Here is a 461,373-nt window from a genome sequence, read left to right on the forward strand (position 1 = left end):
GGCCGGTGTTGGTGTTTCCCGGGCAGGGGTCGCAGTGGGTGGGGATGGGGGCTCGGCTGCTGGACGAGTCACCCGTGTTCGCGGCGCGTATGGCCGAGTGCGAGCAGGCGTTGTCCGCGTATGTCGACTGGTCGTTGTGTGAGGTGTTGCGCGGGGACGGGCGTGAGCTGGCGCGGGTCGAGGTCGTGCAGCCGGTGCTGTGGGCGGTGATGGTGTCGCTGGCTGCGGTGTGGGCTGACCAGGGGGTCATTCCGGCTGCGGTGATCGGGCATTCGCAGGGTGAGATGGCTGCCGCGTGTGTGGCGGGTGCGCTGTCGTTGGAGGATGCGGCGCGGATCGTGGCGGTACGCAGTGACGCACTGCGGCAGCTGCAGGGGCGCGGCGACATGGCGTCCGTCGGCGCTGGTGCCAAGCGGGTCGCGGAGCTCATCGGCGAGCGGCCGGGTGTGAGCGTCGCGGCCGTCAACGGCCCCTCGTCCACGGTCATTTCGGGCTCGCCCGAGCATGTGGCTGCTGTGGTCGCCGAGGCGGCGGCATGTGGTCTTCGGGCTCGGGTCATCGACGTCGGCTACGCCTCCCACCACCCGCAGATCGACGCACTCCACGACGAGCTGACCGAACGCCTGGCCGACATCCGGCCGGTCTCGACGGACGTGGCGTTCTACTCGACCGTCACGGCTGAACGTCTTCAGGACACGACCGCGCTGGACACCGACTACTGGGTCACCAACCTCCGCCAGCCCGTCCGTTTCGCCGAGACGGTCGAGGCGCTCCTCGCGGACGGATACCGGCTGTTCATCGAGGCCAGCGCGCACCCTGTGCTTGCTCTCGGCATGGAGGAGACCATCGAGCGGGCCGATGTGTCCGCCACGGTGGTTCCGACCCTGCGCCGCGACCATGGTGACGTCGCTCAGCTCACCCGGGCTGCCGCGCAGGCCTTCGCGGCGGGTGCCGACGTCGACTGGCGGCGCTGGTTCCCGGCCGACCCCGCCCCTCGTACCGTCGACCTGCCCACGTATGCCTTCCAGCGCCGACGCTACTGGCTGCCGGTGGACGGCGTCGGCGACGTGCGTTCCGCGGGGCTGCGGCGGTTGGAACACACGCTGTTGCCCGCCGCGCTCGGGCTCGCCGACGGTGCGCTCGTGCTGACGGGGCGGCTCTCGGCGTCCGGTGGCGGCGACTGGCTCGCCGACCACGCGGTCGCGGGCACGACACTCGTCCCCGGTGCCGCACTGGTCGAGTGGGCGTTGCAGGCGGCCTACGAGGTGGGCTGCCCCACACTGGAGGAGCTGACGCTCCAGGCACCCCTGGTGCTGCCGGGCACCGGAGGCCTGCAAGTCCAGGTGGTCGTGGGCGCGGCCGACGAGCAGGGCGGCCGGCGGGAGGTGCGGGTCTTCTCGCGCACCGAGGCAGGGACCGGGACCGAAACCGGGACCGGGTCCGGGGCCGAGTCCGATGGCGGGCTGGGCCGGGACGAGGACTGGCTGTGCCATGCGACCGGCGTGCTGAGCCCCGACCTCGGTGACGTACCGGACGGACTGAGTGGACAGTGGCCGCCGACGGACGCCCAGCCGGTACAGATCGGTGATCTCTACGAACGGGCCGCGTCGGCGGGATATGAGTACGGGCCGTCGTTCCAAGGCCTGCGTGCCGTATGGCGGCAAGGGCGGGACCTGCTCGCCGAGGTGCGGCTGCCGGAACAGGCGGGGTCCGAGGACGGCTTCGGCATCCACCCCGTACTGCTCGACGCCGCACTGCACCCGGCGCTGCTTCTCGCCGGTGACACCTCCGACGAAGTCGAAGACGGGAACCCCGACCTCCCGTTCGTGTGGAACGGGGTGTCCCTCTGGGCCACGGGCGCCGCCACGGTACGGGTCCGACTGACCCCGTACGAGGAAGGGGGCGAGGGCGAGAGCGGTGGGGCGCTGCGCGTGACCGTCGCCGATGCCACGGGCGCGCCCGTGCTCAGCGTGGACTCCCTGGCCCTACGCCCCGCCGACCCGGAACTGCTGCGCTCGGCGGGCCGGGCAGGCGGCGTCACCCCCAATTTGTTCACTGTGGAGTGGAGTGTGTTGCCGACGGTGGCAGCCGTGGGGGAGAGCGGCGACGGCTGGGCGGTACTCGGCCAGGAGGCGCCTGATTGGGCGGATCCGAGCGTCCCGCACTACCCCGACCTGCCTGCGCTGCTGACCTCCCTGGACGCTGGGATGCAGGCCCCCGCGACCGTCCTGGTCGAGCCCGTCGCGCCTGCCTCCGGAACGGTCGACACCCGAGGGCGGGCTGTCGCCGAACAGGTGTTGGACCTGCTCCGGGACTGGCTCGCCGAGCCGCGTCTGACCGAGACCCGCCTCGTACTGGTCACTCACGGCGCGGTGCCGGTGCCGGTTCCGGTAACGGTGGCCGCCGGAGACGACCACACTCCCACCGCCATCGATGTCCCCGCCGCCGCGCTATGGGGCCTCATACGCGCCGCACAGGCCGAACACCCGGATCGCTTCGTCCTGTTGGACACCGCGGACACGGTGGACGCGGACGCATCAGCGGTCGCCGTCGCCGCGGCCCTCGCGACCGACGAACCTCAGCTGGCCGTCCGCGACGGAGTGATACTGGCCCCCCGCCTGGCCCGCGCCACCGCCACCAGCACCTACGCCGAGTCCGACGCACCGGCACCGGAGGGCGGCCACCTCACCCCCGACGGCACCGTCCTCATAGCCGGCGGTACCGGCATGATGGGCGCCCTCGTCGCGGAGCACCTGGTCAGCACCTGGGCGGTACGGCACCTCCTGCTCGTCAGCCGCCAAGGCCCCGACGCCCCGGGCGCCCGCGAACTCGCCGACCGTCTCACCCGTCTGGGCGCCGCCGTCCGCATCGTCGCGGCCGACCTGACGGACGCACGAGCCACCACCGACCTGATCGCGTCGATCGACCCGGCGCACCCGCTGACCGGGGTGATCCACGCGGCCGGTGTCCTGGACGACGCCGTGGTCACCGCGCAGACCAGCGAGCAGCTTGCGAGGGTATGGGCGGCCAAGGCCTCCGTCGCCGCCAACCTCGACGCGGCCACGGCGGATCTCCCGCTCGGCCTCTTCCTCATGTTCTCCTCCGCGGCAGGTGTCCTCGGCAACGCGGGCCAGGTCGGCTACGCCGCCGCCAACGCCTTCGTCGACGCCCTGGTCGCCCGCCGCCGCGCCGCAGGACTGACAGGCCTGTCGATCGCCTGGGGCCTGTGGGCACGCGGCAGCGCCATGACCCGGCACCTGGACGACGCCGACCTCGCGCGATTGCGGGCCGGTGGCGTCAAGCCACTCCTCGACGAGCAGGGCCTCGCCCTCCTCGACGCGGCACGCGCGGCCGCGCCCCACGCCTCGCTCCTGGTCGCGGCGGGTATCGACGTACGCGAACTGTCCGCGGACGACGTACCGGCGATCCTGCGCAACCTGACCAGCCGGACCCGCCGCAGGGCAGCGGCCGACTCCGCCGTGGACCAAGGCGCGCTGGAACGACGGCTCGCGGGCCTGGACGAGACAGAGCGCAGGGCCGCCGTCAGCGACGTCGTACGCGAGTGCGTGGCGGCGGTACTGGGCCACCGGTCCGCCTCCGACGTACGCACCGAAGCCAACTTCAAGGACCTCGGCTTCGACTCGCTCACGGCCGTCCAGCTGCGCAACCGCCTCTCGACGGCAAGCGGCCTCCGCCTGCCCGCCACACTGGCCTTCGACCACCCCACCCCCCAGGCCCTCGCGGCCTACCTCTGCACGCGCCTCGGCGGACCGGCCGCGGACCCGGCCACGCCTGCGCCCGCCGCGCGGCCCGCCGCCACGACGGACGACCCGGTGGCGATCGTCGCCATGGCCTGCAAGTACCCGGGCGGAGTGGCATCGCCCGAAGGGCTCTGGGACCTGGTCGCGGCGGGCGTGGACACGGTCGGCGAGTTCCCGACCGGCCGCGGCTGGGACCTGGAACGCCTCTTCCACCCCGACCCTGACCACCCCGGCACCAGCTACGCCGACCAAGGCGCCTTCCTCCCCGACGCCAGTGACTTCGATGCGGCGTTCTTCGGGATCAATCCGCGGGAGGCGTTGGCGATGGATCCGCAGCAGCGTCTGCTGCTGGAGGCGTCGTGGGAGGTGTTCGAGCGTGCGGGCATCGACCCGACGACGCTCAGGGGCAGCCTGACCGGCACGTACGTCGGTGTCATGTATCACGACTACGCCGCAGGCCTGGCCCAGGACGCCCAACTGGAGGGTTACTCCATGCTCGCCGGTTCCGGCAGCGTGGTCTCCGGCCGGGTCTCGTACACCCTGGGTCTGGAGGGTCCGGCGGTGACGGTGGACACGGCGTGCTCGTCGTCGCTGGTCTCCCTCCACTTGGCGGCGCAGGCGCTGCGCCAGGGCGAGTGCGATCTGGCCCTCGCGGGCGGCGTCACCGTCATGGCGACCCCCGAGGTCTTCACCGGCTTCTCGCGCCAGCGCGGCCTGGCCCCCGACGGCCGCTGCAAGCCGTTCGCGGCGGCGGCCGACGGCACGGGCTGGGGCGAGGGTGTCGGCGTGCTGCTGCTGGAACGGCTGTCGGACGCCCGGCGCAATGGTCACCAAGTATTGGCGGTGGTGCGGGGTTCGGCGGTGAATCAGGACGGTGCGAGCAATGGTTTGACGGCGCCGAATGGTCCGTCGCAGGAGCGGGTGATTCGGCAGGCGTTGGCGAGTGGTGGTCTCTCGGCAGGGGACGTCGATGTGGTGGAGGGGCACGGGACGGGGACGACGTTGGGTGATCCGATCGAGGCGCAGGCTTTGCTGGCGACGTATGGGCAGGGTCGTTCGGTGGGTCGGCCGGTGTGGTTGGGGTCGGTGAAGTCGAATATTGGTCATACGCAGGCGGCTGCGGGTGTTGCGGGTGTCATCAAGATGGTGATGGCGATGCGGCGTGGTGTGGTGCCGGCGAGTTTGCATGTGGATGAGCCGTCGCCGCATGTGGATTGGGATTCGGGTGCGGTGCGGTTGGCGGTGGAGGCGGTGCCGTGGCCGGAGGTGGCGGGGCGGGGTGTGCGTCGTGCGGGTGTGTCGTCCTTCGGTGCGTCGGGGACGAATGCGCATGTGATCGTGGAGTACGTTCCCGAGTCGGTCGCCGAGGTTGCTGTCGAGCCGGAGGGCGGGGCGGCTGATGATGGTGTGCTGGTGCCGTGGGTGGTGTCGGCGCGGAGTCCGCAGGCGCTGCGCGACCAAGCACGCCGACTCGGCGAGGCGGTGACGGGCGAATCGGCCGGGGCGATACGTGACGTGGGCTGGTCCCTGCTGCGTTCGCGCTCGCTCTTCGACCACCGCGCGGTGGTGATCGGCTCCGACCGCGCCGAACTGGACGCGGGCATCCACGCGTTGGCCTCCGGCCAGACACATTCGGCGTTGACGAAGTCCGGTGAGGACGCAGCCTCCCCGCGCGGAGACATGGTCTGGCTGTTCAGTGGTCAGGGCAGTCAGGTGGTGGGGATGGGTGCCGGGTTGTATGAGCGGTTCCCCGTGTTTGCCGCAGCCTTTGATGAGGTGTGTGAGCTGCTCGACGTCGAGCTGGGCGGATCGGTTCGGGAGGTTGCGTTCGGGGGGTCGCGGGAGCGGCTTGATCACACGATGTGGGCGCAGGCAGGGTTGTTCGCGCTGCAGGTGGGGCTCGCCCGGCTCTGGGAGTCGCTGGGGGTGCGGCCGGATGTGGTGGTCGGGCACTCGATCGGGGAGATCGCGGCGGCACATGTCGCGGGGGTGTTCGGGCTTGCGGATGCGTGCAAGGTGGTCGGGGCTCGTGCTCGGTTGATGGGTGCGTTGCCCGAGGGCGGTGCGATGTGCGCAGTGCAGGCCACGCCCGAGGAGCTGGCGGCGGACCTTGAGGGATCCGCAGTGAGTATCGCGGCGGTCAACACCCCGGATTCCACCGTTGTTTCAGGCCCGGCGGACGAAGTCGAGGAGGTCACCGGACTCTGGCGGGAGAGGGGACGTAAGACCAAGGCGCTCGCCGTCAGCCACGCGTTCCACTCCGCCTTGATGGAGCCCATGCTCGCGGACTTCGCCGAAGCGATACGTGACGTGGAGTTCGCGGCGCCGAGGATGACGCTGATGAGCAACGTCACGGGTCGGGAAGCCGGAGCCGAGGTCATGGTGCCGGAGTACTGGACCAAGCACGTACGCCAGACCGTCCTGTTCCAGCGCGCCGTCGCCGAAGTCGCCGACCGCGCAGGCGTGTTCGTGGAGCTGGGCTCCGCCCCGGTTCTGATCACCGCCGCCCAGCACACCCTGGACGATGTCGCCGATCCGCAAGCACCCGCACCCGAGCCCGTACTCGTCTCCTCGCTCGCCGGTGAGCGTTCCGATGAACAGGCGTTCCTGGCTGCCATGGCCCGTCTCCACACTGCTGGTGTCGACGTGGACTGGTCGGTGTTGTTCCCGGCCGATCCGGCGCCGCGCACGGTCGAGCTGCCTACGTATGCGTTTCAGCGGGAGCGGTTCTGGTTGGCGGGTCGTGCGGGAGGTGGGGATGCGGCGGGGCTGGGTCTGGTGGCTGCGGGGCATCCGCTGTTGGGTGCGGCGGTGGAGTTCGCCGACCGGGGTGGGTGCCTTCTGACCGGGCGTTTGTCGCGTTCGGGGGTCTCGTGGCTTGCTGATCATGAGGTTGGCGGGGCGGTGTTGGTGCCGGGTGCGGCGTTGGTCGAGTGGGCGTTGCGGGCCGGTGACGAGGTCGGTTGTGCGGTCGTGGATGAGTTGATGTTGCAGGCGCCTGTCGTGGTGCCTGAGGCGGCCGGGCTGCGCGTACAGGTGGTGGTGGACGAGGCCGGGGAGGATGGGCGTCGCGGCATCCACGTCTACAGTCGCCCTGACGCCGACACCTCCGCAGGCGTAGGGGGCGAGGACTCGTGGGTCTGCCACGCCACCGGCGTACTCGCCCCCGAAGCCGAGGCCCAAACGGTCCAAGGACAGGCCGGGGCATGGCCCGGAGCGGGTGCTGTGCCCGTGGATCTGGCGGGCTTCTACGGGCGCGTGGCCGACGCGGGGTACGCGTACGGCCCGGCGTTCCAAGGGCTGCGGGCCGCCTGGCGGGACGGCGGGGATCTGCTGGCCGAGGTCGTCCTGCCCGAGGCCGCAGGAACGTACGACGGTTACGGCATCCACCCCGCCCTCCTCGACGCCACACTCCACCCCGCCCTGTTGCTCGACTGGTCCGACCAGCCGGTCGCGGACGACGGCAAGGTCTGGCTGCCGTTCACCTGGAACCAGGTTTCCTTGTGGGCTGCGGGCGCCGGCACCGTACGCGTGCGGCTGTCGCCCGGCGCGCACGACGAGACCGAGCGGGAAGTACGAGTTCTGGTCACCGACACTGCCGGGGCGAACGTCCTGAGCGTGGCATCCGTGACGATGCGCCCCGCCGACCTCCAACAATTGCAGTCCGTGCCGACGCAGGACGACGGCCTCTTCACGGTGGAGTGGACGCCTCTCCCCGCTCCGCAGGTGGTAGAGGCGTCCGACGCCAGGGGCTGGGTCGCGCTCTCGGGTGACGGTCGTGGCGGGCTGGCCGATGTGGTGGCGTCGGTGGGTGATGAGGTGCCGTGGGCGGTGTTGGCGCCTGTTGCTGTCTCCGTGGGTGACCCGCTGCGGGTTGCGGAGGGTGTGCTGTCGCTGGTGCAGGAGTTCCTGGCGGCGCCCGAGCTGGTCGAGTCCCGTCTTGTCGTGGTGACGCGCTCTGCGGTCGCCACGGACGACGGGGGCGACGAAACCGATGTGGATGCGTCCGCGGCGGCGGTGTGGGGTCTGGTGCGCAGTGCGCAGTCGGAGAACCCGGGCCGGTTCGTCCTGCTCGACATCGAGGGAGACCTGCGCACGGATGACAGTGAGGGTGCGCTGCCGCAGGCCCGCCTGCGCCAGGCCGTGGAAGACCTCGATGAACCCCAACTCGCCCTCCGTGAGGGCACACTGCTCATTCCGCGACTCGTCCGCGCAAGCGGCGGCACGGCCAGCATCGCCATGCCCCATGACCGCGCCTGGCGCCTGGACAAGGGAAGCGCCGAGACGCTGGAAAGCGTGGCCCCGGTCGCGTACCCCGAGGTGCTGGAGCCTCTGGGGCCTGGCCAGGTACGCCTCGCCATCCACGCTGCGGGCATCAACTTCCGCGACGTCCTGGTCGGTCTCGGCATGGTGCCCGGACAGGTAGGCCTCGGCGGCGAAGGTGCAGGTGTCGTGACGGAGGCCGGCCCCGGCGTGACGCACCTGTCGGTCGGCGATCGCGTCATGGGCGTACTCCACGGTTCCTTCGGCCCGACTGCTGTCGCGGACACGCGGATGGTCGCGCCGGTCCCGAGGGGCTGGGACATGCGGCAGGCGGCCGCGATGCCGGTCGCGTACCTGACGGCTTGGTACGGGCTCGTCGAGCTGGCCGGGCTGAAGGCGGGCGAGCGGGTGCTGATCCATGCCGCTACGGGTGGTGTGGGGATGGCGGCGGTGCAGATCGCCCGCCACATCGGGGCCGAGGTGTTCGCCACGGCGAGTCCGGCCAAGCATGGCGTGCTGGAGGGGATGGGCATCGACGCCGCGCACCGTGCGTCCTCCCGCGATCTCGCCTTTGAGGACGGGTTCCGGCGGGCCACCGACGGGCGCGGTGTCGATGTCGTACTGAACAGCCTGACCGGCGAGTTCATCGATGCCTCCCTGCGGTTGCTGGGGGAGGGCGGCGGTGGCCGGTTCCTGGAGATGGGCAAGACGGACCTGCGGGAGCCGGAGGAGGTGGGCGCGGAGTATCCGGGCGTCACGTACACCGTCTACGACCTCGTCACCGATGCCGGGCCGGACCTCATCGAGGCCATGATGCGGGACCTCGGCGAGAGGTTCGCGTCAGGGACCCTGGCCCCCCTGCCCGTACGTTCCTGGCCGCTGGACCGGGCCCGCGAGGCGTTCCGGTTCATGAGCCAGGCCAAGCACACCGGCAAACTCGTGCTCGACGTACCCGCCCCGCTCGACCCCGAAGGCACGGTGCTGATCACGGGTGGCACCGGTGCGCTGGGGCGTGTCGTGGCGGAGCACCTGGTGCGGGAGTGGGGCGTACGGCATCTGCTGCTGGCGAGCCGACGCGGCCCCGACGCGCCCGGTGCTCCCGAACTGCGCGCGCACATCGAAGAATTGGGTGCCGAAGCGACCCTCGTCGCGGCTGATGTCGGCGATCCGGTGTCGGCGGCGGAGTTGGTCGGAAAGACGGATCCTTCGCATCCGTTGACCGGTGTCGTGCATGCGGCGGGTGTGCTGGAGGACGCGGTGGTGACCGCGCAGACGCGGGACGGGTTGGCGAAGGTGTGGGCGGCCAAGGCCGCGGCCGCCGCGAATCTGGACGAGGCGACCCGGGGCATGCGTCTGGGGCTGTTCGTGGTGTTCTCCTCGGCCGCCGCGACGCTCGGCAGTCCGGGGCAGGCCAACTACGCGGCGGCCAACGCGTACTGCGACGCGCTGATGCAACACCGCAGGGCCCGGGGCCAGGCAGGCCTCTCGATCGGATGGGGCCTCTGGGATGCGTCGAACGACGTGAGGGACAAAGACACGGCGGCCGGGACCGAGTTCACGCGCCACGGCGACCAATCCGCGCCCGGCACCGGTACCCCCGGAATGACCGGCGCCCTGAGCGACGTCGACGTGGCCCGCATGGCCCGCATCGGCGTCAAGGCCATGACCACCGCGCACGGCCTCGCCCTCCTGGACGCCGCACTCCGCCAGGGCCGCCCGCACCTGATGGCCGCCGGCCTCAACCCCCGCGTCCTCGCCGGCAAACCCGCCGCCGCCCTTCCCCCGCTCCTCCGCGCCTTCGCCGACGGCCGGGGACGGGCGCGGCCGACCGCCGCCGCCACGGCGGTCCGGCAGAACACCGACTGGGCGGGCAAGCTGTCCGCGCTCACCGCCGAGGAACAGCACCGCACCCTGCTCGACCTGGTGCGGACGCACGCGGCGGCCGTCCTCGGACACGCGGGGACCGACGCGGTCCGCGCCGACGCCCCCTTCCAGGATCTCGGCTTCGACTCCCTCACCGCGGTCGAACTGCGCAACAGGCTGTCCGCCGCCACCGGCCTGCGCCTGCCCGCCACGTTCATTTTCCGGCACCCCACGCCGACGGCCATCGCCGAGGAACTGCGCACGCAGCTGTGCCCCGCGGGTGCCGACCCGTCGGCGCCGCTCTTCGGCGAGCTGGACAAGCTGGAGACGGTGATCGCGGGGCACGCGCACGACGAGGGCACACGCGGCCGCCTCGTGGCGCGCCTGCAGAGCCTGTTGTGGCGCCTGGACGACACCGCGAGCGCGGTGGGGGACATCGACGGGGACGCCACAGAGAGCGACGACCACGACCTCGATTCCGCGTCGGACGACGAGCTCTTCGAGCTGATCGACCGAGAACTGCCCTCTTGACCAGGAGTGGACCGGGTGTGGACCTGACCAGGAGCGGAGAAGACATGCCGGGTGAGAAAGACAAGCCGGGTACGGAGGCCAGGCCGAGGACGGAAGGCAAGCCGGGTACGGAGGACAAGCCGAGTACGGAGGGCAAGCCAGGCACGGAGGACAAGCTCCGCCACTACCTGAAGCGCGTGACGGCGGATCTCGGGCAGACCCGTCAGCGCCTGCGCGACGTGGAGGAGCGGCAGCGGGAACCGATCGCCGTCGTCTCGATGGCCTGCCGGTACCCGGGCGGCGTCGCCTCACCGGAACAGCTCTGGGACCTCGTGGCCGCGCAGGGCGACGCGATCGAGGAGTTCCCGACCGACCGCGGCTGGGACGTGGCCGGCCTCTACCACCCGGACCCGGACCACCCCGGCACCACCTACGTGCGCGAAGCCGGATTCCTCCGGGACGCCGCCCGCTTCGACGCCGACTTCTTCGGCGTCAACCCGCGCGAGGCGCTCGCCGCCGACCCGCAGCAGCGCGTACTCCTCGAAGTGGCCTGGGAGCTGTTCGAGCGGGCGGGCATCGACCCGGGCACACTCAGGGACACGCTCACCGGCGTGTACGCAGGAGTGTCGAGCCAGGACCACATGTCGGGGGAGCAGGTGCCGCCGGAGGTCGAGGGGTACGCGACCACGGGCACCCTGGCCAGCGTCATCTCCGGCCGCATCGCGTACACCTTCGGCCTGGAGGGCCCGGCGGTGACGCTCGACACGGCGTGCTCGGCATCGCTGGTGGCCATCCACCTGGCCTGCCAGGCGCTGCGCCAAGGTGACTGCGGCCTGGCTCTGGCGGGCGGTGTGACCGTCCTGTCCACGCCGACGGCGTTCGTGGAGTTCTCGCGCCAGCGGGGCCTGGCGCCGGACGGCCGCTGCAAACCGTTCGCGGAGGCCGCCGACGGCACGGGATTCTCCGAGGGCGTCGGCCTGATCCTCCTGGAACGCCTTTCCGACGCTCGCCGCAACGGCCACCAAGTACTCGGCGTCGTCCGCGGATCCGCCGTCAACCAGGACGGCGCCAGCAACGGCCTCACCGCCCCCAACGACGTCGCCCAGGAACGCGTGATCCGCCAGGCCCTCGCCAGCGCCCGCGTCACGCCGGACGCCGTCGACGCCGTGGAGGCCCACGGCACCGGCACCACGCTCGGCGACCCCATCGAGGGCAACGCGCTCCTCGCCACGTACGGGAAGGACCGACCGGCGGACCGGCCGCTGTGGCTCGGCTCGGTGAAGTCGAACATCGGCCATACGCAGGCCGCCGCGGGCGTCGCCGGCGTCATCAAAATGGTGATGTCGATGCGCCACGGAGAGCTGCCCGCCTCCCTGCACATCGACCGTCCCACGCCCCACGTGGACTGGGAGGGCGGAGGAGTGCGGCTCCTCACCGCCCCCGTGCCGTGGCCCGAGACGGACCGCCCCCGCCGGGCGGGCGTCTCCTCCTTCGGCATCAGCGGCACCAACGCTCACCTGATCCTGGAACAGGCCCCCGCACCGCCCCCCGCCGAAGATCCCGGGCCCCGGCAGGATCTCGTGGTGCCGTGGCTCGTCTCGGCCCGCAGCCGGGAAGCGCTGCGGGAGCTGGGTCGCGCCCTCGCCGAACGGGCCGCTGCGACACCGGAGTTGAGTGCACCCGTCGACATCGGCTGGTCGCTGCTCCGTACGCGTGCGCTGCATGACCGTCGCGCCGTGGTCGTGGGCGCGGACCGCGCCGACTTGGTGGCCGGGCTTGAGGCACTCGCCGCGGAGGAGCCGCATCCGGCGCTGATAGGCCCGACTTCCGTGCCGGTCGGTGCCGGAAAGGACATGGTCTGGCTGTTCAGTGGTCAGGGCAGTCAGGTGGTGGGGATGGGTGCCGGGTTGTATGAGCGGTTCCCTGTGTTTGCCCAGGCCTTTGATGAGGTGTGCGGGCTGCTTGATGTGGAGTTGGGTGGTTCGGTCCGCGAAGTCGTCTTCGGGGGGCCGCGGGGGCGGTTGGATCACACGATGTGGGCGCAGGCGGGGTTGTTTGCGCTGCAGGTGGGTTTGGCGCGGTTGTGGGAGTCGGTGGGGGTTCGGCCGGATGTGGTGGTCGGGCATTCCATCGGGGAGATCGCGGCGGCGCATGTGGCGGGGGCCTTTGGGCTGGCGGATGCGTGCAAGGTGGTGGGTGCGCGGGCGCGGTTGATGGGTGCGTTGCCCGAGGGCGGTGCGATGTGCGCGGTGCAGGCCACGCCTGAGGAGCTGGCGGCGGACCTCGCGGGGTCGGGTGTGAGCTTCGCGGCGGTCAACACCCCGGACTCCACCGTCATTTCGGGTCCGGCGGATGCGGTCGAGAGGGTTGTTGCGCTGTGGCGGGATAAGGGGCGTAAGACCAAGGCGCTCTCGGTCAGCCACGCGTTTCACTCGGCCCTGATGGAGCCCATGCTCACGGACTTCACCGAGGCGATACGCGACGTCAAGTTCGCCGCACCCAAGGTCTCGCTGATCAGCAACGTCACGGGCCGGGAAGCCGGGTCCGAGATCACCGCTCCGGAGTACTGGGCCAAGCACGTGCGGCAACCCGTCCTCTTCCAGCCCGCCATCGCCGAAGTCGCCGACCGCGCGGGCGTGTTCGTGGAGCTGGGTCCCACACCCGTCCTGGCCACTGCCGCCCAACACACCCTCGACGTGGTCGCCGACCCTCAAGGCGGGTCCGAGCCCGTCGTCACCGCCTCCCTGCGCCACGCGGACCTGCCGGACGACGTCGCCTTCGCGCAGGCCATGGCGCGCCTCCACACGGCGGGGGTCACGGTCGACTGGTCCGGCTGGTTCCCGGCCGACCCTCCGCCCCGCACGGTCGACCTGCCCACTTACCCCTTCCAGGGGCGGCGCTTCTGGCTGGCGGACGTCGCGGTGCCCGGCGTCGCGTCCGTGGCGGACGGGGAAGAGGCCGGGTTCTGGGCAGCCGTCGAAGGCGCGGACGTCCAGGCCCTCTGCGACACCCTCCACCTCAAGGACGACGCGGACCGGGCCGCCCTGGAGACGGTGTTCCCGGCGCTGTCCGCGTGGCGGCGCGAGCGGCGGGACCGGTCGACCGTCGACGCCTGGCGGTACCGCGTCGACTGGCGGCGCGTGGACCTGCCGACACCCGCGCCGGGCGGCGGGGCCTGGCTGGTCCTCGCCCCCGAAGACGGTGCGGAGGCGTGGTCGCGTACGTGTGTCCGGGCGCTGGAGGAGACGGGCGCGCCGGTACGTCTCGTCGAGGTCGGGACGGGTGCCGGGCGCGCCGAGCCGGCCGACCTGAGCCGCTCGTGGCGGTCGACGGGCGCGGACGACGACGTACCGCTCGCCGGAGTGCTTTCCTTGCTGGCGCTCGCCGACGGCACGGACGCTGAAACCGACACCGACACCAACACCAACACCGACACCAACACCAACACCGACACCAACACGGACGCCCGACGCCGGTTCAGCGGCACCTCGGCCACCCTCACCCTGCTGCACGGTCTCCTCGACGTCGAAGCCGATGTGCCCCTCTGGTGTGCCACCCGGGGCGCCGTGTCGTGCGGTGACACCGACCCCGTCGTCTCTCCGGAACAGGCCGCCGTCTGGGGACTCGGCCGCGTGGCCGCCCTCGAACACCCGGAACTGTGGGGCGGACTGCTGGACCTGCCCGCCGACCCCGACACACTCGATCCCGCCGCGCTGTACGCGGTGCTGTGCGGGGGCAGCGGCGAGGACCAGGTCGCGCTGCGTCGCGGCGGCGCCTACGGCCGACGTCTGGTGCCCGACGCGCCGGTCGGCGACGAGGCGGCCGGAAGCTGGCGGCCGGAAGGCGCGGTCCTGGTGACGGGCGGCGTCGGCCGGCTGACGGAACAGGTCGTGCGGTGGCTCGCCGCGTCCGGCGCCGAGCACGTCGTACTCCTGGACACGGTCCCAGACGGCGATCACCTGAATAGCCAGGCCCACCAGGCCCACCAGGCCCACCAGGACGGCGGGCTCGCCGCCGAAGTAGCAGCCCAGGGCGTGCAGTTCACCGTTCTGACCGTCCCTTACGGAAGCCAGGCCCAGGTCCAGGCCCAGGTCCAGACCCAGGACCGCAGCCGCGCACTCGCCGAGCTCGCGGACGTACGCATCCAAACCGTCATCCACACCTCCCTGCCCGGCGAGCTCGCCCCCCTCGCCGAGGTCACGCCCGACGCCCTCGACGCAGCCACGGCCGCGGCCGCAGCCCTGGAGCTGGGCGATCTCGCGGCCGGTACCGGCTCCGGGCACGTCGACACCGTGCTGTACTTCTCCTCCGTCGCCGCCACGCTCGGCAGTAGGGAGCACGGCGCGTACGCCGCCGCCAACGCCTACCTCGACGCGCTCGCCCAGCGGCACGGCGATGGGGGCGAGGGACCTCGAACCGTCTCCGTCGGATGGGGCATCTGGGATCTGCCAAAGGACCCAAAGGACCCAAAGGACCGCGACCTGGCCCGCGACCTGGCCCGCGGTGCCGCCGGGCTCTCCCGGCGCCAGGGGCTGCCGCCCCTGGAACCCCGGCTGGCGCTCGGTGCGCTGCGCTCCGTGCTCGACGCGGGACGGGGGCACAGCCTGGTCGCCGACATCGAATGGGAGCGGTTCGCGCCGCTGTTCACCCTTGCCCGCCCGACCCGTCTGCTCGATGAGGTCCCCGCGGCCCGCCGCATCCTCGACGCCTCCTCGGACGGCGCCGAAAGCGCCGAAAGCGCCGAGAAGGCCTCCGCGCTGCGACGCGAGCTGGCCGCGCTGCCGGTGCGGGAGCGGAGCGGACGGCTCCTCGACGTGGTGCGCGAGCAGGTCGCCGGCGTGCTGCGGTACGAGCCGGGGCAGGAGGTGGAGCCGGAGAAGGCCTTCAAGGACCTGGGCTTCGACTCCCTCGTCGTGGTGGAGCTGCGCAACCGGCTGCGCGTCGCGACGGGGCTGCGGCTGCCCGCCACCCTGGTCTACGACTATCCGACGCCCCGCGCCCTCGCCGAACACCTGCTGGACAGGGTCCTGCCCGACGGTGGCGCGGGCGAACTCCCGGTGGCCGGGCACCTGGACGACCTGGAGGAGACCCTCGCCGGACTCGCCGTGGACGACCCCCGCCGCACGGGCCTGATCCGACGTCTCCAGACCCTGCTGTGGAAGCAGCCGAAGCAGCCGAAGCAGCTGGACTCCGCGGAGGCCCCCCTCCCCGCCGACGGCGAGGACGGACAGGGCGGCGAAGCGGACGACCTGTCGGCCGCGAGCGCCGACGACATGTTCGCGCTGATCGACCGCCAGTGGGGCACCCTGTGACGCGCGCCGCGGACCGGCACGGAACGGTCGACCTCGTGGAACGGGACGAGGAACTGGCCGCGCTGCGGAGCGCGTACGAGGATGCCGGGGACACCCGCGGCAGCGTGGTGGTGCTCAGCGGAGCGGTCGGCACCGGCAAGACCGCGCTGCTGCGGGCGTGGACCGAGCGGGTCGCGCCCGCCGTGCTCGTGCTGACCGCCAGGGCCTGCCGGGCCGAGCGCGAGCTGCCCCTGGGCATCCTGGAGCAATTGGTACGCGGCTGCCCGGAACTGCCGGCCGCGACGGCCGAACGTACGCTGGCGTGGTGTGACGAGGCCGCCGCCGCACCCCCGCCCCCACCCGTACTTCATGCACCCGCGCTGCGTGGGCTCTGTGAGGCGCTGCGCGGTCTGGTCGCCGAGCGGCCCGTCCTGATCGCCGTCGACGACGCGCACCACGCCGACGCGGCCTCGCTGCAATGCCTGCTGTACATGATGCGCAGGCTGCGCTCGGCGCGGCTCCATGTGCTGTTCACCGAGTACGTCCATCAGACGGCGGACAACGCGCTGCTCGGCAGCGAGTTCCCGCACGAGCCCGCGCTGCGGCGGATCCGCCTCGAGCCGTTGTCGAAGGCCGGGGTGGAAGCCGTGCTCGCGCGGCGACTCGACGAGGAAACGGCGGGGAACCTCACTCCGCTCGTCCACGGCATGAGCGCGGGCCATCCGCCCCTCGTCCACGCGCTGGCCGACGACCACCGGTCGGCGGGCGGCGCCGGCGAGGCGTTCGGGCGAGCGGTACTCGGCTTCCTCCACCGACACGAGGCGCCGGTGACCGAAGTCGCGCGTGCCGTCGCGGCGTTGGGGCAGCAGGCCGCACCCGCTCTGCTCGGCCGACTCCTCGACGTGGACGCGGCCTCCGTGGCCCGTGCCGTGCACCAGCTCACCGTCGCGGAGGTGCTGCACGAAGGGCGCCTGTGCCACCCGGCGTTCGGGTCGGCCGTCCTGGACGGAATGCCGACGGAGGAACGTCGCGCGCTGCATGGGCGGGTGGCGGCCCTCCTGCACGAGGAGGGCGCCCCGGCGGACGAGGTGGCCGCGCACCTCGTCGCCGCCGCCGACCGGTCGGACACGCCGTGGGCGGTTGCCGTGTTCGAGGAGGCGGCGCAACTCGCCCTGGAGAACGACGAAGTGGTGACGGGGGTGGAGTATCTGCGGGCCGCGTACCGGAGGTGCCGGGGCGCCGCGCAGCGGACCGCGGTCGTGAGTGCGCTCGCCGACGCGGAATGGCGCCTGGACCCCGCAAAAGTCCTCCACCATCTCCCTGCCCGAAGCTCAGTGTCAGTCCCCGCCCGAACCTCGGCGTCGGTCCCCACCCGAACCTCAGCCCCTGCCCCAGCCCCAGCCCGAACCTCAGCCCCAGCCCCCACCCCCGCGGCCCTCCCCACCCACCTCCTCTGGCACGGTCGTGTCGACGAAGGGCTGGATGCGATCTGTGCGCTCGCCGGGCCCAATCCGGGCGGCGCGCCCGCCATGAACGCCGCTGACCTCGACACGCCCTGGCTCTGGGGTGCCTACCTCTACCCCGGGCACGTGAAGGAGCGGCTCGGCTCCGGTGTGCTGGCCGCGCAGCGGTCGGCGCCGCCTGCCGTCACCCCCGAACTGCAGGGCGCGGGCACTCTGATGCAGGACCTGTTGCACGGCGGCGAGAGCGACCCCGCCGGTGTGGTCGACGCGGCCGAACGCTCCCTGAACCGCTACCGCCTCGGCCCTCGCACCGTCGCCGTCCACACCGCCGCCCTCGCCACGCTCACCTACCGCGACCGGCCGCACCGTGCCGCCGCCTGGTGCGACGGGCTCATCGCCCAGGCCGGCGAACGCAACAGCCCCACCTGGCAGGCCTGGTTCACCGCGTGGCGTGCCCTCATCCACCTGCGTCAGGGCGACCCGGCCGCGGCGCGACAGCGCGCCGCCACCGCGCTGGACATGCTCGGCCCCAAGGGCTGGGGCGCCGCGATCGGCCTTCCGCTGGCGGCCGCCGTGCAGGCCGCGTCGGCCGTCGGCGACGTCGACGGCGCGTCGGCCCTCCTCGAACGGCCCGTCGCCCCGGAGGTGTTCCAGACCCGCACAGGGCTGCATTACCTGGCGGCGCGCGGCCGCTACCACCTGGCCACCGGCTGCCACTACGCCGCCCTGTGCGACTTCTACGCCTGCGGTACGCGCATGAGCAGCTGGGGCGTCGACCTGCCCGCGCTGGAATCGTGGCGGCTCGGTGCCGCCGAGGCGTACCTCGCCCTCGGCGAGTCCCTCCTGGCCCGCCAACTCGTCGACGACCAGGTGACGTTGCCCGCTCCTGCCGACGGCCGCACCTGGGGCATGACGCTGCGGCTGCGGGCCGCCACGGCCCCTACCCCGGACCGCGTCGAGCTGCTCGACGAGGCCGTCGCCGTGCTCAGGGGCGCCGGTGACGTCTTCGAGCTGGCGCGGGCCGTGGCCGAGCAGAGTGCGGCCGTACGGGAGGCGGGAGAGACGGAGCGCGCGCGGCTGCTCGCCCGCAAGGCCCAGCTCCTGGCCCGGCGCTGGGGCAGCACGCCCCCCTCTCTGACCGGGCCCCCGCCCTCGGCCGGCCCCCTGCCCTCCGCCGTCCCCCCGCCACCGCCCCTTCCCGGCCACGCCGAACCGGACGCCGAGCTGACCGACGCCGAACGCCGCGTGGCCGAGTTGGCCGCCGACGGGTTCACCAACCGGGAGATCTCCCGCAAGCTGTATGTCACGGTCAGTACCGTCGAACAGCACCTGACCAGGATCTACCGGAAACTCGACGTCAAACGACTCGATCTGCAGGCCGTGCTGCTCTAGCGGGCCGCTCACCGGACAACAGCGGTACGCCGTACAGCTCTCCCGCCGTGCAACCTCACCGTCGCTCCGGCCGTCTTCCAGTCATGATCCTTGCGTCCGAAGACCCCGGTACATGGGTTCTGCCCGCACTGCTCCTGCTGGGGGCGGCCTTCGTCGCGCCTCTGGCCGGTGCGGTGCTCGCCGGACGCGTCGTCCTGCGCATCGCGCGATCCGCGGCCGCCGGTGACGTGTGGAGTGCGCTCACCCCCGGCACCTGGCTGCTCGCCGCGGGGGCGGGCGCGCTCGGCGCGGGGGTCCGGCTCTCCGCCGCCGTGTTCGACAGGCCCACCGCATGGGTCGGGACCGTGAGTCTCGTCTGCTGCTGCTTCGCCCTGGCCGCCGCGACGATGGCGGGGCTCACGGCAGTTCTCGACCGGCACCTCAGGGCGGTGCGCGTCACCCCCCGGTCTTCTTCCGCGCGCGGTACGCGGCGGCCTTGATCTTGTTGCCGCAGGACTCCATGCCGCACCACTGGCGCCGCATGCCGCGGGAGCGGTCGACGTAGACCCGGGTGCACTCGGGGTTGCCGCACTCCTTGAGCAACGGCACGTCCGGGCCGCCGAGCAGTTCGACGGCCTGGCGGGCCACGGTCGCAAGGGCCTGGTCGGGGGTCGCCTCGTTGTGCCGCCCGGCCAGGGCGAGCTGCGGTGTCACGGGGGTCCGGCGGGCCGCGGCGTTGAGCACGGCGAGCGCCTCGCGGTCGAAGCCCTCGCCGAGGCGGCGGTCCGTGAGGAGCCGGTAGACCGCCTCGCGCACGGTCGTCGCCGCCCGCACATCGCTCTCCTCCGCAGGCGTGATCGCGTCCACGAGCCCGGACTCCAGGTACCAGGCGTTGAGCCGCTCCGGCGTCACGAACATCTCGAACCGCGTGGAACGTCGCGCGCGGAGCGTGGCCGCGAAGTCGAGGGCCGGATGTCCGCAGACGAAGACGTGGTCGAGATTCACGTCACCATCCTGACAGGTGACCTCTGCGCCCCGCAACGAAGGTCACCCACGCGCCATCTACGCGTCTCACGTCGACAGCCGGAGCGTGTGCCCCGTCCACCGCCGCCGCAACCAGCGGTCATGGCTCGCGAGGACGATCGCTCCCAAACCGGGACCGTCACCGGAATCGGGGCCCGGCGCCATCGCCTCCTCCAGCTCGTCGCACAGGCGCGGCGAGAGATGGTTGGTCGGCTCGTCGAGCAGCAGCAGCCGAGGCGGACGGGCCACCAAAAGGGCGAGCGCGAGCCGTCGACGCTGCCCGACGGACAGGGTGCCGACGGGTTTGTCCAGGTCAGCCGCGTGGACCAGGCCCAGCGACGCCAGCGGTACCGCCTCGGCCCGCTCCGGCCCCAGCGCCAGCGCGTACGTGTCCCGAGCCGTACGGTCCGGCCGCTCGAACACCGTGTCCTGGGCCAGCAGGCCCACCGTCAGGTGCTCCCGTCGACGTACCACACCCTCGGCGGCCAGGTGTCCGGCGAGCACGGCGAGCAACGTCGACTTGCCCGCCCCGTTCGCCCCCGTCACCAGCAGCCGCTCGCCCGCCGCCACGTCCAGAGCGTCGAGCGCGAGCCGTCCGGGCACCCGGACGTGCCGCAGTGAGATCAGCGGCCGGGGGTCGTCCTCCACATGCTCAGTCGTTCGCTGCGCACTCAGCACTTCCGCCGCGAACCGCAGCGGCCGCGGCGGCGCGGCCACCTGGTCCCGCTCCAACTCCTCGAGGCGTCGCGTGGCGTTGCGCACCCGGCGGGAGATCTGGCTCTGCACCCGGCCCGCCCGATGGCCGTAACCCATCTTCTCGTTGTCGCGCGGCCCGCGGTCAGGCGCCACCCGGCGCGCGGTGACACCCGCCGAGTGCCGCAACGCCCGCAGTTCCTCCTGCTCATCGGCGTAACGCTGCTCCCATCGCGCCCGCTCGGCGCGCTTCTCGCTCACGTACGCCGAGTAGTTGCCGCCGTAGCGGACCGGTCCTTCGACCGACGGGTCGAGGTCGATCAGGTCGGTGCAGACGGCGTCGAGGAACGCGCGGTCGTGACTGGCGGCCACCACCGTGCCCGGCAGGTCGCGCAGCTGTTCCTCCAGGAAGGCGGCGGCGCCGTCGTCGAGGTGGTTGGTCGGCTCGTCGAGCAGCAGCGCGGTCGGCCGCCGTACGAGCAGCGCGGCCAGCGCGAGCCGGCCGCGCTGCCCGCCGGACAGCGAGCCGAGCGTACGGTCGTGCGCGAGCGCGCCCAGGCCGAGTCCGTCCAGGACCAGGGCCGCCCGGCGGTCGGCGTCCCAGGACTCGCGGTCCTGGGCCTGTTCGAGCCGCCTGCCGTAGACGTCGAGGAGTTCTCGATGGGCGGGCGTGTCCTCGGGGACGCGGGCGATCTCCTCGCTCAGCCGTCCGAGCTCCGCCAGGTCCTCGCGGGCTTCGCGCAGCGCGTCGTCGAGGACCGCGGCGATGGTCGAGCCCGTGTCGAAGGGCATCTCCTGGTGCAGGAAGCCGAGGTCGGCGGGGCGGACGACGCTGCCGGTGTCGGGCTCGTCCGCACCGGCGAGGACCCGCAACAGCGTGGACTTGCCGACACCGTTCTCGCCGATCAGGCCGATGCGGTGGCCGGGGGAGGCGGTCAGGGAGACGCCGTCGAGTACGCGACGGCCCCCGAAGTTGCGCACGATGTCATGGGCGAGCAGGGCGGGTTGGGGCCGAGTCGAGGGCTGGGGCTGGGGTTGGGGCTGGGGTTGGGACATGGGGCTCGTTCTCCCGTGTGTCAGGGGGGGCCGGGTGGTCGGCCCGCCGGGCGCGTCGCCTCGTACGGGCCGGGTCGCTCACCGGCGGCTCACACCGCGGGCGCTCCGGTCTCCCTGAGCACCCCGTCCGCCAGCCGCAGCCGGCGGTTCACCCCGATCTCGGCGAGGAAGCGCTCGTCGTGGCTGATCACGACGAAGGCGCCCTGGTACGAGTCGAGCGCGCTCTCCAGCTGGCCCGCGCTGACCAGGTCGAGGTTGTTGGTCGGCTCGTCGAGCAGCAGCAGCTGCGGCGCCGGTTCGGCGCAGAGCACGCAGGCGAGCGTGGCCCGCAGCCGCTCGCCGCCGGAGAGGACGCCGACGGGCAGATGGGCCCGCCGGCCCCGGAAGAGGAAGCGGGCGAGCAGGTTCATCCGCTCCGCCTCGGGCCGCTCGGGGGCGGCCGCGGCGAAGTTCTCCGCCACGGTGCGCTCCGGATCCAGCAGGTCGAGGCGCTGCGAGAGGTACGCGATGCGGCCGTCGTTGCGCTTGATCTCGCCCTCGTCCGGGGCGAGATCGCCGGTGATGAGCCGCAACAGGGTGGTTTTACCGGCGCCGTTGGGCCCGGTCAGCGCGATGCGCTCGGGGCCGCGAATGGTCAGGCCGACACCGCCTTCGGCGAACACCGCCCGGCCGGCGTGCCGGACCTGCAGGCCCTCGCCGAGGAAGAGGTTGCGTCCGGCCGGGACCCGGGTGTCGGGCAGTTCGAGGGTGATGCGCTGCTCGTCGCGGAGCGCGCGCCCGGCCTCGTCGAGGCGGGCCTTGGCCTCGCTGACCCGGGTCGCGTGCATCTGGCCCGCCCGGCCCGCGGACTCCTGCGCGCCCCGCTTCATGTTGCCGGCGAAGATGCGGGGCAGACCGGCGCTCTTGAGGTTGCGGGCGGCGTTGCTCTGCCGCCGGTCGGCCCGCTCGCGGGCCTGCTGCAGCTCGCGCTTCTCGCGCTTCAGCTCCTGCTCCGCGTTGCGGACGTTCTTCTCGGCGACCTCCTGCTCGGCGCGCACGGCTTCCTCGTACGCGCTGAAGTTCCCGCCGTAGAAGCGCAGTTCGTCGCCGCTGAGTTCGGCGATGCGCTCCATGCGGTCGAGCAGCGGACGGTCGTGGCTGACCAGGAGCAGGCAGCCGGTGAAGCTCTCCAGCACGTCGTAGAGCTTGTGCCGGGCCTCCAGATCGAGGTTGTTGGTCGGCTCGTCGAGGAGCAGTACGTCGGGGCGCTTGAGGAGTTGGGCGGCGAGGCCGAGGGAGACGATCTGGCCGCCGCTGAGCGTGCTCAGGCGACGGTCGAGGTCGAGCCCGGCGAGCCCGAGGCGGTCGAGCTGGGCGCGGGTGCGCTCCTCGATGTCCCAGTCGTCGCCGATGGTGGTGAAGTGCTCCTCGCTCACGTCCCCCGACTCGACGGCGTTCAGGGCCTGGATGACGGGGGCGACGCCCAGCACCTCGGCGACCGTGAGGGTGCCGGTCAGGGGGAGGCTCTGCGGGAGGTGGCCGAGCGTGCCGTTGACCGAGACCGAGCCGGTGGCGGGCCTGAGCTCGCCCGCGATCAGCTTGAGCAGGGTGCTCTTGCCGGAGCCGTTGGGGGCGACCAGGCCGGTGCGGCCGGAGGTCAGCGTGAAGGAGAGGTCGCTCAGGACCGGGGTGTCGTCGGGCCAGGCGAAGGAGAGGTTCGAGCAGGTGATGGCGGCGTCGGACATGGAGGAAACCTCGAGGTGTCGACAGGGCAGACAGAGCTCTGCCCCGGGCAGGGTGGGAAAGGAAGGAACGACGAACAGGGCCACGGCAGCAGCGCACCTACGGCGCCGGCCGGTGGCCTGTCACTTCCGGATCTCATCCGGAGATGTCGTCTTCACCCACCACGTCTGCGACTCCTCGATCAATCAGGTCCCGGGAATCAGGTCCAGGTCTTTCGGAGCGTAGCAGGTGCCGAATCCCGTCACGCTCCGACCGGACACACGCCTGGCCCTCGTGGCGCGTCACCGGTTAGAGTGGTGACGTACGCACACGGTGAAGTCGAAGTGGAGATCCCCATGGGCAAGGAACTCACCAGCACGACCACTGCCGTCGGTGCCGCCGTCGGCCCTGCCGACGCGGTACGCCGCGAGCGCTTCGGCCACCTCCCCGAGCGCATCCGCTTCGAGGACATGACCGAAGGCGCATCCGTCGGCCGCAGTGGCACCGAGCCCGGCGCCTACCACCCCGAGGGCTCGTGGAAGTACTACTCGTGCCTGGCGCTCGACCTCGGGCTGTGACCGCCCTGTCCGAGCACCCTCAGTCGGGCCACTCCCACTCCATCCCGTAGACCCCTGGCCTGCAGTGCGTGGGCAGCAGGTGGGTCGTGTGGAAGGCGTCGAGTGCGGTGCGTCGGCGGTGGCGGGGCTCGGCGCCGATCTGCTCGCGCTGATAGCTCCAGCAGCCGGCGGGCAGCGCCAGGGGATGGAAGCGCACGTGCAGCAGGTAGGCCCGCAGGGGCGTGGTGACACGGCGCTCGTGCTGGTAGGAGACGTCCGACGCGGCCCGGAGCGTGTACGCGACCACCGCGGTCTCGGTCCTGGCCAGTTGCCGCCCGAGCGGAATGTCGGCCGCCACGCACCCGAGCTCCGGCAGGAAGCGGCTGCGCGGCGGCGGCCCGTAGGGGACGGCGAGGTCGACCGTCCCCGCCTTCGGCGAGTCGAGGAAGTGGACGACGGTCAGGTGCTCGACCGCGTCACGGACGGCCTGCACCACGGTCGTGATCGACGTCTCATGGATGGAACGGTGCTCGTCCAGGCACACCGTCTCCTGGACGGTCAGCGGCCGTAGCCCCTCGTTGAACTGCGGGAACGCGTCACCGAGAGCCTGTTCCACGTCCGAGTTCTCGCCGTAGACCGTGCGGGCGACGGTCGGGTCGACCGGTGGGGGGCCGCCTCGGGGCCGGTGCGGGCCAAGCAGTGAGCGCAGCGCTCCCGCGGGCAGGTTGAGGAGCGGCTCCAACGCGTCGACGGCGCGCAGGGACTGGGCGCGCTCCGGCTGGCTGCGCCCGCGCTGCCAGTGGCTCAGCGTGGCGAGGCTGATGCTGATCTGCTGGGCCCTGAGGTGGTCGCGTATGCGTTCCAGGGGCAGCCCGCGCTGCTGCAGGGCCCGGCGGAACACGGTCGCGAAGGTCGTATCGGGCCCTTCGGCGTTCGTGCGGGACCCTGCGGTGTTCCTATCGGGCCCTTCGGTGTGGGGGGTGTTCGGCATGGCGTCTTTCGGCGGGCGGGAGTCCTCGCCCCGATGAGGGTGGCTCAACGGCGGTTTCAGGCCACACAGGCGACCAGGGGCCGCCCACCTTAGCCGGTGGACGGCCCCTGGTCTTCCCTCGAAGTCAGGTCAGTTGGTGTTGAGCGTAAGACCGTAGTACGAGAGGGCGTCGTCGAGCGGCTGGAAGTAGGACGAACCGCGCGAGTTCACACCCCCGGTGCACTGCTGGTTCACCGGGCCGCCGGAGGTCATGCCCTGGGCCTGGTTGCCGGAGATGTACGCACCGCCGCTGTCGCCGCCCTCGGTGCAGACGCTGGAGGTGGCGAGACCCGTGACGACCGTGTCGGGGCCGCCGTTCTGGTCGACGTAGGTGACGGAGACGTTGTACGAACCGACCTTGCCGCACGTCCACCCGGTGGTCGCGCCGGACTTGCAGAGCGCGGCACCGGACGAGGCGCGGCGGCTGCCGTTCACGGCGACGTTGCCGGCCTGGCCCCAGGTGCCGACCTGGGTCGTGATCGAGTGGCCGGAGTTGATGGCGGCGACACCCATGTCGCGGCTGTTGGTGCCGACCGCGAAGCGGGTGTGGGTGCCCTTGGCGAACGCGGTGCCGCCGTAGCGCAGGGTGGGCAGGCCCTCGACGCAGTGGCCCGCGGTGACGAGGTACTGCTTGCCGGACCGGTCGCGGGCGCCGTAACCGACGGAACACCAGCCGTTGGTGTCGTTGATCGTCATCTTGCTGCCGGGGGCGATCGCGGCCTGCGGGGCGCGCTTCTCCTGGTCCCGGACGATCTTGACGGCGGAGCCGTACGTCCTGGCCTTGGCGAGGAACGCCTTCGCGGCCGCCCCGCGCTCGCTGTTGACCTTGACGGTGACCTTGTCCGACGCCAGGTCCACGGACCAGTCGACGACACCGGCGGGGGCGCGCCGGGTGGCCGCCGCGTCGAGCCCCGCCTTGATCTCGTCGAGCCTGTCCTGGCCGCGGGCCGGCACGCGGGCGTCGAGGCCGGCCTTCTCGATGGCGGTGACATCGGCCTTGTCGTCGGCGTTGACGGTCAGCCTGCCGGAGGCGTCGAAGAACGCCCCGTCCCCGGATATCCCGCTTTTCCTCAGTTCGGCCAGCCGGGCCTCCTGGGCGTCCTGCCGGTCGAGCCGCTCGACCGCGGCTTTCTCGCTCACACCGAGCGACGCGGCGAGCGCCCGCACCATCTCCGGCTGATAGCGCGCGGCCGGAGCGGAGTCCTTCACCGGCGCCTGTGCCTGCGCCGTGGCCTGGGTTCCCACAACCACTGACGCCGAGAGCAGAGCGGCCACGGCGGCGAATCTGTATCTACGAGATTGCGACACACTGATTCCTTCCGAATGGCAGGCAGGAACTCTCCTTAAAAGGGAAATGGGGGGTGGGTTCCTGCCTGGCGGCGAGCGTGGGGCTCGCCGCGGCATGAACTCTGGCCCAGTGATCAGTCCTTCAACAAGGTCTGTGACAAGGGCAGCTTTTAACAGAACATCAAGGGAACTGTTAAAACCGCACACTTCCGCACGGGCTATTACGGGCGGGAATGACCGACGGCCTCCGGCGTGATCTTGGCCGGATCCAGACCCACCACGGCCAGCTCCTCCGGGTGCAGCGGGGGAGCTGTCAGCTCAGGCAGCCGTTCGTCGGCGCGCATCGCCATGAGGAAGCGGTTGGAGCCCAGTTCGGTCTGCGGCGCGTTGAGGCTCATCACGTCCGTGACGATCTCGGACGCCTTGGGGGAGCGGATCGACGCGGCCGTGATGGCCTCGGCGAAGCGCAGACGCTGCTCCGTGTCGACCCCGATGAGGCGCGGGTCCGTCCCCGACACCCGGCAGTTGACGTAGTCGATGTCCTTGGTCGCGGCCAGGATCCACGGGTCGTCGACGGCCGCGCCGATCGCTTTCTGGAGGCGGAGCGCGGACCCCGTGCCGCCTTGCGGGTCCTTCCGGAACTCGCGGTCGATCGTGTCGGCGCAGCGCGCGGCCGAGCTCATCCCGTGTCCGTAGATCGGGTTGAACGCGGTCAGCGAGTCGCCGATGACGAGCAGCCCGTCGGGCCACTCGGCGAGGCGCTCCGGATACAGGCGACGGTTCGCGCCGGAACGGGAGCCGAAGACGGGGGTGAGCGGCTCCGCGTCGCGCAGGAGCTCGGCGAGGATCGGATGGCTCAGGTTCTCCGCGAAGGGCAAGAACTCGGCCTCGCTGGACGGCAGTTGTGCGCCTCTCGTGCAGGACAGCGTCGCCAGCCAGCGGCCGCCCTCGATGGGGTAGACCACACCGAACCGGCCGGGCTCGCGGACGCGGTCGTCGGCGGCGATGTTGACGGCGGGGAAGTGGGTCGTCGCGCCGGGCGGAGCGGTGAAGAGGCGGGTCGCGTAGGCGACGCCCGCGTCCACCACGTCCTCCTCCAGTGCGGGCACGCCGAGCGCCGACAGCCACTGCTTGAGGCGGGAGCCGCGGCCGGTGGCGTCGATCACCAGGTCGGCTTCGAGTGTCTCCTGCGTACCGCCGTCCACATCGCGCACCACGACACCGGTGACCCGGCTCCCGCCGCCCGAGAGCTCGACGGCCTCGGTGCGCTGCCGCACGATGATGTTCGCGGGGGCCAGGGCCTGTTGACGTACCGTCAGGTCGAGCAGCGGGCGGCTGGCCACCAGCGCGAACTGGGTGGCCGGGAAGCGGTGCTGCCACCCCTGCCCCGTCAGGGTCACCAGGTCCTCGGGGAAGCCGAGGCGGCGCGCACCGGCCGCGAGGAGGCGGTCGGTGGTGCCGGGCAGCATCTCCTCGATGAGTCGGGCGCCGTTGGACCACAGCAGGTGGGCGTGGCGGCCCTGCGGCACCCCCTTGCGGTGCCGGGGCTCCTCGGGCAGGGCGTCGCGTTCCACGACGGTGACGGCGTCGACGTGACGGGCCAGGACGTGGGCGGCGAGGGTGCCCGCCATGCTGGCGCCCAGCACGACGGCGTGTGCGGGTCGGGTGGTGGTCACGCGCGGATCCCTTCGGGGTGGTTGGTGTCGGCGGGCCCGTCCATGGTCACGTCGGTGACTCCCCAGAACGCCTGGACCCGGCGGCCGAGCCCGTTCTCGTCGAGTTCGACGATCCCGACGATGCGGAACGTCATCGGCCGCGGCCGCTGCACGGTGACCGTCGTCGGCGTGACCACGAAACGGTCGTCCATCGAGGTCATCGGCGGCTCGGGCACCTCGTGCGTACCGCAGGAGACGGCCAGTTCGAGATGCCTGCGGAGGTCGTCCTTGCCCACCATCGGCGGCCGCCCCACGGGGTCCTCGAAGACGATGTCGTCCGTGAACAGGTCGAGGACACCCTCGATGTCACCGGCGTTGATCCGCCGGGCGTAGTCGATGGCCATCTGCTTGCGCGCGGCCTCGTCGGGCATGGCACCTCCAGGAAGGGTGAGCGGGCCTGGTGCGAGTCGTCGCGGTCCCGCGGCTCAGTCGAGGACTGCGAGATCGGACGTGCCCCAGTACGACTTCAGGTGTCGGACGAGGCCGGCCGCGTCCATGCGGATCACGAGCATCGCCGTGCGCCGGATGCGCGCCGTCTCCGGGGCGTCGGGCGCCTTGAGCCAGCCGCGCTCCGCGTACCGCGGGCCCAGGGGCAGGTAGTCCATGACGGAGGTGATCTGGATCAGCGCGTGTGTGGCGTCCTGACCGGCGACGGGCTCGGCCGCCTCCTCGCGCAGGTGCGCGGAGAGGAGCAGCCCGTAGTGCGCGCGCAGCGCGTCGTGCCCGGTGAGGGGCGGAAGCCCGACCGGGTCCTCGACCACGGCGTCGGGCGCGTACAGCTCGACGAGCGCGTCCAGGTCGCCGGCGTTGATCCGCCGGCTGTGCTCCAGGGCACGCTTCTTGCGGGCGAACTCGTTCATCGCTGTCCCTCCACTGGCTGTCCGCTGCCCTGTCCGTCGCTCTGCCCATTGCCTTCGCTGTTGCCGTTGCCCCTGCCGAGGTCCCGGTCGATGAACGCGAAGATCTCGTCGGCCGACGCGTCCTGGATCCGGGCCGCCGCGGCCGCACCCTCGGCCGCCGCCGTGGACACCTCGTCGGCCGTCTCCCGCGGTACGTCGAGTCGCGCGAGTGTGGCGCGCAGCCGCCCGGCGAGCTCGGCCCTGGCGGTGCCGTCCTTCGCGGAGACCGAAAGGAGCGAGTTCTCCAGACGCTCGAACTCCACGAGGACGTCGGCGAGCGGATCCGCCGCACGCGGCGCCAGCTCCTGCCGCAGATGCGCGGCGAGCTCCGCCGGGTTCGGGTGGTCGAAGACGAACGTGGCGGGCAGCTTCAGTCCCGTCGCCGTCGAGAGCCTGTTGCGCAGCTCCACCGCCGTCAGCGAGTCGAAGCCGAGCTCCCGCAGCCCCTGCGTCGCGTTGACGGGCGTCGCCGCGTCGTATCCCAGGACGGCCGCGATGTGCGTGCACACCAGGTCGAGCAGCGCTTCCTCCCGTTCCGCGTCGGACATCGCGCCGAGCGACTTGCGCAGCGCGGCCGCGCCCGCCGACACGGTGGACCCGCCGCCGCTCCTGCTTCCGGCGCCGCGCACCAGGTCCTGGAGGAGCGCGGGCGCGGGGCGGGTCTCCGCCTCCCGGCGCATCCGGGCGAGGTCGAGGCGGACCGGCGCGTACAGCGGCAGACCGCCGGCCCAGGCCGTGTCGAGCAGCGCGAGCCCTTCGTCGGCGCCGAGCCCGACCACACCGGCGCGGGCGTGACGTGCCCGGTCGGCGTCGGTGAGCCGCCCCGACATCCCGCTGTCCAGATCCCAGTAGCCCCAGGCCAGGGACGTCGCCGCCGCGCCGCCGTCCTGCCGGTGCCGGGCCAGCGCGTCCAGGAACGCGTTGGCGGCGGTGTAGCTGCCCTGGCCAGGGCCGCCGAGGAGCCCGGCGACCGACGAGTACAGGACGAACGCGGACAGGTCGGCGTCCCGCGTCAGCTCGTGCAGGTTCCACGCCGCGTCGGCCTTCACCCGCATCACCTCCTCGACCTGTCCGGCCGTGAGGTTCTGCACCACCGCGTCGCTCACGGTGCCCGCGCAGTGGAAGACGGCCGTCAGCGGGTGTTCCGCGGGCACCGACTCCAGGAGCGCGACGGCCGCGTCCCGTTCACCGGGGTCGCAGGCCGCGAACGTGATGTGCGCGCCGAGCGCGGAGAGGTCCGCGGCCAGTTCGAGGGCGCCCGGCGCGTCGGCGCCACGCCTGCTCGACAGGAGCAGATGCCTGGCTCCGTGGCGTGCCACCAGGTGGCGGGCGGTCAGGGCGCCGAGGGCGCCGGTTCCGCCGGTGACGAGCACGGTACCGTCCGGGTCGAAGGCGACGGGCAGGGTGTACACGGTCGTGCCCGGGGTGGGCGGGGCGGCCACGGCTGCGGGGGCTTGCCGGACGTCCCAGGCGGTGACGTCGAGCGGGACGAGAGGGCCGTCGCCGTCACGCGCGTCGACGTCCTCCGCCGGGTCGACGGGTCGCGCCAACTCCGCGAGCCCGGCGAGTATTTCGCGTACGCGGCCGGACTCGGGCGGCGCGACGAGCTGGCCCTCGTCCGGGGAACCCGCCCGATGGACGACCAACGCCCCGTCGCGACCAAGGGCCAAGTCGGCCGCACCGTCCAAGACGTCCACGCGCAGGTGCGGCGCGAGCCGCCGCACCGCCCGCCCCACGGCGCCGGTTCCGTCGGCGACGGCCAGACTGTGCCCGCCGCTCGACACGACGACATCCGCCAGTACGTGGTACGCCGCCACATAGGCGCCGAACGATCCGGCCGCCTGAGTCCAACTCCAGCCGCGTGGAGCCGTCATGAGCAGCGCCGCATCGGTGACGCCCACCGGCCCCACCGCGTCGAACAGCCCCACCACCCGGTCGCCCACGGCCACCCGACCGGCCGCGTCACCGACCTCCTCCACGACACCGGCACCGACGACCCGACCTGCCCCCAGCGGTCCCGCGTCGGGCGCGGCGGCCCTCACCGCGACCCGCACCTCGTGCGGTTCCAGCGCCCGCCGGGCCTCCGGAGCATCGACCAGAGCGCCCGCGGAGAGCCGCCACGTGGGCGCCCCGACCGGCGGTGCGAGCCGGGCGGAGGCGTCGTCACGCACGAGCCGAGGCACGAACGCCCGCCCGTCCCGCAACGCCAACTCGGGCTCCGTCAGGCCGACTACACCGGGCAGAGCAGCCAGCGAGCCCTGCGACGCGTCCACGTCCAACAGCGTGATGCGCCCCGGGTTCTCGGCCTGCGCGCTGCGCACCAGACCCCACAGCGACGCACCCGGCAGATCACCGACCGCCTCGCCCGGCCGTGCCGCGACGGCACCCCGTGTGACGACGACGAGGCGGCTCGCGGCGAACGCGGGATCGTCGACCCACTCCTTGAGCAGCGACAGCAGGGTCACGGCGGCGAGCCGCGCGTACCCGGCCGCATCCTCCTCCACGCCACGCGCGCCACCCGCACCAGGCGTGGCGCACACGGCGAGCACGACATCGGGCGCCTCGGCCCCGCCCGTCACACCCTCACGCAGCGCGGCGAACGACTCCCGCATGGGAGCACCGGACAGCGCGTCGCCGAGCGCGGCACCCAGCGGCTCCCCGGCAGGCGCGACGACGGCAGGCGCGACGACGGCGGGAGGGACGACAGCGGGACGCACGGCCCCGCCGCCCTCCTCCGCCCGCGCGGCCGCCTCCCTCCACACCAGCCGGAACAGCGCGTCCCGGTCGGCCGTACGCGCACCGGCGATCTGATGGGCGGCCACCGGCCGCACCGTGAGCGACTCCAGCGTCAGGACCGGCGCCCCGGCGTCGTCCACGGCTGTCAGGGCCAGTTGGTCCGGCGCGGTGCGTGCGATGCGTACCCGCAGACCGTCCGCACCCGGCGCGTGCACCCGCAACCCGCTCCAGGAGAACGGCAGCAACACCTGGTCGGTGTCGGCGGACGAGGTGACCGCGTCCAGGATCAGCGCGTGCAGAGTGGCGTCGAGCAGCACCGGGTGGACCTGGTAGCGGTCGGCACCGCCGCTCTCCGCCTCGGGCAGCGCCACCTCGGCGAAGAGATCGTCGCCGAGCCGCCACGCGGTCACGAGGCCCTGCGATCCCGGCCCGAAGTCGTAGCCGTACGAAGCGAGTTCCCCGTACGGATCCTGCCCGCCCACGGGGGTGGCCCCGGGCGGCGGCCAGGCACCGCCCGGTGAACCGTCCACGACGACGGGCCCGGCGGGAGCCACGGTGCCGGCGGCGTGCCGGGTCCAGACGGCGTTCTCGCCCTCACCCGTGGGCCGCGAGTGGACGGACACGGGACGCCGCCCGTCCTCCGCCACGGCACCGACGGCCACCTGCAGATCCACCGCGCCCGCCCCCTCGTCCCCGAAGGCGAGCGGCGTGTGCAGCGTCAGCTCCGCCAGCTCCTCGCAGCCGGCGCGCACCGCGGCCTGCAGCGCGAGCTCCACGAAGGCGGAGCCCGGCAGCAGCACCGTGTTCATGACCCGGTGCTCGGCGAGCCACGCCTGGTCACGCGGCGAGATCCGCCCGGTCAGCAGATGACTGCTGCCGTCCGCGAGCTCCACGGCGGCCCCGAGCAGCGGGTGCCCCGCCGAGGCGAGCCCGAGCCCCGCCGGATCCCCGGCGAGCCCCCGGCGCCCCTCCAGCCAGAACCGCTCCCGCTGGAAGGCGTACGTCGGCAGATCCACCACCCGCGGCAGCGGAACCGCGGGGAACCACCCCGTCCAGTCGACGTCGGCACCCGCCGCGAAGGCCTGCGCGGCGGCGCGGGTGAGCTGGACGGTGTCGCCGTGGTCGCGCCGGAGGGTGGGGACGACGGTGGCGGGCACGTCGGCCTGCTCGATGGTCTCCTCCATGCCGAGAGCGAGGACGGGGTGGGCGCTGGCCTCGATGAACAGCCGATAGCCATCCGCCAGAAGCGCCTCGACCGTCTCGGCGAAGCGGACGGGCTGGCGGAGGTTGGTGACCCAGTAGTCGGTGTCCAGCGCGGCCGTGTCCTGGAGACGTTCAGCCGTGACGGTCGAGTAGAACGCCACGTCCGTCGAGACCGGCCGGATGTCGGCCAGGCGTTCGGTCAGCTCGTCGTGGAGTGCGTCGATCTGGGGGTGGTGGGAGGCGTAGCCGACGTCGATGACCCGAGCCCGCAGCCCGTGGCCTTCCGCCTCGGCGACCACGGCCGCCACATGCTCGGGCGAGCCCGAAATGACCGTGGAGGAGGAGCCGTTGACGGCGGCGATGCTCACGCCCGGCCGCTCGCCGATCAGCTCGGCAACCTGCTCGGCACCCGCGCCGACGGACGCCATGTCGCCGCGCCCCTGCAGCTGCCGCAGCGCGTCGCTGCGTACGGCTACGATCCGCGCCGCATCCTCCAACGACAGCGCACCTGCCACACACGCGGCAGCCATCTCACCCTGCGAATGCCCGATCACCGCAGCCGGAATGACCCCCTGGTCGGCCCAGACCGCAGCCAGCGACACCATCACCGCCCACAGCACCGGCTGCACGACCTCGACGCGGGACAGTTCACTCCCGTCCCCGCGCAACACCTCACACAACGACCAATCGACGTACGCGGACAGCGCCTGCTCGCACTCGGCAATACGCGCCGCGAAAACGGGTGACTCGTCCAGCAGTCGAGCCCCCATCCCCACCCACTGCGACCCCTGCCCCGGAAACACCAACACCGGGCCCGCCCCGGAAGCACCCTGTACGGCGCCCTCCACGACGTCCGGCGAGGGTTCGCCCGCTGCCAGGGAGCGCAGTCCGGCGAGGAGCGCGTCGCGGTCGCGGCCCACGACCACGGCACGGTTCTCGAACACCGAGCGGCTCTTGACCAGCGACCAGCCCACGTCCAGGGGTGAGGCGAGCCGCGGGTCGGCCGTCGCGCGCTCGGCCAGCAGCTCCGCCTGTGCCCGCAGCGCCTCCTCGCCGCGCGCCGACACCACCCACGGCACCACTCCTGCCGGTGCGTCGGACATGTCGGAGGAGGCGGGCGCGTCGTCCGGCGCGTCCGGGGCCTGTTCGAGGATGAGGTGGGCGTTCGTGCCCGAGATGCCGAACGCGGAGACTCCGGCGCGGCGCGGGCGTTCGCCGCGCGGCCAGGCGACCGGCTCGGACAGGAGCCGGACTCCGCTGCCGTCCCAGTCCACGTGCGGTGTGGGCGCGTCGATGTGCAGCGAGGTGGGCAGCTGCTCGTTCCGCAGCGCCATCACCATCTTGATCACACCGGCGACACCGGCCGACGCCTGCGCGTGCCCGATGTTCGACTTGATCGAACCGAGCCACAGCGGCCGGTCCTCCGGCCGCTCCTTGCCGTAGGTGGCCACCAAGGCGCTCGCCTCGATGGGGTCGCCCAGCATCGTGCCCGTGCCGTGCGCCTCCACCGCGTCGACGTCCTCGGCGGAGAGCCGGGCGTTGGCGAGGGCCTGGCGGATGACCCGCTGCTGCGCCTGCCCGTTGGGTGCCGTGAGCCCGTTGCTCGTACCGTCCTGGTTGATGGCCGAGCCGCGGATCACCGCGAGGACCTTGTGGCCGTTGCGGCGGGCCTCCGAGAGGCGTTCGAGGACGACCAGGCCGACGCCCTCGGCCCAGCCGGTGCCGTCGGCCGCGGACGCGAACGGCTTGCACCGCCCGTCCTTGGCGAGCCCGCGCTGCAGCGAGAACTCGACGAAGGCGCCGGGCGTCGCCATCACCGTCGCGCCGCCCGCAAGGGCGAGCGAGCACTCGCCCTGGCGCAGCGCGTGCGCCGCCTGGTGGATCGCCACCAGCGACGACGAGCACCCGGTGTCGATGGTCATCGCGGGGCCTTCGAGGCCGAGTACGTACGACACGCGGCCGGAGGCGACGCAGCCGAGGTTGCCGGTGCCGATGTAGCCCTCCACCTCGGTGGGGCGTTCACCGACGAGCGCCAGGTAGTCGAAGATGGTCAGGCCCGTGTACACCCCGGCGTTGCTGCCCTTCAGGGCCTCACGGTCGAGCCCGGCGCGTTCGATCGCCTCCCAGGCGGTCTCCAGGAGCAGCCGTTGTTGCGGGTCCATCGCGACGGCCTCGCGCGGGCTGATGCCGAAGAAACCGGCGTCGAAGTCGCCCGCGTCGTAGAGGAAGCCGCCCTCGCGGACGTAGCTGGTGCCGCGGCTCTCCGGGTCCGGGTCGTACAGCGTCTCCAGGTCCCAGCCCCGGTCGTCGGGGAAGTCGCTCATGGCGTCCCTGCCGGCCGTGACGAGGTCCCACAGTTCCTCGGGGGAGCGGACGTCGCCCGGGTAGCGGCAGGCCATGCCGACGATGGCGATCGGCTCGTCGTCGGCGGCCGCGGCGGTCGCGTGCGCCGCCTCCGCGGACGCCGTGTCGCCCGACAGCTCGGACTGGAGGACGTCGGTGAGCGCGTCGGGCGTGGGGTGGTCGAAGACGACCGTGGTCGGCAGGGTCAGGCCGGTGCTCTTGTTCAGGCGGTTGCGCAGCTCCACCGCGGTCAGCGAGTCGAACCCCAGCTCCTGGAACGGCTTGGTCGCGGGCACGGCGTCGACGTCCGAGTGCCCGAGCGTGGCCGCCGCCTGCGCGCGCACGTGCTGCAGCAGCAACTGCCGCTGCTGCGCGGGCTTCGCCTCGGTCAGCTCCTGGTGCAGCGACGACGCCTCCGACGCGTCTTCCTGTGCCACGGGTGTGCTCGCGCGGCGGTTCTCGGGCAGGTCGGCGAGGAGCGGACTGGGCCGCTGCGCGGTGAACGTCGACGTGAACTGCGCCCAGTCGAAGTTCGCCACCGTCAGCGTCGTCTCGCCCGCGTCGAGCGCCTGGTGCAGCGCCTTCACGCACAGGTCGGGGCTGAGCGGGTGCAGACCGAAGCGGCTGAAGAACGTCAGCGCCGCCTGATCGGCGGCCATCCCGGCCTCGGCCCAGGGCCCCCAGGCGATGGAGGTGGCGGGCAGGCCCTGGGAGCGGCGGTGGTCGGCCAGCGCGTCGAGGAAGTGGTTGGCGGCGCCGTACGCGCCCTGCTGACCACTGCCCCACACCCCGGCACCGGAGGAGAACATCACGAACGCGGAGAGCTCCAACTCCCTCGTCAGCTCGTGCAGATGGAGCGCGGCGAGAGCCTTGGGCCGCAGCACCTCGTCCAGCGCCGCGCCCGTCACCTCGTCGAGGCCGATGTAGTTCGGGACACCGGCGGCGTGCACGACGGCGGTGAGCGGGTGCTCGCCGGGAACGCCGTCGACGAGGCGGCGCACCTGCTCGCGGTCACCGACATCGCAGGCGGTGAGGGTGACGGCGGTGCCGAGTTCGCGGAGCTCGGCGGCGAGTTCCTGCGCGCCGGGGGCGTCGGGGCCGCGGCGGCTGGTGAGGAGCAGGTGCGGGGCGCCTTCGCGGGCGAGCCAGCGGGCGAGGACGGCGCCGATTCCGCCGGTGCCGCCGGTGATGAGGGTGGTGCCACGCGGCTGCCAGCTCACACCGCCGTTCGGGGTGGTGGCGGGCGCGTGGGCGAGCCGACGGGCATGGACGCCGGAGGGGCGTATCGCGACCTGGTCCTCGTCCTGCGCGGCGGGGCCCGGGGCGAGGGCTGAGGCGAGGCGGTTCAGAGACTGGTGGTCGATACGGGCGGGCAGGTCGACGAGTCCGCCCCACAGCCGCGGATACTCCAGCGCGGCGACGCGCCCGAGACCCCACACCTGCGCCTGCACGGGGCGGGTGAGGGCGTCGGTGGCGCCGGTGGAGACGGCGCCCTGCGTGAGGGTGCGGACGACGACGTCGGTGCCGTTGTCGCCGAGGGCCTGGACGAGTGCCGTCGTCGCGGCGAGACCCGCGGGCACGGCGGGGAACTCGGGGTGCGGCTCCTCGTCGAGGGCCAGCAGATTGACGAGGCCCGCGTGCGGCTCGTCGCCCATCAGCGACCGCAACTCCTGCGCCAGCCCGGCACGTTCGACGGCGCGCGCGTCGAGCACATGGCGCCGCACCTCACCGCCGTGCGCGGTCAGCGTCTGCGCGGTCGCCAGGACAGCGGAGTGGGCGGCATGCGCGGCGGGCACGAGCAGCAGCCAGGTGCCGCCGAGCTCCGGTGCCGCAGCGTCGGGCAGATGTTTCCACGTGACGTGGTAGCGCCAGGAGTCGACCGTGGACTGCTCCCGGTGCCGACGCCGCCAGGCCGACAGGACGGGCAGCGCGGGCTCCAGCGCCCCGACGGTCTCCGCCTGCCCCTCGATCTCCAGGCTGCTCGCGAGCGCGTCGATGTCCAGATCCTCGATCGCCTGCCACACCCGGGCCTCGACCGGATCGTGCCCGCCGCCTCCCGACGTCACCGCGGCGGGCGGCTCCACCCAGTACTGCTTGCGCTGGAAGGCGTACGTGGGCAGGTCGACGGTACGAGGGGCGGGGTCGGCCGGGAACCAGCGCCGCCAGTCGACCTCGGCACCCACGGCGAACGCCTGCGCGGCGGCGTGCGTGAGCTGGGTGCGGCCGCCGTGGTCGCGGCGCAGGGTGGGAACGGTGGTGGCCGTGACCCCGGCCTGCTCGATGGTCTCCTGGATGCCGAGGTTGAGGACGGGGTGGGGGCTGGCCTCGATGAACAGGCGGTAGCCGTCGGCGAGCAGGGCGGTGATGGTGTCGGCGAAGCGGACGGGTTGGCGGAGGTTGGTGACCCAGTAGTCGGTGTCGAGGGCGGTGGTGTCGTCGAGGCGTTCGGCGGTGACGGTGGAGTAGAACGCGACGTCGGTCGGAACGGGCCGGATGTCGGCCAGGCGTTCGGTGAGCTCGTCGTGGAGTGCGTCGATCTGGGGGTGGTGGGAGGCGTAGCCGACGTCGATGACCCGGGCGCGCAGACCGTGGCTTTCCGCATCCGCGACGACGGCCGCCACCGGTTCCGGAGATCCCGAAATGACGGTCGATGAGGGCCCGTTGACGGCGGCGACGCAGACGTCGGGCCGCTCGCCGATGAGCTCCACGGTCCGCTCGGCACTGGTGCCGATGGACGCCATGTCCCCGTGCCCTTGCAGCTGGCGCAGTGCGTCACTGCGTACGGCTACGATCCGTGCCGTGTCCTCCAGCGACAGCGCGCCCGCCACGCACGCGGCGGCCATCTCACCCTGCGAATGCCCGATCACAGCCGCCGGTGTGATCCCGCAGTCCGCCCACACCGCGGCGAGCGAGACCATCATCGCCCACAGCACCGGCTGCACGACCTCGACGCGGGCCAGCTCGCTCCCGTCCCCGCACAACACCTCACGCAACGACCAGTCCACATACGCGGACAAGGCCTGCTCGCACTCGGCGATGCGGGCCGCGAACACGGGCGACTCCTCCAGCAGCCGCGCCCCCATCCCCACCCACTGCGACCCCTGTCCCGGAAACACGAGGACCGGACCTGGCCCCATGTCACCCGCGACCCCGGACACGACATCCGCGGTCGTCTCGCCCGCGGCCAGCGCTCCCAGGGCAGCGATTGCCTGGGCGGAGTCCTGCCCGGTCACCACGGCCCGGTGCTCGAGGACCGCGCGGCTCGTGGCCAGCGACCAGCCGATCTCCGTCGACCGCGCACCCGTGTCGCCCGCCGCGAACTCGGCGAGCCGACGGGCCTGCTCGCGCAGCGCGTCGGAGGTCCGCCCGGAGACGACCCACGGCACCACCGAGCCCGGCGGTACCCCGGTGGCCTCCTCCCCGGCCGACTGCGCCTCCTCCCGCGGCGCCTCCTCCAGGATCAGATGCGCGTTCGTCCCCGAGATGCCGAACGCCGAGATGCCCGCGCGCCGCGTCCGCTCCGACTGCCATGCGACGGGCTCGGAGAGCAGCCGTACGCCGCCCTGCTCCCACTGGACGTGCGGCGAGGGCGCGTCGATGTGCAGCGATGTGGGCAGGAGATCGTTGCGCAGGGCCATGACCATCTTGATCACACCGGCGACACCGGCGGCGGCCTGCGTGTGACCGATGTTGGACTTGATCGACCCGAGCCACAGCGGCCTGCCGTCCGGCCGGCTCCGCCCGTACGTGGCGAGGAGCGCGTTGGCCTCGATGGGGTCGCCGAGCGTGGTGCCCGTGCCGTGGGCCTCCACGGCGTCGATGTCCTCGGCGGAGAGCCGCGCGTTGGCGAGGGCCGCGCGGATCACGCGCTCCTGCGAGGGGCCGTTGGGCGCGGCGAGGCCATTGCTCGTACCGTCCTGGTTGATGGCCGAACCCCGCACCACCGCAAGGACCTTGTGGCCGCGGCGGCGGGCCTCGGAGAGCAGTTCCAGCGCCACGACCCCGGCGCCCTCGCCCCAGCCGGTCCCGTCGGCGGCCGCCGCGAACGGCTTGCAGCGGCCGTCGGGCGCGAGCCCGCGCTGCCGCGAGAACTCCGTGAACGAACCGGGCGTGGCCATCACCGTCGACCCGCCGGCCAGCGCGAGCGAGCACTCGCCCTGCCGCAGCGCCTGACTCGCCAAATGGATCGCGACCAGGGACGACGAACACGCCGTGTCGACCGTCACGGCGGGACCTTCGAGCCCCAGCGTGTAGCTGATGCGCCCCGACACCACGCTGCCGAGGTTGCCGGTGCCGATGTACCCCTCGACCTCACTGGCCGTCTGGCTGATCAGCGTCAGATAGTCGTGGGCGCTCACTCCGGTGAAGACACCCGTGTCGCTGCCCCGCAACGCCTGCGGGTCGATGCCCGCGTGCTCGACCGCCTCCCACGCGGTCTCCAGGAGCAGCCGCTGCTGCGGGTCCATCGCGACGGCCTCGCGCGGGCTGATGCCGAAGAACTCGGCGTCGAAGCGGCCCGCGTCGTAGAGGAAGGCGCCGTCCCGCACGTAGCTGGTCGCCGGGTGCTCCGGGTCCGGATGGTAGAGGGACTCCAGGTCCCAGCCCCGGTCGTCGGGGAACCCCGAGACGGCGTCGCCTCCATCGCGCACGAGCTGCCACAGGTCCTCCGCGGACCGGGCGCCGCCGGGAAAACGGCAGGCCATGCCGACGATGGCGACCGGCTCGGCCGATTCCTTGTCGCGGAGCTTCTGGCGGGCCTCGCGCAGCTCCGCGGTGACCCACTTGAGGTGATCGAGAAGCTTCTCCTCGTTCGACATCTGACCCAGGCTCCTTGGCGCTACGTGGTGATCGGGAGGATTGCGGGCGGGTGTGCGGGCTCAGGACTTCCCGAACTCGCTGGAGATGAGGTCGAAGATGTCGTCGGCGCTCGCCGCCGCCAGGTCGGCGTGGCCGGACTCACCGCCCTCCGGACCGTCCTGTGCCGGGCTCCACTTCGAGACCAGCACGTGGAGCCGTCCGACGATGCGCCTGCGGGCCGCCTCGTCCATGCCCGCCGTGCCGTACGCCGCGTCCCACTTGTCGAGCGCCGCGAGCACGTCACTCTCGCCGGTGGTCTCGCCGTCGCCGCCCAGCTGCGCGCGCAGGTGCGAGGCGAGGGACTCGGATGTGGGGTGGTCGAAGATCACCGTGGCGGGCAGGGCGAGCCCCGTCGTGGTGTTGAGCTGGTTGCGCAGCTGGACGGCGGTCAGCGAGTCGAAGCCGAGCTCCTGGAACGGTTTCGCCGCAGGGATGTCCTCCACCGTGCGGCCCAGCGTGGCGGCCGCGTGCGTCCTGACGTGCTGGACGAGGAACCCGTGCCGCTGCGACGCGGGCGTCCTCGCGAGCTCCTCGCGGAACGCGCTGGTCTCGGCCGCGGAACCGCCCTGCTCGGCCTCGCGCCGGTTCTCCGGCAGGTCGTCGAGGAACGGGCTCGGCCGCTGCGCGGTGAACGTCGGCGTGAACTTCGCCCAGTCGAAGTTCGCCACGGTCAGGGTGGCGTCGCCCGCACCGACCGCCTGGTGCAGCGCCTTGACGCACAGGTCGGGTTCGATGGGGAGCAGACCGAAGCGTTTGAAGTACGAGAGTGACTCGGGGTCCGCGGACATGCCCGCCTCGGCCCAGGGCCCCCAGGCGATGGAGGTGGCGGGCAGGCTCTGGGAGCGGCGGTGGTCGGCCAGCGCGTCGAGGAAGTGGTTGGCGGCGCCGTACGCGCCCTGCTGCCCGCTGCCCCACACCCCGGCCCCGGACGAGAACAGCACGAACGCCGTGAGGTCCATGTCCCGCGTCAGCTCGTGCAGGTGCCAGGCCGCGTCGGACTTCGACCCGAGCACTTCGTCCAGGCGGGCGGTCGTCAGATCGGCGATCGACGTCAGGTCGGTCATGCCCGCCGCGTGGATGACGGCGGTCAGGGGGTGCTCGGGCGGCGTCCGGTCGAGGAGGCCGCCCAGTTGCCGCGGGTCACTGACATCGCAGGCGGTGAGGGTGACGCGCGTGCCCAACTCTTGGAGCTCGGCGGCGAGTTCTTGTGCGCCGGGGGCGTCGGGGCCGCGGCGGCTGGTGAGGAGCAGGTGCGGGGCGCCTTCGCGGGCGAGCCAGCGGGCGAGGACGGCGCCGATTCCGCCGGTGCCGCCGGTGATGAGAGTGGTGCCGCCCGGCTGCCAGCCCACACCGCGGTTCGGCTCTGTGGCGGTGGCGGGGGCATGGACGAGCCGCCGGGTGTGGGTTCCGGTGGCGCGGACGGCGGTCTGGTCCTCGTCCTGGGGGAGGAGTGCGGCGGCGAGACGCGCGAGGGTGGGGTGGTCGATACGTTCCGGCAGGTCGACGAGCCCGCCCCACAAGCGCGGGTGTTCCAGGGCGGCGACGCGCCCGAGCCCCCAGACATGGGCCTGGAGAGGGTGGGTGAGCGGATCGGTGGCGCTCGTGGAGACAGCTCCCTGCGTGACGGTGTGCAGGGGCACGGTCGTGCCGGTGTCGCCGAGCGCCTGCATCAGCACGGTGGTCGCCGCGAGCCCGGCGGGCACGGCCGCGTGCTCGGGGTGCGGGGTCTCGTCCAGGGGCAGCAGGTTGACGATCCCGGCGAGCCCGGACGTGTCCACGGCCGCCAACTCCTCGCGCCGAACCTGCCCGGTCTCGACGGGGTGCAGCCGGACGGAGGCGGCGCCGTGCTCAGTCAGGGCGTCGATGGTGGCTCGTACGCCGGGATGTTCCGCGTGGCGGTCGGGCACGAACAGGAGCCAGTCGCCGCCCAGTTGAGGGCTGTCCGTGTCGGGCTGGTGCTTCCACGTGACGCGGTAGCGCCAGGAGTCGATGGTCGCCTGCTCCCGGTGCCGACGCCGCCACCCTTGAAGCACGGGCAGCGCGGGCTCCAGCGCCCGCACCGCCTCGTCACTGCCCTCCTCCGACCGCAACGTCTCCGCCAACAGCCCGAGGTCGAGCTCGTCGACCGCCTGCCACAACTGTGTCTCGGCCGCGCTGTGCTCGGCGGCGAGGGTCTTTCCGGTGCGGGCGGAGTGTTCGAGCCAGTAGTGCTGGTGTTGGAAGGCGTAGGTGGGCAGGTCGATGGTGCGGGGGGTGGGGTCGGTGGGGAACCAGCGGCGCCAGTCGAGGTCGGCGCCCGCGGTGAAGGCGAGGGCGGCGGCGCGGGCCAGCTGGGCACTGTCGCCGTGGTCGCGGCGCAGGGTGGGCACGACGGTGGCGGTCGCGTCGGCCTGCTCGATGGTCTCTTCCATGCCGAGAGCAAGGACGGGGTGGGGGCTGGCCTCGATGAACAGGCGGTAGCCGTCCGCGAGGAGCGCCTGGACCGTCTCGGCGAAGCGGACGGGCTGGCGGAGGTTGGTGACCCAGTAGTCGGTGTCCAGCGCGGTGGTATCGGTGAGGCGTTCGGCGGTGACGGTGGAGTAGAACGCGACGTCGGTGGCGGTGGGCCGGATGTCGGCCAGGCGTTCGGTGAGCTCGTCGTGGAGTGCGTCGATCTGGGGGTGGTGGGAGGCGTAGCCGACGTCGATGACGCGGGCGCGCAGCCCGGCCGCTTCCGCATCCGCGACGACGGCCGCCACGGGTTCCGGGGATCCCGAAATGACGGTCGATGAGGGCCCGTTGACGGCGGCGACGCAGACGTCGGGCCGCTCGCCGATGAGCTCCACGGTCCGCTCGGCACTGGTGCCGATGGACGCCATGTCGCCGTGCCCTTGCAGCTGGCGCAGTGCGTCACTGCGTACCGCTACGATCCGTGCCGCGTCCTCCAGCGACAGCGCCCCGGCCACGCACGCGGCGGCCATCTCACCCTGCGAATGCCCGATCACGGCGGCCGGGACAATGCCCTGGTCGGCCCACACGGCGGCGAGCGAGACCATCATCGCCCACAGCACGGGCTGCACGACCTCGACGCGGGCCAGCTCGCTCCCGTCCCCGCACAACACCTCGGTCAGCGACCAGTCCACGTACGCGGACAGCGCCTGCTCGCACTCGGCGATGCGGGCCGCGAACACGGGCGACTCCTCCAGCAGCCGCGCCCCCATCCCCACCCACTGCGACCCCTGCCCGGGAAACACCAACACCGGACCCGCCCCGGCCGAGGCGGCCGAACCGACCACCACATCCGCCGACACCTCACCAGCAGCCAGCGCCGCAACCCCGGCCACCAACTCCTCCCGCCCCCGGCCCACCACCACCGCCCGATGCTCGAACACCGACCGCGTCGTGGCCAGCGACCAGCCGACCTCACCCGGCAACGCCTCAGCACTCCGCGACACGAACGCACCCAACCGGCGAGCCTGCTCCCGCAACGCCTCGACCGTCCGCCCCGAAACCACCCAAGGCACGACGGACCCATCCGGCACCGGCGCGACAGCCTCAGCCTCCTCCTCCGGCGCCTCCTCCAGAATCAGATGCGCATTCGTCCCGGAGAAGCCGAACGAAGACACCCCAGCCCGGCGCGGGCGTTCGCCGCGCGGCCACTTCACCGGCTCGGTGAGCAGGCGCAGCCCGCTGCCGTCCCACTCCACGTGGGGCGAGGGGGCGTCGACGTGGAGGATGGCGGGCAGCAGGTCGTTCTGGAGGGCCAGGACCATCTTGATGACGCCCGCCACGCCCGCGGCGATCTGCGTGTGCCCGATGTTGGACTTCACGGCGCCGACCCACAGCGGCCGGTCCTCGGGGCGTTCCTGCCCGTACGCGGCGATGAGGGCACCGGCCTCGATGGGGTCGCCCAGGGTCGTGCCCGTGCCGTGGGCCTCCACGGCGTCGATGTCCTCGGCGGTGAGGCGGGCGTTGGCGAGGGCGGCGCGGATGACACGCTCCTGCGAGGGACCGTTGGGCGCGGTGAGGCCGTTGCTCGCGCCGTCCTGGTTCACCGCTGAACCACGTATGACCGCGAGAACCTTGTGGCCGTTGCGGCGGGCGTCGGAGAGGCGTTCCAGGAGCACCACCCCGGTGCCCTCGGCCATGCCCATGCCGTCGCTGCCCGCCGAGAAGGGTTTGCACCGGCCGTCCGGTGCCAGGCCGCGCAGTTCACTGAAGCCGATCAGCGGGGCGGGCGACGACATCACGTACGTGCCGCCGGCGAGGGCCAGCGAGCACTCCTGCGTGCGCAGGGCCTGGGCGGCGAGGTGGAGGGAGACCAGTGACGAGGAGCAGGCGGTGTCGACCGTCACCGCGGACCCTTCGAGGCCCAGGGTGTAGGCGACGCGGCCCGAGGTGACGCTGCCGGAGTTGCCGATGGTGAAGTACCCCGCGGTGCCCTCGGGCACCTCGGAGGCGCCCAGGGCGTAGTCGAGTCCGTCGCAGCCGATGAACGTGCTGGTGGCGCTGGCGCGCAGGCTCAGCGGGTCGATGCCGGCGCGCTCGACGGCCTCCCAGGCCGTCTCCAGGGCGAGGCGCTGTTGGGGTGCCATGGCGAGGGCTTCGCTGGGCCCGATGCCGAAGAAGGTGGGGTCGAAGTCGCCCGCGTCGTAGACGAAGCCGCCCTCGCGGACATAACTGGTGCCGGTGCTCTCCGGGTCCGGGTCGTAGAGGGCGTCGAGGTCCCAGTTGCGGTTGCCGGGCAGCGGGGCGACGGCGTCGCCGCCCGTGGAGATGAGCTCCCAGAACTCTTCGGGGGACCGGACCCCGCCGGGCAGTCTGCACGCCATGCCGATGACGGCGATCGGCTCGTGACCCGCGGACTCGACGTCCTGTAGTCGGCGCTCGGTCTGACGCAGGTCCGCGGTGACACGCTTGAGGTACTCAAGAAGCTTCTCTTCGGTGTGCGCCATCCCGGTGACAACCGCCCTCTCCGCGAGATCGGCGGGGCCCCCGCCGGACCGCAGACTCGTCGACGACGCTAAAGCCCTCCTAATACTCGGCTTTCCCGCAGGGCGAGCCCTACCGCGGGGCACGGCCCCCGGCCAACACTCCGTCGGGGTTCTTAGGAACGCTTAAGGGCGCCCTGCCAGGGTGTGCCGGTGTCGGTCCGGACAACGCGAAGCGAGGCATCGTGCCCATCACGGATAACAAGCCGGCCGCCACATTCCCCGACCTGGTCGACCCGTCGTTCTGGGCGCGGCCGTACGAGGAACGCGTGGCGCTGTTCGAGGAGATGCGCGGGCTGCCGCATCCGGCGTTCATCCAGCAGAGCATGCCGGGGGTGCCGTTCGCCTTCGGGTATCACGCGGTGGTGAAGTACGCGGACATCGCGGAGGTGAGCCGCAGGCCGCAGGACTTCTCGTCCGACGGCGCGACCACGATCATCGGTCTGCCGCCCGAACTGGACGAGTACTACGGCTCGATGATCAACATGGACAATCCGGAGCACTCCCGGCTGCGCCGCATCGTGTCGCGCTCGTTCGGCCGCAACATGATCCCCGAGTTCGAGGCGGTGGCGACGCGCACCGCGCGGCGCATCATCGCCGACCTCGTCGCGCGCGGACCGGGCGACTTCATCAGGCCTGTCGCCGCGGAGATGCCCATCGCCGTGCTGAGCGAGATGATGGGGATACCGGAATCGGACCACGACTTCCTCTTCGACCGGTCCAACACGATCGTGGGCCCGCTCGACCCGGACTACGTGCCCGACCGCGCCGACTCCGAGCGCGCCGTGATCGAGGCATCCCGCGAACTCGGCGACTACATCGCGGGGCTCCGCGAGGAACGGCTCGCCGCGCCCGGCAGCGACCTGATCACCAAGCTCGTTCAAGTACAGGCGGACGGCGAGCAGTTGACCCGCCAGGAACTCGTGTCGTTCTTCATCCTGCTCGTCATCGCCGGGATGGAGACCACCCGCAACGCCATCTCGCACGCCCTGGTGCTGCTGACCGAGCACCCCGAGCAGAAGCAGCTCCTGCTCTCGGACTTCGACACGTACGCGAAGGACGCCGTCGAGGAGATCCTGCGGGTCTCCACGCCCATCAACTGGATGCGGCGCGTCGCCACCCGTGACTGCGACATGAACGGCCACCGGTTCCGCAGGGGCGACCGCATCTTCCTGTTCTACTGGTCGGGCAACCGGGACGAGGACACCTTCCCCGACCCGTACCGCTTCGACATCACGCGCGGCGCGAACAATCACGTCACCTTCGGGGCGGTGGGCCCGCACGTGTGCCTCGGCGCCCACCTCGCCCGGATGGAGATCACCGTCCTGTACCGGGAGTTGCTGGCGGCGCTGCCCCACATCCGTGCCGTGGGGCAGCCCCGCAGGCTGGACTCCAGCTTCATCGAGGGCATCAAGCACCTGCGGTGCGCCTTCTGAGTACGTACGTCTCCTCCGCATACGTACGACCCTTCGGGCCCACCGCCGCCCCGCGCCCTCAGTGACCGGACATCGCGAGCGGTGGACTTATCAGGTGCATGTCACCCGAGAGGATGGCCCGCTGCAGGTCCTGCAGCGGGCGCCCGGGTTCGAGCCCCAACTCGTCGTTGAGCGTCTTGCGCACCGACTGGTACACCTTCAGCGCGTCCGCCTGCCGCTCGGAGCGGTAGAGCGCCAGCATGAGCTGGCGGTGGAACGCCTCGCACATCGGGTTCTCGGCCGTCAGGGCGTACAGCATGCCCACGGCCTCCCGGTGCCGGCCGAGCTGGAGCTGGCACTCGACCAGCATCTCCTGGCACTCCAGGCGGATCTCGGTCAGCCAGGTCGAGAAGCCGTCGACGATGGGGCCGCTGGCGGCCGGACCGTTCCCGCCCTGCCCGAGGATCGGGCCGCGCCACAGGGCGAGCGCCTGCCCGAAACAGGACGCCGCGTCGTCGTAGCGCTTCTCCCGGAGCAACGACCTTCCCACGTCGACCAGTTCGGGGAAGTCCTGCGCGTCGATCCGGTCCTCGGGGTTCTTGTGCAGCACGTAACCCGGCGCGCGCGTCTCGACCGGGTTGCCCGCCATGCCGGGCACCTTCAGGAACTTGCGGAGCTGCGATATGTATACGTGTAGCCCGGCGGTCGCGCGCCGGGGCAGGTCCTCGCCCCAGATCTCCCGCATCAGCTGCTCCAGGGAGACCAGCCGGTCGGCGCGGATGAGGAGGACCGTGAGGACGATCTCGACCTTCTGCGCGTTGATGGTGGCGTAGTCGTCGCCGTCCTTGATCCGGAGCGGGCCCAGCATCTCGTACCTCACCGAGCGTTCCCCCTTGCTGTCGCGGGTCGTTGCGCACTGTCGGCGAGGGCCTCGGAGATGACGTCCGCGACGCCCCGCTGGTGCGTATTGAGGTAGAAGTGCCCTCCGGAGAAGACCTTGAGGTCGAACGGTCCTTCGGTGTGCAGGCGCCAGGCCTCCACGTCGTCGAGCGGGGCCTGCGGGTCCCGGTCGCCGACCAGGGCGGTGAGGGGGCAGCTCAGCGGCGACGTCGGCGTCCACTGGTACAGCTCGGCCGCGCGGTAGTCGTTGCGGACGACCGGGATGATCTCCGCGAGCAGCTCCTCGTCGTCCAGGAACCGCGGGTCCGTGCCGCCGGCCCTGCGCAGTTCACCGACCAGGTCGGCGTCGTCGAGCAGGTGCACGGTGCCGCGCTGGTAGCGGGACGGGGCGCGGCGGCCCGACACGAACAGCGCGCGGGGCTCGCCGATGGCGCCCTCCCGCAGCCGCTGCGCGACCTCGAAGGCGAGCACCGCTCCCATGCTGTGCCCGAAGAAGGCCAGGGGACGGTCGTCGAACGGCGCGAGGGCCTCGGTGATCCGGTCGGCCATCTCGGGGACGCTGTCCAGGAGCCGCTCCCTGCGCCGGTCCTGCCGTCCCGGGTACTGCACCGCGAGGACCTCGGTGTCGGGCAGCAGGGTGGGGGACTGCGCGAGGGGGTGGAAGTAGGAGGCCGAGCCGCCCGCGTGGGGGAAGCAGACCAGGCGGACGTCGGCTTCAGGCCGGGGCCGGAAACGACGTATCCATGGGTCCGACGGATGGGGTGGGGGGGAGAAAGACAAGATCAATCCCTTCGCCAGGAGCGCTGACAACGGTGTCGCCGCATAGCACAGCCGCTCCTGATCATGCGCAGCTCAAAGTTTAAAGGGCAACGTCGATATAACGGCACCAGGGCGGAATCAGACATTCCCCATGCTTTATGCAGCGATTCTTGCGTGATCAAATGACCGGCAGCAAGTTTGAGGTAAATTTCAATATGAATGCTTAGTGCAGTGCGTGAAGGCTGCGCCCATGGGGCGTGTCAGCGGCGTCCGCGCTCCGGATCCGGTCGAAGTCCCCTGGAACTGGGCTCGATCGCCGCCCCGGCATTTTTTGCGGGATCATTACGCACCATTGGTTTGCTTACTCCGTCGTCCACCGGCCTGCGCCATTCCTTCCCCTTCTCGACACGAACCGGAAACAGTCGGTTTGCTCTGCCGGACAGCCGTGTCCAATGACCGGTGCCCCGATTCTGGCTTGTTGTTTTCTTGCTGCACCGAACCTTCACGATCGGTCTTGATCAGGTGAGGACAGGGCCGGGTGACGGCCGTCGCATGGCCGGAACCAGCCCCGTGTGAACCGGCGGCAGTTGGCCACACGATCAGTACGGGCACGCGGGTCACCTTTTGGGGTGACTATGCCTTGTTCAAGGTGTGCTGTTCCGCGACCCATCCGCGAAGGTCGTGGCATGGGTGCCCGCTGCCCCCCGGCAAGCCGGCCGCGGGCCGGAGCTGCCACCGAAGGAGCACAGGACGATGAGCGAGAGCATGGCATGGCTGACGCGGGACATCCGCAAGGCCCGCAAGCAGGGCCCGGCCGAGGTCGCGCGGCGCCGGGGCGACCGGCTGGCGGACCTGGTGGCCTGCGCCCGCTCCGCGTCGCCGTACTACCGCGAGCTCTACCGCGGGCTGCCCGAGCGGGTCGACGACCCGACGCTGCTGCCCGTCACCGACAAGAAGCACCTGATGGACCGCTTCGACGACTGGGCGACGGACCGGGACATCACCTTCGAGAAGGTCCGCGCGTTCACGGACGACCCCGAGCTGATCGGCCGCCGTTTCCTCGGCCGGTACCTGGTCGCCACCACCTCGGGGACCAGCGGCAGGCGCGGCCTGTTCGTGCTCGACGACCGGTACATGAACGTGTCCTCCGCCGTCTCCTCCCGGGTGCTCGCCTCCTGGCTCGGCCCGCTCGGCATCGCACGGGCCGTGGTCCACGGCGGCCGCTTCGCCCAACTCGTCGCCACCGAAGGGCATTACGTCGGCTTCGCCGGCTACTCCCGCATGTCCCAGGAGGGCGGCGGGCGCAGCAAGCTGCTCCGGGCGTTCTCCGTGCACGAACCGCTGTCGCGCCTCGTCGACCGGCTCAACGCATACCGCCCGGCCTTCGTCATCGGCTACGCGAGCACGATCATGCTGCTCACCGCGGAACAGGAGGCGGGCCGCCTGCACATCGACCCGGTGCTCGTCGAACCCGCGGGCGAGACGATGACCGACAGCGACACCGACCGCATCGCGCGGGCCTTCGGCGCCAAGGTGCGCACGATGTACAGCGCGACGGAGTGCACCTACCTCAGCCACGGCTGCGCCGAGGGCTGGTACCACGTCAACGACGACTGGGCCGTGCTCGAACCCGTCGACGAGGACCACCGGCCCACGCCGCCCGGTGAGTTCTCGCACACGGTCCTGATCTCCAACCTCGCCAACCGCGTCCAGCCGTTCCTCCGCTACGACCTCGGCGACAGTGTCATGCTCCGCCCCGACCCCTGCCCGTGCGGCACGTCGTCCCCGGCGATCCGGGTCCAGGGCCGGGCCGGTGACACCCTCACCTTCCCGTCCGGCCGTGGCGACGACGTCCGGCTGACCCCTCTCGCCTTCAGCAGCCTGTTCGACCGCATGCCGGGCGTGGAGCTCTTCCAGATCGAGCAGACCGCTCCGGCGACGCTGCGGGTCCGCATGGTCAAGGCGCCCGGTGCCGACGCGGACCACGTGTGGCGCAAGGCCCATGACGGACTGACGCACCTGCTCGCCGACAACAAACTGGACAACGTCACCGTGGAGCGGGCGGAGGAGCCGCCGAAGCAGGCGTCGGGCGGCAAGTACCGGACGATCATTCCGCTGCCGGCGTGAGGAGGCTCAGGAGACTTGCGCGTACGCGCGCAGAGCGGGCTCCTCCGTCACCCACGGCCGACTGTGGATCAGCAGCTCGATCGGGTAGTTCAGCAGCCCGGGAAGAGCGTCGACGGCTCCCTGGCTGTTGAGCGGCATGATCGGCTCGGCGCAGTGCGCACGGTCGACGCGGGCGGCGTCGGCGGGGCCGGGGTGGTCGACCGCGTCGGCGACGAGGTCGTAGCTGACCTGGTCCACGACCATGGCGATGTGCGTCGGCCACGGCCGCCCGGGGCAGATGTCCTGGACGCCGACGCGGTGCGCGCCCGGCAGCGACGGGGGTTGCCCGTCGGCGACCACGGACTCGTCGGCGTACGAATAGACGGTGGTGTACGAGGGGCCCGCCGGCATGGGCGTGCCGTCGGCGGCGAGTGCCTTCGTCCAGTTCGAGTCACGGGCGAACTGCAGCACCGACGCCGGGCAGCCGGCGACCTCGGCGATCGGGCGGCACGGGCCGGCGAGCCGGGTGCCCTGGAACGGGGAGCCCAACGTCACCATGTCGTCCACCCGCCCCGGCAGATCCGGCCAGAACCGCAGCGCCCAGGCCGTCAGGAGCCCGCCCTGGCTGTGCCCGACGAGGTCGACCTTGCGTCCGGTGGCCTCGTGGATGACGCGCGTCGCGTGCACCACGTACTCGACGGACTCCTGCATGTCCCTGAGCCCGCGCCCGGGGGAGTCCACCCAGCAGGACCGGTAGCCCTTCTTCTCGAGCTCGGCCATGTAGTTCCAGGCGTAGTTCTCCTCGCCCTTCAGGCCGGTGCCGGGTACGAAGAGGACGGTCGGCTTGTCACTGGCGTCGCGCAGGTCGCCCAGGTCCGTCCCGCAGTGCAGCGCCTCGGCGAGTCGGGCGGCGGGGATCTCCAGGGGCGGCGAGGGCTCGGCGGTGTCCGCGCGGGCGGCGGAGACGGGAAGAACGGTGAGGGCGAGCGCGGTGGCCGCGAGGCCGCCGAGCCATGAGGACAAGCGCACTGTGGTCTCCGCGGGGGGTGTGGGGGTCCCTCACGCGCCGAGAGGGAGCCCTCCATCCTGAAGCGCGGCCACACCCACGTCAACAGCCACACACCGCCCAACGCCCCCTGCGGCGACAGGAGTTGAGGATCCGCGGGCGCTCGGGATCACCGTTCCCACACCGCGTCGGACCGCGCGACGACCCGCCGGAGCTCACGGGAGCTGCGCGGTGACAGGGCCTGCATCAGCACGTCGAGGAGAGCGCGGGCCTCGAAGGGGTCACCGCAGCAGTACCAGTGCACGTTGTCGAACTCGTGGTCGTGCCACAGCTCGCGCTCGGGCCGACGGACGTACGCCTTCCACAGCCGCACGGCCCCGCCGACATCACCCGGCTCCAGATAGTTCCGGGTTCGCTCGAGACGGGAGATCTCGTCCATCGCGCGCGAGGACAGCCCGTCGATCATGGTCATGCGCACCATTTTGTCACCGCTCCGGGAGTGAGCGGTGACCGGGCCGGGCCTCACGTGTGCAGGGCCCCGCCCTCCTCGTCATGACCCTCCGGCTCCAGCTGCAGCGTCGAGTGGGCCACGTCGAAGTGGCCCCCGACGCACCGCTGCAAGCGGCTCAGGAGCTCCCCGTACCCGTCCGCCAGCGCCTCGTCCGTGACCACCACGTGTGCGGTGAGCACCGGCATCCCGGAGGTGACGGTCCAGCCGTGCAGGTCGTGCACGGCGACCACGCCGCGCTCCGCGAGGAGATGCCGCCGCACCTCGTCGAGGTCGACGTCCTGCGGGGTCGCCTCCAGCAGGACGTGCACGGAGTCCCGCAGCAGCCCGTACGCGCGCGGCACGATCAGCAGGCCGATGACGATCGACGCGACCGGGTCGGCGGCCTGCCACCCGGTGAGCAGGATGATCAGGCCGCCCACGATCACCGCGACCGAGCCGAGCGCGTCCCCGAGGACCTCCAGATACGCGCCGCGCAGGTTGAGGCTCTTGTCCTTCGCGTCCCGCAGCAGCCACAGGCCCACCAGGTTCGCGAGGAGCCCGCCCACCGCGACCACGAACATCAGGCCGCCCTTGACCTCCACCGGCTCGCTGAACCGGCCGATCGCCGACCACAGGACCCAGACGAAGATGGCGACGAGGAGGAGCGCGTTCAGGACCGCGGAGAAGATCTCGACCCGGTAGAAGCCGAACGTGCGCCGCGGTGTCGGCGCCCGCTGGGCGAGGGTGACCGCGCCGAGCGCGAGCGACACGCCGACCGCGTCGGTCAGGCTGTGCGCCGCGTCCGCGAGCAGCGCGAGGCTGCCGGACAGCAGGGCGCCGACCACCTGGATGACGGTGATCGACGCGCTGATGCCGATGGTCCACAGCAGCCGGCTGCGGTACGTTCCGCTGAGCGTGCCGCCCGCCGTCGCGGCGGACGGACCGTGGTCGTGCCCCATGCCCGCGAGTGGACCACGGGACCCGGACACCCGCCACCGAACGGTCGGCCACTCGGCCGAGGGTGAACCCGTACGACCGCTAGTGCAGCGTCGGGATCGATGCGTCCCGCTGATGCGGGATGCCCAGCGGCGGCGGCAGCTCGCCCTGCTGAACCGTCACCGTGCGCGCGGGCGCGGGCACCCGGATGCCCTCCGCGCGGTAGCGCTGGTGCAGGCGCTTGATGAACTCGTGCTTGATGCGGTACTGGTCGCTGAACTCCCCGACACCGAGGATCACCGTGAAGCTGATCCGCGAGTCGCCGAAGGTGTGGAAGCGGATGGCCGCCTCGTGGTCGGGCACCGCCCCCGTGATGTCGGTCATCACCTCGTCCACGACCTCGGTCGTGACCTTCTCGACCTGCTCCAGGTCACTGTCGTAACTCACCCCGACCTGCACCGTGATCGACAGCTCCTGCTCGGGGCGGCTGTAGTTCGTCATGTTGGTGCTCGCCAGCTTGGCGTTGGGGATGATGACGAGGTTGTTGGAGAGCTGGCGCACGGTCGTGTTGCGCCAGTTGATGTCGACGACGTAGCCCTCCTCGCCGCTGCTGAGCTGGATGTAGTCACCCGGCTGCACGGTCTTCGCCGCGAGGATGTGCACGCCCGCGAAGAGGTTGGCGAGCGTGTCCTGGAGGGCGAGGGCCACCGCGAGACCGCCGACGCCGAGCGCCGTGAGCAGCGGGGCTATGGAGATGCCGAGGGTCTGCAGGACGACGAGGAAGCCCATCGCCAGCACGACGACGCGCGTGATGTTCACGAAGATGGTGGCCGACCCGGCCACGCCGGAGCGGGACTGCGCCACGCTCCTGACCAGACCGGTGACGATCCGGGCCGCCGTCAGCGTGCCCGCCACGATGAGCAGCGCGGTGAGCGCCGTCGTCACGTTGCGGCCGGTGCGCGGCGTGAGGGGCAGCGCGCCCGCCGCGGCGGCGAGCCCGGCGGCGATGGCCGCGCAGGGGACGAGGGTGCGCAGGGCGTCGACGATGACGTCGTCGCCGCTCCACCGGGTCCTGCTGGCCCGCTCGCCCAGCCAGCGCAGCAGGGCGCGGAGCAGCAGAGCGGCCACGACGCCCGCGGCCACCGCGATGCCCGCCGTGATCCAGTCGTGCAGGGTGAGCGCACGGTTCATCGGTTCGCTCCCGTCGTCCGGGGGGAGTGCGCCTGCATACGCGCCTGGACGCGGCGTATGTGATGTGTCGTCACGTGGTTACCTGCTTGTTTCGGGGGGTGCGGTCACGCCGGGGCGGGAGCACGACATCGGGAGTCACGTCGACTGCCTCCAGGAGCTCCACCCGGCGCGGACGTCATCCTGCCCCATCCGGGCACAGGAGGTGCGCGTACCCCTGTCCGGATCTTCACAGACCGGCCACGTCTGTCGAGTGGGACGCGCGACACGTGGTAGAGCAGGGGACATGGGTCCAGTGCACAAAACGCTCGTATCGCCCGTCAGTTCGCACAACGAGTGGGATCCGCTGGAGGAAGTCGTCGTCGGCCGCCTCGACGGCGCGACGATCCCGTCCAGCCACCCGGTCGTGGCCTGCAACATCCCGCCCTGGGCGGCCCGACTGCAAGGCCTCGCCGCGGGGCACACGTATCCCAAGCGCCTGCTCGAACCCGCGCAGGCCGAACTCGACGGCTTCGTCGCACTCCTGGAGTCCCTCGGCGTCACCGTCACCCGCCCTGCCGCCGTCGAGCACAAGCGCGACTTCGCCACTCCTGACTGGACGTCACGCGGCTTCTGCAACGCCTGTCCCCGGGACGGCATGCTCGTCGTCGGCGACGAGATCATCGAGACGCCGATGGCCTGGCCCTGCCGGTACTTCGAGACGTACTCCTACCGCGAACTCCTCAAGGACTACTTCCGGCGCGGCGCGCGCTGGACGTCCGCGCCCAAACCGCAGCTCACCGACGCGCTGTTCGAGGAGGACTTCCGTCCGCCGGAGGACGGCGAGCCCATGCGCTACGTCCTCACCGAGTTCGAGCCGGTCTTCGACGCCGCGGACTTCATGCGCGCGGGCCGCGATCTCTTCGTGACGCGGAGCAACGTCACCAACCTGATGGGCATCGAATGGCTGCGCCGCCATCTCGGGCCCGAGTACCGCGTCCACGAGATCGAGAGCCGCTGCCGTGTCCCCATGCACATCGACACCACGTTCGTCCTGCTCGCGCCCGGCAAGGTGCTCGTCAATCCCGAGTACGTCGACGTCGACCGCCTCCCCGACGTGCTGAACTCCTGGGACGTCCTGGTCGCCCCGGAGCCCGATCCGATCGACGAACGCGTGCTGAGGATGACCTCGATGTGCGGCAAGTGGCTCAGCATGAACGTGCTGATGCTCGACGAGAAACGCGTGATCGCGGAGCGGCACCACACGGGCATGCTGCGCGCGCTCGAGGCGTGGGGGTTCGAGCCGATCCCGTGCGACCTGCTCCACTACGCGCCGTTCGGCGGCTCGTTCCACTGCGCCACCCTCGACGTACGCCGACGGGGCACGCTCGAAACGTACGTCGACTGAGTCACGGCCGGGTTCCACCGACCGTTGCCGGAGGGGTTCCCCGCCCGCGACGGTTATGCAAGTCTCCTCCCTAATTCCGTGCGGCGCCGGACGTCGTGGCCCGTCAACCGGGCTGCCGCCACGCGGAACCGGGATGAGGACTGATGCGAAACGGGGCACGGGGGCACGATCTGATCGCCCTGCGGCGGCTGAACACCACCGTCGTGCTGCGCGCCCTGCACCACCGCAGCCCGCGCACCCTCGCCGAACTCGCCGCGAGCACCGGCCTCTCCCGGCCCACCGTGGAAGCCGCCGTCGAGGAACTGGCCGAACGCGGACTCGTCGGCGAGTCCGCGGAGGAGGCGGGGGAGCGGGCGCCAGGCCGCCCCGCACGCCGCTTCCGCTTCCGCACCGAAGCCGGATACGTCCTCGGCGCCGACATAGGGCTGCACAAAATGGTGCTGCTCCTCGCCGACCTCGGCGGCACCGTCCTGGCCGCCCACCGCGGCGACATCGACCCGGGACTCGGCGGCAGCGCCCGCCTCGACCTGCTGCGCCACGGCGTCGAGACCTTCCTGGACGCCCACGTCCCGCGCCGAGCCGCCGTCCTCGCCCGCTGCGTGGGCGTGCCGGGCGTCGTCGACAAGGGCGGCGTCGTGACGTCCGTGGTGGTGCCCGAGTGGTCAGGAGTCGACCTCGGACGGCTGCTGCAGGACGGCGAACCGGGCCACACCCTCGTCGAGAACGACGTGAACCTCGCGGTACTCGCCGAGCGTTGGCAGGGCGCCGCCACCCTCGCGGGCGACGTCGTCTGCGTCCTGACCGGGCACCGCGTCTCGTGCAGCCTCACCATCGGCGGGCGCCTCCACCGGGGCAGGCGCGGCGGCGCCGGTGAACTCGGCATGCTGCCCCTGCTCGGCATGAGCACCGCGCAGGAAGCCCTGAAGTGGCACGAGGGCTCGGACGGGCGGCGCCCCGGCGAGTCCGAGGTCGCCGCGCTGGCCCGCGCGGCCGACGGTGGCGACCCGAGGGCGCTGGCCGCCGTCGCGGACTTCGCCGGCCGGCTCGCCCCCGGCATCGCGGCGCTCGCGCTCGCCGTCGACCCGGAACTGATCGTGCTGACCGGCGGCGCGACCCCCGTCGGCCACCATCTGGTGCCGCTGCTCGAGGAGCGGCTGCACCCCATGACCCTGCACGTCCCGCGCATCGCCCTGAGCACGCTCGGCGAGCGGGGCGTGGCCATCGGCGCCGTGCGCAAGGCGCTCGACCGGGTGGAGGAGGACCTGCTCGCGGACAAGGCGCCGTAGCGGCAGACCGCCCTGTGCGGGCGGACCGTGGGGCGTCCGGCGACTCATCGGGAGGCGAAGACGCACATGCGCAGAAGGACTCTGCTCGGCGGGGCGGTGGCGGCCCCCTTGCTCGCCGCCTGCTCCGGAGGGGGCGGCGGCACGGACAGCGGTGGCAGGACGACGCTCTCGTACGGGATGTGGGACCCGGCGCAGGTGCCGGGCATGGAGCGGATCATCGCCGCGTTCGAGAAGCGGAACCCGGAGATATCCGTGCGCATCCAGCTGACGCCCTGGGCGAGCTACTGGACGACCCTCAAGACGTCCATGCGCGGCGGCACCGCACCCGACGTGTTCTGGATGAACGCCGTCAACTTCCAGCTGTACGCGGCCAACGGCGTCCTCGAACCGCTCTCCGGACACATCAAGGCCGACGCCACCCCCGTGGACCGTCACCCGAAAGCCCTGGTGAAGCTCTACTCCTACCGCGGCACGCAGTACGGGCTGCCGAAGGACTTCGACACCATCGGCCTCTGGTACAACAAGCAGCTCTTCGACAAGGCGGGCATCACCTACCCGGACGCGAGCTGGACCTGGGACGACGTGCGCGACGCGGCCGCCGAACTCACCGACCCGCACCGGCGCGTGCACGGCTTCGCCGCCGAGATGGACCGGCAGATCAAGATCTATCCGGCCATCTGCGGGGCCGACGGCTACGTCCTGGAGAACGGCCGCTCGGGCTTCGGCGACGAACGGTCCATCGAGGGGATGCGCTTCCTGACCGACATGGTCGACCGGGGCTGGTCGCCCCCGCAGAGCGCGATGGTCGAGTCCGTCGGGCGCGTGCGCTACTGGTCGGAGAAGGTCGCCATGAACTACGACCTCTCCGCGATGGCCGGACAGATGTACGCCGTGCCCGCGCTCAAGGACCACGGCGGCATCGCCGTCCTGCCGCAGGGGAAGCGCAGGGCCACCATCATCCACGGACTGGCGAACGTCGTCTCCGCCAAGAGCGACAAGAAAGCGGCCGCCTGGAAGTTCGTGCACTTCATGGCAGGACGCGAAGCCGCCGAGATCCAGGCGAAGGCGGGCGCCACCATCTCCTCGTACGAGGGAACGCAGGACGCCTGGATCAAGTCGATGCCCGAATTCGACCTCAAGCACTTCATCGAGATGCAGGAGTACGCGGTTCCCTACCCGAGCTCCAAGAACACCGCCGTCTGGGAGAACCTCCAATACCCGTTGCTCGGCGCCGCGTTCAGCGGCAAGGGCGGCATCGAGAGCGCCGCCCGCACGCTGGGCGAGCAGATGGACCGGGCCCTGAAGGAGGAACGCGACTCATGAGTGTCTTTCCCGCGACGGCCGCCGCGAAGGCGGCCGGGCGCAGCCGGACATCGGCGTCCGGCACCCGCCCAGGATCCCGCAACCAGCGGTCCGCCTACTGGTTCATCGCACCGCTCGGCCTCGGCTTCGCCGTCTTCTACTTCTGGCCGCTCCTGCAGACCCTGTACTTCAGCTTCACCGAATTCGGCGCGTTCGGCGGCCACACCTTCATAGGCACCGACAACTACCTGCGCGTCGTCAAGGACGTCACCGTCTGGCAGGCACTCGGAAACACGCTCATCTACTGTGTCATCGGGCTGATGGCACTGCCGATCGCCATCGTCGTCGCGTCGCTCCTGAACCGGCGCGGACTGCGCGGCGTATCCGTCTACCGCGCCCTGTACTTCATCCCGTTCGTGACGCTGCCCGTCGCCGTCGGCCTCGTCTGGAACTGGCTCTACAACGGTGACTTCGGGCTCGTCAACGAAATCCTCAGTTGGTTCGGCGTCGACCGGCACTACTGGGTCTCCGATCCGTCCACGGCCGTCTACGCGATCGGCACGGTGATGGTCTGGTCCACCACCGGGTACTACCTCGTCATCTTCATGGCGGGTGTCAAAGGAATACCGCAGGACTACTACGAAGCCGCGGAACTCGACGGAGCGGGACCGCTGCGCAGGTTCTTCACCATCACGCTGCCGCTGCTCAGCCCGACCATCTTCTTCGCCTCCGTCATCTGCATGATCAATTCCCTGCAGACGTTCGACCTGATCTACATCATGATGGCCGAGAAGAACCCCGCGATCGGCGATACGCAGTCCGTCGTCGGCCTCTTCTACAAATGGGCGTTCGTCGAGAACGCGCAGGGCGCCGCCGCCGCGCTCGCCTTCCTGCTGATGCTGGTCATCGCGGCCCTCACGTATCTCCAGTTCCGGATCCAGAAGAGGTGGGTGCACTATGCCTGACCGGAGGCGCATCGACCCGGGATCCGTCGCCACGCACGCCGTGCTTTCGTTCGGCGCGCTCGTGATGGTCTTCCCGTTCCTGTGGCAGCTGCTCACCGCGCTGAAGACCCTCGCGGAAACCTCACAGGTGCCGCCCACGTTCCTGCCCAAGGACTGGAACTGGGACAGTTTCGAAGAGGTCTTCACCGCGCTGCCGTTCCGCGAAATGCTCACCAACAGCCTGATCAACACCATCGGGCGCACCGTCGGACAACTCGTGTTCTGTTCGCTCGCCGCCTACGCGTTCGCGCGCATGCGGTTCCGCGGCCGCAACGTGCTGTTCGCGCTTTTCCTGTCCGTCCTGATGGTGCCGAGCTCCCTGCTCGTCCTGCCGCAGTACGACATCATCCAGTCCCTCGGACTGCTCAACTCCGCGCCCGCGCTCTTCCTGCCCGGCATGTTCAGCGCCTTCGGCACGTTCATGCTCCGCCAGTTCTTCCTCACGCTCCCCAAAGAGCTGGAGGAGGCCGCGCGCATCGACGGCGCGGGCTCCTTCCGCATCTTCTGGTCGATCATGCTGCCGCTGATCAGGCCCGCGCTGGCCGCGCTCGCCGTCATCACCGCCATGTGGTCCTGGAACGACCTGTTGTGGCCGCTGATCGTCAACACCGACCCGGAGAGGATGCCGATCAGCGCGGGGCTGACTTCCCTGGAGGGGCAGTACGAGACGAACTACCCGGTGATGATGGCCGGTTCGCTGATCGCCAGCCTGCCGATGCTGATCGTCTACCTCTTCCTGCAACGGCACTTCGTCCAGAGCGTCGCCCTCTCCGGCTCCAAGAGCTGACTCCGACGGAAAGGCAGCACCCCTCCATGCGAGGCTCCATGCGATCGCTTCACATCGGCCTGCTCGGTGCCGGCGGCATCGCCCGCGCCCATCTGCCCGGCTGGCTGGCACTAGGTGCCCGGGTGAGCGTGTACACCGTCGACGGCTCCGCGGAGAAACTCGCGTCGGAGTACGCCGAGCGCGGGCACGACGTCCGGGCCGTCGACGACCTCGGCACCCTTCTCGCCGACGCGGGCGCCGTCGACATCTGCACCCCCACCCCCACCCACAAGGAACTCGCGCTCGCCGCCGTCGCCGCGGGCCACCACGTCGTCTGCGAGAAACCACTCGCCCTCACCGCCCGCGACGCCGAGGAGATCGGCGCCGCCGCCGACGCGGCAGGCGTACGCCTGCACCCCGCCCATGTGGTGCGCTACTTCCCCGCGTACGCCGCCCTGCACGAGGCGGTGACCCGCGGCGACCTCGGCGAACCCGCGGTGCTGCGCTTCACGCGCGGCGGCGCGAGGCCCCAGTGGGCGCCCTGGTTCGGCGATCCCGCCCAGTCCGGCGGCGTCATCATGGACCTGATGGTGCACGACATCGACATCGCCCGCTGGCTCGCGGGCGACGTGGTCCGCGTGCACGCGCGGACCCGCGGCGTCGAGCACGCCACCGGCGCCCCGCCCGAGGTCGTCACCGCGTCGGCCGTCCTCACCCACGCCTCGGGCGCCGTCAGCCACGTCAACGGCCTGTGGGGCCTGCCCGACCAGCAGTTCCGCACGACGTTCCGCGTCGCGGGAGCCGACGGCCTCCTGCACCACGACTCCACCGCCGTGCCCGGCTTCCGGATCACCGCCCAAGGGGTCCGCGCCGCCAACGAAGGCATCCCCACCAGCCCCATGACCGAGAGCCCCTTCCTCACCGAACTCCGCGAGTTCGCCGCGTCCTGGCAGGACGGCGGGCCCGAACCGAGGGTGAGCACCCGCGACGGCATAGAGGCCGTACGGATCGCCGAGGCCGCCGTGGAGTCCAGCCGCACGGGCCGCGTCATCGAGATGTCCAGGACCACTGAGACCACCGAGGAGGCCACGCGATGAAGGTCGCCGTCCTGTCGTTCGCCCACGTCCACGCGGCGACCTACCTGCGCCTGCTCTCCCGCATGCCCGGCGTCGACGTCCTCGGCAGCGACCCCGACACGGACCTCGCGGCGCCCGGCGAGGTGCGGGGCCGCGCGGTCGCCGACGCGGCGCACGTCGCGTACGCGGACACGTACGACGAAGCCTTCGCCTGGGGCCCCGACGCGGTGATCGTCTGCTCCGAGAACGTCCGGCACCGGCCCCTGGTCGAACGCGCCGCCGCGCAGGGCGTGCCCGTCCTGTGCGAGAAGCCCCTCGCCGCCACGGTCGAGGACGGCGAGGCCATGGTCGCCGCCTGCCGGGACGCGGGCGTGCGGCTCGCCGTCGCCTACCCGGTGCGGTTCAGCCCGGCCTACGCGGCCGTGAAGGCGGCCGTCGTGGCGGGCGAGGCGGGCCGGGTCCTCGCCGTGTCCGGCGCGAACAACGGCGCCATGCCGACCCGCGCCCGCCGCTGGTTCGCCGAGCCCGCGCTCTCCGGCGGCGGCGCCCTCATGGACCACACCGTGCACATCGCCGACCTGCTCGACGACCTCTTCCCGGAAGCCAGGCCCATCGAGGTGTACGCGCAGACCAACAACCTCCTGTACGCCGACGAGGTCGCCGCCGAGACCAGCGGCCTGGTCAGCGTGACGTACTCCAACGGCGCCGTCGCCACCATCGACTGCAGCTGGTCGCACCCCCGCTCCCACCACTCGTGGGGCGGCCTGGAACTCACCGTCGTCGGCGAACGGGCCACCCTGGAGATGGATGCCTTCGACCAGAAGGTGCACGGCTTCAGCGAGCGCAGGGGCAGCGGCACGGAGGTGCCCTTCGGCGCGGACCTGGACGAGCTGATGCTGCGGGCGTTCCTGTACGGGGCGGGGGAGGGCGCGATGGACGTCGCGGACGGCGAGGGCGGCCTGCGCACCCTGCGCGTGGTGGAGGCCGGCTACGCGTCGGCCCGCAGGGGAGTCCCGGTCTCCCTGCCGTGGCCCGCGGGCCGGAACGGATCGGGCGCGTATTAGCGTGGACGGGACAGATCGACCAACAGGATCCGAGGTGCCCGGCCCATGCCAAGCCGCAGCGAGAGCCGTACCCAGCTCATCGAGTCACTCATGGAGCGGTTCCCGCACGTGCCGCGGGAAGCCGTGATCAAGGAGGATCTGCTGCGCGGCGGCATCGCCTTCGACGAGTCGGCGCTCAGCGACAACGAGAACGGCGAGGTCAAGCCGAAGTCGTACTTCATCTTCTCCTTCGACCACGGCACCCTGCCCGAACTGGGCGCCGCGGCCCTGCGCCGCCCGCCGGAGGAGATCGTCCTCACCGGCGGCCCGTACGAGCTGCGCCGCACCGTCGTCTCGGTGCGCGTCAACCCCTCCTCGCCCTACCGCGTCGCCGCCGACGACAACGGCGTGCTCGGCCTGTACCTGGACGGGGCGCGGATCTCCGACGTCGGCCTGCCCCCGATGCCGGACTACTACCGGCACACGCTGGAGAACGGCAAGTCGGTGATGGAGGTGGCGCCCACCATCCAATGGGGCTACCTCATCTATCTGACGGTCTTCCGGGTCTGCCAGTACTTCGGCGCCAAGGAGGAGTGCCAGTACTGCGACATCAACCACAACTGGCGCCAGCAGAAGGCGGCGGGCCGCCCCTACACGGGTGTGAAGCCGATGGACGAGGTCCTCGAGGCCCTCGCCATCATCGACAAGTACGACACGAACAAGTCGTCCACCGCGTACACGCTCACCGGCGGCGCCATCACCACGCGGCTCCAGGGCAAGGACGAGGCCGACTTCTACGGGCAGTACGCGAAGGCCATCGAGGAGCGCTTCCCCGGTCGCTGGATCGGCAAGGTCGTCGCCCAGGCGCTGCCCAAGGAGGACGTGCAGCGCTTCCACGACTACGGAGTGCGGATCTACCACCCGAACTACGAGGTCTGGGACCCGTACCTGTTCGAGCGGTACTGCCCCGGCAAGGAGCGGTACGTCGGCCGTGACGAGTGGCACCGCCGCATCCTGGACTCCGCCGAGGTGTTCGGGCCGCGCAACGTGATCCCGAACTTCGTCGCGGGCGTCGAGATGGCCGAGCCGTTCGGCTTCAAGACGGTCGACGAGGCCATCGACTCCACCGTCGAGGGCCTGCAGTACTTCATGTCGCGCGGCATCACGCCCCGCTTCACCACCTGGTGCCCGGAGCCCACGACTCCGCTCGGCAAGGCGAACCCGCAGGGCGCGCCGCTGGAGTACCACGTGCGGCTCCTGGAGGCCTACCGCGCGACGATGGAGGCCAACGGCCTCAGCTCGCCGCCCGGCTACGGCCCCGCGGGCCCCGGCAACGCGGTCTTCTCGGTCAGCTCCTTCATGGACAGCCTGCCCGCGGACAAGGCCGCTCCGGAGGACGCGATTACTCCCGCGACGACCCGCTAGGGCCCGTGTTACGGTCGGGGCGGGTCACGAGTTCCAGTGTCAAGCCCCGGCTCGCTGGACGGCACCCCGCTCCGTCGCGGGTGCCCCGGGTGACGACCCGCCCCGTGCGACGTGCACGGGGAACGGCGGATCACCGAGTCGGCGAAACCCGGGGTCCACGACCTCGGAGGCGCCCCATGACGCATTCTCCCGCGCACGACACCCGTGACACCTCGGTCGATGTGCTCCTGTCCTCGTACGACGTCGCGGACGACGGCCGCATAGCTCTTCATGTGCTCGGCCCGACCAGGGGTGTGCCCGCGGCCCTGTGGACGCGCGACCCGCAGCACCTGCGCCGCCTGCTGCGCGACCACAAGGGCCTCGCCCAGTGGCAGCCCCACCGGAACGTGCTGAAGCTGCGGTGCGACACGGCCGGCGCCACCCTGGTCGGGGTGGCCGCGGGAACCGGCCACGAGGTCCGCCACGACGCCGCCGACCACGAGGCCCCTCGCGGCTGACCAAGATCACCGGTTCGTAGGATGACGGCGTGATCCGGGCGCGGGCGACCCCCGCGCCCGGGCGGCGCGACAGTCAGCCACCAGAGCCGGAGGTCCCCCGTGCAGCACCACCCCGCCAGCCCCGCAAGCCCCGTCACCGTCGTCACCGGCGGAAGCCGCGGTATCGGCGCCGCTGTCAGCGCCCGTCTCGCCGAGGACGGCCACGACGTCGTCATCGGCTACCGCTCCAACGCGGCCGCCGCCGAACAGGCCGCGGAGGCCGTCCGCGCGGCAGGACGCCGCTGCCTCACCGTCGAGGTCGACACCGCCGACGAGGCGTCCGTCGACCGCCTCTTCGACGCCGCCGCCGAGCTCGGCCCGGTCACCGGTCTGGTCAACAACGCCGGGGTCAGCGGCCCCGTCGGCCCCCTCGCCGACGCCGACGCCGACGGCATGCGCCGGGCGCTCGAAGTGAACGTGCTCGGCTATCTGCTCTGCGCCCGGCGCGCGGTACGGGACATGAAGGCCAACGGCGGCGCCATCGTCAACGTCTCGTCCGCCGCCGCCACGCTGGGCGCCCCCGGCGAGTACGTCCACTACGCCGCCGCCAAGGGCGCCGTCGACACCATGACGGTCGGCCTGTCCAAGGAGGTCGCCGGGGACGGCATCCGCGTCAACGCCGTCGCCCCCGGCGTCATCTGGACCGAGTTCCACGCCGACCCGGAGCGGCCCGCGAAGCTCGCCGCCGGTATCCCCCTCGGGCGCTCCGGACAGCCCTCCGAGATCGCGGCGGCCGTCGCCTGGCTGCTCTCGGACGAGGCTTCGTACGCCACCGGCACCGTGCTGCGCGTCGCGGGCGGACGCTGACGCACCCCGGTCGACCGCTCGTACGATGAGCACATGATCAGTGGAGCGGTCGACCTCACGCAAGGCGTCGTCATCCGGCCCGTCGCCCTCGACGACGCGGAGGCGCTCGCCCGCGCCTACCGGCGCAACCGCGACCACCTCGGCCCCTGGGACCCGGACCGGCCCGCCGCCTTCTACACCCCGGAGGGGCAGGCCGAGCGGGTCCGGGTGCAGCTGGCGGACGGCCGGGCGGGCCGGTCCGCGCACTGGGTGCTCGTGAGCGGCGCCGAGATCGTCGGCCACGCGGCCGTCTCGAACATCGTGCTCGGCCCGGCCCGCAGCGGGAACCTCGGCTACTGGATCGACGCCGAACACGTGGGCCGCGGCCTCGCCTCCGCCGCCGCGCGGCACGTCTGCGCGGCGGCGGACACCCAACTCGGCCTGCACCGCGTCGAAGCGGGCACCCTGCTGCACAACACCGCGTCGCAGCGCGTGCTCAGGAAGTGCGGGTTCGAGGAGTACGGGGTCGCGCCGTCCTTCCTCTACATCAACGGCGCCTGGCGCGACCACCGGCTCTTCCAGAAGATCCTCAACGACCGTCCCTTGTAGTGCGAGACTGACGTGGTGACACGGAACGAGCGGCAGTCGTCGCGCAAGACCGAGCGGCGCCTTGAAGAGACCATCCTCGAGCTGCTGGACCGCCGTGCCCCGGGTGCCACGATCTGCCCCTCGGACGCCGCGCGGGCGGTCCACGAAGGCGACGACGACGGCTGGCGCGCGCTGATGGAGCCCGCCCGCCGCGCCGCTCGGAACCTCGTCGAGGCCGGCGAGGTGGAGATCACGCAGGGCGGCGAGCCGGTCGACCCGGCGCAGGCCCGCGGCCCGATCCGCATTCGCCGGACCCGGTAGGACTCCGTTCACCCGCTGTATCGCGCACAACCATCGGTTGTTTCCGCGTGTCTCCGAGATGAGTCACGTCCGCGCGCACGTGTTTCCACCGCGTGTGCACCCAAGGAGGAACCGTGGGCATCCGCCGACCCACCCTGTCGACCGCCGTAGCCGCAGCTTTGATCGGTTCGCTCGGCGTGCCGCTCCTGGCAGGCGCCGCGTCCGCGAAGGACGCCGCAGCGACCGTACGAAAGGCCACCGGACAACAGGCCACCGAAAAACAGGCCACTGTCCGGGAGGACTTCGACGGCGACGGATACCAGGACGTCGCCGTGGCCGCGCCCGGCGCGACCGTCGGCGGCCACACCTGGGCGGGCTACATCACCGTCAGGTACGGCTCCGCGCACGGCCTCGACCTCGCGCGCACCACGGTCATCGACCAGAGCACCCCCGGCGTGCCCGGCGCCCCCGGCGACAACCAGGGCTTCGGCTACGCGATGATCTCCCGCGACCTGGACGGCGACGGCCTCACCGATCTGGCGGTGGTGAGCCGCGAGTACCGGCCGGAGGACAACGTCGGCGGAGCGGTGACCGTCCTGTGGGGTCGGCGGACCGGCCTCTCCGGCCAGGACGCCGTGCGCCTTCCCGCACCGGCGAAAGCCCAGGTCGGCGAGGACATCACCGCGGGCGACTTCGACGGCGACGGGAACGCGGACCTGTTCATGGAGAACGGCGAGGACCGCGATGACCACGACGTGCTCTACGGCCCCTTCCGGCGTGACGGCGCCCCCGCCCGCGAGCAGCAGGTGAAGGTGTACAGCACGGACAACTTCATCAACTCGACCGCGGCGGGCGACTTCAACGGCGACGGCATCGAGGACCTGGCGACGTTCTACGTCTACGAGAACCACGCCGAGGGCGGCAAGCTGTGGCTCGGCACGAAGACGGGTCTTTCCACCGTCCCGCAGCGCCTCGCCTCGTCGGCCGCTACGGCGGTCGCCGACTTCGACCAGGACGGCAACGCCGACCTCGCGACGCGGATCTTCCCGAACGGCGACACCGAGGGCACCGAGGAGGACCCCGGCACCGTCAAGATCTACTACGGCTCGTCGTCCGGACCCGGCCAGACCCGTACGCAGACGATCACCCAGGACACCGCGGGGGTGCCCGGGGCGAGCGAGAAGGGCGACCAGTTCGGCGGCCGCCTCGCCACGGGCGACGCGAACGGCGACGGATACCCCGACCTGGCCGTCGGCGTCCCCGGCGAGGCGATCGGGACCAAGGCGAAGGCCGGTGCCGTGGTGCTGCTCAAGGGCGGCAGGGACGGGCTCACCGGCAAGGGGGCCCAGGCGTTCCACCAGGACACGGCGGACGTGCCGGGTGTCGCGGAGTCCGGCGACGTGTTCGGCGGGTCGGTGCGGCTGCTCGACGTGACCCGCGACGGCAGGGCCGACCTGGTCGCGGGCGCGCCGGGCGAGGACCTGGGCGCCGTCAAGAACGGCGGCGCGGTGTGGCTGTTGCGCGGCGCCGCCGCCGGTCTGACGGCCTCCCGGTCGTCCGCGCAGAACCCGACCGACATCGGGGCGCCGGCGGCGAAGGCGCTGTTCGGCCTGAACCTGAGCGGCGACAACGGCTCCGGAACGGTGATCCCTTAGGAATCCCCCTGATTCCGGACCGCACCGGTTCCCCGCGCACCCCCACGGGCCGCGCGGTCCGGGTCCGGGTCCACCCGCTGGATCCGGGCCCGCCGCACGACCTCGGGCCCGGTCTCGGCCGCCTTGCGGACCAGCGCACGCCCGTCCCAGTCGGTGGGCCAGCCGTGCCAGAGGCGCATCCTGCCGTCCACGAAGACCGCGCTGATCTGGTCGCGGTCGGCGAACCGGACCAGCTCCCACGACAGGTCGTACGACGGCGTGAGCTCGGGCACCTGGAGGTCGACGAGGAGGAAGTCGGCCGCCTTGTCGACGGCGATCTCGCCCGTCACCTTGCCGAGTCCGACGGCGTCGGCGCTCAGCGAGGTGGCGTGGGTGAGCCACACACGGCCCGCGCCGCACGCCGAGTCGCCGGACATCAGGCCGTACGACAGCCGCTGCGCGCTCTCCGCGGCGTCGACCAGACGGAAGCCGTTGCCGCGCGTGCCGTCGGTGCCGGTGCCGAAGCGGATGCCCATGGTGTGCCACATCAGGGCGTGCGCGACGGCGTTGCCCTTCCACGCGCTGGCGACCGGGTTGTAGCTGACCGCGGCCCCCGTGTCGGCGAGCATGCGCATCTCGTCGGGGGTGAGCAGCGTGGCGTGGGAGCCGAGGGTGTGCGCGTTGAGGGCGCCGATGTGGTGCAGGTACGACAACGGGCGTCGGCCCACGCTCTTGAGGGAGCGTTCCACGGAGGCCAGGTGCTCGTTGACGTGGACCTGGAAGACCGCGTCGGCGTCCGCGCACAGGTCGGCGGTCCTCTTCAGGACCTCGGCGGTGGCGTCCTCCGGCACGGGTATCGCCAGTGAGGGGTGTATCAGCCGGGAGTCCTGGAAGCGCTCCAAGTGCTCCTTGCCGCCCTTGCCGTTCGAGACGACCTTCGACAGGACGCAGCGCAGCCCGGCCTCCTCGGCGGCCTCGGCGATGACGCCCACGTCGACGGGCGCGCGGGTACCGGCGTCGGCGGCGGTGGTGAATCCGCCGCGCAGCGCCTCCAGGGCGGCGAGCTTCGCCGAGAGGTGCGCGGTCTCCTCGTCCAGGGCGTGTTCCAGGGGCTCCCAGACGGTCTTGAAGATCTCCGACGGCTGCCCGAACGCCTGGGCCTTGCCGAAGCTCTGCGTCAGGTGGTGGTGCGCGTCCACGAAGCCGGGCATGAGCAGGTGGCCCTTGAGGCGCACCTTCTTGGCGTTCCGGTGCGCGTCGGTGAGCTCGCGGACCGGCCCGACGGCCCGGAACGTGCCGTCCTGGACGAGCACCGCGCGGTCCTTTACGGGCCCCTCGGGGAGCAGGACGACATCGGGTACGAGCAGCAGTCGACGGGCGCGGAAGTCGTCGGGGCCGAAGGCGCCGCGGCTGTCGGGCCCGTCGTGTCGGGAGCCTTCGGCGGCGGCCGCGGGTGCCGCTCCGCCGACGCCGAGGAGGCCGCCGGTGCCCGCAAGTCCGGCCCCGACGACGAAACTGCGACGTCCCACGCCGCGCGACCCGTCGCCGTCACGGCCGACGCCGACGCCGATGCCACGGCCCTCGTCCGCGTACTCGTTCTCCACCGCACGCTCCTTTGGCGTTTCGCACAGGGAAAGCCCGGCCGCACGGGGCGGCCGGGCCGGAGCGGCTGACCTTAGGCGAGTCCGTCAGGCGGAACAAGGGTTTCGGCAAATGGAAAGAGAAGGAGGCGTTCGCGGCGTCGGTGAAGGTGGCGGAACTGGTCCGCGCGCCCTGCCCCACCGCAGGCCACGACCGTTGTCGCAGGTCAGGGCAGGTGGCGTAACGTCACGGAAATGTTGGCGTCCTAATTTCGACGGATGTCAGGCCCCATGAACCCCCTGCCCACCGAGCAGACACCGCGGATGCCGCGGAACCGGCCGCGGACCCGTGCGGACCGGGCCAGACAGGTCGCCGAGGTGCTGCGCCGTCAGATCGCCTCCGGCGCGTTCGCGTCGGGCATGCTGCCGGACGAGCGGACGCTGATCGCCGACTTCGCGGTCTCGCGCAACACCGTGCGCGAGGCGCTGGGCGTCCTGCGCGGCGAAGGCGTGGTCGAGCGGCGCCAGGGCGTCGGCACGGTGATCGTGCGGCGGCCCTACGAGCACACCCTGGAGCGGCTTACCGGCCTCGCGGAGACGCTGGGCACGCACGGCGAGGTGGTCAATCAGGTGCGCGTCGCGGACCTGGTGCGGCCGCCCGGCGACGTGGCCCGCAGGCTGAACGTCCCCGACGGCGGGCGGGTGGTCCACATCGAACGGCTGCGGCTGCTGGACGGCGTGCCGCTCTCCCTCGACCTGACCTACCTCGCCGCGGACATCGGGGAGCCGCTGCTCACCGTCGACCTGGCGGGACGGGACCTGTTCGGGCTCATCGAGCAGTCCATCGGCGGCCGGCTCGGCTCGGCAAGCGTCACCATGCACGCGGTGGGCGGCGACCCGCACACGTGCGAGCTGCTCGACATCCCGGCCGGTTCGGCGCTGTTCACCGTCGAACGCCTGACGCGGATGCCGGACGGGCGGCCGGTGGACCTGGAGTTCCTGCGCATCCGCGGCGACCGGCTGGCCTTCAGGGCCGAACTCGTGCGGGCGGGGGACGCACGGTGAGCACCGGTACGAACTCCGGCACCGCCACCGGCAGCAACGCGGACACCGGGACCGCTCCCGGCCCCGGCCCGCTGACCGTCGCGGTGATGTGCCTGTGCGTCACCCTGGTCGTCGGCATGGTCTCCGCCGTCAATCTCGCCGTGCCCGCACTGTCGCGCAGCGCCCTGCACCCGTCGGCGGAGTCGGTGATGTGGGTCGTCGACGGATACGTGGTGTTCTTCGCCTGTCTGCTCATCCCGGGCGGCGCGCTCGCCGACCGGCTCGGCCGTAAACGGGTGTTGGCGGCCGGCATGGGCCTGTTCACCGCGGGCTGCGTGCTGTGTGCGGTGGCGCCGAGCGTCGGCGTGGTGATCGCGGGCCGGGTGGTGAGCGGCATGGGTGCCGCGGCGGTGCTGCCGACGACGCTCGCCCTGATGGTGGGCGGCGCGCCGGCCCACCGGCGGCCGCGGCTGGTCGCGGTGTGGGCGTCGATGACGGGTCTGGCGGCCGTCCTTGGCAATGTCGGCGGCGGCGCGGCGCTCCAACTCGGGTCGTGGCGCGCGCTGTTCTGGTGCGTGGTGCCGCTGTCCGTCGTGGCCCTCGTCCTGGTGTGGGCGTTCTCCCCGGCACCGCCGCGGCACGACCGTCCGCTGTCGGTGGTGTCGGCGGGCCTGCTGACGGCCGGGTTCCTGGCCCTCCTGTCGGGCATCGTGTCCGGCCCGGAGGCCGGATGGGGCAGCGGACGGGTACTGGCCGGGTTCGTGGCGGCGGTGGTGCTTCTGGCGGTCTGGGCGGTCCGTGAGCTGCGGCGCGAACATCCCATGCTGGACCCAAGGCTGTTCACCGTGCCCGTGGTGCGGGCGGGCGCGGTCGGCATGGCGCTGGTGTTCCTGGGGATGTTCGGCCTGTTCTACGTCAATGGGCAGTACCTGCAGTACGCCAAGGGCTACTCGCCGCTGGGGGCCGGGGTGCGGCTGCTGCCGATGGCGGGGGCGCTGCTCCTCGCGCCGCGCTGCGCGGTGGCCCTGGAGCGGCGCGTCGGCCCGCGGCTGACGCTCGGGTCGGGGCTCGCCGTGCTGGCGGCCGGTCTGGGCACGGTGTCGCTGGTCGGCCCGAGCACCCCGTACCCCCTGTACGCGCTCGGGGCGACCCTCACCGCCGCCGGATGCGGCCTGGCGACGCCGCTGCTGTCGCACGGCATGATGTCCGCGCTGCCCGCGCACCGGGCCGGGGTCGGTTCCGGTCTGCAGAGCCTGGCGCGGGAGCTGGGCAGCGCGCTGGGTGTGGCGGTCAGTGGCAGCGTGGTGACGCAGATGTTCACCGCGGGCCTCCCGGCCCCGCTGCGGGGAACCGACGCGCCGACGACCGTCCCGGCAGCGGAACAGGCCCTGGCGGCAGGAGAGTTGACGGCGCCGGAGCTACGGCACGCGGTCGTCGCCGACTTCACCACCGCCCTCGACACCGCGATGCGGGTGCTGGCCGTGCTGGTGGTGACGGTCGGCGCGCTGGTCGTCGCGTGGTACCCGGTCAGACGCGGTCGTGGAGAGTGATGTGGTAGCCGTCGGGGTCCGCGAAGGTGAACGTACGGCCGAAGGGCCCGTCGACCGGCGCGGACACGATGGTGTGACCGTCGGCCACCAGTGCGTCGTGGATGGCCTGGACGCCGGTGGCGTGGAGCCAGATCGCCGCGCCGACGCCGGGCTGCGGGACGGACGAGAGATCGGTGCCGGGAACGACCTCGCGGAGTGCGAACGCGATCGGCTTCGTCTCGAAGACGACGGCGTGCGGAGGTCCGGCCTGCGAGCGGACGACACCGAGGTACTGCTCGTAGAACGCCTGGGACTCGGCGAGGTCGCGCGCCTGGAGCGAGATGAAGTCGGGGCCGGTGACGGGCATGGTGGTGCTCCTTCTCTTCGTACTGCGTCTCTTCGTGTCGAAACTTTGTGTCAGATTACTGACACGCCGACGGTATGTCAGAATACTGACATGAGTCAAAAGGGTGCCGGTATTGACCTGGACCAGTCGCTGGGCTACCTGCTGAAGGAGGCGTCGAGCGCGCTGCGCGCCGCCATGGAGGAGGTGCTGAGACCGCTCGGGATGAGCGTCACGCACTACTCCTGCCTCGAACTGCTGGCCCAGCGCCCTGGCCTGTCGAACTCCGAGCTCGCGCGCGGCGCGTTCGTGACCCGGCAGACGATGAACGTGCTGCTCCAGGCCCTGGAGCGGGACGGATACGTGATCAGGCCCGCGGAGGCCCCCGTCGGGAAGGCGCTCCCCGCGCGCCTCACGCCGAGCGGTCGGCGGAGCCTGGAGAAGGCGACCGCGGCGGTCCGGTCCGTCGAGGTCCGCATGCTGGCGGGCATGACCGACACCGAGCAGGAGGCCGCGTTCCGGAGCCTGAAGAGCATGGTGCGTTCACTGCGCGACGGGCACGGCGACGGCGACAGCGGCGCACGGCCCGTTCGGGTCTGACGCTCCCTTGTCGTTTCGGTCCCTTGACGCCCTCCTCGCCGCTGTAGCACGCTGCCGCGGTGATCACACATGAGCGGGATCCGGCGCGAAGGCCCGTGCTCGCCGTGGACCAGGGCACATCCGGGACCAAGGCCCTCGTGGTCTGCCCGGAACGCGGTGTGATCGGAACGGGTGCCGCGCCGGTGCGGCCCCGGTTCCTTCCCGGTGGGCTCGTCGAGGTGGACCCCGCCGAGCTGTTGTCGTCCGTCGTCGAAGCGGGGCGGGCGGCCCTCGCGGACGCGGGGGAGCCGGTCGCCGCCGTCGGCCTCGCCAACCAGGGCGAGACCGTTCTCGCCTGGGACCCGGAGACCGGCAGGCCCCTTACCGACGCCCTAGTGTGGCAGGACCGCAGAGCCGAGTCGGTGTGCGAAGAACTCATCGACCACAAGGACGAGTTGCGTCACCTCACCGGGCTGCCCCTCGACCCCTACTTCGCCGCGCCCAAAATGGCGTGGCTACGTCGCCACCGCACCCGGCAGGGTGTCGTCACGACCAGCGATGCCTGGCTCGTCCACCGCCTCACCGGTGCCTACGTCACCGACGCCGCGACGGCCGGCCGCACCCAGCTCCTCGACCTCGACACCGTCGAATGGTCCCCGCGGGCCCTCGAACTCTACGGACTCGGCGACGAGCACCTGCCCCGCGTCGTCGACGCCGCGGGCGAGTTCGGCACCACCACCGCCTTCGGTCCCGAGATCCCCCTCACCGGCCTCATCGTCGACCAGCAGGCCGCCCTCCTCGCCCAGGACGTGACCGCACCGGGCAGCGCCAAGTGCACGTACGGGACAGGGGCGTTCCTGCTGGCCCAGACCGGTGCGCGCCCGCGCCGCGGCGACTCCGGCCTGGTCAGCTGCGTCGCCTGGCGCCTCGCGGGCCGCAGCAGCTACTGCCTCGACGGGCAGGTGTACACCGCCGCGTCCGCCGTCCGCTGGCTCACCGACCTCGGTGTGATCGCGGGCGCCGAGGACATCGACCCCGTCGGCTCGGCCGTCCCCGACGCGGGCGGCGTCACCTTCGTGCCCGCGCTCGCCGGCCTCGCGGCGCCGTGGTGGCGCGGCGACCTGCGCGGTTCGATCAGCGGCCTCGGCCTCGACACCACCGCGGGCCACCTGGTCCGCGCCCTGTGCGAAGGCATCGCCGCGCAGGTCGTCGCGCTCGCCGACGCCGTGGCCGCGGACATGGGGGAGCCGTTGACGAGCCTCCGCGTCGACGGCGGCCTGACCCGGTCGGCCCTCCTCATGCAGACCCAGGCGGATCTGCTTCAACTGCCCATCCAGGTGTCGGAGTTGACCGATGTCACCGCGCTCGGCGCCGCCGCCGTCGCCCGCATCGGCATCGACCCCACCCTCACGGTCGCCGACGCCGTACCGGAGTGGCGGCCCGCCGCCGTCTACGAACCGCGCATCGGAGCGGACCTCGCCGCCGAACGTCTCGCCGGGTTCCGCTCGGCGGTGTCGGCGCTCATGGAACGTACGCCCTGATGGCCGTGGTCAGGCGCGGCGCGCCGCCGGACGTGACGTACGACGTGACCGTCATCGGCGCCGGAGTCGTCGGCACGGCCGTCGCCCGCGAGCTGGCCCGCCACCCAGGCCTGCGCATCGCCCTCGTCGAGGCCGCCGACGACGTCGGTGAAGGCACGTCGAAGGCGAACACGGCGATCCTGCACACCGGCTTCGACGCGGTGCCCGGGTCCCTGGAGTCCCGTCTGGTCCGCGAGGGGCAGGCGAGGCTCGCCGTGTACGCCGCCGAGTCCGGGATCCCCGTCGAGCCGGTCGGCGCGCTCCTTGTCGCCTGGGACGACGAACAACTCGCCGCTCTGCCACAGCTGTTGGCGAAGGCGGAACGCAACGGCTACCACGCGGCGCGCCTCCTCGGCCCCGCCGAGGTCCGGGCACGCGAGCCGCACCTCGGCCCCGGCGCCCTCGGCGCGCTCGACGTCCCGGGCGAGAGCATCATCTGTCCCTGGACCACCACTCTCGCGTACGCGACCCAGGCCGTACGCGCGGGTGTGGACCTGCTGCTCAACTGCCGTGTGGGGCGTGTGAGTTCGTCGGGGGAGGCCCACCTTCTGACGACCGGCCGCGGCACCCTGCGCACCCGGTACCTCGTCAACGCCGCCGGTCTGCACGCCGACACCGTCGACCGGCTGCTCGGCCACGACGCCTTCACCGTCACCCCGCGCCGGGGCCAGCTCATCGTCTACGACAAGCTCGCCCGCGACCTCGTACGCCACATCCTGCTGCCCGTCCCCACGGCGCTCGGCAAGGGCGTCCTCGTGGCGCCGACCGTGCACGGAAACGTTCTTCTCGGGCCCACCGCCGAGGAGGTGGACGACAAGTCCGCCACCGGCACGACGGCCGAGGGGATCGCCGCACTGCGCGAGAAGGGCCACCGCATCCTCCCGGAGCTGCTCGACGAGGAGGTCACCGCGGTCTACGCGGGCCTGCGCGCCGCCACCGACCAGGACGACTACCGCATCAGCGCGCACAAGGAACAGCGTTACGTCACCGTCGGCGGCATCCGCTCGACCGGCCTCACCGCTTCCATGGCCATCGCCGCCCACGTCACGGAACTCCTCGCGGGCACGGGCCTGGACCTCTCCGCACCCCGGGACGTGGAGCCGGTCCGCATGCCCAACCTAGGCGAGGCCTTCCCACGTCCCTATCGGCGCGCCGACCTCATCGCGGCCGACCCGGCGTACGGCGAGATCGTCTGCCACTGCGAGCGCGTGACGCGCGGCGAGATCCGCGACGCGCTCGCGGCCACGATCCCGCCGGGGTCGCCGGAGGGCCTGCGGCGCCGCACGCGGGCGCGGAACGGACGCTGCCAGGGCTTCTACTGCGGTGCCCAGGTGCGGGAACTCTACGAACGGGGTGCGGAAATGGGTACCGGATGAGGCGCGAGCGCATCGTCGACGTCCTGGTCGTCGGCGCGGGGCCCGCCGGTCTCGCCACGGCGGCCGGGCTCGCCGCGGCGGGCGTCGGCGAGGTCGAGGTGGTGGACCGGGAGCGGCAGGCCGGCGGCATACCGCGGCACTGTCTGCACGGCGGCTTCGGACGTCTCGGGATGACGGGACCGCAGTACGCGGAGCGCTGCGTGGCGGCGGCCGTGGGCACCGGCGCCGTGCTGCGGACCGGCGTCAGCGTGACGGCGTGGGCGGCGCCGCTCACCGTCGACACCACGAGCCCCCGGGGCCTGGAGCGCATCACCGCCCGCGCGGTCGTGCTCGCCACCGGCGCCCGCGAGCGCCCGCGTGCCGCCCGTCTCGTCCCCGGCACCCGGCCCGCCGGGGTGTACACCACGGGCGAGCTCCAGCAGGCCGCCGACCTCCACCGGCAGCGCATCGGGACGCGTGCCGTCGTCGTCGGCGCGGAACCGGTGAGCTTCACCGCCCTGGACACGCTGCGCCGGGCGGGCGTCGCCGTCGCCGCGCTCGTCACCGAGCACCCGCGCCACCAGGCACGCCCGGCCCGCGCCCTCGACGCGCGGCTGCGGCACGGCGTGCCCGTGCTCACGGACGCCACGGTGGTGGAGCTCGTCGGCCGCGGCCGGCTCTCCGGCGTCGGGCTCCGGCACCGGGACGGCAGGACGGCGCACGTCGCCTGCGACACCGTCGTCTTCACCGGCGACTTCGTCCCCGACCACGAACTGGCCCGGCGCGCGGGCCTGTTGCTGGACCCCGGCACGCGCGGCCCGGCGGTCGACGGCGCGTTCCGCACGGACGGGCGCGGTGTCTTCGCGGTGGGCAATGTGCTGCACGCCGCCGAACCGGCACGTGCGGTGGCGCGCGAGGGGACGCTGGCGGCGGAGGCCGTGCGGCGCTACCTCTCCGACGGCGACTGGCCCTCGGCTTCGGTACGGCTGCGGGTCGCGGCGCCGCTCGCCTGGATCGCCCCGAACCGCCTCACGCCGGACGACCCGCCCGGCGCGTTCACCCTCCGCACGACCGAGTTCGCCGCGCGTCCGGCGCTGGTGATCACGCAGGACGGCAGAACCCTGCACCGCACGCGCTCCCGCCGCCCGGCCGTCCCGAACCGCCCCTTCCGGGTAGCGGGGGACTGGACGGGCCGCGTGGACGCCAGGGGCGGCGCGGTCCGCATCGCCCTCGGCTGACACCCGTACGCCCTCCGGCGCGGCGCGGGGGGCTCTTCCCCTGAACCCCACCCCCCGCATAGACTCCAAAACTAGCAGCGCTAATTTACGTACCACCGAAGCAGCGTGACCCGCAGAACGATCCGGAGCCGTATCGTGCGCACCGTCCACTTCGCCGCCGCCCGCCGCACCCCCATCGGGAAGCTCCGCGGCGCCCTCTCCTCCGTACGCCCCGACGACCTCGCGGCGGCCGTCGTGAAGGGACTCCTCGCCGACATCCCCCAGCTCGATCCCGCGCGGATCGACGACATCTACTGGGGCGCCGCCAACCAGGCGGGGGAGGACAACCGCAACGTCGCGAGGATGGCCGCCCTCCTCGCCGGGCTCCCCGAATCCGTGCCCGGCGCGACCGTCAACCGGCTCTGCGCCTCGGGTCTCGAAGCCGTCACGACCGCCGCGCGCACCGTCGCCGCGGGCGAGGCGGACATCGTCCTCGCGGGCGGCTCCGAGTCGATGAGCCGCGCCCCCTTCGTGCTGCCCCGCCCCGACGAGGCGCTGCCGCACCGCATGGAGACCGCCGACACCCGCCTCGGCTGGCGGCTCACCAACCCGATGATGAAGGACCTGCACGGCGTCCTCGCGATGGGCGAGACCGCCGAGGAGGTCGCGGAGCGGTACGGCGTCTCGCGCGAACGCCAGGACGCCTTCGCGCTCCGCAGCCACCAGTACGCGGCCGCCGCCCGAAAGAACGGCCACTTCGACGACGAGCTGCTCCCCGTCACGCGACCGGACGGCACCGTCGTCGACACGGACGAATGCGTCCGCGAGGACACCTCGTACGAGAAGCTCAGCGGCCTGCGCCCCGTCTTCCGCAAGGACGGCACCGTCACCGCGGGCAACGCGTCGCCGATGAACGACGGTGCGGCCGGGCTCCTGATCGTCAGCGAGGAAGCCCTGAACGACCTCGGCCTCGAATCCCTCGGGCGGTACGCGGCCGGCGCGTCGGCGGGCGTCCACCCGGACGTCATGGGCATCGGCCCCGTCCCGGCCACGCGGAAGGTGCTCGCCCGCGTCGGCTGGAACGTCGACGACCTGCAGGAAGCCGAGTTCAACGAGGCCTTCGCCGCCCAGGCGCTCGCCTGCGTCGACGCCCTCGGCATCGACCCCGAGCTCGTCAACCCGTCCGGCGGAGCGATCGCCCTGGGCCATCCCCTCGGCTGCTCGGGCGCCCGCATCCTCACCACCCTGCTGCACCGGCTGCGCCGCACGGGCGCCGCGCGCGGCCTCGCCACCATGTGCGTCGGCGTCGGCCAGGGCAGCGCGCTCCTGGTCGAGCGCGACTGAGAGCCTGTTCGACGGCGGCCCGACCGGCCGCCGTCGAGAACAGCCCCCGGCCGCACGCCGCGAAGCTCAGGCCGGAAGTCGTAGAGCCGCACGCCCGCAAGCCCCTCGGAAACGGAGCCTCCACCCTCATGGCCACGCTCTCCCTCGCCGCGATCCTCGCTGAGCCCGCCCGCCGCCACCCGGACCGCACCGCTCTCGTCGAGGGCGAACTGCGCCTCACCTTCAAGGAGTTGTGGCGCGAGGCGCGCGCCCAGGGCGCCGCCCTCGTGAAGCTCGGCGTGCGGCCGGGGGACCGGGTGGCCCTCATGGCACCCAACACCGCCGAGTTCCCCAAGGCGTACTACGCCATCCTCGCCGCAGGGGGCGTCGTCGTCCCCGTCCACCTGCTGCTCTCCGCCGAAGAGGTCGAGCACGTCCTGCGGGACAGCGGCGCGACCCTGCTCCTCTGCCACCCCGCCCAGGCGGCGACGGGCGCGGCGGCCGCCGAGGCGACCGACGTACGCATGGTGCGACTCGGCGGCGACGGTGAGCTGGAGGCCCTGGCAGGCGCCACCGAACCCCTCACCACCTACGCCACGCGCGACGCCGACGACCCCGCCGTGGTCTTCTACACCAGCGGCACCACGGGCGTCCCCAAGGGCGCCGTGCTCAGCCACTTCAACCTGGTGATGAACGCGACGGTCAACGCCTTCGACGCCAACGACATCCGCCCCGACGACACCGCACTCGGCGCGCTCCCGCTCTTCCACGCCTTCGGGCAGACCGTCTCCATGAACTCGACGTGGCGGGCGGGCGCCACCCTCGTCCTGCTGCCGCGCTTCGACGCCGCGCGGGCCATCGAGCTGATGGTCGAGGAGAACGTCAACACGTTCCACGGCGTCCCCACGATGTACGTGGGCCTGGTGGCCGCCGCGGAGGCCGCGCGGGAACTGCCCGAGCTGCGGATCTGCATATCCGGCGGCGCCTCGCTCCCCGTCGCCGTGCTCGAACGCTTCGAGAAGGCCTTCGGCACGCCCGTGTACGAGGGGTACGGGCTCTCGGAGACATCGCCGACCGCCTCCGTCAACCAGCCCGACTTCGGCACCAGGCCCGGCACCATCGGCCGCCCCCTCTGGGGCGTCGACGTCGAGATCGCCCGCGCGGACGTCGACGACCGCGTCGAACTGCTGCCCGCCGGTGAACTCGGCGAGGTCGTCATCCGCGGCCACAACGTCTTCTCCGGCTACCTCGGCCGCCCCGAGGCGACCGCGGAGGCCCTGGTCGACGGCTGGTTCCGCAGCGGCGACCTCGGCACCAAGGACGCCGACGGATTCCTCTCCATCGTCGACCGCAAGAAGGACGTCATCATCCGCGGCGGCTTCAACGTGTACCCGCGCGAGGTCGAAGAGGTCCTCATGCGCCACCCCTCCGTCGGTCAGGTCGCCGTGATCGGCCTGCCCGACCCGGTGCACGGCGAGGAGATCTGCGCGGTCGTCGTAGCGGCCGAGGACGCCACGCCCGACCTGGCGGAGACGATCATCGAGTGGTCCAAGGAGCACCTGGGCCGCCACAAGTACCCGCGCCTGGTGGAGTTCACCGACGCACTCCCGCTCGGCCCGAGCATGAAGGTCCTCAAGCGGGAACTGCGGGCCCACTACGGCGCGTGACCCAGCACAGCTTTCATGAGGCGCCGTCGAGGACCTCCCGCAGCCGGTGCGCGAACTCGTCCGGCTTCCCCGGATATCCGAACTCGCCGTCGCAGAAACCGCCGTGATGGCTCGGGAACACGCTCACCCGCAGCCCGAGCAGTTCGGCGGCCGCCACGGACGTGCGTCCGGTCTGCACGTTCTCCGACTCCTCGCCCACGGCGATCACGACGCGGGTGGGCGCGGCGGCGATCGCGTCGGCGTCCGGCCGGTAGTCGCTGACCGCCCACGACCGGTCGGACAGCAGCGGGTCGTCCCGTGAGCCGTCGTCCTCCGCGGGCATCCCGAACGCGGCGGGGTCGGGCTCCGGCTGTGCGAAGTACGCGTCGGTGAACTCGCCCTCCCACGAGGTCATGGCCACGAACGCGGCCATCCCGGCTCCCCAGCCCCGCTTCTCGTACGCGTCCCGGACCCCGGCCCGCGCCCGCACGGCCGCCGGACCGTCCGGCGTGAGGGTGATGAGCGGCGGCTCGTGCGCGACGAGCGTGGTCACGTCCGCGGGATACGTCGCCACGACCGCGAGCGCGGTGACCGCCCCGCCACTGCTGGCGAACATCTCCACCGGCCCGGCCCCGAGCGCTTCGACGACGGCGTGCACGTCGTCGGCCTGGGTCTGCGGCGTGTGATCGACCCGCGCGTCCTTACGAGTGCTGCGACCCAGCCCGCGCGGGTCATAGGTGACCACGGTCCGCTCGGGGAAGCGCGAGGCGAGCGCGCGGAACCCGGTGGCGTCCATGGGCTGTCCGATCATGAACAACGGCGGGCGTCCGTCGCCGGTCGGCAGCGGTCCCCGGACGTCGTAGACGAGGTCGGCACCGGCGGTTTCAAGCGTGTGAGTCTTCATGTCCGTACAGACCGCCCCCGCCCGGAAAACTCATCGGCGGCCGACCACCGTGGCACCCGCCGTCTCCGGCGAGAGCCCCTGCTCCAGATCCTCCGCGAGCAGCCGCTTGGCGATCACGTCGACCGCCGCGGCGAGCTCCTTGTCCGCGGGCCGGCCGATGTCCTTCCGGATCTCCTCGCCCAGCCAGGACGCCCACGCCTTGGAGATCACCTCCGCCTCGCGCTCACCGGCCTGCGTGTGCGAGAAGTACGTGCCCGTACGCGTCAGATACCCCTCCTCGACCATGCGGTCGAAGACGGGCACCAGAACCTCCGGCGGAATCCGGCGCCGCGCGGCGATCAGTCCCAGGCTCGCGTGCCCGACCATCCGCGTGAACAGCGAGACCTGCATGACGGCCCAGGCGCCCGCGATGTCGAGCCGCGTGTCGGCGTCCCGGATGATCCCGCGCGCGGTGGTCATGCCGACGTCGCGGATGATGGCGGCGACGCTCCGCTCCAGTACGTGCCCGGGGTCGCCGCTGGACGGCTGCGCGAAGCCCTCGCCCATGTCGGGGGCGCCCATGCGCGCGCTGTCGCGCAGCTCCACCTGCTTGAGGAACAGCGCCACCAGGAACCCGAGGAGCGCGACCGGGACCGTCCACAGGAAGACGGTGTGCAGACTGTCCGCGTAGGCCTTCACGACGGGCGCGGCTGCGGCGGCCGGCAACTCGTGCAGCCCGTCCGGACTCTGCGCGGCCTTGCCGATGGCGACCGGGTCACCACCGCTCGCCCGCGAGGCCGCGGCGACCCCGTCCTTCAGATTGGGCGTCAGCGTGTTGGCGTAGATCGTGCCGAACACCGCGGTGCCGAACGAGCTGCCCAGCGTACGGAAGAAGGTGACGCCGGACGTCGCCGTGCCCAGATCCGCGTACGCGACGGTGTTCTGCACGGCGATCGTCAGGACCTGCATGCACAGCCCGATGCCGGTGCCGAGCACGAACATGTACAGCGACTCGAGCCACGTACTGGTGGCGCTCCCCATCAGCGAAAGCAAGTACAGCCCGAGCGCCATCACGAGCGCCCCGACGATGGGAAAGATCCGATACGTCCCGGTCTTGCTGACGACATTGCCGCTGAAGATGGAGGCGATGAGCAGCCCGATCACCATGGGCAGCGTCCGCACGCCGGAGATGGTGGCGGAGTCCCCGTCGACGTACTGCAGATACGTCGGCAGGAACGTCATCGCGCCGAGCATCGCGAAGCCCACGATGAAGCTGAGGATCGAGCAGACCGTGAACACCGGATTGCCGAACAGCCGCATCGGCAGCATCGGTTCGGCGGCCCGCGTCTCGACGACGCAGAACAGCGCGAGCGCGACGAGACCGCCGACGAAGAGCCCGATGATCGTCGGCGACCCCCACGCGTACTGGTTGCCGCCCCAACTCGTCGCGAGGATCAGCGCGCTCGCGCCGACGGCGACGAGCGCGATGCCGAGATAGTCGATGACGGGCCGCACCGCCGACTTCACGACGGGAATGGTCCGGGCGGCCGCGAGCACGACGACGATCGCGATGGGCACGTTGACGTAGAAGGCCCAACGCCAGCTCAGATGATCAGTGAACAGCCCACCCAGCAGCGGCCCGATGACGGTGGACACACCGAAGACGGCCCCGATGGCCCCCTGATACTTGCCGCGCTCGCGCAACGGAATGACATCGGCGATCAACGCCATGGACGTCACCATCAGCCCGCCCGCACCGATGCCCTGCATCGCACGCCAGGCGATGAGCAGGGTCATGTTGGTGGCCAGACCGCACAGAAAGGACCCGGTGATGAAGACGACCGCCGAAACCTGAAAGACGACCTTTCGCCCGAACAGATCACCGAACTTGCCGACGAGCACGGTGGCGACGGTCTCCGCGAGCAGATACGACGTGACCACCCACGACATGTGCTCCGCCCCGCCCAGATCCGACACGATCGTCGGCAGCGCGGTGCCGACGATGGTCTGGTCGAGGGCGGCGAGCAGCATCCCCAGCATGATCGTCACAAAGACGACGTTGCGCCGCCGCCGGTCGAGAACGGGCGGAGCCTGGACTTCGACGGGGCCCTCGACGGGGGCGGCGCCGGGCACGGCCGACGGCTCGGTGGTGGTCACACGGCCAGCCTCACATCGGGGCGGGGGGTGTGCATGCGGGACGAGTCCGGTCCGGTGACACGGGGCGTCCGGCACGGTGTCACGCCTTGGGCCCAGCCTCCATGCTGCCGGGCTCCCCGCTGCCGGTCCGCACATTCTCGGGCCCCGCGCTGTCGGGCCCCGCGCTGTCGGGCCCCGCGCCGTCGTGCCTCGCACTGCCGGGCCGCGCACTCCCGGGTCCTACGCTGCCCGGCCCCACCCGTCCCAGCCGAGGCGCGTGGGCGACCACATCCAGCGGCACCCCCTCACGCTCCAATTCCTCCGCCAACGCCTCCGCCCACGACACCAACGCGGCGACGCCGATCCCGTACGGCCGCGGCTGCTCGGCCCGCGCGCTCCACTCACCGATCGCCCCGGCCCCGCGCAACAGCAGCCGCGCCCCGCCCTTGGTGTTGCCGCGGCCCGAGTGCGTGAGCCCGACGGCGAGCTGCGCGAGCCCCTGCCAGAGCCCGCGCTCGCTCTCCGGCCCCGACTTCCACGCGTCCTCGAACACCTCGTGCGCGTGAAAGGGCCGCCCGGCGTCCAGCAGCGCCTGCGCCTCGGCCACGGACTCCTCGGGCGCACGCACGATCCCCTCCGGCTGCCTCGGCACCCCCTCGGCCCCATAGGGCAACGGCCGCCCGAGCCCGTCGCGGGGCCGCTGGTTACGGGCCCGTCCCTCCTCGTCGCGATCGCGCTCACGGCCACTGTCGTACGGTCCAGGTGCAGAGCTCATACGCCGATTGTCGCGCGTCCCTGACGGCAGTCACCGCAGGACGGAGCACCCTTCGACGTGGGGTAGAGTTCTACCTGTGATCACGCGGAACACACACCGCGAGAAACACACCGGGACGTGGCGCAGCTTGGTAGCGCACTTGACTGGGGGTCAAGGGGTCGCAGGTTCAAATCCTGTCGTCCCGACTCGCGAGAGTCGCTGATCGAGGGACCGTTTCAGAGCAATCTGGAACGGTCCTTCGGCATTTCCGCATCAGCATGAACCACCGTTGTCGCGCACGTCCCAGTTCAGGCCCTGATCGTCAATGGCTTTCTGGGCGGTGCGCAGCAGGGTCTGGTCGTGGCTGAAGGCGTGGGCACGGAGACGGGCCAGGGCGTCGTCCGGGCTGAGGCCGTACTTGGCGGCGACGAAGCCCGCAGCCATATGCACCACCGGAGGGTAGCCCCGTTGTCCGAGCGACCCGGGCCGGGGGCGGACGGTGAGCAGGTGCGGGTGTTCGTCCAGGGCGAGGAGGGCGAGAATGCGGGCATAGGCCTGGATGCGGACCTTCTGCATCGGGGTGAACGGGCGCGGCTCGCAACGGTAGAGACTCAGGGCGCCGACGTGGGCGTCATCGATGGTCAGGGGCACAGCCATGACGCAGCGAGCGCCCTGTCCGAGCGCGATGGAAGCGAAGACGGGCCACCGGGCGACCGCGTTCTCCAGGTCAGGCACTTCGATGCGCTCACCTTTCGTGTACGCCTCGGTGCAAGGGCCTTCCCCGGACACGAGTTGAGCGTCCTCCGCAAGGTGAGCCCGCTCGTCGGTGGCACAGGCCAGCAGCCGTAGCTCGCCCGCGATCACCAGGGCGACCCCGGCGAAGTCGGCGCCGAGGTCGTCGGCGCAGGCTCTGCAGGCGGAGGCCGGCGTCGGCCCGCCCGTGGCAGCGGTGACATCGACGTTGCGCCATGCGGCGGCGTACTGGTCATCATCCACTGGATGTCCCTGGCACGAACATTGCGGTCGGACACGGGGGCCGGAGTGAACGGCGGCTCATAGCCGGTGTACGTGCTCAGGGTCGCTCGATGACGGAGGTGTCGAGGGAGCCGTCGATGACCTGTTGGCAGAGAGCGGTCAGTGACGCGTTGTGGGCGCGCACGTAGCGGCGCAGGGCGTCGAAGGCGTGGTCGGGTGTGGTCTGCCAGCGTTCGGTCAGGATTCCCTTGGCCTGCTCGATGACGACACGGCTGGACAGGGCGGCCCGCAGTTGGGCCCGTTCGACGCTGCTGTGCACGAGGGAACGCTGCTGCAGGATGGCGATGGTCGCCACATCGGCGAGGGCCTGTGCCACCTGTGCGTCGGATGCGCTGAGGGCCTTGGCGCGCGTGTCGAAGAGATTCAACGCGCCCACGTTCTGGCGGCGCAGGCGCATGGGCAGGGCATGCGTGGTGCGGAAGCCCGCAGCCTGGGCCTGTTCGGCGAAGCGCGGGAACCGGGCGGTTTCCCCGGGTGCGTTGAGGGCGATGTTCAGGCGGGCGGTGCCGCTGCGTTGGGTCTCCACGCACGGGCCTTCATCGGTCTGGACGGCGAAGAGTTCGAGCAGTCGGGTGTGTTCGTCCGAGGCGGCGATGAGCTGGAGGCCGCCGTTGGGGTCGGCGAGCATGATGCCGACGGCGGACACGTCGAGGAGCTCGTTGCAGCGGTCGCACAGTTGGTGCAGGAAATCGATCAGGTCGAAGTCGTCGACCAGTGTGTCCACGGCTTCCAGCATGGCCTTCAAAACCTGTTCCTCGCGCGTCATGGCCCGTCAGTCCCTTCGCCCGCAGCCGTGGTCGGCCCGGCCTCGTCATCTTCGATGCGCAGTCGTCTGGCCACCACGTCCTCGGCGACCTCCACCACGGTCCTCCCGTGGCCGAAGGCATGGGCTCTCAACAGCACCAGTGCCTGCGCGAGGGGCACCCCGGCCTGCACGCTGATCATGCCGGTCGCCTGGTGAACGGCGGCCCGGTAGAAGTCCGAACCGTCGTCGGCCGCCGCGAAGGCCTCCTGTGCCGGTCCACCGGCCAGGAGGGCGGCGGTCAAAGCGCCCGCCACCAGCCAGGCGTCGGTGGCCCGGTCGTCCGGCAGCGGCCCCGGAGTCCCTCTCTGCAGGGTCATGGTGCCCAGGCAGGCGGCCCCGACGTGCAGGGGGAGGCAGAAGACCGCGCCGACGCCGAGCGCCCCCAACTCGGGCAGCAGGCCCGGCCAGCGGTCGTCCGGCAGGCGGCGCACATCCGGTTCGAAGACGCGGGTGCAGGAGACCATGGCCTCCGGGCCCGGCCCCTGGCCGAGGGTGAACTGGAGGTCCTCCAGCCGGACGCTGGTCTCACCGGAACTCCAGACCAGTTCGCTCAGACCATTGGCTGTGCTGACGGATACGGCGACGCCGTCCACTCCCAGGACCTGGGCACACAGACGCGGGTCGGCGCCCAGCAGCTCCGTGGTTCCCCGGCCCGGACGCAGACTGGCCAGCACTGCGGCGAGACCGTCGCTGACCGACATCTCCCCACCTCCAGCCCAGTCGCTTCGGGGAGATCGCACAGCGGCGCACGCACTCGTTCCCGGTGGCCGCCAGTCTAGTCGGATCGCGCGGAGGTGCGTCATGAAAGCGGCGATGGCCGGACGGCCGGCACCGTCGTGGCTGCGTGAATGAGGCGTACGGTGGAAGGGCACGCTGCCCGAGACGACGCATGACCGCCGTTTCCCCCTGACATTGGCTTCCGACCTGGGCGGCATCGGCGGTGAATGCCGGAGATCGGAAAGCCCGCCATGACCGCGCAAGCGCAGGCTGCCCGCCTGCCCGGTTCAGAGTCGGCATTCCGGTGACGGCCCCCCGGCCCGAGGTCGCGCTCATCGTCTCGCGCCACAGTGGCCGGCCCCATCCGGCCCGTCGCGTCAGCGCGGCGTGCCGGGTGGCGCTGCGGGACGAGTACTCGGTGGGACTGACGTTGGCGGCCGACGCCGCGCTGGCGCAACGGGTGTCGCTGTCCGCCGAGGGCCCCCTGGCCGGTCCGGGGGAGTCCCTCCAGATCACTCTGGGGGAGGGGCCGTGCGTTCAGGCCATGCGGCAGCACCTGCCGCTACTGGTCGACGACATCGACGTCCTCGACGAGACGAGCCAGTGGCCGGTCTTCGCCCGGCGGGCCAGGGAACACGGCATCCGCGCGGTCTACGCCCTGCCCGTGCAGGGTGGGTCCGCCTCCGTCCAGCAGGCCGGTCTCGTCCTCACCCTCTACCGTGATCGCTCCGGGCCGCTGTCCAGAACGGACCTGGAAGCCGCCCGGCATCACGCGGCCGCCGTCGACCTCCTGCTGCTGTCCGCTCCCGCGCCGAGCGCGCAGATCCCCGGCTACGCCTGGCTTCTCCCGGCCCACGCCGTCATCCACCAGGCAGTCGGTGTGATCGCCTATCGGCACTCCGTCCCCATGGGGGAGGCGCTGGCACGGCTCCGCTCCCACGCCCTCGCCCTCGACTCGCCCCTGCCCTCCCTCGCCCACGCCGTCGTTCACGAAGACCTGGATCTCCCCGAGCCGCCCGGCCCACACCGTCCTTGACGCGGAACCGGCACCACCTTCCGGTCATCTTTCGCGGGTCCGCCCCGACGTGTCCGCGCAGACCACCGAGCTGGACCGGAGCGCGCCCTTCGGAAACGCGCTCGTCAGATGTGACAGAACCCCGGTGGCAGGATGCGCCCTCCGTCACGCGCCCGACCGGCCGGCCCCGGTTACGCTGATGCGACCGGACCCGGGTCGACTCGACGTACGCGAACGTGCCGCGAGACGAGAGGAATCCGCGGATGCCAGCGATACCGGCTCTCGCGAGCAGGCTACTGACCGTCGCCTCCTGGCTGGCCAGCCCCCACACCCCGGACGACTACCTCGGACTGATCGATCCCCTCCTCGGCGCCCGCTGCCCGGTGGGGCGGGTGACAGCGGTGACTCCGGAGACCCCGGACGCCGCCACGCTCACGATCCGGCCCGGCAGGGGCTGGTCGGGGCACATCGCCGGGCAGTACCTGCCGATCGGCGTGGAGATGGACGGTGTATGGCACTGGCGGACGTACTCCCTCACCTCGGTGCCGGGGCGGCGGGACGGGCTCTTGACGATCACCGTCAAGGCGGCGCCCGGGGGGACGGCCTCCCCGCAACTGGCTCACCGGACCCCTCCGGGAACGGTCCTTCGTCTCGGCCCGGCCCAGGGGGATTTCGTCCTGCCGGGGCGCCTTCCACCCCGCATGCTGTGGGTCACCGCGGGCAGTGGCATCACCCCGGTCATGGGCATGCTGCGCACGCTCGTGCTCCGGCCGCCCCCGCACCCCCACGTGGTCCTTGTGCACAGCGCACCCACCGCGCGGGACAGCATCTTCCGCTCCGAACTGGACGCGGCGCGGCAGAGGTTGGCCTGGCTGGACTACCGCGAACGGCACACCCGGCACGACGGGAGACTCGCACCGCAGGACCTGGAGCGGCTCTGCCCCGACTGGCGGGAGCGGGAGACCTGGGCCTGCGGACCGGCCGCCCTGCTCGACGTGGTGGAGCGCCACTGGCGCAGGGAGAAGCCGGCCAGACGACTCCATGTCGAGCGCTTCCGGCTCACCCCGGTCCTGCCACGGATCCGCGAAGCCGCCTCCCGCAGCCCCGTGGTGTTCACCCGGACCGGTACGGAGGTCGCCGCCGACCCCGCCAGTCCCCTTCTCGTCGTAGGCGAGTCGGCGGGTGTGCCGATGCGGTACGGGTGCCGACGCGGCATCTGCTTCGGCTGTCTCACACCGCTGAGGTACGGCCGGGTACGTGATCTGCGTACCGGCGAACTGCACCAGGGCAGCGGCCAGTTGATCCAGACCTGTGTCTCGGCGGCAGCCGGTCCGCTGGCCCTCGACGCCTAGCCACTCAAGGAGTCCCCGTGACTGTGACCCCGCCCGCACGCGTCGAGACGGACCTCGACGAGGAGTTCGGTGAGGAGCTCGATCGGATCCGTTCCGAGGTCATCGCCGCGCGCGGTACCGAGGACGCCCATTACATACGTACGGTCATCGCCACCCAGCGCCGTCTGGAAGCCGGCGGCCGGATCGCCCTCGCCGTCTCACTCTTCCCGCCCGCCTGGGCGGCGGGTACCGCCATGCTCTCCGTCGCCAAGATCCTGGAGAACATGGAGCTCGGCCACAACATCCTGCACGGCCAGTGGGACTGGATGGGCGACCCCGCGATCCACTCGGCCACCTGGGAATGGGACTTCCTCACCCCAGCCCAGGCCTGGAAACACACCCACAACCACCTGCACCACACCTGGACCAACGTCGTCGGCCGTGACCGGGACCTCGGATACGTGGTCTTCCGGATGAGCGGCGACCAGCGCTGGCTTCCGCGTCATGCCGTCCAGCCGCTCTACAACATCGTGCTGGCGCCGCTCTTCGAGTGGGGCATCGCGCTCTACGACCTGGAGCCCGACGCCGTCGCCGCCGGCCGCAAGACGTGGCGCTCCCTCGCGGCCGACCTGACCGGCTTCCTCGGCAAGGCCGCCCGCCAACTCGCCAAGGACTATGCCCTCTTCCCGCTGCTCGCGGGCCCCTCCTTCCTGCCCTGCCTGCTGGGCAACCTCACCGCCAACACCGTGCGCAACCTCTGGGCGCACACCATCATCTTCTGCGGCCACTTCCCCGGCGAGGTGCGGACCTTCACCGAGGATTCCGTCGAGGGCGAGACGCGCGGTGAGTGGTACCTGCGGCAGATCCAGGGCTCGGCCAACATCGAGGGCGGCCCGCTCTTCCACGTGCTCAGCGGAAACCTCAGCCACCAGATCGAGCACCACGCCTTCCCCGACCTGCCCAGCAACCGCTACGCCGAGATCGCCCCGCGCGTGCGGGAACTCTGCGAGAAGTACGGCATCCCGTACATCACCGGGCCGCTGTGGCGGCAGTACGGCTCCACGTGGGGGCGCATCCTGCGGTTCTCGTTGCCGAGCGTTCGCACCATCTCCTGACCTCGTACCGGCTCTTTCCCGCGACGACAGGAGTACGTTGAAAGGAGCGAGGACCTTTCGTGTGCCGGTGCGTCCGACCGCTCGTGTCCTCGCGGTTCCCGCCAGAGGGGCAGCCCGAGACCCCGGCCGCACCATTCGTGACCGAGGTTCGAAGTCGAGGTTCCCCCATCATGACGCTTGCTTCCGGCAGGCCCGCGACAGCGACGCCGCCGCCCGACACTCCGCACAGGCCGGGGGACTACGACGGAACATCGCCCTTCCCACCGGATGCCCCCGAGCGTGAGCGCGGCTGGGGAGACCGGCTGTACATCGCCGTGACCGCGCTGATCGTCATCCTGCCGTTCGTGGGACTCGGCCTGGCCGCCTGGCTGCTGTGGGGTCGCTTCGTCGGCCCGCTCGACATGGTGCTGGCCGCTGTCTTCTACGTGATCACCGGCTTCGGTGTCACCGTAGGGTTCCACCGTGGTCTCACCCACGGCTCCTACCGAGCCGTGCGCCCGTTGCGTATGGTTCTCGCGGTCGCCGGATCGATGAGTTTCCAGGGCGACGTCATCGGCTGGGTCGCCACGCACCGGCGTCACCACGCCTTCACCGACCGTCCTGGCGACCCGCACTCGCCGTACCGCTACGGCACCCGTCTGCTCGGGCAGCTGCGCGGACTGATGGACGCGCACGTCGGCTGGCTGTTCCGCAACGAGGCCACATCGGCCGAGCGCTTCGCTCCCGACCTGCTCGCCGACGCCGCCATCCGTCGCGTCACACGCGCCTTCCCCGCCCTGTGCTTTCTGACCCTCGCGCTGCCGTTCGGTCTCGGCTGGGCCATCGGCGGTTCCTGGCCGGCCGGAGTGACCGCGCTGCTGTGGGCGGGCCTGGTCCGCATCGCGCTGCTGCACCACGTCACCTGGAGCGTGAACTCGCTCTGTCACCTGATCGGTTCGCGTCCCTTCCGCACCCGGCGGCACGACCGCGCCACCAACCTGTGGCCGCTGGCTCTGCTCTCCTTCGGGGAGAGCTGGCACAACGTGCATCATGCCGACCCCACCAGTGCCCGCCACGGCGTCGACCGGGGCCAGATCGACCCGTCGGCCGTCGTCATCCGCCTCTTCGAGCGTGCCGGTTGGGCGTACGACGTGCGCTGGCCGACACCGGACCGGATCGCCGCTCGCCGGACCTGACACCACCCGCCACCGTCGAGTCACCCCACCGACAGGAACCTCATGGCCACCGTTCAGGAACTTCCGCTTCCCTCTCGTCCCCCTCTCCGTCTCCGCCTCGCGCCCGACGGTGGCCTGCCCCGCGCCATCGACGGCGCGTGGTGGCCGCGTTCGTCCGACATCGTCACCGAACTGCCCCAGCTGCTCGTCGGTCTGCCCTCCGCGTGGCGCGACATCCGCAGCGTCACGGTGAAAGGGGACATGTGGTCCGCGACGCCGGGCCGGATGCTCGTCGCCAACCAGGTCGTCCGACTGCACCGGAGCACCACGGCGTCGGCCCACCACGGCGTCGTCCTGCTCAGCCCCGGCCGGGGCCGCTGGGACCTGCTGGTCGTGCCCCCGGACACGCCGGCGAGACGAGCGGCGCTGATCATGTCGAGCGCCGCCTCCAGCGGCCTCCTCGCCTCTGCCTCGACCACCCGTGCACCGGCGCCGCTCTCCGCGGTGGTCGAGGCTCCACCGGCGGACGGAACAGCTTGCGTACCGGCGGCATCGACAGCAGGGTCGCCGGACTGCACGTTGCCGGAACACGCTCACAGATCCGTGCGCCCGGTGTGACGACGGCCCCGTCCCTTCGGACTCGGGGGTGAGCCCGCCGACGCGCTGCCCAGGAGAGGACTCCATGCCGGATGTCGTTGTCGTCGGGGCCGGAATCGTCGGTGCCTCCGTCGCCTACCACTTGGCCAAGCGGGGGGGGGTGCCGGTCACGTTGGTCGAGCAAGGGGCGGGGCCGGCCGTCGGGGTCACGGCGGAGTCGTTCGGCTGGGTCAGTGGGGTAGGGGATGGGGCGCCCGCCGGGGCGCGGGACCTGCGTGCGTACGTGCTCGCGGACCATCTGCGGCTCGCCGCCGAGCTGGCGGGTGCCGCCGTCCGTCGGAGCGGGTCGCTGACCTGGGGAGGCGGGCCGGTGGAACGGGAGGCGCCGCTGGGGCCAGGGCGGTTCCGTGTAGGGCGGGACGAGATCGCCGTGCTGGAACCCGGCCTCAGGAACCCACCCGACGAGGCCGTTCACATGCCCGACGACCTCGGTGTCGACGCGCCCGCGACGACCCGCGCGCTCGTCGAAGCGGCCCGTGCCCGCGGGGCCACCGTGCTGTACAGGACCGGCGCCACTTCGTTGCGGGTGCGTGGAGGACGGGTCGGCGGCGTGCTGACCTCCACCGGGTTCCATGCCGCCGAAACCGTCGTCCTCACAGCCGGGACCAGCATCCCGCGGCTCTGCGCGCCGCTTCCGGTCGACCTGCCTGTCGCCGCCTCGCCCGCCACCCTCGTGCGGGTCTCGGCGCCGCCCGGTCTGGTCCGGACCATCGTGGCCCGGCCCGACTTCGAGGTGCGGGAGGTGCGGGGCGGGGAGCTGCTCTTGCCCCTCGCCCACGCGGAAGGGCAGGTGTCGGCCTCCGAACAGGCCGCGTACGGCGCCCTGCGGCGGCTGCGCGCGACCTTTCGTGGCAGCGACGGGTGTCGCCTGCTCGGATACCGGGCCGTCAACCGTCCCATGCCCGCGCGCGGGCCGCTGATCGGATTCGCGACACGCGATCGGTCCGTCTACGTCGCCGTCATGCACTCCGCCGTCACCCTGGCCCCCACGGTCGGGCGGCTCGTCGCGGACGAGATCGTGACCGGTCGGGCCGTGCCCGAGCTCCGGCGGTACAGGGTGCGCACCTGACCGGGAATGGGTCTGGCCGGGGCGTTGCCGCGGATTTACGTTGCGCCCATGAACGAGCTGCGGAAACGGAAGTACGAGCGGTGGTTCCGCGCTGCGGACGTCGACGGCGACGGTGCGATCACGCGGCAGGACGTCGTCCTGATGAGCGAGCGCTATGTTCGGGCAAGGGGTATTGGTCCCGATTCTCCTCAGGCGCAGCAGATGTACGAGACCATGCGCCGGTTCTGGGAGACCGTCATCGCTCCCGTCGACACCGACAAGGACGACAGGGTGACGTCGGCGGAGATGACACAGGCCTTCGCCGCCATGTTCGCCGACCGCGCCCACTACCCCGAAGAACTCGCCCCCGTCGCCGACCACTTCTTCGATCTGGCCGACAGCGACGGCGACGGCGCGATCAGTCTGATCGAGTTCACGCACATCTTCGGCAGCACGGGGCGGGCCGGTGACGACGAGTGCGCCGAGGTGTTCAACGCGCTCGACCTGGACGGTTCAGGGACGCTGTCGCGGGACGAGTACCACCGGGCGGCTGCCGAGTTCTTCTACGGGGAGAACCCTGACGCACCGGCCAATCACCTTTTCGGTCGGCTCCACTGAGCCGCGGGGAGCTCCACCGTGACGTGCAGACCGCCGGTCGGGCGGGATGTGAGGGTGAGGGTTCCGTCGTGTGCCCGGGTGATCGTGTCGGCGATGGCCAGGCCGAGGCCGACGCCCGCGTGTTGAGCGTGTGTGCGTTGCGTGCCTCGTTGGAACGGTTCCGTCAGGGTTGCGATCTGCTCGGGGGGCAGGTGCGCGCCGGTGTTCTCCACCGTCAGGACCACCGTGTGGGGGCGGACGCTCGTGTGGACCCGGACGGTCCCTCCCTCCGGCACGTTGTGGACGATCGCGTTCTGGACGAGGTTCGTCGTCAGCTGGAGCAGGAGCGCCGGGGAGCCGATGGTGGGGGCGACGTCGCCGCCGGTCTCGACGGTGACGCCGCGCGTCTCCGCGAGGGGGAGCAGCGTTTCGGTGGCTTCTTCCGCCATGAGGGACAGGTCGACGTGTTCGCGGGTGAAGGACCGCCGTTGGGCGCGGCTGAGGAGGAGCAGCGCCTCGGTGAGGTCGATGGCCCGGGTGTTGACGGTGTGCAGGCGGTCGACGAGTTCGGCCGTGTCGTGGTCCGGGTCCGTGCGGGCCACGTCGAGGAGCGACTTCGAGATCGCCAGGGGCGTGCGCAGCTCGTGCGAGGCGTTGGCCGCGAACCGCTGCTGTTCGGCGACGTGCGCTTCGAGCCGTTCGAGCATCGTGTCGAAGGCGTCGGCGAGTTCGCGGAACTCGTCCTCGCGGCCCGGCAGGTGGATGCGGTGGGAGAGCGAACCGTTCGCGGCCGTGCGCGTGGCGTGGGTGATGCGGTTCAGGGGGGCGAGCATGCGGCCCGCCAGGAGCCAGCCGCCGCCGAGTCCGAACACCAGCATGAAGAGCATCGTGATGGCGGCGACCGGGGCGAACTCGCGCGCGACGGGGATCTCGTAGCCCGGTTGGAAGGTGAGCCCCACGTGCTTCACGCGCGTCAGGAAGAACCATCCGGCGATCAGCATCAGCCCGCTCGCCAGCATCAGGAATCCGGTGTAGCTGAGGGTGAGTTTGAGGCGGACGCTCAGGCCGGGTTCTCTACGCACGGCCGTTTCTCCATGCAGGGCCGTCTCCCTCGCCCCCGGGGGCGTCCGGTGCCGTAGCGATGCGGTAGCCGACCCCCGGCACGGTCGCGATGACCCAGGGTTCGCCGAGCCGCTTGCGCAGGGCCGAGACCGTGATGCGTACCGCGTTGGTGAACGGGTCCGCGTTCTCGTCCCACGCGCGTTCGAGCAGCTCTTCGGCGCTGACGACACCTCCCTCCGCCGCGACGAGCACTTCCAGTACGGCGAACTGCTTCCTGGTCAGGGCGACGAACCGGTCGTCCCGGTACACCTCCCTGCGGAACGGGTCGAGGCGCAGGCCGGCGATCTCGCGTACGGGAGGCCTGCTGTGGGCGCGTCTGCGGTCGAGGGCCCTGAGGCGGAGCGCGAGTTCACGGAGCTCGAAGGGTTTCGTGAGGTAGTCGTCGGCTCCGAGTTCGAACCCGGAGGCCTTGTCGTCGAGCCGGTCGGCCGCGGTGAGCATCAGGATCGGCATGCCGCTGCCGGACGCGACGATACGGCGGGCGATCTCGTCGCCGGACGGCCCGGGGATGTCCCGGTCGAGGACCGCGATGTCGTAGGCGTTGCAGTCGAGGAGTTCCAGAGCGGTGTCGCCGTCGGCCGCGAGGTCCGCCGCGATCGCCTCCAGGCGCAGACCGTCGCGGATGGCCTCCGCCAGATAGGGCTCGTCTTCGACGATCAGGACACGCATGTGCTCAGCGTACGAGCCGACGCATATCGTCGACGTATCGAAAACCGCATACGTGTCGGCAACAGCGCATTGCTTTCACTGGCGGCATGATTCGAATTCCAGCGTCCGCACGGACGGTACGGACAACGCGCCGCGGGGTTCGAGGGCTGATCTTCGTCGGTCTGATCGCCGGCGTCGTCGCGGTGATCGCCGCGGCAGTCCTCGTCCGCCAGGCGCCGACATCGTCTTCAAGGTCGTCCTTCACCACGCCTTCTCTGTCTTCTCCCTCTTCCTCGGCTTCCCCGGCTTCCCCGGTCTCTCCGTCACGTATCCCTCCGGGCGGCGCGACCGTTTTCGACGACTCGATTCCCGCCGTGGCCAAACTCGATCCGGAACTGCGCAAGGCGCTCCGGCATGCGGCTACAGCGGCTGCCGCGGACAACGGCGTCGAATTCCGTGTCAACAGCGGATGGCGTTCCGCGGAACACCAGAATCGGCTTCTCCGTGAAGCGGTCGAGAAATACGGGTCCGAAAGCGAGGCCGCCCGCTGGGTGGCCACCGCGGAGACGTCCCCGCACGTGGCGGGGGATGCGGTCGACCTCGGGGGATCCAGGGCGACGGCGTGGCTCTCCGGGCACGGCGCCGCGTACGGGCTGTGCCAGATCTACCGCAACGAACCCTGGCACTACGAACTGCGCGCGGACGCGGCGGACCGCGGCTGCCCACGGATGTACGCCGACCCCACGCAGGACCCCAGGATGCGGCGGCAGCGGTGAGCAACGACGAACGAGGACAGACGATGACGCGGGTCGACACGGCGGAGCGCGCGCGGGGCGGCCGAGCACCGGAGCGGGGCACGGACACGCGTGGGACCCCGCGCCCACGCCTCCATCGGTCAATACGTTCCCTGCGCGGGTCCGGTCCCTGGAAGCGCGGCCTCGTGTCCGCGGCACTCGCGCTCGCGCTGGGCCTGCTCATGCTGCTGCACGGACGGATCACCGACCGAGGCGGCATCGGCAGCCTGGTGGAGACGTTCCTGCCGTGGTTCGGCCTGGGCGTGCCCGTGCTGCTCTGCGTCGCGCTCTGGCGCCGCTCCGCGTCCGCGACGATCGCGCTGGTGCTCCCGGTCGCCGCGTGGCTGAGCCTCTTCGGCGGGCTGCTCGGCGACAGGGCGCAGTCGGGCGGCGACCTCACCCTGGTCAGCCACAACGTCGCGGCCGAGAACACCGACCCGGTCGGCACCGCCCGCGCCCTGATCGGCTCCGGTGCTGACGTGCTCGCGCTGGAGGAGATCAGCGAGGGGGCCAGGGGGACGTACGAGAAGGAACTGGCGCGGGCGTACCCGCACCACACCGTGCAGGGCACGGTCGGACTGTGGAGCAAGCTGCCGCTCTCCCGCACCCGGCCCGTCGACACCGAGCAGGACGTCGGGCCTCTCGGCGACAGCAAGCCGGCGTCGGCCAAGCTGGTCGACAACAGGGCGCTGCGCACCACGGTGGCGACGGACCAGGGCCCGCTCGCCGTGTACGTGGCCCACCTCGGATCCGTACGGGTGACGTCGGACGGAGGCTTCGGCACGGCCACCCGGGACAGGAACGCCCGGGCACTCACCCGGGCGCTCGCCGCCGAGCGGAACGAACGCGTGGTCCTGCTCGGCGACCTGAACGGCACCGTGGACGACCGCGCCCTCGACGGCCTCACCGCACAGCTGCACTCGGCCCACGACGAGGCGGGCAGCGGGTTCGGGTTCAGCTGGCCCGCGAAGTTCCCCGTGGCGCGGATCGACCAGATCCTGGTCCGCGGGGTGGAGGCGAAGCGTGCGTGGGTGATGCCCGAGACGGGCAGCGATCACCTGCCGGTGGGAACCGCGATCAGCTGGTGACCCGGCCCCGCGCCAGCTGGTGACCCGGCCCCGCGCCCGTACGCACCGCTGTGGCCGGAATCCAACCTTGACCGTGTTCAGCCGAAGTCTATGGTCTGGACTAATCGGCAGCCGTGGACCCCTCGCCCCAGGAGTACGCATGGACAAGAAGCGGAAGATCGCCGCAGCGATAGGCGCCGGGATGGCGCCCGTGCTCGCCCTGACGTTGCCGACCGGCTCGGCCAGCGCGCACGGTTACGTGAACGCGCCGGCGAGCCGGCAGGCGCAGTGTGCCGCGCGGACCATCGCGTGCGGCGAGATCAAGTACGAACCGCAGAGCGTCGAGGGACCCAAGGGCCTGCGCAGCTGTAGCGGCGGCAACGCGCGGTTCGCCGAGCTGGACAACGACAGCAAGGGCTGGAAGGTCAGCGACGTCAGCAGGACGCAGACCTTCACCTGGACGTTCACCGCGCGGCACCGCACCCTGAACTACGAGTACTTCGTCGACGGCACGAAGGTCGCGACCGTCGACGGCCACAACCAGCAGCCGCCGGCGACGGTCTCGCACCAGGTCAACCTCGGCAACTTCACCGGCAGGCACAAGGTCCTCGCGGTGTGGAACATCGGGGACACGTCCAACGCCTTCTACGCGTGCATCGACGTCAACATCCGCTGAGGAACCCGTAGGTCGGACCGTGCTGAGCAGATCGTGCTGATCAGACCGTGCTGAGCGGATGTGCGGCCGTCGCCGAGCGCGGCGGCCAGGCGCGGGGGGCCAGGATGCCGAGGACGTAGGCGCGGGCGACCAGAGCGGGGCGGGTCGCCGCGCCCAAGAGGTGCCGCAGGCGGCTCAGGTGGTAGTCGACCGTCTGCCGCGACAGGTGCAGCGACGTGGCGATGTCGCCGTTGCTGCTGCCCTCCGCGAGCAGCGACAGGATGCGGATCTGCGCGGCGGTCAGCGCCGGATGCGCCTCGTGGGCCAGGCTCTGATGCGTGACCACGGCCCACACGTGCCGCGCCCGCGACGCCGAGTGGCCGATCGACGTGAGGTGCAGCTGCGCGCGGCGCTGCAGACCGTGCGCGTCCACGAGTACCGCGGACGTCTCCACCCGTCTCGTGCGGCGGGATATCAGGCCGTTCCAGCGGCGGTGCAGCCGGTCGAGGTCGGGCTCCGGTGCCAGAAGCGTGTGCGCGCGGCGGCCCACCAGGTCGTGCGGGCTGACCTGGAACAGTTCGGCCGCCGCCGCGCTCGCCTCGACCACCCGCCCGTTCGCGGAGAGCAGCGCGCAGGGCAGACCGCTGTGGTCGCGCAGGGCCTGCAGATTCTCCTCGGCCTCCTGCCACTGGACCGTGGCGCGCAGGTGGTCGGTAACGTCCACGTAGATCCCCGCGACACAGGTCCGCGCGTTCTCCCGTACGGGGAAGCGGTGGCCCACCGCCCGGCCCGCGCTGCCGTCGGGGCGCCGGTAGCCGAGGGTGTGGCGCACCGGTGTGCCCCGGCTGAGGATCTCCTGGTCGAGGGCGCGGAACTGCTCGGCCTCTGCGGGTTCGTCGAGGTCCTCGATGTACTTGCCGATCACGTGGTCCGGGACCGTGCCGTAGAGGTGCGCGTACGCGTGGTTGGCCCACAGGTAGCGGCCGTCGCTGTCCCGTATGAACGCGGCGGCGGGGGCGAGGTCGACGAGGTCCGCGAAGGCCGCGTATCTGCCGGGCGTACCGGTCCTGCTCAGTGCCTTGAAGGTGGAATCGTCCACAGCGGTCTCCGTCCGTATACGACTGGCTGACGCTCAGTCACACGGCACTGGCTATCCCGCCCCCAGCTCCCACATGCCCCCCTTCTCGGCCGAACTGCCGCAGGCGGGACTCAGGCATTTGCCTGAGTCCCCGGTGCCCACTGGGGCGTTACGGACATCCCGGGTTTGGTCCCCTTGAGTGAGCGGGTGAACACGCCCCGCCACTCGGAGACTCATGCCAACCCGTATCAACACGACGAATGGAGACGAATTTCCGTGAGCAAGGTGCTGTTAGTGCATGCCAAGGGTGGTCCGCCGCTCGGTCACGTCCTCTCCCGGACGGCCGCGAGGGCGGAAGTGCACCTGCTGGCGCTCAGCGCTCTGCCTCCCGCCGTGGCGGGGCCCGCCCGGAGACTGTGCGCGTCGGTCGTCACGCCCGACGGCACGCACCGCTCCGACCTGGTGTCCCTCATCGCCGAGCGGGCCGAGGCCGTCGGCGCGGACGCGGTGCTCACCTTCTCCGAATACGCGGTCGTGGCCGTCGCGGAGGCCTGCGAGGCGCTCGGCCTCGCGGGGGCCGGCGCCGCCGCCGCGCTCGCCCGCGACAAGCGGCTGATGCGGCGCACCTGGCAGCAACACGGGTTGCCGCAGCCCGAGTTCCGCCCCGTCGGCACCGAAGCGGACCTGCGTGCGGCGGCCCGCGAACTGCCGGGGCCGCTGCTCCTCAAGGCGGCCTGGAGCGCCGGATCCACCGCGCACCAGATCATCCGCGACCCGCGCGAGGTCCCGGCCGCCTGGGCCCGCTCCCGCGAAGTGATGGCCGAGTCCGCCCAGTTGGGCTTCGCCGAACTGCATGTCGCGGAGGCCGACGCGGACTTCGTCGTCGAGCAGATCGTCACCGGCACCGCGTCGGACTGGTTCGACGAGCCCGGCTGGGGCGACTACGTGAGCGTCGAGGGCGTCGTCGCGGACGGCACCTTCCACCCGGTCTGCATCAGCGGCCGCATGCCGACCGTCGAACCGTTCACCGAACGCGCCAGCATCACCCCCGCCCTCCTGGCCCAGGACGCCCAGGACCGGATCGTGGACCTGGCCCGGCGCGCCGTCGACGCACTCGGTCTGCGCGACTGCGGCACGCACACGGAGATCAAGCTGGGCGCCGACGGCCGCATGTGGCTGATCGAGACGGCCGCACGGTTCGGCGGCGCGATGACCGTGCCGCAGATCGAGGAGGTCTTCGGCCTCGACCTCGTCGGCATGCTCGTCGACCACCTCGTGGGACGCCGCGTGGAGTGGCCCGCGCAGGCCCTCACCCCGGAGCGGGCGCGCGGCGCGGCGGGCTCCCTCGTCGTCCTCGCCGTCGACGGAGAAGGGGAGGCCTGGCGCGGACGCAAGGTCTGGGACTTCCCCTCCGTGACCGCGGACGTGCCCCTGAGCCGCGGCAGCGAGCTGTCGGTGGTTCCGGAGAGCTCCCTCGCCGACGGCAGCGTCGTGCCGGTGTACGACCCGGCCGCGGGCGCCAACACCATGGCCGCCCTGTGCCTGCTCTCCGCCACCACCCCGCGGACCGTGCTCCGCGACTTCGAGACCCTGGTCGACGCCCTGCCCCAGGTGCTGCCCGCCGCCCGTCCCGAGGAGGTCCCGGCATGACCGCCCAACTGCTCACAGGACCCGCCGAACCGGCCACGGACCGCACGGTCGTCGGCGAGAACCTCTCCCTGCCGCTCTTCCGCACCCTCTCCGGGGTCCTGGCCGGACACCCGTACCTGAAAGTCGTCGTCGACCGCGCCGAGAACACCTGGCACCTCCTCGACACCGCCGCGCACCCCTTCCACGTCGACTACATCGCCACCCGCATCCTCGGCATGGACCTCACCGCGCTCGACGCGGACCTCGACGCGTTCAACGCCTCCGTCTACATGGACCCGGACCGCCGCTTCCTGCTCGGCGTGCTCTCCCTGCACACCGACGAGGACCCCGAGGGGCGCGAGCGCACCTTCCTCGTCCTGGAGACGACCGAAGCCGACACCATGCACGGCGAACTGCTCGCCTCCTTCTACGAGTTCGTGCGCACCCGGGTCGACGGCAGGCTGCCGCTGCTCCTGAAGCCCGCCAACCACGGGCAGGAGGAGGCGCTCGCCGCGATCAGCGAGCAGAGCGTGCCGCGCATCCTCAGCCACGAGCTCTTCGGCACCCGCGCCCGCACCCCGCTCAACCCCGGCGAGGCCACCGGACGGCTGCGGTTCTTCCGTACGCACGACGCGTACACCGCGGCGGCGGGCGAACTCGGCTGGGCGGACATCGTGGCCATGCCCTGCCTGCCCGACGACGTGCCCCGCGTGGCGGGATTCCTCAACACCGCGCCGATCACCCCGCTGTCCCACACCAACGTCCTCGCCTCCGGATGGGGCATACCCAACGCGATCGTCCGCGACCTGGAACAGCTCGTCGAGAAGGACGGCCTGGACGGCGCGTGGGTCCGCTACCGGGTCCGCGAGGACGAGATATCCCTCGAACGGCTCGACCGGGCACCGGACCTGCAGGCCCCCGCCTGGCACCAGCAGCGCATCCGCCTCGAACCGCCGCTCCTCGAAGACGCTCCCGTCCTCGCCCTGCACCGGCTGCGCAGCACCGACCGCGACCGCTACGGAACGAAGGCCGCCAACCTCGGCGAGCTGCACCACGTGCTCGACAGCCGCACCGCCGACCTCACCGCGTTCTACGGCCGACCGCGCCCCCCGCGCGAGAACCTCTACGGGCACCTCGCCGCACGCCTCGGCCTCAGCGCCTTCCACACGGGCGCCCCCACCGACGGCGAACTGCGGGCGGCGGCGGCCCAGTTCGTGGCCTCATCGGTCAGCGCCCCGAACGGCGTCGCGCTGCCCTTCGCGCTCCAACAGCACTTCCTTGCCTCGTCCACCGTCCTGCAACAGGGCATCGGCAAGCTGAAGATGGCACTCGAACTCGACGCCACCGACGTCCTGGACTCGCTCTGCCTGCAACTCCAGCACCTGATCCGGCAGACCCCCGTCCCCGAATCGGTCACCCGGCAGATCAGCCAGGCGTTCCCCGCCGACTCCGGAGGCCGCCTCGTGGTGCGCTCCTCGTCCAACGCCGAGGACCTGCCGGGCTTCTCCGCCGCCGGCGTCTACGACTCCGTCACCACCGTCCACGGCACCGGTGAACTCCTGGACGCCGTACGCCAGGTGTGGGCATCGCTGCTCTCGCCCCGCAGCGTGCGCCTGCGCCACGACGTCGGCATCTCGCTGGACGACACGTACATGGGCGTCATCATCCAGGAGTACGTCCCCGCCTCGCTCGGCGGCGTCCTGGTGACCTGCAACCCGACCCGCCGCGAGGACTTCCGCAACGTCTACCTCAACTGTTCCCCCGGCTCCCCGGAGCAGGTCGTCGAGGGCTCGGTCCTGCCGCAGCAGTACCTGTACAACACCGTGGAGGGCGGCGGCCGCACCGTCGCCCTCGGCTCCTGGGGCGACGGGCTCTCCGCCGCCACCCGCGCCCGGCTCGCCGACCTGTCCCTGACCGGGCGGCTCCTGCAGTCCCACTTCAGCGCGGACGACGTGGACAGGCCGCTGGACATCGAGTGGCTGATGACCGACCGGGGCGACTTCCGGCTGGTCCAGATCCGCCCCTACGCGCTGTGAGGGCGGCGTCGGGACAGCAGGCGACCACCGGCCTCACGGACACCGCCCGCCGCATCATCCGCCTCAACTACGGCTTCCAGCTGCTGTTCAACCTGCTGTGGTGGATGCCGGTCTTCTACGCCTACCAGAAGGCCGCCGGGCTCTCCGACGGACAGATCTTCGGCATCCAGAGCATCTACTACGTCGCCTTCTGCCTGTTCGAAATCCCCACCGGGCTCATCGCCGACCGGATCGGCACCCGCAACTGCCTGCGCGCCGGAGCCGTGGTCATGACGGCGGCGAACCTGGCTCCGGTGGTCAGCGCCTCGTACACCGGATTCCTCGTCCACTTCCTCGCGATCGCCGCGGGCCGTTCCCTCACTTCGGGAGCGGCGAGCGCCTACCTGTACGACGGGCTGCGTGCCGAGAAGTGCGACGACCACTACCTGAAGGCGGAGGGCACCGCCCGTGCGCTCGGCCTCGTGGCGAAGGTCGTGTGCTGGCCGCTGGTCGGGCCGCTGATGGCCGTGGCGCACCCCACGCCGTACGTGCTCAGCGCCGCCAGCGCCGCGGGCTCCGTCGTCTGCGCCGTCGCACTGCCCCGCATCGCGGGCGCGGACGGCCGTACGGAAAAGGGGGACGCAGGGCGCCGGGGCGGCGCGTTCCTGCGGGACGCGGGCACCGCGCTGCGCTGCGTCGCCTCCTCGCGGTGGCTGGCCCTGGTGATGGTGCAGGGCGTGGCGATCTTCACGCTCTCGCGGATCTGCCAGGTCAACCTCTTCCAGCCGATCCTGCTCGACCACGGCATCGCGGAAGCCTCGCACGGCGGTGTGATGGCGGCGATGACCGTGGCGGAGGCGGTGGCCTCGGCGCGGCCGCAGTGGCTGAGCCGTCGCCTGCCACCGGTCGCCTGGGTGTCGATCCTCAGCCTCGCGCTCGCGGGCAGCCTGGCGGCCATGACGTTCGGCGGGCCGTGGGCGGTCGTCGTGCTGCTCTGCGTGTTCGCCGCCGCGACCGGCTTCGCGTACCCCATCCAGCGCAAGCTGGTGAACGACGCGGTGCCCGCGGACGCCCCGCGCGCCACGCTGCTCTCCGTCGAGAGCATCGTGGACCGCGCGGTGTGCGCACTGGCCGCGATCGCCGCTGGCGCCTATCTCGCCGCCGGACGCCTGGACGCCCTGCTGTGGCACAGCGCGATCGCCACGGCGGTGCTCCTCGGCATCTTCCAACTGCTGCTGCGCAGCGGGATGGTCAGGCGGGAGCCCGGCGGCCGAGCAGCTCCACCAGACCCACCGGCAGGAACGCCGGTCGGTGCGGGCGGCCGACCTGGTACGGAACGAATCCGAGCGAGGAGGCCACGGTGACCTCCTCGGCGGTCTCCGCCTGATAGACGACCCGGCAGTGGCCGGAGCCGGCCTTCGCCCGTTGCCAGAGGGTGGGGGCCGGTTTGCGCTCCGCCTCGGTGCGCGGGGTGAGGACGCGGTCGCCGAAGTCGTGCCACGCGAAGGGCGCCGACCCCTTCCAGGTGGCGTCGACCTCCTGCCGCAGCCGCGCGGCCCGCTCGGCGTCGGTCGAGCCCCACGAGGACGGCACGTTGGTGATCAGGCCGACGGGGATGCCGCGAGCGCGCAGGGCGCGCAGATAGGCGGCGGCGCCGGGCCGATAGGTGATGCTGCCGTCGTCGGCGGTGTGGACGAGCGTCTCGCCCAGGTCGAAGTAGACGACGGGGCAGGCGCGTTGGCGTGCGGTGGTCGCCGTGGCCGTGCCGTCGCCCGCGTCCCTCGGCGTTGTCGCGCTCGCCGAGGGGCCGAGCGCGGTCGAGACCAACGCGGCGCTCAGCGCGAGGATCGCCCACGCGGAGCCCTTGGAGACGGAACTGTTCATGCGTCGTCGCCCTTTCCTAGGCCGGACCGGTCCTCCCGTACCCGCACCGGTCCACCACGCCCTACCCCCGCACACCACGTGTCACTCCCGTCCCGCGCGGTCGCGGTCGGGGATGCTGAGCGCCGTGGAAGGACACAGCGTCAGGAGTCAGGACACATCGGAGGCGGACCTCGCCGACCCGGCGGACCCTGCCGGCGCCGCCCTCGCCGTCTGGCTCACCGGCCGCTCGCGGGGCGGAGCCGGACGGGCAGCGAGTCGTGGCCGTTGCTGAGCAGTGAGCCGAGTGGCTTCAACTCGGCGGCGGGCACCGCGAGTTCGAGATGGGGGAAGCGCTCGAAGAGCAGGCTCAGGGCCGTGCTGATCTCCAGCCGGGCGAGGGGTGCGCCCAGGCAGAAGTGGACGCCGTGGCCGAACGCGAGGTGCTCCTTGACCGTGCGCGTGACGTCGAAGTCGTCGGCGCTCTCACCGTGCCAGTCGGGGTGGCGGTTCGCGGCCGCGTAGGACGCGAGTATCGCCTCCCCCTTGGCTATGGTCTGCCCGTCGGCCAGGGGTATGTCGGTCACCGCGAACCGCAGGGGCAGGTGCCTGACCGCCGGTTCGAAGCGCAGGGTCTCCTCGACGGCGTCGCTCCAGTCGACCTCGCCCGACCGCAGCAGCGCGAGCTGGTCGGGGTGGGTGAGCAGCTGCGTGATCGCCTGGTCGATGACGTTGACCGTGGTCTCGTACCCGGCGCTGATCATCAGCAGCAGGGTGTCGCGCAGCTCGTCCTCCGACAGGCCGCCGTCCTCCTCCTCGTCGCGCGAGGTGATCAGCAGGGAGGTCATGTCGTCGCCGGGCTCGGCGCGCTTGGCGGCGATGAGCCGATGCAGCGCCTCGTACAGCGCCCTGGTGTTGGCCTCGGACTGCTCGGCGGTCAGGGTGGTGTCGAAGACACCGTCGACGACCCGGCGGAAGGCGTCCTGCTGCTCGGCCGGTACGCCCATGAGCCGGCTGATGACCGCTATGGGCAGCGGGTACGCGAGCTGCTCGCGCAGGTCGACGGTCTCACCGGGCGGCAGCGCGTCGAGACGGTCGAGGATGCCGGTGACGACCTCGTCTATGTTCTCCTTCAGCGCGGTGATGCGGCGGGCGCTGAAGGCGGGCGCGACCATGCGCCGCAGGCGACGGTGGTCGGCTCCGTAGGCCGTGAACATGTTCTCCACCGCCACCCACAGGGCGAGCGGCCACCGTTGGATCGTCTCGCCGTACTCGGGCCAGTGGGCGCGGGCGTCCTTGGAGACGTTCGGACTGGTGAGCAGCTCCTTGAGGAGCGCGGGGTCGGCGACGGACCAGGCGGTCACGCCCAGGATGTCGACACGGACCGCCTGGCCGTGCGCCCGCAACGCGCGGTGCTCGTCGTGGGCGCGGGCTCCGGTGGGGTCGAGGACGATCGGCTGCGTGGGCACGGCCATGGTGGTGGTCCCTTCAGACGGATGAGGCGGTGGGGAACGTGACGGGCAGTGCGGCCAGCGCCCGGTGGAAGGGTCCGGGACGGCGGACCAGGTTCTCCGGGGCGGTGGCGAGGTCCATCTCGGGCAGCGCGTCGAGCAGGTGCGTGATGGCCGTCTCGGCGATGAGGTAGGCGTGCGGACGCGCCGGGCAGGCGTGCGGCCCGGTGCTCCAGGACAGGTGCGCGCGGTTGCTCGCGGTGTGCTGGTCGCCGAGTGCGGGATCGTTGTTGCAGGCGGCCATCGAGATGACGACCGGCTGGTGCGCGGGCAGCAGGAACCCGTCGACGTCGACGGGGTGCGGCGGATAGCTGATGCAGTAGTTCGCAAGCGGCGGGTCGGTGTACAGCACCGTGTCGAGCGCCTCGCGGACGGAGGAGCCGCCCGCGTGCAGGTCGCCGGAGAACTGGTCGTCCGTGAGGACCTTCAGGACGGTGTTGGCGATCAGGTTGGTCAGGGGCTCGATCCCGGCGCCGTACAACGTGACGAGCTGGTGGGCCATCTCGACGTCGTCGAGCGCCGCCTCGTGCGCGAGGAGCCGCGAGGTGATGTCGTCGCCGGGCTGCTGGTGGCGCAGCGCCACCAGGTCGGCGACCGCCTGGGAGAGGATCTGGTTGCCGCTCGCGGCGTCCACGCCCTCGAAGATCTTCGCCATGCCGTCGGCGATGCGGCGGCCCATCTCGTCCGGGCAGCCGAGCAGGGCGCTCAGGACGCGGAAGGCGATGGGCCAGGCGTACTGGGTCAGCAGGTCGGCGCCTTCGGCGTCCCGGAACTCGGCGATCGTCGCGTCGGCGACCTTCTCGACGACGGTACGCAGCTCGTGCTGGTCGACGGCGTTGATCGCGGCACTGTTCGCCGACCGGTAGCGGGTGTGCGCGGGACCCGCCGAGCGCAGCGCGTTGGGGCGGTGCTCCATCATCGGGCGGACCGGGCAGGTCTCCGGGACGGACTGCTCCCACACCCGCGGATCGGCGGGGAACCGCAGGGGATCGTTGAGGATCCGCCGGGCCTGCGCGTAGCCGATGACGAGGGTCGCGGGGACGCCGGGAACGAGGTCCACCGGCACGAACGGCCCGAACTCGGCCCGCATGCGCGCGTACGCGGCGTGCGGATCGGCCGCGAACTCGGCCTCGTGCAGGGCGATCCGGCGCTCGGGCGCCACATCGATCGTGGTCGGGGTGGTCACGGGCGGGGCTCCAAAACGGGTGCGTGCAACTCGGTCAGGTACTCGCAGAGGGTGATCAGGGCCAGGACGCTGGACGTGCCGTCCCGCGCGTCACACGTCGTCAGCGGCGTGTGCGGGTCCAGGTCGAGGGCCTGCCGGATCTCGTCCAGGTCGTAGCGTGGCGCGTCGTCGAACAGGTTGATCGCCACCGCGTACGGCGTGCCCTGCTCCTCGTGCAGGGCGAGGATCTCGAAGGACGCCTCCAGGTTGCGGGTGTCGACCAGGACCAGCGCGCCGAGGGCGCCCTCGGTCAGCCCCGCCCACATGGGGCGGAAGCGGCCCTGGCCGGGTGTGCCGAACAGGTAGAGGACCAGGGCGTCGCTGAGGTGCAGCCGCCCGAAGTCCATGCCGACCGTCGTGGTCGTCTTGCGCGGGGTGCGCGCCAGATCGTCGACTCCCTCGCTGGCCTGCGTGATCCGCTCCTCCATGCGCAGCGGCGGGATCTGGGAGACGCTGCCCACGAATGTCGTCTTGCCGACGGCGAAACTCCCCGAGATCACGATCTTCGCGGACCGGGTCACGCCGGGTGGCACATAGATGAGGCCGTCAGACGAGGGCGCGGAGACCACGCAGTACCTCCTGGAGCAGATCGGTTTGTGGTTGGTCCTCACCCGCGTCGACGGGGCGGGCCAACAGGCCCTCGTCGATGAGGGAGGAGACGAGGATGCGGACCGTGGAGGGAGGGAACTCCAGGGCCGCCGCGATGTCCGCGACCGCGAGGCCCCCGCCCATGGACCGGTCGAAGAGGCCCATGACCCGCCGGGCGTCCGCGCCCAGGCCCTCGGCCGAGCCGCTCGCGGCGATCACCACGGTCTCCAGGCGCACATCCGGATCGGCGCGGACCCGTCCGTCGGTACGGACGTAGGGCCTGACCAGGTCCGGGTCCCGCCGCGGGCCGCTCACGTCGTCGGCAGGCCGAGCTCGGAAGGCTGCCGCGGCGCGACCTTCATCTCGTGGCCCACCCGCTGGGCCAGCTCCAGCATGTGATGGGTGATCAGGCCGATGTCGGCGTCGGGCCCCGTGGTCTGCACCGACAGCATCGTGTTGCCGCCCGCCTGGGTGATCAGCCCCACGTGGTTGGTGAGCTCGATCAGGGCCTGCCGGGTGCCCCCGCCGCCGGTCTCCTCGTCGTAGGCGAGGGCGGCGGCGCGGACGGCCGCGGTGATCGCGGCGAACTTCTCCGCCTCGTCCTGCCCGATCCCGGCCGTGCGGGAGTGCAGCAGACCGTCGGAGCTCATCAGCACCGCGTGCCGGACGCCTTCGATGGACCCCAAAGCGCGGTCCAGCAGCCAGCCAAGTTCGTTGCCGGTGGTCACGGTCATGCTCCTTCGTGCGAGGTGGTCGGGTCTTCGGTGCGCGCGCTGCGTGTCCCCTTCGCCCAGGCCGCGGCGATGGACGGGCGTCCCGGCGCCGCCGCCCCGCCGTCGGACGCCGCGGGACGCGGGCTCGCGGCGGGGCTCCTGCGCGACCGGACGGCCAGACCGCTGGCGGTGGTGCGCTTCGCGGGCGCCGGTGCGGGCGCCTGTGCGGCAGCGGGTGCTGCCGGGGCCGGACGCGCGGGGGCCGGCTCGGCGGCCGCGGGCCTGGGGGCGGCGGCGGGCGGGGCGGACGCGGTCAACAGGCTCTTGGGGATGAACATGTACACACGCGTGCCGCCGAAGGGGTTCGGTGCCTCCAGGTCGATACGGAACCCGTAGTCACCGGCGAGCGCGGCGGCCGCCCGCAGACCGGTCTGCGGGTGCGCGCCGAGCTGGTTGATGTCGTCGCGCCGGACACCCGTCAGGATCTCCCTGGCCCACGTCAACTGCTCCTCGTTCATGCGCAGACCGGCGTCGTCGACGATGACCGACACCCCGTGGTGCCCCTCCTGGAAGGCGACGTGCACCTTGGCCGACGAAGGGGAGTAGCGCACCGCGTTGTCCAGGAGCACCGCCAGCGCGTGCACGATCGGCCCGACCGCCCGGCTGGTCACCGTGACGCCGAGCTCCTGGTGCTCGACCCGCTCGTACTCCTCGATGCTGCCCATCGCGGCCCGCACCACATCGGTCATCGGCGTCGCGGGCCAGCGGCGCGACAGCTTGCCGCCGGACAGCACCACGTAGTTCTGGGCGACCAGCAGCATCTGCTGCGTGGGGTGGTCGATGCCGACGAGCGTCTCGTACGCCTCGTCGCCCTCGTGCCGCCGCACGCCCTGGCTCACGCGCTGGCTGAGCTTCGACGCCATGCCCACCATCGCGGACGAGACGGCGCGCACGGCCGCGCGGCTGGACTCCTCTGCGCTCTGGCGGGCGCGGGCGGCCTCGCTCCGCGCGCTCTCCCGCGCCTCGGTGATCTGTGAACTCGTGCTGGTCTGCGCGTCGTACTGCACCTTGCGCACCGTGTGCGCCGCCGAGTTGGCGAGTTCGGTGAGCCGCTGCGCGAGCGCGGTGTTCACCAGCGGCTCCGGCAGTTCGATGTCGACACCGTGACCGGTGCCGAGACGCTCCGCCTCGGCGCCCAGCCTGGGAATGACCCCACCGGCGAGCTGCGCCAGGACGTGCTCGGTGGCGTGCTGTCGTCTGGTGATCTCCTCGGCCTGTACGCGGAGGCGGCCGTTCTCGGCGCGTTCGCCTCGGTACCGGTCCCAGAACCGCCAGGCCGCGCCGCCGGCGGCCAAGGCCAGCACCGAGGGCACCACGGAGGTGGCCTGTATGAGGTCTGTCATCACGTCCTCAAGGTGTGAATGGGGGTGGGGCGGCCGTGGGCCGCCGGGCCGGGGACACCACTCGGCGCGCGCGGCCGGCCGGGGTGGGCCGAGCCGTCCGACGGCCGCGCTGGTACGCCGGCCGTCCCGCGCCGGAGGGCAGCCCTGTGGGGGGTGGGGGCAGGGCTCGCGCCAACTACGGAAGCCGGTGGGCGCAACGAGACCGAGGCCGGATCGGGAGTCCGACCTGAATCACCGTACTCATCAATTGCTTCCTGGCTTCCCTCGGTTGCTGCGGTCTTCCCATGGCACACGTTTTCGGCCAATTGACTGATAAAAACAGCCAGTTGGCTTCCGCTTGGCAACGATATCTTGTCGTGTCCATCGTCCGGGGTCCAGATGACCAAGGACCCGCTGGGAGCATTCGTGGTCGCGCGTCGGCCATCCGTGATCCACAGCGTCTAGGCTTCCCGGCATGGAGCAGCGCGAGATCATGCAACGAGTCGTCGGCATCCTGACGGAAGCGCTCGAGATGCGCCGACAGGCACGCGAGAACCCGGACGGCGAGATCGACAACAGCGGTGCGGTGGGCGCCATGCTCGAGGAGATGCTGCCGCCCATCGAGATCCCCGCCGACGCCACGCCCATCGAGGTGGCGGCGGTGGTGGGCCAGGAGCTGGGCCCCGTGATCGAACAGATCACGTCCGCCTTCGCCCTCTCCTTCGCACAGCTCGCCGAAGTCCACGACGAGGGGCGCACGGACGTGACGTCCGCGGACGTACTGCGGTCGATCGCACTGCACTTCGAGAACGAGGAGCACGAAGAGGGCGAGTAGGCTGCGCGTAATGTGCTGCGGCGGGCAGCACCCATTACGTGTGGAGGTCGCGTGGATACGGCGATGGTGCGGGCCTGGGTCGACGGCTGGGTCGTCTCGCGCGGGTCGGCACCCGCGGTGGAGCAGCCGTGGGGGTACACGATCGATGTCGGCCTGCCCCACCACGTGACCCGGCACGTCCTGCCCGAGGCCGACGAGACCGTCACCCGCCGTCTCGTGGAGAAGACGACGGCCCCCGGCACCTGGCTGAAAGTGTTCGAGGCCCCGGAGACCGTCGCCCCCTGGCTCACACCCGAGTGGGCCTTCGACGACCCCTGCTTCCTCATGTCGACGACCCTGCGCACCAGGGCGACGGACCTCCCGACCGGCTACCGGCTCCGCACATGGAGCCGGGGCGGCGTGACCCGCGCCCTCGTCCTGGCCGCGGACGGCTCCTTCGCCGCTCACGGCCAGGCCGCGGGACTCCCCGGCGCCGAGACCGTCGTCTTCGACCAGATAGAGACCGCGTCGGCACACCGCCGCAAGGGCCTCGGACGCACCGTCATGAACGCCCTGGCGCACGCGTCGTGCGAGACGGGCGCCCGCGGCGGGGTGCTCGGCGCGACGGTCGCGGGACGCGGCTTGTACGAGTCGCTCGGCTGGGCGGTCGAGGCACCGCTCACCGGCGTCTGCCTCAAGTCGCCCGAGACGGACTGAGGGGCACCGCTCATGGAGTTCTTCTGCTACCACCGCGACAGACCCGGCTCGCTGCCGTTGCGCGAGGAGCTGGGGGAGGAGCACTGGTCGTACATGGACCGGTATGCCGCCCAGCTGATCGCCCGCGGCCCGACCTTCGCCGACGACGGCGAGACCCCCTCCGGCAGCGTGCACATCGTCGACCTGCCGGACCCCGCCGCCGCCCGCGCGTTCGCCCACGACGAGCCCAACCAGCAGGCAGGCGTGTACCGGGACGTCCTCCTCCGCCGGTGGCGCGACATGCTCGGCCGCACCATGTGGGACTTCCCCGGCGGCCGCACCGGAGGCGACCGCCACCTCGTCCTCGGCCTGGGCCCGGACCGCCCCGACGGCCTCCCCACACCACCCGGCGACCAGGACGAGCTGATCGCGTACGGGCCCCTGCTGTCCGACGACGGCACCGCATGGCTCGGCACGGCCGTGCTGCTCCGGGCCCCGGACCCGGAGACGGCACGCGCCGTGCTGGCCCCGGACCGGTACGCCGACATCGAGGTCCACGACTGGGAGTTCGGCGGACGCCGGTGAGCGGCGCCCGCCGGTGACGGCGGCGGGTCAGCGGCCGTCGAGCAGAGGGCGCAGTGCCGTCGCGAGGCGTTCGTATTCGGTCGGTGTGTTGTAGATCTGTCCGCAGACACGGATGCCGCCGCCGTTCGGCCAGGGCCAGATCAGGACGCGGAACCCCAGCCGGGCGGCTATCTCCTCACGCAGGGACGCCGCCTCGTCCGGGGTGCGGGCCAGGCCGGGGGGCAGGCGCAGGGCGCGCATGGCCAGCCGGTCGTCGGCGGGGAGCGGGGTCAGTCCCGGCAGCGCGGAGAGGAGTTCGGCGCCGTACGCCGCGAGGGCGCTGTTGTGGGCGCGCACGCGGTCGGGGCCGAGCGAGGCGATGAGGTCGAGGCCCTCGGGCGCGGCGAGCAGGCCCGTGTAGTCGGCGGTCGCCCGGTACTCGACGGAGCGGGGGAAGCCGCGGCCGTCCTCCCAGGAGGGCACGGGCGCGGGCACCCGGTCCCGGTGTGCGGGGGCCACCACGAGCACCGCGCTGCCCGGTGGCGCGTACGCCCACTTGTGCAGGTTGCCGAACCAGAAGTCGGGCGCCCCGGCGAGCGGGTCGGCGAGCATGCCGGGGGCATGGGCGCCGTCCACGACCGTGGCCACCCCGCGTTCGGCGAGGTCGGCCAGGAGCGCGGGCGTGGCGATGAAGCGGGCGGTGGGCGAGCTGATGTGGTCGAGGAGGGCGACGCGGGTGCGCGGGGTGAGGCCGGCGAGCACCGCCTTGCGCACGGCTTCCTCGTCGGGGAGCGCCGGGTCGAGCGGGACGGTGACGACGCGGGCCCTGCGGGCGGCGGCCGCGACGACCGTGCCGTAGCCGTGGTCGGTGACCAGCACCTCGTCGTCCGGCGCCGGCCGCAGGGCGTCGAGGGCGAGCCCCGCGGCCTCGGTGGCGTTGGTGACGAGGGCGGCACCCTCGGGGTCGGCACCGAGCCGGGCCGCGATACGGCCGCGGGCGTCCGCGAGCCGGTCGGGGACGCCGAGGAAGAAGCGGTCCGGATCGGCGGCCGCCTCCTGCGCGATGCTCCGGTGGACCCGGGCGACGGGGACCGGCACGGCGCCGAACGACCCGTGGTTGAGATGGGCCACGTCGGCGCCGAGCCGGAACAGTTCGGGACCGCCGGGAAAGGCGGCGGGCGCGGTCACCGTGCCTCGGGGATGTGGGCGCGGCCGACCGCGGAGACGTCTGTGCGGAAACGTGTAGGGGCCATGCCACCGATGGTCTCAGCTCGTCCCCGCCGTCAGGCGTGCGGTGCGGTCACATCGGGCTCGTGCGGCGCACGCACTCCTTCACCACCTCCCGGAGGCTGCCCGTGCGCTCCAGCAGTTCCCGCTGCACGCGGGCGCCGTTCCCGTGCTTCAGGAGGTCCTCCGCGGTGGTGCGGGCCAGGTCGAGGTCGGCCGAGTCCTCCAGGGCGTCGCGGACGTGGTCGAGCAGGCCGCGGACCACCTCGTCGCTCGGGGCGGGGCGCATGGTGACCGGGTCGAGCAGCGTGTCCTCCAGGCCGGAGCGGGCCGCGCGCCAGGAGGCGAGGCGCAGGGACGCCACGCCGTGGGGGAGCGGCGGGCGCCCCGCACGCCAGTCGCGTGCGGCCGTCTCGACCAGACCCCGCGCCAGCGTCGCGATCAGGACCGTCGACGTGGCCTCCAGGCAGACGTCCGACACCCGGATCTCGACGGTGGGGTAGCGGTGGGAGAGCCGGGCGTCGAAGTAGACCATGCCCCGGTCGCGCAGGACGCCCGTCGCGGTCATCTCCGCGACCTGCTCCTCGTACCGCTCGGCGGAGCCGAAGATCTCCGTGGGGCCCGCCATCGGCCAGCGGCCCCACACCCTGTTGCGATAGCTGCTGTACTGGCTGTCGTTGCCCTGCCAGAAGGGCGAGTTGGCGCTCAGCGCGACCAGGACCGGGAGCCAGGACCTGATGCGGTCGATGACCGCCACGCCCTCCTCGTCCGAGTCGACCGACACATGGACGTGGCAGCCGCCCGTCAGCTGCTCCTGTGTCGTCAGGCCGAACTGCTCCTCCATCCACTGGAAGCGGCTGCCCGTGTTCACCGCCGGGCTCACGGGCAGCGGCGAGGTGGCGAGCGCGGCCACCGCCGCTCCCACGTCGCCGGCGTGCCGTGCCGCGTCCGCGCGCCAGCGGGCCACCTCGTCCGCGAGGTCGCCCATGTCGGAGCGTGGCTGCGTGGCGAATTCGAGCTGCTGCCCGTGGAGCTCCCTCTCGAAGGTCTCCTCCTCGGGCTCGCGGTAGTCGTCGGCCTGCTTCTCGGCGCCGGAGTTCTCCCCGGTGTCCCTGGCCGCCCGGGCCAGGACGGCCGAGGACAGGGCCCGGGGCTCGCCGCTCTCACGGTCGACCAGGAGGAGCTCCTCCTCCACTCCTACAGTGCGCAAAGGAGACGCCTCTCTTCCATGTCACGTCGCGGCGTCTGCCGCGTTTCTTCCGTGGCCGCGCGGACACTCCGTCCGGGACCGTGAGACCCCTGTACCCCCGGACGGGATCCGCAGCCGTACGGTGGAGCGGCGGGTCGCCGGAGGTTTCGAGACGAGTCGTTCGGCAAACCGATCATTTATGGTGCAAATCGGCTACACAATGATGACCGAGCAGGCCGGTCCGCGCGCGCTCGTCGACGACCTGGTCGCCGCGGAGCGGGCAGGCTTCGACTTCTCCGTCACCTCCGACCACTACTTCCCGTGGCTGGAGTCGCAGGGGCACTCGCCGTACGCGTGGAGCGTGCTCGGCGCGGCCGCGCAGGCGACGTCGCGCATCCCCCTCATGACATACGTGACCTGCCCGACGGTCCGCTACCACCCCGCCGTCGTGGCGCAGAAGGCCGCGACGATGCAGCTGCTCTCCGAGGGCCGCTTCCGGCTGGGACTCGGCTCGGGCGAGAACCTCAACGAGCACATCGTCGGCGCGGGCTGGCCCTCCGCCCGCGTCCGCATCGAGATGCTCGAAGAGGCCGTCGAGATCATCCGCGCCCTCTTCACCGGCGACAACGTGAACCACGAAGGCACCCACTTCGACGTCGCGAACGCCAGGCTGTGGGACGTGCCCGACGAGCTGCCGCCCATCGGCATCGCCGTCTCCGGCGAGCGGTCCTGCACGCTCGCCGGACAGCACGCCGACCTCGTCATCGCCACCGAGCCCAAGGCCGAGCTCATCGAGTCCTTCGACAAGCACGGCGGCCGCGGCAAGCCCCGCGTGGGGCAGCTGCCCGTCTGCTACGACACCGACAAGGACGCGGCGATCGCCCGCGCCCACGACCAGTTCCGCTGGTCCGTCGGCGGCTGGCCCGTCAACTCCGAGCTGCCGGGACCGTCCGGGTTCTCCGGCGCCACCCAGTTCGTCACCAAGGAGGACATGGCGGACCAGATCCCCTGCGGCGACGACGTCGACGACTTCGTCGAGGCCGTACGCCCCTTCGCCGAGGCCGGCTTCACGGAGATCGCCCTCGTCCAGGTGGGCGGCGACCAGCAGCGCCCCTTCATCGACTGGGCCGAGAAGAAGCTCCTGCCGGCCCTGAGGGAGCTGTGACGGGCGGGGCGGCCGGCGAGCACCCCGAGTCCCCGCACCCGCCGTCCGCGGACCTCGTGCAGGTGGTCCTCGGCGAGTGCTCCCCGGCCGACGCCGACACCGTGTTCACCGTGCTGCGCGAACACTTCCCCTCCGACCGCGGGTCCGACGCGCCCGGCCAGACCAGGGAGGCCACCCCCGAGGTCTGGACCGGCGGGTTCCTCGCCGACCACAGCCCAGGCTCCGTCCCCGGCGTGCTGCTCGCGGGATCGGTCACCGCGGACCTGCAGGGCGCGCCCGTCGCCGTGTCCCGGCTGCGCGCGGCCCTGGCGTCCGCCTTCGTCGTGACGGACGCGGCCACGGCCTCCGGGGACCAGGAGGTCGAGGTGCAGCTGCGCCTGACCGGACCCGACCAGGGGGCACCGCCCGGCGACGCCTGAGCGGTTGGCCCGTTCGGGTGTACGTCCGCGTGTCGGACCCCGGTCTTCCGTACGGCGTGCCGGGGTGCGGCATGGTCGGAGGGCCCGTATCCGGACGGGACCGCGAAGGAGTACGGCACTGGTGCGCGCAACACGACTGGGCGTCGCCGTGGCACTGCTGGGCTGCGCCATCGCCGGCTGCGGCGGTGGCGTCGACGCACGCGAGGACGCCGCGGCCCGTGCCGCCGCCCGCTTCGAGGCCAGTCTGCGCGCCCCGGACGCCGCGCGCGGATGTGCGGCGCTCGCCCCCGGCACCCTCGACGAACTGGAGCAGTCCGCCGAACAGCCCTGCGCGAAGGCCCTGCCGGAGGCCCAGGTCCCGCTGTCGACGGGGGTGCGGCACGTCGACGTGTACGGGCGGCAGGCGCGCGTCGTCACCGACCGCGACACCCTCTTCCTCTCGTCCTTTCCGGACGGCTGGAAGATCACGGCCGCGGGCTGCACCCCACGCCCCGAGAAGCCGTACCAGTGCCAGATCAAGGGGAGTTGACCGGTGCGGACGATGTTCACGGTGTATCTGGTGATGGTCGCCGCAGGGCTGGCCTACTGCACGGTGCTCGGGCTGATCCAGCGGTGAAGGGGTTGATCCAGCGGTGAAGGGGCTCTTGCGTTTCGTCCGCGAGAACAGCCTGACCCTCGCCTTCGGCGTGGGCTTCCTCCTGTCCCTGGCCGGGCAGGCCGTCGCGGGGCACGCCGACTTCAACAACCAGCTCGTCGCGGAGGACCTGGCCCCGATGAGCTTCGGCGGCTATCTGCTGTCCTCCGACTTCGCCGTGGACGTCATGGAGAACTGGCAGTCCGAGTACCTGCAGTTCTTCCTCTACATCTTCGGCACGGTCTGGCTGCTCCAGCGCGGGTCGCCCGAGTCCAAGGAGCTCCACAAGGCGGGCACGGAGTCCGACGAGGACCAGAAGGTCGGCGTCCACGCGAAGCCCGACTCGCCGCGCTGGGCGGCGGCCGGAGGCGTGCGCCAGGCCTGGTACTCCCGGTCGCTCGGCATCCTCATGTGCACGCTGTTCCTGCTCTCCTGGCTCGCCCAGTCCGTCACCGGCACCGCCGCGTACAACGAGCAGCACCTGCGCGAACTCCAGGCCCCCATCAGCTGGTTCGGCTACCTCGGCGCCGCCGACTTCTGGAGCCGCACCCTGCAGAACTGGCAGTCCGAGCTCCTCGCCGTGGGCTGCATGGCCGTCTTCTCCGTCTACCTGCGCCAGCGCGGGTCCCCGGAGTCGAAGCCGGTCGGGTCACCGCACACCGCGACCGGCGTCGAGGGCGGCTGAGACTCACTCCGTCATGGCCCCGGGCCCGTCGGGGAGCGGGACGAGCAGGGCGCTCCTGCCCTGCTGCCACGCCCGCAGCAGCCGTTCGCCGAGCCGGTCCTCCAGGAACCCCGTGGCGCGGACGCCGAAGGCGACATCCGCCTCCAGGCCCGGCTCGGCGGCGAGGAGACCGCCGACGACGTCCCGCCGGACCACCTGCTCGTGCACGGCGTCCGCCTCCACGTGCTCGTCGTAGAAGCGCTGCGCCGCGGGCCCCGCGCCGGTCCTGCGCAGCGCCGCGGCCAGCCGCCGCGACCCCGGCGACGACGTCACCTCGACCCAGGCGAAGTGCCCGACCAGCGCGCCGCGGTGGGCACGGTGCAGGCCGAAGAGGGACATGAGGTTCACGGTCGCGAGGACCTCGGCCGGAGCGGCGTCCACGTAATGGCCGTAGGACGTGTCGAGTCCGAGGTCGGCCATGAGCTCGGCGAAGAGCCGGGCGTGGACGTCCTCGGCGCGGCCCGCGCCGAACTCGTCATACTCGATGGCGACCATCGCCGCCTTCGCCCGGCCGTGCAGCCGCGGGATGACCCAGGCGTGCGGGTCGGCCTCCTTGAGGTGGTACAGCGAGCGCAGCGCCGCGTACTCCCTGAGCTGCCACGTCTCGCCGTCGCGCTGCAGATGGTGGCTGACGCTCGCCTCGTCGTGTCCGACGGGCTCCACGAGCAGCTCGGCCAGCGCGGCCTCGGCGTCGTCGCTCGGCGGCACGTCCGCGTGCAGGGCGTCCAGGAAGCGGCGCTCCAGGACGTGGCGCAGGGTCAGCAGGGACGGGTCCCATTCCCTGTCGTCGGCGACCCCGGCGAAGCCCTGGTAGTGGAGTTCGTAGAGGACGTAGAGGGCGAGCTGGAGGTCGTCCCCGTAGGGCTCGGTGTTCCGCGCGTCCCCCGGTTCGGGCACGGGCGTGCCGTCCCGGAGCGCGGCGATGACCGCGCGGGACAGCTCGCCGCGCGGGGAGGGCAGCTCGGGGCTGCGGCGGCGCGATTCGGGGACGGCGGGCCGTGCCTGCGTGGTGCGTGTCTGCGCGGGGGCCGTCATGAAGGTGCCTCCGGGTCCTGGTCCTGGTTCTGGTTCTCCGCCTCCGGCCGTGTCGGCTTGTCCTCGTGCTGTTTCACCCGCCGCCGGTGGCTCGTGTCGCACCACGGGTACGTACGGCTGCGGCGGCAGGTGCAGATCGCCACGGTGAAGCGTGAGGAGACGGAGACGGTCCCGTCGTCGCCGACCACCTCCACCGGGCCCTCCACCAGGAGCGGCCCGTCGCGGTCGACCGTGACACGGCGGGGGCGTTCAGGGGAGTTCTGCACGGATCACCACCAACTCCTCGCAGGTCTCGCCGTCTTCGAGCAGGTTGCGGTGGCGCAGCCACGACTCGCGCGAGCGCATCACGGGACCGAAGGGGACGAACTCCCGGTCGGCGACCGCCGGTTTCATGCCGCGGTCCGCGAGCCTTTCGAGCGTGGCGTCCACGCCGCTGAGCGCGGAGTGCACCATCAGGAGGACGCCGCCGGGCCGCAGGGCACCGGGAGCCGCGTCGCAGACACGGTCGACGATCGCGCGGCCCGCGGGACCGGCGTCCCACGCGCGTGCCGCGCCGCGCCGGGGGAGCATCGCCGAGGGAGAGGGCACGTAGGGCGGGTTGCTGATCACGTAGTCGTACGGGCCCGCCGGCACCCCGCGCGTCATGTCGCCGCGGCGGACGGTGACGGACTGCCCCGAGAGCCGCGCGTTGACGCGGGCGGTCAGGACGGCGCGCCGGGAGATGTCGAGGGCGGTCACCCGGGCCCCCAGCCGCGCCGCCGCGACGGCGAGCGCCCCGGAGCCGGTGCCCAGGTCCAGTACGGAAGAGCTCTCGCCGATACGCTCGCGGCGCAGGTTCCGCGCAAGGAGCTCGGTGTCGTACTGCGGTGCGTAGACGCCGGGCAGAGTGATCAGACGGGGCCTGCGCGCCGGCCGGGCCGCGCGTCCCGTGCGTGCCGGGGTGGGCATGGGTGTCCGCGTGTGCGTGGTCATGTGGCATCTCCCGTCGGCGGGAACTCCACTAGGGGCTCCTCCTCCCACACTCCGCCCGTTCACCATCGGCCACCACCGGAAGGATCACTCAAAGTGGGCCAAAGCATGACTCATGGTGACTTGACGTGAACGGTACGGATTTTGCTGCCTGCTTCGGTTCTGACACTGGGTGCCCCGGGCACCGTGATCCACACCTGACGGGTCCGGAGCCGGTTCAGTCCACGGACGTGTGCTTGTGCCGCGCCCAGGCGGGCAGCACGAACCAACAGAGCAGGTACCAGGCGACGACGCCGGCCACCAGCCACGGCACCACGGTGTTGTCGGTCGCGACCCGCAGCACGAGGAGGAGCGCCGAGGTCAGGGTGCCGAGCAACAGGATGAGCCCGGCCAGCGTCAGCCGGGACGCCCACACCACCGCGTGCGGTTTGATCCTGCGTCCCGCGACGAGGCGGTGGAAGGAGACCGGGCCGATGAGGGCGCCCGTCGCCGTGGAGCCGAGGATCACCGTCACCACGTAGATCGTCCGGTCGACGTCGCCGAGCTGGGCGAACCGCGGCGTGAACACGACCGTCAGAAGGAAGCCGAAGAGGATCTGGACCCCGGTCTGCGCGACCCGCACCTCCTGGATCAGCTCGGCCCACCTGCGGTCGGCGCGCTCGTTCTCGGTCTCGCGGCGGTCGTTGTCCGGGGCCTCACTGTTCGACGTGTCCACAACATCGAGTCTGACGACGAATCACCGGGACTACAAACGGAAGTGCTTCTTGTGGTTCAAGCTGATTCGAGTTCTCGCGGGCGGGCAGACGGGACGCAGAACGAACGTCGCACACGACCCGATGGAGGCTCTCCATGCTGCTGGCGCACCCCGTCGTCCTGGAAGACCTGCTGGAGCGCTACAAGACCCTGGCTCTGCTCCGTGCCGACCAGGGCAGCGCGGAGAGCCGCCAGGCGTACGAGGACGTCGCCTACAGCCTGTGCCTGGCCACCGGCACCAGCGACATCGACGCCGCGGTCGTCGCGGCGGGGCACCGGCTGCCGGGCGCCAGGACCCTGGACGACTCGCTTCTGTCGGCATGATGCCCGCGTAAGGCATGATGCCCGCGTAAGGCCCGGGTCCCCGCGGGGACCCGGGCCTTTTCGTGCCGGCAGGCGCAGGCGGTCCTACGCGCCGTGCCACACCGTCGTCGCGTTGCAGAACTCGCGGATGCCGTGGCCGGACAGCTCACGGCCGTAACCGGAACGCTTGACGCCACCGAAGGGGAGCCCCGGGTGGGAGGCGGTCATGCCGTTGAAGAACACGCCGCCCGCCTCCAGGTCCCGTACGCACCGCTCGACATCGGCGTCGTCCCGGGTCCACACGTTGGAACTCAGCCCGAACGGCGTGTCGTTGGCGAGCGCCACGGCCTCGTCCAGATCCGCGACCCGGTACAGAGTGGCCACCGGACCGAACGCCTCCTCGCGGTGGATCCGCATCTGCGGGGTGACGTCGGCGAGGACGGTGGGTGCGTAGTACCAGCCCGTCTCCTGTTCCTTGGGCCGCTGCCCGCCGCACAGCGCCGTGGCGCCGTTGTTCAGCGCGTCCTCGACGAGCTCCTCCAGGTCGTCGCGGCCCTGCTCGGTCGCGAGCGGACCCACGTCCGTGTTCTCGTCCATCGGGTCGCCGACGGTCAGCTCCCGCATCCCGGCGACGAACCGCTCCCGGAACGCGTCGTAGACGTCGGTGTGCACGATGAAGCGCTTCGCGGCGATGCAGGACTGTCCGTTGTTCTGCACCCGGGCGGTGACCGCCGTCGCCGCCGCGCGCTCGACATCCGCGCTCGGCAGCACGAGGTACGGGTCGCTGCCGCCCAGCTCCAGAACGGTCTTCTTGATCTCGTCGCCCGCGACGGACGCCACCGAGCGCCCCGCGGGCTCGCTGCCGGTGAGGGTCGCCGCGGCCACCCGCCGGTCGCGCAGGATGTCCTCGACGGCGCCCGAGCCGATGAGCAGCGTCTGGAAACAGCCCTCCGGGTAACCGGCGCGCGTGAACAGGTCCTGGAGGTAGAGCGCGGTCCTCGGCACGTTCGACGCGTGCTTGAGCAGCGCGACGTTGCCCGCCATGAGGGCCGGGGCGGCGAAGCGCACGACCTGCCAGAGCGGGAAGTTCCAGGGCATCACGGCCAGGACGACGCCGAGCGGGCGGTAGCGCACGATCGCGCGCTCGGCGCCCGAGTCGCTCACGTCCCGCTGCGCGGGGTGCTCGTCCGCGAGCAGGCCCTCGGCGTGCTCCGCGTACCAGCGCATGGCCTTGACGCACTTCGCGGCCTCGGCCCGCGCGGCCTTCACCGGCTTGCCCATCTCGGTCGTCATGGTGCGTGCGATGTCCGCCGTGTCCTCCTCGAGCAGGTCGGCGGCGCGGTTGAGCAGGCGTGCGCGCTCGGCGAAGTCGCTGAGGCGGTGGCGGGCGTAAGCCGATTCGGCTTTCGCCAACCGGTGTTCGATCTCGTCGCCGGAGAGCGCCTCGAAGGTTTCGAGGGTCTCGCCGGTGGCCGGGTCGACCGTGGCGATGGGCATGCGGCTCCTCCTCGGGAACGCGGGGGCGGGACGTGCGGGTGGGGGCCTACGGCGGGCCGGGTCCACGCGGTGCGTCCCCGGGATCTCCACCGTAGGCCGACATGGGTGCGGGGGCATGCCGGAGTCGGCCGGACGGTCGGTCCGGTCAGTCCGTCGACAGGGCCTCCAGGAGCTGCCCCGCCTTGGGGTCGCTCAGCGCGCGGGCGGCGTCGGCCAGCGCGACCATGCCCACCAGGGAGTGGCCGTCGATCACGGGCAGCCGCCGCACCTTGTGCGCGGTCAGGGTCGCGAAGACCTCGTCGACGCTGTCGTCCGCGCCGATCGTCACGGCCTCGCCCTGCGCGAGCTCGCCCACGAGGACCTTCGAGGGGTCCTTGCCCTGCCCGAGGACCTTGACGACGATGTCGCGGTCGGTGAGAACGCCCTTGAGGCGGTTGTCGGTCCCGCAGATGGGCAGCGCCCCGACGCCCAGCTCGGTCAGCTTGGCGGCCGCCTGGAGGACCGTCTCCTCGGCGCCGGCGCACTCCGCGCCGGGGGTCATGATGTCGCGTGCGGTGGTCATGTGGGCCTCCTTGCCGTCGGGCGGAGGCTCGGCGTCGCGGCCGTTCGCCGGGCCGAGCCGCTGTCGCCGACCGGGTGCCCACTGCGGGCGGGGGAAACACGCGTGACCGGAAGCAGCCGCCGGCTCAGAGGCCGAGGTCGGTGAGGCCGGGGTGGTCGTCGGGGCGGCGGCCGAGCGGCCAGTGGTAGAGGCGGTCGCTCTCCTGGATGGGCACGTCGTTGATGCAGGCGTGACGGGTGTGCATCAGGCCGTGTCCGTCGAACTCCCAGTTCTCGTTGCCGTACGACCGATACCAGTGGCCGGAGTCGTCGTGCCACTCGTAGGCGAAGCGCACCGCGATGCGGTGGCCGTCGTGCGCCCACAGCTCCTTGATGAGCCGGTAGTCGAGTTCGCTGTCCCACTTGCGGGACAGGAAGCCCACGATGGCCTCGCGTCCGGTGACGAACTCCGCGCGGTTGCGCCAGCGCGAGTCCTCGCTGTAGGCGAGGGCCACCTTCCGCGGATCGCGGCTGTTCCAGCCGTCCTCGGCGAGGCGGACCTTCTCGACGGCGGTCTCCCGCGTGAAGGGCGGTACGGGCGGTCGGACGGCGTCGGCGGTCATGGCGCGCTCCTTGCGGTGAAGCGGAGAACGGGCGTTCTCCGTGCAGGCCGCCACGATAGGAGAACGTGCGTTCTCATGCAACGGTGCGGGGGAGCCGGCGTCCGTAGTACGGTGGGAGAACGTACGTTCTCGACCCTGGCGGGGAGCCCCGATGGAGCACGCAGAAGCGGAGACCCGCCTGCTCGACGCCGCCGAGCGGCTGTTCTACGAGCGCGGCGTCCAGGCGGTCGGCATGGACCAGGTCCGCACCGCGTCCGGCGTCTCGCTCAAGCGGCTCTACCACCTGTTCCCGTCCAAATCAGAGCTGGTCCGGGCCTGCCTGGAGCGCCGCGACCGGCGCTGGCGCGGACGTCTCGCGGCGTACGTCGACGAGCTGCACGGTGCGGACGGCGGCGACGAGCGCGTCCTCGCGGTCTACGACTGGCTGTACGCGTGGTTCGCCGAGCCCGATTTCCGGGGCTGCGCGTTCGTCAACTCCTTCGGTGAACTCGGCGCCGTGGACCCCGGCGTCGCCGAGACCGTCCGCGCGCACAAGGCCGCCTTCCGGGAGTACGTTGCCGGGCTCGCGGCCGACGCGGGCGTACCGGAACCGATCGTGGGGCCCCTCGTCCTGCTCGCGGAGGGCGCCATGACGGCCGCCGCGATCTCCGGCTCGCCCGAACCGGCCCGCCAAGCACGCGACGGCGCCGCCCGGTTGCTGGCCGCGTCCAAGGGGCGGATCCCCGCGACGTAGGCTCCGATCTCGACACGAGGAGGGGCGATGGCCAAGACGTACCGCATGACGGCCGGCACGCGCATGATCAACCGGGTGTTCCACGCGATGACCCGGCGGGGGGTCGGCAAGGCCTACCGCTACAACCTGTCCGTGCGCGGCAGGAAGTCCGGGCGGGTGTACTCCACGCCGGTCGACGTGATGTCGTCCGGCGGCGAGCGGTGGCTCGTCGCCGCCTACGGAGTCAGCCAGTGGGTGCGCAACGCGCGCGCGGCCGGGCAGGTCGGCCTCAGCCGGGGCGGCAGGTCGGAGACGGTGCGGGTGGTCGAACTCGGCCCGGCGGAGAGTGTGCCGGTGCTGCGCCAGTACTGGCGGGAAGTGCCGGTGACCCGGCCCTACTTCGACGTGACGGACGCGTCGACGGACGACGAGTTCGCGGCCGAGGCGGCGCGGCATCCGGTGTTCCGGCTGGAGCCGCTGGTGTGACGGAAGGGCCGGTGGGCCCGGGGTGAGGTGCCGGGCGGGCGCGGGGGGTTGCGCCCGCCCGGCGGCGGGGGTGTGCGCGGCGCCGGAAGGGGGCGCCGCGCCGGGAGGGGTGTCAGCAGCTCAGGTTGTTGCCCGGTGTGGTGCCCAGGATCTGGGTGAAGGACTTGTAGCGGTCGATGCGGCTCTGGACCTGGGCGGGGTTGCCGCCGTTGCACTCCAGGGTGCCGTTGATGGCGCGGATGGTCTCACCGAATCCGGCGCCGTTGACCATGGCGTTGTGCGGGGTCATGGTGCCGGGACCGTTCTGCGTGTTCCAGTACCAGAGGCCCGTCTGCCAGGCGATCGCCGGGTTCTGCTCGACCAGGTAGGGGTTGTTGAGCAGGTCGATGCCGAGCGCGTCGCCCGCGGCCTTGTAGTTGAAGTTCCAGCTGAGCTGGATCGGGCCGCGGCCGTAGTAGGCGGCCTGTCCCGCCGGACAGCCGTAGGGCTGGGTCTTGTCGCAGTAGTGCGGGTAGTTGTTCTGGTTCTGCTCGACGACGTACTTCAGGCCGCCCGTCTCGTGGCTGACGTTGGCGAGGAACGCCGCCGCCTCCTGGCGCTTCACGGTGTCGCTGCCGGTGTTCGCGAAGGCCGGGTAGGACTTGAGGGCGTCGGTCAGGCCCTTGTACGTGTAGAACGAGTTCCGGCTCGGGAACATCTGGTTGAACTGGGCCTCGCTGACGACGAAGCCGGACGGGTCGGGGTTGCCCGGACCCGTGCCGCCGCCGCAGGTGCCCTGGTCGGCCCAGACGTCGGCGCGGCCGGGGGTCTCGTTCTGGGTCCACCACTTGGCGGTCCAGTTGTGGCCGTTGTACGAGGCGGACTTGCCGCCCGTGTAGACGGAGCCGGAGTTCCAGGGGGCCGCGCACTCGGCGGCGGACGCGGAGGTCGCGGCCGGGCCCAGGACGATCATCGCGCCGAGCGCGGCGAGCGCGGCGGCGAAGCTGGTGAGGCGTCTGATCATGCCAACTCTCCTTGTGGCGGCGGGGTTTGCGGGGGCCACGCCGTCGATGGGGGTGACGCGACTCAAGCGAAAATGGTCTGGACCTGTCAAGGTCTAGACCAAACTCCGCGGGTAAAACCTTCAGGTCGCACCGTTTGACAGGCTCAAACATGGGATGTTCCGATGTCTGTGAAACATGGGATGTTCCCATGTCCATCCGCGTCTCATGTCCATCCGCGTCCAGCAGAGAAGGTGCCGACCGATGCCGCTGCGCAGCGCCGCCCGGACCAACCTCGTCGACCTCGTCATCGCCCAGATGGAGAGCCTCATCGGCGACGGCGAGTGGAAGGTCGGCGAGAAGATCCCGGCCGAGCCGCTCCTCGTCGAGCAGCTCGCCGTCGGCCGCAACACCGTGCGGGAAGCCGTGCGCGCCCTCGTGCACACCGGCATGCTGGAGCCCCGCCAGGGCGACGGCACCTATGTGCGGGCGGACAGCGACTTCGGCGCGGCCGTGCAGCGCAGGCTGCGCCGCGCCGGCGTCCTGGAGGCGTACGAAGTGCGTGCCTCGCTGGAGCGCGACGCCGCCCGGTATGCGGCGGAGCGCCGCACCGAGGAGGACCTCGCCACGCTGCGCGCCGCGCTCGCGGAGCGCGGTCTGGCGTGGGAGAGCGGCAACATCACCGCGTTCGTCGACGCGGACATGGCCTTCCATCGCACGGTCGCCGACGCGGCGCACAACAGCGTCCTCGCCGAGCTGTACGGGCACCTCAGCGACGCCTTGCGCACCACGGTCCAGTCCGTGATCGGCGCCCCCGTCCCGGACTCGGTACGCCACCAGCGCGAGGGCCACCAGGCGATCGTCGACGCCATCGAGGCGCGGGACGCCGAAGCCGCGGAGGCCGCGGTGCTCGCCCACCTCAACGAGGGCATGGCCGCGCTGCGCGAACACCCCCACACGAACGAATCAGGAGCAGCAGATCATGAGTGAGGCAGCACCGGCGCCCGCCGAGGACGCAGCGGCGCCCGCCGAAGCCGCACCCGTCGGCACCACCGAGGCGCCGCCGGGCCCCGCCTCCACCCCGCCCCCCACGGCCGGCCGCCACGCGCTCTACCTCGCCCTCGGCGTCGTCCTGCTCGCCCTCAACCTGCGTCCCGCCCTCGTCGCCGTCTCCCCGCTCGCCGACACCATCCGCGACGACAGCGGCATGTCGGCCGCCGCGACCAGCCTGCTCACCGCGCTGCCGCTGCTCTGCTTCGGCCTGCTCGCGCCCGTCGCGCCCCGCCTCGGCCGCCGCTTCGGCATGGAGCGGTCGCTGTTCGGCACCATGGTCCTGATCTGCGCGGGCACGGCCCTGCGTCTGCTCGACTCGGTCGTCGCGCTCTTCGCGGGCACCGTCGTCATCGGCGCCGGCATAGCCGTCGCCAACGTGCTGCTGCCCGGCCTCATCAAGCGCGACTTCCCGGCGAAGGCCGGCCTGATGACGGGCCTGTACTCCATGTCCCTGTTCGGCGGCGCCGCACTCGCGGCCGGTGTCACGCTGCCCGTGCAACAGGCCAGCGGCATGAACTGGCGCACCACCCTCGCCTGTTGGGGCGCGCTCGCGGTCGTCGCGCTGCTCGTGTGGCTGCCGCAGCTCCGCTCGCGCACCCGGGTCGGCGCGGCGGCGGCACGGCAGGCCGCCCACCCCGTACGCGGCCTGTGGCGCTCCCCGCTCGCCTGGCAGGTCACCGCGTACATGGGCCTGCAGTCCCTCAACTACTACGCGGCCGCCGCCTGGCTGCCCACCGTGTTCCAGGACGCCGGCATGGCCCCGGGCGACGCGGGCTGGATGCTCTCCTTCTCCTCGCTGCTCGGCATCGCGGGCTCCTTCCTCGCGCCGGTGATCGTCGGCGGCAGGCTGCGCTCGGGCACGCTCGCCGCGCTCGGCGCCGTCCTGTGCGCGCTCGGTTACGCCGGTCTGCTCGCCGCTCCGGTCGGCGGCGCCTACCTCTGGATGACGCTGCTCGGCCTCGGCCAGGGCGCGGCCATCAGCCTGGCACTGCTGTTCATCGTGCAGCGGGCGCCCGACGCACGGCACGCGGCGCAACTCTCCAGCATGTCCCAGTGCTTCGGCTACATCCTCGCCGCCACCGGGCCCACCCTCCTCGGCGCCGTCCATGACGTCTCGCACAGCTGGACCGTGCCGCTCGTGCTGCTGCTCGTCCTGCTGGTCCCGCAGGTCGTGGCGGGACTCGGCGCCGCGCGCGACCGTCATGTGGCGGGCATCGGCTGACGTCCGCTCGGGCAGGATGCACCCGGTGCGGTCCTCCACGGCCCACCGTGTCGGATCGAGAAGGGTGCAACGATGACGGATTCGGCCCCCGGGCGCCTCGTGATCTCACGGGCGACGCCCGACGACTGGCGCGTGGTGACGGGGTGGGCGGCGGACGAGGGCTGGAACCCCGGCCTCGCCGACGCCCCCTCCTTCCACGCGCAGGACCCGGAAGGGTTCTTCCTGGGGCGCCTCGACGGCGAACCCGTCTCCGCGATCTCCGTGGTCAACTACGGCGACGACTACGCCTTCCTCGGCCACTACCTGGTCCGCCCCGACCGGCGGGGCCGCGGCCTCGGCCTCGCCACCTGGCGGGCCGGGCTCGCCCACGCCGGGAGCAGAACCGTGGGTCTGGACGGCGTACCGGACCAGCAGGACAACTACCGCCGCTCCGGCTTCGAACGGCGGCACGGAACGCTGCGCTACATCGGCCCGCTGCCGGTGGTCGACGTGCCCGACCGGCACGTACGCCCCGTCGAGGCCGCGGGCCTGCGGGCCCTCACCGCGTACGACAGCGCATGCCTGCCCGCCGACCGCCCGCGCTTCCTGGAGTCCTGGCTCGCCGCGCCGGGCCACCGCGCCCTCGCCCGCATCGTCGACGGCCGCCTGACCGGGTACGGAGTGCTGCGCCAGGGCCGCGACGCCCGCCGCGTGGGACCGCTGTTCGCGGACACCCGCGCGGATGCCGAAGCGCTCCTGGACGCGCTGGCCGCCGAAGCGGACGGCGCGCCCATCGCCATGGATGTGCCCGAGTCCAACCCGGCGGCCGTGGCGCTCGCAGAGGCACGCGGCATGAAGCCCACCTTCGACACGGCCCGCATGTACACGGGCCCGGTCAGGGCGTACGCGGAGGAGCGGGTCTTCGGCGTCACGTCGCTGGAACTCGGCTGAGAGGCTGTGCCCTGACCACGACGCGAACGGGCGGAGGTTCCGAGGCCCTGGTTCTCCGGAAGGTTGACCTCAAGTTTAGTTGAGGTTCTAACCTTCCCGTATGAGCATGGAAACGACCGCGTGGACGCAGATGTACAGCGTCATGAACGCCCAGCAGGACCGCCGCCCGTTCGCCCGGGCCACCTTGCGCCGCATCGGCACCTTCGCGCGGCCCCACCGCCGACGCATCTGGCAGTTCGTGCTGCTGAGCGTCCTCACCGCACTGCTCGCCGTGGCGACTCCCGTACTGGCGGGCAACGTCGTGACCGCCATCGTCTCGGGCTCCGATTCCTCGACCGTCGTGAACTACGCCCTGCTCATCGCCGGGATCGCGCTCGCCGAGGCCGTTCTCGGACTGCTGAGCCGGTGGCTGTCCGCGAACCTCGGCGAAGGACTCATCCTCGATCTGCGCACCGCCGTCTTCGACCACGTCCAGCGCATGCCCGTCGCCTTCTTCACCCGTACCCGCACCGGCGCGCTGGTCAGCCGCCTCAACAACGACGTGGTCGGCGCGCAGCGGGCGTTCAGCAACACGCTGTCCGGCGTCGTCGGGAACGTGGTGACGCTGATCCTGACCCTCGTCGTCATGCTGACGCTCTCCTGGCAGATCACCCTGCTCGCGCTGGTGCTGCTGCCGGTCTTCGTGATCCCCGCCCGCCGCATGGGCACGCGCATGGCCAGGCTCCAGCGTGAGGCGGCGGCCCATAACGCCGCCATGGGCACCCGCATGACGGAGCGTTTCTCGGCGCCCGGCGCCACCCTCATCAAGCTCTTCGGGCGTCCCGGTGACGAGTCGGCGGAGTTCGCCGCGCGGGCCCACCGGGTGCGGGACATCGGCGTACGCACCGCGATGGCGCAGTCCGCGTTCATCACCGCCCTCACCCTGGTGTCGGCGCTCGCGCTGGCGCTCGTGTACGGCCTCGGCGGGTACTTCGCCCTTGAAGGGTCGCTGAAGCCGGGCGCCGTCGTCTCGCTCGCCCTGCTGCTCACCCGGCTCTACGCGCCCCTGACCTCCCTGGCCGGCGCGCGGGTCGAGGTGATGAGCGCGCTCGTCAGCTTCGAGCGGGTCTTCGAGGTGCTCGACCTGAAGCCGCTGATCGAGGAGAAGAAGGACGCGGTGCCGGTGCCCGACGGGCCCGTCGCCATCGAGTTCGACGACGTCCGGTTCGGCTACCCCGCCGCCGACAAGGTCTCCCTCGCCTCCCTCGAAGAGGTCGCCTCACTCGACACCCGAGGTGGCGACGAAGTCCTGCACGGCATCTCCTTCCGCGCCGAACCCGGCCAGACCGTCGCCCTCGTCGGCTCCTCCGGAGCGGGCAAGTCGACCATCGCGCAACTCCTGCCCCGCCTGTACGACACCGACGAGGGCGCCGTCCGCATCGGCGGCGTCGACGTCCGTGACCTGTCCGCCGAGTCCATGCGGGCCACGCTGGGCATGGTCACGCAGGACGGCCACCTCTTCCACGAGTCCGTACGCGACAACCTGCTCCTCGCCAGGCCCGACGCGACCGAGGACGAGCTGTGGGACGTACTGCGCCGCTCGCGCCTCGAAGAGCTCGTACGCTCCCTGCCCGACGGTCTGGACACGGTCGTCGGCGAGCGCGGCTACCGCCTCTCCGGCGGCGAGCGCCAGCGGATGACCATCGCGCGGCTGCTCCTCGCCGGGCAGCGGGTCGTCATCCTCGACGAGGCGACGGCGCACCTCGACAACACCTCCGAGGCCGCCGTCCAGGAAGCCCTCGCGGAGGCGCTCGAAGGCCGCACCGCCGTGGTGATCGCCCACCGCCTCTCCACGGTCCGCTCCGCCGACCAGATCCTCGTCGTCGAGGCCGGACAGATCGTCGAACGCGGCACGCACGACGAACTCCTCGCGCTCGACGGGCGGTACGCGGAGCTGTACCGGACGCAGTTCGCCAAGGGCACGGACACGGTGGACCCGTCGGACGTGGTGGAGGCGGCCTGAGGGACGGATGGGGGCGCCGCCCTCCAAATGATCACCCGTGTCCATTCGTCCACCAGGAGTTCATCGGTCCCCCACCATTGGCACGCCTGCCCGTGAGAGAAACCCTCCATGTGCGACGACGAGCTGATACCGCCGAGCGCGGACCTGACCGAGGACCAGTGGCTGCGGGCCGAACCCGCCCTGGCCGAGGGGCCGGTGGGGGAGCGGGTCCGGGAGATGCGGGCGCCGCGGCGCCGGACCGTGCTGGGCGGCGTGGTGGCGGGGGCGGCGGCGCTGACCGTCCTCCAGGGCGGCGCCCAGCCCGCCGCGGCTGCCGCCCGCCCTGGCAAGTTCCCCCTGCCGGCCGCCCCGAACCGTGCCGGCGAGTACGCGGTGCTCCTCACCGGCGACGCCGGTACGGGCGAGGAGGCCCAGCACGCGGTGGCGGCCGCGGCCCGCGAGGTGTGCCGCGCCGAGGGCGTCGGCCTCGCGGTCGGCCTCGGCGACAACATCTACGAGAACGGCCCCGAGTCCGCCGACGACTCGGAGTTCCGCACCAAGTTCGAGGACCCCAACTCCGGTCTGGACATGCCGTGGCTGATGGTCCTCGGCAACCACGACTGCTCCGGACTGATCCCCGGCAGCGGCGGCGACCCCTCCCGCGGCGACCGCGAGGTCGCCTACGCCCAGGGCTCCCGCCGCTGGTACATGCCGAACCGCTACTACAACGTCGCCCTGCCCGCGCGGCCCGGCGACGGGAGCGACCCGCTGGTCGAGTTCTTCGCCATCGACACCAACCCCGTCTCGTCGTACGTCGCGCAAATGGACCCGCACTACTGGTGGAACGGCCCCTACATGCGCGAGCAGCGCGCCTGGCTGGACGGCGCCCTCAAGGCGTCGCGGGCCCGCTGGAAGATCGTGCTCGGCCACCACCCGTACCTCAACAACGGCAAGCACGGCAGCGCCGGATCGTACGACGGCTTCGTGATCGGGAACTACACCAGCGGCATCCACCTCAAGGAGCTGTACGAGGAGGTGGTGTGCGGACGCGCCGACCTGATCCTCTCCGGGCACGACCACACGCTGCAGATCCTGGAGCCGACCGCCCGCACCGGCGGCACCCGCCAGATCGTGTGCGGCGCCGCGGGCAAGGCGGGCGACGGCAAGGCGCACTTCGGCCACCCCGCCACCTGGCAGAACTTCTCCGACCACGGCTTCATGGTCCTCAAGGTGTCCGGGCGGGCGATGACCGTCGAGGCGTACACGGTGGACGTCACCACCCGCACCGCGCGCCTCGCCCACCGCATGCGCACGGCCGCACCAGCAGGGTAAAAGCCGCGAAAGGGGCGATTCGAGCTACTTTTCGAGCTGGGCGGGTACACCTCCTGTATGGAACCTATGGAACTGGCTGTCAGCCATACCGCGGCCCTGCTGATGTGGGTCGCCGGCCTCGTCGTGGTCGGCGTGCTCCTGGCCGCCTTCTTCTGGGGCCGACGCGCCCAGGCGCGCGAGACGCGGACGGTGAGCCCGGAGGAGCAGCCGAAACGGCCGTACGACGGACCGGCGAGGGAGGAACGGGAGTACCGCGAGGCGGACGAGATGCCGCACGACGGCCGCCGCCTCCTGCCGCACGAGCTCCACAACGGATACGGCAGGTCCAGCACGCACGCCAGCGAGTCGCAGGACCCCGACGACCACAGGAAGGGCAACAGCGGCAGCTTCGGCAGCGGCGGTCTCGGCTGACCCCGAGTCCGCGCGGCGTCACCCCGCCGCCGCGCCCGACGTGACCCGCATGTCCAGCGCGTCGTCGGCGACCTCCACGGTGACCCGGCTGCCCGCGGTGAGCCTGCCGTCCAGGAGCAGCCGGGAGAGCCGGTTGTCGACCTCGCGCTGGATCGTGCGGCGCAGCGGCCGTGCGCCGTACTCCGGCTGGTGACCCCGCCTGGCCAGCCAGTCCACCGCCTCCGTCGAGAACTCGATGGTGACGTCCTGCGCGTGCAGCCTGCGTCGGGTCTCCTCCAGGAGCAGATCCGTGACCTGCCTCAGCTGCTCGTCCGTCAGCCGCCGGAAGATGACGATCTCGTCGATGCGGTTGAGGAACTCGGGCCTGAAGTGCTCGCGCAGCGGCCGCAGCACCTGCTCGCGCCGCGCCTCCTCGTCGGCCTCCGACCCGTCGGCCCGGAAACCCAGAGTCGCGCCGCGCCCCGTGAGCGCCTCCGAACCGAGGTTGCTCGTCATCACGATGACGGTGTTGGTGAAGTTCACCGTCCGGCCCTGGGCGTCGGTCAGCCGCCCGTCGTCGAGGACCTGGAGCAGGGTGTTGAAGACGTCGGGGTGAGCCTTCTCCACCTCGTCGAGCAGCAGCAGCGAGTACGGGTGACGGCGCACGGCCTCGGTGAGCTGCCCCGCCTCCTCGTGACCCACGTAACCGGGTGGCGCCCCGACGAGCCTGCTGACCGTGTGCCGCTCCTGGAACTCGCTCATGTCGAGCCGGACCATCCGCTCCTCGCTGCCGAACAGCGCCTCGGCCAGCGCCCGCGCCAGCTCCGTCTTGCCGACGCCGGTCGGGCCGAGGAAGAGGAAACTCCCGATGGGCCGGTCGGGGCTCGACAGACCCGAGCGTGAGCGCAGAACGGCCTCCGCCACGGCACTGACCGCCTCCTCCTGCCCGACGACACGCTGGTGCAGGTGCTCCTCCAGGCCGAGCAGCCGGTCCCGCTCCTCCTGCGTCAGGGTGCTCACCGGAATGCCCGTCTGCCGGGACACCACCTCGGCGATGTCCTCGGAGTTCACCTCGACGATCCGCCCGTCACCCGGCGCACGGCTCCGCCCCTCCTCGATCCTGCGGGCCAGATCGGTGATGCGGTCCCGCAGCTCGGTGGCCCGCTCGTACTGCTCCGCCGCCACCGCCTGGTCCTTGTCCCGGGTGAGCTGCTCCATCTCGCGCTCCAGCGCCCGCACGTCCGTGCCCTTCGTGCTGGCCCGCAGCCGCACCCGCGCCCCCGCCTGGTCCATCAGGTCGATCGCCTTGTCCGGCAGGAAGCGCTCGGTCAGATAGCGGTCGGACAGCTCCACCGCGGCGAGCAGCGCCTCGTCGGAGTAGCGCACCTGGTGGTGCGCTTCATAGCGATCGCGCAGGCCGCGCAGGATCTCCACCGCGTCCGCCGCCGTCGGCTCCGCGACCAGGATCGGCTGGAAGCGGCGGGCCAGCGCCGCGTCCTTCTCGATGTACCGCCGGTACTCCTCCAGCGTGGTCGCCCCGATGACGTGCAGCTCACCCCTGGCCAGCGCGGGCTTGAGCATGTTGCCCGCGTCCATCGAACCGCCCTCGGAACCGCCGCCGCCGGCCCCGACCACGGTGTGCAGCTCGTCGATGAAGACGATCACCTCGTCCGAGTGGGCGCGCACCTCCTCGATGATGCCGTTCAGCCGCTCCTCGAAGTCGCCGCGGTAGCGGGTGCCCGCCACCACGCCCGACAGGTCCAGAGCGATGACGCGGCGGTCGGCAAGGGTCTCCGGCACGTCGCCGTCGGCGATCCGCTGGGCGAGCCCCTCCACGACGGCGGTCTTGCCGACGCCCGCGTCACCGATGAGCACCGGATTGTTCTTGCCGCGCCGGGAGAGCACCTCGATGGTCTGCTCGATCTCCTCCTCACGGCCGATCACCGGGTCCACGCCGCCCTCCGCGGCCCGCGCGGTCAGATCGCGCCCGAACTGGTCGAGGGTGGGCGTGGCCGTGCCGCTGGAGACGCCCTGCCGCTGCTCGGCGGGGGCCGGGCGACCCTGCGGCTGCTGAGGGGGCGGGCCGGGGTCGAAGCGGGCCGCGTTGAGGATGTGCCCCGCCGCCGAGTCGGGGTTGGCGGCGAGTGCCATGACGATGTGCTCGGGGCCGATGTACCCGGCGCCGACCGCACGGGCCACCTCGTGCGCGTCGAGCAGCGCCCGCTTGACGGCCGGGGTGAGCGCGACCGCCTGGGTGGGCACGGCGCCCTCCGTCTCGGCGGAGTGCCGGTCGATCTCCTCGGCGATCTGCTCCGGATCGGCCCCCGAGCGCGCGACCAGACCGCGCGTCGGCTCGATGGTCAGCGCGGCCCGGAGCAGGTGCTCGGTGTCGAGGTTGCTCTTGCCGTGCTCGGCCGCGTACGAGGCCGCGGCGGCCACCAGCTCCCGCGCGGGGCCGCTCATGAGCCTGCCGATGTCGATCTGCCGTCGCCCGTTGCCGAGGAACCGCGCGAAGAGCGCTCCGAAGGGATCCTGCCCGAACCCCTCGGGTCCGATGAAACCGCTGCTCATGAGCCGTCCGTTCCGGCGTCCCGGCCCACCGGGCCGCCTCGTGCGTGATCGTGTCGTGTCCGCCGCTCCGGGTGCCCAGTCGTCACCCCTGTCACTCCTGGCGTCCGGCCGGATCGCTGCTCCGCCCTCCGATCGCTGCTCCGCCCTCCGATCGTCACCCGTCGCTGACCGGCGCGCCCGCGGGGCACTGCGCCGAACGGGCTGATCCGGGGTCTGCCGCCACGCTTTGGGGGCACTCCTGGGACATGGGTGAGAAGCGGCGACTGCGCACGAGCCACATCGACGGTCCGGGGATCACCCGCGTCCGTTCGGGACGCGGATTCCGCTACAAGGACGCCTCGGGCCACCCCATCACCGATCCCGCGGAGAAGAAGCGCCTGCGCGAGCTCGTCATCCCGCCGGCCTGGCAGGACGTCTGGATCTGCCCCTGGCCCAACGGGCACCTCCAGGCCGTAGGCACCGACGCCGCGGGCAGACGCCAGTACCTGTACCACCCGCAGTTCCGTGAGCGGCAGGAGACGGCGAAGCACGAGCACGTCCTGGAGGTCGCCGCCGCGCTCCCCGAAGTACGCGCACACGTGGCGGAGGACCTCGCGGGGCGCGGCCTCAGCCGCGAACGCGTGCAAGCCTGCGCCGCCCGCCTGCTCGACCTCGGCTTCTTCCGCATCGGCAACGAGTCCTACCGCCGCGACAACGGCACGTACGGACTCACGACCCTGCTGAAGGAGCACGTCACCTGCCGGCGCGGCGAGGTCACCGTCACGTATCCGGCGAAGTTCTCCAAGACGATGACACGCGCGCTCGTCGACCCGCCCGCCTGCAAGGTCCTGCGCGCCCTGCTGCGCCGCGACAGCGCGGATCCGCGGCTGTTCACGTACTGGCAGGGCGGCTCCTGGCACGAGCTGCAGGCCGCCGACCTCAACGACTACCTGCGGGACCGCGCCGGCACCGACATCACCGCGAAGGACTTCCGCGTGTGGCACGGCACCGTCCTCGCGGCGGTCGCCCTCGCGGTGTCGGCGCAGGTCGCCGACGAGTCCAAGGCGGCGCGCAAACGCGCGGTCGCCCGCGCGGTCCGGGAGGTCAGCGAGTACCTCAGCAACACACCCGCCGTCTGCCGTGCCTCGTACATCAACCCGCGCGTCATCGAACTCTTCGAGGAGGGCCGCACGATCGCCGACGCACTCGACCGGCTCGGCGACGGCGCCACGTTCGGCCGCCCGGCGACCCAGGGGGCCGTGGAGGAAGCGGTGCTGCGGTTGCTGGCGTGAGCACGCCGCGGCGCCCCGTGGCCGGTATGCCACGGGGCGCCGTCGCGGAGGGGACAGGCCGGTCAGTCGTGACCGGCACGGCTCATGTTCCTCCTGCCCCTTCCACTGTTCCTTGCGTGCGAAGCGTCCGACTTGTCTCCTGCCTTGGCCGCCGCACTGGCGGCCAGGGCGAGGAGGGCGGCCACGGCTCCGGTGACGACGTTGTTCCACACGGTCGTCGGTGTGGTGGCGTCGCCGCGGATGACCCAGGGCGCGACGATCGTCCAGACGCCCAGTGCGCACGCGGCCCACGCCATCCCGTGGGAGCGCTCGTAGGCTCGGCCGAAGCCGCCGCTCATCAGGAGCGCGTACGCGACGCCGACGATCAGGTTGACGATCGAGAGCCGCTGGAACTGGTTGAAGCCCGCGATCCAGGGAGAAGCGGCCAAGTAGAGACCGGTGAGGAAGGCCAACGCGTCGATGGCCTGCACTTTGGGTGTGCTCGCCGCGCGTTCGGCACTCTCGTGCCGGGCGCGCATGTCGACGATGTCGGGGTGCGTGTCCATGGAGGGCGACGCCCCGGGGGCGTGGGCTCCGGACATCGACGACGGGGCTCCGGACGGCATTCCTGACGGCATTCCGGACGGGGACCTGGGGGACGTTGTCACTGCGTCCACCTCCAACTGGGTGGGAGGGCTCGCGTGATGGGCTCTCGGAGGAGAGACAGGCCCGGTCGAGACAGACGGGCCACAATGTGGGGCTTTGTCACCGCGGTCGGCGGCGGAACCGTACGTTCTCGCCCCACCAGAATACGCTCCGAACCCCTGCCGCGCTTCAGGACCCGAACCCCATGGGAATCTCCGGAAAACTTCGTCTGCGATGTCGAGAACCCGCGGCCTGCTCCGTCCCAGCCGTGCAAGCCACCACGAGCGACCACAATGGGCCGCACGAGCACCGAGGAGAACACCATGGCCAAGTACCTGCTTCTCAAGCACTACCGCGGAGCCCCGGAGGCGCGGAACTGCGTGCCGATGGACCAGTGGACGCCGGAGGAGATCTCGGCCCACATCAAGTACATGCAGGACTTCGCGGCCCGCCTCGAGGGGACCGGCGAGTTCGTCGACGGCCAGGCGCTCGCCCCCGAAGGGACGTGGGTCCGGTACGACGGCGAGGGCCGCCCGCCGGTCACCGACGGTCCGTTCGCCGAGACCAAGGACCTCATCGCCGGCTGGATGGTCATCGACGTCGACAGCTACGACCGCGCCGTCGAGCTGGCGGGGGAGCTGTCCGCCGCTCCCGGACCGGGCGGCGAGCCGATCTACGAGTGGCTGGAGCTGCGCCCCTTCCTCGCCGAGCCGCCCACCATCACGGAGTGACGTCCGACCACTGACCACTACGGAGTGACGACAGAAGTGAACGAGGCACTGCTCCGGAGCCTCACCCCGAGCGTCCTGGGAATCCTCGTCCGCCGCGGAGCCGACTTCGCGGCGGCCGAGGACGCCGTACAGGACGCGCTGGTCGAGGCGGTCCGCGTCTGGCCCGCAGACATGCCGCGCGACCCGAGGGGCTGGCTGGTCACCGTGGCCTGGCGCCGGTTCCTCGACGCGACCCGGGCGGACGCGTCCCGGCGCCGACGCGAGGACCTGGTCGACGAGACCCCCGCGCCCGGCCCCGTTCCCGCCACGGACGACACGCTCCAGCTCTACTTCCTCTGCGCCCACCCCTCGCTGACGCCGTCGTCCGCCGTCGCGCTCACCTTGCGCGCCGTCGGCGGGCTCACCACCCGCCAGATCGCCCAGGCCTACCTCGTACCCGAGGCGACGATGGCGCAGCGCATCAGCCGGGCCAAGCGCACCGTGTCCGGTGTCCGCTTCGACCGGCCCGGCGACGTCGCCACCGTCCTGCGCACGCTCTACCTCGTCTTCAACGAGGGCTACTCCGGCGACGTCGACCTCGCCGCCGAGGCCATCCGGCTCACCCGGCAACTCGCGGCCGCGATCGACCACCCCGAGGTGGCGGGCCTGCTCGCCCTCATGCTGCTCCACCACGCCCGGCGCGCCGCCCGTACCGCACCTGACGGGAGCCTGGTGCCGCTCGCCGAGCAGGACCGCGGCCGGTGGGACACCGGGGCGATCGCCGAGGGCATCGGCATCCTGCAGACCGCCCTCTCCCGCGACCGGCTCGGCGAGTTCCAGGCCCAGGCCGCCATCGCGGCCCTGCACGCGGACGCGCCGACGGCGGAGGAGACGGACTGGGTGCAGATCGTCGAGTGGTACGACGAGCTGGCGGGCCTCACCGACAGTCCGGTCGTCCGCCTCAACCGGGCTGTGGCGGTCGGCGAGGCGGACGGCCCGCGCGCGGGCCTCGCGGCACTGGCGGACCTTGACGACTCCCTGCCCCGGCACACCGCTGCGGCCGCCTACCTCCACGAACGGGACGGCGACCTGGTGCTCGCGGCACGGCTCTACGCGGACGCGGCCCTCAAGGCCACGAACCTCGCGGAGCGCGCGCACCTGACGCGCCAGGCCGCACGGCTCAACGGACGGCCGCAACGCGGAGGCGCCGTCGCGGACCCCCGGTCCACCTAGCCCACAAACTCTCGGGCGAGCTGCGCTCCTCAGCGGGAGTCCGTGTATCCGCCGGTGGTGGCGATGATGTAGCTGGAGTCGGCGTCGCTCGCCAAGTAGACGTACGCGGGCGCAATCTCCTCGGGCTGCGCCACCCGGCGCGACGACGTTGGTGACGGCCGCCTTGGACGCCGCGCAGTCCATGATCAAGTCGCGGCCTTTCAGGGCCTCTTCGGAGGCGGTGGCGATGATCGAGTCCTCCGCGGAGAGGTGGGGGAGCACCGCCGCGACCGCTCTGCCGTGGTCAGCCGTCAGTCGGTCGAGAGCGCCTCGATCAGGCGCCCGGCGTCGGGCGCGTCGAGGGACTTCGCGGCGTCCGCGAGGGCGACCATGCCGACGAGATCGGTGCCGTCGATGACGGGAAGGCGCCGCACCTTGTGCCGGGTCATGGTCTCGAAGACCTCGTCCACGCCGTCGTCCGCACCGATCGTGACGGCTTCCCCCTGCGCAAGGGTGCCCGCCTCGACCTCGGCCGCGTCGAGCCCCTTGCCGAGCACCTTCACGGCGATGTCCCGGTCGGTCACGACGCCGACGAGCCGGTTGTTCTCACCGCAGACCGGCAGGGCGCCCACCTCCCATTCGGTGAGCTTGCGCGCGGCGTCGAGCGCGGTCTCGTGCGCCTGCACGCACTGGGCGCCGCCGGTCATGATGTCACGTGCCGTGGTGGTGGCCATGGTGATGCACCGTCCTGTCTCTGTGTCCGGATGCTCCGGTACGTCCCTTGTGCCGGAGGCTGTCCACTCCGGGTGACCGACTCGGGCACCGTCGAAACGGGACGGACGGAAGTTAGTGGCGGGGCGGTCGGCGTGACCGGTCCGGGAAGACGTCGGCGGAATCAGTACCGCTTCCGGCCCTGGACCCGCCAACTGGCCGCGGCGGCAACCAGGATGATCACAGGTACGCACATCAGTGCCTCCCGACTTCCCCACGCCCCGGCGAGCTGCGCGAACACGGCCGCCCCCGCCGCGCCGCCGGCCATGTCGAGGGAGCTGAGCCAGGACATGGTCTCGGTGACCTGCCCGGCCGGTGCCAGGTCGCCGCCCGTGGTGCGCAGGACGGCGAAGAGCGACCCGATGACCAGCCCCGCGACCGGGCACACCAGCAGAACGACCGTGGGGGACAGACGTACGGCCGCGGCCAGGACGGCGCAACCGACGGCGAACAGGAGGAGCAGGACGGGGGACACGCGCCCGCGCTCCCGGCGCAGTCGCCTCGTGAACGTACCCAGAGCGAAGCTCCCCACGATGCTGCCGACCGCCAGACTCCCCAGATACAGTCCGGTCAGCTCGACGGCGTGGGCCTGGCGCGCGTAGATCGGCAGGACGACGTCCACGGCCGTCACCGCCATGACGAACAGGCCGTCGGCGATCAGCAGACGCCGCAACGGCGACGAGGACCAGATCCGGGCCCGGCTCGCGGCCGCCGTGCCCGTGGGCGGCGGCGCGAGTGTCCCGGCGGACGCCATGACGAGCGCGACGGACACGACCGTCAGCGCCGTGATGACCGCATACGGCAGGAACGGCGAGACCGACAGGCCGAGCCACCCGGCGAGCACCGGACCCACGATCAGCGCGGCGCCCATCAGGGAGGCGTCCAGCGCCATGGCCGTGTCGAGGGCCACGCCGGACGCGACGCCGTGCCAGGCGGACCGCGTCATGACGGCGACGGGTGGCGCGGTCGCGCCGACGGCGGCGGCGAGAGCGCAGATCAAAGGGGCGGAACCGGCGCTGCCGTCGCGAGCTGTCATCAGCACGGTGAGGGTGGCGATCAGGTGGGCGGTGAGGCAGCCCGCGAGGACCGGACGGACCCGGTACCGGTCGACGAGCCGCCCGCGCAACGGCGCGGTCAGTCCCTGGCCGAGGGTGGAGCAGCTCACCGCGAGACCGGCGGTCCCGCACGAGGAGGCGCTGCTGACGAGGAGCAGCAGGCTGAGGCCGCTCATGCTCGCCGCCGCCTTCGACGTCACGGCGATGACGGAGAGCCGCCAGAAGTGGGGGAGGCGGGCCAAGGCCCGGTAGCCGCCGAGGAGTTGAGGACATCGCTCGGCGGGCTCGGCGAGCTCCGGGAGCTCGGAGGACTCGGCGGGTTCGGCGGACTCGGCGGGCTCCAGGCGTGCGGCAGGTGTGCTTGCCCGGCTCACCGCTGCGGCACCCGGACCCGGACCCGGACCCGGACCCGGACCCGGACCCGGACCCGGACCCGGCCCCGGGCCCTGAGCGCTTCGACGGCCCAGGTGAGCGCGGGCTCCAGGCTGTCGGGCGCGGGCCAGCCGTTGATGACGGCCAACAGGGACAGATACTGGTCGCGGCGCGGGTCGTTCATCTGCTCGAGCCGGGCGGCGAGGCGCCGGTGGAGGGCGGCGGTGTCGTGCGGGGCCTGGCTGCCGAGGATGCGTGCGTAGTGGGTCGAGAGCGCGGTGACGACCGGGTCCGCGGCGGGCGAGTCCGGTGCGACGCCGTTCTCCACGGCCGGTGTCACCTGGGCCCGGACGGCCTCGGCGAGGATGCGGGGCAGGGCCGTGCCGTCGTCCGGGGCCCGGTCGACCGCGAGGTTGGGCCATGCCGTGCAACGTCGCGCGGAAGTCGTGGTCCTGGAGCAGTTCGGCCAGTTCCACCCAGGCCTCGATCTGCTCGGGCTCGGGGTCGTCGGGCAGCAGCGGGGTCAGGGAGCGGGTGACCGCCGCGAAGGCGGGGTGGTCGTGCAGGCCGTCGAAGACGGCGCCGAGGAAGTCGTCGACCAGGTGCCGGCGTTGGGCTTCCGAGAGACAGGCGAGCTGGTGCATGAGGTCCTTCTGATCCACTTCATCAGGGGTCGAGCCGCGCCCGACGATCGCCGTCAGCACGGCGCGGCGCTGCCGCAGGACGCGGATCTGCACATCCAGTGCCTGGGCGTGCGTCTGCGCGACGTCCGGCAGCGAGACCTCCCTGTCCAGCACCCTGCGTATCGTGGCCAGGTCGATTCCCAGCTCGCGCAGGGTGCGTACGAGGTCGATGCGCGCGACGGCATCGGCGCCGTACCTGCGGTATCCGGCAGGGGTGCGGTCGGTCGGTGGTACGAGTCCGGTGTCCGCGTAGAACCGGATGGTCTTGACGGTCAGACCCGTCCGTCGTGCCAGCTCACCGATTGAATAGAGCGTCTCGCCGTTCATGCCCCCACCCTCGTGTCTCCCCTTACGGGAGACTCAAGTCTGTCGTGGCGGTGAGTCGGCTGACGCCGTCAGTAGATGATCGAGACGATGTGACAGGCGGCCGCGGTGAGTTCGCGGTCGCCGCTGGTGTGGGCACGGGCCAGTGCGGAGTCCGGGTCGATGCGTCGGGTGCACAGCTGCCAGGCGGTCTCCGGGTCCAGGCGCAGGAGTGCGGAGGGTGCGGTGGGTGTGGGAGGCGTCGTCTCCGGCGCGGCGAGGGACCAGTGGTGGTCCTCCGTGGCGGTCGCGGTCCAGGTGCCACCGGCCGGGCCGTCGATCTGTACGCGGAGCTGCGTGCCGGCCGGCGCGGCGATGTCGCGCAGTGTGTGGGGGAGCGCCCGCATGAACGTGTCCAGGACCACCGCCAGGGGCCGCGGATCGGGGTCGGTCCGCCGTCCGACGGCGTGCCGGATCTGCTGACGGTGGGTCCAGAACTCCGTGAAGTCGCGGGCGCTGTCCAGCCACATCGGCGCGGGGTCGACACCGGCCCAGGACACGCCCAGGGAGGGCGCGTCGGGGTCGGTGGCCTCGAAGAACCGGGCGACCTGGCGGCCGATCAGGTCGAGCGTGTCGGTGAGCGCGGCCGGGCTCACGCGGGTGAGGGCGTCCACCCATTCCTGGTTGATGCGGTGGATGAACGTTTCGAGGGTCTCGCCGGGTGCGAAGGCGGGCCCGTCCCGGTGCCCGTCGCGGTCCCGCCCGAGGCGCCCGTAGAAGTCCCCCAGGAGGTGGGCGACGACGTCCCGCACGCTCCAGCCCGGCACGGCCTCCGCGCCCCATTCGGCGGGCGACAGGCCGCGCAAGGTGTCCATCAGCGCGGTGTGTTCGGGGGCGAAGAGGGGGCGGGCGTCGATGGGGGAGCCGAGCCAGGAATGGTCCGGCACGCCGCCGAGCTGCGAATCCATCCCCCAAGTCTGCCAACCGGACACCGCACCGACCATCGCTTTTCCCCGCGTCGGATCCGGCGGTGGAGCGGCGGCGAGATGGGGGGCGGTGGCGTATGGCAGGCTCACGTCACGGGTCCGTGCGGCCATCCTTGTCGAGGTCGGCGAGGTGGACGGCGTCGCCGAACATGTCGGACGACCCGTTGGCGCCCGGGACGCCGTCCGTGCCCTGGTTGAAGGCTTGGGGCCGGTCCCGATCAGGCCGGACGCGCCGCCTCGCAGCACCCAGACGTTGCCGCGCGGCTCGCGTCGCCGATGGTCTCGAAGTTCGCGCCGACGGCGAGGTCCGGGTAGCCGTCCCTGCCCCGTCGCCGTGCCCGCGCCCGAAGCGGCCGCTGCCACGGACCCCCCGGCCGCCACCGCCGTGACAGGCCTTGCCGCTCCCGCTTACCCTCCCGCAGCCTCAGCCCACCCGCCCCCGGCGCCCCGCTGACGGGCAAGCCGCCCGCCTGCACGGTGGGCGGCCCATAAGTTGCTCAAGGCTTGCGGGCCACCGCGCCGAACTGCGGAAGCGTCTCCGCCGTTTCCGACTCGGCCCGCCACCGCGAGCACGACACGAGGCCGGGAGCGAGTACGTCAAGGCCCTCGAAGAACGCGCCGACCTCCGCACGGCTGCGGGCGGTGATCGGAGGGGTCGCGTTCTCGTTCCAGAACCGCATGGCTTCCACGTTGCCCTCGCCACCGAGGTCGGTGTCGGTGGTCGGATGTGTCATGGCGAGGTAGCTGCCGGAGGGGAGCGGGGCCATGATCCGGCGCACGATGTCCGTCGCCTGTTCCGTGTCGAGGATGAAGTTGAGGATGCCCAGCATCATGACGGCGACGGGCTGTTCGAAGTCCAGCGTTTCCGACGCACCCTCTATGACGGTGTGCGGGTGGTGGACGTCGGCGTCGATGTAATCGGTGGCTCCTTGCGGAGTGCCGACGAGCAGGCTGCGGGCGTGGACGAGCACGATCGGGTCGTTGTCGACGTAGACGATCCGGGAATCGGGCGCGATCCGCTGGGCGATCTCGTGGGTGTTGTCCAGGGTCGGCAGCCCCGTGCCGATGTCCAGGAACTGTCGCACCCCGCACTCGGCGGTCAGGAACCGCACGGCGCGGCCGAGGAATTCACGGTCCGCGCGGGCCACGTCCCGGATGACCGGGAACATCGTGGCGACCTGTTCGCCGACCCGCTGGTCGACTTCGTAGTGGTCCTTGCCGCCGATCCAGTAGTTCCACACGCGCGCGTTGTGCGCGACCCCCGTGTTCAGCCTGCTGGCCACATCCGCCGCATCCGATACATCCGCCACATCCGACGGATGCAGTCTCCCGCTCACGTCTTCCCCTCTCCGCACCCACGCGCTGCCCCGGCAGCGCCACCACCGTGGCGCCGATGAACCGTGTGACCATTGTGACGGCCCCGGATCACACTGCACGCGCATTCCACCGAGTTCGTCGAGGGAGTGCGCGCGCCGCGGAGCCCGTGGTTTCGTGTTCAGAGCTTGCGCAGTTTCGTCGTGTAGACGTGGTCGGCGATCTTGTCGCCCAGGACGAGGCCGTCCTCGGCGTCCCACGGGAAGTGGACGCCGAGCCAGACGCGGCTCTGGGCGTCCTCCTTGGCGGCCTGGCTGAAGCTGGTGAAGGAGCGGGACTTGATCGGGGACTGGGGCTCGTCCGTGGTCATGGTGAAGGCGATGTTGTCGCTGCCGAAGTACCGCTTCATCACTCCGGCCCAGGAGGCCCCGAACGTGGCGTGCCCGGAGGCCCACGCCGGGAAGCACGGGGTGACGTTCACTCCGGCGCGTGTCTTGAGCAGTGGCTTCCACTCCGGGTCCAGGCCGCTGTCGCGGATGGCGGAGACCGGGCGCCACAGGTCGATCGGCGTCAAGAACTTCACGTCTCGCACCGCGATGCCGGCGTCCGCCATCGCGATCGAGACGAGTGCGAAGAGACGCGCGTTCTCGTACGTGGTGAGCTTGCGCTGGGTCGCGACCTCGCGCGTGGCCTGGAGAAGCTGACCGGGCGGCTTGTACGTGCCGTCCTCGTCGTTCGCCCAGAACCAGGCCACTGCTTCCTGCTCCGGGGTCCGCTCGACGTTCCGGGTCGCGTCCGTGGGCCCGTCGGCGCCGGCCTTGCGCACCGCGTCGACCTGCCGCTTGTAGGCGTCGTCGGCCAGCAGCTTCTCGTAGGTGCCGTAGAGGCCCGGCGTCGGCGGCCGGAACTGCGAGCCCGATGTCAGCGCGAAGGGCTTGACCTTGCCCCAGAACGGCGTGACGGCCTGGCTGTCCCGGTTACAGCTGGGGTCGACCATGTCGGGGTAGCTCGTGGGTCGCCAGGCGCCGGGCTTGTTGTCCGCCACGTACACCTGGTCGTTGTCGGAACCGTCGCCGTTGCGGGCGTCCCGCATCTGCTTGACCATCGGCCCGACGATCGTCGTGTCGAGCAGGTCGAAGCCGGTCGGCTCGGTCCCGAAGCGCTCCCGGAACCGGGCGTCGAGGTAGTTGGTCTGCGACGGGTAGAGCCCGAGCAGGATGTTGTACGCCGTACGGCCGACGACCCGCTCCTCCTCGTCGGGCCCCTCGAGCCAGCCCGCGTACTTCTCGGCGCGGATGTAGGGCTCGGACGTGATCTTTCCCTTCCACTTGAGCTGGTACGAGGACTCCGCGTCGTAGATGGCGGCGTTCAGCATCGCGGCGGACCGGGACATCGGCCCCGGGCCGCCGCCCTCTCTTCGTACGACCTCCATGAGCACGTCGTTCCAGAAGTGCACCGGGTCCGCGATGGTCTGCGGCGGCAGTGCCGCAGGGGCGGCGGGCCGGGGCGGTGCGGCGATGGCCGGCTGCGGCAGCGCGGTCAATGTCGTGCCCGCGGCGGCGAGCACTGCCGCCACCGCCAGGGCCCGGCGCCGGCGTGCCGTCCGCTTGTTGGTGCCGGTTCCTGTGCGGTGGTCATTCACGGTGCGTTCCTTCGTGGGCATGGGCGTGGGCGTGGGCGTGGGCATGGGCATGGGTGTGGGCATGGGTGTGGGCATGGGCGTGGCCAACCCCTTCGCTCGCAACTGCCTTGACGCCACCAGTTGGTGGCGGCGAGATCCTCGCCCCGGTGCACCGTTGTCGGACACCACTCCCGGCGGAATGACCGGCCCCGAGCGGCTGCTTGGCCGAAACACGCCATCGGCAGCGGGATACGCCGATACGCCCCGCCGCCGACCGGCCGCCCGCGTCCCTACAGGTGGTCCGCCTGATGCGTCACCCGGCCGTCGACCACCGTCAACCGGACCGGGACGTCCGTGAGTTCGGTCGCGGGTACTTCGGTCGGGTCCTCGGCGAACACGGACAGGTCCGCCCGGAAACCGACGGCAAGGGCCCCCGACTCCCGCTCCTCACCGGCCGCGTACGCCGCGTTGACCGTCATCGCCCGCAACGCCTCGAGCCCGGTCAGCGCCTGCTCGGGGCCGTGCGGCGGCAGGGACAGGTCACGGCTCGGACGGCGGTGCCTGGCCCCGGCCATGACGGTGAGCGGCGGGTACGGGGCGATCGGCCAGTCCGAGCCGAGGACGACCCGCGCCCCCGCGTCCCACAGGTCGCGGCAGCGCCACGCCCGCCCGGCCCGCTCCTCGCCGAGCCGCCGCGACCAGTTGTCCGTGTGGTCGGCCCGCGTGAAGTCACAGCAGTGCGTGGGCTGCATCGAGGCGACGACACCGAGCTCGGCGAACCTGCGGACCGTGTCGTCGGGCACGGTCTCGATGTGCTCGACGCGGTGCCGCACACCCGCAGGCACCGTCGGCATGTCGCCGCGCGCCTTCTCGACGGAGTCGAGGACGTGCCGCACCGCCGCGTCGCCGATGGCGTGCGTCGCGGTCGGCACGCCGGCGCGGTGCAGCTCGCCGATGACGTGGGTGTACGCGGCGGGGTCGGGCCAGAACGCGTGCGTGGACTCACCGTGGCAGTCGGGCCGCTCCAGCCACGCGGTGCCGTTGTCGACGGTGCCGTCCATGAACAGCTTCACCCCCGCCGTCCGCCACAACCGTCCGCCAGTGCCCTGGAGTTGAATCAAGTGCTGCAGCGTCTCGGCGTCGGCGCCGGGCTGGCACCAGGGTGCCACCCGCAGCCGCACCGGGAGTTCACCGGCCGCGTCCAGCTCTGCGTAGAGCGCGAGGCTGTCGCCGTTCGCGTCCATCGCGTGGCCGCCGGTGAGCCCGGCGGCGGCCATTCCGTACAGGGCCCGCGCGAGCCGCGCACGCTGCTCCTCGCGCGTCGCCCGCGGGGCGGCCCGTTCGACGAGTTCGCAGGCGGCGTCCTCCAGGAGGAGGCCGGTCGGCCTGCCCTGCGCGTCGCAGACGACCTCGGCGGCCTGGTCGAAGGTGCGCGGGCCGTCGACCCCGGCGAGCTCCAGGGCGCGGGGGCTCGCCAGCGTCGAGTGGGCGTCGAAGAGCTGCAGCAGCGCGGGTACGTCGTCGAGGACGGGGGAGAGCGCGGCGGCCTCGATGGGCCGGTCGCCGAACACGTTCGGGTCGAGCCCCCAGGCACGCAGCCACGCCCCGGGCGCGAGGTCCCGCTTCGCCCGGGCGAGCGCCTCAGCTACGTCGTCCAGGTCGGTACAGCCGGACAGGTCGAGCCCGTCGGTGAGTTCGGCGCCGTGCACGGGGTGCAGGTGCCCGTCGACGAGACCCGGCGTCACGACGGAGCCCTTGAGGTCGATGGTGCGGGTGTGGGGACCGGCGAGGGCGCGCACGTCCCGGTCGTCGCCGACCGCGACGATCCGCCCGCCGGTCACGGCGAGCGCGGTGTGCGGCAGGAGACCTCCGACGCCCGGGTCGAGAAGACGGGCACCGAGGAGAACCAGGTCGGAGTCGGGGCGCATGCGGATTCCTGTTCTTGTGGGCTTCGGGGGACGGGGGTTAGGGGGCCAGGGGCCAGGGGGCCAAGGATTGGTATCGGCGGTTGGTGGTTGGTGGTTGGTGGCTGGGGGTCGGCGGTCGGCCGCCGACGGTCGGCTTCGGGCGGGGCAGCGGGCGTACGGGGCTTCCGGCCGGCCTGAGAGGCGCCCCTCGTACGTGGAAACCTGCGCGCCTACGTAGACCTGCGCACCCGCGCCTCTACGGGTACGGGTACGGATCCGGCCCCAACGCGCCACGCTCCAGGCCAAGTTCACGCTCCGCCCAAGTGACCGCCATCCGCGCCACCGCCGGCGGCAGCGTGTCCGCGTCGGCGCCGCCGTCCGCGCCGAGGCCGTCCAGCACGACGAGGATCTGCACCGCCACCACCGACGCGTCCTCCTGCGTACGGAACTCGCCCCGCGCCACGCCGTCCTCGACGAGCGCGGCCAGACGCCCCCGCCACGCGTCCTCCTGCCGGGCGACCCGGTCGCGCAGCGACGGGCGGTAGCGGGTCAGATGGCGCGCGTTGATCCACAGCCGGCTGATGTCGTTCCACGCGGGGCCGGACGTGCGCGCGAAGAAGGCGGCCAGGCGCTCCGTGGCGGTAGCTGTGCCGGACCCCGGCTCCGCCGGAGGAAGCAGTGCATCGAGCTCCCCCGTCGCCGCGCTGCCGAACGCCTCCGCCACCAGCTCCTCCGTCGACGGGAAGTAGTGGCTCACGAGGCCGGGGCGTACGTCCAGCTCCTCGCCGATCCGGCGGAGCGTGATGCACTCCAGACCTTCGGAAAGCGCAATATCCGCGGCCTTCTCAACGATTTCCGCACGTCTGGCCGCCGGAGATTTTCGAATTCGCTTGCGCTGAACGCTTGACGACATGCCGGTCACGTTATTGAGTGTGCGACCAATAAGCAAGCAGGTGGGTCGGTCACGCACCGGCCGGCATCCCGGAGGGCCCGATGGCATCCACGCTTCCCGACCCCGCCCCACGCCCTCAACAACCGCCGAACGGAGCAGGGTCCGCTGCTGATGTGAGCCCGGACGCGAGTCCTGACGCGAGCCCGGACGCGAGTCCTGACGCGAGCCCGGACGCCCGCGTCGCCGAACCACCACACGACCGGCCCGGCGGCGGCAGTCGCATCGAGGCCCACGGCATCGACCACATCCCGGACTCCGAACGGCACGGCCGGGCCCGCGAGTTGTTCCCCGTCTGGGCCGCCGCCAACGTCAACTACCTGAGCCTGGTGATCGGCGGCGCCCTGATCCTGATGGGGCTGACCCTGTGGCAGGCCCTCGCCGTGCTCGTCGTCGGCAACCTCTTCTGGACGCTGACCGGGCTGCTCGCCGTGTCGGGACCGGCCGCGGGCGCGCCCAGCGAGGTGATCACGCGAGCCCTGTACGGAGTCATCGGCAACCGCGTGAACAACGCGATCGTCGGCTGGCTGATCTCCGTCTGCTACTTCGCGCTGAACCTGTCGGCCGCCGCGGTGGCCGCCTTCTCCCTGGTCGAGAAGGTCGGGATCACGGCGGACACGGGAGTCAAGGTCGTCGTGATCGTCGTCATCGCCGCACTCACCCTCACCATCAGCGTCTACGGCCACGCCGTGATCGTGCGGCTGTACCCGGTGATCACGCTCGCACTCGGCGCCGCGTTCCTGGTCGTCGCCGGCCACGTGGTCCACCACGCCGACTTCTCGTACGCCCCCGCGCACCGCCTGAGCGGCGTCGACCTGTGGGCGACCGTCCTCGCCGGAGTCACCCTCGTGGCCTCGGGGCCCCTGTCGTACACCACGAGTGCGGACTTCTCTCGCTACCTGCCCCGCACCACGTCCAAGCGCGCGGTCGCCGGCTGGACGGCGCTCGGCGGCTTCCTGCCCAGCATGGTGGTCTGTTCCCTGGGCGCGCTCGCGGCGACCGCCGTCGACATGACCGATCCGCAGTCGGCCCTGGAGTCGATCCTGCCCGGCTGGTTCACGCCCGTCTTCCTGCTGGCGCTCGTCCTCGGCACCATCGCCATCAACGCCCTCACCGCGTACAGCGCCGGGCTCGCGCTCCAAGCCGTGGGCCTGCGCATACGCCGCTCCGTCAGCGTGCTGTTCGACGGCACGGCGGCAGTCGCACTCACCCTGTACGGACTGCTCGTCTCCAACTTCCTCGACACGGTCAACAACGTCCTGCAGCTCACCGTCGTCCTGCTCGGCCCCAGCACGGCGATCTACGCCACCGACATCGTCCTGCGCCGTGCCCGCTACGACGGACAGGCCCTCGCCGACGAGACCCGCACCAGCCCCTTCTGGTATCGCGGCGGCATCAACCCGGCGGGTGCGTGTGCCCTGCTGGCGGGCTCGACCGCCGCCGCGCTCTGCGTGGACACCCTGTACACGGGTCCGCTCGCCGAGGCACTCGGCGGCCTGGACCTCGCGCTGCCGGTGGGCATGGCACTGGCGAGCGGCTGCTACGCGCTGATCAGCCGCACGCCTCTGACGCACGGGCCGGTGCGGCGTGCTGGGGAGAGCTGACGCGGCCAGGACCGGTGGCCGGTGTCCGGCTGGACGTACCGTGCCCGCAGGTGCGGTCGGCCTCGGTGTGCGGCAGGCGCACACGGTGTGCCAGATCCCGCGTCATGCGCTTGGTGAGCCGACTGCGCCAGGCGACGCCGGGGTAGCACGCGCGCAGGTGCGAGATGGCCCGGGTGCCAAGGCCGCTGTCCTGGAGCGGCGAGGCGACGTACACCTCCGTGATCACGCCGCTCGCGCACTGTTCGCACACCTCGTACGTGAGCTGCCCGACAACACGGCGCGTATGGACCAGCAGCAGGGTGTCGGTCCGGGCGGCCGGCCCCGGCGAGTGGACGATCCGCACATCGCGATGGGCGAGCAGCCGCCGGTGCAGCCTGCCGCGTCGTCGGCGTGCCCTGGTATGCCGGGCGGGGCCCTGGCCGGGAAGCACGCGTGCGAGAGACGTCGGCACCACTGCGAGTTTCTCAAGCATGGAACTGCGGTTACCCCGGGGCCATCGGCCGAACCACCCGCTCGGCCGACCGTCCCCTCTTGGGACGTTGTGCCTCGGGTACCTGGTGTGCATGAACGACATGAACGAGATGCTGGAGGCCGGTGCGTTCGGCCTGCTGGCCGGTTCCGCTCTGCTGGTGGGTGCCGTGCTCGGCTTCGCGGTGCGCTTCCCGCGGCTGGTGATCGCCTCGGTCATGGCTTTCGGCGCGGGGGTGTTGCTGTCGGCGGTGTCCTTCGAACTGATCGCCGAAGCGCACCGGGAGGCGGGGATGGTGCCGGTGGTGGTGGGTGCTCTGGCGGGAGCCGGCCTGTACACGGGGGGCAACGTGTTGCTGGCCCGCCGGGGCGCGCGCCAGCGCAAGCGCTCCGGGCACGTGCGCCGGCAGCCCTCCGAGAGCCAGCAGGCCGGCTCCGGTCTGGCCCTCGCGCTCGGCGCGCTGCTGGACGGGGTGCCCGAGTCCGCGGTCATCGGTGTCGGATTGGCCGATGGCGGCGCGGTCAGTACGGCAACCGTCGCCGCGGTGTTCATCAGCAACATCCCCGAAGGCCTGTCAAGTTCGGCGGGCATGAAGAGCGCGGGCCGCAGCAAGGGATACGTCTTCGGCGTATGGGGGACGATCGCCGCCGCGAGCACCGTGTCCGCGATGGCCGGGTACGCCCTCGTGGGCGTGCTGTCGACGGCCGTCATGGCCGGCGTGATGGCGCTCGCCGCGGGCGCGATCATCGCGATGATCGCGGACACGATGATCCCGGAGGCGTTCGAAGACAGTCACCTGGCCATCGGCGCCATCACCGTCAGCGGTTTCCTCCTCTCCTTCGCCCTCTCCCACAGCTGACCCTTTCCCACAGCGGACGGCAGGTCCCACAGCCGACGACAGACCGGCCCGGCGTGCGGGCTCAGCAGGCGCCGAGGTCCTGCCAGACGCCCCACTCTCCGGTGGTGCCGGGCTCCTCGCCCGTCGTCCACCACTTGGCCTTCCAGGTGTGGCCCTTGTGCGAGACCTGCTGGCCGCCGGTGTAGACCGTGCCGGATGCCCAGGGCGCCGCCGTGCACTGGTTGCCGTTGCCACCGGTGATGGTCAGGGAGTACGTCGCCGAGTGCGCGGCGGACGGACTCGCGCCACTGACCACGAGTTTGTACGTCCCGTTGACGGCCGCTGTGGTCGTGCTGAGCGTGAGGGTCGACGTTCCGCCGGCCGTCACCGAGGCGGGGTCGAGGGTGGCGGTCACGCCGGCCGGGGCGCCGCTGACGGTGAGCTTCACGGTCTGGGCGCTGCCCGCGGTCACCGAGGTCTTCACCGTGGCACTGGTGGAACCGCCCGCCTTGACCGTCGCCGACGCCGGGGTCGCCGTCAGTGAGAAGTCGTCGCTCGGGGCCGTGCCGCCGCTGGTGAAGGGCGCGAAGATGCGCGAGAAGTCCCAGGTGTTCTGCTCGATGCCGGAGCAGTTGTCCGCCGCGGGACCGCCGGGGCAACCGCCGTTGTCGCGCTGGAGCGCCCAGAAGGAGATCATGTTGATCCCCTTGGCGACCGCCCAGTCGTAGACCTCCCTGGCGTTGGCGAGGGTGAACGTCTCGGCCGGGCCGAAGTCGTCGACGCCGGGCATCTCGGTGACGCCGATCATGCCCCAGAGCTGCGCCTGGCTCTTGTTCGGGTAGAGCTTGGCGAGCTGGTCGTAAAGGCCCTGGGCGGCGGTCTTGGTGTCCTGCGCCATGTCGTGGGCGGCGTTGTCGTAGTAGTCGAACGTCATGAGGTTGGCGACGTCGACCCGCGCGCCGTTGGCCACGGCGCTCTTCAGCACGGCGAGACCACTGGGCGCGAGGCCGCGCGTCGTCGTCGGCAGGGTGTACGAGATCTCCAGCTTGCGTCCGTTCGCGGCGGCCCAGTCCTGGACCTTCTTGATCGCCTTGTTCCGCCGGTCGATGCCGGCGGCGTTGTCCAGCGAGTCGACCTCGATGTCCATGTCGAGCCGGGGGATGTCGTACGTCGTGACGACCTTCTGGTAGACGGCGGCGATCTGGTCGACGTCCGTACAGCTGTCGGCGATCTCGGTTCCGGTGGTGTCCGCCGTGTAGCCGCCGAAGGATGGGATGACGTCCCCGCCGCGTCCCTGGATGGTCTTGATGTCGGCGCCGAAGGACGACGAGGCGATGGGCAGCGAGGTGTCGCCGTTCCAGTAGGCCGTGCAGGAGCCCTTCGACGCGGTCTGGAGGAACGCCATCGTCAGGTGCTTGGCCCCGGACTGTGCGCTGAGTTCGGCCGGGCTCTCGCCCGTCCACGATTCGAAGTAGGGGGCGAAGACCCGCGCGGGGAGCGGGGTCGCGGCCTGGGCGGGGGCGCCCGAAACCGCGGTCAGACCCAGAGCGGCCACGGCGGTGGCCACCGCGGTGAGAGTGGCACGGAGGGATCGCGTACGTCTCATGGCCATCCAAGAGGTAGGAGGCGTCAACTCAGGTGTGACGCACAGGAGATGCCTACGGAATAGCCCTGCGGGCAGGGGCATGTCAATGGTCTGAACCAAATAAGGACTAGACCAATACCCGTGCCTATCCGGTACCTGAGCGGCGAGCGTCATCCAGGACGTCACGAAGTGCCCAGTAGGCCGGTTTCGCCTCGTACGTCGCGTCCCAGGGAAGAGCGTTTCCCGGACTCGGGGGATAGTGCCGCAGGTCAGCCGTGGAGCCGTACTTGTCCGTGAAACCCCAGGTCGAGAACGAGGTGCAGTTGGGTTCCTCGCCGCAGACCCTGAGCTTTCCCGCCAACTGGCGGGCCTGGATGTCCTCTTCGTCCTCGTCGACGAGGACGTCCGCCTCCGAGACCCGGGCCTTCAGGCCGAGCCCGGCCAGAGCCCGGATCTTGCGTCGGAAGACCTCGGGGTCGGTACGGTCGCCGATGGCGTATTCGTGGTCCTGGAAACCGACGCCATCGATCGGGACGCCCCGCTCCTTCAACCGGACCAGCAGCGCGTAGAGCGCATCCCAGCGTGGACCGTCCTCCTCCACCCCGTACTCGTTGAGGTACAGCACCGCGTGCGGGTCGGCCTCGCGGGCAGCATGGAAGGCGATGTCGATGTACTCCTCACCCATCGCTTCGAACCACAACTGTGGCCGCACGCCCCGGTTGCCGTTGGAGTAGTCCTCATCCTCGTCGGACATGGGCTCGTTCACCACGTCCCATTCCGCCACCTTGCCCCGGAAGTGACCCGCTACCGCGCGTATGTGCTCCACCATGACGCGCCTGCGTTGCCCGCGCGTCATCTCGGCACGCATCCATGCGGGCAGGGCTTCGAACCAGACGAGGGTGTGGCCGTGCACCTTCATCCTGTTGGCCTCGGCGAATTCCGCCAAGGCATCGCCTTCCGCGAACGCGAACACGCCGCGTCGAGGCTGGACGAACTGCGGCTTGAAGTCGTTCTCCGACGTCAGCATGGAGAACTCCTCACCCGCCGTCCGGCGGTAGGCGCTGTCGGTCAGCAAGGGGCCCGCGGCCAAGGCGGTTCCCATACGGATCGGGCGTGGGAGAACCGCCGCCAGATCACGCATCGCATCGCTGGACCGGGGCACTCGCAGGCCAGGCGCGTCCATGACGGACATCCGGCCCCCTCCCAGCGACCGCGCGTGGAGATCGCTGAGGGTCCAGCCCTTTCCGCGGGCTCCCGCGTCCGCGCCGAACCAGATGCGGCCACTGCCGAAGACGTCCCGCGCGGGAACGGTTCCCACGACCCTGCCGTCGGCCTCCAGCACAAGCCTGTCCGCGCGGAGTTCGGCGGCGAGGCGGACTTCGAGCCCCAGGCCGCTGCCGAAGGTCCGGGTCATCGCAGGCCTGTCGGAGTCCCCGTCCCAGCGGTCGATCCGGAGCCTCCCGCCGACCACGCCGATGCGCACACCGCGCCGTTCGTAGCGCCATTCGTCGTAGATGACCGGCGTCTCACCGTACAGATGCAGGTAGGCATCCGTGTCATCCGTGCGCCGCAGGCCCGCTTCGATCCGGACGTCCCCTTGGAACACCATGTGGGGACCGCGCAGGTTCACCGGTGGGTTCGGTTGTCCGCCGGTACCGTCCTGGCGTGTGATGCGCCGGTCGAGGGGTGTGATTCGTACCCCTGTGCGCGTGGGCTTCCCGCCCGCGAAGTGAGCCCAGTCCCTGCCGTTCAGGAGGTCCTCCACAGGTCCTCCCGCGGGCGCGGAGGTGTCGGCACGGTCACCCGGGACACCGGCGACCAGGGCACACACGGCCGCGATGACAACGCTCTGTCGAAACCGCATGAACAGCAGCACTCCGTATCCTCAGTCCCCGGCTGCGGCGGCAGGAACGGTCCGGGTCAGCGGGCGTTGCTCCAGCCGCCTGCGCCGGCGGAGTACGAGTCGAGCAGGTCCACCACGAAGACCAGGGTCGAGCCGGCCGGAATCAACGGCGAGGGCGACTGGTTGCCGTAGCCGAGACGCGGGGGAACGACGATCTCGCGCCGACCGCCGACCTTCATCCCCCTCAACCCCCGGTCCCAGCCCTTGATGACCCTGCCGCCGCCCAAGGGGAACTTGAAGGGCTGGTCACGGTCCCAGGAGGAGTCGAACTCCTTCCCGGTCTCGAAGGTCACCCCGACGTAATGGACCCTGACCACCGTGCCCGGCTTCACTTCGTCGCCGTCCCCGACGATCAGGTCCCGGATGGTCAGTTCGGCGGGCGCAGCGCCCTCGGGCACGTCGACCTCGGGCTTCGTCAGTTCGCTCATCGCACTTCGTCACTCTCCGTCGCGGCGGAGGATGACGATAACGCGCATGCCGGTTCCGGAGCGCACGGATCAGTGGCTGCGCGGCGATGTTCCTCACAGGCTTCGGATCGGGCGTGTGCCAGTTGTAGATTGATGGCGCCCTTGACCTGCAGAAGCGCGGGCAGGGAGCCTACCTTTCGGAGCGCTGCCATGTTGCGAACCATGTTCAAGTCCAAGATTCACCGCGCCACGGTGACCCAGGCCGACCTGCACTACGTGGGGTCCATCACCATCGACGCGGATCTCCTCGACGCCGCCGACCTGCTGCCCGGTGAGCTCGTCCACATCGTCGACGTCACCAACGGTGCCCGGCTGGAGACGTACACCATCGAGGGGGAGCGGGGGAGCGGTGTCATCGGGATCAACGGTGCGGCCGCGCACCTCGTGCACCCCGGCGACAAGGTGATCATCATCAGCTACGCGCAGGTCGAGGACGCGGAGGCGCGGGCGCTGCGGCCGCGGGTCGTGCACGTCGACGAGGGCAACCGCGTGGTCGCCCTCGGGGACGACCCGGCGGAGGCGGTGCCGGGGGACCCGGACATGGTGCGGAATCCGCAGAGCCGCCGGGTCACCGATTGATGGACGCGCTGGGGCTTCTGCACACCTCTCCCGTGCACGTCCCCGTCTTCGACGGGCTGCGGGACGCGGGGCATCCTGGACTCGAACTGCGTCATCACGTCGAGGAGGAGCTCCTGGCTCGGGCGCGGCGCGAAGGACCCGAAGCCGTTGCCCGCGCGGTGCGGGCCGCTCTTGTACGGGTTGCCGACGGCGGTGAGGGCGGCCGGGTCGGTGCCGTGCTGTGCACGTGTTCCACCATCGGCGGCGTGGCCGAGACCCTAGGGGGCGACTTGGGGGTTCCGGTGGTCCGGGTCGACCGGCCCATGGCGGCCGCTGCCGTCGCCGCCGGGTCCCGGGTCGTCGTCCTCGCCGCGGTCGCGTCCACCGTCGCGCCGACCTCCGCGCTCGTCGAGGAGGAGGCGCGGCGGGCCGGACGCGACGTCTCCGTGCGGACCGTGGTGGTCGAGGGGGCCTGGGAGCGGTTCGAGGCGGGGGACACCGCCGGGTATGCGGAGAGCGTGGCCCGGGCGGTGCGCGGGGTGCTGGACGCCGACGCGATCGTGCTGGCGCAGGCCTCCATGGCGGGGGCGGAGGCGCTGGTTCCGGAGGTGCGGGTGCCGGTGTTCGCCAGTCCCCGGCTCGGGCTCGCGGCCGCGGCGGCGCTGGTCGCGGGGAGGGGACAGAGGTAGACGCGCAGGGACGGGGTGGTGCGGGGGCGGGTCCCGCAGGCGGGTGTCCGTCGCGGGCGGCACGCCAGTAGGGGGGCCGGGGCGGTGCGAGGTGCCGGTCCCGCTGCCGGGTGTCCGTCGCGGGCAGCATGCAGGGAACCGTGGAAGGCTTGGGCGCGGGGGCCTCGGGTACGCGGGGAGGAACCGCTGGCGTACCACTGCTGGAGGAGTGCAATGACGCAACCGTTCCCCGATCCCGCACCGACTCCGGGGCCGGTCAGGCCCTTCCCGGACCCTGACCCCGTGCCGCCGCCCGAGCCGGAGAGGCCCTACCCGGACCCGGACCCCGTACCGCGCCCGGGACCGCGCCCCAGCCCGGACCCGCCGCCTCCGTCCCCGATCCCTCAGCCGGGCCCCGACCCGGCGCCCGAGCCACAGCCCGACCCGATGCGCTGAGGCCGGCGTCGGCGTCGCCGATGTAAGCGAGGGCGTGGGCTGGGCCACCCGGCCCATGCCCACGCCCACGCCTGCGTCGGCCATGTCCCCCGGCGTCTCGCCCGGGGTGACTTGAGACGGGGCAGGTGTGGGCAAGCGGCAGTGTGAAGGATGTCGGTTGCCGCAGCACCGACATAACGTGCTTCCCGCCCCCAGAAGGAGTCGCCCGTGCCCCAGTTCGATCTCCCCCTCGACGAACTCCGTCGCTACCGGCCCGACCTGGCCGAGCCCGACGACTTCGATGCCTTCTGGGAGAAGACGTTGTCGGAGGCGCGGCAGCACGAACTCGACGCTCGCTTCGAGCGCGTGGACTTGCCGTTGCGCGGGGTGCGGGTCTTCGACGTCACCTTCGCCGGGTTCGGGGGACACCCCGTCAAGGGGTGGCTGGTGCTGCCCGCCGGGGCCGAGGGCGAGGGAAGCGAACCGCTCCCCGTGGTCGTCGAGTACATCGGGTACGGCGGCGGGCGCGGGCTGCCTCATATGCATCTGCTGTGGGCCGCCGCCGGGTTCGCGCACTTCGTGATGGACACGCGGGGGCAGGGCAGCGGCGGGTGGGCGCAGGGCGACACGCCGGACCCGGTGGGGAGCGGGCCCGCGCACCCCGGGTTCATGACCCGCGGCATCGAGGACCCGCACGACTACTACTACCGGCGCCTGTACGTCGACGCCGTACGCGCCGTCGAGGCCGCCCGCTCCCACCCGCTCGTGGACGGGACACGGGTCGCCGTGCTCGGCGCCAGCCAGGGCGGCGGGGTCGCCCTCGCCGTCGGCGGGCTCGTGCCCGATCTCGCGGCCGTCACCCCCGACGTACCCTTCCTCTGCGACTTCCCGCGCGCGACGACCCTCACGGACCGCCTCCCGTACAGCGAGATCGGCGCCTATCTGAAGGCCCGCCGAGGCGGCCAGGAGCGCGTTTTCCAGACACTGTCGTACTTCGACGGCGTGCACTTCGCCGCCCGCGGCCGCGCTCCCGCCCTCTTCTCCGCGGCCCTCCAGGACATGACCTGCCCGCCCTCGACGGTCTTCGCGGCCTACAACGCGTACGCGGGAACGGAACGTTCCATGGAGGTGTACGCCTTCAACGATCACGAAGGCGGCGGCCCCTACCAGCAAGGCGTCCAACTGAGGTGGCTGCAGCAGTACTTGAGGGGATGAACCGCACAACCCCCGCTCCTTCCCGCGCTCTTGTCACGGAAACACCGACCCGCTAGCTTGCGGGCTTGTCGTGTGACCGCTGTGCGGCACACCGTGCGCCACATCCGTGATGACGTGTGTCCGAGGGGGCTCCCATGGCCGTACGCGGCCGGCACCGCCGGTATCAGCCGAACCGCATCAACCGCGCGTCGCTGACCGTCACGGCGGGCGGTGCGGGCATGGCGCTCCCGCTGACCGTCGCCGGTACCGCGGGAGCCGCCGACGTCGACACGTGGAACAAGGTCGCGGCCTGCGAGTCCGGCAACAACTGGAGCATCAACACCGGCAACGGCTTCTTCGGCGGCCTCCAGTTCAGGCAGTCCACCTGGGAGGCGTACGGCGGCACGGCCTACGCCTCGCGCGCCGACCGCGCCTCCAAGGACCAGCAGATCGCCGTCGCCGAGAAGGTCCTCGACGCGCAGGGACCCGGCGCCTGGCCGGTCTGCTCCGCGAAGGCCGGACTCGCCCGCGGCGGCGGCTCGCCCGACGTCACCCCGGCCCGTGGCCCCGGAAAGTCCGCGAGCAAGCCCGAGCGGCCCAAGCGCGACGTCAGGGACGTCAAGCCCGAGGTGACACCGCAGTCCGCCGCGGGCACCGCCGAGATGTACACCGTCGTCCACGGCGACACGCTCTCCGGCATCGCCGACGAACGCCGGGTCCGGGGTGGCTGGCAGCGGCTGTACGACGCCAACCGGCGCGTCATCGGCGACGACCCCGACCTGATCACGCCGGGGCAGCGGCTCTCGGTCCACGGGCGGACCGCCGACGGTCGGCAGAAGGCGCCCACAAAACCGGACCCCGACAAGAGGACCGCCGAGCGGAAGGCCGCCGAACGGAAGGCCGCTGAGCGGCAGGCAGCCGAGAAGCGAGCCGCTGAGAAGCGGGCAGCGGAGAAGGCGGCCGCCGAGAAGCGGGCCGCCGAGAAGAAGCGCGAGAGGCAGGCCGAGAAGCCGCGGTCCCCGCAGGCGAAGAACGCCGCGCCCCGCCCCTCCTCCTCCGGTGCCTCCGCCCCCGTCGCCGCCTCGCCCAGCACCCCCTACCGTGCGGCGGGCGGCTCCTGGTCCAAGGGCTACCACACGGGCGTCGACTTCCCCGTGCCCACCGGCACGTCCGTCAAGGCCGTCGCCGCGGGCCGCGTCGTCTCGGCGGGCTGGGGCGGCAGCTACGGCTACCAGGTGGTCATCCGGCACACCGACGGCAAGTACAGCCAGTACGGGCACCTGTCGGCGCTCTCGGTGAAAGCGGGACAGCAGGTCGGCGCCGGGCAGCGGATAGCCCGGTCCGGGTCCACCGGGAACAGCACCGGCCCGCATCTGCACTTCGAGGTGCGGACGGGGCCCGGCTTCGGTTCCGACGTCGACCCGCTCGCCTACCTGCGGGCCCGCGGCGTACGTATCTGAGACTGAGAGAGCAGCTGATCCGAGGGGCGCCCGAGCCCGAGCCCGGCCCCGGCGTGTCCGTCAGGACACCATGCGCTCACGCCGCCCCTGATGCCGCGGCCGCGTTCTGCGGTGGGCCGCCGACGGCTGCTGCGAGGGCACCGCGGGCAGCCCGGCCGCGGCGGGACGCGGCTCGGGATCCTCGTGCGACTGCGACTGCGACTGCGACTGCGACTGCGGATACGAACCCGTCGCCCCGGCGGGCGAAGGGCCACCCTGCGCCACCGTCACCGTCGACGTCTCCCGGGCGATCCGCTCCGTCGTGAGGAGGATCAGGCCGCACGCGGCCACGACCCCGCTGCCGAGCGCCAGAACCGTGCCCGTGGCACCGTGCCGGAAGGATTCTCCGAACAGGGTCAGACCGACCGCCGCCGCGACGACCGGGTTCACCACGGTCACCGTCGACAGCGGCGCCGCGAGGCCCGCACCCCGGTACGAGGCCTGCGAGAGCAGCACGCCGGCCGCCGCGAGGACGGCGATCACGGCGAGGCTCGGCAGCTGCTCGACCACCGCGACGTTCTCGTCCAGATCGACCGCCACCGTCTTCGTGAAGACGGACGCGATGCCGAAGGCGCCGCCCGCCGCGCAGGCGAGCAGCACGCTGCGCATCACCGGATGCCGGTGCGCTGCGTGCGCCGCCACCATCAGGCCGAGCACACCGCCGCCCGTGACCAGGGCCAGCACGACGCGCTCCGCGTCGGCCAGGGTCTGCGAGTCGGACGACGAGGTGAGCGAGAGGAGCCCGGCGAGCCCCACCGTCGCCATGAGCGCGCCCCGCCAGGCGGTGGCCCCGGCCCGGCGGCGTACGAACACGGCGGCCATGGGCAGGGCGAAGACGATGGTGAGTGCGCCGAGCGGCTGGACCAGGCTCAGCGGGCCGTAGGCCAGAGCCACGACGTGCAGGAGGGCGCCGAGACCGTTGAGGGCGATCGCGACCCACCAGGCGCCGCGGCGCAGCGGTGCGTACCGCTGCCCGGGAGTCGTCGCCGCCACGCGCTCCTGGAGGATCGCGCCGCCCGCGTATGCGACGGCTGAGACGAGGGAGAGCAGCACGGACAGTGCCAAAGCACTCATGAGGTGCTCCGCGGGGTGCGGTGCGTCCGGTGAACCCGGTCTGGCGAACGGTCTGCTTCCATGATGACAACGATGACGCCGGAACGCCTCTACGTCGTCGTACTTGAGCAGGCAATCCGTCCTACTACCGATGGAGTACGACCTTGCCGATGTCCTCCCCCGGAGGGGTTATCCCCTAGGTGCGGAGAGTGACCTCAAGGGGGACCCCGGAGGCGGGTCGCGCGGCCGTGCTTGTTGTACTTCTGTCGTGACCACCCTCATCGACCTGGCAGAACTCGGCTCCGTCGGCGGATTCTTCGCCCTGCGCGCGGGCCCGCCGCCCGGCGGCGCGAAGCCGTTCACCGAGGTGTACGCGGAGCGGCCCGCGGGACCGGAATCCGGTGATCCGATCGGTTTCCGCGTCCGTAAGGTGGCGGGCCGGCTCGGCGCCCCCGAGGACCGTATCGCGGTGTCCGTGGCGCAGCTCGGGCTCGCCGCCCGGCTCTGGTCCGTGGCGCTCGGCTCCGCCGCGCTGTACGGGCGGGTGCCCGACCTCGACCCCGCACTGCTGCACTGGGACGCGGACGGCACCTCGCCCGACGACCTGTGGCTCACCGACGTACGTCTGCTGCCGGGTGCCGCCGCGACCGTACGGGATGTGGTGCAGCACGGTCATCTGGCGCCGCTGTCCGCCGCGTTGCGCGCCCGGTACCGGATCTCCGCCGGGCTGCTGTGGGGCAACGCGGGATCGGCGCTCGCGGGGGCGGCACGTGAACTGCACGGCTGGGCGCGGCGGTCGGGGCGCGAGGACGTCGGGGAGCGGGCCCTCGCGCTGGCCGGGGAACTCTTCGGCCATCCCGACCTGCGCGGCACAGGCACCCTCCGTGGCACCGCCTTCCGGCGCCGCAGCTGCTGCCTGTACTACCGGTGCCCCGGCGGCGGGCTGTGCGGGGACTGCTGCTTCGAACGGGCGCCGCAGCGGTCTTCCCCCGGGGCCGCCTCTGGGTGACCATGAGGTGGCGCGGCCGGCATCGGACGGACGACGGAGGGTTCTACGTGAAGGTGGGGCTGCTCACGCGGGAGTATCCACCGGACGTCTACGGCGGAGCGGGCGTCCATGTCGAGTTCCTCGCACGGGAGTTGCGCTCCCTCACGGACCTCGACGTGCACTGCTGGGGGGAGGGCGCCTCCAACGGGCTCATGCGGCACCAGGCGTGGCCCGCGCTCGACGGCGCGAACGACGCGCTGCGCACGTTCTCCGTCGACCTGTCCATGGCGGCGTCGCTCGCCGGACGCGAACTGCTCCACTCCCACACCTGGTACGCGAGCCTCGCCGGACACGTCGGCAAGCTGCTGCACGACGTCCCGCACGTCATGACCTCGCACTCCCTGGAGCCGCTGCGCCCCTGGAAGGCCGAGCAGCTGGGCGGCGGATACGCCCTGTCCAGCTGGGCCGAGCGCACCGCCGCCGAGGCCGCCGACGCCGTCATCGCGGTGTCCGGCGCGATGCGCGAGGACATCCTCTCCTGTTACCCGGCGATCGACCCGGCCAAGGTCCACCTCGTCCACAACGGCATCGACGCCGAGCTCTACCGCCCCGACCCCGGCACCGACGTCCTGGAACGCCTCGGCATCGACCTCGACCGGCCCTACGTCCTGTTCGTCGGGCGCATCACCCGGCAGAAGGGTGTCCCGCATCTGCTGCGCGCCGCACGGGCGTTGGACCGTGACGTGCAGCTCGTCCTGTGTGCAGGGGCCCCGGACACCCCCGAGATCGACCGCGAGTTCCGCACGCTCTTCGAGGAGTTGAGCCGGACGCGGGCCGGCGTCCAGTGGATCCCCGAGATGCTGCCGCGCCCGCAGATCATCCAACTCCTCACGCATGCGGCGGTGTTCGTCTGCCCTTCGGTGTACGAGCCGCTCGGCATCGTCAATCTGGAGGCGATGGCGTGCGGCACCGCCGTCGTCGCCTCGCGGGTCGGCGGCATCCCGGAAGTCGTGAGCGACGGCACGACGGGGCTGCTCGTCCCGTACCGCGAGAGCGCCCCCACCGACTTCGAGCACGACCTCGGACTGCTCATGAACAGGCTGGCCACCGACCCGGAGCGATCCGGCGCGATGGGCAGAGCCGGACGCCACCGCGCGGTCAGGGAGTTCGGCTGGGACGTGGTCGCCCGGCGCACGGTCGAGGTGTACGAGGAGATCCTGCACGGCGACAGATAGCCCACAAGTCCGACAAGTAGGGGGCACGCATGCGCGGTGGACCTTCGGTGCTCGGAATCGTGCTCGCAGGCGGGGAGGGGAAGCGGCTGATGCCGCTCACCGCCGACCGGGCCAAACCCGCGGTCACGTTCGGCGGCACCTACCGCCTCGTCGACTTCGTGCTCTCCAACCTCGTCAACGGCGACATCCTGCGCATCTGCGTCCTCACGCAGTACAAGTCGCACTCGCTCGACCGGCACGTGTCGACGACCTGGCGGATGTCGAGCCTGCTCGGCAACTACGTCACCCCGGTGCCCGCCCAACAGCGCCTGGGCCCGCGCTGGTTCTCCGGCAGCGCCGACGCCATCCTGCAGTCCCTCAACCTCGTCCACGACGAACAGCCCGACTACATCGCGGTGTTCGGCGCCGACCACGTCTACCGCATGGACCCGCGCCACATGCTCGAACAGCACATCGAGAACGGTGCCGCGGTGACCGTCGCGGGGATCAGGGTGCCGCGCGCCGACGCGTCGTCGTTCGGCATCATCACGCCCGGGCGCGACGGGACGAAGGTGGAACGCTTCCTGGAGAAGCCCGCCGACCCGCCCGGCCTGCCCGGCTCCCCGGACGAGGTCTACGCCTCCATGGGCAACTACCTGTTCACCACCAAGGCCCTCGTCGACGCCCTGCAGCGGGACGCCGAGGACGAGCATTCGGCACACGACATGGGCGGCTCGATCCTGCCCCTGCTCACCGAGCGCGGAATGGCGCAGGTGTACGACTTCGACGGCAATCACGTCCCCGGCGAGACCCCGCGCGACCACGGCTACTGGCGCGACGTCGGCACCCTCGACTCGTACTACGAAGCCCACATGGACCTGATCTCCGACCAGCCGGTCTTCAACCTGGACAACCGCCGCTGGCCCATCTACACCCACTCCGACGGCCTGCCGCCCGCCAAGTTCTGCGCGGGCGGCATCGCGGGCGAGTCGATCGTCAGCCCCGGCTGCGTCATCCGCGGCCAGGTCACCCGCTCCGTCCTCTCGCCCGGCGTGACCGTCGAGGAGGGCGCGGTCGTCCAGGGCTCCGTGCTGCACGACAACGTACGGATCGGGCGCGGCGCGGTCGTACGGGGCGCCGTCCTCGACAAGAACGTCGACGTACCGCCGGGCGCGACGATCGGCGTCAACCCGGACCGCGACGAGGAGCTGTACACGGTGTCCAGGAGCGGCGTGATCGCCTTGGGCAAGGGCCAGACCGTACCGATGTGACCTCGGGCTCCGCGTTCACAGCACCCTGCGCCTGCGCCCCAGCCACGTCTGCGCGATCACCACGACCGCGAGGAACGCGCCGCTGACCACCTGCTGGTACGCGGAGTCGAGCGAGCCGATCTGGTTGATGACGTTCTGGATGACCTTGAGGAGCAGCACGCCCACCAGTGACCCGCTGATGAACCCGAAGCCGCCGGTGAGCAGCGTGCCGCCGATGACGACCGCGGAGATCGCCTCCAGCTCCATGCCGGAGCCGAGGATCGTCACCCCGGAGACCAGCCAGGCCGCGTTGAGGGCCCCGGCGAGCCCCGCGCAGAGCCCCGACACCGTGTAGACGGTGATCTTCGTACGGGCCACGGGGGCGCCCATCAGCGCCGCCGCGTCCTCGTTGCCGCCGACCGCGTACACGTACTGGCCGAACCGGGTGCGGCGCAGCACGACAGCGCCCACCACGAACAGCGCGCCCGTGATCCACACCGGGGCGCCGATGCCGAGCACCTTGCCCTGCCCCAGCGTCGCGAAGAACGAGTCCTTGTCGACGAGGTACGTCTTCGACCCCTCGTCCGTCACCGACAGGAGGATGCCGCGGGCCGCCAGCATCGCCGCGAGCGTCACGATGAACGGCGCGAGCCGGGCCCGCGCGATCAGCAGGCCGTTGACCAGGCCGATGAGCCCGCAGACCGCGAGGGGCAGGAGCAGCGCCACGGCCGTCCCGTACCGCGAGCCCCAGGCGGCGAGCACCCCGCCGAGGGCGAACAGCGAGCCGACCGACAGGTCGATGCCGCCGGTGACGATGACGAACGTCATGCCGAGCGCGACCACCGCGAGGAACGCGGAGGACACCGCCATGTTCGCCATGTTGTCGGCCGTCATGAACGTGTCGAAGCCGACCGACGCGGCGGCCACCGCGACGATCAGGGTGACGAGCGCGCCGTGCTGCTGCGCGAGGGCGCTCAGCCGCTCCGAACGGGAGGGGCCCGCGGCCCGTTCCTCCTGGGCCGTGTGGTCCATGGGATCCGCCGGGCTCTTCGTGTCGATGGTCATCGCTTGCCCCTCTCGCGTGCCGCGCAGACCGCGAGGACGATCACCACGGCCTGGGCGATCTGCGTCCACGACGGCGGCAGGTCGTGCTTGATGAGCGTGGCCGTGAGCAGCTGGATGAGGACCGCGCCCGCCACGGTGCCGCCGATGCGGACGCGTCCGCCGCTCAGCGGGGTGCCTCCGACCACCACCGCGGTGATCGCGGAGAGTTCCATCAGGTTGCCGAGCGACGTCGGGTCGCTGGCGCTCAGCCGCGCGGTCGCGAGGACCCCGGCGAGCGCGGCGAGGGCGCCGCAGGCGACGTACACGATGATCAGGACGCGCCGCACCGGCAGGCCCGCGAGGAGCGCGGCGGGGCGGCTGTCGCCGATGGCGAGGAGCTGCCTGCCGAAGGTGGTGCGCCGCACGACGAAGGCGACGAGCAGCGCCAGGGCCGTCGCGATGAGCACGAGGTAGGGGATGCCGAGCAGGTCGCCGGAGCCGAGCGACGCCATCGTGGGGTCGCGGACGTCCTTGAGCTGGGGGAGGAGGACCAGGGCGAGCCCGCGGCCAGCGACCATCAGGGCGAGCGTCGCCACGATGGGCTGGACGCCGATGAACGCGATGAGCGACCCGTTGGCGAGGCCGACGACCATGCCGCCGAGGAGCGCGACGATCAGGGCGACCCACATCCCGTACCCGAGGTAGAGCGAGACGAGGGAGGTGGAGAGCGCCATCACCGAGCCGACGGAGAGGTCGACGCCCTCGCTGCCGATGGCCAGGGCCATGCCGAGCGCCACGATCAGGACGGGGGCGACCTGGACGGCCTGGGTGCGGAAGTTCTCGCCGGACAGGAAGTGCGGGGTGAAGGCGGTGTTGACGAGGAGGAGGACGGCGACGCCGACGTAGACGCCGTAGTTCTGGAGGAGGCGCAGGAGGCGGTCGCGGTCGGCGGCCGTGCGGCCGAGGGCGATGTCGGTCATGGGGAGCTCCGTGGGTGCGGGGCCGGTGCGCTGTGGTGAGAGCCCGTCTGCCGGTCGTGGTGGGTCATGCGTCCGACTTCGCGGGGTCCGTCGCCATGGCGCGCAGGAGGTTCTCCTCCGTCACCGCGGTGCCGGTGAGTTCCGCGACGGCCGTGCCGTCCTTGAGGACGATCACCCGGTCCGAGCCCTCGATCAGCTCCTCCATGTCCGAGGAGATCAGCAGCACGCCGAGACCGTCCGACGCCAACTCGTCCACGAGAGACTGCACTTCGGCCTTGGCTCCGATGTCGATGCCGCGCGTGGGCTCGTCGAGCAGCAGCACCTTGGGGTGCATCGCGAGCCAGCGGGCCAGCAGCACTTTCTGCTGGTTGCCGCCGGAGAGTTCGCCGACCTTCTGGAGGGGGCTCGACGCCTTGATGCGCAGGCGGTCGATGAAGGTGTCGACGATGCCGTCGATGGCGCGTTCGTCGACCAGGCCGAGGCGGGAGAGGCGGGGGAGGGCGGCCAGGGCGATGTTGTCGCGGACCGACAGGCCGGGGACGATGCCCTCCGCCTTGCGGTCCTCGGGGAGCAGGCTGATGCCGGCGCGGATGGCGGCGGGCGTGGAGCCGGTACGGATCCGGGTGCCGCCGATCGCGACGGTCCCGGAGTCGGTCGGCAGGGCTCCGGCGATGGCCTTCGCCGTCTCGCTGCGGCCCGAGCCGAGCAGCCCGCCGAGGCCCACCACCTCACCGGGCCGGATGGTGACCGACACACCGTGCAGGCGATGCCGGGCGGTCAACCCCTCGGCACGGAGCACGGGTTCGGTGGTCGCCTCGTGCGCTCCCGTGAACTGGGTGAGGCCCTCTTCCCGTACGTCCTTGACCTCACGGCCCAGCATCAGTGCGACCAGCCGCAGCCGGTCGAGCTCGGCGAGCGGGCCGGTGTGCACCACCTGGCCGTCGCGCAGCACGGTGACGGCGTCGCACACCTCGTACAGCTCGTCGAGGCGGTGGCTGACGTAGATCACCGCGATGCCGCGCTCCCGCAGCATGCGGATCACGCCGAACAGGGTCCGCACCTCGCGCGGTTCGAGGGACGACGTCGGCTCGTCCATGATCACGACGCGCGCGTCGACGGCGACCGCGCGGGCCAGCGCCACCATCTGCTGCGCGCCCAGGCCGAGTTCGCGCAGCGGGCGGCGCACGTCGACACGGACGCCGAGGCCCCGCAGCGCCTCGTCCGCCTCGCGGTGCATCCGCCCGAAGTCGATGAGTCCGAGGCGGCCGCGGGGCTCGCGGCCGAGGAACAGGTTGCGGGCCACGCTCATCAGGGGGACGAGGTTGACCTCCTGGTAGATGGTGGAGATGCCCGCGTGCTGCGCTTCGAGCGGGGTGGCGAAGCGCACCGGTTTCCCGTCGTACGTCACCTCGCCCGCGTCCGGCGCGTACACCCCCGTCAGGACCTTGATGAGCGTGGACTTGCCCGCGCCGTTCTCGCCGATGAGCGCGTGCACCTCGCCCGCGCGTGCGGTGAAGTCGACGCCGTCCAGGGCGCGTACACCCGGGAAGGCCTTCGACAGGCCGGTCACCGACAGCACGTCAGTAGGCCTTGCCGAGGTCGGACTTCGCGTTGTCCTTCGTGTACGCGCTGTCCTTGATGACGATGTCCTGGGACACCTTCTCGCCCTTGGTGAACGTGTCCAGCGTCTTGAAGGCGAGCGGGCCGAAGCGCGGGTTGGACTCGATGACGCCGTCGATCCAGCCGTCGACGATGCCGCGCACCGCGCCCTTCGTCCCGTCGATCGTCACGATCTTCACGTCGCCGGGCTTCTTGCCCGCGCCCTTGAGGGCGTTGACGGCGCCGAGGCCCATCTCGTCGTTCTCGGCGTAGATCCCGGTGATGTCGGGCTTGGACTGGATCAGCTGCTCGGTGACCTGCTGGCCCTTCTCCCGCGCGAACTCGCCGGTCTGCTTGAAGACGACCTCGAGGTCCGGGGCCTTCTCCTTGATCCGGTCCTGGAAGCCCTTGGTGCGCTCGGTGGTGACGTTGTTGCCCGCGGCGCCGAGCAGGATCGCGATCTTTCCCTTGCCGCCGGTCGTCTCGATCATGCGGTCCGCGGCGCGTCTGCCCTGCTCGACGAAGTCGGAGCCGATGAAGCTCACGTAGTCCTTGCAGGCCGTCGCGTTGATCTTGCGGTCGATGGTGACGATCGGGATGTGCTTGGCGCCCGCGGCGCGCAGCACCGGCTCCCAGCCGTCGGAGTTGAGCGGTGCGATGACGAGCAGGTCGGCGCCCTTGGCGATCAGGTCCTGGACGTCGCTGATCTGCTTGGAGAACTGCGACTGCGCGTTGGCGGTGAGCAGCTTGACGCCGCGCTTCTCCGCCTCGGCCTTGATGGAGGCCGTCTCCGCGATGCGGAACGGGTTGGCCTCCTTCTCGGACTGCGAGAAGCCGACGGTGGCGTTCTTCAGGTCGAGCTTCTTGCCGCCGTACGCGCCGATCGCGCAGGTCTTGCCCCTCGCGTCGCCGTCCGACGCGACCTCCTGTCCTGCGTCGGCCTGGTCCTGCGATGCGGCGCTGTCGCCGCCGGAGTCGTCGTCCTCGGACTTCGCGCACCCGGCGGCGAACAGGAGGCTCGCGGCGAGACCGGTGGCGACGAGGGTCCTCGCGGAGGTACGGCGGAGAAGAGTGGTCGGCTTCATTGGATCCCCAAACGGCACGGCCCCGGCACTGAGAGCGCTCACGGGAGAGACGGCACTTGCGGTCAACTCGGCGGTACGGGGAGCTTTTTACATCGTTGAAAGGAGGCTGTAAACCCTCCGCGCACGCTTCTCGGGAACGCCGGTCACCCGGTCCGGGCGGCCCGCGCTCAGCGCCGGCCCAGCGTGCTCTCCCGCTGCACCAGCCGGAAGTCGGCGACGAGTTCACGTCCGCCGGTCCGTTCCGGATGCGCCAGCTTGGTCAGCAGCGACTCGACCGCGAGACGCGCGATGGCCTGCTTGTCCGGCGCCACCGTGGTCAGCGTGACGGCTCCGAACTGCCCTTCCGCGATGTCGTCGAAACCCACCACCGCCACGTCCCACGGCACCCGCAGACCCCGCTCGTGCAGGACCCGCATCGCACCGATCGCCACCAGGTCGTTGTACGCGAACACCGCGTCGGGCCGCACCCCCGCGTCCAGCATCCGCGCCATGGCCTTCGCCCCGTCCCACCGGTCCCAGCCGCCGACCGGCCCCACCAGGCTCTCCGGTGCGGCGATCCCGGCCGCCGTCAGCTCCTCGCGCCAACCCTGGAGCCGCAGGTGGGCGGGGCGGTTCGCGGAGTCCGTGCGGGCCCCCAGGTAGGCGATGGAGGTGCGGCCGCGCCCGATGAGGTGGCGCACCGCGGTGCGGCTCGCGGCGATGTTGTCGATGGCGATGTGGTCGTAGTCCAGGTCGTAGCTCCGCTCGCCGAGCAGTACCAGCGGCACGTCGTCCTCGCGGGCCCGCAGGTCCTCCGCCTCCAGCTCCAGCGGGCTGAGGATCAGGCCGTCGATGACCCGGGCCCGGAAGCCCTGGCTGACCAGGACCTCCTGCTCGCGCTCGCCGCGGGTGTGGTCGAGCAGCACCGTGAAGTCGTGCTCGGCCGCCGCGTCGATGACGGCGCCCGCGAGCTCGGCGAAGTACGGGTTGCCCAGCTCGGGGACGGCGAGGGCGATGATCCCCGTGCGGCCCTTGCGCAGGTGACGTGCCGTCAGGTTCGGGCGGTAGCCGAGCTCGTCGATGGCTTCCTGGACGCGGGCCCGCATCGCCGGGGTGACGTGCTGATACTTGTTCACCACGTTCGAGACGGTCTTGATCGAGACGCCCGCGCGCTCCGCGACGTCCTTGAGGCTAACCCGCACTGGATCTCCCTGCGTCGGTGGCCGCCCCGGCCCTCCGGGGCGTTTGTCATGACCCTGGACAGCGCGCGGGAACGCGTGCTGTCATGCCAACTGTCGTTCCTTCCAACGTTGTACAGACTCGTTGTACCGACTGCAGCGACAAGCCGCCACCCTTCCTCACCAAGGAGGATCCGTGCGCCTCAGACGACATCCCGGACGCCCCGCACACCTGGGCCGAACCCTCGCCCTGCTGCTCGCGGGCGCCCTCGGCATCGCGGGACTCACCGCGGTCCCCGCCGCGACCGCCGCCGACGACCCCGTCGAGATCCAGGGGCTCAAGGGCGAGTACTTCACCCAGTCCGCCCCGGGCGCCTTCGACTTCGACAAGCTCAAGGCCACCGGACTCGACCCGAACATCGACTTCGGCAACCTGGAGTCCCGCCTCAAGTCCACCACCGGACAGGCCGACGACGTCAGCGTCCGCTGGACCGGCCGGATCGTGCCCGAGAAGACCGGCGCCACCACCTTCTCGATGATCGGTGACAACGGCTTCCGCCTCTGGGTGGACGGCAAGATCGCCATTGACCACTGGCAGGACGACTGGGACAAGGAACAGACCTCCAAGCCCATCGAGTTGACTGCGGGCAAGGCCTACGACATCAAAGTCGAGTACTTCGAGCACTACGGCGGCTCCAACCTGCGCCTGAAGTGGACCCCGCCCGGCGGCGAGAAGAAGGCCGTCCCGCGCAGCGCCCTGCGCATCCCCGCGGACTTCGACTACGACGGCGCCATCGACGCCACCGTCCTCAAGGACGGCCGCAGCCTCAAGCTCGACTTCGCCCAGAAGCTCGCCGCCCCGCCCGCGGGCCTCACCGACCACCTCGATGCCGTCATCGGCGGCGCCAAATGGCCGCTCGGCACGGTCAGGACCGACCCCGCCGACCCACGCAGCCTCCTCGTAGGCCTGAAGGAACCCGTCGTCGGCAACAAGGCCGGCAACGCCCCCGGCCTCGCCGACGTCCGGTACGACGGCAAGGGCGGCCTGAACGGCGCGGACGGTGTCGCCGTCGGCCAGTTCTGGACCAGCGGCCCCAACCACTCCGAACACCAGCTGCGCACCAAGTGGGCCGACGACGTCACCCCGGGCAACGCCCACCGCGAGTACCCGCGACCGCAGCTGCAGCGCAAGGACTGGCAGAACCTCAACGGTTCCTGGCAGTTCGCCGCAGCCGAGGCGGGCGAGAAGCCGCCGGTCGGCAAGAAGCTCAAGGAGAAGATCCTCGTCCCCTACCCGGTGGAGTCCCAGCTCTCCGGCATCGAGCGGCACGAGGACCGCATGTGGTACCGCCGAACGTTCACCGTCCCCAAGAACTGGAGAATCGGCGACGGCAAGCGGCTCAACCTCAACTTCGGCGCCGTCGACTGGCACTCCGAGGTGTACGTCAACGGCCACAAGGTCACCGAACACAAGGGCGGCTACGACAAGTTCACCGCCGACGTCACCGACGCCCTGAAGCCCGGCCGCACGCAGGAACTCATCGTCGGCGTGTACGACCCGACCGACGCCGACAACGGCGCGAACCCGCCCGTCGGCAAGCAGCGCCTGGACCCCAGCGGCATCTGGTACACCCCGTCGTCCGGCATCTGGCAGACCGTGTGGATGGAGCCGGTGGCCGCCGACCACGCGGACTCCCTCAAGATCACACCAGACGTCGCCAACAAGCAGGTCACCGTCGAGGCGCGCGGCGTGCGCGACGGCGTGCCGGTCACGGCGGCCGCGTACGAGGGCAAGAAGAAGGTCGCCGAGCTCAGCGGACGCACCGGGAAGCCGCTCAAGCTGAAGATCACCGACCCCCGGCTGTGGTCGCCGGACGACCCGTTCCTCTACGACCTCCAGGTCCGCGTGGGCAGCGACCGCGTCACCGGCTACTTCGGCATGCGGTCCATCGCCGTCGAGAAGGTGAACGGCACCCCGCGCACCGTCCTCAACGGCAAGCCGGTCTTCCTCATGGCCACGCTCGACCAGGGCTTCTGGCCGGACGGCCTGCACACCGCGCCCAGCGACGAGGCCCTCGCCCACGACCTGAAGATGCACAAGGACATGGGCTTCAACTCGGTCCGCAAGCACATCAAGGTCGAGCCGGACCGCTGGTTCTACTGGGCCGACAAGCTGGGGCTCCTCGTCTGGCAGGACATGCCCGCGATGGAGGCGGGCCGCACCCCGGACGCGGCCGCCCGCGCACAGTACGAGCGCGAGATGAAGCAGATGATCGACGAGCACGCCAGCAGCCCGTCGGTCGTCATGTGGGTCACCTTCAACGAGGGCTGGGGCCAGTACGACATCGGCCGCGTCGCCGAGCAGGCCAAGGCCTGGGACCCGACACGGCTGGTCAACAACATGTCGGGGCTCAACCTCGGGGCCGACGGAGGCACCGGCGACATCATGGACGAGCACGGATATCCGAGCCCGGCCATCCCGCCGCGCCCCGACGGCAAACGGGCCCTGGTGGCCGGCGAGTACGGCGGCCTCGGACTCGCGGTGCCCGGCCACGCCTGGTCCGTCCAGCAGAGCTACGTCGACGTGGACCCGGCGACGTACACGGATGACTACCTCGCCAAGCTCGACGAGGTGCGCGCCCTCGCCTGCAAGGGCAACAACGGCGCGGTCTACACCCAGATCACCGACGTCGAGGGTGAGCTGAACGGCCTGCTCACTTACGACCGCAAGGTCGTCAAGCCGGACGTGAAGCGGGTTAAGGCGGCGCACGAAGCGCTGATCCGTGACGCCTCACAGGCCACGGTGCCGGGCTGCACGAACTCCTGACCCCGGGGTCTCCGGCCCGCCCGTCGGCAGGGCGGGCCGGAGTCCAGGGGCCCCGCACGGCAAGATGGGGCGGGGCGAGAGGAAGTGAGGCAGTCATGGCGCCGTACGACGTCAAGCGCGAGCGGAAAGAGTTCTACGCGCCCAAGAACAGGGCATGGGCGGTCGTGGACGTGCCCGAGCAGCAGTTCATCGCCGTCGACGGCGCGGGAAACCCCAATACGGCGCCCGCCTACACCGAAGCGGTCGAAGCCCTCTACACGGTCGCCTACACCCTGAAGTTCGCCGCCAAGCGCACGGCGGGCGGTGACTTCGTCGTCGCTCCGCTGGAAGGACTGTGGTGGGCGGACACGCCCGAGGCCTTCACCAGCGGCGCCAAGGACGCGTGGAGCTGGACGATGCTCATCAGCATGCCGCCCTGGATCAGCAAGGAGATGATCGAGGACGCAGGACAGGCCGCGCCGGCCAAGAAGAAGCGCCCCGCGATCTCCCGGGTCCGGCACCTCACCCTGCACGAAGGGCGCAGCGCACAGGTGCTGCACATCGGCTCCTACGACGACGAGGCGCCCGTGCTGCACGAACTCCACCACACCTACCTCGCCGCGCACGGCCTGCGGCCCACGGGACTGCACCACGAGATCTACCTCAGCGACCCTCGCAGGACCGCTCCCGAGAAGTTGAGGACCGTGCTGCGTCAGCCGGTCGAGAGCGTCGACCCGTAGTCTCACCGCATCTGCCGCCGCACCAACTCGTGCAGCCGCCCGCCCGTATCGGCCAACAGCTGTGCGGGCGGGCCCTGTTGGACGATGCGGCCCTCCGACATGACGACGACACGGTCGGCGTCCATGACCGTGGAGAGGCGGTGCGCGATCACGACGCGGGTGGCGTTGAGGGCGCGGGTGCTGTCGATGACCGTGCGCTGCGTCTCGTTGTCCAGGGCGCTCGTCGCCTCGTCGAAGAAGAGGACGCGGGGGCGGCGGATCAGGGCCTGGGCGATCATCAGGCGCTGGCGCTGGCCGCCGGAGACCGCGCCGCCGCCGGAGAGCATCGTGTGCAGGCCCATCGGCATGCGCTTGATGTCCTCGGCGAGCCCCGCCATCGCCGCGGCCTCCCACGCCTCGTCCTGCGAGAACGACTCCGCGCCGCAGATGCAGTCGAGGATGGACCCGGTGAGCGGCTGGGCGTTCTGCAGGACCACGCCGCACTGGCGGCGCACCGCCGACTGATCGAGGGCCGCCAGGTCCTGACCGTCGTACAGCACGCTGCCCGAGACCGGCTCGTCGAAGCCGATCAGGAGGCGGAGCAGCGTCGACTTGCCGCAGCCGCTCGGTCCGACGACGGCCACGAACTCGCCGGGGCGGATCGAGAGCGACACGTCGTCGAGGACCAGCGGGCCGTCGTCGGTGTAGCGGAAGGACACGCCCCGGGCCTCGATCGCGCCCTGCAGCTCGCCCGGCTGCGTACTGCCCGAGCGGACCTCCGGAGCCTCGTCGAGCACCGGCTTGATCTGCTCGAACATCGGCAGCACGGAAGCCGCCGAGATCAACGCGCCGGTGAGCTGCGTGACGGACGTCAGGAGCATCGTCACGGCGGTGCTGAAGGTGAGGAACTCGCCCGCGGTCAGGCTCCCGCGCGCAGGGCCCGCGAGGAGCACGAACATGACGAGGGTGCAGAGCGGCAGGTAGACCGCGTTGAGGACCGTCGTGACGTTCTTGATGCGCCCGGCCCGCTGCTGCAGCTCGCGGCTGCGCGCGAACTCGCCTGCCCACGCCGCGTACGCGAAGCTCTCGGCGCCCGCCACGCGGAGCTTGGGCAGCCCGCGCAGCGTCTGGAACGCCTGGTTGTTGAGCTTGTTGCCGAGCTCCACGAGCCGCCGCTGCCAGCGCAGTTCCCACAGGCCGAGGGTGAGGAACACGGCGGCGATGACGGTCAGCATCCCCAGCGCGGCCAGGGCGAGGGGCACACTGTAGAACAGCAGCAGGACCAGGTTCATCGCGCCGACCGAACCGGCCTGGAGCGCGACGGGCCCGATGCCGGACATGACCCGGCGGATGGCGCTGACGCCCATCGCCGCGCTCGCCAGCTCACCGGTGGAACGCTCCGCGAAGAAGCGCGTAGGCAGCCGCAGCAGCCGGTCCCAGACCGCGGGCTGCAGCGTGCTCTCCATCCGCCCCTCCATCCGCAGCACGGTGAGGTTCTGGAGCAGCATGAACGCGGCCGAGACGATGCTGGTGACCATGACGGCCAGGGACACCTGCACGATGAGGCTCTTCTCGGCGTTCGGCACGAACACCCCGAGCACCTGTCCCGTCGCGATCGGCACCAGCGTGCCGATCGCCACGGTCACCAGACCGGCGAGCACGAGGTTGCGCAGGTCACCGCCGGTACCGCGCAGGCTGAAGCGGAAGAGCCGCCCGAGCGTCAACGGCCGCTCGGGCAGCGGACGGTAGAACATCACGCCCTGCGGCTCGAACTCGTCGGCGTTGTCCGCGTCGACACGGGTGCGCCGCCCGGACGTCGGATGCACCGACTCGTAGCCGCCGCGCCGCCACAGCAGCGCGACCGGCGCGCCGCTCGCGGCACGGTGCCCCACGAGCGGCCCCGCGTTCTCCCGCCACCAGCGCCCGTCGAGCCGCACGGCGCGCGTGCGGATCCGGGACGCCACCGCGACCTGCTCCACGGGGTCGATCCGGTCGCTCACCGCACCGCTGTCCGCGGCGTCCGACAGCGTGATGCCCGCCGCCCGTGCGACGAGGCGGCAGGCGGCGTACGTCGCGTCGTGTCCGCCACCGGACTCGGTGCGCCGCGCACCGCGCCGCCCCGAACGCCCGATGGAGGCGATCAGCGTCCGGTCGGCCTGCTCGCGGACGCTCTCGCCCGCCTTGATGCCGGCCGCCGTACGGTCCTCATGGGCCCGCTCCAGGCGTTCGATCCAGCGGTCGAGCGTGGCCAGAAGCCGGTACTGCTGGTTGACCATCCGCTGCCACATCGCGGCGTCGACCAGCAGATCGCCCGCGGCCTCCGCGCTGTAGGCGGCGCCGTACTGCACGCTGCCGGGCGCGACCGGCATCCACAGGATGTCGTCGTCGGCCACCACCTCGTCGCCCGCGGTTCTGCCGTCGAGCGGCGCCTCGAACAGGACCCGGTGGCCGCGCCCGATGCCGAGCGCGAAGGCGTGCTCCAGGAGGCTCAGGGCGGCGTCCTGGGTGTCGTACTGGCTCGGGTACTGCTGCTCGTACGACCAGGTGTCGCCGTAGTCCGGGCGGTACAGCTCGCGCAGCGGGACGCGGCGCAGCTCGCAGCCCTGCAGGGGGCGGCCGACCAGGGTGTGCTGGGGGCCCTCGACGGGGCCGAGGAGCAGGGTGCCCGGTTCGAGGCGGCCCAGGTAGTGCCAGTGGCCCTGCTGCACGGCGTCGACGGCGAACAGGTCGAGGGCGCCCGCCACGACGAGCCACAGCACCTGCGGCCCCTCCAGGTGCACACTGCGCAGGCCCGCGCAGTCGACCGGGGTGCCCAGCGCGTTGAAGGCGGCGGCGACCGTGTCGTTCGGGTACGCGTGCTGTTCGGGTACGGAGGTCACCTCAGTGCTCCTTGACCAGGTCGGCGTAGGGACCGCCCACGGCGACGAGGTGTTCGTGGCGGCCGCGCTCCACGACCTGCCCGTGGTCGAGCACGACGATCTCGTCGCTGTCGCGCACGGTGCTCAGGCGGTGGGCGATGACGACGCAGGCGCAGCCGCGGCGGCGCAGGTTGTCGATGATGACCTGCTCGGTCTCGGCGTCCAGGGCACTGGTGACCTCGTCGAGGACGAGGATGCTGGGGCGGCGGACCAGGGCCCGCGCGATCTCCAGGCGCTGGCGCTGCCCGCCCGAGAAGTTGCGTCCGTCCTGCTCGACGCGGCCGTGGATGCCGCCGGGCCTGCGGGCCACCACCTCGTACAGACAGGCGTCCCGCAACGCGGCCACCACCGCGTCGTCGGGAATGGACGGGTCCCACAGGGCGACGTTGTCGCGGACCGTGCCCTCGAAGAGGAAGACGTCCTGGTCCACGAAGGACACGGAGGCCGAGAGCGCGCCGCGCGGGATGTCCTCCAGGCGCTGTCCGTCGATGCGGATCGTGCCCTCCCACGGGCTGTAGAGGCCCGATATCAGCCGCGACACCGTCGACTTGCCGCTGCCGGAGCCGCCGACGAGCGCCACCTGCTGTCCGGGCCCGACCGTCAGCGAGAAGCCGGTCAGGAGCGGCTTGTCGAGGGGGCTGTACCCGAAGGTGATGTTCTCCAGGGTGACGTGCCCCTTGAGGCGGCGTGTGCTGGCGGCGGGTTCGGGGCGCGAGTAGAGGGTGTCGACGGGGAAGTTCTCGACGTCCTTGAGGCGGGCGACGTCGGCGGCGAAGTCCTGGATGCGGCCCGCGACGCCGTTGAGGCGGGTGATCGGCGCGGTGAACCGGGTGACGAGGGCCTGGAAGGCGACGAGCAGCCCGATCGACAGGTGCCCCTCGACGGCGCGCAGCCCGCCGATCCACAGGATCAGCGCGCTGTTGAGGGTCGCCAGGGTCGGCGCGACGACACCGAGCCACGCGCTCGGCACGCCGAGGCGCTGCTGCTCCTCCAGCGTGGTCGCGTGCTGGCCCGCCCACCTCCGGAAGTAGCCGTTCTCGCCGCCGGTGGCCTTCATCGTCTCGATCAACTGCAGGCCGGTGTACGAGGTGTTGGTGAGCTTGGCGCTGTCGGCGCGGAGCTTCTGCGTGCCGGTGGCGCGCAGCCGGATGACGACGCGCATCGCCACGACGTTCAGCAGGGCGATGCCGACTCCGACGAGCGTGAGCTGTGGATCGTACGTCCACAGGAGCGCCGCGTAGAGGAGGACGACGATGCCGTCGACGCCGGCGGCCGTGAGGTCGCGGGCCAGGGTCTCGGCGACCGCGTCGTTGGACGCGAGGCGCTGCACGAGGTCGGCGGGGGAGCGCTGGGCGTAGAACGTGACGGGCAGCCGCAGCAGATGGCGGAAGAAGCGGGCGCTGCCGAGGGTCGAGGAGATGATGCGGCCGCGCAGCAGGTTCGCCTGCTGCAGCCAGGTCAGCACCACGGTGAGCGCGACCATCGCCCCCATCGACGCGAACAGCGCGCCCAGCAGCGACGTCTGATGGCCGATCAGGAAGAGATCGATGTACGTCCGGCTGAGCGCGGGCAGCGCCGCGCCGGCCGCGACCAGCAGCAGGCTGGCGAGGAGCGCGGCGAGCATGGTGCCCGTGGTCCCGCGCAGCCGGGCGGGCAGTGCCTTCATGACGCCGGGCCTGCGGCCTCCCGGCCTGAAGTCGGCGCCGGGTTCGAGGATGAGGACGACGCCGGTGAAGCTGGTGTCGAAGTCCTCCGACGGCACGAAGCGGCGGCCCTTGTCCGGGTCGTTGATGTACACGCCGCGGCGGCCGAGGCGGCGCCCCGTGCCGTCGTACACGACGTAGTGGTTGAACTCCCAGAAGAGGATCGCGGGCGCCTTCACCTCGGCGAGCGCGGCCGGCTCCATCTGCATGCCCTTGGCCGTCATGCCGTAACCGCGCGCAGCCTTCAGGACGTTGCTGGCGCGTGAGCCGTCGCGGGAGACGCCGCACGCGATGCGCAGCTCCTCCAGGGGGACGTGCCGCCCGTGGTGGGCGAGGACCATGGCGAGTGCGGCGGCGCCGCACTCCACGGCCTCCATCTGCAGAACGGTGGGGGTGCGGACGGTCTTGGGGCGCCTGCCCTTCGACGCGGGGCGCGGTGCCGCGCGGCGGCGGCGCGGCGGTTCATCGGGGCGGTGCCTGCGGCGGCCGCCGGGCGGCGGCAGCTGCTGCTGGTGCGCGGGGGAGGGGTGGGGAGCGGTCACGGAAGCAGCCAATCGATCGGGCGCTGCTCGGCGAGGTGGACGGCGCCGGTGGCCAAGGTCATGGAGTCGAGCGCGAAGGGCGGCCCGTCGGCGGTCGACCAGGCGTAGCCGGACCTGGTCGCGGAGGAGGGGGCGAGCCGTACGAGGACGGCGACGGGAGGCCCGTCCTCCGTGAACTGCCCGGCCAGTTCGCGGTCGCCGAGGAAGCCGGTGATCTTCTGCCGGCTCTGCGCGGCGCGGCCGACCGCCTTCACCCTGCCGCGCAGTGTCCCGTACCGCTCCGTGGGCACGGACTGGACGGTGAGATCGACCGAAGCGCCGACGGGGACGGTGGCCGCGCTGTCGGCGGGTACGTAGAGCATCGCCGTCAGCGGGTCGTGGGCGCCCGCCGTGCGCTCCAGGGTCGCCACGTCGGCGCCGGTGGTGACCACGGTGCCGATCCTGGCGACGAGCGCGGTCACGCGGCCCGCGGCGATCGCGCGCACGACCTTGTCGCCCTGCTCGGTGTGGACCTTGAGCACGGGGGCACCGGCGGCGAGCCGTTCGCCCTCTTCGGCGAGGACGCGGGTCACCTGACCGGTGACGGGGCTCTGCAGGACGTAACTGCCCCGGCCGTGGGTGAGGATGCCGGGCGCGCGGAGCGTCGAGGAGAGGGAGCCGGTGACGGCCCAGACGCTCGACGCGGCCATGACGACGAGGGTGACGGCGAGGACGAGCAGGCCCTGGGGGCGGGCGTAGCGCACCGGCAGGTCGAGTTCCTCGGGCGACTGCAGTTTGGACAGGGCCTGTTGGCGGAACTGCACGGAACGCTTTCCTCACTGTGCCTCGGGCTGCTGTGCCGATGCGTCCGAGAGCCCCGGAACCTGAGGTCCCGGGGCTCCCGAAGCACGGCGAATCTATGAGCGGAAAGCTCAGAGACCGGCGGTCAGGCCGTCGGCCAGGCCGGTGACGGCGCCGGTGTTCAGGCCGGTGGCACCCTCGACCGTGCCGACGACGCCGGCGACGACGCCCGAGACGGGGGAGATGGAGTCAACGGTGCCGGTGACGTTGGACGCGACACCGGCGACGAGGCCACCGGACACGTTGTCGAGGTCGGCGTCGGAAATCTCGAGGGTCTCGACCTGGGGGACGTTGTTCATGGTGTGAGCTGCCCTTCTCAATGAATGTGCATAGGTATTTCCACCGCGGAACCTGGGGATTCGAATTCCGCGGCGAGCCAGGATCAAAGCACGTTCGCAGCTCGTACATCCAGTCGACCGAGCGGCCGCCGAGCGCGGTTGTGGCGGCGTATCACCGCTGCGTGCAGGCGGGTTCACCGCGTCGCGGCAGCTCCTTCACAACATTCACAGACGGGAATGGAGGACGCGGAGCGACTCCTTCCAACAAAACGGACACTTTCCCGCCGGTGTGCGGCTCGTGTGGTCGATGCATGGAAATTCGTGGAGAGGGGGGCCCGAATTCCGTGACCGGAGTGCACATTCGATGTGCAGGTTGTTTGAAGGCATGCCGGGCACGCCCAATCGCGACCGAAGGGGGCGCCGAGGGGCGGGCCGCCCTTAATGTGCTGTTAACTCAGCGTAGCTTGATCGTACTTGACCGTAGTCGCCCGGAAGGGTTGACTTCTCGTTCGTCATCCCCCGCATCGTCCTCGACGCGAGAGCGAGTCCGTGACTTCTACGCCTGCTCAGAGTTCCGACCTGCTCGTCCCTCTCGATCTGGCCTTCTGGAACATTGAGACCGCCGAACACCCCATGCATCTGGGGGCACTCGGGATCTTCGAGGCCGACGGACCCGACGCGGCGGACCGCGCCGCGGGGCTCCTCGCGGCCCGCGCGGCGACCGTGCAGGGACTGCGCATGCGGATACGTTCCGTCTGGCTGCCCGTCGGCGGCGCGATGCGCGTACCGATGTCCGCCTTCGACGCCCTGGAGCACATACGGATCGCGGCCCCCGTGCAGGACTTCCACGCCGCTGCGGGGGAGTTGATGGAACGTCCGGTGGCGCGCGACCGGCCGCCGTGGGAGGCGCACGTCCTGCCGGGCGCCGACGGCACGTGCTTCGCCGTCCTCTTCAAGTTCCACCACGCGCTCGCCGACGGCCTGCGCGCCCTCACGCTCGGCGCCGCCCTCCTCGACCCCGTCGACCTGCCCGTCTCCCGCCCGCGCCCGCCGGCACCCGCCGCCTCCCCGTGGTCGCTCCTCGACCCCCGCACCCTGCCGGACCGCGTCCGCGGCACTGTCGCGGACGTGGGCCAGGCCCTCGGCATCGGCACCTCCGTGGCCCGCGCCGCGCTCGGCGTACGCTCCTGCGCCGCGCTCTCCTCGGCCGCCACCGGCACCCGCCGCACCGCCGGCGTCGTCCTCGACCTCGACGACGTGCACCAAGTGCGCAAGGCCGTCGGCGGCACCGTCAACGACGTCCTGATCGCCGTCGTCGCCGGGGCCCTGCGCCGCTGGCTCGACGAGCGCGGCGACTGCAGCGAGGGAGTCGAGCCGCGCGCCCTCATCCCGGTCTCCCGCCGCCGCCCCCGCACCGCCCAACCGCCGGGCAACCGCCTCTCCGGCTACCTCGTCCGCCTCCCCGTCGGTCGCGAGGACCCGCTCGACAGGCTGCGCGACGTGCGCGCCGCCATGGACCGCAACAAGGACGCGGGCCCCGAGCGGGGCGCCGGAGCCGTGGCGCTCCTCGCCGAACACGTGCCCTCGCTCGGGCACCGGATCGGCGGCCCCGTCGTCGCCCAGGCCGCCCGGCTGCTCTTCGACATCCTCGTCACCAGCGTTCCGCTGCCCGGCGTCGGACTGCGGCTCGGCGGCTGCCGCCTCACCGCGGTCTATCCCTTCGCGCCCCTCGCCCGGGGCCAGTCCCTCGCCGTCGCCGTCTCCACCTACCGCGGGCGCGTGCACTACGGACTGGTCGCGGACGCCGCCGCCGTGCCCGACCTGGAGCTCCTCGCGCGGAGCCTGCGGGACGAGCTCGCGGGACTCGTGACGGTCTGCGCACGGAAAGCGGGTTTGGTTCCCGGGCCCACCGCTACGTAAACTTCCGCTTTTGGAGTTCCGCGGACGACCGGATGCGCCGTGGCACGGACAACGAGGACAACGGCGATGACGGTGACAGACGAAAGCCAGGAGGGGCACGCCGAGCACGTGGCGTACGGCCCCGGCATCGACCCGGACCGTCTCGCCGTCTGCCTCAGCGTGCTCGACGAGCTGGACAAGCTCGACGTCGACCACCCGGACGCGATCGCCGTGCGCCGCGCCACGGCCGGGATCTACCGGACGGTGAAGCAGCGCCGCCGCCAGGAGCGCCGCGCCGCCAAGACCGCCCACGACAAGGCCGTCACCGAGGCCACCGCCACCGGCTCAGCGCAGCGCATCGACGACGAGACCGAGGGCCTGCTGCCCTCCTCGCAGACGGAGGAGGGCCGGATCGCGGGGATACTCCAGCGCCCGCGCTCCTGCTACACCTGCAAGACGCGGTACGTGGAAGTCGACTACTTCTACCACCAGCTCTGTCCGGACTGCGCCCGCCTGAACCGGACCAAGCGCGACGCCCGCGCCGACCTCACCGGCAAGCGCGCCCTGCTCACCGGCGGCCGCGCCAAGATCGGCATGTACATCGCGCTGCGGCTCCTGCGTGACGGTGCCCACACCACCATCACGACGCGTTTCCCCAAGGACGCCATCCGCCGCTTCAAGGCGATGGACGACTCGGCGGACTGGCTGCACCGCCTGGAGGTCGTCGGCATCGACCTGCGCGACCCGGCGCAGGCCGTGGCCCTCGCGGAGCGGGTCGGGGCGGCGGGCCCCCTCGACATCCTGATCAACAACGCGACGCAGACGGTACGCCGCCTGCCCTCCGCCTACGCCGCGCTGGTCGACGGCGAGAGCGCGCCGCTGCCCGCCGGGGAGCTGCCCGCCCACTCCGTCATCGGCGCCTTCAACTCCGGCGCGGTCGACGGCCTCGCCGCGCTGCCCGTCGGCACGAGCGGTCTGGACGCGCAGAAGGTCGCCGACCTCGCGCTCGTCGCGGGCAACGCCAGCGTCGCCCGGCACCTGGACGGCACCGCCATCGACGCGGGCGGCCTCGTCCCGGACGTCGTCGACAGCAACACGTGGGTGCAGACCATCGAGCAGATCTCCCCGGTGGAGCTCCTCGAGACCCAGCTGTGCAACTACACGTCGCCGTTCATCCTCATCAGCGCGCTGCGCCCGGCCATGGCCGACGCGGCGAAGAAGGCGTCGAGCGGCCGGGCCCACATCGTGAACGTCTCGGCGATGGAGGGCGTCTTCGGCCGCGGGTACAAGGGCGCGGGGCACCCCAACACCAACGCCGCGAAGGCCGCGATGAACATGGTGACGCGCACCAGCGCCCAGGAGATGTTCCAGACCGACGGCATCCTCATGACCTCCGTCGACACCGGCTGGATCACCGACGAGCGCCCGCACTACGACAAGCTGCGCCTCGCCGAGGAGGGCTTCCACGCCCCGCTCGACCTGATCGACGGCGCCGCCCGCGTCTACGACCCGGTGGTGCGCGGCGAGGCGGGCGAGGACGTCTACGGCGTCTTCCTCAAGGACTACGAGCCGGGCAAGTGGTAGCCGAGCAGGCCCGTGGGGCCGACTGAGACCGTCGTCTCAGTATTCGGATGGTTCTCGGAGATTTTTGGGCAGCCGGTCCGGGTGCCGCGCGTGGCGCGGTCCGGACCGGCTGCCGCCTTTTTCGCCAGTCGTGACCGGGTGGGCGCCCACGGTGACCGGTAGGCCCGTGCGGGCCCAACACCCGGCGCCGTCACGGTTGGTGGCGGAGTTGCTCCGGTGCGTGCCGACGCTCGGGTGGCGGCTTCGGCCGTGCGTCCCGCCGGGGTCTGCGGGAGCCTTGATGATCCGGCCCTCGCGCGGTCGCTTCGGGGGCGTTGTCCGGATTCCACCCCGACTCAGGTCCCCATCGAGCGAGGCGGCGCTCATTTGGTTAATGTAGGGCGAACGGGCGGCCACGAGAGATCCACAAGCATCCCTCGGCCGCTCGGGGGACAGGCCGGCGACCACGGCCGCGGTCCCGCCAGAGAACGGCGCCACCGCGACCGAACTGCCCTTGTCCTTCCGTTACGCGACACAAAGGAGTGCGCGGTGACACCAGATCTGACGAAGCACGAGAAGCGACCGGCGGAACGCGGCGGCGAGCGGGCCGGACGGCCCCAGAAGCTCCGCAACCTGGAGGCGTGGGCCAAGGCGGCCCCCATCCGTCTGGCCGGCTACGAGGACGACCTCGCCGAGCCGCACATCCTCCCCGGTATCGACTGAGCCGACACCGGCCCGGTACCGCACCGGCCCGCTTCGCCACGTGCCCCCTGTCCTGGACGACCGGGGGCACCGGTGTGTCCGGGCATGTGACGCCTCCGCAGGCGTGACCTCCGAAGCGTGACCTCGGAAGGTGTGCGGCAACTCGCGTTGACACGCGGGGGAGCGGTTGACTGTAATGGTGCCCGTGCCGCGTGGCGCCGACCAAAGAGCAGTGGGCAGGTCGGCGGGCCGGGCGAGCACCTTCACTCAAGGACGACGCCGATGAGTACGTCATAAGCACGTCGTGAGTTCTCACCCTCAGGCCATCGCCTGACCCGCGCGCTTCGACGCGCCCCCGGTCACGCCGTACGCGTGGCCGCGACGTTCCTCCACCACCACGCACGGAGATGCGACACCGTCATGCCCACACCCTTCAACCAGTCCGTCATCGACGAGTTCCGAGCGAACGGCGGCAAGGTCGGCGGCCCCTTCGAGGGCGGCGACCTCCTCCTGCTCACCACCACCGGCGCCCGTTCCGGCAAGCAGCACACGACCCCGCTCGGCTACGTCCGCGACGGCGGCCTGCTCCTGGTCACCGGGTCGAACCTCGGCGGCCCGCGCCACCCCGACTGGTACCACAACGTCCTCGCGCACCCCACGGTGAGCGTGGAGCTCGGCACCGAGACGTTCGAGGCCGTCGCCGTCCCCGCCGAAGGGGAGCGGCGCGACCGGCTCTTCGAGCGGATCGTGGCCGCCGACCCGGGCTACGGCGAGTACCAGACGCGGACGGACCGGGTCCTGCCCGTGGTCGTTCTGGAACGGCCCGCGCACGAGGCGGACATCCCGCAGGACGCCGGCAACTTCGCCGACAAGATGCTGCAGGTGCACCTCTGGCTGCGCGGCCAGCTGCGCCACGTACGCGACGAGACCGACGCCTACTTCGACGCGCTCGCCGCGCACCGGGGACCGGACGCCCCGCCGCCACCGGGCCTCGGGCTGCAGATCCGGCAGCACTGCCTGGCGTTCTGCGATGCCCTGGAGTTCCACCACAGCGGTGAGGACGCGCACCTCTTCCCGACCATGGCCGGGTACCACCCCGAACTGCGCGACACCTTCGACCGGCTCGCCGACGAGCACCGGGAGATCGCCCGCATCCAGGGCGAGCTGGCCGCGCTCCTCGCGGACGTCGGCGGCGCCGACCCCGTACGGTTCCGTGCCGAACTCGCCCGTATGTCGGAGGAGCTGACCGCCCACCTCGACCACGAGGAGGAGTCGCTGCTGCCGATCCTCGCCGGGCTTCCGTGGCCTCCAGGACCGCCCGCCTGACACCGGCTCACGCCCGCGCCCGCCCCGTGCTCTCGCGTTCGATGAGGCGCGGGAGCGGGACCTGGACCGTCGCCGCGGGACCGTCGTCCAGGAGGGCGAGGAGTTCGCGGGCGGCGGTCCTGCCGAAGGACACCGTGTCCCGGGAGAGGGCCGTCAGCCACGGGTGCACCATGCGGCACAGCGCCGAGTCCTCCCAGGCGACGACCGACACGTCGTCAGGGACCGCGAAGCCGAGGGAGGTCGCGGCGGCGACCCCGGCGACGGCCATCACGTCGTTGTCGTAGACCAGCGCCGTCGGGGGCTCCGCCGCCTCCAGGACCCGCCGGGTGGCGGCGGCTCCCTCGGCGTCGGAGTAGTCCGTCGTCACCGAACGGACCCCCGACAGGCCGCGGCCGTCCGCCTCGACGCGCAGGGTGCGGATGCGGCGCTCGGTGTGCGCGAGCCCTTCCAGGCCCGCGATGTGCACGATGCGGCGGTGCCCGAGCGCGTGCAGGTGGCCCACGACCGAGGCCATCGCGCCCGCGTCGTCCGCCCACACCGTGGACAGGCCGGGATGCCCCGCGTCCGGATCGGGCACGCCGCCCGTCACCACCGCGGGCAGCCCCAGCTCGTCGAGGAGCGCTGGCCGCGGGTCGTCCGTGCGCGGGTCCACCACGAGGACGCCGTCCACCCGGTGCTCCGCCCACCAGCGCCGGTACACCGCGCACTCGGCGTCCACGTCCTCCACGACCTGGAACAACAGCCCCAAGTGCCGCTCCGCGAGCACCTCCTGGACCCCGGAGATCAGCTGCAGGAAGAACGAGTCGACGCCCAGCGTCGCCGCCGGGCGCGCCACCACCAGGCCCACGGTCGCCGAGCCCTCGCCGGACAGGGCGCGCGCCGCCGTGCTGGGCCGCCAGCCCAGCTGCTCGGCGACCCTGCGCACCCGGTCGCGGGTGATGTCGGAGACGCCGGGCCGGCCGTTGAGCGCGAAGGAGACGGCGCTCTCGGAGACCCCGGCGCGGCGCGCGATGTCCTTCATGGTCGGCCGGCGCGCCGGTGACCGCTTGCCTTGCACCCGTTGCCCCTTTCCTGGCTCCCGGATACTAATGCGCTTGAGCGCTCAGACTCTAAAGCGCATTAGTCATCTGCCGCAAGACTTCCAACACACCCGTCTGACCTGGCGAGTTGTGCGAACGATCGGCCGATCTTCGATTTCTGTTCCCCTGATTTCCCCGAATCCATTGACTTTGCGCCACCGTTCCGTGCAGGGTCTGCCTCGGCGTGGATTGCCCGGCTCGGACGGTCGCAGTCACCGCCGTCTCACGCTGGGCCGAGCAAAGGAGCCGTTTCACCGTGCGTATCTCCCGCAACCCCCGCAGAGCCGTCGCCGCAGGCGCCGTCCTCGCCGTCCTGCTGCCGTTGAGCGCCTGTGGTGACGGGGACGACGGAGGAGGTTCGACCGACGCGTCGGGGAAGGTCGAGGGTGAGATCACCTTCCAGACCTGGAACCTGAAGGCGAACTTCAAGTCGTACTTCGAGGGCGTCGTGGACGGCTTCGAGAAGAAGTACCCGGGCACGAAGGTCCGGTGGATCGACCAGCCCGGCGAGGGCTACGCCGACAAGATCAGCGCCGACGCGGCCGCGGGCACCCTGCCCGACGTCGTCAACGTCTCGCCCGACCTCGTCGCCCCGCTCGCCAAGGCCGGCCTCGCCCTCGACCTCGACAAGTCGGCGTCGAAGTACGAGAAGGAGTACCTCCCCGGCGCCTGGAAGAGCCACCAGATACCGGGCATGGACGGCACGTACGCCTTCCCCTGGTACCTCAACACCGGGCCGCTCTTCTACAACAAGCGCCTGTTCAAGGACGCGGGCCTCGACGAGAACAAGCCCCCGACGACGTACGACGAGCTCTTCGACGACGCCCTGGAGCTGGCCGACAAGAGCGACGGCAAGGTCGCCACGCTCGCCAACGTCCCCACGATCGAGGACTTCGGGCGCTACGGCGTCCCGCTCATGAACAAGGAAGGCACCGGCTTCACCTTCAACGACGCCAAGGGCGTCGAACTCCTCGCCAAGTACAAGAAGCTGTACGACGCGAAGGCCCTCGACGGGCAGGCGCTGACCGCGACCCCCGAGTCCACCGGCAAGAAGTTCCTCACCGAGGCCGTCGCCATGAACCCCGGCAGCGCCCTCGACCTGGAGAAGTTCAAGAAGGACGCGCCGCGGCTCTACAAGAACATCGGCATCACGCCGCAGATCAGCAGCACCGGCAAGGACAACATGTACGTCATGGGCGTCATGGTGAACACCAAGACGAAGCAGACGCCCGCCGCCGTCGCCTTCGCGCACTACGTCACGGACGCCCAGCGCCAGATGGAGTTCGCCAAGAAGGTCGCGATCTTCCCGAGCACCGAGGGCTCCCTCGACGACCCGTACTTCACCGAGCAGGACGGCAAGGACGAGACGCGGGTACGCGTCGCGGCCGCCAAGTCCATCAAGACCGCGGTGAACTACACCCCCGTGCTCTTCAGCGAGCAGATGAAGGTCGAGCTGCGCAACTCCGTCGCCAAGGCGCTGCAGGGCAAGCAGAGCCCCAAGGAAGCACTTGACAACGCTGTCAAGAACTGCGACCGGCTGCTCCAGCAGAGCTGAGACCAGGAACCGGTACCGCCATGAAGAGCACCACCGCCTCCCAGGCCGCCCCCACCGACCTCGCGACCACCGGCACCGCACGCGTGCGCAAGGAGCCGCGCCCCGACGGGCGCGGCCCCCGCCGCGGCATCCGGCGCCAACTGCCCACCAGCCCCTGGCTGTTCGCGGCACCCGGCCTCGCGATCGTCGGCATCTTCATCCTCTATCCGTTCCTCAGCACCCTGAACAACGCGTTCACCGACAAGCGGACCCTCATCGAGGGCGACTACGTCGGCTTCGCCAACTTCCAGGAGCTGTGGCACGACGAGATGTTCTGGATCGGCCTGCGCAACAGCACGCTGTACGTCCTCGGGGTCGTGCCCGCGCTCGTCATCCTGCCGCTGCTGCTCGCGATGCTCGTCCAGAAGCACATCCCCGGCATCACGTTCTTCCGCTCCGCCTTCTACACCCCGGTGGTCGCCTCCATCGTCGTGGTCGGCCTGATCTGGGTGTGGATGCTCGACGAACGGGGTCTGGTCAACGCCCTGTTGGAGGCGGTGGGCGTCGGCAAGGCCGGCTTCCTCAGCGACCAGTGGCTCCTCCTCCTGAGCGCCATGACGGTCACGGTCTGGAAGGGCCTCGGCTACTACATGATCATCTACCTCGCGGCGCTCGCCAACGTGCCCCGCGAGCTCCACGAGGCCGCGGCCGTCGACGGAGCGGGCGCCGTACGCCGCTTCTTCAGCGTCACCGTGCCCGCCGTGCGCTCCACCATGGTGCTCGTCGCCGCCCTCTCCTCGGTCGCCGCCTTCAAGGTGTTCTCCGAGGTCTACCTGATGGCGGGGCCCACCGGCGGTCCGGCGGGCGAGGACACCACGCTCGTCATGCTCGTCCAGCGCGTCGGCACCGGCCTGACCGGGCGCGTCGGCTACGCCTCGGCCATCTCCGTCGTCGTCTTCGTCGTCACCGTCGCGCTCATGCTGCTCGTCCTGCGGGCGGACCGGAAGGAGGACGCGTGACCACCATCGACGGCGGTGCGCGCCAGGAGACCCGCACCGACAAGGCCCGGGGGCCGCGTCGGCGCCGGATCACCGACGAGAACGGCCGCAGGATGCCCGTCTGGGAGATCGTCCTGCGCTATCTCCTCCTCATCGCGGTCCTCGCGCTGATGATCGGCCCGTTCCTCTGGCAGCTGTCCACCGCGCTCAAGGGCCCGCACGAGAACATCTTCAGCTCGCCGCCGAAGTTCCTCCCGTCCGACCCGACCCTGCACAACTTCGAACGCGTCGCCGACACCATCCCCGTCTGGGACTACGCGCTCAACTCGCTGAAGGTCGCCGCCGCCAACGTCGTCACCAACTGCGTCGGCGCCGCCCTCGCCGGCTACGCCCTGGCACGCCTGCGCTACCGCGGCCGCAAGGCGGCCACGATCGTCTTCATCCTGGCCATGCTCGTGCCCGTCGAAGGCATCATCATCGCCCAGTTCACCACCATGCGTGAGCTCGGCCTGAACAACACCCTCATCGGTGTGCTGCTGCCCGGCTGCGTCTCCGCGCTCAACGTCCTGCTGATGCGCAACGCCTTCCTCAACGTGCCGTACGAGATCGAGGAAGCCGCCTTTGTGGACGGCGCCAACGTCTGGCAGCGGTTCCTGCGCATCGCGCTGCCCGCCGTCAAGGGCACCCTCGCCGTCGTCGCGATCTTCGCGTTCATGGGGGCCTGGGACGACTTCCTGTGGCCGCTGATCGTGCTGAGCGACCCGGACCGGTTCACCCTCACCATCGGCCTGAACTACCTGCACGGCACGTTCGCCAACGACGAGCGGCTCGTCGCCGCGGGCACCGTCATCGCCGTACTCCCGCTGATCATCCTCTTCGCCTGCCTGCAGCGGTACTTCTTCCGCGGCGTCGGCGAGGGCGCGGTCAAGGGCTGAGCACCCGCCCCGCGATCCGCCGCGCCCCCTCTCATCTCCCCCCAGAACCAGGATCCCCCTTGCCCTTCTCCGTATCGCCTTCGGGCGCGCCGCGCTTCGGCGCCAACTACACGCCCGGCCAGGGGTGGTTCCACCACTGGCTCGACTTCGACCTCGACGCCGTACGCGCCGACCTCGACGCCATCGCCTCGCTGGGCCTCGACCACATCCGGGTCTTCCCGATCTGGCCGTACTTCCAGCCGAACCGCACGCTCATCCGCCCGCGCGCCGTCGATCAACTGGTGCAGCTCGCCGACGCCGCCGCCGAGCGCGGCCTGGACGTCAACGTCGACGGTCTGCAGGGGCACTTGTCGAGCTTCGACTTCCTGCCCGCGTGGACGCAGACCTGGCACCGGCGGAACATCTTCACCGACCCCGACGTGCTCTCCGGACAGGCCGATTACTTGCGTACGCTGGCCGCCGCGCTGGCGGACCGGCCCAACTTCATCGGCATGACCATCGGCAACGAGATCAACCAGTTCTCGGCGGGCCCGCACCCCGACCCCGACCGCATCACCGAGGAGCAGGCGGAGAGCTGGCTGCGCACCGTCCTCGCCGCCTGCGAGGAGGGTGCCCCCGGCAAGCTGCACCTGCACGCCGAGTACGACGCCGCCTGGTACCAGGACGACCAGCCCTTCACCCCGGCGCAGGCCGCGGGACTCGGCGCGGTGACCGCCGTGCACTCCTGGGTGTTCAACGGCACGGCCCAGCGCCACGGACGCACGGGGGCGGCGACGCGGCACCACGCGGCGTACATGATCGAACTGTCCAAGGCGTGGGCGACCGACCCGCGCCGTCCCGTATGGCTCCAGGAGGTCGGCGCGCCCGCGCCGCTCATACCCGCCGAGCACGCGGCGGACTTCACCGAGGACACGGTCGAGGCGGCGCTGGACTGCCAGGACGTGTGGGGCGTGACGTGGTGGTGCTCCCACGACGTCTCGCGCGACCTCGCGGACTTCCCGGAGCTGGAGTACAGCCTCGGTCTGCTGACCAACGAGGGGAAGGTCAAGCCCGCGGGGGAGGCGATCGCGCGGATCACGCGGGAGTGGCGGAGCCGTACGTACGCGCCGGCGCCGCGGACGACCGCGGTGGTCGTCGACGATGACCTGTCCCGGCGCTCGGAGTGCGGCCCCGGTGGGGCGGTCTTCGAGGCGTTCGCCCGTCTTGTGGCGGACGGGGTGCGACCGGCGGTGGTCCTTGCCGGACGGGTGGGGGACGCGGGGCACCTCGCTGCGCGGGGCATCACGGAGGTCGTGAGACCGGGGGAGGTCCGTTAGGCCAGAACGATTTCTCCTTCCCCGACCCCGCCCCTTCCCGAAACCAAGGGGCTGCGTCTTTCAGCCCCTCCGGCGTTTGAGGAGCGGGGCCTGGGCGGAGCCACAGTTTCGGGAAGGGGCGGGATCGGGGAAAGCCCACCACCCACCCGCCCCCCACTCGCACCGCACCCAGCAACCCCCGGGAGACCTCTCATGCATGACGACCGCACCCTGGTCGAAGCCCGCCTCAAGCGCGTCCTGGACGAGCGCATCAGGCCCGCCGTCCACCCCGCCTCCGTACCCCTCGACGTCGCCGTGTGGAACGCCCCCGGCGAACCCGTGCCGGTCGCCGAAGGGCTCGCCGCAGAGCCCGTGCCTACAGCGGTCGGCGAGAAGTGGGGCGCGCCCTGGGGGACCAGCTGGTTCCGGGTGACCGGGACCGTGCCACAGGAGTGGGCGGGCAAGCACGTGGAGGCCATCCTCGACCTCGGCTTCGACGAGAACATGCCCGGCTTCCAGTGCGAAGGTCTCGTCTACCGCCCCGACGGCACCCCGGTGAAGGGCCTCAACCCGCGCAACCAGTGGGTCCGGATCGCCGCTCCCGCCGAGGGCGGCGAAGAGGTGCGGCTGCACATCGAGGCCGCGTCCAACCCCGTCATCCTCGACTACCACCCCTTCCTGCCCACCCGGCTCGGCGACAAGGAGACGGCGGGCAGCGAGCCCCAGTACAAGCTGGAGCGCATGGACCTCGCCGTCTTCGACGAGACCGTGTGGCAGCTCGTCATCGACCTCGAAGTCCTCGGTGAGCTGATGCAGGAACTGCCTGCCGACTCCGGGCGGCGCTACGACATCGTGCGCGCCGTCGGCCGCGCCCTCGACGCCGTCGATCTCCAGGACGTGAACGGCTCGGCCGCCGCGGCCCGCGCCGAACTGGAGAAGGTGCTCGCCACCCCCGCCGAGCCCTCCGCGCACCGCATCAGCGCCGTCGGCCACGCCCACATCGACTCGGCGTGGCTGTGGCCGCTGCGCGAGACGGTGCGGAAGGTGGCGCGTACGACGTCGAACATGACCGCGCTCATCGAGGACGAGCCGGACTTCGTCTTCGCCATGTCGCAGGCGCAGCAGTGGGCGTGGATCAAGGAGCACCGCCCCGAGGTGTGGGCGAAGGTCAAGAAGGCCGTCGCCGACGGCCGGTTCGTGCCCGCGGGCGGCATGTGGGTCGAGTCGGACACCAACATGCCGGGCTCGGAGGCCATGGCCCGTCAGTTCGTGCACGGCAAGCGGTTCTTCCTCGACGAGTTCGGCGTCGAGAACGACGAGGCGTGGCTGCCCGACACCTTCGGCTTCGCCGCCGGGCTCCCGCAGATCATCAAGGCGGCCGGCTCCAAGTGGCTGCTCACGCAGAAGATCTCGTGGTCGCAGACGAACCGCTTCCCGCACCACACCTTCAACTGGGAGGGCATCGACGGCACCCGGATCTTCACGCACTTCCCGCCCGTCGACACGTACAACTGCTCGATGAAGGGCAGCGAGATCGCCCACGCGGCGAAGAACTTCAAGGACAAGGGTGTCGCCCGGCACTCCCTCGCGCCGACCGGCTGGGGCGACGGCGGTGGCGGCACGACGCGCGAGATGATCGCCAAGGCGGCCCGCCTCCGTGACCTGGAGGGTTCGGCGACCGTCGAGTGGGAGACGCCCGCCGCCTTCTTCGAGAAAGCCGAGGCCGAGTACCCCAACGCCCCCGTCTGGGTCGGCGAGCTCTACCTCGAACTGCACCGCGCCACCCTCACCAGCCAGGCGGGCACCAAGCAGGGCAACCGCCGCAGCGAGCACCTCCTCCGCGAGGCGGAGCTGTGGGCCGCGACGGCGGCGGTGCGCGGCGACTTCGCGTACCCCTACGAGCAGTTGGACCGCATCTGGAAGACGGTCCTGCTCCACCAGTTCCACGACATCCTGCCCGGCTCGTCCATCGCCTGGGTGCACCGCGAGGCCCGCGCGACCTATGCGGCGCTCGCCCAGGAGCTGAACGGCATCATCGACAAGGCGCAGCGCGCGCTCGCGGGGGAGGGCACGGGCTCGCTCGTCTTCAACTCCACCCCGCACAGCCGCGACGGTGTGCCCGCGGGCGGTGCGCGGCCCGCGACGGCCGACGGCACCGCGGCGATCGCCACGCGTGCCGACGGCGGCTACGTCCTCGACAACGGGCTGCTGCGCGTGGAGATCGACGGGCGCGGCCTGGTCGTCTCCGCGTACGACCTGGCGGCCGACCGCGAGACCGTCGCGCCGGGCCGGGCGGCGAACCTGCCCCAGATCCACGCCGACTTCCCGAACATGTGGGATGCGTGGGACGTCGACGAGTTCTACCGCAACACGGTGACCGACCTCGTGGACGCGGACGAGGTGACCGCGGGCGAGGGCGCGTCCGTGCGGATCGTGCGCACCTTCGGCGACTCACGCCTCACGCAGGTGCTCACGCTCGCGCCCGGTGACCGGCGTCTCGACATCGACACCGAGGTCGACTGGCACGAGACGGAGAAGTTCCTCAAGCTCGCCTTCCCGCTGGACATCCACGCGGAGCGGTACGCGTCGGAGACCCAGTTCGGGCACTTCTACCGCGCCACGCACACCAACACGAGCTGGGAGGCCGCCAAGTTCGAGGCGTGCAACCACCGCTTCGTGCACATCGAGGAGCCGGGCTGGGGCGTCGCGCTGGTCAACGACTCGACGTACGGGCACGACGTGACCCGCACGGTCCGCGCCGAGGACTCCGGCACGACCACGACGGTCCGCGTCTCGCTCCTGCGCGCCCCGCGCTTCCCCGACCCGGAGACGGATCAGGGCGTCCACCGCTTCCGGCACGCCCTGGTGCCGGGCGCGGCGATCGGCGACGCGGTGCGCGAGGGCTACCGCGTCAACCTGCCCGAGCGCACGGTCACCGGGGGCGCCGAGGTGGCGCCGCTGGTGACGGTCGACAACGACGCGGTGGTCGTGACCGCGGTCAAGCTCGCCGACGACGGCAGCGGTGACGTGGTCGTCCGCTTCCACGAGGCCCACGGCGGGCGGGCGAAGGCCAGGCTCACCACGGGGTTCGCGGCGGGTTCGGTCGACGTGACCGACCTGCTGGAGCGGCCGCTCGACGGGGTGCCGGCGCCCGAGCTCGCGGGCGACGCGGTGTCGGTGACGCTGCGCCCGTTCGAACTGGTGACGCTGCGGTTCACGCGGGGCTGAGGCCCCGGGGCTCCTCAACCGTCGGTCCGCAGCCATACGCGCAGCGGGCCGACGGGCTCGAACCCGTGGCGCAGGGCGGCCGCGAGGTCGTCGCCGTGTTCGTACCCCACGACGGGCACGCCTGGCCAGAGCCGGTCCGCGGCCTCCAGGCAGGAACGCCACGCGGCGTCCAGGTCGTCGTCGGCGGCGAAGAGGTTGGAGACGCCGATGGCTCCAGCACCGGGGTACGCGATGGCGCCCGCGGGGAAGGGGTGCGTGTCCGCGGTGACGGGGTCTGTGCCCGCGGGCGCCAGGAAGACCGCTCCGTCGTCGAGCAGCGCGGGCCGGAACAGTCCCTCGCTCTCACCGTCGCCGCTCCACGCTGCCTCCCACGCGGGCAGGCGTTCGGCGCCCACGACCGGCTCCCAGCCACCGGCACGCGGCGGTGCGGGTTCCGTCGCCGGGCGGTGGATCCACTGCGCCTCGAACAGCACCTCGAAGCCGGCCGCTGAAAGGTCCAGCGTGCCGAAACTGTCCTTGACGGAGGCGCCGGGGGAGGAGAGGTCGATGCGGGGGAGTACGTCGTCGGGCGTCGCCGTCGGCGAGAGCGTCACGGCGTCGGGATACATCGGGGGAGTGCGCAGAGCACTCGCCCACACGCCTCCTTCCACGGTGCCGCCCACTCCGTGGGAGCGACAGACGGCGTCGCACCAGGCGGCGTTGTTGGCTACGGCCGCGGTCAGGGACGGGGTGGCGCGCGAGTCGGTGATCACGCCGGCATGCTGTCAGGACCGGCCCGTGCGCGTCGCCTGCTTTTCTCTCGGCCGCCTCACCGCGCGTCACCCCTCCACCTGCGCCCGCAGCCACTCCTCCACCTCGCCCACGTGCGCCGCCGCCGCGGCGCGGGCCGCCTCCGGGTCCCGAGCGACGAGCGCACGGTGGATGCGGGTGTGCTCGCGGCGGGTGCGTTCGAAGGCACCCTCCTCCTGGTAGCCGCGCCAGACCCGGGCGCGGAACGTCCGTGAGGACAGGCCCTCCAGGATCGCGGCCATCGTGTCGTTGCCCGCGGCGAGGGCGATCGTGCGGTGGAACGCCAGGTCGTGGGAGAGGATCTCCTCCGGGTCGTCCGTGGCGTTCATCGCCTCCAAGTGCTTTTCGACATCGGCCAGTTGGCCGGAAGTGATGCGGGCGGCCGCCAGTGCCGTGGCGGTGGACTCCAGCACCCGGCGGACCTCCAGGAGCTCGACGAGGCGTGCTCCCCGGGACAGGTCCGCGACCACCCCGAAGGTCTCCAGGAGGTCGCCGGCCTCCAACTGGGTGACATAGATGCCGGAGCCGTGCCGCGCCTCGAGCACTCCGAGCACCGTCAGCGCCCGGATGGCCTCGCGCATCGAACTGCGCGAGATGCCCAGCCGCACCGCCAAGTCCCGTTCCGTGGGCAGACGTTGGCCCGGTTCGAGCCTGCCCTCGCCGATCATCGCCTTGATCTGCTCGATGGCCCGCTGCGTCACGGTGCCCTTCTGCGGGGCGGACTGCTCTGGCTGGTCCACGTAACGCTCCTCCACTGGCCGGGGTCGCCGCAGTCTAGCCAGAGATGTGGTCCGACCACTATGGCCGGAAACCGGGGAAAGTCGGCGACGAGGGGTGTTGGGGGCGGCAAGTGGTCTGATAAATATTCGCGTCAGCAGGTCCCCCCTCGTTCCCCCATCGATGAGGAGTCCGCAGATGGCCAGCCGGAAACTGCGCAGCAAACCGAGCAACAGGCCGAACAGAAAGGGGACTTCGCGAGCAGTGCGCGTCGCGGCCGCCACCGCCTGCGCGGCCCTCGTGCTCGCCGCGTGCGGCAGTACGACGGACACCGCGTCGCCCGGCGCGGGGGGCGGCGGCGAGGGCAAGGTCGGTGTGGTCCTGCCGCTGCTGACCTCGCCGTTCTGGCAGTCGTACAACGACTATGTGCCGAAGATGGCGAAGTCCGAGGACGTCGACGCGATGAAGACCGTCAACTCCAACAGCGACCCCTCGCAGCAGATCACCGACATCAACAACCAGCTCAATCAGGGCGTGAAGGGCCTCGTCGTCGCGCCGCTCGACAGTGCCGCGATCGCCGCCGGGCTCGATCAGGCCGAGCGCAAGGGCGTGCCCGTGGTCGCCGTCGACGTCGCCCCCGAGAAGGGCGAGGTCGCGATGGTCGTGCGGGCGAACAACGTCGCGTACGGGGAGAAGGCCTGCGACTATCTCGGGGAGAAGGTCAGGACCGGCAAGGTCGTGCAGATCATGGGCGACCTGGCCTCCGTCAACGGGCGCGAGCGCTCCAAGGCCTTCCGGGACTGCGTCAAGAAGAAGCACCCGAGGCTGAAGGTCCTGGAGATCCCCGCCAAGTGGGAGTCCGACACGGCCGCCGCCAAGCTGGACACCCTGCTGGGCTCCCACCCCGACATCAAGGGGATTTACATGCAGGCCGGCGGCGTGTACCTCGCGCCCACCCTGCAGACCCTCAAGTCCAAGGGGATGCTGAAGGAGGCGGGGGAGAAGGGGCACATCACCGTCGTCTCCAACGACGGCATCCCGCAGGAGTTCGACGCGATCCGCAAGGGCCGGATCGACGCGACGGTCTCGCAGCCCGCCGACGCCTACGCCAAGTACGGCATGTACTACATCAGGGCGGCGATGAACGGGAAGAAGTTCGAGCCCGGTCCGACCGACCACGGATCCGAGATCGTGGAGCTGCCGAGCGGCATCCTGGAGGACCAGCTGCCCGCCCCCCTGGTCACCAAGGAGAACGTCGACGACTCCGAGCTGTGGGGCAACACGGTCACATGACGACGACCGAGCCCCCCATGGGCCTGACCGGCGCGACCCCGCTCGTCGAGGCGTCCGGCATCGTGAAGCGGTACGGACCCACCGTCGCCCTCCAGGACGGCCGACTGACCGTCCTGCCCGGCGAGTCCCACGCCCTCGTCGGGCGCAACGGCGCGGGCAAGTCCACCCTCGTCACCGTCCTCACCGGACTCCAGGCCCCCGACGCGGGCACCGTCCGCTTCGACGGCGAACCCGCGCCACCGCTCGGCGACCGCGACGCATGGCGCCGCAGAGTCGCCTGCGTCTACCAGAAACCCACCGTCGTCCCCGAACTGACCGTCGCCGAGAACCTCTTCATCAACCGGCAGCCCGCGGGCCGCGGCGGTCTCATCAGCTGGCGCAGACTGCGGAGCGAGGCAGCGGACGTCCTGGCACAGTGGGACGTACACGTCGAACCCGACGCACGCACCGCCGACCTCAAGGTCGAGGACCGCCAAATGGTCGAGATCGCGCGGGCGTTGAGCTTCGGGGCCCGCTTCATCGTCCTCGACGAGCCGACCGCTCAGCTCGACAACCAGGAGATCGAGCGGCTCTTCACGCGCATGCGCGCCCTCCAGGAGTCCGGCGTCACGTTCCTGTTCATCTCGCACCACCTCCAGGAGGTGTACGAGGTGTGCCAGACCGTCACCGTCCTGCGCGACGCCCGCTGGATCACCAGCGCCCCCGTCGCCGACCTGCCGCGCGGCGCCCTCGTGGCGGCCATGGCGGGCGAGGTCATCGCCGAGAAGGCCGACGCCGGGCAAGCCGTGGCCCGCGCGGGAGTGCCGGCCGACGCCCCCGTGCTGCTCGACGTGCGGGGGCTCACCAGCGAGTCGTACACCGGCATCGACCTCACCGTGCGCGAGGGCGAGGTCGTCGGGCTCGCCGGATCCAGCGGCAGCGGCAAGATCAACCTCGCGGAGAGCTTCGCCGGACTGCACGCACCGACCGCCGGAACCGCCACGCTCGACGGGCGGCCCCTGCCCTTCGGCGACGTGGCCGCGGCCCTGCGCGCCGGGGTCGGCTGCGTCCCGCGCGACCGGCACGGCCAGGGCCTCGTCCTCGGCATGAGCATCGGTGACAACGCCACGATGAGCGTCCTCGACCGCCTCGGCCGCTACGGGTTCATCGGCACCGACACCAGGCGCCGCTTCGCCGACGACCTCATCGACCGCCTCGACATCCACGCCGAAGGCCCCGACCAGCCCGTCTCCGACCTCTCCGGCGGCAACGCCCAGAAGGTCGTCATGGCCCGCGCCCTGGCCTCCGACCCACGTCTGCTCGTCCTCATCAACCCGACCGCGGGCGTCGACGTGAAGTCCAAGGAGTCCCTGCTCGCCCGTGTCGACAGCGCCCGCGACGACGGCACGGCCGTCCTCGTGGTCTCCGACGAACTGGACGACCTGCGCCGCTGCGACCGCGTCCTGGTCCTGTTCCACGGCCGCGTCGTGGCGGAACACGAGGCGGGCTTCGCGGACCACGACTTGATCGCGTCGATCGAGGGCGTGAGCGGCACGGGCCCCGAAAGGGGCACGGGGAACCGCGTGACCGGCCACAACGGGCCTGCAGCCGAAGACCAAGGAGACCACCATGGCTGATCTCAAGGCCGCGCCCGCAGAAGCCGTCCCCGCACCGAGCCGTACCGCCGAAGCCCGCGCCGTAAAAGGCATCGTCCTGCGTCGCGCTCGCGAACTCGCCCTGCTTCCGGCGCTGTTGCTGCTCACGCTGCTGGGAGCCCTGCTCAACGACTCGTTCCTGACCGAGCGGAACCTCATCTCCATCCTCGGCGCGTCCGCCGCGCTCGCCATGGTCGTCCTCGCCGAGTCCCTCGTCCTCATCACCGGCAAGTTCGACCTCTCCCTGGAGTCGGTCGTCGGCATCGCGCCCGCCGTCGGCGCGCTGCTCGTCCTGCCCGCCGCCCAGGCCGGCTTCGGCACGGACCTGCCCGCCGCCGTCGGGATCCTCGCCATCGTGCTGGTCGGCGCGGCCATTGGCGCCTTCAACGGCGTCCTTGTGGTGAAGCTCGGACTCAACGCGTTCATCGTGACGCTCGCCATGCTGATCGTGCTGCGCGGCCTCCTCGTCGGCGCCACCGAGGGCAAGACCCTCTTCGGCATGCCCGACGCCTTCTACACCCTCGCCACCACCACCTTCCTGAGCATCCCCCTGTCGGTGTGGCTCGCGGGCGCCGCCTTCGGCATCGCGGGCTTCGTCCTCAAGTACCACCGCGTGGGCCGCGCCCTGTACGCGATCGGCGGTAACCCGGACGCCGCGCGCGCCGCGGGCATCCGCGTCGACCGGGTCATGCTCGGCGTGTTCGTCGTCGCCGGGGCCCTCGCCGCGGTCGGCGGCCTCATGCAGACCGGGTACGTCGGCGCCATCAACGCCAACCAGGGCCAGAACATGATCTTCACGGTGTTCGCCGCCGCCGTCATCGGAGGCATCGGTCTCGACGGCGGCAAGGGCACCATGTTCGGAGCCCTCACCGGCGTGCTGCTCCTCGGCGTCGTACAGAACCTGCTGACCCTCGCGCAGGTGCCGTCCTTCTGGATCCAGGCCATCTACGGCGGAATCATCCTCGTCGCCCTGATGATCGCCCGCGTCACCACTGGCCGCGTACAGGACTAAGAGCCTGTGTCATACCCCCTTCCGGAGAGGCCCCCTGTGTCCCCGACGCCCGCCCGCATCACCGCGGTAGACACCTACGACATACGGTTCCCCACCTCGCGGGAGCTGGCCGGCTCCGACGCGATGAACCCGGACCCCGACTACTCCGCCGCCTACGTGGTACTGCGCACCGACGCCGACGACGGCCTGGAGGGGCACGGCTTCACCTTCACCATCGGGCGCGGCAACGACGTCCAGGTCGCCGCGATCCACTCCCTGCGCCACCACGTGATCGGCCGCCCGGTCGACGACGTCTGTGCCGACCCCGGCACCCTCAACCGTGACCTCGTCGGCGACAGCCAGCTGCGCTGGCTCGGCCCGGAGAAGGGCGTGATGCACATGGCCGTCGGCGCGGTCGTCAACGCGGTCTGGGACCTCGCCGCCAAGCGTGCCCGCAAGCCCCTGTGGCGGCTGCTCGCCGACGCCACGCCCGAGTGGCTCGTCTCCCAGGTCGACTTCCGGTACATCGCCGACGCCCTCACCCCGCAGGACGCCCTCGACCTGCTCCAAGCCGGCCGTACGGGCGCGGCGGACCGGACCGCCGCCCTCCTGGAGGGGGGCTTCCCCGGCTACACCACCTCGCCCGGCTGGCTCGGCTACAGCGACGAGAAACTCACCCGCCTCGCCCGGCAGGCCGTCGCCGACGGCTTCACACAGATCAAACTGAAGGTCGGCGCCGACCTCGCCGACGACATCCGCCGCTGCCGCACCGCGCGCGCCGCCATCGGACCCGACATCCGCATCGCCGTCGACGCCAACCAGCGCTGGAACGTCGACGAAGCCGTCCAATGGACGCGCGCGCTCGCCGAGTTCGACCCCTACTGGGTCGAAGAACCCACCAGCCCGGACGACGTACTCGGCCACGCCGCGATCCGCGCGGCCGTCGCACCGGTCAAGGTCGCCACCGGCGAACACGTACAGAACCGCATCGTCTTCAAACAGCTCCTCCAGGCCGATGCCATCGACATCCTCCAGATCGACGCGGCACGCGTCGGCGGAGTCAACGAGAACCTCGCGATCCTGCTGCTCGCCGCCAAGTTCGGCGTCCCCGTCTGCCCGCACGCGGGGGGCGTCGGACTCTGCGAACTCGTCCAGCACCTGTCGATGTTCGACTACGTGGCACTCGCCGGGACCATGGAGAACCGCGTCATCGAGTACGTCGACCACCTCCACGAGCACTTCACCGACCCCGTCGTGCTGCACGCCGGCCACTACACCGCCCCGGCCGCGCCCGGCTTCTCGGCGACGATGCGCGCCGAGTCGATCGCCGAATTCACCTACCCGGGCGGCACGTTCTGGGCCGCGGACCTCGGCCGGCCGGAGCATGCGCAGGGCGCCCCCGCACACGACCACCTGACACGGGACAAGGGAGCAGCCGCATGACCGACTTCCAAGGCCTCAAGGCCCTCGTCACCGGCGGGGCCTCCGGCATCGGCCGGTCCACCGCCGAGCTCCTCGCCGCCCGCGGCGCCGACGTCGCCGTCCTCGACCTCGACCCGGGAGGCGTCGACAAACCCCTGCGCGCCTACGCGGCCGACGTCACCGACGACACGGCCGTCCGGGACGCCGTCGCCGCTGCCGCCGCCGACCTCGGCGGACTCGACGTCCTGGTCAACAACGCGGGCATCGGCGCCCAGGGCACCGTCGAGGACAACGACGACGCCCAGTGGCACGCCGTCCTGGACGTCAACGTCCTGGGGATCGTCCGCACCACCCGCGCCGCCCTGCCCCACCTGCGCCTCTCCGCCGACGCGGCGATCGTCAACACCTGCTCCATAGCCGCGACCGCGGGCCTCCCGCAACGCGCCCTGTACTCGGCGTCGAAGGGCGCGGTGCTCTCCCTCACCCTCGCCATGGCCGCCGACCACGTGCGTGACGGGGTGCGCGTCAACTGCGTCAACCCCGGCACCGTCGACACCCCGTGGATCGGCCGGCTCCTGGCCGCCGCCCCCGACCCCGCCGCCGAGCGGGCCGCCCTGGAAGCCCGACAGCCCACCGGGCGGCTCGTCACCGCCGACGAAGTCGCGGGCGCCATCGCCTACTTGGCGAGCCCCCTGTCCGGCGCCACCACCGGCACCGCACTCGCCGTCGACGGCGGCATGCAGGGCCTGCGACCGCGGCCGGTGCAGCGGTGAGCGGCCTGGCGCGGCGCCCCCTCGGCTCCGGTGGCGTCGAGGTGACCGAGCTGTCCTTCGGTGCCGCCGGCATCGGCAACCTCTACGCGCCGATCACCGACGCGCAGGCGACCACCGCACTCGACCACGCCTGGAACGCGGGCATCCGCTATTTCGACACCGCCCCGCACTACGGTCTCGGCCTGTCCGAGCGCAGGCTGGGCGAGGCGCTGCGGGGGCGGGACCGCTCCTCGTACGTCATCTCCACGAAGGTCGGCCGGATCCTGGAGCCCGCGAACCTCCCCGGCGACGACCTCGCCGACGGCGGCTTCGCCGTGCCGCGGACGCACCGCAGGATCTGGGACTTCAGCGCGGACGGCGTGCGCCGCTCCATCGAGTCGAGCCTCACCCGGCTCGGCACCGACCGCGTCGACGTCGTCTTCCTGCACGACCCCGACCACCACGAGGAGGAGGCCTTCCGCGAGGGCTACCCCGCCCTGGAGAAACTGCGCTCCGAAGGCATGGTCGGCGCGATAGGCGCGGGCATGAACCAGGCGGAGATGCTCACCCGCTTCGTCCGCGACACGGACGTCGACGCCGTGCTCTGCGCCGGCCGCTACACCCTCCTCGACCACCAGGCACTCGCCGAGCTGCTGCCCGCCGCCAACGAGCGCGGCGCCTCGATCGTCATCGGCGGCGTCTTCAACTCCGGACTCCTCGCCGACCCCAAGCCGGGCGCCCGCTTCGACTACGTGGAGGCGCCACCGCACCTGCTGGCCCGCGCCCGCGCGCTGCGCACGCTCGCCGAGCGGCACGGCACGACGCTCCGCGCCGCCGCCCTGGCCTTCCCCTTCGGCCACTCCGCCGTCGCCAGCGTGCTCGTCGGCATCCGCGCGCCGGAACAGGTCACCGACGCGGCCGAGCAGTTCGCGGCCGAGGTGCCGGACGACTTCTGGCGGGAGGCGAGGGAGACCGGGTTGCTGCCCGCGCACGTACCGGTACCCGCAGCGGCCCGGACAGACATATCGCCGGGCGTACGGGGAAGGGACCGGCTGTGAGAGTCGCGCCGCACACCGAGGTCCGCGCCGACCGCGGCACCGACCTCTTCCACGTCGTCCACGACCACTCGGCCGCGGGTCCGGACGTGGGCCTGCCCGTCGTAGGGGAGCTGCCGTGACAGAGACCGAGCCGCTTCTCGTCGACGCCCACCACCACGTGTGGGACCTCTCCGTGCGGGACCAGAACTGGATCGCTGGGGACGCCCTGGCCCCGATCCGCAGGAACTTCTCCCTCGCCGACCTCGTACCCGAGGCCCGCGCGGCCGGGGTCGGCGCCACGCTCGTCGTCCAGACGGTCACCGTCCCCGAGGAGACACCGGAACTCCTGGCGCTCGCCGATGCCGACGACCTCGTCGCGGGCGTCGTCGGCTGGACGGACCTCACGCGCCCCGACATCGCGGACGCCCTGGCCGGCCTGCGTGAACTCCCGGGCGGACAGCACCTGGTGGGCATCCGGCACCAGGTGCAGGCCGAGCCGGACCCCGAGTGGCTGCTGCGCCCGGACGTCCGGTGGGGTCTCACCGCCATGGCCGCGGCGGGACTCGCCTACGACCTTGTGGTCCTGCCCCACCAGCTGCCCGCCTGCGCCAAGGTGGCGGCGGACATGCCGGAACTCACGTTCGTGCTGGACCACTTGGGAAAGCCTCCCATCGCGTGCGGAGCCCTCGAACCCTGGGCGTCGACCATTCGCGTGCTCGCCGGCCGCCCCAACGTCGTGTGCAAGCTCTCCGGCATGGTCACCGAGGCCGACCATGAGACCTGGACGGTCGACGACTTGCGGCCGTACGCGGACACGGTCCTCAAGGCCTTCGGACCCCGGCGTGTGATGTACGGCTCCGACTGGCCCGTCAGCACGCTCGCGGCGACCTACGCGGAAGTCCTCGTCACCGCAGGGTTGTTGACGTCCGACCTCAGCACCTCTGAGCGTCAAGAGGTCTTCGGCGGCACCGCACGGCGCGTCTACTCGCTCTGAGCGGCTACTCGCTCCGAGCCGGCGGAGCCAGCCGCGTCGGTCCCAGGAACTCCCGGACGTACGTGCGCTCCCAGCACGCGCCCGTCTCGCGCAGCTCGCGCCAGGTCGTGTACCGGTAGCGGTACAGCCTGGCGCGGATGTACACGGGCGGGGAGCCGGGCGGGAACGGTGAGCTCCGCAGCAGCCGCAGGGTGTCGCGGTCGTCGTCCAGCAGGCGTTCCACCAGCGGGCCGAACCAGGAGCGCGCGTACGCGGGGGACAGCCCGGCGAACCACATCATCCAGTCGAGGCGCAGGTGGTAGGGCGCGAACTGGCGCGGCCAGCGGTGTATGTCGCCGGGCTTGCCCTTGAACTCGTAGGCCCGCCAGTCGGAGTCCTCGCGGGGCACGGTGTCCGCCGTGCCCTCGATGACGATCTCCTGGCGCACCCGGTTGACGCTGCCGAACGCGCCGTACGCGTTGACGAGGTGCAGTGGGTCGAACGAGCGGTTCATGACCTGCCGCCGGGACAGCAGATTGCGCACGGGCCGGTAGCTCATGGCCAGGAGCAGTACGGCCACGGCGGTGACCACCACCTCGTACCAGACGGGCGGGCCCGCGACGTCAGGTGCCGTGTGCCAGCGGGACAGGTCGAGGGCGGCGACCGCGAGCACGACGGTGATCCAGTTCAGCCAGGAGAAGTTGCCGGACAGGACCAGCCAGAGCTGGGTCACGATCATCAGGCAGGCCGCTCCCGTCGCCACCGGCTGGGGCGTGAACAGCAGAAACGGCACGACGAGTTGGGTGACGTGGTTGGCCGCGACCTCCACTCGGTGCACCGGTTTGGGCAGGTGGTGGAAGAACCAGCTCAGCGGCCCCGGCATCGGCTGTGTCTCGTGGTGGAAGTCCAGGCAGGTGAGCTCGCGCCAGCACGCGTCGCCGCGCATCTTGATCAGCCCGGCGCCGAACTCCACGCGGAAGAGCACCCACCGCAGCAGGAAGAGCACGAGGACCGGCGGCGCGACCCGGTCGTTGCCGAGGAAGACCGCGAGGAAGCCCACTTCGAGGAGCAGCGACTCCCAGCCGAAGCCGTACCAGGTCTGCCCCACGTTGACGATGGAGAGATACAGCGCCCAGGGCACCAGCCACAGCAGCATCGCGCCCCACAGGGGCAGGAGGTTGTCCACGCCGGCGAGCAACGCCACCGCGACCGCGCACCCCGCCCACGCGCACAGCGCGAAGAGCCGGTCCGAGAAGCGCAGCTGGAACAGGCTGGGGGCGGCGCGGAACGGCACCCGCTCGACGTACTTCGGCACCGGCAGCATCCCGCGCTCCCCGATGAGCGCCCGGAACTGCAGGGCGGCCCCGAGGAAGGCCATCACGTAGAGCACGGCCAGAGCCCGCTGGAAGATCAGCCGACTCAGCCAGTACGCGTCCGCCGTGAACCACTGCACGGGTCCATTGTGCTGCCGACCAGGGTATTCCGTACGCCGACCGGGCCGTACGCCAGACGCCGACCGGGCCGCACACCCGGCTCGACCCGGCTTGCGGGCCCTCGGGAACCCCCGCAGACAATGGCGGAACACCCCCCCGTGAGCGGGGGCACACTGCACGGCAACGGCGGGAGAACCGGTGCGCACATCCACCAGGACCCACGCGGTCGCCCTCGCGATATCCGCGGCCCTAGCGGTAGCGGGCGCGGCGGGCTGTTCGGGCGACGGCGACAAGAAGACAGCCGACGGCGGCAGCGAACTGTTCATGCAGCCGGTCGCCGCCCAGGGCCCCGACCCGTTCACCGAGTCCACCGCGCAGACCGACGCCTCCCCGCCGCCCGTCACCCGTTCGCCGCAACCCTCGCCCACCGGATCGGCCACCCCGCAGGGCACCCGCTCCATCCCGGGCGGGACACCGGGGCTGTACGGCGGCACCCACAACGTGGGCAGCTGCGACGTCGACCGGCAGGTGCGCTTCCTCACCGCCGACCACGCGAAGGCCCGCGCGTTCGCGCAGGCGTCCGGCATCGACGTGGCCGCCGTACCGGACTATCTGCGGGGGCTGACCCCTGTCGTGCTGCGGGCCGACACGCGCGTCACCAACCACGGCTACCGCGGCGGCTCGCCCACGAGCTACCAGTCCGTCCTGCAGACGGGCACGGCCGTCCTCGTCGACGACCGCGGCCTGCCGCGGGTGCGCTGCGCGTGCGGGAACCCGCTGAAGCCGCCGGTCGCGTTCAAGAGCTCGCCCCGGCACAACGGGCAGGCGTGGAGCGGCTATCAGCCGACGCGGGTCGTCGTGGTCACCCCGGCGCCGCGGCCGATCGTCGAGATCACCATCGTGAACATCGTCAACAATACCTGGATCGAGCGGAAGATCGGCGACGGGAAGGCACACCACGACCGTCCGACCAAGCCGCCCACCCCCACCCCCACACCGACCCCCACGACGCCGAGCCCCACGTCCCCCACGCCGTCGAGCCCGACACCCACGGACCCGGACGAGACCACCCCGGACGAGACCGGGACCGGGACCGAGCCCGACGAGACGAGCCCCGACGAGACCGGGTCCGGGCAGACCGATCCGGACGAGACCAGTCCCGACGAGACCAGTCCCGACGAGACGAGCCCGGACGAGACGGGCCCCGACGGAACAAGTCCCGGCGAAACCAGCCCCGACGAGGACGCCGGCGATTCCCCGACCGGCTGCCCCACCGGGACGGGCACGCCCTCGCGCCCCGCGTCGCCGATCCCGCCCGGCTGCCCCTCACCGGTGCTGCCGTCGTAGACGGCAGGGAGCCATACCGGTCAGACGGCGGGTGAGAGGGCCATGCGGAACGCGCCAATCGTTCCCGGGCCCTCTCGTCGCTGTCGCCCCTGCCGCCACGGACGTCCATTCCCCGGCCGGCAAGCGCGTTCTCACATATCGCCGAGTTCAGTCATCAGGCAAATACGCAAGAGTTTCCGAATGATATGGAGCGGGCGGGTCCGATTGGCTGGGGAGTGGCGCATTCACGTCGGTTATGGCATGGCATTGAGTCAAATGGCGCTGGTAGTTGATTTTCAAATATGGCAGAGTCGTCCGTCAGGTGGCCGGTCAAGTCCAAGCAATAGATCCAGCCGGTCTTCCGGTCGCCCCGAGGACCAGCCATCAGCCGCGGGGGAGAAGTCGGCTCATGAACTTGGTGGATCGTGGTGAAGAACTCTCGGTCATGGAGCACATGCTCGACTCAACCGAGAGCGGGCATGGCGGCGTCCTTCTGGTGAGCGGCGCCGTCGCCAGTGGCAAGACCGCGCTGCTGCGCGCCTTCGGCGCGCGCGTCACCGCAAGAGGCGCACTGTATCTGCAGGCCACGGCGTCCGGCGCGGAGGCGGACCTGCCCCTCGGAATCATGGGGCAACTGCTTCTGGGCGCCGGTCTGCCCGGCGCGGACGCGCGCCGCGCGACAGAGCTCGTGCGGTGCGCGGCGGGCTCGGCCCGCTCGCGACGGGCGGCCGGCGAACGGCCCGCCGTGGCCATGGAGGGGATTCCCGAGCTGTGCGGACTGCTGCTCGAAAAATCCAGGGAAAGGCCCTTGGTGCTCAGTATCGACGATGTGCAGCACGCCGACGGAGACTCGCTCGAATGCCTCCTCTACCTGTCGCGCCGACTGGCCGTGAGCCGGATTCTGGTCGTGCTGGGAGAGAACAGCGACTTCCTGGCGGGCAATACGAGATTGCGCGTCGATTTACTGCGTCTGCCCGGCTGCCGGAATATCAGGCTCGGCCCGCTCCAGCGGTCCGGAGTCGCAGAGATGATCTCTGAATTCGGTGAGCCGTGGTGGGGGACGCGCAAGCTCGTCCCCGAACTGCTCCACAGGGGCGGCGGCAGCCCCCTCCTGACCCGGGCGCTCATCGAGGACCACCGCGCCGCGGGCGCCACGGCCACCGCCGTCGGCGATCCCGTACCGGGCGAGTCCTTCGTCCGTGCCGTCGCCACCTGCCTCTACCGCAGCGACCTCGCCACCCGCCGCACCGCGTGGGCGCTGGCGGTCGCGGGCCCCGACATGTCGCTCGCCGAACTCGTGGAGGTCCTCGGGACCAGCAGGGAATCGCTTCTGCGCAGCCTGCGAGCGCTGAACGAGGCGGGCCTCCTCGACGCGGGCTGGTTCCGGCACGAGGCCGGGCGCGCCGCCGTCCTCCGAAGCCTGGAGCCCACCGACCGCGCCCGCGTCGAGGCCCGCTGCGCCCGGGTCCTGCACGAACACGGCGCGGCCGCCTCCGCGGTCGTACGGCACCTGATCGCGGCCGAGACCGTCGACGCGCCCTGGGCGCGGCGCACCCTCATCGAGGCCGCCGAGCGCGCCCTCGCCGACGACGAGACCGACCTCGCCCTCACCTGCCTGCGCATCGCCCGCGACACCAGCACCGACGCCCACCAGTCCCTGGAGATACGGGCCGCCCTCACCCGGGCCCTCTGGCGCGTCAACCCGGCCGGCGTCGTCCAGCACCTGCCCGAACTCACGGCTGCCGCGCTGGACGGACGGCTCGGCACCCGGCACGCCGACGCGCTCGTGGGCCACCTGCTCTGGTTCGGCCGCCCGGAACGAGCCCTCGACGTGCTCCGCGCCGTCGAGCGGCAAAGCGCCGAGCGGCCCGGCCGATCCGGCGCCGGCACACCGCACCGGCACGACTGCCCGCGCCTCTGGCTGACGTACGCCTATCCGGGCCTCTCCGTCCCCGACTGCACGGCCCCCGGCGGGACACCGGAGCACACGACCGCGCAGGACACCACCCCACAGCACGCGGCGGCGCTGGCCCGCAGCCCGCACCAGCGGGCGGCGAGCCTGGTGAAGTCGCTCCTCGACGGGTCCGGCAAGGACGTGGTGGTCAGAGCCGAGCAGATCCTGCAGAGCACCCGCCTCGACGACGACACCGTGACCGCGCTCCTCGTCGCCGTCGACTCCCTGGTGCTCGCCGACCGCCTCGAAGCGGCGGCCTTCTGGTGCGAGACGCTGCTCGCCGAGGCCGCCGAGCGGCGTGCGCCCCTGTGGCAGGCGCTCCTCGCCGCGGCCAGGGCCCGCATCGAACTCAGGGCGGGCGCGCTCACGACCGCGCGGAAGCTGGCGCGTTCGGCGCTCACCCTCGTACCGGTGGACGGATGGGGCGTGGCCGTCGCCGCGCCCGTCGCCACCGCACTGTTCACCGGCACACTGATGGGCCGGCTCGACGAAGCGGCGGCCCAACTCGCCGTACCCGTACCCGACTCGGCCTTCCAGACGACCGACGGGCTGCTCTACCTCAGGGCCCGCGGCCACTACTTCCTCGCCGCGGGACGGCCCTATGCCGCGCTGGACGACTTCCTCACCTGCGGCGACCTCATGCGCCGCCGGCGCTTCGACCTGCCCGCGCTGGTCCCGTGGCGCACCGACGCCGCCGAGGCGCAGCTCTCGCTGGGCGACCGCGAGCGGGCCCGCGCCCTCGCCGAGGAGCAACTCGCCCTCGCGGCAGGTCAGAAGGGCTGGGTCCGCGCCGTGTCGCTGCGCGTGCTCGCCCGTACGCTGAAGGCCGCGCACCGGCCGCCGCTGCTCGGTGAGGCCGTCGAGATCCTGCGGGACCGCGGGCACCGCATCGAACTCGTCCGAGCACTGGACGAGTTGGCCCGTACGCAGCGCGAGCTCGGCAAGGTGGGTCAGGCCAGGGCGCTGGCCCGCAAGGCGCAGCAGCTGGCGGGGGAGTGCGGCATGCCCGTGCCGCCGTCCGCGGCCGACACGGGCAGCCCGCACCCGGCCGAGCAGCCCTGGTCGTCCGGCAACCGCCGACATCCCGACGAACTCAGCAACGCCGAACTGCGGGTGGCCACGCTCGCCGTGCGCGGCCACACCAATCGCCAGATCGCCGACAAGCTCTGCATCACCATCAGCACCGTCGAACAGCACCTGACGCGCGCCTACCGCAAGCTCGCCGTGCAGCGGCGCGCGGACCTCGCGGCCAAGATCGGCCCGGTCGCGGGACCGGGCGACGGAGAGGAACCCGCGACGCACGACGCCTGCGACCGGCTGCACGTGTGCTGACGACGGGACATCCGTCATGCGTCCGTCTCCCCCTCGGTGAGGCCGTGGCTGCCGTCGCGGTGACGCGGTTCCGTTTCTACGCGGCGGGCGGTCACACGGCGGTCCGAAGATCTGTGACCGATTCACAGGAAACGGGCCGCACCGGGCTGTGACCGGTGCGTGACGGGCGTTCGGTCACCGTGGACTTCATGATCAAGGCGGGCGTCCGTCTCACGCTGCTGTACGGCGCGCTGCTCGTCGCCTCCGGGGCGGTCCTGCTCGCGCTCACGTATCTCCTCGTCCTGCGCTTTCCCGCGGACCGCGTCCTCGTCGACGGGGCGGAGGCGGGCATGGGCGCGGGGACGGACGGGAGCGGCGACCGCTCCGCCGGAGGGTTCCCCGGTGTGCGGTCGGCGGCCCGCTCCGGCGACGTCTTCGCCTGGCTCCAGGAACAGGCGGTACGTCAGCACGCGGACCAGTTGCGGGAGTTGCTGGTGCAGTCCGGCGTCGCGCTCGCCGCCATGCTGGTGGTCTCCGCCGTCCTCGGCCGGCTGGTCGCCCGGCGTGTGCTGCGCCCGCTGCGGGCGATGACCGCAACCGTCCGGCGCGTTTCGGCGCACACCCTCCACGAGCGGCTGGCCCTCCGGGGTCCGGCCGACGAGCTCAAGGAGCTCGCCGACACCGTGGACGGGCTCCTCGGCCGCCTGGAAGCGGCCCTCGGCTCCCACCGGCGGTTCGTCGCCGACGCCGCCCACGCCCTGCGCGCCCCGCTCACCCTGGAGCACACGCTGCTGCGGGAGACGCTCACCGACCGCGACGCCACCGCGGAAACGTTTCGCGCGAGCTCCGAGCGGCTCCTGGAGATCAGTCAACGGCAGGCACGCCTCCTGGAGTCCCTGCTGACGCTCGCGGGCAGCCACCGCGGGCTCGTCGACCGCGAGGAGCTGGACCTCGCGCTCCTCGCCGAGTGGGCGCTGCGCCTCGCGCGCCCGGAGACCGAGCGGCGTGGGCTGCGGGTGGCGGCGGCCGTCGCGCCCGCGCCCCTCCTGGGCGACCCGGCGCTCGTCCAGCGCCTGGTGTCCTGCCTCGTGGACAACGCGGTCGGACACAACCGCCCCGGCGGGCGGGTGGAGGTCGCCACCGCCGTACGGGACGGGCACGCCGTCGTCTCCGTCGCCAACACCGGCGCCCGCGTGGCGCCCGAGCAGGTGAACCGCCTCTTCGAACCCTTCCAGGGCCCCGGCCGAACGGCCGACGACGGCAGGCCCGGTCTCGGCCTGGCGATCGTGCACGCCATCGCCCTCGCCCACGGCGCGGTGATCACCGCAGGCGCGCGCCCGGACGGCGGACTCGCCGTGGAAGTCGCCTTTCCGATAGGGGCCGGAGATCCATGTAAAGGGGCGGACGACATTGGGCAGTTGGACAAGGAAACGGGACTTCGTTGAGCAAAGGCCCGGTCACCTCCTACCGTGGTCGCCCGACGTAATTCCCCGAAGAGGCCCGTATGACGGGCCCGAGAGAATTCCGGGGAATTTCCTCATGCACGGGAGGAACCCTTGGTTGTCGTGATGGCCCCCGAGGCCACGCAGCAGGATGTGGACGCGGTCGTCGAACTGGTGCGCACGGCGGGCGGGGACGCGTTCGTCAGCCGGGGCGTGACCCGCACCATCGTCGGGCTCGTCGGGGACGTGGCCGCGTTCGGCGCCCTCAACCTCGCCCACCTGCGCGGCGTCCTGGACGTGGTGCGGATCTCGGTCCCGTACAAGCTGGTCAGCAGGGAACACCACCTCGAACGCTCCGTGGTGACCGTGGCGGGCGTCCCCATCGGCCCCGGCACACTGACCGTGATCGCGGGCCCCTGCGCGGTGGAGACCGCCTCGCAGACCCTCGCCGCCGCCCGCATGGCCAAGGCGGCGGGCGCCACGCTCCTCAGGGGCGGCGCCTACAAACCGCGCACATCGCCGTACGCCTATCAGGGTCTCGGCGAGAGCGGACTGCGCATTCTCGCCGACGTACGGGAGGAGACGGGCCTCCCCGTGGTGACCGAGGTCATCGACCCGGCCAGCGTCGAACTCGTCGCGCCCTACGCCGACATGCTGCAGATCGGCACCCGCAACATGCACAACTTCGCCCTGCTCCAGGAGGTGGGTGCGGCGGGCCGGCCCGTCCTGCTGAAGCGCGGCTTCGGCGCCACCGTCGAGGAGTGGCTGATGGCCGCCGAGTACATCGCCCAGCGCGGCAATCTCGACATCGTGCTCTGCGAGCGCGGCATCCGCACCTTCGAGACCGCCACCCGCAACACCCTGGACATCAGCGCCGTACCGGTCGTCCAGCGCCTCTCCCACCTGCCCGTCATCGTCGACCCCTCGCACTCGGGCGGCCGCAGGGACCTCGTCCTGCCGCTCACCCGCGCCGCCCTCGCCGCCGGCGCGGACGGCGTCATGATCGACGTGCACCCCGAGCCGGGGACCGCGCTCTGCGACGGCGACCAGGCCCTCACTCAGGCAGAGGTCGACGAGGTGGCGCACGCCGTAGGGGCCCTGACGCCGCTGATGGGACGCACCCTCGCGGGTGCCGCCGCCGGCGCGCAGACCGGTAGGGGTGAATAGGGGTGGCGCAGGCCGTGGCGCGCCACTAGTGAGGGGTACCAGGCCGGAAAACGCGTTGTTAAGGTGAACATGACCGGCCGGGGAAACGCATCCCGCGGCATGACGGTACGGATTCCGTGAATTCCCGGAATCCGATTGCGGTGGTTGAAGACGGCGAAGGGCGCACCCGTGCGCGCCGCACCCTTCGCCGTGATCCGGGAGAAACACACGCCTGCAGAGCGCGCAACGCATTCACTTCAGGGGCCCTCGACCAAGGGCGAACGCGTACGCGGCGCGGCGGTGTGGCGTGACCGGTCGGCGTGCCGGGACACGCACACGGGGGACATCAGAGCTTGAGGGGGAGTTGAGTTGGCAACACCCGAGCACGCAGAGATCGACCGATTCATGGTCGTCGAAGTCGAGATCGGCTCGCTTTCGACGGCTGACTCACCGCGAACGGCCGGAGTCGATCCGGAGCACGTACAGGCACTGGCGGTCGTACAGACCCCGCTGCCGCCCATCACGGTGCACCGCCCGACGATGCGCGTCATCGACGGACTGCACCGCCTGCGCGCCGCCGAACTCCAGGGGCAGCGCAAGATCGCCGTGAAGTACTTCGACGGCGCGGAGGACGACGCCTTCGTCCTCGCCGTCGAGTCCAACGTCACCCACGGCCTGCCGCTGACCACGGCCGACCGCAAGCGGGCGGCCGCCCGCATCATCGCCACGCACCCGCAGTGGTCGGACCGGATGATCGCCTCGGTCAGCGGCATCGCGCCCGGCACCGTCGCGGACATCCGCAGGCGTGCGCCGGGCGGCAGGGACGGCGAGGAGAGCCGGATCGGCCACGACGGCCGGGTGCGGCCCATCAACGGCGCCGAGGGGCGCAGGGTCGCCAGCGAGCTCATCGCGCGGAACCCGGCCCTGTCGCTGCGCCAGGTGGCCCGCGTCGCCTCCATCTCGCCGGAGACGGTACGGGACGTACGCAACCGCATGATGCGCGGCGAGGACCCCGTACCGCAGCGCGGGAAGCGGACGGACCACGGCGGCCACGTCCCGCCGCCGCGGGTCGCCCGCCCCTCGGCCGTGCCCGACCGGGACGCGGCCCAGGACCGCGCCGCCGCCGTCAAGCGCCTCAAGGCCGACCCGGCGCTGCGCTTCAGCGAGATCGGCCGCACCCTGCTGCGGCTCCTCAACATCCACACCATCAGCATGGAGGAGTGGGACCAGATCATCGAGAAGGTCCCGCCGCACTGCCGGGGCATCGTCGCCTATCTGGCCGGGGAGAGCGCGGAGATGTGGACGGAGGTGGCGATGCGGGTGCAGAGCAAGGTCGCGGAGACGGCTTAGCCGCTGCTCCGTCGCACGGTGTCCAAGTGGGCGGGGCCCGCGGTTGGACGGCGGAGCCCTGCCCGCCGCCCGCCGCGCGGCACCCCGGGCGCCGTGTCCCCGCGTGCGGGCGCGGGAGCCTCCGCCTAGCGTGATGCCATGGAGCACGACCCGGCGGGGCAATGCCGCTGTGGACAGCAGCCGGCCGGGGAACCGGCCGGCTGTTTCCTGGCGCTGTACGGCGCCGCGCTGCGCACGGGCCGCTTCGACTGGGACCTCGACACGGGCCTCATGACGATGGACGCCACCGCCCACGAGGTCTTCGACGTACGCCCCGAGCAGTACGACAACCGGCCGGAGACCCTCGCCTTCCGCGTGCCGACCGTCGAGGGGCACCGCCTGGACCAGATCGTCTCGCACGCCCTGAAGGACGGCAGCGAGACGTACGGCGCGTACTTCCGCATCCGCTGCCACACCGGGACGCTGCGCTGGACCCACACGCAGGGCTGCATCCTGCGCGACGCCACGGGCCGCCCGCGCCGCATCGTGGGCCTCGTCAGGGACGCCACCCGGGAGCTCGGCGACAGCCCCGCCGCGCTGCGCGAGCGCGCCGACGAGGAGGCGGAGCGGCGCCGCACCACGAGCCTCGTCCAGGGCACCACCGCGGCGCTCGCGCACGCCCGCACCGTCCGTGACGTCATCGATGTCCTGCGCGACACCCACGGCCTCGCCCACCTGGGCGCGTCGAACCTCGTCATGGGCCTCGTCGAGGCGGGCCGCATCCGGCTCGTCGCCGAGGGCCCCGCGGGCAGCTTCGTGCCCGGCACCGACTTCACGGGCGTCGACGAGGACTACCCCATGAGCGAGGTCGTCCGCACCCTCGCCCCGCGCTACATCGAGACGGCCGACGAATTCGCCGAGTCCTACCCGCTGCTCTGGCCGCACATCGACGAGCTCGGCATCACCGCGGCCGCCTATCTGCCGCTGATCGCGCAGGCCCGCCCCATCGGCGTGCTCGGCCTGCTCTACCAGGACAAGACGGGCTTCACCGAGGAGGAGCGCAACGTCCTGGTCGCCCTGGGCAGCAGCATCGCGCAGAGCCTGCAGCGCGCCATGTTCTACGAGCAGGAGAAGGACCTCGCCCAGGGCCTCCAGCAGGCCATGCTGCCCCGCACCATCCCCGGCGTGCCGGGCGCGGAGATCGCCGTCCGGTACCGCTCGGCGGCGCTCGGACGGGACATCGGCGGCGACTGGTACGACGTGATCCCGCTGCCCGGTGGCCACGTCGGCGCCGTCATCGGCGACGTCCAGGGCCACGACACGCACGCCGCCGCCGTCATGGGCCAGCTCCGCATCGTGCTGCGCGCCTACGCCGCCGAGGGTCACACGCCCGCCACCGTCATGGCCCGCGCCTCCACCTTCCTGCACGAACTGGACACCGACCGCTTCGCGACCTGCCTCTATGCCGACGCCGACCTCACCACCGGAGTGGTGCAGCTCGTCCGCGCGGGACACCTCGACCCGCTCCTCCAGCGCACCGACGGCTCCTGCCACCGGGTCTCCGTGGACGGCGGCCTGCCGCTGGGCCTCTCCGCGGAGTTCGGCCGACTCGACTACCCCGTCACCACCCTCGAACTCGACCAGGGCCAGACCCTGTTGCTCTGCACCGACGGCCTCGTCGAGGAGCCCGGCGCCGACCTGGACGACGGCATGCGCGCCCTCGCGGAGCTCGCCGCCGTCGCACCCCGCGACCTGCAGCGGCTCGCCGACCGGCTCTGCGGCATCGTCGACGGCCGCGGCGGGGACGACGACGCGGCGCTCCTGCTCCTGCGCCGCCGCACCGACGACGCGCCCCGCTCGGGCGGCCGACTCCAGCAGCACGTCGCCCCGAGCGACCCGGAGGCGCTCGCCGAGGCCCGGCACATGATCAGGGCCGCGGTGCGGGCGTGGGGCGCGGGCGAGCGCGCCGACGAGATCGAGCTGGTGGCCGACGAGGTGATCACCAACGCGCTCATGCACACCGACGGGTCCGCCATCGTGACCCTGCGCGTCCTGACCGGCACCGACCGGCGGCTGCGCGTCGACGTCGAGGACTCGTCGAGCGCCCTGCCGCGCCGCCGCGACGCGGGCGAGTCCGGGGTGTCGGGCCGCGGCCTGCTCCTGGTGGACCGGCTCGCGGACGCGTGGGGCGTCGAGGCCCGAGGGGGCGGCAAATGCGTGTGGTGCGAGTTCGTCGTACCCGCCCGGGAAGAGCGGGAGTGAGGGAAGAGCCATGCCCGAACTGCCAGAAGTGGAAGCGCTGCGCGAGTTCCTGACGGGCCATCTGGTCGGCCGGGAGATCGAGCGCGTGCTGCCCGTCGCCATCAGCGTCCTCAAGACGTACGACCCGCCGCCCGGCGCCCTCGAGGGCCGTACCGTCACCGCCGTGGAGCGGCACGGAAAGTTCCTCGACATCGACGCCGACGGGACGCACCTGGTCACCCACCTCGCCCGCGCGGGCTGGCTGCGCTGGCACGACAGCGTCCCCGACGGCATGCCGCGCCCCGGCAAGGGTCCGCTGGCGCTGCGTGTCGCCCTGACGACGGGGGAGGGCTTCGACCTCACGGAGGCCGGCACGCAGAAGCGCCTCGCGGTGTACGTCACCGAGGCGCCGCTGGAGCTCCCCGGCATCGCGCGGCTCGGCCCCGACCCGCTGGCCGCCGACTTCGACGAGGAACGGCTCGCGGGTCTCCTGGCGGGCGAACGACGGCAGATCAAGGGGGCGTTGCGCGACCAGAGCCTGATCGCGGGCGTCGGGAACGCGTACAGCGACGAGATCCTGCACGCGGCCCGCATGTCACCCTTCTGGCTCACGTCGAGCCTGACCGAGGAGGAAGTCCATGGGCTGCATGTGGCGCTGCTGGCCACGCTGACCGAGGCGGTGGAGCGCTCGCGCGGTGTCGCGGCGGGCCGCCTCAAGGCGGAGAAGAAGAGCGGCCTGCGCGTGCACGGCCGCACCGGTGAGCCGTGCCCGGTGTGCGGCGACACGATCAGGGAGGTCTCCTTCGCCGACTCCTCGCTGCAGTACTGCCCGACCTGTCAGACGGGCGGGAAGCTGCTCGCGGACCGGCGGATGTCCCGGCTGCTGAAGTAGCGCGGCGGAGAAGCACGGCTCAGGGGCGCCGCAGGGTCAGCAGCGGCTTCCCCCGCCCCGTGCGCACTTCGTAGCGCTCCGTCTGCGCGGTGCGCAGGGCCGCCGTGCCCTCCGTCCGCACCGTCGGCGCGGGCACCCGCCACGACATGACGGTCTGCTCGGATCCGTCGGCGGCGACGGCGACCAACTCGCAGACCCGCCCCTCGGCCGCCGCGTATGCCGCCGTGTCCCGCACGGTGAGGCCGATCTCCGTACCCCAGACACGGTCCCGTGCGGTGAGCGTGGCGGAGACCCCGCTGCGGGCGTCCCGTGCGGCGATCCGCAGCGGTTCAGGACCGTCCGCCGTCCCGACGGTCACGGCGCACACGGCGGACGTCCCGAGGACCAGGACGGCGCCGACGGCGAGCACGCACAGCCGACGCCCGCGCCGGACCCCGGAGAGCCGCCCCGCCCGGCCCAGGAGGCGGTCCAGGAGGCCGGGGGACGGCGCGGCGAAGGGTTCGACGGGGGCCCGGGTCGCCCGGCCGTAGAGCTCCAGCTGGAGCGCCGGTGCGTGGAGTTCGTCGAGCTCCAGCAGGCAGGCCGGACAGTCCATGAGGTGATCCTCGAAGCGGAAGGCGTCCGCCTCGTCCAGGACGCCGAGCGCGTAGGCGCCCGCGTCTCGATGCCGCTCCAGGGGCCTCATGGCGTTCCCTGCCGTTCCGTGTCGGTGCGGAGTGCTGTTCCTCCTCCGGTACGCAGCGGAACACGGAATCACTCAAGGGCCGAACGGTCTCAGAAGAGGTGGATCGCCAGATGCCCCAGCGGCAGCCCGAGCCGCCACGCCGGCGTCCACACCTTGGGCCCGTCCTCCTCGCCCTGGACGGCGCGGCCGGGCACGGAGTCCAGGTCGGGCGCCAGCAGCTCGGTCTCCTGCAGCCAGCGCCACGCCTGGTCGGCGAGGTCCAGATCGGGCCCGGGGCCCTCGGCGGCGCCCGCCGTGAGCAGCGCCATCCGCTCGCGCACCCAGTCCTGCCACGGCTGGCCGTACGCGGTCAGGCTCAGCCAGGTCTCCAGCTGGGAGACCACACGGATTCCGGACAGCTCACCCTCGGTGTCCGACAGGAAGATCGTCAGGGCGAGCGCGTCGCGCCCCGCCCGGTACTCGAAGGAGGTGGGCGGCATCAGATCGCCGGTGCGCAGCAGCTCGTCGGCGATGTACTCGGCGTACAACCACGCCATGGGAACGATCAGTTCGCCGTCCCGTGGGCCTTCCGGGCCGTCGGGGTTTCCTCTGCTCTCGTGCCGCATCCTGTTCCGCCTTCCTCCGGTCCGTGCGCGTCACCGGCTCTGGCCCCCCAATCCGGCACACGGTGAGGACAGCCGAATACCCGGGAGGGGGGCCGGGCAAGGCGCTTTACGGAGGCTTGACCCGGACGTCGGTTTCACCGCAGGTGGGCCGCCCTGTGTTGTTCGTGTCACAGGTGGAATTGTATGACTCCGTTTCAGGTACTTGAACGGCAATGGTCCTTGATTAACCGTTAGCTCCATATGTGGATTCATCTGGCCGAATATCGTCCCAGCCAGGGAGTCCGACCGATGAAGCAGCGCGCACGGATCACACGGCACACACGTCCCGCCCCCACCTCCCACAACCCGCGGCGGACCCCGCGTCCACGTCCCGCGACGGCCGCCGCCGCGGCCCTCCTGATCGCAGGCCTCGCGGGCACCACCGCCTGCACGGTTCAGCAGCCCTCGGCGTGGACGGAGCCGGTCCGGCACGGCGACGCCCACCGCGCCGACGAGGGCGGGGGCCCGGCGCACCGCCCGGCCGGCGGATCCGCGGCCGGCAAGCGCGGCTTCACCCTCGCCGCCTCCGGTGACGTCCTGCCGCACGCCTCGATCATCCGCAAGGCCAACGCGGACGCGGGCGGCGACGGCTACGACTTCAAGCCGATGCTCGCGGGCGCCAAGCCCGTCATCAGCAAGGCGGACCTGGCGATCTGCCACATGGAGACGGTCTACGGCGCCGACGGCGACTACAGCGGCTACCCCAGCTTCAAGTCCCCGCCCCAAGTGGCCCGCGCCCTCAGGGCCACCGGGTACGACGCCTGCTCCACCGCCTCCAACCACACCCTCGACGACGGCGCGGACGGCGTGCGCCGCACCCTGGACGCGCTCGATAAGGCGGGCGTCAAGCACGCGGGCTCGGCCCGCACGGCCGCCGAGGACAGGACCCCGGCATGGCTGCGGGCGGGTGACGCCAAGGTCGCGCAGCTCGCGTACACATACGGCACCAACGGCTACCCGCTGCCGAAGGGCAAGCCGTGGACCGTCGACCTCATCGACCGCGACAAGATCGTGGCGGACGCCAGGGCGGCCCGCAAGGCGGGCGCGGACGTCGTGGTCGTCAGCCTGCACTGGGGCAGCGAGTGGCAGGACGCCCCCGACAAGCAGCAGCTGCGCCTCGGCAAGCAGCTCACGGCGTCCCGCACACACGGGCGCCCCGACATCGACCTCATCCTCGGCACCCACGCCCATGTCCCGCAGGCCTACGAGAAGATCAACGGCACCTGGGTCGTCTACGGCATGGGTGACCAGGTCGCCGGCGAGATGATCAACCACGAGGGCGCGCACGACCCGCGCGGCAACCAGGGCACCATCGGCCGCTTCACCTTCGCGCCGCCCACCGAGGCGGGCGCCCGCTGGGAGGTGAAGAAAGCCGAGTTCCTGCCCATGCTGTTCGACACGGACTCCGTCCGCGTCGTCAACCTCAACACCGCCCTCGACGGCGGCGCCGAAGTGGGCGACGTCCGCGACCGCATCCGCCGCGTCGTCCTCAGCCGCGGCGCGGGCAAGGACGGCCTCGTCATGGGGAAGTAGCCGCGGCGGAGCCGGCCGCGGCCCGGGACGGGAGCCGCCTCACTTCCCGACACCGCTCCCGTCCGTCTTCGCCAGCTCCGACCTGCGGTACGAGTAGCCGAAGTAGACGACGAGGCCGAGCAGGAACCAGACGGCGAACCGCACCCAGGTCTGCCACTGCAGGAACGTGATCAGCCAGATCGAGAACACCACCCCGATCGCGGGCACCACCGGCATGCCGGGGCAGCGGAACGTCCGCGGCAGCTCCGGCCGCTTGTAGCGCAGCACGATCACCGCGACGCACACCACCACGAACGCCAGCAGGATGCCGATGTTGGTCAGCTCGGCCGCCTCGCCGATGGGCAGGAACCCGGCGATGGCGGCCGACGCGACCCCGACGATCCACGTCACGCGGGTCGGCACGTGCCGCGTCGGATGCGTCTTGGCGAACCACTTGGGAAGCAGCCCGTCCCGGCTCATCGAGAACCACACGCGCGTGCAGCCGAGCATGTCAGCAAGTGAACTTTAGGTTCAGGCTGTCTCTGGACCCCTGACCAGCACCAACACCCCAAGGCGCCCCGCCGCACTCCGGCCGGGGCGCCTTCCTCATGCCCGCGGCCCGCACCTGACTCGCCTCGGTGCGCGCCGCGGTTCCACCATTCCGATCACGACAGAGGAGTCCGTCATGCCCGACACCGCCGCGCCCAAGTCGAGTGGCCTGAAGCTGGTCCGCGAGTTCTTCGGCCTGACCATGCAGGAGATGAAGGCCGAGTGGATGCAGGGTGGCCTCACCGAGGCCGATAAGGCGCAGATCGTCCAGGGGCTCAGCGACGGGACGCTGACCTACTGACCGGACTCGCCGGCCGCCCGGCGCTGCTCCGTAGCACGGCGGCGCCGGGCGGCTTTCACGCGCTTGTCCAGGTCGGCGTTGATCCATGCCGTGACGGTGGTGCCCTCGGCCTTGGCCTCTTCCATGGCCGCGTCCCACAGCTCCTTCGGGACGCGGACGTTGTGCTGCTCGGTCACGCCGGTCCGGGGTCGTCCTCGCAGGGCCACGGGTTCTCCGCCTCCTGGATTCTGGGGGTACAGAAAATCTAGCAGACGCCCCTTGACGGCCCATGGTCCCGGCGAGATTCTGTATATACAGAAAATCGAACCGCAGAGGTGGGGATCATGGAATCTGCCATCGTCCTGGTCGCGGGCACACTGCTAGGCGGCCTGCTCCAGTACCTGATCACCGACTGGCGGGCGCGTTCCGAGCGGCGCCGCGAGGCCCTGGCGGACGCGGCCGGCGCCTTGCTGGGCAGCCTCGCAGCGCTGCGCCAGGAGCAGTACGAGAAGATCGTCGCCCGGCGTCAGGGAGTGGCCGACTCCCTCGATGACATGCGCACCCGCTACGCGGCGCGTACCGCGGTCACCACCGCGAGGGGCGCGCTGCGACTGGCGACGCGCGATGCCGCGGTGGTCGCCACGGCGCGCCAGGCCATCGGTGCCACGTTCGCCCTCGGGGATGCGCCCGACGACGCCGATCTGCAGACCGTCGGCGACGCGGCCCGCGACGCACACGACGCGTTCGAGGACGCTGCCGTGGCCGCGGTGCACGCGCGCCGCTGAACACCGGCCCCGGCGGGGGAACCTGCCCGTCACTGGTCGCACGGCGCCGGGGCACTCCGATCATCCCGCAGCCCTGAGAAGGGGGCAGATCATGCAGGACCAGTACGCGTTCATGAAGCAGCACCCGCAGCCGACGAACCCCGTCGAGGCCCTGGCCCACACGCTGGCGGTCCTCGGGGAGCTGCCGGACGACAAGACCGTGGTGCAGGCCACGTCGGGGGTGTACGGCAAGGGCGTGCGCACCGGTCTGACGATGGGCGACTTGCGCGAGATCGCGGGCATGCTGAAGCGCTGGGCGGGCAGCGATGCCTGAGTCCGTACCCGAGCCCTCCGCCTGGACGTTCACCGATGGCAGCGGCATCCGCCGCCAGGTCAAGGTGCACACCACCCGCGACGGCTGTGACGTCTTCTTCGAGCCGCGTTTCGTGGGCGACCCGAAGCCGTGGTTCGACGCGGACCGCGCGCACGGCGACCCGTCCGCGTACTACGCCGACGCCGACTTGGTCACGCTGGGCATGCCGGTCACGTCGTGGTCCGGCTTCGGCGACTGACCGGCGAGAATGGCGTCATGACCGGCGACGAACTTCCCGAACCCGTGTACTGGTTCTGCAACTCGTGCGGCGAGGAAGCCGATGAAGCGGGCGAGTGCTGCGACGACGGCGAGATCGAACCCGCCTACGACGACTGATCCCGAGCCCCGGCCGGCCATCACGGCGCCGGGGCTCTTCCGCGCCCGGAACCGATCGCTCCGATTCCCCTTTTCGTATATACGAAAATCATGGCGGGCGACCTTGACGGACCATGATCCCAGCGAGATTCTGTATATACGGAAAGTCGAGCTGGGAGGCAGGGGCCATGAAGACCACCGTCGCCGAATACCTGGTCACCCGGGGTCTCCCGGCCACGTGGTGCTACGCCTCCCCGTTCGGCCGCATCGCTGCCGAGACCTACCGCAGCACCTACCGCCGCGAGCCGCGCCACGCGTTCCGGCTCATCAACGGCCGCTTCCGCCGCGTGATGGCCTACCGCGCGAGTGAGCGTCACGTGCTCGACACCGCGTGGGAGATCTATCCGCGCTGCACCGACCCGTCTGCCGCCGTCCCGTCGCCGCGCCGCACCGTGGCGCGCATCGACCGCGTGCTGAACGACTACAGCGTCAGCGGCGACGCGATGCGGTGGCAGCCCGGCAACCAGCCGCTGACGCGGCACCCGTGAGGGGGAGTCATGTTCAACGTCTTCATCGACCACCCGGTGACGGGGGCGAACGTCGAGATCATCAGCCTGGAGAAGGCGTACGAGGCATCCGCCGTCGCCAACTTCTGCACCGACGCCGGATACCGCGTCGACGCCGACCTGTGGACCGAGACCGACCAGTACGCCATGGTCTCGCCCGCCCTGTACGAGCGCCTGAACCTGGCGCGGTTCGCGACGGTGCCCTCATGATCCTCTCCATCATCGTCTGGGTCTGGGATCACTGGGTCCTGTACACGCTGCTCACCGCCGCGCTGGTCGCGGTGGCCGTGGCGGTCACTGCGTGGGAGGGGCGGGCGCGGTGATCCGCGAAACCTACAAGGGCCGGAAGATCAAGGTCGTCAAGGGCCGGGGCAGCGACTACGGATACACCCGCGTGACGCTGAACGGCACGGACCTGGGCAAGCACCTGGGTGACGAAGCCGCAGCGCTTCGCTGGATACGCAGCACCATCGACCACGCTGACCAGATGGGGATGGGCAACGGCCGGTACGGCGCCGAATGGTACGAGCCCGGCACCTTCGAATTGAACGAGGTCGGGCACGTCGTTGCTTCCGGCGGCGTCTGCTCCTGCACCTACTGCGAGCGCAAGCCCTGGAACTCGTGCCAGAACATCACCGCTGGTGGCGTCTGCGTCTGCGATCACTGCATGAAGCAGCACCTCTGACCCACCCCGCCCCGGTCCGGTCACCACGGACGTCGCTGCAAAGGCAGACCGGGGCCCTCGGCACCACCCCATCAACCCGCGAGGGGGAGTCATCATGCCCGACAAGCCGCAGTTGCTGACCTGGAGCGAGGAAGTGGTCTATGGCGGGCCGGACGGGACATCCGCCGTGCTCTGCATCACGGAGACGGGCGAGAAGGCGGCGCTCCTGCTCCCGCCGGACGAACGGGTGGATCTTGCACTCATGCTCTCCCTCCCGGAGCAGTGCCCGCACGTCTGATCCGGCAAGCCCCGCCCGGGATATGCGGCCCGCGCTCCGCGCACCGACTCGCTTCCCGGGCGGGCCCTGCGCCCGTACCCCAACGGCAGAGGGACGGCCACTTAAAAGGCCATTTCAGTGCGGGTTCGAATCCCGCCGGGCGCACTGCCACAGCCAACCCCCAGGAAGGGGGCGCCCGTCATGGGCTACAACATGATCGCCGAGAATCCGCCCACGGGCACCGCCGCGTACTTGTGGATCAGCGACGGAATGATGGACGACGCCCGTCAGGTCATGAGCCTGCTCGGCATGCTCACCGACGACGGGCCCCCCGACTGGCCCGCACCGGGCACCGCCACCGGCATCGCGTACTGCGCCCTGCACGGCAAGAGCGGACACCTGGCCGGGCCCGACGGCATCACCGCCGCGCTGAAGCGGTGGTACGCCGCACCGGATCACGTCCGCGCGGACATCACCGATCAACTGGCCTGGTGGCCCGACTGGATCGCCTACCTCGAACGCGCGGCGGCCTGCGGCGGCTTCCGCGTCCGCTGACCCCTGAGCCCCCGCCCGGTTGCGTCGCCCCCGTCCGCCGGGCGGGTCCCCGGCAGCCGCCTCGCCACACCCCACCCCGTGGCGGGGCGGCTGTCACCCCACACCGATCACTGCCCCGGAAGGGGGCGTCATGGACCTGTTCGGAAAGATCCACATAGCGAACGAGCATCTGGCCACTGCTGGACGCGAAGGGATCGTCTTCACGTCGCGGTACAAAAAGCCGATCACGGATGATGTCGTCGTCACTGCCTTCCACCCGACCACGGGGGACGGCCGCAGCTTCCTCATGACGCGGGCCGAAGTCGAAGAGCTGCATGGTGCGCTGGGCAAGTGGCTCGATACCGGATGGGCCGGGTTCGTGGACGGGGCGCCGGGGCCCGGCGAGGGCTACCCCGACTCCGGGCTCGGGACCGTCCAGGATGCACGCCCCGTACTGGACGAGCACGAGCGGCAGCGTGCGGAGCGGGCCGCGAACGACAGGCGCCTTGAGAAGAGCCGCAAGGCGCAGTATGCGCAGCACACGCGGGACGAACTGCTGGACGAGATACGCCTGCTGAAGTGGAACATGGACGCCGCGAAGAGGGACGAGCAGGCATGGCGCGACGCGGCAGCGCGCGACCGCGAGAGCTTCGAGCGGCAGATCAAAGCTCTGCGCCAGGCGATCAACGGCCGGAAGACCGTGCCGGTTGCCGATCTTGAAGCAGCGATCAAGGAAGCGCGCGGATCATAACCACCCTCGTGATCCACATCCTGACGTGCGACGCCGTCGTCGGCGACGACGTCGACTACTGCCCGCACCACTCCTGAAAGCTCCCCTGCCCCCGATCGGGTCCGGTTGCAGCCGGGCCGGGCAGGGACCCCGCGCGCTTGGCGGCAGCGCGGGGAGCAGGGACGCCCCGGAGGCTGCTAAGCCCCTCCGGGGCGTCCGCCACCACTAGCCCCCTGCCAGGGGACGCCCCGGCCTGCTGGACGCCGGGCGCTGGCAGGGACCCCGCGCTTCTGGTGGCGCGGGACAGGACGCCCCGGAGCGGAGTGGCTACCGCATCCCGGGGCGTCCGCATATCGCCCGTAGCTCAGTCAGGAAGAGCCTGCGTTCTCCCCTCCTTGCTCACGCGCAGAGACCCCGGTTCGAGTCCGGGCGGGCGACCGATACGCATCACGACACGTCCCCACCGGGACCCGTGGCGCCGCAAGCGGCGCCTTCTTTCTTTCCGCAGTACCGCCCTGAAGGGGGCGCGCCATGGCGACCATCGCCGACCTCGACATCACGACCGAAGAACTTCAGCGCCGCATGGCCGAACTCACCGCTGAGGCCGAAGAGAAGGCCCGCCGCATCCGCGAGGGCGAGGCAGCCGAGATGCGGCACCTGCTGCACGACCCGGACCCCGACAGTGCGACCCCGGCCTTCCCGGACCTGCGCAAGGGGACTTCGAAGAGCAGGGGCGGTGCGCGGTGAGCAGCTACGTGCGCATGTGCGCCGCGTGTCAGCGCGACTTCCTCGCCAACGTCTGGTTCGGCGACTTCTACTGCTCGAAATGCACGAAGAGGCAGCTCAATGCCTTTGACCCGCAACCTGGCGACACCGTCAAGGAACTGCACCGGGCAACGGCGTACCAGTCGACGGACATCAACGGGCCCTACCGCGAGACGTGGGTGATCCTCGCCCGCGCCTGCCCCGAGGGCGAGCACGACTGCGATGCGCGGGATGAAGTCACGCTGCGGCAGCTCGGCTTCCCCGAGGGACCCGAGCATGTACGCACCGTCGGGCATCTCGATCCGGCGACGCTGCGCAAGAGCGCGAGGCCGCTGTGACCCGCCGCGTCCAGCTCACGAAGAGCAAGGTCCGCGCTCGCAGGAAGCCCGCGCGGAGCGCCGACGACACGGACGTCCAGGACCGCGCTGCCAGCGCCTCACGCAGGGCGCGGCGCGTCTCTGCGGGGGCGGCCGCGTGGCTGCGCAGGACGGGGGAGCGGTGAGCGACGTCCCGGAGACCTACCTCGGGGCAGCCGTCCCGGACGACATCAAAAAGCAGTGGCGCCGCTGGGAAGGTGCCGAGTGGCGCAAGGCGCAGTACCGCGCCACCAACCGCCTGTACCCGCCGGACGAACGCTTCAACGTCCGCGCTCCCGAGGGCATGTGTGAGAGGCACTGGGACATGCGGATCGGCTACCGCAACATGCACTTCGACCCGGTCACGGGTGACCGGTGGCCCGGACATCCCGGCTCACTGTTCATCGTGATCGGGAGCGACCTGAACGCCGTCCGTGAAGAGCGGCGCTGCGAATGGGACGAGAAGGCCAGCGAACAGATGCAGCTGATCGAGCGCATCTGCCTGTCCGGCCGCTCGCCGCAGTGCACCCCCAGGGAGACGTCATGACGCGCGGACTGCTGTGCATCGCGCTGGGGCTGGCCGCCATGGCGGCGGTCGTCCTGCCCGGCAGTGACCTCACCTTCGCACGCCAGCTGCTGGGCATCGCCGCCTTCGCGGGCGTCCAGGCGGCAGCCGGCGCGCTGCTGATCCGATGACGAGAGGAAGAGACATGAGCGAGAAGGAGCCGGAAGCCGTCGACGTGGACGACTGTCTCGCGCTGCGCTTCGCGGAGCTGCGGAGCGCGAAGGAATCCGCTGCGAAGTGGAAGAAGTACGCGGACAGCCTGACAGATTCCCTGCTCGAAGAGCTGGGCTATGACCCGGACGACAACCGCCCGCCATCGCGGCTGGCACGCGACGCGGACGGCACGCCGCTCTTCGAGGTGGCCGTGACCTACCGCACGGACCTCGACCGCAAGGGCCTGGCCGCGAAGTACCCGGCGATCTTCGCTGAGTTCGAGACGAAGACGCCGGTCAAGACCATCAAGCCGCCGCAGGGGTGAGTCAGCAGCCATGACCGACACACAGCTGAACTGCTTCGACATGAACTGCTCCTTCACCGGCCCGCCGTTGCAGTACGCAGAGCACCTGTACAGCGAGCACACCGAGGACTCGCCAGGCGTGGACCGCTGGGACGTCGTCGAGCGCCTGCTCTGGTCAGGCGCCCGCGGCGCGGCCAGCGGGCAGAGCATCCCGGCTCCGGCGGTGCGCAACGACTGCGCGTTCTGCCACCGCGAGCGGTCGGCGAAGGACGACAACCACGCACCGGAGTGCCCCTACTGGGACTTCTTCGGTCCCGCCGATTAGATCCCCGTCAGCCCCGCTGCCACACCGGCCGCGGGGCTTCTTCATGCCCAGGAGGGCGCTGTGACCCTTGCGCAACGGATGGCGCTCTTCGAGGCTTTCGCGAGACTCGGTGAGCTGACCTGGCTGGACGGCTTCTGTGGTGGCGGCGGATCATCCGTTGGCATCGGCTACGTTCCCGGCCAGCGCATCGTGATCGCCATCAACCACTGGCAGTTCGCGATCGACATCCATCAGGCCAACCACGACGGTACCGATCACGACTGCGCCGACATGTCGCAGGTCGACCCGTGGAGGTATCCCAGGACCGATTGCGCCTGGTTCTCGCCCTCGTGCACCAAGCACAGCGTCGCGCAGGGCAAGAAGCGCCCGGTCCAGCCGGACGACGCGGCAGAGCGTTCGAGGGCGACCATGTGGGACGTCCAGCGTTTTGCCGAGGTGCACCGCTACCGCTTCATCATCGTCGAGAACGTGGTGGAGGTGCGGCAGTGGTGGGCCTTCCGCGCCTGGAAGATAGCGATGGAGGACACCGGCTACTGCCTGCACGAGGTGTTCCTGAACGCGGCGCACGCGAACATGCTGGGCCCGTCCGCGAACCAGTGGCGCGACCGCTGGTTCTGCATGCTGCACCTGAAGGGCACGCGCTGCCCGGACATCGACGGCTGGCTCGCTCCCATGGCGCAGTGCGAGAACTGCGGCGACGTGCGCGGGCGCCAGGCATGGAAGAACGGCCGCGACGCGGGCAAGTACCGCGCGCAGTACATGTACGCCTGCCGCACGTGCGGCGCCGTGGTGCGCCCCTACGTCCGGCCGGCGAGTGAACTGATCGACTGGGACCGCGAGGCGCAGCTGATCGGGGACCGGCCCACGCCACTCGCCGACAAGACCATGTGGCGTATCGGGTACGGGTTGCGCAAGTACTGGGGCTCGCCCTCGCTGGTGCCGGTGGAGGGCCGCGACGGCAAGCGTCCCACCGCGGCGGGCGCCCCCATGCGTACCGTCACGACGCGCAACGAAACGGGCTTGTTGGTCCCCGCGGGCGGTACGTGGAACAACGACGCGGTGCCCGTCGACCGCCCGGCGCGCACCGTGATGACACGCGAGACGACCGGGCTGGTCGTTCCGCCGTTCATCGCGGAACTGCGGGGCGGGTCCTCGAAGGCACGGCTGGTCTCCGAGCCGCTGTCGACCGTGACGGCGTCGGGGAATCATCACGGCCTGGTGATCCCGTACTACTCGAAGACGCGCCCGCGCACGGCTGAGGAGCCGTTCATGACCGTGACGACGGTCGACCGGGCAGGGCTGATGCCCGATCCGCCGGTCCCGTACGGCGTGCCGCTGATGGATTACCTCGGCACCTTGCACCGCCGGAAGTCGCGTGCCTGGCAGATGCTCGTCGACTCCTGCGGATTCCGCATGCTCGAACCGTTCGAGTACGCGCGCTTCCAGGCTTTTCCGGATTCCTATGACTGGAGTCCGGCCAGCCTTGCACGCCCGCTCAGCAAGCGGCGGCGCGTGCGCATGATTGGAAATGCTGTTCCGCCGAATCTGGCACGGGACTTGGTCGGCTGCGCCGTCGAATCGATGGCGCTGTAACACGACCATGTGTCGGGGGAATACGCCGGACGGGCATCTGTGGAACAGCTCTATTGGTGCTCCCTCGCTGGTAGTCGAATGCGACTGGTGCACCATCTGCGGCATGCCACGTCCGGGGTTCCTTGACCCCCGAGACAAATGGGCCGACGCCGATGACGAACGAGATCGAATTTCCCGACCTGAGCGATGACGAGCCGTGGGACATCCCGCTCGAACTCCCCGCCATGGTCGACCTTTTGGACTTGGAGGTGCGGCCTATGGAGAGCCGTGACGCACGGGCCCTGGCCGAAGAGAAGCATTACCTGCACCGCAAACCGACGGTGAGCCACGCCTACGGCCTGCACGCCGGACTCGCGGCCGTCGGCCTGGTCACGCTCGGCTCGCCGGCCAGCGGGCACCTGCAGCGCGGCGCCTGCCCCGGCGACCCGTCCTGCGTGATCGAGCTGAACCGCCTGTGGGTCGACGACGCCATGCCGCCGAACACCGCGAGCTGGTTCGTCTCCCGCGCCCTGCGGCAGATGCCGCCGCGCATCGTGGTGTCGTACGCCGACACCGCGTACGGGCACATGGGCTACGTCTACCGCGCTATGTCGTTCCGGTACGCGGGCTGGACGGACATGGAGCGGCGCACGCCGCGCCTGGACTACGTGCCGCTGCGTGGCGGGCACAGCCGCGAGGCGACCCGGTCCGGCTACCGCGAGACGGTGCGGCGCCGCCCCAAGGTCAAGTACTGGACGACGACGGGGGACCGGCGCGAGCGCCGCCGCCTCGCACGGCTGTGTACCTGGCCGTCCCTGGACTGGCGCACCCTGCCGCCGCCGACCGAGCACCGGCACCACCGTGTCCGGTAGGCGGCGCTGCAAGGACTGCCCGGCGGACGCCAGGAGTCCCCGCCCCGCCCCGCATCCCGGACCGCGGTGCGCGAGCCATCACCGCCTGGAGAAGCAGCGGCGTAGGACCGCAGCGCATGAGCGCCGGGTGCGTGACACGTACGGTCTCGCGCCCGGCGACTACGACAAGCTGCTGCGCTTCCAGGGCGGTCGCTGCGCCATCTGCACCCGCGGCAAGGGGATCTCCAAGCGCCTTGCTGTCGACCACGACCATGCCTGCTGCCCCGGCCCCACCTCGTGCGGCAAGTGCGTACGCGGCCTGGTGTGCGGCAGGTGCAACTCCGTGCTGGCCCATGCCCGCGACGCGATCGAGTTCTTCGACCGGGCCACTGCCTACCTGATCAACCCGCCCGCACGCCGACTGAAAGGCACCACGTGATTCCGCAGATCGTCATCGGCCTGAACGCAGGAGGCTTCCTCTTCCTGTGCTCCCTCGCGTGGGCCTGGAGGCAGAGGGAGCGCCGTCGTGGCCGCTGACAAATACCACTGCATCGGCTGCCGCAAGAACGTCGCGGCGACGGCAGAGAAGCGCTACCGCAAGCACGACCGTGAGAAGGGCACCGAGTGCTCGCGATCGCGGCGCGACATCCCGACCTGGCTGCTCGCGCGCGGTCCCGAGACGGCGCCGGACGACGTGCGTCCCGTCATCGGCCGCGACTACGCCAAGTGCCCCGAGTGCGGGCGCTCGCCGCAGCTCGATCTGACGACAGGGCACTTCATCGACCACGTCCGGGACGTGCGCGTCCCGCTGGAGAAGCGCGAGCAGTGCCCCATGTCCGACAAGCCGTACGTCCCGGAAGGAGAGCCATGCCCATCTGGCCCGTCTGGCACTGCCGCTGGCCCCTCGCCTGCGACAACAACGCCACCTGCCCAGGATGTCACTGGGCAGGCACCGACCCAGGATGCCGCTCCTGCGCCTACCGGGCCAGAGTCGACCGAAGCAGAGGAGATGATCAGCCAGTGGGCAGCAACCGCGCGGGAAATCGAGGACAGGGAACTGCCCCCGCCCTACCCGGAGTCGACGCCTACGCCGAAGGGCTCGCCGCCGCGGCAGAGCGCTCACCATGCATCCGGAACTGCGACGGCCCCACCGCAACCGGAGGGCACTGCGAAGGATGTTGCGCATGCCGAGGATGTGAATACGTCTACGGACCCGGTGGCCTGTCACATCGCGGTCGCGCACCCGCCGCACCGCTTCATGCACAAGAAGCGGGTGACCCAGTGCGCGGGGAAACCTGCGCAGACGACTGTGCGTACGGAGTCTGTGGCGGCCCCGTCCTCTGCGGAGGATGCTGCCGCTGCCTCGGAGGCTGCGCCGTCCAGTACGAAGAGGAGCGTGCAGCCGAGAACAGACGGCGGCGGCTGCACGAAGGTCGATGGCCCGTTGACGAACCCTGCTGCCTCAACCCCCAGGGCGGCGTCTACGGAGAGTGCGACTGCCCCGAAGCCGACCGGCGACGGGCCGCCGCCGGACATCGAGGCGCTGGCGAAGACGTTCCCGACGGACGCGAGCAGTCGCGGGCTGATCGAGTTCCCGCCGGAAGAGCACACGACGACGGACGCACAACTGGCCAAGGTGGTGGCGGTAGTCGCGAAGAGGGCTGCGGCGCCCACCCCGACTGCCTCAGGCCCGACGGAAGCTGCGGCTGCGGCACCGGCTGAGGGGCCGCTGTTCGCGCAGCCCGGCAGCCCGTTCAGCCAACCGGGCGCGGTCGAGCCGGCCGCCGCGGCGGTGCCGATGACGGTGCAGGGTGAACAGATAGCGGCGCGGCTGAAAGAGATGTTCTATGCGTATACCAACCGCACCGATCGCAGCACTCAGACAACGCTGGGACCTTCGGAGATCGGCAGTCCGTGTGACCGTCGAATCGCGATGTCCCTACTGCGAATTGCCCCTGTCAATCCGGGTGGCGATAACTGGGCTTCCTTCGTCGGGACTTGTGTACACACTGGCCTCGCCGACATGTTCTTGTGGGCTGACGCGGGGCAGGGCAGATACGCAGTAGAAACGCCACTTCAATTCCCGTCGGTGCACGTGCCGCGCGGCACGGCTGATCTCCTTGATCGCACGCTGGTCATGGTCGCCGACCACAAAGCGATGGGCCGTTGGTCGCTCGACAAACTGAAGACGCAAGGCCCATCGCCGACATACCGCGTCCAGGTGCACGTCTACGCCTACGGCATGCGCCTCAAGGGCGAAGCGGTGGACCACGTCGCCCTGGTCGCATGGCCGCGCGAGGCGTCCAGCCTCGACGATCTCTACGTGTGGACCGAGCCGTATGACCCGGCCATCGCCCGCGATGCGCTGGCCAGGGTGGACCGGATAGCGGAGACGACTGAGCGACTCTCGACAGGGGAGAATGCCATACCGGCACTGGAAGTGGCGAGCTACTTCGCCGTCAACTCTGAGTCATGTCGCTTCTGCCCCTGGTTTGCGCCCGGAGACCCGACGATGAAGCGGGGGTGTCCTGGCCGGTGACTAGCGGAAAGCGAGTGACTGACCTCGAAGAGCACTTTCGGGCGAGACTCATTATCCAGCCGTCGGGACACTGGCGGTACGGGACCCGTGTAAACAACAAGGGATATGCCCGTATCTGCTACGGCGCTGATCGCGAGTATGCGCATCGTGTATCGCACCGGCTGTTCGTCGGACCCATACCGGACGGATACGACGTAGATCATCTATGTTGCCTGCCATGGTGCGTTAACCCTCTGCATCTCGAAGCGGTACCTCACTCCGTGAACATTCGGAGGGCGTATCGAGTATGCGGCGCGAAGCTGCATGACTTGACCAACCCAGCCAACTACTACGTTCGCAAGAACGGTGGTCGAATGTGCAAGCCCTGCAATGATCTGAGAAACCGCGCTCGATTTAAGCGAAACGAGAGTCGCAATGACCGCCAGTGACCCCGCCGTCGAATGGTGGGAGACCGACCCAGACAGCCCGGGAAATCTAGAGCGCTGTGAGATTGAGTTCCGGGACCCAGTCATTCGCTACCCGGAGCTTGTCGTCGTGACGGCATTCGGATGCGACAGCGGTGTGTATACCCGCCCCATGTTCGAAGTGATGTCGCAATGACCCTGATCCGCGCCGCCCTGCACAGCCTCTTCCCCGCCCTGCACCGCTGGGCAGAAGCAGTCGGCGGGCCGCTGCGCTGGACGTGCGCCGGCTGCGGCGCGCAGAGACACGAACTCCCGTGAAAGGAACCCGATGACCCGCAACCGCAAGATCCCCATCGCCCTCGCCGCCCTTGGCGCCGGGGGCGTTCTGCTGCTCAGCGCCTGCTCCTCTGCGGGCGAGCCGTGGAACGACGCACCGATCGACCACAAGGTCGACCGCCCTGCCGTGGTCAACGCGGCGCCGGACGGCTTCGCCAACTACGCCGAATCCTGCGACGACTTCGGCAACCTCGTGATCACGACACGCGACGGCGAGGGCGGTGGCAAGGCGGTCGCCGTGGTGAAGGACGAAGAAGCATGCGCCTCCTTCGACAAAGGCGCCTCAGGATGGAGGAAGGCCAAGTGATCCACTCCGACCCGCACCCCAAGGCAGGGCAGACCGTCACCGTCGACCTGGGGCAGGGCCCGCAGGAATACCGCCTCGAAGACTGGTGGGACCGCGTCAGCGGCAGCTCGTGGATGTACGCCGAAGGCCACCTGGCCTGCCTCGCGTACGCGATACGCACCGCCGGGATCACGCCCATCGATGACGAAGTCGTGTACGGCAAGTGCGGCGGCATCGGCCACCTGGCGCACGTCAGTGAGATCAAGGAAGAGGACTAAGTGACCACACCCAACCCGTTCCAGCAGCCGGGCAAGAGCGGTGAGTTCTTCTCGCCGAAGCACCACCCCGAGTGGCTGGACAGACTCTTCATCTTCTATCCGGACAGCTCCACCATGCGGACCTTCAAGGAAGAGGAAGGTCCCAAGGAGTTCGTGACCGCCGACGTGGCAATCGTCGATCTGGCCGACCCTCAGACCGGCCAGCCCGTGGAGCTGAAGGGGGTGAGCATCGGCGGTGTCAGCCTGGTGCCCGCCCTCAACCGCGACCGCATCGGCACCAAGGTGCTGGCACGGCTGCGCAGAGGTGCGCCGAAGGGCGGCAACGACGGGGCGTTCTACCTCGATGCCGAATCCCTGACTCCGCAGGACATCGCAACCGCCACCGCGTACGACGCTTCACGCACGGCGCAGCAGTTCAATCGGCCGACCGTGCAGCAGACCCCGGCTGCCGCACCGCCTCAGCAGTACGGCCAGCAGCCTGCACAGGCGCCGTACGGGGGCGCCCCGGCCCCGCAGCAGGCGCAGCCGCAGTACGCCTCGCAGCAGCTCCCTTACGACCCGTGGCAGGGCACCCAGGCGGCGGCACCCGCGGGCCCTCCGCAGGGGCAGTGGGGCCAGCCCCCGGCTGGCCAGGGCCAAGCCCCTGCCGCTGCACCTCAGGGTGCTTCTGCGCCCGGTGCCGCCCCTCAGTGGGGGAACCCTGCCGCTTCGCCGCAGGCAGCCCCTGCCCCGACGCCCCCTGCCTCAGCATCTGCCGTTGATCCGGCGCTGACCGGCTTCCTGCAGAGCAAGCAGGTGCCGACAGCAGGCATGGGGCAGGGCCAGATGCTGATGATCGCGAGGCTGTACGAGGACTGCCCGCCGCAGTTCCTGCAGTAGATCCACCGCACCACCACGAGGGATGCGACCCGCATGGGCGTGTCCCTTTTTTCATGCCCGCAGCCAGGACCCGCTACATCCGGGCGGGTCCTGGCTGCGCCCTCAACCCGCAAAGGAATCCCGCATGTTCAACCGCAAGAAGGATGTCCCCGCCCCGAGCGGCACCGGCCCGGCGATCAGCCTCGACAAGGTGCCGCCCGGCCTGGTCAGCCTCACCAAGACCGCCGCCGTCAGCCTGGAGAAGCAGGGCCTGACCGGGCAGCGTGCGGCGGTGTACCTGGTGCTCGATCACTCCGGTTCGATGGTGCCCTACTACCAGGACGGCAGCATGCAGCGCCTCGCCGAGCAGGCGCTCGGACTGTCCGCGAACATGGACGACGACGGCTGCGTGCCGCTGATCTACTTCGGCTCGTACGTCGAGCACCTCAGCGACATCGACCTGGACAGCTACCAGGGCGTCGTCGACCGTACGCACAACCGGGTGCACTGGGGATCGACGAATTACGCCGCCGCGATCAACTACGTCATTGAGGCGCACGACAATCCGAGCGCTCCTGCACTGGTCATTTTCCAGACCGACGGCGACCCCGACTCACGGCAGCAGGCCGAAAGCGCGATCCGCACGGCCAGCGAATGGCCGATCTTCTTCTCCTTCGTCGGCTTCGGCCCCGCACGCAACATGCGCTTCCTCAAGAAGCTGGACGACCTCAAAGACCGCACGGTCGACAACGCGTCCTTCTTCCACGCGGCCGACCCGCACGCGGTGAGCGACGCCGCGCTGTACGACGGCATCACCCACGAGTACGCGGGGTGGCTCGCCGCTGCGTCCGCGGCCGGGGTCCTACGGTGATCCGCCGCCTGACCGTCGCAGCGCTGGCCGTATTCGCCCTGGTCCTGGCCGGATGCGGCGCCGACTACGCCGAGGGGCCCGCCGGAACGGTCGTGGACAAGGAAAGCAAGTACAAGGCGGCGGTGAAGCACTGGGAGTACGAGCTGACGACGCAGGGCAAGGACGGCCGCGAGCACGAGTTCAGGGTGTCCAGGTCCGACTACGACGACTGCGTGCGCGGCGCCCGTTACCCGAAGTGTGCCGAGGGCTGACTCATCCGGGGCCCGTCACGGCGGGCCCCTTCGTCATGCAGGCAGGGGCGGGGCTTCCCCACGGAGGCGCGCTCACCCCGTCCCTGCCTGCTTGATGAGGCACATGTCCACAGGAGGACGGCATGCGGAAGCACGTCTGCGCCATCCGCGGCTGCACCAGGCCACAACTGGCGCGCACATGGTGCGAACGGCACTACCGCCGTTGGCGGCGGCACGGCCACCCACTCGGAGGGCGGCGCTATCGCACGGGCTGCAAGGTCCCGGAATGCACGGCCCGGCACAGCGCCAAGGGGTACTGCGCCAAGCACTACGAACGCGTGAAACGGCACGGCGACCCGCTCTATCTCCACCGTACGGAGGTCGACGACATCGCCGTGGTGCGCGCTGTCGACGGTGACCGCGCGGGCCCGCTCACGCTCGCCGAACGCGAGGAGATCGTGCGGAAGCTGCACCGACAAGGGCTGCTGGACGGACAGATCGCCGTGCACCTGGATATCGGAACCTCCGGAGTCTGGACGATCCGGCAACGGATCGGACTGCCCGCGAACGCTGCGCCGGTCGGAGACTTCTCCGGACGGGTTCCGTGAACCTGATCGCCCACGCCGTCGCCGCCTGGCAGCGCGGCTTCACGATCTTCCCCTGCAACCCGGCGGGGACGGTGTGCCCGCAGTCCGGCGACATCATCGACAAGCAACCGCATCTCGTGCAGCCCGGCAAGCCCTACAAGATCCGGTGGGGGGAGTGGGCGACGCGTGATCTCGACCGCATCATCGCGGCCTGGACGGCGTCGCCTGTCGCCAACCCGGCGATTGCGTGCGGGCCTTCAGGGCTGCTGGTCGTCGACTGCGACGTAGCGAAGGGGGAGTACGCCCTGAAGGGCACCCCCTTCGAGTCGCTGCACGACCGCCTTGGCCCGCTGGTCGACGGGCACGACGCGCTGCGTGAGATCTGCAAGCGGTGCGGCGGCGACTTCGGCGAGCTGAACGACACCTTCGCCGTGACGACCGGGTCCATGGGGCTGCACCTGTACTTCCGGTGGCCCACAGGGCTCCGAGCCTCGCAGGCCTCGCCCGTGAAGGGACTGGTCGACGTACGCGGCAACGGCGGACAGCGCGGCGGCTACGTGCTGGCGGCCGGCTCGGTCACCACGAAGGGGCCCTACGTCGCAGAGAACGGCTTGCCCGTGCGCGACGCCCCGCCCTGGCTCGTGGAGCTGTGCCGTGAGAAGCCCGCGCCGCCGCGCCCTCTCTTCGCGCAGCCGCGCCGCGGCGGATCGATCGGCGGACTGGTCGACACCGTGCGCGACGCGGCCCCCGGGAACCGCTCGAACGCCCTGTACTGGGCCGCCCGCTCCGCGTGCTCCGACGGCATACCGATCGAGGACGCCGTCGACCAGCTCGGGGCGGCGTACAGCGGCGACGGCGGGCAGCGCCAGGCCGAGGCGACGGTGCGCTCGGCTTACAGGAACCAGCAGAGGAAGGAGGGGCTGTGACCACCGCTCCCGCACCGACCACCAAGGAGACGCGGCAGCCGGGTCCGCCCATCGCGCACCGCGTCTGCATCTACTGCTTCCCGCAGACCCCGGCGCCGGGTGATATCGCGCTGTGCGGCCACGTGTGCCTGGGCATCAGGGCGCACGGTGAGTACCAGTGCTGCGTCGTCTGCGAAGAGCTGTTCGCACCCCACTGCAACGCACACCGAGGCAGGTGCGGCCCATGACCAGCAGCACCCTCATCACCTGCGCCGCCTGCGGCAAGCAGGACGTGCACAAGGCCCGCGGCTGGTGCACCTCGTGCTACCGCCGCTGGCTGCACTACGGCAAGCCGCCCGACGGGCCGCCGCCCCGGCGCGAGGCCGTCTGCGGCACGACCGGCGGCTGGGACAAGCACAAGCGGCTGCGCACCCCGCCGTGCGGCGCCTGCCGGGTTGCACACAACTCAGCGGAGCGCAGGCGCAGGCGGAGGAAGCGCGGCACGACCGGCAAGGAGCGCTACTACTCCACGGCGACGCCGCGCGCCGACTGGTCCACGGAACAGCGGCGGGCGGCACAGGTGACCGCCCTGGTCTCCACCGGCCGCGACGACCGCCTGCTCCTGCTCGAAGCGCTGGGGCTGGCCGAGCCGGACGAAGCGGCCTCAGCGGCAACCGCATGAAGTTTCTGATGGCGTACGGAGAGAGCACATGATCGAGGTTGAAGGGACCTACCCGATCGGCGACCTGGTCCACGAGATCTGCGACCGCCTCGGACTGGACCCCCGACGCGTGGCCCGACTGGACTTCGAGCCGAACCGCTTCTACGCGGTCATGCGCGCCGACGCGTACCGGACGAAGGTCTCACTGGTCAAAGGCCGTCCGGAGCCGTACAGGTACGTCGACCCGGAGACAGGGGACGCCGCGTTGCGCACCTTCGTCTTCCGGGTGACAACCCACCCCTGAACGCCACCGTTCGCCACGCCCCGCCCGCCTTGCCCCGCCCCGCGCGGCGGGCGTAGGGCGGAATCACGACCCGCGCACCCCGGCCGGTGACGGCAATCGCCGACCGGGGCACTTGACCCGGAGAGCAACCTCCATGGCCCGCACAGCAGTTAAGGCCGCGAAGCCTGCGGCGAGCAAGATTCCCGACACGTTTCCCGTTTCCTCTTCCCTCACGCGCCCTCTCGCGCGCTGGAACCTGACCGCCTCCGTCGTCGGGTTCGCCGTCATCCTCGTCGCCCTCGCGGCCGTCGCCGTCGTGGGCATGCGCGTCTCGTGGGTGCCGCTGCGCGACACCGCTGACTCGATCGGCCTGGGCGAGGTGCGGCAGTTCTACCCGCTCGTCATCGACCTGCTGGACGGGCTCGCCGTCGTCGCCTCCATCGCGCTGTACGGCACCACTGGGTACCGGTGGGCGATCGGCACCGTCATCGGACTGACCGCGATCTCGCTCACGCTGAACGTCGCGCACGGCAGCGCGGCGGCCCAGATCACCGCGGCGAGCGACGCCACGACATGGGGGCACGTGATCCTCGCGAGCGCCGCGCCGACCGTCTGCATCGGACTGGGCACCCACCTCGCCTCGCTCACGTGGGCCCGTGTCGCCACGGCGTGGCAGGCGCTGCGTTGCACTGCAACGGGGGGCGTTGCAGTGCAACGCGAGTCCGTTGCACCCGTTGCACAGCGGCCCGCCGCATGGGTCGGCCAGGCTCCCGCGGGGGCCCGGCTGCTCGACGTCTGGCCGCTGTGCTGCACCGCCCCTGCAACGGACGCCACGGGGGGCGTTGCACCCGTTGCGCTGATGTCCGTGGCCCGTGGCGAGACCATGACCACGCGCGAGGTCGCCGAGTTCTGCCACGTGCCGACGGACACCGTCCGCTCGTGGAAGGCGCGGGGCAAGCTGACGCCCGTCGACACCGGGCCGGGCGGCGCGAACCTCTTCGCCGTGGCCGACGTCGTGAAGCTGCCGGGGGAGTCGTCGTGACGACCATGCCCGCACCCGTCAGCCTCACCAAGCAGCCGTCCGAAGTACCGCACGAGGAAGCGGCGCCGCGCCCCGTCGACAACCCGAAGCTGCCCGCGCCGGGCATCACGATCGAGAAGCGCCGCCCGATCCTCGCCTCGTGGCTGACGACCAGGAAGGACTTCCTGGCCACGGCCCGGCACGTGGGCGCCAACGTGGGCTACGCGGCGCTGTACCACGGTCTGCGCACCTGCTCCGGCGTGTATGCCTGCCGCCTCGCCCTGCGGGCGCCGCGCGGGGCTGTGCGCCTGGCCGGCGCGGCGAGCCGCTGGCTGTGGGATCGCGAGGCGGCCCCCTTGCGGGACTACGCGGTGCGCAGTGAGGACGTCGGCAGCTATCTCGCCCTGTCCCGCAAACGCGATCACCGCGTGCGGCTGCGCGGCCTGGTCACCGTCCTCGCCTCTCTGATCGGGCTCGGCTTCGCGCTCACGGTGTACGTGATGGCGCCGCAGTGGATGTGGGCGTTCGCCGCGGCGGGCGTGCTCGCGCTCGGCTACGCGGGGCAGGAGCTGGACGCCCCCGTCATCGGGCCCGCAGTCCTCAAGACCGAGGTGCAGAAGCTGACCAGCTCGATCGTCATGCGGGCGCTCGGGGCGATCGGCGACACCCGGATCAACGCAGCCCTGAAGAAGGGCGGCGACATGGACGGGATGCGCTTCGTCTCCGAGATCTGCCGGGACGGCCCCGGCTACCGCGCCGACCTCGACCTGCCCTACGGCGTGACGCCCGACGACGTGATGGAGAAGCGCGAGGCACTGGCCTCCGGACTGCGCCGCAAGCTGGGCTGCGTCTGGCCCGCCGCCGATCCGGACGAACACGAAGGGCGCCTTGAGCTGTACGTGGGCGACCGGCCGATGAACGAAACGTCGAAGCCCCCGTGGCCGCTGCTCAAGGACGGCACCGTGGACCTGTTCAAGCCGGTGGTCTTCGGCAACGACCAGCGGATGCGGGACCTGAAGGTCACGCTGATGTTCGCCGCGATCGTCATCGGCTCGATCCCCCGCATGGGCAAGACGTTCCTGCTCAGGCTCTTCCTGCTGATCGCCGCACTCGATCCGAGGGCAGCGCTGTACGCCTTCGACTTCAAGGGCACCGGCGACCTCGGAGCCCTGGAATCGGTGTGCCACCGCTACCGCGCGGGCGAAGAGGACGAAGACATCGAGTACGTCGTCCACGCGCTGCGCGAGCTGAAAACGGAACTGCGGCGCAGGGCAAAGATCATCAAGTCTCTGCCGCGCGACATCTGCCCGGAGTCGAAGGTCACCCCGGCGCTGGCCAGCGACAAGCGGTACGGGCTGCACCCCATCGTCGTGGGGCTGGACGAATGCCAGGTCCCCTTCGAGCACGAGAAGTACGGGGCAGAGCTGGAAGCGATCTGCACCGACATCACCAAGCGCGGGCCCGCCCTCGGCATCGTCGGCCTGTTCGCCACGCAGCGGCCCGACGCCAAGTCGCTGCCGCCGGGGATCAGCGCGAACGCCGTCCTCAGGTTCTGCCTCAAGGTCATGAACCACCAGGCCAACGACATGGTGCTGGGCACGGGCGCCTACAAGTCGGGCATCCGCGCGACCATGTTCAGCCGCCGCGATCTTGGCATCTGCTGGATGTCCGGGGAGGGTGACGACCCGGTCATCGTGTCGTCCGCTTTCGTCGACGCCGTGGGCGCGGAAAAGGTCGTCACCCGCGCCCGCACGCTGCGCGAGGCGTACGGCAACATCACCGGCCATGCGGTCGGCCAGCTGCCGGACAACGCTGAACCGACGTTCGACCTGCTCGCCGACCTGGAACGGGCGTGGCCCGCCAGCACGGACAGGGCGTGGTCGGAAACGCTGTGCGAACGCCTCGCCCTGATCCGGCCCGACACCTATACGGGCTGGGACGCCAAGACCCTGGCCGCTGCCCTGAAACCGTTGGGTGTGTCCACCGAGCAGGTATGGGGCCAGACAGAGGACGGACAGGGCGCCAACCGCAAGGGCGTACAACGGCGTCATCTCTCGCTCGTTCTGTCCGAGCGTAACGGCAAGCCGAAGCCCTAGCGGGCCGTGCGGTTCTAGAGGCAGTGATCGATAGATCTATCGACCCTTCTAGACACCGCCAGCGCTCTGACCTGCTCCCTATCCCCTATCGAACCACCTCCCCCGCCCCCTGAATCCCGGCTGAGAGGCGGCTTCACCATGACCGTCCTTCTCTCGATAGCCCTCCTCGCCGCGCTCGCCTACGGCCTGCGCTGCTGGCTCTCGCCCTTCGGCGCGTGCCGCAGATGTCACGGCCTCGGCTACCGGCTCAGGACATCCCGCAGTGGCCGGCCCCGGCGCGGCAAGCCGTGCCGCCGCTGCCGCGCCTCGGGGCTGCGGCTGCGCGTCGGCCGCCGCCTGACCAACTACGCCCGCGGCATTCACCGCGACGGCACCCGATGAAGGAGACCCGCATGCCCCGCTACACCGCAAGCCAGGCCGCGCGCCTCGCCTGGCTGACCGGCCGCATCGCCAAGCAGGCGGCGGCCGATGACGAGCTGAGCGAGCAGACCTGCGTCGACCCGAAGTTCCAGCGTGAGATCGACCGCATCAAGGCGCGGGCCCATGAGGAGGAGAGCTACCAGACGTACGCCGCACGGCGCCAGCTGGACGAAGCGCTGCGCGCTGCGGCACGGGCAAAGACCCGGCTCGATGCAGCCGCACCCGGCAGGGACAAGGCGCAGGCGCGCCGCGCCAGGAACGACGCCGAGGCGGCGCTGAAGCGCGCGCAGCGTGCCGCCCGCAGGGCTGGGATCTGAGCGATGTCCGAACGATGCCTGCAATGCGAAGCCCACGCGAAGATGCACGGCTTCTTCGACAACCGCCCCTGCCCCCAGTGCGAGGCGCACGCGGTCATGCACAGCCAGGAAGAAGGCTGCGGCGGCCTGTTCATGGTCGTCATGGTGACCGCGGTCATCACCGTCAGAACACTGCGCAGCCAGAACAGGATCTGAGATGCACCACCCCCCGTTGCAGCCGTGGCTGGAGAGCCGTGGCACCGAGCCCCAGGCACACCAGTACCTGGGCACCGACACCTACGGCCGGCCCGTGTACGGCAAACCTGCAACGCCCCCTGCAACGGGGGGCGTGGCACCCGCCGTTGCACCGTTGCAGCCCCTCGTTGCACGGCCCTGGGGCGCGTACATCGCGGGTGGCTGCCTGGGCGTGATCGCGCTCGCCGTGCTCGGCACCGTGGCGGTTTTCGTGATGTTGGGCCTGGCCGCCGTTGCACTGGCCGTTGCACTGTCGGCGGTCGCGCTGACGGTCTGCGTCCTCGTGCTGCGCTCGGTGTGGAGCCGGTATCTGAAGGAGAAATGACCATGACCGCTGCAACATCCTCTGCATTCGACTCGATCATCCACCGGCACGGCGACTTGATCGCCACGCTCTTGGCGAACGGCGACCGGGCCAGCCTCGGAGAGGTGCCCCCGGAAGAGTTCATCGACAAGGTCGACTCTGCCGTCCACTTCCTCGGAATGAGCCCCTTCTGGTCGGACGACCGGGAAGCCATGAGCACCGCACACGCCTACCTGTGCGACGCCTACCAGCTCGCCGACGACGACCCGGCCAAGGCCGTGCTGATCGAGAAGGCGAGCGACCACCTGGATGACCTCGACGCAGAGGACTACCTCTGCTGAGACCTGTCCACCCCTCCGTCCCCCGCCAGCCGTGTCGGCATGAGCGCGACTGCGGGGGTGCGGTGGGGCCGGACAGCCCGGTCCCGCACCTGATCCCTGAGGAGTTCGCCATGAGCACCGATCCCGCACAGGACGCCCTGCGGCAGCAGGAAGACGCCTTCTACGCGGCCAAGGACGCCGACAGGCAGGGCCTGTCTGCGACCGCTGGCGCCTACCAGACCCTGGCCGACGACGCGTTCGACGATTTCCTGGACATCACCCAGGAGGAGCACAACCGCCGCAAGGGCAAGTGAGAACGCCCCTTCATCCGCACCGCGCCCCGTTGCCGCCCGGCAGCGGGGCGCTTCGCATTCCAAGGACCCGCACATGACTCTTTTCATCGCACTGTGCGCCATGGCTGCCGCGGCGAGCTGGCTTCTCGCGGCCCGCATCATCTACGGGCGCGTCCGGCAGCGCGGCATCGATGACCTCGCCGCGCAGCGCAGCCTCTACGACGACACGCTCCGCTACGAGGACCCGGTCGGCGAATGGGAGGCTCACCACCAGTACGACGCCGTCATGGAAGCGCTGCTGTTCGCCATGCTGTGGCCGCTCACCCTGGCCGCCTTCTGTATCCGGTGGTGCATTACCTCCAGCCCGCCGCTGTCCGCGCATGAGCTGAAGGCCGAACGCGACGCGTTGCAGGCTGAGGTGAACGAGACGAACCGCCGACTGCGCGCTCTGGGGATAGACCTGTGATCACCTACCCCCACCGCATCCGCCTCCAGCGCGGACACCTCGTGCACCTGGCGCGCTCGACACGCGGCGGGCTGACCATCACGCAGCTCACCACGGCGTGCGGCCACACCTATGAGGTGCGCGGCATCGCGGACCTGCGCGCCGAAGGGACGCTCTGCCGGGGCTGCCGCATCGCGGCGCAGGAGGGCGCCGACGCCTTCCCGGTCATCGGCTCCACCTCGCCGGCCCGGAAGGGCGGCGCGGCATGAGCTTCACGGCACAGACCATCGCCGAACTGAGGCTGCGCGCCGCGCAGCTGCGGGTGAAGGCGGCGGCACTCGACTACAAGATCCCGGGCGAGGGCATGGCCGCGCAGTCCCGCCGCTTCCGCCAGGCGGCACGACACGTCCAGCAGGCCGCCGACTACGAGCGGCTGGCCCTGCTTGCGGAGGGGGAGGAGTGATGGGCATCAAGACGCACACGTGCCTGACCGTCGACTGCGACGCCTGCGGCAAACCGATGGAGGACGAAGAAGGCAACGCCTTTCACTTCGCCGACCTGGCCCAGGCCCGCGCAATGGTGCGCGAGTTTCAGTGGTCGGCCCTGTCCTGCCGTGAGTTCGTCTGCGACCGCGACGACGCAGCTCATCAGCACTACTTCGACCAGCTCATGCCGCCCGAGCCCGTGACACAGGTGCACGGACAGCTCGACTTCGACGGCAACGAGGAGCCGTGATGAAGGAACCGAAGCAGCACATCGTCATCGAAAGCGACTTCGGCCCCGATGATCCGATCTGCGGGGAGTGCGGCGACAACTGGCCGTGCAGGACGTGGCGACGCTGGACGACGTCCAAGGACTACCGGATCGCCGAACTCGAAGCTGCGGTGAAGCGACTCACGGACCGCGCGGGCGACCAGGAACGCCAGTTGCACCGGCTGGAGCAGGTCGTCCGCGAGGACTCCAACATCCTGCGCAACGGGATCTTCCGCGCCGTGTCCGACCTCGGCAGGCACGGGCGTATGGGAGACCTGACGCTCGACCGGACGCGTGACGACATCGACATCACACCCCCGGGGGCGATGTGGAGAGAGCGCACGGCAGGGCCGGTGGAACTCACCGTGACCTACGAGGGGCTGGACGGCCGCACCTGGGTCAACGGCCACCCCGATGGCTAAGAAGAAGCCGCCCGCTTCCCGCCCCATCGGCCACGCCCCCTGGATCAAGTCCAACCCCGACCAGCCGCAGTGCACGACCTGCGACGAGCGGTGGCCGTGCAAGATCTGGCACGCCTGGACGCAAAGCGGGGAGTACCGGCGCGCCGAAGCGGAGACGGCCCGCATCCGCGCCGACATCGCGCGGTGGAAGCCGGGGCTCTTCGCCGCCGAAGTCAATCCGAAGCCCGCTTGTCAGTGCGGGCTGAGCGAGCACTACCTCACCGGCAACCGCGGCTACACCCGCCACGGCGTCCCGACCAGCCAGTGCCACCGGCACCCGAGAAAGGATCTGCAGTGATTCGCCATCGACTGTACGGAAAGAGAATTCCCGGCTACCCCGGTTACGTTGCTTTCAGTGACGGCAACGTTCGCGGTAAGTCGGGTCGACTCCTGAAGCCTGGGCCATGCAGAGGTTACCACTTCGTGAACCTGGTCAGCGCATCAGGAGCGCACGTAAACCGCCGCCTGAACCGGCTCATCTGTGAAGCCTTTCATGGAGCGCCACCTTCGCCCTTGCATCAGGCAGCACATCTCAATGGCGTTCGCACTGACAACCGCGCCGACAACCTCGCCTGGAAGACCCAGCGCGAGAACGAAGAGGACAAGGACCAGCACGGCACACGCCAAGAGCCGCGCAGAGGCGAACAGAACAGCAGAGCCAAGCTGACTGACGCCAACGTGCAAGAGATCAGGCGTCGATACGCAGAAGGCGGCGTCACACAGCAAGCGCTCAGCGAGCTGTTCGGAGTGAGCAGCTCGATCATCAGCGGCGTCATACGAGGCCAGCGCTGGACTCACGTAAGGGACGACGGGCAATGACGATCAAGAAGAAACGGAGCCTCCCCGCCACCCCGCCCGAACCGCCGCGCAATGAGCGGCTACGGGTCTACTGCAAGGTCTGCGGAGAGGTGCAGCACAACTACGACCCGCGCCGCGCACTGGCCGACGGCAGCAGCGTCCCGCTCGGCAGCGACGCGCGGCGGACGCTGTTCGACGGCGTGGTCAGCAAGCATCGCCGCACGGTCCTGATGTCCGACCAGCTCATGACGGTCATCACCATCACGTGCCCCGGCGGGCCGGTGGATCTTGCGAAGGACCGTGCGCCGTGATGGACGATCCCCGACCGCAGTACCAGGCGAACATCCGCTTCGGCCCCGCCGACGACGTGCCGCTGGACTTCAAGCCCCCGTACGAGATCACCGTCCACGGCCCGGCGGTCTTCGTGGCGCGTGTCGTCACGGCCGCCGCCGACGCCTTCGAGGAGGACGCACAGCGATGACGAGCACCTACGGGTTCATGGTGCGGCAGTGCCATGACTGGACCGGCGCCAGGCGGAACAGCGAACCCAATGGCAAGTGGGAGGTCTGCCTTCCGCACGAATGCGACGAATGGCGGATCACGGCGGGCCACAGGGGCGAGGAGCATGCAGCCGCCGTCGCCGCCCTCGAAGAGTTCATCGCCGAAGCCGCACAGGCGTTGGCCGCCCTCAAGGAGCGGCGGGAGTACGGCAATGAGGAGGACGCACAGCGATGAACTTCCCTGTCCTGACAGCCCTGGGCATGGCCCTTTCAGTCATCGGCCTGGTCGGGCTTTTCAGCGGGCGCCTCGCGCGGCACCAGTGCTACGGAGTCTTCGCCCTCGCCAACGCCCTGAGCGCACTCCAGAACATCCGCGAAGGCAGCTACGGATGGGCCGTCTTCAGCGCCGCCATATCCGCTGCCTGCGCGTACGCCTGGTGGCACGGCGGCGGGGGCGACGGCACCAAGCGGCGGCTGCGCCGCCTCGCGCGCCGGTTCCAGGGCGTGCGGCGCACGGCACCTGTGGGCGCATCGTGAGCGAGCCCGACCAGGAGCACTACCGCTGCCCTCGCTGCGGTGACGAGATGCACCTGAAATTCGCCCGAACGCATGAGCCGATCTGCACATGGGCGAGCCGCAATGAAGCGCGGGACATCGAGACCTTCCTGCTGGAGATCTTCCCGTAACCATGAAGGGACACCATGCCTAAGCACGCACGTCGGCGCCGCAGGGCGCCGCTCATCCTCACCTCCGGGGCCGCCCTTGTGGCGGCCCTTCTTCTTGCCCCCGGCGCCGACGGCGCACCCTCGCCCAACGCGATGCCCAGGGGCGATCTGCCGGGCTGGAAGCAGGTCTGGGCAGAGAACTTCAACAGCGCGGTCAACGCCCCCGTCCCGGTCGGCAGGCTCAGCGGCTGCGACCACTACGCCGACACCCCGCGCGCCTACTGCTCGGGACTGTCCGGCCGCTGGCGCGACGCACTGTGGGCCTACCCCTCCGGGTGGGAGGACACCGCGAAGTCCGGTGCCGACGGCAACGGCGGGGCGCCGTTCGGCGGCACGTACGAGCCGCAGAAGACCGTCAGCATCGGCAAGGGCTACGACGGCACCGGCACGCTGAAGGTCGCCATGTACCGGCCGGCGAGCGGCGGCAGCAACGTCGTGGGCACCGTCGTGCCGAAGCGCTGCATGGACCTGCGCGACGGGCGGTACAGCGCCCGCATCAAGGTCACGAAGACCGACCCCGGGTTCAAGAGCGCGTGGCTGCGCTACGAGGGCAGCCGTGCGGAGGTCGACTACCCGGAGGTCGACGACTACACGGACAGCACCGTCGCGATGTTCAGCCACGGCCGCGGTGCCGAGTGGGACGTCCAGACGAACGCCCGCATGACGACCGCGCACACCTACACGTGGGAGCGGCGCGGCTCCACGGTCACGGTGTACCTGGACGGGAAGCGGCTGCGGTCCGGCCCGACCACGCTCACCACGTCGCCATGGGTGTGGCAGAACGAGAGCCGGATCATCGGCGACCACAGCAAGCCGAACCGGGGCTACGCGAAGCCGGGGGCGCGGGCCGTCCTCGAAGTGACCTGGGCGACCTGCTACAAGGCGGTGAAGTGATCGTGCGCTACCACGTCACGACACGTATCGATGATCGAACCATCGAGTTCGAGAAGCGGCTCCCCGACCCCTTCGTCCGGCACACGGTGCAGATCGGCTGGCGCGATCTCCTGCGCGGCCTGCTCCGGCGCGGCATGAGCGTCACAGTGCTGGTCGGCGGAGACCGGGCCGCAGTGGACGACGTGCTGGACTGCGAGAGGGCAGCGTCATGACCGACACCGAGCCAGCGTCCTGGGACGGCGGCCACGCGCTGGTCGTCGAACTGGGGGACTGCGACCTGTGGGGCCGCTGCCAGTGCGGCAAGTCCTTCGGCAACATCACGCCGGACAAGCCCCTGGACCGCTTCGCCGCTCCGTGGGAGCGGCACGTCATGACGGAGGTGTCATGAGCGAGATCTACCGCTACGAGGTGCCGGTCGACGACCAGTGGCACCGCATTGAGCTGCGGGGCGAGGTGCTGCACGTCGCCACCCGGTCCGTGAACAAGGTCGAACTGTGGGCGGTGCACCACGCTGACCGTCTGGCACTGGTTTGGGACTTCCGCGTGTACGGCACCGGCCACCCGCTGCCCGCCGACGTCTACCACGTCGGCACCGCGCTCACCGGGCCGTACGTCCGGCACCTGATGCGGAGGGCGGCGTCATGACCGACTCCTGGACGCACATCGCCGACGTGGTGCGGTGGCTGGACGCCAACCCGCCGCAGCAGGGCGACCCGGTCGCACTGCATCTGCTGAAGGTCATGGAAGAAGCGGGCGAGGCGGCGCAGGCCTACATCGGCGTCACCGGCCAGAACCCCCGCAAGGGCGTCACGCACACATCCATCGACGTCGCGGAAGAGCTGTGCGACGTGATCCTCGCGGCGATGGTCGCGCTGCACGACCACACGGAGGAGCCGCAGGACTTCTTCGAGCTGCACGCGCAGCGGCGTGCCCGGCGGTTGGCCGCACTCACGGAAAGGGCGCAGCCATGAGGGACCGCACCCACCCCGCGCACTGCGACTACGGCGTGACCTACGGCGGCGGACGCCGTGGCCGGTGCACCTGCGGCCTGATTGCGGAAGAGCTGACGGCAGACCAGGTGATCCGGGTCATCGCCCTGCGCGCTGCGCTGGAGTCGAGCCAGATGTCCGCCGATGCGCGGTACCTGGTGGCCAGGGCGCAGACCTTCGAGACCTACCTCCGGGGTGAGTCGGCATGATCCCCGCCCTGATCCTCACCGCGTACCTGGTCTTCCTCCTGGTGGTGCTTCTCGCCACCGAGGCGCGGGCCGCCCTGCGCCGCCCCTACGGAAGGAGCGACACATGAGCAGTCCCTTCACCCGACCCGACGCCCCCGCGCAGCCGCCCGGGGGCGTCCGCCGTTTCGAGGCCGCGTACACCTCCGAGTGCGAGACATGCGGGTTCGAGATCACACCGGGCGACCGGGCGGGCTACATCGACGACGACGCGTACGCCTCGTGCGAGGACTGCTGCGACGAAGCGGAGGACAACGGTGCCTGACCGACTCGCGGACCCACGGGTGTTCGGGCCCGACTACATCCCGCGCTACGAGAACCCCTTCGCCACCATCTACCAGGACTGCGGCCACAGAATGCGGTCCGGTGAGCTGATAGGGCGGATCAATGGCCGTTCGCTCTGCGGCGCATGCTGCGATGCAGCGGAGAAGGCGCGGACCGGCGGGCCCATGACGGGTGAGGCTCGGTGACGCCCGGAGGCCCGACGCCCACGCAATGCCCCAAGTGCGGCGGCCCGATGCCGTGCCTGAAGCACGGCTCATGACCATCGACTACTTGGCGCTCGCCGCCTACACCGCCGCGGGCGGCGCGGCGGGCTACGCCGTGTCCGCACTGCGCCCCACCGGCCGGCGCCGCGGTGCGCACCGCCGCCTGTGGCAGCGGGGTGCGGCGCGGCGCGACCCGCACGCCGATACCGACGTCCCCGCCGCGGGCGACGCCCTGAGCGGCGATACGGCCACATCCGACGACAGCACCACCCCCGAGGCCCCGCAGAAGAAGGCGGGGCCCCTTCCCGTGCAAGCCGAAGAGACCTCCCAGGGGGAGTGATGACCATTACCCAGCCGCTGAGGATGAGCCTGATCTTCAGCGACACCGAAGTGCCCATCCCGGCCGTGCTGATCTACCACTCACGCGACCCGTACGCAGTCCTGCTGGACACCAACATGGGCACGGAAAGCCACGCCGTGTGGACCTTCGCCCGCGACCTGCTCGCCGACGGCATCAGCGCACCCGGCAGCGTGGGCGACGGCGACGTGAGGATCATGCGCCACGCGTACGGCGCGGTCTTCATGAGCTTCACCAGCCCCGAGGGCATGGCGCTGGCCGAGGTCGACGCGGACGACATCGACGCGTTCCTGACCAAGAGCTACGCGACCGTGCCCGAGGGCACCGAGCGCGAGCACCTGGGCATGGACGCCGAACTCGCGCACCTGCTCGGGGAGGCGGCGTGATGTCTGATCAGACACCGGGCGCTTTCGCCGCCGCCGTCATCAACGACGTGCGGGACAACATCAACGCCGCGCCGGGCGTGGATGATGCCGCAGTCTTCGCCGCCGTCTGCGGCGCACAGGCGCAGCTCGCCATCGCCGCCGCGCTGCTGGACGTCGCAGACGCCATCCGGAGCAAGGGCAAAGGCAAGAACAAGGGCGACGCGATCGCGCGGGCCGTGGACCGCATGACGGACGCGGTGGAGGAAGAGACGTGGAGGCGGGAGGGATGAGCGCCCGGGACACCCTGCTGGACCTCTTCCTGTACGGCGGCAACGGTACGCAGCCGGAGTTCGAGGAAGCGCTGGACGCCCGCGACGCGGAGGTGCGGGCAGAGGACGCAGCCACCGTGCGCGGCATGAAGCTGCGCACCGAACTCAACTATGACGACCGGCGGGTGAACCGCGCGCTGGAACGCGCCGCCGTGAAGATCGAGGAGGGGGAGGAGTGAGCAAGCCGTACCGCGTGCTCGTGACCGGCTCACGGGACTGGGACGACGCCCTCACGGTCGGCGCCGCGCTGGAGCAAGCACTCATCGACGCCGGACCGCGCCCCGTTGTGGTGGTGCATGGAGCGTGCCCCTCGGGTGCCGACCGGCACGCCGATCATCACGCCCGCTGGCTGCGCGGCAAAGGCTGCACGATCGATGTCGAACCCCACCCCGCCGTCTGGCGTCCCGGCGGCGTCTTCGACCGGGGCGCAGGCTTCAGCCGCAACCGGCAGATGGTCGCGCTCGGGGCGGACGTGTGCCTCGCCTTCATCAAGGACGGCAGCCGGGGCGCCTCGCACACTGCCGCGCTCGCCGAAGCGGCAGGCATCGAGACCAGGAGGTTCACGGCATGAGCGATGACCGCACCTACTCCTACGACGAAGACAACCCGTACATCGACAGCAACGGCGACCCGCACGCCCCGCAGAGCCACGACATCGACGGCGTGCCCTACAGCACGCCCGTCTGCGGATGGGACGGCGAAGGGTGGCCGTGCGAGACGGTGAGGGACCAGGCATGAGTACATCCGAGATCACCGACCTGCGCCGTGAGCTGGAGAAGGCACGGCTCACATTGATCGACGCACAGTCCCATCTGTCCGCGCACGCCCACATGAACGCGGCCCTGCACTGCGCGACGGAAGTGTTCTTCTCGCCGCTGCACGCCAAGGTCACCGCCGCTATCGCCGGGATCGAGCACGCCCTGAACCGCACCGTCAGGCAGGATCTGCCCACCCTCGACAACGAGGAGCAACCATGAGCAGCATCCGCGACACCTGGCAGTGGCTGGCCTTCTGCGTCACCGGGCGGATCAAGAGGAGTCACCGCTACCTCTCCACGGGTTGCCTGCACGGTGAACACGGCTACTGCCAAGGCGCGAGCGGCCAGGTCGGCGCCAAGAGGCCCGCGCAGTGCAAGTTCTGCGCGGCGCCGTGCCGGTGCGGGTGCCACAAGGGGCAGCAGTCGATGAGCGCTGACGCGTACGACCAGAGGATCAGCGCGCCTCCGAGTAAGGAGGCGGCCGCAGCGCTGCGCGAGCGGCTGGAGTCCGGGAACGTGGCGCGGCGCGTTGTCGGCCCGGAGGAAGCCGAAGTACTGGGGCTGACGCCGCTCGATGCCCAGCACCCCACCCGCGAATCAAAGAGCGAGCGCCCCTTCACCACGGCACGTGAGGCGATCCAGCAGGCACGCGGAGACGAAGCGGTCCCCCGGGTACCGGTGACATTCGGGCCGTGCGGTGAACCCGCGCCCCCGGACACGGCAGAGAGGCACGACGCGATCACCTGCCCCCACCCGTCCACCTGGTTCGATCGCTCCGTCTGCCCGGAGCCGTGCGGCTCGATGCATGAGCGGTGTGCGCGGTGCGGGCGCGCGGTCGACGACTGCGCCCTGACGGCGCACGACGAGGGCGAGCACGCGTTCTGCGGCGGCGAGTGCAACGTGGACCAGGCGGGGCAGTCAGAGATCATCCACGCTGCACCACCGCTTGACGAAGGCATCACGCCGTGCTGTCGACGTACACCCTTCGAACTGCCCCGCATCGACCGGATGACCACGGACTACGCCCTGGTGACGTGCCGTCGGGTGAACGCCATTGCGGCAGACCCGTACGACATCGCCCACGACAGCGAGGCGAAGCGGATCGTGCGCGTGCTGATGATGGGCTCCGGCCTGACCGAGTACGGCGCCACCGCCATCCGGGATGCGTACCTCGCCGAGGCGATGCAGGGCACCGTCCCCGTCCCCAGGGACGCGCTGCGGCGCCTTGTGGAGGTGGCGCGGTGGGCGTCCAGCGGTCCCTTCTTCAACGCGGCGACAGACGAGCCCTACCCCGACGCGAAGGCACGGCGCGCGCTCGGGGCGCTGGACGACGCGGGACTGCTGGATCAACTCAAGGAAGAGGACTGATGAAGAACTACATCCACAACGGCGCGGCACTGCCCGCCGAACTGCTGGAGAAGATCGCCGCCGACGTCCGGGCCTTCGACCAGGCACAGACGCCTGAAGCGCGAGGCGCCGCCAGCCTCAAGGAGATCACGACGCTCCTCACCCGCGTCCGCGAAGAGCTGGCCAAGGGCAACGACCAGGCGAGGCAGCGCGACCTGATCCAGAACCGCATCGCCTTCGCCCTGGAGATCCAGGCAGCCGCCGCCGCAGGTGTCGACGCACACGACATCGCTGCCAGCCCGCGCGTCCAGCACATGCTGATGAGGGCGGGGCTCATTGCCCCGTCAGGAGAGGAGGATTCGTGATCACATTCATCGCAGGACTGGCCCTCGGAGGACTCTCCGGGGGCCTCACCTTTATGGCGACCGCCGACGGCCAGCTGGCCGCGGTCGTCGGCGTCGTCGTCATGCTGCTGTGCTGGCTGGGAGTCGCGGCCGTGGTGGTGCTCGATGACTGACCTCACCATCGTCCGTGCCGAGATGACCTGTGAGTCGCATCCGTCGCAGTGGGACGCGTGGACAGACGACGGGCAGTACCTGTACCTGCGCTTCAGGAGCGGCCTCGGCACGGCCGACGCGTACGCGACCAACCGCCCCGAGACGTGGGAGCGGGTGCCGGACGGCGCCGTCGCCCGCTTCCGGCGTGGCGACCGGTGGGACAGCGAAATCGAGCTCGAAGAGTTCTGCCAGCGTGCGGGGCTGCGGCTGGAGCTGATCCGGTGAGCGCGCGCCCGATCCGTACCGTCCGCGTCCTGAGCAGCCGTCAGCGGCGCTCCAAGAAGCGGACGCTGCTCGCGGTACAGGGCTGCCGCTGCGGATCGTGCGGCCAGGTCCGCAGCGGCAGCGATCTGATCCTCAAGCACAAGGTCCATCGCACGGCGGGCGGATCAAGCCGCCTGGACAACCTGTATCTGATCTGCCGCGTGTGCAACGCGAAGGGGCACGCGCCAAAGGAGGAAGGCAATGACCCGCAGCAATGATCCGACCGCAGGCGCCTGCCCGCGCTGCCGCAAAGAGATCCCCCTGGTGAAGGACAGCCGGGGGGATCTTGTTTTGCAGGAACACTACGTCGTCGACACGGGGGAGGAGCACTACCCCACCTACGACGTCGTGAAGTGCCTGAGCAGCGGCTACCCGTCCGCCGACGCGCTGGACGACGGCGAGGACTGGGGGTGGCAGCCGAAGGGGACGGCGCCAGCGGTGCCGCCGACGGTCAGGGGGCCAAGCCCCGACGCCTTCATCGCCGACGAAGGGGAGTCGTTCGACGGCATGGCGATACGGAGGTTCGGCAGGACCGCAGCCTCCGTGAGCGTGTCCCTGCGAAACGTCAGCGACGCGATGCGCGACGCCGTCGCAACGGCCATGGCCGACGTGGAGGCCAGTCGCCTGGTCGCGGTCGTCCTGGCCGCCGTCCGGACCGCCTACATCGATGCCACCGGGGCGCCGCCGACCGATGTATCGGCGTCCTTCCCCGAGGCGGAGTCCAGTGTCGGCCCCCTGACGCTGGCGCTGGATCTCGATCCGGGACCAGTGACGCTGCGGATCGCCGTGGACGCGCTCCTGGCCGCCGACGGCGTCTACGCCGCCCAGCTCGCGGACCAGGCAGCGCGCGCGGTGCGCCGTCAGCTGCGCGGGCCCTGCGGCATGCGCGCCACCGTCGCGGGCGGCGGATGGCACGAGTGCCGGGAGCGCGGCGAGCACACGGCACACATATGCGACCTCTGCCGCATGACGTGGACGGAGGACCGGACATGACCGGCGACGGCGAAGGCCTCTGCCCGCGCTGCGGGCGCAACGTCACGCTGCTGCGCACCCGGCGGCGCGGCGTCGTCCTCGACAGCCACGAGGCGGCGCCGTTCTCCGACGCGCGGGCCCTGCGCATCCGGTGCCCCGGGACGGGGCGGGCCGCGGCGAAGGAGGGGTGAGCGGTGGGGCCGCCGCGCCGGAGCGTGTGCAAGGCGGGTGAGCACGACCTGACCGACCCTGCCAACGTCGGGCTGCGCAGGCGGCCCGGCGGCGCAGTCAGCCGCTACTGCAAGCCGTGCAACCGGCGACGCAGCAGGGATCACCACCACCGCAGGCGTGAGGCCGCGGCGCCTTCGCGGCGCAGGCGGCCGGCGCGTGGCAGCGCGCTGGAGACGCTCCAGATGCTTGCCGACGGCGAGACCGTCGCAGAGATCGCCCTGCAGCGGTCCATCTCCCAGGACGCCGTGTACAGGGCCCTGGGACGGCTGCGCCACCGCTACGGGGTGCGGAGCAACGCGGCCCTGGTCGCCGTGGCCCTGGCCGACGGCGACATCCAGCCCGTGCACGGCCAGCCGCTGCCGCCGGGTGGCGACACGACCGCAGCGCACACGGCCAGTCTGCTGCGGCTCATCCGCGGCGAGCGCCGTGCACTGAAACCGCGGGACGTCCAGCGGGGGCGGATGCTGGACCACCTCTACGCCTTCAGCGAGCCGCACGCGGTCAGCGTGCTGTGGACGGCGCGGCTCATCACGGCGAAGGATCTTCCACAACTCACCAGCAGGAGAACGGTATGAACAGACCGGCGCAGCGCGCCCGGATTGCACGATGACGACCAGTACGGCGAGAAAGGCACGTGCCCGTGACGGAGACCGGCGACCAGAACGGGCACGTGCCAGCGCTTCAGGGAATCGACTTCTACACCCTCGCGGCGGTATTCCGGGAACTTGATCCCGAGGCGCAGCGCATCGTTCTGCTGGGGCTCAACCGCGGCCAGGCGGACGAATTCGCGCGCATCGCCAGCGGGACGGATCTCCTGCGCCATCTCCCCGACCCCGAACGTGAGCGGCGCATCGCGGGGGAAATAGCCAACCGCGAGGACATGGAGGAGGCGGCCAGACGCTTCCTGGAAAAGCAGAAACGACTCCTCACTTCCCCTGACGGAATGGCGGCGCTGGCGCAGGAATTCGGCGCCGACGTGCTGACCTCCGGCCAGCTGGACGACATCCCCGAACCGGAGCCGATCATCGACGGCTACCTGGACAAGGGGTCACTGGTACGGATCTTCGGACCGCCCAAGAGCCTGAAGAGCTTCATCGCCCTCTCCATGGCCTGCGCCGTCGCCTCGGGGCTGCGCTGGTTCGGCTTCAGGACCGAGCCGGCGCGCGTGCTCTACGTCGTCGCCGAAGGCGTGCGCGGCACGCGCAAGCGGGTGCGCGCCTGGGAGCAGGAGCACGGCCGGCAGACCGAGGTGCGGTTCTACCCCCGGGCCGTCCAGATCGGCGACCCCGACCAGCAGCGGCGTTTGATCGCCTACGCCCGCACGTACGGCTTCGAGTTCGTCATCTTCGACACGCAGGCACGGTGCACCGTCGGCGTGAAGGAGAACGACAACACCGAGATGGGCGTCATCATCGCCGCGCTGGACGCCCTCAAGGACGTCACGGGCGCCTGCGTGATGCTCGTGCACCACTCCGGGACCGAGGGCGGCCGCGGGCGTGGCGCGACGGCCTGGGACGGCGCCGTCGACGCCGAGTTCGAGGTGCGGCGCGACGAGGGCAGCATGCGCGTCGCGCTGGTGACGCGCTTCCAGAAGGACGTCGCCGAAGCCGTGGATCTGCTGCTGGAGGGCCACCAGGTCGGCGACTCGCTCGTCTTCCGGCTGCGCGGCGACGCCGCCCCGGTGGCGGTGGAGGTCATCGTCACCGGCAAGCAGGCGATGGTGCTGCGGGCGATCAGCGAGTACGGAGAGGTGGGGGTGTCCGTCACCGGCATCGCGACCGCGCTCGGACTCGGGGCGGCCGAGCGGGGCAAGTGCGGCACGCACGTGAGCGCGCTGCTGAAGAAGGAGCTGATCAAGAAGATCACGGGGAGCGCCCGCTACGAGATCACTTACGCGGGCCGACAGCAGTTGGACGCCCTGTCGCGTGCCGCCGTCGCGGACCGTCCCGGGCACGTCCAGGACATGATCGAAGAGCCGGAATGACGCACCGCTCTGACCTGCGGTTTTAAAAACCCGTCGCTATCGGTCGTGCCCTCTGACCTGCGGCGTCGCTATTCGTCGCTATTTTTCAAGATCATGTCGTGCTTTGGTCGCTATGCCTCGTCGCTACCGTCGCGGATGCGTCGTGTTTTCGTCGCTACCTCTGACCTGCGGCGTCGTGTTTTCGTCGCTACCTCTTCTCTTATTTCCTTGATCGCGTCGCTACGTGTGGGGGGGCCTAGCGAAGCGGCCCCCCCACGACGACGTGGCGACAAGCGACGGACAAGACACGACAAGACAAGATCCAAAGGAGGCTGTCACGGCTACCCGGAACCTCATCGACACAGAGATCAAACTCGCTACGTGCAACCGCTGCGGCAGCTACGTCTTCGCGTGTCTGGTCGGAGGCGTCGCCACTGCGGCAGATCCGCAGCCGCTGGACGGAGAGGGCTACCGGGCCGCGCTGATCGCTGGACGGTTCACCTACGACGTCCTCACCCAGGCTGGTCGGCCCTGGAAGCTGCGGCTGCGCACCGCAAGCGTGAGCGCGACGCCGTGCGACATCGTGGCGTCCCATGCCTGCGGCGCCCTCGGGCTGGACGCCACGAGGGTCACGGAGGTGCCTGCGGGCCCTCCACGAGCCCGTGTGAGCGCCACTGGGCACCAGGACCGCCCCTGTGCCTCCGCAGCGCCTCAGACGGGCCGTCAGAGCCCCGCTCCTGCGAGCGATGTGATCCCGCCCCGTTCTAGGGGCTGGACGTCCCGCGCCCTGCGGTGCGCCACCTGCCGGGAGCTGATCGAGGATCAGCAGCCGCACTGGGCCATCGAGTACGAGACCTACCGCTGGGCCGTGCACGACGTGTGCCCGTAGCGGCAGCGGCCCCGTGCAGCCCGCTCGCGCGCCCGTGAGCGCCCTGCAGGGCGCCGGACGGTATCTGGCGACCCCGAACCCCTCAGCGGCTCTCAGGGGGCCGCACAGCCATGATCGGAGAGAGGTACCGATGAAGGATGTCTGGAGACTGGTCGAAGCGCTGCACTCTGCGCGGCATCAGACGCCTGCGAAGGTGACGGCCACTCAGTGCCCGTTCCACGACCGCGAGTGGTTCGAGCGTGAGGCCCGCCGCATCGTGCGGTTCGCGCGGCTCGGCATAGGCAAACGGTCATGAACGACCCGGAGTTCATCGCCGACCTGGTGCGCCAGCTGGCCGACGGCTGGGAGGAGCGCGCGGAGTACCACGTGCCGATCACACGGCACACGCTGCTGTGCCAGGCCCTGCGGTCCGCCATGAGTCCGGGCCGTCGCAGACACGCCGAATGCGCGTGCCAGACCGAGATCGAGGCGCGGGCGCAGACGTCGCTGCTGCCGTCGCTGCTGGACCAGTTGCAGGATGAAATAGCCGAGCCCGCCGCAACGACGGGGGGGCCAAAATCCGTCGATGATCCGCACAGCAATCCGCCGGGAAATCAAGCGGCCTTCGAATGCCTGCTGGGCATCAAGGTCCACGCCCGCGCGCATTTCGAGGCGCTGCGCCGCGTGCTGTATCCGGATCACGGGCGGCGCGAAGCCGTGACGGTCGTCAGCGCGCTGCGGGCCATCCCGGACTGGTGCGCGATGGCGAATGACAGCGGCTATGACGAACTGGTCTTCGAGATCAAAGAAGACCTGCGCAAAAGGGTGCGTACGGCGCGCATCATTCTCGGGTACGAGGCGCCGCAGCGACTGCTGGAAACGACGGTCTGCGGCGGCTGCGGTGGTGCGCTGATCGTCGCTGAGGACGCGTCGACGGATGTCCGGTGCATCGGGACGCCGGAGGCGCCAGGATGCGGTCAGATGTACCGCAGGTGGGACTGGATCAACTTGCTGGAAGGGGAGGGTGCGTGAGGGTCCGCATTGTTGAGACTGAGGAGTATCCGGTGCTCTATGTCAAGACGGAGTACGTCGAGGTCTATCCGGATCAGGTGTACGAGATCGGCCAGGCACTGATGGATGAGTACCGGGCGGCCGATGACGCGTGGCGGACTATCCAGGGGAAGCTGGAGTCGGTCATGAAATCCCGTACGCCCGGTGGGGTCGGGGAAGGAGAGGGCGCGTGACGCAGCAGTGGATCAGGATGGACCAGTCATGGCTGGACGACCTGGAGGCCCGGCTTGAGGAGCGGCGGCAGGCGATCTACCGGGCCGGTCTTCAGTCGCCCGCCTATCCGCCCTTCCCGGAGTGCCCCGAGTGTCGGATGACGCCGGAGGCGATCGTGCAGGACCGGGAGAGCCCTGAGGCGTTCCCGGCTGACGGTGTGCTGGTCATGTTCAGGCCGTGCCGTCATGTCTTCGGCGTCTTCCCGCCCACGTACGACGAGGCGGGAGAAGGTGCGTGATCGGCGAACGAGTGTTTGGTGTGTTCTTCCAGTCGCAGTGCTCTGACGGGGGAGACCTGCGACTGGAACAGTGCTTGGGCAGCGCTCACATGCGTGAGTGGTCCGCCGACTGGCACGCCTACAAGTGGGCCCTGGCGGAGCGTGATCTGTACGGCGAGCCGGAGTGGTTGCCGTGCTCCGAGGAGAGCGATGCGGGCTGGGGCCACAAGGGCTTCGGAGGTGTGGCCACCGTGCTGGTGAAGCCGATCGAGGTGGGGCTGTGAATCAGATCCCTGACATGATCGCCTTCTACCGAGCGCGACTCGACGAAGAGGCGGCGGTTGCCCGGAAGGCTCTCCGGATGAAGTTCGATCTCCCCTCGGACGCGCCGTGGGAGCGGGCTCGCCTGATGACCGAGCGCGGTATGTATGTGTCGCCGCACGACAGGCACATGGGGGCTCAGAGTCCCGCCCGCACGCTGAAGCGCATCGAGGCGGAGCGGCGGCTGCTCGATGAGATCTTTGCCTACGAGGCGAAGATCGACGGTGAGTGGGGATGTGGCTGTGATGCCGAGCGGATCGCAGCCGGGCTCTGTCCCGACGTCGGCGAGGACGGCATTCGGGCGCTGCGCTTGAAGGTCGAAGTCTTCGACGATCACCCGGACTTCCAGGAGTCGTGGCGGCCGTGAAGCTCGCCGACACCGAAGCCGCCTGCCTGTACTGGGGCTGCTCGCGTCGCTACCTCTTCAAGCTGGCCGACCGGGGCGAGCTGGTCCGCTACGGCACCGTGAAGCGCCGTCTGTGGGACCTGGAGGCCATGCCGCCGCGGGCCCCTGGCGCACCGCTGCCGAAGCCTCCCTCACGCGTCCAGGAAGCGAGGTGATTGCATTGCAGCGTTTGCACGTGCACTATTGACCCGTACCAGGCATGCCCGCGAGGGCTCCTGACGGATCGTCCGCCCGCCGCACAGCGAAGTGCGAGCGGGCTTTTTGCTGCGCGCCGCCCGCCACGGGCGGCAGCGCCCCTTTCCTCATCCGTGGCCACCCACGGATACAGCGGCCCCCGAGCGGGCCGCTTTCTCATGCCCGCAGCAAGGCGGGTGGTCTGAGCGGGGGCGGACCCGATCCCATCGGAGATATCCACATGGGGCACGACCGCAACAAGCACAGGAAGCCGAAGGGACTCGCGACGAAGCGCGCGATCAGCGCGAGTGCCGTCACGGGCATCGTTGGCACGTCCCTCACGACTCTCGGGGCAGGCACGGCAGACGCCGCCCCGGTGAGTGTGTGGGACGCCGTTGCCAGGTGCGAATCCGGCAACAATTGGAGCATCAACACCGGCAACGGGTATTACGGCGGGCTGCAGTTCAGCGCGTCCACCTGGCGCGCGTACGGCGGCGGCAGATACGCCGCCCGCGCCGATCTTGCCACCAAGGCGCAGCAGATCCAGATCGCAGAGAAGGTGCTCGCCTCCCAGGGGCCTGGGGCATGGCCCGTGTGCGGCAGACGGGCCGGCCTCACGCGGGGCGGCCCGGCGCCCGCACTGCCCAAGGCCGCACCCCAGAAGGCAGCGCCAGCCAAGCCCAGGGCCGCCGTCAGCGGCACCGCGGCCAAGGCTGTGGCGTATGCCCTGGCGCAGCGCGGCAAGCCGTACGTGTACGGCGCCACCGGCCCGAACGCCTATGACTGTTCGGGTCTGGTGCAGGCGGCGTGGCGCGTGGCGGGTGTGCGCATCCCCCGCACCTCGCAGGCGCAGCTGGCTGGACTGCGGCGGGTGAGTCCGTCGCAGGTGCGGCCCGGTGACCTGGTGATCTACAGGGGCGGCGGACACGTGGCCATGTACATCGGGGGCGGCAAGATCATAGAGGCGTCCCGTCCCGGCACCCCGGTGCGCATCGCCCCGTGGCGCAGCGGTTGGTACGCGAGGGCGTTCACCGCTGTCGTACGCCCTGCGGGTTCGACAGCGGGGGGCCCTGTACACAAGGCCGCCCCCTCGCCGCCGGAGAAGCGGGGCGCCGCTGTGAACGGGGGCGTGCCCGCCAAGCCGAGGGGCGCCTCTCCAAGGGTGGCGCCTCAGGACAGCAGGGGCGGTTCGTACAGGGCGGCGCCCCGTTCGGGGCGGGCGCCCACATGGGGCGGCAAGGCCTACAAGGTCAAGCCCGGTGACTACCTGCACCGCATCGCCGTACGGCACAACGTCAAGGGCGGCTGGCAGGCGCTGTACGCAGGCAACCGCAAGGCCGTCGGCGGTGACCCCGACCTGATCCACCCCGGCCAGGTGCTGCACCTGGCCAAGTGATCTGCTTCGCTTGTGCTACCTGATCCACCCTCACCGGCACGGTGTGCCCCCACCCATGGAGGTGCGCCGTGCCGGTGGCCAGGTGTGCCGGTCGCAGTGGTGCGCGATGGCGTGCTGCCGTGGCACAGCTCAAGCGTGAGTCAGTGCCGATCTGTCACCTGTGTGGTCGCGACATCGACATGGCACTGCACTACCTCGACCCGTGGTCATGGCAGGCCGATCACGACCCGTCGATCGCCGTACTGCTCGCGCGCGGTGATGATCCCGATGATGTGCAGTGGCTCAGGCCCTCGCACCGTCGGTGCAACATCAGCAAGGGCAACCGCGACGCCCGGCGGCCGGTGATCTCATCGCGTCAGTGGTAAGCGATCTTCGCCGTGCCTGTATGGATCATGGCCTCAGCCTGCATAGATCTATACAGCGACGCCATGCGGCGTGATCTTCGGCGCCCTGAATGACCCTATGCAGGGCGGGCGTTGTGATCGCCGAGGGGAGTGAGCGGCAATGGATCACCCCGCGTTTGCAGTACCGTTTGCTGGTTTGCATAGGGGGGCGGGGATCTTCCGTACGAGATCGCCAAGGTGACCTGCTCCGCCCCTGTGTCCGCTAAAACCCTCTACGCGATCTAGGGGCAAACCCGCATGTCAGAGGCCTGATCATTTGCAATTGACCTGATGCCTCGTCAAGTGACGAGTGATCGCTGACGAAGTTGCAGGTCAGCGCTTGATCGATTCGGCGCTCTGCTTGCGGTCAGGGGTAGATCAATACGTGTCGAGGCGCCCTGCAAATTTGCTTGCTGCGGATCAAGGGCCAGACCTGAGTGGTCGTCAGGTCAAACCGAGCGCTTGATCGTCGGCGTCGGCCCTGCCTGAATACCCCGCTGAATATCGATCTTCTGCATCTATTCATTCAGCGGGGGTGACCATGGCCGTCGCCCCTATCTGGGAGAAGGACCCCGACGCCGCGTTGGATTGGGTGTGGGACTGGTCGGAGTGGCTTGCCTCCGGCGAAACGATCGTGACGAGCGCCTTCACCGTCAGCGCCGGGCTCGACCTGGACAGCCATAGCTTCAACAGCAACTCGGCAACGGCCTGGCTGAGTGGAGGCACCCCGGGCACTCCGTATCTGGTCTCCAACCGGATCACGACGTCCGAGGACCGCACCGACGAACGGTCGATCACCATCAGGGTGAAGAACAGATGACCTTGCACGTGGTCATCGGCCCGCCCGCCGCAGGCAAGTCCACGTGGGTCAACGACCGCGCGAAGCCCGGCGACATCGTCGTCGACTATGACCGGATCGCAAACGCCCTGACGTCGATCCACGCCGAGCCGCATGGCCACAGGCGCCCGCACGCGACCGTCGCCTTCCGTGCCCGCGAGGCCGCCATCACGGAGGCGCTGCGCCACGTGAAGGACCACGACGTCTACATCATCCACTCGGTGCCGAAACCGCAGGCGATGACCCGCTACGAGAAGCACGGCGCAGAGATCGTCGTCCTCGATCCGGGCCGCGACGTCGTCGAGGCGCGCTGCCGTGCGGAACGCCCCGAGAACTACATGGACGGCGTGAAGCGCTGGTACCGCTCCGGCCTGCGTCCCCGTCCCGCGCCGCGTCAGGCGCCTGCCAACGACACGGCGCCGCAGGGCGCACCGCGGCCGGCCGCCGGGTCCCGCGTCTGGTGAAGGGGGACTCATGGCCGTCCAGCTCTCGACTGCCGTGCAGAACGCCATGTGCAACGCCGCGGTCGACCACCTCGACAGCGGAGGCTCCAACGGCACGATCAAGATCTACAGCGGCACCCAGCCCGCCAATGCCAACAGCGCCATCACGGGCACGCTGCTGGCGACCTTCACGCTGGATCTTCCGGCCTTCGGGTCCGCGTCGTCCGGCGTGGCGACGCTCAGCGCCGTGCCCCTGTCGACCGTCGGGCTGGCCGCGGGGACCGCGACGCACTTCAGGGCCGCGACGTCCGCGAGCGGCACGGCCTTCGACGGCAGCGTCACGGTGACCGCGGGCGGCGGACAGATCGAACTCAATACGACCACGGTGTCCGTCGGCGTCTCGCTGGAGATCACCGCAGGCACCTTCACCCAACCGGCTGCGTGAGGGGGCGACGTGACCTTGCACCTGTCAGGTGAGCAGCGCTGGTCGTGCCCCAACTGCACGACGGAGGCCGTGACGCACGGCGAGCCGAACCGCTTCCACAACTGCCCTGGCCTGAAGGGGCTCACGGCCCCCCTCGTGCTGGACGGCACGCGCTGCAAGGTCGAGGCGGTGGAGCGCGAGGACTACGTCGGCGACGAGGACGTACGGCTGGACGGCGAAGGCCGCCCCGTCATATCCGTGGTGACGACCCGTGACGAGGGACAGGACTGCGTCGCCTTTGCAGCGACCGCACATGCGAAGGGTGACGAGTAATGGCATGGTCAGCAAGCGCGATCTTCCGCGAGTGGGTGGCCGGGCCCATGCTCCAGTCGGCGGGCACCAGCTTCACCGGGCTCGACTCCGACACGGTCAAGGTCAGTCTCCACAACAACTCGATCACTCCGGACAAGGATGCCGCCGTCGGCAGCACTGGCTTCAACACGGGTCAGTGGTCGACGACCAATGAGGTGGTGGACGCCACGAACTGGGCCAGCGGCGGGCGCACGCTGGCATCGAAGACCTTCACAACCCCCAGCACGGGCGTTGCCATGTTCGACGCGGCGGACCTCGCGGGCGGCGGGCCAGTCACTCTTGCGAACGTCTATGGTTGTTTCGTCTACGACGACACGATCACCGGTGGCACCGTTGCTGACCAGGGTGTTTGCTACAATTACTTCGGCGGATCACAGAGCGTGACCGCTGGGACATTCACGATCGTTTTCAATAGCAACGGCATTGCCAGGTTCACGGTCTAGGTCATGGCGGATAGTCAGGTCGCCATAACGGCCGGTTCCGGCACCAACATCGACACCTACGCCGTCAGCGGCGGCGACCACCAACAGGTCGTCCGCGAGGCGCGCGCCACGGCCGCCGCCTCCATCAACACCTGGACGCCGTCGACCACCGCGAGCACCAGTCAGATCGCCGCCGACGCCTCCCGCGTCATGCTGCTGATCACCAACGCCAGCAACGTGCGCGTCTACCTGCGCTTCGACTCCACGGCGCCGACGTCGGCCACGCACCACTGGTACCTGGACGCCGGAGACCGCTGGGAGGTGCCCATGCAGCTGACCACCCTGGCTGTGTCGATGCTCGGTGCGTCGACCGGCACCGGCACCGTGAACTCCCTGCTGGCGACGGCGAGCTGATCGCATGCCTCTCGCAGAGCGCCAGGCATACCAGGTCCCCGATTTCTGGACCGTCTTCGGCCACTCGTACATGCAGTACGCGTTCGGCACCTTCTACCAGACGGGCCGCGCGGACTCCCTGCTGCGTGCCTCCTTCGACATTGAGCACGCCAACTGGCAGAACTTCTCGGTCAACGGCGCCCGCGCCTTCACCGAGGGCGCCAGCACCGGAGGCTTCGGCCGCTTCCTGAACCGGGTCAAGCGCCCGCAGCGCGGCGGCCCGTACGTCGCCGACGGCGGCACGCTGCTGCTCGACTACGGCATCAACGACATCGGCCTGCTGGGCAATACGACGCAGCTGCGGACCGGCTTCATCCACGCCATGCGCACGATGATCTCCCGTTGGCGTGCGAGCGTGATCTACGAGAACGGCTTCCAGGTCGGTACGCGCACCTCCTACGGCGCGGGCTTCGCCTCTGTCGCGGCGGTGGGGTACACCTCGGGCGACTCGGCACACTGGTGCACGTCGACCACCAACGCGAACTTCACGCTGACGCTGCCCAGCGACTACAACGGGGAGCCGGTGGGCATCGGCCTGGTCGGCGCGTCCGGCACGTCGGGCGGTGTCGTCACCTGGGGTGGCACGGCCGGAGTGACCGGGACCACGTCGGTGTCGGACATCATGCCGACAGCGGCGGCCACCCACTGTCCGGTGACCAAGCGGATCACCAATCTGACGGCTTCGAACGCAGGTCAGACGATCACCGGTACCGTCAACACCCTGGATTCCGGCGGCGCGGTCATGCTCGACTGCTGGTGGCTCGAAGCCAAGGTGCCGCCGCCCGTGATCGTCTGCAACATCGCCAAGCTGACGGCCGCCGGATACACCGGCAACTACGCCGGGTGGTCCGGCACCGAGTCGAGCCGTGACGCCGACGTGGACGCATGGAACGCCGACCTGCGCACCCTGGTCGCCGAGTTCGACTCGATGGTGCAGCTCGCCGACCTGGACGCCGTGATCGGCAAGGACGCCACGGCTCTTTTCACGGACGGCCTGCACCCGAACGAGAAGGGCGCGGCGGAGATCGTCGACGCGATACGCGACGCGGTGAAGCGGATCACGCCGACCTCGCCGTCCCCGACGATGAACGTGAACCCGTCGGCGCCCCGGGCGGGCCCGTCGCTGCGTCCGCACGTGAACGGCCTCTGGTACACGGCTGATCACGTGGGCACGCTGCTCACGGTGACCCCGGCGGCAGGCGATATGTGGGCCATCCCGGTCTGGGTGACGCAAGGCAGGGAGTTCTGGAACCGCCTCGCCACTCGCACGGGCAGCACAGCCGGGGCGACGAACACGACGCAGATCCGGTGGGGTCTGTATGACGACGTCGGGTGGAGCGGGTACCCGTGCGAGCTGGTCAATGAGGCCACCGCAGCGGGCGTGCTGAGTCTGTCGACGTCGGCCAACACCATCAGCATGAGTCCGACGTCCGGCACCGGCTCGATCACGTGGGTGCTCGATCCCGGGCTGTACTGGCTGGCCATCAAGTACACGGCGGTGCGCACCACGCCGCAGTCCATCACCTCTCTCCAGGGCCCCAACAGCGTGATGTCGAATTTGACCACGGGGGCTGACATCTTCGCGGCGGCCACGAACTATCCCAACGGGTACAAGCTCACGGGGCAGGGCACGGGCGCCTTCCCTGGGACCTTCCCCAGCGGCGCGGTGGCGACGGCGTCCGCCCCGTACATCGGCGTGCAGGCGTTCATTCAGCCGACCAACTAGGGGGCGACCCCCGTGTCCCTCCTGCTTCTGCTCCGTTCCCAGACTGCCGCCACGAACGCGGCAGCCGAGTCGACGACCGCAGCGGGCAGCGCCGGGGCGGTGCTCGCGGACGCGGGCGCCGCAGCCGCAGCGGCGACAGCGACCGGTGCAGCGAATGACGCTACGGCGGACGTTCAGGCATCCGCGGGTACGGCGACGGCCACCGGCACGGTCAGCGATCCGGCGCCGGACATCCAGGCCACCAGCGGGGCAGGCACGGGCACCGCCACAGCAGGCGACGTGTCGCCCGCGGCCACGGCTGCGGCCGAAGCGGTGGCCGGAGCGGGCAGCGCTCCTGACCCAACGGGCAGCGGTGGCGCCACGGCAGACGTCACGGCGGTCGCGGGCACGGCGTACGACGCCACGGTCAGCACGACGTCGAACGTCACCGCGGATGCTGGCGCGGCGACGGCAACGGGCACGGCGCATGCGTCAGCCGCCGATCTGGCGGCGTCCGCCGAGGCGTCGTCGGCCGCCGGAGCTGCAAACGCCGTTGCGCCGGACATGGCGCCCGGGGCGAACGGCACGGTCGCGACGGGCCTCGCGTCGGACCCGGTGGCGCAGGCGGATGTGCCTGCTGGCGCGACGGCGGGTACCGGGTCGGCCCTGGACGTGACCGCGGCCGGCTCGGGGCTGCCTTACGCTGCAGTCGCAGCCGGTACGGCCGGTGACGTGCTGGCGGACCTGGCGGCACCTGCTGGTGCGGCGACGGCCGCAGGCACGGCCCCCGACGCCACGGTGCAGTCCATGAGCGCCGTCGAGGCGCCTGCAGGGGTGGCTGCCGCGACGGGCTCGGTGGACGACGTCTTCATCGGTCTCATGGCCGCTGCCGGATTCGGAAGCGGCACCGGTGAGGCGTTTCAGCCCCCTGCCGTCCAGCTCATGACCGCGCTGCGGCTGCGCGTGGTGCCGAACCCGTAGGAGGTCTCATGGCAGCGCTCGCGACCACGCGGTACCCGCTGATGTGGCTGAACGGCGAGAGTGACCGCGTCGCCCTGTACGCCCTGCGTGACGTCAGCGCGGGTGATCTGTGCGATCTCGCGCAGGAGTTCACCGTGCTGAAGAGGGCGGTGATCATGGGGACGACGGTGGCTGCCGCTACGAGCGCCACGGTGGGCACGGGCGCCGACGCCACCAAGGTCACGATCCCTGCGGGCGCGTCCCGCGACGCGGGCTACCTGCTCGTCTACGGCGCCGCCGGACCTGCCTGATGCCGGGCAGCGACCGCTCCCTCTGGGGTCCGAACGTCGGCACGGCGGATGGCACCGACTTCGAGGGCGGTACGGCGGGCTGGTCGATCGGCACGCAGGCGTCCGCGATGGCGCAGAGCACGGAGCAGGCGCACCGGGGTACGCAGTCGCTCAAGTTCACGCGGAATGCCACAGCGGCCGGTGAGCTGGCGGTGACCAGCACGGTCTTCCCGGTCGCTGCATCCACCCCGTACGTCTTCCAGGGGTGGGTCTACACGGCGGTCGCCGCCGGGGTCATCAAAATCGACTTCGACTATTACCAGGCCAACGGCACCACCTATGTGTCGAGCTTCGTCGACGCGGTGCCGGACACGGCATGCACGCAGAACGACTGGACGCGGCTTGGTCCCAGCAGCTTCACGACGCCCGCGCTGACCGGGTACGTCCGCGTGATTCCCGTCAGCGTCAGCGGCTTCGCCAACACCAACACGCTGTACCTGGACGACCTCTTCATGGGCCGCCTGCTCGTGCCGCGCGGCCAGCTCGTCATGCCGCAGGCCCTGATCCGGGGATCGACGCGATAGGGGGGCCTGTGGCGCAGTACATCGCCTTCAACTGCGCGCTCGATGCGACGACCGGGGTGCTCGCAGGCACGTCGTACGCGGCGGGCGCCAAGGTCGCCATCCAGCTCGCACCGCCGTCCACGATCAGTCTGCGGGTCATCGAGTGGGGGGTCAGCTTCAACGGCTCCGCGGCGGGCACGCCGTCGGTGTGCACACTCGCGCAGGCGAGCGCCGCGTCCACCTGCTCCTCTGCCCATAGCACCAGCACGATCGTGCCCGTCGGCGACAACGCGAAGACATCCAGTCTGACGATGGGAACGACGTCGTCGGGCTACGGCAACGGGGCGATCACGACGAACACGACGGAGCGTGAGTTCGCCGCCGCCTTCGTCGGCCCCACGAGCCAGTACGAGAAGCAGTTCCCTTTGGGACGCGACTACATCGTGCTGCCGTCGAAGTTCCTGCAACTCCGGATCAACACTGCGGCCACGCTGACCGCCATCGCGTACATCGTCTTCGAGGAGTGCTGAGCCGGGGGCGGTGACTCATGGCCCGTCTCGGTCGCGGCACTCCCGCATCCGCGTACGTCCGCGTCCTGGCGCAGCCGCTCGCCCCACTGGACGCGGTGCCGGATGCGGAGCCCACTGCCGCGACGGGGACGGCGCACACCGTGCTCCCGGACGTGCAGGCCCTGCCGGACGCGGCGTCGGGCACGGGAACGACGCCGGACGCGACGGTCATCGTCGACGTCCCCGCCAGCGTGGCCGCAGCCGCCGGTACTGCCTATGACGCGACGGTGACGGTCGGAGCTGCGTCAGCCGAGGCAGGCGGTACCGGTGCTGCGGTCACCCCGTCCGAGGACATCACCGCCCCGGTCGGCGCGGCTGATACCGCGGGCGCCGCCCTGGCGGCCGTGCCCGGTGCGGGTGCCGCGCCGCCGGAGGCCGCAGCGGCGGGCACGGCGTACGCGCCCTCCACGGACGCGGTGGTCGGCGCCGGTACGGCGGCTGCTCTGGGCACGGCGCCGGATGCATTGCCCGCCGCCGGGGCGCTGGCGGATGCAGTCACGGCCGACGGCACGGTCACCGACGCGACGGTCACCACGAGTCAGACCACGAACGCCCCGGCGCAGACCGCGACGGGCGCCGGGGCGGCCCTGACCGCCGCTGCGGACATGGCTCCCGTGGCCGGCGCAGGGGCTGCCGCGGGTGCAGCCGGCGACCTGGCCCCGAGCGCCGTGGCGGATGCAGCGGCAGGTGCCGCCGCCGCGCTCGATGCCACCGTGGACATCACCACGGGCGCCGACGCGGCGACCGGCGTGGGTGCCTGTGACGGCTCACCCGGCGATGCCGCAGAGCTGAGTCCGGTGCCGCAGGCGGCTGAGGCTGTCGGCGAGGCCCTGGACGTCACCGCCCCGGTGAATACGTACGCTCCGGTGCCGCGCATCGACATCGACGGCACGGTGACCGCGTCGGGCGTCCTGCATGTCACGGCTCCGGTGCCGGTGGTCGACCTCGCCGGATCTTCAACTGTCAGTGGTGCTTCATCAACTGTTGCCCCTGTGCCGGTCGTTGACATCGACGGCGCCGCGACCGCGTCCGGCACGATGAGCGTGACGGCTCCCGCGCCCGTTGTCGCGATGGACGCGACGGCGACGACCGGCGGTCCGCTCGCGGTCACCGCCCCAGCGCCGCTGGTCGACGCCAACGCGACGGTCACGGTTGTCGGCGAGCTGGAGGTCACCGCGCCGCATCCGGTCGTGCAGGCGCACGGCGTCATCGCGGCGCCCGGTGTGATCAGCATGGTTGCCCCGGTGCCGGTCGTCGACGTCAACGTCATGGCGACGGCTTCGGGCGTATTCGAGGTCACGGCGCCCGCTCCGGTCTTCACGGGGCTTGGGCACGGCAGGCCCACCGGTCCGCGCGTCGTCATCGTGGCAGAGGAGCCGCGCACCCTGTACGTCGCTGCGGAGTCCCGCAGGGTCCGGGTGCCGGAGGACGACCGCGTCCTGGTGGTGTCCCGCGAGAGCCGCACGGTCCGCATCCCCGCAGAGATCCGAGAGCTGGAACCAGTGGGGTGATCTCGCATGTCCGACGACTTCCGCGAGACCATCCGCGACGGCGACAAGCGCGCGCAGCTCGAAGCGATCCGTGATCGTCTCGCCCTGGAAATGTCCGGCGAGTTCGACTGCTGCTCATGTGGCAAGCCGCGGCGATCTGCGGGCAGTGAGACCGCGGCCCTGGCACTGCGCCTGGTCAAGGTCATCGAGGATCTGGACTCCATCCCGAAGACCTCGGAGAAGTCCCAGCTCGATGAGCTGCGCGAGCGCCGCACGGGCGGCACAACGGGCGCCGCGCGCCGTCAGAACAGCCGCGGCCGTCGCAGGGGCTCCGGGGCATGAGCGGTGTTGTCATCCCGGGGCGCGGCGACCAGCGGCCCCGGATACTCAGTGCGCCGCCGCGCGTGTCCAGCGCGGGCGCCGATGTTGCGGAGCTGGCGGAGATCGCCGGTCTCCCCATGGACCCGTGGCAGCGCCTGGTGCTGGACGAGGCCCTGGGGCAGCGCCGTGACGGCTCCTGGTCCGCCTTTGAGGTGGGTCTCGTGGTGGGCCGCCAGAACGGCAAGGGCGCCATCCTCGAAGCCGTCGAACTGGCCTCGCTGTACCTCTTCGACGAAGAGCTGTGCATCCACAGCGCGCACCTCTTCGACACCAGCCTCGAAGCCTTCAAGCGCATCCTCGGACTGATCGAGAACACGCCCGACCTGGAACGCATGGTCAGACGGGTGTCCCGCTCGCACGGCGAAGAGGGCATCGAGGTCTTCCGCGACGGGGCCCTGCGCCGCCTGCGCTTCCGGAGCAGGACCGCAGGGGGCGGACGCGGCTTCACGTGTGACCGCCTCGTGCTGGACGAAGCAATGGTCCTCACTGACCAGGCGGTGGGCTCGATCCTGCCGACGCTGTCCGCCGTGCCGGACCCGCAGGTCTGGTACACGGGATCGTCCGGCACCAAGACGTCCACCGCGCTCGGACGGGTCCGCGCCCGCGGTCTCAAGGGCGGCGACCCTCGCTTGTGCTACCTGGAGTGGAGCGTCGATCCCTGCACGCAGTTCTGCCCGCCGCTGTGCGAGGACCATGACGCACAGGACTTCACGCCTGACCCGCGCTGGTCGCAGGAGGAGCACGACCGGCAACTGTCTCGCCTGTACGCGAGCTACCCGAAGGCGAATCCTGGCTTCGGCATCCGCATCGGCGGGGTGCACTCCCCGGAACGTTCCATCGAGCACATCGAGGCCGAACGCCGCAGCATGAGCGCGGAGGAGTTCGGGCGCGAGCGGCTCGGGGTGGGGGACTGGCCTGTTGAGGGCGAGTCGTGGCGAGTCATCGACGAGGCGTCGTGGAAGGCGTGCGTCGACACCGCGTCCATGCCGGACGGCGAGCTGTCCTTCGGTGTCGAGCTGGCGCCCGACCGCAAGTCCGGCTGTATCTGCGTCGCCGGACTGAACGCCGACTCCCTCACGCACGTCGAGATCACCAGCGACGGTGAGCAGCTGCTCGATCACCGCTCCGGGGACCGCTGGATCGTGCCGCGCCTGGTGGAGCTGCACAAGCGGTGGCGGCCCAGGGCGGTGGTCATCAACCGGGCCGGCCAGACCGGCGCCCTGGTCCGTTCGCTCGAAGACAAGGGCATCACGGTGATCTCGCCGACCGCCCGTGAGTTCGCGCAGGCCTGCGGCTCTTTCGCCAGTGCGGTCGTGCCGATGCGCGGCCATCACCCCACGCTCGTGCACCTGGATCAGGTCCCGCTGAGCACGGCCGTGGCAGGCGCCGACAAGCGCACCGTCGCCGACCTGTGGGCGTGGGACCAGCGGTTGGCAGCCGTCGACATCTCACCTCTGCAGGCCGCGACGCTCGCCGTGTGGGGCCTGCAGCAGAAGCCCGCCAGGAAGCCCGTCGAAGCCGGATGCGCCTGGGGGTGACTGCGTGGCCTGGTCGTGGAAGTGGCCTTTCTACACGCGCCCTACCAAGTCCTTCGTGCAGCCCGACTTCTGGTCCTTGGATGCCTCCCCGTTCGTGCCGAGCAGTACCGCCGATCGCGAGCGGATCGAGACTGATTTCGAGGGCTATATCGCGGGTGCCTTCAAAAGCAACGGGCCCATTTTCTCGTGCGTGGTCGCCAGGGAGATGGTCTTTTCCGAGGCCCGTTTCATGTGGCGCCAGTTCAACAACGGCCGCCCCGGTGATCTCTTCTCCAACGGCGCGCTGAACCTGCTCGAACGCCCCTGGCCGGGCGGCACGACCGGTGAGCTGCTCGCACGCATGGAGCAGGACGCCTCGCTGGCCGGAAACTCCTTCTGGACGCGCACGGACGATGCGGGCCGGTACGGCAACCGGGCAGGCGGTCCGGGGCTGCGGCTCGCGCGGCTGCGCCCCGACTGGGTGTCGATGGTGATCGGCAGTCATTCGGGGGACCTGTACGCGGCGGATGCACGCGTCATCGGCTACCTCTACGAGCCGCGCCTGTACGGACTCTCCAATGGCGGCTCACCACTGGCCGGTTCCGTGCTCCTGCTGCCGGACGAAGTCGCGCACTTCTCACCCATCCCCGATCCGGCAGCGCGCTTTCGCGGCATGAGCTGGCTGACGCCCGTGCTGCGCGAGATTGAGGCGGATACCGCGGCGACTGTTCATAAGAAAACATTCTTTGAGCACGCGGCCGTGCCGAACATGGTCGTCCGTTTCGACAAGGACGTCCAGAAGGAACAGTTCGACGCCTTTGTCGCAGCGTTCAAGGCCGGGCATCAGGGTGCGTTCAACGCGTACAAAACGCTCTTCCTTCAGGGCGGCGCCGACGTCACGTCACTGACCCACGACTTCCGGCAGCTCGACTTCACGAGCACCGTCGGCAAGGGCGAGGCGCGCATAGCGTCTGCCGCCGGGATTCCGCCGTCCTGGCTCGGCTTTTCCGAGGGCTTGCAGGGGTCGGCTCTCAATACCAACAACTTCGCAGCATCGAGACGCCGTTTCGCCGATGGCACCATGCGCCCGCTCTGGCGCATCGCAGCGGCAAGCCTCGAAGTGCTTTTCAGGCCCTCTGGCGCCAGTACGCACCTCTGGTACGACGACCGCGACATCGCCTTTCTGCGCGAGGACTCCCGCGACCGCGCCGACATCATGCGCGTCCAGGCCAACACCCTGGACGCCCTCATCAAATCCGGATTCGAGCCGGACGACGCCGTCCGGGCCCTCGTGAACGAGGACATCGGCCTGCTGATCGGTCATCACACCGGCCTCGTCTCCGTGCAGATGCAGCCCCCGCTGGACGCCAATGCCCCACCTCCCGTTCTTAGTACGGGTGAAAGCGATGTGATTGACGATGGATAAGAAGAGCGTCCGGGCGGGAATGCAGATCAAGGACGCGGCTAAGGGTGAAGTCACCGCCGTTTTCTCGACGTTCGACGTCAAGGACAAGGACGGCGACGTCACGCTTCCCGGAGCATTCCAGGACGGCGCGGAAGTCGTCGTGTCTGCCTACGGACACACCTCGTGGGGCGGTGCTCTGCCGGTCGGCAAGGGCGTCATCCGCACCACGAAGAGCGAAGCCGTCGCCGACATGCAGTTCTTCATGGACACGCAGCATGGCCGGGACTCCTTTTTCACGGTCCGCGAGCTGGCGAAGTCCGGGCTGGGCGAATGGTCTTACGGCTTTGACATCGTCGAGGCCGACCACGGCACATTCGACGGCGAAGAAGTCCGCTATCTCAAGGCTCTCAAAGTCCATGAGGTGAGTCCCGTGATGGTGGGCGCCGGGGTCAACACCCGCACGCTCGGGGTGAAGTCGCAGAAGGACGGGCCGGGCGGCGGTTCTTCGACTCCGTACCGCAGCGCCATCCGTCCTCACGAGACGGCCGCCACGGCTCTTCCGTGGGACGAGATGAAGACCGTCAACGAGCTGCCGTCCACCGCGCCGGTCTCCGATCTGCGCAGCGTATACGCCTGGGTCGATCCTTCGGGAGACCCGGAGTCGAAGAGCGACTACCGCATTCCCCATCACATGGGGATTGGCGGTGAGGCCAATGTCCGCGCCTGCCTGGCCGGTATCGCCTCGCTGAATGGTGCGCCCGGTGGTGTCTCGATACCCGAGGCCGACCGGCGCGGCGTCTACAACCACCTTGCCTCGCACCTGAACGACGCGGGGCGCGAAGTGCCGGAGCTTCGTAGCAGCCCCGGCGACACTCTCAAATTCGCAGACGAACTCGCGGCCGGTCTGGTCACGGTGTCTGCACTGAAACAGCGCGCACGGGCAGTCCTAGCTCTCCGGGTCGCGAAAGGGCGTGCACCGCTGAGTGCCGCAGCGTCGGATCTCCTCGAATGGATTCATGACGAACTGCGGGACCTGACAGCGCTCATTGACACGCCGCAGGAGGACGCAGCGCGCGAATACGTGCGCTTCCTCGCCCGTAATCGCCATACAGGAGACTGACGATGCCCGAAGTCCTCGAATTTCCCGCGCTCAAGGAGGCGCAGGGAAAGCTCGACAACGTGAATGCCAAGCTGGCCGAGATCTTCGACGAGGCGGGCCAGGCGTACGACCTCTCCAAGGTGAAGTGCATCAGGGGCACCTCCCACGAGAAGGCCGCAGAGATACGCAAACTGAATGACGAGGCCACCGACCTCGGTCGCCAGGTCGACAATCTCGTGCAGGTGCAGAAGGCGGCGGAACGCACCCGCTCTGCGCAGGAGGGCCGGGAGACCGGCGACGGCGCCGACCGCGATGAGCATGAGCGCGAAAGGGGCAAGCCCCAGAAGTCCTTCGGCCAGCTCTTCACCGAGTCCGCCGCGTACAAGCAGAAGCAGGGCAGGACCGGCCCGGAATCCACGCTCGACATCCACCTGAAGACGCTGCTGTCGGAGTCCGCCGGCTGGGCACCTCCGACCGTGCGCACGGGGCGCGTTGTCGACTATGCGACGCGGCCCATTCAGGTCGTCGACCTCATTCCGCAGACGACGACGTCGAATACCGCCGTCACGTACATGGAGGAGACGACCTTCACCAATGCGGCGGCCGAGACCGATGAGGGTGGTACGTACCCCGAGGCCGCGCTCGCGCTCACCGAGAAGTCGTCTCTGGTCCGCAAGATCGCGGTCTTTCTGCCGGTCACGGACGAACAGCTCGAAGACGTTGGCCAGGTCCAGGGATATGTGGACAACAGGCTGCCTTTCATGGTCCGGCAGCGGCTCGACGGGCAGATCCTCAACGGGAACGGGACCGCCCCGAACCTCCGGGGCCTGCTGAATGTGGTGGGAATTCAAACGCAAGCGAAAGGCTCCGACCCGGTGCCGGACGCGGTGTACAAGGCGCTGGTCAAGGTGCGTGTGACGGGCCGGGCCATTCCGAATGCCGTCGTCATGCACCCGACCGACTGGCAGAACATCAGGCTTCTCCGCACCGCCGACGGCATTTACATCTGGGGCAACCCGAGCGATGCCGGGCCGGAAAGGATCTGGGGTTTGCAGGTCGCGCAGACGGATGCGTTCACCTCCGCAGGCACAAGCCTGGTCGGCGACTTCGCCAACTACATCGAGCTGGCGGTGCGCCGCGGGATCGACGTCCAGGTGAGCAACAGCCACTCGACCTACTTCGTCGAGGGCAAGCAGGCACTCAGGGCGGACATGCGCGCCGCGCTCGTGCCCTACCGGCCCGCGGCGTTCTGCACGGTGACCGGTCTCTGATTCCCGCCGCAGGGGCGGACGGCGTGACGCCGTCCGCCGCCTGGCCATGTCTGGAAGGACAGTTCTATGCCAGTCCTGGACGGCACCGGCGGCGTCAAGACCGTGACCGGTGTCTACGACTTCGCAGTGGACGGCGGTGCCGCTGGCACGCTGACGCTGCGCAACGGCAGCGGCGATTCGCTGCCCAACGAAATCCCCGCCGGCGCGGTGGTGCTGGGTGGCTACATCGACGTGACAACGGCGTGCCTCAGTGCCACGGGAACGATGGCGTTCCAGATCGAGGGCGCCGCGGACCTGACGTCCGCGCTCGCGCAGGCCGGACTCACCACGGGCCTGAAGGCGGTGACCCCCAGCTTTACCGGGTCGACCGCCATCAAGACGACGGCGAAGCGGAGCATCCGCGTCGTCATCGCGACGGCCGCCTTCACTGCGGGGAAGCTCTCCGTCGTCCTCTTCTACAAGTAGGGGGCGCCGTGAAAATCGATCGGCACATCTGGCGCACCGAGAACAACGACCTGGTGTGGCACGGGCATCCGGACGCGGCCTTCCTGGAGCACCCGGCAGGTGATGACGTCGCGGACTCGATCCTGAAGCGCCATGGCCTGCTCAAGAAGCCGGACCCCGCACCGGAACCGGAGCCTGCCCCCAAGGCAGCACCGCAGCCCGCATCGAAGATGTCGAGGCCACCGCGCAACAAGTAGGCGGACGGGGGTCGTTCCTATGGCCCTCGGTGATGCGTACGCCACGGTCCCAGAGCTGAAGGTCCGCCTCCCCAACCTGGACGAAGTCGCCACGTACGACGACGTCCTGGAGGAAGCCCTCAGCTCGGTCAGCCGCGAGATCGAGCAGTTCTGCGGGCGCCAGTTCAACAAGGCGGATGCGGCAACGGTTCGCGAGTACGGGCCGGATGAGATCTATCGCCTGCGCGAGGGATCGACCGTCACGCAGTGGGTCCGGGTCGACGACTTCTACGACGTGACGGATCTCGTCATCGAGGTGGACGGTGCGGCCTGGACGCCCGCCGACTACGTATTGCACCCCCGCAATGGCGTGGTCGACGGGATGCCCGGCTGGCCCTACTACGAGATCCACGCTGCGGGGTCGCTCAGCTTCGGCACCGAGGTGAGCGTCACGGCGAAGTGGGGTTGGAGTGCCGTCCCGGCACCCGTGAAACAGGCCTGCCTGATCATGGCCGCCGAAACGTTTCAGATCAAGGACGCTCCTTTCGGCGTTGCCGGATCGGACGCTTTCGGTGCCATCCGCGTGCGCGACAACCGCATGGCGATGACGAAGCTTTCGCGCTATTGCCGCGATCCGATCCGAGTGAGGTGACATGGCATCCCTCGCGGAAATCAGGGCTGCGCTGAAGACGACGCTGAAGGCCGCCATCCCGGATCTCAGCGTCTATACCGAGGTGCCGTCGGTCAACCAGGTTCCAGCTGCGGTGCCGATGCCTGCGCCGCGCCCCGACGGAATGACCTGTGATTTCGACGGGGCTTTCGGTGGGGGTCTGGATACGTGGACTCTCGACCTCTTCATCCTGGTCGGCTACGGAGACCCCGCCCTGGCGCAGAAGGCACTGGACCAGTTTGTCACAGGAACGGGCTCAAAAAGCATCCGGCGCATCATCTTCGAAACTCCGGATCTCGGACTGGCCGACGGAACAGATGCTCACGCGGAGGGAATCCGCGAGTACGGCGGACATTTCGCTTCCGCCGGAATCCCGCATGTGGGCGCTGTCGTGCGCCTCACGGTACGCACTCCCAGCACTTGAGTGAGGAAGCATGGCAGCACTCACGACGCGATTCATCGTCAATGCGGGGACGGCGCCGACGACGGGCGCCGCCTCGGTCAGCGATACCGCCGAGATCGGGAACGGCGTCAATTCGTTCCTCTACTACGAGAATACGGGCACACAGAAGACCGTCACGATCACGGTGCCCGGCAACAATTCCTACGGGCAGCCGAATCCCGATCCAGCGCTCACGCTGGCCGCAACCACGGGACGGCTCTGGATTCCGCTCCGCAAGGAATACGACCAGGGCGACGGCACGGGCCGTTGCGTCGTCACCATGTCGCCCGACGCCACGGGCGTCACGGTCGCTGTGGTGAGGATGAGCTGATGCCCCGGGCGAGCAATCGCCCGATACCCGAACCGCTTCCCGTACAGGACCGCCCGGCCACCCCGCCGCGGCGGTCTTTGCGTATCCCGAGGGAAGTCGAGAAGCCGCGGGAGTTCGAGGTCATCGGGCCGAAAGTCGTAGGCGGAAAGACAAGGGGCGAGCGGGTGACGCTCGCCCTTACTGATGCCCAGGAGCGGGCGCTTATCGAAGCCGGGCACGTGCGGCCCGTGAGCGATCGGCCGTCGCTGGCCGACAAGAAAGAAGACTAGCGATGGCCAAGATCGTGCTGCGCTCCTGCGACATAACCGTCAACGGAGTCAATTTCTCCGACCACATCAGTTCCGTCGAAATCAACCTCGTCAAGGACGAAATCGAAACCACGAATTTCAGCGGCCAGGGACGCGAGCGCGTCGCAGGCCTCAAGGATGACTCTTTCGTCCTGAACTTCCAGCAGGATTTCGCAGCGGGCGAGGTCGACGCGACGCTTTTCCCCCTCTGGGACCTGGAGACGGAATTCACGGTGGTCGTGAAGCCGACGGCCGCGGCGGTCAGCGCCTCGAACCCGAGCTACACCGGCACCTGCATCCTGCTCGAATACCAGCCGCTCAGCGGCGATGTCGGCGACCTCTCGGAGACCGAGGTCACCTTCCCGACGCAGCGCACCGGTATCTCCAGGGCGACCAGCTGATGGCCGCCCGGCAGGGAGTCAACGTCCATCTGGGCGAGGAGTTCAAGCGGGTCGCCAACTCTCTTCGGGAGGTCGACCGCGCGCTGCCGGGCAAGCTCCGCAAGGACCTGGAGAAGGCCGTCCGTCCGGCTGTGGCTGATGCGAAGGCACACGTACGCGCGGTGCCGGTGCAGGGTCAGAAGCACACCGGGCTGCGCCGTCGCATCGCGCGGGGTGTGAAGATCCAGGCGCGGACGTCGCGCAGTCCGGTCCTGCGCGTGCTGTCGACGATGACGGACCCGCAGGAGCAGGGACTGCCCGGATATCTGGACGACCCGGCCAAGGGCTGGCGCCACCCCGTATTCGGTAACCGCGACAAGTGGGTCAGCCAGCACACGGGCGCTCCCTGGTTCCGTGACGTCATGGCGGACCACCGCCCGGAGATGGAGCACAATCTCCAGCGCGTCCTCGACGACGCGGCCGAGACGATCGCCGCAGCGGGTCGCGGCTGATCGGCGGGCCGGCCGGGGTTCGCGGGAGCCCTGGCCGGCGCCGCGCACAGCGAAGCCCCCGGCACTGTGCCGGGGGCTTCTGTCCGCTTCTCAGCTGTTGGCCTTCTCGTACGCCTCGCGGATCGGGGCAGGGACGCGGCCGCGGTCGTTGACCTCGAACCCGTTGTCCCGCGCCCACGTGCGGATGGCTGCGGTGTCCTCGCCGCTGTTCGCTGCCTTGCGTGCCTTGGAGCCGTTCTTCACGCGGCCCGTCTTACGGCCCTTGTTCATGAAGGGACGCAGTGCCTCGAAGAAGGTGTCGAGGCTTTCCGGCGTGAGGTCGATCTCGTACCCCACACCATCCACGGCGAATGTGTGCGTCGCAATCTCTTCTGATTCTTCACCGGTCAGGTCATCGATAAGGGTTCTTACCACTTTTTGAGCCATGGCCGAATGCTACCCCCTCATTCCCTACCTGTAATCCCGCGATCCCGTGATCGAAAGGCAGCTTCTGATGGCACTTCTTTCTCGTGAACAGATCTTGAAGGCTGACGACCTCAAGACGGAGGACGTCGAAGTCCCGGAGTGGGGCGGCACGGTCCGGCTGCGGACGCTGACCGGCGAGCAGCGCGACGCGTTCGAGCAGTCGATGGTGGAGACCAAGGGCGGAAAGCAGAAGCAGAACCTCGCCAACTTCAGGGCCCGCCTGATCGCCAAATGTGTGATCACCAAGGACGGTGAGCTCATGTTCAGCCCTCCGGACATCAAGCCGCTGGGACAGAAGAGCGCGGCTGCCCTGTCCCGCGTCTTTGACGCCTGCCAGAAGCTGAACGGCTTCTCCGAGTCGGATGTCGAGGAACTGACCGAGGGTTTCGACGACGCCCCGCAAGGGCTCTCTACTTCCGGCTAGCCAGGGTGCTGGGCATGACGGTGCGCGAACTCCTCGCCCGGATCGATTCCCACGAGCTGGCCGAATGGGCGGCATACGAGCGCTATGCGGGGCCGCTCGACGAGAGCTATCTCGCGGATGTCCTGGCCGGCCTGCATGAACAGGTGCAGACCTTGAATCGCATGCAGGGCGCCGCGCACTTCACGGACCGGAAGCACAAGAAGAACCCGGCGCCGGAACCGAGGCATTACCCGCGTCCGCATGAGCTGTACGCGCTTCAGCATCCCGACGACGACCGCCCCGACGGGGGTGAGTCCGAAGAGGGGTGACGTGGCGTGGCGACGATCACCTCGCTGTCTTTCGTCATCACGTCGACCTACGACGGTGCGGGAATGCGCCGGGCGCGTCGGGATATGGATGGGTTCGGCAGCAGTACGAGGTCTTTGCACAGCATCCTGACGCCTTTCAATTCTCAGCTCAAAATCATGTCGGCGCGTGCTATCGCCCTGGCTCCGGCGCTGCTCCCTGTAGCGACTGCGGTGGGCGCGCTTGCCGGTGGGATAGCCGCAGCGTCGACGGCCGCGGGTGCGGCGGCAGGCATCTTCGGCGGCGCCCTGGTCGGTGCTCTGAAAAGCGTATCCGCTCAGGTCAAGGGTCCCACCGACGCGCTGGAGCGGCAGAAGGCGACGCTTGCCGGAATGAAGCCGGGCACGGCGGCATACCGCGAGCAGCTGAAGAAGGTCGCCGAGGCGCAGAAGGTTCTCAACCAGACGATTGCCGGTCTGTCGGAGCCCGCACGGAAGTACATCAAGTCCGAGCGGGAGATGAAAAGCGCCTGGGGCGATTTCATTCAGGCGACAGAGAAGGACACGCTGACTCCAGTCTCCATTGCGATGGATGCCGTGAGCCGCAACATGGGCAAATTCGTTCCCATCGTCAAAGCCGTGTCTCCTCTGGTCACCAAGCTGGCGCAGGATTTTGCGGACTGGATGGACGGCGAGGGGCTCGACACCTTCATTGACCTGGTCCTCAAGTACGGCGTTCCCGCCCTGAAGGATTTCATCCGCATCGGCAGGAATGTCGTATCGGCCCTGGGGGACGGCTTCCGGGATTTCCTGCCTCTCGGAGTGAAGGTTGTCAAAGCGCTGGCCGACGGCTCTCAGGAGCTGAAGGAGTGGGCGGCGGAGGGCGGTTTTGAGCGATTTGTCAACAAGTTCCTGGACAGCGCTCCCGAGCTGAAGAGTATCTGCAAAGACCTCGTTGTCATTCTGGGCAGCCTCGGCGTTGCTGTGGAGTCGACGTCAGAAGAGTCGGTCACCGTTCTCGGAATTCTCGCGGATCTTCTTTCACTGCTCAGCCCCGAGCTGATTACTGCGATTACGTACGCCTGGCTGGGCTGGAATCTGGCTCTGGAGGCCTATGCCCTCTATTGCACGGCTGCTGCAGCAGCGTCGGTGCTTCTCGCGACCGCGACGTCTCCGTTCTTCCTGCTGATAGCAGGCGCTGCGCTCACGGTGCTGGCCGTCGTGGCGGCACTTGCCGCACTCGCGGCAGGGATCTACTTCCTGGTCAAGTACTGGGACAACGTGACGGCAGCTTTCAAGACGGCGTGGAATGCCACGTGGAATGCCATCAAGATTGCCGCACTCGTTGTCTGGGATGCCCTCAAGGTGGCGTGGGCCGCTACGTGGGTTGCCATACAGGCGGCTGCCCGCGTTGCCTGGGATTTTCTGACGCAGGGCTGGGGGCAGTTCTGCCTCCTGTTGCTCGGGCCTCTTGGCGTGCTGGCTTTCATAGCCCTGCACTGGGCCGAGATATGGGGGTGGATCAAGGAATCCGCATCGACGGTCTGGAGCGCACTTCAGGCAGGCTGGGCCGGATTTCTCGGGGGCCTTTCGACGGCATGGAATTCCGTGTGGGGTGCCCTGACGACTGCATGGCAGGGCTTCATCGGCCCGTTCATGGAGATGTGGAATACCGTCTGGCCGCAGGTACAGCTTGCTGCGCGGAATATTTGGACCGGTCTTTCTATGGCGTGGTCCGCGCTATGGAAGTCGATCCTGTTTGTGTGGAATCTGTTCTGGGGTGAATTCGGGGGTAGCTTCACGGGCGGGTGGAATGCTCTCTGGGTCACCGTCCTGGGTATCTGGAACATCTTCTATGCGACGTTCTCGGCGCTCTTCTCCTCCGCCTGGCAGGGCCTGACTGCCGCGGCCTCCGCTGCGTGGAAGGCGATGACGGCTGCCTGGCAATTCGTGTGGACCACGATGGTCAGTGTCTATCAGGTCGGCTGGGCCATTCTGTCCGGCGCCTGGCAGACCGGGTGGGCCTGGCTGACGGGTGCCGCGCAGATTGCCTGGTCGGTTATGACCGGCGCCTGGAAGGTCATATGGGCGACTGTCACCGGAATCTGGAACACGTTTTACGCGACGTTCAGCGCCGTATTCTCCAGTGCCTGGAACGTCCTCGTCACCATCGCGACCGGGATCTGGAATGTAGTCAAGGCGGCGTGGCAGGCGCTATGGGCCACTGTTACCGCAATCTTCCTCACCTTCACCGCAGTGTTCACCGGCAACTGGGGAATGGCCTGGAACGCGATCAAGGATGCTGGCGTCGCTATCTGGAACGTCATAAAGGTGGCGTGGCAGGGTTTTCTCAATGTTCTGGTGGCGTACTTCAACGCCTTCGTCAGCATCTTCACTGCCGCGTTCCGGGCAGCCTGGACGGCAATCCAGAACATCGCCACCACGGCATGGAACGCCTTCAAGGCGTCGTTCCAGGTCTTCCTGACCGCGCTCCAGAATCTCTGGAACACCGCCTGGACGGCGATCCGGAACATCTTCCAGACGGTCGTCAATGCCATCGTGGCCATTGCTCAGGCGGGCTGGAATCTGCTCCGGGCCGGAATGCAGGCCTTCCTTACCGCGGTGACCGCGATATGGAATACCGCATGGACGACGATCCGCACCTTCTTCCAGACGACCGCGACCGGCATTGCCGCCGCAGCCACGTCGCTCTGGGACAAGATGCGGGAGATCTTCAGTGCCGGGTCGACGTGGCTCCGCAACACCTTCTGGAATCCGGTCCACGATTTCTTCACGAAGACGATCCCGAATGCATTCGACTCTGCCGTCAAGGCGATAGGCAAGGCCTGGGACGGCCTGCGCAAGATGATTTTCACGCCCGTCCAGGCGATTGTGGACGTCGTTTACAACCGTGGAATTGTCAAACTCTGGAACATCGTTGCCAAGGTTTTCAGCGCGAAAGAGCTGAGTGAATTCCACCTTCCCGGCTTCGCCAAGGGCGGCCCGGTCGACGGCCCCGGGTCGGGGACGTCGGACTCGATCGTCGCGCGCCTGTCCGCTGGCGAGCACGTGTGGACGGCGAAGGAGGTCGCGGGCGCAGGCGGTCATGAGGCCGTGGCGGCGCTTCGCAGCCAGGCCATGGGCGGCGCGAAGGTGCGTGCCTTCGGGGATGCGGAGCACCGCTTCGACGACGGCGGCGGTGTCCTCGGTACTCCCTGGGGCCCGGACTGGGGCCCCGACCTGGTCCCGAACGGCATCATCAAGAACGCCCTGAAGGTCCTGAAGGATGTGGTCCTGGGAGGCGTCTACGGCGTCATCAAGCCGCCGATCAACGCGGCGGTGGGCGCCGCCCAAACGGCAGTCAGGAAGATCATCCCGGGCGATGACAGCGGACTGGAGCAGCTGGCCACCGGCATCCCCCGCAAGATGGGCGACACGGTCCTGGACTGGATCAAGGAAATGGACGTCGCTCCCGTCAGCGGGGGCGGCTTCATTCCGTGGGCCAAGTGGAAGGACGGCGACGGCGAGAAGGTCACCTACGGCGGCGTGGTCGTCAACAAACGCACGGCCGCCATGCTGAAGAACGCCTCCAAGTTGGCCAGGACCGCTTTCACGATGTTCCAGGGCAGCTACAGCAACAGCGTGGGGCAGTCCGCCGGGACGCATGCCGGTGGCGGTGCGGTCGACCTCGGACCGGCCAAGGACTCGATCGTCGGCGCGATGCGCGCGTCCGGCTTCGCAGCCTGGCGGCGTACGCCGGCCGAGGGATTCTCGCCGCACATCCACGGCATCGCGGTGGGCGACCCGACGGTGTCGCCCCAGGCGGCGCAGCAGGTGAAGGATTTCCAGGCGGGTCTGAACGGGCTGGCCAACAAGGGGCCCGACACCTACAAGGGCGGAACCGTCACTGGCGGCAAGTCCCCCGCCGCGGCGCAGGCGATTGCCAAGAGCATGCTGGGTGCCTACAACTGGTCGACCCACTGGTCGGCGCTGAAGGCCCTGTGGACGCGTGAGTCGGGCTGGCGCTGGAATGCGGACAACCCGACGAGCGATGCGTACGGCATCCCGCAGGCGCTCCCCGGGAGCAAGATGAGGTCGGCCGGTGCGGACTGGAAGACCAACCCCGCGACACAGATCAAGTGGGGTCTGGGCTACATCAAGGACCGCTACGGCACCCCGACCAGGGCGAACGACTTCCAGAAGGCGCACAACTGGTACGGCCTCGGGACACCGGGGGCGAGCCGCGGCCCGGCGGTCGTCGGCGAGTCCGGCCCGGAGTTCATGAACCTCCGGGGCGGTGAGCGCATCGACACCTTGCGGGACCTGGTCGGCCGCGGCGGCGGTGACGTGAACGTCGAGGTGAACATCCCGATCACTGGCCGTGCCGACCACGGCGTCGTCGACCGCCTGGAGCGGGAGACCATCCCCCAGCTGACTATGGCGATCAAGCAAGGAGTCGGGAGGCGTCCGTGACTTCCCTGGCCCACATCTGCAATGACGACTTTCGTAACGAAGGTTGGGTGCTGGTTGGGTCAGGGGTCTCGCGGCTCTTCCACTGCTGGAACAACGATGACGACAGCCGCTACTGCTACAACCCGCCGCACAAGGGCCGGGCCTGCGTCAGGTTTCCCGTCGACATCGGCACCGTGCCGGAGGGCGCGGTCATCACATCCGTCACGGTGAAAGTCCGGGCGCGGAAGATGGACGGCCAGAACCGCACGCTGACCATCAACGTGTCCTGCCTCGATGACACCTCGCGATTCACCTCGCGCACCATCCCGCTGACGCAGACGATCGAAGACTACGAGGTGGCGACCTACCAGCGGGACCCGCTCGGACACCCCTGGGACATCCATCGCCTGAACAAGCTGCTCTGCCAGGTGTTCAGTTATGCGTCGTCACTGCACTGCATCCGCGTCTACAAGGTGTGGGTGCAGATCAACTACCGGGTCAGGCCTACCGTCACAGTCGAGGCGCCGACCGGCACCGTGCTCACCCCGAGCCCGGTCATCAGCTGGACGTACAGCCAAGTGGATGGTGATCCGCAGGCGAAGGCTGAGTACCGCATCTTCACCGCGATCCAGACAGCAGAGTCGACCTTCAGCCCGAACAGCACGCCCCCGCAGTACCAGGCGACGGTCGAGGGTGACATCACGTCCCTCACCCTGCCGACCTCGATCAACCCTGACGTGTACTCCGTGTACGTCCGGGTGTACTCCAGCTTCGGCGCCAAGAGCGTCTGGGTGGGCCGTTCCTTCACCGTGCAGGGCCCCTCGCCCGGCGTGCCCGGTGACGACAACACCGTGAGTGGAACCCCCGGCATCGGTGTGGTCAGCGTCGTCCCGGACAGCTACGCGTCCGCCGTGGCGCTGACCCTGCGGGACAGCTCGAACCTCTTGAGTGTGCAGTCGGCTGACTTCGAGACCCTGACCGACGCCCCGGAGTACGTCACCACCAACTGCACAGCGGTGCAGGACACGAGTGTCTATTACGCGGGCGTGGCCTCGCTGAAGATGACCGCGTCCAGCGCGGCCACCATGTCCGTGCTGAGCCCCTTCGTGGAGCTGGCGCCGGACTCCCCGGTGACGGTGCGGGCGCAGCTCCGGGCGGCCGTCACGGCGCGCTCGGTCGCCGTCCGGTGCCGCTTCTACGACGACACGTACACCGCCGTTGCGGGCACCATCACAGGCACCGGCACAGACGCCACCAGCACGTGGACGGAGGTGAAGGCGAGCGACACGTCCCCGCCGACGACTGCGTACGCACGTGTCGAGATCGAGGTGACGAGCCCCGCGAATGGGGAAGTACATCACGCCGATCACGTCGGCCTGATGTACGGGGCCAATGCGCCCTGGTCCGACGGCGGCCACACGAGCCGCAACATCCTGAGCGCGTTCAGCGCCACGGGCGACGACCCGGTTGGCGACAACTGGGTGGCCGGCGCGGGCAGCTCGATCAGCCGCGTCGCGGTGACCGGCACTGGGTCGCACGGCACGCTGACGAAGCGGCTGACCTACACCGGCATCACGCCCTCGCTCGCCTTCCGTGCGACGGGCACGGCTTTCACGTCGCCGACCAGCGGTACGGACTTCACGCTGAACCGGCCGGTCGGAGTCACGACCGGCGATCTCATGCTGGCCTTCGTCAGCTCGAACCAGCACAGCACGATCACGCCGCCCGCAGGCTGGACGGCCGTCAACACGGCCTCGATCGATGACGGGTCGACGGACACGGCGCTCTTCGTCCTGAAGCGCACCGCGGGTGGCAGCGAGCCGTCGACCTGGACGGACGGCAGCCTGAGCGTGGCGTCCACGCGCCGGTACGCCTGCGTCGTCGCGTACAGCGGTGCGGCGGATGCCGCGGACCAGTTCGTTGCCGAAGGCGTGCTGACGCGCGCCACCGGCACGCCGCTCTACATGACCTCTGCGGTGGTCACGAACTCGGACGTGAACGCGTGGAGGGTGGCTGCCTTTGCGGTGAGCGACAACGCGGGCGGCGGCTCGATGATCGCCAACATCGCGCCGCCGACCAGCTCCGCAGACATCGCCTACGTCGGCAAAGGCACGGCCTGGACGACGACCAGCAACAGCACGTCGTACGTCATCAACCGACCCAGCGGCATCGTTTCGGGTGACCTGATGGTGGCCACCGTGGCGATCAGTGACACGGTCATCGCCACGCTGACGGCACCGTCCGGCTGGACGGTCGTCCGGCAGATCACGGAGTCCGATGGCGCGGCCAGTCTGCGCTTCGCGGTGCTGAAGCGCACCGCGGGCAGCAGCGAGCCCAGCAGCTGGACGGGCACGCTCAGCGCCACAGTGAAGCCGATCGTCACGCAGGTCAGCGCGTACCGGAATGCCGACACGGCCGCGAACCAGTTCATCGCGGAGAACACCTCGCAGAGCGGCAGCGGTAACAGCATCAACACCGCGGCGGTCACGAACACCGACAGCCGTGCCTGGCGCATCTCCGCATTCGGCGCGTCCGGCGACTACTACACAGGCTGGGGCTACACCTCGGAGGTGACGGAGCGGTCGGACACCTCGGCTGAGTATCAGGTCAGCTGGTACAGCTACCGCACGGCGACGCTGATGATGGCCGACTCCAACGGCCCGGTCGGCACCGGCTCGCACTCGCGGACCGGGTACCTGGATCGCAACTGGTATGCGGGCGCTTCCTGGGTCGGCATCATCAAGCCGCTGCCCAGCGCACCCGCTCCCGGTGCCAACGAGACGGAGCGCAACGAGAGCACGGCGGGCAGCACGGACCCGTGGCTGACGACGGGGATCTACGACAGCAACGGTGTGGTGCCGGTAGGCGCGACGTCGGTCACGGCGAGCTTCACCCCCGGCAGCGGCACGGATATCAACAGCGCTGCGAGCTGGATCGGTTTGATCAAACCGGCCGTCCCCCTGGTCGCGGGCAAGACGGTGGCGACGATGCCGGACGCGGTCGATGTCTCCGGCATCGATCCGGCGATCATGCAACTGGCGGGCAGCAAGGTCACGTTCACGTCGGGGTTCCTGGGCAGCACGTCCGGCACTCCGTACCTGACGCTGTACTTCTACCGTGCCAACCAGCTGATCAGCAGCCAGACGATCCAGGGCACGAGCTTTAACGCCACGACCTGGGTGAAGAGTGCGGGGACCTTCGCGGTCCCCGACGGCACGACGCGGATCAAGGGCGAGGTGTCGGTCACGGACCGCGCAGTCAGCGACCTGGTCTACTTCGACCGCGTCGGCATCCTGCTCGGGTCGTCGTCGGTGTGGCGCAACGGGACGGGACGCAGCACGCATGCCGTTTGGCACGTTCCTGAGTTGCAGTATCAGGACGATGACGGCAGCGGGTACGGCGAGTGGCAGGCACTGCCTGGCATCGCCGCGAGCCCGCCCGTGTACGACCCGCTGAGCGGCGTCGCGACGTACACGGACGACACCGTCATCCCCCTGGTCAACCGGCGCTACCGGGCGCAGACCATCTCGTACGGCCTGGCCGGCGACCGCTTCGTCAGCGGCTTCGGCCCGCCGTCGGATGAGGTCTCGCTGACCGCCGTGAACTGGTGGCTGAAGGACATCAGCACGCGGACCGCGATCTCGCTGCGCGTCAAAGCGGAGCCGCTGCAGGTCGGGACGACGGGCACGAGCGTCATGTATCAGCCGCTCGGTGAGGATTACCCGGTGGTGCTGTCCGAGGGCTACAAGGGCGACGCAATCGAGCTGACGCTGATCCTCAAGCGGGAGGAGTACGCGCCGTTGCGGGCCCTTCTGCGGTCGGGCCGGACGCTGTTCCTCCAGACCAACGTGGATCACGCCTGGTGGGTCCGCGCGGTCGGTGATATTCAGGCCGAAGTGCAGGTCTCGGGGCAGCGCTTCGTCGATCCGATCCGTTTCGTGAAAGTCACCTTCGTGCAGGTGGCCGCCCCTGAGTCCTGAGAGGCGGGCCGATGGCAGTCCAGCGCGCATCGGCCCGCCTGCTCGCGGAGATCAGGCGCAGTCACCAGGTCTACGCCTACATCGACGTGATCTCTCCGACGCAGGAGCGGATGCGTCTGCCCGCGACCGGGGGAGAGGTGAACTGCGACCGCACGGCGAGCGTGCGGCGCACCTGCAAAGCCACCTGCGTCGATCCGCTCGGCACGCTGGTCCCGGAGGGCCCCGCCAGCCTGCTCACTCCCTACGGGACGGAACTGCGCCCCTACCGCGGCGTTCGGTACAGCGACGGCACGACGGACGTCTTGCCGCTCGGCGTCTTCCGCCTGGCCAAGGTCAGCGTCTCCGACGGCACGGGCGGATCACCGGACATCCAGCTGGACGCCTATGACCTGAGCCGCACCGTGGCCAGGGACAAGTTCGTCAGCCCGTACGTCATCGCTGAGGGCACGAACATCGTCGACGCGATCAAGGCGATCCTGGAACGCACCTTCCCGGACCTGTCCTACGACGCGATCAGCACGACCAGGACCACGACGGCACCGCGCCTGTACGACGTCGGCGACGACCCGTGGGAGGCGGTCACCGAGCTGGCCACCTCGCTCGGCTGTGACATCTACTTTGACGTGGAGGGCTGGGTCGTCATCGCCCCGCCCGTCGACATTGACGCCCTGCCTTCGCCCGACTTCCAGTACATGCCGGGGCAGGGCAAGCTGCTCGATCTCTCCCGCGTCTTCACGGACGAGCCCGGCTACAACGGCGTCGTCCTGACGGGGGAGTCGCCGGGCGACGAACTGCCCCCGGTGCGCGCGGTGGCGTGGGACGAAGAGCCGACCAGCGCCACGTACCACCTGGGTCCGTACGGCGAAGTGCCGATGTTCCTCACGGACCAGCTCATCAAGACCGCCGAAGAGGCGCAGGCCACCGCGGACCAGCTTCTGCGGAACCTGCTCGGCTTCAGCGCGCAGCTCTCGATCACCGGCATCGTGAATCCTGCGTACGAGGCGGGTGCCGTCATCGAGGTGGTCCGCGAGCGCAGCCACGTCAGCGGCCTGTACGCGGTCGACTCCTTCAACGTGCCCCTGGACGCGAAGGGAACGCAGTCCCTGACGCTGCGGCAGAAGCGGACGGCGGGGGGTTGATTCACGGGTACGTGCTGTGCGGGCGGGATTTCTGCTGATCCGCGTGCAGCATCTGGTTTCCGGCTGCACTGACAGACAGGGTGACCCCTGTTATTACCAGGCCCAGAATGAAGCGTGTTGCTCCGCTGTCGGTCGACATCCACCACAGCCCCAGCGGAATCACTATCGCCAGCCCCAGCAGGACTAGAAGAATCAAGGTTCCCGTCATGGTATTTCCCCCGTAACTGCTACTGCGCGGCACCTTTCTCCTGAATCAAGAAACTGTCAATTGGGGCGAGCGGGGGGCGCATGAGTACCCCCGACGAGTCCGTCCCGTCCGAGCCGCCCGTCACTCCCGAGGAAGCCGCCGCGCAGGACGCCGCGGCACAAGCGGAGGCCGCCGCGGCGGCGCAGCTCCAGGCGATCCGCGAGCTGGCCGCGGAGATCGCGAAGCAGACGCTGCTGGACTTCGATCCTGCGACGATCCGCAAGGGCACCGTGACCGCCATCGCCGACACCGCGAGCCCGCCGACGCTCAGCGTGCAGATCAGCGGCGACACCACCACAACCATCGACGGCATCCGCTCCATCGAGAGCTACGTGCCGGTCGTCGGCGACACCGCGCTGATCATCAAGCAGGGCACCGACCTGGTCGCCCTCGGCAAGATCGCCGCGGCGTACTCCGCAACCTCCTGGACGGTCGTCACGCTCGGGGCAGGCTGGACGCACAACGGCAACGGCGGGGGACAGGTCAGGTACCGGCGCATCTGGGACAACGGCTCACCGAAAATGCAGTGGCGCGGCGTGGCCGCCCGGTCGAGCGGCACCGTGGCGGTGAGCACGCCGCTCGCAACCGGATACCGCCCTCTGGCGCGCGTCCCGGTCGACGCGGGCCGCTCGGAGGCGGGCGGTGCCACCACCGTGAAGCTGCACTTCGAGACGGACGGCACGGTGGTGATGGTCGGCGGGACGACCGTGCCGACCGCCGAGGCCGCGAGCGGCAACACGGGCAGCGAGTCGTCCCACTCCCACGGCATGGAGAACAACGTCCACGACCACGGCGGGGGAGTGTCGAGCGAGGGGTCGCACACCCATGGCATCGCCAACAATGATCACAACCACGGCGGCAGCACGAACAGCGCCTCGGGTCACAGCCATACCATCCCGATCACAACGCACAAACACGGATCGGCGGCCGACGGGGAGCCAGGCGGCACGACCAGCGTGAACAATCACTCTCACTCGATCAACGAGACGACGCACAAACACGGGTCGGCGACGGCCGGCCAGCCCGGCGGTACGACGGGGACCGAGGCGCACAGCCACACGCTGGGCAGCCACACGCACACGCTGACGGTCACTGACCCGGTCTGGATCTCTTTCAATGGCATCGAGTACTTCCTTGACTGAATCGGCCGCTGACGCCGCCGACCCTGCCAGCAGCGTCCTGGTGCAGTACGGCGCCGTGGGCGTCATCGCGCTGCTGGCCATCGCCGCGGTACGCGTGCTGTACGTCCGCCTGAGCGCTGCCCTGGACCGTGAGACGCAGCGCGCGGACCGGCTCGAAGAAGAGCTGCGCAAGCTCAACGAAACGGTGAGAAGTGAGTACGTCGCCACCATCACTACGGCTGCGCAGGCGATCGTCGACGCGAATCGCGCCATCGAGGACGCACGCGCCGCAGTCCGACGGAGTTGATCTCATGTCGCAGGACCACACGCGAGATTCCCCGTTGACCGCCTCGGAGAAGCTGCGCGAAGACCTGCTGCGCATGGCCGCACGGCTGGCGGCCTTCTCAGAGGAACTGACAGCCAAGGCGGCACTGCTGCGCAGCGAATCGGGGGACGACGGTGACTCAGGAACCGGAGCCGCTGAAGCGGCTGACTGAACTGGCGACGCAGCTCATCGAAGAGACGAAGGCGCTCAGCGGGGAGAGCGGCAAGGAGTTCGCGAAGGTCTCCCGCAGGATGCGGCGCACGGACCGCACGGTCGTTCTCCTGATCGGCAGCATGCTGCTGGATGTGGCCTTCACGGTGCTCATGGGCTTCGGCTACGTCCGGGTCGACGGCAACACCGACCGCATCGACGAACTGACCCACCGCCTGGACGTCTCGCAGTCCGACACCCGGCAGAAGGCGCTCTGTCCGCTCTATCAACTTTTTCGCGACTCCAAGTCGGCGGCGGGCCGCAAGGCGGCGCCGGACCCGAAGGCGTACGACCACGCCTTTGAAGTGATCGAAGACGGCTACCGGGTGCTCGACTGCAAGTCCTTCGCGGACGGCGACAAGTCGTGGTCCGGGCCAAGTCCGAAGGGATAGCCCATGTCGTCCCCCCTGTCCGCCGCGGACTTTCTCGCCGCCCTGAAGGGCGAAGGCCTGGTCGTCGTCCAGCATGGCGACTGGCGCACCCACAACCGCAACCACATGGGGCCGTGGGGTCCGGTGCACGGCGTGATGATCCATCACACGGTGACCCAGGGCAGCGCCCGCACGGTGGAGATCTGTTACCGGGGCTACGCGGGGCTTCCGGGCCCGCTCTGCCACGGCGTCATCACCAAGGACGGCCGCGTCCATCTGGTCGGCTACGGCCGCGCCAACCACGCGGGCCTCGGCGACGACGACGTGCTGCGCGCGGTTGTCGCCGAGAAGCCGCTGCCCGCCGACAACGAGGCGAACACCGACGGCAACCGCGCCTTCTACGGCTTCGAGTGCGAGAACCTCGGGGACGGCCGCGACCCCTGGCCGGCCGTGCAGCTGGAGGCCATCGAGAAGGCGTCCGCCGCGCTATGCCGCGCGCATGGCTGGTCCGAGCGGTCCGTCATCGGTCACCTGGAGTGGCAGCCGGGCAAGTCCGATCCGCGCGGCTTCACCATGGGCGGGATGCGCGAGCGGGTGAAGCGCCGCCTGGCAGCGCGTCCGCCCCACACGGTCCGTCCCGGCGAGCATCTGGCCAGCATCAGCGCGCTGTACGACGTGCCGTGGATGGCCATCGCCAAGGCCAACGGCCTCAAGTCCCCCTACCGGATCTACCCCGGTCAGGAACTGAAGATCCCAGAAGTGAGGCAGTCATGAAGGTCTCGAAGTACGCCAAGGCGGTCGTCGCCGGACTGGCCGCAGGCGCCGCGTCGCTCGCCACGGCGATGGCCGACGGCTCCCTGAGCACGCAGGAAGGGCTCACGGCAGTGGCCGCGGTGCTCGCCGCCTGGGGTCTGACCTGGGCCGTGCCGAACAAGCCGCAGGGCCCGCAGGGTCTGTGATCCGAGCGCAGCAAAGCCCCCTTCACCTTCGGGTGAAGGGGGCTTCTTCGCGTGGAATCAGGAGGACTCCGGCGCGTAGATGTTGGCGACCAGCACGACGCTCGGGCCCTCTTCGCCGTCTGCTGTGACGGTCGCGCGAAGCAGCACGTACTCATCGCTCCTGGTCTCGCGCCACCGCGTGGCACCGAGGTGATCGGCCCACTGCTCGAACGCCGCGCGGTCCTTCGCCGGTTCGCCGGAGTTGGCGTGGCCGAGGGCGGCGCCTGCGCACGTCGTCGTCCAGTCGAGACGCGGCAGTCCGGCGGCTCTGCCCTGGGCGCGCAGGGCATGTATCGCAGGCGAGGCCACGTCAGCGCCTGCACAGTTCGACGAGACTGGCGTTGCCCTCGTACCAGCGGCGCACCGTGGTGCCCTCGATCCCCGGTCGGCCGAAAAGCGGGACGCCCGGGGTACGGAAGTCGGCTTCCTGCACCGTCCAGGCTCCGGTGATGTGCCAGTACATGCCCAGTGCGTCATTGCGACGGCACTGATGCAGGGTCATGGTCGCGAGCGGCGCTTCGGGGTGATCCGGGAACGGGCACACCTCGACGGGCTCGGGGACGATCGTGCCGTCCTCGCGGGCGCGGTAGATGCGGACCTCGTCCCTGAAGTCGAAGGCGCGGTACGTGACGGTCCTGCTGAGTGTGACGCTCATGATCCCCCCTGACAGGCGGCGGGTGCTTCCTTTTCTGTATTACGAGAATTCTGCGAGGTCTTGTCACCGTCAAGGGGGTGCGCCATGATTTTCTGCATGACAGAAACCGACGGCCCGAAGAAGCGCGGACGCCCTGCGACCGGCAGCGGCGAAGGGGCTTCGGTGCGCGTCGCGTCCGAGGTGAAGGCGGCCTTCGACGGTGCTGTCGCAGCGGCGGGCTCGAACCGCTCCAAGGTCACGGAGCAGCTGTGGGCGTGGTTCGCTGGCATGCCCGGCGCCAAGCTTCCCGAGCGTCCCGGCGACGCGAAGCCCCCGGTCCGGTGAGGGCCGGGGGCTCTTTCGCATGCCCTACTTCAGCGTGCCGTCCTTCTTGAGCTGCTTGATGTAGGCCCGGTCGCTGCGTGCCTTCTTGATCTTGCCCACGTTCTCCTTCGTGGTGGCGGTCCGGCGCTTGGCCGCACCCATCCGCGTCCGGTAGAAGGGCGTGATCAGTTGCCGCAGGAACGGGTGCTTCGCGTCGCGGCTCCGTGGAATCTCACCCATGCCGCCCCCTCCCCTTTTGCCCATCGACGGTACTCCGCTCCTGACCGGTGGCCACTGCACGTGCGACGCCGTGCCGGGCGTCGCACCCTGGAGACATGGCACCCGAGATAGTTGTCCACCGCCCCTCCCCGAGCGGCGGCCGCCGCGTCACCGTGGGCACCGCCATCCTGGGGCTGGCCCACGACGACCGCGATCTGATCGAGTTTCTGCGCCGGGCCGGCCTGGAGGATGCCGAGGCCCTGGTGCTCGGGGACTCGAAGCTCATCCACTGGCGCGGCGGGCGCGCACACGAGTACGAGGCGGCGTAGTACATCCCTGTGGCGGGTTGAGTGATTCGGGCTTCCGCCCCTGCGTTGATCGGGGAAGATCTCAGCATGGATATTGATCCCGCATTCGCGGCGGAGCTGAAGGCAGCCCTGAACAGGCGCGGCATCGAACTGCCGTGGGCGGATCTTGAGGTGGTGGAGACGTTTTGGCGCGCTGCCGACGGGCTGACGGTGGACCAGGCCGTCAACGTGGCCGCAGCGGTGCGCGCGGGTATCGAGCACGGACGGATCACCGGGCGCCAGTCCTGAATATCCACAGGCGCACCTATTCTCTGGCCCGCTGCCCTACGGTGCGGGCATGGATGACGAGACGTGCCTGCCGCTGCTGACGCTGGCCGAAGCCCACGACGTCATGGACGTCCTCGCCCGCGCCACGGCGAGCGGCGACGCGGAAGCGGAGCGGCTGCTGAGCGAGCTGGCCGCGCGGGTGCCGTCGCGAACGGGTGACACCCCGAACGTCCGTGCCGCATGGTGATCATGGAGCGGCGGCGCGTACGGTCGGGGCGTGCCCGGCGGAACGGGGCCGCGACCTCTGTGCAGTGCTTGCGTCGCTCCACTACGGCGTGCGGCTGCCTCTCTCCAGTGGTCATCAGTCCGCCGGGCCACTACCGCGCCGTCAGCGCCCGTCTGGCGGCGTTGATGATGTTGTGGGCGTCGGCGCCGTAGACGGCGGACTCGCGCAGGGTTGCCCAGGTGCGCAGGTACGTGCGGACGTTCGCTGCCTCGTCGACCCACAGCTCTGCGTGCCACGTCTCCACGATCACGCGCTGGTCGTCGTACACCCAGAAGCCCGTGGCGGGCGGGATCTTCAGGGATGCCGTCAGCGGGACGATCCCCAGCTCCACGGTGTCGAGCCCGATCGCACCGGTCAGCCGGTCGAGCTGTGCGGCCAGCACCGACGGCGGGCAGATGAGGGCCTGGAGCGCCGCCTCCCACATGATGATGTGGAACCGCTTGGTGGAGTCGTACAGCGTCTCCTGGCGCCTCATGCGCGCACGCACCGCGGCTTCGGCATCCTGGGGTGTGCCTTGCAGTTCCGCGTACCGGTGGAAGATGGCGCGGGCGTAATCCGGGGTCTGGAGAATCCCCATGACCATGGCCGGTTCCCAGCCCCGGAAGAGCTTGGCGGCGGCGTGTTCCCGGTTGTGCACCTGCTGCACCGTGCGGTGTCCGCCCGCGAGCTGGCGGCGCCACGGCCTGATCCGGGACTCTATGCTGCGCAGCATCCCCTTGAGTTCATCGGCTGCTTCCGGCTGGCCGCATCCTTTCGCGAAGGCCTCCAAGTCCTCGGCTGTCGCCGTCTGCTGGCCGCGCTCCAGGCGGCTGACCTTCGACTGCGCCCATCCGGCGCGTTCGGCCAGCTCGCTACCGGTGAGCCGACTACCAGGGGCGTTGACTCTCAAGTCCCGCAGCCGCAGTCCGAGTGCTTCTCGTGCCTGCTGGTAGTCGGTACTCACCGCATCACTCTCGCTACTTCTCCGCGACCACCCGGGCCGCGGCTTCCTGATAGGGGACGGCGTAGTGCATCGCCGCGTCCCGCGCCTGGGCGTACCGGTTCACTGCCACCGGTTCGGTGATGAGTTCGACGTCTTGCAGGTTGTCGTCGTCATCGAAGTTGAGCAGGGCGACCAGCCGGGAATCGAAGATCCAGAAGTCCTCTGCCGGAAGGTTCAGCCGGTCGGCATCGCGGCGCCACAGGCTCCGGATGTCTTCGCCGACCGCGCTGTTCCTGCGCGCGTTGTCGAGCAGGTAGAGCTGCCCAGGCGTGGGCGGCTCGTCGATGATCCGCACGCGGCCGAAGGTCTTGCCGAGTGCGGTCTGTTCGCGCCGCTCCTTGCACCACGCGGCATCGACGCCGTCCCAGTCCACCGGGCGGCCGGCGAGGAACTGGGCATAGGTGTCCGTTCCTTCGTCGCTCGCGTACCGGCGCCGCGTCTCCAAGCGCCAGGCGGTGTGCTCGAACTGCGTGAACAGCCGGTCGAACTCGTCGAGACCGATGATGTCCGGCACGCGCTGAACCTCCTTGGGGCCGAAGTCCACCAGCAGTTGCGGTGGTACGACGATCGCTGTCTCGCCTGCTCCGAAGTGCCGGAGCTGGGCAAGGTCTTCCGGGTCGGTGACCGGGGGGCCGTGCACGATGATCTCACCGGTCTCAAGGTCTTCATGGAGGGCGGGGCAGCCGTTGACGCCGCTGCCCGTGCCGTTGAAGCGCAGATGCCGCATGACCGTTCCCTTCGCTGGACGGTGATCCGTTCAGCATCGGGCGGCATCGATATCTGCGGTACAGCGTCTCGCCGAACCCGCGCGCATGCAGCCGCATTTCCGGCCAACCGCCGCGCATAATCGCGCATAGTGCCTCGCGGCCACCACTCCTGCCTCCCTACCGTCCTGGTCATGGCCACTACGCACGAACCGCAGGAAGCCGACCCGTACATGGCGACCGAGACGCTGAGGGCAGCGCTCGGGGAGGCGGGGATCATCTTCCCCTCTCTCGGTGTGGATTTCGGGTCGCCGTACCTGGGTCTGGTCCAGCTGGGGTGCGTCCGCGCCGATGTGGCCATACGGCTGGCTGAACATCTCCGGCGAGGGGGTCCTCGAAGTGGACAGTGAGTGGGAGAAAGGCAGTCTGGTTATCGATACGGTGCGCCAGCGCCTGGGACGCGTCATGGACAGCCTGGGGCCCGGCCGTGTCCAGCTGCGCCCCCCTGGCGGCGGTCTGGAGTGGGACGCCGACGCCGATCATGTCCGTGCGGCCCGCGGGGATGAGATTCTGCGCGTAGCGTCCGCTCGGCCTCCCGCTGGCAGGCCGTCATGAGGACCAAGCCCGCGGCCAGGGAGCTGTCACCCGAGTGCGAGGTGGGCATGTGCAGTCTGTGCCCCGGCGACGGAATCGAGGCCTACGCCCCGGGCAAGCGGCCGCCGACCGAGCCGCCCATCTTCGTCCGGCGCTGCGACCACGGTTGCAGCCACGGAGGAACGCGCAGGATCCCCAGGGCGCCCTGGCGGCCGTCGTGAGCGCCGGGTGCCGGGGGTGCGAGGACCCGGTCGACGAGCCGGTGCCGGTGGCGCTGGAGCATTCCAACTCGGCAGGCGGGCGTTTGGTGCGGATGTGCACCGCATGCCGCCAGCGGTTCCAGATGATCCCGCTGGACGAGCACCCGCCGGACAGCCCCGGCTTCCCCATCTTCGCGACCCCACCCAGAGCGTGATCCGCAGCGGAGGACGGCAGTCTTCCCGTACGGGCTCTGCTGCGGATCACTGCCCCTGATCAAGGGGCGCCGACGTGTCCTCGTTCCTCTTGCTGGGGGAGCGGGGACACGGTCGTCTGTCGTAGGCGCCTCTCACTCTGCGTCGCCGTTCACACCCCGTGTGCTGCCCGTGCGCGCATATATCTGACGCGCACGCTCACCCGGTCCTGTGCACAGTGCAACCGTGGCATATGCGCACGTGGCCGGTTCCGTCCCCCGAGGCCGGTCACGTGCGCCCCTTGTCACTGACGTGGTGTCACATCGCGTGGCCGGTACGGGTGGTACGTCCCATCCGCGATCAAGGAGGTGCAGAAAATCATGAAGTGGTTCCTGCGGGACGCGTTGACACCCGGACCACGCGGAGGAATATGGACCACCTCACCGAGCGTGGTTAATTCCTCCATCCGGTGGGCGACAACAGGGGATCTTTCCCATAGCCCGAAGGGCGCGCGAAAGCGTGGTCACCCGGACCAGAACACGGGGGTATTGCTAAGCCGGTACTCACCTGGACCGGAGCCCAAGCGTCGGGTGTCACATCCCTGGGCGCTGTACGACCCCGATCAACAGGGGATGCGGCCACGGCCTATCGAGCCGAGTCACGAAGGTGACGCATGGTCAAACTTCAGGTAGCACAAGCGAAAGAACGATGTGACGTGCATCGCGTCGTGATCACACCGGGTCGCCCGTCCCTCTAAACGGTGTCAGTGATCACGGCGCGGCGCACGCATCCCGCCCCGGCGACGGCTCAGGCCGTGTCCTTCGATGGAAGCCGGGGCACGAGCGCACCCCACAGCGCAAGGCAGCCCAGACCCCGCTGCTGTCCCGATGAACCTTCGAGGGGAGTGCAGCGTGGCGACCGGGGCCGACGAGGAAGCCAACCGCCAGGCGTGGGCGCGGGACATGGTGCGCGGACTGCCGCCCATGGACCAGGAGGACGTGGAAGATCTCGAATGTCTGCGTGACCTGCTGCACGGTGACAGTGCCGTCACCGATGAGGAGCGGGAGGAATCGGCTTAGGCCGCGAGATCCTGGCCCGCACCTGCTCCGCGGAGTCGGTGGAGGAGCCGGGCCTCACGAAGAGCTGGAAACCCTTCCAGGCGCGGCGCAGATCGCGGTAGCGCTCGGAGGCGCTGGCGGTGCTCCATCCCGTGACGATCAGCCCGCACGTCTTGTCGTCCAGATCCGGGACGGGGATGGTGTCCAGCCGGCGCAGCGCCTCTCGTGCGGAGACGATTGCCGAATCCAGGTCCGCCACTGAGGCAGCGTGCTCTCGCAGGGTGATGACCTCCTTCGCCAGCCGCTGGTCGAAGTAGGCGCGGATCTTGCCACGCCGCAGGATCTCTTCCTCGTACGGCTCGCGCAGTGCACGGTGGCGCTCCTGCACCCGTCTGATCGTGGCCAGTTGCTCGGGATCGGTGAGCCGCTGCAGGGTCATCGCGGTGATCTCCGCGTCCAGCACGCGGACGTCGGCGATGGTCCGGCCACAGCCGCTGACGGATCTCTCCGAGCGGTAGTGATGGCGCAGTCCGCCGTCCTCGTACGTGGCGCCGCGCTGATGGACCGTGGCCGTGAGGTGCGCTCCACAGGCGCCGCACCGTACGGGCGAGTCGCGTCCGCTGCACAGGTAAGGGTCTTCGTGAGGGCGCCCCGGTCGGCGCGACTCCTGTGCAGGCGGCACGGATGATCCTCCCATGCGTGATGGGCCAGGGATCTCAAGTGGTTCAGACGTCTGGCGGCGGTGCGGAGTTGACCTTAGCGGCGCTGCTCCTTCACTGCATCAACATCGGCCACATGTGCCGGACCGGACAACGAATCCTGGTCACCCAGCCGTCGGGCCGCGGCCGGATAGTTGAGCAGTCACAGAAAGTAAGGCTTTGGCTAGTGCACCAAGGCTATCCACGTCCGGGGAATTCATGCCCCGGCGGGACATGAAAATCTCAGTAACTCGACAGCTTTTAGCACTCTTTGATGGCGCCGCTGAGCAGGAGTTACTTCCCGTGTGCGTCAGTCGTAATCGCGCCCCATGCGCATGACGTCAGGAGAAGTGATGCAGGACATGACTCCCGAGGAGGGAGGCGGCATATCGCCCGGCGAGGCCGGTGAATGGCTGCGGCGGCATTTCGCCGATGACCCGGCGCCGAAGGTGGATCTGGTCATCGAAGTGGCGGATTCTAATGCGCTCGCCTACCGCGAGGTGATGGAAATCCTGTTCGGGCCGCTGGCCTGAGCGGGCGACGCCACGCTGGACGCAGGACCGCCGGTTGCCGAGGGGATCTCCATGACGCAAAGCGCTGAGAGTGCGATCGAGACAGCCGCCCGGAGCGTACGGCCCGGTCAGATGCGGGCCGTCATCTACGCCCGGGTCAGCACGGAGGAACAGGCCAAGGGATACGGCATCGGCGCGGGCGTGAAGCGCTGCATGCGTCACATCGAGAAGAAGGACTGGTTCTTCGTCGCGACCTTTGCCGACGAAGGAGTCTCCGGTTCCCTCCCGTGGGACGAACGCCCGGACCTGACGCGGCTGATGGAGATGGCGCGGCAGGAGCCCTGCCCCTTCGATGTGGTCGTGGTGCCCGAAGGGCGGGTGATCGGCCGCGTCGACAAGGCCTACTACCCCTGGGTGTGGGGGCTGGAGAAGTACGACGTCTTCGTGGCCGACGCCAAGCTGGACATCGACAACACCACCGACGACGGCCGCGACAAGATGCGCGAAGAGGCGAATTACGCCTTCAAGGAATACACACGCACTCGCGCGCGCACGCAGGGCGGCATGCAGGAGCACGCCGAAGCCGGGGGATACACCGGTGGCTATGTCCCGTGGCCGTACGAGGTCGCGAACATGGGCAAGAAGAAGGAGAGCCGCCTGGTCGTGGACCCGGCGGGACTGCCTGCCGCACGACGGGGGCGTGAGCTGTTCGTCCGCCTGCGCAACTGGGACCAGTCCGCTGACCTTCTCAATGCGGAGCAGCTGTACACCCAGAGCGGTCTGCCGTGGACGGGCGCCAATTTACGCGCCCGTCTGACCGGGGACGCCATCCTGCGCCGCAGGCTGATCTTCCGCAAGGCGTCGAAGGCGAAGCTGGCCCGCGACGGCACCCCGCTGCACGGCGCACCGGTCGTCATCGACCTGCCACCTGTCTTCACGGACCAGGAGACGGAAGAGCTGAAGGCGGCCATCAAGCTGGCCGAGAAAGGGCCGGCCCTGAACCGGGGGCGGGTCTACCCGATCAGCGGGCGGTTCACCTGCCTGTGCGGCGGCACGTACACGGGATGGAATCCCACCGGCAAGCGCACCGCCAAGTACCGCTGCAACCGCGGTGGTCCGCAGTGCAAGCTGGTTCCGGCGGATGCCATCGAGAAGGACGTCTGGCGCAGGGTGCGAGCAAAACTCAGCGACTTCGACCGGCTAAAGAAAGTAGCGGCCGACTGGGTCACCGCGGCAGCCAGCCGGGATGTGAACTTCGAGGACCGCATCCGGGAGCTGGACGCCAGGATCGAGCGGCAGCGGAAGGTCGTCAAAGTCACCCGGTCCGTCGCCGTCAGTGAGGCGGTCGACCGCGGCCTGGACGAAGCGGAGGCCGTCGCCGCGGCGACGGACGCCGTACGCCCGCTCAACAAGCAACTGGCCGACCTGGAGAAGCTGCGCGCGGATACTGCTCAGTGGCAGACGGAAGCCGCGGAAGCGTCCATGCGTGCGGACGATCTGATGGAGCTGGCCAGGGCGGCACAGGAGCGCTTCGGCCGCATGCCACTGGACAAGCAGGCCCGGTTCCTGGCACTGCTCGAAGCCGAGGTGACCATGACGGGCCCGGCGCCGCGCGGCAAGGCAGGGGCCCGCTGTTCCCTGGTCGCCTGGTTCCGTGAGAACGGCTTCCGTGTGCCCACGCTCACGGACGGGGCGTGGGGGCAGGTGCGGGACATCGTCCCCGCGGCCCCGGGGCGTGACCCCCGGCGAGCGCTGGCGGGCATCCTGGAGAAGGCACGTACTGGTGTCGCCTGGTCGAAGCTCCCCGCGGAGTTCGGCGACGGCGGGGCCCTGCGCAAGGTCGCCCTGGAGTGGATGCCGGAGGTGTTGCCCGACGTCATGGCCAGACTCTCGGACTCGCCCGGCGAGGAGCCGTTCGACCCGGCGCCCATTCCCTTGACGACGGTCCGGCTGTGGGTCATGCCGGAACTGCTGCTCGGGAGTGATGAGCACTTCCATGCACGCGCGTGCAGCCCAGCATGAACGTGAACATCACCGTGAGGATGCCGATGATCGCGCCCACCGCGATGACGTCCGCGAGACCGCCGAGGCCCACGGACTTGAAGGCCGTGGAGAAGCCGCTCTCCGGGTCGACGTCCTTGTAGCTCTGCATCCCGGTGAGGACCAGGCACGCGAGGACGTACAGCACCATCGAGATCGCGAGGGAGTAGAGGATCGCCTTCGGCATGTGCCGCTGCGCGTCCTTGGACTCCTCGGCGGCCGTCGACATGGCGTCGTAGCCGAACACCGCGAAGAAGACGGTCGCCGCGCCCGTGAACGCGCCGCTGACCCCGTAGGGGAAGAACGGGTCGTAGTTGCCTGTCTCGATGTGGAAGAAGCCGACCGCGATCACGACGAGGACCACGATCACCTTCAGGACGACCACGATCATCTCGAAGCGCGCGGCGTTCTTGATGCCTAGCGTCAGCAGGTACGCGATGAACAGGCACAGCACCGCGGCGAACAGGTCGACCTTGTGCCCGTCGCCGGTGCCGGGCGCGCCCATCATCCAGTTCGGCAGCTCGGCCCCCATCTCCTCGACGAGGAAGCCGAAGTACCCGGAGATGCCGATGGCGACCACCGCGACGATCGCGGTGTACTCCAGGAGCAGGTCCCAGCCGATGAACCAGCCGGTCAGCTCCCCGAGCACCACATAGCCGTAGGTGTACGCCGATCCCGCCTTCGGGATCATGCCGGCGAACTCGGCGTACGAGAAGGCGGCGGCGGCGCTCGCGACCCCCGCGATCAGGAAGGAGATCAGCACCGCGGGGCCCGCCGTGCCGTTGGCGACGGCCCCGGCGAGGCTGAAGATGCCGGCGCCGATGATGCCGCCGACCCCGATGGCGGTGAGCTGCCAGAGCCCGAGGGACTTGGCGAGTCCGCCGCCCGCCCCCGTCTCGGTCTCCTCGATCTGCTCGATGGGCTTGCGGCGCAGCACGCCGTGTCCCATCCGTAGTCCCGACATGAGCTCCACCTCTTCGCAGACGGCCGTCGGCTGATGGCGGATCATGATGGCCCAGCGCGGGGCGCTACGGAAGGAGCCACACCAGGCCAGGTCACCCGGGTGTGGAGGATCCTGCGGGTGCTACGGAACCACCGTGACCGGCCAGCGGCCCGCCTTCACCAGACGGACGGCGACCGAGCCCACGATGCGGTGGCCCGCCTGCTCGGAGGCGCCCACGACGACGGCGTCGGCCTTGAGGTCGTCGGCGGCGGTGACCAGGCCGGAGTAGGGGTCGCCGCGGAACGTGTGGAACTCCCAGCGGACGTCGAATATGTCCTTCACCCGCTCGGTCGCGGCCCGGATCTCCGCGATGAGGCCCTCGGCGATCTCGTCGGTGGTCTCGGCGACCGGCACCCCGAACGCGGCGCCCGCCGCCATCACCGGCTGGATGTACACGACCGCGAGCAGGGCCCGCTGCCGACGCGCCAGACCACCGGCATAGGCCGCCGCTCTCAGCGAGGAGTCGGAGCCGTCGACCCCGACGACGATCACCTTGGGCCCGTCGGTGCCGCGTTCGAACTGCTGGGACTGGTCTTCACTCACGCCCAGAGATTAGCGGAGGCAGTCATACCGCTCGCATGCCCCGTCCCGCCGCGCTCGACGCGCGCGGCGGCACACCTCTTCCTAGAGTCGTGCCATGACGGTCAGCACGGAGGAGCCCGAGGCCGGCGGACGGATACGGGCCCGCGGCGGTTTCCTCGGCCGCGTCCCGGAGGGTTTCGCCGCGTTCTTCGGCGCCCTCGGCGTCTTCTGCGCGGTCCTCGCGGTCATCTCGCCGCTGCGCCGCCTCCTCATGCCCGTCATCCGTGTCCTCGACCTCCTCACGGTCCCGGTCAGCGCGAACCTCGCGTACGCCGTCTTCCTCTTCCTGCTCGCCGCGGCGACCGCCGCCCGCAAGAGGGTCGCCTGGTGGCTCGTCGTCAGCTATCTGGGGCTGCTTCTCGCCTTCGACGTGCTCGGCGCGGCCCTCGGCTTCTGGGCGGAGTCGCTGCCCTCCTTCGTGATCTGCGGCGCCGCCTTCGTGCTGCTGATCCTCGCCCGCAAGGAGTTCTCCGCCGACTCCCGGCGCGGCGCCGTCTGGCGGGCCATCGCGGTCCTCGCCGCCGGACTCGGCGTCGCGATCCTGGCCGGCTGGGGCCTGGTCGAGCTGTTCCCCGGCACCCTCGTGCGCGGCGAGCGGCTGCTGTGGGCGGCGAACCGGGTCTGCGGCGGGCTCATCCACGGCCACGACTACTTCGACGGCGCCCCGCGGCGCGGCCTGTACTTCTGGCTCGGCCTGTTCGGCGCCCTCGCCCTGCTCAACGCCACCGCCACCCTCTTCCGCTCCCAGCGCATGGAAGCGGCCCTGCACGGCGACGAGGAACCCCGCATCCGCGCCCTCCTCGGGGCCTACGGCGCACAGGACTCGCTCGGCTACTTCGCGACCCGGCGCGACAAGGCAGTCGTCTTCTCACCGAGCGGCAAGGCCGCCGTCACCTACCGCGTAGAGGCCGGCGTCTGCCTCGCCAGCGGCGACCCCGTCGGCGACCGCGAGGCCTGGCCGCACGCGATCGGCGCCTGGCTGGACGTGGCACGGCGCTACGCCTGGGCCCCCGCCGTCATGGGCGCGTCCGAGGACGGCGCGACCGCGTACGCCCGCGCCGGGCTCGGCGCGCTGCAACTGGGCGACGAGGCGATCCTGCACGTCGCCGACTTCGACCTGGACGGCCGCGACATGCGCGTCACCCGCCAGGCCGTCAACCGCGTCCGCCGCACCGGCGCCACCGCCCGCATCCGCCGCCACTCCACCCTCACCGACGAGGAGATGGAAGAGATCGTCGACAAGGCCGACGCCTGGCGGGACACCGAGACCGAACGGGGCTTCTCCATGGCCCTGGACCGCCTCGGCGACCCCGAGGACGGCGACTGCCTCCTCGTCGAGGCCCTGGACGCCGACGGGAAGCTCCTCGCGCTCCTCTCCCTCGTCCCGTGGGGCAAGGACGGCATCTCCCTGGACCTGATGCGCCGTGACCGCACCGCACCCAACGGCGTCATGGAGTTCATGGTCGCCGAGCTGTGCGCGGCCGCTCCCCGGTCGGGCGTGCGGCGCATCTCCCTGAACTTCGCCGTATTCCGCTCGGTGTTCGAGGAGGGCGGCCGCATCGGCGCGGGCCCGGTGCTCCGCCTGTGGCGCAAGCTGCTTCTCTTCTTCTCCAAGTGGTGGCAACTGGAGGCGCTCTACCGCTCCAACGCCAAGTACCACCCCGAGTGGTACCCGCGGTTCATCTGTTACGGCGACAGCGGCGCCCTCGCCCGCATCAGCCTGGCGTCCGGCATCGCCGAGGGCTTCGTCTCGGTGCCGTCCCTGCGCAAGCTCTGGGGCAAGGGCCACAAGCCGCGGGGCGTCACCCAGCCCGCGACCACCGAGGGCCTCCCGTCCATCGCCGCGCTCGGCCTGTCCGGCGCGGACGACGCCGCCGAAGCGGACCCGGCATCCAGGCTCCCCGAACAGATCCGCATCCGGCACCGCAAACTCGACCGCCTGCGCGAACAGGGCGTCGACCCCTACCCCGTGGGCCTGCCCCCGCGCACCCACCGACTCGCGGACGTGAACCGCGACCTGACGGAGACCCGGGTCACGGTCGCGGGCCGCGTCATGCTCGTACGCGACTTCGGCGGCATCGTCTTCGTCGTCCTTCGCGACTGGTCGGGCGACCTCCAGCTCGCCCTCACCCGCGACACCTCGGGGCCCGACGTCCTTGACCGCTTCACCACCGGCACCGACATCGGCGACCACATCACCGCCACCGGCACCGTCGGCACCAGCGACCGGGGCGAGCTCACCGTCTTCGTCACCGAATGGCACCTCACCGGCAAGTGCCTGCGCCCCCTCCCCGACAAGCGCCGCGGCCTGACCGACCCCGAGGCCAAGGTCCGCAGGCGCTACCTCGACCTGGTCGCGAGCCCCGGCGCGCGCGACGTGGTCCGCGTCCGCTCCACCGCCGTACAGGCGCTGCGGCAGGGCCTGCTGGACCGGGGCTATCTGGAGGTCGAGACGCCGATGCTCCAGCAGATCCACGGCGGCGCCAACGCACGCCCCTTCACCACCCACATCAACGCCTACGACCTCGACCTGTACCTGCGCATCGCCCCCGAGCTGTACCTGAAGCGGCTCTGCGTCGGCGGCATGGAGAAGGTCTTCGAGATGGGCCGCACCTTCCGCAACGAGGGCGTCTCCTACAAACACAACCCCGAGTTCACGATGCTGGAGGCCTACCAGGCCTTCGCCGACTACGACGTGATGCTCGACCTCACCCGCGAACTCATCCAGGGTGCCGCGACCGCCGCGTTCGGCCGGCCGGTGGCGTACAAGGACGGCGTCGAGCACGACATCTCCGGGCCCTGGCCCGTCAAGACGGTGTACGGCGCGATCTCCGAGGCGCTCGGCGAGGAGATCGACGCGGACACGCCGATGGAGGTCCTGCGCAGGCTGTGCGACCGGGCCGCCGTCCCGTACACGACGGACGACGGCCGCGGCGACGTCGTCCTGGAGATGTACGAGCGGCTGGTCGAGGAGAAGACCCAGCTGCCCACCTTCTACAAGGACTTCCCGACCGACGTCTCGCCGCTCACCCGCCGGCACCGCACCGACCCGCGCCTCGCCGAACGCTGGGACCTCGTCGCCTTCGGCACGGAACTCGGCACGGCCTACTCGGAGTTGACCGACCCCGTCGAGCAGCGCCGCCGCCTCACCGCGCAGTCGCTGCTCGCCGCCGGGGGAGACCCCGAGGCCATGGAGGTCGACGAGGACTTCCTCGACGCCCTGGAGTACGCGATGCCGCCCACCGGAGGCCTCGGCATCGGCGTCGACCGGCTCGTCATGTTCCTCACCGGCCTGACCATCCGCGAGACCCTGCCCTTCCCGCTGGTCCGCCGCGCCTGAGAAGACTCCGCGGCTGAACGGGTGCTTTCGGGGGCCGCCCCGGTGTTGATGTTCCGCGCCGGCCTGCCGCCATGCGACGGATGAGTCATGAAAGATGATCAGCTGACTCCAGGGCGGCGGGTCCTGCTCCGCGCCGCGGCGCTCCTCGGCCTGGCCACGACCGCGGCGTGCGGGGGAGCGGAGGGCTCGTCCACCCCCGGCCCGCCCGCCACCGCCCCCGCGGGCGGACCTGCCGGGGGCCCGCCCGCCGCACGCCGCCTCAAGCCCTCCGCGTACCGCCTGCAGCCCCTCACGGGATACGGTCCCCAGCGCGCCCGGCGGGCCCTGCCCCAGGTGCGCAGGGCGCCGATCCTGCGCATGCCGGGCCGGGAGCGCTCGATGGTCCTGTCGTTCGACGACGGGCCCGACCCGCGCTACACCCCCGACATCCTGCGGACGCTCCGCAGGCACGACGTGCGGGCGATGTTCTTCGTCTGCGGCGAGATGGCCGCCGACAACGCCGACCTGCTGCGGCAGATGGTCGACGACGGCCATGTGATCGGCAACCACACCTGGAGCCATCCGCTGCTGACGCGCCTCGGCAGGGCCCCGATGCGTGAGGAGATCGAGCGGACCTGCGACGTCATCGAGGAGGCCACCGGCGAGCCGCCCGAGTGGTTCAGGGCCCCCTACGGCGCATGGAACCGCAACGCCTTCCAGCTGGGCGCCGAACTCGGCATGGAACCGCTCGCCTGGACCGTCGACACCCTCGACTGGACCGAGCCGGGCGCGGCGACCATCGTGCGGCGCGTCCGGGCCGGCGCGGGGCCCGGCGTCGTGGTGCTCTCGCACGACGCGGGCGGCGACCGCTCGGGCAGCGTCCAGGCACTCCACACGTACCTGCCGGAGCTGCTCGACTCCGGCTACCGGCTCACGGTGCCGAGCCGCTACATGTCCTGAGCCTCCGTCCGTCCGGCCGCCTTGCTCAGCGCACGGCGACCAGACGGGCGAACACCACGACGTTCCCGTCGTATCCGGACTGTTCGGAGAAACCGCCGCCGCAGGTGATGACCCGCAATTCGGGAGTTCCGCTGTTCCCGTAGACGCGCTTTCCTGGGAACTTGTTCTTGTCGAAGACCTCGATGCCGTAGATCTCGAAAATCGCCGTCTTCTTGTCCGCGCGGCCGACCTCGATGTGATTCCCCTTCTTCAGCGAACCGAGGCCGTAGAAGACGGCGGGACCCCGCTGGTTGTCCACGTGGCCGACCACCACGGCCGTGCCCTTCTCGCCCGGCGACACGGCGCCGGTGAACCAGCCCGCGAGGTTCGGGTCCTCGGGCGGCGGCGCGTCCACCCACCCCTCGGGGTCAAGGCCCACCTGCATGACCGGCGCGTCCACCCGGATGCCCTTGATGCGCACGCGCTCGGCGGGCGAGAACGTGAGCGGCACCGGGGCGGCGTCCCCCGCGTCGGGCGCACGGTCCGCCGCCGCCGCGGACGCGGGCTGCGGCGGGCCCACGTCGAATTCCCCGGAGCCGTTGCGGATCAACGCGAGTCCGGTCAGCAGGACAAGCGCCATCACACCCCAAGGGGCGCGCTTCTTCTGCTTCTCCGCCTCCTGGAAATCCTGCAGATCCTGGAATTCGAACTCGTCGGCCGGCTGGGACGAAGGCATGCTCTATCCCCTCTCGAACGCGGCGGAGCGCCGCGTCCGTTGCGCGTACCAAAACGCTAAGCGCGGGGCGCGCGGCGTGCGAAAGGGCGGGAGCGAACGGGTGGCGACCGGGGCGAAGTGCGCCATCCGAGTCGCGCCGGACAGGATTTTTCTGACGGTCCGTGACCTGCGGAGATGTCGGCCTGCGCGGACACGCCCCGGCGTGTCGTCTCACCAGGACGGCCGAGCGCCGACATGCGGGCCCGGGCACGTCATCTGAGGGTCAGTCTGGGAGGCGCTCTCGCCGATCGACCGGGGACGGTATCCCCGGGGCGTCTTCCGCGGAGGATTGCCATGCGTACTTCTCGTATGCGGACCACACGTGCCCTCGCGGTCGCCGCGGCGGCCGTCGGTGCCGTCGGGCTCGCCGCCCCGGCCGCGTCCGCCTGGGCCGACCCGACCAACATCGTGGCGATGCCCAGTGTGATTCCGAGAGGGGGGCATCTGACGGTCACCGTCGACGGGTCGTCCTGCCAGACGCCGGGCAGCAAGATCACGTCGCCCGCCTTCCCGGACACGAACCTGCACCAGATCTCGGGCGGCTCGACGGCGAGCGGCACCGCGATCATCCACAAGCACGCCCGCCCCGGTGCCTACGACATCACGGCGCACTGCGGCGGCAAGACCCTGACCCGTCCGGCCGCCTTCACCGTCATCCACGGCGGTGTGCGCGGCGGCGTCGGCGGCACCGCGCAGTCGGGCGCGACCGGCACCGACATGGCGATCGGCGGCGCGCTGGTCGCCGCCGCGCTGCTCGGCGGCGGTGTGTTCTGGATGCGCCGCCGCTCGGAGAACAGGATCTGAGGGAACACCCTGCTCGCACGGCAGGTGAGGAACGCCGCGCCCCCGGGATCCGGAGACATCCCGGGGGCCGCGCGCTGCCCGGCGGGCTCAGGAATTGTCCTCGCCGGTACGCCGACGGGCCTTGTGGTACGCCGTGCCCAGCGTGCCGATGATCAGGGCGCCGCCGAGGGCGATCTCGTGCAGGTCGAGCCCGCCGAGGCTGCCGCCGACACCGGCCTTGACGCCCTTGTGGTGCTGGTTGTTCTGGTTGTGGTGCGAGTTGTCGTCGGGGCGCCCGGTGGCGATGGTCAGGTCGGTCTTGTCGCTGCCGGGGTTGCTGCCGTTGCAGGTGAACGTCACCTCGTACATCGCGCCGGGCTTCGCGTCCCAGAACACGTGGGCGGTGGCGGACTTCTGCCCCTTGGGGATGGTGGTGTCGTCGAAGACGCCCGAGGTGACCTTGGTGTCGCCGTCGTCGCACCCGTCGACGTTGAGGGTGACCTGGCCGCCCGCGGCGACCGTCTTGGGGGAGATGCTGAAGCCGAACGCGGTGACGTTCTCCTCGCCGACCGCGGCAGCGGAAGCGGCCGGTGCGGAGAGGGCCAGCGCGGAAGCGGTGAGCAGAGCGGCCGAAGCGACGCGTATCGCGCGCATGGTGAATCCTCCGGGTCTCCGAGGGGCAGCTGCGGACCTTCTTCCGCTGGCGCCTGAAATGCACCTCGATGCCCGAAACGCTAGATATGGTCCCGGCGCGCCGCGATCCGTGTCGCGCGAACGGGGCAATCCCGTGGGCCGGACGGGGGAACGGCGCGGCGCGGCGTGGACGGCGGAGGCCGGTGGTGTGCCAAGGCGGCGGCGCGCGCGCACCGCCGGGTGGCGCTGTCGCTGGGGCCGGGTTCAGGCGTGCGGCCACACGTGCGGGGCGCCGCGCCACTCGACGAGGTGCGGGTCGTCAAGGGCGATGTCGGCCTCGCCGAGCCCGGCCCGCCGCAGGAGTTCCGTCAGGTCCTCGTCGCCGTGGGCGACTCCCGCGTCCTGCCCGCGCACGGTGACCTGCCGCCCGCCGTCGGCGGCGGGCGGGTGGACGACGATCGGTGATTGCCAGGCCATGGGACCAGAGTGCGCCGTTTCGCGCCGCGGCGCACCGCGGTTCACGGCCAAGGCGGCCGCGCGGACCGACAACTGGCCTTGGACAGAACGGTGTTGGCGGAATCTGATGATCCCTGCCGTAGGGTGGGGCCGACCGCACGGTGCGTCGTACGGGGGGATGAGCGTGGAGCCGGCGTACCGGGTGAGCGGCACGGCCTCCGCGAAGGTCGTGGTCGTCGTCCCCACGTACAACGAGCGGGAGAACCTGCCTCTCCTCGTCGACCTGCTCACCTCGCTCGGGCTGCCGAACCTGCACGTCCTCGTGGTCGACGACGGTTCGCCCGACGGCACCGGCGCTCTCGCGGACCGGATCGCGGCGGAGTCCGGAGGAACCGTCGCCGTCCTGCACCGGACGCGGAAGGACGGCCTCGGCCGTGCCTACGTCGCCGGGATGACCCGCGCCCTCGCCGACGGCGCGGACGTCGTGGTCCAGATGGACGCCGACCTCTCCCACCCCGCGGAAACGCTTCCCCTGATGGTGCGCACCCTGCTCGCTGGCGGCGACGACCTGGCCGTCGTCATCGGCTCCCGGTACGTGGCGGGCGGCGCGCTCGCCACCACCTGGGCCTGGCACCGCAGAGCGCTCTCCGCCTGGGCGAACTTCTACGTCAACGCGGTCCTGCGGCTCGGTGTCAAGGACGCCACGGCCGGGTTCAAGGCGTGGCGCGGCACCGCGCTGGAAGCGATCGACCTGCCCTCGGTGCGGAGCAACGGCTACTCCTTCCAGGTCGAGATGAACCACCGCGCGCTCCGGCGCGGCCTGCGCATCGTCGAGGTGCCGATCACCTTCGAGGAGCGCGTCAACGGCGAATCGAAACTCAGCCTGCGTGTGCAGGCCGAGTCTGCGATCACCCCGTGGAGACTGCGGTTCGCCCGCGAGCGCGCGGTCAGCCCCCGAGACCGGGGAACAGCGCCTTGAACGGCTCCGCCGTCGCCGCGATGCCCCGGCTGTAGGGGGCGTCGAAGTCCCAGATGAGGAAGAGCAGGAAGGCGAAGAGCGCGGAGAACAGTCCGGCGAGGACCAGTTCGCGCGGCGTGCGGCGGATCTGCAGGGCGAAGATCATGCCGATGGTGACGAGGCCGCCCGTGATCAGGCCGAACCAGACCACGCCGGGCATCGTCGCGCCGACGCTGTCCGCACGGGCGCTGCGCGCGTCGTCCGCGGCCGCCACCGAGTCGACCAGTGGCTGGTACGCCTGCGCCTCGAAGTCCGACTTCGGTTCGTAGTCGGTCACGTCGTGGCGTACGCGCGCCAGGAGTTCCGCGCCGCGGTCGGTGAGTTCCCCCTTGGACTTCATCGTGTCCCACTCGGTGGTGACGACATGGCTGACATAGGTGTGGACGTCGTCCCGAATGCGGTCCCGCACTTCCTCCGGGTAGATCCGCGCGCGCTCCGAGACCTCGTGCAGCGACTGTGCCTCGACGCGGACGTGTTCCTGCGCGGCGCCACGCGCCTCCCAGACACCCGCGATGGCCAGGCCAAGGACGATGGCGTACACGACACCGATCATCATCGTCATGTACTCGATCACGTCCGGTGTCTCGGACGCGTCGTAGTCCGCGCCGGTCCTGCGGTGCCGCAGGAGGGTCACGATGAGCACGACACCGCAAGCGGCCACCATCGCGAGGGTGAGAACAAGCCATTCCGACATGAATTCCTCCGGCGGTCAGCGCGGGCGCAGCGCGGCGACGGCGAGCACCGCGGGTGCGGTGACGAGCAGGGTGAGCGAGACGAGGGACGGGCCGTGGTGCGGCGGCCGCTTGCGGGGCGGGGCGTGGTACTCCGGATACGCCACCGGTTTCGGCTTCGGTTCGGCCTCGGGAGGCTTCGGCGGGCGGGGGGACGGCTTGGGCACGGGCTTCGGCGCGGGCGCCGGGGCCGCGGCCTGCCGGGGCGGCGGAGGTGGTGGCGCCGCGGGGCGGACGGACGGCTCGGGCGGTGCGGGAGCCGGGGGCGGCGGGGGCGGTTCGGGCGCGGGCGGCTTGGGCGGCGGGGGCGGAGGCGGTGGTTCCGGGGGTGGAGGCGGAGGCGGCGGCTTCGGGGGATGTACCGGCCCGGCATGGCAGTCGGCGCCGTCGCCCGCGACGGCCACGTTGTCGCCACCCGTGCCGCCCGGGCCGACCGACGCGTAGGCGCAGGCGTCGGCGGACGCTGAGCCGACGGACGACGACGCGCCGAGCAGCAGGGCGAGCGCGACGAGCGCCAACACGCGTGTGACGAGGGGCGTTAAGGCTCGCGGAGTTCCGTGCACGACGAGGAGCATGAGCCCCGCGCGCGCCCGCTACGCCATCCGAGCCACCGAATGACCCGAAGGGAGGACCCGGGCGCATCGGGTGTTTGACGCCGGCCCGTCCGGCCCCCCGTCCGTGTTCGAACACCGCACACACCTCACGCGCCGCGCAAAGAATCTTGTACCGCCGTTGAACGCGCCGCCCGGCCGCACCCGTACCTAGGGCCATGTCGCGGCGCAACCGGGCGTCACGACACCTCTGCGGACAGTGGGAGTCAACGATGCTGTATCCAAGTGGGGGTTCCCCCAGGGCCTGGCGGAGCGCCTCGCTCGTGGCGACAGCCGCGGCCCTGCTGGCGCTGACGACGGCGTGCGGCCAGGAGAAGGGCGACCAGTCCCCGAACGGGCAGAACGTGGGCAACGAAGCGCCGGCGAAGGGCGACGGCTACGGCGGGGACGGCGGCTACGGGGAGGACTCCGGCGCCGCGGACAAGGGCGCGGGTGCCAAGGCGAAACCGGCCGGGCAACTCGCCGTGTGGGACAGCAAGAAGCTCGGGAAGGTCGTCACCGACAGCGAGGGCCGCACCCTCTACCGCTTCGACAAGGACACCGCCCAGCCCCCCAAGTCCAACTGCGACGCCGCCTGCCTGAAGGCATGGCCGGCCGTCGCCGCCGACGGCGCGAAGGCCGCCCCCGGCGTCGACGAGTCCCTGCTCGGCGAGGTCACCGCCGCCGACGGCACGAAGCAGCTGACCATCGACGGCTGGCCGATGTACCGCTACGCGCAGGACGCCAAGGCGGGCGACGCCAAGGGCCAGGGCGTCGGAGGCACTTGGTACGCCGCCGCCCCGGACGGCAAGAAGGCGGCGCCCGCGGCGGCCGACACCGCCCCCGTCGACCCGGCCGGCCTGTCCACCCGCAAGGACCCGAAGCTCGGCGAGATCGTCGTCGACAAGAACGGCATGACCGTCTACCGCTTCACGAAGGACTCCGCCTGGCCCATGAAGTCCGCCTGCACCGGAGCCTGCCTCGACAAGTGGCCCGTGGTGGCGCCCGTGGACAAGAACGACACTCGAGGAATCCTCAAGAAGGGCTTCACCGTGTTCGACCGGCCGGACGGGCGGAAACAGCAGACGATCGACTGCTGGCCGCTGTACACCTTCTCCGGCGACAAGAAGCCCGGCGACACCAACGGACAGGGCGTGGGCGGCACTTGGTACGCGGCGAGCCCCCAGGGCAAACCGGTGGGCGCGGCCGGATAACGCGGCGCGACGCACGGACAGACCGGCCCGTCCCCTCTCATATCACAGGGAGGGGACGGGCCGGTCGACAGTGTGGGACACGGCACTTGCCAAAGGCAGTGACCGAGAACGGACGGCCAATTTCCGTTTTGACTCGCTCCCTTGGCAGACGATCAGTAGCCTCACCCTCGAACACCGGATCGCCTGCGCCGTCCCCCTACGCCTTGGAGTCTTGATGGAGCGTCCCGCCTGGGCACCGCCCGGCATCGACCTCTCGATGCCCAGCGTCTCCCGCATCTACGACTACTACCTGGGCGGCTCGCACAACTTCGAGGTGGACCGGGAGGCGGCCCGCAAGGCGATGGAGTTCATGCCGGGACTCCCGAAGATCATGCAGGCGAACCGCGCCTTCATGCGGCGTGCGGTGCACCACGCGGTCGCGGAGGGCGTCACCCAGTTCCTCGACATCGGCTCCGGGATCCCGACGTTCGGCAACGTCCACGAGGTGGCGCAGCAGGCCAGCCCCGAGGCCGCCGTCGTCTACGTGGACCACGACCCGGTCGCCGTCGCGCACAGCAGCGCCGTCCTCGAGGGCACCGAGCGCACCGCCGCCCTCGCCGCGGACCTGCGCAAGCCCCGGGACATTCTGGGCAGTTCGGAGGTGGCGTCGGTCCTCGACCTGGACCGCCCGGTGGCTCTTCTCCTCGTCGCCGTCCTGCACTTCGTCGAGGACGCGTACGATCCTTACGCGGCGGTCGCCGAACTGCGGGACGCACTCGCGCCCGGCAGCCTCGTCGTCCTCAGTCACGCCTCGTACGAAGGGATCCCCGTTCCCCCCGAGCAAGCCGGCCGCACGGTCGGTGTATACAAGGACATCCGCAATCCACTGATCATGCGCTCGCGCGACGAGATCGCGCGGTTCTTCGAGGGATACGACATGGTGGAACCCGGCCTGGTGCAGATGCCGCACTGGCGGCCCGACACTGCTCCCGAGGAGGAGGACCCGTACTCCTTCTCGGGATACGCGGGCGTGGGACGGAAGCGTTGAGCGGCGAGCAGGACGGACCCGAGGGCAGACTCCGCCGGTTCGCCACCATCTGGAGCCGTGCGATCTTCCCCGTGACGGCCACCTCGCTGACCCGTCCCGAATTCGAACAGCAACTGGTGCCGCTCGCCCGACGGTTGAGTGACGCGCTCCAGGAGCGGATCTTCGACGCGGCGGAGAGCCAGGCCGTCGGCGCCGCGCTCATCGGCACGCACTGCACGGACCCCGAGGCGCTCAGCCGCACGCTCGACTGCGTCGACGCCTATCTGGTCCTGTACTGCGGCGGCGACGGACCGCGCGAAGAGCTGCGGGCCCGGTCCGCCCGGATCCAGCACGCCATGGCCGCGGGCTTCGCCCAGGCGCTCCGCGAGCGCACGCTCGCCGAGCAGGAGGCCATCTCCCGGGCCGCGCTGAACGCGCGCAGCGCCGTCGCCGAGGCCCTGCACGCCAGCGAGGCACGCTTCCGCGCCGTCTTCCAGGGCGCCGCGATCGGCATCGGCATCGCCGACCTCGACGGCACGGTCCTCGAGGTCAACGACGCGCTGATCCGCATGTTCGGCGGCCTGGAACACCAGCTCCGCGGACGCAACGTGGGGGAGTGGACGCACCCCGACGACTCGCCGCACGTCTGGAAGCTGTACGAGGAGCTGGTGCGCGGCGAGCGCGAGCACTACCGCGTGGAGAAGGCCTTCTACCGCCCCGACGGCACGGTCCTGTGGACCAACCTGACGGTGTCGCTGCTGCGCGACGCGGACGGAGTGCCGCAGTACCAGCTGGCGCTGATGGAGGACACCACCGAGCGCCGACTGCTCAACCTCCGCCTGCGGTACGAGGCCACCCACGACGCGCTCACCGGACTGCCCAACCGCACCCTGTTCTTCGAGCGCCTGGACAAGGCGCTCTCCGCGGGGCAGAACGCCCGGTTCGGGCTCTGCTACCTCGACCTCGACGGCTTCAAGACCGTCAACGACAGCCTCGGGCACGCGGCGGGCGACCGGCTGCTCGTCGAGGTCGCCGACCGGCTGCAGTCCTGCGCGACCGCACCCGGCGAGATGGTGGCCCGGCTCGGCGGCGACGAGTTCGTGGCGCTCACCACGGGTCCCGACACCGAGACCGAGGTCGACGAGCTCGCCGGGCGCATCATGAACGCCCTGGCCACCCCCATCCGCGTCGACGGGCGGGAGCTCACCGTGCGCGGCAGCATCGGCGTCGTGGAGGGCCCGGCCAACGAGCGCGGCGCCGCGGAGGTCCTGCGCAGCGCCGACATCACGATGTACCGCGCCAAGTCCGCGGGCGGCAACCGCTACGAACTCGCCGACCCCGAGGCCGACGCCCGCGCCATCACCCGGCACGGCCTGACCACGGCGCTGCCCGCCGCCCTGGAGCGCGGCGAGTTCTTCATCGAGTACCAGCCGCTCGTGCACCTCGGCGACGGCAGCGTGCGCGGCGCCGAGGCGCTGGTGCGGTGGCTGCACCCGCAGCACGGCATCATCGGCCCGGACCGCTTCATCCCGCTCGCCGAGCACACCGGCCTGATCGTGCCGCTCGGCCGCTGGGTCCTGGAGGAGTCGGTACGCCAGGCCCGCCGCTGGGAGGCGCGCCACACCGAGGCGGGCCCGCTGCGCGTCAACGTCAACCTGTCGCCGATGCAGCTGACCCACCCGGGCCTCGTCTCCGACACGGTCGACATTCTGGAGCGCGAGGGCCTTGAGCCGGGCGCCCTGTGCCTGGAGGTCACGGAGTCCGCGCTGATAGGGGCAGACGACGACCTGCTCAAGCCGCTGCGCAGGCTCGCCGAGATGGGCGTGGACATCGCCCTCGACGACTTCGGCACGGGCTACTCCAACCTCGCCAACCTGCGCCGCCTGCCGGTGAGCGTCCTCAAGCTGGACCGCTCCTTCACCCAGGGCATGCAGCACTTCCCCGCCGACCCGGTCGACCTCAAGATCGTCGAGGGGATCGTCGCCCTCGCCCACAGCCTCGACCTCGCGGTCACGGTGGAGGGCGTGGAGACGGGAGCGCAGGCGGACCAGCTGCGGGAACTCGGCTGCGACACGGCCCAGGGCTGGTACTACGCCCGCCCGGGCCCGCCGGACCGCCTGCACGAACTGGCACTCGCGGACGCGACGGGCTGACCGTGACGACACGACGGGCTGACCGTGACGACGCGAGGGGCCGAAGGGTGACGACGGAGGGGCTGACCGTGACCACACGACGGGGCGAGCGGTGATCCGCTGGGCGTACGCCTTCATCGACCGCCCGCGCGCCCGCTTCGCCGAGGCGGCCGCGTTCTGGGCGACGGTCACGGGCTCGCGCCTCTCCGCACCCCGGGGCGCGTCCGGCGAGTTCGTGACGCTGCTGCCCCCGGGCCCCGCCGACGCGTGCGTCAAGGCGCAGGCCGTCGACGGCGGTCCGGGCGGCACCCACCTGGACCTCGCCGTGGACGACATCGCCGCCACCGCGGCCGAGGCCCGCGCACTCGGCGCCGCCCCGGTCCACACGGAGGACGGCCTGGAGGTGCTCCGCTCCCCGGCCGGCCTCGTCTTCTGCGTGGTCCCCTGGTCGGGCGAGACGTCCCGCCCGGCCCCGCTCACGGCCCCCGACGGCACGGTCAGCCGCCTGGACCAGGTGTGCGTGGACATTCCCCCGGAGTCGTACGACACGGAGATCGCCTTCTGGACGACCCTCACGGGCTGGGACTCCACGCCGACCACACGCCCCGAGTTCCACCGGGTGACATCCCCGCAAAGCCTTCCCCTCCGCCTCCTCCTCCAGCGCCTGGACACCCCGGGCCCCGCCGGCGCGCACCTGGACCTGGCCTGCTCGAACCCGGACGCGACCCGCACCCGGCACGAACAGCTCGGTGCCACCTACGTGTCACGCGGCGCGACCTGGCTCGTGATGCGGGACCCGGCAGGCATCACGTACTGCCTCACGGGCCGCGACCCGGAGACGGGTAGACTGCCGTAGCCGGGGAGCCTCAGCGTTCCAGCAGCATCCGCTGGAGTTCGCGTGCAGCCCGTGGCGGTGCCACGTCGCTGCGGTGGGCCAGGGCGATCGTTCGGTGGAGGCTCGGCTTGGCCAGGGGGGTCATGCGGAGGTCGGGGCCCGAGCGTTCCGCGACCATGCGGGGGACCACCGCGACGCCCAGGCCCGCGCGGACGAAGCCGAGGACCGCGTCCATTTCGCCGCCCTCGACCGCGAACTCGGGCTCGAAGCCCTCGGCCCGGCAGGCGGAAACGGTGAGTTCTCGCAGGTCGTAGCCGTGGCGGAACATCACGAGGCGTTCGCCCTGGAGGTCGGCGATGCGGACGGTGCGGCCGAGGGAGCGCGCACCGGGTGCCGAGACCACCACCAGGTCCTCGCGGAGCAGTTCGAGGGTGGTGAGGGCCGGGGATGGGGTGGGGAGGGGGAGGACCACCAGGGCCAGGTCCAGCGCGCCGCGTGCCAGTTCTCGGACCAGGTCGTGCGAGCCGCTCTCCTCGATGAGGAGCTGGATCCCCGGGTGGCGGTCGTGGAAGGCGCGCAGGACGTCCGGGAGCAGGCCCGTGCACACGCTCGGGGTCGCGCCGAGCCGGATCCGGCCGCGGCGCAGCTGCGCCAGTTCCTGCACCTCGATGCGGGCCGTGTCCGCGTCGGCGAGGATGCGGCGGGCGAGCGGGAGCAGCGCCTCGCCCGCGTCCGTGAGGGTGATGTTGCCGCGTGCCCGGCTGAAGAGTTCGGCGCCCAGCTCCTTCTCCAGGGCGCGGATCTGCTGCGAGAGGGAGGGCTGGGAGACGTGGACCTCCTCAGCCGCCCGCGTGAAGTGCCGGGTCTCGGCGACGGCCACGAAGTAGTGGAGCTGCTGGAACTGCATACCCGGAGCTTACGGGCCTGCATAGGCTGAAGCTATGGAGATGAGCTGGACCATCTCTTGGACCGATCGGGACTTTCGGCCGTAGCGTCTTCGGCATGGCTCTGGCAACGCGGACGGACAAACGGCCGTCCATGACCCGCACGCTCTGGGACTCCACCATCGGCAAGAAGACGGTGATGGCGGTCAGCGGCTTGATCATGCTGCTCTATCTGTTCCTGCACATGATCGGGAACCTGAAGATCTTCTTCGGCCCCGCGGAGATCAACCACTACGCGCACTGGCTCCGCACCCTCGGCGAGCCCTTCATGCACTACGAGTGGACACTCTGGCTCTTCCGCGTCGTACTGGTCGCCGCCGTCGTCGCGCACGCCGTGTCCGCGTACCAGCTGAGCCGCCGCGACATCAAGGCGCGCCCCACCCGGTACGTGCACAAGCGGCGCGAGGCGAGCTTCGCGACCCGCACCATGCGGTGGGGCGGCATCATCATCGCCCTGTTCATCGTCTGGCACATCCTCGACCTGACGACCGGCACCGTGCACCCGGGCGGCTACGAGCACCTGAAGCCGTACCAGAACATCGTGGACACCTTCTCCACCTGGTACAGCAACGTCGTCTACATCGTCGCCGTGGTCGCCGTCGGCTTCCACGTGCGGCACGGACTGTGGAGCGCCGCGCAGACCCTGGGCGTGGGCACCGCGACCCGCAACCGCGTCCTCAAGCCCCTCGCCAACGGTCTCGCCCTCGTGCTGACCGTGGGCTTCGTCTCCGTACCCGTGGCCGTCATGACCGGACTGGTGAGCTGACCCATGAACTACTCCAGTGAGTACTCCGCGTACACGACGGGCGAACCGGTCGTCGACACCAAGGCGCCCACCGGTCCCATCGCCGAGCGCTGGGACACCCGACGCTTCGAGGCGAAGCTCGTCAACCCCGCCAACCGGCGCAAGCAGACCGTGATCGTCGTCGGGACAGGGCTCGCGGGCGGCTCCGCCGGGGCCACCCTCGCCGAACAGGGCTACCGCGTCGTGCAGTTCTGCTACCAGGACTCGCCGCGCCGCGCCCACTCCATCGCCGCACAGGGCGGCATCAACGCCGCGAAGAACTACCGCAACGACGGCGACTCCGTCCACCGGCTCTTCTACGACACCGTCAAGGGCGGCGACTTCCGCGCCCGCGAGTCCAACGTGCACCGCCTCGCGCAGATCTCCGTCGAGATCATCGACCAGTGCGTCGCGCAGGGCGTGCCCTTCGCCCGCGAGTACGGCGGGCTTCTCGACACCCGCTCCTTCGGCGGTGTGCAGGTGTCCAGGACGTTCTACGCCCGCGGGCAGACGGGGCAGCAGCTGCTCCTTGGCGCCTATCAGGCGCTCAGCCGGCAGATCGCGGCGGGCAACGTGGAGATGCATCCGCGGACCGAGATGCTGGATGTGATCGTCGTCGACGGGCGGGCACGCGGCATCGTCGCCCGCGATCTGATCACCGGGAAGATCGACACGTACTTCGCCGACGCGGTGGTCCTGGCCTCGGGCGGCTACGGCAACGTCTTCTACCTGTCGACCAACGCGATGAACTCCAACGCCACCGCGGTGTGGCGGGCCCACCGGCGCGGCGCGTACTTCGCCAACCCCTGCTTCACCCAGATCCACCCCACCTGCATCCCGCGCACCGGCGACCACCAGTCGAAGCTGACGCTGATGAGTGAGTCGCTGCGCAACGACGGCCGCATCTGGGTGCCGAAGGCCAAGGGCGACGACCGGCCGGCCGCCGAGATCCCCGAGGACGAGCGCGACTACTACCTGGAGCGCATCTACCCCTCCTTCGGCAACCTGGTGCCGCGTGACATCGCTTCGCGCGCCGCGAAGAACGTGTGCGACGAGGGGCGCGGGGTCGGCCCCGGCGGCCAGGGCGTCTATCTCGACTTCGCCGATGCCATCCAGCGGATGGGCAAGAAGAAGGTCGAGGAGAAGTACGGCAACCTCTTCGACATGTACGAGCGGATCACCGCGGAGAACCCGTTCGAGGTGCCGATGCGGATCTACCCCGCCGTGCACTACACGATGGGCGGCCTCTGGGTCGACTACGACCTCCAGACCACCGTCCCCGGTCTCTTCGCCATCGGTGAGGCCAACTTCTCCGACCACGGCGCCAACCGGCTCGGCGCGAGCGCCCTCATGCAGGGCCTCGCCGACGGCTACTTCGTGCTGCCGTCCACCATCAACGACTACCTCGCCCGCAACCCGCACAAGGACGAGGTGAGCGACGACCACCCGGTCGTGCAGGAGGTGCTCGCCGAGACCGAGGACCGCCTCAACCTGCTCCTGTCCGTCGACGGCGACCGCACCCCCGACTCCTTCCACCGCGAACTCGGCGAAGTGATGTGGGAGTTCTGCGGGATGGCGCGCACGGAGAGCGGTCTGCGCAAGGCCCTCGAGCGCATCCCGCAGATCCGCGAGGAGTTCTGGCGCCGCATCAAGGTGCCCGGCACCGGCGAGGAGTTCAACCAGTCCCTGGAGAAGGCGAACCGCATCGTCGACTACCTCGAACTCGCCGAGCTGATGTGCCTCGACGCCCTGCACCGCGCCGAGTCCTGCGGCGGCCACTTCCGCGAGGAGTCCCAGACCCCGGACGGCGAGGCGGCCCGCGTGGACGAGGAGTTCTCGTACGCCGCCGCCTGGGAGTTCACCGACACCGGCGCCGCCCCCGTCCTCCACAAAGAAGACCTCGTCTTCGAGTACGTCCACCCCACCCAGCGGAGCTACGCATGAAGCTCACCCTGCGCGTCTGGCGCCAGAAGAACGCCGACGCCGACGGAGCGATGTCCACGTACGAAGTGGACGGAATCTCCTCCGACATGTCCTTCCTCGAAATGCTCGACACCCTCAACGAAGAGCTCATCGTCAAGGGCGAGGACCCCGTCGCCTTCGACCACGACTGCCGCGAGGGCATCTGCGGCGCCTGCTCGCTCGTCATCAACGGCGACGCGCACGGCCCCGAGCGCACCACCACCTGCCAGCTCCACATGCGTTCCTTCGAGGACGGCGACACGATCGACATCGAGCCGTGGCGCGCCTCGGCCTTCCCGGTCGTCAAGGACCTGGTGGTGGACCGGTCCGCCTTCGACCGCATCATCCAGTCCGGCGGCTACATCAGCGCGCCGACCGGCTCGGCGCCGGAGGCGCACGCCGCGCCGGTGCCCAAGCCGGACGCGGACTCGGCGTTCGAGCACGCCGAGTGCATCGGCTGCGGGGCGTGTGTGGCGGCCTGCCCCAACGGGTCGGCGATGCTCTTCACCTCCGCCAAGGTCAACCACCTGAACGTGCTTCCGCAGGGTGCGCCCGAGCGGGAGACGCGCGTCCTCGACATGGTCGCGCAGATGGACGCCGAGGGCTTCGGCGGCTGCACGCTCGCCGGTGAGTGCGCCACCGCCTGCCCGAAGGGCATTCCGCTGCCGTCCATCGCCGCCATGAACAAGGAGTGGCTGCGGGCCACCCGGAAGGTGAGCCGGTAGCCCGACGCCTATCGCAGCGTTCGGCGCGCCCGCGCCAGGTACGGCGCCGTGCGGCTGCCCTCCGCGCGGGCCACCTCCGCGGGCGGGCCCGCCGCCACCACGAGTCCGCCGCGGTCGCCGCCGCCGGGACCGAGGTCGATGACCCAGTCCGCGCCGGCGACCACCGCCATGTCGTGCTCGACGACGACCACGGAGTTGCCGCCGTCGACCAGTTCGTGCAGGCGGCGGGTGAGGACTTCCACGTCGGCGGGGTGCAGGCCGGTCGTGGGCTCGTCCAGGAGGTAGAGCGTGTGGCCGCGCCGGACGCGCTGCAACTCACTGGCCAGCTTGATGCGTTGGGCCTCGCCGCCCGAGAGCTCCGTGGCGGGCTGGCCGAGGCGCAGATAGCCGAGGCCCACGTCAAGCAGCGTGCGCAGGCTGCGTATGACGGCCGGGGTGTCGGCGAAGAAGTCCGCTGCGGCCTCGACGGTCAGGTCGAGCACCTCCGCGATGTTGCGCCCCTGGTACGTCACTTCGAGCGTCTCGGGGTTGTAGCGGGCGCCCGCGCAGTCGGGGCAGGGCGCGTACGTGCTCGGCAGGAAGAGCAGCTCGACGCTGACGAAACCCTCGCCCTGGCAGGTCTCGCACCGGCCGCCCGCCACGTTGAAGGAGAAGCGGCCGACGCCGTAACCACGCTCCTTCGCCGTGTCCGTGGCCGCGAAGACCTTGCGCACGACGTCGAAGAGCCCGGTGTACGTGGCGAGGTTGGAGCGAGGGGTGCGCCCGATCGGCTTCTGGTCGACACACACCAGCCGCCCGACCCCCGGCAGCTCCTCGGTGATCTCGCCGACGAGCGTGGACTTCCCCGACCCCGACACGCCCGTGACGGCGGTGAAGGCGCCGAGGGGGATCTCCGCCGTCACGCCGCGCAGGTTGTGCCGGGTGACCGGGCCGACCTTCAACCAGCCCTGCGCCGGGCGTACGTCGCGTACGGGCGGGGCCGCGCGGTCGAAGAGGAAGCGGGCCGTCGCCGACTCGTCGACGCCTTCGAGCTCCGCCACCGGGCCGCTGTGCAGGACACGCCCGCCGTGCTCGCCCGCCTGCGGACCGACGTCGACGAGCCAGTCCGCGTGCCGTACGACATCGAGATGGTGCTCCACGACGAAGACGGAGTTGCCCGCCGCCTTGAGCCGGTCGAGGACCGTCAACAGGGCCTCCGTGTCGGCCGGATGCAGTCCCGCCGACGGCTCGTCCAGGACGTACACGACGCCGAAGAGGCCCGAGCGCAGCTGCGTCGCGAGGCGCAGCCGCTGCAGTTCGCCCGCCGACAGGGTGGGCGTGGCGCGGTCCGGGCTGAGGTAGCCGAGACCGAGCTCGGTGACCGTCGCGATGCGGGCGAGCAGGTCCTCGGTCAGGACACGCGCCGTCTCGGACGTGTCCGCCGCCCCGGCCAGGGCTTCGGCGAGCTCGGACAGCGGCAGCGCGGCGAGCTCGGCGATCGTACGGCCCGCGAACGTCACCGCCATCGCCTCCGGACGCAGCCTGCTCCCGCCGCACGCGGGACACGGCGCGCTCGCCAGGAACCGCTCGGCCTTGGCGCGCAGTGTCTGGCTCTTGGAGTCCGCGAAGGTCTTCATGACATAGCGCCGGGCGCTCATGTACGTGCCCTGGTAGGGGCGGTGGGTCCGGCCCGCCTCGCGCACCGGGTGCACCGTCACGACCGGCTGCTCGTCCGTGAACAGGATCCAGTCGCGCTCCTGCTGCGGGAGTTCGCGCCACGGCCGGTCCACGTCGTACCCGAGCGCGTCGAGCACATCGCGGAGGTTCTTGCCCTGCCACGCGCCGGGCCAGGCCGCGATGGCGCCCTCGCGGATTGACAGCGAGGCGTCGGGGACGAGCAGCTCCTCCGAGGTGCGGTGCACGCGGCCGAGGCCGTGGCACTCCGGGCAGGCACCGGCCGCCGTGTTGGGCGAGAAGGCGTCCGAGTCGAGCCGCTCGGCGCCCGCCGGGTAGCGGCCCGCGCGCGAGAACAGCATCCGCAGCGAGTTGGACAGGGTGGTGACCGTGCCGACGGAGGAGCGGGACGTCGGCGCGGAGCGGCGCTGCTGGAGCGAGACGGCGGGCGGCAGACCGGTGATCTCGCCGACCTTCGGCGCGCCCACCTGGTGGATCAGACGCCGGGCGTAGGGGGCGACGGACTCGAAGTACCGCCGCTGCGCCTCGGCGTAGATCGTGCCGAACGCGAGCGACGATTTTCCTGAGCCGGACACGCCCGTGAAGACGGCCAGGACATCGCGCGGAATGTCCACGTCGACGCCCTGCAGATTGTGCTCCCGGGCGCCCCGGACGCGTACGTACGGATCGTGAGGGCTGTGCATGGGCGGGGCTCCGTACGCGGCTCGGGGGCAAACTCCACGATTCTAGTCCGCGTGCTCGGCGTGCTGCCAATCGTGCCGTCACTCGTCGCGCCTCCGCCGATCGGTTATTGCGGAGTGCGTATTTCTGCTTTTCCGGCCACTCGCTCCGGGGCGGCGAATTGCGGATGGACGCTTGCATTTCCGTAATCCGTCGTGTCGGCCTCAGTGTCGGACCGTCCGCAGTTCCCGCGCGGCCGCCGTGTCCGGGCACCCCGCGAGGCCCAGAGCGTCCCGGAACTCGTCCGCCAGCAGGTCGAGGACCCGCCGCACCCCGCCCTCGCCGCCCACGGCGAGCCCCCAGAGCGCGGGCCTGCCCACCAGGACGCCGGACGCGCCGAGCGCCAGCGCCCGCAACACGTCCGTGCCGCTGCGGACGCCGCTGTCGAGCAGGACCTCACAGCGTCCGGCCACCTGGGCCACCACCTCCGGCAGTGCGTCGACGCTCGGCAGGGCGCCGTCCAGCTGGCGGCCGCCGTGGTTGGACACCACCACGGCGTCCACCCCGCACTCGGCGGCGCGCACCGCGTCCTCGGCCGCCAGGACCCCCTTGAGAACCAGCGGCAGCCGGGTGCGCTCCCGCAGCGCCTCCACCGAGGACCACGTCAGAGCGGGCGAGAACACCGCCGCCGTGTGCGCGGCCAGCGCGGACCCGTGACAGGGACCGGACGGTGCCCGGTGTGCCGCGGACGGGCCTTCCTCCAGGTGGGCGGCGCGCACGTGGTCCGGGAGCGCGAACCGGTTGCGTACGTCGCGCAGGCGCCGCCCCATCCACGGCACGTCGACCGTGAGCATGACCGCGGTCGCCCCGGCGTCCTCGGCGCGTCGGGCCAGGTCGAGGGAGCGCTCGGCGTCGCGCAGCCAGTAGAGCTGGAACCAGACGTCCCCGCCGAGCGCCGTGAGCGCTTCCACGGGGACGCTGCTGAGGGTGCTCGCGGTGAACGGCACAGCGGCCGCCCGCGCCGCGCGGGCGGCGGCCAGTTCCCCCTCGGGGTGCACGAGCCGCTGGTAGGCCACCGGAGCGAGCGCGAGAGGCAGCCGGGCCGGGCGCCCGAGCAGCGTGGTCGCCGTCGTGCACTTCGACACGTCCCTGAGCACGCGCGGGACGACGAACACCCCGTCCAGCGCGGTGCGGTTGGCGTCGAGCGTCACCTCGGCGCCGCTGCCCCCGGCCACGAAGTCGCGGACGGCGGCCGGCAGAACGGTGGCGGCGGCGCGTTCGGCGTCGGCGAGGCAGTGCAGGTCCTCGGCGCGCACGGCGCCGTTGGCGGCCGGGTCAGCGCTGGTCGAATCCACGCTGCTTGGTCCGCTCCAGCTCCACGGCCTCGTAGAGCGCCTTGATGTTCGCGCTGCCGAAGGTCGCCGCCCCCTGGCGCTCGATGACCTCGAAGAACAGCGTCTTCCGCGGATGCGTCGAGGCGGTGAAGATCTGGAAGAGCCGTCCGTCGTGGTCCTCGTCCGCGAGCACGTGCGTCGACCGCAGATCGGCCAGCCGCTCCTCGCCGAGCTCCACGCGCTGCCCGAGCAGGTCGTAGTACGACGCCGGGGTGCGCAGGAACGAGACGCCGCGCCCCGCAAGCGCCCGCACCGAATCGACCGCGTCCCGTGAGGAGAACGCCAGGTGCTGCACGCCCGCACCCTGGTGGCCCTTGAGGAACTCGTCGATCTGGCCCGTGGCGGCCGAGGTGTCGGGCTCGATGAGGGTCAGGGTCACCGTCCCGGACCGGCTCTGCACGACCTTCGACTCCATGGCCTGCGCGCCCACGACGATGTGCTCCTCGAAGACGAACCGGAAGCCCAGGGCGTCGCGGTAGTACGCGACCATCGAGTCGAGGTCGCCCGCGGGCAGGCACACGGCGACGTGGTCGAGCTCCAACAGGCCGACGTCGGCGGCCTGTTCGGCGCCCGATTCCGCGCGCTCCACCGGCGTGTGGCCCGCGGGCAGTCCAGGGCCTTCGTCGGGACCGCGGCGGACGAGTGTGTGGACCAGGTCCCCGAAGCCGCGGAACGCCGCGAAATCCCCGGCGCCGCTCTCCGTACGCTGCCGCGGGAACCGGTGGGCGATCGCGCCGCGGGCGAGCCCCGCGTGGAAGGCGGCGTCGGGGTCGGCAGTGCGCAGCGCGATGTCCGCGACGCCGTCCCCGTGGCTCATGACATAGGCGGACGCGGGGTGCAGCTCGGACGTCGCCTGGGTCAGGACGAGCGTGATCCGCCCGTGCCGCACCGTGACGCCGCGATGCTCCGCGGAGGTGCCGGTGCCGACGACCGTGAAGGCGTACCGGTCGGTCCAGTGGGCGACCGCCGCGTCCAGGTCCTCGACGTACATCTCCACATAGTCGATGGAGAGATCGGCGAGCGGATCCGCTGCCTCGGGTGATTCCGCTGCTTCTGCTGATTCCGGTAAATCCCTCATGAGTGTCTCCAGAGCCGGAGATAAATGAGCTTCTGGACTCTACGATCCGCTTTCGGATTTGGCCACGCGCACAATGGACGGCCGCCCGGCCGTAATATCGGCGGGCCTTTTCCGTTTGAGGCCGGCGGCTTTTCGCGCGCGTAGTGGCCAGTGACGGGTGATGACTAGTGACGGGTGATGACTAGTGATGCGCACCATGGCCGTCATCGGTACGGGCCTGATCGGCACCTCCGTCGCCCTGGCGGTGACCCGGCGCGGCGTGACCGTATTCCTCGCCGACCGCGACCCGGCCGCGGCCCGCACCGCCGCCGCCCTCGGCGCCGGAATCGTGGACCCGCCGGCCGGCCCGGTGGATCTGGCCGTGATCGCCGTCCCGCCGAGCCTGGTGGGCGCCGTGCTCGCCGAGGCGCAGGAGCGCGGGCTCGCCGCGGCCTACACCGACGTGGCGTCGGTGAAGGCGGGCCCCGAGCGGGCCGCCCTCAGCCGTGCCCCCGACCCGCACCGCTACATCGGCGGGCATCCGCTCGCGGGCCGTGAGCGCTCCGGCCCGCTCGCCGCCCGCGCCGACCTCTTCCGCGGCCGCAACTGGGTGCTGACCCCGTCCCGGCTGACCTCGGACGACGCCTTCGACCGGGCCCTGGAACTGGTCGCCCTGTGCGAGGCCGTCCCGGTGGTGATGCGCAGCAAGGACCACGACGCGGCGGTGGCCGTGACCTCCCACGTGCCCCACCTGATGGCCAGCCTGCTGGCCGCGAGGCTGCGCGAGGGCCCGGCCGACCTGGCCGGCCTCGCCGGACAGGGCCTGCGCGACGCCACGCGGATCGCGGGCGGCAACTCACGGCTCTGGGGCGACATCCTCCAGTCCAACGCCCCGGCGATCGCCGGCGTCCTCAAAGACCTGCACACGGACCTGTCCCGCCTCGTACCGGCCCTCGACGCGCTCGCCGAACCCGGCGGCAGCGGGCGCGACCACGGCATGCGCACGCTCGTGGACCTCCTCGACCGGGGCATCTCCGGCCTCGCGGAGATCCCGGACACCCGGCTCGGCGCCGCGGGCGGGGGAGCTCGGGTACGGGTCGCCGTCGCGGACCGCCCGGGAGAGCTGGCGCGGCTGCTCGCCGCCGCGGCGGAGGTGGGCGTGGCCGCGGACGACGCCTGTGTCGAGAGCGCGGGCCCCGCGGACGGTGCTGGCGGTCCGGACGGCGCGGCCGCTTCGGGGTTCGCCGTCCGCTTCGGCGTTCCGGCCCACACCGCCGACCGGCTCATGGCCGTGCTCGACGCCGGGGGCTGGGATGTCGTACGAGAGCGAGAAGAGGACCGCGATCCCGACAGCGCGCTCGGCCACGCTTCCGATCCCGACCTCGACCTCGATGGCGTGCTGCTCGCCGACACGGTCCGATCCGGCCGTCGCCCACAGTGACCATCGGCGAGCATGTGCAAGCGTGTCCGCCCGTGTCCGTGCCTGTCCGTGCCTGTCCAAGTGTGCGAATCGGCCGGTTGGACGCGCTGTTGGTCCGTCGAGAAGCGTGTGACTCTGAGCGACGGACAGCACTTTCCCGATAACTTCCGGACGCCGGGGAGACATTCATGCCGGAACAGACGGCCGACAGCGGCACATCGGCCGCGAACCGCGAGGCGTTCGAACGGAGGGGGCTGCGCCAGGGCGGCCCGGCAACTCCCGGGCTGCCCGACACCACCGTGAAGGTCCTCGGCCGCGTATGGTCGGCGCCGCTCGTCGTCGGTCCGCTCTCCGCACCCGCGCGGCCCGGCGGTGAACTCGCCGTCGTCCGGGCGGCCGGAGCGGCCCAACTCCCGTGCGTGGTCGGCGCCTTCGCGGAGCGGACCTTCGCCGAACTCGGCTCCGCCACCGAGGTCCCGCCGTGGCTGCGCACCTACGCCTTCCGCGAGCACGCCACCGAGCGGCAGCTCACCGAACGCGCCGAGGACGCCGGGTTCGGCGCCGTCCTCCTCGCTCTGGGGGGCCTCGACGACCTCCGCCTCAAGCGGGCCGCCGCCCCCGCCAACCTGCCGGCGCAGGGGCCACTGAGCGACGTACGCTCCCTGCTCGACGCACGCGCCGACTGGGCCGACGTGGACCGTCTGCGCGCCGCCACCGCCCTGCCGCTGCTCGTCGTCGGCGTACGGAACGCGGCCGACGCGCGACGCGCCCTGGACAGCGGCGCCGACGGTGTCGTCGTCACCTCGCTCGACGCGCTCCCCGGGATCGCGGAGAGCGTCGGGGGACGCTGCCGCGTCCTCCTGAGCGGCGGGGTCCGGCGCGGCGCCGACGTGCTGACGGCGGTCGCCGACGGCGCCGACGCGGTGTTCGCGGGACGCCCCGTCCTGCACGGGCTGCGGGCCGGCGGGCGCGCGGGCGTGGCGGAGGTCCTCGACGCCCTCGTCCGGGAACTGGGCGACGCGATGACGTTCACGGGCACCGCCACGGTCGCGGACATCGGCCCCGGCCCGGTCCGCACCGGGCCGCGCCCGGCCGATCCGGCGCCGCCCCCGGTCACCCGGCCGCTGCGGAGGGCCGAACTGCACGCCAGTGTGTCCGACCCCGTCCTGGACACCATGACGTTCCTCAACGAGATCACCACCCGCTACCCCGAGGCGATCTCCTTCGCACCGGGGCGCCCCTACGACGGATTCTTCGACAGCGAACAGATCTTCACCCACCTGCGCCGCTACCTGAACCACCTGGAGGAGCAGGGGAGTTCACCGCAGCAGGTGCGGACCGCCATGTACCAGTACGGGCCCACGGCGGGCCTCATCCGCGAGATCATCGCCGACTCGCTGCGCGCCGACGAGAACATCGACGTACCGGCCGAGTCCATCGTGGTGACGGTCGGCGCGCAGGAAGCCATGCTCCTCGTCCTGCGCGCCCTGATCACGGGCCCCGACGACGTGCTCCTCGTCTCCAGCCCCTGCTACGTAGGCATCACCGGCGCCGCCCGCCTCCTGGACATCGCCGTGACCCCCGTGGAGGAGCGGGAGGACGGCGTGTCCTGCGCCGACCTGGAGGCGGCGATCAGAAACGAACGGGCCCGCGGCCGCAGGCCCCGCGCCTTCTACGTCGTCCCGGACCACTCGAACCCGTCGGGCACCACCATGGGCCCGCAGGCCCGCGCCGAACTCCTCGAACTCGCCGCCCGGCACGGCATCCTGATCCTTGAGGACAGCCCGTACCGCCTGGTCAGCCCCGGTCCGCCGCTGCCGACCCTGAAGTCGCAGGACCGCGCGCACACGGTCGTGCACCTCGGCTCCTTCTCCAAGACGGTGTTCCCCGGCGCCCGTGTCGGGTTCGTCGTCGCCGACCAGCCCGTCGTCGACGCGTCCGGGCGCACCGGACTGCTCGCGGACGACCTCGCCAAGATCAAGAGCATGGTGACGGTCAACACCTCATCGCTCAGCCAGGCGGCCGTGGCGGGCACGCTCCTCGCGGCGGGCGGCAAGGTCTCGGAGCTCAACAGCGCGGCGTCCGCGTACTACGGCGACGCCATGCGCGCCACGCTCAGGGAGCTCGCCACGCACCTGCCCACCGAGCGCCGCGAGGCCCTGGGCGTGCGGTGGAACGAGCCGACCGGCGGCTTCTTCCTCACCCTGCGGGTGCCGTTCCGCGCGGACAACGCCGCGCTGATCCGCTCGGCACAGGACTTCGGCGTCATCTGGACGCCGATGACGTACTTCCATCCCGGCGGCGGTGGCCTGCACGGCATCCGCCTGTCGACCAGCTATCTGACGCCCGCCCAGATCAGCGAGGGCGTCGCACGGCTCGTGCGGTTCATCGAGTCCGAGACCGCACGCGGCCCCTCCGCACGAGACCTCTCCGCACGAGACCTCTCCGCACGAGACTCCGCCCCACGAGAAGGGACCTGACCGTGATCGGCAGCACGCGGCATCTGCGCAGCAAACCACGCATGTGGGGGTGGACCTTCCGATGACCACCACCGCCCTGGCGACCCGCCCCCGCATCACCGGAGTGGGCACCGCCGTCACCCCCGCCTCCTACTCGCAGCAGGAAGTGCTGGACGCCTTCGGGATCACCGACCCCAAAGTGCGCTCCGTCTTCCTCAACAGCGCCATCGAGCGCCGCAACCTCACCCTCCCCGCGCAGGACGCGGACGGCGTCCGCACCCCCGAGTCCCAGGGCGACCTGCTCGACAAGCACAAGGCACTGGCCCTGGAGATGGGCGGCGAGGCCCTGCGCGCCTGCCTGAAGGAGGCGGGCGCCGAACTGTCCGACCTCCGCCATCTGTGCTGCGTGACCTCCACCGGCCTGCTCACGCCCGGCATCAGCGCCCTGCTCATCCGCGAACTGGGCATCGACCGGCACTGTTCGCGGACCGACATCGTCGGCATGGGCTGCAACGCGGGCCTCAACGCGCTCGGCGTGGTGGCCGGCTGGGCCACGGCCCACCCCGGTGAACTCGCCGTCGTGCTCTGCGTGGAGGCGTGCTCCGCGGCCTACGCGGTCGACTCGACGATGCGGACGGCGGTCGTGAACAGCCTGTTCGGCGACGGCGCGGCGGCCGTCGCGCTGCTGGCCGGCGAGAACCACACGCCCTCCCCGAAGGGGGCCGAGCCCCCCGCCGTCCTCAAGTTCGCGAGCTGCGTCATCCCCGAAGCGGTCGACGCCATGCGCTACGACTGGGACCGCGTCCAGGGCAGGTTCAGCTTCTTCCTCGACCCGCAGATCCCGTACGTGGTCGGCGCGCACGCCGAGCTCGTCGTCGACCGCCTCCTTGCGGGCACGGGTCTGCGCAGGAGCGACATCCGGCACTGGCTGGTCCACTCCGGGGGCAAGAAGGTCATCGACGCGGTCGTGGTCAACCTCGGCCTGACCCGCCACGACGTGCGCCACACGGTCGGTGTGCTGCGCGACCACGGGAACGTGTCCAGCGGCTCGTTCCTGTTCTCGTACGAACGTCTCCTCGAAGAGGGCGTCGCGCGGCCCGGCGAGTACGGAGTGCTCATGACGATGGGTCCGGGCTCCACGATCGAGACGGCGCTGATCCGATGGTGAGGACGGGAGAGGCCATGCACCCTCTGTACGCACTGGAGCTGGACGGCTCGGAGCCGATGTCGGCCACCGCCGTCAAGGCGGTCTCCGCGCTCTGCGACCGGGCCGAGGACGCGGAAGGCGCAGGCGGCGACAGCCCCGTGGTGACCGTCCACGTCACCGGCGCGCCGGACGACGGTTGGGCCGGGAGCCTCGACGTCATGCTGGTCACCAAGTGGGAGCGTGCGCTGCGGCGCCTGGAGCGGTTGCCCGTGGCCACGGTCGCCGTGGCGCACGGCGACTGCGGCGGCACCGCGCTCGAAGCGTTCCTCGCCGCCGACGTCCGCGTCGCGGCCCCGGACACCCGGCTGCTGCTCCCGCGCGACGCGACGGCGACCTGGCCCGGGATGGCCGGCTACCGCCTGGTGCGGCTGGCCGGGGTCGCCCGGATCCGCGGCGCGCTCCTTTTCGGGCGTCCGGTCGGGGCCGCCGAGGCACTCGCCCTCGGCGTCGTGGACGAGCTGACCGACGACCCCGCCGGGGCGGTGGCGGCCGTGGCCACACTCGTCGGCGACCTGTCGGGCAAGGAGATCGCGATCCGGCGGCAGCTCATGTTCGACGCGGCGACCACCGGCTTCGAGGACGCGCTCGGCGCGCACCTCGCCGCCTGCGACCGGGCGCTGCGGCAGGGCACGACGCCGGAGGCGGAGGCGCGGGCCTTATGACCGACTCCGTACAGGACCGCTGGTCCGGTCTCGTCACCTCGTCCGGAACAGTGGCCCGCGTCGACGACCTGGTGGCCGCCCTGCCGGAACCGCCCGCGCGTACCTCCGGGCAACGCGCACAGGTCGCGGCGGCGCAGGACGCGGCCCGCGCCCTGCGGTCCGCCTTCCTCGACGCGCACGCGGACGCCGTGTATGCCCTGCTGACCGCGGACCGCGCCGAGTCCCCGCGTATCGACGCGCTCCTCGCCGCGGCGGCCGCGGCGTTCCCGGGCCTCGTGCCCGACGAGAAGCGGCTCGACGCCGAGCGGAGCAAGCCGCAGGCCGCCAAGGAGGGGCACGAGATCGACCAGGGCATCTTCCTGCGGGCCGTGCTCCGCTCCCCGTACGCGGGACCGCACCTTCTCGACGCCATGCTCCGCCCGACACCCCGCGCCCTGGCGCTCCTGGACGAGTTCACGCGTACCGGCGTCGCCGAGATGGAGTCGGTGCGCGTCGAGCGGGGCGCGGACGGCGTGGCACGGCTGACGATGTGCAGGGACGACTGCCTCAACGCCGAGGACGTACGGCAGGTCGACGACATGGAGACCGCCGTCGACCTCGCCCTGCTCGACCCGGCCGTCCGGGTCGGCCTGGTGCGCGGCGGCGTGATGCGCCACCCCCGCTACCACGGCAGGCGCGTGTTCAGCGCCGGCATCAACCTCAAGAGCCTCAGCTCCGGGGACATTCCGCTCGTCGGCTTCCTGCTGCGCCGCGAACTCGGCTACCTCCACAAACTCGTCCGCGGTATCCGGATCGACCACCCGGGGCAGTGGCAGTCGCCGTTCGTGGAGAAGCCGTGGGTCGCCGCCGTCGACGGATTCGCCATCGGCGGCGGCACCCAGATCCTGCTGGTCTGCGACCACGTCCTCGCCGCATCCGACGCCTTTCTGAGCCTCCCCGCGGCGAAGGAGGGCATCATCCCCGGCGTCGCCAACTTCCGGCTCGGCCGGTACGCGGGGCCACGGCTGTCCCGGCAGGTCATCCTCGAAGGCCGCCGCATCAGGGCGGCCGAGCCCGACGCGCGGCTCCTCGTCGACGAGGTCGTGGAACCCGAGGACATGGACGCCGCCGTCGAGGCGAGCCTGGCGCGGCTCGACGGCGACGCGGTCCTCGCCAACCGGCGGATGCTGAACCTCGCCGACGAGCCGCCCGACGCGTTCCGCGCGTACCTGGCGGAGTTCGCACTCCAACAGGCCCTGCGCATCTACGGACAGGACGTCATCGACAAGGTCGGCCGGTTCGCCGCGGCCTCGCCGAGCGCCCGGTGAGGGGACACCACGATGCCGATCGCCCGGATCAACGGGACCCGCCTCGGCTACGACGAGTACGGCACCGGTGAGCCGGTGGTCATGGTCACCGGCACCGGCGCGCCCGGCCGCATGTGGCGGACGCACCAGGTGCCGGCCCTCACCGTCGCCGGCTACCGGGTGATCACCCTCGACAACCGGGGCATCCCGCCGAGCGATCCGTGCCCCGAGGGGTTCACGCTCGCCGACATGGTGGCGGACGTGGCGGGGCTCATCGAGCACCTGGGAGAAGGGGCGTGCAGGGTCGTCGGCTATTCGCTCGGCGCGATCGCGGTCCAGGAACTCCTGCTCGCCCGGCCCGACCTCGTCCACCAGGCGGTCCTGATGGCGACGAGCGGCCGCACGGACGCCCTGACCGCCGCGATGACCGCCGCCGACATCGAACTCAGCGACGCGGGCGGCAAACTCCCGCCCCGCTTCGCCGCCTACGTACAGGCCCTGCAGAACCTGTCCCCACGCACGCTCAACGACGAGGAGCGGCTGCGCGACTGGCTGGCCGTCTTCGAGATGTCCGCCGTGGACGTGACGGGCGTACGCGGGCAGCTCGGCCTGCAACTCGTCCCCGACCGGCTGGGCGCGTACCGGAACATCACCAGCCGCTGTCTGGTCATCGGGTTCCAGGACGACCTCGTCGTCCGCCCGCACCTCTCCCGCGAGGTCGCGCGGGCCATTCCCGGCAGCGTCTACACGGAGATTCCGGGCTGCGGCCACTACGGATATCTGGAGCGGCCCGCCGAAGTGAATTCCGCGATCACCGGATTCTTCGCCGGCCGGTGCCCGCGCATTTCACGGTGAACGGCACGCGTTCTGGACGGCCTTGTCGGTCCCGAACCGCCCGGCTAGCGTGAAACACGTCCTGCCGACGGAAATTGATCGGAGTGGTTATGCCGAACCCGTTCGACGACGAAAACGGCACCTTCCTGGTTCTCGTCAACGACGAGAACCAGCATTCGCTCTGGCCCGCCTTCGCCGAAGTCCCGGCCGGCTGGCGGACCGTGTTCGGGGAAGACACGCGGAAGGCCTGCCTGGACTACATCGAGGAGAACTGGACGGACATGCGTCCGCAGAGTCTCATCGACGAGATGGAGAAGTTCGAAGCCGCCGGCTAGGCGCTCCCCGACCGAAACGACAACGAAAACAGGAGGTTTTCGTGGCCATGATCGGCGGCCCGGGGCCGGTACTGATGCGGGGGATGGGTCCCGACGAGGCGGTGACCAAGCAGAAAATCAAGCGTGGCACGGCCAAGCGAATCCTCCCCTATACGAAACCGTATCGCTTCAACATAGGCGTTCTCCTGGTCGTCACCGTGCTCAACGCGTGCAACGTGGTGGCCACTCCCATTCTCTTCAAGTACCTCATCGACGACGGCATCGTCGCCAGGGACACCTCGGTGGTCGTGTGGATCTCCGTCGCGGTCGCCGTCCTCGCCCTGTTCAGCACCGTGTTCGGCTTCGCGGAGGCCTGGTACTCGGGCCGCGTCAGCGAAGGGCTCATCTACGACCTGCGCACCAAGATCTTCGACCATGTGCAGCGCCAGCCGCTGGCGTTCTTCACCCGCGCCCAGACCGGATCCCTCGTCAGCCGCCTCAACACCGACGTCGTCGGCGCCCAACAGGCGGTCACGGCGCTGCTGTCCACGGTGGTCTCCGCCGGGCTGACCCTGATCCTCGTCCTCGGCGCGATGTTCTACCTCTCCTGGGTGGTCACCGTCGTCTCCCTCGTGGTGATCCCGCTCTTCATCCTGCCGGGCCGGGTCGTCGGCCGCAGGCTGCAGCGGATCATGCGTGAGCACATGCAGGTCAACGCCGAGGTCGGCTCGTTCATGAACGAGCGGTTCAACGTCACCGGCGCCCTCCTCGCCAAGCTCTACGGCCGCCCCGCCAGTGAGACGGGCATGTTCTCGAAGCTGGCCCGCAAGGGACGCGACCTGGGGGTCCTGACCTCCGTCTACGGCAAGATGCTCTTCCTGACGATGACGCTCGTCGGCGCCATCGCCACCGCCCTCGTGTACGGCATCGGTGGCGCCCTCGTCATCGAGGGCACGTTCCAGATCGGCACGCTGGTGGCCCTCGCGACGCTGCTCACCCGGCTGATGGGCCCGATCAACCAGCTGTCCAGCGCCCAGACGAGCGTCCTCACGGCCCTCGTCAGCTTCGACCGGCTCTTCGAGATCCTCGACCTGAAGCCGCTCATCTCCGAGAAGGAGAACGCGATCCCGCTGCCGGCCGCCTCGGCCACGGCGGCCGCCGACGGCAGCCGCACGGCACCGGAGGTCACGTTCGAGAACGTCTCGTTCCGCTACCCGAAGGCCGCGGACGTCTCGCTCGCCTCCCTGGAGTCCATCGCCCTGCCCGCGCAGGAACGCACCCAGAACACGTGGACGCTCCGCGACCTGACCTTCACCGTCCCCGCGGGCAAACTCACCGCCCTGGTCGGCCCGTCGGGCGCGGGCAAGACCACCATCACCCACCTGGTGCCACGCCTCTACGACCCCGTCGAGGGCGTCATCCGGATCGGCGGCCACGACATCCGCGACGTCACCCTGAAGTCGCTGAACGACACCGTCGGCATGGTCACGCAGGACGCACACCTCTTCCACGCGACGATCCGCGACAACCTCACCTACGCACGGCCCGACGCGACCGAGCAGGAACTGATCGACGCGTGCAAGGCGGCACAGATCTGGGACCTGATCTCCTCGCTGCCCGACGGCTTCGACACCGTCGTCGGCGACCGCGGCTACCGCTTCTCCGGCGGCGAGAAGCAGCGCGTCGCGATGGCACGGCTGCTGCTCAAGGCGCCGCCCATCGTCGTGCTCGACGAGGCCACCGCGCACCTCGACTCGGAGTCCGAGGCGGCACTCCAGCGCGCCCTGCAGTCCGCGCTGAAGGGTCGCACCTCCCTGGTGATCGCCCACCGGCTCTCCACCATCAGGGACGCCGACCAGATCCTGGTCGTCGACAAGGGCCGGGTCCAGGAGCGCGGCACGCACGAGGAGCTCATGCGACTGGAAGGCCTGTACGCGGAGTTGTACCGCACGCAGTTCTCCCGCCAGCCCTCGGACAACGGCGACGCCCCCGTGCCCGAGCCGGTCGGCGGCCCGCACGGCCCGGGACCGGTGCTCACCGGCGGGCCCGGCGGACCGATGCCGGGCGGCCCGAACGGCGCCTTCCCCGGCGGACCGGGCGTGTTCCTCGCGGGACCCGGTGGTCCGGGCGGACCCGGTGGACCCGGCGGACCAGGTGGTCCGGGTGGACCAGGCGGTGGCCAGGGAGGTCCACGCCGCCACCACGGCCCAGGCCCCGGCGGCCCGCCGCCGCCCGGCCACGGATGAGACCAACCCTCCCCTCCCGCGGCATCCGCGGCGCGGCACCCCGCGCCGCGGATGCCGTTCCGCCGTACCGGTCCGGTGCGGACGCCCCGCCGGTAGGCTGAGTGTGGGCGAGCCGGGGCGGTGGGCTGTGACCAGTGTGTGACCCCCGCTCGGAGATCCTGGTCAGCCATGATCCATCGGGGGGTGGGGCTGTGCGGGTGCTGGTGGCCGAGGACCAGACCGAACTGGCGGACTCCGTGGCCAGAGTGCTGCGCAGGGAAGGCATGGCCGTCGACGTCGTCTACGACGGAGAGGACGCGCTGGAACGGGCTTCCGTCGTCGACTACGACGTGGTGGTGCTCGACCGCGACCTCCCCACCGTGCACGGCGACGAGGTGTGCGGAGCCCTGATGGCGGAACCGGCGCGCACGCGCGTCCTCATGCTCACCGCGTCCGGCACGATCGCGGACCGCGTCGAAGGGCTCAGCCTCGGCGCCGACGACTACCTCCCCAAGCCCTTCGCGTACGCCGAACTCGTCGCCCGCATCCGGGCGGTGGCCCGCCGCGCCCAGCCGGCCGTCCCGCCGATCCTCGTCCACGGCGACCTGCGGCTCGACCCCGCCCAGCGCATCGCGACCCGCGCCGGCGACCGACTGGCCCTCACGCCCAAGGAGTTCGGGGTCCTCGAATACCTGCTGGCCGCCCGCGGCCGCGTCGTATCGGCCGAGGAGCTCCTGGAGCGGGTGTGGGACGAGGCGACCGACCCGTTCACGACGACGGTCAAGGCGACCATCAACAGGCTGCGGCCGAAGCTCGGTTCCCCGCCGGTGATCGAAACCGTGCCCCGCGGCGGATACCGGATCTGACGATGTGAGCGAGACGAGATGACGAAGCGTCTGCGAAGCGCGGCCCGGTCGGCCCGGTCACGTACAGCCCGGTCACGTCCGGCCAGGTCACGTCCAGCCAGGTCGCACGGCACCCCGACCCGAGCCGTACCGCCCCGCGCAGGGCTCGTCTCGCGGCTCGTGCCCCGGCGGGTCCGCATGCGGCTCACCCTCCTGTACGGCCTGCTCTTCGTCATCTCCGGCGCCGTCCTCCTCACGATCACCTACCTGCTGGTCAACCGCCCCACCAGCACGGTCCTCGTCAGCCGCCGCGGAGGCTCCGGATCACCCGGCGACGCGGGCGTCCACATGTACACGCGCGACGAGGTCCCCGGCGCGGTCGACAGCTTCGCCCACGCGCAGCAACAGCAGGCGGTGCGCCAGCACGCCGCCGAGATGCAGCACCTGCTGACCCAGTCCGGCATCGCACTGGCGATCATGTCGGTGATCGCGATCGGCCTCGGCTGGGTCGTCGCCGGCCGGGTGCTGCGCCCCCTGCGCACCATCACCAGCACCGTCCAGCGCATCTCCGCGCACAACGTCCACGAACGCCTCGCCGTCGAAGGGCCCGGCGACGAACTGAAGGACCTGGCCGACACCGTCGACGGCCTCCTCGGCCGCCTCGAAGCGGCCCTGGACTCCCACAAACGGTTCGTCGCCAATGCGGCACACGAACTGCGCACCCCCCTGACCGTGGAACACGCGCTCCTGGAGGAGTCCCTCATCGACCGTGAGGCCACGGTGGATTCGTTCCGGTCGAACTTCGAGCGCCTCCTCACCCTCAGCGAACAGCAGGCCCGCCTCCTGGAGTCGCTCCTCACCCTCTCCGGCAGCGAGCGCGGCCTGGACCGCAGGGAGCCGCTCGACCTGGCCGAGCTGACCGGCAGCGTGCTGGTCGGCGCACGCAAGGAGGCCGACCACAGGAACCTGCGGGTCGAGGCGCACCTCCACCCCGCGAGCCTCTGGGGTGACGACGCCCTCGTCGAACGCCTCGTCGCCAACCTCGTGGACAACGCCATGGGGTACAACGTGCCCGACGGCTGGGTGACGGTCGTGACGGGCGTACGGGGCGGCTGCGCGTTCGTCCGCGTCTCCAACACCGGCCCCCGCATCCCGCCCACCGGCGTGAGCCGCCTCTTCGAGCCCTTCCAGCGCATCGGCAGGAAAGCCGACAACGGACACCACGGGCTCGGCCTGTCGATCGTGCGCTCCATCGCCGCCGCACACGACGCGACCCTCAACGCGCACGCGCGCCCGCAGGGCGGCCTCGTCGTGGAGGTGGGCTTCCCCCTGCGGACGACGGCACCGGCCACCGAGTCGTACGACGCCGGCTCCCGCTCTTTGAGCCCCGCCCCGGAATAGGAAACCCCGAATATCGGGGGCGCCCGGTGCTCCGGTGAATGCCCACCCCGGACGGTCGCGCCCATTCCTCCCGCGGTCATAGCATCTGATTCTCCGTGCGAGGCCGCGCGCATTTCCCGTGCATGCCCGCCTCTCCGTCCAAGTGCGAAGACTGAGCGGTTGGACGGCTCTCTTCCTCGTACGGCCCGGACAGACGGAACAGCCGAGGGGAATTGCTCGGCCAGGGGGAATGATGAACGGCAACGCTGCTCGCACTCTGCCCCTCCTCGACGCCCAGGAGGGAATCTGGCTGGCGCAACGTGTATCGGGCTCGCGCCGGCTGTACAGCGTCGGACAGTACGTCGCCATCGAAGGGCCCGTGCACCCGCACTTGTTCGAGCGTGCGTTGCGGCAGTTGACGGACGAGACGGAAATCCTCCACGCACGATTCGAGGACGACGGCGCGGGCGGCGCGCGCATGACGTTCCCGCCCCCGCAATTACGTGCCCTCCTCGATTTCCACGACCTCACCGAGGAGGAAGACCCGAGGAAAGCCGCCGAGGCGTGGATGAGGGCCGAACTCGACCAGGAGATCCCCTCCCACGCCGACCGCCTCTTCTCGTACGCCCTGTTCCGCCTCGCCCCCGATCACCACATCTGGTACCAGCGCTACGACCATCTCCTGATGGACGCCCACGGCTGCTCCCTGCTCGCCCGCCGCGCCGCGGACCTCTACACGGCACTCCTCACCGGACAGCCCTGCGCCCCCGCGGCACACGCCCCGCTCCGCGCGCTGCTGGACGAGGAGACGGCGCACCGCGCCTCGGAACGCCACGAGGCCGACCGGCGGTATTGGCACGAGCGTTTCGCGGACCGCCCCGACCTGACCGGCATCCCGGGTCACACCGTGCCCGAGGCCGGCCCCGGCGACGTGCTGCGCGAGACCGGCCACCTGCCGTCCCATGCCGTCGCGGCGCTGCGCGCGGCGGCCGCCCGCGCCGAGGCGAGCTGGCCACGCCTCGTCGTGGCGGCGGTCGCCGCCTTCGTCGGCCGCCTGGGCGGAACGGACGAGCCGATCCTGAGCCTCCCCGTCGCGGGCCGCACCGGCGACCGGGCCCGACGCACGCCCTGCACGATGGCCAACATCCTGCCGCTCCGCGTCCCCGTCACCGCCGCCACGAGCTTCCTGGACCTCGTACGGACGACGGACGCGGAGATCGACGCCCTCCTCGACCACCAAGGCCTGCGAGGAGAACGGCTGCGCCGCGAACTCGCCTGGCCCTCGGGCGACCGCTGGCACTTCGGCCCGTACGTGAACGTCATGCCCAGGGCCGGGGAAACCCTGTCGTTCGGGGGCCATCCGTCCGTCGTGCGCGACCTGTCGAGCCGCCGCGTCGAGGAGTTCGGCGTGCTGGTGAGCGGCGCGCCGGAAGGCCAGGACATGGAGATCACCTTCGAGGCCAACTCCGCCTTCTACGACGGCCCTTGGCTCCGATCGGCTCTCCGTGCCTTCCTGCACTTCCTGGAACGGTCGACCGCCGACCCGTCACAGCCGATCGGCGCAGTCTCCCTGCTGGACGCGCCCGAGCGCGCCGAGCTGCTGCGCAGCTGGAACGCCACCGAAGGACCGGCCCCCGCCGCGGACTCCGTGCCGAAGCTGCTGGCCCGCCACCTCGCCTGGTCCTCGGACGCGGTGGCGGTACAGGACGGCGAACGGCTGCTCTCCTACGCGGAGTTGGACAGGGAGGCCGGTCGCCTCGCGTCGTATCTCGCCCACGCGGGAGTGGTCCGGGGCGACCGGGTCGCGGTCGTGATGGAACGTTCGGCCGATCTGGTCGTGGTGTTGCTCGCGGTGTGGCGGGCGGGGGCGGCGTTCGTGCCGGTGGATGTGGAGTATCCGGCGGAGCGGGTGGCGTTTCTGCTGGCCGACTCCGATCCCGCGGCGGTGGTGTGCACCGAGGCGTACCGCGGCGCGATCCCCGCGGATTACGAGGGTCGGCGGGTGGTGCTGGACGACCCGCGCGTCCGCGCGGCCGTCGCCGCGTGCCCTGCGGATGGTCCTGCGGTGTGGGTGGGCGGGGATGACGTGGCGTATGTGATGTACACGTCGGGGTCGTCGGGGGTGCCGAAGGGTGTGGTGGTGCCGCATGGGGCGGTGGCGGGTCTGGTGGGGGATTCGGGCTGGTCGTTGGGTGCTGGTGATGTGGTGTTGATGCATGCGCCGCATGCGTTTGATGTGTCGTTGTTCGAGGTGTGGGTGCCGTTGGTGGCGGGCGGCCGGGTGGTGGTCGCGGGTGCGGGTGTGGTGGATGCGGGGCGCATCCGGGCGGCAGTCGGCGATGGCGTGTCGGTGGTGCATGTGACGGCGGGGTTGTTCCGGGTGTTGGCGGAGGAGTCTCCGGAGTGCTTTGCGGGTCTGCGTGAGGTGTTGACGGGTGGGGATGTGGTGCCGGCGGGTGCGGTGGCGCGGGTGCGGGAGGCATGTCCTGGGGTGGCGGTGCGGCATTTGTACGGGCCGACGGAGATCACCCTCTGCGCGACCACCCACTTGCTGGGTCCGGAAGCGGAGGCGGGGCGGACGCTGCCCATCGGCCGTCCGCTGGCCGACCGGCAGGTGTACGTCCTGGACGCGGCGCTGCAACCGGTCCCTGCCGATGTCGTGGGGGAGCTGTACATCGCGGGAACCGGCTTGGCGCGCGGCTATTTGGGGCGGCCGGGCCTGTCGGCCGGGCGGTTCGTGGCGTGCCCGTTCGGCGACGGGGTCGGGCGTCGGATGTACCGCACGGGTGACCTGGCGCGGTGGACAGCCGACGGTGAGCTGCTGTTCGTGGGGCGTGCGGACGAGCAGGTGAAGGTGCGCGGGTTCCGGGTCGAGCCGAGCGAGGTCGAGGCGGTACTGGCCGGGCACGAGGGGGTCGGCCAGGCGGTTGTCGTGGCCCGCCGGGACGGAGGGTCCGGCAGCGGCGACCGGCGGCTGGTCGGGTACGTCGTACCGGAGGGCGGGCGTGAGGTCGAGGCCGGGGCGCTGCGGGCGTACGTGGCGGAGCGGCTGCCGGAGTACATGGTCCCGGCCGCCGTGCTGGTCCTGGACGCCCTTCCGCTCACGGCCAACGGCAAGGTGGAACGCGCCGCCCTGCCGTCGCCCGACTTCGAGGGCGCGGGGACGGTGCGCGGTCCCGCGACACCCGTGGAGGACGTCCTCAGCGGACTCTTCGGCGAGATCCTCGGCCTGGGCCGGGTCGGCACCGACGTGTCGTTCTTCGATCTGGGCGGGGATTCGCTGTCGGGGATGCGGCTGGTGGCGCGGGTGCGTGCGGTCCTCGATGTGGAGGTGGGGATCGGGGAGTTGTTCGGGGCGCCGACGGTGGCGGGGCTGGCGCGTCGGGTGGGTGAGCGGGTGGGGTCGGCGTCCGGTCGTCCGGAGTTGGCGGTGCGGGTGCGGCCGGATGTGGTGCCGTTGTCGTTCGCGCAGCAGCGGATGTGGTTCTTGAACCGGTTGGAGGAGACGGTTCCGGGGGCGGCGTCTGCGTACAACTTGCCGTTGGTGCTGCGGATTTCGGGTCGGCTGGATGTCGCCGCGTTGGAGACGGCGCTGGGGGACGTGGCGGACCGTCACGAAAGCCTGCGGACGGTCTTCCCCGAAGCCAACGGCGTCCCCCGTCAGCAGGTTCTGGACGGCGCGGCGGGACGGCCTTCCCTGATGACCGTGGAGTGTGCCGCGTCCCGGGTCGAAGAAGCGCTGGCGGAAGAGGCGGGATACGGCTTCGACCTGCGGAGCGAGCTGCCCTGGCGGATCTGCCTGGTGGGGGTCGGCGAGGGCGAGTGTGTGCTGTCCGTGGTGGCACATCACGTGGCGGTGGACGGGTGGTCCATGGGGGTGCTGGCCAGGGATCTGGAGACGGCGTATGCGGCGCGGTGTGAGGGTCGGGCTCCGGGGTGGGCCGGGTTGCGGGTGCAGTACGCGGACTACGCGTTGTGGCAGCGGGAGGTGCTGGGGAAGCTGGACGACCCGGCGAGCGTCCTGAGCGGCCAACTCGCCTACTGGCGCGACACGTTGGAGGGCCTGCCCCAGGAATTGGCGCTGCCGCTGGATCGCGCCCGTCCCGCAGTGCCGTCTTTCAGGGGGCGGCTGGTGCCGGTGGCGGCGGACGCGGATACGCATGCGCGGCTGGTGGGGGTAGCCGGGCAGGGGCGGGCGACGATGTTCATGGTCGTGCATGCCGCCGTGGCGCTGCTGCTGTCCCGTCTGGGTGCGGGTGATGACATCACGCTGGGCACGCCCACCGCAGGCCGTGAGGACGCGGCGCTTGAGGAGCTGGCGGGCTTCTTCGTGAACACGCTGGTGCTGCGCGCGGACGTGAGCGGCGATCCGACCTTCGCCGAGCTTCTGGAGCGGGTGCGGGCCGCGGACCTGGCCGCGTACGCCCACCAGGACGTCCCCTTCGAGCGCCTCGTGGAGGAGGTCAACCCGACGCGGTCCGTGTCCCGCAACCCTCTCTTCCAGGTCATGCTCGCCCTGGACCACGTGCCCGAGCCGCGGTGGCGCCTCCGGGGCGCCGAGGTGCGTTCCGCGTCGATGAAGGCCCCGGCCGCCCGCTTCGACCTCGCGGTGACCCTGACGGAGCGCCGCGACGAACGCGGGGCCCCGGCGGGCCTCGGCGGCGAGATCCTCTACGCCGCCGACCTCTTCGACCACGACACGGCCCTGTCCCTGGCCGACCGCCTTGGCCGTGTCCTGGAGCAGGTCGCCGCCGACCCGGGCCTCCGCCTCAGCGAGATCGACCTCCTGGCGCCCGCCGAACGCACGCGGATCGTGCGGCGCTGGAACGACACGGCGACCGACGTCCCGGACCTGTCGGTACCCGAGCTCTTCGAGCGGTGCGCGTCCCGTTCGCCGGGGACGGCCGCGGTCAGGTGCGGTGACCAGGCCCTGTCGTACGGGGAGCTGGAGGCGCGGGCGAACAGGCTGGCCCGGTACCTGGTGGGGCTCGGGGTCGGCCCCGAGTCCCGGGTGGGACTGTGCCTGCCGCGGGGCGTCGACATGGTCGTCGCGGAGCTGGCGGTGTGGAAGGCGGGCGGCGCTTTCGTCCCGCTGGACCCGGAGTACCCGCCGGACCGCCTCGGCTACGTGCTCGCCGACAGCGAGGCGTCCGTCGTCCTGGGCGTCGAGGACACCCTCACAGCGGTGCCCGTGGGCGCAGCGCGAACGGTCCTCCTGGACGACCCGGACATCGGGCGGGCACTGGAGGCGGAGTCCACCGCCTCCCTCGGCGGCCGGCCGACCCGGCACCAACTGGCTTACGTGATCTACACGTCCGGCTCGACGGGTCGGCCCAAGGGTGTGGCGGTCGCGCACGGCAGCGTGACGAATCTGGCGGCGGCGATGCGTCCGGTGCTGGGTGTGGACGTGGGCGTGTCGGTGCTGCAGTTCGCGTCGTTCAGTTTCGACGCGGCGGTGCTGGACGTGGCGGCGACGCTGTCCGGCGGCGGCACGCTCGCGATCGCGTCCTCGGAGGAGCGGGCGGAGCCGTCGGCGCTGGCGGCGATGATCGAGACGGCGGGGGTGACGACGGCCAGCGTCGTGCCCTCCCTGCTGAGCGTCCTCGACCCGGCCACGGTCTCCGGCGTACGCACCTGGGTCCTCGGCGCCGAGCTGCTCACCGCCGACCTCGCGAGCCGGTGGACGCCCCGGGCGCGCGTGTGGAACACCTACGGCCCCACGGAAGCCACCGTGATGGCCACCGCGGGCCCCGTGGACGCCGGCATCGACCCCGGCGACGAGGCGCCGCCCATCGGCCGCCCGCTCGGGAACGTACGCCTTTACGTCCTGGACGAGTTCCTGCGCCCCGTCCCGCCGAAGGTCGCCGGCGAGCTGTACATCGCGGGGCCGGGCCTCGCCCGGGGCTATGTCGGGCGCCCCGACCTGACGGCTGAACGCTTCGTGGCGTGCCCGTTCCCCGGAACCGCCCTCGATGGCGGTGGCGGGGAGCGCATGTACCGCACCGGGGACCTGGCCCGCTGGACGCCCGACGGCCGGCTGTCGTTCGCCGGACGCGCGGACGAGCAGGTGAAGGTGCGTGGGTTCCGCGTGGAGCCCGGCGAGGTCGAGGCGGTGCTGACCCGGCACGAGTCGGTCGGCCAGGCGGTCGTCGTGGCCCGCCAGGACGGCGGACCGGGCAGCGACAAACGCCTGGTCGCCTACGTCGTCCCCGACGAACGACAGCTTCGGCACCAGCACGCGCGCCGCGACGACATCGACCCCCAAAAACTGCGCGCGTACGCGGCCCGGACCCTGCCCGAGTACATGGTCCCGGTGGCGGTCCTGGTCCTGGATGCCCTGCCGCTCACCGTCAACGGCAAGCTCGACCGGGCGGCCCTCCCGGCGCCCGACTTCGCCGCCCGCGTCTCCCGGCGCGAACCGAGGACGCAGACCGAGGAGATCCTGTGCGGCCTCTTCGCGGAGGTCCTCGGCCTGGAGTGGGTCGGGATCGAGGACGGGTTCTTCGATCTGGGCGGGGATTCGCTGTCGGGGATGCGGCTGGTGGCGCGGGTGCGTGCGGTCCTCGATGTGGAGGTGGGGATCGGGGAGTTGTTCGGGGCGCCGACGGTGGCGGGGCTGGCGCGGTACGTCAGTGAGCGCGCGAACGGGGGCGTGGGTTCAGGGTCCGGTCGTCCGGCTTTGGCGGTGCGGGTGCGGCCGGATGTGGTGCCGTTGTCGTTCGCGCAGCAGCGGATGTGGTTCTTGAACCGGTTGGAGGAGACGGTTCCGGGGGCGGCGTCTGCGTACAACGTGCCGTTGGTGCTGCGGATTTCGGGTCGGCTGGATGTCGTCGCGTTGGAGGCGGCGCTGGGGGACGTGGCGGACCGTCACGAAAGCCTGCGGACGGTCTTCCCCGAAATCGACGGCGTTCCCCACCAGCAGGTGCGGCACGGCGACGCGGGACGCCCGCCACTGGTCGTTCTGCGGGCCGACGACATGACCGACGACATGACCGACGACATGGCTGACGCGGGCGGGATCGACATCGACCGCACGCTCGCCGCACAACTGACGGCCGGCTTCGACCTGCGCACCGATCTGCCGTGGCGGATCTGCCTGGTGGAGGTCGGCGAGGGCGAGTGTGTGCTGTCCGTGGTCGCACATCACGTGGCGGTGGACGGGTGGTCCATGGGGGTGCTGGCCAGGGATCTGGAGACGGCGTATGCGGCGCGGTGTGAGGGCCGGGCTCCGGGGTGGGCCGGGTTGCGGGTGCAGTACGCGGACTACGCGTTGTGGCAGCGGGAGGTGCTGGGGGAGCTGGACGACCCGGCGAGCGTCCTGAGCGGCCAACTGGCGTACTGGCGGGACACGTTGGCCGGGGCGTCGCAGGAGTTGGCGCTGCCGGTGGACCGGGCGCGTCCCGCGGTGCCGTCGTTCCGCGGACGCCTCGTGCCCGTGGCGACGGACGCGCGGACGCACGCCCGGCTGGTGGGAGTGGCGGGGCAGGGGCGGGCGACGATGTTCATGGTCGTGCACGCTGCCCTGGCGCTGCTGCTGTCCCGTCTGGGTGCGGGTGATGACATCACACTGGGCACGCCCACCGCAGGCCGTGAGGACGCGGCGCTTGAGGAGTTGGCGGGCTTCTTCGTGAACACGCTGGTGCTGCGCGCCGATGTGGGCGGCGATCCGACCTTCGCCGAGCTTCTGGAGCGGGTGCGGGCCGCGGACCTGGCCGCGTACGCCCACCAGGACGTCCCCTTCGAGCGCCTGGTCGAAGAGCTGAACCCGACCCGCTCCCTCTCGCGCAACCCGTTGTTCCAGGTGATGCTCGCCCTCCAGAACATCCCCGAGGTCACCTGGGACCTCCCGGGCGTCGACGTCCGCCCCGCGCCCCTGCCGCCCGAACTCGCCGCCCGCTTCGACCTGGCGGTGTCCGTCGTGGAGCGGCGTGACGAACACGGCGCCCCCGCCGGCCTCGACGGCGAGATCCTCTACGCCACCGACCTCTTCGACCACGACACGGCCCTGTCCCTGGCCGACCGGCTCGCCCGCGTCCTCGAACAGGTCGCCGCCGACCCGGGCCTCCGCCTCAGCGAGATCGACCTCCTGGCACCCGCCGAACGCACGCGCATCGTGCGGCGCTGGAACGACACGACGGCACCCGTCCCGGACGCCCTGGCCCCCGAGCTGTTCGGGCGGCGGGCCGAGGTGTCGCCGGACGCGGTGGCATTGGTGTCCGGTGAACAGCGCCTGACGTATGGGGAGTTGGGGGCGGAGGCGGGTCGTCTGGGTCGGTATTTGGTGGGGTTGGGTGTGGGGCCTGAGGTGCGGGTGGCTGTGGTGGGTGAGCGGTCCGTGTCGTGGGTGGTGGCGTTGTTGGGGGTGTCGTTGGCGGGGGGTGTGTTCGTTCCGGTGGATGCGGGTCTTCCGGCGGAGCGGGTGGGGTTTGTGCTGGGTGATGTGGGTCCGTCGGTGGTGGTGTGCACGGTCGGGTCTCGGGGTGTGGTGCCTGAGGGGTTTGAGGGGCGGGTCGTGGTGGTGGATGACCCGGTGGTGGCGGAGGGGAGCGGGCGGTGTGCGCCTGGTCCGTTGGTGGACGGGGAGCGGTTGCGGCCGTTGTCGGCCGCGCATGCCGCGTACGTCATCTACACCTCCGGTTCCACCGGCACCCCGAAGGGCGTCACCGTCTCGCACGAAGGCCTGCGCAACCTCGTCGCGGAGAACGTGCGGCGCTATGCCATCGACCCCGACAGCCGCGTCCTGCAACTCGTCTCGCCGAGCTTCGACGTCTCCCTCGCGGACATCTGGCCCACCCTGTGTGCGGGCGGCAGGCTCGTGCTCGCCCCGACCCGCCTGGACATCTCCGGCGACGAACTGTCCCGCCTCCTGCGCACCCGGCGCGTCACCCACGCGGCGATCCCCCCGACCTTCCTCTCGCAGCTGCCCCCGGAAGACCTCCCAGACCTGGGCCTGCTCATCACGGGCGGCGAGGCCATGCCGACGGAGGTGCGCAGGCGCTGGTCGGCCGGGCGCGCCATGTACAACCAGTACGGGGTCACCGAGTCGACGATCATCTCGACGACCGCCCTCATCCGCGACAGCGAAGGGCCGCCACCGATCGGGCGCCCGATCGCCAACACCCAGGCGTACGTCCTGGACGCGGCCCTGCGCCCGGTGCCCGCGGGTGTGGCGGGGGAGCTGTACGTCGCCGGTGCCGGGCTCGCGCGCGGCTACGTGGGCCGGGCGGGCCTCTCCGCCCAGCGCTTCGTGGCGAACCCGTTCGGTCTCGGCCGCCGCATGTACCGCACCGGCGACGTCGTCCGCTGGACCGGCGACGGCGAGCTCGTCTTCGCGGGCCGCGCCGACGACCAGATCAAGATCCGCGGCCACCGCGTCGAACCCGGCGAGATCGAGGCCGCCCTCGCGAGCTGCCCCGGCGTGCGCCACGCCGCCATGACCATCAGGGAGGACCGGCCCGGAGAACCGCGCCTGATCGGCTACGTCGCCGCGGACGGCGGCACGGTCGACGGCCGTACGGTCCGCGAGTACGTCACCGGCGTACTCCCCGAATACATGGTGCCGACGGCCGTGCTGGTCCTCGACGCCCTGCCGCGCACCGCCAACGGCAAGGTCGACCGGGCCGCGCTCCCCGCCCCCGACTTCGCGGGACGCGTCACGAGTCGGGAGCCGAGGACCGCCACCGAGGAAATCCTCTGCTCGCTGTACGCCGACATGCTGGGCCTCGACCGGGTCGGTGCCGAGGACAGCTTCTTCGAGCTGGGCGGCGACTCGATCAGTTCGATGCAACTGGTGTCGCGGGCCCGCCGCGCGGGTCTCGTCGTGACGCCCCGGCAGGTCTTCGAGGAGAAGACCCCCGAACGCCTCGCGGAAGTGGCGGAGCTCGCCGGGCACGAGACCGCGGTGGACGACGTCGGGGTCGGCGAGGTGCCGTGGACGCCGGTGATGCGGGCCTTCGGGGAGAAGGTCGCCGGCCCGGACTTCACCCAGTGGATGACACTCGGCGTACCGGCCGGGCTCGGCCTCGACGTCCTCACGGCCGGCGTCGCCGCACTCCTGGACACCCACGACATGCTGCGCGCCCGCACGGTGCCCGGCGAGCCGAAGCTGATCGTCGGCGAGCCCGGCTCGGTCGAGGCGGGCGCCGCGGTCTCCCGCGTCGACGCGACCGCCGCCGGCACCGGGGGCCCGGACGACGCCCTGGACGACATCGCGGGCCGGGCCGCACGGGAAGCGGCCCGCGAGCTCGACCCGGCGGCAGGAACGATGCTGCGGGCGGTCTGGATCGACGCGGGCCCGGACCGCACCGGCCGGGTGGTCCTGATCGCCCACCACCTGGTGGTGGACGGCGTGTCCTGGCGCGTCCTCGTCCCGGATCTGCGGGCGGCCTGCGAGGCGGTGGCCGCGGGCCGCACACCGCGGCTCGACCCGGTGGGCACGTCCTTCCGCCGCTGGTCCGAACTGCTGACCGCGCAGGCGGCGGACGAGTCCCGGCTCGCCGAGCTGCCGGACTGGCTGACCCTGCTGGGGAACCACCAGCTCCCGTTGACGGGCCGGGCCCTTGACCCGGACGTCGACACGTCCCGCACCCTGCGCCGCCGCTCGTGGACCGTTCCACCGGCGCAGGTCGAGACGCTGGTCGGCAGGACACCGGCCGCGTTCCACTGCGGTCTGCACGAGCTGCTCCTCGCCACCCTCGCGGGCGCCGTGACGCACTGGCGCCCCGAGACCGCCTCCGGGCTGCTCATCGACATCGAGGGGCACGGACGCGAGCCGCTGAACGGGACCGACCTGCTGCGCACGGTGGGCTGGTTCACGAGCGCACATCCGGTGAGTCTGGCGGTGACCGGCGCGGACCTGGACGACGCTATGGCCGGCGGCGGGGCTGCCGGTACGTTGGTGAAGGCCGTCAAGGAGCAGGTGAGGGCGGTCCCGGGAGACGGACTCGGCTACGGCCTGTTGCGCCATCTGAACCCCCGGACGGCCCCGGTCCTGCGGGCCGCACCGGCGGCGGAGATCGGCTTCAACTACCTCGGCCGGTTCGCCGCGGCGGCGGCCGAGGCGGAGACAGCGGTCGCGGAGCCCGGGGCGGTCGCCGGAGCGGCCGGGGTCGGCGTCGGGGCCTGGCAGTTGGCGGGACCCGCCGGGGCCGGCGGCACGGACGGCTCGGACACACCGGCCCCGCACGTGCTGGAGGGCATCGCGGTCGTCCGGGACACGCCGACAGGCCCCGAACTCGCCGTCACGCTCAGCTGGCCGCGACGGCTCCTCGCCGAGGCCGACGTGGAGCGGATCGGCGGGACCTGGGTGCGACTGCTCGCCGGACTCGCCGCCCACACCGACGACCCGGCCGCGGGCGGGCACACCCCGTCCGACTTCCACCTCCTCGACCTGGAGCAGGACGAGGTCGACCAGTTCCAAGCGATAGCAGCGAAGCTCGAGGGAGGCCTGTCCCGGTGAAGTCTTCAACCGCCGCCCACGGCGCTGCCCTGGCCGAGGTGTGGCCCCTGTCGCCACTGCAGGAAGGGCTGCTGTTCCACGCGGACTTCGACGACCGGGGCCCCGACGTATACGCCGTCCAGTTCCTCCTGGACATCACAGGACCCCTGGACCCGGACCGGCTCCGCGCCTCCTGGCAGACGCTCCTCGACCGGCACGCGGCCCTGCGGGCCAGCTTCCACCGCAGGAAGTCCGGCGAGGCGGTACAGCTCATCACCCGCAACGTGCCGTTGCCCTGGCGCGAGGCCGACCTCTCGGACCTCACCGATCCGCGAGGCATGACCGACCAGGACACCTCTGACCAGGACACCTCCGACCAGGACATCTCCGACCAGGCCGAGAAGCTGGCCGCGCAGGAACGCGCCGAGCGCCTCGACCTGACCGTGCCCCCACTGCTCCGCCTCCTCCTGCTCCGGCTCGGCACGGAACACCACCGCCTCGTCGTGACGTCCCACCACCTCCTGATGGATGGCTGGTCGATGCCGGTCCTCCTGAACGAGCTCTCACAGGTGTACGAGGCGGGCGGCGGCCCGTCCGTATCGAAGCGCGCGGCCTCCTACGGTGAGTACCTGGCGTGGCTGGGACGCCAGGACAAGGAGGCCGCGCGCACGGCATGGCGGGCGGAGCTGGCCGGAGCGGACGAGCCGACGCTCGTGGCGCCCGCGGACCCGAGCGGCGCGCTCGTCCTGCCGGAGGAGACACCCCTGCGCCTGTCCGAGGACGACACGCGGGCCCTGACGGAGACCGGCCGCGCCCACGGACTCACCGTGAACACGCTGGTGCAGGGCGCGTGGGCCCTGGTGCTCGCCCGCCTCACCGGACGCTCGGACGTCGTCTTCGGTGCCACCGTCGCGGGCCGCCCCGCGGAACTTCCGGGCGTGGAGTCGATGATCGGCCTGCTGATCAACACGCTCCCGGTCCGCGTACGCCTCGACGGCGCGCAGCCCGTGGCCGAGCTGCTGACCGGCCTCCAGGCGCGTCAGTCCGCCCTCATCGCCCACCAGCACCTCGGCCTCGCGGAGATCCAGAAACTCGCGGGCCCGGGCGCGATGTTCGACACCCTCGTGGTCTACGAGAACTACCCCGCGCCACCCGCCCGCCCGGCCACCGCCGACCTCCCCTCCTTCACCGCATCGGCGGGCCACCAGGCGACCAACTACCCGGTGACCCTCGGCATCCTCGCCACCGACCGCCACCTGCACGTGCACGTCACGTCCCGCCCGGACCTCGTCCCGCAGGAGCAGGCCGCAGAACTGGGCCGACGCCTCATCCGCGTCCTCCGGCAGATCGCGACCGACCCGACGACCCCGACGGCCCGCATCGACATCCTGGACGCACCGGAGCGCGAACGCGTCGTCCGGGAGTGGAACGACACGCATTATCCGCTGCCGACCGCCTCCGTCCTGCACGACTTCGAGCGCTGGGCGTCCCGTTCCCCGGGTGTGGTGGCGGTGCGGTGTGGTGAGGAGGCTGTGTCGTACGGGGAGTTGGAGGCGCGGGCGAACGGGCTGGCCCGGCGGTTGGTGGGTTTTGGGGTCGGTCCGGAGTCGCGTGTGGGGCTGTGTCTGCCGCGTGGTGTGGACATGGTGGTGGGGGAGTTGGCGGTGTGGAAGGCGGGTGGTGCGTTCGTTCCGCTGGATCCCGAGTATCCGTCCGACCGGTTGTCGTTCATGGTGGCCGACAGCGGTGCGCGGGTCGTCGTGAGCGCGGGGGAGAGTCTGGCGGACGTGAGGGTCGGCGACGCGCGGGTCGTGCTCCTGGACGAGGAGGACATCGACTGCTCCGAGGTTCCTCTTGGCGTCGGCTTGTCCCCGGATCAACTCGCGTACGTCATCTATACGTCGGGTTCGACGGGGCGTCCCAAGGGTGTGGCGGTCGCACACGGTGGTGTGGCGAATCTGGCGGCGGCGATGCGTCCGGTGCTGGGTGTGGACGTGGGTGTCACAGCGCTGCAGTTCGCGTCGTTCAGCTTTGACGCGGCCGTATTGGACGTGGCGGTCACGCTGTCCGGCGGCGGCACGCTCGCGATCGCCTCCGCCGACGAGCGGGCCGAGCCCTCCGCGCTCGCGGACATGATCGAGTCGGCGGGGGTGACGACGGCCAGCGTCGTGCCGTCCCTGCTGGGCGTCCTTGACCCGGCAGCGGTGCCGGGCATACGCAACTGGGTGCTGGGCGCCGAGCTGTTGACGGGAGAACTGGCGAGCCGGTGGACGCCGCGGGCGCAGGTGTGGAACACCTACGGCCCGACCGAGGCCACCGTGATGGCCACGGCGGGACCCGTGGACGCCACGACCGGACCGACCGACGATCCACCGCCGATCGGCCGCCCGCTGGGCAACGTACGGACGTACGTCCTGGACGGCTTCCTGCACCCGGTTCCGGTCGGGGCGACGGGCGAGTTGTACGTGGCCGGGCCTGGCGTGGCTCGGGGATATGTGGGGCGGCCCGACCTGACGGCGGAGCGGTTTGTGGCCTGCCCGTTCGCGGGTGGTGGCGGGGAGCGCATGTACCGCACCGGTGACCTGGCGCGCTGGACCGCCGACGGACAGCTGTCGTTCGTGGGGCGTGCGGACGAGCAGGTGAAGGTACGTGGGTTCCGGGTGGAGCCCGGCGAGGTCGAGGCGGCGCTAGCGGCGCATCCCGAGGTGCGGCAGGCGGCCGTGATCGCCCGCGAGGACCGTCCCGGCGACAAGCGCCTCGTCGGCTACGTCGTGCCCGAGACCGAGGGCCTGGAGATCCAGACCGTGCACGACCACCTGGCGCAGGCGCTGCCCGACTACATGCGACCCGCTTCCCTCGTGGTCCTGGAGACGCTGCCACTGACGGTGAACGGGAAGGTGGACCGGGCCGCGCTGCCCGCGCCGGACTTCGCCGCGCGGGCCACGGGCCGTGAGCCGCGTACGGAGACCGAGCGCGTGCTGTGCGCGCTGTTCGCCGAGGTGCTGGGGCTTGAGCGGGTCGGTGTCGAGGACGGCTTCTTCGAGCTGGGCGGCGACTCCATCAGCTCCATGCAGCTGGCTTCGCGGGCGCGCCGTGCGGGGCTCGTGGTCACGCCCCGGCAGGTGTTCGAGGAGAAGACGCCGGAGGGCCTGGCCGCCGTTGTGCAGGTGCCCGACGCGGCACATGCGTCCGTCGACGTCGGTACCGGGGTGGTGCCGTGGACGCCGGTCATGCGGGCGTCGGGGGAGCGTGCGGCACGGCCGGGGTTCGCGCAGTGGGTGGTGCTGGGAGTGCCGGGCGGTATCGGGACGGATGTTCTGGCGGCGGGCCTCTCCGCCGTGCTCGACGCGCACGACATGTTGCGGGCCCGCACCGTTCCCGGTGAGGCGCGGTTCGTGGTGGCGGAGCGCGGGTCGGTCGACGCGGCCTCGCTGGTGTCGCGCGTGGACGCGGTGGGGGCCGGGCCCGAAGTGGTGAGCGAGCTGGCGGACGGTGCTGCGCGGGACGCGGCGGGGCTGCTGGATCCGGTGTCCGGAGTGATGGTGCGGGCGGTGTGGGTGGACGCGGGCCCCGACCGGCTCGGTCAACTCGTCCTCGTAGCACACCACGTGGTGGTGGACGGCGTGTCGTGGCGGGTGCTGGTCCCGGATCTGCGGGCGGTGTGCGAGGCGCTGGCCGAGGGACGGGTGCCGGAGCTGGATCCGGTGGGGACGTCGTTCCGGCGCTGGTCGGAGCTGCTGGCCGCGGAGGCCGTGGGGGAGAAGCGGGTCGCGGAACTCGAAGGATGGCTGGACCTGCTCGGTGAGGCCGAGACCCGGGTCCCGCTCGCACGGCGGGAGTTGGACTCGTACATCGACACGGTGGGCACCTTGCGCTGGCATACCTGGGTGGTGCCGCCCGAGCAGACGGAGACGCTGCTGAGCGGGACGCCGACCGCGTTCCACTGCGGTGTCGACGACATCCTGCTGGCCGCCCTGGCCGGTGCGGTCGCGCGCTGGCGGCCGGCCGCGGCCGCGGGTCTCCTGGTCGACGTGGAGGGGCACGGCCGTGAGCCGCTCGCGGGGCACGACGTGGATCTGTCCCGCACGGTCGGCTGGTTCGCCGCCACCCACCCGGTCCGCCTGGACACCTCAGGGATCGACCTCGACGACGCCCGAGCGGGCGGCCCCGCGGCGGGCGCACTCCTCAAGTCGGTCAAGGAACAGCGGCGTGCGGTCCCTGGCGGCGACGGACTCGGCTACGAGCTCCTGCGTCACCTCAACCCGCAGACCGCACCCGCCCTCCGTAGCCGTCCAACCCCCGAGATCGGCTTCAACTACATGGGACGGTTCGCGTCCGACGTACGTGCGTCCTCCGCGGGCGGCGCATGGCAGGTGCGGGGCGAGACGGCCGTCGGCGGCTCGTCCGACCCCGACACACCCCTGCGGCATCTCCTGGACGCGGGCGCGATGGTCCAGGACGCCCGGGGCGGGCGACGGCCGGAACTCACGCTCACCCTCAGCCGGCCCGCGCACCTCGTGACGGACGACGAGGCCGAAGAGCTCGGCCGGACCTGGGTGGAGCTCCTGGGCGGCCTGGCCGCCCACACCGACGCGCCCGCCTCGGGCGGCCACACGCCCTCCGATTTCCCGCTCCTCGATCTGGCACAGGACGAAGTCGACGAATTCGAAGGTACGCCGGGCGTCCCGGCGGAGGGCCCCTGACCCTCCCTGACCCGGCCGCCACCCACCAAACCCACCCTTCCCATCCCGCCCGCGCACATCTCGCCGTTGCCGCCATGAGGAGACAGAGACGATGACCCGCTCCGCAGTCGAGGACGTCTGGCCGCTGTCGCCGTTGCAGGAAGGGCTCCTGTTCCACGCCGCTTTCGACGACCGGGGACCGGACGTCTACCAGGGGCAGCGGATGCTGGAGCTGGTGGGCCCCCTGGACGTGGACCGGTTGCGCAGGACGTGGGAGGCGCTGCTGGCCAGGCACGGCGCGCTGCGGGCGAGCTTCCGCGGCCGCCAGTCCGGCGAGGCCGTGCAGGTCATCGCGCGCGAGGCGGAACTGCCCTGGCGGCTCGTGGACGTCTCCGGTCTCGCGGAGGACGAGGCGCTCGCCGAGACCGACCGGCTGGCCGCGGGCGAACGTTCGCGGCGTTTCGACCCTGCGGTCGCGCCCTTGCTGCGGCTGCTCCTGGTCAGGCTCGGCGACGAACGGCACCGCCTCGTCGTCACCAGCCACCACGTCGTCATGGACGGCTGGTCCATGGCCGTGCTCTTCAACGAGCTGCCCGCCGTGTACGCGGACGGCGGCCACACCCACGGCCTGCCCCGCGTGACCTCCTACAGGGAGTACCTGGCCTGGCTGAACCGCCAGGACAAGGAGGCGGCCAGGGACGCCTGGCGGGCGGAGCTCGCGGGGGCCGACGAGCCGACGCTCGTCGCACCGGCAGACCCGGGCCGGAGCCCAGTGACCCCGGAGAGCCTGATCACCTACATCTCCGAGGAGCTGACCGCGGGCCTCGCGCAGGTGGCCCGCAAGCTCGGGGTCACGGTGAACACCGTGATCCAGGGAGCGTGGGCGCTGGTCCTCGCCCGTCTCGCCGGGCGCACGGACGTCGTGTTCGGCGCGACGGCGGCGGGCCGCCCGGCCGAACTGCCGGGCGTGGAGTCGATGATCGGCCTGTTCATCAACACGTTGCCGGTCCGCGTACGTCTCGACGGCGCGCAGCCCGTGGCCGAGCTGCTGACCGGCCTTCAGGCGCGCCAGGCCGGCCTCATGGCCCATCAGCACCTCGGACTGCCCGAGATCCAACGGCTCGCCGGTCCCGGATCGGTCTTCGACACGATCATCGTGTACGAGAACTACCCGCGGCCCCCGGAGCGGGAGCCCGCGCCCGACACCTTCGCCATCCGCTTCCTCGGCGGTGAGGAAGCGGCGCACTATCCGCTGACGCTCGTCGTCGCCCCCGAGGGCGACCGCATGGGCTTCAAGCTCGACCACCGCCCCGACCTCTACGACCACGCGGACGCCCGGTCCGTCGTCGACCGGCTGACACGCGTCCTCGAACAAGTGGTGGCGGACCCGTCGGTACCGGTGGCGCGCGTCGACGTGGCCGGGGAGACCGAGCGGTCCCTGGTCGTCGAGGAGTGGAACGCGACCCGGCGGCCGGTGACGGCCGCTTCCGTGCCCGAACTGCTCGCCCGACAGACGCGTCGCACGCCGGCCGCGGTGGCCGTGACAGACGGCGAACGGGCTGTTTCGTACGAGGAGTTGAGTAACTCGTCCGCACGCCTCGCCCGGCATCTGACGCACGTCGGAGTGCGGCGCGGGGACCGCGTCGCGGTGGCGATGGAACGCTCCGTCGATCTGGTCGTGGTGTTGCTCGCGGTGTGGCGGGCGGGGGCGGCGTTCGTGCCGGTGGATGTGGAGTATCCGGCGGAGCGGGTGGCGTTCCTGCTGGAGGATTCGGCGCCCGTGGCGGTGGTGTGCACCCGGCGGACGAGCGGGCTCGTCCCGCAGAGGGCGGCGGGTGCCCGACGCGTGGTGGTCGACGATCCGGCCACTACATCGGCCGTCGCCGCGTGCCCTGCGGATGGTCCTGCGGTGTGGGTGGGCGGGGATGACGTGGCGTATGTGATGTACACGTCGGGGTCGTCGGGGGTGCCGAAGGGTGTGGTGGTGCCGCATGGGGCGGTGGCGGGTCTGGTGGGGGATTCAGGCTGGTCGATAGGCGCCGGTGATGCGGTGTTGATGCATGCGCCGCACGCGTTTGATGTGTCGTTGTTCGAGGTGTGGGTGCCGTTGGCGGCGGGCGGCCGGGTCGTCGTCGCGGGTGCGGGTGTGGTGGACGCGGGGCGCATCCGGGCGGCAGTCGGCGATGGCGTGTCGGCGGTGCATGTGACGGCGGGGATGTTCCGGGTGCTGGCGGAGGAGTCCCCGGAGTACTTTGCCGGTCTGCGCGAGGTGTTGACGGGTGGGGATGTGGTGCCGGCGGGTGCGGTGGCGCGGGTGCGGGAGGCTTGCCCGGAGGTGTCGGTTCGGCATTTGTACGGGCCGACGGAGATCACCCTCTGCGCGACCACCCACCTCCTGTCGCCGGGCGCCCCGATGGACGACGCCCTCCCGATCGGCCGTCCGCTGCCCAACCGCCGCGCGTACGTCCTGGACGCCTTCCTCCGCCCCGTCCCGCCCGGAACGACGGGCGAGCTCTACCTCGCCGGTGCCGGTCTGGCGCGCGGCTATCTGGGGCGGTCGGGGCCGTCGGCCGAGCGGTTCGTGGCGTGCCCGTTCGGCGACGAGGCCGGGCGTCGGATGTACCGCACGGGTGACCTGGTGCGGTGGACGGCGGACGGTGAGCTGCTGTTCGTGGGGCGTGCGGACGAGCAGGTGAAGGTGCGCGGGTTCCGGGTCGAGCCGAGCGAGGTGGAGGCGGTACTCGCCGGCCATGAGGCGGTCGGGCAGGCCGTGGTGGTGGCCCGGCAGGACGGGTCGGGCGGCGAGAAGCGGCTGGTCGGTTACGTCGTGCCGGACGACGGCGGGCGCGAGGTGGAGGCCGGCGCACTGCGGGCGTACGTGGCCGAAGCGCTGCCGGAGTACATGGTTCCGGCGGCCGTGGTGGTGCTGGACGAGCTGCCGTTGACGGTGAACGGGAAGGTGGACCGGGCCGCGCTGCCCGCGCCGGACTTCGCGGCACGGGTCACGGGGCGTGAGCCGCGTACGGAGACCGAGCGGGTGTTGTGCGCGGTGTTCGCCGAGGTGCTGGGTCTTGAGCGGGTCGGGGTCGAGGACGGGTTCTTCGAGCTGGGCGGCGACTCCATCAGCTCCATGCAGCTGGCCTCGCGGGCGCGTCGCGCGGGGCTCGTGGTCACGCCGCGCCAGGTGTTCGAGGAGAAGACCGTGGAGCGGCTGGCGCTGGTCGCGGAGGCGGCGGGGAGTGGACTCGCGCCGGTCGCCGATGTCGGTACCGGGGTGGTGCCGTGGACGCCGGTCATGCGGGCGTTGGGGGAGCGTGCGGCACGGCCGGGGTTCGCGCAGTGGGTGGTGCTGGGTACGCCGGCTGGGCTGCGGCCGGAATATTTGTCGGCGGGCCTGGGTGCGGTGCTGGATCGGCACGACATGTTGCGGGCCCGGACGGTGCCGGGCGAGCTGCGGCTGATCGTCCCGGAGCCGGGGTCGGTCGACGCCGACCGCTTGATCGAGCGGGTGGACGTGTCGGGTGGCGCTGTCGATGTGGGCGAGCTCGCCCGAGAAGCCGCCGGACGACTCGATCCGGCGCGCGGCGAGATGGTGCGGGCCATGTGGGCGGACGCCGGGCCTGACCGGCCCGGCCAACTCGCGCTCGTCTTGCATCACTTGGTGGTGGACGGCGTGTCGTGGCGTGTGCTGGTCCCGGATCTGCGGGCGGCGTGCGAGGCGGCGGCCGAGGGGCGGGCGCCGGAGCTGGATCCGGTGGGTACGTCGTTCCGCCGCTGGTCGGAGCTGCTGGCTGCGGAGGCTGCGGGAGAGAAGCGGACCGCGGAACTCGACGGCTGGTCGAGCCTGCTCGGAGAACAGCAATACGCACTCGGCAAAAGGGAGTTGGACCCGAACGTCGACAAGGTGGCCACCTTGAGGCAGCAGTCCTGGGTGGTGCCGCCGGAGCAGGCCGAGGCGCTGCTCGGCAGGACGCCGACCGCGTTCCACTGTGGCGTCGACGACGTGCTGCTGGCGGCCCTGACCGGTGCGGTCGCGCACTGGCGGCCGGAAACCGCCTCGGGACTCCTGATCGATGTGGAGGGTCACGGCCGCGAGCCGCTCGGTACGGACGGTGGCGTGGATCTGTCCCGCACGGTGGGCTGGTTCACCAGCTCACACCCGGTGCGCACGAGCACGTCCGGGATCGACCTCGACCAAGTCCTGGACGGCGGCCCGGCAGCGGGCGTACTGCTCAAGGCGGTCAAGGAGCAGCTGCGCGCGGTCCCGGGCGGCGACGGGCTGGGCTACGAGCTGCTGCGCCACCTCAACCCGCAGACCGCGCCCGTCCTCCGCTCCCGGCCCGCCCCCGAGATCGGCTTCAACTACATGGGCCGGTTCACCACGGCGGCGGGCGCCTCCGGGCCCGACGCCGCCTGGCAGCCGACCGGCGACACCGCCATCGGCGGCACCGTCCCCCCGGACATGCCCCTCCAGCACACCTTGGAAGCCAACGTCACCGTTCGTGACACCCCCGAAGGATCCGAACTGGAGCTGCGGCTGAGCTGGCCCGACGGCGTGCTGACGCAGGGCGGGGCGGAGCGGCTCGGGAGTACCTGGGTGGCCATGCTGGGCGGCTTGGCCACCCACGTGACGACCGCCCCCGACGCGGGCGGTCACACCCCCTCCGACTTCCCGCTGCTCGGCGCCGCCGCACTCACGCAGGGCGACGTCGACCGGGTCGAGGCGGCAGTGCCGGAACCTGCCGACGTATGGCCGCTGTCACCGCTGCAGGAAGGCATGCTCTTCCACGCCACCTACGACGCGGAGGGGCCGGACGCCTACCAGAGCCAGCGCGTGCTCGCCGTCGACGGACCGCTGGACGCCCGGCGCTTGCGGGCCGCCTGGGAATCGCTGGTCGCGAGGCACGACGCGCTGCGCGCCGGCTTCCACCGCCTCACCTCCGGCGAAGCCGTGCAGATCGTGGGCCGGGACGTACAACTTCCGTGGACCGAGGTCGACTTGACGCGCCTCCCGTCGGACGAGGCCCTGGCCGAGGCCGACCGCCTCGCCGAGAACGAGGCGGCGCAGCGGCTGGATCTGACGACCGCCCCGCTCCTGCGCCTCGTTCTCATCTGCCTCGGCGCGGAACAGCACCGGCTCGTCGTCACCAGCCACCACATCGTCGCCGACGGCTGGTCGACGCCCCTCATGCTCAACGAGGTCTCGGCGCTCTACGCGGCGGACGGCGCCGCCACCGCACCGGCCAGGCCCGCCTCGTACGGGGACTACCTCGCCTGGCTGCACCGGCAGGGCAAGGAGGCCGCCCGGGACGCCTGGCGGGCCGAGCTGGCCGGAGCCGACGAGCCGACCCTCGTGGCACCCGCGGACCTGCCCGGCGGCCTCGTCCTGTCCGAGGAACGCTCCGTGCGGCTGTCCGGCCGGGCCACGCGCGCCATCACGGCGCTGGCCCGCTCGCACGGCCTGACCGTCAACACCCTCGTCCAGGGCGCCTGGGCGCTGGTCCTCGCGAGGCTCGCCCGGCGCACGGACGTCGTGTTCGGCACGACCGTGGCGGGACGGCCACCGGAGATCCCCGGCGTCGAGTCGATGATCGGGCTGTTCATCAACACGCTGCCGGTCCGCGTACGGCTCAACGCGCGAGAACCCGTCCTGCAGCTGCTCGCGCGACTCCAGGACCGCCAGGCCGCCCTGATGCCCCATCAGCACGTGGGTCTCGCCGAGATCCAGGCGCTCGACGGGCCCGGCGCCGTCTTCGACACGATGCTGATGGTCGAGAACTATCCGCGGAACACCTCCCGTCTCCCCGGCTCCGCCACCCCGGTCACGCTCACCCAGCTCAGCAGCCAGGCGGGCACGCACTACCCCCTGGCCATCGGTGTCGTCCCCGACGACCGCATCGAGGTCCGCGTGACGTACCGGCCCGACGTGTTCGACGGACAGCGCGCCCTCCAGGTGGGACGGCAACTGACGCGCGTCCTCGAACAGATCGCGGCCGACCCGACGCGGCGGGTCGGCGACATCGACGTACTGGCGACGGCGGAACGCACCGCGGTCCTGGAGCGGTGGAACGACACGGACCGGCCGGTCGCCGCCGGAACACTGGGGGAACTGTTCGACGCGCAGGCGCGCCGCACCCCCGACGCACCCGCCGTGATCGGGACGGACCGGCGGTGGACGTACGCGGAACTCGGCCGCGCCGCGGACCACGTGGCACACGGACTGCTCGCCCGCGGGGTGGGCAGGGGCGACCTCGTCGGCGTGGTCATGGAACGCTCCGTCGACGTGGTCGCGGTGCTGCTGGGCGTAGTGCGGGCCGGAGCGGCGTTCGTGCCGGTCGACCCGGCGTATCCGGCCGAGCGGATCGCGCACGTCCTCGCCGACGCGGATCCCGCACTCGTGGTGTGCACGACCGCGACGGAACCGGTGGTCCCGGTGACGCACGCGGGGGCGGGACGCTGGGTCCACGAGGGCGCCGATCCGGTCGCCCCACGGGTCTCCCACCTCCCCGCGCGTCCGTCCCGGCCGGGCGGGCCCGGCGGCTGCCGTGTGTCGGACCCCGCGTACGTCATCTACACGTCCGGTTCGACGGGCACGCCCAAGGGTGTCGTCGTCACGCACGGCGGCATCGGCAACCTCGCCACCGGCCAGATCGAACGCTTCGCCGTACGCCCGGACTCCCGCGTCCTGCAACTGGCCTCCTGGAGCTTCGACGCCGCGGTCTCCGAGATGTGCATGGCGCTGCTGTCCGGCGCGGCACTCGTCGTCGTCGACGGCGACCGGCTGCCGCCGCACGGCTCGCTGGCAGAACTCGCCGCCGAGTTCGGCATCACGCACATGACGGTCCCGCCGTCCGTCCTGGGCACCGTGGACGCGCTGCCGGACACCGTGGAGACGCTGGTGGTGGCGGGTGAGGAGTGCCCGCCACGCCTGGCACGGCGATGGTCGGACCGCCGCCTCGTCAACGCCTACGGCCCCACCGAGGTGACCGTCTGCGCCGCCATGAGCGAGCCGCTGCGCCCCGGACACGGGCAGGGGCAGGCCGAGGCGCAGGGGGATGGGCACGTGCCGGTCGGCCGCCCATTGATCAACACCCGCGCGTACGTGCTCGACGACTTCCTGAAACCGGTCGGTCCGGGAACCGACGGCGAGCTGTACGTCACGGGGCCCGGCCTGGCGCGCGGGTACTTGCACCGCCCTGGCCTGTCGGCCGAGCGGTTCGTGGCGTGCCCGTTCGCGGGTGGCGGCGGCGAGCGCATGTATCGCACGGGTGACCTGGTGCGGTGGACGGCGGACGGTGAGCTGCTGTTCGTGGGGCGTGCGGATCAGCAGGTGAAGGTGCGCGGGTTCCGGGTGGAGTTGGGCGAGGTCGAGGCGGTGCTGGCCGGCCATGAGGCGGTCGGGCAGGCCGTGGTGGTGGCCCGGCAGGGCGGGTCGGGCGGCGAGAAACGGCTGGTCGGCTACGTCGTGCCGGACGGCGGCGGGCGCGAGGTGGATGTCGAGTCGCTGCGGGCGTACGTGGCCGAAGCGCTGCCGGAGTACATGGTCCCGGCGGCCGTCGTGCTCTTGGACGAGCTGCCGTTGACGGTGAACGGGAAGGTGGACCGGGCCGCGCTGCCCGCGCCGGACTTCGCCGCGCGGGTCACGGGGCGTGAGCCGCGTACCGACGTCGAGCGGGTGCTGTGCGGCCTGTTCGCCGAAGTGTTGGGTCTTGAGCGGGTCGGTGTCGAGGACGGGTTCTTCGAGCTGGGCGGCGACTCCATCAGCTCCATGCAGCTGGCCTCCCGTGCGCGTCAGGCAGGCGTGATCCTCACGCCCCGCCAGGTGTTCGAGGAGAAGACCGCGGAGCGGCTGGCGCTGGTCGCGGAGGCGGCGGGGAGTGGACTCGCGCCGGTCGCCGACGTCGGTACCGGAGTGGTGCCGTGGACGCCGGTCATGCGGGCGTTGGGCGAGCGCGTCACGAGTGCGCGATTCGCGCAGTGGGTGGTGCTGGGTACGCCGACGGGGCTGCGGCCGGAGGCGCTGGCGGCGGGCTTGGGTGCGGTGCTGGATCGGCACGACATGTTGCGGGCCCGGACGGTGCCGGGCGAGCTGCGGCTGATCGTCCCGGAGCCGGGGTCGGTTGATGCCGGGAGTCTGATCGAGCGGGTGGATGTGTCGGGCGGCGCTGTCGATGTGGGCGAGCTGGCCCGTGAGGCCGCCGGGCGGCTCGATCCGGCGCGCGGCGAGATGGTGCGAGCCGTATGGGCGGACGCAGGTTCCGAACGTCCCGGCCAACTCGTCCTCGTAGCACACCATTTGGCGGTCGACGGTGTTTCCTGGCGCGTGCTGGTCCCGGACCTGCGGGCGGCGTCCGAGGCGGCGGCCGAGGGGCGCGAGCCGACGGTGGAGCCCGTCGGTACGTCGTTCCGCCGCTGGTCGGAGCTGCTGGCGGCGGAGGCCACCAGCGAGCAACGAGCCGCGGAACTCCAGGACTGGCTGACCTTGCTGGGCGGCGACGGCGGTGGCGACGACGTACACCTCTTGGCGCGACGAGCCTTGGATCCAGCCGTCGACACCGCCCGCACCCTGCGTCGAAGCTCCTGGGTGGTGCCGCCGGAGCAGGCCGAGGCGCTGCTCGGCAGGACGCCGACCGCGTTCCACTGCGGGGTCGACGACGTGCTGTTGGCGGCTCTGACCGGTGCGGTCGCGCACTGGCGGCCGGAATCCGCCTCGGGGCTCCTGATCGATGTGGAGGGTCACGGCCGTGAGCCGCTCGGTACGGACGGTGGCGTGGATCTGTCCCGCACGGTGGGCTGGTTCACCAGCGCGCACCCGGTGCGCACGAGCACGTCCGGGATCGACCTCGACCAAGTCCTGGACGGCGGCCCGGCAGCTGGCGTACTGCTGAAGGCGGTCAAGGAGCAGCTGCGCGCGGTCCCGGGCGGCGACGGGCTCGGCTACGAGCTGCTGCGCCACCTCAACCCGCAGACCGCGCCCGTCCTCCGTTCCCGGCCCGCCCCCGAGATCGGCTTCAACTACATGGGCCGGTTCACCACAGCGACGCACGCCTCCGGGCCCGACGCCGCCTGGCAGCTGACCGGCGACACCGCCATCGGCGGCACCGTCCCCCCGGACATGCCCCTCCACCACGCCCTGGAAGCCAACGCCGCCGTCCGTGACACCCCCGACGGACCGGAGTTGACGCTCACCCTGAGCTGGGCGGGCGACCTGGTGCCGGCGGCGGAGGCCGAGCGGCTCGGCAGCACCTGGGCGGCCATGCTGGGCGGCCTCGCCGGGCACACCGTCGCCGACGCCACCGCGGGCGGTCACACCCCGACCGACTTCCCGCTCCTCGGCACCGCCCTCACACAGGCCGACGTGGAGGAGCTGGAGGCCGCGGTGCCGGCCCCGGCCGACGTATGGCCGCTGTCGCCGCTGCAGGAAGGCATGCTCTTCCATGCCACGTACGACGAGAGCGGGCCCGACGTCTACGAAGGGCAGCGGGCCCTGGAGCTGGAAGGCCCGCTGGACGCCGCCCGGTTCCGCGCGGCCTGGCAGGTGCTGCTGCGCCGGCACCCGACCCTCCGCGCGAGCTTCCACCGCCTCACCTCGGGCGAGGCGGTACAGATCGTGGGCGGTGACGTCGAACTCCCCTGGTGCGAGGCGGACCTGTCCCGCCTGGCGCCCGCCGAAGCACGCGCCGAGACCGAGCGCCTCGCCGAGCGCGAGCGGGCGCAACGGATCGACGTCACCCGGCCACCACTGATGCGGCTGCTCCTGATCCGGCTCGCCGAGCACCGGCACCATCTGGTCATCACCAGCCACCACCTCATCATGGACGGCTGGTCCCTGCCCGTCCTCATCGGCGACCTGACCGCCGTGTACGAGGCGCTGGCCACGGGCGGCGACGAACGGGACCTCCCCGCGGCGACGTCCTACCGCGAGTACCTCGCCTGGCTCGGCCGGCAGGACGGCGACGTGGCGCGGCAGGCCTGGCGCGCGGAGCTCGACGGTCTGGACGAGCCGACCCTCGTCGTGCCGGCGGACTCGGTGCGTGTGCCGGTCGTGCCCGAGCGGGTGCGGTTCGCCTTCCCCGAGGAACTGTCACGGGAGATCGCCGCACTCGCCCGCGACCGCGGGCTGACGGTGAACACCCTGGTGCAGGGCGCGTGGGCGCTGCTGCTCGCGCGTCTCGCCGGGCGCGCCGACGTGGTGTTCGGCGCGACCGTGGCGGGGCGGCCCACCGATCTGCCGGGTGCGGAGTCGGCGATCGGCCTCTTCATCAACACGTTGCCGGTGCGCGTCCGACTCGACGCCCGGCAGCCCGTGGCGGACATGCTGGCGGAACTCCAGGCACGGCAGGTCGCACTGATGGCCCATCAGCACATGGGGCTCCCGGAGATACGTCGACTCGCCGGGCCCGGCGCGGAGTTCGACACGCTCGTGGTCCACGAGAACTACCCCCACCCGCCCTCCGGCGACTCCGCGCCCTCCTCGCTCACGATCCGCCCCGCCGGCGCGCCGCAGGACATGGGCCACTATCCGCTGACCTTCGTCGTGTCGCCGGGCACGCCCATGCAGGGCGACTTCGTCCACCGCCCGGACGTGTGCGACCGCGCACGCGCCGAGCAGATGATCGCGTCACTGATACGGATCCTTGAACAACTCGTCGCCGACCCGCAGGCCCCGGTGGGGCAGTTGGACGTGGCCGACACCGCCGTGCGGGAGACGGTCGTGCGGGAGTGGAACGCCACGGACCGGCCGGCCGCGGGAGCACCGCTTCCCGAGCTGTTCGGGCGGCAGGTGGGCGTGTCGCCGGACGCGGTGGCCCTGGAGTCGGGCGAGACCCGGTTGACGTATGGGGAGTTGGGGGCGGAGGCGGGTCGTCTGGGTCGGTATTTGGTGGGGTTGGGTGTGGGGCCTGAGGTGCGGGTGGCTGTGGTGGGTGAGCGGTCCGTGTCGTGGGTGGTGGCGTTGTTGGGGGTGTCGTTGGCGGGGGGTGTGTTCGTTCCGGTGGATGCGGGTCTTCCGGCGGAGCGGGTGGGGTTTGTGCTGGGTGATGTGGGTCCGTCGGTGGTGGTGTGCACGGTCGGGTCTCGGGGTGTGGTGCCTGAGGGGTTTGCGGGTCGGGTCGTGGTGGTGGATGACCCGGTGGTGGCGGAGGGGATCGGGCGGTGTGCGCCTGGTCCGTTGGTGGATGGGGAGCGGTTGCGGCCGTTGTCGGCCGCGCATGCCGCGTACGTCATCTACACCTCCGGTTCCACCGGCACCCCGAAGGGCGTCGTCGTCACCCACGCCGGGCTGCGGAACCTCGCGCGGGCTCAGATCGACCGCTTCGGTGTGCGGGCGGACTCGCGCGTCCTGCAGTTCGCGTCGCTCAGCTTCGACGCGGCCGTCTCCGAGCTGTGCATGGCGCTGCTCTCGGGCGGCACGCTGATCCTCGCCCCGGCGGACGAACTGCCGCCGAGCGTGTCGCTGGACGCCGCCCTCCGCACGGCGCGCGTGACCCACGTGACCGTGCCGCCGAGCGTCCTGGCGGCCGAGGAGGCGCTGCCGGACAGCCTCGAGACGCTCGTGGTGGCCGGCGAGGCCTGTCCGCCCGGCCTGGTCGACCGGTGGTCGTCCGGGCGACGCATGGTCAACGCGTACGGGCCGACCGAGACGACCGTCTGCGCCGCGATGAGCGAGCCGCTGGCTCCGGGACGCGACATCGTGCCCCTGGGACGACCGATGGCGAACACGCGGGTGTTCGTCCTGGACGACTTCCTGCTGCCCGTGCCGCCCGGTGTCACCGGTGAGCTGTACGTGACCGGGGCGGGGCTGGCCCGCGGGTACCTGGCGCGGCCCGCACTGTCCGCGCAGCGCTTCGTGGCCTGCCCGTTCGGCGCGGGGGAGCGGATGTACCGCACCGGCGACGTGGCCCGGTGGACCGACGGCGGCGAGCTGGTCTTCGCCGGGCGCGCCGACGACCAGGTCAAGATCCGGGGACACCGCGTCGAGCCGGGGGAGATCGAGGCCGTGCTGGCCGCGCACCCGGACGTGACCCAGGCCGTGGTCGTGGCGCGCCGCGATCGCGCCGAGGACGCGCGGCGTCTGATCGCGTACGTCGTCGTGGGCGTCGCCGCCGACGCGCCCCACGGCGCCGCGGAGCCCCCGGGCCTCGCCTCCTACGTACGCGACCGGCTGCCGGAGTACATGGTCCCGGCCGCGTTCGTCCCGCTGGAGCAGCTGCCGCTGACCCCGAACGGGAAGGTGGACCGGGCCGCGCTCCCCGCGCCCGACTTCGCCGAGCGGGTCACGGGACGTGCGCCGCGTACGGCGGCCGAGCGGGCCCTGTGCGACCTGTTCGCCGAGGTGCTCGGTCTGGAGCGGGTCGGCGTCGGCGACAGCTTCTTCGAGCTGGGCGGCGACTCGATCATGTCGATGCAGCTCGCCTCGCGGGCGCGCGGGGCCGGACTCGTGCTGACCTCACGGCAGGTGTTCGAGGAGAAGACCCCGGAACGCCTCGCGCAGGTCGCGGAGACGGCCGAACCGGCGGCGGCACCCGACGACATCGGCGTCGGCGAGGTGCCCTGGACCCCCGTGATGCACGCGCTGGGCGAACGCGCCACGAGCCCCGGCTTCGCACAGTGGGTGGTCGTCGGCGCCCCGCCAGGACTGGGCCTCGACACGCTGGCCACGGGCCTCGCCGCCGTCCTCGACACGCACGACATGCTGCGGGCCCGCACGATCCCCGGCGAGCCGAAGCTCGTCGTCGGCGAGCGGGGCTCGGTCGACGCGAACACACTGGTGACCCGCGTCGACGCGACGGCCCTCGAAGGGCCCGGCGGCGACAGCGGCGACACACCCCTCGCGCCCCCCGGCGACGAGACACCCCCCACCCCGCCCCTCGACACCATCGCCGCCGAAGCCGCCCGTGCGGCCGCGCAGCGGCTCGACCCCGATGCTGGGGTGCTGGCTCGTGCCGTGTGGGTCGATGCAGGGCCCGGCCGCACCGGACGCCTCGTCCTCGTCGTGCACCACCTCGTCGTCGACGGCGTGTCGTGGCGCGTCCTCGTGCCCGATCTGCGGGCGGCGTGCGAAGCCGCGGCCGCGGGGCGGGAACCCCGCCTCGAAGCCGTCGGCACCTCGTTCCGGCGCTGGGCGGAGCTCCTCGCGGCGCAAGCCGTCGACACGCACCGCGTCGCGGAGGCCGAGGAGTGGTTGGCCCTCCTCGGTACGGAGCAACAGGTGCTGGGCGCGCGCCCGTTGGACCCGGCCACCGACACCGTACGCACCCTGCGCCACCGCTCCTGGACCGTGCCGCCCGAGCACGCCGCCACGCTCGTGGGCCGCACGCCCGCCGCGTTCCTTTGCGGCGTCGACGACGTGCTGCTCGCCGCCCTCGCAGGGGCGGTCGCGCGCTCGCGGCCCGGTACCGCGTCCGGGCTCCTCGTCGACATCGAGAGCCACGGACGCCACCCCCTCGACGGCGTCGACCTGTTGCGGACGGTCGGCTGGTTCACCAGCGTGCGGCCGGTGCGGATCGACGTGACCGGCGTCGACCTGGACGGCGCTAGGGCCGGTGGCGTCGCTGCGGGTACGTTGGTGAAGGCCGTCAAGGAGCAGGCGCGGGCGGTGCCCGGCGACGGACTCGGCCACGAACTGCTGCGCCACCTCAACTCCGCGACGCACGCCGAGTTCGAGGCCGCGCCCACGGCACAGATCGGCTTCAACTACCTCGGCCGGTTCGCCGCGGGCGCGGGCCGCGCCGCGGGCCCGCCCGGCCCGTGGGAGATGGCCGGCGACACCGCCATCGGCGGCTCGGTCGACCCGGACATGCCCGCCACCCACGCACTGGACGCCGGCGCGGTGGTCAGGGACACCGCCGAAGGACCCGCACTGACGATCACCCTGAGCTGGGCGAGCCGGCTGCTCGACGAAGCCGACGCCGAACGGCTCGGCAGGGCCTGGCTGGACATGCTGGCCGGACTCGCGGACCACACCGCCGACCCCACGGCAGGCGGACACACCCCGTCCGACTTCCGCCTCCTCGACCTCGCACAGGACCAGATCGAGGAGCTCGAAGCCGGATTCGCAGGCGAGAAGCCATAGATGCCATAGAAGCCGTGGCCGACAGGCCCAGGCGCTGTGAGGAGACAGAGCGATGACGACCCGACCCCGATCCCTCGTCGAGGACGTGTGGCCCCTCTCGCCGCTGCAGGAGGGGATGCTCTTCCACGCCTCCTACGACGACCAGGGCCCGGACGTCTACACCGTGCAGTCGACCCTCGACGTCGAAGGGCCCGTGGACACGGCTCGGCTGCGCACATCGTGGGAGGCGCTGCTGGCCCGGCACGCGGCGCTCCGCGCCTGCTTCCGCCCGGTGACCGGGGCCCGCATGGTCCAGGTCATTCCGCGCGAGGTCACGCTCCCCTGGACCGAGGCGGACGTCAGCGCGCTCGTGGAGCCCGAGGCGCTCGCCGAGATCGACCGGCTCGCCGCACGGGAACGCGCGCAACGGTTCGACCTCGCCGTGCCGCCGCTGCTGCGGCTCCTGCTCGTCCGCCTCGGCGAACGGCGCCACCGGCTCGTCGTGACGTTCCATCACATTCTCATGGACGGCTGGTCGATGCCGGTCCTCCTGAACGAGCTGTCCCAGGTGTACGCGGCGGGTGGCGACGCCTCCGTGCTGCGGCGCGTGGCGCCCTACGGCGAGTACGTGGCGTGGCTCGGCCGCCAGGACAAGGACGCCGCGCGCGACGCCTGGCGGGCCGAACTGGCGGGCGCCGACGGATCGACGCTCGTCGCACCGCAGGACCCGGGCCGCGCCCCGGTGCTGCCCGACCAGACACACACCCGGCTGTCGGTCGAACTCACCAGCGCGGTCGGCGAGTTGGCGCGCACTCACGGGCTTACGGTCAACACCGTCGTACAGGGGGCGTGGGCGCTCGTGCTCGCCCGCCTCGCCGGACGCACGGACGTCGTCTTCGGCGCGACCGTCGCGGGCCGCCCCGCCGAACTCCCCGGCGTGGAGTCGATGATCGGCCTGTTCATCAACACGCTCCCCGTGCGCGTACGCCTCGACGGCGCGCAGCCCGTCGGCGAGCTGCTCGCGCGGTTGCAGGAGACCCAGTCCGGCCTGATCGACCACCAGCACGTCGGACTCGCCGAGGTGCAGAAGCTCGCGGGGCCCGCCGCGGTCTTCGACACCCTCGTCCTGTACGAGAACTATCCGCTGCCGCCCGCCGGCCCCGAGCCGGGCCCCGACGCCGTGACGATCAGGCCCGCCCAGGCGTCCCGCGACGCCTCGCACTATCCGCTCACCCTCGTCGCCGTGCCCGGCGGCGACCGCATGCGCTTCAAGCTGGACCACCGGCCCGACCTGTTCGACCGCGCCGCCGCGGAGTCCGTCGTCCAGCGGTTCGTACGCGTCCTCGAACAGATCACCGCCGACCCGTCGGCCCGCGTCGGCGACATCGACGTACTCGAACAGGCGGAGCGGTCCGCGGTGACCGAGCACTGGAACGCGACCGGGCGCCCGCTGGCCGCCGGATCGGTCGTCGACGCGTTCGAGGCGCGGGCCCGCAGTGCCCCCGACACGTACGCCGTGCGCTGCGGCGAGGACACCCTGACGTACGGCGAACTGGAGGAGCGCGCGAACCGGCTCGCCCGCCACCTGGCCGGACTCGGCGTCGGCAGGGAACGCCGCGTGGGCCTCTGCCTGCCGCGCGGCACCGACATGATCGTGGCGGAGCTCGCGGTGTGGAAGGCGGGCGGCGCCTTCGTGCCGCTGGACCCCGACCACCCGGCCGACCGGCTGCACTACATGATCACCGACAGCGGTGCCGACATCGTCCTGGCCACCGGGGCCACCCTCGCCGACGTGCCCGAGGGCACCGCCCGCACGGTCGTCCTGGACGGCGCACGGACCGCACGGGTGATCGCGGCGGAGTCCGGCGAGCCGCTGGGGCTGCCCGTCGGCGCCGAGCAACTCGCGTACGTCATCTACACATCGGGCTCCACGGGCCGCCCCAAGGGCGTCGCCCTCGCCCACCGGGGCGTCGTGAACCTGGCCGAGGCGATGCGGCCCGCGCTCGACCTGCGCGACGGCGTCGTCATGCTGCAGTACGCCTCCTTCAGCTTCGACGGAGCGGTCCTGGACGTCGCCGTCACCCTGGCGGCGGGCGGCACCCTGGCCATCGCGTCGGCCGAGGAGCGCACGGAACCCGACGCGCTCGCCGGCATGATCCGCGCGACCGGCGTCGAAGCCGCCAGCGTCGTGCCGTCCGTGCTGCGCACCCTGGACCCGGAGACCGTCGCGGGCGTACGCAACTGGGTCCTCGGCGGCGAATGGCTGACCGCCGACCTCGCGAGCCGCTGGGCGGGACGGGCCAGGCTGTGGAACACCTACGGCCCCACCGAGGCCACCGTGATGGCGACCGTCGGACGCGTCGACGAAGGCATCAAGCCCGTGGACGCCCCGCCCCCCATCGGACGGCCGCTCGGCAACATGCGGACCTACGTCCTCGACGGCTTCCTGCGCCCGGTGCCGCCGGGCGTCAGCGGCGAACTGTACGTCGCGGGTCCGGGCGTCGCGCGCGGCTACGTGGGACGGCCCGATCTGACGGCGGAGCGGTTCGTGGCGTGCCCGTTCGGCGCGGGCGGACGCATGTACCGCACCGGTGACCTGGCGCGCTGGACCCCCGAGGGACAGCTGTCGTTCGCGGGCCGCGCCGACGAGCAGGTGAAACTGCGCGGCTTCCGCATCGAACCCGGCGAGGTCGAGGCCGTCCTCGCAGCGCACGCCTCCGTGCGCGAGGCGGCGGTGATCGCCCGCGAGGACCTGCCGGGCGACAAGCGCCTCGTCGCGTACGTGGTGCCGGCCGCCGAGGATTCGGGACCGGGCTCAGGGACCCCGCGCGCTCTCGACACCGAAGCCCTGCGCGCCTTCGCCGCCACCCGCCTTCCCGCCCACATGGTCCAGGCGACGACCGTCGTCCTCGACGCGCTGCCCCTCACCGTCAACGGAAAGCTCGACCGTTCCGCGCTGCCCGCCCCCGAGCTGGCCGTGCGCGGCGGCCGTGACCCGCGTACACCCGTCGAGACCGTCCTGTGCGACCTGTTCGCCGACGTGCTCGGCATCGAGCGGGCCGGCGCCGACGACTCGTTCTTCGCGCTCGGCGGCGACTCCATCTCGTCGATGATGCTGGTGTCCGGCGCCCGCCGCGCGGGCCTCACCGTCACCGCCCGCCAGGTCTTCGAGCACCGCACCCCGGCCGCCCTCGCCCTGGTCGCCGTCCCCACCCGGGCCACGCCCACCGGCGGCGGCGACCCCGGCACCGGGGAGATCCCGCTCACGCCGGTCATGCACGAACTGCTCGACCGCGTCGGCGCCGAGGCGGCGGGCCGGGTCGTCCAGACCGCCGTCGTCGAGGTACCGGACGGTCTGAGCGCCGAGACCCTGGCCGACGCGGTGCGCGCGGTCGTCGACCACCACGACGTGCTGCGCGCCCGGCTCGAGACGGAACCGGAGCGGCGCCTCGTCGTGTCCGGACCCGGCACCGTACCCGCCGGGTCGTTCGTACGCCGCTACGACGCCACCGGCACGGCCCCCGACGAGCTGCCCCGCGTCATCGCCGAGGAGACCCGCGCCGCGGTGGCCCGGCTCGACCCGCGGGCCGGCGTCATGCTCCAGGCGGTCTGGCTCGACCTGGGCCCCGAAGGACCCGGACGGCTCGTCCTGGTCGTCGACCACCTCGTGATGGACGCCGTCTCCTGGCGGATCCTGCTGCCCGACCTGGAGCACGCGTGCGCCGCGACCGCCGCGGGCCGCACCCCGGAACTCGAACCCGTGCCCACGTCGTTCCGGCACTGGGCCCGCGCCCTCGCCGACCAGGCGACGAGCACGGAGCGGGCAGCGGAACTCGACGCGTGGACGCGGCTGCTCCAGGGCCCCGACCCGCAGCTCACCGCCCTGCCCCCGGACCCCGCGCTCGACCTCGCCGACACCGTGCGGCGCGTGTCCGTCACCGTCCCCGTCCCCGTCACGTCCGCGCTCCTGACCGACGTACCGGAAGCGTTCCACGCGGGCGTCGACGACGTGCTCCTGACCGGACTCGCCGCGGCCGTCACGGAGTGGGCCGACGGCGGCGTGCCCGAGGGCGGCTTCCTCGTGGACGTCGAAGGACACGGGCGGGTCGCCCTCTCCGACACCATGGACCTCTCGCGCACGGTCGGCTGGTTCACCGGCACCCATGCCGTGCGCCTCGACGTGGGCAAGCCCGACTTCGAGGACCTCCGGGAAGGCGGGCCCGACGCGGGCATCGCCGTCAAGCGCGTGAAGGAACAGGTGCGCGCGGTGCCCGGCGACGGCCTCGGCCACGGCCTGCTGCGCCACCTCAACCCCGAGACCGCCGCGGACCTCGCCGCCCTGCCCGCCGCCCGGATCGGCTTCACCTACCTCGGCCGCATCCCGGCAGTTCCGGCCGACGGCAGCACCGACGCACCGCCGAGCGACGACCAGGGCCCCGCGGACGGCCGGTTCCCCGTGGCGCACCCGCTGGAGCTCGCGGGCGTCGTCCACGACGGCCCCGAAGGCCCCCGCCTCACCCTCAGCCTCGACGCGCCGCACCGCCTGCTCGACGAGACGGCGGCCCGCACCCTCGTCGAGGCCTGGGCCGCCATGCTGACCGGCCTCGCCGCACACGTCGACGAGCCCACCGCGGGCGGCCACACGCCCTCCGACTTCCCGCTCGTCGCCCTCGACCAGCCGCAGATCGACAAGCTGGAGACGGCCGCACCGGACCTGGTCGACATCTGGCCGCTCTCACCGCTGCAGGAAGGCCTCCTCTTCCACGCCCTGTTCGACCAGCAGAGCACCGACGTCTACGTCGAGCAGATGATCGTGGGCCTCGAAGGGCCCCTCGACCCGGCACGCCTGCGCGCGGCCTGGCAAGCGCTCCTCGACCGCCACGCCAGCCTGCGGGTGGGCTTCCGCCAGGTGGCGGGCTCCGGGCAGTCCGTGCAGGTCGTCGCGGACCGGGCGACACTGCCGTGGCGCGAGGCGGACCTCACGGAACTCGACGAGGACGCGGCGTGGGAGGAGTCCGAACGGCTCGGCAAGGAGGACCGAGCCAAGGGCTTCGACCTGGCGAAGCCACCGTTGGTGAAGGTGCTCCTGGCCAGGACGGGCGAGGACCGCCACCGCATGATGGTGACGCTTCATCACATCGTGCTCGACGGCTGGTCGTTGCCCGTCCTGCGCCGCGAACTGTGGGCCTGCTACGAAGCGGGCGGCACCGCGGCAGGACTTCCCCCGGTCACCCCCTACCGCGACTACCTGACCTGGCTGGCGCGGCAGGACAAGGAGGCCGCACAGGAGGCCTGGCGCGCGGAACTGGCCGGAGCCGACGAGCCGACGCAGGTCGTGCCGATGGCGCCCGGCGCGGTCGCCGCACCGGACCCGGACGCCGCGTCCGGCGAGGTCTTCGCCGTCGCGGGTCCGGCGCTCGACCGCAGGCTCGGCGAACTGGCCCGCGCCCAGGGCGTGACGCTCAACACCGTCGTCCAGACCGCGTGGGCCCTGGTCGTCGGGCAGCTCGCGGGCCGCCAGGACGTCGTCTTCGGCGCCTCCGTGGCCGGCCGCCCCGCCGATCTGCCCGGCATGGAGAACATGCTCGGCCTGTTCATCAACACCGTCCCGGTACGGGTGCGGTTCGCCCCGGCGCGGACCGTCGCCGACGTACTCGCGGACGTCCAGGGCCGCCAGTCCGCCCTGATGGACCACCAGTACCTGAGCCTGGGCGACATCCAGCGCGTGGCGGGCCGCGGGGCGACCTTCGACACGCTCATGGCGTTCGAGAGCTTCCCCACCGGGGCCGACCCCTCCGCACCGGAAGACGGCGGCACCCGCGAGCCCGGCCCCGCCGGGGTGGAACTCACCGAAGCGGGCATGCGCGAGTCGATCAACTATCCGCTCGGCCTTGTCGTGGACCCGCTCAACGGGCTGCGGATGCGCCTGACGTACCGCCCGGACGCCTTCGACGAAACGGCGGCCCGCGCACTTCTCGACCGGCTCCTGCGGGCGCTGCGGCAGATGGCCGCGGATCCCGGGACGCCCGTCGGCAGGCTGCGGCTCTCCGACGACGCCGACCGGGCACGCGTCCTGGAGGAGTGGAACGACACCGCCGTGTCCCACCCGGACACCCTCGTCCCTGATCTGTTCGCGGCACACGCGCGGAACACGCCCGATGCGGTGGCGGTGCGGTGTGGTGAGGAGGTCGTGTCGTACGGGGAGGTGGAGGCGCGGGCGGACGGGCTGGCCCGGCGGTTGGTGGGTCTTGGGGTCGGTCCGGAGTCGCGTGTGGGGCTGTGTCTGCCGCGTGGTGTGGACATGGTGGTGGGGGAGTTGGCGGTGTGGAAGGCGGGCGGTGCGTTCGTTCCGCTGGATCCCGAGTATCCGTCCGACCGGTTGTCGTTCATGGTGGCCGACAGCGGTGCGCGGGTCGTCGTGAGCGCGGGGGAGAGTCTGGCGGACGTGAGGGTCGGCGACGCGCGGGTCGTGCTCCTGGACGAGGAGGACATCGACTGCTCCGAGGTTCCTCTTGGCGTCGGCTTGTCCCCGGATCAACTCGCGTACGTCATCTATACGTCGGGTTCGACGGGGCGTCCCAAGGGTGTGGCGGTCGCACACGGTGGTGTGGCGAATCTGGCGGCGGCGATGCGTCCGGTGCTGGGTGTGGACGTGGGTGTCACAGCGCTGCAGTTCGCGTCGTTCAGCTTTGACGCGGCCGTATTGGACGTGGCGGTCACGCTGTCCGGCGGCGGCACGCTCGCGATCGCCTCCGCCGACGAGCGGGCCGAGCCCTCCGCGCTCGCGGACATGATCGAGTCGGCGGGGGTGACCACGGCCAGCGTCGTGCCCTCGCTGCTCACCATGCTCGACCCCGGCTCCGTGCCAGGAGTCGGCAACTGGGTCCTCGGCGCGGAACTCATGACCGCCGCCCTGGCGAGCCGGTGGACGACACAGGCACGCGTGTGGAACACCTACGGCCCCACCGAAGCCACCGTCATGGCCACCGCGGGCCCTGTCGACGAGAACATCAGGTCACAGGACAGGCCCCCGGCGATCGGGCGCCCCCTGGACAACGTACGGACGTACGTCCTGGATGGCTTCCTGCACCCGGTTCCGGTCGGGGCGACGGGCGAGTTGTACGTGGCCGGGCCCGGCGTGGCCCGGGGGTATGTAGGGCGGCCGGATCTGACGGCTGAGCGGTTTGTGGCCTGCCCGTTCGGCGGGGGCGGACGTATGTACCGGACCGGTGACCTGGCGCGCTGGACCGCCGACGGACAGCTGTCGTTCGTGGGGCGCGCGGACGAGCAGGTGAAGGTGCGCGGGTTCCGGGTGGAGCCCGGCGAGGTCGAGGCGGCGCTAGCGGCGCATCCCGAGGTGCGGCAGGCGGCCGTGATCGCCCGCGAGGACCGTCCCGGCGACAAGCGCCTCGTCGGCTACGTCGTGCCCGAGACCGAGGGCCTGGAGATCCAGACCGTGCACGACCACCTGGCGCGGCTGCTGCCCGACTACATGCGACCTGCCTCCATCGTGATGTTGGAGACGCTGCCGCTGACGGGCAACGGCAAGATCGACCGTGCGGCCCTGCCCCGACCCGACTTCGCCGGACGGATCTCGGGCCGTGAGCCGGAGACCGAGCTCGAAGCGACCCTGTGCGCCCTGTTCGCCGAGGTCCTCGGCCTGGAACGGGTGGGCGTCGACAACAACTTCTTCGACCTGGGCGGCGACTCGGGCCTGGCCATGCGCCTCGCCGCGCGGATCCGCGAGGAGCTCGGCAGCGAGCTGAGCATGCGGCGGTTCTTCGGCGAGTCCACGCCGCTCGGCGTGGCCAGGATGCTCACGTCCAAGGAGCTCCCGGAGCTGAAGCCCGTCGACCACCCGGAGGACATACCCGTCACCGCCGGGCAGCTGCGGACGTGGCGGCTCGCCGCGGCCAACCCCGGCTCGGCGGCCCAGCGGGTGTCCATCGCCCTCGGCCTGGGCGGCAGGCTCGACAGGGACGCGCTGGAGGCGGCACTCGGCGACGTCGCGGCACGGCACGACATCCTGCGCACGGTCTTCGTCGGCCCCGGCACGGAGGTCGACGGCGGCAGTGCCCCCGTCGGCGCCGACGACGTGCGCCAGCGCGTCCTGGAGCCCGACGCCGAGGCCGCCCGGCCCGCCCTCCCCGTGACCGAGGCGACCGAGGAGGAGCTGCCGCGGCTCCTCGCCGACCACGCGGGGCACGAGTTCGACCTCGCCCGTGAGACACCGTGGACGGCACGCCTGTTCGCGGTCACGGAGACCGAACACGTGCTGCTCCTCGTCGTGCACCGCATCGCCACGGACGACGCGTCGCTGATCGTCCTGGTCCGCGACCTGGCGGCCGCGTACGGGGCCCGCAGGGAAGGGCGCGCACCCGAACGGGCGCCGCTGCCCCTCCAGTTCGCGGACTACGCCCTGTGGGAGCAGGAGATGCTGCGGGACGAGGAGGACCGCGACAGCCTCATCGGCGAGCAGTTCGCCCACTGGAAGAAGGCCCTCGCGGACGTCGGCCCCGAGCAGGAACTGCCGACGGACAGGCCCAGGCCCGCCCTGCCCTCGCACCGCGCCGACGAGGTGCCGCTGGAGCTCGACAGCGCCACCCACATCCGCCTCACGGAGATCGCCGAGGCCGACAGCGCCACCTTCTTCATGGTGGTGCAGGCCGCGCTCGCGCTGCTCCTTTCGGGGCTCGGCGCGGGCACCGACCTCGCCCTGGGCACGGTGCTGCCGCGCCGGGACGAGGAGGGGGACCTGGACGGCGTCGTCGGCCCGTTCGCCGACCCGCTGGTCCTGCGCACCGACGCGTCCGGCGACCCGACGTACCGCGAACTGCTCGGCCGCGCACGGGACGCGTACCAGCGCGCGGTCCAGAACCCGGACGTCCCCTTCGGGCGGCTCGTCGACACGCTCGCGCTGCCCGCCGGACCCCAGCACCCCCTGTTCCAGGTGGTCCTGGAGATCCTCAGCGACTCCGCCGAGATGTGGGAGTCACCGGAGCTGCCGGGCCTGCGCACCACGCGCCTGCCGGTGGGTACCCCGGCCGCCCACCCCGACCTGGTCGTCGCCCTCACCGAGCGGCACGGCTCCGACAGCGGCCCGGACGGCGCCGACGGCGCGCTGCGGTACGCCACCGAACTGTTCGACCGCTCCACGGCGTCCGCGCTCGCCCGGCGGCTGACCCGCGTACTGCAACAGGTCGCGGACGATCCCGGACTCCGGCTCAGCCAGGTGGAACTCCTCCTGGACGAGACCGAGCGCCGCCAGGCCCTGGAGACCCGCGGAGCCACCGCGGCGCCGATCCCGGACGGCACGGTCGTCGAACTGCTCGCCGAACAGGCGGCGCTGGCGCCCGACACCCTCGCCGTCATGGACCACGACGGGCCGCTCACCCACGGCGCGCTCGACGCCGCCTCCGGACGCCTGGCCCGGCGCCTCGCCGAGCAGGGCATCGGCACGGAGGACATCGTGGTCCTCGCCCTGCCGCCCACATCGGGCCTCGTCGTCGGGGTCCTCGGGGTGCTCAGGGCCGGCGCCGCCTGCCTGATCGCCGACCCGAACCGGCCCATGGAGGACGTGGCGTCGTGCCTGCGGCAGGTCACACCCGCCGCCCTCGTCTGCACGTTCGCCATGGCCCCGCTCCTCGGCGACGGCGTGACCGTGCCCTTCCTGCTCCTCGACGACCCGAGGCTCCCGGCCATCGACGACACGGCACCGCAGTCCGGCCCACCGCTGCCGACACCCCTGCCCCGGCAGGCGGCACTCGTCCTCAGCACCCGGGCACCGGACGGCGCGGACGGCACCGTCGCGGGCGCCGTCGTCGAACACCGGACGCTCGTCGACCACGCCGTGCACCACCAGCACGCGGCGCCCACCCACCACGGAGTGACGTTCCTCGACGTACGGGCTCCTGTGTCCGCGCTCCTGACACCGTTGCTCTCCGCCCTGTGCGCGGGCGGCGGCGTCCGGCTCGGCGTACCGGGCGAGGACGCGGCACCGTCCGCCGGGCCGACAGGCGCACAGCGTCTGGTCACCTCCCGGGACCTGCTGGCCACCGCCGACGCGCGGACCGCCGACGCGGTGCCCTTCGCCGAGGTGACCGTCGTCGACAGCGAAGGCGACGCGGCCGTCGACGACACCCGTGCCTGGCTGGCCGCGCACCCGCGCACCACCCTCGTCAGCGCCCACAGCGCGGCGGAGACCGGCGGCCCCTGGCTCGACCACCGGACAGGACCGGGCGAACCCCTGCCCGACCGCGCCCCCACCGGCACCCCGGTGCCCAACACGCGCGCCTACGTCCTCGACGACTACCTGCGCCCCGTACCGCCCGGCGGCACCGGCGACCTGTACGTCGCGGGCTCGTCCCTCGCCCGCGGCTACGCGGAAGCCCCCGGCCTCACCGGTGAACGCTTCGTCGCCTGCCCCTTCGCGGCGGCCGGAGGCGAACGCATGCTGCGCACCGGCGAACGAGCCAGGCGGAGCGCCGACGGGCTGCTCACCCTGCACGGCCGGGGGCACGGCGGGACCCGTACGGCAGGGCGCCGGGCGGGCGGCGACCACGGCGACCTGGAGATGCTGCTTCCGCTGCGGCCCAAGGGCGACCTCCCGCCGCTGTTCTGCATGCACACCGGTACGGGACTGAGCTGGGCGTACGCGGCGCTGCTCCGGCACCTGCCGCAGGACCGGCCCGTCTACGGGGTGCAGGCCCGCGGGCTCGCCGAACCGGAGCCGCTGCCGCAGAGCCTGGAGGAGATGGCGGCCGACTACGCGGAGCAGATCAGGACCGTCCAGCCCGCGGGGCCCTACCACCTGCTCGGCTGGTCCCTCGGGGGCCTGATCGCCCAGGCCGTCGCCGCGCACCTGGAGGAACAGGGCGAACAGGTCGAGCTCCTCGCGGTGATCGACGGATACCCCGAGGAGTTCGGCGGGGCCCAGTACAGCGACGTCCAGGCCGAGGGCGGTCAGGACGGCACCACCACACCGCGCGCGAGCAACCTGGGGCTGCCGCCGGACGAGAACATCGGCCAGGACATGGACGAGGGACTCAGGGCCAACATGCGCGAGGTCATAGACAACGTGGGACGGCTCACCCCGCGCCACACGCCGCGCCGCTTCGGAGGCGACCTGCTGCTCTTCGTCGCGACGGAGGACCGGCCCGCGGACATGACCGCGGCGGCCGCGGGCGAAACCTGGCGGCCCTATATCGCCGGGGACATCGAGTCCCACGACATCGCCGCGAGCCACTACACGATGCTGCAGCCCGCACCTTCGGCACGGATCGGAGGCGTCATCGCGGACAAGCTCCGGTGACGGAAACGGAATTCCCGGCACGAGAGAACGCAAGAGAAAAGAACGTCAGAGCCGAAGAAGGTAATGGCCAGCGAGTGAAAGGGCGAAAGGGCCCCGAATGTCGAAGGCAGTGAGCACGTCCGCGCACACCCGCAGAAACGGCATCGAACCCGTACCGGAACTCGTCGAAATCGGCGCGCACACCCCGATCGTCGAACTGGACACCGGCGGGCGCACCCCGAGCCGCCACTGGCTCGCGACCGGCTACGACGAAGTGCGGGCCATCCTCGGCGACGACAGGTTCAGCATGCTGCCGCTCGACGACGGCAGGAACGGCGGGAAGCGCCAGATCGAGGTCGGCAACCTGCGCCAGTACGACCCGCCCGAGCACACGCGGCTGCGCCGCATGCTCACCCCCGAGTTCACGATGCGGCGGATCCGCAGGCTGGAACCGTTCATCGAGGAGATCGTCGAGCACTGCCTCGACGCGCTGGAAGGCGCGGGCAGGCCCGCCGACCTCATCCGCCACTTCGCCTGGCCCATCCCGGGGCTCGTCGGCTGCGCGCTCCTCGGGGTGCCCCGGGACGACGCGGCGGAGATCGCCCGCAACCTCAACATCAGCAGGACCGGCACCGGCTTCGGCCGGCACACCAGCCGCGAGGAGCGCGAACGCCAACGGGCCGCCGTCAACGCGTACATGACGTACATGAACAGGCTCATCCGGCAGAAGCGCCGCGACCCCGGCGACGATCTGCTCGGCATGCTCATCCGACGGCACGGCGACGACCTCACCGACGACGAGCTGACCGGCATGGCCGCCGCCATCATGGGCTCCGGTCTCGAGGACATCGGCGGCATGCTCGGCCTCGGGCCGCTGGCCCTCCTCGAACACCCGGACCAGCTCGCCCTGTTCCAGGACCGGCCCGACCTGCTCGACTCCGCGGTCGAGGAACTCATCCGCTACGTCTCGTCGGTGCAGAACGCCACACCCCGCACCGCCCTGCAGGACGTGACCGTCGGCGGGCAGCTGATCAGGGCGGGGGAGTCCGTCATCTGCTCGCTGCTGGGGGTGAGCCGCGACCCCGCGGCCGGCGCCTCGTCGAACGGCGCACCGCAGGACACGCTCGACATCACCCGCGACAACTCCGGGCACCTGGCGTTCGGGCACGGCGTCCACCACTGCATCGGCGCGGTCCTCGCCCGCGTCGAACTCCGCATCGCGATATCGGCACTCTTTCGCCGTTTCCCCGAGCTGTCACTCGGGGGGCCGGCCGAAGAAATCCGCTTCCGCACCTGGACGCCCAATTACGGGGTCGACGAACTCCTCGTGCGGTGGTGAGCGCGGCTTACCGGGCACCCCATCCTGGACAACCTTGACGGGTGTGCGGAGCCGAATTCAGACTCGTGAGACAGTGCGAAAGGATTCCGAGAAATGCCCAAACCACTGGACGAAACCGGGCAGTCTCCGCTCGTCGAGACCACCCCTCCCGGGACACTGGACCGCGCCTGGCTCGCCACCGGATACGACGAGGTGCGGGCGATCCTCGGCGACACGGACCGCTTCACCACACTGCCGCCCGCCGACAACATCGAGGACTCCCGGCGCCTGGTGCAACCCGGCAACCTGCTGCACTACGACCCGCCCGAGCACACCCGGCTGCGGAAGATGCTCACCGGCGAGTTCACGCTCCGCCGGGTGCGCACCCTGGAACCCCTCGTCGAGGGCATCGTGACCGAGCGTCTCGACGCCATGGAGGGCGCCGCCCAGCCCATCGACCTCGTACCGCACTTCGTCTGGCCCACCACCAGCCTCATCGGCTGCGCGTTGCTCGGCATACCCCGCGACGACCAGGCCGAACTCGCCCGCCACCTCGACACCAACCGCATCGACAACCCCGACAGGGACCAGCGGGACGCGGCGGGCAACTCGTACCTCGTCTACCTCAGCAAGTTCACCGCACAGAAACGCCGCAACCCCGGCGAGGACCTGCTCGGCCGCCTCATCCAGCGCCACGGCGACGACCTCACCCCCGCCGAACTGACCGGAACCGCCGCGACCCTCCTCGCCTCCTTCATCCAGAACGTCGGCGGCACCCTTGGGCTCGGCATCCTCGCCCTACTCGAACACCCGGACCAGCTCGCCCTGCTCAAGGAGCGCCCGGACCTCATCGACCACGCGGTGGAGGAGCTGATCCGGAGCGTCTCGATCATCTCGCACGCCTCGCCCCGCACCGCCCGGGAGGACGTCACCCTCGCGGGCAAGACGGTCAAGGCGGGGGAGCCCGTGGCCTGTTCGCTGCTCGGCGCCAACAACACCAACTCGCCGGGGGAGCCCACGGAGCCCATCGACATCACGCGGGACAACAGCCGGCACATGGCGTTCGGCCACGGCATCCACTACTGCCTCGGCGCGCCGCTGACCAGGATGGAACTCCGTATCGCGATCGCGGAACTGATCGGCAGGTTCCCCGGGGTGCGGCTCGCCGTGCCGCGCGACGAACTCCGCTTCACGTCGAAGGCCGTGGAGACGCTGCCGGTGGCCTGGTAAGGGGCGACATGCCGCACGAGAGCACACCGGTGCCGCTGCACACCCGCCGCACGCACTTCGACCCCGCCGACGACCTGCGGCGCCTCGCCGCCGACGGGCCCGTCACCCGCGTCAGCCTGGCACCCGGCGCGGGCGGCGAACCCCTGTGGCTGGTCACGGGACACGAGGAGGTGCGCAGAGTCCTCGGGGACCACACCCGGTTCTCCACCCGCCGCCGCTTCGGCTCGCGCGAACCGGCCGGCGGCGACGGCGAGCGGCCCGACGAAGGCGTCGGGCTCCTCATGGACTACGACCCGCCCGAACACACCCGGCTGCGCAAAATGCTCACGCCCGAGTTCACGGTACGGCGGATGCGCAGGCTCCAGCCGCGCATCGAAAACATCGTCGCCGAGCGCCTCGACGCCATGGAGCGCGCCGGACACCCCGCAGACCTGGCGGAACTCTTCGCCTCCGCGATCCCGGGGCCGGTGCTGTGCGAACTCATCGGTGTGCCGCGCGACGACCGCGACGACTTCCTGCGCCGCTGCCACGCCCACCTCGCCACCGGCCGCGGCCGCCAGGAGCGCACGGCCGCCGGATCCGCCTTCACCCGCTACCTCGCAGCCCTGGTGGCACGGCAGCGCAAGAACCCCGACGACGGCTTCCTCGGCATGCTCGTCCGCGACCACGGAGGCGACTTCACCGACAAGGAACTGCGGGGCATCTGCATCCTCCTGATGCTCGCCGGCCTCGACAACATCTCCGGCATGCTGGGTCTCGGCGCCCTCGCCCTCCTGGAGAACCCGGACCAGCTCGCCCTCGTGCGCGACGATCCCGCCGCGCTGGACCGCGCCGTCGAGGAACTGCTCCGCTACCTGTCGGTGCCGCACGCCCCCACCCCCCGCACCGCCGTCGAGGACATCACCCTCGGCGGCCGGCTGATCAGAGCGGGCGACACCGTCGTCTGCTCGATCCCGCTGGCCAACCGCGACCCGCACCTGACCGCTGAGCCCGACCGGCTCGACCTGACCAGGGAACCCGTGCCGCACGTCGCGTTCGGGCACGGCATCCACCACTGCATCGGCGCGGCCCTGGCCCGGATGGAACTCCGCATCGCGTACACGGCGCTGCTGCGGCGCTTTCCCGGACTGCGGCTCGCGGTCCCCGCACAGGACGTGGCGTTCCGCGTCCGCTCGACCGCCTACGGGGTGGAGCGGCTGCCGGTCACCTGGTGAGAACAGAGAGGCAGGAGAGGAGGGGAGCAGAGAGGTGGAGGTACACGTCGACCGCGGCCGGTGCGCGGGCTCCGGCCTGTGCATGAGCTACGTACCCGCCGTGTTCGACCAGTCGGAGGACGACGGGAAGGTGCTGCTCAAGGCGGCACGGCCCGAACCGGGAACGGCCGCGGCGGTGCGCGGCGCCGCCGCGAGATGCCCGGCCGGCGCGATCACGCTGAGCGGCGGGGACGCGCACGGCCGCTAGGACTTCATCACGATCGGTGCTCACACATCGCTCAAACATCACAGTGGGGTGGGGAAATGACGCATGCTCCCGTACGCGACGTCGTCATCGTCGGCGGCGGCACGGCCGGCTGGATGACCGCCGCGTATCTGACGGCGGCCTTCGGCGACCGGATCAACATCACGCTCGTGGAGTCGGCGGACGTCGGCACCATCGGCGTCGGCGAGGCCACGTTCAGCGACATCAGGCACTTCTTCGAGTTCCTCGGCCTGGCCGAGCGGGACTGGATGCCCGCCTGCAACGCCACGTACAAACTCGCGGTCCGCTTCGAGAACTGGCGCGAGCCGGGGCACCACTTCTACCACCCCTTCGAGCAGCTCAGGTCGGTCAAGGGGTTCCCGCTCACCGACTGGTGGCTGCGGTACCCCACGAGCGACCGGTTCGACGTGGACTGCTTCGTGATGGCATCCCTCATCGACGGCAACCGCAGCCCCCGCTACCTCGACAACCGGCTCCTGGAACAGGACTTCGTCGAGGGCGAGGCGTCGCCGAACACCATCGCCGAGTACCAGGGCGCCCAATTCCCGTACGCCTACCACTTCGAGGCGCACCTCCTCGCCAAGTACCTGACGCAGTACGCCACTCAGCGCGGGGTGCGGCACGTCGTCGACAACGTCGTGGACGTCGGACTCGACGAGCGCGGCTGGCTCTCACACGTGCGGACCGCCGAGCACGGGCGCCTGGACGGGGACCTCTTCGTCGACTGCACCGGCTTCCGCGGCCTGCTCATCAACAAGGCGCTGGAGGAGCCCTTCGTCTCCTACCAGGACACCCTGCCCAACGACAGCGCGGTCGCCCTCCAGGTCCCCATGGACATGGACAAGGACCCGCTCCACCCCTGCACCACGGCGACCGCCCAGGACGCCGGATGGATCTGGACCATCCCGCTGATCAGCCGCATCGGCACCGGCTACGTCTACGCACGCGACTACATGGACCCCGATGAGGCCGAGCGCACCCTGCGCGAGTTCGTCGGCCCCGCCGCGGCCGACGTGCCCGCCAACCACATCCGCATGCGGATCGGGCGCAGCCGCCGCTCCTGGGTCAACAACTGCGTGGCCATCGGCCTGTCCAGCGGCTTCGTCGAACCGCTGGAGTCGACCGGGATCTTCTTCATCCACTACGCGATCGAGCAGCTCGTCAAGTACTACCCGGCGGCCGACTGGGACCTCCCCCTGCGCGAGCAGTACAACAGCGCGCTGGAGAACGTGATGGACGGCGTACGGGAGTTCCTCGTCCTGCACTACCGCGGCGCGAAGCGCGCGGACAACCAGTACTGGCGGGACACCAAGACGCGGGCCGTGCCCGACGCGCTCGCCGAGCGCCTGGAGCTGTGGGAGAGCAAGGTCCCCGACGCCGGCACGGTCCACCCGCGCTACCACGGCCTGCCGCCCTACTCGTACAACTGCATCCTGCTCGGCACCGGCGGGATCCCCGTCCGGCCCTCGCCCGCCCTCGACCTGATCGACGAGAAGGCGGCGCTCGCGGAGTTCCAGGCCATCAAGGACAAGGCGCGGTCGCTGGTCCGGACGCTGCCGACGCAGAACGCCTACTTCAAACGCATGCGCGACGGGGTGTGAACGGGGCACATGGACATCGAGTTCCGCGACATGATGGCGTCGTTCCCGACCGGTGTGTCGGTCGTGACGGCCCGGGACGGCGGCGCGGGCCCCCGGGGGATGACGTGCTCCTCGCTGTGCAGCCTCAGCGTGAACCCGCCGACGCTGTTGATGTGTCTGCGCAGCGGCAGCCCGACGCTGAGAGCCGTGACCGACAGCGGCGCGTTCGCGGTCAACCTGCTGCACGGCGAGGCGGGCTGGGTCGCCGCGCTCTTCGCGTCCGGGGCACCCGACCGCTTCGAGCGCGTCGCCTGGCGGCCCTTCGGCCGCGGGCGCAGCCCCGCGCTGGTCGAGGCCGCGCACGCCGTCGCCGAGTGCACCGTCGAACGCACCCACCCCTCGGGCGACCACGTGATCGTCGTCGGAGCGGTGCGCTCGGTCGAACGCCTGCGCCACGAGAGCGCCCTGCTCTACGGCTTCCGGCGCTACAGCGAACTCGCCCCGTCCCCGGCTGAACCGGCCGTGGGGGCCCTCTCCGAACGGGGCGGGTGAACGCCGTGCCCGCCGCCGGCCCGCCCGCGGCCGCCGAGCTGCTGTCGGCAGCCCCCGTACCACCGATCGCGGCACACCCCCTGCTCGTCTTCCTGCTGCAGGTCGGCGTGTTGCTGCTCCTCGCCATCCTGCTCGGCAGGCTGGCCTCGCGCTGCGGACTCCCGGCCATCGTGGGGGAGTTGAGCGCGGGCGTGCTCCTCGGCCCGTCCCTGTTCGGCTGGGCGGCGCCGGACGCGGCCGCCTGGCTCCTGCCCTCCGACCCGGCCCAGGTGCATCTGCTCGACGCCGTCGGACAGATCGCCGTCCTCCTCCTCGTGGGGCTCACCGGCATCGAGATGGACCTGCGGATGATCCGCCGCAGGGGCGGTACGGCACTGCGCGTCAGCCTCGCCGGGCTGCTCGTGCCCCTCGCCCTGGGGGTCGGCCTCGGGTATCCGGTGGCGCACATGCTCGGCATCGACACGTCCGACCGGCAGATGTTCGCGCTCTTCCTGGGCGTCGCCATGTGCGTCAGCGCCATCCCCGTCATCGCCAAGACGCTGATGGACATGGACCTCATCCACCGGGACGTGGGCCAGCTGACGCTGGCCGCGGGGATGATCGACGACACCTTCGGCTGGCTCATGCTCTCCGTGGTCTCCGCGATGACCGTGGGCGGTCTGACGGCGGGCGTGTTCGCCGAGGCCGTCGGCTCCCTCCTGCTGGTCCTCCTGATCGCGCTGCTGATCGGCCGCCCGCTCGTGCGCAGAGCCCTGCGTCTGTGCAAGGGCTCGGACGAGCGGACGGTGTCCGCGGCCGCCGCGATGATCCTGCTCGCGGCGGCCGGCACCCAGTCGCTCGGCCTCGAAGCGGTCTTCGGGGCGTACCTGTGCGGCATGCTCATCGGCTCCAGCGGGGAGTTCGACCGGGCCCGCACGGTGTCGCTGCGCATGGTCGTCCTCGCCGTCCTCGCACCCGTCTTCTTCGCGACCGCGGGGCTCCGCATCGACCTGCGCGCGCTCACCGAGCCCGCGGTGCTCGGGGCCGCGCTGATCGTGCTCGCCGTCGCCGTCCTCGGGAAGTTCGCGGGTGCCTACATCGGCGCGCGCCTGAGCAGACTGAGCCGCTGGGAGGCGCTCGCGCTCGGCGCGGGAATGAACGCCCGCGGCGTCATCGAGATCATCGTCGCGATGGTCGGGCTGCGGCTCGGCATCCTCGACACCCGTACGTACACGATCATCGTCCTCGTCGCCGTCGTCACCTCCGTCATGGCGCCGCCGCTGCTCAAGGCGGCCGTGAAACGCATCGACTGCACGCCGGAGGAGCAGCGCAGGCACACGGCGTGGCGCGGTGCGCCCGCGCGGGGGAGTCCGGAGCGGGGGAGCCCGGAGCGCGCCGAGACCTGACCCGTCTCCCCGGCCGCGTATCCCCCGGGGCAGATTCTCGACACGGAACCGGAACGGCCGCACCCCCTCGCGTGGGCGGTCGTTCCGGCATGTCCCGGTGCGCTGTCCCGCACCCTTCAGGGCACTGTGCGGACGCCCCGCTTTGTGCCCGCCGTGTGACCGGCCGCCGCGTAGAAGTTGGGTCCATGTTCACCTCACACAAGCGAGCATTCGCACGCAAGCGAGCCATCGCCCCCGCACTCGTCGCCGCGTCCGCCCTCGTCGCCGGAGGCGTCCTCACGGGCTGCTCGGGGGACTCCTCCGCCGCCTCGTCGGACAAGGACCCGTCCGCGTCCCCGACCAGCCCCTTCGACCAGGGACTCGCGTACTCCAAGTGCATGCGCGAGAACGGGGCGCCCGACTACCCCGACCCACAGCAGGACACCGGCGGCGTCAGGCTCACCCCCGGCGAGGGCGTCGATCCGAACTCCGAGTCGTTCAAGAAGGCCGAGGAGGCCTGCCGCGACAAGGCCCCGCAGGGCCTGGGCGGCGGCGGTGGCGGTGGCGCCGCCCTCGACTCGGGGAAGGTCTCGGCCTGGGCGAAGTGCCTGCGCGAGAACGGGCTCCCCAAGTTCCCCGACCCGGAGATCGAGGGCAGCAACATGAAGATCGACATCAACGGCACCGGCATCACCCCGGGCGGCGCCGAGTTCACCAAGGCCATGGGCGCCTGCCAGAGCAAGTACCCCGGCGGCGGCATGATGATGAACAACGGTCAAGGGGGAGGCGTCCCGCAGTGACCAGCCGCGACGAGACCGAAGCGCTGTCCGTGGCCGGCGAGCCGTCCGGCGCGCTGGAACGGCACAGCTCCGGTGAGATGTCGACGAAGCGGCACAGTGCCGGCGAGGTGTCGACGCAGCGGCCCGGAGCGGTCGACACCGCCGAGGAACCCGACCCGGACACCCGCCCCCGGACCCGCGACCTGGAGACGTCCCTCACCGCGGAGGCCGCCACCGCACCGGACACCGCGGTGGGCGGCGGTTCCGACGACGGCTCCGACGACGACGGGGCGCCGCACGGCGGTGGCCGCAGGCGCCGACCGCTGCGCACCTCGCTGATCGCGCTCGCCGCGATCACCGTGGCCGCGGCGGCCGGCGTCGCCGCCACCGGCACCATCGGCGGCGACGGCGGCGGCTCCGGGGGCTCCGCGCCCTCGGGCCCGCCCGCCACGGCGAAAGTGGAGCGCACCACGCTCACCGACACCGAGACCGTCGACGGCAATCTCGGCTACGGCGACGCGACCACCGTGCAGGCACCGGCCTCGTCCTCCGGCACGGGCGACGGACAGTCGGGCCAGGGACAGTCGGGACAGGGCCAGTCCGGGCAGGGCCAGTCCGACCAGTCAGGGCAAGGCTCCGCCGCCGCGGGCAGCGCGGGCGACGGCATCGTCACCTGGGTGCCCGAGGAGGGCAAGAGGATCGAGCGCGGCGACACCGTCTACCGCGTCGACCAGCAGCGGATACCGCTCCTGTACGGCTCGTTCCCGCTGTACCGCACCCTGCAGTCCGGCAGCACGGGCGACGACGTCAAGATGCTGGAGAAGAACCTCCGTGCCCTCGGCTACACGGGGTTCACCGTCGACGACACGTACAACTCCGCGACCGCCGAGGCCGTCAAGGAGTGGCAGGACGACCTGAACCGTGAGGAGACCGGCACCGTGGCCGCCGGGGACGCCGTGGTCGCCGACGGCGCTCGGCGCGTCGCCGACGTGAAGACCTCGCCCGGCGCCGCCCTCAGCGGCAGCATTCTGTCCTGGACCGGCACCGAGCGGATCGTCGGCGTCGACTTGGACGTGCAGTTCGAGGATTTGGTCGAGAAGGGCACCAAGGTCACCGTCGAACTCCCCGACAACACCACTGTGCAGGCCGAGGTCACGGACATCGGGACACCTTCCACCTCCAAGGGCGACGACTCCGCGGACGGCTCCGGATCCGGCTCCGGCGACTCCGGCTCGGGGAACTCCGACGACAAGGCCACCCTGCCCGTCGAGCTGACGGTGAAGGACCAGAAGGGCCTCGGGCGCTACCAGGCCGCCGCCGTCCAGGTCACGCTGAAGGCCGAGTCCCGCAAGGACGTCCTCGTCGTCCCCGTGAGCGCCCTGGTGGCGCAGCGCGGCGGAGGGTACGCGGTGGAGGTCGTCACCGCGGACGGCACCGAGTACCGCCCGGTCAAGCTCGGCATGTTCGCCGACAGCAGGGTCGAGGTGTCCGGCAAGGGCATCAAGGAAGGCACCGTCGTGGGGGTCCCCAAGTGACCTCGTCCACCCCGGAGCTCCCTGTCGCCTCCGTCTCCGCCGCGGACCGGCCCGTGGTCGAGCTGACGGGCGTCTCCAAGACGTACGAGGACGTCGCCGCCCTGCGCGGCGCCGACCTGGTCATCCGGCGCGGTGAACTCCTCGCCATCGTCGGCCCATCGGGGTCCGGCAAGTCCACGATGCTCAACATCATGGGCACCCTGGACCGCCCGTCGGCGGGCCGCGTCCGCATCGACGGGCACGACGTGGCCGACCTGACCGACCGCGAACTGTCCGCACTGCGCGCCGACACCATCGGCTTCGTCTTCCAGCAGTTCCACCTGGCCTTCGGCGTACCGGCACTGGACAGCGTCGCCGACGGACTGCTCTACAGCGGCAGGCCGCGCGGCGAGCGGCGCCGCCTCGCCGAACGGGCGCTGCGCCGCGTCGGCCTCGGCCACCGGCTCTACCACCAGCCGCACCAGTTGTCCGGCGGCGAGAAGCAGCGCGTGGCCATCGCCCGCGCCGTGCTCGGCGACCCGCCGCTGCTGCTCGCCGACGAACCGACCGGCGCGCTCGACTCACGGTCGGGAGCCGTCGTCATCGAGCTGCTCCACGAGCTGCACGAGGCCGGGACGACCGTCGTGGTCATCACCCACGACCGCGACATCGCCGCCACCCTGCCCCGCGAGGTGCGCCTCAAGGACGGCCGGATCGAGCACGACTCGCTCACGGCCGACGGCGACTCCTCTGCCCTCGTTTCCCACGACGCCCTCGTGCCCCAGGAGGCCGTGCGATGACCGCGATCAAGGAGCTGGAGCGCGCCGCGGCCCCCGAGCCCCCGCGACGGCCGAAGCCCGCCCGGATGAACCCCGCCGACGTGCTGCGGGTCGGCGGCTCCGGGCTGCGCTCCCGGCCGATGCGGGTGTTCCTCTCGGCGCTCGGCATCGCCATCGGCATCGCCGCGATGGTCGGCGTGGTCGGCATCTCCACCTCCTCCACCGAGGACCTCAACCGCAGGCTGCAGGACCTGGGCACCAACCTCCTGACGGTGACCCCGGGGCAGAACTTCAGCGGCGGCGAGGCCCATCTGCCGGAAGAGTCCGTCGACATGATCGCGGCGATGGACGACGTGGAGTCGGTCTCCGCCCTCGGCAAGACGAGCGCCAAGGTGTACCGCAGCGACCACACGCCGGTGGAGGAGACCGGCGGCCTCAACGTGTCGGCGGCCCGCACGGACCTGCCGAAGTCGGTCGGCGCGGAGATCGTCGACGGCCGCTGGCTCAACGCCGCCAACAGCCGCTACCCGGCGGTCGTCCTCGGTCCCAAGGCCGCCGAGCAGCTCGGCGTGCACCGGGCGGGGGACGACGTGAAGGTCTGGATCGGCGGCCACTGGTTCACCGTCGTCGGCCTGCTCGCCCCCAACGAACTCGTGCCGTCCCTCGACTCGTCCGCCCTCGTGGGCTGGTCCGTGGCGGAGCGGGAACTGGACTTCGACGGCTCGCCGACCACCATCTTCACACGCGCCGATGAATCGTCCGTCAACGACGTGCAGGAAGTCCTGGGCGCCACCACCAACCCCGAGAGCCCCAACGAGGCCAACGTCTCCCGGCCGTCGGACGCGCTGGCCGCCAAGGAAGCCACCGACGACACCCTCAGTGGACTGCTGCTCGGCCTCGGCGGAGTGGCCCTGCTCGTGGGCGGCGTCGGCGTCGCCAACACCATGGTCATCTCCGTCCTGGAACGCCGCTCCGAGATCGGCCTGCGCCGCTCGCTCGGCGCCACCCGCGGGCAGATCCGCACCCAGTTCCTGGCCGAGGCGCTGCTCCTGTCCGCGCTCGGCGGCCTGGGCGGCGTCCTGCTCGGCATCGCCGTCACCGGCGGCTACGCCTCCTACCAGGGCTGGCCGTCCGTCGTCCCCGTCTGGGCAATGGCGGGCGGCGTCGGCGCCACGCTCGTCATCGGCGGCCTCGCCGGCTTCTACCCGGCGGTACGCGCGGCACGGCTGCCCCCGACCGAGGCCCTGGCGACGACATGAGACCCGCCACCCGTCTCGTGAGACCGCCGCCGCCCACCTGAAGGCCCCCAAGACCCTCCGCGAGGCCCGAAAGGGCCTCAGGGACCGCGGTGCTCCTGCTGGAGCCCATCCCCCGTGCCACAGGCGCACCGCGCCCGTCCGCGCCGCCTCCGGGCCGATCCCGGAACGCGACGCGGACGGGACCCGGCGCTGTCCGGCCGCGAACGGTCGGACAGCCGAGATCAGGCGGCCAGCCCCGCCACCCGCGCAAGACGCCGGAACGAGTCGAGGAGCCCCGCCCGGTCGTACGTACTGGTCGTCACCAGCACCTCCTGCGCCCCGCTCTCCTTGATCACTCGCTCCAGCTCGTCGGCGACCTGCTCCTCCGTGCCGTGCACGTGGCCGGTCAGCCCCGACTCGTAGAAGCCGCGCTCCTTCTCCGTCATGGTCAGGGACTCCACGCGCTCGGCGGGCAGCAGCGGCGGGAACGTGCCGTGCGTGCGCGAGTACGCCATCGACCAGGCCTCCGGCACGAGCAGCCGGCGCGCCGCCTCCCGGCTCTCCGCCACGGCGACGCTGCCCGCGATCATGACGTAGGGCTCCGCCAGCCACGGCGAGGGCCGGAAGCCGCTCCGGTACCGGTCGATGCCGCGCAGCATCTTCTCGCGGCCCCGGAGGTCGCCGATGACCAGCGGAAGGCCCGCGTCGGCGGCGATCGTCGCGCCCTCGCCCACCGCCAGGACGTACGGCGGGACGGTCAGGCCCTCGGCGGGCCTGGCCCGCACCCCCGTCGCCGACGTGCCGCGGAACCAGTCGAGCAGCTCACCGAGCTGCGTCGCGAAGTCCGCGGCGTCGTGCTTGTCGCGCCCCAGTGCCTTGCGCACCCCGTCGGTGAAGCCGACCGACCGGCCGAGCCCCATGTCGATCCGGCCGGGGAAGAGCGATTCGAGCACCCCGAACTGCTCGGCGACCACCAGCGACTGATGGTTCGGCAGCATCACACCGCCGGTGCCGACCCGGATGGTGCGGGTGGCCGCCGCGACGGCCGACGCGAGGACGGTGGGCGCCGAGCCCGCGACGCCCGGCACCCCGTGGTGCTCGCTGACCCAGAAGCGATGAAAACCGAGTGCCTCGACGTCCTGGGCCAGGCGCACCGTGTCGCGCAGGGCCTCGGGGCCGTCGTGCCCCTCCCGGGTGCGCGATCGGTCGAGGACGGAGAACCGGGTTGCCGCGATCACTGAGCTCACACAGGGTTCAACGCACACGGCCCGCCGGGATTCCCGATGCCGGCACCGGCCCGCCTCGCGGATCGGCTCCGGGCGCTCCTACGCTGTCGACGTGATGGAAGACAGCAGATCCCCCAAGGACAGCAGCAGGCCCCTGGCCGTGTTCGACCTGGACGGCACCCTCGCGGACACCGGCCACCGGCAGCGCTTCCTGGAGGGCAGGCCCCGCGACTGGGACGCGTTCTTCGCCGCGGCGCCCCAGGACCCGCCGCTGGCCCGCGGCGTCGAGCTGGCCCTGGCGAGCGCGGCGGAGTGCGAGGTCGTCTATCTGACCGGCCGCCCCGAGCGCTGCCGTGCCGACACGGTGGACTGGCTGGCCCGCCAGGGGCTGCCGGAGGGGCGGATCTGGATGCGCCGCAACAACGACCGGCGCCCCGCACGCCGCACCAAACTGGAGATCCTCCAGGAGCTCGCCCGCAAGCGGACGGTCCGCATGCTCGTGGACGACGACGAGCTGGTCTGCGCCGACGCGGAACGCGCCGGCTTCACCGTCGTCCGGGTGACCTGGGCGAACACGCCGGAGACCCTCAAGGACGCCCAGGAGCGCGAGGGCCGCACCTAGGCGACCGGGCCTCATACCTCGGCGTCGTCCTCCAGCCGGAAGCCCACCTTCAGGCCGACCTGGTAGTGCTGGATCTCGCCGTCCAGGATGTGGCCGCGCACCTGCGTGACCTCGAACCAGTCCAGCGAGCGGAGCGTCTGCGAGGCCCGCGCGATGCCGTTGCGGATCGCCTGGTCGACGCCCTCGTGCGAGGTGCCGACGATCTCGGTGACACGGTACGTGTGGTTCGACATGAGGATGTTCCTCCGGGCCGTCGGGTGGGGCCGTACGGCACGGTGCCGCACGGCGCCGGGAAGTGCCGTCACTCCACCGTGCCCCAGTCCCTCCCGTGGCGCGAGACGGCGTACGCGACGGTGTACCCCTTGACCAGTTCATTGGTACGGACCAAAATCCAGCCAGTACCCGTTCGAGCCGTGTGCGCTCACCCCCCGCGTCGGGCTGACCTTCCCTGTCCGCAGGCAGAAAGTGACCCACGTGAGACCGCACCACCGTGCCGCCGTGTCCCTGGCGCTCGTCCTCTCCTCCACCGTCCTGGTCGCCGGGTGCGGCGTGCTGCCCGGCGGTGACGACTCCCGGACCGTCACGGTCTGGCTGATGAAGGACAGCGCGTCCCCGGAGTTCATCAAGCGCTTCACGTCGGACTTCGAGAAGGAGCACGACGGCATCGACCTGGACATCCGCATCCAGGAATGGACCGGCATCGGCGCCAAGGTGAAGAAGGCGCTCAAGGAGGAGGGCGGCGAAGGACCCGAGGTCATCGAGGTCGGCAACACCCAGGTCGCGCAGTACGTCGACGAGGGCGGCCTGTACGACCTGACCCTGGAGTCCGCGCGCGACCTCGGCATGGACGACTGGCTGCCGGGCCTCGCCGAGCCGGGCCGCTACCGAGGGGCCCAGTACGGCATCCCCTGGTACGCCGCCAACCGCGTCGTCATCTACAACAAGGACCTGTTCGCCGCGGCCGGCATCAAGACCCCGCCCCGCACCCGCGCCGAGTGGATCGAGGCCACGCAGAAGCTGAACACCGGCGGCAAGCAGGGCATCTACCTCGCGGGCCAGGACTGGTACACCCTCTCCGGCTTCATCTGGGACGAGGGCGGCGACCTGGCCAAGGAGACCAAGGAGTCCTCCGGCGACTGGAGCGGCACCCTGCACACGCCCGAGGCGCTGCGCGGCATGGAGTTCTACCGGCAGCTGCAGGCGCTCGGCGACGGTCCGCGCGACGCCGACGAGGAACACCCGCCGCAGACCGGCGTGTTCGCGGACGGCAAGGTCGCGCAGATCGTCGCGGTGCCCGGCGCGGCCCGCGCCATCGAGGAGAAGAACCCCGAACTCAAGGGCAAGCTCGGTTTCTTCCCCATCCCGGGCAAGAAGGCCGGCAAGCCCGCCGCTGTCTTCACCGGCGGCTCCGACCTCGTCGTGCCCGAGCACAGCGACGACCACAAGGGTGCCGTCGAGGTGATCGAGGCGCTGGCGGGCAAGAAGTGGCAGACCGATCTTGCGCGGACCATGAACTACGTCCCGAACAAGGCGAAGCTGGCCCCGGCGGTCGCCGACGAGGAGGGCGTGGCGGCGATGGCCGTCGGCGCGGCGAACGGCCAAGCGACCCCCAACTCCCCGCGCTGGGCGGAGGTCGAGGCGGACAACCCGATCAAGGGCTACATGACGAAGGTCCTGACCGGCGGCGACCCGGCGACCGAGGCCCGCAAGGCATCGGCCCGGATCACCAGGACACTGGACGTCGGCGGCTTGTGACCACCGACGCCCAGTGACGACGGCGGGCGCTACGCCACCGTGCTCAGCGACAGCGCGAAGCGCCCTCTCTCGTCCGTCCACCAGTGCGCCAGCTCAAGACCGGCGGCGGCCAGTTCGGCACGTACGCCGTCCTCACGGAACTTCGCCGAGATCTCCGTGCGGAGCTCCTCGCCCGCGGCGAAGTCGACCGCGAGGTCGAGCGCGTGGATCTTCACCGTCTGGTCGGCCGTGGAGCGCAGCCGCATTTCGATCCACTCGTGCTCGCGGTCCCAGACGGCCACGTGCTCGAAGGCGTCCGGGTCGAAGTCCCCGCCCAGCTCGCGGTTGATGACCGTCAGGACGTTCTTGTTGAACGCGGCGGTCACGCCCGTCCCGTCGTCGTACGCGGAGACGAGGACCGAGTCGTCCTTCACCAGGTCCGTGCCGAGGAGCAGCGTGTCGCCGGGGGAGAGGAGGTCGTGCACGGAGGCGAGGAACGCGGCGCGTTCGGCGGGCAGCAGGTTGCCGATCGTGCCGCCGAGGAAGGCGACAAGCCGGGGCCCGGGTGTGCCGGGCAGGGCGAGGCCGCGGGTGAAGTCGGCGATCAGTGCGTGCACGTCGAGCGCGGGCCGCTGCGCGAGCAGGGTGTTCGCGGCGCCGGTCAGCGCGCTCTCGCTCACGTCGACGGGAACGTAGGTGTGCAGGGACGCCATGGCGTCGATGAGGTGGCGGGTCTTCTCCGAGGAGCCCGAGCCCAGCTCGATCAGCGTCCGAGCCTCCGTGATCTTCGCGATCCGGTCGGCGCGGGCGACGAGGATCTCGCGTTCGGCGCGGGTGGGGTAGTACTCGGGCAGGGTGGTGATCTCCTCGAAGAGGGCGCTGCCGCGGGCGTCATAGAACCACTTGGGCGGCAGTGTCTTCGGGGTGCGGGTGAGGCCCTGGAGGACGTCGGCGCGCAGGGCCGCGCCGGTGGCGTCCTCGGGCAGGGTGCGGGTCAGCAGGAACGGGCTCACGCGGGGGGCTCCTTGAGCGGGGTCAGCAGTACGTCGGTGCGGCTGGCGGCGAGCAGGGTGCGGTCGGGCACCTCGCGCCAGTGCGGGTCGTCGTCGTAGGGCTCGGAGGCCACGACGGTGCGGCGGCCGGGTTCCGCGAGGTACCAGAGCGTGTCGCCCCAGGCGGTCGCGGCGATCGTGTCGCCATTGGTGAGCAGGAGGTTGAGGCGCGAGCCGGGCGCGGCCTCCGCGACCTCCAGGACGGTGTCCGCGAGGGCCTGTGCCTCTTCGTCGCCACGGCGCAGCCGGTTCAGGACGAGCGCCCACACCAGTGCGGAGTCGCAGCGCGCCTCCATCGAGAGCAGCTCGGCGGGGGGCAGGCCCTGCGCGAGCGTCCCGAGGGAGCGGGGCCAGCCGGTGAGCGCGCCGTTGTGGCTGAACAGCCACGGCCCGGCGGCGAAGGGCGCCGCCGCGGCCTCTCCGTCCGCTCCCGAGAGCGTCGCGTCGCGCACCGCGCCGAGCGCCGCCCCGGAGCGTACGACCCGCGCCAGGTCGGCGAAGGAGCCGTCGCCCCAGATGGGCCCGGAGCGGCGGTAGCGGGCGGGCACGGGGTCCCCTTCGGCGTACCAGCCCACGCCGAAACCGTCGGCGTTGACGGTTCCGTGGCGCTGCATCCGGGGCGCCCACGACTGCCGGAACAGGCTGTGCGCGGGCGCCACGAGGACACTCCCCAGCGGCTCCGGCGGGCCGAGGAACGCGAGGTGACGGCACATCAGGCGGGCCCCGGCGTCGGCGTCTCGGTGGGCCCCGCGTCCCGCGCGGTGCGGAACCCGGCGAAGATCTGCCGCCGCACCGGGTGGTCCCAGTTGCGGAACGTGCCGCGGCAGGCCACCTCGTCGACGGAGAACGCGCCGCCGCGCAGCACCTTGTAGTCGCCGCCGAAGAAGACGTCCGAGTACTCGCGGTAGGGGAAGGCGGCGAACCCCGGATAGGGCAGGAAGTCGCCGGACGTCCACTCCCACACGTCGCCGATCAACTGGCGCACCCCGAGCGGTGATTCACCCGCCGGGTAACTTCCCGCGGGGGCGGGGCGCAGGTGTCGCTGGCCCAGGTTGGCGCGCTCCGGTGTGGGGTCGGAGTCGCCCCACGGGTAGCGCGTCGACCGGTCGGTCACCGGGTCGTACCGTGCGGCCTTCTCCCACTCCTCCTCGCTGGGCAGCCGCCGACCCGCCCAGCGCGCGTACGCGTCGGCCTCGTACCAGCTGACGTGCAGGACCGGCTCGTCGTCGGGGACCGGCTCGATCGTGCCGAAGCGCCGCCGCAGCCACTGCCCGCCCTCGTGCCGCCAGAACAGCGGCGCGCACAGGTTGTGGCGGCGGACCATGGCCCAGCCCGCCGGGTCCCACCAGTGCATCCGTTCGTAGCCGCCGTCCTCGATGAAGCGCCGGTACGCGCCGTTCGTCACCGGGGTCGTGTCGATGAAGAACGGCGGGACGAGACGGTGGTGCGCCGGACGCTCGTTGTCGAGGGCCCACGGCTCCGTGGACGTCCCCATCGTGAACGGGCCGCCGGGCACGAGGACTTCACTCGGGCCCGTGAACGGCTCGCAGGACGGCGGATCCGGTGCGGTCAGGGCGGTCTGCCCCGACCTCAGCTGGTGCGTGATGAGCATCGTCTCGTCGTGCTGCTGCTCGTGCTGCGCGATCATCCCGAAGGCGAAACCCGCGTCGGTGAGCGGCGTGCCGCGGAACGGGGTTCTCTCCAGCACGTCCAGCGCACGTCCCCGCACCTCGGCCGCGTAGCCGCGGGCCTCCGCGGGTGCCAGCAGCGGCAGGCTCGGGCGCTCGGCGCGGGGATGCTCGAAGGCGTCGTACAGCGGATCGATCTCGGGCCGCATCGCCTCGCGCCCCGCGACAGCGCGCAGCAGCCACTGCTCCTCCTGGTTCCCGATGTGCGCCAGGTCCCAGACCAGCGGCGACATCAAAGGAGAGTGCTGCGCGGTCAGTTCGGTGTCCTCCACACAGGAGGTGAGGAGGGTCGTGCGCTCCCGGGCGGCGAGGAGCGCGGCCAGGGCGCGCTCCCGCAGGGCTTCGGGGTCGGTCGTTTCCGGGTCGGTGGTGGAGCCGGTCATCGGCGGACATCCTTCCCAGGTGTGTCGTGGGGGGCGGGGTCGTCGCGCACCGCGTCGAGCAGGTCGTCGGCGGGGCAGCGGCCGTGCGCGACGTACTGTGCGGCGTACGTCGCCACGGCGTCCCGCACGGACGTCCCGGCGCCGATGCGGGGCAGCGCGTCGACGGCGGCGGCGAAGCACGTGGCGGCCGCCTCGCGCAGTTCGGGGTCGGCGAGGCCGTGGCGTGCCGCGTCCAGCCAGAGCGGATTGTGCGGCGCGGCGGTCGAGCCGGGCGGCCCGTACCGCTCGGCCAGCGGCTTCACGGCGCGGTAGGCGGTCTCGGCCGCCTCGGGATCCTCGAACAGGGCGCTCGTCACGGCGAGCGGGACGATCCAGCCGTCCTCGCCGGGCTGGGCGTCGACCATGCGCAGCTCCAGGTGGCCGCGGGGGCGCACCGGCGGGAACAGCGTGGTCAGGTGGTAGACGAGGTCCTCCCGGGTGGGTCTGCGGGAGGCGCCCGCACGGGCCCACGCCCGGAAGGTCATCCCTTCCGGCACGCTCCACGGGCCTTCGCCGGGCTCTCTCCTGACGCACATGACCGGCGCGTCGAGAGCGTGTCTGGTCCACGTCTCGCGCGGCTCCCCGTCCAGCGGCGGGGCGCCGGATCTGCCGGGTTCGATGCCCGCCCACACGGCCTGCCGGGTCGAGCGCCAGCCGGTGGGGCGGCCGTCCTGCAGCGGTGAGTTGGCGAACGCGGCGACCAGCACGGGCCCGAGCAGATGGGCGAGACGCCAGCGGCGCGCGTAGCCGAGCGGGCCCGGCTCCTCGTACCCGGCGTCGAGGCAGATCTGCACGGACGCCGTCGAGCACATCATGCGGCGTCCGGCGGGTCCGCCGCGGTCGAGGCACGACTCCAGCGCGTCGTAGCGGGGCTCGCGCAGGATCCGCGACGGCGGGCGCCACGGGTCGGCGCCGACCCCGCTTAGGGTGAGGCGGTGGGGGCGTAACGCGTCGCGTACGACGTCGAGATCGGCCTGCATGGCCGATATGCACTCCGTCAGCGAGTCGGCGGGAAGCGAGCTGAGCTCCAGCTGGCCGCCGGGTTCGACGGTGACGGACGAGTGCAGGGGCAGGGCCCGCAGTGCGGCATAGGCCGCTTCGAGGCGGGCGGCGGGTACGGGCAGGTGGGGCAGGCCCGGTTCGTGGACGAGCCATTCCAGTTCGACCCCGATGGTGCGGGGTGGTCCCGTCTTGAAGCAGATGCCGCGGACCAGCGCTTCCACTTCGGCTTCCGACACCGTGTCACGCGCCGTTGTGCGGCCCGCCGTGCGGTGTTTCCTACAGTCTCCCTCAGGCATGCGGGGATCCTTCCATTCGATGCTGCTCGTCACACCCAAAACCCTCAAAGGGCGTTCGCACAAGAGTGCCCCTCAGGCCGTTCACGTACCGGGAATTTCTGTTGCGCCGCCCGACGCACACGGCTCACCATGCGTTCATGAACGACACGGGGGCGTGCACATGAGCGCCCGGCTGCGCGGACAGGCGCAGGAGACGGAGCGGATCGTCGCGGCGGGGGCGTACGTGACGGGGGGCGGCCGCGAGACGGTCATCGCCGACGCGGTGGCCGCGGCACGCGCCGGTACGCGCATGTTCGGGCCGGACCCGGTGGAGGTGCCGCCCCGCGAGCGCGTGGAGCACACGCGCTTCGAGGTCACCGGCGAGAGCAGTCTGGAGGCGGCCCGCAGGCTGACGGCCGACGACCCGTCGGATGCCTCCCGCCTCGCGGTGCTGAACTTCTCCTCGGCGCGCAACCCCGGCGGGGGGTACCTGAACGGCGCCCAGGCACAGGAGGAGGCGCTGTGCCGCGCCTCCGCGCTGTACACCTGCCTGCTCGAAGTCCCCGGGTTCTACGCCCACCACCGCGCCGACCGCGACCCGTTCTACACCGACCGCGTGATCCACTCGCCCGACGTCCCCGTCTTCCGCGACGACCGCGGGCGGCTCCTCGACGAGCCGTACACCGTCGGCTTCCTCACCTCCGCGGCGCCGAACGCCGGGGTGATCCGCCGCCAGGCACCGGAGCGCGCGGCGGCCATCGGGCGGGCCCTGGCCGCGCGCGCCGAGCGCGTCCTGGAGACGGCGGCCGCGTGCGGCTACCGCCGCCTGGTGCTCGGCGCCTGGGGCTGCGGCGTGTTCATGAACGATCCGGCGCAGGTGGCGGGCGCCTTCCGGGCGCTGCTCGGCGAAGGCGGGCGGTTCGCCGGGCAGTTCACGCACGTCGTCTTCGGAGTGCTCGACCGGACGAAGGGCGCGGTGACGCGCGGCGCGTTCGAGACGGAGTTCGCGCACGAGCCGGGGACGGGTGCGCTCAGCGCCAGCCGTACCGCTCCTTGAGACGGAGTACGACCAGGTTGAACCGCATGCGGTCCAGCGCGCACGCCTCGCGCCGCATCCCGCGTTCGTGCACCCGCAGCACCCGGTCGACGTCCACCCAGGAGTCACGGCCCTCCCGGTCCCACGGCCCGCTCCCGATCGGCACCCACTCCCTGCCGTCGTGCCGCTTGCTCGACAGCGGGACGGCGAGCAGCGTCCCCGAGGCCTCGCGGGCGACCACGAGGACCGGCCGGTCCTTGCCGCGCCCGTCGTTCTCCTCGTAGGGCACCCACGTCCAGACGATCTCTCCGGGGTCGGGGTCTCCGTCGCGGTCGGGCGCGTACTCCGTGCGGACCCGGCCCACCGCGCGCGGCTCGACCTCGGTGGTCGCGGTGGCGCCCGAGCGGCCGGGCGTCGCGGACAGGTGCGGGTCATCGGTGAAGGCAGTCACACGGGTCACCGTAGAACATGACCACGGGTCACCGTGGAACACGATCACGGCAGAGGCGCGGGCCACTGCTCGTGCCACCGGCGGTCCGCCTCCAACTGCGCCGCCAGGGAGATCAGCAGCGGTTCGCTCCCGGCGGGACCGAGCAGCTGGGCGCCGACGGGCAACCCGCCCGGCGTGTGCCCGGCGGGTACGTTGACACCCGGCCAGCCGAGGACGTTCCACGGCCACGCGTAGGGACAGGCGGCGATCATCGTCCGGTCGGTCTGCCAGCCGCTCATCGCGGCGAGTGCGCCGATGCGGGGCGGCGGCGCGGCCGTCGTCGGGGCGACCACCACGTCGTACGTCGAGAAGATCGCCCCCACCCTGCGGTGCAGCACGGCCTCCGCGCGGCGGGCGAGCCGCAGCGGGGCGCCGCCCAACAGCCGCCCCATGCGGGCCGCTTCCCGCGTGCGCCGGTCCAGGAGGGAGACGTCGGGCACCTGCCGGGCCCACTCGGCGATGCCCGCCGTCGCGCGCGGCACGAACGCCAGGCCGACCTGGCCGTAGCGCGGGTCGGCCGCCGCGACGTCGTGGCCCAGCGCGGCGAGCCGCTCGGCGAGGGCGACCACGCGGTCCCGCACCACGGGATGCAGCTGCTTGGGCGTCGCCGTGAACGGCATCCGCAGCGACAGGGCGATCCGCAGCCGTCCCGGATCGCGGGTCGCGGCCTCCGCGGCGCGGATGGCGGGCGGCCGGTGGAGGTCGCCCGCGTGGCTGCCGCTCGCCGCGTCGAGGAGCAGCGCCGCGTCCGCGACCGTCCTGGCGAGCGGCCCGTTGACGGTGATGCCGTGGAACGCCTCCGGCCACGGCCAGGTCGATATCCGCCCGCGCTGCGGCTTGATCCCCACGAGGTGGGTCCAGGCGGCCGGAATGCGCACCGACCCCGCGCCGTCCGACCCCAGCGCCGCGGGAACGAGCCCCGCCGCGACGGCGGCCGCCGACCCGCCCGAGGATCCGCCCGGCGTGTGCCCGGTGTGCCACGGGTTGCGGGTGTCGCCGAAGCCGGGCCCCTCCGTGAACGGCCACTGCCCCAGCTCGCACGTGTTGGTCTTGCCGACGATCACGGCCCCGGCCGCCCGGATCCGGCGCACCGCCTCCGAGTCCGCCGTCGCCGGCGGAAAGTCGCCCCTGCACCCGAACGCGGTGGGCTCACCCGTCACGTCCATGTCGTCCTTCACCGCAAGCGGCACCCCGAGCAGCGGCCGCCCTGGACCGGCCCCGCCCGCGGCGAGCTCCCGGTCGGCGGCGTCCGCCTCGGCGAGGGCGGCCTCCGCCCGCACCAGCTTGAACGCGTTCAGGACCGGCTGCGCCGCCTCGATCCTGGCCAGCGTCCGTTCGGTCAGCGCACGCGAGGTCACCTCTCCGTCGGCCAGCGCGCGGGCGGTGCGCGCCAGACCTTCGGCACGGTCGGCAGTCATGTGGGGGACACCTTCGCTCGACGACGGGTGCCCGAACGTTAACCGGCCAGTAGCTTGCGGGGGAACGGCGCGTACGGCTGGACGGCGCTGCCGCAAATGAGTGGAGATCAACGGCGCTGATGGATTGTCAGGATCCGTCCTGTCAAGGTGGCGAAAGGTGACTGAAAAGGGAGAAGACATGACGCAGTTGGACGAGTCGTCGGCGCGGAGCCCGCAGGGGCCGGAACTCCCCGCGGAGCTGGTGGCCCTGCTGACCGACCGCCTCGACGTGCAGGCGGGGTCCGACCAGCTGTCCCCCTCGACGACATTCGAGGATCTCGGCCTGGACTCGCTGTGGCTGATGGAGCTGGTCGTCGCGGCAGAGGAGGAGTTCGGGATCGTCCTGCCCGAGAACGCCCTCGACCTCCGCCCCACCTCCACCCTCGGTGAGGCCGCCACGGCATTCGAGCATGTGTCCTGACATCGCGGTCACCGGGCTCGGCCTGGTGACCCCGGCCGGCCATACGGCCGAGGCGAACTGGCAGGCCCTGTGCGAGGGCCGCTCCCTGGCCGCCGATGACCCCGAACTGGCGGGGCTCCCGGTCGACTTCTCCTGTCGGGTGGCGGACTTCGACGCCGACACGGAGATCGGCCGCGCTCCGGCGCGGCGCGTGGACCGCTTCATCCAGTTCGCCCTCGTCGCCGCCCGGCGCGCCGTCGCCGACGCGGGCCTCGACCCCCGTACCTGGGACGCGGAACGGGTGGGTGTCGTGCTGGGGGTGGGATCGAACAGCCTGAGCACCTACGTGGGCGAGTTCGGTCATCTCGGTGCGGGGCGGCCGGACCGCGTCTCACCGCTCGCGCTCCCGCGCAGCGTGCCCAGCATGGCCGCCGGCGAGGTCGGGATCGACCTGGGGGCGTCGGGACCCAACTTCACCACCGCCAGTGCCTGTGCCTCGGGTGCCACCGCGATCGGAGTCGCCAGGGACCTGCTGCGGTCGGGGACGTGCGACATCGTCCTTGCGGGCGGCAGCGAATCCGCCCGCTCCCGCATGACGGCCACCTGCTTCACCCGGATGCGGGCGCTGTCCCGGCGGCGGGAGGAACCCGCCCTCGCCAGCCGCCCGTTCGACGCGGACCGCGACGGCTTCGTCCTCGGCGAGGGTGCCGGCGTCCTCGTCCTGGAACGCGCCCGCTCGGCCCGGTCCCGCGGGGCACCCGTCCAGGCACTGCTGCGGGGGTACGGCGCAGGAGCCGACGCCCACCACCCCATCGCCCCGCATCCGCGGGGAGACGGCGCGGTGCGCGCCATCCGCGCGGCGCTGACGGACGCGGGATGCGGACCGGACGACATCGCCCACGTCCATGCGCACGGCACCTCCACCCCGTTGAACGATGCCGCCGAGGCCACGGCCCTCACCCGGGTCTTCGGCGCCGACGGGCCGCCGGTCACCGCGTCCAAAGGCGTCATCGGACACGCGCTGGGGGCGGCCGGAGCCATCCAGGCGGCGTACACGGTCCTCGCCCTGCGGCACGGACAGGTCCCGCCGGTGGCGAACTTCCGGGGCCAGGACGGCGATCACAAGCTCGACATCGTCGCGGGCCGGCCACGGCCCGTGCCCGGCACCGCGGCCGTCAGCTGCTCCTTCGGGTTCGGCGGCCAGAACGCGGTCCTGCTGTTCACGGCTGCCCCCTAGTGCAGGCCGCGCACCCGTCCACGGACGACAGCCCGCGCGGCGCCCGCGAGCAGGGTGCGGTGCGGCGGGCCTGGCTGGTGCTGGTGTGCGCCCTCCTGGCGGCGGTGTGCGCCGGGGCGCTGGCCCCGGTCGCCTTCTCGGCGCTGAGCACGGGCGGCGCGGTCGCCACGGGCACCGAGGCCGAACGCGCCGCCCGGCAGGCCGACCGGCTCGGCGTGCCCTCATCCGATCTGGTCCTGGCCGTCTCCCCGCACACCGGCGCCGGCCGCGCTGTCGCCCGGGATGCCACCGCGGCGGTGGTGCGGACACTGGCCGGGCAGGGCGACGTCGAGGCCGCGTGGTCCGCGCGGACCACGACGAACACCTGGCTGCGCTCCAAGGACGGGCGGACCCTGCTGGTCCCGGTACGGCTGAAGGGGACGGACAAGGAACGCAAGGAGGCGGCACCCCGCGTGGTGGCCGCGGCCCGCGCGGCCGCCCCGGCCGCCCGTGTGGAGCCCAGCGGCGCGACCTGGGCCAACCGGGAGATCGACGAGCACGTCGAACGCGACTTGCGGCGCGCCGAACTCCTGGCCGCGCCCGCCCTGTTCGTCGTGCTGGTCCTCGCCTACGGATCCGTGGTCTCCGCACTCCTGCCCGTCGTCGTGGCCGCGCTCACCATCGGCTGCGCCATCCCGGTCCTGGGCCTGCTCGCACAGGTCGCCGACATCTCACGGGTCGCGGTGAGCGCCGCCTCCGCGATCGGCTTCGGACTGGCCGTCGACTACAGCCTCTTCCTGCTCGCCCGGGTACGGGAGGAGAGCGCGCGGGGCGCGGACCTCCCCACGGCGCTGGCGGCCGCCCGCCGCTCCAGCGGCCGTTCGGTGGCGTTCTCGGCCGCCGCCGTCACCGTCTGCCTGGCCACCGCCCTGGCCGTGCCCGTGCCGATGCTGCGCGCCCTGGCCCTGGCCGGTATGACGGTCGCCGTGCTCGCGGCCCTGGTCGCCCTGACGGTGCTGCCCGCCTGCCTGTGCGTGCTCGGCCCCCGGGCCCAGGCTTTCGATCCGCCGGCCCGGTGGCGCCGTACCCGTACCGGCGAGGGCAGCCGTTTCTGGCGCAGGACCGCCACTATCGTCACCGCACGGCCCCTGCTGTCGGGAGGTCTGGCGCTCCTTTTCCTGGCGCTGCTCGCCGTGCCGTTCACCCACGCCCGCCTCGGCATCGTGGACGAACGCACCCTGCCCCCGTCTGCCTCCTCCGTCACGGCGGCGCAGCAGGTGCGCGCCGAGTTCACCGCACCACCCGAGCGGATCCTCACCGTGGTGCTGACCGGCCCCGGGTCGGCCGGGGGCGCCCCCGCCTACGGCGAGCGGCTGGCCCGCCTCCCGGGCATCACCGCTGTCCGCGTGGCGTCCACGTCACCGACCTCGCCATCGGGCGAGGGGGCGGTGCTCCTGGCGGCCACGTCCGCCGCCCCCGACACCCGCGCGGCGCAGGCCGCGGTGCGGCAGGTACGGGACACCTCCGCGCCGGGCAGCATCCTGGTCGGCGGGCGGGCCGCGGACGTCACCGACACCGCGCACCGCGTCCTCCACGCCCTGCCCACCTGCCTTCTCCTGCTGGGCGGAGGGCTCATGCTCCTGCTCACCGCCTTCACCCGCACGCTCGTCGCTCCCCTCAAGGCGCTGGCCGTCGCCGCGGTCAGCCTCGGCGCGATCCTCGGGGCGCTGGTCGTCCTCTTCCAGGACGGCCGCGGCAGCGCCCTGCTCGGCGGCTTCACCGCCACGGGCACGCTGGACGCGTCCATGCTCCTGTTCGTCCTGTTCATCGCCCTGGCCCTGTCGGTCGACTATGAGGTCTTCCTGCTCGGCCGTATCCGCGAGGAGTTCGACCGCGGAGCGGACAACCGCACGTCGATCGTCGAGGGCATCGCCCGCACCGGCCGCCTGATGACGTCCGCCGCCGCGGCCGTGGCGATCTCGACGGCCGCGATGGCCACCTCGCAGGTGGCCCTGCTCAAGTTCATCGGCATCGGTGTCGCTCTCGGCGCGCTCGTCGACGCCGTCCTGGTGCGCGGTGTGCTGGTGCCCGCCGTGATGGCCGCCCTGGGCCCCCTCAACTGGTGGTCCCCCACCTGTACCGGGCCCCGGCCCGGGATCGTCGCGACCGAGAAGAGAGGCGGGGCTGATCCAGATGCATCAGGCTCCACATGACCACGGCGGACCGTCACCGGCCGGCGCCCCACGGGTGGCCGCGATCCGGACGGTCTTCCCGCCCTACACGTACCCCCAGCGGGAAATCCTCGCCACCCTGGCCCGCACCACCGCACTGGAGTCCGAAGCGGGCGCTCTCGTGCTCCGTAAGATCGCGCACACTTCGGGCATCGACACCCGGTCCCTGTCACTGCCGCTGGAGAAGCTCGTCGACCTCGCCCGCCAGGAGAACTTCACCGAGCAGAACCGCATGTGGCTCGACGTGGCCCTGGATCTGGGGGAGCGGGCGATCACCGGCGCCCTGCGCGCCGCCGGCATCCGTCCGCGGGACGTCGACGCGGTGATCAGTACGACCGTCACCGGCCTCGCCGTGCCCTCGCTGGAGGCCCGCCTCGCCCACCGGGTCGGACTGCGTCCCGACGTCAAGCGCGTCCCGCTGTTCGGCAGCGGCTGCGCGGGCGGCGCCGTCGGCCTGGCCCGGCTCCACGACTACCTCCTGGCCCACCCCGGCCAGGTCGCCGTCCTGCTCGCCGTCGAACTGTCCAGCCTGGCCTACCAGTTCGCGGACAGTGCCGTCGCCAACGTCGTCGCCGGCAGTCTCTTCGGCGACGGCGCCGCGGCGGTCGTGGCCATCGGAGCCGACCGGGACGGCGCGCCCGCGGGGCCCGCCCTGGTGGACACCCACAGCCTGCTGCTCCCCGGCACCGAGGACGTCCTCGGCTGGGACATCGGCTCGCACGGGCTGCGGGTCCTGCTGTCCCCGGAGGTCCCCACGCTGACGGGGGAGCACCTGCCCACGGCCGTCCACAGCCTCCTCGGACGGCATGAGCTGACGCCGGACGAGATCGTCAGCTGGATCGTCCACGGCGGCGGCCCGAAAGTCTTCACCGCCGTGGAGCAGGCCCTCGACCTGCCGCCGCGCGCGCTGGAACTCACCCGGCGGTCCGTGGCCGAGCACGGCAACCTCTCGTCCGTCTCCGTACTGGACATCCTGCACTCCGCCATGAAAACGCCCCCACCGCCGAACGCACCGGGCCTGGTCGCCGCCATGGGTCCGGGCTTCGCCATCGAACTGGTCCTCCTCAGCTGGTAGCGGACCGGCCACCGAACCCGACGGACCGCACGACAAGAACGGTGACCATGCGCGCCCTCCCTTACATCCCGTGGAGCCGGGGCCGTGACTACGACGGCCTCCTCGACGGGGAGCCGTGGGACCCCTCCCAGCCGAAACTGAACGCGGCGGCACGGGACGGCCTGATCCACAACCTGCTCAGCGAGGAGGACCTGCCCAGCTATCACCGGGTCCTCGCGGAGCTGTTCTCGCTGGACGGCCCCTGGGGGACCTGGGTCAACCGATGGACCCTGGAGGAGGACCGGCACGGCACAGCGATCCGCGACTACCTGGTGGTCACCCGCAACGCCGACCCGGTCGCGCTGCGGAACGACCGCGCCAGGCACAAGCTCTTCCACCGAACCGTCCTCCAGGCATGCATGACGATGCACCCGGACCGGACCCTCCAAGCCGTGTCCAAGGTCCTGCGCACCTTCCGTCCCCCGGGTCACGGGGCGCCGGGCTTCGGGCGGCTCGTCAGCTCCATGGCCAGGTCGGGCATCCTCTCGCCGGAGACCTACCACAAGGACATCGCCTCGCCCTTCACCCGCATGCTCGGCGCCGTCGACGCCACCGGACTCGGTCCGGTCGGCCGACGGGCCCAGGAAGACGTCGCCGCCCATCTGGAAGAGGCCGCCGTCCGTGCCGGGAGATACCGCGCACTCGCCGAACTCCTCGACCACCTCGCGAACACGTGACGCCGCCCGCGAGCCTGCTCCTCCTCGTCACGGCCATCGGCGCCGTGCGCCTGGTCGAACTGGCGGTCGCCCGCCGGAACGCGCGGTGGGCGTTCGCACAAGGCGGCACCGAGTACGGGCAGCGCCACTACCCCCCGATGGTCGTCCTCCACATCTGCCTGCTCGTCGGCATCCTCGCGGAGGTCTCCCTCGCCGACCGCGCCTTCACACCCCTGATCGGCGGGCCGTGTCTGGCCGTCCTCGTCCTCGCCCAGGCAGGCCGTGCCTGGTGCATGCGGGCGCTCGGACCCCAGTGGAACACCCGCGTCGTCGTCGTGCCCACGGCGCCCGTGGTCACCACCGGGCCCTACCGCTGGATGCGGCACCCCAACTACCTCATCGTCGTCATCGAGGGCATCGCCCTGCCCCTCGTCCACACCGCCTGGCTCACCGCCCTGCTCTTCACCCTCGCCAACACACCCTGGCTCGTCGTCCGCATCCGCACGGAGAACAAAGTGCTGTGGCCCGCGCCGGGCGGGACGGCGCCGGCCGCGCGGTGAGGGCCGGACCGGGCTCCGGACCAACACGCCACCAGGGCAGGGGAGTTCGCGCCGGGGCCCGCGCCACGCACCGGCGCCGCGCGCCCGTGCCCGCACCGGTCGGCTCCGCCGCCCGCCTCAAGCGCCCCCGGCGCCGTCTGCAAGGATTGGGTCCGCCATGGTGCAGATACCGAAGCAGCAGCCCGCACAGCGCTCCGTGCCGACGAGCGCCGACGTCGCCCGCCTGGCGGGGGTCTCCCGCGCCACCGTGTCGTACGTCCTCAACAACACCAGCGCCGTCCGCATCAGCGAACCCACCCGCCGCCGCGTCCACGAAGCGGCCAGGGAGCTCGGCTACGTCCCGCACGCCGCCGCCCGCAGCCTCCGCGCCGGACACAGCCGCATGGTCCTCATGCCGACGCCCGAGATCCCGATGGGCCCGCTCTTCAGCCGGTTCTTCAACGAGCTGCAATGGGCGCTCAGCAGGTTCGACTACACCGTCGTCCAGTACGCCAGCCTCGGCCTGACCGGCGAGGAGGCGGCCCGCGCCTGGGCCGAGCTGCGCCCCGTCGCCGTCCTCGCGCCCGACGCGTCCGCGCTCAACCCGCGCGGCGTCACGGTCCTGAAGCGGTCCGGCGCCAAGGCCGTCTTCACGCTCGGCCCGCACCGCGTCGAGGGCGCACACGCCCTGCTCATGGACGGCCGCAGGGTCGGCGAGGCGGCGGCCCTGCACTTCCTGGCCCGCGGCCGACGCACCATCGGCGTCGTCGTGCCCGAGGAAGAGGGCATGGAGGCCTTCTCACAGCCCCGCCTCGAAGGGATCCGCCAGACGGTGGAACGGGCCCGCACCGCCGGCGCCTCGGTCACCGAGCTGCCCCTCGCGTACGAGGAGGCGTCCGCCGCCCGGCTCGCCGCGCGCTGCCGCGCCCGGGGGATCGACGCCGTCTTCGCCTACAACGACGAGTACGCCATGCTCCTGATGCGCGCGCTGCAGGACGAGGGCATCGACATACCCGGGGACACCGCCGTGCTCGGCTCCGACGACCTGATGCTGGGCAGACTCCTTCGCCCCCGCCTCAGCACCGTCCGCATAGAGCTGCCGTCGGGCCGCGGCCTGGCCGAACTGGTCGACCGCGTGGTGCGCGACCCGGGCGCGGAACCCGAAGTGCACGACGTCCTCGGAGCGGACGTCGTGCACCGCGGGTCCAGCTAGCCCCAGCCCCTACCGCATCAACCGTTCCTACTGCTCCTGCTGCTTCGCCTGCTCCTCGGCGACCTGACGGCGGACCTCGTCCATGTCCAGGTTCCGGGCCTGCCCGATGACGTCCGTCAGCGCGGACTCCGGCAGCGCGCCCGGCTGGGCGAACACGGCCACCTGGTCGCGGACGATCATCAGCGTCGGGATGGACTGGATGTTGAAGGCCTGGGCCAGCTCCGGCTGGGCCTCCGTGTCGACCTTGGCGAAGACCAGGTCCGGGTTGGCCTCGGCCGCCTTCTCGTAGACGGGGGCGAACTGCTTGCAGGGCCCGCACCACTCCGCCCAGAAGTCGATCAGGACGAAACCGTTGTCCGTGACCGTCTGGTCGAAGTTCTCCTTGGTGAGCTCCACAGTGCTCATGGTGTGTCCCTACTTCCTTTTGGGGCCCTTTTGAGGCGTGGCCGCTGTGCACAACGGCCGATCGTGCGGACGTATTCCGCCTGGTCGCACGCGCGGAAGGTGCCGCGCGCGCAGGGGCGTGTCCGGCGCGCGTACCCATGTGGCCACGGCGCACACCTGCCGACACACTGTCCTCATGACGGATGCCATCACGTACGACGTTGTAGTCATCGGAGCCGGCCCTGTGGGGGAGAACGTGGCGGACCGAGCCCGCGCCGCGGGACTCAGTGCCGCGATCGTGGAGAGCGAGCTCGTGGGGGGCGAGTGCTCCTACTGGGCGTGCATGCCCAGCAAGGCCCTGCTGCGCCCCGTCATCGCCCGTGCCGACGCCCGCCGCGTCCCCGGCCTGCGCGACTCCGTGCAAGGGCCACTGGACGTGTCCGCGGTCGTTGCGCACCGCGACGACTACACCTCGCACTGGAAGGACGACGGCCAGGTCGGCTGGCTCGAAGGGGCCGGCGTCGACCTGTACCGGGGCCACGGCCGCATCGCGGGCCCCCGCGAGGTCACGGTCACCGGAACGGACGGCACGGCGCGCACGCTCCGGGCCCGGCACGCCGTGGCCGTCTGCACCGGCACCCGCGCGGCCCTGCCCGACCTGCCGGGCCTCGCCGACGTCAAGCCGTGGACCAGCCGCGAGGCCACCAGCGCCGACCATGCGCCCGGCCGCCTCCTGGTGGTCGGCGGCGGTGTCGTCGCCGTCGAGATGGCGACCGCGTGGCAGGCACTCGGGTCGCGGGTCACGGTCCTCGTACGCGGCGGGGGCCTGCTGCCCCGCATGGAGCCGTTCGCCGGGGAACTGGTGCAGGAGGCCCTCACCGAGGCGGGCGCCGAGGTCCGCTCCGGCGTCTCGGTCACCGCGGTGCGGCGCGAGGACGGCGTGGTGACGGCGACCCTGGACGACGGCTCCACCCTCCAGGCCGACGAGATCCTCTTCGCCACGGGCCGCGCCCCGCGCACCGACGACATCGGCCTGGAAACGGTCGGCCTGGAACCGGGCACCTACCTGAAGGTCGACGACAGCCTCCGCGTCGAGGGCAGCGACTGGCTCTACGCGGTCGGCGACGCCAACCACCGCGCGCTCCTCACCCACCAGGGCAAGTACCAGGCCCGCATCGCGGGCGCCGCCATCGCCGCCCGCGCCCAGGGCGTCCCGCTCCTGGAGACCGACCGCTGGGGCGCGCACGCCGCCACCGCCGACCACGCCGCCGTCCCGCAGGTCGTCTTCACCGACCCGGAGGCCGCCTCCGCGGGCCTGACCCTCGCCGAGGCGGAAGCCGCGGGCCACCGCGTCCGCGCCGTCGACTACGACATGTCCGGAGTGGCGGGCGCAGGACTCTACGCCGACGGCTACCGGGGCCGCGCCCGCATGATCGTCGACCTGGACCGCGAGATCCTCCTCGGCGTCACCTTCGTCGGCCCCGGAGTGGGCGAACTCATCCACTCGGCGACGATGGCGATCGCGGGCGAGATCCCCCTCAGCCGCCTGTGGCACGCCGTCCCCGCCTACCCGACGATCAGCGAGGTGTGGCTCCGGCTCCTCGAAACGTACCGGGGTTGAGACGCGCCGCGGGGACCGAAGGGGCCCCGCGCACCCTGCCGTACCGGTAGCGGATCGTCCTATGATCGCTGCTCCGCGTACGAGGGGGGTACTCGCATGACGGCAGGCGGGTCGGCGTCGCGCCGGGCACAGGACGCGCGGCGCCAGGAGCGGCTGCTGCGGGAGCAGTGGCAGGCGGCCCGCCGCCAGGCGCTCCGCTGGGAGGCGGCAAGCGAGGCCGAGCAGCGCGTCGCCGCCCAACTGCTCGTCCTGACGGAGCGCGGGTGGCGGCTCCTCGTGGACCGGCGCTGGCCGGGCACGCGTAGCGCCAACGTCGACATGCTGCTCGTAGGGCCCGGCGGTGTCTTCGTCATCGACGTCAAGAACTGGCGGTCCGCGCCGGAGGTGCGGGACGGCACCCTGCGCGCCGGCGGCGAGCCGCGCGACGAACACACCGCCAAGCTCCTTGCCGTCACGAAGACCGCGGAGAGCGCGGTGGCGTCCCTCGGCATGTCCCCGGTCGCCGTCCAGCCGCTCATGGTCTTCGCGGGACGGCGCGTGGACGCCGGGCTCGGCAGGATCAGGCTCCTCGGCGAGCACGAGGTCGGGCCCGTCCTGCTCGCGGAGCCCCGGCGCCTGCGCGCGGAGTCGGTCCGCGCCATGGCCGACCACCTGGAGCGCTTCTTTCCCGAGTACGTGAGCTCGGCGGTGCGGCGACCGCGGACACAGACACCGCTCCCCGCCCCGCGGCAACCGGCCGAACCGGACGGCCTGTTCGACCTCGAAGGCCTGCGGGACGCGGCGCTGGAAGAGGCGATGCGCGCCCCGATCGAACAGTGGATGACGTTCCTCCACCCCGACCAGGTCGCGCTGGTCCGCCGCAACTGGTCGGGCCCGGCCCGCATCAGCGGCCCCGCCGGCACGGGCAAGACGGTCGTCGGTCTGCACCGCGCCGCTCACCTCGCCCGCCGCACCAACGGCCGCGTCCTGTACGTCACCTACGCCAAGAACCTGCCCAGGGTCCAGGGCACGTTCCTCAGAACCATGTCCCCGTCGATCGCGGAGAAGGTCGACTTCAGCAGCCTGCACGCCTGGGCGCAGGAATTCCTGCGGGCCCGCGGCGTCCCGGTACGGCTGCACAAGGAGAAGGCCGACACGGCGTTCAGCCTCGCCTGGGCACACGTCGGCCGCGCCGGACGGCTGGCGGAGATCGATCCGACACCGCTCTACTGGCAGCAGGAGATCGACCACGTCATCAAGGGCCGCGGCATCACCACGTTCGACGAGTATGCCAATGTGCCGCGGCGCCGCCGCAGGACCGTCCTGCGACGGCCGCACCGGCAGGCCGTGTGGGAGCTCTTCGAGGCCTACGAGTCCTTACGCGTCGAGAAAGGCGTGCACGACTTCAACGACGTGCTGTCCCTCGCCCTGGCGGAAGCCGAGCGCGGCACCGACCGGCCCCCGTACTCGGCGGTGATCGTCGACGAGGTCCAGGACCTCACCCTCGTCGGCGTGCGCCTGCTGCACACGCTGGTGGGCGACGCCCCCAACGCCCTGCTGCTCGTCGGCGACGGACAACAGGCCGTCTACCCCGGCGGCTTCCGCCTCACCGACGCGGGCATCGACATCCGCGGCGACCGCGGACAGGTGCTGCGCACCAACTACCGCAACAGCAGGCAGATCCTCGACGCGGCCCTCGACGTCGTCGCCGACGACACCTTCGACGACATCGACGGGCTGCGCACCCTCGGCCGCAGGGACGTCGACCTCACCTACCACGACGGGCAGGTCGTCCGCGTCGTGAAGCCGACCGCGGCCGAACACGACCAGGCGCTCCTGACCGCCCTGCGCGACCTGTCCGCCGCCGAACGCGCCGACACTGCAGTCCTGTGCCCCTCGGTCCGCGCCATCGGCGCCTACCAACGCCTCCTCACCCGCGCGGGAATCCCGGTCCGCATGCTGGAGCACTACGACGGACACCCGGTCGACGCCGTCAAGCTCGGCAGCTATCGCAGAGCGAAGGGCCTGGAGTTCAAGCGGGTGTACCTGCCCCGGCACGACACCGCCCTCGGCCCCGCGACGCCCGCCGACGGCCCCGCCACCGCCCCACGGGCCCCCGAAACGGCCGCGGAACACGAGGAACTGCGCCGGAGCCAGCTGTTCGTGGCGATGACGAGGGCCCGCGACGTGCTGTGGCTTGGCAGCGTCGAGGAGCCGCCAACAGAGCCCCCTCAGGCGCTCACGTAGACGTCCTCCACATACCGTCCCTCGGCGACGAGCCCCCGCCACCAGGCGTCGGCCGCCTCCCGGGACGCATCCCGAGCCGCGTCGGCGCCCGCGTGCTTCACGTGCAGGTCCAGGAACGCGTCGCGGACGCCCGGGGCCATGCGGGCGCCGTCGCCGCAGACGTAGACCTGGGCACCGGCCTCCAGGAGCTGCCAGAGCTCCTCGGACTCGGCCGCGATGCGGTGCTGCACGAAGAGGAGCTCGCCCTCGGGGGCCCTGGAGTAGGTCGGGCGCATCGACACCGCTCCCGCGCGTTCCGCCGCTTCGAGTTCCGCGCGGTGCAGATAGTCGACGTCGGGGTGGTCGCAGCCGAAGTAGCAGAGTGCGGGGGCGAGGTGTGTGCCGTCGCGGAGGAGTTCCACGCGGTCGGCGATGGCGCCGCGGAAGGGGGCGAGACCCGTGCCCGCGCCGATCATGATGACCGGGGTGTGCGCGTCCGCGGGGATGCGGAAGGCGTCGCGGCAGGGCTGCACGCGCGCGTGGAGTGTGTCGCCGGGGCGCAGGCCATGGAGGTACGAGGAGCCGGTGCCGCGGAACGTGCCGCGTCCGGAGCGGTCCGGTGCCGAGAGGAGCGACACCATCAGGTCGGCGTGGCCGGGCGCGGCGGCGGGTGACGACGAGATCGAGTAGTGGCGGGCGCGGCGGGGCGGAAGGAGTTCGAGCAGGACGGGCCAGGGGAGTCGGCCGCGCAGGGCCGGGTGGTCCTCGACGAGGTCGAGCAGGTTGCCCTGCCGCGTGGACAGCTCGTCCGGGGCGGTCGCCAGCCGCTCCAGGGCGGCGCGCTCGGGCGGGCACGGGTTGTGCTCCGCGAGCAGGGCGACGTGCGCCGCGGTGGGTGCGTCGCTCAACTCGACGTACCGGCCGAGGAGTTCCCGTACGGACACCGGGCGGTCCAGCGGCAGCGTGGTGCGGCCGGGGCGGTGTGCGCGGATGTTCAGGACCGTGTCCAGGCGGACGCCGAACACGGACGCCGCGCGCTCGACCGACGCGGGGTCGTTGACGGGGAGCACGGCGAGATGGTCGGCGGTGCGGTACGTGACGTCGTCCGGGAGCGCCACCCGCAGGAACCGCTTCGGGCGGGCCAGGGGGTGGCTGAGGTCCGCGAGGTCGGCCGTCTCCGTCACGGTCATCGGCGCCGTGCCGTGCCGGGCGTCCAGTGCGTCCAGCGGCCCGCCGGACACCTCGACGACGTCGTAGACCCTGGCTTCCCCTGGCGCGGTGGCGGTGGCTCCCGCGCTCTCCGGGTCCCCGTACTCCCGCAACAGCGTCTCGCGGAGCGCCGCCGTGAAGCGCTCCACGGACCCGGTCAGGTCGCCGGAGGCGTCGGCCTCGGCGCGCTCCAGGAGGCGCGTCGCGCCGGCGGCGGCGAGCCCGTCGTCGACGAGCGTGGGCACGTGCTGGTACGTCGCCGCCCAGTTGCGGTCGCCGACGCCGAGGACCGCGTACCGCACACCGTCGGCCGCGTCCTGCGCGGCGCCGGACAGCCAGGACACGAACTCGCGCGCGTCGTCGGTGGGCCTGCCGTTGTAGGAGGCGGTGACGATCACGACGGGGGAGCCGGTGGGCAGCGCGCCCGCGGCGTCGTCCAGCGGCGCGACGCGCGCGTCGAAGCCGAGGTCGGCGGCGAGGTCGGCGAGCTGTTCGGCGTAGCCGCGGCAGGTCCCGAAGTTGGAGCCGTGCAGCAGCGTCAGGGCGGTGCCGGGCACCGCACGCGTGGGCAGACCGTCCTCGGTGGCCTGGCTGCCCTGGGGCTGCGCGGCGGCCCCGCCGTGCGTGTTCCCCGCCGCCGCGCGGCTCCGCGCCCGGTCCTCGGCGGTCCGCGCCGCCAGCGTCATGGTGAAGCCCTCGGGTTTGAGGGTGAGGGTCTCCTTGACCTTCAGGCGGTAGGCGGCGCGGTCGATGAACCGGTAGCGGTGCACGAGCATGCCGAGCAGCATGGTCGCTTCGTGCAGCGCGAACTGCCGCCCGATGCAGGCGCGTTCGCCCGTGCCGAAGGGCTTGTACGCGTGCGGGGAGCGGGCCGCCTCCGTCGCCGGGGCGAAGCGTTCGGGGTCGAACTCCTCGACGTTGTCGCCCCAGACCGGGTCCCGGTGCAGCATCGGCGTCAGCACGACCACGTACTGTCCCGCCTTCACCGGATGCCCGCCGAGCGTCGTGTCGACGCGGGCCCTGCGCTGGAACGCGGGCGCGGTGGGCCACAGCCGCAGCGCTTCGTTGAGCACCTGCCGCACGTACCGGAGCTTCCCCACGTCCTCGTACGTCGGATCGGGATCCGGCTCGTCGCCCCACAGGGCGTCGACCTCGGCCTGCGCGAGGTGCAGGACCGCCGGGTTCTTCACCAGGTGGTGAAGGGCGAAGGCGAGCGTGCCCGACGTCGTCTCGTGCCCGGCGATCAGGAACGTGATGACCTGGTTGCGGATGTTCGCCTCGTCCAGGTGTTCCCCGCTGGCGGGGTGTGGGGAGTTGAGCATCAGACCGAGCAGATCGTCGGCGGAGGTGTCGCCCGACGCCGTCCGGGTCTCGATGACCTCGTCGACGACGCGGGCGACGAAGGCGGCGTCTTCCTTGAACGCGGCGTCGTCGGCGGTGTAGTCACCCGCGGGGTCGCGGGCCAGCTTCGCCTGACTGTGCGCCAGGCCCCGTACGAGAGCCTGGACGAAGGGGTGGGGATCGGTGCGGCCGAACGACTCGAAGTCGTAGCCGAAGCCGGACAGGCCGATGGTGTCCAGCGTCATCCTGGTCATGTCCTCCGAGACCTCCACCGGCGCGGACTCGGCCGCGCCCGGCGCGAACCGGCCGTCCCACGAGGAGATGAGGCGCCGGGCCACGCGCAGCATGTGCGGGTGGTACGTCCGCATCGAGTTCATGGCGAACGCGGGGAGCAGGATGTCGTGCGCCTTGGCCCAGTTGGGCTCGTCGTCGTACGCCGTGAACAGGCCGTCGCCCGCGATGCCGCGGACGTTCTCCAGGGCGGGTCCGACGCCCTTCGCGAACCGCGTCTCGTCGGACAGCTCCTCGACGAGCTCGAGCGAGGAGGCCCACACGGAATCGCGCCCGTGGAAGCGGCGGACGTACAGGGGACCGTGCCGCCGAGCGAGCTCAACGGCCTGCTGAACGGGGGTGGCGGTCAGCCCGACGGCCGTCACGTCGACGGTGGGCAGCACGAGGTCCGGGTCGCCCCGGAGACCGCAGACCTCGACGGTGTGTTCTTCGGCGGCGTGTTCTGCGGCGGTGTGTTCTGCGCGCATGGTGACAGGGCCCCTTCCCTTGGACGCGGAGGAGTTGGGCGCCCGGCAGGAGGGGGCGCGTTCTCCACGGTGGCGTCCGGGGAGCGGCGGGTCCGGACGAGGACTACGTAATCTTGTAGGGCGCTTTTCCGCCCCGGCGCTTGCGCGGCGGACGCGAATGCGTTGTGCACGGCGGACGTGGGTGCGGATGTGAAGAGAGGGCGGAGTGGCCGTGAAGAGGGAGCCGAGGGGCGCGCCGGACGACACGTCGGAGACAGCCGCGGCGAAGCCCAGGGAGGCCGACGCCGCCGTGTGGCGTGGGCGGTTCGTGACGCTCCTCGACCGTTCCCCGACGCCGACCGCGATCGCGGGCACGAACGGGCTCGTCTCCGTCGCCAACCCGGCCTTCACCGCCGCCCTGGGACTCCAGCCGGGCGGCGTGGCGGGCCGGCTCCTGCTCGACCTGCTCACCCCCACCAACAGCGACCAGCTCCGCAAACTGGACGAGGCCATGCGCTCCGGCCGCAGGTCCCGCTACCCGGTCGAGGCGTGCTGGAGGGCACGTGGGACCGTCCGCCACGGACAGGTCACCGTCGAACCCGTCACCGACCCGCTGGAGGACACCCCGCCGCTCATCGTGACGCTGCGCGTGGCGGACGAGGGGGAGGAGACGGGCGGCGACGGCGTCGGGGACGCGGAGGACGAGCTCGCCCACCCCGCGCTCAGCGCCCAGGAGGCCCGCATCCTGCGCCTGGTCGCGGGCGGCGCCACGACAGCCGTCGTCGCGCGCACGATCGGCATCGGCGTCGACGGCGTCAACTACCACCTCACGCGCCTCTGCCGCCGCCTGCGCGTCCCGAACCGCACGGCGCTGGTGGCCCGTGCCTACGTACTCGGACTCCTCGCCCCGGAGGCGTGGCCACCGCGGGTGTCCGGCCCGGCCGGGCGCCGAACCGGTCCCGCCAGGGGCGGTGCGTGACCGCGCACGTACCCTGTCGGGCGTGACGATGCGCGAGCCGGCCGACGTGAACGTCGACGCGATGATCGAGGACCTCAGGACACTCGTGGAGGTCGAGTCGCCGTCGCGCGACCGCGACGCCCTGACGGAGTCGGCGAAAACCGTCGCGGGCGTCATCGAGGCCCGTCTCGGCGGAAAGGCCACCCTCGTCGACAGCGAGGCGGGCCCGCACGTCCACTGGTCCGGGGGCGGCGCTCCCCGCGTCCTGATCCTCGGCCACCACGACACGGTGTTCCCGCTGGGCACCCTCGCCCGCCGCCCGTTCGCCGTCGAGGACGGGCACGCGACAGGGCCCGGCGTCTTCGACATGCTGGGCGGCCTGGTGCAGGCCGTGCACGGACTGGCGGCGCTCGACGACCTCTCGGGCGTCGAGATCCTCGTGACGGCGGACGAAGAGGTCGGCTCCGGCTCGTCCCGCGCCCTCATCGAGGAACGCGCCCGCGCCTGCGGCGCGGTCCTCGTGTTCGAGGGCGCCGCCGACGGCGGGGGAGTGAAGACGGGACGCAAGGGCTGCGGCACGTTCGAGGTCTCCATCACCGGCCGCGCGTCGCACGCGGGCCTCGAACCCGAGGCGGGCGTCAACGCCCTGGTCGAGGCGGCCCACCAGGTCCTCGCCATCGAGGCGCTCGGCGCCCCCGGCATCGGCACGACCGTCACCCCGACCGTCGCGTCCGCCGGCACGCTGGACAACGTGGTCCCCGCGGCGGCGACCGTCGTCGTCGACGTCCGGGTCGAGTCGCCCGAGGAGAAGGACCGCGTCGAAGCCGCCTTCGCCGCTCTGACGCCCCGCCTCGAAGGGGCGGAGATCACCGTCAAGGGAGGCATCGGCCGCCCGCCGATGCCCGAGTCGGCGGCGGCCGGGCTCTTCGCGGCGGCTCGGCGGCTGATCCCGGGCCTTGAGGGCAAGGCGGTCGGCGGCGGCAGCGACGGCAACTTCACGGCAGCGCTCGGCATACCGACCCTCGACGGCCTCGGGGCGGTCGGCGGCGGAGCACACGCCGACCACGAGTACGTGGTGGTCGAGGCGATGGCCGAGCGGGCGAACCTGGTGCGGGGCCTGGTGCGGGCGATCCGTGAGGGCGAGGCCGCGCACTAGCCGCTCGACGGCCCCCCGCCCTCGTGCGGTCCTGTGCCCGGCCCGTCCGCCGTGAGAGGCTCCCGTTCATGAGAGCCGAGGGACGGATGTCGTTCGGGGTGGAGGAGGAGTACCTCGTCGTCGACCCGGCGTCGCGCGAGGTACGGCCGTACGGGGCGCGGGTGGCCGCCCTGGCCGCCCAGCGGCTCGGCGAGGAGCGGGTGGGCGACGAGCTCACCGGCTTCCAGGTGGAGGCGAGGACGAGCCCGCACACCCGCCTGGCCGATCTCGCCGACGACATCACCGCGATGCGCGGCGCGGTCGCGGACGCGGCACAGGAGCAGGGGCTCGCGGTCGTGTCGTCCGGCGCGCCGGTCCTGGGAGAGGTGCGACCACTTCCGCTCACCCGCGGGCCGCGCTACGCCGGGAGCCTGGCGGCGTTCCGCGCACTGGACGACGAGCAGTGCGCGGCCGCCTGCCACGTCCATGTCGGCATCGCGGACCGGGCGACGGCCCTTGCGGTCAGCAACCGGCTGCGGCCGTGGCTTCCGGTGCTGGTGTCGCTCACCGCCAACTCCCCGTACTGGGCGGGTCGGTGGACCGGATACGCGAGCTGGCGCACCCTGTCCTGGGCGCGCTGGCCGGTGGCGGGACCACCGCCGTACTTCGACTCCGTGGCGCACTTCGACGAACTGGTGGGCCATCTGCACGCGGGCGGGGCGGTCATGGACCAGGGCGGCCTGTACTGGGACGTACGGCCCTCGGCGCACCTGCCGACACTGGAGATCCGCGTGGCGGACGCGCAGCCGACCGCGGGGGAGACGGTCATGTACGCGGCGTTGGTACGGGCGTTGGCGCTGACGGAGCTGCGCGCCGTCCACGCCGGCGAACCGGTCGTGAACCCCGCGCCGGAGGTGCTGCGGGCGGCGTACTGGCGAGCGGCCCGTGACGGCCTGCGCGGCCACGGCCTCGACGCGCGCACCCAACGGCTCGAACCCGCTCCCGTACTCGCCGAGCGGCTCTACGCGCACGTCCGCCCGGCGCTGGAGGCCAACGGGGACGCCGCCTGGATCCGGGCCGCCTGGACGCGTCTCCGCGCGCACGGCACCGGCGCCGAACGGCAGCGAGCGGCGCACCGGGGCGGGAACCGCCTGGAGGACACGGTGGACGCGATGACCGACTGCTTCCGTGACGTGGCCTGATCCAGCGAAGGCCCGCCCCCGCTCGCGGGCCTGACGACGCGGTGCCCGTCCGCGCCGGTTAACCTTGACCGAGCGGCGATCTCGCGCCGCGCGGCGGTGGGGCTCGCCGTACCCGAACCGCGGCGACGACGCCGCCAACGGTCCCTACTTGCGAACGAGTGCGCCCGCGAGGGCGCCGGCGAGTAGGAGGAACGTTGACGCGGGACGAAGGAAGGGTCGTCGCGGCGGTGGCCGCGGGCGGCGGCATGGGCGCGGTGTCCCGGTACGCGCTGTCGCTGGGGTGGCCGACGGCCCCCGACGGATTCCCCTGGACGACCCTCGTGGTGAACGCGGCGGGCTGCGCCGCGATCGGCGTCCTCATGGTGCTGGTCACGGAAGTGCGGCAACAGACCCACCCACTGGTGCGGCCCTTCCTCGGCACGGGCTTCCTCGGCGGCTTCACCACGTTCTCGACGTACGCGGTGGACATCGAACGCCTCGTACGCGGCGGCCACCCCCGTACGGGCCTCGCCTACCTGGCCCTGACGCTGATCGCGGCGCTCGCGGCGGTGTGGGGCGCGGCGTGGACGACGCGCCGGGTGGCGGCGCGCCGGACGGCGGCGGGGAGTCGGCCGTGAACTGGCTGCTCGTGATCGTCGGCGGCATGATCGGCGCTCCCCTGCGCCACCTCACCGACGTGGCCGTGCGGAAGCGGTACGGCACCGACTTCCCGTGGGGCATCCTCGCCGTCAACGTCGCGGGCTGTCTGATCCTCGGCGTGCTGACGGGTGCGGTCGTGGCGGGCGCCGCGTCGTCGCACGTCCAGCTGTTCCTGGGCACGGGGCTGTGCGGGGCGCTGACGACGTACTCCACCTTCTCGTACGAGACACTGCGGCTCGCCGAGTCCGGCTCGCGCTGCCACGCGGCGGCCAACGCGCTGGGAAGCGTGGCGGCGGGCCTCGGCGCGGCCTTTGTCGGGGTGGCCGCTGCCGAGGCCCTGTGGGGGTGAACCGCGCTCCTTGTACCTCCGCTCATACCTCCGCGAAGTCCCCGTTCAGCGCGGCCGCCATGCGCAGGTGGGACGCCGCGTCGTCGGGGCGGTTCTGCCGCTGCAGGGTGCGTCCGAGCATGAGCCGGGCGTAGGCCTCGACCGGGTCGAGCTCGATCACCTCGCGCAACGCGCTCTCGGCGCGCCCCAGTTGGGCGGAGTGGTAGTACGCGCGGGCGAGCAGCAGACGCGGGGCCACCTGCTCCGGGGCCTCGTCGACCAGGGCGTCGAGGATGCGGGCCGCCGTGGCGTACTCCTTGGCGTCGAAGAAGAGCTGTGCGCGCTCCCAGCGCTCGGCCGCGGTTCCGTGCTCGTAGTAGGTCATTGTTCCTCCTTGGTGGCCTGTAACGAGACCCTGTAGTTGAATATTCCACGACTGTTTGCGACGGTGCCGAGGGTGCCGAGGGGACGTGGTGGCGGATAGCCGACTGCCTCCCGGGCGTCCGCGGGGCTAGGTTGTGCGGCATGAGCAATCTTGATCGCGAAGCGGTCCCCTCCCTGTGCGGCGGCCGGGGCTTCGTCGTCGCGGAGCCGGTACGGGAACTCCTCAGTCCGCGGCGGGTCAGACTCGGCGAGTCCACCGAGGTCCGTCGCCTGCTGCCGAACCTCGGGCGCCGCATGGTCGGAGCCTGGTGCTTCGTCGATCACTACGGCCCCGACGACATCGCCGACGAGCCCGGCATGCAGGTCCCGCCCCACCCGCACATGGGCCTGCAGACCGTCAGCTGGCTGCACGACGGCGAGGTGCTGCACCGCGACTCCACCGGCAGCCTGCAGACCATCCGCCCCCGCGAGCTGGGCCTCATGACCTCGGGCCGTGCGATCTCCCACTCCGAGGAGAGCCCCCGCCCGCACGCCCGCTTCCTGCACGGAGCCCAGCTGTGGGTGGCCCTGCCCGACAGCGACCGCCACACCGCCCCGCACTTCGAGCATCACGCGGATCTCCCGCAGGTCACGGCCCCGGGCCTGACCGCGACGCTCCTCCTCGGCACCCTGGACGGCTCGACGTCACCCGGTACGACGTACACCCCCATCGTGGGCGCGGACCTCGCCCTCTCCCGCGGCGCGGACGTACGCCTCCCGCTGGACCGGGACTTCGAGTACGCGGTCCTGGCCATGTCCGGCGAGACGCACGTCGACGGGGTCCCCGTTCTCCCCGGCTCGATGCTCTACCTGGGCTGCGGCCGCACGGAACTCTCCCTGCGCGCGGAGTCGGAGGCGGGCCTGATGCTCCTGGGCGGAGAGCCGTTCGAGGAGGAACTCGTCATGTGGTGGAACTTCGTCGGCCGTACCCACGAGGAGATCGCGACGGCCCGCCACGACTGGACGGAGACCACCCGCTTCGGCGAGGTGCAGGGCTACGACGGCGCACCGCTGCGGGCGCCCGAGCTGCCGCCGGGGGCGCTGAAGGCGCGGGGGAGGGTGCGCTGAGCCCCGGGAAGCCGCCTGGCACCGCACCGGCCGGTCACCGGTCCCGCCGCTCACGCGGCCGGGAATGTACCTGGTCCAACCGCTGACACGCGCCTACCGTGCGCGGCAGGACGGCGTCGCGGTGGGCGCACGCCGCGTTCAGGGGTGCTCCAAGGAGGTCACCATGGCGCAGACCAGCATCGAGCAGAAGTTCACCACCCTGTTCGCTTGGTTCGACCGCAACGGCGACGGCTCGCTGACCCGGGACGACTTCCAGGCGTTCGGCGAGGTGTTCGCCGCGGTGGCGCCACGGGAGGAGGAGAAGAGCGCGCTGCGCGAGGCGTTCGTGCTCTGGTGGGACGTCCTGGGCGAGGCCGGTGCGCCCGACGCGCAGGGCCGCATCGGGCCCGACCGGTTCATCACCGCCATGCGGACCCACATCGCCGCCGACGCCAAGACCGTCGAACGCCTGGTGATGCCCATCATCGACGCCCTCATGCGGGCCCTGGACACCGACGGGAGCGGCACCCTCACCGCTGACGAATACGTCCGCATGTACGACGCGCTCGGCATCGACCCGGCCACCTCCGGTGCCGCCTTCCAGCGCCTGGACCGCAACGGGAGCGGCACCATCACCCACGACGAGTTCCGCACCGCCATCGAGGAGTTCTACCTCAGCACCGACACGGAGGCCCCCGGCAACTGGCTGCTCGGTTCGCCGCTGCCGCAGGGGTGAGGCGCAAGCACCCGGCTCGGCTACGTCAGCCGGACCGAAGACCGACCGCCAGCGTCAGTTCGAGGACACGCTGCGGCGACCCGAGATCCGGGAACAGCTCCCGCAGCTGCGACATCCGGTACCGGACCGTCTGAGGGTGGACGAACAGCGCCGCCGCCACCTCGTCCCGCCTCCCCTGGTGCAGCAGCCACGCCCGCAACGTCTCCTCCAGCCGCCGCGCGGTCGCGTCGGGCAGGGCCCGCAACGGTGCGAGGGCTCGGGCGCGCAGGTCCGCGAACGCCTCCGTGTCGGCGCTCAGCACCAGCTCGGACAGGTGGTCCTCGGTGTCGCGGATGTCGGGGGAGAGGGAGCGTGCGCGTACGGCCCGTGCGTACGAGGCGGACGCCCGCGTCCATGGCCGGGCCGGGCCGACGACGGCGGTGCGCTCGGTCAGCTGCCGCAGGAGACGGGACCGGTCGGCATCGGGGACGAACAGCACACCGGTGGCGTCCGGCAGATCGTCGAGGACGAGGGTGCTCGGGTCGAGCGTGCGGTAGGCGGGCCGGGCCTGGGCGGCGGGCAGGAGGACCGCGGTCAGGGAAACCGGTGGCTGCCACCCGGCCCGCTGCGCGGAGGAGAGGAGCACGTCCGGGGTCGCGCCGGCGAGGAGGTCGCGGGCCAGGTGTTCCAGGTGGAGCTCGTGGGCCCGGCCCCGGGCGGCCAGTTCGTCGGCGTGGCCCGCGGCGCTCGCGGCGGAGAGCTCGTCGATGTAGGCGAAGGTCAGCTCGGCGAACTTGGCGACCTCGGCGGCGGGCAGACCGGCCGGTACGGCGCCCGCCGCCAGGCATCGCCAGGCCACGCGGGCGCCGACGCGGTAGGCACCGAGCAGGGCGTCCATCGAGCGGCCGTCGCGCACCTCGCCGCGGCCCAGCTCGTAGGCGGCGTCACCGGCGTCGCCGCCCGTGGCGTTCCCGCTCGCGAGGTCCAGGTAGTGCCCCAGGGCGGTGCGGACGGCTCGGCGGATGGTGGCGCCCATCTTGCCCGAGAGGGCGTTGGCGTAGGGCGGGACCTCGTCGATGATCGCCTGAACGATCTCGTCGGCGGTGGTCCGCAACCTGGCCCGCAGCGCGGTGACTGTCGTCTCGTCCAGGGCCAGCTCGCTGACCCTCTGGATTGCATGGCTCACGATTTTGTTCCCTGCGAACAAATAGGTCGTCCAGATTTACGTCCTGCGGTCAGGACTTTACGCCTTGAGGCGCAGCAAGCTGGAACCATGACGAGTACAGCCCTCCGCAGCAGGGCGTGGAAACTACTGGAGATGGTCACGACGCCGCTGCTGCCGTCGGACTACCTCGACCTGGTCAGCCCGCTGCGCGCGGGCGCCGACCTGCGCGGGCGCATCGAGGCCGTGCACCCCGAGACGGATGACGCCGCGACCATCGTGATCAGACCGGGACGGGGCTGGCGCGGTCACACGGCCGGTCAGTACGTGCGGATCGGGGTCGACGTCGACGGGGTGCGCCTGTGGCGTGCCTACTCCCTCACGTCGCCGACACACCGCAGGGACGGGCGCGTCACGATCACCGTGAAGGCGATCCCGGACGGCAAGGTCAGCAACCACCTGGTCCGCAGGGCGCGACCGGGCACGCTCATCCAGCTCGACCAGCCGACCGGTGACTTCGTGCTGCCGCCGGCCAAACCCGCCAAGGTGCTCTACCTGACGGCCGGCAGCGGCATCACGCCCGTGATGGGCATGCTGCGCGACACCCGTTTCGACGACGTCGTCATGGTCCACTGCGCGCCGCGCCCGCAGGACGTGATCTTCCGCGACGAACTGCACGGCCTGGTCGGGGAGAAGAAGCTGCGGCTCACCGAGGTGCACACCGACACGGACGGCATGCTCGACATCGCCCGCCTCGACGAACTCGTGCCCGACTGGACCGAGCGCGAGACCTGGGCCTGCGGGCCCGCGGGCCTGCTCGACGCCGCCGAGAAGCAGTGGAGCGAGTACGGCGTACCGGAGCGCCTGCACACCGAACGTTTCCGTCCGAGCGTCGTCGTCGCCGGCGACGGCGGCGAGGTCACGTTCAGTGCCACCGGCAGGACCGCCGCCGCGGACGGCGCCACGCCGTTGCTGGACGTCGGCGAGGAGGCCGGTGTGCTCATGCCCTCCGGGTGCCGCATGGGCATCTGCTTCGGCTGCATCACACCGCTCAAGTCGGGCGCCGTCCGTGACCTGCGCACCGGCGAGATCACCGAGGCCGAGCCGGGCGTCCTCATCCAGACCTGCGTGTCCGCCGCCGCGGGCCCCTGTGACATCGAACGGTAGGAGCACCTTGACCGCCATCGACCCCACCGCCCATCTGACCGCGGAGCAGATCGAGGAGCTCGGCCGCGAGCTGGACGCGATCCGCGACGAGGTGATCGCAGGACGCGGCGAGAAGGACGCCGCCTACATCCGAAAGGTGATCTCGGCGCAGCGCAAGCTGGAGCTGGTCAGCCGGGGTGTGCTGCTGTTCTCGATCTTCCCGCCCGCGTGGCTGCTCGGCACCGCGGGTCTGTCCGTGGCGAAGATCATGGACAACATGGAGATCGGCCACAACGTCCTGCACGGCCAGTGGGACTGGATGCGGGACCCGAAGATCCACTCCACCACCTGGGAGTGGGACCACGTCTCGCCGTCCGACCAGTGGAAGCACTCCCACAACGAGCTGCACCACACGTACACCAACGTGATCGGCAAGGACAACGACCTCGGCTACGGCATCATGCGCGTCGACGAGGACCAGAAGTGGCACCCGATGCACCTCGGCCAGCCGCTGTGGAACTTCATCAACGCCTGCTTCTTCGAGTACGGCATCGCGGCGTACGACCTGGAGCTCGGCAAGAACCTGAGCAAGCGCCGCCGCAAGAACCCGGAGTTCCGCGCGCGGGCCAAGGCCGTGGGCCGCAAGATCCGCAAGCAGGTGCTCAAGGACTACGTGATCCACCCGCTCCTTTCGGGCCCGTCGTTCCTCCCCACGCTCGGCGCCACGTTCACCGCGAACCTGGTCCGCAACATCTGGTCCCACTCGGTGATCATGTGCGGGCACTTCCCCGAGGGCGTGCAGGTCTTCGAGCGCCGGTCGATCAAGGGCGAGACGCGCGGCCAGTGGTACCTGCGCCAGATGATGGGCTCGGCGAACATCAGCGGCAGCAAGGCCATGCACTTCATGACCGGCAACCTGTCGCACCAGATCGAGCACCACCTGTTCCCGGACCTGCCGAGCAACCGGTACGCCGAGGTCGCGGTGAAGGTGCGCGCACTGTTCGAGAAGTACGAGCTGGAGTACGTCACAGGACCGCTCCCCAAGCAGGTGTTCTCCGCTTGGCGCAAGGTCTTCCGCCTCTCCCTGCCGAACAAGAAGCCCGGCGTCAGGACGCCGGACCGCGAGCGGGAACTCGTCGCGGCCTGACGGCCGTTGGGGAACCGTAGGCGGGACCTCTTCCTGAGTGGGGGAAAAATGAACAGACACACGGACCGGAGCGGCAGACGTGTGCGGCGCGCTTTAGGGGCCGCGGTGGTGATGGGTGCGCTCACCGCGGTGCTGCCCGGAGTCGCCTCGGCCGATGCGGCGAGCGGCGCGCGTGACAGCAGTGGCAGCAGTGTCGGAGTCGGTGTCGAGAGGATCAGTGTCGCCGCCGACGGCACTCAGCTGGACGGCGATTCCGCCGGTGGCGCGATCACGACCGACGGAGGCCGCACCGTCTTCACGTCGTCGGCGACCAACCTGACGCCCGGCAACGCCGCGGGCAGCGAGCGGGTGTACCTGCGCGACGAGCCGTCGGGGCAGATCAAGCACGTGGGCAGCTACCCCATCGACGCACCGGTGATCAGCGGCAACGGCGAATACTCCGCGTACTGGGTGCTGCTGTTCAGGGACACCAAGGTCAAGCTGGCCCAGTGGACCGCGGGCAGCTCGATCGGCCTCAACTGCGATGCCCTCAACTGCAGTCAGCCGTCGGTGAGCGGCGACGGCCGCTACGTCGCCAACGTCGCCACCATCGGCCGGCCGTCGACCAGCCAGCGCATCGACGTGTGGGACTGGCAGGCCGGCACCAAGCAGGAACTCGCCTGGTTCGCCCACACCGCGCCGTCCCGGCCGTCCATCAGCGGCGACGGCCGCTTCGTCGCCTACCAGGACGGCAAGACCAAGGACGTCTTCCTGTGGGACGGGGACCACGGCTCCATCTCCGGGCCGATCGAGGGCCCGGCCAAGGAGGCGGAGATCGTCCAGGTCAGCGAGGATGGCAGCAAGGTCGTCTACCTCTCGGGCGCCGACACGTACGTCCACGACGTGAGCTCGGGCACGGCCCGGCGCATCCCGGACGTCAAGGGCCTGGCCATCGACCCCACCGGCAACCATCTGCTGTACGCCCCGAACGACCCGACCGGACCGTCGCTCGTGCTGCGCGACCTGCGGACGGACACCGACAAGACCGTCTCGGACCGGCCCGCCTCGGCAGAGGTCGACGCGGTCAGCGCCGACGGGCACGACGTGGTCTTCACGTCCACGGCCGACGACATCGTGCCGGGTGACACCAACGGCAAGTCGGACGTGTTCGTACGCCGCTTCGCCTGACCGTCGCCGGGCAAGGGTGACGTCGGGGAACCGCCAGCTCCGCCCCCGTACAGCCTGTTGAACTGACAGCCGTGTCACACCGGGCTTTCACAGGGCGGAATCCATGACCTCGCTGAACACCACGACCGCAGCCACCCACCCCTCCGGAGGAGACGGACCGCCGGGCCCGTCTCCCTCGGTGCGGTGGCTCGCGGTGGCCGCCGTGACCTCGGGGATCTTCTCCATCGTCACGACGGAGATCCTGCCCATCGGGCTCCTCGACGAGATCGGGTCCGATTTCGGGGTCTCCGACGGCACCGCCGGGCTCATGATGACCATGCCGGGTCTCCTCGCCGCCCTCTGCGCGCCCCTGGCCACCGCGGCGACGGCGCGCGTCGACCGCCGCCTGATGCTGTGTCTGTTCACGACCCTGCTGCTCGTCGCGAACCTGCTGGTCGCGGCGGCGCCCGGCTACTGGCTCGTGCTGGTGTCCCGCGTCCTCGTCGGCGTGGTCATCGGCGGGTTCTGGTCCATCGCCATCGGCCTGGCCGAACGCCTCGTGCCGGCCGAGTCGGTCGGGCGCGCCACGGCGGTGATCTTCTCCGCCGTGCCGCTCGGCTCCGTACTGGGCGTACCGGCCGGCACGTTCATCGGAAACACCGCCGGCTGGCGCACCGCCTTCGTCGTGATGAGCGCCTTCACCCTTGCCGTCCTGATCCTGATCGTCCTCGTCATGCCGCCCCTGCCGCCCACCGGGACGACCGACCTGCGGGCACTGGCCGGGCTGTTGAAGCGGGTGAACACCCGCTTCGCCCTGCTGCTGACGTTCTTGGTGGTGCTCGCGCACTTCGGGACCTACACCTACGTCATCCCCTTCCTGCACGATGTCACGGGCGCGGGACCCCACCTGACGACGGCCGCACTCCTGGCCTACGGCGCCGCGGGAATCGCGGGCAACTTCCTCGCCGGGGCGACGATCGCTCGTCACCCCCGAGCCGTCTTCGGGACCGTCGCCGCGGTGATCGCGGCCGTGACCCTGCTGCTGCCCGTCGCGGGGCGCGATCCGGTCGCGGCGCTGGCACTGCTCATCGTCTGGGGCCTGGCCTACGGCGCCGTACCCCTCTGTTCCCAGACGTGGTTCGTCAAGGCGGCCCCGGCCGCGCCGGAAGCGGCATCGGTCCTGTTCACCGCGTCCTTCCAGGCGACCCTTTCCCTCGGCGCGCTGACCGGAGGCGCCGTCCTGGACCGGACCTCACCCTCCGCGGTGATGGTGTGCGGCAGCGTCGTCGCGACACTCACGGTCCTGGCCGTCCTCCGTGCTGCCGCAGTTCCTCCGGCCGGGCGCACTGACTAAGATCCTCGGCAGGCGAGTTGTCGGGGGGACACATGTCGGCCGGGCTTGACGAAGGGCGGATGCGGCATCTGGAGTTGATCCAGACGATCGTGACCCGCATGGGCAACAACTCCTTTCTCATCAAAGGGTGGTCCTTGACGGTCACGGGCGCCCTGCTCGCCTACGCCGTCGGCAACGACAAGAGCGCCATCGCGCTCGTCGGCTTCGTGCCGGTGTTCGCCTTCTGGGCCCTGGACGGCTACTTCCTGTACCAGGAGCGGCTGTTCCGGCGGCTCTACGAGCGGGTGCGCAGCACGTCGTCCGCGAACACGATCGAGCCGTTCGCCATGGACGTGGCGCCGGGCAGGGAGAAGGCGGGCGTCCTGAAGGCCGCCGGCTCCTTCACCGTCGCCGGGTTCTACGGAGGCCTCACCCTGGCCCAGGCGTTCGCGCTGCTATTCGTGCTGTAGGGATTCGTGCTGTAGGGATGCGTGCCGGAGGGCAGGGTTTCGCGGGATGGCGAGTGCCGCGCGCAGGCGCCGGGCCGAGTCGTCGAGGCGGTCCGCGTCCGTCTCGGCCGCCTCGGGCCACAGCCGCGGCATCCTGTCGCCCGTGTAGCGCGGTACGACGTGGACGTGGAGGTGGAACACGGACTGGGTGGCGACCGCGCCGGACGACTGGATGACGTTGAGCCCCTCGGGGCGGTGGACCGCCCGGACCGCGTGTGCGGCCCTGAGCACCGCCGTCCCGACGGCCGCCGCCGTCGCCTCGTCGAGGTCCCAGATGTCCACGACGTGGCGGCGGGGCACGACGAGGACGTGTCCCGGGTGGACCGGGTCGAGCGGGAGGAAGGTCAGGGTGTCGGCTGTTGCGGCGACGACACGGGCCGGTCGGGTTCCCGCTCCGACCTCGCAGAAGACGCAGCCGGGGGCGTGGTGTCCGGTGCTCATGGACGAACGATAGGCCCCGGCCCGGCGACGTCCCTGAACGCCAGCGGCAGCTTCTTCACCAGGTCCCTGTCCAGGTGCGGCAGTTGGGTACTCGCCTGGGCGACCATGGACTGCGCGAGCGTGGACACGTAGTTGTTCAGCTCCCGCTCCTTGTTGTCCGCCACCAGATCGAAGACGTCCCCCTCGTACTCCGGCTTGCCCCCCGAATGGACCCAGTACTGGTACGGCGCGAAGTCGGCCGGCATCTGCCAGTCCGAGAGAGGCCTGATCCAGAACACCGGCATGATGGCGATGGGCTCCTGGCCCGGGACCGCGTTGAGGTTCGCCATCCGCTGCACCATGACGGCCCACTCGCGCCGGCACCAGTCCCGCTGGAAGTACCCCTCCGTGATCAGGGGGACCATCAGTCGCGTCGTGCGGATCGCCTCGATCATCTTCGGCTCCCACGTCGCCCCGTGCTGCATGAGCTTGTCGAAGAAGCCGGACTTCGTCACCCGCCCGCCGAGCTTCGCCGTCACCCGCTTCTCCAGCAGATTGTGGAACCTGAGCGCCTCGTCGAAGTCGACCTCCCGGTTGTGCCAGCTGGTGAAGAAGAAGCAGGACGACGCCTCGGCCGGCTCCGCAGCCCCGGCCCGCCCCGCCGACGACGCCTGCCCCGCCGTCCGCAGCGTCCCGTGCCAGAGCTCCGCCAGCTCCCCGGCGAGACCTCGTACGCTGTCCGCCATCTGACGGCCGGTCCCCGCCGCCTCGGCCGCCTCCGACACCGTGTCGGCCAGCGCCCGGACGAATCCCGGATCCTCCTGCTCGAACACGGTGTCGAGCAGCAGGTCGACGCGCTCGGCCATGGACAGGAGTTCCACGCCCACGGACGCCGTCTTGGGCAGCACGGTCGCCGTCGGCCGCGACCGCAGGGCCTCCATCCAGCGCAGGTAACTGCCGGTGTTCTCGCACACCGTCGCGCGCAACAGGCTGGACCGCAGGCTCGTGCGCGCCGTGTCGAGCACGTCGGCCCGCCGTGGCGGGGGGAGCGAGGGGGACGGTTCCGGGCGCGCGGGCGGCGGGGGAACCATGCGGGCTATCTCCGTGACGGTGGCGACCTGTTCCACGGTGACCTTGCCCGACAGGACCGCTTCGCCGGCGCGCACGATCTGGCGCGGATGCCCGTCGAACATGTCGGCGAGCCGTGCGGCCTGCCGATTGTCGAGACCCATGTTCTCCATGAGGAGCCGGACCACGTCGGTACCGGCCAGCGGCCCCACCAGCAGCCGGGCGTCCTGCTGCCACGACCCGGTCCCGCGCGACGTGACCAGAACGCGCGCGTTGCCCTCCGGGAAATGCTGCCGCAGCCCGTCCGGGTCCGCCGCGTTGTCGAAGATGTAGAGCCAGTCGGCCGCCGTCGGACCGTCGAGCGGCCGCCCCAGATCCCGCTCGAACCGCTCGCGCAGCCGCTCCGTCTCCTCCGCCACCCGCCCGGCGAGCCGGACCGGGTCCGGTTCCCTGGCGCAGTCGAAGACCCACATCAGTTCGTAGTGCTGGGTGAAGAGATGGGCGTAGGAGATGGCGAGCTGCGATGTCCCGTACCCGTGCGGACGGCCCTCCGGGTCGTGTACCAGCACGGCGCGGTGGTCCATGAGCAGCCGGTGCGCGTCCGCGATCTCCTCGTCCCTGCCGACGAACGGGGCCGGCAGCGGTGGGAGGTTGTTGATCCGCGGCAGCTCCCGGGGCGGACGACGTGACGGGCTCACCGGCCGCTCCCACGATCCGCCGACCGCTGCGGGGACTCGGGGAGCACCTGCTCGATCAGGTGCTCGGCCTCCGCCGGGTCCGCGCCGGCCAGGACGACGACGTTCGCGTCACGGACGAGCAGCGGCCGGGGCGCCTTGTCGATCTGCACCAGGACGGCCTGCGAAGGCCGCCCGGGGGAGTGGGCGAACGTGTCCGCCCACTCGGTGGGGCTCGTGTTCCCGGCGGCGAAGTAGTTGCGCGAGAAGATGACGAGCATCCGCTCTGCGGCGGCCCGCGCCTGGGCGACCGCGTCCTGGAGACTCTCCCTGCTGGCACGCCAGCGGCGCTGCACGACGTCGTGCCCCCGCTGGCCGAGCACCTCCGACATCCAGTCGGCCCAGGGCTGGTCGGCACCGACGTAACTGATGGCGACGGAGCCCGGCGCGCGCCGCTGCAGCGTGCCGGAGTCGATGATCTCGGTCCAGCGCGCCCAGTCGCGCACGCTGCCGGTGTCCGCCGTCTGCCCCGCCTGCGCGGCGCTCTCGCTGCCGAACGCCGGGTCCAGCTCCTGGGCGTCGGCCGGGTCGAGTCGTTCCAGTTCCGTACGCCCCGCCTCGGCAATGGTTTTGGCCAATTGTTCGAGCAGTGTGTAATACCGTACTTCGTTCTCCGCATGGGTGGGGGCCGCCAGGGACTCGAGGCCGTACTGCCGCAGCCAGTCGAAGGCTCCGGGCCCCTCCACCGATGGGCGTACGCCCTCCGGAAGCTGGTCGTCGGCGACGGGCTTCCAGCACAGGGGGACCAGGCAGCCACGCGCCGTGACGCCCCGGATGTCCTCGTGATGGCGCATGCGGGCGTCGAAGACCGCCCACTCGAGCCCGGCGCCGCGGTCGGTGAAGTAGCGGGGGGAGTACAGCACGATCATGACTCCGGCCCTGGTCACGGCGGACTCGCGGACCGACTCCGGCTCCGCGACCGCGCCCAGTACGCCGCTGACGCCGAACCCCTCCTGGATGCGCAGCTGGTACTCCAGATCGGCGTGGAAGCGCGTCAGCGCGCGCCAGCCATCGGCACGTACACAACTCGTATAGAAGAAAGCGGCTGGATCCACGCGCCCCTCACAAACTTCCGCCAACGGTCCGGCGTGATGGACATTCGCGCAGACTCGGTGAGAACGGATGGCCGGTCATTCGGCGGCGGCTCCCCCGAGGCCGGTTCATGCTGCCTCAATACCCCAGAGGATAGGCTTACTTGGCCCCGGCCGATATACTCACAGGCATCTGGGGGGAGCGCTCGGTGAGCGCACCGACGCATTCGCGAGCGGGGGGACGACCGGTCCGAGGATGCACGAGCCCCGGACTGTAGCAGCAGTCGCACGATTCCCTTCAGAGGCACTTTCGTTCGACCGTGGCATGTTGGACGGCCTCCGCGCGTCGCGGAGCCGAGCAGTCGGGGGGAGCCTGCGTTATGGCACATGACGCGGCACAGCACACGGCACACGCCATCGCGTTATCCGCGGACAACGCACCGAACGGCCCGCCCGACGCCCTCGCCCTCAGCCGGCTCCCCCGCAGCGCCCTCGTCGAGGCCCTGCTGCGCAACACCGGCCGCGCCGCCGGACCCGAGCGCCCGAGGTGGGAAAGTGCGGTGTGAGACCGCACCCCGCGCCACTCCGCCGCCCGACGGACCGGCGGCGACGTTCACCCAGTTCGTGGTGAAGCTCTACAGCCGCTGCAACTTCGGCTGCCCCGACTGCTACATCTACGAGCACCGCGACAGCGGCTGGACCGAACAGCCCCTTGTCATGGGCCCCGCCGTGATGAGACGGCTGTCCGCGAGAATCACCGAGCACCTGCGCAGGCACACCCCCGAACGGGCCCAGGTCGTCCTGCACGGAGGCGAACCCCTGCTGGCCGGGCCCGCGATCCTGGAGCGCTTCGCCCGCCGCCTGCGCGCCGACTGCCAGGGCCTCACCACCCGGGTCGACCTGCTCGTCCAGACCAACGCCTCCCGTATCGACCGCACCTTCCTGGAGATCTTCCGCCGCTACGACGTCACCGTCGGCGTCAGCGTCGACGGCACCGCCCGCTCGCACGACCGCAGACGCCCCGACCGGGCGGGCCGGGGAACGTACACCGAAGTGGCCCGCGCCCTGACCCTGCTGCGCTCCCCGCGCTACCGGCAGCTGTACGGCGGACTGCTGTGCGTCGTGGACATCGAGGCCGACCCCGTGGAGACGTACGAGGCGCTCCTCACACACGAGCCGCCCACCGTCGACCTGCTCCTCCCGCACGCCACCTGGCAGTTCCCGCCGCCCCGGCCACCGGGTGCGGACGACGCGCCTTACGGCCGCTGGCTGGCCGCCGTCTTCGACCGCTGGTTCGACGCCCCGCGGCGTGAGACCTCGCTGCGGCTCTTCGACTCGCTGCTCGACCTGCACCTCGGCGGCACCAGCACCAGCGAGATGTGGGGCCCCTATGGCTCGGATGTCGTGGTGATCCAGCCGTCCGGACTCATCGAGTACAACGACATCCTCAAGACGGTCAGCGCACGGGCCGCCCGCTCCGTACTCCACATCGGCGCCCACGACTTCGACCGCGCGGCCGCCGACCCCGGCTTCGCCGCCGAGCGCGCCGGTCTCACCGGACTCTGCGCGCAGTGCAGGGCCTGCCCGGTCGTCGACATCTGCGGAGGCGGGCTCCGCGCCCACCGCCACCGCCCCGACAACGGCTTCGACAACCCGTCGTGCTTCTGCGCCGACCTCCGGTACCTCATCGACCACGTACGGCAGCGGCTCACGCACGGCGTCAGCACCCTGCGCACGCACCTTGACCGAGAGGGGTGGAGCGCATGACCGCGCACCGCAGTCCGGACGCTCCCTACTACTACATCAGCCACGCCCTGCCCGTGCCGTCGGACCCCTGGCTGCGCGCGTTCCACACCGACGTCCAGACCGAGATGCACCGCCGCGTGGGCCCCGGCCACGCGGGCCTCCTCTCCGAACCCTGCCACGGCCACGCCCCCGCGGAAGGCCCGGACTGGACGCCCGCGATGCGCTGCCGCACGCTCCTCGTCCTGCTCACCGAGCGCTACTACAAGGAACCCCGCACCGTCCGCGACCTGGAGGTGTTCCGCCGACGGCTGCAGTGGGGCCAGCACCAGACCGGCGAACGGTCGCCCGCGCTGGTGCTCGTGCCGTGGAACACCAAGGGGCTGCCGCCGCGCAAGGAACCCGACACCCTGTCCGTGCCCGTCGGCGACTACACACGATCCGGTCTCGGAGGACTCGTAGGGGCACCACAGGCCCGCGGCGGCTATTTGAAGGTGCTGCGCGCCGTCGTCGAACGAATCCTCACCGGGGCCCGTCACTCGCCTCCCGTCATGACGCCCGAAGACCTGTACTTTACTGTTTCCCCAGGTGTTTCGGGAATGCCGAGAATTCCGCTCTCGGGCAGGAAATTCCTGGATAGGCAGTTCGCTCCGGTGCGGGTACCGTGGCAGCCAACGCACGCCGCACCACCGTCCCGCCCTGCCGAGGCATGGTGGGAGGCAGCCCCTCACCGTTCCTGGTTCTCCACTCCGGAGGGCGACGGGCGGCCCATCCTCCGGGGGCCTCACAGCTGACGCACCCACGCTGGAGCGACATCGATGAGCAGTGCCGAAGCGTCCGGTTCCGTACGTGGTGGACACCAGGCGACCGTCGTCACCTTCTACTCGTACAAAGGCGGGGTCGGGCGGACGATGGCACTGGCCAACGTCGCCTGGCTGCTCGCCGACGCGGGCCGTCGCGTCCTCGTCGTCGACTGGGACCTCGAGTCACCCGGCCTCCACCGCTACCTGCGCCCCTTCCTGCGCAACCCCGAACTGACCGAGTCCACCGGCGTGGTGGAGATGGTCCAGGACTACGGCCGGGCCGTGGAGGCGCTGGCGGCCGAGAACCTCCCCGACGCCGAGAAGGAGACCAGACTCGCGGAGCTCCTCGAGCGGCACACCCAGGTGGGCATGCACACCGACTCGCTCTCCTACCGCTTCGCGCGCCCCACCGGCAGGATCGACTTCCTCGGACCCGGCCGCCAGGACGGCCTCTACGGCCGGCGCGTCGCGACCTTCGACTGGGCCCGCTTCTACCAGGAGCAGAGCGGCCGGCTCTTCGCCGACGCGCTCAGGGAGAGCCTGCGCACCGCCGACTACGACTACGTGCTCATCGACAGCCGCACCGGCCACTCGGACAACGCCAGCCTGTGCACGCTGCTCCTGCCGGACGTGGTCGTCGTCGGCTTCAACTTCAGCAACCAGTCCATCGAAGGGTCCGCCGCCGTCGCCCGGCAGGTGCGCGAACAGTCCGGCAGCCGGATCAGGGTCCTGCCGGTCCCGATGCGCGTGGACCGCTCCCACCCGGAACAGGCCGAGCGCCGCCGCTCCCGGGCCAGGGACCAGTTCGCGGGCGCGGCGAGCCCGATCCTGCTCACCAGCGAGGAGCAGTACTGGCGCGAGGTCGAGGTGGCACACCTGCCGAACGTCGCGTACGAGGAAGTCCTCATCCCCTTCGCCCTGCAGAACTACGAACCCTCGCTGCAGAAGCAGGCCTACGAACGGCTCGGCCGGGAGATCAGCGGCGACGCCGACCTGCGCTTCGCCCCCGTCGCGCCCGACGTCCGCGAGAACCTGGTCGAGCGGTTCGCCGAGGTGCCCGCGGCCTCCCGCGTCGTACGTCTCGTGTTCGAGCCGCAGGAGCGCCGGTGGGCGGACTGGATCCGTGCCGAACTCTTCGCGAACGGGGTGATGTGCGAGTTCGACCGCGGCTCCGGCGAGCGGACCGGCCGGAGCGACACGACCGTCACCTACCTCGTCCTGATGTCATCCGTCATGGTCGGCTCCGCCCGCCTCACCGGTCTGATGGCCCACCTGAACCCGGACGGGCTCATCGGCCGGCCGAAGGTCGACGTGGCCTGGCTCGAGGACGTCGAGGTGCACCCGCCGTTCCGTGACCGGCCGGGCCCCAGGCTGCACACGCTGGAGGAGGGCCCGGCACGCAACGCCCTCCTGACCCACTTCCTCCCCGGCGACCGCCGCGGCGTCCCGTGGGCGGACCGGTCCGGGAACGGGCCGCGCTTCCCCGGCAGGCACCCCCAGATCTCCCACGTCCCGCCGCTGCGCCAGGGCGAGTTCCTCGGCCGCGAGGACTGCCTGCAAGAGCTGCGCAACGCGCTGCCCCCGGGCCAGGCGGCGAGGAAGCCGGTCGTGCTGTACGGCCCGCCCGGAGTGGGCAAGCGGACCTACGCGCTCGAATACCTCAACCGGTTCCGCGCCGACTACGACATCGTGTGGTGGATGCCCGCCGACAGCTCGGAGAACGTCGTACGCGAACTCGTGCTCCTGAGCGCCCAGTTGGGTGCGTCCCGGCGCTCGTCGCCCCGGGCCGTGGACGCGCTGCGCGAGCTCCTCGAGGGCCGGCACGGCGGACCCGAGCGGCTGCTCCTCGTCTACGAGGACGCACGCCACCCCGACGAGATCGAGAGCCTGCTCTTCAACAGCAACCAGGTGCACGTCCTCATCACGTCCGAGAACCCGGAGTGGGGCACGCTGGCCCACCCCATCTGCATCGAGCCGCCGTCCCCCGAGGAGGCCGTACGGTACCTGCGGCGCAAGGCGCCGCAGCTGACCCCCGAACTCGCCGCACGTCTGGTGGGGTTGGGGGAGACGCTGCCGCAGCTCCTCGACCAGATGGCCGCGTACCTGCAGAGCACCGCACGCCCGCCCGAGGCCGCGGTCGCCGAGTTCGTGCAGGGAGTCGGCAACCGGCAGGCCGTCGGCCAGGAGTTCTCCTCCGCGGTCTGGCAGAGCGTCGTCGAGGACCTGGGCAAGGAGCGCCCGGCCTCCCTCGACCTGCTGCGGATGCTGACGGCGCTGTCGCCGGAAGGCGTCGGCTGGGACCTCCTGGAGTCCCCGGCCGCCCTGGAGTTCCTCGGGCTGCCCGAGGGCGCGGAGGGCCGCCATCAGCTCGGCTTCGCGGCCCGCGGTCTGCTCAGCAGGTCCCAGGCGCGCCGCGGCCAGGACGGCAAGCGGCTCACGGCGTCCCGGATGATCCTCGCGGCACAGCTCGGCGAACTGGAGCCGACCGAAGCGGCGGAGATAGCCGCCGGGGTCCGCCGCGTCCTCGCCGCCTACGCACCCCCGGACGACCGGGTCGACGACCAGGACATGTACCCGCGCTACGCGGAGCTCGACCTCCACGTCGAGTCCTCGGGCGCGGTGATGGACGACAGCCCCGAGGTCCGCCGCTGGCTCGTCAACCAGGTGCGCTACCGGCGCCGCACCCAGTGCCTGGAAGCCGCCTTCACCCTGGCCCAGCGGCTTGAGCAGACCTGGACCGCGTCCGCCGGCGACGACGAACGCCTGCTTCTCCTGCTGCGCCTGCGCGTCGAACTGGCCAACATCCACACCGACGCCGGACGGTTCCCGGAGGCCAACCGGATCAACGGCGCCGCGCTGGAGGAACTGCGCAGGCTGCAGGGCCTGGACGGCGAGTTCACGCTGCGCAGCGCGCTCGGGCGCGGCGGTGAGCTGCGGGCCCTGGGCCGCCCCCAGGACGCCCTCGCCGAGGACCAGTCCACCCGGGACATCCTGCGCTGCAAGTACGGACCCGAGAACCACTTCACGCTCATGGCGGGCAGCAACCTCGGACTCTCGCTCGACATGGTCGGCCTGCCCAACGACTCCCTGGAGCAGCACCAGGAGGTGCACGAGCAGCGGGTGCGGGTCCTCGGCGAGCAGCACGAGCTGACCCTGCGCAGCTCCGTGCACGTGGCCAGCAGGCTGCGCGAGACAGGACGGTACGACGACTCGCTCACCCGGCTCCAGGAGATCTACCGCCTCACCCAGACCAACGAGGAGCTCGGCTGGGCCCACATGACGACGCTCCTCGCGGCCTGCTCACTGGCCTCGACGCTGCGGCACATCGCCACGCTCTCCCCGGCGCTGTCCTCGCAGACGCGGAGGGCGAAGGCGGACTCGGCCCGCATGCTCAACGCGCGGGCGCGGGACGCCTTCGTCGTGTATGGAGGGCCCCGGCACCCCGAAGCCCTCGTCGCGGGCGTGGGCCTCGCGGCCGACCTCCGGTTCCTCGGCCGGATCGACGGGCCCCACGGGGCACGGGCGCTGGCCGAGGAGAACCTCGCCGCGTTCCGCGAGTGGGGCGAGGACCACCTCTTCACCCGGATATGCGAGGTCAACCTCGCCCTGGTGCTGCGCGACGCGGAGGACGAGACCGCCGCCGAACTCAGCGAGCGGGGCCTGCGCGGCCTCAGGGAGACCCTCCATGTGGATTCGCACCATCCGCTGATCCTCACCGCGGCCCTGTGCCACGCCAACATGCTCGTCTTCGCGGGCGACTCACGGGCGGCGCGGGAGCTCGACGAGGTGACGCACCAGGGCCTGCTGGAGAAGTTCGGCCCCGACCACCCCCTCACGCTGACCGTGGCCGCGCATCTGGGGCTGCGGGCGGACGCCGGGGGCCACGCGAGCCCGGACAACCGGATCAGCATCGAACTGGACGTACCGAAGATCTGAGCGGACTACACAGTGCGGCGGACAGCACGGAAAGAGGAGGACCCGATGGCGTATCCGTGGACGGGGTCGATCGGCGTCCCGCACGCCGTCGCGGTGCTCTCCACGGCCCGCGGCTGCGGCGCGACGCTCCTGACGGCCGCGGCCGGCCTGGTCGTCGACGACGCGGTGGGCCGCGTCGGGCAGACGGTGGTCCTGATGGACGCCGACACCGACGGCGGCGGTCTCACCGAGCTGACCCGGTACTGGAACGCCCACTCCGACGCCAGGGCCGACGGCCTCATCGGGTTCGCCGAGGACCCCATCGAGCTGGCCAACCGCTCCGTGCACCGCTATCTGCGGCACGTGCACACCGGTGACCCGCGCCGCCAGGACATGGCCGTGTTCCCCCTCGGCCCCGGCGACAAGCCCGGCGAACACCTGCCGACGAACGGAACGCTCCAGGAGACCGTAGGTGCCGCTGTCGAACGGCTGATGGACCTGCAGGGCTGTCTGATCGTCGACTGCGGTGTCGTCCGCACCCCGGTCACGCTCGAAGTGTGCCGGCAGGTCCAGCACATCATCCTGATCGGCCGGGCGGGGCCGACGAGCGACATGGAGACCGCCGAGCTCATGGCGTGGCTGACGGAGCGCGGCCTGCGCGAGAAGGTCCTAGGCCGGGTGTGCAACGACCCGAGCGGCGCGCGACCGTCGGCGCCCGAGGCCACGGAGGCCTCTCCCGCACTGATGCGACTGCCGTACGACCGGGGCGGCGCGGCCACGATCGCCCTGGGGCGGCTGCCGGGCCCCGGCAGTCCGCTGGTTCAGGCGCTGGGCGAGCAGATGCTGGCACGGTGGCCTGACGTTCTCAACGACGGGGCCATGGGGGCGAGATGAGCGATGACAGGACCGTGACCGGCACCGGTGCGCCGCCGGAGGTGCGCCGCGCGTCGCACGTGACCGACGACAGCGACGTGTTCGTGGAGCTGTGCGCGAACGCGCTGAGCGAGACCGGGCTTCATCATGTGGCCCAGTACCGCTGGGGCGTCTTCGGCTACTCGGTGGACATCCTCGACCGGCTTCCCGAGGCACAGGGCGGCGGGTTCGGCGGCTCCGGCGGCAAGGAACAGGACGTCAGGCGCGAACGGTTCGTACGCCTGGGACGGCAACTCCACTACGTTCTCGGCCGGATGGACCACGTACTGCGCTCCGTCGACAGCGGCAAGCTGATCCGCAGCGTGCTCCAGGTCGGCGACGGCGCCGTCTTCCACTACTACTTCCGCGCGGACGACTGCCTGACCGGCGTCTCGCTGGGCGCCGACACGGTGGACGCGGGCGACCGGGCCATGGCCGAACTCGTGGGGGCCTTCCGCCAGGAGATCGGGTTGCCCCTGATGAATCCGGGCGGCTTCGATTCGGAGACGTCGCTGCCGGTGATCGAACGGACGCCCCTCGCCCTGTCGAAGGAGCCGCACCGGGTCGTGGAGGGGGAGTGGGGGACGACGGAACCCGCGCTCCTCGAGCACTGCGTCGAGGCGGTCTCGCCCGACACCCTGCACTACGCCGGATACGTCGCACCGGGCACCGGCCGGCTCAGCGCCGACGTGTTCAACGACCCCGAACTGTCCCGCTTCTTCGGCGGCAGCCTCACCCGCGACGAACGCCGCACCCGCTACACGGAGCTCGGCGAGCGCCTCCACTACGTCGTGGCACGCCTCAACCAGTCCCTGCGTGCGGTGATGCCGGGCAAACTGTCGCGGGTCGTCCTCGACGTCGAGGAGGGCGCCCTCTTCTACGTCGACCGCCCCGATGACCACTTCCTGCTCGGCGTCACCCTCGACCAGAGCCAAGTGGCCCGCGCCGACCGCAGGATGAACGACCTGGTGCATCAAGTGACGAGGACGGACGCAGAACCGGACGCAGAACCGAACGGAATCCGCTGAACTCCCGGGCATTCGGTCCCGACTCCGCCGCACTGCTGGGATGCTCGTCGCCGTAGGCAGCCGACCGGACGGGAGCGGGGCATGGTGGCAAGGACGCTGAGAGCGGCGTACCACCTGTGGATCATGCTCGCCGTCCTCGGTTCCTGCTGGGCGCTCTCCGCCGCCACGGGGACCGGCCTCCTGACCGACTCCGCGGCCTACCCGGTGCTCGTATCGCTCCTGCTCGCAGTCGGCCTCTACGGCTCGACCTCCGGCATCGACCTCGCCGAGGCGCGCGGCGATCTCCGCACGCTGCTGCTCGCGGTCACCGTCGGTGTGCTGGCCAAGGCCGCGCTGATCGTGCCGGTGCTGTGGCTCGCGGTCGGGGAACCGGCGTATCTGATCCTGGCGGTCGCGGTCGCCCAGATCGACCCGCTCTCGGTGGCGGCCCTGCGCTCGCGCAGCGGCATGTCGGAGCGCGGCAAGACCGTGCTGTCCGTCTGGTCGTCCTTCGACGACCCGGTCACCGTGCTGCTCACGGCGTATCTGGCTCCGGTGGCGCTGAGCGCGCTGGACGACGGGACGGACGCGTCCGCGCTGCCCGTCACGCCGGACGCTTACGCCTTGACCATGCTGGGGAACGTGGCGCTGGTCGTCGTGGCCGCACTGGCGTGGTACGCGCTGCGGCCGGGGCGCGGGGCGGCGGCGGGGAGCGGGGCGGCGGTGCGGAGCGGGTGGCGCGGTGTGCTGCGCACGGCGGGCTGTCTGCTGGTGCTGGCCGGGGTCCTCGCGGCGGCCACCGCGTACGGTCTGATGCTCGGCGTCGCGGTCGTCGGCCTGTTCTACCGGTCGCCCGTGCTGGTACCGGTGCTCGGCCGGGCGCTGACCACCGCGTACTACCTGGCGCTCGTCGCTCTGGGGCTGCTGCTGGTCGACGGTGTCGAGCCGGGGCCGGGGATCGCGCTCGGGGCGGCGGCCTTCACCGCCCAGATGATCGTCGGCTGGCTGATCGCCCGGAACCTGGACCGCTACGACAGGGTGTCCCTGGCGCTCGGCCAGCAGAACGGTGTGACGGCGGTCGTTCTCGCGCTGTCCCTGCAGCCCGCGTTCCCGCGCACGGTGGCGATCGTCGCGCCGGCCGTCGTCACGGTCAACGTCCTGCATTTCGTGACGAACGAGCTGTGGGGCCGACGTCGGCAGCCTCTGCCGGACGAGTCCGCTCCGACCGATCAGCCCCGTTGTCCCCCGCCGCCGTCGTCATGGGTGATCAAGTCACCCGGCTGACATCGCAGCACCTCGCAGATCCGCGACAGGGTCGAGAACCGGACGGCTTTGGCCCGCCCGTTCTTGAGCACGGACAGATTGACGACGGTGATCCCGACCTTCTCCGACAGTTCGGTGAGGGTCATGCCGCGCTCGGCCAGGAGCCGGTCCAGGTGGATCCGGATCGAGTGCAGTTCCTCTTCGGGCATCGGACAGTCTCTTCGGGTATCAGACAGTCTTTTCGGTTGTCAGACGGTCTCTTCGGTCGTGGGCCTCAGATGGTCCCTTCCAGATCCTCCCGCATGCGGACGCCCTCGCGCATGATCTTGCCCATGATCACCGCGGCGAGGCCGGCGAGGATGAGCGCCTGCGGCCCGGCGACCGTCGGTTCCGAACCCACGATCGGTGCCATGCTCGCGACGAGCCAGGAGTGCGACCAGCCGACGACGAGCCCGGCGACGGGCGTGCCCACGGTGACCAGCCAGCCGAGGGCGGAGAGGCGGCGCGACACGGCGTCGGTGAACGGACCCTGCGCGAGGACGGCGTCGAGCAGCCGCGAGAAGAGCAGCAGGGCCAGGGCGCCGAACAGCAGCCAGGGCAGTTCGTTCCCGAGATCGGCGGCGCGCTGCGCGACGGACGGGCCGTCCTGGCAGAGGCGGGTGGCGCTGCTCGCCGCGTCGACGCCCTTGTGGGTCGGCAGGGGTTCGTCCGACGCGAGCTTCGCGTTCTGCCAGAAGTCCGTCTGCACGCAGACCGCCCCGTCGTCGAGCATGTGCGTGACCGCCGTGCCGACGAACGCGAGCCCGCAGAGCACCGCCAGCGCGAAGGTCACGGACGCCAGGGTCCTCGTAAGTCGCGAGTTCACTGCAAGCCTTCCTATCGTTTTTCGATATGCCCGTAGACTAGAGGACCATATCGATAAACGACAAGTGGCTGCTGTCCCGGGAGAAGACCATGATCCTTCCGAAGGTCCGCGATCCGCGCTTCATCACCATCCGGCGCGGCGGCACGCTCACGGACTCCGACCACCAGCTCATGGCCCTGTGGGCCGCCGCCTGCGCGGAGCGCGTCCTGCCGTTCTTCGAGGCGACACAGCCCTCGGATATGCGGCCCCGCGAGGCGATCGAGCAGGTCCGGGCGTGGACCCGCGGCGACATCAAGATGTCCGAGTCCCGGGCGGCGGGCGGCCACGCCATGGCCGCGGCACGGGTGCTGAGCGGCGCCGCCCGGCACGCCGCGTTCGCCGCGGGGCAGGCGGCGGTGGTGGCACACGTGGCCGCGCACGAACTCGGCGCCGCGGCCTACGCGATCAAGGCCGTGCGGGCGGCGGCCCCGCGGGGGCAGGGTGAGGAGGCCGGCAGGCTCGAATGCCGATGGCAGCGCGATCAGCTCCCGGCCGGGATCCGTGCACTCGTCCTGGATGACCAGCGGTTGCGGAACGGGATCTGCTGGTCGGTGTTCGAGTGCTGAGTGCTGTTCACGGGTGTTGCGTGAGGGCTTTCCGGACGGCGTGACGGCGTTCCGGTGGGCCGCCGCAGGGCGGTTGCGAGCCAGGTCAAGGTGGCGCCGACCACGACGTGCAGCGCGCTGGTGAGCACGGAGTCGGGCAGGGCTGCCAGGAGGGCGAAGAGGGGCAGCGCCGTCGCGTACGACCAGGACGGCACGCGCGGGAGCACGCGGGCCCGGATCATCGCCGTCCCGAACAGGGCGCTGCCCACCGCGAAGACGGCCGCGGAGCCGATGAGCGCCGGGACGGTGGGGCCGGTCAGGGTTTCCTCGATGATGTCGTCGTCGAAGTAGAACAGGACCAGGTTGGCGGCGTACGCGGCCCCGCCGAACAGGCCGAGGCCGACGAGGTTGGCGACGTACGCCGTCTCCCCGAAGCGCCCGGCGACCGAGGCCTGGCGCCGGTGCAGGGCGGCCAGCAGCGGCAGCGAGAACGCGGGGGACAGCGCGAGGAAGAAGCTGGTCGCGGCGGTCTCCCCGGTGAACGCCTCGACGAGCCCGGGCAGGACGATGAGCAGCCCGGCCAGTACGCCGGACAGGGCGCCGAGACGAACGGGGCGGTCGGACAGCGGGACGGACATGGGCACGCTCCGGTGAGTTGTGGGGTCGGGGTGGTGGTGTGGTGGGTCGGTGTCCGGGCCCGACGCGACGCGGTGGGATGCGGTGCGGTGTGAGGGGGCGCATGCGGTGCGGTGCGGTGCGGTGTGATGCGTGCGGGCCTGGGATGCGAACGTATGGATTCGTGGGGTGCGTACGGCAGATGAAGAAGGGCGAGAGTGCGCCCGCCGTTCGTCACGGGCCTGCGTTCTCTCGCCGCGCCGTTCGTTACGGGCCCGCGTTCTCTCGCCGCGCCGTTCGTCACGGGTGCACGTTCCCTCGCCCGGCGATCGTCACCGGTCCCGTCTTCCCCCGCCCGCCGAGCGGCACGTGTCGAACGGCCGCTCCCCGTCGGGGCTTCGTCCCGGCCCTCGCCCGCGGGGCGTCGGCCCGCCTAGCCTGGGCGGCACGTGGAAGGGGGTGCGCGCATGGCCGCGTACGTGCCCGTGCGGTGGGTGTCGCCGTTGCTGTACACCGCGGTGCTGGCCGGCGGGCTCTACTGCGCGGTCGCGGGCCTCGGCTCCGACCGCCCCCCGTACTGGCGCACCGGCGCCTTCGCCGCGGGGCTCGCTGCGCTGGTCGCGCTGGACGAGGTGGAGCGGCGCGGCGGGACGCGCGCCCGGCACGCGCTCCTGCTGGCCGCCCGGTGCGCGCTGATCGCGGCCGTGGTCGCCGTCGACACGTCCGAACTCGCCCAAGTCCTGTTCGTGCTGCTGCCGTTCACCGCCTACTTCGTCTTCGGGCGTGGCGTGGCCCTGTCCTTGGGTGCGTTGTGCGTGGCCGGGCTTCTCATCGGCTATGTGGTCGACGCGCCCCTGTGGTACCGGGACCAGGAGCGCGTGTCGGACCTGCTGATGCTCTGTGTCGGTCTGGTGCTCGCGCTCTCCATGGCGGGCGTCGCCGTCGGCGAGCAGCGGGCGCGACGCGCCTTGGAGGAGTACGCCGCACGGATAGCCGAACTCTCCGCCGCGAGCGAGCGCGTCCGCCTCGCACGGGAGATCCACGACAGCCTGGGTCACCATCTCACCGCCGTGTCCGTGCAGTTGGAGCTCTCTGCCGAGTTCCACGACCGGGATCCCGACTCCGCCCGGCGTGCGGTGGACGAGGCGAGGCTGTCGGTGAAACGCGCGTTGGGCGACGTACGGCAGTCCGTACGAGCGCTGCGCGCCGACCCGCCTGGCGCATCCCTGAAGTCGGCACTCGCGGACCTCACGCGAACCGGTCGGGCCGCTCAGGATGCGCAGTTCGCCCCGCGCGTCACCCTGGAGGTGAGCGGTTCCGAAAAGGGTTACGGAGCGCAAGAGGTGAGCGTGTTGTACCGCGCCGCGCAGGAGGGGCTGACCAACGTCCGGCGCCACGCGCGGGCCACCCGCGTGACGGTGGCGCTTCGCTTGGGCGAAGACGTCGCGCGGCTGGTGGTGACCGACGACGGCTGCGGCTTCGTGTCCGACGGTATGGCTGCGGGGTACGGGCTGCTCGGCATGCGGGAGCGGGCGCACCTGGTGGGAGGGAGCGTGGACGTCGACAGCGTTCCGGGGGCGGGGACGCGGCTGACGGTGACGGTGCCTCGTGGCGGCGGGGGAGGGGACGGGTGAGCACGGAGGAGGAGGCGGCGCTTGCGCCGGTGCGCGTCCTCGTCGTGGACGACCAGCGGCTCATCCGGGACGGCATCGCCGCACTGCTCGGCGCCCGGCCCGGCATCACCGTCCTCGACACCGCGACGGACGGACGTGAAGCCGTTGCGAAGACGCTGGAACTCCGCCCGGACATCGTCCTGATGGACGTCCGGATGCCCGGAATGGACGGCGTCGAGGCCACGGCCGTTCTCAGCGGCGAGGCGCCGGAGTGCCGGGTGGTGATGCTGACGACGTTCGACGACGAGGAGTACGTCGTCCGGGCACTGCGCGCGGGAGCGTACGGCTACCTGCTCAAGGATCTGCCGGCCGACGAACTCGCCCGCGCGGTCCGCCTGGCCCATGCCGGCGTCACCCAGCTCGATGCCTCGGTGACCCGCACCCTCGCGGCCTCGCTGCCCGCCCCGGAGCCGCCGCGGAAGCCGCCGGACGTCGCCCTCAGCCCACGAGAGATCGACATCCTGCGGCTCCTGGCCCGAGGCGGCACCAACCGGGAGATCGCGGCGGAGCTGTACCTCAGCGAGGGCACCGTGAAGAACCACGTCTCCCGCGTCCTCGCCCGCCTCGGCCTGCGGGACCGCACCCAGGCCGCGCTGCACGCGCGCGACCTGGGTCTGCTGTGAGCGGCTGGCAGGCGTGGGTGCTCACCGCAGATAGCGCGGCGCCCGCCAGGCCTTGAGCCGGTCCTCCACCGACGCTCCCAGCGACAGCAGCTTCGCGTCCTGGTGGTTGCCGGACATCAGGAGCAGCCCGACCGGGAGCTCGCCCACGGATCCGGCGGGAACCGAGAGCGAGGGGTAGCCGGCGACGGCCGCGGGGGTGGAGGAGGGGATGACGTCGTTGTCGCCGCGTGCGCAGTCCGTCGTCCAGGCGGGCGGGTTCGTGGGCGCGGCGATGGCGTCGAGACGGTGGGTGGCGAGGGTCTCGTCCAGGGAACGCTGCGAGAGCTCCTTCAACTCGGCTCGCATCGCACGGTACTTGGGGTCGGTCGTGGGCGGCGCGTCGAGAGCCTGCTCGAAGAGTTCCTGGCCCGCGAAGCAGCTCTGCTCCTGTGGGTGGGTGCGGTTGAACTCGATGAGCTCCGCGAGGTTCCGCGGGCCCTCGCGCGTCGCGAGGTACGCGTCGATGTCCCGATGGAACTCGCTGAGCAGCGCGGGGAATTCGAGTTCGGCGAGCCGCGCCTGGTACGGGGGCGTCACCTCGACGACCACGGCCCCGGCCTTGCGCAGCTTCTCCGCGGTACGCGTCATCAGCGCGTCCACATCGGGACCGAGCGAGGGCAGGCGCCACAGACCGATCCGCTTGCCGTGAAGATCGCCGCGGAGATCGCCGGGCAGGGCGCCTCGGGGATCGCCGCGGAGACCCTCTCGGGCGGCGGCGTCACCGTATACGCCCTTGTCCTCGCTCAGTACGGACAGTGTGAGCGCCGTGTCGGTCACGTTGCGCGCCATGGGCCCCGCGGTGTCCTGCTCGGCGGAGATCGGGACCACGCCCGACTGGCTGACCACGCCGAGGCTGGGCTTGTGGCCGACGACGCCGTTCATGCCGGCCGGGCACACGATGGAGCCGTCCGTCTCGGTGCCGATCGCCACCTGCGCCAGCGACGCGGCCAGCGCGGCGGCCGAGCCGGACGACGAACCGCACGGGTTGCGGTCGAGGACGTAGGGGTTCTTGGTCTGACCGCCCACCGCAGACCAGCCCGATGTCGGCTTCGCCGCACGGAAGTTGGCCCACTCGGACAGGTTCGTCTTGCCGAGGATCACGGCCCCCGCCTTGCGGAGCCGGGTCACGAGTGCGGCGTCCGTCTCCGGCGGGGCCCCGGCGAGCGCCAGCGACCCGGCCGTGGTCGGCATGTCGCGGGTGTTCACATTGTCCTTGAGCAGGACGGGGATACCGTCCAGCGGCCCGAGGGTCTTGCCGTGCCGGTGGCGCTCGTCGCTCGCGGCCGCCTGGCGCAGCGCCGTCGGGCTGGTGCGCAGTACGGCGTGAATGGTGGGATCAACCTTCTTGATCCGTCGAAGGTACGCCCGGGTCAGCGCCGACGAGGTCAGCGAACCCCGCGCCATGCGGGCCTGTAACTGCGGGATGGTCACGGTGTCGAGGTCGACCCCGGACAGCCGGTCCGAGCCGGTCGACCGTGCGTCCGCGGGAGTGCCGGCGTTAGCACTCGTACCCGATAGGCCTGTCAGTAGGGACCCCGCGACAAGGGCGGCGGTCATTGCGGCAGTGCTTCTCTTCCCCATGGGGATCAGCGCACTACACGCGCACCACTCGACGCAAGGGGTACGAGGTGTCCGCGACGTGAACCGCCGTCCCCACGACGGCGAGCGCCGTGCAGCGGGGCATGGTACTCCGCCTGTTTCCGGCCGAATCCGCCCCCTGCGCCGCCCCGGCCCCCGCGCCGCATGTTTGCATATGTCCATGATCAACAACGCGCAGCAAACAACCGGGCCGCGGACGTACGTGGACCGCATCCTGGAGCAGTGGCACACGGACGACAGCGCCGAAGCGCTCGTCCAGGGTGAGCGGCGGCTGACCAGGAGAGAGGCTCGGGAGCGGCTGTTCGGTCTGGGGCACGCCCTGCGGCGGCATGGTCTGGAGCCCGGCGACGGCGTGGGTCTGTTCCTGGCCAATCGCGTGGACTCCGTACTGGTGCAGCTCGCCGTGCATCTCATCGGCTGCCGCGTCGTCTTCCTGCCGCCCGAGCCGGGCCCCGGCGAACTCGCCGCGCTCGTCGAGCAGTCCCGGGCGCGCGCCGTCGTCACGGACCCGCTCTTCGCGGACCGGGCCGCCGACGCGGCCGGCCGCAGCGTCCACGCCCCCGCCCTGCTCAGCCTCGGGCCCTGTGCGGAGCAGTGCGCGGACCTCCTCGCCCTGGCCGCCGAGTGCCCGACCGTACGCCCCGATGGCATACCCGCCCCGGCGGCGGACGAGGCCGTCACCGTCCTCTACACCGGCGGCACCCTCGGCCGCCCCAAGCTCGCCGCGCACAGCCACCGGCTGTACGACACGCTGGTGGGCCTGGTGGACGACGCGCAGCAGGACGCACCCCGGAACTCCAGCTTCTTCCCGCCCATGGCCCCGGCGGCGGACCGCGTGCTCGTCGCCACGCTGCTCACCCACGGCAGCGGCCACCTCACCTCGCTTCAGGCGCTGGTGACGGGGGCGCCCCTCGTCGTACTCCCCGAATTCGAGGCGGGCGCGGCGCTCACGGCGCTGCGCGAGGAACGGATCACGGCCACGATGTTCGTACCGCCCATGCTGTACGCGCTCCTCGACCACCCGGAGTGCCAGCCGGGGGCCCTCCCCGACCTGCGGCGCGTCATCGTCGGCGGCGCGGCGACGTCGCCCAGCCGCCTGCAGCAGGCCGTCGACGTCTTCGGACCCGTGCTCAGTCAGGGCTACGGGCAGTCGGAGGCGCTCGGCATCGCCGCGTTCGGCGCGGACGACCTCGCGTCGGAGGCGGCCCGGCGCCCCGAACTCTGGCGCAGCTGCGGCCGCGCCATCACCGACACCGAGATCGAGATCCGCGCCGAGGACGGCACGGTGGCCCTGCCCACCAGGCAGGTCGGCGAGGTGTGCGTGCGCGGCGAGACGGTGATGCTCGGCTACTACGAGGACCCGCAGCGCACCGCCGAGGCGCTGCACGACGGCTGGCTGCGCACCGGCGACATGGGCTACCTCGACGCGGAGGGCTACCTCTACCTCGTCGACCGGGCCAAGGACATCATCGTCACCGGCAGCACCAGCGACAACGTCTACTCGCGGGTCCTGGAGGACTTCCTGCTCACGCTGCCCGGCGTGCGCAACGCGGCGGCGCTGGGCGTACCGGACGAGGAGTACGGCGAGGCCGTGCAGATCTTCCTCGCGACGGCGGACGGCGTCGACGTCGACCCGGCCGCGGTCGGCGCGGCGGTGACCGCGGAGCTGGGGGAGCTGTACACGCCCCGCAAGACGGTCCTGCTCGACCGGCTGCCGACGACGAAGGTCGGCAAGGTCGACAAGAAGGCGCTGCGCGCGACGCTGGCAAGCTGACCGCACGCCGCGCGACCTGTGCGGGCCCCCGAGCGTGAGGGGGGACCCGCACAGGCCGACGCGGCCCGCCGCTATCCCCGTCGCAGCACGGAACCGCCCGCGTACCGCGCCGAGGCGCCCAACTCCTCCTCGATCCGGATCAGTTGGTTGTACTTCGCGGTGCGGTCGGAGCGGGAGAGCGAGCCGGTCTTGATCTGACCGCAGCCGGTCGCCACCGCCAGGTCCGCGATGGTCGTGTCCTCCGTCTCACCCGAGCGGTGCGACATGACGGCCGTCCAGCCCGCCTGCTGGGCCGTGGTCACCGAAGCGAGGGCCTCGGTCAGGGTGCCGATCTGATTGACCTTGACCAGGACCGAGTTGCCGACGCCCGTGCGGATGCCCTCGCGCAGCAGCGTCTCGTTGGTGCAGAACACGTCGTCGCCGGTGAGCTGGCAGCGGTCGCCGACGCGGGCGGTCAGTTCGCGCCAACCGTCGAGGTCGTCCTCCGCCATCGGGTCCTCGATGGAGACGATCGGGTAGGCGTCGATCAGTTCGGCCAGGTAGTCGACGTTCTCGGCAGGCGTACGGCGCACGCCCTCGCCCGCGTAGTCGTACACCCCGTCGCGGAAGAACTCCGACGACGCCGGGTCCATGATGAGGCCGATGTCCGTGCCGGGGCGGTAGCCCGTGCGCTCGATGGCGGCCATCACGAAGTCGAGCGCTTCCTCGGCGGTGCGCAGCGCGGGCGCGAAGCCGCCTTCGTCGCCGACGCCCGTCGCGTGCCCGGCCGCCAGCAGGTCGCGGCGCAAAGTGTGGAAGACCTCGCTGCCCATGCGGACCGCTTCGGCGAAGGTGTCCGCGCCCACGGGCGCGATCATGAACTCCTGGAAGTCCAGCGGATTGTCGGCGTGCGCACCGCCGTTGACGATGTTCATCATCGGCAGCGGCAGGAGGTGGGCGTCGGCTCCGCCGAGGTAGCGGTAGAGGGGTTGGCGGTGAGCCGCCGCGGCGGCCTTCGCGGTGGCGAGGGAGACGCCGAGGATCGCGTTGGCGCCGAGCCGGGACTTCGTCGCGGTGCCGTCGAGGGCGACGAGCGCGGCGTCGAGTCCCGCCTGATCTGCCGCGTCCCGGCCGCGCACGGAGGCCGCGATCTCGCCGTTGACGTGGGCCACCGCCTGGTCGACGCCCTTGCCGTGCCAGCGCGCGGCGTCGCCGTCGCGCAGTTCCACGGCTTCACGGGCGCCGGTGGAGGCGCCGGAGGGAACGGCCGCGCGCCCCAGGGACCCGTCGGTCAGGACGACGTCGACCTCGACCGTGGGATTGCCGCGGCTGTCGATGATCCGGCGGGCGGTGACGGTCTCGATGGCGGTGACGGCCTCGCTGGTGGCGGGGGCGTCGAGGCTGTCGACGGGCGCGGTTGCCTTGCTGGACATGGGAGTTCCTCCCCGTTGTCGTAGGCCGGACCCCGGCTGCGACAACGCTGGCGCTGAGCCCGACAGGGCGAAACAATACAGCAATGCTGCTCAGTTGTGCTGCTCAGTATTGCTGTACATATCCCTGCAGGTCAGATACGCGACGCCACCGACCAGCGCGATAAAGTGCCCTATGCCCTCCTCGCCCGCATCGCCGACCGCGCGCCCCTCGGAAGCCGCCGCTATCGCCGCCGAACTGCGTACCGCGATGGGCAAGCTCACCCGGCGCGTCAAGCACGAGGACCGGATTCCGCTGGGCCAGGTCGCCGTCCTGGGCGCGCTCGACCGCGACGGCGCCATGACCACCAGCGACCTCGCCGCCGATCAGCGCGTACGCCCCCAGTCGATGGCGCGGGCGGTGGGACTGCTGATGGAACAGAACCTGATCACGCGCAGGGCGCATCCCACGGACGGCCGCAAGTCACTGGTCGAGCTGACGGACGAGGGCCGCGCCGCGCTGGAGGCGGAGCGCGGCCGCAGGGTCGGCTGGCTCGCGCAGGCCATCGAGGACGAACTCACGGACGAGGAACGGGCGTTGCTGGAACGCAGCGCGGCACTGCTGGAGCGACTCGCCTCGCGCTGAACCCGTCACACGGACGACGGCGACAGCGATGACCGGTTTGCCTGTGCGTTCCTCGAGGTCGGGGAGGGCGTTGTACGTGGGCAGGGCCGTGCAGCTGATGATGATCGCGTCGGTGTCGGGGTGGTCTCCCTTGTCGAGTACGTGCTGCTCCTCCACCTCGTAGACGTCGCCGACCGCGTCTAGGCCCTCCGGAGCGCCCGCTCGCCCGCCGCTCCGGCGACGAACGTGCAGGCCGTGCACCGGTATGCCACGGCCTGCGCCCCGTGTTCGACGAGAGTGCGGGTCGGTTCCGCCAGCAGGTCCGGGCTGCCCAGGCCGGAGACGAGCTCCAGGTTGTCCCGGTACGCGACCCGCTCCGTGAACGTCAGCGTGTACTCCGCCCCCGGCGGGAACCAGCGGCGCAGCTCCGCCTCGCGCGTGAAGTCGTACGACGCGATCACGCCGACGTGTGGCCTCATGTCATGAGCTCCGAGTGTCAGGTGTCTGGCCCGCCTTGTCGACCACGGCGAAGTCGATCACGGCCTCGGCCGACATGAGCGTTCCCGCCTTGCCGTACTGCGTGTCCTTGAAGAGGTAGCTCCGTGACCCGAGGAACGTGAGGTCCCGGGCGTCGAAGACCCACTCGGTGCGGGCGCCGAACGTCGTGTCGTCGCGGGCGATGCCGACGCCGGTCCGCCCGGTGACGTCCTTGGCCGTGGGCACCTTCGTGACGCCGGGGATCCTGGCCGCGGCGCGGTAGAGGGCGGCGGCCGTCTCGGGTGGCGTCACTCCGCCGAGCAGGCCGCCGATGCAGTCGAAGACGGCCTGGTCGCGCTCCGCTCCGTCGGACTTCGGCACCTCGGCGTACAGGTAGGCCAGCAGCTTCTCCGGGTCGGTGGGCAGGGTGGACAGCCAGCGGTACGTGGGCCGCCCGAGCCCCGCCGGTGTTCCGTGGGTGTCACCCAGTTCGGCGTTGATGGGCAGGGTCTCTCCCTCGCTGCGGACGAGTCCGAGTTTCCGCAGCGGGCCCGGCTCCTGGGACACCCAGGACTCCCTGTCCCTGAGCGGGCCGACCACCGCCTTGCCGCTGGTGAGGTCCGCCCCGCGGACCTTGGACCTGGTGTACGCGAACTGGTCGTCCCTGACCCGCAGCGCGTCTCCCTTGCCCGCGGCGTCGGAGATCTGGTCGAGGAGCGCCGCCGCGGGCCGCATGTCCCGTGCGTCGTGCCGGCCGGTCGCCGCGGTGGCCGGTGCGTCGTCACCGTTCGTGAGGGCGACGCCCGTGGCGAGGATGCCGCCGAGGGCGAGGGCCGTGACGGGTACGAGGAGGGCGGGGCGCAGCAGGCGGCGGGCGGAGCGGGCGCCGGGGCGGCCCTCGCGGGTCCTGCCGGTGCGGTCGGCCCGGGCGTCAGCGTGGTCGTGGTCGATGCTTCGCATCAGTCGTTCCTTGCGGTGGAGGTACTGCTCGTGCGGGAGGTCCCGATGGGCCGGGGGCGGCAGCAGCCGGGCGATCTCCTCGACGTCGGCGTCCGAACGCCGGGCCCGGGAAGAAGGGTCCGAGGCGGTCGAGGCGGTCGAGTCGGTGTCCCTGTGGTTCATGCCGTTTCCTCCCGCAGGGGCAGGGCCGCGAGCGCGGCTTCACCCGTCATCTCTCCGCGAGCGTCACGCGGTTCCCTGTCTTCTCCCGTTTTTTCGGCCGCGGACGCCTCGTCCGCGAACCGGGCGAGCTTCGCCCGCGCCCGGGACAGCCGCGACCGCACGGTGCCGACGGGAACGCCGAGCGCCTCTGCCGTCTGCTGATAGTCGAGGCCCGACCACACGCACAGCGTCAGCACTTCCCGCTCATGCCGCTTCAGCCGGCCCAGCGCGGCCTCTACGGCGTGCAGCCGCCGTGTGTCGTCGATGCGCCCCGCGACCTCGGGGGCGAAGTCGGCGACCACGGTCTGCTGCCGCTGGCGGGCCAGGAACGCCAGGCGGCGGCGCAGACCGCGCCGCGTGTTCTCCGCCTTGTGCGTGGCGATGCCCAGCAGCCAGGGCCGCAGCGAGCCCTCGTCCGGCTGGAGCCGTTCCCGCCCCCGCCACGCCGCCAGGAATGTCTCCGACATGATGTCCTCCGCGGTCGACCAGTCACCGGTGAGCCACAGCGCATGCCGGTAGACCTGCCGGGCGTACCGGTCGTACAGCTCGGCGAACGCGTCACGCTCGCCGGCTCTCACGCGTTCGCGCAGATCGTTCTCTGAGTCCCTCACGGTCACTCCCTCTCCGCCGCACCGGCGGAGTTCCCGTGACCTGCGCCATACGTCGACGGTATGGCCCATGGTGTGGGCGTGAGACGCGGGGGCAGTGTGGGGGCATGACTACGACGCTCGCCGCTTACGTCCTCGGTACGCCCGATCCGCCCGCGCTGGCCGACTTCTACCGTGCCCTGCTGGGCTGGGAGGAGGTCGAGAACAGCCCGGAGTGGGTCCGTCTGCGGCCGTTGGAGGCGGAGCGCCCCGGCCTCAGCTTCCAGCTCGAACCCGACCACACGCCCCCGACGTGGCCCCAACGCCCCGGTACGCAACAGATGCAGGCCCACCTGGACATCCAGGTCGACGACCTGGACGCGGAGACCGAGCGCGCCTGCGCGCTGGGCGCCACGGTGGAGGAGCATCAGCCGCTGAAGCACGTACGGATCCTCCGTGACCCGCACGGCCATCTGCTCTGCCTCTTCCTCCCGGGAGCGTGACCGCTGGGGCCTGATCGCCGGGAGCTTGGCCGCCGGGAGCCTGACCGACAGGCGCCGTTCAGCCGATCAGCGCCTCGGTGATCTGCCGGGACGTCTGCGCGGCGACCCGGGGGCTGACGGCGGCGTACGTCGTGTAGGCGTTGAGACCCGTGGCCAGCGCCCAGCCGCGGCCCCGGGTCCAGGTGGCCTCGTCGACGCCGAGCGCGGTGCGGAAGACCGACCGGCTTCCGGCGGACATCAGGGTGTAGGCGATCATCAGGTCGCAGGCAGGATCGCCGACACCGAGGCCGCCGAAGTCGATGACCGCGCTGAGGCGGCCGTCGACGGTCAGCAGGTTGCCGGTGTGGAAGTCGCCGTGGAACCAGACGGGTGGGCGGTCCCACGCCGGCGCGTCGAGCGCCGCGTCCCACAGCTCGGTCATGGCCGCGGCGTCGAACACGCCGTCGAGCTCGGCGATGGCGGCCCGTGTCGCGCGGTCCCGTACGGCCAGCGGTTCACCGGCCAGCCCCTCGCCGCCGCCCGCGATGTCGGCACCCCCGTCCACCGGGAGGTCCTCCGGTACGCACGCCTGCAGAGCGGTGAGGAATTCGGCGAGTTGGACGGCGGCCCGGGGTGAGTCGCCCAGCGACTCCGCGGTCGCGACCTCGCCGTCCAGCCACCGGGACACGGCCCACGGCCACGGGTAGCCGAAGTCGGGCCTGCCCACCGCGACCGGGACCGGGATCGCCAACGGCAGGTGCGGCGCGAGCCGGGGGAGCCACGCGGCCTCCTTCGCGGCCTGTCCGATCGCATCCGCGTGGCGGGGCAACCGGACGGTCAGATCGTCCCCCAAGCGGTAGATCACGTGGTCCGAGCCCGCCGGTTCGAGCAGTTCGAGAGGGAGCGCGGACCACTGCGGGAACTGCGTGTCGACGAGGCGTCCGGCCAGTGCGGCGTCGATCGCCGGACGGGGGACCGCGGTGCTTCCGGTCGTCAAGAACAACTCCTGCGCTGGGCCCACTCGTCGTGGCGGGCGGTCGGAGTCATCCCAGCGCCACACGGGCACGTATGTCGATCCATTTTCCCGGCGCCCGGCCGACCCCGGCGGTCGGATTCAGAGCCGAGTGGCGGTCCGCACGAGCCCGGCGACCGCCCGGGACCGGCTGTGGGGCGGCCACGCGATCACCGTCGTGACCTGCGGCGCGTCCACGACCGGCACACCGGCGAGGTCGTCGCCGAGCTGCGCACGGCACGACTCCGGCGCGATCCAGCACGCTCGGCCGAGCGCGATCAGCTGGAACAGCTGCGCGTGGTCCCTGGCCCGCGGGCCGGGCCCGTCCGGATACGTACCGTCGCGGCCGGGCCAGCGAGGCAGCGGCAGATCGGGCAGCCCGGCGACCTCGGCCGCCCGCACCTGCTCGCGGGCGGCGAGCGGGTGCCCGGCCGGCAGCACCACGATCTGCCCCTCGGAGTGGAGCTCCTCGGTGTCGAAACCGGCCGTGTCGTCGAACGGCAGGTGCAGCAGGGCCACGTCGGCCCGGCCGTCGCGCAGCATCGGCTCCTGCTCGCCGATCCCGCAGAGCAGCAGGTCGACGGCGACGGCGTCGGGCTCAGCCGCGTACGCGTCGAGCAGTTTCGCCAGCAGCTCGCTGGAGGCGCCCGCCTTCGTGGCGAGGACCACGCCGGGGCGGCCGGTCGCGGCGAGGGCGGCGCGGCGGGTACGTCGTTCGGCGGCCTCGACGGCGTCCAGCGCCGCCCGGGCCTCCCGCAGGAGGACCGACCCGGCCTCCGTCAGGGCCACCGAGCGGCTCGTGCGTTCCAGCAGCACCGCGTCGAGGCGCCGTTCGAGCCGGTGGATCGCCCGCGACAGCGGGGGCTGCGCGATCCCGAGCCGCTGAGCGGCCCTGCCGAAGTGCAGCTCCTCTGCCACGGCGACGAAGTACCGCAACTCCCTTGTCTCCACGGAGCAATGCTATGCCCGGATCAATACCCGTGCGGTATCGACGCCCACCCGATCGGTGTTGGCCCCCTCCCGCCGTGCCCGCGCAGGATGAACACCATGAACGGACAGAACACGAGCGAACAGAAGATCGCGCTGGTCACCGGCGCGAACAAGGGGATCGGGTACGAGATCGCGGCCGGTCTCGGCGCCCTCGGCTGGCAGGTCGGAGTCGGCGCCCGGGACGAGGAGCGCCGCGAGACCGCGGTCGCGAAACTGCGGGCGGCCGGCGCCGACGCGTTCGGCGTACCGCTCGACGTGACCGACGACGCGAGCGTGACCGCGGCGGCCGAGCAGCTCGAGAACCGCGCCGGACGTCTCGACGTGCTCGTCAACAACGCCGGGATCACCGGCAGCGCGCCGCAGACGCCGACCACGGTCGACGTCGCGACCGTGCGCGCGGCCGTGGAGACCAACGTGATCGGCGTCATCCGCGTGACCAACGCGCTGCTGCCGCTGCTGCGCCGCTCGCCGTCGCCGCGGATCGTCAACATGTCCAGTGGCGTCGGCTCCCTCACCCGGCAGACCGCCCCCGGGGGCGACACGGGCCCGATCTCCGTCGCGTACGCGCCGTCGAAGACGTTCCTGAACGCGGTCACGGTCCAGTACGCCAAGGAGCTGAGCGACACGAACATCCTCATCAACGCGGCCTGCCCCGGCTTCTGCGCGACCGACCTCAACGAGTTCCGCGGCGTCCGCACCCCGGAGCAGGGCGCGGCGGTCGCCATCCGGCTGGCGAATCTGCCCGACGGCGGCACGACGGGCGGCTTCTTCGACGACGAGGGGGAGGTGCCGTGGTGACGTGAACACCCCGTCAGGGCGGCTCCGTTCCCCATCCGTCGGTGCCCAGCCAGGTGTACGTGGGGTGCCCCTCGTGACCGCTGGTGCGGAACGGCTTGCCCTGGTCGTCGACGCGCAGCACGCCGTGCCGCTCGCCGCTGGACCACTTCAGGTCCAGGTACCACCGCACGTCGTGCAGCGCGGTGCTTGCCGTGACGAGGAAGACCTGCGGGCCGCTCTCGCTCACCGTGTACGGGAAATCGCGCTGTCCCGTCATGGGCACGGCGCGCGGCACCGCCTCGTCGAGGTCGACGGTGAAGGACTTGGCGTAGATCTGGTCCTCGCAGCGCGTCCGTATCTCGAAGTTGTTCCAGGGCAGCGGCGCGTCGCTGCTGCGCACACGGACGTCCATGGCGTCCAGGACGACCCGGTCCTTGCCGGTGCCCTGCACGGTGACCTCGATGTACTGGTGACGGGCCGACACCGCGCCGAATGCACGCAGCCGTCGTAGAGGAACGGCCGGACGCGTGTCGTCAGAGGCGGACCGGGGGCGGGGGTCTTGCTCCGCCCGGGACCGGGTCCGGGTCCTCCCTTGTCGTCGCCGCTCTGGGGAGTGCCGGGTGTTGTCCGGCCGCGATGCCCCTTCTCGTACGGCTTCCGCTCCTTCCCCTCGGCTTGGACACGGGGCGAGACGCCGGCACCGGGGCGGTCGGTGTCGACGCCCCTCTCCGCCCGGTCGGACGGCGAGGGGCCGGCGGAGCCACGGGGCGGCGGGGCGGTGGGACCGGCGATGTGCCGCTGTGTCCGTCCTTCGTCATCGCTGCCGTGCAGGGCGAGCGAGACCGAGCTGATGCCGATCACCGCTGCCAAGACGGCCGCGAGGAGGAGCACCCGCGGCCGCGGGTACGGGACCTGCGGGGAAGAGACGGCCGAGGCCCCCGCCTCCGGCACCGAACTTACCTCCGGCACAGCCCCGACCTCCGGCACCGAACCGACCACCAACACACCGGAATTGCCGACTCCGTCGGACCGCGCCCCCCTCGGCCCCCGCCCCGCGTCCGCCAGCACCCACAGCCGGTGGGCCTCCACGAGTTCCCCCGGCGACGCCGCGCAGAGCCGCACGAACCGCTCCACCGTCACGAACTCGGCCGGCACCGCGTCGCCGTTGCAGTACCGGTGCACCGCCGACGTACTCAAGCGCAGCCGCCTGGCCAGCGCTCCGTAACTGAGGCCGGACCGTTCCTTGAGTCCCCGCAGCAGTTCCGCGAGCGACTCCGCCCCGGCCCCGCCCGAACTCACCACTGGCGGTTGACGGTCGCCTTGTCCCCGGTCACCAGGCTGGCCGGTGGCACGTCGTCGGCCACGACCGCGCCCGCGGCGATCACGGCGTCGCGGCCGATGCTGACGCCGGGAAGGATCGTGGCACCGGCGCCGATCCACACGTTTTCCGCCACGTCGATGGGCCCGCCGGTGAGCCAGCTCCGGCGCTCCACGGGGTCGACCGGGTGGCCGACGGTGATGAACGTGACCTTGGGGGCGATCATCACGCGCTCGCCGATCCGGATACCGGCGTAATCCAGGAACGTGCAGTTCTGGTTGATGAACACGCGCTCCGCGAGGTCCAGATTGAGGCCGTGGTCCGTGTAGAAGGGCGGGTAGATCGTGGTTCGCGGGGGCAGGGGCTTGCCCAGGATCCGCTCGAACAGGTCTGCCTTGCCCTCCTCGTCCTCGAAAGGCAGGACGTTCAGACGGGACGTCAGCTCGGTGGCCCGCAGGACCCGCTCGGACATGGCCTTGAACTCGGGGCCGTGGATGCGCATGAACCGGTCGCCGGACATGTGAGGGTCCTTTCGTCTGGTGTTCCGAGGCCGTCACATAATCTCGTGCATGCACACTGCAGGGATCGCGGGGAGTGGCCGGACCAAGGGGGCGAGAGTGTTCCGTAAGGGCACGAGGTTGCCGGCGGGCACCGTGTTCGCGGTCTTCATGCTGCTCGTCGGCCCCAGCGCCCCGAGCGGCGCCCTCTTCGTCAGGTCGCTGCCGGTCGACGCGGTCGGCGAGATCGTGCCGGACCGGGTCATGACGTGGAACATCTGCAACCCCTGCGACGTGAGCGACATCGACCGGGCGGCGGACATCGCCACGTACGCGCCACAGGTCATCGGGCTGCAGGAGGCGTGCGTACGGGACGTCGAGCGGATCAGGAACTACCTGCGGAGCTTCTACGGCCTCGAGTACCACGTCCGGTACGGGACGGTCCTCCAGGACTGGGGCCGCTGCGGGGGAGTGCCCTGGAATCCGGGAGGCTTCGGGCAGGCGATCCTCTCGGCCGCGGCGATGACGGACCCCGTCCTCGTGGAGTATCCCGACGGCGGCTCGGAGGACCGCGGCTACATGGCCGTCACGACCACCGTGGGCGGCCGGTCGGTGCGGGTCTTCAACACGCACCTCGCCCAGCGGCAGCAGGAGTCGTTCCGGGCCGCCCAGGTCCGCGTACTGGCCGAGGCCGTCGCCCGGCACGACCGTGCGATCGTTCTCGGCGACTTCAACGCGGTGCCGGATGCCCCCGAACTCCGCCCCCTCTGGGAGTTGGCCGAGGACACGGACTCCGAGTGCCACCCCGAGCCCACGGGGCCCTGCGAGCCGACGACGGACTGGCACAGCAAGTTCGACTACGTCTTCCTGCGGGGGTTCGCCGCGCGCGAGCACCGCGTGCGGCCCACGCCGTACTCGGACCACCACATGCTGCACACCGACGTAGAGGCGAAA

At 71.3% G+C, this 461,373-nt stretch carries 415 protein-coding genes, 3 tRNA genes, 7 pseudogenes and 1 riboswitch (2 of these 426 cut by a window edge); of the genes and pseudogenes, 300 read left to right on the plus strand and 125 right to left on the minus strand.

Features of this window, described 5'->3' with window-relative positions:
• The 4 genes from DEJ49_RS32125 to DEJ49_RS32140 all read left to right on the plus strand — a co-directional run.
• Positions 1-10,418, plus strand: partial view of a type I polyketide synthase gene (locus DEJ49_RS32125; protein WP_150187355.1) — the 3' portion only. It extends 1,696 nt beyond the left edge of the window; the window shows 10,418 of its 12,114 coding nt (coding positions 1,697-12,114); the start codon falls outside the window, past its left edge; the stop codon is at positions 10,416-10,418.
• Positions 10,419-10,462: 44 nt separating this feature from the next.
• Positions 10,463-15,709, plus strand: coding sequence for a type I polyketide synthase (locus DEJ49_RS32130; RefSeq protein ID WP_150187356.1), 5,247 nt, complete (start codon positions 10,463-10,465; stop codon positions 15,707-15,709).
• Positions 15,706-18,543, plus strand: coding sequence for a helix-turn-helix transcriptional regulator (locus DEJ49_RS32135; RefSeq protein ID WP_190329508.1), 2,838 nt, complete (start codon positions 15,706-15,708; stop codon positions 18,541-18,543). The genes DEJ49_RS32130 and DEJ49_RS32135 overlap by 4 nt, the downstream gene beginning before the upstream one ends.
• 83 nt (positions 18,544-18,626) lie before the next feature.
• A complete protein-coding gene (locus tag DEJ49_RS32140; RefSeq protein ID WP_150187358.1) occupies positions 18,627-19,022 on the plus strand; it encodes a hypothetical protein in 396 nt (131 codons plus the stop codon).
• Here the strand turns inward: DEJ49_RS32140 and DEJ49_RS32145 are convergent.
• The 3 genes from DEJ49_RS32145 to abc-f form a co-directional block, all read right to left on the minus strand.
• Positions 18,979-19,527 carry a CGNR zinc finger domain-containing protein gene (locus tag DEJ49_RS32145; protein ID WP_150187359.1) on the minus strand — a complete coding sequence of 183 codons (549 nt, stop codon included), beginning with the start codon at positions 19,525-19,527 and terminating at the stop codon, positions 18,979-18,981. The genes DEJ49_RS32140 and DEJ49_RS32145 overlap by 44 nt on opposite strands.
• A gap of 66 nt (positions 19,528-19,593) precedes the next feature.
• On the minus strand, positions 19,594-21,294 hold the full coding sequence (locus DEJ49_RS32150) for an ABC-F family ATP-binding cassette domain-containing protein (RefSeq protein ID WP_150187360.1): 1,701 nt from the start codon (positions 21,292-21,294) through the stop codon (positions 19,594-19,596).
• A gap of 89 nt (positions 21,295-21,383) precedes the next feature.
• A complete protein-coding gene (gene abc-f / locus DEJ49_RS32155; protein ID WP_150187361.1) occupies positions 21,384-23,018 on the minus strand; it encodes a ribosomal protection-like ABC-F family protein in 1,635 nt (544 codons plus the stop codon).
• A 333-nt stretch (positions 23,019-23,351) separates the two neighbouring features.
• Here abc-f and DEJ49_RS32160 point away from each other — a divergent pair, with 333 nt between their 5' ends.
• On the plus strand, positions 23,352-23,573 hold the full coding sequence (locus tag DEJ49_RS32160) for a hypothetical protein (protein WP_150187362.1): 222 nt from the start codon (positions 23,352-23,354) through the stop codon (positions 23,571-23,573).
• A gap of 19 nt (positions 23,574-23,592) precedes the next feature.
• Here the strand turns inward: DEJ49_RS32160 and DEJ49_RS32165 are convergent, their stop codons facing one another.
• The 7 genes from DEJ49_RS32165 to DEJ49_RS32200 form a co-directional block, all read right to left on the minus strand.
• A complete protein-coding gene (locus DEJ49_RS32165) occupies positions 23,593-24,543 on the minus strand; it encodes a hypothetical protein (protein ID WP_223833066.1) in 951 nt (316 codons plus the stop codon).
• Between the two features lie 129 nt (positions 24,544-24,672).
• The gene (locus tag DEJ49_RS32170; RefSeq protein ID WP_150187363.1) at positions 24,673-25,890 is read right to left on the minus strand and encodes a S1 family peptidase; all 1,218 of its coding nucleotides are present in this window, start codon (positions 25,888-25,890) and stop codon (positions 24,673-24,675) included.
• A 200-nt stretch (positions 25,891-26,090) separates the two neighbouring features.
• Positions 26,091-27,545 carry an NAD(P)/FAD-dependent oxidoreductase gene (locus tag DEJ49_RS32175; protein WP_150187364.1) on the minus strand — a complete coding sequence of 485 codons (1,455 nt, stop codon included), beginning with the start codon at positions 27,543-27,545 and terminating at the stop codon, positions 26,091-26,093.
• Positions 27,542-27,955, minus strand: coding sequence for a nuclear transport factor 2 family protein (locus DEJ49_RS32180; RefSeq protein ID WP_150187365.1), 414 nt, complete (start codon positions 27,953-27,955; stop codon positions 27,542-27,544). Before DEJ49_RS32180 ends, DEJ49_RS32175 begins: the two co-directional genes overlap by 4 nt.
• 54 nt (positions 27,956-28,009) lie before the next feature.
• Complete coding sequence (locus tag DEJ49_RS32185) at positions 28,010-28,444, minus strand: nuclear transport factor 2 family protein (RefSeq protein WP_150187366.1); 435 nt, start codon at positions 28,442-28,444, stop codon at positions 28,010-28,012.
• A complete protein-coding gene (locus DEJ49_RS32195; RefSeq protein WP_223833067.1) occupies positions 28,441-39,582 on the minus strand; it encodes a type I polyketide synthase in 11,142 nt (3,713 codons plus the stop codon). Before DEJ49_RS32195 ends, DEJ49_RS32185 begins: the two co-directional genes overlap by 4 nt.
• Before the next feature lie 60 nt (positions 39,583-39,642).
• A complete protein-coding gene (locus tag DEJ49_RS32200) occupies positions 39,643-44,556 on the minus strand; it encodes a type I polyketide synthase (protein ID WP_150187367.1) in 4,914 nt (1,637 codons plus the stop codon).
• 221 nt (positions 44,557-44,777) lie between these two features.
• Between DEJ49_RS32200 and DEJ49_RS32205 the strand changes: the two genes are divergently transcribed.
• The gene (locus DEJ49_RS32205; protein WP_150187368.1) at positions 44,778-46,028 is read left to right on the plus strand and encodes a cytochrome P450; all 1,251 of its coding nucleotides are present in this window, start codon (positions 44,778-44,780) and stop codon (positions 46,026-46,028) included.
• Positions 46,029-46,086: 58 nt separating this feature from the next.
• Here DEJ49_RS32205 and DEJ49_RS32210 read toward each other — a convergent pair whose 3' ends face one another.
• Together DEJ49_RS32210 and DEJ49_RS32215 are read right to left on the minus strand one after the other, a co-directional pair.
• The gene (locus DEJ49_RS32210; RefSeq protein WP_150187369.1) at positions 46,087-46,887 is read right to left on the minus strand and encodes an AfsR/SARP family transcriptional regulator; all 801 of its coding nucleotides are present in this window, start codon (positions 46,885-46,887) and stop codon (positions 46,087-46,089) included.
• Positions 46,884-47,687 carry a thioesterase II family protein gene (locus DEJ49_RS32215; protein ID WP_150187370.1) on the minus strand — a complete coding sequence of 268 codons (804 nt, stop codon included), beginning with the start codon at positions 47,685-47,687 and terminating at the stop codon, positions 46,884-46,886. The genes DEJ49_RS32210 and DEJ49_RS32215 overlap by 4 nt, the downstream gene beginning before the upstream one ends.
• 732 nt (positions 47,688-48,419) lie before the next feature.
• Here DEJ49_RS32215 and DEJ49_RS32220 point away from each other — a divergent pair.
• Positions 48,420-49,793, plus strand: a complete 1,374-nt coding sequence (locus DEJ49_RS32220) for a phenylacetate--CoA ligase family protein (protein WP_150187371.1) — start codon at positions 48,420-48,422, stop codon at positions 49,791-49,793.
• A gap of 6 nt (positions 49,794-49,799) precedes the next feature.
• Here the strand turns inward: DEJ49_RS32220 and DEJ49_RS32225 are convergent, their stop codons facing one another.
• The 4 genes from DEJ49_RS32225 to DEJ49_RS32240 all read right to left on the minus strand — a co-directional run bounded on the left by DEJ49_RS32225 (position 49,800) and on the right by DEJ49_RS32240 (position 53,395).
• The gene (locus DEJ49_RS32225; RefSeq protein WP_150187372.1) at positions 49,800-50,801 is read right to left on the minus strand and encodes an esterase/lipase family protein; all 1,002 of its coding nucleotides are present in this window, start codon (positions 50,799-50,801) and stop codon (positions 49,800-49,802) included.
• 146 nt (positions 50,802-50,947) lie between these two features.
• On the minus strand, positions 50,948-51,250 hold the full coding sequence (locus DEJ49_RS32230; protein WP_223833068.1) for a hypothetical protein: 303 nt from the start codon (positions 51,248-51,250) through the stop codon (positions 50,948-50,950).
• Positions 51,251-51,300: 50 nt separating this feature from the next.
• Positions 51,301-52,227: a cation diffusion facilitator family transporter gene (locus DEJ49_RS32235; RefSeq protein ID WP_150187374.1), complete on the minus strand. Its 927-nt coding sequence runs from the start codon at positions 52,225-52,227 to the stop codon at positions 51,301-51,303.
• Between the two features lie 79 nt (positions 52,228-52,306).
• Positions 52,307-53,395, minus strand: coding sequence for a mechanosensitive ion channel family protein (locus tag DEJ49_RS32240; RefSeq protein WP_150187375.1), 1,089 nt, complete (start codon positions 53,393-53,395; stop codon positions 52,307-52,309).
• 283 nt (positions 53,396-53,678) lie between these two features.
• Here DEJ49_RS32240 and DEJ49_RS32245 point away from each other — a divergent pair, with 283 nt between their 5' ends.
• From DEJ49_RS32245 to DEJ49_RS32305, 13 genes are all read left to right on the plus strand, one after another.
• The gene (locus DEJ49_RS32245) at positions 53,679-54,779 is read left to right on the plus strand and encodes an amidinotransferase (protein ID WP_150187376.1); all 1,101 of its coding nucleotides are present in this window, start codon (positions 53,679-53,681) and stop codon (positions 54,777-54,779) included.
• Positions 54,780-54,922: 143 nt separating this feature from the next.
• On the plus strand, positions 54,923-56,065 hold the full coding sequence (locus tag DEJ49_RS32250) for an ROK family transcriptional regulator (protein WP_150187377.1): 1,143 nt from the start codon (positions 54,923-54,925) through the stop codon (positions 56,063-56,065).
• 66 nt (positions 56,066-56,131) lie between these two features.
• Positions 56,132-57,388, plus strand: coding sequence for an ABC transporter substrate-binding protein (locus tag DEJ49_RS32255; protein WP_190329510.1), 1,257 nt, complete (start codon positions 56,132-56,134; stop codon positions 57,386-57,388).
• On the plus strand, positions 57,385-58,332 hold the full coding sequence (locus DEJ49_RS32260) for a carbohydrate ABC transporter permease (RefSeq protein ID WP_150187378.1): 948 nt from the start codon (positions 57,385-57,387) through the stop codon (positions 58,330-58,332). The genes DEJ49_RS32255 and DEJ49_RS32260 overlap by 4 nt, the downstream gene beginning before the upstream one ends.
• Positions 58,325-59,158 (plus strand): carbohydrate ABC transporter permease, encoded by an 834-nt coding sequence (locus DEJ49_RS32265; protein ID WP_150187379.1) that lies wholly within the window; start codon positions 58,325-58,327, stop codon positions 59,156-59,158. The genes DEJ49_RS32260 and DEJ49_RS32265 overlap by 8 nt, the downstream gene beginning before the upstream one ends.
• A 38-nt stretch (positions 59,159-59,196) precedes the next feature.
• A complete protein-coding gene (locus DEJ49_RS32270; RefSeq protein WP_150187380.1) occupies positions 59,197-60,234 on the plus strand; it encodes a Gfo/Idh/MocA family protein in 1,038 nt (345 codons plus the stop codon).
• Positions 60,231-61,277 (plus strand): Gfo/Idh/MocA family protein, encoded by a 1,047-nt coding sequence (locus DEJ49_RS32275; protein WP_150187381.1) that lies wholly within the window; start codon positions 60,231-60,233, stop codon positions 61,275-61,277. The genes DEJ49_RS32270 and DEJ49_RS32275 overlap by 4 nt, the downstream gene beginning before the upstream one ends.
• A gap of 45 nt (positions 61,278-61,322) precedes the next feature.
• Positions 61,323-62,681, plus strand: coding sequence for a radical SAM protein (locus tag DEJ49_RS32280; RefSeq protein ID WP_150187382.1), 1,359 nt, complete (start codon positions 61,323-61,325; stop codon positions 62,679-62,681).
• Between the two features lie 22 nt (positions 62,682-62,703).
• Positions 62,704-62,813: riboswitch (SAM riboswitch) on the plus strand.
• 44 nt (positions 62,814-62,857) lie between these two features.
• Complete coding sequence (locus DEJ49_RS32285) at positions 62,858-63,178, plus strand: hypothetical protein (protein ID WP_150187383.1); 321 nt, start codon at positions 62,858-62,860, stop codon at positions 63,176-63,178.
• 99 nt (positions 63,179-63,277) lie between these two features.
• Positions 63,278-64,024 (plus strand): SDR family oxidoreductase, encoded by a 747-nt coding sequence (locus tag DEJ49_RS32290; protein WP_150187384.1) that lies wholly within the window; start codon positions 63,278-63,280, stop codon positions 64,022-64,024.
• Positions 64,025-64,057: 33 nt separating this feature from the next.
• Positions 64,058-64,612 carry a GNAT family N-acetyltransferase gene (locus tag DEJ49_RS32295; RefSeq protein WP_150187385.1) on the plus strand — a complete coding sequence of 185 codons (555 nt, stop codon included), beginning with the start codon at positions 64,058-64,060 and terminating at the stop codon, positions 64,610-64,612.
• 15 nt (positions 64,613-64,627) lie between these two features.
• Positions 64,628-64,912, plus strand: coding sequence for a DUF3253 domain-containing protein (locus DEJ49_RS32300; RefSeq protein ID WP_150187386.1), 285 nt, complete (start codon positions 64,628-64,630; stop codon positions 64,910-64,912).
• A 113-nt stretch (positions 64,913-65,025) separates the two neighbouring features.
• Positions 65,026-66,546, plus strand: coding sequence for an FG-GAP-like repeat-containing protein (locus DEJ49_RS32305; protein WP_150187387.1), 1,521 nt, complete (start codon positions 65,026-65,028; stop codon positions 66,544-66,546).
• On the opposite strand, the gene DEJ49_RS32310 is transcribed toward DEJ49_RS32305, so the two are convergent.
• Complete coding sequence (locus tag DEJ49_RS32310; RefSeq protein ID WP_223833069.1) at positions 66,543-68,129, minus strand: amidohydrolase family protein; 1,587 nt, start codon at positions 68,127-68,129, stop codon at positions 66,543-66,545. The genes DEJ49_RS32305 and DEJ49_RS32310 overlap by 4 nt on opposite strands.
• A 255-nt stretch (positions 68,130-68,384) precedes the next feature.
• Here DEJ49_RS32310 and DEJ49_RS32315 point away from each other — a divergent pair, with 255 nt between their 5' ends.
• Complete coding sequence (locus tag DEJ49_RS32315; protein WP_223833070.1) at positions 68,385-69,170, plus strand: GntR family transcriptional regulator; 786 nt, start codon at positions 68,385-68,387, stop codon at positions 69,168-69,170.
• Entirely contained in the window at positions 69,167-70,699 is a 1,533-nt protein-coding gene (locus tag DEJ49_RS32320; RefSeq protein ID WP_223833071.1) for an MFS transporter, read from the plus strand. Before DEJ49_RS32315 ends, DEJ49_RS32320 begins: the two co-directional genes overlap by 4 nt.
• Here the strand turns inward: DEJ49_RS32320 and DEJ49_RS32325 are convergent.
• Complete coding sequence (locus DEJ49_RS32325; protein ID WP_150187389.1) at positions 70,677-71,045, minus strand: VOC family protein; 369 nt, start codon at positions 71,043-71,045, stop codon at positions 70,677-70,679. The two genes, DEJ49_RS32320 and DEJ49_RS32325, sit on opposite strands and share 23 nt — an antisense overlap.
• 90 nt (positions 71,046-71,135) lie before the next feature.
• Between DEJ49_RS32325 and DEJ49_RS32330 the strand changes: the two genes are divergently transcribed.
• The 6 genes from DEJ49_RS32330 (at position 71,136) to DEJ49_RS32355 (ending at position 78,742) form a co-directional block, all read left to right on the plus strand.
• Positions 71,136-71,621, plus strand: a complete 486-nt coding sequence (locus tag DEJ49_RS32330) for a MarR family winged helix-turn-helix transcriptional regulator (RefSeq protein ID WP_150187390.1) — start codon at positions 71,136-71,138, stop codon at positions 71,619-71,621.
• A 59-nt stretch (positions 71,622-71,680) separates the two neighbouring features.
• A complete protein-coding gene (locus DEJ49_RS32335; protein WP_223833072.1) occupies positions 71,681-73,141 on the plus strand; it encodes an FGGY family carbohydrate kinase in 1,461 nt (486 codons plus the stop codon).
• The gene (locus DEJ49_RS32340) at positions 73,141-74,556 is read left to right on the plus strand and encodes an FAD-dependent oxidoreductase (RefSeq protein ID WP_150187391.1); all 1,416 of its coding nucleotides are present in this window, start codon (positions 73,141-73,143) and stop codon (positions 74,554-74,556) included. Before DEJ49_RS32335 ends, DEJ49_RS32340 begins: the two co-directional genes overlap by 1 nt.
• Positions 74,553-75,773 (plus strand): NAD(P)/FAD-dependent oxidoreductase, encoded by a 1,221-nt coding sequence (locus tag DEJ49_RS32345; protein ID WP_150187392.1) that lies wholly within the window; start codon positions 74,553-74,555, stop codon positions 75,771-75,773. The genes DEJ49_RS32340 and DEJ49_RS32345 overlap by 4 nt, the downstream gene beginning before the upstream one ends.
• A gap of 135 nt (positions 75,774-75,908) precedes the next feature.
• Entirely contained in the window at positions 75,909-77,096 is a 1,188-nt protein-coding gene (locus DEJ49_RS32350) for a thiolase family protein (protein ID WP_150188625.1), read from the plus strand.
• 128 nt (positions 77,097-77,224) lie between these two features.
• Positions 77,225-78,742: a long-chain-fatty-acid--CoA ligase gene (locus DEJ49_RS32355; protein ID WP_150187393.1), complete on the plus strand. Its 1,518-nt coding sequence runs from the start codon at positions 77,225-77,227 to the stop codon at positions 78,740-78,742.
• 13 nt (positions 78,743-78,755) lie between these two features.
• On the opposite strand, the gene DEJ49_RS32360 is transcribed toward DEJ49_RS32355, so the two are convergent.
• From DEJ49_RS32360 to DEJ49_RS32370, 3 genes and pseudogenes are all read right to left on the minus strand, one after another.
• Positions 78,756-79,625 (minus strand): alpha/beta fold hydrolase, encoded by an 870-nt coding sequence (locus DEJ49_RS32360; RefSeq protein ID WP_150187394.1) that lies wholly within the window; start codon positions 79,623-79,625, stop codon positions 78,756-78,758.
• 30 nt (positions 79,626-79,655) lie between these two features.
• Positions 79,656-81,737, minus strand: coding sequence for an MDR family MFS transporter (locus DEJ49_RS32365; RefSeq protein WP_263398833.1), 2,082 nt, complete (start codon positions 81,735-81,737; stop codon positions 79,656-79,658).
• A gap of 268 nt (positions 81,738-82,005) precedes the next feature.
• A pseudogene (locus tag DEJ49_RS32370) lies at positions 82,006-82,515 on the minus strand (DUF309 domain-containing protein); the annotation flags it as partial.
• 111 nt (positions 82,516-82,626) lie between these two features.
• Between DEJ49_RS32370 and DEJ49_RS32375 the strand changes: the two are divergent.
• Positions 82,627-82,700, plus strand: a tRNA-Pro gene (locus DEJ49_RS32375).
• A gap of 67 nt (positions 82,701-82,767) precedes the next feature.
• Here DEJ49_RS32375 and DEJ49_RS32380 read toward each other — a convergent pair.
• The 3 genes from DEJ49_RS32380 to DEJ49_RS32390 all read right to left on the minus strand — a co-directional run bounded on the left by DEJ49_RS32380 (position 82,768) and on the right by DEJ49_RS32390 (position 85,035).
• Positions 82,768-83,490, minus strand: a complete 723-nt coding sequence (locus tag DEJ49_RS32380; RefSeq protein ID WP_150187396.1) for a GAF and ANTAR domain-containing protein — start codon at positions 83,488-83,490, stop codon at positions 82,768-82,770.
• Positions 83,491-83,566: 76 nt separating this feature from the next.
• Positions 83,567-84,295, minus strand: coding sequence for a GAF and ANTAR domain-containing protein (locus tag DEJ49_RS32385; RefSeq protein WP_150187397.1), 729 nt, complete (start codon positions 84,293-84,295; stop codon positions 83,567-83,569).
• Positions 84,292-85,035, minus strand: coding sequence for a GAF and ANTAR domain-containing protein (locus tag DEJ49_RS32390; protein ID WP_150187398.1), 744 nt, complete (start codon positions 85,033-85,035; stop codon positions 84,292-84,294). The genes DEJ49_RS32385 and DEJ49_RS32390 overlap by 4 nt, the downstream gene beginning before the upstream one ends.
• Before the next feature lie 320 nt (positions 85,036-85,355).
• Here DEJ49_RS32390 and DEJ49_RS32395 point away from each other — a divergent pair, with 320 nt between their 5' ends.
• The 7 genes from DEJ49_RS32395 to DEJ49_RS32425 all read left to right on the plus strand — a co-directional run bounded on the left by DEJ49_RS32395 (position 85,356) and on the right by DEJ49_RS32425 (position 91,989).
• A complete protein-coding gene (locus DEJ49_RS32395) occupies positions 85,356-86,087 on the plus strand; it encodes an ANTAR domain-containing protein (RefSeq protein ID WP_150187399.1) in 732 nt (243 codons plus the stop codon).
• A 242-nt stretch (positions 86,088-86,329) separates the two neighbouring features.
• Positions 86,330-87,418: a ferredoxin reductase gene (locus tag DEJ49_RS32400; protein ID WP_150187400.1), complete on the plus strand. Its 1,089-nt coding sequence runs from the start codon at positions 86,330-86,332 to the stop codon at positions 87,416-87,418.
• 17 nt (positions 87,419-87,435) lie between these two features.
• Complete coding sequence (locus DEJ49_RS32405; protein WP_223833073.1) at positions 87,436-88,512, plus strand: fatty acid desaturase family protein; 1,077 nt, start codon at positions 87,436-87,438, stop codon at positions 88,510-88,512.
• A gap of 170 nt (positions 88,513-88,682) precedes the next feature.
• On the plus strand, positions 88,683-89,687 hold the full coding sequence (locus tag DEJ49_RS32410; protein WP_150187401.1) for an acyl-CoA desaturase: 1,005 nt from the start codon (positions 88,683-88,685) through the stop codon (positions 89,685-89,687).
• A 42-nt stretch (positions 89,688-89,729) separates the two neighbouring features.
• Positions 89,730-90,284, plus strand: a complete 555-nt coding sequence (locus DEJ49_RS32415; RefSeq protein WP_223833074.1) for a DUF5994 family protein — start codon at positions 89,730-89,732, stop codon at positions 90,282-90,284.
• Between the two features lie 64 nt (positions 90,285-90,348).
• Positions 90,349-91,392 carry an NAD(P)/FAD-dependent oxidoreductase gene (locus DEJ49_RS32420; RefSeq protein WP_150187402.1) on the plus strand — a complete coding sequence of 348 codons (1,044 nt, stop codon included), beginning with the start codon at positions 90,349-90,351 and terminating at the stop codon, positions 91,390-91,392.
• Between the two features lie 48 nt (positions 91,393-91,440).
• Positions 91,441-91,989, plus strand: a complete 549-nt coding sequence (locus DEJ49_RS32425) for an EF-hand domain-containing protein (RefSeq protein ID WP_150187403.1) — start codon at positions 91,441-91,443, stop codon at positions 91,987-91,989.
• Here the strand turns inward: DEJ49_RS32425 and DEJ49_RS32430 are convergent.
• Together DEJ49_RS32430 and DEJ49_RS32435 are read right to left on the minus strand one after the other, a co-directional pair.
• The gene (locus tag DEJ49_RS32430; protein ID WP_190329511.1) at positions 91,965-93,050 is read right to left on the minus strand and encodes a sensor histidine kinase; all 1,086 of its coding nucleotides are present in this window, start codon (positions 93,048-93,050) and stop codon (positions 91,965-91,967) included. The genes DEJ49_RS32425 and DEJ49_RS32430 overlap by 25 nt on opposite strands.
• Positions 93,043-93,759: a response regulator transcription factor gene (locus DEJ49_RS32435; RefSeq protein ID WP_150187404.1), complete on the minus strand. Its 717-nt coding sequence runs from the start codon at positions 93,757-93,759 to the stop codon at positions 93,043-93,045. The genes DEJ49_RS32430 and DEJ49_RS32435 overlap by 8 nt, the downstream gene beginning before the upstream one ends.
• An 86-nt stretch (positions 93,760-93,845) precedes the next feature.
• On the opposite strand from DEJ49_RS32435, the gene DEJ49_RS32440 reads away from it, so the two are divergent.
• From DEJ49_RS32440 to DEJ49_RS32450, 3 genes are all read left to right on the plus strand, one after another.
• Entirely contained in the window at positions 93,846-94,514 is a 669-nt protein-coding gene (locus tag DEJ49_RS32440; RefSeq protein WP_150187405.1) for a M15 family metallopeptidase, read from the plus strand.
• A gap of 23 nt (positions 94,515-94,537) precedes the next feature.
• Positions 94,538-95,620 (plus strand): endonuclease/exonuclease/phosphatase family protein, encoded by a 1,083-nt coding sequence (locus DEJ49_RS32445; RefSeq protein WP_150188629.1) that lies wholly within the window; start codon positions 94,538-94,540, stop codon positions 95,618-95,620.
• A gap of 139 nt (positions 95,621-95,759) precedes the next feature.
• A complete protein-coding gene (locus DEJ49_RS32450) occupies positions 95,760-96,275 on the plus strand; it encodes a lytic polysaccharide monooxygenase auxiliary activity family 9 protein (protein ID WP_150187406.1) in 516 nt (171 codons plus the stop codon).
• 40 nt (positions 96,276-96,315) lie between these two features.
• On the opposite strand, the gene DEJ49_RS32455 is transcribed toward DEJ49_RS32450, so the two are convergent.
• Positions 96,316-97,353, minus strand: a complete 1,038-nt coding sequence (locus tag DEJ49_RS32455) for a PAS domain S-box protein (RefSeq protein WP_223833076.1) — start codon at positions 97,351-97,353, stop codon at positions 96,316-96,318.
• A 255-nt stretch (positions 97,354-97,608) separates the two neighbouring features.
• Between DEJ49_RS32455 and DEJ49_RS32460 the strand changes: the two genes are divergently transcribed.
• The 3 genes from DEJ49_RS32460 to DEJ49_RS32470 are packed head-to-tail and all read left to right on the plus strand — an operon-like array spanning position 97,609 to position 102,340.
• Positions 97,609-98,982 carry an acetyl-CoA carboxylase biotin carboxylase subunit family protein gene (locus DEJ49_RS32460; RefSeq protein ID WP_150187407.1) on the plus strand — a complete coding sequence of 458 codons (1,374 nt, stop codon included), beginning with the start codon at positions 97,609-97,611 and terminating at the stop codon, positions 98,980-98,982.
• Entirely contained in the window at positions 98,979-100,997 is a 2,019-nt protein-coding gene (locus DEJ49_RS32465; protein ID WP_150187408.1) for a PEP/pyruvate-binding domain-containing protein, read from the plus strand. The genes DEJ49_RS32460 and DEJ49_RS32465 overlap by 4 nt, the downstream gene beginning before the upstream one ends.
• Positions 100,994-102,340: an MFS transporter gene (locus DEJ49_RS32470; protein WP_150187409.1), complete on the plus strand. Its 1,347-nt coding sequence runs from the start codon at positions 100,994-100,996 to the stop codon at positions 102,338-102,340. Before DEJ49_RS32465 ends, DEJ49_RS32470 begins: the two co-directional genes overlap by 4 nt.
• Here the strand turns inward: DEJ49_RS32470 and DEJ49_RS32475 are convergent.
• From DEJ49_RS32475 to DEJ49_RS32505, 7 genes are all read right to left on the minus strand, one after another.
• Entirely contained in the window at positions 102,228-102,860 is a 633-nt protein-coding gene (locus DEJ49_RS32475) for a hypothetical protein (protein WP_150187410.1), read from the minus strand. The genes DEJ49_RS32470 and DEJ49_RS32475 overlap by 113 nt on opposite strands.
• Positions 102,861-103,075: 215 nt before the next feature.
• Positions 103,076-104,311 (minus strand): cytochrome P450 family protein, encoded by a 1,236-nt coding sequence (locus DEJ49_RS32480; protein WP_150187411.1) that lies wholly within the window; start codon positions 104,309-104,311, stop codon positions 103,076-103,078.
• 13 nt (positions 104,312-104,324) lie between these two features.
• On the minus strand, positions 104,325-105,533 hold the full coding sequence (locus tag DEJ49_RS32485) for a cytochrome P450 (RefSeq protein ID WP_150187412.1): 1,209 nt from the start codon (positions 105,531-105,533) through the stop codon (positions 104,325-104,327).
• Positions 105,530-106,141, minus strand: coding sequence for a GTP-binding protein (locus DEJ49_RS32490; RefSeq protein ID WP_150174892.1), 612 nt, complete (start codon positions 106,139-106,141; stop codon positions 105,530-105,532). The genes DEJ49_RS32485 and DEJ49_RS32490 overlap by 4 nt, the downstream gene beginning before the upstream one ends.
• A complete protein-coding gene (locus tag DEJ49_RS32495) occupies positions 106,119-106,475 on the minus strand; it encodes a DUF742 domain-containing protein (RefSeq protein ID WP_150187413.1) in 357 nt (118 codons plus the stop codon). The genes DEJ49_RS32490 and DEJ49_RS32495 overlap by 23 nt, the downstream gene beginning before the upstream one ends.
• Positions 106,472-106,894, minus strand: a complete 423-nt coding sequence (locus DEJ49_RS32500) for a roadblock/LC7 domain-containing protein (RefSeq protein ID WP_150187414.1) — start codon at positions 106,892-106,894, stop codon at positions 106,472-106,474. The genes DEJ49_RS32495 and DEJ49_RS32500 overlap by 4 nt, the downstream gene beginning before the upstream one ends.
• A complete protein-coding gene (locus DEJ49_RS32505) occupies positions 106,891-108,276 on the minus strand; it encodes an ATP-binding protein (RefSeq protein WP_150187415.1) in 1,386 nt (461 codons plus the stop codon). The genes DEJ49_RS32500 and DEJ49_RS32505 overlap by 4 nt, the downstream gene beginning before the upstream one ends.
• Positions 108,277-108,730: 454 nt before the next feature.
• On the opposite strand from DEJ49_RS32505, the gene DEJ49_RS32510 reads away from it, so the two are divergent.
• Genes DEJ49_RS32510 through DEJ49_RS32520 form a run of 3 tightly spaced genes read left to right on the plus strand, consistent with a single transcriptional unit; the run spans position 108,731 to position 110,350 of the window.
• Positions 108,731-109,090 carry a hypothetical protein gene (locus DEJ49_RS32510; protein WP_150174904.1) on the plus strand — a complete coding sequence of 120 codons (360 nt, stop codon included), beginning with the start codon at positions 108,731-108,733 and terminating at the stop codon, positions 109,088-109,090.
• 51 nt (positions 109,091-109,141) lie between these two features.
• On the plus strand, positions 109,142-109,786 hold the full coding sequence (locus tag DEJ49_RS32515; RefSeq protein ID WP_223833077.1) for a GNAT family N-acetyltransferase: 645 nt from the start codon (positions 109,142-109,144) through the stop codon (positions 109,784-109,786).
• A gap of 12 nt (positions 109,787-109,798) precedes the next feature.
• Positions 109,799-110,350, plus strand: a complete 552-nt coding sequence (locus DEJ49_RS32520; protein WP_150187416.1) for a YciI family protein — start codon at positions 109,799-109,801, stop codon at positions 110,348-110,350.
• A gap of 27 nt (positions 110,351-110,377) precedes the next feature.
• Here the strand turns inward: DEJ49_RS32520 and DEJ49_RS32525 are convergent, their stop codons facing one another.
• Together DEJ49_RS32525 and DEJ49_RS32530 are read right to left on the minus strand one after the other, a co-directional pair.
• A complete protein-coding gene (locus DEJ49_RS32525) occupies positions 110,378-111,517 on the minus strand; it encodes an aminotransferase class V-fold PLP-dependent enzyme (RefSeq protein WP_150187417.1) in 1,140 nt (379 codons plus the stop codon).
• Between the two features lie 112 nt (positions 111,518-111,629).
• A complete protein-coding gene (locus tag DEJ49_RS32530) occupies positions 111,630-112,766 on the minus strand; it encodes a glutamate--cysteine ligase (RefSeq protein ID WP_150187418.1) in 1,137 nt (378 codons plus the stop codon).
• A gap of 178 nt (positions 112,767-112,944) precedes the next feature.
• On the opposite strand from DEJ49_RS32530, the gene DEJ49_RS32535 reads away from it, so the two are divergent.
• From DEJ49_RS32535 to DEJ49_RS32550, 4 genes are all read left to right on the plus strand, one after another.
• Positions 112,945-113,910 (plus strand): LLM class F420-dependent oxidoreductase, encoded by a 966-nt coding sequence (locus tag DEJ49_RS32535; protein ID WP_150187419.1) that lies wholly within the window; start codon positions 112,945-112,947, stop codon positions 113,908-113,910.
• Positions 113,907-114,329 carry a hypothetical protein gene (locus tag DEJ49_RS32540; RefSeq protein ID WP_223833078.1) on the plus strand — a complete coding sequence of 141 codons (423 nt, stop codon included), beginning with the start codon at positions 113,907-113,909 and terminating at the stop codon, positions 114,327-114,329. Before DEJ49_RS32535 ends, DEJ49_RS32540 begins: the two co-directional genes overlap by 4 nt.
• 121 nt (positions 114,330-114,450) lie before the next feature.
• Positions 114,451-114,858 (plus strand): hypothetical protein, encoded by a 408-nt coding sequence (locus DEJ49_RS32545; RefSeq protein ID WP_223833079.1) that lies wholly within the window; start codon positions 114,451-114,453, stop codon positions 114,856-114,858.
• Positions 114,859-114,961: 103 nt separating this feature from the next.
• The gene (locus DEJ49_RS32550; protein WP_150187420.1) at positions 114,962-115,648 is read left to right on the plus strand and encodes a DUF6766 family protein; all 687 of its coding nucleotides are present in this window, start codon (positions 114,962-114,964) and stop codon (positions 115,646-115,648) included.
• A gap of 3 nt (positions 115,649-115,651) precedes the next feature.
• Here the strand turns inward: DEJ49_RS32550 and DEJ49_RS32555 are convergent, their stop codons facing one another.
• The 4 genes from DEJ49_RS32555 to DEJ49_RS32570 form a co-directional block, all read right to left on the minus strand.
• Positions 115,652-116,722: an iron-containing redox enzyme family protein gene (locus DEJ49_RS32555; RefSeq protein ID WP_150187421.1), complete on the minus strand. Its 1,071-nt coding sequence runs from the start codon at positions 116,720-116,722 to the stop codon at positions 115,652-115,654.
• Positions 116,719-116,988, minus strand: a complete 270-nt coding sequence (locus tag DEJ49_RS32560; protein WP_150187422.1) for a CDGSH iron-sulfur domain-containing protein — start codon at positions 116,986-116,988, stop codon at positions 116,719-116,721. The genes DEJ49_RS32555 and DEJ49_RS32560 overlap by 4 nt, the downstream gene beginning before the upstream one ends.
• Positions 116,972-117,670: a HemK2/MTQ2 family protein methyltransferase gene (locus DEJ49_RS32565; protein WP_150188633.1), complete on the minus strand. Its 699-nt coding sequence runs from the start codon at positions 117,668-117,670 to the stop codon at positions 116,972-116,974. Before DEJ49_RS32565 ends, DEJ49_RS32560 begins: the two co-directional genes overlap by 17 nt.
• 238 nt (positions 117,671-117,908) lie before the next feature.
• Entirely contained in the window at positions 117,909-118,406 is a 498-nt protein-coding gene (locus DEJ49_RS32570; protein WP_150187423.1) for a DUF6328 family protein, read from the minus strand.
• Between the two features lie 134 nt (positions 118,407-118,540).
• Between DEJ49_RS32570 and DEJ49_RS32575 the strand changes: the two genes are divergently transcribed.
• Positions 118,541-118,768 carry a DUF5133 domain-containing protein gene (locus tag DEJ49_RS32575; RefSeq protein WP_150174932.1) on the plus strand — a complete coding sequence of 76 codons (228 nt, stop codon included), beginning with the start codon at positions 118,541-118,543 and terminating at the stop codon, positions 118,766-118,768.
• An 84-nt stretch (positions 118,769-118,852) separates the two neighbouring features.
• On the opposite strand, the gene DEJ49_RS32580 is transcribed toward DEJ49_RS32575, so the two are convergent.
• From DEJ49_RS32580 to DEJ49_RS32590, 3 genes are all read right to left on the minus strand, one after another.
• A complete protein-coding gene (locus DEJ49_RS32580; protein WP_150187424.1) occupies positions 118,853-120,244 on the minus strand; it encodes an NADP-dependent succinic semialdehyde dehydrogenase in 1,392 nt (463 codons plus the stop codon).
• A 145-nt stretch (positions 120,245-120,389) separates the two neighbouring features.
• On the minus strand, positions 120,390-120,806 hold the full coding sequence (locus DEJ49_RS32585) for a CBS domain-containing protein (RefSeq protein WP_150187425.1): 417 nt from the start codon (positions 120,804-120,806) through the stop codon (positions 120,390-120,392).
• 124 nt (positions 120,807-120,930) lie between these two features.
• Positions 120,931-121,407, minus strand: a complete 477-nt coding sequence (locus tag DEJ49_RS32590) for a DUF1348 family protein (protein ID WP_150187426.1) — start codon at positions 121,405-121,407, stop codon at positions 120,931-120,933.
• A gap of 151 nt (positions 121,408-121,558) precedes the next feature.
• Between DEJ49_RS32590 and DEJ49_RS32595 the strand changes: the two genes are divergently transcribed.
• Positions 121,559-122,140, plus strand: a complete 582-nt coding sequence (locus tag DEJ49_RS32595; protein ID WP_150187427.1) for a TetR/AcrR family transcriptional regulator — start codon at positions 121,559-121,561, stop codon at positions 122,138-122,140.
• A 27-nt stretch (positions 122,141-122,167) separates the two neighbouring features.
• Positions 122,168-122,605, plus strand: a complete 438-nt coding sequence (locus DEJ49_RS32600; RefSeq protein ID WP_150187428.1) for a nitroreductase/quinone reductase family protein — start codon at positions 122,168-122,170, stop codon at positions 122,603-122,605.
• 112 nt (positions 122,606-122,717) lie between these two features.
• Here DEJ49_RS32600 and DEJ49_RS32605 read toward each other — a convergent pair whose 3' ends face one another.
• Positions 122,718-123,608 carry a glycoside hydrolase family 19 protein gene (locus DEJ49_RS32605; protein WP_150187429.1) on the minus strand — a complete coding sequence of 297 codons (891 nt, stop codon included), beginning with the start codon at positions 123,606-123,608 and terminating at the stop codon, positions 122,718-122,720.
• A 241-nt stretch (positions 123,609-123,849) separates the two neighbouring features.
• Between DEJ49_RS32605 and DEJ49_RS32610 the strand changes: the two genes are divergently transcribed.
• The 6 genes from DEJ49_RS32610 (at position 123,850) to DEJ49_RS32635 (ending at position 130,514) form a co-directional block, all read left to right on the plus strand.
• Positions 123,850-124,575 (plus strand): FadR/GntR family transcriptional regulator, encoded by a 726-nt coding sequence (locus DEJ49_RS32610; RefSeq protein ID WP_150187430.1) that lies wholly within the window; start codon positions 123,850-123,852, stop codon positions 124,573-124,575.
• Positions 124,568-125,860, plus strand: a complete 1,293-nt coding sequence (locus DEJ49_RS32615) for a CynX/NimT family MFS transporter (RefSeq protein ID WP_150187431.1) — start codon at positions 124,568-124,570, stop codon at positions 125,858-125,860. The genes DEJ49_RS32610 and DEJ49_RS32615 overlap by 8 nt, the downstream gene beginning before the upstream one ends.
• Before the next feature lie 72 nt (positions 125,861-125,932).
• A complete protein-coding gene (locus DEJ49_RS32620) occupies positions 125,933-126,790 on the plus strand; it encodes a GNAT family N-acetyltransferase (protein ID WP_150187432.1) in 858 nt (285 codons plus the stop codon).
• 100 nt (positions 126,791-126,890) lie between these two features.
• Entirely contained in the window at positions 126,891-128,792 is a 1,902-nt protein-coding gene (locus DEJ49_RS32625; protein WP_190329512.1) for an ABC transporter ATP-binding protein, read from the plus strand.
• A 108-nt stretch (positions 128,793-128,900) separates the two neighbouring features.
• On the plus strand, positions 128,901-130,103 hold the full coding sequence (locus tag DEJ49_RS32630; protein ID WP_150187433.1) for a metallophosphoesterase: 1,203 nt from the start codon (positions 128,901-128,903) through the stop codon (positions 130,101-130,103).
• 57 nt (positions 130,104-130,160) lie between these two features.
• Positions 130,161-130,514, plus strand: coding sequence for a DUF6479 family protein (locus DEJ49_RS32635; RefSeq protein ID WP_223833080.1), 354 nt, complete (start codon positions 130,161-130,163; stop codon positions 130,512-130,514).
• An 18-nt stretch (positions 130,515-130,532) separates the two neighbouring features.
• On the opposite strand, the gene DEJ49_RS32640 is transcribed toward DEJ49_RS32635, so the two are convergent.
• A complete protein-coding gene (locus DEJ49_RS32640) occupies positions 130,533-133,064 on the minus strand; it encodes an ATP-dependent Clp protease ATP-binding subunit (protein ID WP_150187434.1) in 2,532 nt (843 codons plus the stop codon).
• A gap of 245 nt (positions 133,065-133,309) precedes the next feature.
• On the opposite strand from DEJ49_RS32640, the gene DEJ49_RS32645 reads away from it, so the two are divergent.
• A complete protein-coding gene (locus DEJ49_RS32645) occupies positions 133,310-134,335 on the plus strand; it encodes a DNA topoisomerase IB (protein ID WP_150187435.1) in 1,026 nt (341 codons plus the stop codon).
• A 62-nt stretch (positions 134,336-134,397) separates the two neighbouring features.
• On the opposite strand, the gene DEJ49_RS32650 is transcribed toward DEJ49_RS32645, so the two are convergent.
• Entirely contained in the window at positions 134,398-134,916 is a 519-nt protein-coding gene (locus DEJ49_RS32650; RefSeq protein WP_411757217.1) for an SPW repeat protein, read from the minus strand.
• A 366-nt stretch (positions 134,917-135,282) separates the two neighbouring features.
• Here DEJ49_RS32650 and DEJ49_RS32655 point away from each other — a divergent pair, with 366 nt between their 5' ends.
• Positions 135,283-135,690: a YciI family protein gene (locus DEJ49_RS32655; RefSeq protein WP_150187436.1), complete on the plus strand. Its 408-nt coding sequence runs from the start codon at positions 135,283-135,285 to the stop codon at positions 135,688-135,690.
• A gap of 36 nt (positions 135,691-135,726) precedes the next feature.
• Entirely contained in the window at positions 135,727-136,902 is a 1,176-nt protein-coding gene (locus tag DEJ49_RS32660; protein ID WP_223833081.1) for an RNA polymerase sigma factor, read from the plus strand.
• A gap of 290 nt (positions 136,903-137,192) precedes the next feature.
• On the opposite strand, the gene DEJ49_RS32670 is transcribed toward DEJ49_RS32660, so the two are convergent.
• From DEJ49_RS32670 to DEJ49_RS32715, 8 genes and pseudogenes are all read right to left on the minus strand, one after another.
• A complete protein-coding gene (locus tag DEJ49_RS32670; protein WP_223833082.1) occupies positions 137,193-137,615 on the minus strand; it encodes a CBS domain-containing protein in 423 nt (140 codons plus the stop codon).
• A gap of 161 nt (positions 137,616-137,776) precedes the next feature.
• On the minus strand, positions 137,777-139,081 hold the full coding sequence (locus DEJ49_RS32675; RefSeq protein WP_223833083.1) for an MFS transporter: 1,305 nt from the start codon (positions 139,079-139,081) through the stop codon (positions 137,777-137,779).
• A pseudogene (locus DEJ49_RS32680) lies at positions 139,078-140,089 on the minus strand (MerR family transcriptional regulator). Before DEJ49_RS32680 ends, DEJ49_RS32675 begins: the two are co-directional and overlap by 4 nt.
• Positions 140,090-140,157: 68 nt before the next feature.
• The gene (locus DEJ49_RS32685; RefSeq protein ID WP_150187438.1) at positions 140,158-141,033 is read right to left on the minus strand and encodes a maleylpyruvate isomerase family mycothiol-dependent enzyme; all 876 of its coding nucleotides are present in this window, start codon (positions 141,031-141,033) and stop codon (positions 140,158-140,160) included.
• 515 nt (positions 141,034-141,548) lie between these two features.
• On the minus strand, positions 141,549-142,334 hold the full coding sequence (locus DEJ49_RS32695; protein WP_223833084.1) for an SAM-dependent methyltransferase: 786 nt from the start codon (positions 142,332-142,334) through the stop codon (positions 141,549-141,551).
• 212 nt (positions 142,335-142,546) lie between these two features.
• Positions 142,547-144,007: a vanadium-dependent haloperoxidase gene (locus tag DEJ49_RS32700; protein WP_223833085.1), complete on the minus strand. Its 1,461-nt coding sequence runs from the start codon at positions 144,005-144,007 to the stop codon at positions 142,547-142,549.
• A gap of 269 nt (positions 144,008-144,276) precedes the next feature.
• Positions 144,277-145,914: an amidohydrolase gene (locus tag DEJ49_RS32710; RefSeq protein ID WP_150187441.1), complete on the minus strand. Its 1,638-nt coding sequence runs from the start codon at positions 145,912-145,914 to the stop codon at positions 144,277-144,279.
• 235 nt (positions 145,915-146,149) lie between these two features.
• Complete coding sequence (locus tag DEJ49_RS32715) at positions 146,150-146,806, minus strand: TetR/AcrR family transcriptional regulator (RefSeq protein ID WP_150187442.1); 657 nt, start codon at positions 146,804-146,806, stop codon at positions 146,150-146,152.
• 80 nt (positions 146,807-146,886) lie between these two features.
• Here DEJ49_RS32715 and DEJ49_RS32720 point away from each other — a divergent pair, with 80 nt between their 5' ends.
• Positions 146,887-148,446, plus strand: a complete 1,560-nt coding sequence (locus tag DEJ49_RS32720; protein ID WP_150187443.1) for a purine-cytosine permease family protein — start codon at positions 146,887-146,889, stop codon at positions 148,444-148,446.
• On the opposite strand, the gene DEJ49_RS32725 is transcribed toward DEJ49_RS32720, so the two are convergent.
• On the minus strand, positions 148,394-148,897 hold the full coding sequence (locus DEJ49_RS32725) for a hypothetical protein (protein WP_190329513.1): 504 nt from the start codon (positions 148,895-148,897) through the stop codon (positions 148,394-148,396). The genes DEJ49_RS32720 and DEJ49_RS32725 overlap by 53 nt on opposite strands.
• Positions 148,898-149,018: 121 nt before the next feature.
• Between DEJ49_RS32725 and DEJ49_RS32730 the strand changes: the two genes are divergently transcribed.
• Complete coding sequence (locus tag DEJ49_RS32730; protein WP_150188639.1) at positions 149,019-149,774, plus strand: ZIP family metal transporter; 756 nt, start codon at positions 149,019-149,021, stop codon at positions 149,772-149,774.
• Positions 149,775-149,835: 61 nt separating this feature from the next.
• Here DEJ49_RS32730 and DEJ49_RS32735 read toward each other — a convergent pair whose 3' ends face one another.
• The 3 genes from DEJ49_RS32735 to DEJ49_RS32745 form a co-directional block, all read right to left on the minus strand.
• Positions 149,836-151,359: a chitinase gene (locus DEJ49_RS32735; protein WP_150187444.1), complete on the minus strand. Its 1,524-nt coding sequence runs from the start codon at positions 151,357-151,359 to the stop codon at positions 149,836-149,838.
• Positions 151,360-151,483: 124 nt separating this feature from the next.
• A complete protein-coding gene (locus DEJ49_RS32740; RefSeq protein WP_190329514.1) occupies positions 151,484-153,214 on the minus strand; it encodes an endo-1,4-beta-xylanase in 1,731 nt (576 codons plus the stop codon).
• A 44-nt stretch (positions 153,215-153,258) separates the two neighbouring features.
• Positions 153,259-153,669: an FKBP-type peptidyl-prolyl cis-trans isomerase gene (locus tag DEJ49_RS32745; protein WP_150187445.1), complete on the minus strand. Its 411-nt coding sequence runs from the start codon at positions 153,667-153,669 to the stop codon at positions 153,259-153,261.
• A gap of 189 nt (positions 153,670-153,858) precedes the next feature.
• On the opposite strand from DEJ49_RS32745, the gene panD reads away from it, so the two are divergent.
• From panD to DEJ49_RS32765, 4 genes are all read left to right on the plus strand, one after another.
• Complete coding sequence (gene panD, locus DEJ49_RS32750; protein ID WP_150187446.1) at positions 153,859-154,287, plus strand: aspartate 1-decarboxylase; 429 nt, start codon at positions 153,859-153,861, stop codon at positions 154,285-154,287.
• Entirely contained in the window at positions 154,287-154,955 is a 669-nt protein-coding gene (locus tag DEJ49_RS32755) for an aspartate/glutamate racemase family protein (protein ID WP_150187447.1), read from the plus strand. Before panD ends, DEJ49_RS32755 begins: the two co-directional genes overlap by 1 nt.
• Positions 154,956-155,597: 642 nt before the next feature.
• Positions 155,598-156,584 carry an acetylxylan esterase gene (locus tag DEJ49_RS32760; protein WP_150187448.1) on the plus strand — a complete coding sequence of 329 codons (987 nt, stop codon included), beginning with the start codon at positions 155,598-155,600 and terminating at the stop codon, positions 156,582-156,584.
• A gap of 134 nt (positions 156,585-156,718) precedes the next feature.
• Positions 156,719-158,023, plus strand: a complete 1,305-nt coding sequence (locus DEJ49_RS32765; protein ID WP_150187449.1) for a transglycosylase family protein — start codon at positions 156,719-156,721, stop codon at positions 158,021-158,023.
• A 60-nt stretch (positions 158,024-158,083) separates the two neighbouring features.
• On the opposite strand, the gene DEJ49_RS32770 is transcribed toward DEJ49_RS32765, so the two are convergent.
• Positions 158,084-159,136 carry a DMT family transporter gene (locus DEJ49_RS32770; RefSeq protein WP_150187450.1) on the minus strand — a complete coding sequence of 351 codons (1,053 nt, stop codon included), beginning with the start codon at positions 159,134-159,136 and terminating at the stop codon, positions 158,084-158,086.
• A 247-nt stretch (positions 159,137-159,383) separates the two neighbouring features.
• Here DEJ49_RS32770 and DEJ49_RS32775 point away from each other — a divergent pair, with 247 nt between their 5' ends.
• The 3 genes from DEJ49_RS32775 to glgC are packed head-to-tail and all read left to right on the plus strand — an operon-like array spanning position 159,384 to position 162,588.
• The gene (locus tag DEJ49_RS32775; protein WP_223833087.1) at positions 159,384-160,124 is read left to right on the plus strand and encodes a (2Fe-2S)-binding protein; all 741 of its coding nucleotides are present in this window, start codon (positions 159,384-159,386) and stop codon (positions 160,122-160,124) included.
• A 47-nt stretch (positions 160,125-160,171) separates the two neighbouring features.
• Positions 160,172-161,338, plus strand: coding sequence for a glycogen synthase (glgA, locus tag DEJ49_RS32780; protein ID WP_150187452.1), 1,167 nt, complete (start codon positions 160,172-160,174; stop codon positions 161,336-161,338).
• Between the two features lie 29 nt (positions 161,339-161,367).
• The gene (glgC, locus tag DEJ49_RS32785; RefSeq protein WP_150187453.1) at positions 161,368-162,588 is read left to right on the plus strand and encodes a glucose-1-phosphate adenylyltransferase; all 1,221 of its coding nucleotides are present in this window, start codon (positions 161,368-161,370) and stop codon (positions 162,586-162,588) included.
• Between the two features lie 15 nt (positions 162,589-162,603).
• Here the strand turns inward: glgC and DEJ49_RS32790 are convergent, their stop codons facing one another.
• The 5 genes from DEJ49_RS32790 to DEJ49_RS32810 form a co-directional block, all read right to left on the minus strand.
• The gene (locus DEJ49_RS32790; protein WP_150188641.1) at positions 162,604-163,599 is read right to left on the minus strand and encodes an ABC transporter permease; all 996 of its coding nucleotides are present in this window, start codon (positions 163,597-163,599) and stop codon (positions 162,604-162,606) included.
• A 29-nt stretch (positions 163,600-163,628) separates the two neighbouring features.
• Positions 163,629-164,591: an ABC transporter permease gene (locus DEJ49_RS32795; protein ID WP_150187454.1), complete on the minus strand. Its 963-nt coding sequence runs from the start codon at positions 164,589-164,591 to the stop codon at positions 163,629-163,631.
• Between the two features lie 64 nt (positions 164,592-164,655).
• A complete protein-coding gene (locus DEJ49_RS32800) occupies positions 164,656-166,170 on the minus strand; it encodes a sugar ABC transporter ATP-binding protein (protein WP_150187455.1) in 1,515 nt (504 codons plus the stop codon).
• A gap of 1 nt (position 166,171) precedes the next feature.
• Positions 166,172-167,275 carry an ABC transporter substrate-binding protein gene (locus DEJ49_RS32805; protein ID WP_150187456.1) on the minus strand — a complete coding sequence of 368 codons (1,104 nt, stop codon included), beginning with the start codon at positions 167,273-167,275 and terminating at the stop codon, positions 166,172-166,174.
• A gap of 167 nt (positions 167,276-167,442) precedes the next feature.
• Positions 167,443-168,456, minus strand: a complete 1,014-nt coding sequence (locus DEJ49_RS32810) for a LacI family DNA-binding transcriptional regulator (protein ID WP_150187457.1) — start codon at positions 168,454-168,456, stop codon at positions 167,443-167,445.
• Between the two features lie 172 nt (positions 168,457-168,628).
• Between DEJ49_RS32810 and DEJ49_RS32815 the strand changes: the two genes are divergently transcribed.
• Both DEJ49_RS32815 and DEJ49_RS32820 read left to right on the plus strand, forming a co-directional pair.
• Positions 168,629-171,259 (plus strand): PA14 domain-containing protein, encoded by a 2,631-nt coding sequence (locus DEJ49_RS32815; RefSeq protein ID WP_223833088.1) that lies wholly within the window; start codon positions 168,629-168,631, stop codon positions 171,257-171,259.
• 95 nt (positions 171,260-171,354) lie between these two features.
• A complete protein-coding gene (locus DEJ49_RS32820; RefSeq protein ID WP_150187458.1) occupies positions 171,355-171,978 on the plus strand; it encodes a GyrI-like domain-containing protein in 624 nt (207 codons plus the stop codon).
• Positions 171,979-171,980: 2 nt separating this feature from the next.
• Here the strand turns inward: DEJ49_RS32820 and DEJ49_RS32825 are convergent, their stop codons facing one another.
• The 4 genes from DEJ49_RS32825 to DEJ49_RS32840 form a co-directional block, all read right to left on the minus strand.
• Positions 171,981-174,836 carry an NHLP bacteriocin export ABC transporter permease/ATPase subunit gene (locus DEJ49_RS32825; protein ID WP_150187459.1) on the minus strand — a complete coding sequence of 952 codons (2,856 nt, stop codon included), beginning with the start codon at positions 174,834-174,836 and terminating at the stop codon, positions 171,981-171,983.
• Position 174,837: 1 nt separating this feature from the next.
• Positions 174,838-177,120, minus strand: coding sequence for an NHLP family bacteriocin export ABC transporter peptidase/permease/ATPase subunit (locus DEJ49_RS32830; protein WP_150187460.1), 2,283 nt, complete (start codon positions 177,118-177,120; stop codon positions 174,838-174,840).
• Positions 177,117-177,923, minus strand: coding sequence for an HlyD family efflux transporter periplasmic adaptor subunit (locus DEJ49_RS32835; RefSeq protein WP_150187461.1), 807 nt, complete (start codon positions 177,921-177,923; stop codon positions 177,117-177,119). The genes DEJ49_RS32830 and DEJ49_RS32835 overlap by 4 nt, the downstream gene beginning before the upstream one ends.
• A gap of 108 nt (positions 177,924-178,031) precedes the next feature.
• Positions 178,032-178,259, minus strand: coding sequence for a type A2 lantipeptide (locus DEJ49_RS32840; protein ID WP_150187462.1), 228 nt, complete (start codon positions 178,257-178,259; stop codon positions 178,032-178,034).
• A gap of 528 nt (positions 178,260-178,787) precedes the next feature.
• Here DEJ49_RS32840 and DEJ49_RS32845 point away from each other — a divergent pair.
• The 4 genes from DEJ49_RS32845 (at position 178,788) to DEJ49_RS32855 (ending at position 183,728) form a co-directional block, all read left to right on the plus strand.
• Positions 178,788-180,158: a wax ester/triacylglycerol synthase family O-acyltransferase gene (locus DEJ49_RS32845; protein WP_150187463.1), complete on the plus strand. Its 1,371-nt coding sequence runs from the start codon at positions 178,788-178,790 to the stop codon at positions 180,156-180,158.
• Positions 180,159-180,224: 66 nt separating this feature from the next.
• A complete protein-coding gene (locus DEJ49_RS32850; protein WP_150187464.1) occupies positions 180,225-181,721 on the plus strand; it encodes an SDR family NAD(P)-dependent oxidoreductase in 1,497 nt (498 codons plus the stop codon).
• A gap of 528 nt (positions 181,722-182,249) precedes the next feature.
• Complete coding sequence (locus DEJ49_RS36090; protein ID WP_167355632.1) at positions 182,250-182,423, plus strand: hypothetical protein; 174 nt, start codon at positions 182,250-182,252, stop codon at positions 182,421-182,423.
• Between the two features lie 399 nt (positions 182,424-182,822).
• Positions 182,823-183,728, plus strand: a complete 906-nt coding sequence (locus DEJ49_RS32855) for a nitroreductase/quinone reductase family protein (RefSeq protein ID WP_150187465.1) — start codon at positions 182,823-182,825, stop codon at positions 183,726-183,728.
• A gap of 7 nt (positions 183,729-183,735) precedes the next feature.
• Here the strand turns inward: DEJ49_RS32855 and DEJ49_RS32860 are convergent, their stop codons facing one another.
• Positions 183,736-184,749 carry a LacI family DNA-binding transcriptional regulator gene (locus DEJ49_RS32860; protein ID WP_150188643.1) on the minus strand — a complete coding sequence of 338 codons (1,014 nt, stop codon included), beginning with the start codon at positions 184,747-184,749 and terminating at the stop codon, positions 183,736-183,738.
• Positions 184,750-185,063: 314 nt separating this feature from the next.
• On the opposite strand from DEJ49_RS32860, the gene DEJ49_RS32865 reads away from it, so the two are divergent.
• From DEJ49_RS32865 to DEJ49_RS32885, 5 genes are all read left to right on the plus strand, one after another.
• Entirely contained in the window at positions 185,064-186,362 is a 1,299-nt protein-coding gene (locus tag DEJ49_RS32865) for an extracellular solute-binding protein (RefSeq protein WP_150187466.1), read from the plus strand.
• 20 nt (positions 186,363-186,382) lie between these two features.
• The gene (locus DEJ49_RS32870; RefSeq protein WP_223833089.1) at positions 186,383-187,360 is read left to right on the plus strand and encodes a carbohydrate ABC transporter permease; all 978 of its coding nucleotides are present in this window, start codon (positions 186,383-186,385) and stop codon (positions 187,358-187,360) included.
• Positions 187,361-187,452: 92 nt separating this feature from the next.
• A complete protein-coding gene (locus DEJ49_RS32875) occupies positions 187,453-188,274 on the plus strand; it encodes a carbohydrate ABC transporter permease (protein ID WP_223833255.1) in 822 nt (273 codons plus the stop codon).
• Positions 188,275-188,333: 59 nt separating this feature from the next.
• Positions 188,334-189,590, plus strand: a complete 1,257-nt coding sequence (locus DEJ49_RS32880) for a glycoside hydrolase 5 family protein (protein ID WP_150187467.1) — start codon at positions 188,334-188,336, stop codon at positions 189,588-189,590.
• Between the two features lie 192 nt (positions 189,591-189,782).
• Positions 189,783-192,797, plus strand: a complete 3,015-nt coding sequence (locus DEJ49_RS32885; protein ID WP_150187468.1) for an alpha-mannosidase — start codon at positions 189,783-189,785, stop codon at positions 192,795-192,797.
• A gap of 14 nt (positions 192,798-192,811) precedes the next feature.
• Here the strand turns inward: DEJ49_RS32885 and DEJ49_RS32890 are convergent, their stop codons facing one another.
• Both DEJ49_RS32890 and DEJ49_RS32895 read right to left on the minus strand, forming a co-directional pair.
• Positions 192,812-193,549, minus strand: coding sequence for a hypothetical protein (locus DEJ49_RS32890; RefSeq protein ID WP_317850476.1), 738 nt, complete (start codon positions 193,547-193,549; stop codon positions 192,812-192,814).
• 66 nt (positions 193,550-193,615) lie between these two features.
• Positions 193,616-194,326 (minus strand): FadR/GntR family transcriptional regulator, encoded by a 711-nt coding sequence (locus DEJ49_RS32895; RefSeq protein ID WP_150187469.1) that lies wholly within the window; start codon positions 194,324-194,326, stop codon positions 193,616-193,618.
• A 241-nt stretch (positions 194,327-194,567) separates the two neighbouring features.
• Between DEJ49_RS32895 and DEJ49_RS32900 the strand changes: the two genes are divergently transcribed.
• Genes DEJ49_RS32900 through DEJ49_RS32930 form a run of 8 tightly spaced genes read left to right on the plus strand, consistent with a single transcriptional unit; the run spans position 194,568 to position 202,426 of the window.
• Positions 194,568-195,596: a sugar ABC transporter substrate-binding protein gene (locus DEJ49_RS32900; protein WP_411757218.1), complete on the plus strand. Its 1,029-nt coding sequence runs from the start codon at positions 194,568-194,570 to the stop codon at positions 195,594-195,596.
• A complete protein-coding gene (locus DEJ49_RS32905) occupies positions 195,593-197,212 on the plus strand; it encodes a sugar ABC transporter ATP-binding protein (RefSeq protein ID WP_150187471.1) in 1,620 nt (539 codons plus the stop codon). Before DEJ49_RS32900 ends, DEJ49_RS32905 begins: the two co-directional genes overlap by 4 nt.
• Positions 197,205-198,242: an ABC transporter permease gene (locus DEJ49_RS32910; RefSeq protein WP_150187472.1), complete on the plus strand. Its 1,038-nt coding sequence runs from the start codon at positions 197,205-197,207 to the stop codon at positions 198,240-198,242. The genes DEJ49_RS32905 and DEJ49_RS32910 overlap by 8 nt, the downstream gene beginning before the upstream one ends.
• Before the next feature lie 36 nt (positions 198,243-198,278).
• Positions 198,279-199,664, plus strand: a complete 1,386-nt coding sequence (locus DEJ49_RS32915; protein WP_150187473.1) for an L-fuconate dehydratase — start codon at positions 198,279-198,281, stop codon at positions 199,662-199,664.
• On the plus strand, positions 199,661-200,416 hold the full coding sequence (locus DEJ49_RS32920; protein ID WP_150187474.1) for an SDR family NAD(P)-dependent oxidoreductase: 756 nt from the start codon (positions 199,661-199,663) through the stop codon (positions 200,414-200,416). The genes DEJ49_RS32915 and DEJ49_RS32920 overlap by 4 nt, the downstream gene beginning before the upstream one ends.
• Positions 200,413-201,453 (plus strand): aldo/keto reductase, encoded by a 1,041-nt coding sequence (locus DEJ49_RS32925; protein ID WP_150187475.1) that lies wholly within the window; start codon positions 200,413-200,415, stop codon positions 201,451-201,453. Before DEJ49_RS32920 ends, DEJ49_RS32925 begins: the two co-directional genes overlap by 4 nt.
• On the plus strand, positions 201,450-201,572 hold the full coding sequence (locus DEJ49_RS36810) for a hypothetical protein (RefSeq protein WP_263398819.1): 123 nt from the start codon (positions 201,450-201,452) through the stop codon (positions 201,570-201,572). Before DEJ49_RS32925 ends, DEJ49_RS36810 begins: the two co-directional genes overlap by 4 nt.
• Positions 201,569-202,426 carry an amidohydrolase family protein gene (locus DEJ49_RS32930; RefSeq protein WP_150187476.1) on the plus strand — a complete coding sequence of 286 codons (858 nt, stop codon included), beginning with the start codon at positions 201,569-201,571 and terminating at the stop codon, positions 202,424-202,426. The genes DEJ49_RS36810 and DEJ49_RS32930 overlap by 4 nt, the downstream gene beginning before the upstream one ends.
• Before the next feature lie 4 nt (positions 202,427-202,430).
• On the opposite strand, the gene DEJ49_RS32935 is transcribed toward DEJ49_RS32930, so the two are convergent.
• Positions 202,431-203,858 (minus strand): lipase maturation factor family protein, encoded by a 1,428-nt coding sequence (locus DEJ49_RS32935; RefSeq protein ID WP_150187477.1) that lies wholly within the window; start codon positions 203,856-203,858, stop codon positions 202,431-202,433.
• Positions 203,859-204,036: 178 nt separating this feature from the next.
• On the opposite strand from DEJ49_RS32935, the gene DEJ49_RS32940 reads away from it, so the two are divergent.
• From DEJ49_RS32940 to DEJ49_RS32970, 7 genes are all read left to right on the plus strand, one after another.
• Positions 204,037-205,185, plus strand: coding sequence for a DUF6777 domain-containing protein (locus DEJ49_RS32940; RefSeq protein ID WP_150187478.1), 1,149 nt, complete (start codon positions 204,037-204,039; stop codon positions 205,183-205,185).
• 388 nt (positions 205,186-205,573) lie between these two features.
• Positions 205,574-208,450: a helix-turn-helix transcriptional regulator gene (locus tag DEJ49_RS32945; protein WP_150187479.1), complete on the plus strand. Its 2,877-nt coding sequence runs from the start codon at positions 205,574-205,576 to the stop codon at positions 208,448-208,450.
• Positions 208,451-208,638: 188 nt separating this feature from the next.
• Positions 208,639-209,874 carry an ATP-binding protein gene (locus tag DEJ49_RS32950; protein WP_223833090.1) on the plus strand — a complete coding sequence of 412 codons (1,236 nt, stop codon included), beginning with the start codon at positions 208,639-208,641 and terminating at the stop codon, positions 209,872-209,874.
• 120 nt (positions 209,875-209,994) lie between these two features.
• On the plus strand, positions 209,995-211,038 hold the full coding sequence (gene aroF / locus DEJ49_RS32955) for a 3-deoxy-7-phosphoheptulonate synthase (RefSeq protein WP_223833257.1): 1,044 nt from the start codon (positions 209,995-209,997) through the stop codon (positions 211,036-211,038).
• Positions 211,039-211,386: 348 nt separating this feature from the next.
• Positions 211,387-212,367 (plus strand): ParB/RepB/Spo0J family partition protein, encoded by a 981-nt coding sequence (locus DEJ49_RS32960; protein WP_223833091.1) that lies wholly within the window; start codon positions 211,387-211,389, stop codon positions 212,365-212,367.
• Between the two features lie 138 nt (positions 212,368-212,505).
• Positions 212,506-214,608, plus strand: coding sequence for a SpoIIE family protein phosphatase (locus DEJ49_RS32965; protein WP_150187481.1), 2,103 nt, complete (start codon positions 212,506-212,508; stop codon positions 214,606-214,608).
• A gap of 10 nt (positions 214,609-214,618) precedes the next feature.
• Positions 214,619-215,479, plus strand: a complete 861-nt coding sequence (locus DEJ49_RS32970) for an Fpg/Nei family DNA glycosylase (protein WP_150187482.1) — start codon at positions 214,619-214,621, stop codon at positions 215,477-215,479.
• A gap of 19 nt (positions 215,480-215,498) precedes the next feature.
• Here DEJ49_RS32970 and DEJ49_RS32975 read toward each other — a convergent pair whose 3' ends face one another.
• Positions 215,499-216,164 (minus strand): zf-HC2 domain-containing protein, encoded by a 666-nt coding sequence (locus DEJ49_RS32975; protein WP_150187483.1) that lies wholly within the window; start codon positions 216,162-216,164, stop codon positions 215,499-215,501.
• Between the two features lie 89 nt (positions 216,165-216,253).
• Complete coding sequence (locus tag DEJ49_RS32980; protein ID WP_150187484.1) at positions 216,254-216,769, minus strand: hypothetical protein; 516 nt, start codon at positions 216,767-216,769, stop codon at positions 216,254-216,256.
• 288 nt (positions 216,770-217,057) lie between these two features.
• Here DEJ49_RS32980 and DEJ49_RS32985 point away from each other — a divergent pair, with 288 nt between their 5' ends.
• The gene (locus DEJ49_RS32985; protein ID WP_150187485.1) at positions 217,058-218,341 is read left to right on the plus strand and encodes a CapA family protein; all 1,284 of its coding nucleotides are present in this window, start codon (positions 217,058-217,060) and stop codon (positions 218,339-218,341) included.
• Between the two features lie 39 nt (positions 218,342-218,380).
• Here the strand turns inward: DEJ49_RS32985 and DEJ49_RS32990 are convergent.
• A pseudogene (locus DEJ49_RS32990) lies at positions 218,381-218,830 on the minus strand (APC family permease); the annotation flags it as partial.
• Between the two features lie 175 nt (positions 218,831-219,005).
• Here DEJ49_RS32990 and DEJ49_RS36095 point away from each other — a divergent pair.
• Positions 219,006-219,170, plus strand: coding sequence for a hypothetical protein (locus tag DEJ49_RS36095; protein ID WP_190329518.1), 165 nt, complete (start codon positions 219,006-219,008; stop codon positions 219,168-219,170).
• On the opposite strand, the gene DEJ49_RS32995 is transcribed toward DEJ49_RS36095, so the two are convergent.
• The gene (locus DEJ49_RS32995) at positions 219,164-219,346 is read right to left on the minus strand and encodes a hypothetical protein (RefSeq protein ID WP_150187486.1); all 183 of its coding nucleotides are present in this window, start codon (positions 219,344-219,346) and stop codon (positions 219,164-219,166) included. The genes DEJ49_RS36095 and DEJ49_RS32995 overlap by 7 nt on opposite strands.
• 147 nt (positions 219,347-219,493) lie before the next feature.
• Here DEJ49_RS32995 and DEJ49_RS33000 point away from each other — a divergent pair, with 147 nt between their 5' ends.
• From DEJ49_RS33000 to DEJ49_RS33485, 109 genes are all read left to right on the plus strand, one after another.
• Entirely contained in the window at positions 219,494-219,934 is a 441-nt protein-coding gene (locus DEJ49_RS33000) for a hypothetical protein (protein ID WP_150187487.1), read from the plus strand.
• Between the two features lie 91 nt (positions 219,935-220,025).
• Positions 220,026-220,247 (plus strand): hypothetical protein, encoded by a 222-nt coding sequence (locus tag DEJ49_RS33005; protein WP_150187488.1) that lies wholly within the window; start codon positions 220,026-220,028, stop codon positions 220,245-220,247.
• On the plus strand, positions 220,240-220,485 hold the full coding sequence (locus DEJ49_RS33010) for a hypothetical protein (RefSeq protein WP_150187489.1): 246 nt from the start codon (positions 220,240-220,242) through the stop codon (positions 220,483-220,485). The genes DEJ49_RS33005 and DEJ49_RS33010 overlap by 8 nt, the downstream gene beginning before the upstream one ends.
• Before the next feature lie 304 nt (positions 220,486-220,789).
• Complete coding sequence (locus DEJ49_RS33015; RefSeq protein WP_150187490.1) at positions 220,790-221,149, plus strand: hypothetical protein; 360 nt, start codon at positions 220,790-220,792, stop codon at positions 221,147-221,149.
• Positions 221,150-221,158: 9 nt separating this feature from the next.
• Positions 221,159-221,377 (plus strand): hypothetical protein, encoded by a 219-nt coding sequence (locus DEJ49_RS33020; protein WP_150187491.1) that lies wholly within the window; start codon positions 221,159-221,161, stop codon positions 221,375-221,377.
• A gap of 109 nt (positions 221,378-221,486) precedes the next feature.
• Positions 221,487-221,852, plus strand: coding sequence for a hypothetical protein (locus DEJ49_RS33025; RefSeq protein ID WP_150187492.1), 366 nt, complete (start codon positions 221,487-221,489; stop codon positions 221,850-221,852).
• Positions 221,853-221,946: 94 nt separating this feature from the next.
• Positions 221,947-222,129, plus strand: a complete 183-nt coding sequence (locus tag DEJ49_RS33030) for a hypothetical protein (RefSeq protein WP_150187493.1) — start codon at positions 221,947-221,949, stop codon at positions 222,127-222,129.
• 68 nt (positions 222,130-222,197) lie between these two features.
• A tRNA-OTHER gene (locus tag DEJ49_RS33035) sits at positions 222,198-222,273 on the plus strand.
• Between the two features lie 36 nt (positions 222,274-222,309).
• On the plus strand, positions 222,310-222,663 hold the full coding sequence (locus tag DEJ49_RS33040) for a hypothetical protein (protein WP_150187494.1): 354 nt from the start codon (positions 222,310-222,312) through the stop codon (positions 222,661-222,663).
• Positions 222,664-222,793: 130 nt separating this feature from the next.
• Entirely contained in the window at positions 222,794-223,393 is a 600-nt protein-coding gene (locus tag DEJ49_RS33045; protein ID WP_150187495.1) for a hypothetical protein, read from the plus strand.
• A 332-nt stretch (positions 223,394-223,725) separates the two neighbouring features.
• Positions 223,726-223,810, plus strand: a tRNA-OTHER gene (locus DEJ49_RS33050).
• A 93-nt stretch (positions 223,811-223,903) separates the two neighbouring features.
• Positions 223,904-224,119, plus strand: coding sequence for a hypothetical protein (locus DEJ49_RS33055; RefSeq protein ID WP_150187496.1), 216 nt, complete (start codon positions 223,904-223,906; stop codon positions 224,117-224,119).
• Positions 224,116-224,475 (plus strand): hypothetical protein, encoded by a 360-nt coding sequence (locus DEJ49_RS33060; RefSeq protein ID WP_150187497.1) that lies wholly within the window; start codon positions 224,116-224,118, stop codon positions 224,473-224,475. Before DEJ49_RS33055 ends, DEJ49_RS33060 begins: the two co-directional genes overlap by 4 nt.
• A 136-nt stretch (positions 224,476-224,611) precedes the next feature.
• Positions 224,612-225,040, plus strand: a complete 429-nt coding sequence (locus tag DEJ49_RS33065; RefSeq protein ID WP_150187498.1) for a hypothetical protein — start codon at positions 224,612-224,614, stop codon at positions 225,038-225,040.
• Positions 225,037-225,189, plus strand: coding sequence for a hypothetical protein (locus DEJ49_RS36100; RefSeq protein ID WP_190329519.1), 153 nt, complete (start codon positions 225,037-225,039; stop codon positions 225,187-225,189). The genes DEJ49_RS33065 and DEJ49_RS36100 overlap by 4 nt, the downstream gene beginning before the upstream one ends.
• A gap of 14 nt (positions 225,190-225,203) precedes the next feature.
• Positions 225,204-225,536 (plus strand): hypothetical protein, encoded by a 333-nt coding sequence (locus tag DEJ49_RS33070; RefSeq protein ID WP_150187499.1) that lies wholly within the window; start codon positions 225,204-225,206, stop codon positions 225,534-225,536.
• 10 nt (positions 225,537-225,546) lie between these two features.
• Positions 225,547-225,840: a hypothetical protein gene (locus tag DEJ49_RS33075; RefSeq protein ID WP_150187500.1), complete on the plus strand. Its 294-nt coding sequence runs from the start codon at positions 225,547-225,549 to the stop codon at positions 225,838-225,840.
• 60 nt (positions 225,841-225,900) lie between these two features.
• A complete protein-coding gene (locus DEJ49_RS33080; RefSeq protein WP_223833092.1) occupies positions 225,901-227,433 on the plus strand; it encodes a DNA cytosine methyltransferase in 1,533 nt (510 codons plus the stop codon).
• Positions 227,434-227,585: 152 nt separating this feature from the next.
• Complete coding sequence (locus DEJ49_RS33085) at positions 227,586-228,284, plus strand: hypothetical protein (RefSeq protein ID WP_150187501.1); 699 nt, start codon at positions 227,586-227,588, stop codon at positions 228,282-228,284.
• Between the two features lie 127 nt (positions 228,285-228,411).
• Positions 228,412-228,702 (plus strand): endonuclease VII domain-containing protein, encoded by a 291-nt coding sequence (locus tag DEJ49_RS33090; protein ID WP_223833093.1) that lies wholly within the window; start codon positions 228,412-228,414, stop codon positions 228,700-228,702.
• An 87-nt stretch (positions 228,703-228,789) separates the two neighbouring features.
• Complete coding sequence (locus DEJ49_RS33095) at positions 228,790-230,802, plus strand: hypothetical protein (protein WP_150187503.1); 2,013 nt, start codon at positions 228,790-228,792, stop codon at positions 230,800-230,802.
• Positions 230,736-231,230, plus strand: coding sequence for an HNH endonuclease signature motif containing protein (locus DEJ49_RS37035; RefSeq protein ID WP_150187504.1), 495 nt, complete (start codon positions 230,736-230,738; stop codon positions 231,228-231,230). Before DEJ49_RS33095 ends, DEJ49_RS37035 begins: the two co-directional genes overlap by 67 nt.
• Positions 231,231-231,398: 168 nt before the next feature.
• Positions 231,399-231,524 (plus strand): hypothetical protein, encoded by a 126-nt coding sequence (locus DEJ49_RS36815; protein ID WP_263398820.1) that lies wholly within the window; start codon positions 231,399-231,401, stop codon positions 231,522-231,524.
• A gap of 10 nt (positions 231,525-231,534) precedes the next feature.
• Positions 231,535-231,849, plus strand: a complete 315-nt coding sequence (locus DEJ49_RS33105; protein ID WP_150187505.1) for a hypothetical protein — start codon at positions 231,535-231,537, stop codon at positions 231,847-231,849.
• Positions 231,846-232,106 carry a hypothetical protein gene (locus DEJ49_RS33110; protein WP_150187506.1) on the plus strand — a complete coding sequence of 87 codons (261 nt, stop codon included), beginning with the start codon at positions 231,846-231,848 and terminating at the stop codon, positions 232,104-232,106. Before DEJ49_RS33105 ends, DEJ49_RS33110 begins: the two co-directional genes overlap by 4 nt.
• Positions 232,107-232,985, plus strand: a complete 879-nt coding sequence (locus tag DEJ49_RS33115) for a hypothetical protein (RefSeq protein WP_150187507.1) — start codon at positions 232,107-232,109, stop codon at positions 232,983-232,985.
• Positions 232,986-233,109: 124 nt separating this feature from the next.
• The gene (locus tag DEJ49_RS33120; RefSeq protein WP_150187508.1) at positions 233,110-233,835 is read left to right on the plus strand and encodes a VWA domain-containing protein; all 726 of its coding nucleotides are present in this window, start codon (positions 233,110-233,112) and stop codon (positions 233,833-233,835) included.
• Positions 233,832-234,086, plus strand: a complete 255-nt coding sequence (locus DEJ49_RS33125) for a hypothetical protein (RefSeq protein ID WP_223833094.1) — start codon at positions 233,832-233,834, stop codon at positions 234,084-234,086. Before DEJ49_RS33120 ends, DEJ49_RS33125 begins: the two co-directional genes overlap by 4 nt.
• Positions 234,087-234,208: 122 nt before the next feature.
• On the plus strand, positions 234,209-234,673 hold the full coding sequence (locus tag DEJ49_RS33130; protein WP_150187509.1) for a hypothetical protein: 465 nt from the start codon (positions 234,209-234,211) through the stop codon (positions 234,671-234,673).
• Complete coding sequence (locus tag DEJ49_RS33135) at positions 234,670-235,578, plus strand: bifunctional DNA primase/polymerase (RefSeq protein WP_190329520.1); 909 nt, start codon at positions 234,670-234,672, stop codon at positions 235,576-235,578. The genes DEJ49_RS33130 and DEJ49_RS33135 overlap by 4 nt, the downstream gene beginning before the upstream one ends.
• Positions 235,575-235,805, plus strand: coding sequence for a hypothetical protein (locus DEJ49_RS33140; protein WP_150187511.1), 231 nt, complete (start codon positions 235,575-235,577; stop codon positions 235,803-235,805). The genes DEJ49_RS33135 and DEJ49_RS33140 overlap by 4 nt, the downstream gene beginning before the upstream one ends.
• Positions 235,802-236,239: a hypothetical protein gene (locus DEJ49_RS33145; protein WP_150187512.1), complete on the plus strand. Its 438-nt coding sequence runs from the start codon at positions 235,802-235,804 to the stop codon at positions 236,237-236,239. The genes DEJ49_RS33140 and DEJ49_RS33145 overlap by 4 nt, the downstream gene beginning before the upstream one ends.
• Positions 236,240-236,267: 28 nt before the next feature.
• Positions 236,268-236,522, plus strand: a complete 255-nt coding sequence (locus DEJ49_RS33150) for a hypothetical protein (protein ID WP_150187513.1) — start codon at positions 236,268-236,270, stop codon at positions 236,520-236,522.
• A gap of 133 nt (positions 236,523-236,655) precedes the next feature.
• On the plus strand, positions 236,656-237,543 hold the full coding sequence (locus DEJ49_RS33155; RefSeq protein WP_150187514.1) for a MerR family transcriptional regulator: 888 nt from the start codon (positions 236,656-236,658) through the stop codon (positions 237,541-237,543).
• A 5-nt stretch (positions 237,544-237,548) separates the two neighbouring features.
• Positions 237,549-239,618 carry a cell division protein FtsK gene (locus tag DEJ49_RS33160; protein ID WP_150188651.1) on the plus strand — a complete coding sequence of 690 codons (2,070 nt, stop codon included), beginning with the start codon at positions 237,549-237,551 and terminating at the stop codon, positions 239,616-239,618.
• A gap of 138 nt (positions 239,619-239,756) precedes the next feature.
• Positions 239,757-239,999: a hypothetical protein gene (locus DEJ49_RS33165; RefSeq protein ID WP_150187515.1), complete on the plus strand. Its 243-nt coding sequence runs from the start codon at positions 239,757-239,759 to the stop codon at positions 239,997-239,999.
• Between the two features lie 11 nt (positions 240,000-240,010).
• Positions 240,011-240,355, plus strand: a complete 345-nt coding sequence (locus DEJ49_RS33170; protein WP_150187516.1) for a hypothetical protein — start codon at positions 240,011-240,013, stop codon at positions 240,353-240,355.
• Positions 240,356-240,358: 3 nt separating this feature from the next.
• On the plus strand, positions 240,359-240,550 hold the full coding sequence (locus DEJ49_RS33175; RefSeq protein WP_150187517.1) for a hypothetical protein: 192 nt from the start codon (positions 240,359-240,361) through the stop codon (positions 240,548-240,550).
• A 1-nt stretch (position 240,551) separates the two neighbouring features.
• Entirely contained in the window at positions 240,552-240,914 is a 363-nt protein-coding gene (locus DEJ49_RS33180) for a hypothetical protein (protein WP_150187518.1), read from the plus strand.
• Positions 240,915-240,916: 2 nt separating this feature from the next.
• Entirely contained in the window at positions 240,917-241,234 is a 318-nt protein-coding gene (locus DEJ49_RS33185) for a hypothetical protein (RefSeq protein WP_150187519.1), read from the plus strand.
• A 110-nt stretch (positions 241,235-241,344) separates the two neighbouring features.
• Positions 241,345-241,527, plus strand: a complete 183-nt coding sequence (locus DEJ49_RS33190) for a hypothetical protein (RefSeq protein ID WP_150187520.1) — start codon at positions 241,345-241,347, stop codon at positions 241,525-241,527.
• 73 nt (positions 241,528-241,600) lie between these two features.
• Positions 241,601-241,972: a hypothetical protein gene (locus DEJ49_RS33195; protein ID WP_150187521.1), complete on the plus strand. Its 372-nt coding sequence runs from the start codon at positions 241,601-241,603 to the stop codon at positions 241,970-241,972.
• Positions 241,969-242,220, plus strand: a complete 252-nt coding sequence (locus tag DEJ49_RS33200; protein ID WP_150187522.1) for a hypothetical protein — start codon at positions 241,969-241,971, stop codon at positions 242,218-242,220. Before DEJ49_RS33195 ends, DEJ49_RS33200 begins: the two co-directional genes overlap by 4 nt.
• A complete protein-coding gene (locus DEJ49_RS33205; protein ID WP_150187523.1) occupies positions 242,217-242,414 on the plus strand; it encodes a hypothetical protein in 198 nt (65 codons plus the stop codon). Before DEJ49_RS33200 ends, DEJ49_RS33205 begins: the two co-directional genes overlap by 4 nt.
• Positions 242,414-242,686, plus strand: coding sequence for a hypothetical protein (locus DEJ49_RS33210; RefSeq protein ID WP_150187524.1), 273 nt, complete (start codon positions 242,414-242,416; stop codon positions 242,684-242,686). Before DEJ49_RS33205 ends, DEJ49_RS33210 begins: the two co-directional genes overlap by 1 nt.
• Positions 242,686-243,126: a hypothetical protein gene (locus DEJ49_RS33215; protein WP_150187525.1), complete on the plus strand. Its 441-nt coding sequence runs from the start codon at positions 242,686-242,688 to the stop codon at positions 243,124-243,126. Before DEJ49_RS33210 ends, DEJ49_RS33215 begins: the two co-directional genes overlap by 1 nt.
• Positions 243,119-243,463, plus strand: coding sequence for a hypothetical protein (locus tag DEJ49_RS36105; protein ID WP_190329521.1), 345 nt, complete (start codon positions 243,119-243,121; stop codon positions 243,461-243,463). Before DEJ49_RS33215 ends, DEJ49_RS36105 begins: the two co-directional genes overlap by 8 nt.
• A gap of 125 nt (positions 243,464-243,588) precedes the next feature.
• Entirely contained in the window at positions 243,589-243,984 is a 396-nt protein-coding gene (locus DEJ49_RS36110) for an HNH endonuclease (protein WP_190329522.1), read from the plus strand.
• A complete protein-coding gene (locus tag DEJ49_RS33225) occupies positions 243,981-244,274 on the plus strand; it encodes a hypothetical protein (protein WP_150187527.1) in 294 nt (97 codons plus the stop codon). The genes DEJ49_RS36110 and DEJ49_RS33225 overlap by 4 nt, the downstream gene beginning before the upstream one ends.
• The gene (locus DEJ49_RS36115; RefSeq protein WP_190329523.1) at positions 244,274-244,444 is read left to right on the plus strand and encodes a hypothetical protein; all 171 of its coding nucleotides are present in this window, start codon (positions 244,274-244,276) and stop codon (positions 244,442-244,444) included. Before DEJ49_RS33225 ends, DEJ49_RS36115 begins: the two co-directional genes overlap by 1 nt.
• Positions 244,441-244,698 carry a hypothetical protein gene (locus DEJ49_RS33230; protein ID WP_150187528.1) on the plus strand — a complete coding sequence of 86 codons (258 nt, stop codon included), beginning with the start codon at positions 244,441-244,443 and terminating at the stop codon, positions 244,696-244,698. Before DEJ49_RS36115 ends, DEJ49_RS33230 begins: the two co-directional genes overlap by 4 nt.
• Positions 244,695-245,000, plus strand: a complete 306-nt coding sequence (locus tag DEJ49_RS33235) for a hypothetical protein (protein WP_150187529.1) — start codon at positions 244,695-244,697, stop codon at positions 244,998-245,000. Before DEJ49_RS33230 ends, DEJ49_RS33235 begins: the two co-directional genes overlap by 4 nt.
• The gene (locus tag DEJ49_RS36120; protein ID WP_190329524.1) at positions 244,997-245,149 is read left to right on the plus strand and encodes a hypothetical protein; all 153 of its coding nucleotides are present in this window, start codon (positions 244,997-244,999) and stop codon (positions 245,147-245,149) included. The genes DEJ49_RS33235 and DEJ49_RS36120 overlap by 4 nt, the downstream gene beginning before the upstream one ends.
• 15 nt (positions 245,150-245,164) lie before the next feature.
• Positions 245,165-246,082, plus strand: coding sequence for a glycosyl hydrolase family 16 (locus tag DEJ49_RS33240; RefSeq protein ID WP_150187530.1), 918 nt, complete (start codon positions 245,165-245,167; stop codon positions 246,080-246,082).
• The gene (locus tag DEJ49_RS33245; protein ID WP_150187531.1) at positions 246,079-246,294 is read left to right on the plus strand and encodes a hypothetical protein; all 216 of its coding nucleotides are present in this window, start codon (positions 246,079-246,081) and stop codon (positions 246,292-246,294) included. Before DEJ49_RS33240 ends, DEJ49_RS33245 begins: the two co-directional genes overlap by 4 nt.
• Complete coding sequence (locus tag DEJ49_RS33250; RefSeq protein ID WP_150187532.1) at positions 246,291-246,470, plus strand: hypothetical protein; 180 nt, start codon at positions 246,291-246,293, stop codon at positions 246,468-246,470. The genes DEJ49_RS33245 and DEJ49_RS33250 overlap by 4 nt, the downstream gene beginning before the upstream one ends.
• Entirely contained in the window at positions 246,467-246,727 is a 261-nt protein-coding gene (locus DEJ49_RS33255) for a hypothetical protein (RefSeq protein WP_150187533.1), read from the plus strand. The genes DEJ49_RS33250 and DEJ49_RS33255 overlap by 4 nt, the downstream gene beginning before the upstream one ends.
• On the plus strand, positions 246,724-247,053 hold the full coding sequence (locus DEJ49_RS33260) for a MazG-like family protein (protein WP_150187534.1): 330 nt from the start codon (positions 246,724-246,726) through the stop codon (positions 247,051-247,053). Before DEJ49_RS33255 ends, DEJ49_RS33260 begins: the two co-directional genes overlap by 4 nt.
• Complete coding sequence (locus DEJ49_RS33265; protein WP_150187535.1) at positions 247,050-247,280, plus strand: hypothetical protein; 231 nt, start codon at positions 247,050-247,052, stop codon at positions 247,278-247,280. Before DEJ49_RS33260 ends, DEJ49_RS33265 begins: the two co-directional genes overlap by 4 nt.
• A gap of 103 nt (positions 247,281-247,383) precedes the next feature.
• Positions 247,384-247,581, plus strand: a complete 198-nt coding sequence (locus DEJ49_RS33270) for a hypothetical protein (RefSeq protein ID WP_150187536.1) — start codon at positions 247,384-247,386, stop codon at positions 247,579-247,581.
• A 275-nt stretch (positions 247,582-247,856) separates the two neighbouring features.
• Positions 247,857-248,144 (plus strand): hypothetical protein, encoded by a 288-nt coding sequence (locus tag DEJ49_RS33275; RefSeq protein WP_150187537.1) that lies wholly within the window; start codon positions 247,857-247,859, stop codon positions 248,142-248,144.
• Positions 248,144-248,548: an SsgA family sporulation/cell division regulator gene (locus tag DEJ49_RS33280; RefSeq protein WP_150187538.1), complete on the plus strand. Its 405-nt coding sequence runs from the start codon at positions 248,144-248,146 to the stop codon at positions 248,546-248,548. The genes DEJ49_RS33275 and DEJ49_RS33280 overlap by 1 nt, the downstream gene beginning before the upstream one ends.
• Complete coding sequence (locus DEJ49_RS33285; protein ID WP_150187539.1) at positions 248,548-248,817, plus strand: hypothetical protein; 270 nt, start codon at positions 248,548-248,550, stop codon at positions 248,815-248,817. Before DEJ49_RS33280 ends, DEJ49_RS33285 begins: the two co-directional genes overlap by 1 nt.
• Positions 248,814-249,035 carry a hypothetical protein gene (locus DEJ49_RS33290; protein WP_150187540.1) on the plus strand — a complete coding sequence of 74 codons (222 nt, stop codon included), beginning with the start codon at positions 248,814-248,816 and terminating at the stop codon, positions 249,033-249,035. The genes DEJ49_RS33285 and DEJ49_RS33290 overlap by 4 nt, the downstream gene beginning before the upstream one ends.
• Positions 249,032-249,427 carry an SLOG family protein gene (locus DEJ49_RS33295; protein WP_150187541.1) on the plus strand — a complete coding sequence of 132 codons (396 nt, stop codon included), beginning with the start codon at positions 249,032-249,034 and terminating at the stop codon, positions 249,425-249,427. The genes DEJ49_RS33290 and DEJ49_RS33295 overlap by 4 nt, the downstream gene beginning before the upstream one ends.
• On the plus strand, positions 249,424-249,594 hold the full coding sequence (locus DEJ49_RS36125; protein WP_190329525.1) for a hypothetical protein: 171 nt from the start codon (positions 249,424-249,426) through the stop codon (positions 249,592-249,594). The genes DEJ49_RS33295 and DEJ49_RS36125 overlap by 4 nt, the downstream gene beginning before the upstream one ends.
• Positions 249,591-249,833 (plus strand): hypothetical protein, encoded by a 243-nt coding sequence (locus DEJ49_RS33300; RefSeq protein WP_150187542.1) that lies wholly within the window; start codon positions 249,591-249,593, stop codon positions 249,831-249,833. The genes DEJ49_RS36125 and DEJ49_RS33300 overlap by 4 nt, the downstream gene beginning before the upstream one ends.
• A complete protein-coding gene (locus tag DEJ49_RS33305) occupies positions 249,830-250,981 on the plus strand; it encodes a hypothetical protein (RefSeq protein WP_150187543.1) in 1,152 nt (383 codons plus the stop codon). The genes DEJ49_RS33300 and DEJ49_RS33305 overlap by 4 nt, the downstream gene beginning before the upstream one ends.
• A complete protein-coding gene (locus tag DEJ49_RS33310; protein ID WP_150187544.1) occupies positions 250,981-251,325 on the plus strand; it encodes a hypothetical protein in 345 nt (114 codons plus the stop codon). The genes DEJ49_RS33305 and DEJ49_RS33310 overlap by 1 nt, the downstream gene beginning before the upstream one ends.
• On the plus strand, positions 251,322-251,477 hold the full coding sequence (locus DEJ49_RS36130; protein ID WP_190329526.1) for a hypothetical protein: 156 nt from the start codon (positions 251,322-251,324) through the stop codon (positions 251,475-251,477). Before DEJ49_RS33310 ends, DEJ49_RS36130 begins: the two co-directional genes overlap by 4 nt.
• Positions 251,470-251,742: a hypothetical protein gene (locus tag DEJ49_RS36135; RefSeq protein ID WP_190329527.1), complete on the plus strand. Its 273-nt coding sequence runs from the start codon at positions 251,470-251,472 to the stop codon at positions 251,740-251,742. The genes DEJ49_RS36130 and DEJ49_RS36135 overlap by 8 nt, the downstream gene beginning before the upstream one ends.
• Positions 251,739-251,999, plus strand: coding sequence for an HNH endonuclease (locus DEJ49_RS36140; protein ID WP_190329528.1), 261 nt, complete (start codon positions 251,739-251,741; stop codon positions 251,997-251,999). Before DEJ49_RS36135 ends, DEJ49_RS36140 begins: the two co-directional genes overlap by 4 nt.
• Positions 251,983-252,774 (plus strand): hypothetical protein, encoded by a 792-nt coding sequence (locus DEJ49_RS33320; RefSeq protein WP_150187546.1) that lies wholly within the window; start codon positions 251,983-251,985, stop codon positions 252,772-252,774. Before DEJ49_RS36140 ends, DEJ49_RS33320 begins: the two co-directional genes overlap by 17 nt.
• The gene (locus DEJ49_RS36145; RefSeq protein ID WP_190329529.1) at positions 252,771-252,944 is read left to right on the plus strand and encodes a hypothetical protein; all 174 of its coding nucleotides are present in this window, start codon (positions 252,771-252,773) and stop codon (positions 252,942-252,944) included. The genes DEJ49_RS33320 and DEJ49_RS36145 overlap by 4 nt, the downstream gene beginning before the upstream one ends.
• Positions 252,945-252,947: 3 nt before the next feature.
• Positions 252,948-253,559 (plus strand): hypothetical protein, encoded by a 612-nt coding sequence (locus DEJ49_RS33325; RefSeq protein WP_150187547.1) that lies wholly within the window; start codon positions 252,948-252,950, stop codon positions 253,557-253,559.
• Positions 253,560-253,654: 95 nt separating this feature from the next.
• On the plus strand, positions 253,655-254,968 hold the full coding sequence (locus tag DEJ49_RS33330) for an AAA family ATPase (RefSeq protein WP_150187548.1): 1,314 nt from the start codon (positions 253,655-253,657) through the stop codon (positions 254,966-254,968).
• A gap of 727 nt (positions 254,969-255,695) precedes the next feature.
• Entirely contained in the window at positions 255,696-255,836 is a 141-nt protein-coding gene (locus tag DEJ49_RS36150; protein WP_190329530.1) for a hypothetical protein, read from the plus strand.
• A gap of 291 nt (positions 255,837-256,127) precedes the next feature.
• Entirely contained in the window at positions 256,128-256,847 is a 720-nt protein-coding gene (locus DEJ49_RS33335; RefSeq protein WP_150187549.1) for a hypothetical protein, read from the plus strand.
• 32 nt (positions 256,848-256,879) lie between these two features.
• Complete coding sequence (locus DEJ49_RS33340; protein ID WP_150187550.1) at positions 256,880-257,059, plus strand: hypothetical protein; 180 nt, start codon at positions 256,880-256,882, stop codon at positions 257,057-257,059.
• Positions 257,056-257,337, plus strand: a complete 282-nt coding sequence (locus DEJ49_RS33345) for a hypothetical protein (protein WP_150187551.1) — start codon at positions 257,056-257,058, stop codon at positions 257,335-257,337. Before DEJ49_RS33340 ends, DEJ49_RS33345 begins: the two co-directional genes overlap by 4 nt.
• An 89-nt stretch (positions 257,338-257,426) precedes the next feature.
• Positions 257,427-257,600 (plus strand): hypothetical protein, encoded by a 174-nt coding sequence (locus DEJ49_RS36155; protein ID WP_190329531.1) that lies wholly within the window; start codon positions 257,427-257,429, stop codon positions 257,598-257,600.
• Positions 257,601-257,614: 14 nt separating this feature from the next.
• Positions 257,615-258,004, plus strand: a complete 390-nt coding sequence (locus DEJ49_RS33350; RefSeq protein WP_150187552.1) for a DUF6221 family protein — start codon at positions 257,615-257,617, stop codon at positions 258,002-258,004.
• On the plus strand, positions 257,992-258,198 hold the full coding sequence (locus tag DEJ49_RS33355; protein ID WP_150187553.1) for a hypothetical protein: 207 nt from the start codon (positions 257,992-257,994) through the stop codon (positions 258,196-258,198). Before DEJ49_RS33350 ends, DEJ49_RS33355 begins: the two co-directional genes overlap by 13 nt.
• A gap of 260 nt (positions 258,199-258,458) precedes the next feature.
• A complete protein-coding gene (locus DEJ49_RS36915) occupies positions 258,459-259,613 on the plus strand; it encodes a transglycosylase family protein (protein WP_150187554.1) in 1,155 nt (384 codons plus the stop codon).
• 119 nt (positions 259,614-259,732) lie between these two features.
• Positions 259,733-259,978 carry a hypothetical protein gene (locus tag DEJ49_RS33365; protein WP_150187555.1) on the plus strand — a complete coding sequence of 82 codons (246 nt, stop codon included), beginning with the start codon at positions 259,733-259,735 and terminating at the stop codon, positions 259,976-259,978.
• A gap of 559 nt (positions 259,979-260,537) precedes the next feature.
• A complete protein-coding gene (locus DEJ49_RS33370; RefSeq protein WP_150187556.1) occupies positions 260,538-260,816 on the plus strand; it encodes a hypothetical protein in 279 nt (92 codons plus the stop codon).
• Complete coding sequence (locus tag DEJ49_RS33375; protein ID WP_150187557.1) at positions 260,813-261,298, plus strand: hypothetical protein; 486 nt, start codon at positions 260,813-260,815, stop codon at positions 261,296-261,298. The genes DEJ49_RS33370 and DEJ49_RS33375 overlap by 4 nt, the downstream gene beginning before the upstream one ends.
• A 10-nt stretch (positions 261,299-261,308) precedes the next feature.
• Positions 261,309-261,722: a hypothetical protein gene (locus tag DEJ49_RS33380; RefSeq protein WP_150187558.1), complete on the plus strand. Its 414-nt coding sequence runs from the start codon at positions 261,309-261,311 to the stop codon at positions 261,720-261,722.
• A gap of 9 nt (positions 261,723-261,731) precedes the next feature.
• Positions 261,732-262,034, plus strand: a complete 303-nt coding sequence (locus DEJ49_RS33385) for a hypothetical protein (RefSeq protein ID WP_150187559.1) — start codon at positions 261,732-261,734, stop codon at positions 262,032-262,034.
• On the plus strand, positions 262,034-262,516 hold the full coding sequence (locus tag DEJ49_RS33390; protein WP_150187560.1) for a hypothetical protein: 483 nt from the start codon (positions 262,034-262,036) through the stop codon (positions 262,514-262,516). The genes DEJ49_RS33385 and DEJ49_RS33390 overlap by 1 nt, the downstream gene beginning before the upstream one ends.
• Positions 262,517-262,519: 3 nt before the next feature.
• Complete coding sequence (locus tag DEJ49_RS33395) at positions 262,520-262,909, plus strand: hypothetical protein (RefSeq protein ID WP_150187561.1); 390 nt, start codon at positions 262,520-262,522, stop codon at positions 262,907-262,909.
• A gap of 4 nt (positions 262,910-262,913) precedes the next feature.
• Positions 262,914-264,674, plus strand: a complete 1,761-nt coding sequence (locus DEJ49_RS33400) for an SGNH/GDSL hydrolase family protein (RefSeq protein ID WP_150187562.1) — start codon at positions 262,914-262,916, stop codon at positions 264,672-264,674.
• Between the two features lie 12 nt (positions 264,675-264,686).
• Entirely contained in the window at positions 264,687-265,634 is a 948-nt protein-coding gene (locus DEJ49_RS36160) for a hypothetical protein (RefSeq protein ID WP_190329533.1), read from the plus strand.
• A gap of 8 nt (positions 265,635-265,642) precedes the next feature.
• On the plus strand, positions 265,643-265,924 hold the full coding sequence (locus tag DEJ49_RS33410) for a hypothetical protein (protein WP_150187563.1): 282 nt from the start codon (positions 265,643-265,645) through the stop codon (positions 265,922-265,924).
• Positions 265,924-266,487 (plus strand): hypothetical protein, encoded by a 564-nt coding sequence (locus DEJ49_RS33415; protein ID WP_150187564.1) that lies wholly within the window; start codon positions 265,924-265,926, stop codon positions 266,485-266,487. The genes DEJ49_RS33410 and DEJ49_RS33415 overlap by 1 nt, the downstream gene beginning before the upstream one ends.
• An 8-nt stretch (positions 266,488-266,495) precedes the next feature.
• Complete coding sequence (locus DEJ49_RS33420) at positions 266,496-266,996, plus strand: hypothetical protein (protein WP_150187565.1); 501 nt, start codon at positions 266,496-266,498, stop codon at positions 266,994-266,996.
• A gap of 17 nt (positions 266,997-267,013) precedes the next feature.
• Positions 267,014-268,546, plus strand: a complete 1,533-nt coding sequence (locus DEJ49_RS33425) for a hypothetical protein (RefSeq protein WP_150187566.1) — start codon at positions 267,014-267,016, stop codon at positions 268,544-268,546.
• 6 nt (positions 268,547-268,552) lie between these two features.
• A complete protein-coding gene (locus DEJ49_RS33430; RefSeq protein ID WP_150187567.1) occupies positions 268,553-268,867 on the plus strand; it encodes a hypothetical protein in 315 nt (104 codons plus the stop codon).
• A complete protein-coding gene (locus DEJ49_RS33435) occupies positions 268,864-270,444 on the plus strand; it encodes a hypothetical protein (protein WP_150187568.1) in 1,581 nt (526 codons plus the stop codon). Before DEJ49_RS33430 ends, DEJ49_RS33435 begins: the two co-directional genes overlap by 4 nt.
• A gap of 55 nt (positions 270,445-270,499) precedes the next feature.
• Positions 270,500-271,849: a phage portal protein gene (locus tag DEJ49_RS33440; protein ID WP_150187569.1), complete on the plus strand. Its 1,350-nt coding sequence runs from the start codon at positions 270,500-270,502 to the stop codon at positions 271,847-271,849.
• Entirely contained in the window at positions 271,842-272,948 is a 1,107-nt protein-coding gene (locus DEJ49_RS33445; RefSeq protein WP_150187570.1) for an HK97 family phage prohead protease, read from the plus strand. Before DEJ49_RS33440 ends, DEJ49_RS33445 begins: the two co-directional genes overlap by 8 nt.
• Before the next feature lie 2 nt (positions 272,949-272,950).
• Positions 272,951-274,198 carry a phage major capsid protein gene (locus DEJ49_RS33450; protein WP_150187571.1) on the plus strand — a complete coding sequence of 416 codons (1,248 nt, stop codon included), beginning with the start codon at positions 272,951-272,953 and terminating at the stop codon, positions 274,196-274,198.
• Between the two features lie 66 nt (positions 274,199-274,264).
• Positions 274,265-274,663, plus strand: coding sequence for a hypothetical protein (locus DEJ49_RS33455; protein ID WP_150187572.1), 399 nt, complete (start codon positions 274,265-274,267; stop codon positions 274,661-274,663).
• An 8-nt stretch (positions 274,664-274,671) separates the two neighbouring features.
• Positions 274,672-274,899 carry a hypothetical protein gene (locus tag DEJ49_RS33460; protein WP_150187573.1) on the plus strand — a complete coding sequence of 76 codons (228 nt, stop codon included), beginning with the start codon at positions 274,672-274,674 and terminating at the stop codon, positions 274,897-274,899.
• 19 nt (positions 274,900-274,918) lie between these two features.
• Positions 274,919-275,530, plus strand: coding sequence for a hypothetical protein (locus tag DEJ49_RS33465; RefSeq protein WP_150187574.1), 612 nt, complete (start codon positions 274,919-274,921; stop codon positions 275,528-275,530).
• Position 275,531: 1 nt separating this feature from the next.
• Positions 275,532-275,972 (plus strand): hypothetical protein, encoded by a 441-nt coding sequence (locus DEJ49_RS33470; RefSeq protein WP_150187575.1) that lies wholly within the window; start codon positions 275,532-275,534, stop codon positions 275,970-275,972.
• Between the two features lie 10 nt (positions 275,973-275,982).
• A complete protein-coding gene (locus DEJ49_RS33475) occupies positions 275,983-276,321 on the plus strand; it encodes a hypothetical protein (RefSeq protein WP_150187576.1) in 339 nt (112 codons plus the stop codon).
• 271 nt (positions 276,322-276,592) lie between these two features.
• Positions 276,593-277,009 carry a hypothetical protein gene (locus DEJ49_RS33480; RefSeq protein ID WP_150187577.1) on the plus strand — a complete coding sequence of 139 codons (417 nt, stop codon included), beginning with the start codon at positions 276,593-276,595 and terminating at the stop codon, positions 277,007-277,009.
• Positions 277,009-277,500, plus strand: coding sequence for a hypothetical protein (locus DEJ49_RS33485; RefSeq protein WP_150187578.1), 492 nt, complete (start codon positions 277,009-277,011; stop codon positions 277,498-277,500). The genes DEJ49_RS33480 and DEJ49_RS33485 overlap by 1 nt, the downstream gene beginning before the upstream one ends.
• Positions 277,501-277,590: 90 nt before the next feature.
• Here DEJ49_RS33485 and DEJ49_RS33490 read toward each other — a convergent pair whose 3' ends face one another.
• Positions 277,591-277,926 (minus strand): histone-like nucleoid-structuring protein Lsr2, encoded by a 336-nt coding sequence (locus DEJ49_RS33490; protein ID WP_150187579.1) that lies wholly within the window; start codon positions 277,924-277,926, stop codon positions 277,591-277,593.
• A gap of 94 nt (positions 277,927-278,020) precedes the next feature.
• Here DEJ49_RS33490 and DEJ49_RS33495 point away from each other — a divergent pair, with 94 nt between their 5' ends.
• Genes DEJ49_RS33495 through DEJ49_RS33515 form a run of 5 tightly spaced genes read left to right on the plus strand, consistent with a single transcriptional unit; the run spans position 278,021 to position 288,244 of the window.
• Positions 278,021-278,389, plus strand: a complete 369-nt coding sequence (locus DEJ49_RS33495; RefSeq protein ID WP_223833095.1) for a hypothetical protein — start codon at positions 278,021-278,023, stop codon at positions 278,387-278,389.
• Positions 278,390-278,403: 14 nt separating this feature from the next.
• Positions 278,404-278,697, plus strand: coding sequence for a hypothetical protein (locus tag DEJ49_RS33500; protein WP_150187581.1), 294 nt, complete (start codon positions 278,404-278,406; stop codon positions 278,695-278,697).
• 6 nt (positions 278,698-278,703) lie between these two features.
• Positions 278,704-283,146, plus strand: a complete 4,443-nt coding sequence (locus DEJ49_RS33505) for a hypothetical protein (RefSeq protein ID WP_150187582.1) — start codon at positions 278,704-278,706, stop codon at positions 283,144-283,146.
• Between the two features lie 47 nt (positions 283,147-283,193).
• Positions 283,194-287,105: a hypothetical protein gene (locus DEJ49_RS33510; RefSeq protein WP_150187583.1), complete on the plus strand. Its 3,912-nt coding sequence runs from the start codon at positions 283,194-283,196 to the stop codon at positions 287,103-287,105.
• 11 nt (positions 287,106-287,116) lie between these two features.
• Complete coding sequence (locus DEJ49_RS33515; protein ID WP_150187584.1) at positions 287,117-288,244, plus strand: DUF5047 domain-containing protein; 1,128 nt, start codon at positions 287,117-287,119, stop codon at positions 288,242-288,244.
• A gap of 1 nt (position 288,245) precedes the next feature.
• Here DEJ49_RS33515 and DEJ49_RS33520 read toward each other — a convergent pair whose 3' ends face one another.
• Positions 288,246-288,452, minus strand: coding sequence for a hypothetical protein (locus DEJ49_RS33520; protein ID WP_150187585.1), 207 nt, complete (start codon positions 288,450-288,452; stop codon positions 288,246-288,248).
• A gap of 80 nt (positions 288,453-288,532) precedes the next feature.
• Here DEJ49_RS33520 and DEJ49_RS33525 point away from each other — a divergent pair, with 80 nt between their 5' ends.
• From DEJ49_RS33525 to DEJ49_RS33550, 6 genes and pseudogenes are all read left to right on the plus strand, one after another.
• Positions 288,533-289,633: a hypothetical protein gene (locus tag DEJ49_RS33525; protein ID WP_150187586.1), complete on the plus strand. Its 1,101-nt coding sequence runs from the start codon at positions 288,533-288,535 to the stop codon at positions 289,631-289,633.
• A complete protein-coding gene (locus DEJ49_RS33530; RefSeq protein WP_150187587.1) occupies positions 289,626-289,919 on the plus strand; it encodes a hypothetical protein in 294 nt (97 codons plus the stop codon). The genes DEJ49_RS33525 and DEJ49_RS33530 overlap by 8 nt, the downstream gene beginning before the upstream one ends.
• 4 nt (positions 289,920-289,923) lie before the next feature.
• The gene (locus DEJ49_RS33535) at positions 289,924-290,109 is read left to right on the plus strand and encodes a hypothetical protein (protein WP_150187588.1); all 186 of its coding nucleotides are present in this window, start codon (positions 289,924-289,926) and stop codon (positions 290,107-290,109) included.
• Complete coding sequence (locus tag DEJ49_RS33540; protein WP_150187589.1) at positions 290,072-290,539, plus strand: hypothetical protein; 468 nt, start codon at positions 290,072-290,074, stop codon at positions 290,537-290,539. Before DEJ49_RS33535 ends, DEJ49_RS33540 begins: the two co-directional genes overlap by 38 nt.
• A gap of 3 nt (positions 290,540-290,542) precedes the next feature.
• Positions 290,543-291,127 (plus strand): annotated as a pseudogene (locus tag DEJ49_RS33545) (N-acetylmuramoyl-L-alanine amidase); the annotation flags it as partial.
• Between the two features lie 161 nt (positions 291,128-291,288).
• Complete coding sequence (locus DEJ49_RS33550; RefSeq protein ID WP_150187590.1) at positions 291,289-291,477, plus strand: hypothetical protein; 189 nt, start codon at positions 291,289-291,291, stop codon at positions 291,475-291,477.
• 57 nt (positions 291,478-291,534) lie between these two features.
• Here DEJ49_RS33550 and DEJ49_RS33555 read toward each other — a convergent pair whose 3' ends face one another.
• Both DEJ49_RS33555 and DEJ49_RS33560 read right to left on the minus strand, forming a co-directional pair.
• Entirely contained in the window at positions 291,535-291,825 is a 291-nt protein-coding gene (locus DEJ49_RS33555) for a hypothetical protein (protein WP_150187591.1), read from the minus strand.
• A 1-nt stretch (position 291,826) separates the two neighbouring features.
• Positions 291,827-292,171 carry a hypothetical protein gene (locus DEJ49_RS33560; protein ID WP_150187592.1) on the minus strand — a complete coding sequence of 115 codons (345 nt, stop codon included), beginning with the start codon at positions 292,169-292,171 and terminating at the stop codon, positions 291,827-291,829.
• Positions 292,172-292,267: 96 nt separating this feature from the next.
• Between DEJ49_RS33560 and DEJ49_RS33565 the strand changes: the two genes are divergently transcribed.
• On the plus strand, positions 292,268-292,495 hold the full coding sequence (locus DEJ49_RS33565; protein ID WP_150187593.1) for a hypothetical protein: 228 nt from the start codon (positions 292,268-292,270) through the stop codon (positions 292,493-292,495).
• 24 nt (positions 292,496-292,519) lie between these two features.
• Here DEJ49_RS33565 and DEJ49_RS33570 read toward each other — a convergent pair whose 3' ends face one another.
• Positions 292,520-292,714 carry a hypothetical protein gene (locus DEJ49_RS33570; protein WP_150187594.1) on the minus strand — a complete coding sequence of 65 codons (195 nt, stop codon included), beginning with the start codon at positions 292,712-292,714 and terminating at the stop codon, positions 292,520-292,522.
• A 95-nt stretch (positions 292,715-292,809) separates the two neighbouring features.
• Between DEJ49_RS33570 and DEJ49_RS33575 the strand changes: the two genes are divergently transcribed.
• From DEJ49_RS33575 to DEJ49_RS36165, 3 genes are all read left to right on the plus strand, one after another.
• The gene (locus DEJ49_RS33575) at positions 292,810-293,022 is read left to right on the plus strand and encodes a hypothetical protein (RefSeq protein WP_150187595.1); all 213 of its coding nucleotides are present in this window, start codon (positions 292,810-292,812) and stop codon (positions 293,020-293,022) included.
• 66 nt (positions 293,023-293,088) lie between these two features.
• The gene (locus tag DEJ49_RS33580; RefSeq protein ID WP_150187596.1) at positions 293,089-293,289 is read left to right on the plus strand and encodes a hypothetical protein; all 201 of its coding nucleotides are present in this window, start codon (positions 293,089-293,091) and stop codon (positions 293,287-293,289) included.
• A gap of 49 nt (positions 293,290-293,338) precedes the next feature.
• Complete coding sequence (locus DEJ49_RS36165; RefSeq protein ID WP_190329535.1) at positions 293,339-293,515, plus strand: hypothetical protein; 177 nt, start codon at positions 293,339-293,341, stop codon at positions 293,513-293,515.
• Between the two features lie 130 nt (positions 293,516-293,645).
• Here the strand turns inward: DEJ49_RS36165 and DEJ49_RS33585 are convergent, their stop codons facing one another.
• The 3 genes from DEJ49_RS33585 to DEJ49_RS33605 all read right to left on the minus strand — a co-directional run bounded on the left by DEJ49_RS33585 (position 293,646) and on the right by DEJ49_RS33605 (position 296,117).
• The gene (locus tag DEJ49_RS33585) at positions 293,646-294,497 is read right to left on the minus strand and encodes a helix-turn-helix domain-containing protein (protein ID WP_150187597.1); all 852 of its coding nucleotides are present in this window, start codon (positions 294,495-294,497) and stop codon (positions 293,646-293,648) included.
• A 13-nt stretch (positions 294,498-294,510) separates the two neighbouring features.
• Positions 294,511-295,263, minus strand: a complete 753-nt coding sequence (locus DEJ49_RS33590; RefSeq protein WP_150187598.1) for a DUF6879 family protein — start codon at positions 295,261-295,263, stop codon at positions 294,511-294,513.
• A 674-nt stretch (positions 295,264-295,937) separates the two neighbouring features.
• Positions 295,938-296,117 (minus strand): hypothetical protein, encoded by a 180-nt coding sequence (locus DEJ49_RS33605; RefSeq protein WP_150187601.1) that lies wholly within the window; start codon positions 296,115-296,117, stop codon positions 295,938-295,940.
• Between the two features lie 1,020 nt (positions 296,118-297,137).
• Here DEJ49_RS33605 and DEJ49_RS36170 point away from each other — a divergent pair.
• Positions 297,138-297,305 carry a hypothetical protein gene (locus DEJ49_RS36170; protein ID WP_190329536.1) on the plus strand — a complete coding sequence of 56 codons (168 nt, stop codon included), beginning with the start codon at positions 297,138-297,140 and terminating at the stop codon, positions 297,303-297,305.
• Here DEJ49_RS36170 and DEJ49_RS33610 read toward each other — a convergent pair.
• Positions 297,274-297,966, minus strand: a complete 693-nt coding sequence (locus tag DEJ49_RS33610; protein WP_150187602.1) for a hypothetical protein — start codon at positions 297,964-297,966, stop codon at positions 297,274-297,276. The two genes, DEJ49_RS36170 and DEJ49_RS33610, sit on opposite strands and share 32 nt — an antisense overlap.
• Before the next feature lie 369 nt (positions 297,967-298,335).
• On the opposite strand from DEJ49_RS33610, the gene DEJ49_RS33615 reads away from it, so the two are divergent.
• Complete coding sequence (locus DEJ49_RS33615; RefSeq protein ID WP_150187603.1) at positions 298,336-298,515, plus strand: hypothetical protein; 180 nt, start codon at positions 298,336-298,338, stop codon at positions 298,513-298,515.
• 111 nt (positions 298,516-298,626) lie between these two features.
• Entirely contained in the window at positions 298,627-300,516 is a 1,890-nt protein-coding gene (locus DEJ49_RS33620; RefSeq protein WP_223833259.1) for a recombinase family protein, read from the plus strand.
• Here DEJ49_RS33620 and DEJ49_RS33625 read toward each other — a convergent pair.
• Positions 300,494-301,498 (minus strand): annotated as a pseudogene (locus tag DEJ49_RS33625) (amino acid permease); the annotation flags it as partial. The gene DEJ49_RS33620 and the pseudogene DEJ49_RS33625 sit on opposite strands and share 23 nt — an antisense overlap.
• A 120-nt stretch (positions 301,499-301,618) precedes the next feature.
• On the minus strand, positions 301,619-302,080 hold the full coding sequence (locus DEJ49_RS33630; protein ID WP_150187605.1) for a universal stress protein: 462 nt from the start codon (positions 302,078-302,080) through the stop codon (positions 301,619-301,621).
• Between the two features lie 94 nt (positions 302,081-302,174).
• On the opposite strand from DEJ49_RS33630, the gene lysX reads away from it, so the two are divergent.
• Positions 302,175-305,459 carry a bifunctional lysylphosphatidylglycerol synthetase/lysine--tRNA ligase LysX gene (lysX, locus tag DEJ49_RS33635; protein WP_150187606.1) on the plus strand — a complete coding sequence of 1,095 codons (3,285 nt, stop codon included), beginning with the start codon at positions 302,175-302,177 and terminating at the stop codon, positions 305,457-305,459.
• An 87-nt stretch (positions 305,460-305,546) separates the two neighbouring features.
• Positions 305,547-306,398 (plus strand): polysaccharide deacetylase family protein, encoded by an 852-nt coding sequence (locus DEJ49_RS33640; RefSeq protein ID WP_150187607.1) that lies wholly within the window; start codon positions 305,547-305,549, stop codon positions 306,396-306,398.
• A gap of 25 nt (positions 306,399-306,423) precedes the next feature.
• Here DEJ49_RS33640 and DEJ49_RS33645 read toward each other — a convergent pair whose 3' ends face one another.
• Positions 306,424-307,017, minus strand: a complete 594-nt coding sequence (locus DEJ49_RS33645; RefSeq protein WP_409234683.1) for a class F sortase — start codon at positions 307,015-307,017, stop codon at positions 306,424-306,426.
• Between the two features lie 444 nt (positions 307,018-307,461).
• Here DEJ49_RS33645 and DEJ49_RS33650 point away from each other — a divergent pair, with 444 nt between their 5' ends.
• On the plus strand, positions 307,462-307,956 hold the full coding sequence (locus DEJ49_RS33650) for an LPXTG cell wall anchor domain-containing protein (RefSeq protein WP_150187609.1): 495 nt from the start codon (positions 307,462-307,464) through the stop codon (positions 307,954-307,956).
• 87 nt (positions 307,957-308,043) lie between these two features.
• Here DEJ49_RS33650 and DEJ49_RS33655 read toward each other — a convergent pair whose 3' ends face one another.
• Positions 308,044-308,589 carry a hypothetical protein gene (locus DEJ49_RS33655; RefSeq protein ID WP_150187610.1) on the minus strand — a complete coding sequence of 182 codons (546 nt, stop codon included), beginning with the start codon at positions 308,587-308,589 and terminating at the stop codon, positions 308,044-308,046.
• 243 nt (positions 308,590-308,832) lie between these two features.
• A complete protein-coding gene (locus DEJ49_RS33660) occupies positions 308,833-309,045 on the minus strand; it encodes a hypothetical protein (RefSeq protein ID WP_150187611.1) in 213 nt (70 codons plus the stop codon).
• 157 nt (positions 309,046-309,202) lie between these two features.
• On the opposite strand from DEJ49_RS33660, the gene DEJ49_RS33665 reads away from it, so the two are divergent.
• The gene (locus tag DEJ49_RS33665) at positions 309,203-310,003 is read left to right on the plus strand and encodes a polyprenol monophosphomannose synthase (RefSeq protein WP_150187612.1); all 801 of its coding nucleotides are present in this window, start codon (positions 309,203-309,205) and stop codon (positions 310,001-310,003) included.
• On the opposite strand, the gene DEJ49_RS33670 is transcribed toward DEJ49_RS33665, so the two are convergent.
• Together DEJ49_RS33670 and DEJ49_RS33675 are read right to left on the minus strand one after the other, a co-directional pair.
• Positions 309,972-310,736: a DUF4239 domain-containing protein gene (locus tag DEJ49_RS33670; RefSeq protein ID WP_150187613.1), complete on the minus strand. Its 765-nt coding sequence runs from the start codon at positions 310,734-310,736 to the stop codon at positions 309,972-309,974. The genes DEJ49_RS33665 and DEJ49_RS33670 overlap by 32 nt on opposite strands.
• 15 nt (positions 310,737-310,751) lie before the next feature.
• Entirely contained in the window at positions 310,752-311,294 is a 543-nt protein-coding gene (locus DEJ49_RS33675) for a hypothetical protein (RefSeq protein ID WP_190329696.1), read from the minus strand.
• Between the two features lie 302 nt (positions 311,295-311,596).
• Between DEJ49_RS33675 and DEJ49_RS33680 the strand changes: the two genes are divergently transcribed.
• From DEJ49_RS33680 to DEJ49_RS33695, 4 genes are all read left to right on the plus strand, one after another.
• Positions 311,597-312,577, plus strand: coding sequence for an SCO0930 family lipoprotein (locus DEJ49_RS33680; protein ID WP_150187615.1), 981 nt, complete (start codon positions 311,597-311,599; stop codon positions 312,575-312,577).
• Positions 312,578-312,791: 214 nt separating this feature from the next.
• Complete coding sequence (locus DEJ49_RS33685) at positions 312,792-313,604, plus strand: SAM-dependent methyltransferase (RefSeq protein WP_150187616.1); 813 nt, start codon at positions 312,792-312,794, stop codon at positions 313,602-313,604.
• Positions 313,601-315,736: a putative bifunctional diguanylate cyclase/phosphodiesterase gene (locus DEJ49_RS33690; protein WP_150187617.1), complete on the plus strand. Its 2,136-nt coding sequence runs from the start codon at positions 313,601-313,603 to the stop codon at positions 315,734-315,736. The genes DEJ49_RS33685 and DEJ49_RS33690 overlap by 4 nt, the downstream gene beginning before the upstream one ends.
• Before the next feature lie 91 nt (positions 315,737-315,827).
• A complete protein-coding gene (locus DEJ49_RS33695) occupies positions 315,828-316,571 on the plus strand; it encodes a VOC family protein (protein ID WP_150187618.1) in 744 nt (247 codons plus the stop codon).
• Positions 316,572-316,581: 10 nt separating this feature from the next.
• On the opposite strand, the gene DEJ49_RS33700 is transcribed toward DEJ49_RS33695, so the two are convergent.
• Entirely contained in the window at positions 316,582-317,457 is an 876-nt protein-coding gene (locus DEJ49_RS33700) for a LysR family transcriptional regulator (RefSeq protein WP_150187619.1), read from the minus strand.
• A gap of 95 nt (positions 317,458-317,552) precedes the next feature.
• Here DEJ49_RS33700 and DEJ49_RS33705 point away from each other — a divergent pair, with 95 nt between their 5' ends.
• From DEJ49_RS33705 to DEJ49_RS33715, 3 genes are read left to right on the plus strand one after another with little or no spacing between them, the layout of a single operon-like run.
• Positions 317,553-318,260 (plus strand): succinate dehydrogenase, encoded by a 708-nt coding sequence (locus DEJ49_RS33705; RefSeq protein ID WP_150187620.1) that lies wholly within the window; start codon positions 317,553-317,555, stop codon positions 318,258-318,260.
• A gap of 3 nt (positions 318,261-318,263) precedes the next feature.
• On the plus strand, positions 318,264-320,222 hold the full coding sequence (locus DEJ49_RS33710) for a fumarate reductase/succinate dehydrogenase flavoprotein subunit (RefSeq protein ID WP_150187621.1): 1,959 nt from the start codon (positions 318,264-318,266) through the stop codon (positions 320,220-320,222).
• Positions 320,219-320,965, plus strand: coding sequence for a succinate dehydrogenase/fumarate reductase iron-sulfur subunit (locus DEJ49_RS33715; protein WP_150187622.1), 747 nt, complete (start codon positions 320,219-320,221; stop codon positions 320,963-320,965). The genes DEJ49_RS33710 and DEJ49_RS33715 overlap by 4 nt, the downstream gene beginning before the upstream one ends.
• 8 nt (positions 320,966-320,973) lie before the next feature.
• Here the strand turns inward: DEJ49_RS33715 and DEJ49_RS33720 are convergent, their stop codons facing one another.
• The 3 genes from DEJ49_RS33720 to hppD form a co-directional block, all read right to left on the minus strand.
• Positions 320,974-323,322 carry an ATP-binding cassette domain-containing protein gene (locus tag DEJ49_RS33720; protein WP_150187623.1) on the minus strand — a complete coding sequence of 783 codons (2,349 nt, stop codon included), beginning with the start codon at positions 323,320-323,322 and terminating at the stop codon, positions 320,974-320,976.
• Positions 323,323-323,523: 201 nt separating this feature from the next.
• A complete protein-coding gene (locus DEJ49_RS33725) occupies positions 323,524-324,654 on the minus strand; it encodes an alpha-hydroxy acid oxidase (RefSeq protein ID WP_223833096.1) in 1,131 nt (376 codons plus the stop codon).
• Complete coding sequence (hppD, locus tag DEJ49_RS33730; protein ID WP_150187624.1) at positions 324,635-325,771, minus strand: 4-hydroxyphenylpyruvate dioxygenase; 1,137 nt, start codon at positions 325,769-325,771, stop codon at positions 324,635-324,637. The genes DEJ49_RS33725 and hppD overlap by 20 nt, the downstream gene beginning before the upstream one ends.
• Positions 325,772-325,958: 187 nt before the next feature.
• Here hppD and DEJ49_RS33735 point away from each other — a divergent pair, with 187 nt between their 5' ends.
• The 25 genes from DEJ49_RS33735 to DEJ49_RS33855 all read left to right on the plus strand — a co-directional run bounded on the left by DEJ49_RS33735 (position 325,959) and on the right by DEJ49_RS33855 (position 391,698).
• Positions 325,959-327,191: a prephenate dehydrogenase gene (locus DEJ49_RS33735; protein WP_190329537.1), complete on the plus strand. Its 1,233-nt coding sequence runs from the start codon at positions 325,959-325,961 to the stop codon at positions 327,189-327,191.
• Between the two features lie 167 nt (positions 327,192-327,358).
• Positions 327,359-329,650: an aminotransferase class I/II-fold pyridoxal phosphate-dependent enzyme gene (locus tag DEJ49_RS33740; protein ID WP_150187626.1), complete on the plus strand. Its 2,292-nt coding sequence runs from the start codon at positions 327,359-327,361 to the stop codon at positions 329,648-329,650.
• Between the two features lie 61 nt (positions 329,651-329,711).
• Positions 329,712-330,797 carry a 3,5-dihydroxyphenylacetyl-CoA synthase DpgA gene (gene dpgA, locus DEJ49_RS33745; protein ID WP_150187627.1) on the plus strand — a complete coding sequence of 362 codons (1,086 nt, stop codon included), beginning with the start codon at positions 329,712-329,714 and terminating at the stop codon, positions 330,795-330,797.
• A 14-nt stretch (positions 330,798-330,811) separates the two neighbouring features.
• On the plus strand, positions 330,812-331,498 hold the full coding sequence (gene dpgB, locus DEJ49_RS33750; RefSeq protein ID WP_150187628.1) for an enoyl-CoA-hydratase DpgB: 687 nt from the start codon (positions 330,812-330,814) through the stop codon (positions 331,496-331,498).
• Positions 331,495-332,805, plus strand: coding sequence for a (3,5-dihydroxyphenyl)acetyl-CoA 1,2-dioxygenase DpgC (gene dpgC, locus DEJ49_RS33755; RefSeq protein WP_150187629.1), 1,311 nt, complete (start codon positions 331,495-331,497; stop codon positions 332,803-332,805). The genes dpgB and dpgC overlap by 4 nt, the downstream gene beginning before the upstream one ends.
• Before the next feature lie 12 nt (positions 332,806-332,817).
• Positions 332,818-333,639 (plus strand): alpha/beta fold hydrolase, encoded by an 822-nt coding sequence (locus DEJ49_RS33760; protein WP_150187630.1) that lies wholly within the window; start codon positions 332,818-332,820, stop codon positions 333,637-333,639.
• A gap of 89 nt (positions 333,640-333,728) precedes the next feature.
• On the plus strand, positions 333,729-333,953 hold the full coding sequence (locus tag DEJ49_RS33765) for an MbtH family protein (protein WP_150187631.1): 225 nt from the start codon (positions 333,729-333,731) through the stop codon (positions 333,951-333,953).
• A 47-nt stretch (positions 333,954-334,000) separates the two neighbouring features.
• Positions 334,001-336,178, plus strand: coding sequence for an ABC transporter ATP-binding protein (locus tag DEJ49_RS33770; protein ID WP_150188654.1), 2,178 nt, complete (start codon positions 334,001-334,003; stop codon positions 336,176-336,178).
• Positions 336,179-336,369: 191 nt separating this feature from the next.
• Positions 336,370-337,023, plus strand: a complete 654-nt coding sequence (locus DEJ49_RS33775) for a response regulator transcription factor (RefSeq protein ID WP_150187632.1) — start codon at positions 336,370-336,372, stop codon at positions 337,021-337,023.
• Between the two features lie 177 nt (positions 337,024-337,200).
• The gene (locus tag DEJ49_RS33780; RefSeq protein WP_223833097.1) at positions 337,201-338,403 is read left to right on the plus strand and encodes a sensor histidine kinase; all 1,203 of its coding nucleotides are present in this window, start codon (positions 337,201-337,203) and stop codon (positions 338,401-338,403) included.
• A 232-nt stretch (positions 338,404-338,635) separates the two neighbouring features.
• The gene (locus tag DEJ49_RS33785) at positions 338,636-349,840 is read left to right on the plus strand and encodes a non-ribosomal peptide synthetase (protein ID WP_223833098.1); all 11,205 of its coding nucleotides are present in this window, start codon (positions 338,636-338,638) and stop codon (positions 349,838-349,840) included.
• Positions 349,837-354,522 (plus strand): non-ribosomal peptide synthetase, encoded by a 4,686-nt coding sequence (locus tag DEJ49_RS33790; RefSeq protein ID WP_150187635.1) that lies wholly within the window; start codon positions 349,837-349,839, stop codon positions 354,520-354,522. Before DEJ49_RS33785 ends, DEJ49_RS33790 begins: the two co-directional genes overlap by 4 nt.
• Positions 354,523-354,613: 91 nt before the next feature.
• Positions 354,614-368,575, plus strand: a complete 13,962-nt coding sequence (locus tag DEJ49_RS33795) for a non-ribosomal peptide synthetase (protein ID WP_150187636.1) — start codon at positions 354,614-354,616, stop codon at positions 368,573-368,575.
• A 52-nt stretch (positions 368,576-368,627) separates the two neighbouring features.
• Positions 368,628-379,865, plus strand: a complete 11,238-nt coding sequence (locus DEJ49_RS33800; RefSeq protein ID WP_150187637.1) for an amino acid adenylation domain-containing protein — start codon at positions 368,628-368,630, stop codon at positions 379,863-379,865.
• A 97-nt stretch (positions 379,866-379,962) separates the two neighbouring features.
• On the plus strand, positions 379,963-381,183 hold the full coding sequence (locus DEJ49_RS33805) for a cytochrome P450 (protein ID WP_150187638.1): 1,221 nt from the start codon (positions 379,963-379,965) through the stop codon (positions 381,181-381,183).
• A 93-nt stretch (positions 381,184-381,276) separates the two neighbouring features.
• Positions 381,277-382,392, plus strand: a complete 1,116-nt coding sequence (locus tag DEJ49_RS33810) for a cytochrome P450 (protein ID WP_150187639.1) — start codon at positions 381,277-381,279, stop codon at positions 382,390-382,392.
• 8 nt (positions 382,393-382,400) lie between these two features.
• The gene (locus DEJ49_RS33815; protein ID WP_150187640.1) at positions 382,401-383,606 is read left to right on the plus strand and encodes a cytochrome P450; all 1,206 of its coding nucleotides are present in this window, start codon (positions 382,401-382,403) and stop codon (positions 383,604-383,606) included.
• Positions 383,607-383,640: 34 nt separating this feature from the next.
• Positions 383,641-383,853: a ferredoxin gene (locus tag DEJ49_RS33820; protein WP_150187641.1), complete on the plus strand. Its 213-nt coding sequence runs from the start codon at positions 383,641-383,643 to the stop codon at positions 383,851-383,853.
• A 56-nt stretch (positions 383,854-383,909) separates the two neighbouring features.
• Positions 383,910-385,472 (plus strand): tryptophan halogenase family protein, encoded by a 1,563-nt coding sequence (locus tag DEJ49_RS33825; protein ID WP_150187642.1) that lies wholly within the window; start codon positions 383,910-383,912, stop codon positions 385,470-385,472.
• Positions 385,473-385,481: 9 nt separating this feature from the next.
• On the plus strand, positions 385,482-386,003 hold the full coding sequence (locus DEJ49_RS33830; protein WP_150187643.1) for a flavin reductase family protein: 522 nt from the start codon (positions 385,482-385,484) through the stop codon (positions 386,001-386,003).
• 5 nt (positions 386,004-386,008) lie between these two features.
• Positions 386,009-387,388, plus strand: coding sequence for a cation:proton antiporter (locus tag DEJ49_RS33835; protein WP_223833099.1), 1,380 nt, complete (start codon positions 386,009-386,011; stop codon positions 387,386-387,388).
• Positions 387,389-387,573: 185 nt separating this feature from the next.
• Positions 387,574-388,167 carry a hypothetical protein gene (locus DEJ49_RS33840; RefSeq protein WP_150187644.1) on the plus strand — a complete coding sequence of 198 codons (594 nt, stop codon included), beginning with the start codon at positions 387,574-387,576 and terminating at the stop codon, positions 388,165-388,167.
• Positions 388,164-389,681 carry a peptidoglycan-binding protein gene (locus DEJ49_RS33845; RefSeq protein WP_223833100.1) on the plus strand — a complete coding sequence of 506 codons (1,518 nt, stop codon included), beginning with the start codon at positions 388,164-388,166 and terminating at the stop codon, positions 389,679-389,681. The genes DEJ49_RS33840 and DEJ49_RS33845 overlap by 4 nt, the downstream gene beginning before the upstream one ends.
• Positions 389,678-390,460: an ABC transporter ATP-binding protein gene (locus DEJ49_RS33850; RefSeq protein ID WP_223833101.1), complete on the plus strand. Its 783-nt coding sequence runs from the start codon at positions 389,678-389,680 to the stop codon at positions 390,458-390,460. Before DEJ49_RS33845 ends, DEJ49_RS33850 begins: the two co-directional genes overlap by 4 nt.
• Positions 390,457-391,698, plus strand: a complete 1,242-nt coding sequence (locus DEJ49_RS33855; protein WP_150187645.1) for an ABC transporter permease — start codon at positions 390,457-390,459, stop codon at positions 391,696-391,698. The genes DEJ49_RS33850 and DEJ49_RS33855 overlap by 4 nt, the downstream gene beginning before the upstream one ends.
• Before the next feature lie 221 nt (positions 391,699-391,919).
• On the opposite strand, the gene DEJ49_RS33860 is transcribed toward DEJ49_RS33855, so the two are convergent.
• Positions 391,920-392,924, minus strand: coding sequence for an LLM class flavin-dependent oxidoreductase (locus DEJ49_RS33860; RefSeq protein WP_150187646.1), 1,005 nt, complete (start codon positions 392,922-392,924; stop codon positions 391,920-391,922).
• Between the two features lie 94 nt (positions 392,925-393,018).
• Here DEJ49_RS33860 and DEJ49_RS33865 point away from each other — a divergent pair, with 94 nt between their 5' ends.
• Positions 393,019-393,525, plus strand: coding sequence for an HAD family acid phosphatase (locus DEJ49_RS33865; RefSeq protein ID WP_150187647.1), 507 nt, complete (start codon positions 393,019-393,021; stop codon positions 393,523-393,525).
• Between the two features lie 11 nt (positions 393,526-393,536).
• On the opposite strand, the gene DEJ49_RS33870 is transcribed toward DEJ49_RS33865, so the two are convergent.
• Positions 393,537-393,758, minus strand: coding sequence for a dodecin (locus DEJ49_RS33870; protein ID WP_150175059.1), 222 nt, complete (start codon positions 393,756-393,758; stop codon positions 393,537-393,539).
• Positions 393,759-393,999: 241 nt separating this feature from the next.
• Here DEJ49_RS33870 and DEJ49_RS33875 point away from each other — a divergent pair, with 241 nt between their 5' ends.
• Entirely contained in the window at positions 394,000-395,280 is a 1,281-nt protein-coding gene (locus DEJ49_RS33875) for an extracellular solute-binding protein (RefSeq protein ID WP_190329538.1), read from the plus strand.
• Positions 395,281-395,309: 29 nt separating this feature from the next.
• Here DEJ49_RS33875 and egtD read toward each other — a convergent pair whose 3' ends face one another.
• From egtD to egtA, 4 genes are read right to left on the minus strand one after another with little or no spacing between them, the layout of a single operon-like run.
• The gene (gene egtD / locus DEJ49_RS33880; protein WP_150187648.1) at positions 395,310-396,272 is read right to left on the minus strand and encodes an L-histidine N(alpha)-methyltransferase; all 963 of its coding nucleotides are present in this window, start codon (positions 396,270-396,272) and stop codon (positions 395,310-395,312) included.
• Positions 396,269-397,024: an ergothioneine biosynthesis protein EgtC gene (egtC, locus tag DEJ49_RS33885; RefSeq protein ID WP_150187649.1), complete on the minus strand. Its 756-nt coding sequence runs from the start codon at positions 397,022-397,024 to the stop codon at positions 396,269-396,271. The genes egtD and egtC overlap by 4 nt, the downstream gene beginning before the upstream one ends.
• Positions 397,024-398,382 (minus strand): ergothioneine biosynthesis protein EgtB, encoded by a 1,359-nt coding sequence (gene egtB / locus DEJ49_RS33890; protein ID WP_150187650.1) that lies wholly within the window; start codon positions 398,380-398,382, stop codon positions 397,024-397,026. Before egtB ends, egtC begins: the two co-directional genes overlap by 1 nt.
• Positions 398,379-399,719: an ergothioneine biosynthesis glutamate--cysteine ligase EgtA gene (egtA, locus tag DEJ49_RS33895; protein WP_150187651.1), complete on the minus strand. Its 1,341-nt coding sequence runs from the start codon at positions 399,717-399,719 to the stop codon at positions 398,379-398,381. Before egtA ends, egtB begins: the two co-directional genes overlap by 4 nt.
• Before the next feature lie 160 nt (positions 399,720-399,879).
• Here egtA and DEJ49_RS33900 point away from each other — a divergent pair, with 160 nt between their 5' ends.
• Positions 399,880-400,755, plus strand: coding sequence for a TIGR02452 family protein (locus DEJ49_RS33900; RefSeq protein ID WP_150187652.1), 876 nt, complete (start codon positions 399,880-399,882; stop codon positions 400,753-400,755).
• Here the strand turns inward: DEJ49_RS33900 and DEJ49_RS33905 are convergent.
• Both DEJ49_RS33905 and DEJ49_RS33910 read right to left on the minus strand, forming a co-directional pair.
• Positions 400,730-401,185 carry a type II toxin-antitoxin system PemK/MazF family toxin gene (locus DEJ49_RS33905; RefSeq protein WP_150187653.1) on the minus strand — a complete coding sequence of 152 codons (456 nt, stop codon included), beginning with the start codon at positions 401,183-401,185 and terminating at the stop codon, positions 400,730-400,732. The two genes, DEJ49_RS33900 and DEJ49_RS33905, sit on opposite strands and share 26 nt — an antisense overlap.
• A gap of 44 nt (positions 401,186-401,229) precedes the next feature.
• A complete protein-coding gene (locus DEJ49_RS33910) occupies positions 401,230-402,642 on the minus strand; it encodes an amidase (RefSeq protein WP_150187654.1) in 1,413 nt (470 codons plus the stop codon).
• A gap of 178 nt (positions 402,643-402,820) precedes the next feature.
• Here DEJ49_RS33910 and DEJ49_RS33915 point away from each other — a divergent pair, with 178 nt between their 5' ends.
• The 7 genes from DEJ49_RS33915 (at position 402,821) to DEJ49_RS33945 (ending at position 410,050) form a co-directional block, all read left to right on the plus strand.
• Positions 402,821-403,102 (plus strand): phosphopantetheine-binding protein, encoded by a 282-nt coding sequence (locus DEJ49_RS33915; RefSeq protein WP_150187655.1) that lies wholly within the window; start codon positions 402,821-402,823, stop codon positions 403,100-403,102.
• Entirely contained in the window at positions 403,092-404,318 is a 1,227-nt protein-coding gene (locus DEJ49_RS33920; protein ID WP_150187656.1) for a beta-ketoacyl-[acyl-carrier-protein] synthase family protein, read from the plus strand. The genes DEJ49_RS33915 and DEJ49_RS33920 overlap by 11 nt, the downstream gene beginning before the upstream one ends.
• Positions 404,318-406,510: an MMPL family transporter gene (locus DEJ49_RS33925; protein ID WP_190329539.1), complete on the plus strand. Its 2,193-nt coding sequence runs from the start codon at positions 404,318-404,320 to the stop codon at positions 406,508-406,510. The genes DEJ49_RS33920 and DEJ49_RS33925 overlap by 1 nt, the downstream gene beginning before the upstream one ends.
• 34 nt (positions 406,511-406,544) lie before the next feature.
• Positions 406,545-407,603, plus strand: a complete 1,059-nt coding sequence (locus DEJ49_RS33930) for a type III polyketide synthase (RefSeq protein WP_263398821.1) — start codon at positions 406,545-406,547, stop codon at positions 407,601-407,603.
• Between the two features lie 47 nt (positions 407,604-407,650).
• Entirely contained in the window at positions 407,651-408,319 is a 669-nt protein-coding gene (locus DEJ49_RS33935) for an acyl-ACP desaturase (RefSeq protein WP_150187659.1), read from the plus strand.
• Entirely contained in the window at positions 408,316-408,858 is a 543-nt protein-coding gene (locus tag DEJ49_RS33940; RefSeq protein WP_150187660.1) for an isoprenylcysteine carboxyl methyltransferase family protein, read from the plus strand. Before DEJ49_RS33935 ends, DEJ49_RS33940 begins: the two co-directional genes overlap by 4 nt.
• A 157-nt stretch (positions 408,859-409,015) precedes the next feature.
• Entirely contained in the window at positions 409,016-410,050 is a 1,035-nt protein-coding gene (locus DEJ49_RS33945; protein WP_150187661.1) for a LacI family DNA-binding transcriptional regulator, read from the plus strand.
• 27 nt (positions 410,051-410,077) lie between these two features.
• On the opposite strand, the gene trxA is transcribed toward DEJ49_RS33945, so the two are convergent.
• Positions 410,078-410,455, minus strand: a complete 378-nt coding sequence (trxA, locus tag DEJ49_RS33950; protein WP_150187662.1) for a thioredoxin — start codon at positions 410,453-410,455, stop codon at positions 410,078-410,080.
• A 175-nt stretch (positions 410,456-410,630) separates the two neighbouring features.
• On the opposite strand from trxA, the gene DEJ49_RS33955 reads away from it, so the two are divergent.
• Both DEJ49_RS33955 and DEJ49_RS33960 read left to right on the plus strand, forming a co-directional pair.
• Positions 410,631-412,055 carry a dihydrolipoyl dehydrogenase family protein gene (locus DEJ49_RS33955; RefSeq protein WP_150187663.1) on the plus strand — a complete coding sequence of 475 codons (1,425 nt, stop codon included), beginning with the start codon at positions 410,631-410,633 and terminating at the stop codon, positions 412,053-412,055.
• Positions 412,056-412,151: 96 nt separating this feature from the next.
• Complete coding sequence (locus tag DEJ49_RS33960) at positions 412,152-414,281, plus strand: nuclease-related domain-containing DEAD/DEAH box helicase (RefSeq protein WP_150187664.1); 2,130 nt, start codon at positions 412,152-412,154, stop codon at positions 414,279-414,281.
• Here DEJ49_RS33960 and DEJ49_RS33965 read toward each other — a convergent pair.
• Positions 414,266-417,568 (minus strand): bifunctional cytochrome P450/NADPH--P450 reductase, encoded by a 3,303-nt coding sequence (locus DEJ49_RS33965; RefSeq protein ID WP_150187665.1) that lies wholly within the window; start codon positions 417,566-417,568, stop codon positions 414,266-414,268. The genes DEJ49_RS33960 and DEJ49_RS33965 overlap by 16 nt on opposite strands.
• A 205-nt stretch (positions 417,569-417,773) precedes the next feature.
• On the opposite strand from DEJ49_RS33965, the gene DEJ49_RS33970 reads away from it, so the two are divergent.
• From DEJ49_RS33970 to crcB, 5 genes are all read left to right on the plus strand, one after another.
• Positions 417,774-418,526 (plus strand): PAS domain-containing protein, encoded by a 753-nt coding sequence (locus DEJ49_RS33970; RefSeq protein ID WP_223833102.1) that lies wholly within the window; start codon positions 417,774-417,776, stop codon positions 418,524-418,526.
• 28 nt (positions 418,527-418,554) lie between these two features.
• Positions 418,555-419,661, plus strand: coding sequence for a M20/M25/M40 family metallo-hydrolase (locus DEJ49_RS33975; RefSeq protein ID WP_150188660.1), 1,107 nt, complete (start codon positions 418,555-418,557; stop codon positions 419,659-419,661).
• Positions 419,662-419,729: 68 nt separating this feature from the next.
• The gene (locus DEJ49_RS33980) at positions 419,730-420,842 is read left to right on the plus strand and encodes a glutamate--cysteine ligase (protein WP_150187666.1); all 1,113 of its coding nucleotides are present in this window, start codon (positions 419,730-419,732) and stop codon (positions 420,840-420,842) included.
• Positions 420,843-421,000: 158 nt separating this feature from the next.
• Positions 421,001-421,459 (plus strand): CrcB family protein, encoded by a 459-nt coding sequence (locus tag DEJ49_RS33985; protein ID WP_317850477.1) that lies wholly within the window; start codon positions 421,001-421,003, stop codon positions 421,457-421,459.
• On the plus strand, positions 421,456-421,830 hold the full coding sequence (crcB, locus tag DEJ49_RS33990) for a fluoride efflux transporter CrcB (protein WP_150188661.1): 375 nt from the start codon (positions 421,456-421,458) through the stop codon (positions 421,828-421,830). Before DEJ49_RS33985 ends, crcB begins: the two co-directional genes overlap by 4 nt.
• A gap of 22 nt (positions 421,831-421,852) precedes the next feature.
• Here the strand turns inward: crcB and DEJ49_RS33995 are convergent, their stop codons facing one another.
• Positions 421,853-422,194 carry a tetratricopeptide repeat protein gene (locus DEJ49_RS33995; protein WP_150187668.1) on the minus strand — a complete coding sequence of 114 codons (342 nt, stop codon included), beginning with the start codon at positions 422,192-422,194 and terminating at the stop codon, positions 421,853-421,855.
• Between the two features lie 140 nt (positions 422,195-422,334).
• On the opposite strand from DEJ49_RS33995, the gene DEJ49_RS34000 reads away from it, so the two are divergent.
• Together DEJ49_RS34000 and DEJ49_RS34005 are read left to right on the plus strand one after the other, a co-directional pair.
• Positions 422,335-423,300: a pirin family protein gene (locus DEJ49_RS34000; RefSeq protein WP_150187669.1), complete on the plus strand. Its 966-nt coding sequence runs from the start codon at positions 422,335-422,337 to the stop codon at positions 423,298-423,300.
• A gap of 163 nt (positions 423,301-423,463) precedes the next feature.
• Positions 423,464-424,015 (plus strand): EF-hand domain-containing protein, encoded by a 552-nt coding sequence (locus DEJ49_RS34005; RefSeq protein WP_150187670.1) that lies wholly within the window; start codon positions 423,464-423,466, stop codon positions 424,013-424,015.
• Between the two features lie 25 nt (positions 424,016-424,040).
• Here DEJ49_RS34005 and DEJ49_RS34010 read toward each other — a convergent pair whose 3' ends face one another.
• A complete protein-coding gene (locus tag DEJ49_RS34010) occupies positions 424,041-425,180 on the minus strand; it encodes a PucR family transcriptional regulator (RefSeq protein WP_150187671.1) in 1,140 nt (379 codons plus the stop codon).
• Between the two features lie 132 nt (positions 425,181-425,312).
• Between DEJ49_RS34010 and DEJ49_RS34015 the strand changes: the two genes are divergently transcribed.
• The 5 genes from DEJ49_RS34015 (at position 425,313) to DEJ49_RS34035 (ending at position 430,398) form a co-directional block, all read left to right on the plus strand.
• The gene (locus tag DEJ49_RS34015; RefSeq protein WP_150188662.1) at positions 425,313-426,323 is read left to right on the plus strand and encodes a ferredoxin reductase; all 1,011 of its coding nucleotides are present in this window, start codon (positions 425,313-425,315) and stop codon (positions 426,321-426,323) included.
• A 7-nt stretch (positions 426,324-426,330) separates the two neighbouring features.
• Positions 426,331-427,449, plus strand: a complete 1,119-nt coding sequence (locus DEJ49_RS34020; protein ID WP_150187672.1) for a fatty acid desaturase family protein — start codon at positions 426,331-426,333, stop codon at positions 427,447-427,449.
• A 111-nt stretch (positions 427,450-427,560) separates the two neighbouring features.
• The gene (locus tag DEJ49_RS34025) at positions 427,561-428,616 is read left to right on the plus strand and encodes a TolB family protein (protein ID WP_223833103.1); all 1,056 of its coding nucleotides are present in this window, start codon (positions 427,561-427,563) and stop codon (positions 428,614-428,616) included.
• Positions 428,617-428,719: 103 nt separating this feature from the next.
• Positions 428,720-429,949: an MFS transporter gene (locus DEJ49_RS34030; protein ID WP_150187674.1), complete on the plus strand. Its 1,230-nt coding sequence runs from the start codon at positions 428,720-428,722 to the stop codon at positions 429,947-429,949.
• 32 nt (positions 429,950-429,981) lie between these two features.
• A complete protein-coding gene (locus DEJ49_RS34035) occupies positions 429,982-430,398 on the plus strand; it encodes a hypothetical protein (protein ID WP_150187675.1) in 417 nt (138 codons plus the stop codon).
• Here the strand turns inward: DEJ49_RS34035 and DEJ49_RS34040 are convergent.
• The 3 genes from DEJ49_RS34040 to DEJ49_RS34050 are packed head-to-tail and all read right to left on the minus strand — an operon-like array spanning position 430,384 to position 433,714.
• Positions 430,384-430,878, minus strand: a complete 495-nt coding sequence (locus DEJ49_RS34040; protein ID WP_150187676.1) for an HIT family protein — start codon at positions 430,876-430,878, stop codon at positions 430,384-430,386. The two genes, DEJ49_RS34035 and DEJ49_RS34040, sit on opposite strands and share 15 nt — an antisense overlap.
• Positions 430,875-432,623 carry a TIR domain-containing protein gene (locus DEJ49_RS34045; protein WP_150187677.1) on the minus strand — a complete coding sequence of 583 codons (1,749 nt, stop codon included), beginning with the start codon at positions 432,621-432,623 and terminating at the stop codon, positions 430,875-430,877. Before DEJ49_RS34045 ends, DEJ49_RS34040 begins: the two co-directional genes overlap by 4 nt.
• Positions 432,620-433,714 (minus strand): toll/interleukin-1 receptor domain-containing protein, encoded by a 1,095-nt coding sequence (locus tag DEJ49_RS34050; RefSeq protein ID WP_150187678.1) that lies wholly within the window; start codon positions 433,712-433,714, stop codon positions 432,620-432,622. Before DEJ49_RS34050 ends, DEJ49_RS34045 begins: the two co-directional genes overlap by 4 nt.
• Positions 433,715-434,245: 531 nt before the next feature.
• Between DEJ49_RS34050 and DEJ49_RS34055 the strand changes: the two genes are divergently transcribed.
• The 6 genes from DEJ49_RS34055 to DEJ49_RS36175 all read left to right on the plus strand — a co-directional run bounded on the left by DEJ49_RS34055 (position 434,246) and on the right by DEJ49_RS36175 (position 443,354).
• Positions 434,246-435,457, plus strand: a complete 1,212-nt coding sequence (locus tag DEJ49_RS34055) for an FxsB family cyclophane-forming radical SAM/SPASM peptide maturase (protein ID WP_223833104.1) — start codon at positions 434,246-434,248, stop codon at positions 435,455-435,457.
• On the plus strand, positions 435,454-436,227 hold the full coding sequence (locus DEJ49_RS34060) for a hypothetical protein (protein ID WP_150187680.1): 774 nt from the start codon (positions 435,454-435,456) through the stop codon (positions 436,225-436,227). The genes DEJ49_RS34055 and DEJ49_RS34060 overlap by 4 nt, the downstream gene beginning before the upstream one ends.
• A gap of 24 nt (positions 436,228-436,251) precedes the next feature.
• Positions 436,252-440,172 (plus strand): FxSxx-COOH system tetratricopeptide repeat protein, encoded by a 3,921-nt coding sequence (fxsT, locus tag DEJ49_RS34065; RefSeq protein ID WP_150187681.1) that lies wholly within the window; start codon positions 436,252-436,254, stop codon positions 440,170-440,172.
• A gap of 45 nt (positions 440,173-440,217) precedes the next feature.
• Entirely contained in the window at positions 440,218-441,045 is an 828-nt protein-coding gene (locus DEJ49_RS34070; RefSeq protein ID WP_150187682.1) for a hypothetical protein, read from the plus strand.
• Positions 441,042-442,091 carry a hypothetical protein gene (locus tag DEJ49_RS34075; protein WP_150187683.1) on the plus strand — a complete coding sequence of 350 codons (1,050 nt, stop codon included), beginning with the start codon at positions 441,042-441,044 and terminating at the stop codon, positions 442,089-442,091. Before DEJ49_RS34070 ends, DEJ49_RS34075 begins: the two co-directional genes overlap by 4 nt.
• Before the next feature lie 81 nt (positions 442,092-442,172).
• A complete protein-coding gene (locus DEJ49_RS36175) occupies positions 442,173-443,354 on the plus strand; it encodes a hypothetical protein (protein ID WP_190329540.1) in 1,182 nt (393 codons plus the stop codon).
• Here the strand turns inward: DEJ49_RS36175 and DEJ49_RS34085 are convergent.
• Complete coding sequence (locus DEJ49_RS34085) at positions 443,300-443,542, minus strand: helix-turn-helix domain-containing protein (protein ID WP_150187684.1); 243 nt, start codon at positions 443,540-443,542, stop codon at positions 443,300-443,302. The genes DEJ49_RS36175 and DEJ49_RS34085 overlap by 55 nt on opposite strands.
• Positions 443,543-443,607: 65 nt before the next feature.
• The gene (locus DEJ49_RS34090; RefSeq protein ID WP_223833105.1) at positions 443,608-444,165 is read right to left on the minus strand and encodes a DUF2975 domain-containing protein; all 558 of its coding nucleotides are present in this window, start codon (positions 444,163-444,165) and stop codon (positions 443,608-443,610) included.
• Positions 444,166-444,287: 122 nt separating this feature from the next.
• Here DEJ49_RS34090 and DEJ49_RS34095 point away from each other — a divergent pair, with 122 nt between their 5' ends.
• Complete coding sequence (locus DEJ49_RS34095; RefSeq protein WP_150187686.1) at positions 444,288-444,803, plus strand: putative immunity protein; 516 nt, start codon at positions 444,288-444,290, stop codon at positions 444,801-444,803.
• Here DEJ49_RS34095 and DEJ49_RS34100 read toward each other — a convergent pair.
• On the minus strand, positions 444,719-445,420 hold the full coding sequence (locus DEJ49_RS34100) for a hypothetical protein (RefSeq protein ID WP_190329541.1): 702 nt from the start codon (positions 445,418-445,420) through the stop codon (positions 444,719-444,721). The genes DEJ49_RS34095 and DEJ49_RS34100 overlap by 85 nt on opposite strands.
• A 444-nt stretch (positions 445,421-445,864) precedes the next feature.
• On the opposite strand from DEJ49_RS34100, the gene DEJ49_RS36620 reads away from it, so the two are divergent.
• Together DEJ49_RS36620 and DEJ49_RS36625 are read left to right on the plus strand one after the other, a co-directional pair.
• A complete protein-coding gene (locus DEJ49_RS36620; protein WP_223833106.1) occupies positions 445,865-447,031 on the plus strand; it encodes a sensor histidine kinase in 1,167 nt (388 codons plus the stop codon).
• Positions 447,028-447,693 carry a response regulator gene (locus DEJ49_RS36625; protein ID WP_223833107.1) on the plus strand — a complete coding sequence of 222 codons (666 nt, stop codon included), beginning with the start codon at positions 447,028-447,030 and terminating at the stop codon, positions 447,691-447,693. The genes DEJ49_RS36620 and DEJ49_RS36625 overlap by 4 nt, the downstream gene beginning before the upstream one ends.
• 21 nt (positions 447,694-447,714) lie before the next feature.
• On the opposite strand, the gene DEJ49_RS34110 is transcribed toward DEJ49_RS36625, so the two are convergent.
• Complete coding sequence (locus tag DEJ49_RS34110; RefSeq protein WP_150187687.1) at positions 447,715-449,313, minus strand: amidase; 1,599 nt, start codon at positions 449,311-449,313, stop codon at positions 447,715-447,717.
• A 178-nt stretch (positions 449,314-449,491) separates the two neighbouring features.
• On the opposite strand from DEJ49_RS34110, the gene DEJ49_RS34115 reads away from it, so the two are divergent.
• Positions 449,492-451,105, plus strand: a complete 1,614-nt coding sequence (locus DEJ49_RS34115) for a class I adenylate-forming enzyme family protein (RefSeq protein ID WP_223833108.1) — start codon at positions 449,492-449,494, stop codon at positions 451,103-451,105.
• A gap of 71 nt (positions 451,106-451,176) precedes the next feature.
• Here DEJ49_RS34115 and eno read toward each other — a convergent pair whose 3' ends face one another.
• Entirely contained in the window at positions 451,177-452,517 is a 1,341-nt protein-coding gene (gene eno / locus DEJ49_RS34120; RefSeq protein WP_223833109.1) for a phosphopyruvate hydratase, read from the minus strand.
• A gap of 172 nt (positions 452,518-452,689) precedes the next feature.
• Here eno and DEJ49_RS34125 point away from each other — a divergent pair, with 172 nt between their 5' ends.
• Positions 452,690-453,139, plus strand: coding sequence for a MarR family winged helix-turn-helix transcriptional regulator (locus DEJ49_RS34125; protein ID WP_150187689.1), 450 nt, complete (start codon positions 452,690-452,692; stop codon positions 453,137-453,139).
• A gap of 66 nt (positions 453,140-453,205) precedes the next feature.
• Here DEJ49_RS34125 and DEJ49_RS37040 read toward each other — a convergent pair.
• From DEJ49_RS37040 to DEJ49_RS34140, 4 genes and pseudogenes are all read right to left on the minus strand, one after another.
• Positions 453,206-453,379: pseudogene (locus tag DEJ49_RS37040) on the minus strand (hypothetical protein); the annotation flags it as partial.
• On the minus strand, positions 453,319-453,597 hold the full coding sequence (locus tag DEJ49_RS34130; protein ID WP_150187690.1) for a hypothetical protein: 279 nt from the start codon (positions 453,595-453,597) through the stop codon (positions 453,319-453,321). The pseudogene DEJ49_RS37040 and the gene DEJ49_RS34130, both read right to left, overlap by 61 nt.
• Before the next feature lies 1 nt (position 453,598).
• The gene (locus tag DEJ49_RS34135; protein ID WP_150187691.1) at positions 453,599-454,717 is read right to left on the minus strand and encodes a CU044_5270 family protein; all 1,119 of its coding nucleotides are present in this window, start codon (positions 454,715-454,717) and stop codon (positions 453,599-453,601) included.
• Positions 454,714-455,346 (minus strand): RNA polymerase sigma factor, encoded by a 633-nt coding sequence (locus DEJ49_RS34140; protein WP_150188665.1) that lies wholly within the window; start codon positions 455,344-455,346, stop codon positions 454,714-454,716. Before DEJ49_RS34140 ends, DEJ49_RS34135 begins: the two co-directional genes overlap by 4 nt.
• A gap of 125 nt (positions 455,347-455,471) precedes the next feature.
• On the opposite strand from DEJ49_RS34140, the gene DEJ49_RS34145 reads away from it, so the two are divergent.
• Complete coding sequence (locus tag DEJ49_RS34145; RefSeq protein ID WP_150187692.1) at positions 455,472-455,846, plus strand: VOC family protein; 375 nt, start codon at positions 455,472-455,474, stop codon at positions 455,844-455,846.
• A 58-nt stretch (positions 455,847-455,904) separates the two neighbouring features.
• Here DEJ49_RS34145 and DEJ49_RS34150 read toward each other — a convergent pair whose 3' ends face one another.
• Positions 455,905-456,822: an aminoglycoside phosphotransferase family protein gene (locus tag DEJ49_RS34150; protein WP_150187693.1), complete on the minus strand. Its 918-nt coding sequence runs from the start codon at positions 456,820-456,822 to the stop codon at positions 455,905-455,907.
• 117 nt (positions 456,823-456,939) lie between these two features.
• The gene (locus DEJ49_RS34155; protein WP_150187694.1) at positions 456,940-457,788 is read right to left on the minus strand and encodes a LysR family transcriptional regulator; all 849 of its coding nucleotides are present in this window, start codon (positions 457,786-457,788) and stop codon (positions 456,940-456,942) included.
• Between the two features lie 96 nt (positions 457,789-457,884).
• Here DEJ49_RS34155 and DEJ49_RS34160 point away from each other — a divergent pair, with 96 nt between their 5' ends.
• Positions 457,885-458,625, plus strand: a complete 741-nt coding sequence (locus DEJ49_RS34160; protein ID WP_150187695.1) for an SDR family oxidoreductase — start codon at positions 457,885-457,887, stop codon at positions 458,623-458,625.
• A gap of 13 nt (positions 458,626-458,638) precedes the next feature.
• Here DEJ49_RS34160 and DEJ49_RS34165 read toward each other — a convergent pair whose 3' ends face one another.
• Positions 458,639-459,088 carry a hypothetical protein gene (locus DEJ49_RS34165; protein ID WP_150187696.1) on the minus strand — a complete coding sequence of 150 codons (450 nt, stop codon included), beginning with the start codon at positions 459,086-459,088 and terminating at the stop codon, positions 458,639-458,641.
• Between the two features lie 366 nt (positions 459,089-459,454).
• Here DEJ49_RS34165 and DEJ49_RS37045 point away from each other — a divergent pair, with 366 nt between their 5' ends.
• Complete coding sequence (locus tag DEJ49_RS37045) at positions 459,455-459,829, plus strand: hypothetical protein (protein WP_411757261.1); 375 nt, start codon at positions 459,455-459,457, stop codon at positions 459,827-459,829.
• Here the strand turns inward: DEJ49_RS37045 and DEJ49_RS34170 are convergent.
• Together DEJ49_RS34170 and DEJ49_RS34175 are read right to left on the minus strand one after the other, a co-directional pair.
• Positions 459,754-459,906: pseudogene (locus DEJ49_RS34170) on the minus strand (helix-turn-helix domain-containing protein); the annotation flags it as partial. The gene DEJ49_RS37045 and the pseudogene DEJ49_RS34170 overlap by 76 nt on opposite strands.
• A complete protein-coding gene (locus tag DEJ49_RS34175; protein ID WP_150187697.1) occupies positions 459,900-460,442 on the minus strand; it encodes a DapH/DapD/GlmU-related protein in 543 nt (180 codons plus the stop codon). The pseudogene DEJ49_RS34170 and the gene DEJ49_RS34175, both read right to left, overlap by 7 nt.
• Positions 460,443-460,491: 49 nt before the next feature.
• Here DEJ49_RS34175 and DEJ49_RS34180 point away from each other — a divergent pair, with 49 nt between their 5' ends.
• Positions 460,492-461,373: the 5' portion of an endonuclease/exonuclease/phosphatase family protein gene (locus tag DEJ49_RS34180; protein ID WP_150187698.1), read on the plus strand. Its footprint extends 3 nt past the window's final position; only the first 882 of its 885 coding nucleotides appear in the window; it begins with the start codon at positions 460,492-460,494; its stop codon lies beyond the right edge, outside the window.

The organism is Streptomyces venezuelae (genome assembly GCF_008642335.1).
GTDB lineage: Bacteria > Actinomycetota > Actinomycetes > Streptomycetales > Streptomycetaceae > Streptomyces > Streptomyces venezuelae_F.

Excerpts from the sequence above, each read along its gene's own strand:
- DEJ49_RS33935 (WP_150187659.1), top strand. The coding sequence starts at position 407,651 with ATGCGCGCCCTCCCTTACATCCCGTGGAGCCGGGGCCGTGACTACGAC.
- DEJ49_RS32535 (WP_150187419.1), top strand. The coding sequence starts at position 112,945 with ATGGTGCAAATCGGCTACACAATGATGACCGAGCAGGCCGGTCCGCGC.
- DEJ49_RS32325 (WP_150187389.1), bottom strand. The coding sequence starts at position 71,045 with ATGCCCGTCACCGGCCCCGACTTCATCTCGCTCCAGGCGCGCGACCTC.
- DEJ49_RS32445 (WP_150188629.1), top strand. The coding sequence starts at position 94,538 with ATGACGCGGGTCGACACGGCGGAGCGCGCGCGGGGCGGCCGAGCACCG.
- DEJ49_RS32840 (WP_150187462.1), bottom strand. The coding sequence starts at position 178,259 with ATGAACAACGTCCCCCAGGTCGAGACCCTCGAGATTTCCGACGCCGAC.
- DEJ49_RS33615 (WP_150187603.1), top strand. The coding sequence starts at position 298,336 with ATGCAGGACATGACTCCCGAGGAGGGAGGCGGCATATCGCCCGGCGAG.
- DEJ49_RS33520 (WP_150187585.1), bottom strand. The coding sequence starts at position 288,452 with ATGACGGGAACCTTGATTCTTCTAGTCCTGCTGGGGCTGGCGATAGTG.
- DEJ49_RS32685 (WP_150187438.1), bottom strand. The coding sequence starts at position 141,033 with ATGGATTCGCAGCTCGGCGGCGTGCCGGACCATTCCTGGCTCGGCTCC.
- DEJ49_RS34095 (WP_150187686.1), top strand. The coding sequence starts at position 444,288 with ATGATCCTTCCGAAGGTCCGCGATCCGCGCTTCATCACCATCCGGCGC.
- DEJ49_RS33000 (WP_150187487.1), top strand. The coding sequence starts at position 219,494 with ATGGAATCTGCCATCGTCCTGGTCGCGGGCACACTGCTAGGCGGCCTG.
- DEJ49_RS36175 (WP_190329540.1), top strand. The coding sequence starts at position 442,173 with ATGGTGGCAAGGACGCTGAGAGCGGCGTACCACCTGTGGATCATGCTC.
- DEJ49_RS34110 (WP_150187687.1), bottom strand. The coding sequence starts at position 449,313 with ATGGGGAAGAGAAGCACTGCCGCAATGACCGCCGCCCTTGTCGCGGGG.
- DEJ49_RS32510 (WP_150174904.1), top strand. The coding sequence starts at position 108,731 with ATGGAGCAGCGCGAGATCATGCAACGAGTCGTCGGCATCCTGACGGAA.
- DEJ49_RS33475 (WP_150187576.1), top strand. The coding sequence starts at position 275,983 with ATGGCAGCACTCACGACGCGATTCATCGTCAATGCGGGGACGGCGCCG.
- DEJ49_RS33425 (WP_150187566.1), top strand. The coding sequence starts at position 267,014 with ATGGCCCGTCTCGGTCGCGGCACTCCCGCATCCGCGTACGTCCGCGTC.
- DEJ49_RS33995 (WP_150187668.1), bottom strand. The coding sequence starts at position 422,194 with ATGACCTACTACGAGCACGGAACCGCGGCCGAGCGCTGGGAGCGCGCA.
- DEJ49_RS33945 (WP_150187661.1), top strand. The coding sequence starts at position 409,016 with ATGGTGCAGATACCGAAGCAGCAGCCCGCACAGCGCTCCGTGCCGACG.
- egtC (WP_150187649.1), bottom strand. The coding sequence starts at position 397,024 with ATGTGCCGTCACCTCGCGTTCCTCGGCCCGCCGGAGCCGCTGGGGAGT.
- DEJ49_RS33710 (WP_150187621.1), top strand. The coding sequence starts at position 318,264 with ATGAACTACTCCAGTGAGTACTCCGCGTACACGACGGGCGAACCGGTC.
- DEJ49_RS32605 (WP_150187429.1), bottom strand. The coding sequence starts at position 123,608 with ATGATCAGACGCCTCACCAGCTTCGCCGCCGCGCTCGCCGCGCTCGGC.
- DEJ49_RS32500 (WP_150187414.1), bottom strand. The coding sequence starts at position 106,894 with ATGACCGTGACCACCGGCAACGAACTTGGCTGGCTGCTGGACCGCGCT.
- DEJ49_RS34060 (WP_150187680.1), top strand. The coding sequence starts at position 435,454 with ATGACCGCGCACCGCAGTCCGGACGCTCCCTACTACTACATCAGCCAC.
- DEJ49_RS33870 (WP_150175059.1), bottom strand. The coding sequence starts at position 393,758 with ATGTCGAACCACACGTACCGTGTCACCGAGATCGTCGGCACCTCGCAC.
- DEJ49_RS36155 (WP_190329531.1), top strand. The coding sequence starts at position 257,427 with ATGCGTGAGTGGTCCGCCGACTGGCACGCCTACAAGTGGGCCCTGGCG.
- DEJ49_RS33160 (WP_150188651.1), top strand. The coding sequence starts at position 237,549 with ATGCCCGCACCCGTCAGCCTCACCAAGCAGCCGTCCGAAGTACCGCAC.
- DEJ49_RS33485 (WP_150187578.1), top strand. The coding sequence starts at position 277,009 with ATGGCCGCCCGGCAGGGAGTCAACGTCCATCTGGGCGAGGAGTTCAAG.
- DEJ49_RS33565 (WP_150187593.1), top strand. The coding sequence starts at position 292,268 with ATGACAGAAACCGACGGCCCGAAGAAGCGCGGACGCCCTGCGACCGGC.
- DEJ49_RS32260 (WP_150187378.1), top strand. The coding sequence starts at position 57,385 with ATGAGTGTCTTTCCCGCGACGGCCGCCGCGAAGGCGGCCGGGCGCAGC.
- DEJ49_RS32625 (WP_190329512.1), top strand. The coding sequence starts at position 126,891 with ATGAGCATGGAAACGACCGCGTGGACGCAGATGTACAGCGTCATGAAC.
- DEJ49_RS32920 (WP_150187474.1), top strand. The coding sequence starts at position 199,661 with ATGACCGACTTCCAAGGCCTCAAGGCCCTCGTCACCGGCGGGGCCTCC.
- DEJ49_RS33155 (WP_150187514.1), top strand. The coding sequence starts at position 236,656 with ATGGCCCGCACAGCAGTTAAGGCCGCGAAGCCTGCGGCGAGCAAGATT.
- DEJ49_RS33770 (WP_150188654.1), top strand. The coding sequence starts at position 334,001 with ATGATCGGCGGCCCGGGGCCGGTACTGATGCGGGGGATGGGTCCCGAC.
- DEJ49_RS32340 (WP_150187391.1), top strand. The coding sequence starts at position 73,141 with ATGGCCGTGGTCAGGCGCGGCGCGCCGCCGGACGTGACGTACGACGTG.
- DEJ49_RS33490 (WP_150187579.1), bottom strand. The coding sequence starts at position 277,926 with ATGGCTCAAAAAGTGGTAAGAACCCTTATCGATGACCTGACCGGTGAA.
- DEJ49_RS34145 (WP_150187692.1), top strand. The coding sequence starts at position 455,472 with ATGACTACGACGCTCGCCGCTTACGTCCTCGGTACGCCCGATCCGCCC.
- DEJ49_RS32480 (WP_150187411.1), bottom strand. The coding sequence starts at position 104,311 with ATGGCCGTGCCCACGCAGCCGATCGTCCTCGACCCCACCGGAGCCCGC.
- DEJ49_RS32390 (WP_150187398.1), bottom strand. The coding sequence starts at position 85,035 with ATGTCGGTCAGCGACGGTCTCGCCGCAGTGCTGGCCAGTCTGCGTCCG.
- DEJ49_RS32505 (WP_150187415.1), bottom strand. The coding sequence starts at position 108,276 with ATGACAGACCTCATACAGGCCACCTCCGTGGTGCCCTCGGTGCTGGCC.
- DEJ49_RS32630 (WP_150187433.1), top strand. The coding sequence starts at position 128,901 with ATGTGCGACGACGAGCTGATACCGCCGAGCGCGGACCTGACCGAGGAC.
- DEJ49_RS32975 (WP_150187483.1), bottom strand. The coding sequence starts at position 216,164 with ATGAGGCCCCTGGAGCGGCATCGAGACGCGGGCGCCTACGCGCTCGGC.
- DEJ49_RS32230 (WP_223833068.1), bottom strand. The coding sequence starts at position 51,250 with ATGACCATGATCGACGGGCTGTCCTCGCGCGCGATGGACGAGATCTCC.
- DEJ49_RS36815 (WP_263398820.1), top strand. The coding sequence starts at position 231,399 with ATGACCCTGATCCGCGCCGCCCTGCACAGCCTCTTCCCCGCCCTGCAC.
- DEJ49_RS36125 (WP_190329525.1), top strand. The coding sequence starts at position 249,424 with ATGAGCGATGACCGCACCTACTCCTACGACGAAGACAACCCGTACATC.
- DEJ49_RS33920 (WP_150187656.1), top strand. The coding sequence starts at position 403,092 with ATGTGTCCTGACATCGCGGTCACCGGGCTCGGCCTGGTGACCCCGGCC.
- DEJ49_RS32435 (WP_150187404.1), bottom strand. The coding sequence starts at position 93,759 with ATGCGTGTCCTGATCGTCGAAGACGAGCCCTATCTGGCGGAGGCCATC.
- DEJ49_RS32275 (WP_150187381.1), top strand. The coding sequence starts at position 60,231 with ATGAAGGTCGCCGTCCTGTCGTTCGCCCACGTCCACGCGGCGACCTAC.
- DEJ49_RS32400 (WP_150187400.1), top strand. The coding sequence starts at position 86,330 with ATGCCAGCGATACCGGCTCTCGCGAGCAGGCTACTGACCGTCGCCTCC.
- eno (WP_223833109.1), bottom strand. The coding sequence starts at position 452,517 with ATGTCCAGCAAGGCAACCGCGCCCGTCGACAGCCTCGACGCCCCCGCC.
- DEJ49_RS33805 (WP_150187638.1), top strand. The coding sequence starts at position 379,963 with ATGTCGAAGGCAGTGAGCACGTCCGCGCACACCCGCAGAAACGGCATC.
- glgC (WP_150187453.1), top strand. The coding sequence starts at position 161,368 with ATGCGCGGTGGACCTTCGGTGCTCGGAATCGTGCTCGCAGGCGGGGAG.
- DEJ49_RS33180 (WP_150187518.1), top strand. The coding sequence starts at position 240,552 with ATGCACCACCCCCCGTTGCAGCCGTGGCTGGAGAGCCGTGGCACCGAG.
- DEJ49_RS34130 (WP_150187690.1), bottom strand. The coding sequence starts at position 453,597 with ATGAGGCCACACGTCGGCGTGATCGCGTCGTACGACTTCACGCGCGAG.
- DEJ49_RS34115 (WP_223833108.1), top strand. The coding sequence starts at position 449,492 with ATGATCAACAACGCGCAGCAAACAACCGGGCCGCGGACGTACGTGGAC.
- DEJ49_RS33130 (WP_150187509.1), top strand. The coding sequence starts at position 234,209 with ATGCGGAAGCACGTCTGCGCCATCCGCGGCTGCACCAGGCCACAACTG.
- DEJ49_RS33350 (WP_150187552.1), top strand. The coding sequence starts at position 257,615 with ATGATCGCCTTCTACCGAGCGCGACTCGACGAAGAGGCGGCGGTTGCC.
- DEJ49_RS32715 (WP_150187442.1), bottom strand. The coding sequence starts at position 146,806 with ATGTCGTCAAGCGTTCAGCGCAAGCGAATTCGAAAATCTCCGGCGGCC.
- DEJ49_RS32140 (WP_150187358.1), top strand. The coding sequence starts at position 18,627 with ATGATCCTTGCGTCCGAAGACCCCGGTACATGGGTTCTGCCCGCACTG.
- DEJ49_RS33040 (WP_150187494.1), top strand. The coding sequence starts at position 222,310 with ATGGGCTACAACATGATCGCCGAGAATCCGCCCACGGGCACCGCCGCG.
- DEJ49_RS34135 (WP_150187691.1), bottom strand. The coding sequence starts at position 454,717 with ATGAACCACAGGGACACCGACTCGACCGCCTCGACCGCCTCGGACCCT.
- DEJ49_RS32410 (WP_150187401.1), top strand. The coding sequence starts at position 88,683 with ATGACGCTTGCTTCCGGCAGGCCCGCGACAGCGACGCCGCCGCCCGAC.
- panD (WP_150187446.1), top strand. The coding sequence starts at position 153,859 with ATGTTGCGAACCATGTTCAAGTCCAAGATTCACCGCGCCACGGTGACC.
- DEJ49_RS33715 (WP_150187622.1), top strand. The coding sequence starts at position 320,219 with ATGAAGCTCACCCTGCGCGTCTGGCGCCAGAAGAACGCCGACGCCGAC.
- DEJ49_RS33400 (WP_150187562.1), top strand. The coding sequence starts at position 262,914 with ATGCCTCTCGCAGAGCGCCAGGCATACCAGGTCCCCGATTTCTGGACC.
- DEJ49_RS32235 (WP_150187374.1), bottom strand. The coding sequence starts at position 52,227 with ATGGGGCACGACCACGGTCCGTCCGCCGCGACGGCGGGCGGCACGCTC.
- DEJ49_RS36915 (WP_150187554.1), top strand. The coding sequence starts at position 258,459 with ATGGGGCACGACCGCAACAAGCACAGGAAGCCGAAGGGACTCGCGACG.
- DEJ49_RS32420 (WP_150187402.1), top strand. The coding sequence starts at position 90,349 with ATGCCGGATGTCGTTGTCGTCGGGGCCGGAATCGTCGGTGCCTCCGTC.
- DEJ49_RS33560 (WP_150187592.1), bottom strand. The coding sequence starts at position 292,171 with ATGAGCGTCACACTCAGCAGGACCGTCACGTACCGCGCCTTCGACTTC.
- DEJ49_RS33795 (WP_150187636.1), top strand. The coding sequence starts at position 354,614 with ATGACCCGCTCCGCAGTCGAGGACGTCTGGCCGCTGTCGCCGTTGCAG.
- DEJ49_RS33235 (WP_150187529.1), top strand. The coding sequence starts at position 244,695 with ATGAACTTCCCTGTCCTGACAGCCCTGGGCATGGCCCTTTCAGTCATC.
- DEJ49_RS33030 (WP_150187493.1), top strand. The coding sequence starts at position 221,947 with ATGCCCGACAAGCCGCAGTTGCTGACCTGGAGCGAGGAAGTGGTCTAT.
- DEJ49_RS32185 (WP_150187366.1), bottom strand. The coding sequence starts at position 28,444 with ATGAACGAGTTCGCCCGCAAGAAGCGTGCCCTGGAGCACAGCCGGCGG.
- DEJ49_RS33735 (WP_190329537.1), top strand. The coding sequence starts at position 325,959 with ATGCGCACCATGGCCGTCATCGGTACGGGCCTGATCGGCACCTCCGTC.
- DEJ49_RS33680 (WP_150187615.1), top strand. The coding sequence starts at position 311,597 with ATGCTGTATCCAAGTGGGGGTTCCCCCAGGGCCTGGCGGAGCGCCTCG.
- DEJ49_RS33430 (WP_150187567.1), top strand. The coding sequence starts at position 268,553 with ATGTCCGACGACTTCCGCGAGACCATCCGCGACGGCGACAAGCGCGCG.
- DEJ49_RS33075 (WP_150187500.1), top strand. The coding sequence starts at position 225,547 with ATGACCGACACACAGCTGAACTGCTTCGACATGAACTGCTCCTTCACC.
- DEJ49_RS32415 (WP_223833074.1), top strand. The coding sequence starts at position 89,730 with ATGGCCACCGTTCAGGAACTTCCGCTTCCCTCTCGTCCCCCTCTCCGT.
- DEJ49_RS32360 (WP_150187394.1), bottom strand. The coding sequence starts at position 79,625 with ATGAAGACTCACACGCTTGAAACCGCCGGTGCCGACCTCGTCTACGAC.
- DEJ49_RS33740 (WP_150187626.1), top strand. The coding sequence starts at position 327,359 with ATGCCGGAACAGACGGCCGACAGCGGCACATCGGCCGCGAACCGCGAG.
- DEJ49_RS36095 (WP_190329518.1), top strand. The coding sequence starts at position 219,006 with ATGCCCGACACCGCCGCGCCCAAGTCGAGTGGCCTGAAGCTGGTCCGC.
- DEJ49_RS32595 (WP_150187427.1), top strand. The coding sequence starts at position 121,559 with ATGGAGCACGCAGAAGCGGAGACCCGCCTGCTCGACGCCGCCGAGCGG.
- DEJ49_RS33290 (WP_150187540.1), top strand. The coding sequence starts at position 248,814 with ATGAGCGCCCGGGACACCCTGCTGGACCTCTTCCTGTACGGCGGCAAC.
- DEJ49_RS33570 (WP_150187594.1), bottom strand. The coding sequence starts at position 292,714 with ATGGGTGAGATTCCACGGAGCCGCGACGCGAAGCACCCGTTCCTGCGG.
- DEJ49_RS34085 (WP_150187684.1), bottom strand. The coding sequence starts at position 443,542 with ATGCCCGAAGAGGAACTGCACTCGATCCGGATCCACCTGGACCGGCTC.
- DEJ49_RS34025 (WP_223833103.1), top strand. The coding sequence starts at position 427,561 with ATGGGTGCGCTCACCGCGGTGCTGCCCGGAGTCGCCTCGGCCGATGCG.
- DEJ49_RS33150 (WP_150187513.1), top strand. The coding sequence starts at position 236,268 with ATGATCGAGGTTGAAGGGACCTACCCGATCGGCGACCTGGTCCACGAG.
- DEJ49_RS32645 (WP_150187435.1), top strand. The coding sequence starts at position 133,310 with ATGGGTGAGAAGCGGCGACTGCGCACGAGCCACATCGACGGTCCGGGG.
- DEJ49_RS32885 (WP_150187468.1), top strand. The coding sequence starts at position 189,783 with ATGCATGACGACCGCACCCTGGTCGAAGCCCGCCTCAAGCGCGTCCTG.
- DEJ49_RS32585 (WP_150187425.1), bottom strand. The coding sequence starts at position 120,806 with ATGACCACCGCACGCGACATCATGACCCCCGGCGCGGAGTGCGCCGGC.
- fxsT (WP_150187681.1), top strand. The coding sequence starts at position 436,252 with ATGAGCAGTGCCGAAGCGTCCGGTTCCGTACGTGGTGGACACCAGGCG.
- DEJ49_RS32250 (WP_150187377.1), top strand. The coding sequence starts at position 54,923 with ATGCGAAACGGGGCACGGGGGCACGATCTGATCGCCCTGCGGCGGCTG.
- DEJ49_RS33655 (WP_150187610.1), bottom strand. The coding sequence starts at position 308,589 with ATGCGCGCGATACGCGTCGCTTCGGCCGCTCTGCTCACCGCTTCCGCG.
- DEJ49_RS32450 (WP_150187406.1), top strand. The coding sequence starts at position 95,760 with ATGGACAAGAAGCGGAAGATCGCCGCAGCGATAGGCGCCGGGATGGCG.
- DEJ49_RS32850 (WP_150187464.1), top strand. The coding sequence starts at position 180,225 with ATGACGGTGACAGACGAAAGCCAGGAGGGGCACGCCGAGCACGTGGCG.
- DEJ49_RS33975 (WP_150188660.1), top strand. The coding sequence starts at position 418,555 with ATGCGCGAGCCGGCCGACGTGAACGTCGACGCGATGATCGAGGACCTC.
- DEJ49_RS32195 (WP_223833067.1), bottom strand. The coding sequence starts at position 39,582 with ATGTCGAACGAGGAGAAGCTTCTCGATCACCTCAAGTGGGTCACCGCG.
- DEJ49_RS32755 (WP_150187447.1), top strand. The coding sequence starts at position 154,287 with ATGGACGCGCTGGGGCTTCTGCACACCTCTCCCGTGCACGTCCCCGTC.
- DEJ49_RS32245 (WP_150187376.1), top strand. The coding sequence starts at position 53,679 with ATGGGTCCAGTGCACAAAACGCTCGTATCGCCCGTCAGTTCGCACAAC.
- DEJ49_RS33980 (WP_150187666.1), top strand. The coding sequence starts at position 419,730 with ATGAGAGCCGAGGGACGGATGTCGTTCGGGGTGGAGGAGGAGTACCTC.
- DEJ49_RS32345 (WP_150187392.1), top strand. The coding sequence starts at position 74,553 with ATGAGGCGCGAGCGCATCGTCGACGTCCTGGTCGTCGGCGCGGGGCCC.
- DEJ49_RS33665 (WP_150187612.1), top strand. The coding sequence starts at position 309,203 with ATGAGCGTGGAGCCGGCGTACCGGGTGAGCGGCACGGCCTCCGCGAAG.
- DEJ49_RS32330 (WP_150187390.1), top strand. The coding sequence starts at position 71,136 with ATGAGTCAAAAGGGTGCCGGTATTGACCTGGACCAGTCGCTGGGCTAC.
- DEJ49_RS33685 (WP_150187616.1), top strand. The coding sequence starts at position 312,792 with ATGGAGCGTCCCGCCTGGGCACCGCCCGGCATCGACCTCTCGATGCCC.
- DEJ49_RS32270 (WP_150187380.1), top strand. The coding sequence starts at position 59,197 with ATGCGATCGCTTCACATCGGCCTGCTCGGTGCCGGCGGCATCGCCCGC.
- DEJ49_RS33145 (WP_150187512.1), top strand. The coding sequence starts at position 235,802 with ATGACCAGCAGCACCCTCATCACCTGCGCCGCCTGCGGCAAGCAGGAC.
- DEJ49_RS32655 (WP_150187436.1), top strand. The coding sequence starts at position 135,283 with ATGGCCAAGTACCTGCTTCTCAAGCACTACCGCGGAGCCCCGGAGGCG.
- DEJ49_RS33210 (WP_150187524.1), top strand. The coding sequence starts at position 242,414 with ATGGGCATCAAGACGCACACGTGCCTGACCGTCGACTGCGACGCCTGC.
- DEJ49_RS33865 (WP_150187647.1), top strand. The coding sequence starts at position 393,019 with ATGGAAGACAGCAGATCCCCCAAGGACAGCAGCAGGCCCCTGGCCGTG.
- DEJ49_RS33480 (WP_150187577.1), top strand. The coding sequence starts at position 276,593 with ATGGCCAAGATCGTGCTGCGCTCCTGCGACATAACCGTCAACGGAGTC.
- DEJ49_RS32160 (WP_150187362.1), top strand. The coding sequence starts at position 23,352 with ATGGGCAAGGAACTCACCAGCACGACCACTGCCGTCGGTGCCGCCGTC.
- DEJ49_RS33855 (WP_150187645.1), top strand. The coding sequence starts at position 390,457 with ATGACCGCGATCAAGGAGCTGGAGCGCGCCGCGGCCCCCGAGCCCCCG.
- dpgA (WP_150187627.1), top strand. The coding sequence starts at position 329,712 with ATGACCACCACCGCCCTGGCGACCCGCCCCCGCATCACCGGAGTGGGC.
- DEJ49_RS32670 (WP_223833082.1), bottom strand. The coding sequence starts at position 137,615 with ATGGCCACCACCACGGCACGTGACATCATGACCGGCGGCGCCCAGTGC.
- DEJ49_RS32150 (WP_150187360.1), bottom strand. The coding sequence starts at position 21,294 with ATGTCCCAACCCCAGCCCCAACCCCAGCCCCAGCCCTCGACTCGGCCC.
- DEJ49_RS33525 (WP_150187586.1), top strand. The coding sequence starts at position 288,533 with ATGAGTACCCCCGACGAGTCCGTCCCGTCCGAGCCGCCCGTCACTCCC.
- DEJ49_RS32575 (WP_150174932.1), top strand. The coding sequence starts at position 118,541 with ATGCTGCTGGCGCACCCCGTCGTCCTGGAAGACCTGCTGGAGCGCTAC.
- DEJ49_RS33620 (WP_223833259.1), top strand. The coding sequence starts at position 298,627 with ATGCGGGCCGTCATCTACGCCCGGGTCAGCACGGAGGAACAGGCCAAG.
- DEJ49_RS32820 (WP_150187458.1), top strand. The coding sequence starts at position 171,355 with ATGGCGCCGTACGACGTCAAGCGCGAGCGGAAAGAGTTCTACGCGCCC.
- DEJ49_RS33550 (WP_150187590.1), top strand. The coding sequence starts at position 291,289 with ATGAAGGTCTCGAAGTACGCCAAGGCGGTCGTCGCCGGACTGGCCGCA.
- abc-f (WP_150187361.1), bottom strand. The coding sequence starts at position 23,018 with ATGTCCGACGCCGCCATCACCTGCTCGAACCTCTCCTTCGCCTGGCCC.
- DEJ49_RS32860 (WP_150188643.1), bottom strand. The coding sequence starts at position 184,749 with ATGAAGGACATCGCGCGCCGCGCCGGGGTCTCCGAGAGCGCCGTCTCC.
- DEJ49_RS33195 (WP_150187521.1), top strand. The coding sequence starts at position 241,601 with ATGACTCTTTTCATCGCACTGTGCGCCATGGCTGCCGCGGCGAGCTGG.
- DEJ49_RS33390 (WP_150187560.1), top strand. The coding sequence starts at position 262,034 with ATGGCATGGTCAGCAAGCGCGATCTTCCGCGAGTGGGTGGCCGGGCCC.
- DEJ49_RS32615 (WP_150187431.1), top strand. The coding sequence starts at position 124,568 with ATGAGTGAGGCAGCACCGGCGCCCGCCGAGGACGCAGCGGCGCCCGCC.
- DEJ49_RS32650 (WP_411757217.1), bottom strand. The coding sequence starts at position 134,916 with ATGTCCGGAGCCCACGCCCCCGGGGCGTCGCCCTCCATGGACACGCAC.
- DEJ49_RS33375 (WP_150187557.1), top strand. The coding sequence starts at position 260,813 with ATGACCTTGCACGTGGTCATCGGCCCGCCCGCCGCAGGCAAGTCCACG.
- DEJ49_RS33645 (WP_409234683.1), bottom strand. The coding sequence starts at position 307,017 with ATGGCGCTTGTCCTGCTGACCGGACTCGCGTTGATCCGCAACGGCTCC.
- DEJ49_RS32600 (WP_150187428.1), top strand. The coding sequence starts at position 122,168 with ATGGCCAAGACGTACCGCATGACGGCCGGCACGCGCATGATCAACCGG.
- DEJ49_RS33800 (WP_150187637.1), top strand. The coding sequence starts at position 368,628 with ATGACGACCCGACCCCGATCCCTCGTCGAGGACGTGTGGCCCCTCTCG.
- DEJ49_RS32875 (WP_223833255.1), top strand. The coding sequence starts at position 187,453 with ATGCCCGTCTGGGAGATCGTCCTGCGCTATCTCCTCCTCATCGCGGTC.
- DEJ49_RS33705 (WP_150187620.1), top strand. The coding sequence starts at position 317,553 with ATGGCTCTGGCAACGCGGACGGACAAACGGCCGTCCATGACCCGCACG.
- DEJ49_RS33255 (WP_150187533.1), top strand. The coding sequence starts at position 246,467 with ATGAGCGAGATCTACCGCTACGAGGTGCCGGTCGACGACCAGTGGCAC.
- DEJ49_RS32730 (WP_150188639.1), top strand. The coding sequence starts at position 149,019 with ATGAACGAGATGCTGGAGGCCGGTGCGTTCGGCCTGCTGGCCGGTTCC.
- DEJ49_RS32385 (WP_150187397.1), bottom strand. The coding sequence starts at position 84,295 with ATGACGCGCGAGGAACAGGTTTTGAAGGCCATGCTGGAAGCCGTGGAC.
- DEJ49_RS33120 (WP_150187508.1), top strand. The coding sequence starts at position 233,110 with ATGTTCAACCGCAAGAAGGATGTCCCCGCCCCGAGCGGCACCGGCCCG.
- hppD (WP_150187624.1), bottom strand. The coding sequence starts at position 325,771 with ATGAGGGATTTACCGGAATCAGCAGAAGCAGCGGAATCACCCGAGGCA.
- DEJ49_RS32710 (WP_150187441.1), bottom strand. The coding sequence starts at position 145,914 with ATGCGCCCCGACTCCGACCTGGTTCTCCTCGGTGCCCGTCTTCTCGAC.
- DEJ49_RS32980 (WP_150187484.1), bottom strand. The coding sequence starts at position 216,769 with ATGCGGCACGAGAGCAGAGGAAACCCCGACGGCCCGGAAGGCCCACGG.
- DEJ49_RS33010 (WP_150187489.1), top strand. The coding sequence starts at position 220,240 with ATGCCTGAGTCCGTACCCGAGCCCTCCGCCTGGACGTTCACCGATGGC.
- DEJ49_RS33270 (WP_150187536.1), top strand. The coding sequence starts at position 247,384 with ATGAGCAGTCCCTTCACCCGACCCGACGCCCCCGCGCAGCCGCCCGGG.
- DEJ49_RS33910 (WP_150187654.1), bottom strand. The coding sequence starts at position 402,642 with ATGACTGCCGACCGTGCCGAAGGTCTGGCGCGCACCGCCCGCGCGCTG.
- DEJ49_RS33810 (WP_150187639.1), top strand. The coding sequence starts at position 381,277 with ATGCCCAAACCACTGGACGAAACCGGGCAGTCTCCGCTCGTCGAGACC.
- DEJ49_RS32770 (WP_150187450.1), bottom strand. The coding sequence starts at position 159,136 with ATGAGTGCTTTGGCACTGTCCGTGCTGCTCTCCCTCGTCTCAGCCGTC.
- DEJ49_RS33070 (WP_150187499.1), top strand. The coding sequence starts at position 225,204 with ATGAGCGAGAAGGAGCCGGAAGCCGTCGACGTGGACGACTGTCTCGCG.
- DEJ49_RS33320 (WP_150187546.1), top strand. The coding sequence starts at position 251,983 with ATGACCCGCAGCAATGATCCGACCGCAGGCGCCTGCCCGCGCTGCCGC.
- DEJ49_RS33465 (WP_150187574.1), top strand. The coding sequence starts at position 274,919 with ATGGCCCTCGGTGATGCGTACGCCACGGTCCCAGAGCTGAAGGTCCGC.
- DEJ49_RS33590 (WP_150187598.1), bottom strand. The coding sequence starts at position 295,263 with ATGCGGCATCTGCGCTTCAACGGCACGGGCAGCGGCGTCAACGGCTGC.
- DEJ49_RS33435 (WP_150187568.1), top strand. The coding sequence starts at position 268,864 with ATGAGCGGTGTTGTCATCCCGGGGCGCGGCGACCAGCGGCCCCGGATA.
- DEJ49_RS32180 (WP_150187365.1), bottom strand. The coding sequence starts at position 27,955 with ATGCCCGACGAGGCCGCGCGCAAGCAGATGGCCATCGACTACGCCCGG.
- DEJ49_RS36620 (WP_223833106.1), top strand. The coding sequence starts at position 445,865 with ATGGCCGCGTACGTGCCCGTGCGGTGGGTGTCGCCGTTGCTGTACACC.
- DEJ49_RS33760 (WP_150187630.1), top strand. The coding sequence starts at position 332,818 with ATGCCGATCGCCCGGATCAACGGGACCCGCCTCGGCTACGACGAGTAC.
- DEJ49_RS32130 (WP_150187356.1), top strand. The coding sequence starts at position 10,463 with ATGCCGGGTGAGAAAGACAAGCCGGGTACGGAGGCCAGGCCGAGGACG.
- DEJ49_RS33955 (WP_150187663.1), top strand. The coding sequence starts at position 410,631 with ATGACGGATGCCATCACGTACGACGTTGTAGTCATCGGAGCCGGCCCT.
- dpgB (WP_150187628.1), top strand. The coding sequence starts at position 330,812 with ATGCACCCTCTGTACGCACTGGAGCTGGACGGCTCGGAGCCGATGTCG.
- DEJ49_RS33415 (WP_150187564.1), top strand. The coding sequence starts at position 265,924 with ATGCCGGGCAGCGACCGCTCCCTCTGGGGTCCGAACGTCGGCACGGCG.
- DEJ49_RS36145 (WP_190329529.1), top strand. The coding sequence starts at position 252,771 with ATGACCGGCGACGGCGAAGGCCTCTGCCCGCGCTGCGGGCGCAACGTC.
- DEJ49_RS32720 (WP_150187443.1), top strand. The coding sequence starts at position 146,887 with ATGGCATCCACGCTTCCCGACCCCGCCCCACGCCCTCAACAACCGCCG.
- DEJ49_RS32735 (WP_150187444.1), bottom strand. The coding sequence starts at position 151,359 with ATGAGACGTACGCGATCCCTCCGTGCCACTCTCACCGCGGTGGCCACC.
- DEJ49_RS34075 (WP_150187683.1), top strand. The coding sequence starts at position 441,042 with ATGAGCGATGACAGGACCGTGACCGGCACCGGTGCGCCGCCGGAGGTG.
- DEJ49_RS34175 (WP_150187697.1), bottom strand. The coding sequence starts at position 460,442 with ATGTCCGGCGACCGGTTCATGCGCATCCACGGCCCCGAGTTCAAGGCC.
- DEJ49_RS33055 (WP_150187496.1), top strand. The coding sequence starts at position 223,904 with ATGGCGACCATCGCCGACCTCGACATCACGACCGAAGAACTTCAGCGC.
- DEJ49_RS33225 (WP_150187527.1), top strand. The coding sequence starts at position 243,981 with ATGACGATCAAGAAGAAACGGAGCCTCCCCGCCACCCCGCCCGAACCG.
- DEJ49_RS33765 (WP_150187631.1), top strand. The coding sequence starts at position 333,729 with ATGCCGAACCCGTTCGACGACGAAAACGGCACCTTCCTGGTTCTCGTC.
- DEJ49_RS32355 (WP_150187393.1), top strand. The coding sequence starts at position 77,225 with ATGGCCACGCTCTCCCTCGCCGCGATCCTCGCTGAGCCCGCCCGCCGC.
- DEJ49_RS32870 (WP_223833089.1), top strand. The coding sequence starts at position 186,383 with ATGAAGAGCACCACCGCCTCCCAGGCCGCCCCCACCGACCTCGCGACC.
- DEJ49_RS33965 (WP_150187665.1), bottom strand. The coding sequence starts at position 417,568 with ATGCGCGCAGAACACACCGCCGCAGAACACGCCGCCGAAGAACACACC.
- DEJ49_RS32855 (WP_150187465.1), top strand. The coding sequence starts at position 182,823 with ATGCCCACACCCTTCAACCAGTCCGTCATCGACGAGTTCCGAGCGAAC.
- DEJ49_RS32220 (WP_150187371.1), top strand. The coding sequence starts at position 48,420 with ATGAGCGAGAGCATGGCATGGCTGACGCGGGACATCCGCAAGGCCCGC.
- DEJ49_RS32265 (WP_150187379.1), top strand. The coding sequence starts at position 58,325 with ATGCCTGACCGGAGGCGCATCGACCCGGGATCCGTCGCCACGCACGCC.
- DEJ49_RS36135 (WP_190329527.1), top strand. The coding sequence starts at position 251,470 with ATGACTGACCTCACCATCGTCCGTGCCGAGATGACCTGTGAGTCGCAT.
- DEJ49_RS33265 (WP_150187535.1), top strand. The coding sequence starts at position 247,050 with ATGAGGGACCGCACCCACCCCGCGCACTGCGACTACGGCGTGACCTAC.
- DEJ49_RS34160 (WP_150187695.1), top strand. The coding sequence starts at position 457,885 with ATGAACGGACAGAACACGAGCGAACAGAAGATCGCGCTGGTCACCGGC.
- DEJ49_RS33335 (WP_150187549.1), top strand. The coding sequence starts at position 256,128 with ATGAACGACCCGGAGTTCATCGCCGACCTGGTGCGCCAGCTGGCCGAC.
- DEJ49_RS34035 (WP_150187675.1), top strand. The coding sequence starts at position 429,982 with ATGTCGGCCGGGCTTGACGAAGGGCGGATGCGGCATCTGGAGTTGATC.
- DEJ49_RS32795 (WP_150187454.1), bottom strand. The coding sequence starts at position 164,591 with ATGACCGACATCGCCCTCGGCCGCACGGCCGCCGACCGCGACCGCCTC.
- DEJ49_RS33300 (WP_150187542.1), top strand. The coding sequence starts at position 249,591 with ATGAGTACATCCGAGATCACCGACCTGCGCCGTGAGCTGGAGAAGGCA.
- DEJ49_RS36165 (WP_190329535.1), top strand. The coding sequence starts at position 293,339 with ATGGATGACGAGACGTGCCTGCCGCTGCTGACGCTGGCCGAAGCCCAC.
- DEJ49_RS32910 (WP_150187472.1), top strand. The coding sequence starts at position 197,205 with ATGGCTGATCTCAAGGCCGCGCCCGCAGAAGCCGTCCCCGCACCGAGC.
- DEJ49_RS32285 (WP_150187383.1), top strand. The coding sequence starts at position 62,858 with ATGACGCATTCTCCCGCGCACGACACCCGTGACACCTCGGTCGATGTG.
- DEJ49_RS33720 (WP_150187623.1), bottom strand. The coding sequence starts at position 323,322 with ATGCACAGCCCTCACGATCCGTACGTACGCGTCCGGGGCGCCCGGGAG.
- DEJ49_RS32465 (WP_150187408.1), top strand. The coding sequence starts at position 98,979 with ATGACCGCCCAACTGCTCACAGGACCCGCCGAACCGGCCACGGACCGC.
- DEJ49_RS33045 (WP_150187495.1), top strand. The coding sequence starts at position 222,794 with ATGGACCTGTTCGGAAAGATCCACATAGCGAACGAGCATCTGGCCACT.
- DEJ49_RS33640 (WP_150187607.1), top strand. The coding sequence starts at position 305,547 with ATGAAAGATGATCAGCTGACTCCAGGGCGGCGGGTCCTGCTCCGCGCC.
- DEJ49_RS34070 (WP_150187682.1), top strand. The coding sequence starts at position 440,218 with ATGGCGTATCCGTGGACGGGGTCGATCGGCGTCCCGCACGCCGTCGCG.
- DEJ49_RS33780 (WP_223833097.1), top strand. The coding sequence starts at position 337,201 with ATGCGGCTCACCCTCCTGTACGGCCTGCTCTTCGTCATCTCCGGCGCC.
- DEJ49_RS33205 (WP_150187523.1), top strand. The coding sequence starts at position 242,217 with ATGAGCTTCACGGCACAGACCATCGCCGAACTGAGGCTGCGCGCCGCG.
- DEJ49_RS32985 (WP_150187485.1), top strand. The coding sequence starts at position 217,058 with ATGAAGCAGCGCGCACGGATCACACGGCACACACGTCCCGCCCCCACC.
- trxA (WP_150187662.1), bottom strand. The coding sequence starts at position 410,455 with ATGAGCACTGTGGAGCTCACCAAGGAGAACTTCGACCAGACGGTCACG.
- DEJ49_RS33085 (WP_150187501.1), top strand. The coding sequence starts at position 227,586 with ATGACGAACGAGATCGAATTTCCCGACCTGAGCGATGACGAGCCGTGG.
- DEJ49_RS33105 (WP_150187505.1), top strand. The coding sequence starts at position 231,535 with ATGACCCGCAACCGCAAGATCCCCATCGCCCTCGCCGCCCTTGGCGCC.
- DEJ49_RS33190 (WP_150187520.1), top strand. The coding sequence starts at position 241,345 with ATGAGCACCGATCCCGCACAGGACGCCCTGCGGCAGCAGGAAGACGCC.
- DEJ49_RS33815 (WP_150187640.1), top strand. The coding sequence starts at position 382,401 with ATGCCGCACGAGAGCACACCGGTGCCGCTGCACACCCGCCGCACGCAC.
- DEJ49_RS33670 (WP_150187613.1), bottom strand. The coding sequence starts at position 310,736 with ATGTCGGAATGGCTTGTTCTCACCCTCGCGATGGTGGCCGCTTGCGGT.
- egtA (WP_150187651.1), bottom strand. The coding sequence starts at position 399,719 with ATGCCTGAGGGAGACTGTAGGAAACACCGCACGGCGGGCCGCACAACG.
- DEJ49_RS32640 (WP_150187434.1), bottom strand. The coding sequence starts at position 133,064 with ATGAGCAGCGGTTTCATCGGACCCGAGGGGTTCGGGCAGGATCCCTTC.
- DEJ49_RS33515 (WP_150187584.1), top strand. The coding sequence starts at position 287,117 with ATGGCAGTCCAGCGCGCATCGGCCCGCCTGCTCGCGGAGATCAGGCGC.
- DEJ49_RS33280 (WP_150187538.1), top strand. The coding sequence starts at position 248,144 with ATGACCATTACCCAGCCGCTGAGGATGAGCCTGATCTTCAGCGACACC.
- DEJ49_RS33305 (WP_150187543.1), top strand. The coding sequence starts at position 249,830 with ATGAGCAGCATCCGCGACACCTGGCAGTGGCTGGCCTTCTGCGTCACC.
- DEJ49_RS37045 (WP_411757261.1), top strand. The coding sequence starts at position 459,455 with ATGCCGATCACCGCTGCCAAGACGGCCGCGAGGAGGAGCACCCGCGGC.
- DEJ49_RS33395 (WP_150187561.1), top strand. The coding sequence starts at position 262,520 with ATGGCGGATAGTCAGGTCGCCATAACGGCCGGTTCCGGCACCAACATC.
- DEJ49_RS33915 (WP_150187655.1), top strand. The coding sequence starts at position 402,821 with ATGACGCAGTTGGACGAGTCGTCGGCGCGGAGCCCGCAGGGGCCGGAA.
- DEJ49_RS32315 (WP_223833070.1), top strand. The coding sequence starts at position 68,385 with ATGTCAGGCCCCATGAACCCCCTGCCCACCGAGCAGACACCGCGGATG.
- DEJ49_RS33250 (WP_150187532.1), top strand. The coding sequence starts at position 246,291 with ATGACCGACACCGAGCCAGCGTCCTGGGACGGCGGCCACGCGCTGGTC.
- DEJ49_RS32620 (WP_150187432.1), top strand. The coding sequence starts at position 125,933 with ATGACGGATTCGGCCCCCGGGCGCCTCGTGATCTCACGGGCGACGCCC.
- DEJ49_RS33960 (WP_150187664.1), top strand. The coding sequence starts at position 412,152 with ATGACGGCAGGCGGGTCGGCGTCGCGCCGGGCACAGGACGCGCGGCGC.
- DEJ49_RS34040 (WP_150187676.1), bottom strand. The coding sequence starts at position 430,878 with ATGAGCACCGGACACCACGCCCCCGGCTGCGTCTTCTGCGAGGTCGGA.
- DEJ49_RS32295 (WP_150187385.1), top strand. The coding sequence starts at position 64,058 with ATGATCAGTGGAGCGGTCGACCTCACGCAAGGCGTCGTCATCCGGCCC.
- DEJ49_RS33825 (WP_150187642.1), top strand. The coding sequence starts at position 383,910 with ATGACGCATGCTCCCGTACGCGACGTCGTCATCGTCGGCGGCGGCACG.
- DEJ49_RS33700 (WP_150187619.1), bottom strand. The coding sequence starts at position 317,457 with ATGCAGTTCCAGCAGCTCCACTACTTCGTGGCCGTCGCCGAGACCCGG.
- DEJ49_RS32635 (WP_223833080.1), top strand. The coding sequence starts at position 130,161 with ATGGAACCTATGGAACTGGCTGTCAGCCATACCGCGGCCCTGCTGATG.
- DEJ49_RS33240 (WP_150187530.1), top strand. The coding sequence starts at position 245,165 with ATGCCTAAGCACGCACGTCGGCGCCGCAGGGCGCCGCTCATCCTCACC.
- DEJ49_RS33185 (WP_150187519.1), top strand. The coding sequence starts at position 240,917 with ATGACCGCTGCAACATCCTCTGCATTCGACTCGATCATCCACCGGCAC.
- DEJ49_RS32970 (WP_150187482.1), top strand. The coding sequence starts at position 214,619 with ATGCCCGAACTGCCAGAAGTGGAAGCGCTGCGCGAGTTCCTGACGGGC.
- DEJ49_RS33230 (WP_150187528.1), top strand. The coding sequence starts at position 244,441 with ATGACGAGCACCTACGGGTTCATGGTGCGGCAGTGCCATGACTGGACC.
- DEJ49_RS34015 (WP_150188662.1), top strand. The coding sequence starts at position 425,313 with ATGGTCACGACGCCGCTGCTGCCGTCGGACTACCTCGACCTGGTCAGC.
- DEJ49_RS32805 (WP_150187456.1), bottom strand. The coding sequence starts at position 167,275 with ATGAAGCCGACCACTCTTCTCCGCCGTACCTCCGCGAGGACCCTCGTC.
- egtB (WP_150187650.1), bottom strand. The coding sequence starts at position 398,382 with ATGACCGGCTCCACCACCGACCCGGAAACGACCGACCCCGAAGCCCTG.
- DEJ49_RS33175 (WP_150187517.1), top strand. The coding sequence starts at position 240,359 with ATGTCCGAACGATGCCTGCAATGCGAAGCCCACGCGAAGATGCACGGC.
- DEJ49_RS34125 (WP_150187689.1), top strand. The coding sequence starts at position 452,690 with ATGCCCTCCTCGCCCGCATCGCCGACCGCGCGCCCCTCGGAAGCCGCC.
- DEJ49_RS32765 (WP_150187449.1), top strand. The coding sequence starts at position 156,719 with ATGGCCGTACGCGGCCGGCACCGCCGGTATCAGCCGAACCGCATCAAC.
- DEJ49_RS36115 (WP_190329523.1), top strand. The coding sequence starts at position 244,274 with ATGGACGATCCCCGACCGCAGTACCAGGCGAACATCCGCTTCGGCCCC.
- DEJ49_RS34100 (WP_190329541.1), bottom strand. The coding sequence starts at position 445,420 with ATGTCCGTCCCGCTGTCCGACCGCCCCGTTCGTCTCGGCGCCCTGTCC.
- DEJ49_RS32950 (WP_223833090.1), top strand. The coding sequence starts at position 208,639 with ATGATCAAGGCGGGCGTCCGTCTCACGCTGCTGTACGGCGCGCTGCTC.
- DEJ49_RS33165 (WP_150187515.1), top strand. The coding sequence starts at position 239,757 with ATGACCGTCCTTCTCTCGATAGCCCTCCTCGCCGCGCTCGCCTACGGC.
- DEJ49_RS32200 (WP_150187367.1), bottom strand. The coding sequence starts at position 44,556 with ATGGCGCACACCGAAGAGAAGCTTCTTGAGTACCTCAAGCGTGTCACC.
- DEJ49_RS33785 (WP_223833098.1), top strand. The coding sequence starts at position 338,636 with ATGAACGGCAACGCTGCTCGCACTCTGCCCCTCCTCGACGCCCAGGAG.
- DEJ49_RS32945 (WP_150187479.1), top strand. The coding sequence starts at position 205,574 with ATGAACTTGGTGGATCGTGGTGAAGAACTCTCGGTCATGGAGCACATG.
- DEJ49_RS32520 (WP_150187416.1), top strand. The coding sequence starts at position 109,799 with ATGGAGTTCTTCTGCTACCACCGCGACAGACCCGGCTCGCTGCCGTTG.
- DEJ49_RS33215 (WP_150187525.1), top strand. The coding sequence starts at position 242,686 with ATGAAGGAACCGAAGCAGCACATCGTCATCGAAAGCGACTTCGGCCCC.
- DEJ49_RS34005 (WP_150187670.1), top strand. The coding sequence starts at position 423,464 with ATGGCGCAGACCAGCATCGAGCAGAAGTTCACCACCCTGTTCGCTTGG.
- DEJ49_RS33575 (WP_150187595.1), top strand. The coding sequence starts at position 292,810 with ATGGCACCCGAGATAGTTGTCCACCGCCCCTCCCCGAGCGGCGGCCGC.
- DEJ49_RS32280 (WP_150187382.1), top strand. The coding sequence starts at position 61,323 with ATGCCAAGCCGCAGCGAGAGCCGTACCCAGCTCATCGAGTCACTCATG.
- DEJ49_RS33170 (WP_150187516.1), top strand. The coding sequence starts at position 240,011 with ATGCCCCGCTACACCGCAAGCCAGGCCGCGCGCCTCGCCTGGCTGACC.
- DEJ49_RS33015 (WP_150187490.1), top strand. The coding sequence starts at position 220,790 with ATGAAGACCACCGTCGCCGAATACCTGGTCACCCGGGGTCTCCCGGCC.
- DEJ49_RS32475 (WP_150187410.1), bottom strand. The coding sequence starts at position 102,860 with ATGAACAGTTCCGTCTCCAAGGGCTCCGCGTGGGCGATCCTCGCGCTG.
- DEJ49_RS32555 (WP_150187421.1), bottom strand. The coding sequence starts at position 116,722 with ATGACGGCCCCCGCGCAGACACGCACCACGCAGGCACGGCCCGCCGTC.
- DEJ49_RS33310 (WP_150187544.1), top strand. The coding sequence starts at position 250,981 with ATGAAGAACTACATCCACAACGGCGCGGCACTGCCCGCCGAACTGCTG.
- DEJ49_RS33650 (WP_150187609.1), top strand. The coding sequence starts at position 307,462 with ATGCGGACCACACGTGCCCTCGCGGTCGCCGCGGCGGCCGTCGGTGCC.
- dpgC (WP_150187629.1), top strand. The coding sequence starts at position 331,495 with ATGACCGACTCCGTACAGGACCGCTGGTCCGGTCTCGTCACCTCGTCC.
- DEJ49_RS32165 (WP_223833066.1), bottom strand. The coding sequence starts at position 24,543 with ATGCCGAACACCCCCCACACCGAAGGGCCCGATAGGAACACCGCAGGG.
- DEJ49_RS32580 (WP_150187424.1), bottom strand. The coding sequence starts at position 120,244 with ATGCCCATCGCCACGGTCGACCCGGCCACCGGCGAGACCCTCGAAACC.
- DEJ49_RS33470 (WP_150187575.1), top strand. The coding sequence starts at position 275,532 with ATGGCATCCCTCGCGGAAATCAGGGCTGCGCTGAAGACGACGCTGAAG.
- DEJ49_RS32610 (WP_150187430.1), top strand. The coding sequence starts at position 123,850 with ATGCCGCTGCGCAGCGCCGCCCGGACCAACCTCGTCGACCTCGTCATC.
- DEJ49_RS33370 (WP_150187556.1), top strand. The coding sequence starts at position 260,538 with ATGGCCGTCGCCCCTATCTGGGAGAAGGACCCCGACGCCGCGTTGGAT.
- DEJ49_RS32425 (WP_150187403.1), top strand. The coding sequence starts at position 91,441 with ATGAACGAGCTGCGGAAACGGAAGTACGAGCGGTGGTTCCGCGCTGCG.
- DEJ49_RS32965 (WP_150187481.1), top strand. The coding sequence starts at position 212,506 with ATGGAGCACGACCCGGCGGGGCAATGCCGCTGTGGACAGCAGCCGGCC.
- DEJ49_RS33660 (WP_150187611.1), bottom strand. The coding sequence starts at position 309,045 with ATGGCCTGGCAATCACCGATCGTCGTCCACCCGCCCGCCGCCGACGGC.
- DEJ49_RS34030 (WP_150187674.1), top strand. The coding sequence starts at position 428,720 with ATGACCTCGCTGAACACCACGACCGCAGCCACCCACCCCTCCGGAGGA.
- DEJ49_RS32255 (WP_190329510.1), top strand. The coding sequence starts at position 56,132 with ATGCGCAGAAGGACTCTGCTCGGCGGGGCGGTGGCGGCCCCCTTGCTC.
- DEJ49_RS33450 (WP_150187571.1), top strand. The coding sequence starts at position 272,951 with ATGCCCGAAGTCCTCGAATTTCCCGCGCTCAAGGAGGCGCAGGGAAAG.
- DEJ49_RS33500 (WP_150187581.1), top strand. The coding sequence starts at position 278,404 with ATGACGGTGCGCGAACTCCTCGCCCGGATCGATTCCCACGAGCTGGCC.
- DEJ49_RS33900 (WP_150187652.1), top strand. The coding sequence starts at position 399,880 with ATGAGCGCCCGGCTGCGCGGACAGGCGCAGGAGACGGAGCGGATCGTC.
- DEJ49_RS33380 (WP_150187558.1), top strand. The coding sequence starts at position 261,309 with ATGGCCGTCCAGCTCTCGACTGCCGTGCAGAACGCCATGTGCAACGCC.
- DEJ49_RS36105 (WP_190329521.1), top strand. The coding sequence starts at position 243,119 with ATGGCTAAGAAGAAGCCGCCCGCTTCCCGCCCCATCGGCCACGCCCCC.
- DEJ49_RS33840 (WP_150187644.1), top strand. The coding sequence starts at position 387,574 with ATGTTCACCTCACACAAGCGAGCATTCGCACGCAAGCGAGCCATCGCC.
- DEJ49_RS33580 (WP_150187596.1), top strand. The coding sequence starts at position 293,089 with ATGGATATTGATCCCGCATTCGCGGCGGAGCTGAAGGCAGCCCTGAAC.
- DEJ49_RS32790 (WP_150188641.1), bottom strand. The coding sequence starts at position 163,599 with ATGGACCACACGGCCCAGGAGGAACGGGCCGCGGGCCCCTCCCGTTCG.
- DEJ49_RS32590 (WP_150187426.1), bottom strand. The coding sequence starts at position 121,407 with ATGACCGCCGACGCCGTCCGACCGCCCGTACCGCCCTTCACGCGGGAG.
- DEJ49_RS33605 (WP_150187601.1), bottom strand. The coding sequence starts at position 296,117 with ATGCTCCAGCGCCACCGGCACCGGCTCGTCGACCGGGTCCTCGCACCC.
- DEJ49_RS33005 (WP_150187488.1), top strand. The coding sequence starts at position 220,026 with ATGCAGGACCAGTACGCGTTCATGAAGCAGCACCCGCAGCCGACGAAC.
- DEJ49_RS37035 (WP_150187504.1), top strand. The coding sequence starts at position 230,736 with ATGTCGCTTCTGCCCCTGGTTTGCGCCCGGAGACCCGACGATGAAGCG.
- DEJ49_RS33535 (WP_150187588.1), top strand. The coding sequence starts at position 289,924 with ATGTCGCAGGACCACACGCGAGATTCCCCGTTGACCGCCTCGGAGAAG.
- DEJ49_RS33020 (WP_150187491.1), top strand. The coding sequence starts at position 221,159 with ATGTTCAACGTCTTCATCGACCACCCGGTGACGGGGGCGAACGTCGAG.
- DEJ49_RS34000 (WP_150187669.1), top strand. The coding sequence starts at position 422,335 with ATGAGCAATCTTGATCGCGAAGCGGTCCCCTCCCTGTGCGGCGGCCGG.
- DEJ49_RS36100 (WP_190329519.1), top strand. The coding sequence starts at position 225,037 with ATGACGCGCGGACTGCTGTGCATCGCGCTGGGGCTGGCCGCCATGGCG.
- DEJ49_RS32745 (WP_150187445.1), bottom strand. The coding sequence starts at position 153,669 with ATGAGCGAACTGACGAAGCCCGAGGTCGACGTGCCCGAGGGCGCTGCG.
- DEJ49_RS32240 (WP_150187375.1), bottom strand. The coding sequence starts at position 53,395 with ATGAACCGTGCGCTCACCCTGCACGACTGGATCACGGCGGGCATCGCG.
- DEJ49_RS32565 (WP_150188633.1), bottom strand. The coding sequence starts at position 117,670 with ATGCCCACCCCGGCACGCACGGGACGCGCGGCCCGGCCGGCGCGCAGG.
- DEJ49_RS32440 (WP_150187405.1), top strand. The coding sequence starts at position 93,846 with ATGATTCGAATTCCAGCGTCCGCACGGACGGTACGGACAACGCGCCGC.
- DEJ49_RS33260 (WP_150187534.1), top strand. The coding sequence starts at position 246,724 with ATGACCGACTCCTGGACGCACATCGCCGACGTGGTGCGGTGGCTGGAC.
- DEJ49_RS32905 (WP_150187471.1), top strand. The coding sequence starts at position 195,593 with ATGACGACGACCGAGCCCCCCATGGGCCTGACCGGCGCGACCCCGCTC.
- DEJ49_RS33285 (WP_150187539.1), top strand. The coding sequence starts at position 248,548 with ATGTCTGATCAGACACCGGGCGCTTTCGCCGCCGCCGTCATCAACGAC.
- DEJ49_RS33445 (WP_150187570.1), top strand. The coding sequence starts at position 271,842 with ATGGATAAGAAGAGCGTCCGGGCGGGAATGCAGATCAAGGACGCGGCT.
- lysX (WP_150187606.1), top strand. The coding sequence starts at position 302,175 with ATGACGGTCAGCACGGAGGAGCCCGAGGCCGGCGGACGGATACGGGCC.
- DEJ49_RS33455 (WP_150187572.1), top strand. The coding sequence starts at position 274,265 with ATGCCAGTCCTGGACGGCACCGGCGGCGTCAAGACCGTGACCGGTGTC.
- DEJ49_RS33830 (WP_150187643.1), top strand. The coding sequence starts at position 385,482 with ATGGACATCGAGTTCCGCGACATGATGGCGTCGTTCCCGACCGGTGTG.
- DEJ49_RS33275 (WP_150187537.1), top strand. The coding sequence starts at position 247,857 with ATGACCATCGACTACTTGGCGCTCGCCGCCTACACCGCCGCGGGCGGC.
- DEJ49_RS33410 (WP_150187563.1), top strand. The coding sequence starts at position 265,643 with ATGGCAGCGCTCGCGACCACGCGGTACCCGCTGATGTGGCTGAACGGC.